General features: G+C 45.1%; 398 protein-coding genes, 3 pseudogenes, 3 riboswitches and 3 other annotated features (1 of these 407 cut by a window edge). Of the genes and pseudogenes, 79 read left to right on the top strand and 322 right to left on the bottom strand.

The genetic code is table 11. The features are described 5' to 3' along the window. The 14 genes from NSQ20_RS18420 to NSQ20_RS18485 form a co-directional block, all read right to left on the bottom strand. Positions 1-841: the 5' portion of an XdhC family protein gene (locus NSQ20_RS18420; RefSeq protein ID WP_340030531.1), read on the bottom strand. It extends 440 nt beyond the left edge of the window; only the first 841 of its 1,281 coding nucleotides appear in the window; its start codon is at positions 839-841; the stop codon falls past the left edge of the window. A 42-nt stretch (positions 842-883) separates the two neighbouring features. After that, on the bottom strand, positions 884-2,206 hold the full coding sequence (locus NSQ20_RS18425; RefSeq protein ID WP_047843321.1) for a 5'-deoxyadenosine deaminase: 1,323 nt from the start codon (positions 2,204-2,206) through the stop codon (positions 884-886). Between the two features lie 95 nt (positions 2,207-2,301). Further along, a complete protein-coding gene (gene ggt / locus NSQ20_RS18430) occupies positions 2,302-3,897 on the bottom strand; it encodes a gamma-glutamyltransferase (protein ID WP_338706239.1) in 1,596 nt (531 codons plus the stop codon). Continuing rightward, positions 3,891-5,132, bottom strand: a complete 1,242-nt coding sequence (locus tag NSQ20_RS18435; RefSeq protein WP_340030533.1) for an alanine--glyoxylate aminotransferase family protein — start codon at positions 5,130-5,132, stop codon at positions 3,891-3,893. Before NSQ20_RS18435 ends, ggt begins: the two co-directional genes overlap by 7 nt. A gap of 6 nt (positions 5,133-5,138) precedes the next feature. Continuing rightward, complete coding sequence (locus tag NSQ20_RS18440) at positions 5,139-6,446, bottom strand: Zn-dependent hydrolase (RefSeq protein ID WP_340030534.1); 1,308 nt, start codon at positions 6,444-6,446, stop codon at positions 5,139-5,141. Next, positions 6,443-7,846, bottom strand: coding sequence for an allantoinase AllB (gene allB, locus NSQ20_RS18445; RefSeq protein WP_338706242.1), 1,404 nt, complete (start codon positions 7,844-7,846; stop codon positions 6,443-6,445). The genes NSQ20_RS18440 and allB overlap by 4 nt, the downstream gene beginning before the upstream one ends. 43 nt (positions 7,847-7,889) lie before the next feature. After that, the gene (gene uraH, locus NSQ20_RS18450) at positions 7,890-8,267 is read right to left on the bottom strand and encodes a hydroxyisourate hydrolase (protein WP_338706243.1); all 378 of its coding nucleotides are present in this window, start codon (positions 8,265-8,267) and stop codon (positions 7,890-7,892) included. After that, entirely contained in the window at positions 8,267-9,772 is a 1,506-nt protein-coding gene (pucL, locus tag NSQ20_RS18455; RefSeq protein WP_338706245.1) for a factor-independent urate hydroxylase, read from the bottom strand. Before pucL ends, uraH begins: the two co-directional genes overlap by 1 nt. A gap of 239 nt (positions 9,773-10,011) precedes the next feature. Further along, the gene (locus NSQ20_RS18460) at positions 10,012-11,634 is read right to left on the bottom strand and encodes a PucR family transcriptional regulator (protein ID WP_036613758.1); all 1,623 of its coding nucleotides are present in this window, start codon (positions 11,632-11,634) and stop codon (positions 10,012-10,014) included. A gap of 221 nt (positions 11,635-11,855) precedes the next feature. After that, entirely contained in the window at positions 11,856-14,600 is a 2,745-nt protein-coding gene (locus tag NSQ20_RS18465) for a CHASE3 domain-containing protein (RefSeq protein WP_340030535.1), read from the bottom strand. 176 nt (positions 14,601-14,776) lie between these two features. After that, positions 14,777-16,165 (bottom strand): class II fumarate hydratase, encoded by a 1,389-nt coding sequence (gene fumC / locus NSQ20_RS18470; RefSeq protein ID WP_282321144.1) that lies wholly within the window; start codon positions 16,163-16,165, stop codon positions 14,777-14,779. A 132-nt stretch (positions 16,166-16,297) separates the two neighbouring features. Then, positions 16,298-17,308 (bottom strand): aldose 1-epimerase, encoded by a 1,011-nt coding sequence (locus NSQ20_RS18475; RefSeq protein WP_340030536.1) that lies wholly within the window; start codon positions 17,306-17,308, stop codon positions 16,298-16,300. 179 nt (positions 17,309-17,487) lie between these two features. Further along, positions 17,488-18,297 carry an MBL fold metallo-hydrolase gene (locus NSQ20_RS18480; RefSeq protein ID WP_340030537.1) on the bottom strand — a complete coding sequence of 270 codons (810 nt, stop codon included), beginning with the start codon at positions 18,295-18,297 and terminating at the stop codon, positions 17,488-17,490. Between the two features lie 180 nt (positions 18,298-18,477). Next, positions 18,478-18,744, bottom strand: a complete 267-nt coding sequence (locus NSQ20_RS18485) for a hypothetical protein (RefSeq protein WP_081746005.1) — start codon at positions 18,742-18,744, stop codon at positions 18,478-18,480. A 216-nt stretch (positions 18,745-18,960) separates the two neighbouring features. On the opposite strand from NSQ20_RS18485, the gene NSQ20_RS18490 reads away from it, so the two are divergent. From NSQ20_RS18490 to NSQ20_RS18505, 4 genes are all read left to right on the top strand, one after another. After that, on the top strand, positions 18,961-20,193 hold the full coding sequence (locus NSQ20_RS18490) for an aminopeptidase (protein ID WP_036613753.1): 1,233 nt from the start codon (positions 18,961-18,963) through the stop codon (positions 20,191-20,193). A gap of 90 nt (positions 20,194-20,283) precedes the next feature. After that, a complete protein-coding gene (locus NSQ20_RS18495) occupies positions 20,284-21,516 on the top strand; it encodes an aminopeptidase (RefSeq protein WP_340030539.1) in 1,233 nt (410 codons plus the stop codon). 247 nt (positions 21,517-21,763) lie between these two features. Further along, a complete protein-coding gene (locus NSQ20_RS18500; RefSeq protein WP_017688141.1) occupies positions 21,764-22,354 on the top strand; it encodes a sigma-70 family RNA polymerase sigma factor in 591 nt (196 codons plus the stop codon). Further along, a complete protein-coding gene (locus tag NSQ20_RS18505; RefSeq protein ID WP_340030540.1) occupies positions 22,332-23,285 on the top strand; it encodes a hypothetical protein in 954 nt (317 codons plus the stop codon). The genes NSQ20_RS18500 and NSQ20_RS18505 overlap by 23 nt, the downstream gene beginning before the upstream one ends. A gap of 2 nt (positions 23,286-23,287) precedes the next feature. Here the strand turns inward: NSQ20_RS18505 and NSQ20_RS18510 are convergent, their stop codons facing one another. Continuing rightward, a complete protein-coding gene (locus tag NSQ20_RS18510; protein WP_340030541.1) occupies positions 23,288-23,800 on the bottom strand; it encodes a hypothetical protein in 513 nt (170 codons plus the stop codon). Positions 23,801-24,033: 233 nt separating this feature from the next. Between NSQ20_RS18510 and NSQ20_RS18515 the strand changes: the two genes are divergently transcribed. Continuing rightward, a complete protein-coding gene (locus NSQ20_RS18515; RefSeq protein WP_340030543.1) occupies positions 24,034-24,684 on the top strand; it encodes a hypothetical protein in 651 nt (216 codons plus the stop codon). A gap of 69 nt (positions 24,685-24,753) precedes the next feature. On the opposite strand, the gene NSQ20_RS18520 is transcribed toward NSQ20_RS18515, so the two are convergent. The 18 genes from NSQ20_RS18520 to NSQ20_RS18605 form a co-directional block, all read right to left on the bottom strand. Next, complete coding sequence (locus tag NSQ20_RS18520) at positions 24,754-26,070, bottom strand: hemolysin family protein (protein ID WP_036673776.1); 1,317 nt, start codon at positions 26,068-26,070, stop codon at positions 24,754-24,756. A 372-nt stretch (positions 26,071-26,442) separates the two neighbouring features. After that, entirely contained in the window at positions 26,443-28,026 is a 1,584-nt protein-coding gene (locus NSQ20_RS18525) for a sigma-70 family RNA polymerase sigma factor (RefSeq protein ID WP_340030544.1), read from the bottom strand. A gap of 233 nt (positions 28,027-28,259) precedes the next feature. Further along, the gene (gene gerQ, locus NSQ20_RS18530) at positions 28,260-28,658 is read right to left on the bottom strand and encodes a spore coat protein GerQ (RefSeq protein ID WP_235193948.1); all 399 of its coding nucleotides are present in this window, start codon (positions 28,656-28,658) and stop codon (positions 28,260-28,262) included. 135 nt (positions 28,659-28,793) lie between these two features. Further along, positions 28,794-29,216 (bottom strand): cell wall hydrolase, encoded by a 423-nt coding sequence (locus tag NSQ20_RS18535; protein WP_076217086.1) that lies wholly within the window; start codon positions 29,214-29,216, stop codon positions 28,794-28,796. A 160-nt stretch (positions 29,217-29,376) separates the two neighbouring features. Continuing rightward, complete coding sequence (locus NSQ20_RS18540) at positions 29,377-31,062, bottom strand: hypothetical protein (RefSeq protein WP_340030545.1); 1,686 nt, start codon at positions 31,060-31,062, stop codon at positions 29,377-29,379. Between the two features lie 204 nt (positions 31,063-31,266). Then, a complete protein-coding gene (locus tag NSQ20_RS18545; protein WP_017688133.1) occupies positions 31,267-32,016 on the bottom strand; it encodes a glucose 1-dehydrogenase in 750 nt (249 codons plus the stop codon). Between the two features lie 146 nt (positions 32,017-32,162). Further along, complete coding sequence (locus NSQ20_RS18550; protein WP_017688132.1) at positions 32,163-32,555, bottom strand: DUF2500 domain-containing protein; 393 nt, start codon at positions 32,553-32,555, stop codon at positions 32,163-32,165. 210 nt (positions 32,556-32,765) lie between these two features. After that, complete coding sequence (locus NSQ20_RS18555) at positions 32,766-33,335, bottom strand: hypothetical protein (protein ID WP_340030546.1); 570 nt, start codon at positions 33,333-33,335, stop codon at positions 32,766-32,768. A 253-nt stretch (positions 33,336-33,588) separates the two neighbouring features. Then, positions 33,589-34,728 carry a collagen-like protein gene (locus NSQ20_RS18560; protein WP_340030548.1) on the bottom strand — a complete coding sequence of 380 codons (1,140 nt, stop codon included), beginning with the start codon at positions 34,726-34,728 and terminating at the stop codon, positions 33,589-33,591. A gap of 315 nt (positions 34,729-35,043) precedes the next feature. Continuing rightward, positions 35,044-35,637, bottom strand: a complete 594-nt coding sequence (locus NSQ20_RS18565) for a C39 family peptidase (RefSeq protein ID WP_340030550.1) — start codon at positions 35,635-35,637, stop codon at positions 35,044-35,046. A 175-nt stretch (positions 35,638-35,812) separates the two neighbouring features. Next, the gene (locus NSQ20_RS18570) at positions 35,813-36,559 is read right to left on the bottom strand and encodes a class I SAM-dependent methyltransferase (protein ID WP_036613736.1); all 747 of its coding nucleotides are present in this window, start codon (positions 36,557-36,559) and stop codon (positions 35,813-35,815) included. Between the two features lie 335 nt (positions 36,560-36,894). Next, a complete protein-coding gene (locus tag NSQ20_RS18575) occupies positions 36,895-37,395 on the bottom strand; it encodes a hypothetical protein (protein WP_036613734.1) in 501 nt (166 codons plus the stop codon). A gap of 92 nt (positions 37,396-37,487) precedes the next feature. Beyond that, positions 37,488-37,913 carry an NUDIX domain-containing protein gene (locus NSQ20_RS18580; protein ID WP_036613733.1) on the bottom strand — a complete coding sequence of 142 codons (426 nt, stop codon included), beginning with the start codon at positions 37,911-37,913 and terminating at the stop codon, positions 37,488-37,490. Between the two features lie 57 nt (positions 37,914-37,970). Beyond that, positions 37,971-38,750 (bottom strand): phosphotransferase, encoded by a 780-nt coding sequence (locus NSQ20_RS18585; protein ID WP_340030551.1) that lies wholly within the window; start codon positions 38,748-38,750, stop codon positions 37,971-37,973. A gap of 352 nt (positions 38,751-39,102) precedes the next feature. Then, positions 39,103-40,740, bottom strand: coding sequence for a peptidase G2 autoproteolytic cleavage domain-containing protein (locus NSQ20_RS18590; RefSeq protein ID WP_051447325.1), 1,638 nt, complete (start codon positions 40,738-40,740; stop codon positions 39,103-39,105). A gap of 207 nt (positions 40,741-40,947) precedes the next feature. Further along, on the bottom strand, positions 40,948-41,112 hold the full coding sequence (locus NSQ20_RS18595) for a helix-turn-helix domain-containing protein (protein WP_143780985.1): 165 nt from the start codon (positions 41,110-41,112) through the stop codon (positions 40,948-40,950). A 218-nt stretch (positions 41,113-41,330) separates the two neighbouring features. Next, a complete protein-coding gene (locus NSQ20_RS18600) occupies positions 41,331-41,540 on the bottom strand; it encodes a hypothetical protein (RefSeq protein ID WP_051447324.1) in 210 nt (69 codons plus the stop codon). Positions 41,541-41,688: 148 nt separating this feature from the next. Continuing rightward, the gene (locus NSQ20_RS18605; protein ID WP_340030552.1) at positions 41,689-42,966 is read right to left on the bottom strand and encodes a YCF48-related protein; all 1,278 of its coding nucleotides are present in this window, start codon (positions 42,964-42,966) and stop codon (positions 41,689-41,691) included. Positions 42,967-43,303: 337 nt separating this feature from the next. On the opposite strand from NSQ20_RS18605, the gene NSQ20_RS18610 reads away from it, so the two are divergent. After that, the gene (locus tag NSQ20_RS18610; RefSeq protein WP_036613729.1) at positions 43,304-44,233 is read left to right on the top strand and encodes an L-lactate dehydrogenase; all 930 of its coding nucleotides are present in this window, start codon (positions 43,304-43,306) and stop codon (positions 44,231-44,233) included. A 272-nt stretch (positions 44,234-44,505) separates the two neighbouring features. Here NSQ20_RS18610 and NSQ20_RS18615 read toward each other — a convergent pair whose 3' ends face one another. The 5 genes from NSQ20_RS18615 to NSQ20_RS18635 form a co-directional block, all read right to left on the bottom strand. Continuing rightward, positions 44,506-45,426 carry a tyrosine-type recombinase/integrase gene (locus tag NSQ20_RS18615; RefSeq protein WP_340030553.1) on the bottom strand — a complete coding sequence of 307 codons (921 nt, stop codon included), beginning with the start codon at positions 45,424-45,426 and terminating at the stop codon, positions 44,506-44,508. 98 nt (positions 45,427-45,524) lie between these two features. Beyond that, the gene (locus NSQ20_RS18620; RefSeq protein ID WP_340030554.1) at positions 45,525-46,604 is read right to left on the bottom strand and encodes a hypothetical protein; all 1,080 of its coding nucleotides are present in this window, start codon (positions 46,602-46,604) and stop codon (positions 45,525-45,527) included. Positions 46,605-46,847: 243 nt separating this feature from the next. Continuing rightward, positions 46,848-48,284, bottom strand: coding sequence for an amino acid permease (locus NSQ20_RS18625; protein ID WP_340030556.1), 1,437 nt, complete (start codon positions 48,282-48,284; stop codon positions 46,848-46,850). 520 nt (positions 48,285-48,804) lie between these two features. Then, positions 48,805-50,184: an amidohydrolase family protein gene (locus NSQ20_RS18630; protein ID WP_340030558.1), complete on the bottom strand. Its 1,380-nt coding sequence runs from the start codon at positions 50,182-50,184 to the stop codon at positions 48,805-48,807. 111 nt (positions 50,185-50,295) lie between these two features. Further along, on the bottom strand, positions 50,296-50,847 hold the full coding sequence (locus NSQ20_RS18635) for a CGNR zinc finger domain-containing protein (protein WP_340030559.1): 552 nt from the start codon (positions 50,845-50,847) through the stop codon (positions 50,296-50,298). Between the two features lie 143 nt (positions 50,848-50,990). Between NSQ20_RS18635 and NSQ20_RS18640 the strand changes: the two genes are divergently transcribed. From NSQ20_RS18640 to NSQ20_RS18665, 6 genes are all read left to right on the top strand, one after another. After that, positions 50,991-51,491 carry a DinB family protein gene (locus tag NSQ20_RS18640; RefSeq protein WP_036673799.1) on the top strand — a complete coding sequence of 167 codons (501 nt, stop codon included), beginning with the start codon at positions 50,991-50,993 and terminating at the stop codon, positions 51,489-51,491. An 84-nt stretch (positions 51,492-51,575) separates the two neighbouring features. Further along, positions 51,576-51,729, top strand: a riboswitch (FMN riboswitch). A 144-nt stretch (positions 51,730-51,873) separates the two neighbouring features. After that, positions 51,874-52,854 (top strand): DMT family transporter, encoded by a 981-nt coding sequence (locus tag NSQ20_RS18645; RefSeq protein WP_047843351.1) that lies wholly within the window; start codon positions 51,874-51,876, stop codon positions 52,852-52,854. Between the two features lie 322 nt (positions 52,855-53,176). Beyond that, positions 53,177-54,673, top strand: coding sequence for an amidase (locus NSQ20_RS18650; protein WP_340030560.1), 1,497 nt, complete (start codon positions 53,177-53,179; stop codon positions 54,671-54,673). Between the two features lie 134 nt (positions 54,674-54,807). Beyond that, the gene (locus NSQ20_RS18655) at positions 54,808-55,416 is read left to right on the top strand and encodes an urea carboxylase-associated family protein (RefSeq protein ID WP_340030562.1); all 609 of its coding nucleotides are present in this window, start codon (positions 54,808-54,810) and stop codon (positions 55,414-55,416) included. 139 nt (positions 55,417-55,555) lie between these two features. Continuing rightward, entirely contained in the window at positions 55,556-56,182 is a 627-nt protein-coding gene (locus NSQ20_RS18660; RefSeq protein WP_017688112.1) for a LysE family translocator, read from the top strand. A gap of 82 nt (positions 56,183-56,264) precedes the next feature. Next, entirely contained in the window at positions 56,265-57,026 is a 762-nt protein-coding gene (locus NSQ20_RS18665; protein ID WP_036613709.1) for a YqcI/YcgG family protein, read from the top strand. A 56-nt stretch (positions 57,027-57,082) separates the two neighbouring features. On the opposite strand, the gene NSQ20_RS18670 is transcribed toward NSQ20_RS18665, so the two are convergent. The 4 genes from NSQ20_RS18670 to NSQ20_RS18685 all read right to left on the bottom strand — a co-directional run bounded on the left by NSQ20_RS18670 (position 57,083) and on the right by NSQ20_RS18685 (position 61,643). Continuing rightward, entirely contained in the window at positions 57,083-58,429 is a 1,347-nt protein-coding gene (locus tag NSQ20_RS18670; RefSeq protein WP_340030564.1) for an amino acid permease, read from the bottom strand. A gap of 627 nt (positions 58,430-59,056) precedes the next feature. Beyond that, positions 59,057-59,950: an aldo/keto reductase gene (locus NSQ20_RS18675; RefSeq protein WP_340030565.1), complete on the bottom strand. Its 894-nt coding sequence runs from the start codon at positions 59,948-59,950 to the stop codon at positions 59,057-59,059. Positions 59,951-60,084: 134 nt separating this feature from the next. Next, positions 60,085-60,858: a glucose 1-dehydrogenase gene (locus NSQ20_RS18680; protein ID WP_340030566.1), complete on the bottom strand. Its 774-nt coding sequence runs from the start codon at positions 60,856-60,858 to the stop codon at positions 60,085-60,087. A 296-nt stretch (positions 60,859-61,154) separates the two neighbouring features. Beyond that, entirely contained in the window at positions 61,155-61,643 is a 489-nt protein-coding gene (locus tag NSQ20_RS18685; RefSeq protein ID WP_036613700.1) for a GNAT family N-acetyltransferase, read from the bottom strand. A gap of 178 nt (positions 61,644-61,821) precedes the next feature. Between NSQ20_RS18685 and xerS the strand changes: the two genes are divergently transcribed. Then, the gene (gene xerS / locus NSQ20_RS18690; protein ID WP_340030567.1) at positions 61,822-62,928 is read left to right on the top strand and encodes a tyrosine recombinase XerS; all 1,107 of its coding nucleotides are present in this window, start codon (positions 61,822-61,824) and stop codon (positions 62,926-62,928) included. Between the two features lie 243 nt (positions 62,929-63,171). Here xerS and mobB read toward each other — a convergent pair whose 3' ends face one another. Beyond that, on the bottom strand, positions 63,172-63,702 hold the full coding sequence (gene mobB / locus NSQ20_RS18695) for a molybdopterin-guanine dinucleotide biosynthesis protein B (protein ID WP_339193700.1): 531 nt from the start codon (positions 63,700-63,702) through the stop codon (positions 63,172-63,174). Positions 63,703-63,718: 16 nt separating this feature from the next. Further along, on the bottom strand, positions 63,719-65,008 hold the full coding sequence (gene glp, locus NSQ20_RS18700) for a gephyrin-like molybdotransferase Glp (RefSeq protein WP_339200004.1): 1,290 nt from the start codon (positions 65,006-65,008) through the stop codon (positions 63,719-63,721). Between the two features lie 198 nt (positions 65,009-65,206). Here glp and NSQ20_RS18705 point away from each other — a divergent pair, with 198 nt between their 5' ends. Beyond that, positions 65,207-65,497, top strand: coding sequence for an HNH endonuclease (locus tag NSQ20_RS18705; RefSeq protein WP_340030568.1), 291 nt, complete (start codon positions 65,207-65,209; stop codon positions 65,495-65,497). A gap of 112 nt (positions 65,498-65,609) precedes the next feature. On the opposite strand, the gene NSQ20_RS18710 is transcribed toward NSQ20_RS18705, so the two are convergent. The 5 genes from NSQ20_RS18710 to NSQ20_RS18730 all read right to left on the bottom strand — a co-directional run bounded on the left by NSQ20_RS18710 (position 65,610) and on the right by NSQ20_RS18730 (position 68,513). After that, a complete protein-coding gene (locus NSQ20_RS18710; protein ID WP_340030569.1) occupies positions 65,610-66,350 on the bottom strand; it encodes a DUF4247 domain-containing protein in 741 nt (246 codons plus the stop codon). Between the two features lie 11 nt (positions 66,351-66,361). Next, entirely contained in the window at positions 66,362-66,868 is a 507-nt protein-coding gene (locus NSQ20_RS18715) for a DUF4178 domain-containing protein (protein ID WP_340030570.1), read from the bottom strand. Between the two features lie 23 nt (positions 66,869-66,891). Further along, positions 66,892-67,293 carry a DUF350 domain-containing protein gene (locus NSQ20_RS18720; RefSeq protein ID WP_036613690.1) on the bottom strand — a complete coding sequence of 134 codons (402 nt, stop codon included), beginning with the start codon at positions 67,291-67,293 and terminating at the stop codon, positions 66,892-66,894. Positions 67,294-67,388: 95 nt separating this feature from the next. Then, positions 67,389-68,060, bottom strand: coding sequence for a PspA/IM30 family protein (locus tag NSQ20_RS18725; protein ID WP_340030571.1), 672 nt, complete (start codon positions 68,058-68,060; stop codon positions 67,389-67,391). A gap of 111 nt (positions 68,061-68,171) precedes the next feature. Further along, positions 68,172-68,513 (bottom strand): hypothetical protein, encoded by a 342-nt coding sequence (locus NSQ20_RS18730; RefSeq protein WP_051447323.1) that lies wholly within the window; start codon positions 68,511-68,513, stop codon positions 68,172-68,174. A gap of 153 nt (positions 68,514-68,666) precedes the next feature. Between NSQ20_RS18730 and NSQ20_RS18735 the strand changes: the two genes are divergently transcribed. Continuing rightward, positions 68,667-69,458 (top strand): polysaccharide deacetylase family protein, encoded by a 792-nt coding sequence (locus NSQ20_RS18735; protein WP_340030572.1) that lies wholly within the window; start codon positions 68,667-68,669, stop codon positions 69,456-69,458. 107 nt (positions 69,459-69,565) lie between these two features. Here NSQ20_RS18735 and NSQ20_RS18740 read toward each other — a convergent pair whose 3' ends face one another. The 3 genes from NSQ20_RS18740 to NSQ20_RS18750 form a co-directional block, all read right to left on the bottom strand. After that, a complete protein-coding gene (locus NSQ20_RS18740; RefSeq protein ID WP_076317631.1) occupies positions 69,566-70,240 on the bottom strand; it encodes a 3D domain-containing protein in 675 nt (224 codons plus the stop codon). Between the two features lie 2 nt (positions 70,241-70,242). Next, positions 70,243-70,436: riboswitch (cyclic di-AMP (ydaO/yuaA leader) on the bottom strand. Between the two features lie 224 nt (positions 70,437-70,660). Further along, positions 70,661-71,383, bottom strand: coding sequence for an amino acid ABC transporter ATP-binding protein (locus NSQ20_RS18745; RefSeq protein ID WP_340030573.1), 723 nt, complete (start codon positions 71,381-71,383; stop codon positions 70,661-70,663). Next, a complete protein-coding gene (locus NSQ20_RS18750; RefSeq protein ID WP_081746001.1) occupies positions 71,370-72,833 on the bottom strand; it encodes an ABC transporter substrate-binding protein/permease in 1,464 nt (487 codons plus the stop codon). The genes NSQ20_RS18745 and NSQ20_RS18750 overlap by 14 nt, the downstream gene beginning before the upstream one ends. 183 nt (positions 72,834-73,016) lie before the next feature. Between NSQ20_RS18750 and NSQ20_RS18755 the strand changes: the two genes are divergently transcribed. Together NSQ20_RS18755 and NSQ20_RS18760 are read left to right on the top strand one after the other, a co-directional pair. Next, positions 73,017-74,192, top strand: a complete 1,176-nt coding sequence (locus NSQ20_RS18755; protein WP_076317630.1) for a M20 family metallopeptidase — start codon at positions 73,017-73,019, stop codon at positions 74,190-74,192. Positions 74,193-74,502: 310 nt separating this feature from the next. Continuing rightward, on the top strand, positions 74,503-76,269 hold the full coding sequence (locus NSQ20_RS18760) for an alpha-glycosidase (protein ID WP_340017669.1): 1,767 nt from the start codon (positions 74,503-74,505) through the stop codon (positions 76,267-76,269). A 144-nt stretch (positions 76,270-76,413) separates the two neighbouring features. Here the strand turns inward: NSQ20_RS18760 and glgA are convergent, their stop codons facing one another. Together glgA and glgB are read right to left on the bottom strand one after the other, a co-directional pair. Then, positions 76,414-77,856 carry a glycogen synthase GlgA gene (gene glgA / locus NSQ20_RS18765; protein ID WP_340030574.1) on the bottom strand — a complete coding sequence of 481 codons (1,443 nt, stop codon included), beginning with the start codon at positions 77,854-77,856 and terminating at the stop codon, positions 76,414-76,416. After that, positions 77,853-79,859, bottom strand: coding sequence for a 1,4-alpha-glucan branching protein GlgB (gene glgB / locus NSQ20_RS18770; protein ID WP_076328539.1), 2,007 nt, complete (start codon positions 79,857-79,859; stop codon positions 77,853-77,855). The genes glgA and glgB overlap by 4 nt, the downstream gene beginning before the upstream one ends. A gap of 193 nt (positions 79,860-80,052) precedes the next feature. Here glgB and NSQ20_RS18775 point away from each other — a divergent pair, with 193 nt between their 5' ends. Then, the gene (locus tag NSQ20_RS18775) at positions 80,053-81,279 is read left to right on the top strand and encodes a glucose-1-phosphate adenylyltransferase (protein ID WP_340017672.1); all 1,227 of its coding nucleotides are present in this window, start codon (positions 80,053-80,055) and stop codon (positions 81,277-81,279) included. Positions 81,280-81,409: 130 nt separating this feature from the next. Here NSQ20_RS18775 and NSQ20_RS18780 read toward each other — a convergent pair whose 3' ends face one another. The 5 genes from NSQ20_RS18780 to NSQ20_RS18800 form a co-directional block, all read right to left on the bottom strand. Beyond that, complete coding sequence (locus NSQ20_RS18780) at positions 81,410-82,918, bottom strand: HAMP domain-containing sensor histidine kinase (RefSeq protein ID WP_036673821.1); 1,509 nt, start codon at positions 82,916-82,918, stop codon at positions 81,410-81,412. Then, positions 82,915-83,613 (bottom strand): response regulator transcription factor, encoded by a 699-nt coding sequence (locus NSQ20_RS18785; protein ID WP_017688086.1) that lies wholly within the window; start codon positions 83,611-83,613, stop codon positions 82,915-82,917. The genes NSQ20_RS18780 and NSQ20_RS18785 overlap by 4 nt, the downstream gene beginning before the upstream one ends. Beyond that, complete coding sequence (locus NSQ20_RS18790; RefSeq protein ID WP_143781232.1) at positions 83,606-84,925, bottom strand: hypothetical protein; 1,320 nt, start codon at positions 84,923-84,925, stop codon at positions 83,606-83,608. Before NSQ20_RS18790 ends, NSQ20_RS18785 begins: the two co-directional genes overlap by 8 nt. Before the next feature lie 22 nt (positions 84,926-84,947). Next, positions 84,948-85,673, bottom strand: a complete 726-nt coding sequence (locus NSQ20_RS18795) for an ATP-binding cassette domain-containing protein (RefSeq protein ID WP_036613671.1) — start codon at positions 85,671-85,673, stop codon at positions 84,948-84,950. Between the two features lie 83 nt (positions 85,674-85,756). Beyond that, complete coding sequence (locus NSQ20_RS18800) at positions 85,757-86,947, bottom strand: MFS transporter (protein ID WP_340017673.1); 1,191 nt, start codon at positions 86,945-86,947, stop codon at positions 85,757-85,759. Between the two features lie 380 nt (positions 86,948-87,327). Between NSQ20_RS18800 and NSQ20_RS18805 the strand changes: the two genes are divergently transcribed. Both NSQ20_RS18805 and NSQ20_RS18810 read left to right on the top strand, forming a co-directional pair. Next, positions 87,328-88,248, top strand: a complete 921-nt coding sequence (locus NSQ20_RS18805; protein WP_340017674.1) for a helix-turn-helix domain-containing protein — start codon at positions 87,328-87,330, stop codon at positions 88,246-88,248. A gap of 49 nt (positions 88,249-88,297) precedes the next feature. Further along, positions 88,298-89,062, top strand: coding sequence for an HAD family hydrolase (locus NSQ20_RS18810; RefSeq protein WP_036613669.1), 765 nt, complete (start codon positions 88,298-88,300; stop codon positions 89,060-89,062). A gap of 35 nt (positions 89,063-89,097) precedes the next feature. Here the strand turns inward: NSQ20_RS18810 and NSQ20_RS18815 are convergent, their stop codons facing one another. The 9 genes from NSQ20_RS18815 to pdhA form a co-directional block, all read right to left on the bottom strand. Further along, positions 89,098-91,437: a DNA topoisomerase 3 gene (locus tag NSQ20_RS18815; RefSeq protein WP_340030576.1), complete on the bottom strand. Its 2,340-nt coding sequence runs from the start codon at positions 91,435-91,437 to the stop codon at positions 89,098-89,100. Positions 91,438-91,562: 125 nt separating this feature from the next. Beyond that, complete coding sequence (locus tag NSQ20_RS18820) at positions 91,563-92,054, bottom strand: Fur family transcriptional regulator (RefSeq protein WP_036613667.1); 492 nt, start codon at positions 92,052-92,054, stop codon at positions 91,563-91,565. Between the two features lie 231 nt (positions 92,055-92,285). Continuing rightward, positions 92,286-93,773, bottom strand: coding sequence for a glutamate synthase subunit beta (locus tag NSQ20_RS18825; protein ID WP_036673826.1), 1,488 nt, complete (start codon positions 93,771-93,773; stop codon positions 92,286-92,288). 616 nt (positions 93,774-94,389) lie between these two features. After that, positions 94,390-94,878 (bottom strand): dihydrofolate reductase, encoded by a 489-nt coding sequence (locus NSQ20_RS18830; RefSeq protein ID WP_076250241.1) that lies wholly within the window; start codon positions 94,876-94,878, stop codon positions 94,390-94,392. Positions 94,879-94,928: 50 nt separating this feature from the next. Beyond that, on the bottom strand, positions 94,929-95,723 hold the full coding sequence (gene thyA, locus NSQ20_RS18835) for a thymidylate synthase (protein WP_036613661.1): 795 nt from the start codon (positions 95,721-95,723) through the stop codon (positions 94,929-94,931). Between the two features lie 279 nt (positions 95,724-96,002). After that, positions 96,003-97,418: a dihydrolipoyl dehydrogenase gene (gene lpdA, locus NSQ20_RS18840; RefSeq protein ID WP_340030577.1), complete on the bottom strand. Its 1,416-nt coding sequence runs from the start codon at positions 97,416-97,418 to the stop codon at positions 96,003-96,005. A 3-nt stretch (positions 97,419-97,421) separates the two neighbouring features. Further along, entirely contained in the window at positions 97,422-98,741 is a 1,320-nt protein-coding gene (locus tag NSQ20_RS18845) for a dihydrolipoamide acetyltransferase family protein (RefSeq protein ID WP_340030578.1), read from the bottom strand. Positions 98,742-98,917: 176 nt separating this feature from the next. Further along, complete coding sequence (locus tag NSQ20_RS18850) at positions 98,918-99,895, bottom strand: alpha-ketoacid dehydrogenase subunit beta (protein WP_036613653.1); 978 nt, start codon at positions 99,893-99,895, stop codon at positions 98,918-98,920. Positions 99,896-99,996: 101 nt separating this feature from the next. Then, complete coding sequence (pdhA, locus tag NSQ20_RS18855; protein ID WP_017688072.1) at positions 99,997-101,064, bottom strand: pyruvate dehydrogenase (acetyl-transferring) E1 component subunit alpha; 1,068 nt, start codon at positions 101,062-101,064, stop codon at positions 99,997-99,999. 256 nt (positions 101,065-101,320) lie between these two features. On the opposite strand from pdhA, the gene NSQ20_RS18860 reads away from it, so the two are divergent. Continuing rightward, positions 101,321-102,055, top strand: a complete 735-nt coding sequence (locus NSQ20_RS18860) for an alpha/beta hydrolase-fold protein (protein ID WP_340030579.1) — start codon at positions 101,321-101,323, stop codon at positions 102,053-102,055. A gap of 165 nt (positions 102,056-102,220) precedes the next feature. On the opposite strand, the gene NSQ20_RS18865 is transcribed toward NSQ20_RS18860, so the two are convergent. Next, positions 102,221-102,691 (bottom strand): low molecular weight protein-tyrosine-phosphatase, encoded by a 471-nt coding sequence (locus NSQ20_RS18865; RefSeq protein ID WP_076317624.1) that lies wholly within the window; start codon positions 102,689-102,691, stop codon positions 102,221-102,223. Position 102,692: 1 nt separating this feature from the next. Next, complete coding sequence (locus tag NSQ20_RS18870; protein ID WP_036613646.1) at positions 102,693-103,394, bottom strand: trimeric intracellular cation channel family protein; 702 nt, start codon at positions 103,392-103,394, stop codon at positions 102,693-102,695. Positions 103,395-103,576: 182 nt separating this feature from the next. Between NSQ20_RS18870 and NSQ20_RS18875 the strand changes: the two genes are divergently transcribed. Further along, a complete protein-coding gene (locus tag NSQ20_RS18875; protein ID WP_076317623.1) occupies positions 103,577-104,218 on the top strand; it encodes a thiamine diphosphokinase in 642 nt (213 codons plus the stop codon). 296 nt (positions 104,219-104,514) lie between these two features. Next, entirely contained in the window at positions 104,515-105,015 is a 501-nt protein-coding gene (locus NSQ20_RS18880) for a C40 family peptidase (RefSeq protein ID WP_076250238.1), read from the top strand. Positions 105,016-105,125: 110 nt separating this feature from the next. Here the strand turns inward: NSQ20_RS18880 and NSQ20_RS18885 are convergent, their stop codons facing one another. From NSQ20_RS18885 to metH, 26 genes are all read right to left on the bottom strand, one after another. Beyond that, the gene (locus NSQ20_RS18885; protein ID WP_340030580.1) at positions 105,126-105,830 is read right to left on the bottom strand and encodes a response regulator transcription factor; all 705 of its coding nucleotides are present in this window, start codon (positions 105,828-105,830) and stop codon (positions 105,126-105,128) included. Between the two features lie 119 nt (positions 105,831-105,949). After that, on the bottom strand, positions 105,950-106,999 hold the full coding sequence (locus tag NSQ20_RS18890; RefSeq protein WP_340030581.1) for a ThiF family adenylyltransferase: 1,050 nt from the start codon (positions 106,997-106,999) through the stop codon (positions 105,950-105,952). Beyond that, positions 106,996-107,763, bottom strand: a complete 768-nt coding sequence (locus tag NSQ20_RS18895) for a thiazole synthase (protein WP_340030135.1) — start codon at positions 107,761-107,763, stop codon at positions 106,996-106,998. The genes NSQ20_RS18890 and NSQ20_RS18895 overlap by 4 nt, the downstream gene beginning before the upstream one ends. A 2-nt stretch (positions 107,764-107,765) precedes the next feature. Next, positions 107,766-107,969, bottom strand: coding sequence for a sulfur carrier protein ThiS (thiS, locus tag NSQ20_RS18900; protein WP_036613636.1), 204 nt, complete (start codon positions 107,967-107,969; stop codon positions 107,766-107,768). Further along, on the bottom strand, positions 107,966-109,138 hold the full coding sequence (gene thiO, locus NSQ20_RS18905; RefSeq protein WP_340030582.1) for a glycine oxidase ThiO: 1,173 nt from the start codon (positions 109,136-109,138) through the stop codon (positions 107,966-107,968). Before thiO ends, thiS begins: the two co-directional genes overlap by 4 nt. Positions 109,139-109,155: 17 nt before the next feature. After that, positions 109,156-109,818, bottom strand: coding sequence for a thiamine phosphate synthase (locus NSQ20_RS18910; protein ID WP_340030583.1), 663 nt, complete (start codon positions 109,816-109,818; stop codon positions 109,156-109,158). A 226-nt stretch (positions 109,819-110,044) separates the two neighbouring features. Beyond that, positions 110,045-110,154, bottom strand: a riboswitch (TPP riboswitch). Positions 110,155-110,229: 75 nt separating this feature from the next. Continuing rightward, the gene (locus NSQ20_RS18915; RefSeq protein ID WP_036613631.1) at positions 110,230-111,780 is read right to left on the bottom strand and encodes an ABC-F family ATP-binding cassette domain-containing protein; all 1,551 of its coding nucleotides are present in this window, start codon (positions 111,778-111,780) and stop codon (positions 110,230-110,232) included. 138 nt (positions 111,781-111,918) lie between these two features. Then, entirely contained in the window at positions 111,919-112,902 is a 984-nt protein-coding gene (locus NSQ20_RS18920; protein ID WP_339193727.1) for a hypothetical protein, read from the bottom strand. Next, positions 112,889-113,440, bottom strand: a complete 552-nt coding sequence (locus tag NSQ20_RS18925) for a hypothetical protein (RefSeq protein WP_338706303.1) — start codon at positions 113,438-113,440, stop codon at positions 112,889-112,891. Before NSQ20_RS18925 ends, NSQ20_RS18920 begins: the two co-directional genes overlap by 14 nt. Then, complete coding sequence (locus tag NSQ20_RS18930; protein WP_339282956.1) at positions 113,437-113,835, bottom strand: hypothetical protein; 399 nt, start codon at positions 113,833-113,835, stop codon at positions 113,437-113,439. The genes NSQ20_RS18925 and NSQ20_RS18930 overlap by 4 nt, the downstream gene beginning before the upstream one ends. Before the next feature lie 16 nt (positions 113,836-113,851). Further along, the gene (locus NSQ20_RS18935) at positions 113,852-114,337 is read right to left on the bottom strand and encodes a hypothetical protein (RefSeq protein WP_036673846.1); all 486 of its coding nucleotides are present in this window, start codon (positions 114,335-114,337) and stop codon (positions 113,852-113,854) included. 62 nt (positions 114,338-114,399) lie between these two features. After that, complete coding sequence (locus NSQ20_RS18940) at positions 114,400-116,466, bottom strand: hypothetical protein (RefSeq protein ID WP_340030585.1); 2,067 nt, start codon at positions 116,464-116,466, stop codon at positions 114,400-114,402. Continuing rightward, entirely contained in the window at positions 116,456-118,282 is a 1,827-nt protein-coding gene (locus NSQ20_RS18945) for an ATPase, T2SS/T4P/T4SS family (RefSeq protein ID WP_340030586.1), read from the bottom strand. The genes NSQ20_RS18940 and NSQ20_RS18945 overlap by 11 nt, the downstream gene beginning before the upstream one ends. Positions 118,283-118,289: 7 nt before the next feature. Next, positions 118,290-119,120 carry a hypothetical protein gene (locus NSQ20_RS18950; RefSeq protein WP_340030587.1) on the bottom strand — a complete coding sequence of 277 codons (831 nt, stop codon included), beginning with the start codon at positions 119,118-119,120 and terminating at the stop codon, positions 118,290-118,292. Then, positions 119,117-119,830: a hypothetical protein gene (locus NSQ20_RS18955; RefSeq protein WP_017688052.1), complete on the bottom strand. Its 714-nt coding sequence runs from the start codon at positions 119,828-119,830 to the stop codon at positions 119,117-119,119. The genes NSQ20_RS18950 and NSQ20_RS18955 overlap by 4 nt, the downstream gene beginning before the upstream one ends. A 75-nt stretch (positions 119,831-119,905) precedes the next feature. Next, positions 119,906-120,925: an SAF domain-containing protein gene (locus tag NSQ20_RS18960; protein WP_076250215.1), complete on the bottom strand. Its 1,020-nt coding sequence runs from the start codon at positions 120,923-120,925 to the stop codon at positions 119,906-119,908. Between the two features lie 24 nt (positions 120,926-120,949). Continuing rightward, positions 120,950-122,428 carry a serine/threonine protein kinase gene (locus NSQ20_RS18965; RefSeq protein ID WP_340030588.1) on the bottom strand — a complete coding sequence of 493 codons (1,479 nt, stop codon included), beginning with the start codon at positions 122,426-122,428 and terminating at the stop codon, positions 120,950-120,952. A gap of 227 nt (positions 122,429-122,655) precedes the next feature. Beyond that, positions 122,656-123,705: an SAM-dependent methyltransferase gene (locus tag NSQ20_RS18970; protein ID WP_340030589.1), complete on the bottom strand. Its 1,050-nt coding sequence runs from the start codon at positions 123,703-123,705 to the stop codon at positions 122,656-122,658. A 6-nt stretch (positions 123,706-123,711) separates the two neighbouring features. Further along, positions 123,712-124,485, bottom strand: coding sequence for an ATP-binding cassette domain-containing protein (locus NSQ20_RS18975; RefSeq protein ID WP_340033043.1), 774 nt, complete (start codon positions 124,483-124,485; stop codon positions 123,712-123,714). Between the two features lie 2 nt (positions 124,486-124,487). Beyond that, positions 124,488-124,805, bottom strand: coding sequence for a thioredoxin family protein (locus NSQ20_RS18980; protein ID WP_017688047.1), 318 nt, complete (start codon positions 124,803-124,805; stop codon positions 124,488-124,490). After that, positions 124,805-125,143 (bottom strand): cyclic-phosphate processing receiver domain-containing protein, encoded by a 339-nt coding sequence (locus NSQ20_RS18985; RefSeq protein WP_017688046.1) that lies wholly within the window; start codon positions 125,141-125,143, stop codon positions 124,805-124,807. Before NSQ20_RS18985 ends, NSQ20_RS18980 begins: the two co-directional genes overlap by 1 nt. 19 nt (positions 125,144-125,162) lie before the next feature. Next, a complete protein-coding gene (locus tag NSQ20_RS18990; protein WP_340033044.1) occupies positions 125,163-126,011 on the bottom strand; it encodes a deoxyribonuclease IV in 849 nt (282 codons plus the stop codon). Further along, a complete protein-coding gene (locus NSQ20_RS18995; protein WP_340030590.1) occupies positions 126,001-126,822 on the bottom strand; it encodes a DNA-formamidopyrimidine glycosylase family protein in 822 nt (273 codons plus the stop codon). Before NSQ20_RS18995 ends, NSQ20_RS18990 begins: the two co-directional genes overlap by 11 nt. Before the next feature lie 6 nt (positions 126,823-126,828). Beyond that, positions 126,829-127,638 (bottom strand): TIGR01457 family HAD-type hydrolase, encoded by an 810-nt coding sequence (locus NSQ20_RS19000; RefSeq protein ID WP_076317609.1) that lies wholly within the window; start codon positions 127,636-127,638, stop codon positions 126,829-126,831. Between the two features lie 356 nt (positions 127,639-127,994). Continuing rightward, the gene (rnz, locus tag NSQ20_RS19005) at positions 127,995-128,933 is read right to left on the bottom strand and encodes a ribonuclease Z (protein ID WP_017688042.1); all 939 of its coding nucleotides are present in this window, start codon (positions 128,931-128,933) and stop codon (positions 127,995-127,997) included. 77 nt (positions 128,934-129,010) lie between these two features. Continuing rightward, positions 129,011-132,454, bottom strand: coding sequence for a methionine synthase (gene metH, locus NSQ20_RS19010; protein WP_340030591.1), 3,444 nt, complete (start codon positions 132,452-132,454; stop codon positions 129,011-129,013). A 179-nt stretch (positions 132,455-132,633) separates the two neighbouring features. On the opposite strand from metH, the gene NSQ20_RS19015 reads away from it, so the two are divergent. Beyond that, positions 132,634-133,179, top strand: a complete 546-nt coding sequence (locus tag NSQ20_RS19015; RefSeq protein ID WP_047843398.1) for a cupin domain-containing protein — start codon at positions 132,634-132,636, stop codon at positions 133,177-133,179. A gap of 96 nt (positions 133,180-133,275) precedes the next feature. Here the strand turns inward: NSQ20_RS19015 and NSQ20_RS19020 are convergent, their stop codons facing one another. From NSQ20_RS19020 to NSQ20_RS19055, 8 genes are all read right to left on the bottom strand, one after another. Further along, a complete protein-coding gene (locus tag NSQ20_RS19020; RefSeq protein ID WP_100527371.1) occupies positions 133,276-133,950 on the bottom strand; it encodes a GntR family transcriptional regulator in 675 nt (224 codons plus the stop codon). 102 nt (positions 133,951-134,052) lie between these two features. Then, positions 134,053-135,687 carry an extracellular solute-binding protein gene (locus tag NSQ20_RS19025; protein ID WP_076328521.1) on the bottom strand — a complete coding sequence of 545 codons (1,635 nt, stop codon included), beginning with the start codon at positions 135,685-135,687 and terminating at the stop codon, positions 134,053-134,055. Positions 135,688-135,933: 246 nt separating this feature from the next. Next, positions 135,934-136,806 (bottom strand): carbohydrate ABC transporter permease, encoded by an 873-nt coding sequence (locus NSQ20_RS19030; protein WP_036613592.1) that lies wholly within the window; start codon positions 136,804-136,806, stop codon positions 135,934-135,936. A gap of 12 nt (positions 136,807-136,818) precedes the next feature. Beyond that, a complete protein-coding gene (locus tag NSQ20_RS19035; RefSeq protein ID WP_036613590.1) occupies positions 136,819-137,781 on the bottom strand; it encodes an ABC transporter permease subunit in 963 nt (320 codons plus the stop codon). 555 nt (positions 137,782-138,336) lie between these two features. Then, complete coding sequence (locus NSQ20_RS19040; protein ID WP_340030593.1) at positions 138,337-139,128, bottom strand: HAD family hydrolase; 792 nt, start codon at positions 139,126-139,128, stop codon at positions 138,337-138,339. Between the two features lie 28 nt (positions 139,129-139,156). Next, positions 139,157-139,666, bottom strand: coding sequence for a hypothetical protein (locus NSQ20_RS19045; RefSeq protein WP_017688037.1), 510 nt, complete (start codon positions 139,664-139,666; stop codon positions 139,157-139,159). 125 nt (positions 139,667-139,791) lie between these two features. Beyond that, on the bottom strand, positions 139,792-140,001 hold the full coding sequence (locus tag NSQ20_RS19050) for a DUF896 domain-containing protein (protein ID WP_017688036.1): 210 nt from the start codon (positions 139,999-140,001) through the stop codon (positions 139,792-139,794). Positions 140,002-140,096: 95 nt separating this feature from the next. Next, the gene (locus NSQ20_RS19055; protein WP_036613583.1) at positions 140,097-140,474 is read right to left on the bottom strand and encodes a LysM peptidoglycan-binding domain-containing protein; all 378 of its coding nucleotides are present in this window, start codon (positions 140,472-140,474) and stop codon (positions 140,097-140,099) included. A gap of 296 nt (positions 140,475-140,770) precedes the next feature. Between NSQ20_RS19055 and lexA the strand changes: the two genes are divergently transcribed. Then, positions 140,771-141,397 carry a transcriptional repressor LexA gene (gene lexA, locus NSQ20_RS19060; RefSeq protein ID WP_017688034.1) on the top strand — a complete coding sequence of 209 codons (627 nt, stop codon included), beginning with the start codon at positions 140,771-140,773 and terminating at the stop codon, positions 141,395-141,397. A gap of 104 nt (positions 141,398-141,501) precedes the next feature. On the opposite strand, the gene NSQ20_RS19065 is transcribed toward lexA, so the two are convergent. Continuing rightward, on the bottom strand, positions 141,502-142,803 hold the full coding sequence (locus NSQ20_RS19065; RefSeq protein WP_340030594.1) for an aldehyde dehydrogenase: 1,302 nt from the start codon (positions 142,801-142,803) through the stop codon (positions 141,502-141,504). Between the two features lie 731 nt (positions 142,804-143,534). Between NSQ20_RS19065 and NSQ20_RS19070 the strand changes: the two genes are divergently transcribed. After that, positions 143,535-143,846, top strand: coding sequence for a hypothetical protein (locus NSQ20_RS19070; protein ID WP_036673874.1), 312 nt, complete (start codon positions 143,535-143,537; stop codon positions 143,844-143,846). A 104-nt stretch (positions 143,847-143,950) separates the two neighbouring features. On the opposite strand, the pseudogene NSQ20_RS19075 reads toward NSQ20_RS19070, so the two are convergent. The 4 genes and pseudogenes from NSQ20_RS19075 to NSQ20_RS19090 form a co-directional block, all read right to left on the bottom strand. Next, a pseudogene (locus tag NSQ20_RS19075) lies at positions 143,951-145,251 on the bottom strand (IS3 family transposase). Between the two features lie 148 nt (positions 145,252-145,399). After that, positions 145,400-146,074 (bottom strand): adenosine deaminase, encoded by a 675-nt coding sequence (locus NSQ20_RS19080; RefSeq protein WP_340030597.1) that lies wholly within the window; start codon positions 146,072-146,074, stop codon positions 145,400-145,402. Between the two features lie 63 nt (positions 146,075-146,137). After that, positions 146,138-146,341 (bottom strand): hypothetical protein, encoded by a 204-nt coding sequence (locus tag NSQ20_RS19085; RefSeq protein ID WP_017688028.1) that lies wholly within the window; start codon positions 146,339-146,341, stop codon positions 146,138-146,140. A 1,204-nt stretch (positions 146,342-147,545) separates the two neighbouring features. After that, the gene (locus tag NSQ20_RS19090; RefSeq protein WP_338706319.1) at positions 147,546-148,565 is read right to left on the bottom strand and encodes a phosphotransferase; all 1,020 of its coding nucleotides are present in this window, start codon (positions 148,563-148,565) and stop codon (positions 147,546-147,548) included. A 1,337-nt stretch (positions 148,566-149,902) separates the two neighbouring features. Between NSQ20_RS19090 and NSQ20_RS19095 the strand changes: the two are divergent. Further along, positions 149,903-151,087, top strand: a pseudogene (locus tag NSQ20_RS19095) (tyrosine-type recombinase/integrase). Positions 151,088-151,156: 69 nt separating this feature from the next. On the opposite strand, the gene glnA reads toward NSQ20_RS19095, so the two are convergent. From glnA to NSQ20_RS19190, 19 genes are all read right to left on the bottom strand, one after another. Beyond that, positions 151,157-152,485, bottom strand: coding sequence for a type I glutamate--ammonia ligase (gene glnA / locus NSQ20_RS19100; RefSeq protein WP_036613569.1), 1,329 nt, complete (start codon positions 152,483-152,485; stop codon positions 151,157-151,159). A gap of 129 nt (positions 152,486-152,614) precedes the next feature. Next, entirely contained in the window at positions 152,615-153,028 is a 414-nt protein-coding gene (locus NSQ20_RS19105; protein ID WP_017687924.1) for a MerR family transcriptional regulator, read from the bottom strand. Between the two features lie 82 nt (positions 153,029-153,110). Continuing rightward, on the bottom strand, positions 153,111-154,364 hold the full coding sequence (locus NSQ20_RS19110; protein ID WP_340030598.1) for a methionine gamma-lyase family protein: 1,254 nt from the start codon (positions 154,362-154,364) through the stop codon (positions 153,111-153,113). 83 nt (positions 154,365-154,447) lie between these two features. Then, positions 154,448-155,734, bottom strand: coding sequence for a GTPase HflX (gene hflX / locus NSQ20_RS19115; RefSeq protein ID WP_076317601.1), 1,287 nt, complete (start codon positions 155,732-155,734; stop codon positions 154,448-154,450). 124 nt (positions 155,735-155,858) lie between these two features. Continuing rightward, on the bottom strand, positions 155,859-156,830 hold the full coding sequence (locus tag NSQ20_RS19120; protein WP_340030600.1) for an AAA family ATPase: 972 nt from the start codon (positions 156,828-156,830) through the stop codon (positions 155,859-155,861). Between the two features lie 110 nt (positions 156,831-156,940). Next, complete coding sequence (locus NSQ20_RS19125) at positions 156,941-157,504, bottom strand: DUF402 domain-containing protein (RefSeq protein ID WP_036672757.1); 564 nt, start codon at positions 157,502-157,504, stop codon at positions 156,941-156,943. A gap of 301 nt (positions 157,505-157,805) precedes the next feature. Beyond that, complete coding sequence (locus NSQ20_RS19130; protein WP_340030601.1) at positions 157,806-160,472, bottom strand: PBP1A family penicillin-binding protein; 2,667 nt, start codon at positions 160,470-160,472, stop codon at positions 157,806-157,808. Between the two features lie 170 nt (positions 160,473-160,642). Then, positions 160,643-160,885: an RNA chaperone Hfq gene (gene hfq / locus NSQ20_RS19135; RefSeq protein WP_017687918.1), complete on the bottom strand. Its 243-nt coding sequence runs from the start codon at positions 160,883-160,885 to the stop codon at positions 160,643-160,645. A gap of 373 nt (positions 160,886-161,258) precedes the next feature. Then, positions 161,259-162,215, bottom strand: a complete 957-nt coding sequence (miaA, locus tag NSQ20_RS19140) for a tRNA (adenosine(37)-N6)-dimethylallyltransferase MiaA (RefSeq protein WP_076328515.1) — start codon at positions 162,213-162,215, stop codon at positions 161,259-161,261. Further along, positions 162,196-162,981 (bottom strand): class I SAM-dependent methyltransferase, encoded by a 786-nt coding sequence (locus NSQ20_RS19145; RefSeq protein WP_036672760.1) that lies wholly within the window; start codon positions 162,979-162,981, stop codon positions 162,196-162,198. The genes miaA and NSQ20_RS19145 overlap by 20 nt, the downstream gene beginning before the upstream one ends. A 17-nt stretch (positions 162,982-162,998) precedes the next feature. Then, the gene (gene mutL / locus NSQ20_RS19150) at positions 162,999-165,227 is read right to left on the bottom strand and encodes a DNA mismatch repair endonuclease MutL (RefSeq protein ID WP_076328514.1); all 2,229 of its coding nucleotides are present in this window, start codon (positions 165,225-165,227) and stop codon (positions 162,999-163,001) included. Positions 165,228-165,248: 21 nt separating this feature from the next. Beyond that, positions 165,249-168,050: a DNA mismatch repair protein MutS gene (gene mutS, locus NSQ20_RS19155; protein WP_340030602.1), complete on the bottom strand. Its 2,802-nt coding sequence runs from the start codon at positions 168,048-168,050 to the stop codon at positions 165,249-165,251. Positions 168,051-168,257: 207 nt separating this feature from the next. Then, positions 168,258-169,508: a hypothetical protein gene (locus NSQ20_RS19160; protein ID WP_340030604.1), complete on the bottom strand. Its 1,251-nt coding sequence runs from the start codon at positions 169,506-169,508 to the stop codon at positions 168,258-168,260. A 201-nt stretch (positions 169,509-169,709) separates the two neighbouring features. Then, on the bottom strand, positions 169,710-170,270 hold the full coding sequence (locus tag NSQ20_RS19165; protein WP_017687912.1) for an outer spore coat protein CotE: 561 nt from the start codon (positions 170,268-170,270) through the stop codon (positions 169,710-169,712). Positions 170,271-170,345: 75 nt separating this feature from the next. Continuing rightward, positions 170,346-171,323 (bottom strand): aromatic acid exporter family protein, encoded by a 978-nt coding sequence (locus NSQ20_RS19170; protein ID WP_036613548.1) that lies wholly within the window; start codon positions 171,321-171,323, stop codon positions 170,346-170,348. Between the two features lie 348 nt (positions 171,324-171,671). Next, positions 171,672-172,496: an ABC transporter permease gene (locus NSQ20_RS19175; RefSeq protein ID WP_074096946.1), complete on the bottom strand. Its 825-nt coding sequence runs from the start codon at positions 172,494-172,496 to the stop codon at positions 171,672-171,674. 5 nt (positions 172,497-172,501) lie between these two features. Then, positions 172,502-173,296 carry an ABC transporter ATP-binding protein gene (locus NSQ20_RS19180; RefSeq protein ID WP_047843426.1) on the bottom strand — a complete coding sequence of 265 codons (795 nt, stop codon included), beginning with the start codon at positions 173,294-173,296 and terminating at the stop codon, positions 172,502-172,504. 29 nt (positions 173,297-173,325) lie between these two features. Further along, on the bottom strand, positions 173,326-174,330 hold the full coding sequence (locus tag NSQ20_RS19185) for an ABC transporter substrate-binding protein (RefSeq protein ID WP_076328512.1): 1,005 nt from the start codon (positions 174,328-174,330) through the stop codon (positions 173,326-173,328). Positions 174,331-174,490: 160 nt separating this feature from the next. Beyond that, positions 174,491-176,005, bottom strand: coding sequence for a carboxypeptidase M32 (locus NSQ20_RS19190; protein ID WP_340030605.1), 1,515 nt, complete (start codon positions 176,003-176,005; stop codon positions 174,491-174,493). A gap of 349 nt (positions 176,006-176,354) precedes the next feature. Between NSQ20_RS19190 and NSQ20_RS19195 the strand changes: the two genes are divergently transcribed. The 4 genes from NSQ20_RS19195 (at position 176,355) to NSQ20_RS19210 (ending at position 178,550) form a co-directional block, all read left to right on the top strand. Then, on the top strand, positions 176,355-176,930 hold the full coding sequence (locus NSQ20_RS19195; protein ID WP_036613541.1) for a carbonic anhydrase: 576 nt from the start codon (positions 176,355-176,357) through the stop codon (positions 176,928-176,930). A 173-nt stretch (positions 176,931-177,103) separates the two neighbouring features. Further along, complete coding sequence (locus NSQ20_RS19200; RefSeq protein WP_036613540.1) at positions 177,104-177,670, top strand: PadR family transcriptional regulator; 567 nt, start codon at positions 177,104-177,106, stop codon at positions 177,668-177,670. A gap of 98 nt (positions 177,671-177,768) precedes the next feature. Next, positions 177,769-178,266, top strand: coding sequence for a hypothetical protein (locus tag NSQ20_RS19205; RefSeq protein WP_036613538.1), 498 nt, complete (start codon positions 177,769-177,771; stop codon positions 178,264-178,266). A 5-nt stretch (positions 178,267-178,271) separates the two neighbouring features. Further along, positions 178,272-178,550, top strand: a complete 279-nt coding sequence (locus tag NSQ20_RS19210; protein WP_017687903.1) for a YxcD family protein — start codon at positions 178,272-178,274, stop codon at positions 178,548-178,550. A gap of 154 nt (positions 178,551-178,704) precedes the next feature. On the opposite strand, the gene tyrS is transcribed toward NSQ20_RS19210, so the two are convergent. From tyrS to NSQ20_RS19250, 8 genes are all read right to left on the bottom strand, one after another. Continuing rightward, the gene (gene tyrS, locus NSQ20_RS19215; protein ID WP_036672932.1) at positions 178,705-179,967 is read right to left on the bottom strand and encodes a tyrosine--tRNA ligase; all 1,263 of its coding nucleotides are present in this window, start codon (positions 179,965-179,967) and stop codon (positions 178,705-178,707) included. A 120-nt stretch (positions 179,968-180,087) separates the two neighbouring features. Beyond that, positions 180,088-180,315: a binding site (T-box leader), on the bottom strand. A gap of 98 nt (positions 180,316-180,413) precedes the next feature. Beyond that, the gene (locus NSQ20_RS19220; protein WP_340030606.1) at positions 180,414-180,863 is read right to left on the bottom strand and encodes a DUF4375 domain-containing protein; all 450 of its coding nucleotides are present in this window, start codon (positions 180,861-180,863) and stop codon (positions 180,414-180,416) included. Between the two features lie 20 nt (positions 180,864-180,883). Continuing rightward, on the bottom strand, positions 180,884-181,327 hold the full coding sequence (locus NSQ20_RS19225) for an Imm63 family immunity protein (RefSeq protein WP_340030607.1): 444 nt from the start codon (positions 181,325-181,327) through the stop codon (positions 180,884-180,886). Between the two features lie 159 nt (positions 181,328-181,486). After that, a complete protein-coding gene (locus NSQ20_RS19230; protein WP_047843431.1) occupies positions 181,487-182,956 on the bottom strand; it encodes a YdiU family protein in 1,470 nt (489 codons plus the stop codon). Between the two features lie 311 nt (positions 182,957-183,267). After that, a complete protein-coding gene (locus NSQ20_RS19235; protein ID WP_340030609.1) occupies positions 183,268-184,584 on the bottom strand; it encodes a nucleobase:cation symporter-2 family protein in 1,317 nt (438 codons plus the stop codon). Between the two features lie 312 nt (positions 184,585-184,896). Then, positions 184,897-185,676, bottom strand: a complete 780-nt coding sequence (locus NSQ20_RS19240; protein ID WP_340030610.1) for an NRDE family protein — start codon at positions 185,674-185,676, stop codon at positions 184,897-184,899. 46 nt (positions 185,677-185,722) lie between these two features. Further along, positions 185,723-186,022: a Dabb family protein gene (locus tag NSQ20_RS19245; protein WP_076250139.1), complete on the bottom strand. Its 300-nt coding sequence runs from the start codon at positions 186,020-186,022 to the stop codon at positions 185,723-185,725. Between the two features lie 54 nt (positions 186,023-186,076). Next, positions 186,077-186,658, bottom strand: coding sequence for a TetR/AcrR family transcriptional regulator (locus tag NSQ20_RS19250; RefSeq protein ID WP_340029148.1), 582 nt, complete (start codon positions 186,656-186,658; stop codon positions 186,077-186,079). 223 nt (positions 186,659-186,881) lie between these two features. Here NSQ20_RS19250 and NSQ20_RS19255 point away from each other — a divergent pair, with 223 nt between their 5' ends. The 3 genes from NSQ20_RS19255 to NSQ20_RS19265 all read left to right on the top strand — a co-directional run bounded on the left by NSQ20_RS19255 (position 186,882) and on the right by NSQ20_RS19265 (position 190,009). After that, complete coding sequence (locus NSQ20_RS19255; protein ID WP_340017716.1) at positions 186,882-187,997, top strand: NADH:flavin oxidoreductase; 1,116 nt, start codon at positions 186,882-186,884, stop codon at positions 187,995-187,997. 225 nt (positions 187,998-188,222) lie between these two features. Then, on the top strand, positions 188,223-189,074 hold the full coding sequence (locus tag NSQ20_RS19260; RefSeq protein ID WP_340017717.1) for an AraC family transcriptional regulator: 852 nt from the start codon (positions 188,223-188,225) through the stop codon (positions 189,072-189,074). Then, the gene (locus NSQ20_RS19265; RefSeq protein ID WP_340030611.1) at positions 189,071-190,009 is read left to right on the top strand and encodes a DMT family transporter; all 939 of its coding nucleotides are present in this window, start codon (positions 189,071-189,073) and stop codon (positions 190,007-190,009) included. The genes NSQ20_RS19260 and NSQ20_RS19265 overlap by 4 nt, the downstream gene beginning before the upstream one ends. Before the next feature lie 70 nt (positions 190,010-190,079). On the opposite strand, the gene NSQ20_RS19270 is transcribed toward NSQ20_RS19265, so the two are convergent. Then, positions 190,080-190,781, bottom strand: coding sequence for a pseudouridine synthase (locus tag NSQ20_RS19270; protein WP_340030612.1), 702 nt, complete (start codon positions 190,779-190,781; stop codon positions 190,080-190,082). A gap of 204 nt (positions 190,782-190,985) precedes the next feature. Here NSQ20_RS19270 and NSQ20_RS19275 point away from each other — a divergent pair, with 204 nt between their 5' ends. The 5 genes from NSQ20_RS19275 (at position 190,986) to NSQ20_RS19295 (ending at position 196,558) form a co-directional block, all read left to right on the top strand. Next, complete coding sequence (locus NSQ20_RS19275; protein ID WP_340030613.1) at positions 190,986-191,618, top strand: DUF1963 domain-containing protein; 633 nt, start codon at positions 190,986-190,988, stop codon at positions 191,616-191,618. 343 nt (positions 191,619-191,961) lie between these two features. Continuing rightward, on the top strand, positions 191,962-193,170 hold the full coding sequence (locus NSQ20_RS19280; protein ID WP_340030614.1) for an MFS transporter: 1,209 nt from the start codon (positions 191,962-191,964) through the stop codon (positions 193,168-193,170). An 89-nt stretch (positions 193,171-193,259) separates the two neighbouring features. Further along, positions 193,260-194,498 (top strand): aspartate aminotransferase family protein, encoded by a 1,239-nt coding sequence (locus tag NSQ20_RS19285; protein ID WP_339186863.1) that lies wholly within the window; start codon positions 193,260-193,262, stop codon positions 194,496-194,498. Positions 194,499-194,699: 201 nt separating this feature from the next. Then, positions 194,700-195,749: an alcohol dehydrogenase catalytic domain-containing protein gene (locus NSQ20_RS19290; protein ID WP_091020561.1), complete on the top strand. Its 1,050-nt coding sequence runs from the start codon at positions 194,700-194,702 to the stop codon at positions 195,747-195,749. A gap of 71 nt (positions 195,750-195,820) precedes the next feature. Further along, positions 195,821-196,558 carry an HAD family phosphatase gene (locus NSQ20_RS19295; RefSeq protein WP_340030616.1) on the top strand — a complete coding sequence of 246 codons (738 nt, stop codon included), beginning with the start codon at positions 195,821-195,823 and terminating at the stop codon, positions 196,556-196,558. 144 nt (positions 196,559-196,702) lie between these two features. On the opposite strand, the gene NSQ20_RS19300 is transcribed toward NSQ20_RS19295, so the two are convergent. The 8 genes from NSQ20_RS19300 to NSQ20_RS19335 all read right to left on the bottom strand — a co-directional run bounded on the left by NSQ20_RS19300 (position 196,703) and on the right by NSQ20_RS19335 (position 224,225). Beyond that, on the bottom strand, positions 196,703-196,885 hold the full coding sequence (locus tag NSQ20_RS19300) for a YjfB family protein (RefSeq protein WP_036613510.1): 183 nt from the start codon (positions 196,883-196,885) through the stop codon (positions 196,703-196,705). 560 nt (positions 196,886-197,445) lie between these two features. Then, positions 197,446-207,267 carry an amino acid adenylation domain-containing protein gene (locus tag NSQ20_RS19305; protein WP_340030617.1) on the bottom strand — a complete coding sequence of 3,274 codons (9,822 nt, stop codon included), beginning with the start codon at positions 207,265-207,267 and terminating at the stop codon, positions 197,446-197,448. 34 nt (positions 207,268-207,301) lie between these two features. Beyond that, positions 207,302-219,238 carry an amino acid adenylation domain-containing protein gene (locus NSQ20_RS19310; protein ID WP_340030618.1) on the bottom strand — a complete coding sequence of 3,979 codons (11,937 nt, stop codon included), beginning with the start codon at positions 219,236-219,238 and terminating at the stop codon, positions 207,302-207,304. A gap of 272 nt (positions 219,239-219,510) precedes the next feature. Continuing rightward, complete coding sequence (gene fabD, locus NSQ20_RS19315; RefSeq protein ID WP_340030619.1) at positions 219,511-220,716, bottom strand: ACP S-malonyltransferase; 1,206 nt, start codon at positions 220,714-220,716, stop codon at positions 219,511-219,513. A 323-nt stretch (positions 220,717-221,039) separates the two neighbouring features. Beyond that, complete coding sequence (locus NSQ20_RS19320) at positions 221,040-221,261, bottom strand: hypothetical protein (protein ID WP_036672792.1); 222 nt, start codon at positions 221,259-221,261, stop codon at positions 221,040-221,042. 18 nt (positions 221,262-221,279) lie between these two features. After that, on the bottom strand, positions 221,280-222,545 hold the full coding sequence (locus NSQ20_RS19325; RefSeq protein ID WP_340030620.1) for a YncE family protein: 1,266 nt from the start codon (positions 222,543-222,545) through the stop codon (positions 221,280-221,282). 172 nt (positions 222,546-222,717) lie between these two features. Then, entirely contained in the window at positions 222,718-223,578 is an 861-nt protein-coding gene (locus tag NSQ20_RS19330) for a Cof-type HAD-IIB family hydrolase (RefSeq protein WP_339194129.1), read from the bottom strand. A gap of 116 nt (positions 223,579-223,694) precedes the next feature. Next, positions 223,695-224,225 carry a GNAT family N-acetyltransferase gene (locus NSQ20_RS19335; protein ID WP_338706349.1) on the bottom strand — a complete coding sequence of 177 codons (531 nt, stop codon included), beginning with the start codon at positions 224,223-224,225 and terminating at the stop codon, positions 223,695-223,697. Between the two features lie 211 nt (positions 224,226-224,436). Here NSQ20_RS19335 and NSQ20_RS19340 point away from each other — a divergent pair, with 211 nt between their 5' ends. Further along, positions 224,437-225,594 (top strand): S8 family peptidase, encoded by a 1,158-nt coding sequence (locus NSQ20_RS19340; RefSeq protein WP_340030621.1) that lies wholly within the window; start codon positions 224,437-224,439, stop codon positions 225,592-225,594. 123 nt (positions 225,595-225,717) lie between these two features. On the opposite strand, the gene NSQ20_RS19345 is transcribed toward NSQ20_RS19340, so the two are convergent. The 11 genes from NSQ20_RS19345 to NSQ20_RS19395 form a co-directional block, all read right to left on the bottom strand. After that, a complete protein-coding gene (locus NSQ20_RS19345; protein WP_047843450.1) occupies positions 225,718-226,116 on the bottom strand; it encodes a RidA family protein in 399 nt (132 codons plus the stop codon). Between the two features lie 314 nt (positions 226,117-226,430). Then, positions 226,431-227,873: a 6-phospho-beta-glucosidase gene (locus tag NSQ20_RS19350; RefSeq protein WP_340030623.1), complete on the bottom strand. Its 1,443-nt coding sequence runs from the start codon at positions 227,871-227,873 to the stop codon at positions 226,431-226,433. Between the two features lie 34 nt (positions 227,874-227,907). Beyond that, positions 227,908-229,821 (bottom strand): beta-glucoside-specific PTS transporter subunit IIABC, encoded by a 1,914-nt coding sequence (locus NSQ20_RS19355; RefSeq protein WP_340030624.1) that lies wholly within the window; start codon positions 229,819-229,821, stop codon positions 227,908-227,910. Between the two features lie 446 nt (positions 229,822-230,267). Next, the gene (locus NSQ20_RS19360; protein ID WP_340030625.1) at positions 230,268-232,205 is read right to left on the bottom strand and encodes a beta-glucoside-specific PTS transporter subunit IIABC; all 1,938 of its coding nucleotides are present in this window, start codon (positions 232,203-232,205) and stop codon (positions 230,268-230,270) included. A 167-nt stretch (positions 232,206-232,372) separates the two neighbouring features. Further along, positions 232,373-233,212: a PRD domain-containing protein gene (locus NSQ20_RS19365; protein WP_036613486.1), complete on the bottom strand. Its 840-nt coding sequence runs from the start codon at positions 233,210-233,212 to the stop codon at positions 232,373-232,375. Positions 233,213-233,436: 224 nt separating this feature from the next. After that, entirely contained in the window at positions 233,437-233,742 is a 306-nt protein-coding gene (locus tag NSQ20_RS19370; RefSeq protein ID WP_340030626.1) for a hypothetical protein, read from the bottom strand. A gap of 57 nt (positions 233,743-233,799) precedes the next feature. Beyond that, the gene (locus NSQ20_RS19375) at positions 233,800-234,360 is read right to left on the bottom strand and encodes an AAA family ATPase (RefSeq protein WP_340030627.1); all 561 of its coding nucleotides are present in this window, start codon (positions 234,358-234,360) and stop codon (positions 233,800-233,802) included. Positions 234,361-234,527: 167 nt separating this feature from the next. Then, positions 234,528-235,616 (bottom strand): acyltransferase, encoded by a 1,089-nt coding sequence (locus tag NSQ20_RS19380; RefSeq protein ID WP_340030628.1) that lies wholly within the window; start codon positions 235,614-235,616, stop codon positions 234,528-234,530. Positions 235,617-235,756: 140 nt separating this feature from the next. Next, the gene (locus NSQ20_RS19385; RefSeq protein ID WP_340017730.1) at positions 235,757-236,296 is read right to left on the bottom strand and encodes a GNAT family N-acetyltransferase; all 540 of its coding nucleotides are present in this window, start codon (positions 236,294-236,296) and stop codon (positions 235,757-235,759) included. Next, positions 236,262-236,744 (bottom strand): putative immunity protein, encoded by a 483-nt coding sequence (locus NSQ20_RS19390; protein WP_340030630.1) that lies wholly within the window; start codon positions 236,742-236,744, stop codon positions 236,262-236,264. Before NSQ20_RS19390 ends, NSQ20_RS19385 begins: the two co-directional genes overlap by 35 nt. Before the next feature lie 114 nt (positions 236,745-236,858). Then, on the bottom strand, positions 236,859-239,579 hold the full coding sequence (locus NSQ20_RS19395) for a family 78 glycoside hydrolase catalytic domain (RefSeq protein WP_340030631.1): 2,721 nt from the start codon (positions 239,577-239,579) through the stop codon (positions 236,859-236,861). A 134-nt stretch (positions 239,580-239,713) separates the two neighbouring features. On the opposite strand from NSQ20_RS19395, the gene NSQ20_RS19400 reads away from it, so the two are divergent. Continuing rightward, on the top strand, positions 239,714-240,583 hold the full coding sequence (locus tag NSQ20_RS19400; protein ID WP_340030633.1) for an AraC family transcriptional regulator: 870 nt from the start codon (positions 239,714-239,716) through the stop codon (positions 240,581-240,583). Between the two features lie 24 nt (positions 240,584-240,607). Here the strand turns inward: NSQ20_RS19400 and NSQ20_RS19405 are convergent, their stop codons facing one another. The 4 genes from NSQ20_RS19405 to NSQ20_RS19420 form a co-directional block, all read right to left on the bottom strand. Then, positions 240,608-241,174 carry a hypothetical protein gene (locus NSQ20_RS19405; protein ID WP_253501119.1) on the bottom strand — a complete coding sequence of 189 codons (567 nt, stop codon included), beginning with the start codon at positions 241,172-241,174 and terminating at the stop codon, positions 240,608-240,610. A gap of 168 nt (positions 241,175-241,342) precedes the next feature. Continuing rightward, positions 241,343-242,806 carry a 6-phospho-beta-glucosidase gene (ascB, locus tag NSQ20_RS19410; protein WP_017687861.1) on the bottom strand — a complete coding sequence of 488 codons (1,464 nt, stop codon included), beginning with the start codon at positions 242,804-242,806 and terminating at the stop codon, positions 241,343-241,345. A gap of 49 nt (positions 242,807-242,855) precedes the next feature. Next, on the bottom strand, positions 242,856-244,775 hold the full coding sequence (locus NSQ20_RS19415) for a beta-glucoside-specific PTS transporter subunit IIABC (RefSeq protein WP_340030634.1): 1,920 nt from the start codon (positions 244,773-244,775) through the stop codon (positions 242,856-242,858). A gap of 132 nt (positions 244,776-244,907) precedes the next feature. Beyond that, positions 244,908-245,762, bottom strand: a complete 855-nt coding sequence (locus NSQ20_RS19420; protein ID WP_036613466.1) for a PRD domain-containing protein — start codon at positions 245,760-245,762, stop codon at positions 244,908-244,910. 272 nt (positions 245,763-246,034) lie between these two features. On the opposite strand from NSQ20_RS19420, the gene NSQ20_RS19425 reads away from it, so the two are divergent. Next, the gene (locus tag NSQ20_RS19425) at positions 246,035-247,057 is read left to right on the top strand and encodes a hypothetical protein (RefSeq protein WP_340030635.1); all 1,023 of its coding nucleotides are present in this window, start codon (positions 246,035-246,037) and stop codon (positions 247,055-247,057) included. 225 nt (positions 247,058-247,282) lie between these two features. Here NSQ20_RS19425 and NSQ20_RS19430 read toward each other — a convergent pair whose 3' ends face one another. The 4 genes from NSQ20_RS19430 to zwf form a co-directional block, all read right to left on the bottom strand. After that, positions 247,283-248,386 (bottom strand): metallophosphoesterase, encoded by a 1,104-nt coding sequence (locus tag NSQ20_RS19430; RefSeq protein WP_340030636.1) that lies wholly within the window; start codon positions 248,384-248,386, stop codon positions 247,283-247,285. Between the two features lie 246 nt (positions 248,387-248,632). Further along, complete coding sequence (gene gndA / locus NSQ20_RS19435; protein WP_036672842.1) at positions 248,633-250,051, bottom strand: NADP-dependent phosphogluconate dehydrogenase; 1,419 nt, start codon at positions 250,049-250,051, stop codon at positions 248,633-248,635. 60 nt (positions 250,052-250,111) lie between these two features. Next, positions 250,112-250,777, bottom strand: coding sequence for a fructose-6-phosphate aldolase (fsa, locus tag NSQ20_RS19440; RefSeq protein ID WP_036613461.1), 666 nt, complete (start codon positions 250,775-250,777; stop codon positions 250,112-250,114). Between the two features lie 36 nt (positions 250,778-250,813). After that, complete coding sequence (gene zwf, locus NSQ20_RS19445) at positions 250,814-252,337, bottom strand: glucose-6-phosphate dehydrogenase (protein ID WP_036613459.1); 1,524 nt, start codon at positions 252,335-252,337, stop codon at positions 250,814-250,816. Positions 252,338-252,449: 112 nt separating this feature from the next. On the opposite strand from zwf, the gene NSQ20_RS19450 reads away from it, so the two are divergent. Next, positions 252,450-253,334, top strand: coding sequence for a LysR family transcriptional regulator (locus tag NSQ20_RS19450; protein WP_036613457.1), 885 nt, complete (start codon positions 252,450-252,452; stop codon positions 253,332-253,334). A gap of 98 nt (positions 253,335-253,432) precedes the next feature. Here NSQ20_RS19450 and NSQ20_RS19455 read toward each other — a convergent pair whose 3' ends face one another. From NSQ20_RS19455 to NSQ20_RS19485, 7 genes are all read right to left on the bottom strand, one after another. After that, entirely contained in the window at positions 253,433-255,448 is a 2,016-nt protein-coding gene (locus NSQ20_RS19455) for a chemotaxis protein CheA (RefSeq protein WP_340030637.1), read from the bottom strand. Between the two features lie 14 nt (positions 255,449-255,462). Then, on the bottom strand, positions 255,463-255,888 hold the full coding sequence (locus NSQ20_RS19460; RefSeq protein WP_017687852.1) for a chemotaxis protein CheW: 426 nt from the start codon (positions 255,886-255,888) through the stop codon (positions 255,463-255,465). A gap of 24 nt (positions 255,889-255,912) precedes the next feature. Then, the gene (locus NSQ20_RS19465) at positions 255,913-257,502 is read right to left on the bottom strand and encodes a methyl-accepting chemotaxis protein (RefSeq protein WP_339194152.1); all 1,590 of its coding nucleotides are present in this window, start codon (positions 257,500-257,502) and stop codon (positions 255,913-255,915) included. Between the two features lie 568 nt (positions 257,503-258,070). Next, complete coding sequence (locus NSQ20_RS19470) at positions 258,071-258,751, bottom strand: hypothetical protein (RefSeq protein ID WP_340030638.1); 681 nt, start codon at positions 258,749-258,751, stop codon at positions 258,071-258,073. A gap of 206 nt (positions 258,752-258,957) precedes the next feature. Continuing rightward, positions 258,958-259,554, bottom strand: a complete 597-nt coding sequence (locus NSQ20_RS19475) for a cupin domain-containing protein (protein WP_076250084.1) — start codon at positions 259,552-259,554, stop codon at positions 258,958-258,960. A 138-nt stretch (positions 259,555-259,692) separates the two neighbouring features. Continuing rightward, positions 259,693-260,649, bottom strand: a complete 957-nt coding sequence (locus NSQ20_RS19480; RefSeq protein WP_340030640.1) for an aldo/keto reductase — start codon at positions 260,647-260,649, stop codon at positions 259,693-259,695. Positions 260,650-260,784: 135 nt separating this feature from the next. Next, on the bottom strand, positions 260,785-261,591 hold the full coding sequence (locus NSQ20_RS19485; RefSeq protein WP_340029116.1) for a helix-turn-helix transcriptional regulator: 807 nt from the start codon (positions 261,589-261,591) through the stop codon (positions 260,785-260,787). A gap of 162 nt (positions 261,592-261,753) precedes the next feature. On the opposite strand from NSQ20_RS19485, the gene NSQ20_RS19490 reads away from it, so the two are divergent. Beyond that, positions 261,754-263,292, top strand: a complete 1,539-nt coding sequence (locus NSQ20_RS19490; protein ID WP_340030642.1) for a hypothetical protein — start codon at positions 261,754-261,756, stop codon at positions 263,290-263,292. A 138-nt stretch (positions 263,293-263,430) separates the two neighbouring features. Here NSQ20_RS19490 and NSQ20_RS19495 read toward each other — a convergent pair whose 3' ends face one another. Continuing rightward, complete coding sequence (locus NSQ20_RS19495; RefSeq protein ID WP_340030644.1) at positions 263,431-264,993, bottom strand: FAD-dependent monooxygenase; 1,563 nt, start codon at positions 264,991-264,993, stop codon at positions 263,431-263,433. A gap of 126 nt (positions 264,994-265,119) precedes the next feature. Between NSQ20_RS19495 and NSQ20_RS19500 the strand changes: the two genes are divergently transcribed. Beyond that, positions 265,120-265,758, top strand: coding sequence for a TetR/AcrR family transcriptional regulator (locus NSQ20_RS19500; protein ID WP_340030645.1), 639 nt, complete (start codon positions 265,120-265,122; stop codon positions 265,756-265,758). Between the two features lie 118 nt (positions 265,759-265,876). Here the strand turns inward: NSQ20_RS19500 and NSQ20_RS19505 are convergent, their stop codons facing one another. The 5 genes from NSQ20_RS19505 to NSQ20_RS19525 form a co-directional block, all read right to left on the bottom strand. Continuing rightward, the gene (locus NSQ20_RS19505; protein ID WP_340030646.1) at positions 265,877-267,229 is read right to left on the bottom strand and encodes a glucoamylase family protein; all 1,353 of its coding nucleotides are present in this window, start codon (positions 267,227-267,229) and stop codon (positions 265,877-265,879) included. A 291-nt stretch (positions 267,230-267,520) separates the two neighbouring features. Beyond that, a complete protein-coding gene (locus NSQ20_RS19510) occupies positions 267,521-268,006 on the bottom strand; it encodes a hypothetical protein (protein ID WP_340030647.1) in 486 nt (161 codons plus the stop codon). 488 nt (positions 268,007-268,494) lie between these two features. Then, positions 268,495-269,238 carry a hypothetical protein gene (locus tag NSQ20_RS19515; protein ID WP_307411122.1) on the bottom strand — a complete coding sequence of 248 codons (744 nt, stop codon included), beginning with the start codon at positions 269,236-269,238 and terminating at the stop codon, positions 268,495-268,497. Beyond that, positions 269,238-270,545: an SPFH domain-containing protein gene (locus NSQ20_RS19520; protein WP_340030649.1), complete on the bottom strand. Its 1,308-nt coding sequence runs from the start codon at positions 270,543-270,545 to the stop codon at positions 269,238-269,240. Before NSQ20_RS19520 ends, NSQ20_RS19515 begins: the two co-directional genes overlap by 1 nt. 283 nt (positions 270,546-270,828) lie before the next feature. After that, positions 270,829-271,098, bottom strand: coding sequence for a DUF6809 family protein (locus NSQ20_RS19525; RefSeq protein ID WP_340030650.1), 270 nt, complete (start codon positions 271,096-271,098; stop codon positions 270,829-270,831). Between the two features lie 255 nt (positions 271,099-271,353). Between NSQ20_RS19525 and NSQ20_RS19530 the strand changes: the two genes are divergently transcribed. After that, a complete protein-coding gene (locus NSQ20_RS19530; protein ID WP_340030652.1) occupies positions 271,354-272,334 on the top strand; it encodes a serine hydrolase in 981 nt (326 codons plus the stop codon). Between the two features lie 84 nt (positions 272,335-272,418). On the opposite strand, the gene NSQ20_RS19535 is transcribed toward NSQ20_RS19530, so the two are convergent. The 3 genes from NSQ20_RS19535 to NSQ20_RS19545 form a co-directional block, all read right to left on the bottom strand. Next, positions 272,419-273,441 (bottom strand): serine hydrolase, encoded by a 1,023-nt coding sequence (locus NSQ20_RS19535; RefSeq protein ID WP_340030654.1) that lies wholly within the window; start codon positions 273,439-273,441, stop codon positions 272,419-272,421. 239 nt (positions 273,442-273,680) lie between these two features. Then, entirely contained in the window at positions 273,681-274,409 is a 729-nt protein-coding gene (locus NSQ20_RS19540) for a DUF1361 domain-containing protein (protein ID WP_340030655.1), read from the bottom strand. 29 nt (positions 274,410-274,438) lie between these two features. Then, positions 274,439-274,975, bottom strand: a complete 537-nt coding sequence (locus NSQ20_RS19545; RefSeq protein WP_076250069.1) for a hypothetical protein — start codon at positions 274,973-274,975, stop codon at positions 274,439-274,441. 419 nt (positions 274,976-275,394) lie between these two features. Here NSQ20_RS19545 and NSQ20_RS19550 point away from each other — a divergent pair, with 419 nt between their 5' ends. Next, on the top strand, positions 275,395-275,976 hold the full coding sequence (locus NSQ20_RS19550; protein WP_235193902.1) for a spore coat protein: 582 nt from the start codon (positions 275,395-275,397) through the stop codon (positions 275,974-275,976). Between the two features lie 241 nt (positions 275,977-276,217). Further along, positions 276,218-277,171, top strand: a complete 954-nt coding sequence (locus tag NSQ20_RS19555) for a hypothetical protein (protein WP_340030657.1) — start codon at positions 276,218-276,220, stop codon at positions 277,169-277,171. Between the two features lie 99 nt (positions 277,172-277,270). Here NSQ20_RS19555 and NSQ20_RS19560 read toward each other — a convergent pair whose 3' ends face one another. Both NSQ20_RS19560 and NSQ20_RS19565 read right to left on the bottom strand, forming a co-directional pair. Further along, positions 277,271-278,206, bottom strand: a complete 936-nt coding sequence (locus tag NSQ20_RS19560) for a sigma-70 family RNA polymerase sigma factor (RefSeq protein ID WP_340030658.1) — start codon at positions 278,204-278,206, stop codon at positions 277,271-277,273. Positions 278,207-278,239: 33 nt separating this feature from the next. After that, the gene (locus NSQ20_RS19565) at positions 278,240-278,686 is read right to left on the bottom strand and encodes a carboxymuconolactone decarboxylase family protein (protein ID WP_036672879.1); all 447 of its coding nucleotides are present in this window, start codon (positions 278,684-278,686) and stop codon (positions 278,240-278,242) included. Between the two features lie 407 nt (positions 278,687-279,093). Between NSQ20_RS19565 and NSQ20_RS19570 the strand changes: the two genes are divergently transcribed. Continuing rightward, entirely contained in the window at positions 279,094-280,140 is a 1,047-nt protein-coding gene (locus NSQ20_RS19570; protein WP_340030659.1) for an aromatic ring-hydroxylating dioxygenase subunit alpha, read from the top strand. A 505-nt stretch (positions 280,141-280,645) separates the two neighbouring features. Here the strand turns inward: NSQ20_RS19570 and NSQ20_RS19575 are convergent. Then, positions 280,646-281,467: a cupin domain-containing protein gene (locus tag NSQ20_RS19575; RefSeq protein WP_340030660.1), complete on the bottom strand. Its 822-nt coding sequence runs from the start codon at positions 281,465-281,467 to the stop codon at positions 280,646-280,648. A gap of 149 nt (positions 281,468-281,616) precedes the next feature. Further along, positions 281,617-282,669 carry a leucine-rich repeat domain-containing protein gene (locus NSQ20_RS19580; protein ID WP_340030661.1) on the bottom strand — a complete coding sequence of 351 codons (1,053 nt, stop codon included), beginning with the start codon at positions 282,667-282,669 and terminating at the stop codon, positions 281,617-281,619. A gap of 108 nt (positions 282,670-282,777) precedes the next feature. Here NSQ20_RS19580 and NSQ20_RS19585 point away from each other — a divergent pair, with 108 nt between their 5' ends. Beyond that, on the top strand, positions 282,778-283,131 hold the full coding sequence (locus tag NSQ20_RS19585) for a hypothetical protein (protein WP_340030662.1): 354 nt from the start codon (positions 282,778-282,780) through the stop codon (positions 283,129-283,131). 91 nt (positions 283,132-283,222) lie between these two features. Here the strand turns inward: NSQ20_RS19585 and NSQ20_RS19590 are convergent. From NSQ20_RS19590 to NSQ20_RS19620, 7 genes and pseudogenes are all read right to left on the bottom strand, one after another. Continuing rightward, positions 283,223-283,798: pseudogene (locus tag NSQ20_RS19590) on the bottom strand (SMI1/KNR4 family protein). A 51-nt stretch (positions 283,799-283,849) separates the two neighbouring features. Then, the gene (locus NSQ20_RS19595) at positions 283,850-284,272 is read right to left on the bottom strand and encodes a hypothetical protein (RefSeq protein WP_036672886.1); all 423 of its coding nucleotides are present in this window, start codon (positions 284,270-284,272) and stop codon (positions 283,850-283,852) included. A 32-nt stretch (positions 284,273-284,304) separates the two neighbouring features. Continuing rightward, the gene (locus NSQ20_RS19600) at positions 284,305-285,606 is read right to left on the bottom strand and encodes a hypothetical protein (protein WP_340030663.1); all 1,302 of its coding nucleotides are present in this window, start codon (positions 285,604-285,606) and stop codon (positions 284,305-284,307) included. Positions 285,607-285,627: 21 nt separating this feature from the next. Next, positions 285,628-286,362 carry an SMI1/KNR4 family protein gene (locus tag NSQ20_RS19605; RefSeq protein WP_282320968.1) on the bottom strand — a complete coding sequence of 245 codons (735 nt, stop codon included), beginning with the start codon at positions 286,360-286,362 and terminating at the stop codon, positions 285,628-285,630. A 45-nt stretch (positions 286,363-286,407) separates the two neighbouring features. Further along, positions 286,408-286,968: a hypothetical protein gene (locus tag NSQ20_RS19610; protein ID WP_036613375.1), complete on the bottom strand. Its 561-nt coding sequence runs from the start codon at positions 286,966-286,968 to the stop codon at positions 286,408-286,410. Beyond that, entirely contained in the window at positions 286,965-287,615 is a 651-nt protein-coding gene (locus NSQ20_RS19615) for a hypothetical protein (RefSeq protein WP_036672890.1), read from the bottom strand. Before NSQ20_RS19615 ends, NSQ20_RS19610 begins: the two co-directional genes overlap by 4 nt. 39 nt (positions 287,616-287,654) lie before the next feature. Further along, a complete protein-coding gene (locus NSQ20_RS19620; protein ID WP_340030664.1) occupies positions 287,655-288,263 on the bottom strand; it encodes a hypothetical protein in 609 nt (202 codons plus the stop codon). A 279-nt stretch (positions 288,264-288,542) separates the two neighbouring features. Here NSQ20_RS19620 and NSQ20_RS19625 point away from each other — a divergent pair, with 279 nt between their 5' ends. Together NSQ20_RS19625 and NSQ20_RS19630 are read left to right on the top strand one after the other, a co-directional pair. Further along, positions 288,543-289,535, top strand: coding sequence for a multicopper oxidase domain-containing protein (locus NSQ20_RS19625; protein ID WP_036613368.1), 993 nt, complete (start codon positions 288,543-288,545; stop codon positions 289,533-289,535). A gap of 56 nt (positions 289,536-289,591) precedes the next feature. Then, entirely contained in the window at positions 289,592-290,293 is a 702-nt protein-coding gene (locus tag NSQ20_RS19630) for a Crp/Fnr family transcriptional regulator (RefSeq protein ID WP_340030665.1), read from the top strand. Between the two features lie 130 nt (positions 290,294-290,423). Here the strand turns inward: NSQ20_RS19630 and NSQ20_RS19635 are convergent, their stop codons facing one another. Beyond that, positions 290,424-291,146 carry a ZIP family metal transporter gene (locus NSQ20_RS19635; protein ID WP_340030667.1) on the bottom strand — a complete coding sequence of 241 codons (723 nt, stop codon included), beginning with the start codon at positions 291,144-291,146 and terminating at the stop codon, positions 290,424-290,426. A gap of 177 nt (positions 291,147-291,323) precedes the next feature. Here NSQ20_RS19635 and NSQ20_RS19640 point away from each other — a divergent pair, with 177 nt between their 5' ends. From NSQ20_RS19640 to NSQ20_RS19665, 6 genes are all read left to right on the top strand, one after another. Continuing rightward, positions 291,324-292,025, top strand: coding sequence for a Crp/Fnr family transcriptional regulator (locus NSQ20_RS19640; protein ID WP_036613360.1), 702 nt, complete (start codon positions 291,324-291,326; stop codon positions 292,023-292,025). 301 nt (positions 292,026-292,326) lie between these two features. After that, positions 292,327-292,560, top strand: coding sequence for a DUF2249 domain-containing protein (locus NSQ20_RS19645; RefSeq protein WP_036613358.1), 234 nt, complete (start codon positions 292,327-292,329; stop codon positions 292,558-292,560). Positions 292,561-292,577: 17 nt separating this feature from the next. Beyond that, the gene (locus tag NSQ20_RS19650; RefSeq protein ID WP_051447303.1) at positions 292,578-292,952 is read left to right on the top strand and encodes a hypothetical protein; all 375 of its coding nucleotides are present in this window, start codon (positions 292,578-292,580) and stop codon (positions 292,950-292,952) included. Beyond that, positions 292,939-293,544: a DUF2249 domain-containing protein gene (locus NSQ20_RS19655; protein WP_340030669.1), complete on the top strand. Its 606-nt coding sequence runs from the start codon at positions 292,939-292,941 to the stop codon at positions 293,542-293,544. Before NSQ20_RS19650 ends, NSQ20_RS19655 begins: the two co-directional genes overlap by 14 nt. Before the next feature lie 13 nt (positions 293,545-293,557). Next, on the top strand, positions 293,558-294,790 hold the full coding sequence (locus tag NSQ20_RS19660) for a hypothetical protein (protein ID WP_340030670.1): 1,233 nt from the start codon (positions 293,558-293,560) through the stop codon (positions 294,788-294,790). A gap of 28 nt (positions 294,791-294,818) precedes the next feature. Beyond that, positions 294,819-295,121 (top strand): metal-sulfur cluster assembly factor, encoded by a 303-nt coding sequence (locus NSQ20_RS19665; RefSeq protein WP_197997654.1) that lies wholly within the window; start codon positions 294,819-294,821, stop codon positions 295,119-295,121. Between the two features lie 243 nt (positions 295,122-295,364). Here the strand turns inward: NSQ20_RS19665 and NSQ20_RS19670 are convergent, their stop codons facing one another. The 9 genes from NSQ20_RS19670 to NSQ20_RS19710 all read right to left on the bottom strand — a co-directional run bounded on the left by NSQ20_RS19670 (position 295,365) and on the right by NSQ20_RS19710 (position 308,432). Next, a complete protein-coding gene (locus tag NSQ20_RS19670; RefSeq protein WP_340030672.1) occupies positions 295,365-295,706 on the bottom strand; it encodes a cupin domain-containing protein in 342 nt (113 codons plus the stop codon). Between the two features lie 143 nt (positions 295,707-295,849). Next, positions 295,850-297,808: an ABC transporter permease gene (locus NSQ20_RS19675; protein WP_340030674.1), complete on the bottom strand. Its 1,959-nt coding sequence runs from the start codon at positions 297,806-297,808 to the stop codon at positions 295,850-295,852. Continuing rightward, positions 297,783-298,553 carry an ABC transporter ATP-binding protein gene (locus NSQ20_RS19680; RefSeq protein ID WP_036613332.1) on the bottom strand — a complete coding sequence of 257 codons (771 nt, stop codon included), beginning with the start codon at positions 298,551-298,553 and terminating at the stop codon, positions 297,783-297,785. Before NSQ20_RS19680 ends, NSQ20_RS19675 begins: the two co-directional genes overlap by 26 nt. A gap of 189 nt (positions 298,554-298,742) precedes the next feature. Then, positions 298,743-299,741 carry a sensor histidine kinase gene (locus tag NSQ20_RS19685; protein WP_340030676.1) on the bottom strand — a complete coding sequence of 333 codons (999 nt, stop codon included), beginning with the start codon at positions 299,739-299,741 and terminating at the stop codon, positions 298,743-298,745. Beyond that, positions 299,738-300,451 carry a response regulator transcription factor gene (locus NSQ20_RS19690; protein ID WP_076328437.1) on the bottom strand — a complete coding sequence of 238 codons (714 nt, stop codon included), beginning with the start codon at positions 300,449-300,451 and terminating at the stop codon, positions 299,738-299,740. Before NSQ20_RS19690 ends, NSQ20_RS19685 begins: the two co-directional genes overlap by 4 nt. An 84-nt stretch (positions 300,452-300,535) precedes the next feature. Then, the gene (locus NSQ20_RS19695) at positions 300,536-301,510 is read right to left on the bottom strand and encodes a sugar kinase (protein ID WP_340033045.1); all 975 of its coding nucleotides are present in this window, start codon (positions 301,508-301,510) and stop codon (positions 300,536-300,538) included. A gap of 71 nt (positions 301,511-301,581) precedes the next feature. After that, positions 301,582-302,625 (bottom strand): SPFH domain-containing protein, encoded by a 1,044-nt coding sequence (locus tag NSQ20_RS19700; protein ID WP_340030678.1) that lies wholly within the window; start codon positions 302,623-302,625, stop codon positions 301,582-301,584. 453 nt (positions 302,626-303,078) lie between these two features. Next, a complete protein-coding gene (locus NSQ20_RS19705; RefSeq protein ID WP_340030679.1) occupies positions 303,079-307,458 on the bottom strand; it encodes a glycosyl hydrolase 53 family protein in 4,380 nt (1,459 codons plus the stop codon). Positions 307,459-307,715: 257 nt separating this feature from the next. After that, positions 307,716-308,432, bottom strand: coding sequence for a YceI family protein (locus NSQ20_RS19710; protein WP_340030680.1), 717 nt, complete (start codon positions 308,430-308,432; stop codon positions 307,716-307,718). 192 nt (positions 308,433-308,624) lie between these two features. On the opposite strand from NSQ20_RS19710, the gene NSQ20_RS19715 reads away from it, so the two are divergent. Together NSQ20_RS19715 and NSQ20_RS19720 are read left to right on the top strand one after the other, a co-directional pair. Next, positions 308,625-309,311, top strand: a complete 687-nt coding sequence (locus tag NSQ20_RS19715; RefSeq protein ID WP_340030681.1) for a response regulator transcription factor — start codon at positions 308,625-308,627, stop codon at positions 309,309-309,311. Next, positions 309,296-310,762, top strand: a complete 1,467-nt coding sequence (locus tag NSQ20_RS19720; RefSeq protein WP_340030683.1) for a HAMP domain-containing sensor histidine kinase — start codon at positions 309,296-309,298, stop codon at positions 310,760-310,762. The genes NSQ20_RS19715 and NSQ20_RS19720 overlap by 16 nt, the downstream gene beginning before the upstream one ends. Before the next feature lie 95 nt (positions 310,763-310,857). Here the strand turns inward: NSQ20_RS19720 and NSQ20_RS19725 are convergent, their stop codons facing one another. Further along, on the bottom strand, positions 310,858-311,670 hold the full coding sequence (locus NSQ20_RS19725) for an ATP-binding protein (protein ID WP_340030684.1): 813 nt from the start codon (positions 311,668-311,670) through the stop codon (positions 310,858-310,860). Between the two features lie 526 nt (positions 311,671-312,196). On the opposite strand from NSQ20_RS19725, the gene NSQ20_RS19730 reads away from it, so the two are divergent. Beyond that, positions 312,197-312,349, top strand: a complete 153-nt coding sequence (locus tag NSQ20_RS19730; protein WP_076209985.1) for a DUF1540 domain-containing protein — start codon at positions 312,197-312,199, stop codon at positions 312,347-312,349. 202 nt (positions 312,350-312,551) lie between these two features. After that, the gene (locus NSQ20_RS19735) at positions 312,552-314,009 is read left to right on the top strand and encodes a 4-hydroxyphenylacetate 3-hydroxylase N-terminal domain-containing protein (protein ID WP_340030685.1); all 1,458 of its coding nucleotides are present in this window, start codon (positions 312,552-312,554) and stop codon (positions 314,007-314,009) included. 21 nt (positions 314,010-314,030) lie between these two features. Here the strand turns inward: NSQ20_RS19735 and NSQ20_RS19740 are convergent, their stop codons facing one another. From NSQ20_RS19740 to NSQ20_RS19750, 3 genes are read right to left on the bottom strand one after another with little or no spacing between them, the layout of a single operon-like run. Continuing rightward, a complete protein-coding gene (locus NSQ20_RS19740) occupies positions 314,031-314,597 on the bottom strand; it encodes a nitroreductase family protein (RefSeq protein ID WP_076317523.1) in 567 nt (188 codons plus the stop codon). Between the two features lie 52 nt (positions 314,598-314,649). Further along, positions 314,650-315,456 carry a hypothetical protein gene (locus tag NSQ20_RS19745; RefSeq protein ID WP_340030687.1) on the bottom strand — a complete coding sequence of 269 codons (807 nt, stop codon included), beginning with the start codon at positions 315,454-315,456 and terminating at the stop codon, positions 314,650-314,652. A 5-nt stretch (positions 315,457-315,461) separates the two neighbouring features. Next, a complete protein-coding gene (locus NSQ20_RS19750) occupies positions 315,462-315,914 on the bottom strand; it encodes a flavodoxin (protein WP_017687802.1) in 453 nt (150 codons plus the stop codon). 226 nt (positions 315,915-316,140) lie between these two features. On the opposite strand from NSQ20_RS19750, the gene NSQ20_RS19755 reads away from it, so the two are divergent. The 3 genes from NSQ20_RS19755 to NSQ20_RS19765 all read left to right on the top strand — a co-directional run bounded on the left by NSQ20_RS19755 (position 316,141) and on the right by NSQ20_RS19765 (position 318,276). Beyond that, positions 316,141-317,004: a class I SAM-dependent methyltransferase gene (locus tag NSQ20_RS19755; RefSeq protein ID WP_017687801.1), complete on the top strand. Its 864-nt coding sequence runs from the start codon at positions 316,141-316,143 to the stop codon at positions 317,002-317,004. A 2-nt stretch (positions 317,005-317,006) separates the two neighbouring features. Then, entirely contained in the window at positions 317,007-317,738 is a 732-nt protein-coding gene (locus NSQ20_RS19760) for an RNA pseudouridine synthase (RefSeq protein ID WP_340030688.1), read from the top strand. A 193-nt stretch (positions 317,739-317,931) separates the two neighbouring features. Next, positions 317,932-318,276: an MGMT family protein gene (locus NSQ20_RS19765; protein ID WP_036613313.1), complete on the top strand. Its 345-nt coding sequence runs from the start codon at positions 317,932-317,934 to the stop codon at positions 318,274-318,276. A gap of 106 nt (positions 318,277-318,382) precedes the next feature. Here NSQ20_RS19765 and NSQ20_RS19770 read toward each other — a convergent pair whose 3' ends face one another. The 23 genes from NSQ20_RS19770 to NSQ20_RS19880 all read right to left on the bottom strand — a co-directional run bounded on the left by NSQ20_RS19770 (position 318,383) and on the right by NSQ20_RS19880 (position 351,630). Then, positions 318,383-319,894: a DHA2 family efflux MFS transporter permease subunit gene (locus NSQ20_RS19770; RefSeq protein ID WP_340030689.1), complete on the bottom strand. Its 1,512-nt coding sequence runs from the start codon at positions 319,892-319,894 to the stop codon at positions 318,383-318,385. Continuing rightward, positions 319,891-320,337: a MarR family transcriptional regulator gene (locus tag NSQ20_RS19775; protein WP_036613308.1), complete on the bottom strand. Its 447-nt coding sequence runs from the start codon at positions 320,335-320,337 to the stop codon at positions 319,891-319,893. Before NSQ20_RS19775 ends, NSQ20_RS19770 begins: the two co-directional genes overlap by 4 nt. A gap of 275 nt (positions 320,338-320,612) precedes the next feature. Continuing rightward, a complete protein-coding gene (locus NSQ20_RS19780; protein ID WP_340030691.1) occupies positions 320,613-321,053 on the bottom strand; it encodes a MarR family transcriptional regulator in 441 nt (146 codons plus the stop codon). A gap of 228 nt (positions 321,054-321,281) precedes the next feature. Continuing rightward, positions 321,282-323,744, bottom strand: a complete 2,463-nt coding sequence (gene gyrA / locus NSQ20_RS19785; protein WP_047843513.1) for a DNA gyrase subunit A — start codon at positions 323,742-323,744, stop codon at positions 321,282-321,284. Between the two features lie 12 nt (positions 323,745-323,756). After that, positions 323,757-325,736 carry a DNA topoisomerase IV subunit B gene (gene parE, locus NSQ20_RS19790; RefSeq protein ID WP_036613300.1) on the bottom strand — a complete coding sequence of 660 codons (1,980 nt, stop codon included), beginning with the start codon at positions 325,734-325,736 and terminating at the stop codon, positions 323,757-323,759. Between the two features lie 76 nt (positions 325,737-325,812). Continuing rightward, positions 325,813-326,802 (bottom strand): ABC transporter permease, encoded by a 990-nt coding sequence (locus tag NSQ20_RS19795; RefSeq protein ID WP_036613298.1) that lies wholly within the window; start codon positions 326,800-326,802, stop codon positions 325,813-325,815. Continuing rightward, on the bottom strand, positions 326,795-327,760 hold the full coding sequence (locus NSQ20_RS19800) for an ABC transporter ATP-binding protein (protein ID WP_036613296.1): 966 nt from the start codon (positions 327,758-327,760) through the stop codon (positions 326,795-326,797). Before NSQ20_RS19800 ends, NSQ20_RS19795 begins: the two co-directional genes overlap by 8 nt. Beyond that, a complete protein-coding gene (locus NSQ20_RS19805) occupies positions 327,761-328,633 on the bottom strand; it encodes a GDSL-type esterase/lipase family protein (RefSeq protein ID WP_305955651.1) in 873 nt (290 codons plus the stop codon). A 292-nt stretch (positions 328,634-328,925) separates the two neighbouring features. Continuing rightward, positions 328,926-329,732 (bottom strand): CAP domain-containing protein, encoded by an 807-nt coding sequence (locus tag NSQ20_RS19810; protein ID WP_340030693.1) that lies wholly within the window; start codon positions 329,730-329,732, stop codon positions 328,926-328,928. 260 nt (positions 329,733-329,992) lie between these two features. Then, the gene (locus tag NSQ20_RS19815; RefSeq protein ID WP_017687788.1) at positions 329,993-330,451 is read right to left on the bottom strand and encodes a GNAT family N-acetyltransferase; all 459 of its coding nucleotides are present in this window, start codon (positions 330,449-330,451) and stop codon (positions 329,993-329,995) included. Further along, entirely contained in the window at positions 330,441-331,628 is a 1,188-nt protein-coding gene (gene purT / locus NSQ20_RS19820) for a formate-dependent phosphoribosylglycinamide formyltransferase (RefSeq protein WP_047843517.1), read from the bottom strand. Before purT ends, NSQ20_RS19815 begins: the two co-directional genes overlap by 11 nt. A gap of 252 nt (positions 331,629-331,880) precedes the next feature. Next, entirely contained in the window at positions 331,881-332,903 is a 1,023-nt protein-coding gene (locus NSQ20_RS19825; RefSeq protein WP_340030695.1) for an NAD(P)/FAD-dependent oxidoreductase, read from the bottom strand. A gap of 62 nt (positions 332,904-332,965) precedes the next feature. Continuing rightward, positions 332,966-333,955 (bottom strand): ABC transporter substrate-binding protein, encoded by a 990-nt coding sequence (locus NSQ20_RS19830; protein ID WP_100527268.1) that lies wholly within the window; start codon positions 333,953-333,955, stop codon positions 332,966-332,968. 131 nt (positions 333,956-334,086) lie between these two features. Next, positions 334,087-335,727, bottom strand: coding sequence for an AraC family transcriptional regulator (locus NSQ20_RS19835; protein ID WP_340030697.1), 1,641 nt, complete (start codon positions 335,725-335,727; stop codon positions 334,087-334,089). 210 nt (positions 335,728-335,937) lie between these two features. Then, positions 335,938-337,788, bottom strand: coding sequence for an ABC transporter ATP-binding protein (locus NSQ20_RS19840; protein WP_036613270.1), 1,851 nt, complete (start codon positions 337,786-337,788; stop codon positions 335,938-335,940). After that, positions 337,785-339,557, bottom strand: a complete 1,773-nt coding sequence (locus NSQ20_RS19845; protein ID WP_036613268.1) for an ABC transporter ATP-binding protein — start codon at positions 339,555-339,557, stop codon at positions 337,785-337,787. Before NSQ20_RS19845 ends, NSQ20_RS19840 begins: the two co-directional genes overlap by 4 nt. A gap of 324 nt (positions 339,558-339,881) precedes the next feature. Then, entirely contained in the window at positions 339,882-343,568 is a 3,687-nt protein-coding gene (locus tag NSQ20_RS19850) for a dynamin family protein (protein WP_340030698.1), read from the bottom strand. A gap of 308 nt (positions 343,569-343,876) precedes the next feature. Beyond that, the gene (locus NSQ20_RS19855; RefSeq protein ID WP_017687779.1) at positions 343,877-344,149 is read right to left on the bottom strand and encodes a hypothetical protein; all 273 of its coding nucleotides are present in this window, start codon (positions 344,147-344,149) and stop codon (positions 343,877-343,879) included. A gap of 23 nt (positions 344,150-344,172) precedes the next feature. Then, positions 344,173-344,868: an endonuclease III gene (nth, locus tag NSQ20_RS19860; RefSeq protein WP_338706416.1), complete on the bottom strand. Its 696-nt coding sequence runs from the start codon at positions 344,866-344,868 to the stop codon at positions 344,173-344,175. A 163-nt stretch (positions 344,869-345,031) separates the two neighbouring features. After that, positions 345,032-347,770 (bottom strand): S-layer homology domain-containing protein, encoded by a 2,739-nt coding sequence (locus NSQ20_RS19865; protein WP_340030699.1) that lies wholly within the window; start codon positions 347,768-347,770, stop codon positions 345,032-345,034. Positions 347,771-347,842: 72 nt separating this feature from the next. Then, positions 347,843-348,520 carry a GerMN domain-containing protein gene (locus NSQ20_RS19870; RefSeq protein WP_340030701.1) on the bottom strand — a complete coding sequence of 226 codons (678 nt, stop codon included), beginning with the start codon at positions 348,518-348,520 and terminating at the stop codon, positions 347,843-347,845. A 35-nt stretch (positions 348,521-348,555) separates the two neighbouring features. Beyond that, complete coding sequence (locus NSQ20_RS19875) at positions 348,556-349,965, bottom strand: N-acetylmuramoyl-L-alanine amidase family protein (protein ID WP_340030702.1); 1,410 nt, start codon at positions 349,963-349,965, stop codon at positions 348,556-348,558. A 258-nt stretch (positions 349,966-350,223) separates the two neighbouring features. Continuing rightward, positions 350,224-351,630, bottom strand: a complete 1,407-nt coding sequence (locus NSQ20_RS19880) for an N-acetylmuramoyl-L-alanine amidase family protein (protein WP_340017792.1) — start codon at positions 351,628-351,630, stop codon at positions 350,224-350,226. Positions 351,631-351,906: 276 nt separating this feature from the next. On the opposite strand from NSQ20_RS19880, the gene NSQ20_RS19885 reads away from it, so the two are divergent. Genes NSQ20_RS19885 through NSQ20_RS19895 form a run of 3 tightly spaced genes read left to right on the top strand, consistent with a single transcriptional unit; the run spans position 351,907 to position 355,187 of the window. Next, entirely contained in the window at positions 351,907-352,581 is a 675-nt protein-coding gene (locus NSQ20_RS19885; protein WP_036607568.1) for a response regulator transcription factor, read from the top strand. Next, positions 352,566-353,663, top strand: a complete 1,098-nt coding sequence (locus tag NSQ20_RS19890; protein WP_340030704.1) for a HAMP domain-containing sensor histidine kinase — start codon at positions 352,566-352,568, stop codon at positions 353,661-353,663. The genes NSQ20_RS19885 and NSQ20_RS19890 overlap by 16 nt, the downstream gene beginning before the upstream one ends. 51 nt (positions 353,664-353,714) lie before the next feature. Then, a complete protein-coding gene (locus NSQ20_RS19895; protein WP_340030705.1) occupies positions 353,715-355,187 on the top strand; it encodes a serine hydrolase domain-containing protein in 1,473 nt (490 codons plus the stop codon). Positions 355,188-355,384: 197 nt separating this feature from the next. Here the strand turns inward: NSQ20_RS19895 and leuD are convergent, their stop codons facing one another. The 5 genes from leuD to NSQ20_RS19920 all read right to left on the bottom strand — a co-directional run bounded on the left by leuD (position 355,385) and on the right by NSQ20_RS19920 (position 362,083). Continuing rightward, complete coding sequence (gene leuD / locus NSQ20_RS19900) at positions 355,385-355,987, bottom strand: 3-isopropylmalate dehydratase small subunit (RefSeq protein ID WP_036607574.1); 603 nt, start codon at positions 355,985-355,987, stop codon at positions 355,385-355,387. Positions 355,988-356,018: 31 nt separating this feature from the next. After that, on the bottom strand, positions 356,019-357,440 hold the full coding sequence (gene leuC / locus NSQ20_RS19905; RefSeq protein WP_074095602.1) for a 3-isopropylmalate dehydratase large subunit: 1,422 nt from the start codon (positions 357,438-357,440) through the stop codon (positions 356,019-356,021). Between the two features lie 365 nt (positions 357,441-357,805). Beyond that, entirely contained in the window at positions 357,806-359,263 is a 1,458-nt protein-coding gene (locus tag NSQ20_RS19910; protein ID WP_340030708.1) for a glycoside hydrolase family 1 protein, read from the bottom strand. 45 nt (positions 359,264-359,308) lie between these two features. After that, entirely contained in the window at positions 359,309-360,148 is an 840-nt protein-coding gene (locus NSQ20_RS19915; RefSeq protein ID WP_074095604.1) for a PRD domain-containing protein, read from the bottom strand. Positions 360,149-360,184: 36 nt separating this feature from the next. After that, positions 360,185-362,083 (bottom strand): beta-glucoside-specific PTS transporter subunit IIABC, encoded by a 1,899-nt coding sequence (locus NSQ20_RS19920; protein WP_340030710.1) that lies wholly within the window; start codon positions 362,081-362,083, stop codon positions 360,185-360,187. A gap of 361 nt (positions 362,084-362,444) precedes the next feature. On the opposite strand from NSQ20_RS19920, the gene NSQ20_RS19925 reads away from it, so the two are divergent. Further along, entirely contained in the window at positions 362,445-363,365 is a 921-nt protein-coding gene (locus NSQ20_RS19925) for a LysR family transcriptional regulator (RefSeq protein WP_076318119.1), read from the top strand. A gap of 510 nt (positions 363,366-363,875) precedes the next feature. On the opposite strand, the gene NSQ20_RS19930 is transcribed toward NSQ20_RS19925, so the two are convergent. The 3 genes from NSQ20_RS19930 to NSQ20_RS19940 form a co-directional block, all read right to left on the bottom strand. Continuing rightward, the gene (locus tag NSQ20_RS19930) at positions 363,876-364,697 is read right to left on the bottom strand and encodes a carbon-nitrogen family hydrolase (RefSeq protein ID WP_340029078.1); all 822 of its coding nucleotides are present in this window, start codon (positions 364,695-364,697) and stop codon (positions 363,876-363,878) included. Positions 364,698-364,770: 73 nt separating this feature from the next. After that, positions 364,771-366,393 (bottom strand): AraC family transcriptional regulator, encoded by a 1,623-nt coding sequence (locus NSQ20_RS19935; protein ID WP_340030712.1) that lies wholly within the window; start codon positions 366,391-366,393, stop codon positions 364,771-364,773. Between the two features lie 201 nt (positions 366,394-366,594). Beyond that, positions 366,595-367,590, bottom strand: coding sequence for an ABC transporter substrate-binding protein (locus NSQ20_RS19940; protein ID WP_340030714.1), 996 nt, complete (start codon positions 367,588-367,590; stop codon positions 366,595-366,597). Between the two features lie 260 nt (positions 367,591-367,850). Between NSQ20_RS19940 and NSQ20_RS19945 the strand changes: the two genes are divergently transcribed. The 7 genes from NSQ20_RS19945 to NSQ20_RS19975 all read left to right on the top strand — a co-directional run bounded on the left by NSQ20_RS19945 (position 367,851) and on the right by NSQ20_RS19975 (position 375,276). Continuing rightward, entirely contained in the window at positions 367,851-369,059 is a 1,209-nt protein-coding gene (locus NSQ20_RS19945) for a pyridoxal phosphate-dependent aminotransferase (protein WP_340030716.1), read from the top strand. A 64-nt stretch (positions 369,060-369,123) separates the two neighbouring features. Beyond that, positions 369,124-369,338: a binding site (T-box leader), on the top strand. An 82-nt stretch (positions 369,339-369,420) separates the two neighbouring features. Then, positions 369,421-370,524 (top strand): glutamate 5-kinase, encoded by a 1,104-nt coding sequence (gene proB, locus NSQ20_RS19950; protein ID WP_076317457.1) that lies wholly within the window; start codon positions 369,421-369,423, stop codon positions 370,522-370,524. A gap of 56 nt (positions 370,525-370,580) precedes the next feature. Next, on the top strand, positions 370,581-371,828 hold the full coding sequence (locus tag NSQ20_RS19955) for a glutamate-5-semialdehyde dehydrogenase (protein WP_340030718.1): 1,248 nt from the start codon (positions 370,581-370,583) through the stop codon (positions 371,826-371,828). A gap of 36 nt (positions 371,829-371,864) precedes the next feature. Further along, positions 371,865-372,725: a pyrroline-5-carboxylate reductase gene (proC, locus tag NSQ20_RS19960; protein ID WP_036671976.1), complete on the top strand. Its 861-nt coding sequence runs from the start codon at positions 371,865-371,867 to the stop codon at positions 372,723-372,725. Continuing rightward, positions 372,722-373,945: a 2,3-diketo-5-methylthiopentyl-1-phosphate enolase gene (locus NSQ20_RS19965; RefSeq protein ID WP_340030720.1), complete on the top strand. Its 1,224-nt coding sequence runs from the start codon at positions 372,722-372,724 to the stop codon at positions 373,943-373,945. The genes proC and NSQ20_RS19965 overlap by 4 nt, the downstream gene beginning before the upstream one ends. Next, positions 373,942-374,619: a 2-hydroxy-3-keto-5-methylthiopentenyl-1-phosphate phosphatase gene (locus NSQ20_RS19970; protein ID WP_340030723.1), complete on the top strand. Its 678-nt coding sequence runs from the start codon at positions 373,942-373,944 to the stop codon at positions 374,617-374,619. Before NSQ20_RS19965 ends, NSQ20_RS19970 begins: the two co-directional genes overlap by 4 nt. 3 nt (positions 374,620-374,622) lie before the next feature. Continuing rightward, the gene (locus tag NSQ20_RS19975; protein WP_340030724.1) at positions 374,623-375,276 is read left to right on the top strand and encodes a methylthioribulose 1-phosphate dehydratase; all 654 of its coding nucleotides are present in this window, start codon (positions 374,623-374,625) and stop codon (positions 375,274-375,276) included. Positions 375,277-375,628: 352 nt separating this feature from the next. Here the strand turns inward: NSQ20_RS19975 and NSQ20_RS19980 are convergent, their stop codons facing one another. From NSQ20_RS19980 to NSQ20_RS20100, 25 genes are all read right to left on the bottom strand, one after another. Further along, the gene (locus NSQ20_RS19980) at positions 375,629-376,921 is read right to left on the bottom strand and encodes a multi-tm2 domain protein (RefSeq protein ID WP_340030727.1); all 1,293 of its coding nucleotides are present in this window, start codon (positions 376,919-376,921) and stop codon (positions 375,629-375,631) included. Positions 376,922-376,958: 37 nt separating this feature from the next. Further along, positions 376,959-377,411, bottom strand: coding sequence for a hypothetical protein (locus NSQ20_RS19985; protein WP_047843538.1), 453 nt, complete (start codon positions 377,409-377,411; stop codon positions 376,959-376,961). Continuing rightward, entirely contained in the window at positions 377,404-377,904 is a 501-nt protein-coding gene (locus tag NSQ20_RS19990; RefSeq protein ID WP_237174728.1) for an RNA polymerase sigma factor, read from the bottom strand. The genes NSQ20_RS19985 and NSQ20_RS19990 overlap by 8 nt, the downstream gene beginning before the upstream one ends. A 247-nt stretch (positions 377,905-378,151) precedes the next feature. Beyond that, positions 378,152-378,856, bottom strand: a complete 705-nt coding sequence (locus tag NSQ20_RS19995) for a DnaD domain-containing protein (RefSeq protein ID WP_127549601.1) — start codon at positions 378,854-378,856, stop codon at positions 378,152-378,154. A 20-nt stretch (positions 378,857-378,876) separates the two neighbouring features. Next, a complete protein-coding gene (asnS, locus tag NSQ20_RS20000; protein ID WP_017687752.1) occupies positions 378,877-380,172 on the bottom strand; it encodes an asparagine--tRNA ligase in 1,296 nt (431 codons plus the stop codon). Between the two features lie 101 nt (positions 380,173-380,273). Then, positions 380,274-381,479 (bottom strand): acetate kinase, encoded by a 1,206-nt coding sequence (locus tag NSQ20_RS20005; RefSeq protein ID WP_036671987.1) that lies wholly within the window; start codon positions 381,477-381,479, stop codon positions 380,274-380,276. Then, entirely contained in the window at positions 381,476-382,348 is an 873-nt protein-coding gene (locus tag NSQ20_RS20010; protein WP_017687750.1) for a 3-hydroxyacyl-CoA dehydrogenase NAD-binding domain-containing protein, read from the bottom strand. Before NSQ20_RS20010 ends, NSQ20_RS20005 begins: the two co-directional genes overlap by 4 nt. A 133-nt stretch (positions 382,349-382,481) precedes the next feature. Then, positions 382,482-383,984 (bottom strand): AAA family ATPase, encoded by a 1,503-nt coding sequence (locus NSQ20_RS20015; protein ID WP_036671989.1) that lies wholly within the window; start codon positions 383,982-383,984, stop codon positions 382,482-382,484. Further along, on the bottom strand, positions 383,977-384,504 hold the full coding sequence (locus tag NSQ20_RS20020; protein WP_036671991.1) for a hypothetical protein: 528 nt from the start codon (positions 384,502-384,504) through the stop codon (positions 383,977-383,979). Before NSQ20_RS20020 ends, NSQ20_RS20015 begins: the two co-directional genes overlap by 8 nt. A gap of 302 nt (positions 384,505-384,806) precedes the next feature. After that, positions 384,807-385,337, bottom strand: coding sequence for a DUF5590 domain-containing protein (locus NSQ20_RS20025; RefSeq protein WP_047843541.1), 531 nt, complete (start codon positions 385,335-385,337; stop codon positions 384,807-384,809). A 37-nt stretch (positions 385,338-385,374) separates the two neighbouring features. Continuing rightward, positions 385,375-386,682, bottom strand: coding sequence for an amidohydrolase (locus tag NSQ20_RS20030; RefSeq protein ID WP_100527244.1), 1,308 nt, complete (start codon positions 386,680-386,682; stop codon positions 385,375-385,377). Then, positions 386,669-387,322 carry a redox-sensing transcriptional repressor Rex gene (locus NSQ20_RS20035; protein WP_076250016.1) on the bottom strand — a complete coding sequence of 218 codons (654 nt, stop codon included), beginning with the start codon at positions 387,320-387,322 and terminating at the stop codon, positions 386,669-386,671. The genes NSQ20_RS20030 and NSQ20_RS20035 overlap by 14 nt, the downstream gene beginning before the upstream one ends. A gap of 219 nt (positions 387,323-387,541) precedes the next feature. Next, a complete protein-coding gene (gene dinG / locus NSQ20_RS20040) occupies positions 387,542-390,403 on the bottom strand; it encodes an ATP-dependent DNA helicase DinG (protein WP_340029071.1) in 2,862 nt (953 codons plus the stop codon). Between the two features lie 142 nt (positions 390,404-390,545). After that, complete coding sequence (locus tag NSQ20_RS20045; RefSeq protein ID WP_076250014.1) at positions 390,546-391,193, bottom strand: tetratricopeptide repeat protein; 648 nt, start codon at positions 391,191-391,193, stop codon at positions 390,546-390,548. Between the two features lie 93 nt (positions 391,194-391,286). Next, positions 391,287-391,670 carry an aspartate 1-decarboxylase gene (gene panD / locus NSQ20_RS20050; RefSeq protein ID WP_017687742.1) on the bottom strand — a complete coding sequence of 128 codons (384 nt, stop codon included), beginning with the start codon at positions 391,668-391,670 and terminating at the stop codon, positions 391,287-391,289. Further along, a complete protein-coding gene (gene panC / locus NSQ20_RS20055) occupies positions 391,663-392,559 on the bottom strand; it encodes a pantoate--beta-alanine ligase (RefSeq protein ID WP_340030730.1) in 897 nt (298 codons plus the stop codon). Before panC ends, panD begins: the two co-directional genes overlap by 8 nt. Next, on the bottom strand, positions 392,556-393,434 hold the full coding sequence (gene panB / locus NSQ20_RS20060; protein ID WP_340030731.1) for a 3-methyl-2-oxobutanoate hydroxymethyltransferase: 879 nt from the start codon (positions 393,432-393,434) through the stop codon (positions 392,556-392,558). The genes panC and panB overlap by 4 nt, the downstream gene beginning before the upstream one ends. Positions 393,435-393,777: 343 nt before the next feature. Beyond that, positions 393,778-394,755, bottom strand: a complete 978-nt coding sequence (locus NSQ20_RS20065; RefSeq protein ID WP_340030732.1) for a biotin--[acetyl-CoA-carboxylase] ligase — start codon at positions 394,753-394,755, stop codon at positions 393,778-393,780. Continuing rightward, positions 394,742-396,040: a CCA tRNA nucleotidyltransferase gene (locus tag NSQ20_RS20070; RefSeq protein ID WP_340030734.1), complete on the bottom strand. Its 1,299-nt coding sequence runs from the start codon at positions 396,038-396,040 to the stop codon at positions 394,742-394,744. The genes NSQ20_RS20065 and NSQ20_RS20070 overlap by 14 nt, the downstream gene beginning before the upstream one ends. 62 nt (positions 396,041-396,102) lie before the next feature. Then, a complete protein-coding gene (gene bshA, locus NSQ20_RS20075; RefSeq protein WP_036672009.1) occupies positions 396,103-397,263 on the bottom strand; it encodes an N-acetyl-alpha-D-glucosaminyl L-malate synthase BshA in 1,161 nt (386 codons plus the stop codon). Positions 397,264-397,362: 99 nt separating this feature from the next. Continuing rightward, complete coding sequence (bshB1, locus tag NSQ20_RS20080; RefSeq protein WP_340030736.1) at positions 397,363-398,061, bottom strand: bacillithiol biosynthesis deacetylase BshB1; 699 nt, start codon at positions 398,059-398,061, stop codon at positions 397,363-397,365. After that, a complete protein-coding gene (gene mgsA, locus NSQ20_RS20085) occupies positions 398,058-398,498 on the bottom strand; it encodes a methylglyoxal synthase (RefSeq protein WP_017687735.1) in 441 nt (146 codons plus the stop codon). Before mgsA ends, bshB1 begins: the two co-directional genes overlap by 4 nt. Positions 398,499-398,509: 11 nt before the next feature. Then, positions 398,510-399,313 (bottom strand): 4-hydroxy-tetrahydrodipicolinate reductase, encoded by an 804-nt coding sequence (gene dapB, locus NSQ20_RS20090; protein WP_036607633.1) that lies wholly within the window; start codon positions 399,311-399,313, stop codon positions 398,510-398,512. 80 nt (positions 399,314-399,393) lie between these two features. Then, the gene (locus tag NSQ20_RS20095) at positions 399,394-399,918 is read right to left on the bottom strand and encodes a tetratricopeptide repeat protein (protein ID WP_017687733.1); all 525 of its coding nucleotides are present in this window, start codon (positions 399,916-399,918) and stop codon (positions 399,394-399,396) included. Positions 399,919-399,968: 50 nt separating this feature from the next. Beyond that, the gene (locus NSQ20_RS20100) at positions 399,969-400,298 is read right to left on the bottom strand and encodes a nucleotide pyrophosphohydrolase (RefSeq protein ID WP_017687732.1); all 330 of its coding nucleotides are present in this window, start codon (positions 400,296-400,298) and stop codon (positions 399,969-399,971) included. 171 nt (positions 400,299-400,469) lie between these two features. On the opposite strand from NSQ20_RS20100, the gene NSQ20_RS20105 reads away from it, so the two are divergent. Next, positions 400,470-401,339 carry a YitT family protein gene (locus NSQ20_RS20105; protein ID WP_338706438.1) on the top strand — a complete coding sequence of 290 codons (870 nt, stop codon included), beginning with the start codon at positions 400,470-400,472 and terminating at the stop codon, positions 401,337-401,339. A 125-nt stretch (positions 401,340-401,464) separates the two neighbouring features. On the opposite strand, the gene NSQ20_RS20110 is transcribed toward NSQ20_RS20105, so the two are convergent. The 55 genes from NSQ20_RS20110 to NSQ20_RS20380 all read right to left on the bottom strand — a co-directional run bounded on the left by NSQ20_RS20110 (position 401,465) and on the right by NSQ20_RS20380 (position 449,202). After that, entirely contained in the window at positions 401,465-402,334 is an 870-nt protein-coding gene (locus NSQ20_RS20110; protein ID WP_338706439.1) for a sporulation protein YpjB, read from the bottom strand. Between the two features lie 66 nt (positions 402,335-402,400). Then, the gene (locus tag NSQ20_RS20115; RefSeq protein WP_338708974.1) at positions 402,401-403,027 is read right to left on the bottom strand and encodes a DUF1405 domain-containing protein; all 627 of its coding nucleotides are present in this window, start codon (positions 403,025-403,027) and stop codon (positions 402,401-402,403) included. A 111-nt stretch (positions 403,028-403,138) separates the two neighbouring features. Beyond that, positions 403,139-404,023: a menaquinol-cytochrome c reductase cytochrome b/c subunit gene (locus NSQ20_RS20120; protein ID WP_036607643.1), complete on the bottom strand. Its 885-nt coding sequence runs from the start codon at positions 404,021-404,023 to the stop codon at positions 403,139-403,141. Between the two features lie 21 nt (positions 404,024-404,044). Continuing rightward, positions 404,045-404,716: a cytochrome b6 gene (locus NSQ20_RS20125; RefSeq protein ID WP_017687726.1), complete on the bottom strand. Its 672-nt coding sequence runs from the start codon at positions 404,714-404,716 to the stop codon at positions 404,045-404,047. 15 nt (positions 404,717-404,731) lie between these two features. Beyond that, a complete protein-coding gene (locus NSQ20_RS20130; RefSeq protein WP_036607648.1) occupies positions 404,732-405,271 on the bottom strand; it encodes a ubiquinol-cytochrome c reductase iron-sulfur subunit in 540 nt (179 codons plus the stop codon). A 192-nt stretch (positions 405,272-405,463) separates the two neighbouring features. Continuing rightward, positions 405,464-405,886 (bottom strand): DUF2487 family protein, encoded by a 423-nt coding sequence (locus NSQ20_RS20135; protein ID WP_282320922.1) that lies wholly within the window; start codon positions 405,884-405,886, stop codon positions 405,464-405,466. Positions 405,887-406,039: 153 nt separating this feature from the next. Further along, on the bottom strand, positions 406,040-406,219 hold the full coding sequence (locus NSQ20_RS20140) for an IDEAL domain-containing protein (RefSeq protein ID WP_017687723.1): 180 nt from the start codon (positions 406,217-406,219) through the stop codon (positions 406,040-406,042). Between the two features lie 23 nt (positions 406,220-406,242). Continuing rightward, on the bottom strand, positions 406,243-406,749 hold the full coding sequence (locus NSQ20_RS20145; RefSeq protein WP_036607653.1) for a gamma carbonic anhydrase family protein: 507 nt from the start codon (positions 406,747-406,749) through the stop codon (positions 406,243-406,245). A 44-nt stretch (positions 406,750-406,793) separates the two neighbouring features. Further along, positions 406,794-407,912: a hypothetical protein gene (locus NSQ20_RS20150; protein WP_340030742.1), complete on the bottom strand. Its 1,119-nt coding sequence runs from the start codon at positions 407,910-407,912 to the stop codon at positions 406,794-406,796. A gap of 234 nt (positions 407,913-408,146) precedes the next feature. Continuing rightward, a complete protein-coding gene (locus tag NSQ20_RS20155; protein WP_076328398.1) occupies positions 408,147-408,746 on the bottom strand; it encodes a histidine phosphatase family protein in 600 nt (199 codons plus the stop codon). 43 nt (positions 408,747-408,789) lie between these two features. Next, a complete protein-coding gene (locus tag NSQ20_RS20160; RefSeq protein WP_036607660.1) occupies positions 408,790-409,425 on the bottom strand; it encodes a zf-HC2 domain-containing protein in 636 nt (211 codons plus the stop codon). After that, the gene (locus NSQ20_RS20165) at positions 409,422-410,015 is read right to left on the bottom strand and encodes a sigma-70 family RNA polymerase sigma factor (protein WP_340030743.1); all 594 of its coding nucleotides are present in this window, start codon (positions 410,013-410,015) and stop codon (positions 409,422-409,424) included. Before NSQ20_RS20165 ends, NSQ20_RS20160 begins: the two co-directional genes overlap by 4 nt. Before the next feature lie 727 nt (positions 410,016-410,742). Beyond that, positions 410,743-411,837 carry a prephenate dehydrogenase gene (locus tag NSQ20_RS20170; RefSeq protein WP_017687717.1) on the bottom strand — a complete coding sequence of 365 codons (1,095 nt, stop codon included), beginning with the start codon at positions 411,835-411,837 and terminating at the stop codon, positions 410,743-410,745. A 26-nt stretch (positions 411,838-411,863) separates the two neighbouring features. Continuing rightward, positions 411,864-412,964 carry a histidinol-phosphate transaminase gene (hisC, locus tag NSQ20_RS20175; protein WP_282320920.1) on the bottom strand — a complete coding sequence of 367 codons (1,101 nt, stop codon included), beginning with the start codon at positions 412,962-412,964 and terminating at the stop codon, positions 411,864-411,866. Positions 412,965-413,050: 86 nt separating this feature from the next. Beyond that, positions 413,051-413,857, bottom strand: a complete 807-nt coding sequence (gene trpA / locus NSQ20_RS20180; protein ID WP_074095638.1) for a tryptophan synthase subunit alpha — start codon at positions 413,855-413,857, stop codon at positions 413,051-413,053. Then, on the bottom strand, positions 413,854-415,053 hold the full coding sequence (trpB, locus tag NSQ20_RS20185; protein ID WP_036672013.1) for a tryptophan synthase subunit beta: 1,200 nt from the start codon (positions 415,051-415,053) through the stop codon (positions 413,854-413,856). Before trpB ends, trpA begins: the two co-directional genes overlap by 4 nt. Next, the gene (locus tag NSQ20_RS20190; protein ID WP_036607903.1) at positions 415,050-415,751 is read right to left on the bottom strand and encodes a phosphoribosylanthranilate isomerase; all 702 of its coding nucleotides are present in this window, start codon (positions 415,749-415,751) and stop codon (positions 415,050-415,052) included. The genes trpB and NSQ20_RS20190 overlap by 4 nt, the downstream gene beginning before the upstream one ends. 35 nt (positions 415,752-415,786) lie before the next feature. Next, entirely contained in the window at positions 415,787-416,575 is a 789-nt protein-coding gene (gene trpC, locus NSQ20_RS20195) for an indole-3-glycerol phosphate synthase TrpC (RefSeq protein WP_036607671.1), read from the bottom strand. After that, entirely contained in the window at positions 416,565-417,605 is a 1,041-nt protein-coding gene (gene trpD / locus NSQ20_RS20200; protein WP_091034830.1) for an anthranilate phosphoribosyltransferase, read from the bottom strand. The genes trpC and trpD overlap by 11 nt, the downstream gene beginning before the upstream one ends. Positions 417,606-417,673: 68 nt before the next feature. Continuing rightward, positions 417,674-419,242 (bottom strand): anthranilate synthase component I, encoded by a 1,569-nt coding sequence (gene trpE / locus NSQ20_RS20205; protein WP_036607674.1) that lies wholly within the window; start codon positions 419,240-419,242, stop codon positions 417,674-417,676. A 503-nt stretch (positions 419,243-419,745) separates the two neighbouring features. After that, the gene (aroH, locus tag NSQ20_RS20210; RefSeq protein ID WP_036607677.1) at positions 419,746-420,123 is read right to left on the bottom strand and encodes a chorismate mutase; all 378 of its coding nucleotides are present in this window, start codon (positions 420,121-420,123) and stop codon (positions 419,746-419,748) included. 5 nt (positions 420,124-420,128) lie between these two features. Next, the gene (gene aroB, locus NSQ20_RS20215; protein WP_340030745.1) at positions 420,129-421,223 is read right to left on the bottom strand and encodes a 3-dehydroquinate synthase; all 1,095 of its coding nucleotides are present in this window, start codon (positions 421,221-421,223) and stop codon (positions 420,129-420,131) included. 1 nt (position 421,224) lies between these two features. Further along, positions 421,225-422,394, bottom strand: coding sequence for a chorismate synthase (gene aroC, locus NSQ20_RS20220; protein WP_036607682.1), 1,170 nt, complete (start codon positions 422,392-422,394; stop codon positions 421,225-421,227). Between the two features lie 178 nt (positions 422,395-422,572). Next, positions 422,573-423,367, bottom strand: coding sequence for a protein-glutamate O-methyltransferase CheR (locus NSQ20_RS20225; protein ID WP_036607684.1), 795 nt, complete (start codon positions 423,365-423,367; stop codon positions 422,573-422,575). A gap of 25 nt (positions 423,368-423,392) precedes the next feature. Beyond that, complete coding sequence (gene ndk, locus NSQ20_RS20230; RefSeq protein WP_017687704.1) at positions 423,393-423,836, bottom strand: nucleoside-diphosphate kinase; 444 nt, start codon at positions 423,834-423,836, stop codon at positions 423,393-423,395. A 154-nt stretch (positions 423,837-423,990) separates the two neighbouring features. Beyond that, positions 423,991-424,965: a polyprenyl synthetase family protein gene (locus tag NSQ20_RS20235; protein ID WP_017687703.1), complete on the bottom strand. Its 975-nt coding sequence runs from the start codon at positions 424,963-424,965 to the stop codon at positions 423,991-423,993. Positions 424,966-425,308: 343 nt separating this feature from the next. Next, entirely contained in the window at positions 425,309-425,929 is a 621-nt protein-coding gene (locus tag NSQ20_RS20240) for a flavin prenyltransferase UbiX (protein ID WP_017687702.1), read from the bottom strand. Continuing rightward, positions 425,930-426,796, bottom strand: coding sequence for a UbiA-like polyprenyltransferase (locus tag NSQ20_RS20245; RefSeq protein WP_076250002.1), 867 nt, complete (start codon positions 426,794-426,796; stop codon positions 425,930-425,932). It lies immediately after the preceding gene. Continuing rightward, positions 426,789-427,517, bottom strand: a complete 729-nt coding sequence (locus tag NSQ20_RS20250) for a demethylmenaquinone methyltransferase (protein WP_036607690.1) — start codon at positions 427,515-427,517, stop codon at positions 426,789-426,791. The genes NSQ20_RS20245 and NSQ20_RS20250 overlap by 8 nt, the downstream gene beginning before the upstream one ends. Positions 427,518-427,532: 15 nt before the next feature. Then, complete coding sequence (locus NSQ20_RS20255) at positions 427,533-428,396, bottom strand: heptaprenyl diphosphate synthase component 1 (protein WP_340030748.1); 864 nt, start codon at positions 428,394-428,396, stop codon at positions 427,533-427,535. A gap of 101 nt (positions 428,397-428,497) precedes the next feature. Then, the gene (locus NSQ20_RS20260; RefSeq protein WP_340030749.1) at positions 428,498-429,049 is read right to left on the bottom strand and encodes a hypothetical protein; all 552 of its coding nucleotides are present in this window, start codon (positions 429,047-429,049) and stop codon (positions 428,498-428,500) included. A gap of 121 nt (positions 429,050-429,170) precedes the next feature. Then, positions 429,171-429,392 (bottom strand): trp RNA-binding attenuation protein MtrB, encoded by a 222-nt coding sequence (gene mtrB, locus NSQ20_RS20265; protein WP_017687697.1) that lies wholly within the window; start codon positions 429,390-429,392, stop codon positions 429,171-429,173. A gap of 169 nt (positions 429,393-429,561) precedes the next feature. Continuing rightward, positions 429,562-429,834 carry an HU family DNA-binding protein gene (locus NSQ20_RS20270; RefSeq protein WP_024630670.1) on the bottom strand — a complete coding sequence of 91 codons (273 nt, stop codon included), beginning with the start codon at positions 429,832-429,834 and terminating at the stop codon, positions 429,562-429,564. A 217-nt stretch (positions 429,835-430,051) separates the two neighbouring features. Next, entirely contained in the window at positions 430,052-431,038 is a 987-nt protein-coding gene (locus NSQ20_RS20275; protein WP_017687695.1) for an ABC transporter permease, read from the bottom strand. Beyond that, positions 431,035-432,552: a sugar ABC transporter ATP-binding protein gene (locus NSQ20_RS20280; protein WP_340030751.1), complete on the bottom strand. Its 1,518-nt coding sequence runs from the start codon at positions 432,550-432,552 to the stop codon at positions 431,035-431,037. The genes NSQ20_RS20275 and NSQ20_RS20280 overlap by 4 nt, the downstream gene beginning before the upstream one ends. 112 nt (positions 432,553-432,664) lie before the next feature. After that, on the bottom strand, positions 432,665-433,762 hold the full coding sequence (locus NSQ20_RS20285) for a sugar ABC transporter substrate-binding protein (RefSeq protein ID WP_036672016.1): 1,098 nt from the start codon (positions 433,760-433,762) through the stop codon (positions 432,665-432,667). A gap of 217 nt (positions 433,763-433,979) precedes the next feature. Next, positions 433,980-435,458 carry a stage IV sporulation protein A gene (spoIVA, locus tag NSQ20_RS20290; protein WP_017687692.1) on the bottom strand — a complete coding sequence of 493 codons (1,479 nt, stop codon included), beginning with the start codon at positions 435,456-435,458 and terminating at the stop codon, positions 433,980-433,982. A 454-nt stretch (positions 435,459-435,912) separates the two neighbouring features. Beyond that, entirely contained in the window at positions 435,913-436,692 is a 780-nt protein-coding gene (locus NSQ20_RS20295; RefSeq protein WP_340030753.1) for a hypothetical protein, read from the bottom strand. 46 nt (positions 436,693-436,738) lie between these two features. Continuing rightward, positions 436,739-437,089: a 2Fe-2S iron-sulfur cluster-binding protein gene (locus tag NSQ20_RS20300; RefSeq protein ID WP_036607701.1), complete on the bottom strand. Its 351-nt coding sequence runs from the start codon at positions 437,087-437,089 to the stop codon at positions 436,739-436,741. A gap of 17 nt (positions 437,090-437,106) precedes the next feature. Further along, positions 437,107-437,724 (bottom strand): hypothetical protein, encoded by a 618-nt coding sequence (locus NSQ20_RS20305; RefSeq protein WP_036672020.1) that lies wholly within the window; start codon positions 437,722-437,724, stop codon positions 437,107-437,109. Positions 437,725-437,807: 83 nt separating this feature from the next. Beyond that, positions 437,808-437,987 (bottom strand): DUF2768 family protein, encoded by a 180-nt coding sequence (locus tag NSQ20_RS20310; RefSeq protein ID WP_036607705.1) that lies wholly within the window; start codon positions 437,985-437,987, stop codon positions 437,808-437,810. A gap of 173 nt (positions 437,988-438,160) precedes the next feature. Next, entirely contained in the window at positions 438,161-438,436 is a 276-nt protein-coding gene (locus NSQ20_RS20315) for a stage VI sporulation protein F (protein WP_017687687.1), read from the bottom strand. 103 nt (positions 438,437-438,539) lie between these two features. Further along, positions 438,540-439,580, bottom strand: a complete 1,041-nt coding sequence (locus NSQ20_RS20320) for an NAD(P)H-dependent glycerol-3-phosphate dehydrogenase (protein WP_340030758.1) — start codon at positions 439,578-439,580, stop codon at positions 438,540-438,542. Further along, a complete protein-coding gene (gene plsY, locus NSQ20_RS20325; RefSeq protein ID WP_036607711.1) occupies positions 439,573-440,196 on the bottom strand; it encodes a glycerol-3-phosphate 1-O-acyltransferase PlsY in 624 nt (207 codons plus the stop codon). The genes NSQ20_RS20320 and plsY overlap by 8 nt, the downstream gene beginning before the upstream one ends. An 11-nt stretch (positions 440,197-440,207) precedes the next feature. After that, positions 440,208-441,530 (bottom strand): ribosome biogenesis GTPase Der, encoded by a 1,323-nt coding sequence (gene der, locus NSQ20_RS20330; protein ID WP_017687684.1) that lies wholly within the window; start codon positions 441,528-441,530, stop codon positions 440,208-440,210. Positions 441,531-441,715: 185 nt separating this feature from the next. Then, the gene (rpsA, locus tag NSQ20_RS20335) at positions 441,716-442,930 is read right to left on the bottom strand and encodes a 30S ribosomal protein S1 (RefSeq protein ID WP_036607712.1); all 1,215 of its coding nucleotides are present in this window, start codon (positions 442,928-442,930) and stop codon (positions 441,716-441,718) included. A 142-nt stretch (positions 442,931-443,072) separates the two neighbouring features. Next, on the bottom strand, positions 443,073-443,660 hold the full coding sequence (locus NSQ20_RS20340) for a lysophospholipid acyltransferase family protein (RefSeq protein ID WP_036607713.1): 588 nt from the start codon (positions 443,658-443,660) through the stop codon (positions 443,073-443,075). After that, on the bottom strand, positions 443,657-444,361 hold the full coding sequence (gene cmk / locus NSQ20_RS20345) for a (d)CMP kinase (RefSeq protein WP_036607714.1): 705 nt from the start codon (positions 444,359-444,361) through the stop codon (positions 443,657-443,659). Before cmk ends, NSQ20_RS20340 begins: the two co-directional genes overlap by 4 nt. Before the next feature lie 103 nt (positions 444,362-444,464). Beyond that, positions 444,465-444,689, bottom strand: a complete 225-nt coding sequence (locus NSQ20_RS20350) for a hypothetical protein (protein WP_036607715.1) — start codon at positions 444,687-444,689, stop codon at positions 444,465-444,467. A gap of 63 nt (positions 444,690-444,752) precedes the next feature. After that, positions 444,753-445,406 (bottom strand): flagellar brake domain-containing protein, encoded by a 654-nt coding sequence (locus NSQ20_RS20355; protein ID WP_340030761.1) that lies wholly within the window; start codon positions 445,404-445,406, stop codon positions 444,753-444,755. A 148-nt stretch (positions 445,407-445,554) separates the two neighbouring features. Next, entirely contained in the window at positions 445,555-446,901 is a 1,347-nt protein-coding gene (gene ypeB / locus NSQ20_RS20360; RefSeq protein ID WP_340030762.1) for a germination protein YpeB, read from the bottom strand. A 121-nt stretch (positions 446,902-447,022) separates the two neighbouring features. Then, a complete protein-coding gene (locus NSQ20_RS20365) occupies positions 447,023-447,193 on the bottom strand; it encodes a hypothetical protein (RefSeq protein ID WP_164783335.1) in 171 nt (56 codons plus the stop codon). A 114-nt stretch (positions 447,194-447,307) separates the two neighbouring features. After that, positions 447,308-448,003, bottom strand: coding sequence for a glutamic-type intramembrane protease PrsW (gene prsW / locus NSQ20_RS20370; protein ID WP_017687676.1), 696 nt, complete (start codon positions 448,001-448,003; stop codon positions 447,308-447,310). A 43-nt stretch (positions 448,004-448,046) separates the two neighbouring features. Next, the gene (locus tag NSQ20_RS20375) at positions 448,047-448,661 is read right to left on the bottom strand and encodes a genetic competence negative regulator (RefSeq protein WP_017687675.1); all 615 of its coding nucleotides are present in this window, start codon (positions 448,659-448,661) and stop codon (positions 448,047-448,049) included. A gap of 187 nt (positions 448,662-448,848) precedes the next feature. Then, a complete protein-coding gene (locus NSQ20_RS20380; RefSeq protein ID WP_036607724.1) occupies positions 448,849-449,202 on the bottom strand; it encodes a hypothetical protein in 354 nt (117 codons plus the stop codon). A gap of 94 nt (positions 449,203-449,296) precedes the next feature. Here NSQ20_RS20380 and NSQ20_RS20385 point away from each other — a divergent pair, with 94 nt between their 5' ends. After that, the gene (locus NSQ20_RS20385) at positions 449,297-450,193 is read left to right on the top strand and encodes a polysaccharide deacetylase family protein (protein ID WP_340030764.1); all 897 of its coding nucleotides are present in this window, start codon (positions 449,297-449,299) and stop codon (positions 450,191-450,193) included. Positions 450,194-450,238: 45 nt separating this feature from the next. Here NSQ20_RS20385 and NSQ20_RS20390 read toward each other — a convergent pair whose 3' ends face one another. The 3 genes from NSQ20_RS20390 to NSQ20_RS20400 are packed head-to-tail and all read right to left on the bottom strand — an operon-like array spanning position 450,239 to position 452,108. Continuing rightward, the gene (locus NSQ20_RS20390) at positions 450,239-451,036 is read right to left on the bottom strand and encodes a metallophosphoesterase (RefSeq protein WP_340030766.1); all 798 of its coding nucleotides are present in this window, start codon (positions 451,034-451,036) and stop codon (positions 450,239-450,241) included. A gap of 29 nt (positions 451,037-451,065) precedes the next feature. Further along, positions 451,066-451,518, bottom strand: coding sequence for a hypothetical protein (locus NSQ20_RS20395; RefSeq protein ID WP_017687671.1), 453 nt, complete (start codon positions 451,516-451,518; stop codon positions 451,066-451,068). Then, on the bottom strand, positions 451,515-452,108 hold the full coding sequence (locus NSQ20_RS20400) for a type II CAAX endopeptidase family protein (RefSeq protein WP_036607728.1): 594 nt from the start codon (positions 452,106-452,108) through the stop codon (positions 451,515-451,517). The genes NSQ20_RS20395 and NSQ20_RS20400 overlap by 4 nt, the downstream gene beginning before the upstream one ends. A gap of 335 nt (positions 452,109-452,443) precedes the next feature. Further along, positions 452,444-452,674: a binding site (T-box leader), on the top strand. Positions 452,675-452,873: 199 nt separating this feature from the next. Between NSQ20_RS20400 and serA the strand changes: the two genes are divergently transcribed. Further along, entirely contained in the window at positions 452,874-454,469 is a 1,596-nt protein-coding gene (gene serA / locus NSQ20_RS20405; RefSeq protein WP_017687669.1) for a phosphoglycerate dehydrogenase, read from the top strand. A gap of 213 nt (positions 454,470-454,682) precedes the next feature. Here serA and NSQ20_RS20410 read toward each other — a convergent pair whose 3' ends face one another. The 3 genes from NSQ20_RS20410 to NSQ20_RS20420 form a co-directional block, all read right to left on the bottom strand. Further along, positions 454,683-458,942, bottom strand: coding sequence for a collagen-like repeat preface domain-containing protein (locus tag NSQ20_RS20410; RefSeq protein WP_340030768.1), 4,260 nt, complete (start codon positions 458,940-458,942; stop codon positions 454,683-454,685). Positions 458,943-459,136: 194 nt separating this feature from the next. After that, positions 459,137-460,534: an ATP-binding protein gene (locus NSQ20_RS20415; protein WP_340033046.1), complete on the bottom strand. Its 1,398-nt coding sequence runs from the start codon at positions 460,532-460,534 to the stop codon at positions 459,137-459,139. A 55-nt stretch (positions 460,535-460,589) separates the two neighbouring features. Then, positions 460,590-461,306 (bottom strand): response regulator transcription factor, encoded by a 717-nt coding sequence (locus NSQ20_RS20420; protein WP_036607918.1) that lies wholly within the window; start codon positions 461,304-461,306, stop codon positions 460,590-460,592. Positions 461,307-461,373 lie beyond the last annotated feature (67 nt).

Here is a 461,373-nt window from a genome sequence, read left to right on the forward strand (position 1 = left end):
CTGCGGATTCGGCGAGTCTGGCAACAGGAATAACATCATTCCCGGCTCCGATGATAATCAGGCGAGGTTTAGGCGTGTACAGCGAAGTAAGTTGCTGCGGGAGGTCCCAGGGATTCGTTGAAACCGTGTTGTTTGTCGCTATTTCAGCATCAGACTCAGAGATATGTTGTGAATCACCGGATAGATGGGAAGAGTGAGATTCGTTTGACAAAACAGGTACCACTTCAGGCACAAGCGTAAGGCGAGGTATGTCGGGAGAATATTGTTTTAATGCCGTATGTTCATGCTTGATATTACCACTGCTGTGTTGTACATCAACCTGCAATGAAGCTGGATTATTGTTCGTCACGCGATCATGAGGTAGGACGAGCGAAGGACGCAAGATTGGCTGGCGCCGGGGACCCGTTGGTTCAATCCGTCTCCAGCCATATCGAACCCTTGTGTAACCATCTTGGAACGTTCGGGTTAACGCTGTTGCAACGCCGGATTGAAAACACTCTTGCATCTTCTGCAACGTATATCGGAGTTCACCACACACGGGTTCAAGCAACACAACAACGAGTCCGCCGCAGCCAATCGTCTCACCCCAGGACAGATCATCCTCGGGACGCATGTCGTATTCCGCGAATTCCATCTGCTTCGTATCCAGCACATGGCTCACCCGGGCCTGAAGATCACTCTCCAGACATCCCGGACTGATACTGCCAACCATTTTGCCATCCTCAGTCAACAGCATAGAGACTCCCTGCTTACGGTAAGCATGACCCTCTACCTTAATCGCTGTTGCGAGCACGCAGCGCGTTTCACGGGCTGCAATTGCACACAGATCATGCATTTCCATAGCGGTCTCCATCCTTTCTGGAATTGCATAAACTTCCTTCGATCAGATACGTTTCATCAATCTTGCAATACTCTTATCCGACTCACGCAGCACAATGCCACGATCAATCGTCTGAATCTTACGATTCTTGAGCACGATACTTCCGTCAATAATAACGGTATCCACACAGCTACGTGTTGCGGAATACACTACGCGGGAATAGACATCCGTCTCATAGGAAGGGTACGTGTGGAAATCATCCAGATCCAGCAACAGCATATCTGCCTTTTTGCCCACTTCGAGACTGCCAATTTCCTTCGACAAGCCAAGCACCTCTGCACCGCCCATCGTAGCCATGCGTAATACGGTCCGAGCATCCATCACCGTTGGACCATGAGGAATCTTCTGCATCAGGGCCGTCAGGCGCATCTCCTGAAACATATCCAGATTATTGTTGCATGCGGCACCATCTGCCCCAATCCCAACCGCGATCTGCCGATTCAGTAGATCCGGAATATCTGCTACCCCGGAGGAAAGTTTCATATTTGATCCAGGACAGTGAGTGACTTTGACACCGCGCTTGCGGATGATCTCCTTCTCTTCCTCACTCAGCCATACACAGTGGGCCAGCACCAATCTTGGGGTAGCCAGACCGATATGATCGAGGTATACGATGTTACGCATTCCGCGTTCGTGTTCTACCAGTTCAATCTCTCCGCGATTCTCGGAGGCATGGGTGTGGACTTTGACATGATATTTATTCGACAGGTCGCGCACCTCTACCAGCAATTCTTCGGTACACGATACAACGAAGCGTGGACAGAAAGCATACTGAATGCGACCTCCGCCAAACCCGTTCCATTTCTCCAGCAGATCCACACTCTGTTGTAGCGAAGTTGCTGTATCCTCACGCAGGGGTTCCGGAACTTCGTCTCCATGATCCATCATCACTTTGCCAGAGATGACCCGGATGCCGCTCTGTGCCATCGCCTGAAACGCCGAGTCCGTGTGATGTACCGTCTCCATATCCAGAATGGTCGTGGTTCCGCTGGAGATCAATTCGCCGAGTCCAAGCATTGCCGAATAATACACGGACTCCTCATCATGCGCTGCTTCCAGCGGCCAGATACGTTGACGGAGCCAATCCATCAGTTCCAGATCATCCGCACGTCCACGGAACAAGGTCTGACACAGATGAATATGCGTCTGGATGAAACCTGGCAACAGCACTTTACCACGAGCATCAATGACTTGGTCAGCTTGCATGTCGATGTGCGCTGCAATCTCCTTGATTTTATTATCCTCGATCAACAGATCTCCAATGAACACTTCCTCTTCTGCATTCATCGTCACAAGCTGTGCACCTTTCAGCAGGATCGTTCCCATGCCAATCTCCCCTATCTGTGTCTGTCTATATATTACAACTCATACATATTTACACTTGCACTCCAAAGACAGATTAACCTTCCGCTCACTGTCTGTTACCATCCAATAGCCATACCATCACCTCTAGGGTCTGCTGCGCCACTAATCATGCCGTCCTCACGAATGACAATGCCTTGCGACTGTCCCATAATGCCGTCCCACGGCGCTCTCGCTTCAACGTTATGTCCCCATTGGGCAAGGGTTGCACATACGTCATCGTGATATCGGTTCTCCACACGCATCGTATCGCCTTCTTCGCCCCAGGTACGTCCATACACCCAACGCGGCAGGCTAATTGCTTCCTGAATGTTCAGCCCATAATCAAGCACTCCGGTAAGCACAGATAATTGTGTCTGCGGCTGCCCTTCTCCCCCCTGTGTACCCACGAGCATATAAGGTTTGCCATCTCGTGTAACAAGGCCCGGCATGAGGGTGTGGAATGAGCGTTTATTGGGTTCCAGAACGTTGGCATCCCTCGGATCTAAGGAGAAAAACGACCCCCGGTTCTGCATGATAACCCCCGTATCCCCCGGAACATACGCTGCACCGAAGTCAAAATACAGGCTTTGGATGAATGAAACGGCATTGCCTTCGCTATCAACAACCGCTGCATACGCCGTGTCCTGACCTATCGTTTTGGACAAAAACGGCTGTGCCACAGGTGGAGCAGACTGAATCTCATTCCACAGTTGGTCTCCATAACCCTTCGATAACAGATGATCCAGCGGAATATCCCTGAAATCCGGGTCAGTCAGATAACGATCACGATCACGAAACGCCTTTTTCACCACTTCCGCCATCAGATGATAGAATTCCGGTGAGGTACGTGCTACAGAGGACAGATCCGTATGCTCCAGCATATTTAACATCATCAGCATCGAGAATCCCTGCGAGTTGGGCGGCATCTGATGAACTTCATAGCCACGATACCCCGTACTGACCGGTTTCACCCACTCGCCCCGATGGCCTGCAAAGTCTGCTGGGGCAAGCATGCCCCCATCCTCACGAATAGCTGAAGTCAGACGATCCGCGAGTTCTCCTGTATAAAAAGTATCTCGCCCTTCCGTCTGAATCAGACGAATGGAGGCAGCAAGATCAGGCTGGATCAGCAGCTCACCTTCCTGCAAAAGTGTACCCAAAGGCGCAAATACCGCTCGCAGCGGTGTATGGCCCATAATGAAATCTTCATCCCTTTCCATCCACAAGCGGAGATTCCGGGATACAGGGCATCCTTTTTCCGCATACTGCGCGGCAGGTTCAAGCAACTGCTCCCACGGTAACTTACCGTACCGTGACCAGACTTCCCACCATGCATCCACCATTCCCGGAACCGTAATGGCACTAAGCACACCGCGCTGAGGGATGGCACTCATGCCCATCGCTTTGAACGTATCGGCATGAATGCCTGCGGCTGAGCGGCCACTTCCGTTATAGGCGGTAATCTCACGGCTGGCTCCGTCATGAATCAGGAAGAAGGCATCCCCGCCAAGTCCGGTCATATGCGGATATACCACACCCAGAGCTGCACTGACCGCAACAGCGGCATCATAAGCATTACCGCCCTGCTGGAGGATAGAACTTCCAACTGCACTCGCTAGATAATGAGGAGAGGTGACCATAACCTCTCTGGAGATTGGCATCTGGTTTAACATAAGGCACCCTCCTTCCCTGCATACACATCCAATGCGGCCTGCACTGCTTCACCGGCAGGTAGTACATGACGATGACGGAGAAGAACAGCTTCCAGCGCTCCCAGCACATGAAGTACGTTCTTGCGTTGGCAGCTGAATCCCATTGTACCGATCCGCCAGATCTGCCCTTTCAACGGTCCAAATGAACTGGCTATCTCAATGCTGAAATCGTTCAGCAACATGCTGCGCACCGACTCACCATCGATCCCCTCCGGAATCGTGATACAAGTAACCACCGGAAGTTTACTGGACATATCCCCATACAACTGTAGTCCCATTCCTTGAATTCCAGCAACCAACGCACGTTCATTCACCAGATGTCTCTGGAACCTTGCCTCCAATCCTTCTTGCAGCAGAATACGTAATCCTTCGTGAAGACCGTAGAGCATGGAGGTAGCTTCTGTATGGTGGTTCAACCGTGCTGAACTCCAGTAATCCTGCAATTGGCTCAGGTCAAAATAATTGCTGGCAATCGTGCGGCCTTCTGCCCTCGCACTGGTTGCATCTCGCAGTCCGCGTTCAACTGTTTTGCGGCTCATCAGTTTCTGCTCCACTCGACTGTTGTATGTGAGAGGTGCCATCCCTGAAGGAACAGACAGGCATTTCTGCGTACCACCCATTACCGCATCCAGATGCCACGCATCCGTCTCCACCGAAGTCCCACCAATGGTAGCCACAGCATCTACAACGAGTAAAATATCAAGATCGCGACAGGCTTTGCCAATCTCGGCAAGGGGTTGCATCTGTCCGGTGGAAGTCTCACCATGAACCATCGCAACCAGACTTGGTTTATGGGTATGAATCGCCTTGATCACTTCTTCTGGATCAAATACCGTTCCCCATTCCGTTTCAAAAAAGACAACCTCGGCACCACAGCGTTCCGAGATTTCAACCAGCAGATGTCCGAATCGCCCATAGATCGGGACGAGAACTTTGTCACCGGGCTGGATCAGACTGACCAACACAGCTTCTATCCCTGAACGGGATGTACCGTCGACTGGATAACACCACTCGTTATCTGTCATATATAACTCTCGCAGCATCGCCATCGTCTCGTTCATCAAGGATGTGAACTCCGGGTCAAACTGACCCAGGATCGGAAAGGATAATGCTCTGAGTACACGTGGATCAACCTCAACGGGGCCCGGGGTCATAATGGTCCGCAAGGACGGAGATAACTCTTTATAGTTGGACATCTGCATTCAACTCCCGTAACCGTATTTATAGAGTAGCCGGACCAGAACCCGAAAACCGTGCATCAGGTCTGCCTCAGCTGTATATTCAAGTGGATTATGACTGATACCGTCCTGACTCGGCACAAAAATCATGGCCGTTGGACAAGCCGGCTGAAAAATCTGCGAATCATGTCCCGCGCCGCTTGGCATTAACCAGTAGGACAACTGCTCCTGCTCACAGGTATCCTGAATGTCCGAGATCATCTGCACGTTCATGGGAATGGGTGTGACGGATAGATGCTCTTCCCAATCCAATCCGAGCTGCTGCTCGGCTGCGATACGACTAAATACCTGGAGCATATCCTGCCAGCAGCGATCAATACTCTCCTGCCGGATATGGCGGATATCCAATGAAAATACCGCCCGTGCTGCAACCACATTCCCAACACCCGGATCGGCTGTGATTCGCCCAACCGTGGCTACCAGTGGTTCTCCTGCTTCCAATGCGATACTTCTTACCGCAGTAATCATCTCGGCTGCTCCGGCAAGTGCATCCTTGCGCCAAGACATCGGCGTCGTTCCTGCGTGATTCGCTTCTCCGCTAACGGTAATACTAAACCGTTTCTGACCTACGATATCGGATACAACTCCAATCGAATGTCCAAGACGTTCCAGAACCTGACCTTGCTCAATGTGAAGCTCAATAAAGGCACCGTAATTTTTCGCGGCAGGTCTATATGCACTATCAGGTCCAAAGCCTGCATCGCGGATCGCTTGTGCAAAGGTAACGCCGTCTTGATCCTTCAGATGCTCTACATCTTCCAGAGTCGTCATTCCTGTTATACTGCGTGAACCCCAATACGCAAAAGGGAATCGGCTTCCCTCTTCTTCGCATAACGATACCACTTGAAGTGTGCGCTTCGGTGCTCCAAAATGCTTCTGTAAATACTCCAAAGCAAGAACACCAGCCACCACACCGTAAGCACCATCATATTTGCCGCCATACACCACCGTATCAATATGTGATCCGGTCACAATCGGTAATTCTTCAGCACCAATCGCTGATTCCTTACCCTCACTCTTGAGTGTGCCATACAGATTACCGGACTGGTCAAATTCGGGAGACAGCCCTTTCTCCTGCATTTTGGCTACAAGGGCACCTTGTGCTTCACACCAAGCCGAGTCATACAACAGTCGTGTGACGCCGCCCTGTGCATCCGTACCATATGTCGACAGCCAGTCAAGCATGGCTTGCAGCTCCACCTGTTCCACGTCTGGCAAAGGAAGAGGTGCGTTATTGGTACCGGATGACCGGTATACTCCAGACTCCGTCATGGCGTCTCCTCCGTTCCCGCTTCGATGGGACTCGAAGAGTAAGCCGCAATGTGTTGCCCGAGAGGCACAGGAGATAATCCGGATTCCGAGTTGTAAACACGCTGCCCACGGCAAAATACGTCTGCAATCTGACAGTTAAAAGTACGTCCCACATAAGGACTCTGTTGATGCGTATAGAGCAGATCCTCCGTGTTCAGGCTTGTGCTTCTCTCCCAATCAATCAGGACCAGATCTGCATCCATGCCAACTGCAATCTCTCCTTTGCTTTCCAGACCAAGCCTTCTGGCAGGTTGCAGGGAGAGCACTCTTCCGAGCAACGGGAGGTCGATATTACGCTGAAGATGTCCGTCCTCCAGCATGATCAGCAGTGTGCTTTGCGCCCCGGATATACCGCCCCAGATTTCAAAAAAGTTATCGGATTGTTTCATGGATGGCGGACATGGAGAATGGTCTGAAGCAATAACATCAATTAATCCTGACGTCAGTGCATCCCATAACAGCTCCTGTTCGGAAGAGCTGCGAAGCGGTGGAGCGCATTTCGCTACGGCACCCAATCGGACCACATCCTGATCAATCAGCGTCAGATAATGAGGGCATGTCTCCGAAGTGACATCCTGCCCACGCCGTTTAGCCGCTGCAATCAAGTCCAGTGCTTCCCGGGTGCTAATATGCACAAAATGCAGCGCACACCTAGTCTGTTTACCATATTGCAACGCCCGGGCAACGGCAATGACTTCAGCTTCCACAGGTCGGGACCGGACATAATCCATCGCTTCAGTCCTTCCTTCTGCAATGCTTTTTGCACCGAGTTGGGCAACCATGCCTTCGTCCTCTGCATGAAGTGCCAGCACACGGTTTAATGTTGCAATTTCATGCATCCCATCCAATAGCGTGTGGTCATCGGCTCTGGCAAAGATGTCTTCCCCTTCGCCTCCCGGCTCAGACATAAATGCCTTGAATCCGGCAGCACCCAACCCTGCCAGTGGAGCAAGTTCCTCACGATTGCCGGGAACCAAACCTCCCCAGAACGCATAATCAACATAGGATTGGTCTGCGGCTGCTTTCTTTTTCATCTCCCATGCTTCCGGCCTTGTGGTTGGTGGTACGCCGTTAAGCGGCATATCGACATAGGTCGTGATTCCCCCTGCGGCAAGAGCTGCCGAACCCGATCGAAATCCCTCCCAACTGGCGAGTCCGGGTTCATTGAAGTGTACATGAATGTCCACGACACCCGGCATCACTGTTAGCCCCTCAGCTTCTATAATTCTAGTCGCTTCGCCAGCGGCCAGCCGCGTGGATAGTTCCGTTATTTTTTCACCAGTAATGCCAATATCCAGTTGCTCTACCCGATCTCTCAGCACCACCCGGGCCCCCCGGATGATGGTATCAAATGTTGTCATGTGGATGACCCTCCCCCTGAATCAGAACCGGATGTGTGCATGTTCAGCTTCCCCGGTATGTACTGTAACCTCCTGGAGCAATCAATAACGGAATATGATAATGGCTTGATGCATCAGATACAGCAAAACGAATCGGAACAATCGTCCATAATGCCTGGCCTAGCTCCTCCAACGAACGCTGTGCGTAATAACTCTCGACATGGAATTGAAGTTCATATATGGCTGACTCCAACTTGCCTCCATCCAGCAGCGGTGCATCCAAACGCCCATCCGCATTGGTCACCGACTCAGCCACTTTTATCTTGTTTTCCTGTTTTCCATCCCTCTTCAGGGTATACAGCTCGATCCGAACACCCGCAGCAGGCACGCCTTTGGATGTATCCAGCACATGAGTTGTAATTCGTCCATCAGACAGCGCCATTAGACGTCACCTGCTTTCCCGGAGTCACGGCCGTCTGCTCCCAGATCATCCCTTGTCATCGAGAAACCCTGGAATCCATATGGCGGTCTCGGCTCGGTAAACACTTTGCCTTCCCCCTCTTTCACTTCCTCCAGCACTGTCTCCCATGTCCGGTTGTTGGACTCAAATGAAACCTCACTCAGTTGCTCAAATCGACTTAACAACCTTCGTCCAATCTGGTAGATCAGATGTTGAATGGAAGCGGATCGACACTCATGAAATACCGCAGCAGCCAAATCTCTGACCTGTTCCGCCGCTACATACCGTCCACGCTGATCGTCCATGCCATCTCTCGGGTCTTCATAACGCCAATTGATATTCAGGAAAATAAATAACGGTCGATCCCATGTCTCTGGAAGAGTGGTATATTCATCCTGCATAAAGCCGGCAAATTCACTGCCTTTGACCTTGATCAGTCTCAGATCGGCTACACCACTGAAATGGTTGCTTAGTTCAATCGAGTCTCCTGATCGTTCTGCTTCCACGGCAGCTGTCGCCCGATCATTCTGCGAATAACGAAATACGAGCGCACTCGGTCGATAACTTCCTTCTAATCCAATGGGTATATCTTCAAACGGAATCTGGTCCGCTGTCATCTGAACCTTGCTCATCTGCGGATACGTCTCCAGGAAACGCCGACTTACCAGCGCAAGAAATCCTTCCACCGTCGCCCCTGTGTAGTCCGCTGCATGTTTGAGAATGAAATTTTTCATCGAATCGGTTGCGACCACCAGCGAATTATCCCCTTCTGCAAAAGAAGGCAAGAATTCATCCCCCTGCACAGCCACCTTGATGTTCAATCCAAACAGAATATTGCTGCGTCCCATAAAAGGAGATTCCGGAATGGACTGGATACCCGTCAACGGTTTGGCGTAGGAACGGTACATCCACACATCCCCTTTGCCGTAATACATCGTCCGCTGCTGCACTGTGGCTGGCTTGCTCACGAACTCATGTTCATGACCGATCTGTGCAAGCCACTGCTCCAAACGAATGCCCGCAATTTTGAATACTTCCTTCATTGCAGTCTCGAATTCTTCTTCCCTGCCTCGGCGATGACGTTGCCGCATGGATTCGAGGACGGAACTTGCGGTATGGCCTTTAACGGCCAATATGAATGGAAAGCCAAATTGGCTTGTATATACTTTGTTTAATTGTTGAATTTCGTTGAATTGTTCTTGTGAAAGTGAATCCAGCCCTGCACCAGCCTGCTCCTGAACGGAGTTGCTGCTCATGCTGATTCGTGCTCCAAGATCCGGGTGATTTCGAAGCAACTGCAACTTCACCTGTTCATCCGATGCCTGAACCACGGTTTTCATCACTTTCATCATCTGTTCAAATGAATCAAAAGGTCGTGAAAGCCCGGAACGCTCAGCCACCCATGGTGATTCCTCAAATAAGCCGCCAAACGCATGCACAAACTGTGTGATAGACCAGTTGTTAACAAGTTTAATTAAGTCGCTCATGTTAGAACCTCCGGTCTGTTGTGGATTATTGTTCTTCATTCTAAGTGCCGTTCAATGTCGCGACAACAATATTTACGCAATTTTGTAATATAACATAACATCAGAGTTGTGATTTGTTTGCTGTGCACGGGAAGATCAGCTTTTGTTGTCCTCAAACATGAAAAAACCGCACTCCATCAACGGAATGCGGTTCTTGGGGGTCTAACCCGCTAGCATTGTCATGTTGCACAATTTGCGGTCTAGAGTTGGACATTGTGCGGTCTTGCAGCTGCTTTGTCCCGCACGAACTTGCGGAAGGTGAATACCAGCTTTAACTTAAGCAGATCATTCGTTTTCTTAAAGTCCATTTGCAGCAAGCTGCCGACTTTCTCCATCCGATAAGTGACCGTGTTGCGATGCACAAACAGTTGTTTGGCAGCTTCATTGATCAGTCCATCATTTTCGATAAAGGACTCCAATGTATTCATCAATACCTGATTGGGGTCACCGTCCCTGGCAAGTAACGGTTCAAGTACTTTGTTGCAGTAGTTCTCCATGATGTTATCCGGTACGTGTTGAAACACATAGGCAAATTCAAGCATTTCAAATTGCAACGCACGGTCTTTCATGCCGAATCGACGAGCCAGTTGTCGAGTATCCAGACACTCCTGGTATGCTTCACGGAGCGATTTGGGCTCATGTTTCATTTTGCTGATCCAGAAGCGTGGAGCCGGTGCCCCTTTCGCTTCTTGGGCTGCCAGAACATCACCGAAACGGCTCAACAGAAAACTCGACAGCTCCTCTCCATAATCTCGCCCTGTTGGACAGGTGTAGATGGACAGAATGCCATCCTCAATCTGAAAATGCTGTGAGGCCGTGAATTGCATCAGCGGATTGTATTGCAACTCACGATGAATCTGTTTAAGTAGCTTTCCCTCGGCAAACAGAGTCGGCTCAAGTGTAATCAATACGCACTGATAGGTTCCCTGGAACAGATGTACACCTTTGTTTTCACTCAAAGTGGTCAATTCCTGAACAGTCATTTTGTTATCCAGATACTGTGAAAGCAGTGTACGCATCTCATCTTGCACGGTCGGATTAATATGCTCGCGATAAGTCATATCCATATAAAATGCCAGCACATCGGCAGCCTGTTGAAACAGCTCTTCCTCTGCTCGAAGCGATAGGGCTGAATCCGTAAACACAAGCAACGACCCGTACTCTTCATCATTTTGCTTGATGGGTACGCGATGACAACTTCCCTGATTCCATTTCACCCGGTGCATGACAGATTTCCAAGGCCAGCCTTGGGTTACAGCATCCCCTGCAATGCCTTCACTACCATACAGCACATGCCCACGTGAACCAATGACGGCAAGCGGATAGTTCAGCACCGTGGCAAGTTCGGCAAACACATTCCGATGTGGCTGCTGTTGCAGCGCAAACTGCATTAATTTTTTCTGCTTTTGCACAACCTCATGCAACAAACGGTTGCTACGTTCATGTTCAGCCTTGAACAAGGCATTCATCTGGTCGGAGAAGGTGAATTGAAAGGGGAGCTCAAGCAGTGGCAAACGAAGTCGATCAGCTTCCTCGACAATACCTTGGGGAATGGACTGCCAGAAACGTCCCAGCTTGATGCCGAGTCCTGCGCAGCCGCGTTCATTCAAACGTCGCATCAAACGTAGTGCATCCGTCTCACTGTCTTTCATAATAAAAGCGGTGGTGAACAACATTTCTCCGGATTTGATCCAATCCGCGATATCAGGAGCGTCCATGACGTTAACGGATTTCATCATCCGTGAAGTCCCTTCTCCACCCGCAACCAGTTTGGCCTCTGACAACGGGTACACCTGTAAAGCCTCTTTAACCGTAAGTTGCATGGACACTACCTCCCATATATATAACACAATGTTATGTCATTCTGGTTAACGAAACTATATTTTGCATTGTTTTTCTAATTAAATCCATATTTATGCATTCAACTTTTATTTGTTGTTAAGTATTATAACATCAATTTTCTGAATAAAGCTTACACGGCAAAAAAATAAAACCTATGACCTAATTACAGCGCACTTTCCTGTAATCGGCATAGGTTTTTAGATCAGATTTCCATGGTTTCGTGATTCATCCATAATTTCATACGGGATAATACATCTTTGATATTCAATGGCTTGCTGAGATAGTCCGAAGCACCTGCTGCAATACATTTCTCCCGATCCTCTTTCATGGCCTTGGCTGTCAGCGCAATAATCGGAAGCTGAGTCAGACCAAGTCGTTCACGGATCTGGCGAGTTGTCTCATAACCATCCAGTTCCGGCATCATAATATCCATCATGATGATATCAGGCTTGACTCCTCCACGCTCCAGCAATTCCAGACACTCGTACCCGTTCTGCGCTGAAATGACATTCATACCGTATTGCTCAAGGGCGTTAGCCAGGGCATATACATTACGTATATCATCATCAACGACAAGTACTTGGCGTCCGCTGAGCAACGCTTCTTCCAGAGGTGTCAATAAAACATCCGATTGTCCGGAAGTGATTGAAGGAAGCTTATTGATCTCAGGTGTAGTGGTAGCCACCTCATCCAGGAACAACCGCGATGCATTCATAGTCTCAGGTTCATCTCTTCGCAGTGGCAGGAATAGCGTGAACACGCTGCCCTGCCCCTCACGACTTGTTGCCGAGATCGAACCCCCCAGCAAATTCGCAAGCGATTGAGAAATAGACAGGCCAAGTCCGGTTCCCCCGTATTTACGTGCTGTAGCTCCATCCGCCTGTTTGAAAGCATCGAAGATCTGCACGAGTTTGTTATCCGCAATTCCGATCCCTGTATCACTGACGGAAAAAGCAATCACGTCGGTCTCTTGATCTTTCAATTCAGGATGAGCCAGACTCATTTTGGAGATGGTTAAGGCAACTTCACCCTCACTGGTGAACTTGAATGCGTTTGAGAGCAGGTTTCGGAGAATCTGATGCAATCTCATCTCATCCGTCACGATCGTTTCCGGTAAAGGACTTTGGAGCTGAATTCGGAAATCTATTTTTTTCTGTTCCGCTGTTTTCAGGAAATACTGGTTCATAACTTCAGGAACACTGCCCAGATAGACATCATCGAAATCCACTTCCATCTGTCCGGCTTCCACCTTGGATAGATCCAGAATATCATTGATCAGATTCAGCAGGTCTTTTCCTGATTTGTGAATGACTGAAGCATAGTTCTGCTCTTCACTATTCAAGTGTTGATTTTTATTTTCAGACAATATCTCAGATAAAATCAACATGCTGTTGAGCGGTGTCCGCAGTTCATGGGACATGTTCGCCAAGAATTCGGATTTGTACCCCGAGCTCGTTCGTAACTGATCTGCCACAACCGAAAGTTCATTGGCTGATGTCTCTGCAGCACTCTTCTGTACTTCCAGACGATCGTTAAGCATATGAAGTTCTTCGGTCTGCATTTGCAGTTCCTCCGTCTGAGACAACATCTCTTCGGTCTGAGCCTGAAGTTTCTCCGATTGTGCCTGTAATTCTTCATTTAGAACTTGTGACTCATCATATAATTGCTGTAATTCCATGCGAGTGACGGTAGAGTGTAGGGAAACACTAAAAATATCCGTCAGTTCTTGCATTAGCTTCATATCATTCTCTTGCAACGGCTTCATTGAAGCAAGCTCGATTACCGCAATCGTTCTGCCTTCGAAGAGGACCGGTACTACAGTAAGTGATGTGGCAGATGTATACCCAAGACCCGAAGAGATTCGGATATAGTTCTGGGGCAGATCATTCATGCGTAAAACTCGCTTCTCCACAGCACTTTGACCTACAAGCCCCTCACCCGGAGCAAGCGACACTTTACCGAGCGAACGTTCTTTCTCTCCATCCCCAGCATATGCAGCCACGCGCAGCAGTCGATTGTCTTTCCAGTAATATAAGACGCTATAGGGAACTTCAAACAACACGGCAAGCTCGTTCAGGAACAAGCGGGACAATCCTTCCAGATTGGTCGGGTTCTGTAAGAGTGTGGCAATGCCTGTAATCTGGTCCTTGACCCGATTCTGTTCCTGTACTTCATCCAGTAATTTGTTGGTTTCGTGGCCCAGATCCCCCACTTCATCATGTGTGCGCACCTGAATTCGCTGCTTCAGGTTTCCACCTTTGGAGATATCACTGATGGTCTGCATAACATCTCGCAACGTTTTGACGATATTTCCGGATATCACAATCGCGGCTACAATGGATAATGCTGCAATAATACCCCACAGCGTATACATAATCGTCAGCAGTGTGGAGCTACGTCTGGCAAGTTCAGTAACCCTCGCCTCGGTCAGAGCGATCTCTGTATTACGGAAGGTTGTAAGTTGAGAGCGCAGTAGATCAATTTCAGTTTTACCCGGATCAGATTGAAAGAATGCAACAACTTTCGCTTGATCCCCTTGCTTTTTCAAGTCCACCGACGGCTCCCCGGCAATCTCAATCCAGCGTGTAATATGCGCTTTAATGCTTTGCAGACTCTGCTGCTGTGAAGGATTATCACTAATGAGAGCATTCAACTGATCATAGTTGGAACTCCACTGGGATAGGCCTTGGGAATAAGGCTCCAAGTAACTTTCATTGCCTGTAATCATGAATCCACGCTGTCCTGTCTCCATGTTCAAGACATTTTTTTCAATCGCGTTGGTCAGATTATGCACTTCCAGATCATGATGGGAGATAAAATCATTTTCCTTCTGTAACACATTAATTTGGGCCGTAAGCACTAACAGAACAGCTCCAAACAAAAGCACAACCACAAGATAGCCCAATAAAATTTTGGAGCGTATCGTAAATCTTCTCGTTTTTGACAACGCGGAAACCTCCAAATATATACGAATCCCATAATTAAATTAAAACTGGTGCATATGTAGTTTATATGTATACGTATAGTCTGACAAGCTTTAAGTTCATCGGTAATCATAAGAAAAACGACCTGCTTGTGCAGGTCGTCCTCTTCAGTGATCTATATTGCTCATTTCGGCTGATTTTAGGCCTTTGGAGCGATCATTTTGGCTGGATCGACATATTGATCAAATTGCTCTTCGGTAAGCAGGCCCGTTTGTAACGTCGCCTGTTTCAAAGACAAACCTTCTTTATGTGCAAGTTTCGCGATTTTGGCTGCATTCTCATAACCAATATGCGGGTTGAGCGCTGTAACCAGCATAAGCGAATTGTTCAGATTATGTTCAATCTGATCCAGATTAGGCTCAATACCCACGGCACACTTGTCATTAAACGCAATAATGGAGTCCGCCAGGAGTTGCACGGATTGCAAGAAGTTATAGATGATAACCGGTTTGAATACATTCAGTTCAAAATTACCCTGACTTGCCGCAAAACCAATCGCTGCATCATTACCCATGACCTGCGTAACCACCATAGTAATGGCCTCGCTCTGAGTTGGGTTGACTTTACCCGGCATAATGGAGCTGCCTGGCTCATTCTCAGGAATACGGATCTCGCCCAATCCACTACGAGGGCCACTGGCCAACCAGCGGACATCATTGGCAATTTTCATCAAATCAGCTGCAAGCGCTTTAACCGCACCGTGCGCATATACAACTTCATCATGACTTGTAAGTGCGTGGAATTTGTTTGGTGCAGATACAAAATCTTTCCCCGTATGTTTGCCAATCTCCTTGGCAGTGAAGTCCCCAAAGTCCGGATGCGCATTAATACCCGTTCCGACAGCTGTACCGCCGATCGCAAGCTCCTTCAGATACTGTACACTTTCACGGATCATACGCTCACTCTTGCCCAGCATGGCTTCCCAACCACTGATCTCCTGACCAAGCGTAATTGGTGTTGCATCCTGGAGGTGGGTACGTCCAATCTTGATAATATCCTTGAATGCATCCGACTTGTCTGCAAAAGTGGCTTTCAATACCGCGATTGCTGGCAAAAGTTGATCCTCAACAGCCAGAACACCTGCAACATGCAGAGCCGTTGGGAATGTATCGTTGGAGCTCTGGGACATGTTCACATCATCATTTGGATGCAGACGCTCTTCCTTGCCCTTTTGCTCCAGCAGTTGGTTCCCCAGATTGGCAATCACTTCGTTCACGTTCATATTGGATTGTGTTCCGCTTCCCGTCTGCCATACCACCAGTGGGAAATGGTCATCAATTCGGCCTGCAATAATCTCGTCTGCTGCATAAGCAATAGCATCGGACTTAGCCGCAGATAATTTACCTAATTTATGGTTACTGGCCGCAGCACTTTTTTTCAAAATGGCAAGGGCACGGATAACTTCCATCGGCATATGTTCATTGCCAATCGGGAAGTTCTCCTTGCTGCGCTGCGTCTGAGCTCCCCACAGCCTGTCGGCTGGTACTTTCATTTCGCCTAACGTATCTCTCTCAATGCGGTATTCCACTTGCTTGTCCTCCTCCAAAAAGATGGTTTGGGTCTCTACAAAGCTTGTGTATCTCGTCATATTATACATGATTTACGAGCAGGTTTTCACCTTTTCGACAAAATTGTAAGCGTAGCGCAAAATGAACGTAAATTATTTTTGTGACGCAATTGGATACAATCGGCTGCTCTGTTCGAATAGTTCACCTGGTTCCAAACCGATCAATCCGATTTCTTCTGCAGGTATGCCTTCAACATTAGGAGCGTTAACCAGGTTCATCTGTGGTTCAGGACAGAAGAATTCGCCACCCATGTTATTATTCCAGATCATCCAGTGCTTGTATGATGTACCCACATCATATACCAGTTTGTCTCCAGTACGGTTGTCCGTAAGTTCCATATAGTTACGTCCATTCTGCGGTTCCGCAGTGTAATGATTATCCATGGCAGCAAAGAACGGACTAACCCCGTCTTTCTTCAATTGTTCTTCCTCAGGTGTAAGCGGTTGAAATTGTCCCGTTGGCAGAGAACGCTCGTTCAATTCACGACGTTGTCCAATCGTAACTTTGGCCGTGTAATCCGAGGCTTGACTGTCCGGTGCAAAAGGTACAGCAATCGCCGTGTGGAATGCAAACAAATTCGGCATATATTCAGTCCCGTTGTTGCGGACGATCAATTGTTGCTGAAGTCCTTGGCTGCTCAAAGAGTAACGAAGCGTCACCGTAAACGTAAACGGCAGGTACTGATGGAATGTATGCCCTTCTTTCACATCCTGGCTAAGCAACACATAACTCTCCAGCTGATCCGAACCGTATCCCTCAACCTTCCACTCGGCATCATGCAAAAATCCATGCAAATGGTTACCTGTGGCCGGTTCGTTCACAGGCAATTGATAGACTTTACCATTCCAGGGGAAGCGTCCATCCTCATAACGGTTCGGTGGAGAAAGAATCGGAATTCCATAGACCGCAGGTGCAGCCATAAACTCATCCATCTGATCCTGATTCGGTTCTCTCAAGTAACGAAAATCCTTTTCTGTATCACGAAAAGCAACGAGGTTGGCACCCACGCTAGGAATAACTGCCGCTTCAAACTGATTAAAACGAAGCCAAACGGCCGGAATCCCTCCAAATTGTTCTTCAAATGCTGCATTTTGCTGTGTCATCGTTATATGTACCTCCTGCATACTAAGGTTATATTATACGGCTCGACTATATCATGCCCGAGCGCAAAATACCAATCTATGATAGAGAACAAATTCATAATAGAAAAACAAAAAAGACAGGAAAAAGACAGCTGTAATACGTTACGGCTGTCTCTGCTGTCTTTCATATGATGGTTCAATTAATCCACATATTTGCCATGATCCGGCACAGTGCTCTCTTCAAAGTCCAGATCAAGCCGCTTCAAGGATTCACTCAGCATATCTCCGCTCAAGGCATGCCCGTGCCCGGTAATCGCAAGTTTCGGCTCCAGATGCCTTATATGCTGGACAGATTGATGAGCAGCCTGCCAATCGGTTGTAAAATAGGAAGGCGGGCCATGCAACTGTTTGTCCTGAAGCAACACACTCCACAGCGATTCCTGCTTCACTGTGATGATTGCATCTCCCGCAATTAACAAACGGTCCGCTTCCCGAAACAGCGACACATGTCCAGGCGTATGACCTGGCGTGTGCACCCATTCCCATCCTGATAGACCTGGAACGGAATGATCTTTGGGTAGACTGAATATCCGATCATCCAGATTGATTGCCTCATTGGGATAAGCGAATGACAACCTGGACATTAAACCTCCACCTACAGAAGGGTCCGCTGGCGGGTAATCTTTTAATCCCGTTAAATACGGAATTTCAAGCGGATGAGCATACACTGGCACACCCCAGAATTGTTCCAGCTCAATAACGGTTCCTACATGGTCGAAGTGACCGTGTGTCAAAATGATCGCAGATGGCGGACCTTGAAAACGTTCGCTTGCAACCTGAACAATATGATCCGTGAACCTCGCCATTCCAGTATCCACGAGGACCCAGTTCCTGCTTCCTGGCTCTCCGATGAACACGACATTAACGAATAGTGTACGTAGACTGAGAATATCGGGCGCGACTTCTTCAAGTCCCGTCAACCCTTCTGTAATCAGATTGTCAGATGCCATTCACGGTTACCTCCCATTAGGCGGATTGTCTCTCTGGTTCCATTCATCTCGTAGACTTCCCTTTTCTGGATCATCTATTCAACATTTCCAATAAAATAGACGGTATACACCCTGTTTTGGGCATACACCGTCTAGTATAGTCATCGACACAACACAATAGAACAAGAACATCTCAGCCAGTTAAGCTGGAAATGCCTCCAAAGCAGCATCGAGCAATTGATTATACAGATCGTCATCATTCTCAAGCAACTCGTCCATACGCAGTAACTCTTCTTCATCACCGGATTGCTCCGTGAAATGCAAGCTATAGTCCCAATCTTTTCCGTTCTTGCTCATGAAGGTAATCTCATATACTGACTTTTCGCCTTCTGTGCGGTAAACGGTATTTCCCACGTATCCTTTTTCACCTTCACGGCGCATTTCAGTACTTATAATTTCAATATTCACAATCATTCTCTCCTTTAATCTTTCATCTACAGTCGGTCTCCAACATTTCTGGTAAACCTAGTTTGGTAATTATTATTGGTTAATTGTACAATATATAACGTAGCAACGTATACCTTATTCAATGAAGGAACCATTCTGAGTCCTTACATAGTTGTAATGAGGACTATAATAGCCAACAAGCTACGATATTATTATCACATTGGAGGAAAAAATAGCATGAATACTTTTGAAACGAATCTGCAGCAATATGCTGAACTGGCTGTACAAGTCGGTGTCAATGTCCATCCTGGACAAACGCTCGTGGTTAACGCTCCAATCTCGGCAGCACATTTTGTACGACTGATTGTCAAAGCAGCCTACGGTAAAGGTGCGAAATTGGTCAAAGTAAACTGGAGTGATGAAACCGTTACACGTCTTCATTACGATCTTGCACCTGATGAAGCTTTCTCCATTGAACCGAAATGGTTTGCAGCTGAAATGACTGAACTGGTTGAAGAAGGTGCAGCTATTCTGCACGTCATCGCTGAAAATCCGGATCTGCTGAACGGTGTAGCGCAGGAACGCATTATTACCAGCCAAAAAGTGCGCGGCAAAGCGCTCGAAAAATATCGTTCTTATCAGATGGCTGATAAATTCAGCTGGTCTATCGTGGCCGTTCCTTCTCCGGAATGGGCAGCTAAAGTGTTCCCGGATCTGCCAGAAGCGCAACAAGTGGACCGCCTGTGGGATGTCATTTTCAAAACAGTACGGATCGGTGAGCAGGATGCTGTTGCCGAATGGAAAACCCATTTGCAAAACCTGGATTCCCGCGCTGATCTGTTGAACAACAAAAAATACAAGAAGCTTCACTATACAGCTCCAGGCACAGACTTGACCATTGAACTTCCAGAAGGCCATATCTGGGTATCCGGTGGAAGTGTGAATGAGCAAGGACATGTCTTTATTGCCAATATGCCTACCGAAGAAGTATTCACGGCTCCGCTGAAAACGGGTGTTAACGGTACAGTGCGCAGCACGAAACCACTAAGCTACGGCGGCAACCTGATTGACGGTTTCTCACTAACATTCGAGAACGGCCGAATTGTTGACTATACCGCCGATCAAGGTCTCGATGCACTCAAAAACCTGATCGAGATAGATGATGGCGCACACTATCTGGGTGAAGTAGCCCTCGTTCCACATCAGTCCCCAATTTCCGATACCAATATTTTGTTCTACAATACTTTGTTTGATGAAAATGCCTCCAACCATTTGGCGATTGGTAATGCCTATGCCTTCTGTCTGGAAGGTGGTAAAACGATGTCCAAAGAAGAGCTGATTGAACGTGGCATGAACTCCAGCCTCACTCATGTAGACTTCATGATTGGATCCGGAGAAATGAACATCCACGGTGTGACCTCCGAAGGCGCGGAAGAGCCGATCTTCCTGCAAGGAAACTGGGCATTCTAATCCCGTTTGATGTGATTTAGGAGAGAGGAGATTACTCCTCTCTTTTCCTGCGTCAACAGGTCAAAAATTCAACAATTGGAGGGAACTCATATGTTAAGTTTTGAACAAAAACTGGATCGTTACGCTGAACTTGCTGTAAGAGTAGGTGCTAATGTGCAACCAGGGCAAGTATTTGTCATCTCTGCGATGATTGATACCGCTGAATTCGTACGTTTGTTGGTACGCAAGGGATATGAAGCTGGCGCCAAGCAGGTGATTGTAAAATACGGAGATGAAACCGTCAATCGATTGCGGTTTGAGATGGCCCCTGAGGAGTCCTTCCAAGAGCCGCCGAAATGGCATGCAGCGGAGCTTGAAGAACTGGCGGCCAATAATGCAGCCTTTCTGACCGTATTGTCATCCAGCCCAGACCTGATGAAAGGTATTGACCCGGAGCGGATTTCCACTCATCAGCGTACATATGGTCAGGCGATGGCCAAGTACCGTCAGTATCAACAGGCGGATAAAATGAGCTGGACGGGTGTGGCATGTCCTTCGCCCGATTGGGCAGCCAAAGTATTCCCGGATCTCCCGGCAGCTGAGCAGGTTAGCCAGTTGTGGGAAGCCATTTTTGCTGCGGTGAGAGCCGATCTGGAGGACCCTGTAGCGGCTTGGGAACAGCATATTGAACGACTGGAGACCAAAGCCGTTGCCCTGAACAACAAGAAGTATCAAGCATTACATTTCCTCTCCCCAGGGACAGATCTTACTGTCGAGCTTCCAGAAGGTCATATCTGGGCGCAGGCAGGTAGCGTGAATGAGCAAGGCACCCCTTTTGTCGCGAATATCCCGACAGAGGAAGTATTCACCGCTCCAGCCAAACATGGCGTTAATGGCAAAGTGTCCAGTACCAAACCACTCAGTTATGGCGGCAGTATCATTGATCGTTTTTCACTCACATTTGAGAACGGACGTATCATTGATTTTCATGCTGAAGAAGGTAAGGATACGCTGGAAAGACTCATTTCCATGGATGAAGGATCTCATTACCTTGGCGAAGTCGCTTTGGTTCCCTTCCATTCACCGATCTCTGAGAGTGGCATCCTGTATTACACTACACTGTATGATGAGAATGCGTCGTGCCATCTTGCGATTGGCAGTTCCTATGCATTTAATATCGAAGGTGGCAAAACGATGTCTCCGGAAGAACTTGCAGCCCGTGGCATGAACACCAGCATCACCCACGTGGACTTCATGATGGGCTCTCCCGAGACGGACATTTACGGTATCACGGCAAACGGCGAACGCGAAGCCATCTTCCTTAAGGGAGACTGGGCATTCTAACTTATTACGGAGAGTTATCTCCTGTAATGTATGTTCACTGAACAGTCGAAAAGGCTGTCTTGCAACCATGAATTCATGGTTGGCGAGACGGCCTTTTATTAATTTTCAGCAAACTTTCCCGCATGTTATGCATACTTCCCTCATCTGGTTTTTCCCGGACCAACCTCCCATTGTACCGTTTCCATATTATGTTGTAAAATGTAATGATACCAATGTTTGTGGACTGTTCACCAGAAAGGAGAACATCATGGCCAATCGGCTCCAGTTATTACTAGCCTCAGATTTCCATAATTTAGGCTCTGCACTTCAAGAAGAAGTGTATTATGAATATTATAATATGGTACATGGTCTTATCGTTTATATCATCAAGGAGCGTGCTGCAGCAGAAGATATTATTCAGGAAGCTTTTATCAAAATCATTAAAAACAAACCCATCTTTGAAGACGAGGTCAAACTGAAAGCCTGGCTCAAGGTTGTCACACGGAACACAGCTATTAATTATCTGAGAAAAAATAAAAATAACCGTAACCAATTGGATACGGATAGTGTTTTTATAGATATGGAGACAATGAATCAGACGGCAGCTTCCGTGGAAAGCATGGTAGAAACGCAGATGATGGAAGAGTCCATTGAATATTATCTCAGACAGCTCAAACCGGAATATCGTGTATTGGTGGAGTTACGGTGGAAAAAAGGTCTCTCCTACCGAGAGATGGCCGAACTGCTGGATACCTCCGAAGACATTGTGAAGCAACGTTTGTTCAGAGCTCGTGGCAGTATCAAGAAGAAATTACATAAGGAATGGGGTGGAAGCATTGAGCAAAGGCAAGTCCGATAAAAACGTGGAGCGATTCGATTCAGAGCTGGAAGACGAATATTTCGACGCTGCGTTTGACCTGGCTTTTGATGAAGCTTTCCATCAGGCCGTCTCTGCCCCTTCCGCCTCCCATACCGAATCCATGCAGCAATCCTGGCAGAAGGTAAACAGGGAAATTAACAGAATCGGTTTACGTAAAAAAAGAATACGTACCTTGCGACTTTCAGTCGTCGTAGCTGCGTCCGTGACCATCGGGGCCGTTATTTTCAGCCTGCCGTCCGGTACGCAAGCGGTATCCCCTTTTGTGCAATCCATCAAAGATTGGGGTAATGGCATGAAATCCGTTATCATTGAGGATCGCACGACCCAACTGGGGGCTGATCCGTCAACAGCCAAAACGCCTCCACCACCGGAAACCAGCTTAGACGACATTCTTAAAGTACAAGAAGAAGAAGCTCTTAATACACCTTCGTATGAGTTATCGAGCCATCTGTTGCGTCCAGTACTTGTTACGGAAGAGATCGCACGCGAAGGGTTCATGGGTGACTTTCTGTTATCCAATGCCATTCCCGAGCGATTCAACAAGGTCAAATTCGAACTTGTGCTTGATACTGAAAACCCTGTGAATCCAGATGATTATTATGAGTCCACACAAATGAGAGTTCAATATACCAGTGAAGGCAAGAGCATAGAGGATGAGATCATCCAGTTTGATTATGTCCATGTCATGCCTGGGGAGAAAATTGAAGGGGCCATGCTTCGTGATATGAGCACCGTAAAGCTGGCGGATGGCTCGGAAGCACTGATGTATATCGGCCCACCCTATAACTCCTTTCAGTGGATGATGGGTTCCAACAATATGAGTCTGTTTGGCACCCTTTCGGAAGAAGAAATGACTGCTATTGCCAACGATTTTCAAGAGCAGAAGTTTCCGGGCAGCACCCGTCGATAAGATCAGAATAACACGGTGCCAGAGACATGTTTGCTTGTTTCCGTGGTACTTCCATCATTCGCTGTATGAATACTGGTAACGCGATAATAATATCCTGGCATAACGGTCCAATCCGATGCGGCATTCAGTAAGTTTGTATTCGTTGCATTGTTGGAATTCGTTTTGAAAGTTACCCATGCTGTTCCTGTCCAGCGCTCAAGTCGATAATCTACGGAAAGTGTCTTCATTGCTGTATATGTCATGGTCTTGGTATTGACGATAGCCGATAGTCCACCCCCAGGAATGAGTGCACCGACCGCTTGATAGATATGTCCAAGTTCTCGAGTGTTAGCAAGCGAATGGATGGATGGTTCCGACGGAGGTGGGGGTGTAAGGGCACCAGAGGACACGTTGATCATCGGGCTTGCAACGGCTGGTTCGGACGTAGGTATAGCCAGCACTGTTGGCACCATTAACAAGGCAACAAAGGCTATTTTTAGCATAGATGCTGCACTCTTCGTTCTCATTTTCCGCATATTGATCCATCCTCCGCTTCCATACTTGATTTTGTGTAAGGGTATAAACGGACGGATCAGGTGACAGGTTTCAAAAAAAAATTAGACGCTCCGATGTTTCTGTCGGCAGCGTCTTTTGTCTTTGCATGTATCTCCAGCATGGTTGAAACCTAAATTATTCCAGCCCGTATGTATTGGGTAATGGATACACGAAACCATATGAACCAACAAGATTTGCAAATGAGGTGTATAACTTGAGTAAATTTCAATTCAAATCCAGAAGGCATCGTCACAGCTCCAATCCGAATCAACTACATATCGAAGTTTCCGGCTCGTTCAAACGTTGGCTTGTTATCTTGGTGAGTGCGCTTACCGCAGGGACCTTAATATATTTCTTGGCTACAGCTCGGGAAAGCTGGATAAGCATGGGGATTGACCGCTATGTATTGCCCTTTATGATCTGGGGACTTGTACTGTCCCCCATCCTTGCTTTTCTTTTCCTCAAGCAGAGCGGACGGACCCTTTCCCATGTCAAATTTTTACGTGTTTTCGGGATTGCTTTCTGCCTTCTGCCTCTGGTACTTCTGTTTTATGTGTTACCCGTAACACTTGGCATGGTGAATGATCACCTGACCCAGTATAAGCAAAATCCCGTGTTATCCACCACTAAGGTGGGGGACTACAATTCTCACGAGGTTACTTTTGTCGATACGCCCATGTACGCCATCATCACCATTAAGACACCGACAACAACCCAATCCACTCGAAAAAAGCTGAATATCCAGTATGATCTGGCTCCTGGAGAGAATGTTTACGTCACTTATAAGCGAATTTCTATCGAGAACAGCTTGGTCACGGAGAATCGTTACGCCGATATTGTCATTCATGCACCCAAAGAATCATGAGCATGCAAAAAAGCTGTACGATGACCATAACGTCACCATACAGCTTCATTTGTTACAATTTGGATCCGGCTACGCGCCTTCTTCTTCAACCAACAGTTCCAGCTTAATCACATTTACTCGGGAAATCCGCTTATGTTCTGTCTCTTGAATGACAAATACATAACCCCCATACTCAACCGATTGACCAACCTCAGGTGGAATGGCATCTACTCTGGAGTACAGCCAGCCCCCGATGGTATCGTAATCGGCACGATCCATCTCCAGTCCGAACCGTTCGCTGACTTCTTCAATCAGCATCAATCCATCAATAGAGTATTCCATCTCATCCACTTGTTCAATGACAGGACGCTCATGGTCGAATTCATCCTGAATCTCGCCTACGATCTCTTCCATGATATCTTCAAGTGTGACAAGCCCGGAGGTTCCCCCGTATTCATCAATCAGAATCGCAATCTGTGTCTTGCTACGCTGCATACGCTTGAGCAGATCACTGATCAGCGTGGTATCTGGCACAGCCAGGATGGGCCGGATCACGGAGATGGTATCCGTAAGTTGGGATCGCATCAGATCCTTAATGTGAATAAAGCCGATAATATGATCCTTGTCTCCGTTATATACCGGATACCTTGTTCGCATACTCTCACTGGCAATCTCCAGATTCTCCAGCATGGACTCATTGGCATTCAGACAGATCATTTCCGTCCGCGGAATCATAATTTCACGGGCGGTTGTATCCGTAAAATCAAATATATTATCAACAAGTGCTAATTCAGTGTTGTCAATTAAACCGCTCTTATTGCTTTCTTTCATCAGAATACGTATTTCATCTTCGCTATGTGCCGAGTCAATCTCCGAAGCTGGTGCCATTCGGAACAGTCTCAACAAGCCGTTAGCCATACCGTTCAGTGCCCATATGAATGGATACATTAACTTGTAGAAGAACGTTAGCAAAGCCGCAGACCACAACGTGATCGTCTCAGACTTTCGAATCGCCATCGTTTTGGGAGCAAGTTCTCCCAGTACAATGTGCAAGATCGTAATAATCACAAATGCAATGGCAATAGAGATTCCATGAACGTAGACTGGTCCCAGTCCAAATGCGGTAAACATGGGCTCTAACAGATGTGCAATTGCCGGTTCTCCCAGCCACCCGAGTCCCAGTGAAGCCAAAGTTATACCTAGTTGGCAAGCTGACAGATATGCATCCAGATTACGTACGATATTGGAAGCATAGATGGCATTTTTGTTGCCTGTTTCCACCAAAGCCTCAATCCGGCTTCCACGAACCTTCACCATCGCGAATTCCGCCGACACAAAGAAACCATTCATTAATACAAGTAAACCAATGATTACTAAATTTAAAATACTCGGTAAGGGGTCACTCAAATTTTCATCCTATTTGCCGTCATTCTTCGGCAAATAGGTCCACCTCCTTCGAAAATGTAGGATATTTGCCATTCTGCCGCTCATATGCAATTTCAACTTCCCAATGCTTCCACCTCCACCTTGTTCTGTCGAATAAAAAAGATATGCTTCTTTTATTATATAATTCTAAACTACACAGTCAATCCGTGTCCTATGACAACGAAATGGCACAAACGCCTTTTTTCTTTAACAAAAGTCTCGATTACGCTGTTTTTTTAACATTTCACAAACAATGATCTACCAGAACCAAAGAGAGTATCCTCGCTCATGCTTCCGCATGGCTGGATACTCTCTTTTTATAATACTGTTATTTTCTCAGATTCTATTCGCTGATTACGATGTGGACTCAATCTCCACTACGGTTTCCGAAGCGGCATTCCAGCGCCACTTCGCTCGTTCCCCGCTTTCGTTATGCAGCCCACCGATCCAGAATTCATCCTGCTTCAGCAGTGCCCAATCGACTTCTCCATTCAACACCTGAATTCCGAGTTCCGTTAGCGACAGGATTCCGTCACGGAATTTTTCATCATGTTGCTTGAAATTAGGGAAAGTGGTTGCACCGCTCATCTGAAGAAGAGCATGAGGTCCTTCTGTCATCCGCTTCAGATGTGCCCAGTATTCAAGATCACCCATCCCGAGAATATGCAGCTTGTCTCCTACCTCGCGAAATAATGGATACGGATGCTCCACACCTGCTCTAATAGTCTCCAGTGTTGCCTGCTCAATGAGTCCCAGACCGTTCGATACAGATGGCAGACGGGACAAATGTGCCTTAAAGGCAGCTTTCGCAAAGGGTAGCGCAGAAGTATCTGCCTGCAAGTAATCCAGATGATGCCGGAAATCAGTCGACGTATAGGCTTGCCAGAACTGTGCACCGGCTTGTAACTCGTTTTTCTCAATCACATGCCAACTGCCGGACAGACGTTCAATCTGTGTGGAGGTAAGCTGTCCCAGTCCTCTAAAGTGCTCGATCTCTGGATACGAGTCAATGCAGAGCAGATTCAGTTTTGTATTCTGGAGTGCTTGTCCTCTGAAATAATGCAATAGATACGATAACATCGTTTGATCATAGAGATCGTATTCGAACCATAAAACAATTTCCTTGTATTGTTGAAACGAATTCAACTTGCGTTCCAGTTCCTCAATCTTCAAGTATTCCGCCTGTGGAATGCCCAACTGCTGCTCTAACACGGATGCCCGATTCTGCCGCTCCTTCGTATCTCCCATCTCTTTGGCTACCGGGCCGAACGTGTACAACTCTCTCCATACCAAGATGTCTCCCTGAATTCCACTTTCTCTTAAACGATTGGCAGCGTGATCCCCATTCATAATGTGTAACAATCCTTTTCCCCCTTCATACAAGTCACTGAATACAGAGACCAGATCCCTTACTGGCATAGAGCGCTTGAGTTTGGATCGGGCATCGAACAGTCTTTTCTTTAATGCAGGTACCTTGACCCCGAGGAAATCCGATATTTCCTTGAGCGAGTATCCTTCCAAATAAAACAGTTCAACAGCAATCCGCATCGATGATGGCAGTATTGCAATGGAATCACGCAGCGTACGATACATTTCATTTTGCACCGCTTGTTTTTCCGGATTATGCGCCTGATCCTCTTCATGGAATACATGCTCCAGCTCCTGAACTGGAATCATGGTATGTTGCTTGCGTCTTAGCCAGCGATAACACTGCCTCTCCACGATCACCTTGAACCACCCGGGAAAAGCCTCAGGAGCTTCCAGCTTGGACAGATTGCCAAAGGCTTCAGTAAATGCTTCCTGTACGACATCTTCAGCCCAAAATGTATCTCCTAAACGATTGTAGGCAACAGCAAGAGCCATCCCGCGATATTGAGACATCAGTTGTGCGTAAGCTTCGGTTTCGCCCTTCATCGCTCCTTCAATCCATGAATTCAATGCTATGGACTCCCTTCATATAAGCATGCTGCTTGTTCTATTCATGTATAAGTGCCATGTTATCGCCAAAAGGTTACCTATAACTCTAAACCTATAGTAACCTTCGTATATATGTTTATGTAAAAAGCTGTCCTGTCTGCGGATTACCTCCACATTCAGGACAGCGAAGTAAATCAGTATGTGTTAGACATGTGACATGTCAGTTATCAATCAACATGATGAGGTGAAAATGATTATCTGCTTGGAGCTTGCGGGTAATTGCCTACCACGCCCGGATATTGATACAACAACGGCTCATCAAATGTAGCATAGTCGAAGTTGACCATCAACAGCATGATCCGTCTTCCTGTCTTCGGGTCACTGATGATAATATGGTCACGGCCCGCTGCTTCAATAATACCTTGGAATATGCGAGCGTTCCATTCTTTGTTGCCTTCATATGTCATGTAGAATGTACCGAATTTACCAAGATTCAAACGTAAAATATTCTCAATGTATGACTGCTCAAACTGTGGAGCTGTTGTTGTAATCACTGCACCCGTTGGTGTCATTGGGCTTCCACTGGATACGAGTGGCGGTACACTTGTGGAGCTTGGTGATACCATCCCTGGCGTTGGTGACATGGCAGGCATTCCGTTCCCGATTTTGTAAGACGTACCTTGAACCTGAGAATTAGCTTGTTGACCCAACACGGAATTCGCTTGCTGACCCATTGTTTGAGTTGTTGGTTGATAAGGCTGATTAATCATGATGATTCCTCCCAAAATTTAATATACTTCCGGACAGTCTTCGCCTGAAGGACTGAAGAAACAATGCGCTTTGAAACGTCCTGTATTTTGCTGGTCATACCACGTTGCCGGACACTCGGCCACAGGTCGGAAGAACCACAATGAATTGCTGGCAGGCCAGAAGCGCTCTCCATTAATCACCCGTTGTGCGAGACGTATCTCGGACTGTCTTGCCCGTTGGTAAAAGTACCCCTTCTGTGTTGACTCGTAGCCTCCTGGATTCTGGAATACCATACGATTGATATCGCGAATATCCTTAAAGTCCAGACAATCCACCAGCACCCGGTTCACACTTACATTGCCTACAAGCAACATACCCTGTTCGCCGTCACCTTCAGCCTCTGCCCTCATGAGCCTAGCCAGCAGCTTGACGTCCTCTGAGTTGGCTTTAATAACAGCCATAGTCTGTTTCCTCCCTTGTTTCAGCTGTTCATCACCGTACATCGTATTGTGCAGGAGCCCATTCGGTGACACGATTCCATCTTTTTTCCATAAAAAAAAGCCCGGAACCTCACCCAAGGTGAAGTCCCGAAGCAACTCGTTTCTTATAATACTCGCCTGTTCAGGGCTTGGCTTCAATCCAATAATCATAGGCATGAACAATGTTGCCTTGGTAAGCCTGATATTCGGCCAGCAGATCAGGAAGCTTGGCAAGCTGAAGTTCCATCTCCGCTGCCCCTTTTTCATAAAAAGAAATATGAGGACCTTCGTGGTTCTGCTTCATTTCGACCGAAATCATCAACCTTTTACCGAAACGATCGGCGATCTCCATCTCCTGACTCACAACAGCAGCAATCCCATTGGAACCTTCGGCGTTGTTACGAAAAGCCATCAGCGACACATGATCGAGTGTACGGATCATAAATTCAGCCACAGATGTATCCTTTCCTGGCAACGCGAAGCTATCCAGCCATACAGCAAGGTCTGCGCTTGTTTCGAGATTACTGTCCTTCTTCGTTTCTTCCTGGAAAAATGTAATATTGGCAGCCCATTCAGTCAATAAGGTGTCCCGACTATTCTCCCACTCTGGCAAAGTGTAAGGCTCAATATCCAGATGGATGCCTTCAAATCGTTCATCCGGCTCGGATTCAGCATTATAGTTTTTCACATAATCAATCAATCGCTGAATGCGTGGACGATTCTCCTTTTTGCCCCAGATGGGGTGTCCACCCATCGCATGGATCTCAATACCCTGCGCTTTTGCCCGTTTCACAAAACTGCGATAGCTGGAATAGGGTTGATCCAGGTCCAACCTGACATACAACCAGTTAATATTCTGCTCTCTAGCAAATGCTAGTATGTGCTCTCCCCCGTCATTCGTCACCTGAGAGGCCTCCCAGATATACGTTCCCCGAATCTCTGGCTGATTGGATGGAATCTCCGGTGATGGCAGTTCCGACGGCTCCAGTTGTCCCCAGTATACGATGTCATGTACAGCAGAACCTGCGTAGGAACTATGCTCGCCGAATGCGGAGGCAACTTCTTCAATAACGCTTTCCAGTTGTGCTACACCTTTCCCGGCAAATGACGTGAACTCCTCACCAGGCATGGGCTTGGTGTTCAACCCAACCGTGACGCTCACATTGCTGGCATCGGCCCAGTTCATTTCCTGTTCAATCAAACGTATGATACCATTGTTCCCTTGCGCGTTATCACGGTAAGCGAGTAAAGTGACATGCTCCACTTGTTCAATGAACCAACGTGACAATGGTTCGTTATCTGCATCCTCAGAAACTCTATTTCCTATGACAGTATAGGAATCCAGCCAAAATGGCAGGTCAATATTCACTGCAACTGCGCCATCCTGTCTCACTTGCTCAAATAACAGATTCATATTGGCTACCCAGGATTGTACCAGTGGCTTAGCATCTTCTTTCCAGGCTGGTAACACATAGGGCTTGATATCCAGATGTATGGCATCAAATTGCTCGTTGGGCTCAGCAGCTTGATTGTAATCACTTACCCACGACGCTAATCTGAGCATGGGGCCTTCACGGCCACTGAGTGCCCAGGATGGATCGCCTCCCAGCGCTTCAACCGCAATACCTGCGCGGCTTGCTTGGGCTATAAACGTCTGGTATACCTCCTTGGATAGCGTCATGTCTACATTCACGTACAGCCTGTTTATCTTATGTTTAGCTGCATTGGCCAACAGCTCATCTCCGTTGCTAACAGACTGTGCCTGCCATACCCAGGCCGCCCGTATATCTGCGCCGTCAGCTTCAGCAGGTGACTCATTCCCTATCATTATCATCCCTCCGATCAGCAGTAACAGCCAAAATACCTTCCGGGATTGTTTCCCGAACATATACTCCCTCCATTCCTCTACTGTTGTAAAATCACATTTATTATAGCAACCGAGTTATTAAAAACAAATAAGCCCAAGTGCTTAACTTGGGCTTATCACTCTGAAGTTGGGACAGCTTAGGGCTCGCCCGGTTCAATCCCGGTTCTAGTCCTCATATATCATTTTTCGGGTCATGCCTCCATCAATAACGAGGTTGGTCCCTGTGACAAAGGTATTGCTTGGATCAGACAAATATAAACAAGCACGGGAGATATCCGAAGGAACACCCACACGACCGGAGGGATGCTGTTCATGATCCTCCTTTTTCAATTTCTCCACGTCACCTGTCTCAATCCATCCCGGACTGATACAATTGACCCGAATTTGGTCTTTGCCCAGTGAGACCGCCAGCGCATGCGTCAGAGCTACAATCGCTCCTTTGGATGCGGCATAAGCTTCGGTATCCGGCTCAGACATCAGCGCACGAGTTGAAGCCATGTTGATAATGGCACCCCCGTGTTCATTGCTTTTCATATGTTTGGCTGCTTCCCGACTCGCCAAAAAGCAACTTCTCACATTGGTATTGAGTACATCGTCCCATTCTTCCAGCGTCAGCTCATAGGGTGACTTCCACTTGGCGAGTCCTGCATTATTCACCAAAACATCAATTTGTTTGAATTCTTCCACGGTTGTACGAAACAGATTCGTAATATCCTGCTCGCTCCGAACATCACATTGGACAAAGATGGCTTCTCCGCCTTCATTACGAATGGAAGCTGCCGCTGCCGCCCCTTCTGCTTCCTTGTAGTCAGCAAGTACAACTTTGGCGCCAGCGACTGCATAAGCCTCAGCCACACTTCGTCCTATTCCCTGAGCGGCCCCGGTTACAACAACGACCTGATCTGTAAATGACATATTGATTGCCTCCTCTATGGTAATGATCTTTTGATCATAATCTCATTAAGCCTCTTCTTATATAAAAACACGTTAGGCCCATTAAGAAACGCTTGTCCAGTAAATAATCAAAAAAGCTCACGCCATTCTGGCGCAAGCTGCTCAGTTTAACCCCGTAGGCGTTCAGAATATACGCGATTATATCGCTCGAAGCCTACATAACGCGTTCCTTTGAACGAGAGCCGTCCTTCATCCCCCTCAGCACACAAACCATACTCTTCGCCATTGACTTTGAATTCGAGCCGATCTCCACTTTCTACTTCAAAGGTGACGTAGTATAACGTTCGTGCTGTACTGCCCGGTTCAGATTGCGACTGACTCATCTTCATCCGTCTGCTGGTGATTCGTGAAGGCACGGTCAATAGCGGCTCCGAGTTGTTGCGTCCCCACCTCCATACCTCCTTTCCCATCGACAGAAGGACTATACCTATAATCAGAACAAATACAACCGGAAAGACGGTTCCAAACAAATCAAACATCCAGGATGATTCAATGCCCATGTCTCTCCCTCCGTTCATACAACTTAGGACAGCCGGAGTCTTGACCCGTCTCCTGTAATGTATATGCACGTAAACAAGGAACTTGTTATCCGGATTGAAATCGAACGGTGTGAAGGGAAAAACCCTCCGGCAGAATACCGAAGGGTTGCTTCATACGAAAAATAAGTACTATTTCATTATCTAATACCTTGCTTAACTAGCAGCCATGTTTTACTTAAAGGTTGTTGCAAATCGATGATCCAACAATATAACCTGATTGACCTGTCCCTCTTTTGTCAGCATAAACGATGCACGATAGATAGCCAGATCATCTTTTTCCGCTTGTAGCGACTTCTCATCCAGGAATGTTTCCTTCTGAATATGATAGGCATAATCGATATTACGTTCAGATTCGACTAAAACATATTCCTTGCCATACAGATCGAGAATTTCTTGATGTGTCATCCCCGCCTCTGCCCCGCGAGCCGTCTTAAAGTACCCTTTCGAGTCCTTATTCAAGATGATACTAACGACTTGGGCATCCCTATAACCAATCGTGATTCCGTTATTGTATTGATAGGATTGACCCACACCGGTTGATGTTCCCTCACCGAGGATTTTCTCCGCCTCTTCCTGACTCATTCCATACGTAATCTTATCCTCACTGTCAGTCTTCGTCACAGCCAGATCCTGTTCTGAAAATTCGTTTGGATTGAATTTGCTATTGCCGCAAGCCGTGATCATGATTAATAATAATGCCGCAACAATCCATGTTATTTTTCTCCAGTGTCCATTCTTCATGTACTCACCTCTGATGTTTTTCCAATATTTTATCATATTATCTACTGAAAAAATAATTAGTAGTGACGTTTTCACCATTTCTCACAAAACAAAAAGAGTATCCGATATGTAGTTACTCCTGTACCATTATCCGCTCCAACTGAGATAACAGCCTCAGGTAAAGCACTGCTATCTCAGTTCAAGCAAACCCATGTTACCCTTGTGGATGCATATTTAATAAAGCTGAGGACAATTAGCTAGCCTGTTAACTGATTCACGCTAATTGTGTGATCACAAGATGTGCCGATACAGGTCTTGTTCCGCCCGCAAGTGGCGTGATTGTTAATGCAGTAGCATTACCAGCCGGGTTCCGAACGGTCAGAATAGAATTAATCACGGTTGTCTGCACTAAAGCCATACCCACAATCTGAGACGTTCCCGTTGCTCGCCCAACTACAGTAGGAGCCAAATCTGCCCCATTGAGAGTTAAGATTAATTGACCGGCTTCATTGATGCTCACCTGGAACAAAATCTGATACGTACCAATGGCTGCCAGATTGAATGAACTAGGCCCCGTACGTGCGATAGTTGTTCCACTTGTCGGCCCATCCTGAGGAAAGCTTACATCAGTACCGGGAGCAACCGTTGCTGCATTATCAGGTGGCATCAGTGCGAAAAAGTCAGCAAATCCCAGTACGCCTCCAGCTGCTCCTGTTGCACCTGTACCTCCCGTGGCTCCAGCTGGACCAGCTACTCCTGTAGCACCAGTCGGGCCTACTGCTCCTGCTGCACCGGCTGGCCCTGCCGGACCTACTGCTCCTGCTGCACCGGCTGGCCCTGCCGGACCTACTGCTCCTGCTGCACCGGCTGGCCCAGCAGGGCCTACCGCTCCTGCTGCACCGGCTGGGCCTGCCGGGCCTACTGCTCCTGCAGCTCCTGTCGCACCCGTCGGCCCAACAGCTCCAGCAACACCTTGAGGCCCAATTGCCCCGGCAGGTCCAGGATTACCCTGCGGACCTTGTGGCCCTACGGCCCCTGCTTCTCCCGGAATCCCCTGTGCTCCCATAGGTCCAGCAGGCCCGACCGGACCTTGAGAACCTACCGCTCCAGCAGGACCAGGCTGTCCCTGAGGCCCTTGTGGTCCAGGTGGCCCCCCTGCTGGTCCTTGAGCTCCAGTTGGCCCTTCAACCCCTTGTTTACCTGGAATACCTTGTACGCCCTGTACGCCTTGTATACCTTGTGGTCCTGTTGGGCCAACGACAGTAGGGGTAGATATATTCACTTCTGGAGGCGGACATTTTACTTGAACGAACTTTTTGACCACTTTCAATCGGCGTTCTTTTCTTTTAACTTTACACGGATGGAATGTTGCCTTTTTTCTCTTCATACGTTTCTTCACTTCTGAATGACTCACAGTGTGGACACCTCCCTATAGACATGGTTTAACGTACGTATGTAGATGAAAAGATGCGTGGACGAACAACCATTTTAACTAAAAAACTCCGCTAATTATCAGGTAAAACAATAAAATCAGTAGCAACTGCCTATACGTTTGATCTATTTTGTTCAAAACCATTAATTGAGTCGAGCTGGTTTACGTGAGGAGATTTGTTCAAAAAAACTCATGCCATTTGGGCATGAGTTGCTTGGTTTAACTAAGCAGACGTTCCGAATAAAGCAGATTAGTTCGTTTAAAGAAATATATCTTGTCCCTTGAAAGAGAGCCGTCTTAAATCTGCATCGGGTGTACGACGATATAGGAGTTTTGAGAAAAAGGTAACCACGACCTACATAACATGTTGAGTTCACTTATGCTGACTTTTCGATTGTAATATTCTTCATCACAATTAATCTTGTGGTCTAACGATTCTGCCAAGTAAAAATGCGTTTCATCATAACCAACGACGGGAACAAAATGCAAATAACGTTGTTTGGGATGTACTCTAATAAATAAAATAACAGGCACCCCTTGGCTGATCTGTTTCTTCAACGTATTCACATTTCCTCGTAAGTACATTGCCTGATATCCTAGTTTTCCGAAAAAAACAACGACCGCTTTGGGATATACCGTACCATCCAGTAATTTGCGAGGATAGGTTTCATAAAGCTTTGTTCCGTTGGACTCCAAACCGAAATGTCTCAAGACAAACGCACTGGAAAATGCAGCGCATTCGTAGTTTTTCTGCATATCCAAACGATTTGAAGATTGAATGTAATATGTGCTTGGCACATTGACTGTGTACATGCGATCTTTCTTAGGAAAACTGAAATAAAGGGAGATCACCCAGAGAATAATCAACCAAAATAATACATTGAGAAACAATTCGTGACCTCCTTCGTCTCATCAAGATGTCTTTTAGATGTTCATTCCTCGCACCAGTTCTTTAAAACCCATTCTTTAATTTTAGTTAAAATAAAATTTGATCTATTACGTTCTCCATTGATCTGCTTTCAACCCATAAATAAACATAGCCCACTCTCCGATTCATTTCATTTAATCACCGTTTTCTTGCTTTAATCACAAAGGATACAGGTAACATCTTTGCTCTTTTAAGGAGACTATCGCTATTATTATGTAATTGCATGATATCCTCATCGGATTCTTCTATCATTTGTTCAATGACAAATCCCGCTTTCGCTAACGCATTGACATAGGTTGATAGTTGACGATCAGCCAAGGTTAATTCACCCTGACAAAAGTCAGGAGATATCGCATACCACGATTCATCAGAATACGGCTTATTGAAGACAAATCTATCATTTTCTTCAACGACACATCTATGAATTGGATGAGACCAACTGAAAATAAAAATACCATCTTTCTTTAAATAAGAAGCGATTCGGCTGAAAGTACCTTCAAGATCGGTTGTCCAACCTATGGCATAAATCGAATACACAGCGTCAAAATAATTAGTAGGAATCCCACATTCCTCTTCCATGGGTGAACATATCAATGTTGCAGGAATTCCGTATGTCCTCAAGTGTTGTTGTGTCTTTTCTATCTGTTTCTGGGATATATCCATACCCCACAGTTCACCTGCTTTGCGGTCTCCATGATACTGCAAGGATTGACCATTTCCACAGCCCACCTCTAACATCTTTAAACCTGAGACATCACCAAAAAGTTGGTGTTTTTCTTCCGAGATAAATGCTCCATAATATGGAAGCACGATTGCTCTCAAAAAGTCATTCCCTTTTGTATCCCAATAAAAGCTGTTTGTTTCATAAACACTGTGCTTGTTCATCTGATAGCCTCCTTTATACACTACATTCAGAACATTACTTGTTACCTTCGTTGAAATATGTAATCTCATTGCCATGAAGTAAGCTTTTAAAGCCGTTCTTGTAGTAAGGCATAAGCTCATCTGCCTGTGTTATATCCAACCATGCAATCTCTGGTCTTGATATCTCTTCTCTCCCTCCGACGATTTCCGCTCTGAATGTGATAAAAATGGCATGTTCTTTGATTTCTTCAAATTTACACTCGTTTATACTTCATCGACTCGTTTCATTGATTGAACTTCCTTTCCGGAATTGACCTTCAAATCTTTTTCGTTCATCATGACTACTTAGAACCTGCCTAACTTATCAATTTTTTGTTATTTTCTATTGTTTGTTCTTCTATATATTTTTTAATAATCATTTCTCCTTCAGTTGAATTCAAAAATTCTCTTATCTCATTCCCTTTTGATTTTTCCAGCGAAGTAGATTCTTCTCTTTCAGTCTTAAATCCAAGTAACATTATTGCTATTCCTAGGCTAATTAAAGTGAAAAAATCACTATACGTATTCACCTCTTTAACAGAGATAGCGACCTTTATATTAGGCAAAACTATAATAGCCATCACTGCACATCCAAGAAACAATGGGCGAAAACTAGATAAAACCTTGCTAAGTTTCAAACCCTTACTTGCCATTATTCTTTTAATCACAAATTCCATTAAGTCATATAGGATAAGAAAAAATGCTGCTATCGATATGTATAACAACCACTTACCAGTCACATTAATATAAGGAGTTAGTCTTAAGATTGATAAAATAATGAAGCTAACTCCGGCCACCTTAGTAAAGGTTACGTTCAATGTAATTCCCCCTATTGTAGTTTTGGTCAATTAACAAACACTTGTACATTTTCCCAAAACAATTAGATAACACCACGCTTTTCCGGAAACTTTTAAATATTATTTTCATCACTGAATTCAATGCAAAAAGGTTGCATCTCAGGTTCTAAACAATACTCTATTCTTTCTCTGAAGTTTTTCCATTCGACTTTTAAAATGGCTTCATCGATCGGAAAGAAACCAGACTCTAAACTCTCCGATGATGTGATTAATTCTCCTCCTATTGGTCTTGCTAGAAATAATGTGTTACATATTGAATTTTCGATATTCTGAAATATTCCACAGAATTTGATGATTTCAATGTCGATTCCAGACTCCTCTTTCGTTTCTCTGATCGCAGCTTGACTTAGGGATTCTCCTTCTTCTACTTGACCGCCTGGCATTTCCCATCCTCTTCGTGGTCCTCTAATAAGTAATAATTCATTTTGTTCGTTTATCACGATTGCAGCGGCAGATAAGATATGTTTTGGAGGGCTCATTTATTCGACTCCTTCTAGAGAGATTAATATACGTTTGAAGAACAATTTATAGCCAGACTAAAAGAAGTTATATATCCCATCTTCAAAATAATTATATTCTTCATCCGTTATTCTTAACTTTCCATACCCTTTATAAAATATTTCTCTATCTCTTTCATTATCAAACGCGTTCTGTTTCGGTCTAATGGCTAATGCTACATCATATCTTGGATCGCCATAAGCTGCTCCTGCCCAGTCAATAACTCCAACAATCTTGCAATCATTAACTAGCACATTATCAATAGTAAAATCTCCATGAATGAAAGTGTTCTCTATTGGTTTTGGTCTTCCTTCTTTCAACTGTTGAAGTAGTTCTTCTGATCCGTCTACAGCAAAGTGAGTTAGATTATATTCTGCTTTGTTAAGCATTGTATCTAACCAAGGAGTGTTATTGTTCAATAACTCAACAGGACAAGAGCATTCATGTATTTTCTTTAAACAAAGCCCAAAGTTAAAAATCGCTTTTTCTTTACTTTGGAGGTCAGGCATCTTAGAGAGAAATTCTCTTAAACTTATTCCATCAATATAATCCATCAGAAGCCATCTCGATGTGTCCTCAGTATGGAATGAATACACCTTTGGAACAGGGAGTCCCGTATGGTAAAGGTATTGGAGCACCTTATATTCATCGGATAACCATTCATTATAAAGATCGTTTTCTGTTTTCTTGATGATGTACTTCTGGTCGAATGTATCCAGAATAGCCACAGTAGAAGTATGACCTTGCTTAGGAAAAGTGATTTTCTGGACTTCCCCTATATGTTCTTTTATTTCAATTGGGAGATTCTGAATAATCATGGTTTCATCCTTTCTACTATCTCATGCCCTTTCTCTTTCAGATAAAGTCAATTAAAAAAATCCACATTTTGAGACATTTACCTTAATTGTTTCTATAATAACCCATGCTGCAATATTTGCGAAGTGAATTTAAAGCGTATACATTTCTCTCCAAATCAAAAAGAACCCTCCCGCAGGAGCGTTCTCCGTGAATGATTAGCCTAAGCATACATTAAATCCATCTTACTATAATTTTCGCTCACATACGTTTGTAGTTATACAAGCTGATTTAGCGTGACGATCCCAGAATACAAAAAATCCCAACTTTTGAAAGATTGGACCTATAGCTATTTAAAATCGTTTCAAGCTCCGTTTATTTGACAAGGACTTTAATCTGATTGGCTCCTGTTCTTGCTAATACTCGGAACCCTTCTGCAGCAGCAGTTGCAATTCCTTCATCATTAGGTCGGCAGTAACCATCCACTTGACAGGTTCCATCATCCCTCACAAGGAGCTTCCCCATCATTCCTATGGCTACCCATTCCATTCGATCTATGCGGGAGACGTACTCGCGTGAATGGTCATAAGAGGCGCTAATAACAGCACTGTTGATTGTATAAGCTGGTACTATAACCTCTCCCCGCTCATCCTTCTGCTCCGGAACTACTCTGTCTTCGTATTGGATCTTGCCCCATTCGTCTGTTTCATATTTGCCCATCCAATTTAGGTGGCTGGCTCCCCCTATAAATGATGGTCTCGCACTGACAATACCTGCAACATAGTCATCTGTGTTTGTTGCTTTCCTAACTTTTTCACCAACCGTTGTTACGAAATATCCCGGTTCAATCGGCTGCCCATCTATCGTCTCAAACATTTCGGCATAATCGGCAGCAGGCGACATAACGGTTCCATCAATATATAGATTGCCGGTTGAGCCTTGGAGTACAGCGGCTAATCCATAACCAGGACCTGTACCATTGGCTAAATGCCATGAACCAGGATATAACGTTTGGCCATATCTACCCATTATATGGGAGTTAACATGATCGGAAAGAACGTTAGTAAAATTCCCTTCAGCATGTGAATAATTTGCATTAGCCTGAGTAAAGGCGCCTTCTGAGCTTGAAGCTGTAGCAGTTGATCTCGTTTCCTGACCTCTTGCATGGGAATAAACACCGCTAGCTAGTGTTCCTTCGCCCTCTGCATGAGATACTATACCGGAAGCAGTAGTATAATAACCTTCAGCATGTGAAAAATCACCGGAAGCTTTTGTATAAACTCCTTCGGCATGGGAGTACGTTGCTGAAGCCACACTACCTAAACCTTCAGCGTGTGAACCAGTGTTGGAAGCTATTGTACCGGTTCCTTCGGCATGAGATGCTAAACCGGATGCTGTAGCATAAAATGCTCCTTCCGCATGAGCATATAACCCACTTGCCGTTGTTTGAAATCCCTCTGCATGAGAAGCATCTCCACTGGCTACTGTAAACTGTCCTTCGGCATGTGCGCCTGCCCCAGATGCCGTTGTATTCGTACCTTCAGCATGAGATGCATCACCGACAGCCGCCGCCCCTACTCCTTCAGCGTGAGAAGCATTTCCACTGGCGTCTGAATCAGCACCCTCCGCATGGGCTCCGTACCCAGATGCAACGGTTCGGGCTCCTTCTGCATGGGCAGCGTGGCCCGAAGAGACGGAAAGGTACCCTTCGGCGTGAGCCTCATAACCGGATGCTGTCGTATAAGCCCCTTCTGCATGGGCCGCATCAATCGTAGCCAGTGTCATATACCCTTCGGCGTGAGATGCGGCTCCGGAAGCGCTTGTGTGGCTTCCTTCCGCATGGGCTGAATCCATGCTGGCATTACTTTGATATCCTTCCGCATGGGCTGCTGATGCACTGGCTGTAGTCTGATATCCTTCCGCATGAGAAGCAAACCCGCTTGCGGTGGTTGTATTCCCTTCTGCCTCTGAACAAAGACCGGAAGCGTTTTGATTACAGTCTGAATCTGCCATCTACCATTCCCCCTATTAGTCTTGCTACTCTCTAATCTATTACAATAAAAAAGGCATGGTCACGGCATCTATCTTCTTTCCGCTTTTATCCTCGTAAATGATTTCAACTAACCAACCTAAATATTTCACTAGCATGTTCACCCCTCCAATGAGAACGCTTGTTTGTATTATATATTTGCTTCCTCCTTCCAGATTACCAAGCCTTTTTTAGCACTCATTCTCCCGTTTCAGTTTCTGTACATAGCGTTCTTGATCCAAGTATTCTTTACGTCGACCTCGCTGATCCATCAGTCCAAACTCACCTTGTTCCCGATATTTTCGCATCCAGCGCTTCATTCGTCCTGGGTAATGAATCCCCAGATGTTCATTAATCTTTCGATAAGTCTACCCCTCAACCGTAAGCAGACGAATAGTCTCATTTTTTATCTTCTCTGAATACGTTTTAAACTTTTGTCCCTTAATCGCCATAAAAAATACACCCCCTAGAATTTCATCGGCTAAACCCAAGGGGTTTTCCAATGTCTATTCTAAGGGGTGCACTTCAGAGGCAAAACGTTGATATATCAGCCTTCTTTGATCAGTTTTGATAACTAAGCATACATTAGATCCATATACCCGCGAGTTACATCTCCACCTTCGGCTGGTTCGGGCTGGTCTGCCTGTGCGTGTTCTGCCATGCAAGCCTTCACTGCTTCCTCTGTTGTACAACGATTGGCATCGTCACATGTGTAGCATAATTGAAGCATATATCTGGTTAATTCATCCGCCTGCGTGATTTGAGTTTGACCGTTGGTTCTCATCTTCATCACTCCTTCTCTTGTTGAGTTAAATATATCACCTTCTAGCGGATTTATTTGTGATTTATTTCACAAACTAAGCAAAAAAAGAAAAGGAACCGTTAAGCTCCTCTCCTTTCTCCTATCTATTCACATCGATAACACTCTACGTTTAAAGTACTTTCCAATGTACACCGCCATCTACCGTTTGCAATAACAACGATCTTTTGGCATCTGTATTTTCAACCAATATCCAGCCAAGCTTGGGGGTAACCATCTGCATCTTCACAATCTCCGGATAGTCTTCGAGAATTTTCTCCAGTACACTGCTTGCAGGAAGAGCGCTCCACGTTTTGCCCGCATCCTTGGTGTGGTAGGTTATGCCCTTTTGCATCGACCAACCTTCCGATGCATTCAGAAATACCGGTGAAAGGTTACGATTCGGACCCGTTTGTTTGTTTAAAGTGAAATTGGAAAGCTTCCAGCTCTTACCTCCATCGGTGGTAAAGAATCCATTGAATGTTGTGCTCTCCCCTTGAGAACAGGACATTGACATCCAGGCTGACTGCGCTTCACGTCCAAAAAATTGTGGTGAACTAACACTGAAATTACCACACCCGTTGAATTTGTTTCGATCAAAGAAGGATGGTCCAGTATTCCAGTTCTCTCCACCGTCTGATGTTACATACAACTTCGGTGTGCCGAACTCCAGCGCTGTTAAGAAACCATGTTTTGGATCCGAGAAAGTCATGCCCGTGGTGTATCCACGTTTGGAAATCTCTTCTGCTTCCTGTTTGCCATCTTCATCACTGGATGACATCCGATTCCAAGTAATTCCACCGTCCTCGGTGAAGTAAAGTTTCTTGTCCTGTTTACCAATAGCGGTATCGACCGTGGTGAGAATCCAGCCTTTTTCAGGAGATACAAATGAGATCGCAGTCACTTTATCCGTCTTGGACAGAGAAGACAGGCTCCAAGTTACGCCTCCATTATTGGTGCGAAGCACCATGGTATCTGTTCCACCCATGCCTTCACGAACAATCCAACCATGTGCACGATCTACAAAATAAATGCTTTGTCCATATTTAGGGTTAGCCGGAAACTGTACATTTTCCGAAGGTGAAATATTGGTCCAGGTCTTTCCCTGATCCTGAGTGTAGTACAGGCGCAGCGCATTCCGCGTCACCCCCCACGCCAATCCTCCGTTGTCATTGAGCAACTGAAAATCGGTCAAACGGGTCTGTATTTGGTACTTGGCCATATCTGCAGATTCTGTACTGTTCACAGGGGGAACGACAGTTAACGTCTGCCCTGTATTCCCGGCGTCCTCCTGCTGCTGCGGAGGTTCTGCTACCGGAGGTTGATCTGAGTCGGTGCATGCAGCCAATACAGCTGCTATACCTATAGACAGCAATGCTGTCTGCGCGATTTTAATCCATTGCAAACGCAAGTGGGTTCCACCTCTCTCATCCAATATACAGGCGCGCATGCCTGTCCTATGGCGTTTTATTTACGATTCATCAGAATCCACTGCTCCTATTCTACCACAAACCTTATGTAAAAGGCTCATTGCCCACTCATGGTTGGACCGCTCCCTTTTTCCAGTTCATACTCTGGGCTATAGGTCGCACATTTATTACCATTAATTTCATCCTAAACTGTTTTTCGACGGAATACTTGGTAAAAAGACATGAAATGTGAACTATTTTATAGACAATACTCGCTTTATATTCTCTAATCCCTTAATATGGATGGGAGTATAACCCAAAAAGGAGAGGATATTGAACATGACAAATAGTGCAGCTCTGAAACCAAGTCGTGTCGTGATTGTAGGCATGGGTGCGGTGGGAACAACAACGGGATACACGCTAATGTTGAGACAGCGTTCGTCCGAGTTGGTATTTGTGGATGTGAATCATGATAAAGCAACCGGCGAAATGCTGGATATGAACCACGGTCTTCCATTTACGGGAGGCGTGAAAGTATGGGCTGGCGATTATTCCGACTGCAAAGATGCAGATATCATTATTATTACAGCCGGCGCTTCCCAGAAGCCGGGCGAAACCCGGATTGATCTGCTGAAGAAAAATGCAAGCATTTTCAAAGATATTATCGAGCGTATTACTGAAGTGAATTCTCATGGTATTTTGCTGATTGCAACCAATCCTGTAGATATTTTGTCCTATACTTCATGGAAACAAAGTGGATGGCCTGCTTCACGTGTCATCGGTTCAGGTACATTGCTCGATAGCGCACGTTTCCGTTACCTGATTGGTAAAAATAAAGGGATCGACCCGCGTAGTATTCACGCACACATTATTGGTGAGCACGGCGATTCCGAAGTACCAGTATGGAGCCTGGCTAACGTTGCAGGAACAGATCTGGAATTGGATGAAGAAACACAGCAGGATATCTTCGACCGTACCAAAAATGCAGCGTATGAGATTATTAATGCCAAAGGAGCGACTTCCTATGCAATCGCCCTTGCTCTTGACCGCATTGTAGCTGCAATTCTCGGCAACGAAGGCTCCGTTCTGAACGTATCCACGTACCTTGAAGATTACAATGGTGTATCGGATGTTTATCTGGGTGTTCCATGTGTTGTCGATCGCAACGGTGTGCGCGAAATTCTGCCTCTTCCGTTGAATGAAACCGAAAAGGTGGCTTTCCAGGCTTCTGCTAACAAATTAAAAGAACAGATCGCTGGACTCGAGTAATTCAATCGCGCAATCATTCATATCGTGAACGATTCAGCACGTTAAAAGTTGTAAATTAAGATATCTGTCTTAGCCAAAAGGGCCATTTGTTTCTTCTAAAGAGAAGAGGCGAATGGTTCTTTTGTTTGATTTCTATTATAGGCCTATTTAGATTTCAGATATTAGTTTACATAATATTAATTATGTTTAAATATCCACCATCCAAATCAATAACAAAAAAAGCCTGTCACTTGGACAGACTCCTTTTCGGATTAAATATTGGCTTTTTTCTTCTAATATGTCGGAAGTTTAACGTCCAGCAGAGCCATAGCCTCTTCTTTCTCCCTACTGGTGACGTGTGTGTACACGGTTGTTGTTTGAATCGATGCATGACCAAGCAGTTCCTGTACCGTACGCAAGTCGGCTCCACGCCGTAACATCATGGTCGCGAACGAGTGACGCAGCTTATGACTGGAGTAGTTTTGACGTTGATTGGCTGGTGATTCCTGCTGGAAGCGTTCAAAGGTTTCCGTAGATATGAGCTGGATGCTGCGAATCGACAGTCTCTTCCCTTTTTGCGAGACAAATAACGCTTCCTCTTTTGGCCGCCAAGGATCGAGACGCTCAGCCATCGCTTGAGATAATACTTTTGCAACAGTCTCCGGTACAGGGAGTGAGCGCCATTTACGACCTTTACCAAATACATCTAATGTACGCCGCTCCGCATTATAGTCTTTGCAATCCAACGCGTGCACTTCTCCAACCCGTAATCCCATATACCCCATCAATAGAAAAACTGCCAGATTACGTGTACGATACTTGCCTTCTACCGACTCCAGAAAACGTGTCAGCCCACTTTCATCAAGGAAAACGGGCGCACGGTTTTTCTCGGTTTTGGATTTTTTGATCCCAAACGCCGGATTATTGGTTAACAATTCAAGTTCAATGAGGGACTTGTAAAAACAGTTCACCGCCGCATGTTTACGATTTCTCGTGGCATCACTAACCCCACGCTCCCGCGCGCGGGACAGAAAAGACAACACATGCAGCTTTTTGACCTGCTCCAGTGACTTTCCTTGAATGGAGACCAGGAATTCCACCACGTCACCGGTGTATGATTTTACCGTATGGCCTGTATATCCGGCGTCCTTCATCCATATGTAAAAAGCTTCAAGCTCGTCCGCATATTGCTCCTGAATCTCCTCGGTCATCATCTGTCTACGTCACCTCGATTCGGTTCTTTATAAATTGACTAAGATTATTTACACGGGCACTGCGATGACAGAACAACCTTCTTAAGCTGAACAGTGCTCTAGGCTTCGTCCACAATGACAACATCAATCAGGGGAATGATCGCTTCGGGTTTGCCTTGACTGCGAGTAAGTACAAACGATGGCAATGGATTCTCGTGCAGCCCATTCACGGATTCACAGATCTGAGTATATAAATCCATATGCAATGTCTCGCCTTCACCCTCCACATCAATAACAGGCCAATCGTTCTGAACGCAGGCAGGCCAGTAAGCCAGCTCATTCGCAGGTACGATACTTAATTGTTGAATGGACGGATCAATACGGTAGATCCCTTGCCGATCAGGTTGATCGCCCAGTTTGTTCACGGCAAGTATTCCAGCCGACTGCTCATCTGGTGCAGAATAGAGTGAATAACACCATGGAGTCACGCCCCAGGCAATCGCCATCAGCCCCTCTTCCAGCAACGTATCTGACAGATTGCCTTCGGCAAATTGCTCGATCAGATTATGGTTGCCCGGTCCCATCAGTTCCCCTACACGTTCAGCGAGTCGAGGCAGGTCAGCGAGAATGAATCCCCCTCTGCCGTAGGAGTCAAACACATGATGGTTTCTGCTCCACACAGCTTGAGTTGGTGAACTCAACGACGCTGCTTCTGCCGGGAAAAGCGATATATATACGGTGATAACTTGCGCATACTTAACCATTGCAAGTTGTTCAGGTTCGAGTGTACCTTCAGCAATACGAGGTGTTTTCATATGCAGGGAGATTCGAAGTTCGTATCCCCCCTCTGTAAATACTGACCAACCAAGATTAACAGACTGTTCAACGCCTTCAATAGATGCAATGGAGATTGAACTATCCGGTTTCAGGTTAACAGCATACTGCACGTATGCCAGCTCCTGACCATAGATGATATTGGCATCCTGACGATTGACCGGTGAATCCAACTGTTGTGCAATGACAGATACTTTACGTCCATCCTTCAGAAGGCGCTGCGGATCAATATCTAACTGTAGGTCATCTGCACCTCCTGATTGTGAAACAATTAATTGCGCCTCTGCAAGTACGGATGAGTCAGCTAGTGCAAATCCAAAAGCTGCTTTTTGATGATTTGAATTCGTATGTAATGGTGTGTTCATGATACATCCCCTCTCTTATGTCTGATGGCATGTCACATCCCCAAATATATTTCATATTTGGCTTAGCCGCAACCCCGCCCCCGTGATTAAGTTCGTCACGTCCCTTATTACTTACCCATATATGAAGAAAATTCCAACCTTCCCCTGCTGTTATCTTCCTTTATCTTTCTATATAAAAAAATCCCCATCCCGCTTCGCCTAAGCGATACGAAATGAGGAAAATTGAAGATGTTCTCGACTAGTTTACTTATCCTTCGCTCTCAAAGCACTGGAGATCCGGCGTGCCGGATTCAGATGACTGTAATGCCGTCCATAGGCAAAGTAGATGACCAATCCGATGATCAACCAAGCAAAAAACGTAATCCATGTCAGCGCCGCAAGGCGTGTCATCAAGTATACACAACCCAGGGCACTCAGAATCGGAATCAGTGGCACAAGTGGAACGCGGAAGCCGCGTTTGAGATCAGGGTTATTTTTACGCAACACGATAATGCCCAGACTTACAACTGCAAAAGCAAACAACGTTCCGATGTTCGTAAGCTCCGCCAAATGTCCCAACGAGATGAACCCGGAGAACAGAGCCACGATAATGCCTGCAACCCATGTCCCTACCGCTGGTGTCTGACTTTTGCCACTAACCTTGGAGAAGACCGGCGACAGCAGTCCGTCACGAGACATGGAATAGAGCAGACGTGTCTGACCATACATCATGACCAGCAATACGGTCGTAATGCCGGCAATCGCTCCAAGAGATACAATCCAGGACAAACCCTTCAGTTGAACAAATTCAAATGCAAACGCAACTGGATCACTTACATTCAACATGTTATAAGGCACAATCCCTGTGAGGATCAACGATACAACAATGTAGAGAACGGTACAGATTGCCAGTGAAGCAATAATTCCAATCGGTAAATCCCGTTGTGGCTGCTTAACTTCTTCTGCCGCTGTGGAGACCGCATCAAAACCGATGTAGGCAAAAAATACCGTCGCTGCCCCTGCAGTTACACCCGAGATGCCAAAAGGCAAAAATGGCTGCCAGTTGGTTGGCTCTACATAGAAAACACCTACACCAATGAAGATCAGCACAACAATAATTTTAATCGCTACCATGATGCCATTCGCACGAGCCGCTTCCTTCACCCCTCGGGTAAGCAGGAAAGTGATAATTAACGTAATGACCGCAGCCGTGATGTCAAAATAGGTTCCCTTTTCCGGGCTAAACGCACTCGTCAGCGCATGGGGTAACTCCAGCCCGAATCCGGACAATAACGTCTGGAAATATCCTGACCATCCACTGGCTACCGCCGCACTCGCGAATCCATACTCCAATATCAGATCCCATCCCAGAACCCAGGCAATCACTTCTCCAAAAGCCGTATAGCTATACGTGTACGCACTACCCGAGGCCGGTATGCTTGAGGCAAATTCCGAATAACACAATGCTGCGAATGCACATATGATACCTGCCAGCAAAAATGACAGTACCAGGCCCGGGCCGGCATACGTCGCGGCAGCTACACCGGTCAGCACAAAAATCCCGGTACCAATAATAGCTCCCACGCCAAGTGTGGTTAAGTCCAACGGACCAAGCGCCCGTTTCAATGCACTGCTGTTATCGCCCTCCGAGGCAATTGGTTTTTTGCGAAATAATGAAGATCGTTGTTTGTTCTCACGCATAGTCATGTTCCTCTCGTCATGAATCTTGAATGTGCTATGGATGTAGCAGCGATTGGATGGCTTCCCATCTGTTCTATGAAAAAGTCATTTGTTCTATCTTATCGATCACCTATAAAAACCTATCGAATTCTACACGTTATCGCGTTGCTTGGTTAAATTTATTTTTAAAGATCACTTATTTTGTTCTTTTTTCGCGAAAATTATCATGATCTGTTGCACGTGGATGAATATGAAAATGGATTTAAAACAAAACTGCGTATAATTTATATTATGCGCAGTTTTTATAAGCCTTAATTTTCGTGAAAAACACCTTATAATCCCTGTTATCCGAAGTCAAGAAAAAGAGAGCTCTTTTCGTCTTTTTCTGCTGTCCCTTCCTACCTTATCCTGTCTAATTCCACGATATGAAGGCACGTAAAAGAGCCACATATCATTATGCGGCCCTTTATTTCTTGCTATAGGTAGAGGTGTATATAAAAATACGAACTGACTTCATTTCAGGTTTTTATGAAAAAGTAAATTATGAGAACGCAATTCTCTCAGCGTCTGACATCCGGTATTGGGTTAACAAATAATCTTTGCTCTGCATCGCCGCATGACGAATCGCATCCAGATCAACATTCAACAGCTTACCCTCTCGCTTCACGAGTCTACCTGCCACAAAGACCGTATCCACGTTGGATGGATTAGCAAATTGCACAACAGCGCCGATTGGATCATGAACGGGGAACATATTTAGATCGGTGGTACGAATCATGATCAGATCCGCTTCTTTCCCTGGGGTCAACGTACCCACCTTCTGCTCCAATCCCAACGCTTGGGCACCAGCTGAAGTTGCAAATCTCAGCACTTGGCTGGACTGCAAGTTCAACTCACCAGGCATCTCACCCTGCTGCAAAAGTTGTTCATTGGCTCTGGATCGTTCAGCTTGAAGTGCAAACTTCATCTGCGAGAACATATCTCCGCCTGTAGACGTCACTACATCTACACCAAGTGTAGGTGTTCCCCCATGTTCAAGAAAATAGCCGGTGGCCGGATATCCATGACCCATCATCATTTCAACCTCAGGTGTGACCGACAAGGAAGCGCCGCTATCTGCCAGCATTTTGTATTCATCCATGCCCATGGTGTTACCATGAACGATATTCACCCGTGGACTTAAGAGTCCCGCTTCGTACAAGTGACTGATCGAGCGATCCACAGATCCCCAACTGCCAAATCCGGCATGCATGGAACAGATCGCATCCAGTTCTTGTGCTAGCTCGATCTCTTTCACGGTTGTATCCCAATGACTGAACTCCGGACCACGAATGGCAAGCCCATAAGTAAGCAATTGATCCCGTGATGAAAAATAACGTTCTTTGACTCTTCTCACATCATTGATCGAATACGTGAGTTGACTATCCCGATTCCAGTAGTCCGTCTCACCAGGGACTCCGTGAGCAAATACCGCCCGAATGCCAGCATCCTGAAGTCCACGAATCAGTTCATCCGTATGGTCAGGGGAATATGGCATGCTCCAATCCATTACTGTCGTCACTCCTGCGTTAAGCGCTTCCAAGGAACCGAGCAGATTGGCAATATAACTATCTTGTGGGCGGAGCTTGCTTCCCATCGCACCATAATAGAGATTTTGCAAATAAACTGGTAACGACCAGTTGGTTCCCGCTGTTTTGACAAGTGATTCCCACATATGCCGATGCGTGTCCACCAGCCCAGGCATAATAATCATCGATGAAGCATCAATGATCTCCGCATCCGGAATATCCAGGTCGGGCTGAATCGCCATGATCAGTGAATCCTGAATCAGAACGTCCGCCCTCTTATACTGTCCAATTTTAGCATCCATCGACAACACACAGCCATTTTTCAACAGATAACTTGTCCGCACAAGAAACATCTCCCATCTATTTTGGTTTGAAAGACGATCACATCCTGCTTACGAATCTGTACTGCTTCTGACTATTTTTTCGCTAGTATATATACATTATATAGTTATTGTTAGTATTTATCAATTTTGGAATTTGCGTTTCGCCCGAAATCTTCTGACCTTCATCAGATTGCCACACATCTTATCATCACAGTACTTCTGTGTTCTGCTTCGGGTATCATCATAGAACATCCAGCGACAATCCGAATTATCACAGATCCGAATCCTGCCGCCTTCTCCCTCCACCAAAGTCATGGCAAAATCAGCAGCTACCTCAGCCATAACCTGATGCCAATGTGCTTCTACAGCTACCAGTTTGAGTTTCAGTTCCTGATCAATTGTAGTCAATGTCCTTCTCACATGCCCTGATTCCATAACGCCGTTCAACCATTGTTTTTCTATATCCGTTAATGATGCTCCAGAAGATAAGCGGGCTCCAAGAGCTATCAATTCATTCCTGAAATTTCTCATCGACAACTCCTCTTCTGGAGATGCAGGGACAGAAGCGTTAAGTTGCCATCGTTCCAGAAAATCTTGCTGCCAGTTCGCCTTCCCAAGTCTGTCCTCCGATCGATCTCCCCCACGCCAGTCGTGATAATCGCTGTTTACAAAATCGGTCCATAACCTGTCCATATATACCTCCGTTTATTGTAACCATCTAATTAAACAAAGAAAGTTACAACTCGTCTTTGATGTGTTATATTAAGTGTAACCTTATTAATCAGTTTTAGCTAGTTACATCACAAATCACAATTATACGCAAGGAGGAAAAGGCAATGACGAACACAACAGCACTAGATGTGTTACTTATTCAAAAGGATGATACTTGGGATCAATGTAATTGGATTGTACCTTTGTCGAAATCCTTGGAGGGCCTTACAGCAGAACAAGCAGCCTGGATTCCACCCTCAGGGGGATTAAGCATCTGGCAGTTGGTTAACCATATGTATTATTACAACCATCGCTTATTATGTCGCATGCAAGGTAAGGAGCCTACCCTTCCTGCTGTAGACTCCAATGAATACACATTTGGGAATCCGGGAGATGCAACGGATGCAGCTGGTTGGAATACACTGATGCAGGGTACAACTCGATTAGCCCAGCAGTTGCGAGATCAATTAGCTGCACTACAAGAGTCTGATCTTGAAGCCGCATATATGGACTCCGAAGAGAAATGGGCACACGAACTGGCTCGCTGGGTACTCCATGATGCGTATCACGCAGGCCAGATCGTGCTCCTTCGCAGACAGCAAGGAAGCTGGAAAATCGTTTTCTAAAAAAAATGCTTGAACTGCTAGCGCTTACAGGAATAAGATGAACTTATTAATGTTACAGCTTGTTCAACACACTATATAATTGAATAGGATCTTCGGGGTAGGGTGCAATTCCCAACCGGCGGTGATGTTCTTCGGAACCAGCCCGCGACTCGCTAATTGTTCTTAACGAAGGACATTCAGCGACTGACTTGGTGTGAATCCAAGGCCGACGGTACAGTCCGGATGAGAGAAGATCAACACATTGACATGCCGTTCACGGGAAGGCCTCTTTCCTGACGCATGTCCTTGGATGAGCCCCCGTTTATTTGGTATATACCAAAACGGGGGCTTTTGTCGATTTTGCCAACTGAAGATTCCGTGTTCTGACGAAGGAGTCCTGAATATGGAAAAGACATCAGCAGCATCACCTGTTTACCGCAAGGAACGAAGTAATACCGGATTCTGGCTTGTAGTTCTCGGCGCCGCCTTATGGGGTGTCGACCCACTCTTCCGCATTATTTTGCTAAATACGATGACCTCCACGCAGATTGTACTGGTGGAACATATCATCGTCAGTCTTATTGCCATTCCCGTACTGTGGAAATTTCGGGCTGATCTGAAAAACCTGCGTGCTCGCCACTGGATTGCCGTGATTTTTATCTCATGGGGAGGATCAGCACTCGCAACGGTATTGTTCACCATGGCACTAACACATAACGATCCGAATACGGTACTTTTATTGCAAAAAATGCAACCACTCTTCGCTATCGTGCTGGCTAAACTGTTATTAAAAGAAACGTTGCCACGTCGCTTCGGTGGATTGTTCTTCATTGCATTAGCAGGAACGTACCTGCTTACATTTGGCTTCACATTGCCATTAGGTAACTGGGACAACTGGATTCATGCCGGAAGCTTGTTATCCCTTGGGGCTGCTGCCTTATGGGGAGGTTCAACCGTTATGGGACGATTGATGCTGGGTCAGGCGCGTTATGAAACGGTCACCTCCCTGCGCTTTGTCGTTGCTCTTCCCCTCCTGATCTTTATGACGTGGAATGAAGGTGCAGCATGGACGTTCCCGTCCGGAACGGGTGAACAGACCGCTGTCATCCTCAACATTCTCGGTCAGGCATTGTTGCCAGGTTTGCTCAGTCTTCTGTTGTATTACAAAGGTCTGTCGTCAACCAAAGCCTCTGTTGCAACACTCGCAGAACTTAGCTTCCCGATGGCGGGTGTGTTGGTGAACTGGATTGCTTTCCGTACACTGATTACATGGGAGCAGCTGCTTGGTTTTATTCTGATCTGGGTGGCCCTCTTCGCCATTTCTAGACAGCAGGAAAGATCATCAACTGCGGCCGATGCTGCACCAAAGCTTCGTACAGAGTAAGTGGATATATGTGAGGTTCTCATATCAACAAATAGTCAAATATAAAAATAAAACCATTGCACATCAAATAAGATGAGCAGTGGTTTTTTATTTCCATGACTCGATATTACTCGATCATTTTCTCAATTAGCAAAATGATCTATTAACCCTTTGCTTTATCTCTATTTCGCAAATGCAAATCCCCCTCTTTTCCCTCCAACCTCATAACGAGTATGCATATCATCGCACTACGTCTCTTCTATCTTTTGTCTTTTGTCTAATCCGGTGGTACGATGACATATGGAATAAACAGATGAAATATATTCAGAGAGGAACGATCATAATGTCTTCATTCTCATATACCTCCTACGACGCCGTAGGTTTGGCTGAACTGATCCGATCCCGGGAAGTATCCCCGGTTGAAATGCTTGAAGCGGCGTTTGCACGCCTTGAAGAAGTGAATCCGCAACTTAATGCGGTTATTCGTACATATGAAAATCGCGCACGTGAGGAAGCTGGTTTGGTTCGCCCTGGAGAACAACCTTTTGCCGGTGTGCCCCTGCTCCTGAAAGATATCTCGCAATCCTTGGAAGGTGAATTTCTGACTTCAGGCTCCCGTTTGTTCAGCGAGCATCGTGCATTACGCAATTCCAATTTTGTCACTCGACTCCGTGATGCAGGCTTTATCTTCATAGGACATACCAATACTCCTGAATTTGGTTTAAAAAATATTACCGAGCCCCGTCTTCATGGTCCAACTCGCAATCCATGGAATATCAATCACTCCCCAGGTGGTTCAAGTGGTGGTGCCGCTGCTGCTGTAGCTTCGGGTATTGTTCCTCTTGCCGGAGCCAGTGACGGAGGAGGTTCGATTCGTATCCCGGCTTCCTTTAGCGGATTGTTTGGGTTAAAGCCAACCCGCGGGCGCACACCTGTAGGACCGGGAGTTGGTCGTCAATGGCAAGGCGCATCGATTGATTTTGCCCTCTCTCGCTCGGTTCGGGACAGTGCTGCATTGCTTGATACGTTACAAGTCATTCAGCCCGAAGCTGCGTTCCATGCTCCACTCTTTCCAGGCAGTTACTTCGCTGATATGAGCTATCCACATCAACGCAAACTGAAAATTGCATACACAACGGATTCACCCGTGGGTACACCTGTCAGCGCAGAAGCCAAAGAGTCTGTATACAAGCTCGTGCGCTGGTTGGAAGAACAAGGTCATCATGTTGAAGAAAAACTGAGTCCCGTCAACGGAGTTCGGTTGATGGAGAATTATTACATGATGAACAGTGGTGAGATGGCTGCGATGATCTCTTCCATGGAACGATCCATGGGCCGGGCTCTGACCTCCGAGGATATGGAGATTGAATCCTGGGTTCTCGCTGAAGCTGGCAAAAAGGTGTCCGCTGCGGAATTTGTACATAGTCTGGCTGAGTGGGATGTAGCTGCAGCGCAGATGTCCACTTTGTTTGAACGCTATGACTTCTACGTCACACCCGTTAATGCTTTTCCTGCGCCTAAGATTGGTGAATTAACACCTCATGACGAACAGATCCGTAATCTGATGCGAATTAGTGAATTGGACAAGACCCAGCAGCAGCAACTCATCTATGAAATGTTTGAGCCAAGTCTTACGTATACACCCTTCACCCAGCTTGCAAATCTGACAGGCCAGCCTGCGATAAGTGTGCCTCTGCATATGACACCTGAAGGTTTGCCAATGGGCGTTCAAGTGATGGCAACCAAGGGACGCGAAGATTGGTTATTACATCTGGCTGGACAGCTTGAACAATCAGACCTCTGGATCGGGATGAGAGGTAATCCACTATTTCCAGCATAAAGACGTATTATGTGGTGTGTTAAATTTACCATTGGATGTTCCTGCCTGAGTACAGAGTGCATCGCCATAAAAGTGCATGAAAGCATCATCTGCTCCACATACTGAAAGCAAACAGTAGCGGAGGAATGTAACAGATGAATACGAATCAGCGCCATAAACAGTCTTATCTTATCCCAGCCAAAACGGGATATGCCTTGAAAGTAAACAAGGGTTCTTTACTACGCATAACGGATCTGGAGGGACAGCAAGTCATTGATTTTGTGGCATATGATGCTACGGATGCTAACCATCGCTTGGATCCCGGCGTGACAATGGACGTATTGCGTACTTATCGAATTAAACCAGGACAATTTGTATATTCCAATCAGTATCAACCTTTACTCAAGATTGTCCGTGACACCGTTGGGGTACATGATTTCTTCAACTCTGCTTGTCGTCCAGAGATGTATGAGGTGTTATACCACAAAAAGGATCACGCCAGTTGTTATCACAATCTGAACACGGCACTAGAACCCTTCGGAATCTTACCGCCGGATCAACACTATCCATTTAACCTGTTTATGAAGTCCGTTGTAGACAGTGAAGGCAAGATTGATGTTGTAGCTCCCGACTCTCGTGCAGGTGATTATATCGAGATGGAGGCATTAATGGATCTCACAATTGGGCTCTCCGCTTGTCCTTGTGAAGAAAGCTCATGCAACGGATACAACTGCACCCCAATTCAATTGGATGTGGAACTTTAACAGAATAACAAGGCCTTGACGCAGTATGAGATAAAAGTAGTTTGTTCTAATTCACTCCTTACGGGAATACGATGACTTGTACCCATTTTCTGTGACGACTGGTACAATTCATCGAACCCGTTAAGGAGTGAACGTGTTTATGTCTGTACTGTTCAGTTATATCATTCTGGGAATATCATTGTCCGCTCCAATCGGTCCGATTAACGCCGCCCAACTCGACCGTGGAGCCCGCCACGGATTCATGCATGCTTGGATTCTAGGGCTCGGAGCTATGTTTGCAGATTTGGTGTATATGCTGCTGATTTATTTTGGAGTTGCCCATTTTCTGGACACGCCGTTCATGCGCTCTTTTCTCTGGTCATTTGGCAGTTTTATTCTGATTTACACGGGAGTGGAAACGCTCTCGAAGCTAAAGCAAGGCATTCAAGGTACATCTACTGCGGAAGCAACTGTTCGAAAATCTTTTATTTCCGGATTTTTGATGGCCCTGTCCAATCCACTGAATATATTATTTTGGCTGGGGATCTATGGCTCTATTCTCGCGACAACTGTGAAGCATACGGATACTGCTCATTTGCTACTCTACAGTTCAGGCATATTCATTGGTATCCTGGTATGGGATGTCATTATGGCTGGAATGGCCAGTCGATTCCACAAACATAGCAGTGAGAATGTATTGCGCTGGATCTCTATCATTTCGGGAATCTGCCTGATCGGATTTGGTTTGTATTTTGGGTACGAAGCTGTACGTTCCATATTTTTCTGACAACAAAATCAGGCTGGACAGTCACCCAACTTCCCCGACATTAATACTGTAACGGTATCATGTGGAATGGAGTTGGGAATCAATGGCGGAGCTGTATAGTGCCGACGAAATAAACACCTTGTTTGAGCGTCTTCCATCTTGGCAGCAGGACGCTTATTCGCAATTTGGTAAAATGATCGCCGACGAAGATAATACGTATCCATGTGTACCTGGACGAATGGGATTTCTGTCAGGACATTTGAGGTACGGATTTACGTGTGACCCCCGATCTGAACATGCTGCCGAAGATATGGCCGATCTGCTTAGACAATATGGTCCTGTCTCCAGAGACACCGGTCATTACGCTTCGATGGTCGTGATCTGTGAGACACCAAGTGATCTGAAAGATCATACAACGGTAGAGCAATATCAGACGTTATTCTGGCAAATGCTTAATCGGGTAAGTTCACACGATACCGAGCCGTGGCCGGAACATATTTCAACCGATCCTCATGATTCATCATGGGAGTTTTGCTTTGGCGGAGAGCCTTACTTTTGTTTTTGTGCAACTCCTGCACATGAACTCCGAGCCAGCCGGCATTTTCCTTATCTCATGTTTGCTTTTCAACCACGGTGGGTATTCGAATCCATTAATGACAACACCCCTCTTGGCCGTAAAATGAAAACCTTAATTCGCAAACGTCTCGCTGCATATGATGCTGTACCTGCTCACCCTTCGCTGATGTGGTATGGTCAGCAGGATAATCTGGAATGGAAACAGTATTTCCTGCCTGATGATGAGCAGACACCTTCCAAATGTCCATTCATGCGGATGAAGCAAGCCTTAGGCAAGTTGACGAAATAATCTTAAAGCACTCATTAATCCGTTGTACGACCTCCACGAAAGTTGCTGAGAGTTGCTTATGGTTTGGATGGTGCTGACTGCGATGCTTTCGAGCCACGTACCTTATGAACAACATACGTGATGATCCCAAGGAACACCAAAAGTCCCACACTTGCCAGCAGACCCGTTCTGCTGGCTTTTTCCATCGCTGTCCCAGCCACAGCAGCCACAATTAATACTATGGCAATCCACACTTTGATGCGATTCCACTTCACGGGCTTCATTTTTTTAATGTACGTGATGCAGATGAGCAGCCATGTATACATTAATACCAGACTACCTGCTGTCGTCACATATTCAAACAAACTCTTGGGCATCCATAATGCCATCAACGTAGACAGGACTAATCCAGCCGCTGTGCAACACAATGCCTGAAGTGGCATGTCCTTTTTTCCCCAGGTCTTCGTGAACAGTTTTGGTGCATCTCCATCTTCTGCGAGTTTCACCAACATGGACGTAATGGCATATAACGAAGCCACCATTGTCGAGAATCCGGCTATAATCAGAATTCCGTTGAGAATGTGGACCACAACAGTGAATCCAATGGTTGCCATGGCTTTGACAAGCGGACTTTCATCTGGAGTTAACTGAACTGAAGGCACAAGCAACAGGATCAACGCAATTGCAATCACATAGAGTGTACTCACCGATAATAGCATCACTCGACCTGATTTCACTGCATCTTTTGGCTCTTTCAGGTTAGCTGCCATCAGGCCCATAACCTCGATCCCGGCAAAAGCAAAGAATGCATAGATGAAACCGGTCCATACCCCTTTACCCCCATGCGGGAACCATTCATTCTTCAATTGCTCTGGTGTGACTTTTACAGGTAACCAACCCAGACAAGCCGCTCCTGCTATAGCTATAAATGCAACCGTTGCAGCAAGTTTGATTACAGCAAGAATATTCTCCGTTTTGGTTAATCCCTTCGCTCCCAGTGCAGCAATGAACAGACCTATAGCGGCGTAGATCGCAACAAATGCCCATAGCGGAAACTTGGGAAACCAGAATTGAGAGAACAGCCCAAGTGCCGTTAATGAGCTGCCCATGATGAGCATTTCAGAGAACCAGTACATCCATCCACTACCAAAACCAGCCCAAGGTCCGAATGCTTCGCCCGCATACGTTCGAAAAGCGCCTTCCTTTGGATCATCTGCCGTCATCTGTGCCAGCGCACCAAATACAAAGTAAGTACCTGCCGCCGCCAGCACCAACAATATAAGTACAGATATGCCGGCCCAATGAATCGCGAGACTGGTTCCCAGAAAAAATCCCGTTCCCAGTGTGCAACCCGCGCCAAACAAGGATAGGCTGAACCAACTTAGTTTTTCGTCGTCGTTTTTACGGTGTTGCTGACTTTTCATGAAGCTCCTCCTTCTGCCTTATCCCCTTACGATTTGCAGGTCATGGAGGTTTTATGTCTGTATTGCCAAAAGAATTATTATTAGTTTACATAATAATTAATATGTTATTATCATTCTTATAATTAATTTAAGCTGTATGCTTTTAGAGATTATTCATAAAGATATATTTTCAATTTGATTTAAACCCGCAAAAAAGTGGTTGACTTCAATCGCTTAAAATGGTTTTCCTTTTAAACTTGGTGGTGCGTCAATGTGGCTATATGAGAGATGGTAACTAAGGTGAGAAAATGATCTTTCTATTGTGAATTTTTCATATGTTGAAATATTATAACTTATTCGTTATTTCTTTTAAATTGAACGTAGATTGCCTATTTTTCGTATTTTCTCAATATCTTCGTCGTTTTTTATAAATTTAGTCGCTTATAAGAAGGGATATTTCCTGGGATTTTTCCTCTTTCATCCTTTGTCACCCGTTCCGTTTCGGACTAAGCTGACGTATAGACATTATCCCCTAAAATTTTTCTCAGCCCCTGATCCGAAAGTTGTTGTGAATTTTTCATATGTTGAAAATATTTTATGTTATTCATAAAAAAGCCGCCATATGGCGGCTTCGCTAATATTTCTGATTTAAGTCCGGCCAGTCCAATCTGCTCCGGCGATTTCTTTCCATCGTGCTCTAATTTCATCATACAATTCCTGTGGGAGTTGCCCTTTAGCCACAAGATCAGCATTTTGCTGCCAGCGATTGGGCTTGGCTGTTCCTACAATAGCTGTGTCTACACCTTCGGTACTTAGCGTAAAACGCAGTGCTGTTTCCACCGCTACCTGGGCATCTTCACCCAGAAAACCATAGTTCAGTTCACTTAAGCGCTTCCAGTATATAAATGGATAAGCCTCTTCTGAAAGTGTATCATACGTCCAGGCCGCATTGGCAATTGGTCTTTTGGCGATGACACCCATGTTTCTTTTTCTTGCCTCAGGCAACGTAAGATCAATTGCTTCCTGATCTGCGATATTTAATGAAGTCTCCAGGCTGTCAAATACTCCGGTCTGAATCGCATATAGCGCATCTGTTGTATCCCCACTGTATCCGATAAACCTGGTCCTACCTGATTCCTTGGCACGCTGTAGCACTTCGATCACTGCTCCTTGTCGGAGTACTTCTTCGGAGCAGCTATGCAAATGGATAACATCCACATAGTCCGTTTTCAGCCTTTTCAGACTACGGTCAATCGTTTGCTCCAGTACTTTGGCATCCCAATCCGGACCTTCGATCCCGGCAGCATGTCCACATTTGGTGAACAAATAGTAGTCATCACGCCGATGTGACAACACCTCGCCGATTAATTCCTCGCTGTCACCGTAACATTCAGCCGTGTCTATCACGTTTAATCCAGCATCCAGGGCACTATTCAGCAATGTTGCTACATCCGTTTTGGATACATTTTTTCCTATTTCCGCTCCGCCAAATCCAAGTGTACTTACGTTCATGCCAGTATTACCGTACTTGCGCGTTTCCATGGTTATCTTCCTCCAAGTTCAGTGAATTGGGTACAGATAAATAGAAATACAGATTAACTTCAACTTCCCTTATGTTATTACCCATGATTTGGTTATGCCACCCACTTTTCCAAACTGCAACCAACTTCATTTATTTAAAAGCCATAAATGGACATTCCACCGTCAACCAATAACGTCTGACCCGTTATGTATCCCGCTGCATCTGATGCCAGGAATACAACCGGCCCTACCACTTCTTCCAGTTCTCCCACTCGCTGTAACGGTGTACGGCTTACAATTTCCTGCAAATAATGGGGATCATCCAGCAACTTTTCAGTCAAAGGTGTTCGGAAATACCATGGCCCTACTGAATTGACACGGATTCCATACTTGCCCCATTCCAGTGCGAGAACTTTGGTCATATGAATTAATGCAGCTTTGGTCGCACCATATACAACCCCTGTCCGCAAGGCCGTGTGACCGCCTACCGAAGAGATGTTAATGATCTTTCCAGTCCCACGTTCTTTCATATGCAGACCCGCCAACTGCGAAGCGAAGAAAGCCGATTTTAAGTTTGTCTGCATGATGATCTCCCACTGCTCGTCCGTTACTTCAAGTGCCGGTGTCCGTATGTTCATACCTGCGTTATTCACCAGAATGTCCAGACTACCCATCTCCGAGATCGCCTCTTGAAACGTCTCTTCCATTTGTTCTTTTGATGTCACATCCGCAGTCAGAGCGAGCGCTTTACGCCCTGTCTGTTCATAGATGTAGGCTGCTGTCTCCTCAATTTCTTTCATCGTCCGGGATACAAGTACAACGTCACTGCCTGACTGGGCAAGTCCAATCGCAATTGCTTTTCCGATCCCTCTCCCCGCCCCTGTCACCAGTGCTGTCTGTCCATCGAGATGGAATGTGGGTACGTTCATGTTACTCACTCCTTCATCAGATTTATAAGTTGAACTAAAGATTATTTACACTGACACTACGATGACAGAATAACCTTCCAATCGCTGTTATCCCCAGATTTTTTGATTCCCTTTTCTGAAGGGGAAAATCCGGGGATAGCGTATGCTTCCGATGCAGCTTTCTTTTAGAAAGCTTTTAGGCAAACGCTTCGCTTTTTCAGGTTTTTTCTGTCCTCTCCGTTATCGTGTAAATGATTAATTCATCTTATATCGCAATCATGCAAATGCTTCTATATGTAGGTAAACCCCGATAGGAATCAGGTTACAAAATACTGGCTTGGATTGCCTAGCTCCGGATGGAACTTTTCTCGGAAACGGCCTCCGGTATAATCCCCTATAATTTTTCGCCAGAACGCCTGCGCAATGACATTGTTACGAACCTGGGTCACTTTCCATCTTCCTGGAAAACGTTTGAACAGCTCGTAGGCTGCCCGAGTGCCCACCCCACTACGCCGATATTTTTGCATCACAAAAAACTCAGTCAAATAGTAGTCATTATCCTTACTACCAGGCTCCAATTTCTCCACCAGAGCAAACCCTGCAGGTGCCCCATCACTTGTAATCAAAAAAGGAAACTTGCGGTCCTTTTCTGCCCAGAATGCCTCCAGACCGGGATATTCCGGAAAAATGCCGTTACTGTCCACATCAATATTCAGGTATTTAGTAAAATCATATAAATAAAATTGCATTAAATGCCGAATCACCTGACTGCGTTCCCGGGGAACCAGTTCTATTTTCATATTCATCCGGTTCACCTCCTCTGCTCTACGTATACTAATTACTTTAAAGGTTTACGCGCCGAAGGGCAAGGAAGCATACCCTACTTACTGCCTGCTTTGGTGAACAAGCTGTGAGCATGTAAATTATGGTACACTAGAGCATAGAATACTATTAAATTGAATATTAATCTTATATGTTTTTCACATGGAGGTGTCGAACTTGACCAACGTGCAAAAAGAGATTGATCGACGCAAGCTGGATGACAAACTACCTTCCATGCCTTGGTTCGTTCAGCAATTCATGGACTACAAACTGCCTGACCTGTCCCCCTCTACCCTGCTCGAATATCTGAGAGATTACGAAGCTTTCTTCGGATGGTTGCGAGCAGAGGGGCTATCCGAGGCAAGCTCTAATAAAGAAGTTACCTTGACTGAACTGGAAGTCCTTCGCATGGATTCGGTTACCGCCTATCGGTTATTTCTTACAACCAAACGGGAAGGAACCAATTCCAGAATTACCGTATCTCGCAAACTCTCTTCCCTTCGCTCCCTTTTTCATTACCTGAGCCAAATTGCGGAAGATGAAGACTTTTATCCTTTGCTGAAGCGGAACATTATGGCCAAAATCGAGATCAAGCGTACCCATAAACCCAAGGACACCGCTGCCAAACTCAAAGGTAAAATCCTGGAGGAAGAGGAACCGCTGGAATTTATTGGCTATATCCTTGAAGGTTACGCTGTGGATATGGAGAAGAACAAGCAGGCCCTGTACTCCCATGAAATCAACAAAGAACGGGACGCCTGTATTGCCAGCCTGATTCTGAATTCCGGCTTACGAGTGTCGGAAGTTGTGAACCTGAACGTCGATGACCTTGATCTGAACAACAAACTCCTGTATGTCTATCGCAAAGGTAACAATGATGAGACGTACAAAACACCCGTTTATTTCAGGGAACAGGCCAAGGACGAACTCGCAATTTATATGAACCTGCGGCAATCACGTTACCGCACGCCCAAGCGGGAGAAAGGTCTGTTCATTGCTTTGCGTAACGGAGATTCCGAAGGCAGTCGAATGACCAAAAGAGCGATTCAGGCCATGATTATGAAATACGCCAAACGTTTTGGCAAACCCTACTTGACCGTGCACAAATTACGCCATTCATTCGCAACCGACTATTATTTGCAAAATGATATTTACAAAACGAAGGAGCAGCTTGGACACGCTTCTACGGAAACGACCGAGATCTATGCTCACCTTACCGACAAAACGATGTCCGAAGCCATCGAACGTCGTACTGATGACGGGATGTAACATCCCGAACAGAATAAAAGCAGCAAGCCACATCAAGGATTTCGATCCGAGAAAGGTCTGCTGCTTTTTTGTTTCTTTTGCATCATTCAAGGAGAAGAGCATAATCAGAAATGATTATAGTTTACATAATAAATATTACGTTATATTTAAAAAAGAATCAATCACGCTCTCTGTACATTCAATCATATCCAGCGATCATAGTATCCTACTTTTTTAACGTTTCTACGATTAGACTTCACCATTCTACCTACACTCGCTCTCAACCATCGCTAACAACGCTTTGGCTATATCCTCCGTTTCATGAACCGAGTACCATGCTATCTCTCTGCTTACGGTGCTCTGCTCAATAAACTGCTCTGAAGGTAACCACGAGATCATACCCACTACCCCTTTAAGCTGATCAACCAAGGTCAGATCTTTCTCTTCTCGAACCATCACAAATTTGGGATAAGAAGCATCCTTGAATCCTTCAACAACAATCCAATCATAACCGGACAGATGAATTAACATATCCTCCAGCTTGGTTACCTGTCGCTCCATAATCGCAGTACGTTTCTCTGACATAACAACCACCGCCGAGGCCCCAGCTTCTCCAAATCGATACGAATCCGTTCCTTCTTGATCCATCTCAAAATGGTCATGTCCATCATGCTTAATTGCCGCTACTTTAAGTCCCATAGAAGAAAAGTGCCCAATCAGCGCGGCTGTCAGGGTTGTCTTGCCCGTGTTTTTGTATCCAACAATCTGTATGATATGTGGCTTTGTATCACTCATTGTAGTCATCCACCAACTATCTCACATGACCTGAGGGCAATTTGAGAATGCGTACCTGCTCACCCGCAGGAATACCTTTTTTCTCAGGAGGAATAACAATCAGGCAATCACTGTCCTTAATGGTGATCATCACGCTGGATTCATCTACACTTGCGGCAGCCGGTATTGCGTACACCATGCCGTTGCGGATCTGCGTGCGTCCACGGACGAACCGTGTAAAATTGTTTACTTTGGTGTACTCTTCTTCCAAGATCGCAGTCCATTCTTCCATATAAGGATGAGCATCCGCCTGCATGGAACGTATGGTTGGACGAACAAACAAACCAAAACCTACAAAACAAGCCCCCGGGTTACCCGAAAGTGCAAACAGCAATTTATCTTTATATACAGCAGTTGTGGTCACACTACCTGGTCGCATCGTCACTTTGTTAAACAACATCTCCACATGTTCTTCCAGCACAAGTTCACCCATAATATCATAATCCCCGACGGATACTCCGCCTGTGGTCACCACGATATCATTATCTTGAATGGCTTCTTCCAGTTTGGCCCTTGCCGTATTCACATCGTCTGCAATAGAACCGTACATCACAGGCTCTCCACCTGCCTCAACAACCAGAGAGCGCAGCATGTAACTGTTGCTGTTCCGAATCCGACCTGGTTGTAATGGCTCATCTACATCAAGCAATTCCGTGCCGGTTGCAAATATCGCCACCTTTGGACGTTGAAATACAGGAACTTCTGCTATGCCAAAAGTAGCTAACACGGACTGCTCTCCTGCCCTGATGATCGTTCCTGCTTCGAGCAGTTGCTGTCCCTCTTGGACTTCCAGTCCGATTGGGGTGATATTAGCACCCGACAATATGTGCCGTTTCAATGCAATCCACTGTTCTCCATTCTCTACCTTGCTCTCGGTCATCTCCATCATAACTACCGCATCCGCACCTTCCGGAACCTGTGCACCGGTCATGATGCGAGCCGTCGTACCTGAAACAATGGTGTGATCCGAAGTGTAGCCGCAAGGAATTTCATCAATGACTCGAAACCAAACTTGATGATCACTCGATGCATCTATGGTATCTGTACTGATAATCGCGAATCCATCCATACCCGATCTTCGGAAAAATGGATACGGATGGGGTGCCTGAATCGTCTCTGCAAGTGTGCGGCCATGAGCAGATTCAAGATGAACTTTCTCTATGGAGCCTACAGTAACTCTTGCAGCTATTTTGGCCTGGGCATCCGGTACCTGTACAGCTGTACGATTGAATTTGGCAGTTGTCATATCATGTGAATGTGAGTTCATTTTCAAAAGTATTCTTACCTCCTAAAGACTATCATCCTTTAAGAAAGTGTAGCCCGAATACTGTAAGATAACAAGTACATCACTTATTGATCCTGTGACAAATCTTATTTCTTACAGGTGTAACATTCCTTGACCTATGTTCAACATGAAAGGCATCTTGTCTGCCCATAATATAAGTGACAAAGGGAGGCGATAATCATGAGTAATCGATGTGAATTATGCGAAAGAGAACCTGTGAATACGACCATTCATCATCTGACACCCAAAGAAATGGGCGGAACATTTCTACCAACGGCCAACCTGTGCATCCCCTGTCACAAACAGATTCATTCGCTATACACCAATCGCGACATTGTAACCCTTGGTCTCACTGATCTGCAATCCTTGAGACAGGATGAACGAATGATTCCATTTATCCGCTGGATTCGCAAGCAGCCTGCTACAACGATTCCCCGCGTACACAAGTCCAATCATGTTCGCAAATCGTAAACCAAAAAGAACAGTTCCAAGGTCATATGCCGGCGAGGTGAATCCGCCTTCCCTTGTCACTGTTCTTAAATGAACTATGCGATTGGCAGCCATCCTTATGATTAGATGTTTATTATCTTCGCCTCTTAATTCGGCCGCCGCCCACTCTGGTTTTTGGTTTTTTATAGGATTTCTTAGGTGAATCAAACAACCCGCCACTGCTCTTGTTGCGATCAATGGTTCCCTTGCTCTGATCCTTGTTGCGGTTGAATAATCCTCCGCCAGATCCCACGCTTGAATCTTTATCGCTTCCGCGCCTTGTAATCGTACCTTTTCGATCAACAGTAATAGGTGGAGCAAGCTTCTTGTCATTACTTGTTGGTGCACGATAAGATCCTGCACTCGGTTTATACGTATCTTTATTGGTATATCCTCGATAGTTGCCATAACCTCGCCCGCCAAAAGAATCGAACAGATTACCAATTAATGTAGCGGTGAGGTAACCTTGTAAAAAAGATGAATCGTAGTTCTGCCGAACATATTCCTTGGAGTCCACCTCAACCAAGATATCCTCCGGCTTGTTCGGGTCTTGTTGCAGGTGATAATACTCGTCCTGATAGACGAGGAACATACGCTCTGTATTCTCTGCCGAGATCTGATCCGGTTGCCGCTGGTCAGACAATTCCTGAGCCACTTCCGGAACGGTACGGTCAGAAGCCCGGTACACATAGGACGTTGAGTTACCACTGCCGTTAACCGATTCAAGCGGATATGTGTCCTGAACAGAAGGTGCTGCTCCGCACGCGGACAACAGAGACATGACAAGGCTGAGGACCAGCATTAATTTTAATCCATGTGCCAAGCGTTTTTTCATTGGAACCTCTCCTAGCTCGAACGAATCACTTTGATATCCGCAGGAAGAATGGACTCACCCTCATACAGTGTAAATCTTCTGTCTTGCCACTCCACGCGAAGAAGCAGATTATCATCCGACTGATACTGCCATACCAATTGTTCTCCAGCCTGGCCATATGGAGTTCTACCTGCCGTTGATACCATGCCTCCATACTCTTCCTCCAGATGAAATGCACGTCCATCCAGGTCCAGCAATGTAGGCACCTCATCAGGCGCATCAAGCCTGCCATCAATTGGTGTATATAGGGCGTAACGTGTGAGTTCCCGTTCTTCGATATGCAAATATCGAAATGCGGTACCATCTTGTAGCGTGAGCACAACTGCATTTCGAGCACGATTTTGTACCCGACCAACGACTTCATAAGTGACCAGAGAAACCTCACAGATATCACCAGGTGCAAGCTGAAGCATCGTTTTCTCTGCCTGCGGTGGTTCAGGTTTCGTTAGTATTCCTTTAATTCGTTTCCATACACTCATGAGAATTACTCCTGTTCCTTATCTTATAAACAAGCTGCAATAATCAGTGCGCCCACGATATGTAAAGCGCCAGAGAACAACCCGTATCCTGTCTTCCCTTGCTGAATTCCCGTATCCAGATCCAGATTGGCCCATTTGCGAATCATAAAGTGTACAACACTCTCCAGAATCAACAAAATGATAAAGGATACAACGGAGACCAGCAGTGCTTCTCCCAGGTGACCGGCCGTAGAAATGGACGTAGCAAGTACATATCCTTGTGCAAATAATTTCATAACCATACGTGTCGTAACGGCCATATTGCCGGCCTTAACTTCAGCAAAATCCTTATATTTCGTGAACAGTGAATCAACATACATCAAGACAAACAGCAAAACCGAACCAGATCCGGTCCAGACCAGCATCGCCAAAATGTTCAAATCCATTTACACAGCCCCCACATATCAACATGAACCGCATTTAAAAGCGAAGGAGAAATACTCTTCTCCTCCGCTGGTTAACCCTGCTGACAACCAAGGTATTAGTTCTTATTATCGTACTGTTTCATCAATGCTGCGAGTTCGTCTTCAACAGCCTGATCTTTACCCAACTTCTCGAACTCATCATCCAAAGATTTTCCTTTGGATGACATTTCGTTACTTGCTTCGGCCTGTGCTTCCATCTGCATCATTTTCTCTTCCATACGCTTCATACCAGCACTTGCAGTATCAGAGCCAAACCCATTCAACGCTTTGTTGATTTCCGTTTGGGCTTTTGCTGCATTGTAACGGGCTACCAGAGTTTCGCGTTTGTTCTTCATTTGAGTCAGTTGCTTACGCATCTCGTCGAGCTTGCCACGCAGGTTATCCGCAGAAGCCTTGTTTTGGTCATAGCTGGTTTTGTACTCAGCCATCTTCTCTTCAGCAACCTTTTTCTCTTCCAGGGCACGTCGAGCCAAATCCAGATTCTGAGCACGTGCCGCCGTATGCGCCTGCTCTTCACGTTTCTTCACAAGAGCTTCCTGCTCTTCGAATAACTGCTTGAATTTCTTCTCAATGGCGATCTGTTGAGCTACTGCTTTCTCCGCATCTTCCAGATCCTCTTGCATGTCACGGATATATTGGTCCGTCATCTTGATTGGATCTTCCGCCTTGTCAATAATGGCGTTGATGTTAGACATAGTTAAATCACGCAAACGTTTGAAAATGGACATTATGTTATTCCTCCTAGTCGATATTACATCGTATATAAACATACATACGTAACAATCTACAACTCGTTTCAATTTTAGCAAATAAAATCAAAACATTGAATGGTTCTTATGTCAGGAAGATCGTTTATCTTTGTTCAGATGATCCTCCATCAACCTCTCTGCAGTCTGCACGATTTCGTCGATCTGCATCCGCGTGATGGAATCAAAATGGATACCCATGATCACCGTAACGGTTACTTTCAGCTGCAAGGCAGCCTTTCGGGCAAGCCGCTCACACAGCTCTTGTTCTTTATGCCCAGGAATATGTACTGTCGTCCCGCTTACGCGCTCATGATCCACGTAGAACGTGGCTACGGCGCCAATATGCGCCTTTCCTCCGGTAACGAGAAAAACCTTATCTTCTCCTGCTTCAATCACCTGTAAACGTATGGATTTCAAATCATATGTACTCATACCCATCCACCTATCCTTTTCTATATGTTATATATGGAGGAATTATGGCTGTCATGAGCTAAATCGGCAATGAAACTTCTCACACTGCGCATATTTTATGGAGACCCCGGGCATACCAAGGAGAACGTCATTTTGGAAAAGGAGGCCGTTATTATGCGCGTACGCCTCATTATGCTAATGGTTATCGTTATTTTTCTCGGAGGATATCATGCTCCAGTTTCATCGCGGGACGTTTCAAGCCCGCCAAGTGAATCCGTATCAGGTTCGGATTCTGCGGAAGAAGAACAACTGACATTGGGACAATTACGTCAAAAATATGCCGATACGTTTAAAACCAATGGTCCTTCAACCAAGAAGGTTGCACTGACTTTTGATGATGTACCTGATCCACGGTTTACTCCACAAGTACTGGATGTATTGAAGAAGTACAATGTCAGAGCTACATTCTTCATCGTGGGTAGTCGTGCTGAGAAACATCCGGATCTGGTGAAACGCATTGTTAAGGAAGGGCATATGGTTGGTAATCACAGCTACAATCATCCTGAATTCAGTAAGCTGTCGATGAATGCCTTTCGCAAACAAATTTTACATACCGGGGATATTATTCAACGTTTGGCGGGTTATACGCCCAAGATGATTCGGCCACCTTATGGAGACATTAATGAAGAACAGCTGAGATGGGCTGCCAAACAACACTATAGCATTGTGAACTGGAACGTAGACTCCCTGGACTGGAAAGGCCTTTCAAAGGAACAGGTGAAAGATAACATCCTGTCTGCCGTGAAACCTGGCTCCATCGTTCTGCAACATGCTGGAGGCGGTGTAGGGTCAAACCTGAACGGCACGATTAAGGCTTTGCCTGAAATTATTGAGGAACTACGTAATCGGGGATATGAACTGGTCACCTTGGACGAAATGCTGGGATTGCCAAAGGCCAAAGATTAGGATGACCGTGATAACAAATAATGAGAATATTAAAAGGGTGCTGTTCAATCGCGAATTAGCGACTGGCAGACACCCTGTTTGAATTCATTTTAAATGTTATTTTCTCTCTACTTCAGAATGTACAGCTCGATATCCTGAAATCCAAATGTGCTTACGGACTGTTTGCTACCCGGGATGAAGATATCAATCCGGTGACCTTTGATTGCACCGCCCACATCACGTGCTGTGGCTACAAAAGCTTGTTTTGGCAATCCTGGATGGCTGTGACCAGTTACCAGTACTTTGGTTCCGAGTGGAATTACACTTGGATCAACTGCAATTGTGCCCAGTTCAAGGTCATTTCCGAAATAATCGACTGCACCCCATCCTCCATTTTCAGACGGATCTGCAGAGTATGCCGTTGCTTTTACGTTCACAGCTTTGCTGTAATCGAATGTCTTACCCCAGGCTTGAACCACTTTGTTATCTGCGTTAACGTCCAAACTTGCTGTGGTAACCGTTTTGGCTGGGGTCTTGCTCTCCGTTGCCGCAGCGGCTGCAACATTGTTTGCCTTACCGGGAATCGTAATTTTCAAACCACCATAAATATTGTAAGCCGAAATATCGTTGTTTGCTTTAACCAACGTGTTGAGTGCTACTCCATATTGTTTTGATAAGGTGTAGAAGGTATCCCCTTCTTTGGCCACATGAACTGAATCGGCGTGAGCCGGAACGGCTTGAATGAGCATTGCTGTTGTCATTAATGCTACTGCTGTTTTGGCTATACGTTTCTTGTTAATCATGGTCTTCCTCCCTCATTGTGCCTGCGAAGTTAGTTGTCGGATTCGGATGAGGAGCCACCCTATAGGTTCTTCGTTACATTTGAAATGTTATGTACCCAATTCACCCCAAGCAGTGTGCTGTTGATCTTCCCCCTGCACAATCTGCATCGTTACATCCCCCGCACTCCCTATCCGGAAGTTTCGGCAGAGTTCAATATATCACAATTTTGTAACCTGAACTTGTAGTAATTCTTACCAGATGGTTTTTAGCATGTAAGCATTTGTAAGAATACTGGTTAATTCAGAAAATTTGGTTGACCCGATTCCTTTACATTTGGTAACAGAATAGTTACTTTTCCGAATCCATACGTCATTATTATCCATAAAAAATAGCGTTACCGACTCGAAGTCAGTAACGCTATTTGATCAACCATTTAACATTTAGAGTACTTTCGCAAGAAAATCACGTGTACGTGAATTTTTTGGAGCTCCAAACACCTCATCAGGTGTTCCCTCTTCCACAATAACCCCGCCATCCATGAACAGGATTCGGTCTCCCACTTCACGTGCAAAACCCATCTCATGCGTTACGATGACCATCGTCATCCCGCCTTCTGCAAGACGTTTCATGACATCCAGCACTTCGCCGACCATCTCAGGGTCCAGTGCCGACGTAGGCTCGTCAAACAGCATCACATGCGGCTGCATGGCCAATGCTCTAGCAATGGCGATCCGCTGCTTCTGTCCACCAGACAGCTGATTCGGGAATGCATCTTTTTTATCGTACAAGCCTACGGTGTTAAGCAGATCAGCGGCAATTTTCTCCGCTTCCTGAGTGGATTGTTTCTTTACTTTAATCGGAGCAATCGTAATGTTTTGCTCTACCGTTTTGTGTGGGAACAGGTTGAAGTGCTGGAACACCATGCCCATTTTCTCACGAGTTGCGTTAATGTTATGCTTGGGGTCCGTGATTGACACGCCTTCAAAATCAATCTCTCCTGAGGTAGGCTGTTCCAGCAGGTTCAAACAACGCAAGAACGTACTTTTACCTGAACCGGAAGGACCGATAACCACGACAACCTCACCTTTGCCAATCGTCACGTTTATGCCCTTAAGCACATCGTTATTTCCATAAGATTTGTGTAATTGTCTAACGTCTATCACTTGCACTCAACTTCCTTTCCAGTCGTCCCAGCAGCTTGGACAAAATGAACGTCATTACAAAGTAGATGGCTGCTGCAATCAAAAATGGACTCAAGCCTTGGTACGTAATGTTCTTGACTACACTTGCCTGATACATAATATCCACCATACCGATAACGGAGATAATGGAGGATTCTTTGATGATAGTTATGAATTCATTACCGATCGCTGGTAATACAGCTTTGAAGGCTTGTGGCAATATGATATAACGCATCGCGGCGCCTCTTCCCATACCTAATGAACGCGCTGCCTCCAACTGACCACGATCCACACCTTGGATACCTGCACGGAAAATCTCCGCCAGATAGGCACCACTATTGATTGAAAGTGTAATGATACCTGCCTGAAGTGCAGTGAAGTTAATGCCAAAGCTCAGAGAAAAACCATAGTAAATAATCATCAATTGTACCAGCATCGGTGTGCCACGGATCACTTCAACGTATGCCGTACCGATCCAGCGCAAGATTGCAGCATCATGCAAACGGAACAAACAGATGATCAATCCAATAATTACCCCGAAGATAACCCCAAGTGCAGACAACAGAAGTGTGTATCCTACACCTGTAGCATAGAAACTTTTGTACTCCCAGAATACTTGGAAAATATTTTGTGATTTGTTCGCTTTATCCGCCATCAAGAGGCTGGCGTCCGTCACCATCTGATTGATTTTATCTTCGCTTTTCAGTCGCTCCAGTGTTCCATTTACTGCAGCTAGCAGCTCGGTATTACCTTTACGAATCCCGATTGCCGCTTCTGCTTGCTCTTCGTCCGGAACAGCAGCAGCAAGTCCAATGATATCGTCCAGATAACCTGCAGCAACGGTATCTTCAACGATTGCCGCATCAATGCGTTTTGTTTGCAGTTGAAGCACGATATCCGAGATTTTATCCAGCGCAGTAAGCTTCGCCCCTGGAATACTCTGTCCGATCGTTTCCTGAATGGAGCCTTTCTGAACGCCAATCTTCGCATTTTCAAGTTCTGCCATAGTTGGATATTTGTCTTTATCCACATTTCGAACCATAATCACTTGTTTTGATTTATAATAGGTGTCGGAAAAATCGATACTTTTCTTCCGCTCATCCGTCGGCGTCATACCTGAAATCACCAGATCAACACGCCCGCTCTGCAATGAAGGCAGGAGACCGTCGAAGCCCATATCCTCAATCACAAGCTCAGCGCCAAGATCTTTGGCAATCTCTTTGGCGATCTCAATATCGAAGCCAACGATTTCATCTTTGCCATTAATCACTTTATGGAATTCATATGGTGCAAAATCGGCACTTGTACCGAGCACCAGCTTTTTACTGCTTGAATTATCTGTAGTTCCACTTGCAAGTGCCACAGGAACGGCAGTCGTCAGCAGAATAACAAAGGTCAACAGCATCATGGTGTAACGACTTATTAATTTCAACCTTTTTCTCTCCCCTTACAATACTTTGTATGCTTCTCATGTTGATGACTGAGTCATTATAAAGTACAATGCATGATTATGCAATGCATTTTGACATTACAAATCTTGACTTGTTTCTGAAAAAATAAAGCAAACATGATATAATCAATGAATTATTTTCATTTTTGCATAAGGAGTTTACTAATGACAGCTAACAAATCACAAATTCTGACGGTTATTGATCAATATGCTTCCCGTTTTAAAGCCATTTCATCATATATCGGTGCCAACCCCGAACTGGGAAATGAAGAGTATCTCGCTTCTGCCCGTTTGAAAGAAGAACTGCTCTTCCACGGTTTCACTGTAGAGGCTCCAATCCTAAGTCTGGAGACAGCCTTTATCGGAACCTATTCAGCCGCCAAACCCGGCCCTACCATTGCTTTATTGTGCGAATATGACGCCTTGCCGGAGATCGGTCACGCTTGTGGTCACCATCTGATCTGTATGATGAGTCTTGGGGCCGCTGTTGGGCTAAAATCTATTCTGGATGAAGTAGGTGGAACCATTAAAGTGTTTGGTACCCCCGCTGAAGAGACACGTGGTGCCAAAGTTCCGATGGCTGAAGCAGGTTTGTTCGATGACTGTGACGTCGCTCTCATGGCGCATCCATATTATGCCTACGAAAAGTCAGGCAGCTCGCTGGCTATTGATGCTGTGCAATTTGAATTCCATGGCCGATCTTCACATGCTGCTGCAAGTCCGCACGAAGGCATTAATGCTCTTGATGCCGTCATTCAAACGTTCAACGGAATCAATGCATTCCGGCAACAAGTGAAAAGCACCGTTCGGATTCATGGTGTGATCAACAACGGAGGTCAGGCAGCCAATATCATTCCTGACTATGCTTCTGCGCAATTTTATGTACGGGCAGCAACTCGTAAAGAACTGAATATCCTCACAGAACGTGTGATTCAGATCGCTGAAGGTTCTGCTCTCCAGACAGGATGCAAGCTGGTGACATCCAACTATGAAACGTCCTATGACGAGATGGTTACCAATGAAGCATTCTCAGCTGCGTTTAGTCAAAATCTGATGGAACTTGGGATCCCGCAAGAAGAGATTGTGAGTGGTAATGATCACGGCTCTATGGACATCGGTAACGTTTCCCTGAAATGTCCTGCAATTCATCCCTACATTCGTGTTGTAGACGAGGTGCATACACTGCACTCCATAGCCTTCCGTGACCTTGCACTTCAGGAGCGTGCGCTGGATGGCATGATTCTGGGAGCCAAGGCACTTGCAACAACAGCCTATGACGTACTGAGCCAGCCAGAGCTGCTTCAAACCATCCGCACGGAGTTCGAGCAAGCTATTCGCTAAAATTTACTTTCAACATGTTATATAGGGGTGCCCTGAACAATCTTGAATTCCAAGTTGTTCAGGGCACCCTTTTTTCTAAATTAGCTGTAAGTATATTCAGCACAAAGCTGGAAATGCTGTGAAAGAAACCTTTGAAAACGATGAAAATAATACATTTTATTACAGTAAATGTGATTCGTTTGCTGGCTAACTTGGTTAATTATAACTATAAGTGCGTGTTCAAAAGACCGGTTTTCAGTACCGAGAAGATGGGATGAAGCGGTCTTTTGAACAACCTCTATAACTCATCCTATATTCAGGAGGTGCTGTCATGCTGCTCGAAGCCATGTATCATGTTCCTCGTGACAAATGGGCTTATGCTTATAATTCGTCTACCATACATCTGCGCGTACGAACCAAACGTAATGATGTGCACTACGTGACTGCACTGACCGGAGATAAGTACGATTGGAACGGAACATACAAGGAAATTCAATTGGAGAAGGCTGCTTCTGATAACATGTTTGATTATTGGGAGGCTGCCGTCAAGCCACAATTCAAACGTCTCACTTATATATTTCGGATAACTGCCGGTTCAGAAGATGTTTTTCTTGCGGATAACGGAATTCATTATGAGACCCCCTATCCAACTGGAGGATATTATGAGTTCTCGTATATACATGAAATTGATGTGTTTAAGGTGCCCGAGTGGGCCAAAGAAGCCGTCTTTTATCAGATCATGACGGAACGGTTTGCTAATGGAGATCCTAAGCTGAATCCAAAAGAAACGCATGACTGGGGTGGCAAACCTGAGTTGGACAATTATTTTGGTGGAGATCTGCAAGGTGTGCTGGATCATCTGTATGACTTAACTGAACTTGGCGTGAACGCCATTTACTTTACCCCGTTATTCCAGGCCAATTCCTACCACAAATACGACACGATTGATTATAAAAAAGTCGACCCCCATTTCGGTGATAATGCCTTGCTTAAACAATTGACAGAAGAATGTCATCGCCTGGGTATACGTGTCATGCTTGACGCGGTGTTTAACCATTGCAGCGAAGACTTCCCTCCTTTTCAAGACGTTCTCCAGAATGGAAAAAACTCTAAGTATGCCGATTGGTTCCACATCAATGAATATCCGGTTCAGATCAAGGATGGTATACCAACCTACGATACATTTGGGTTCTATGGCAACATGCCCAAGTTCAATACAGCCAACCCTGAGGTTAAGGCATATCTACTTGATGTAGCTGAGTACTGGATCAAGGAAATTAAGCTGGATGGGTGGCGTCTGGATGTAGCAAATGAGGTGGACAACCACTTCTGGCGTGATTTTCGCAAGGTCGTTAAGGCAGCGAACCCTGAAGCCTATATTGTTGGTGAAGTATGGAGCGACTCCTTGACCTGGCTTATGGGAGATCAATTCGATTCCGTCATGAATTATCCATTTGCCGACAAAGTGCTTCAGTTCTTCTGTGGTTCAATGGATGGTTATAACTTTGCCAACGAGATGGGTTCACTGATTATGCGCTATCCGCAACAAACCAACGAAGTGATCTTTAATATGCTGTGCAGCCACGATACCCCACGACTGCTCACCCGGTTAGGAGAAGACAAACGCCGTTTAAAGTTGTCGGTTGTATTTCTTTTCACCTATATCGGTACACCTTGTATCTTCTACGGCGACGAAGTTGGGATTAGTGGTGATGCTGACCCGGATTGTCGAAAATGTATGGAATGGGACCCGGCCAAGCAAGACAGAGAATTGTATGATTTCTATCGTCTGATGATTGATTTACGCAAAAGCAATGAAGCCCTGCGCAAAGGACGCTTCCGATTCCTCAAGGCTGATCACAATGATCCCTGTATCGTCTACGAGCGTGTGGATGACAACCTTCACTTTACCGTGTGGATGAACAATACACCTCAAGATCGAACGCTCTCTCATCCTATGGAAACAAAAGACTGGAAAGACGCATTAACTGAAGAGCCTGTGTTTCCAACCGATGGAATGATGAATATTAAGCTTGACCCCTATGGGTACCGCATTTTGTATAGACAGCTTGATCCGACAACCATCCAACACTGCTGAGGTTTAAATTCTGAACAGTCATATAAAAGAAAAGAAAAACACTTCCACCGTCTCAGATGATACTTCATTCTGAACTTTGGAAGTGTTTTGTTTATTTGATTAAAAAAGCCACAGCAAAAATGCTGTGACTCATTCAGGATTGCATCAGTTTACAGGGTCAAGTTTGATCCGACGATAAATGTCCATATATTCTTCAGCTGAGACGTTCCAGCTGTATTCTCCGCCCATTGCATTTTTCACAATTTTCTTCCAGTGTTCTGGCTGTTTGTAGATCTCCTCAGCACGCCGAATGGTACTCATCATGTCATGAGCGTTAAAGATTGTGAATGAGAAACCATTCCCTTCTCCAGTAAACTCATTGTATGCCTGCACAGTGTCGTTCAGACCGCCTGTTTCCCTTACGAGAGGCACACTGCCATATCGCAGAGCCAGTAGCTGACTAATACCACATGGTTCGAACCTTGATGGCATCAGGAAGATATCACTGCCTGCATAGAAACGGCGGGATAACCCATCGTTAAACGTGATCTGGGCAGACATTTTGAGCGGATAACGATTAGCGGCTTCACGGAACCAGTGTTCATACATAGGCTCTCCTGTTCCCAGTACCGCGAATTGAATGTCATCATAGTACAGCAATTCATCCAGGATACGGCACACAAGATCAAGCCCCTTAGAGTCCACGAGCCTTGTCACCATCACCATGAGTGGTACATCAGGACGAACAGGAAGTCCAAGTTCCTTTTGCAGCTCAATTTTGTTCTCCGTTTTCTTGGACAGACTTGTTCTGTATTTCACTGGAATTTTGGTGTCCGTTGCCGGGTTGTAACTCTTGGTATCAATTCCGTTTACAATCCCGCTGAAACGATCTCCAAGTGAACTGAGCAGTCCGTCCAGGCCATATCCATAATAAGACGTTTGCACTTCCTGTGCGTATGTTGGGCTTACGGTTGTCACATGGTCAGCATACACAATTCCTGCTTTCAAGAAGTTGACGTTACCGTAATATTCGGCTCCATCCACGGTGAAATATCGATCGTCCAGCTCGAGAATATCACTGAATAACTCATGCGGGAATACCCCTTGATACAACAAGTTATGTATGGTGAATACCGTACGAATATCACTGTAGAATGGATCGTGTCTGTAGTGTGCTTCAAGCACCAAAGGAATCATTCCTGCATGCCAGTCATGACTGTGCAACACGTCAGGCTTGAACTCAATCTGTGGCAACACTTCGAGCACTGCACGGTTGAAGAAGGCGAAACGTTCGCCATCATCCATATAACCGTACACTCCATCACGCCCAAAATAATACTCATTATCCACAAAATAGACTGGAATCCCATCATGAACCAGCATTTCTATTCCACAATAGGGTCTGCGCCAGCCAAGAGGTACATCCGTTGTAATTACGGGCTGTAACGCGTCTTTATACTCATCGGGAATCCCCTTGTACTTAGGCATAATCACCCGCACATCTGCCCCGCTCTTCTTCAAAGCAAACGGGAGAGCACCGATTACGTCAGCAAGGCCTCCTGTTTTGATAAATGGATGTACTTCAGCAGCAGCAAATAGAATATTCATGCCTTTGTCCTCCTCTTCGGTTTGAGCGTGTTGCTTTCATTGTTATTCTTCGTTTTTGAACTGACGGAAGTTATACTCGCAGGTGATTCATCCGTTTTCCGACGTGTGTTCTTTTTTAGTATCACGATGCTAAGCGGAGGCAATACCAATTCGAGACTATGCGGATGCCCATGAAAAGGAATCTTTTCGGTAGGCAGTTGCATATCATTAGTAATGCCTGAACCGCCGTAAACGGAATGGTCACTGTTAAGTACTTCGGTATACATACCGGGACGCATGACACCAATCCGGTAACGCTCCCGCTTGACCGGCTGAAAGTTAATGAGCACAAGGAGTGTATCCGCAGGTTTTTTTCCTTTGCGTACGTATGAAATGACACTCTGGTCCTGATCATCCGGAGTGATCCATTCATAACCGTCCAAGGAATGATCAAGCTCCCACAAAGCTTTTTCGCTCAAGTACAGGTTAGACAGCTCACGCTCAAACTTATGCAAATTGCGGTGACTGTCATAATCCAGCAAGAACCAATCCAGTTGATCCTCATCTTTCCATTCGATGAACTGGCCAAAGTCTCCACCCATAAACAACAGCTTTTTCCCTGGGAAAGTCATAAAATAGCCCAGAAAAGCACGCATGCCGGCAAATTTCTGCTCATAGGTTCCTGGCATCTTGTCGAGGAGCGACTTTTTGCCATGAACAACTTCGTCATGTGACAGAGGTAGCACATAATTTTCAGCAAAGGAGTATACGACCGGGAAAGTCAGCAAATGATGTTTGGAAGGACGCTCATGAAAATCAGATTCCATGTAATCAAGCGTATCGTTCATCCAGCCCATGTTCCATTTGTAGTTGAAACCCAGACCACCTTCATCTACAGGTAAAGTCACCATTGGCCATGCACTGGATTCTTCAGCCATCATCAATGCATAAGGGAAATACTTGAACACCGTCTCATTCAGCTGCTGCAAAAAGGCTACAGCTTCCTTGTTCTCAAGACCACCTTCATCATTGGTACGATATTGTCCTGGCTGCTTCTCAAAATCAAGCCGTAGCATACTCGTAACCGCATCAACACGGAGTCCGTCAAAATGATACATCTCCATCCAATATAATGCATTGGAGATCAGAAATGAACGAATCTCAGGTTTCGAGTAGTCAAAGCTAAGTGTGCCCCAGCCCGGCTTCTCTGCTAACATCGGATCTGCATACTCATACAAAGGCGTACCATCAAACATACGCAACCCATGAGCGTCTTTGGCAAAATGTGCAGGTACCCAATCCAGCAATACGCCAATCCCGGCCTGATGTAGTGTATCCACTAGATACATCAGATCTTTTGGATGCCCATAACGACTGGTTGGCGCATAAAACCCTGTGTTTTGGTAGCCCCACGAAAGGTCATATGGATGCTCACTGAGGGGCATCATTTCAACATGTGTATATTTCATTTCTAATAAGTAAGGAACAAGCAAATCAGCCATCTCGCGATAACTATAGAGGCTTCCGTCTTCTTTGCGCTTCCAGGTTCCCATGTGCATTTCGTAAATATGTAGAGGTTTGTTATACATGGCACGTTGTTTGCGTCTCCAGGCTCCATCATTCCATTTGTACCCTTCGATTGAACTGGTGACAGAGGCTGTCTGAGGTCGAACCTCTGCTTGAAACGCATATGGGTCCGCTTTGAGCAATTCTGTTCCATCTTCCGTTAATATACGGAACTTGTATAAAGTTCCTTCGCTGATTTCCGGAAAAAAACGACTCCAAAATCCTGATTCGGGTATCTTATATAAAGGTTCCTTTTCGCCTTTCCATTCATTGCGGTCCAGAGCCAGTCCTACTTCTACGGCATTTGGTGCCCATACGGTAAAGCGATACCCCCGAAGGCCATCGCAAGTCTCAGGCTGCGCGCCCAACATTCGATAACTGTGATGAAGGTTACCTTCATGAAATAAATAAATATGCTCCGGCAATATGTCCGGGTGTGCTAACGGTTGAATGGCCAAGAGATCACCTTCTTCTCAAGAAAATAGATATAACAGTAACCATTACCCCAGTCTAGCCAAGTTGAAAAGAAAAATGCGGTGGTTTAGAAAATGTTGTCTTTTTTCTGAATTTTTACAGTAACAATCGTTTCATCTGCTCTACTTTGCGTTAATGATGTACTACAATGCACAATATTTTGGGAGGGAAACGATTATGTTTAATAAAGATTGCATCGCTATGCTGTTGGCGGGAGGAGAAGGGAAGCGATTAGCCCCTTTAACCTCGAGTATCGCAAAACCCGCTGTACCGTTTGGCGGGCACTACCGGATCATCGATTTTCCTCTCAGTAACTGCGTAAACTCAGGGATCGATACTGTAGGAGTATTGACGCAGTACCAAGCGGAATCTTTACACGATCACATCGGTGGAGGAGAACCATGGGGACATGGCAACTCAAGTGAGGCAGGAATATCCTTGCTTCCATCTTATCATACAGGAAATGACGAATACTTGGGAACGGCGGATGCTATTTATAAAAATATCGACTATATTGATCAACAAAACCCCGAAAATGTTCTAATTTTGTCGGGTGACCATATTTATCATATGAATTATCGCGATATGTTGGAGGCTCATCAAGCCAATAATGCCGCAGCAACGATTTCAGTTATGGAAGTTCCATGGGATGAAGCACATCGCTTTGGGATCATGGCTGCCGATGCTGATTTGCGTGTAACCGAGTTTGCCGAGAAACCGGCTGAACCAAAAAGTAATCTTGCTTCAATGGGCATTTACATGTTCAAATGGGATTATCTGAAACGCCATCTGTTGGAAGATGCCGTTAATCCTGAATCCAGCCATGACTTCGGTAAAGATGTGATTCCTCAAATGTTGAACGAAAATAATCCCCTCTTTGTCTATAACTTTAATGGTTATTGGAAAGATGTAGGTACGGTTAAGAGCCTATGGGATGCACATATGGATCTGTTACACAACGAGGAAGACTGGAGTCTGCAAAAAGAAAACTGGCCGATGTTTACTCGCGACTGGCGCTCCAAGCCAAGTGCTTACAAAGCAAGACATACAAAGATCGAACATGTTACTTCCATGATTCACGACTCTTGTGCAATCGAAGGTCGTTCAGAACGTTCCGTTATCTTCTGCGGTGCAGAAGTGGGTAAAGGCTCTGAGGTTAAAGACAGTGTTGTTATGCCTAACGCACGCATAGGCCGTGGGGTTCACATCGAACGCGCCATCATCGGTGAAGGTGCAATAATCAAGGACGGTGCAATCGTTAAAGGTACAGCAGATGAAATTGTGGTCGTTGGACCTAACGAGATCGTCTCTGCCAAACCGGCTGTCCGTACGCAACCTGTTCGTATGTTGAAAGAAGTATATGAGAAAAGTGGACGCCTGCGCACTGGCGAACTTTCTTCATAATGAAGTAAACATAATATGTAAAAGGCGAGCCTCAGATGGCTCGCCTTTTTTTGGTGTTGATGTTGATATGGATATTATAAAGCGTACATGCTCGATCATCAGGTAGAAAAATCGCTTATCTTTTAAAACCTTAAGACTTTTCTAGATCTGATTTTGTATCGCTTGCATCACTAGCTGTTCGCTCATCTGTGACTTCAGCATCACCAGACGCGGTTACAGACTCTTCTGGACCCATCTCCTCAGCCACAGCCGGTAATGTAACCGTAACGGTTGTACCCGATCCGAGTTCACTTTGCATCGTGATCGTTCCCTCATGCAGTTCTACCAATTCTTGCGTAATCGCAAGACCTAGTCCCGTTCCCCCATTTTGATGATTCACTTGGAAGAAACGGTCCCGTACTTTAATTAAATGTTCTTCACTAATTCCGATACCGGTGTCCTGAACAGCTGCAATGATCTGACCATTCTCCTCTTTGACCGACAAGAAGATCCAGGAATTCTCATGTGAAAATTTGATCGCATTATCCACAACATTCAGGAAGACTTGTTTTAGTCTGTTACCGTCTCCATGGACATTATAAGCACGAGTCTCGTCCGTTTCCAACTTGAGATGGACCTGTTTTTGTTCCGCTTTGGCCCAGACATTCAACATCGTTTCCTGTACAATTTCACGAATGTTGACGGTTCCTTTGACCAGCTTCATCTGATTCTGCTGCAATTTGGAGAAATCCAGCATCTCTTCAACAAGTCCAATCAGTCGTTCGGTTTCCTTGGAGATAATACCCATACCGATACGGGTTTCTTCCGGATCATAACCGCCTGAATCCAGTGTCTCGCTCCAGCCTTTGATACTGGTCAAAGGAGTTCTTAATTCATGTGAGATCGAGGAGATAAAATCATCCTTGATCTGATTACTCCGCACAATCTCATGTGCCATGAAGTTAAGTGTTGATGCCAATTCGCCCAGTTCGTGCTTATAATTCCCTTTAACCCTGACATCCAGCCGTCCTCTAGCCATTTGGGCAGATACTGCGGTGATGTTGTTAATTGGACGTACGATGGAATTTGCCATACCAATACTGATGATCAACACTATAGCAAGCACGCCAACCCCGACGGCAGCGGCGAGTAGTCCCATATTCAACAGCTTTGAATTCACATCTTCAAGTGATGTCAGATATCGAATAACATAAGTATTTTCGCCGCCCAGATCAAACTTGTGTGAAACGGCCATGACAGATTCTCCAGTACCTGGTTGTCTTCCAATCCAGCGTCCCATATCCCCATTCAGAGCCTGCATAATATCACTGGTTTGCAGCACAGCACGGTCAGATTCAAAAGCAGTCGAACTCGCCAATACGCGCCCGTTCAGATCCAAAATTTCCAATTCAGTATTGGACAATGCCAAGTTCACAAGGAGTCTAGACAGATTATTGCCATCCTCCGTAGTATTCTCACGAGCGATCGGCTCGAAAAAGTCCTTTGAATTAGAAATGTGGGTACTAATCGTATTGTAGATACTCTCATAATAATACCTTTGAACTGCCAACATAAATACGAATTCGACCAACAGCAGAGCGAGAAAAACTACAAAGAAATAATGTAGTACGATCTGCCGAGTAATGCCTTTTTTAATCATTGCTCCCGGCCCTTCCATTTGTACCCGTGACCCCATACAGTCTGCAGGTATTCGGGCTCGGAAGGATTGTTCTCAATTTTCTGACGCAGACGACGAATGTTGACATCCACAATTTTGGGATCACCCATGTACTCTTTTCCCCATACGTGATCTAACAATACATCGCGGCTGAGCGGTGTATTTTCTTTTTCCAGGAAAAACTGAATCAAGGAAAACTCCGTTGGAGTCAATTCAATCGCTTCATTCTGTTTCTTGAATTGCTTCGAGATCAGGTCCAGTGAAAATGGCCCGGACTGGAACGTAACCTTTGCCGCAGTTTCCCGATGCACGTTCACCCGGCGTAACAATGACTGAATACGTGCAATCAACTCTGTTGGGCTGAAAGGCTTGCTGACGTGATCATCTGCACCAACGGAGAGTGCGTACACTTTATCCTGTTCCTGCACTTTCGCTGTCAGAAAGATGATGCCCAGACGTTCATTGGTTTCACGGATGCGTCGACACACCTCAAATCCATCAATACCTGGTACCATAACATCCAGCAGAGCCAGATCAATATCCGGTACTGTCTGCAGTATGCGAAGCGCTTCATGACCGTCACCCGCTTCAAGCACTTCGAATCCGTTTCTCTTTAAATTAATCACTATAAAACTGCGGATGGATTCTTCATCCTCAAGAATAAGTACTTTACTCATTAAGTTCTCCCTTTCTATTCAGCTGAGAAGTATTGCTCAGTGCATCTTTACCCGCCTCTGATTGTGCTACCCGTGAAGCAATAACCCGATCTTTGGTACGCGTAATTTCCTTCCAGCTTTTACCCTTCTCCTGTTCCCACTTGGAAAGGGTGAAATATTTGATCTCTGCTACGGTTTCGTCCGTATCAATCATTTTAAATCGAATATATTTTTCCTTCTCCGATTTGGTGTCAATAGTGATCTTACCGTACCACTCTGGCTTGAGATTTAGATGGAATAAATCAGCATCATCTCGGAATTGGAATGAGACAAATTTCTTGCTATCTTTGCCATCCCACTGATAATAGGTGTAAAACCACAACCGAGAGTCAAATACGTAATGCTCCCAACCTTTTGGAGTCTCTTTGAGCCCAAACTCAATAATACCATCATTATCAACATCACCGCTTAAAATTTTGTCATCTCTATACGTTTGATCCGGTGATTTGAAAGCATTGACTAACTTGTTATCTTTAACATACATAATTTGCGAGAAGGAACTCCGATCATCCAGCTCGGCATCCAGTACAATGCCCATCTGTCCTTTGGCAATCTCTCCGCCCAGAGCATTATAAACTTCTTTAACGGTATAATCGGTCTGCACCCGATCAACTTCCTTGAAGCTGCCATCTTCGTACTGGTATAACGCAATCGTTGCAAAACCGCTGTTGTTCAGCGAAATGATAACAAAATCACTTTTACCATCTCCGCTCAAATCCAGCGTGTTCCCCTGCGCATCATCAATGATATATTGATTATACGGAACTCCACCCAAGACCTGCTCCAGTGCCCCGCCCTTGTAGGAATATGCAGTCAGGGCTTTCTGCTCCTGCAGGCTTACACCAAGAATAATATCCGGATTTCCGTCATTCGTAATATCCAATACTTTAAAGGATTGCAACTCATTTCCCGGCACATCAAATGTAAGTTTTTTAACCCATGTGCCTCCCTGCTCTTCCAAAATCATGCCATGGATTCGCACATTCTCATTTGGTGTCTCATAAAAAACAATCGCTTCCCGAGTTCCATCCCCATTCAGGTCTTCCACCCGAATCATGCTGGTATTATTCATATCCTTGGGACGAATCAATGTACTCTCTGGCGGCAGTTTAACCTGAACCACGTTGTACAGTTTCTCCTTATCGGTGGACATCATTGGTTTTCTCATCAAACCCTTGGGGTCACTTATGACTGTGCATCCGCTTAGAACAGAACCAAGCATAATCGCCATAGTTCCTGCTGCTACAAAGCGTCCCCACCGTGAATTAAACAATCTCATCACTCTTTTCAATAGTTTAAATCTGGTTTTTTTCTTGCTGTGTCAGTCTTCGTCCACGAATATCAAAAGCAATCTTGCCTTCTGCCAATCCCCAGATCCGTGTGGCATGTTTCTCAGCAAGCTCAATAGGCAGCACTGCAATGACTGTTGCACGTTCTTCTTCACATAATTTGCGCAGCGTTTCCAGCACCGAATCTGCTGTGTGAGGGTCAAGACCAATCACTGGTTCATCGGCCAAAACGACTTTGGCACCATGAGCAAGTGCTCTTGCAATAGCAACACGCTGCTTCTCACCACCACTGAGCTTCTCTGCTATTTGATGTGCTTTATCAAGTAATCCCAATCCTTCGAGATAATCCATAGCACCCATATAATCATCGGAACGTACCATACCGGTTACCATTCTCCATACGGGAGTCTGACCCGATCGTCCGATTAATACATTTTTAAGAGCCGTACGTCTAGGAAATAATTCTGGATTTTGTTCCAAGTATGCCCATTCCCGTTTGATTTTCCGTTTTCCGGACCAGCCTTCTTTCAAAATCTCGGCGCCATCCACCGTAAATCGGCCTGAATCCCATTTCTCCATCATAGCCAGACATTTGAGCAGCATGCTTTTTCCGCTACCGCTTGAACCAACTACAGCTATCATTTCACCCTGTTGCATATCAAATCGAATATCCCGCAGAACGGGAACGCGGTCCACGCCAACGGATTTACTCAAGTTCTCTACTCTGATCATCGCGATGTCTCCTCTTGTCCATGTTTTTCCCTACCACTAGTGTACTCGGAAATGGACATCAATTTCCATGCGAACACCAGCTTCTATTTTAACACAGATTCGAACTCAGGTTTACGACGAAATAATATACCTGCCAAGCCGAAAAGAAGGTACAGGATTCCGAGCAAGGTGAACATGCTTCCGGGTGAAATCCAGTTGATCATCTGACCACCCAGATTCGGTCCAATAATACTTCCAATCGTGAAATGAAAGGATGCCACAACGTTGGCTGCAGGCAGCAAAACCTTAGGCAAAATGTCTGCGGCATAGGCCAGGCCCAGTGAGAAAAAGGAGCCGACCAGGCCGCCTGCGATTGTTAACAATACAAGCGTCCACCAGAAATGCGTACCTGCGACTGGAACCAGCATGAAGATGATTCCCCCGCTGATGCCCGCAAACATCAATATCTTCTTACGCCCATATCGGTCACTCAACATTCCGAGAGGTAATTGAAGGAACAAACCTCCAATCCCGATAAAAGGAAGCAACGACGAAATCTGATTGGTATCGAATCCAATACGTAGCCCATACACGGGGAAGTTACTATTCATACCCGCTTCCATATATCCGTATAAGAGTGCCGGTAAAAGTGCATACCAGGCCCATGTCAGACTACGACGGAAGCGACGTTCCGGCAGTTGGCCATGCTCTGCTTTTTCCGGTTTCGTATCTGGAAGCTTCATTAATACCAGTATAAGCACTGCTGCAATACAGATGAACAAGACCCAGAAAGGGACAGCATCACCGAAGCCAAGCAGCTTAATTCCCAGCGGACCAATACTGAATCCCAGACCGTAGGACATGCCATAGAGTGATATGTAGCGTCCACGTTTTTCAGGTGCAGTAACAAGCAGTACCCATAGTTGAGCCGCATAATGAAGTGCGCTGTCTCCTATTCCAACGATCAGACGCAATATGAACCATATTTTAATATCTGGTAAATACGGAAATAGTATTAAAGGGACCATGACTAATATCAGGCCACCTACAATCAGCTTTTTGAACCCTAATGCTCCCAATAACCGTTCCGCAACGAGAGTCATGGCAAAAGAGCCAATGTACAACGCGGCGGCGTTTAATCCGTTTAAACCTGGTGAAACCCCTTTTTGCTCCAAAAAAATCGAAAGCACAGGCAGCAAAAGCCCCTGACTTATTCCCGCCACCACAATAACCGTAATCAAAATGAGATAGTTGGCTGTCGAGTGTGATAGTTTGGGACGAGTAATCGATGACACGAATTCATTCCTCCTGCGAGCACACAAAGAAAAATCGCCATCGCTGACGACTTTTGTATGGTATACATATGGTTTTAAACTGCTATTCTTGAATCAGGGCTTTGCCCCGGACTTGAACATTATAGTGGACAACGCCCTGCAAAACAAGCCATAATAGAGGTTGTTCAAAAAGTTCACTTTTGATTACGAATCATGCCTAGTGGCATCATCAGCTTCGAAGATGAATTTCAGCCGAAATGTCCGTTGCTCACGTAGTTTTCCTACGCTCCGCTACTCCATTTCCATCTTCTTGGTACTGAAAACCAGACTTTTTGAACACGCACTAATCGTACTTAAGTCGCTGCGTACATTTAGATGTGACGGGAGGATTCTGCAACATTATGGCTTATCATGTGAAAATTGATGTTTCACCGATATATGAAATGCTTAACAGCTTTCTAGTTTATGTCACGAAAAAATGGATTCAGCATCTGGATATTGGTCCTGAATGGATTCTGGAAGTGGAAGGCAAACTAAGTTCCAATGTACGAGCTGCGCTCGCACCTGCTGCCACTTGGCCTTTTGATGATTTTGATGTTTTGTTTGCATGGGCAGCCTATCAAAATGATACATCGGAGAATCGTGATTTCCTGGACATGCTTGCCGGAATGGCAGCGGAAGACCTGTTTGCCCGTGTGTCTCCTCTTCTGCCGGCTCTTACAATAGAAGAATCTACGCGCATTCGGAACAGCTATGTCCCATTATTGCGACTATGGGATGAACACTACTGTCAGAATATGAGCGAAGATCAGCGTGTGTGGCTGGAAGAAGATGCCGAAGAAAAACGCATTTTGCTTGATAAAATGGGACCTGAACTTCTTATTGAATATGCTACAGCCGGTGTTCTTGTTGAACCGATGCCTGGACTGAACGAAGTCATCCTCTTCCCAACGGTGCACAATCGTCCTATTAATATGTACTGCTTCTATGAGGGTATGATGATCATGCAGTATCCCGTAGATGCACCTGAAGAGAACGAAGACCAGCCGCCAACATGCCTTTTACGTTTCACCCATGCGCTGGCTGATCCCGAAAGACTTCGCCTGCTTCGTTACGTATCAGATGAACCCAAATCCCTCGCTGAGATGTGTGAAGAATTGGGTAAAGACGAAGACACGGTCAAAGACCAGGTAATGGCGCTACGCATCGCAGGTCTGCTACGGACCCATCTGCTCGGAAGTAACCGTAAAGAGAAATACAGTATTCGGCCGGATGGCGTATCTGAATTGAATATGTTCCTGGAATCCTATATTCGCATTTAATTTAGTTGAATCATTGTGGATTTACTGGCTACAAGGAGTGAGTTAGATCATGAAAATAATGAAACAACATATTTTGTTTGACCTTGATGATACACTCGTATATTGCAACAAGTACTTCAACCTGATTTTGGGAGAATTCTTTGAGAATATGCAAGAGTGGTTTGATGGACATTCTCTGACAACACAAGAGATTCGGGAAAAACAGCTGGAGATCGATGTAACCGGAGTGAACAAGCTTGGTTTTGCGAGTCATCATTTCCCGCAATCCCTGATTGATACCTATCGTTATTTCTCCGGCAAGTTCGCCAGATTAACCTCTCCCAGAGAAGAATCTTATCTGAGCAAGTTGGGTATGAGTGTGTACGATCAGGAGGTTGAACCCTACCCTCATATGGTTGAAACGCTTGAGAACCTCAAAGGTGCTGGACACTCCCTCTACTTATATACCGGCGGCGAAACCGTGATTCAGCAGCGCAAGATTGATCAGATGAAACTCTCGGCTTATTTTGATGATCGGATCTATATCCGACAACACAAAAACGTCGAGGCACTGGAAGGCATTCTGTCTAATGGTCCGTTTGATCGTCGTGCAACCTGGATGATTGGCAACTCACTACGCACAGATATTATGCCTGCTGTAAAAGCCGGAATTCACAGCATATATATCAAACAACCGAATGAATGGCAATACAACATCGTAGAACTTCAGCCTAATCCGGAAACGTCGATGTATACCATCACTGCACTGGAAGAGGTACCAAAAGTCATACACGAAAATATACAACAGCAGCAACAGAAAAGGACCCTTGGATAAGGGTCCTTTTGCTGTATGTTAACTGTTAACTAAGATCAAGCATCCTGCTTCTCGCCAGATAATTTGCCTGTTACTACGTCCTGCAAAATAATACGCGCTTTCACCGTACTCCCGTCTTTTCGTTTGAAAGACAGCACTTGTGTACTGCCCTTCTCAATCAGCGATTTTAACATCGTACTGGTGATTTTTTTGCCTGCATACTCTTTCCAGACCACAAATGAACAGCCTTCCTTGAAACGTGAGCATCCATAACCCTTCTTGCCCTCTATAATCTGACCCGAGCAGCCAGGAGAAGGGCAAGGTGCCAGTAACTCTCTCACTCCAGATGAGCTCGCACTTGAGGACGGCGCCTTGGTGGTCGTGCTTTTCCCACTGCCAACTCTCGATGAAGATGCCGAAGTCTGACGGGACGTTTTTACAGTTGAACCGCCACTAGCCGTCTTGGCTGATGTCCTTGTATTGCCTGCCTGGGTTCTGGCTCCCTTGCCTTTCCCCCTGCCTGCCCGTGAATCTTCTCCAAAAGCATCTGCTGGTGCTGGGGCTTGTACACGCACTTTCTCAATGATGGACAAGGTGAATTTCTTAACGTTCTCCATGAACTTGTCCTGACCCGCCTCACCTTTGGAAATCTGATATAACCTTCTTTCCCATTGCCCGGTCATCTCAGGTGAAGTTAACAGATCTACACCCGCGCGACGAATCAACTCAATAGCTGTTCTGCCTTTGAGCGTTAACTGCATTTTCTTCCCTTGCAGCGTAATGTAACCTACGTTTTTGAGGCGTTCAATTGTAGCCGCACGTGTAGCCGGAGTACCCAGACCACTATCTTTCATCGCATCTCGCAGCTCTTCATTCTCGATCTGCTTGCCTGCACTCTCCATCGCTTTCAGCAATGTTCCCTCGGTATAACTTTTGGGAGGCTGGGTCGCCTTCTCCTTAAACTCACTCTTCGTACATTGAACAGGCAATTCAGGTTGTACAGCAAAAGCCTTGTCCGTCCACTCTTCAGCTTCCTCTTCCTCATTGCCGTTTTTCTTACTCTTCTTCTTGCCTGCACCGCCCTGTTCCTGATCTCCAGAACCGAGAACCACTTTCCATCCGAGGGACAACAGCTCTTTGACAGATGTCTTAAACTGATGTTTCTCCACTTCGGTGAGCACGGTATGTTGCTTATACTCTGCCGGAGGATAAAAATGAGACAAGAAACGTCTGACAATCAAATCATAGATGTTCTGCTCATCCTTGGATAAGGTACCTGGTCGCTTCAAAGTAGGTAGGATCGCATGGTGATCCTCAACCCTGCTCGGATTACATACCCCTTTATTATTCTTATGAACAAGCTCCGGCTTGGCCCCCTGCGCAAGCTCACTATAGGTACCATTTTTAAGCAGGTTTAGTGTTTTGTGCATACCTTCAATATTCTGTTCTGTAACATAGTTGGAGTTTGTCCGCGGATACGAAATCACCTTGTGTTTTTCATACAAGGCCTGTGCGATATCCAGTGTTTTTTTGGCACCATATCCAAACTTGGCATTGGCTTCACGCTGTAAAAGGGTCAGGTCATACAAACGATACGGATACTCCTTCGTCTGCTTCGCTTCGTATTTAGTAATCTGCCCTGTCTTGCCCTTCACACTGGCTGCAATGGCCTCTGCTGCCTCCGCATCGGTCAACTTATCTCCCTGACGCAGTCCCCGGTACTCGACACCTTCCTGCCGAAACCAGGCGGCTACTTCATAAAAGGTCTGTGACTGGAACGCTTCAATCTCGATTTCACGATCGTAGATTAGCGCGAGTACCGGCGTCTGCACACGGCCTACAGACAACAATGCATTATGGCGGGTTGTAAACGCCCGTGAGGCATTCATCCCGATCAGCCAATCGGCTTCACTTCTGGCGCGAGCAGCATGGGTCAGATTTTCAAATTCAGAGGCATCCTTCAGACCATCAAAACCACGTCTAATGCTCTCTGCCGTCAGATCCGATATCCATAAACGCTTTACAGGCTGACGCAGCTTCAATTGCTGTTGTATGAGGGCGAAGATGTACTGACCTTCTCTCCCTGCATCGCAAGCATTAACGATCGCTGAAGCCCGTTTTGCCAGTTCTCCAATCATTTTAAGCTGATCTTTAGTCCACGGATTGGGTACAATCTTGAACTGATCGGGTATGATCGGGAGGTCCGCTATATTCCAGCGTTTGTACTTTGTATCATAGGCATCCGGTTCAGCCAGTCCAAGCAAATGCCCTATCGCCCAAGTGATGATGTAATGTTCACCCTCCAGATACGTGCGATTGTTCTTGGCCTTTGGTTCTATGACGGCGGCAATGGTTCGACCCATGTCGGGTTTTTCCGCTATAACCAGTGTCTTCATCCGTCCATCTCTCCTCCTTCACCGTCCGCATGACGGCAAAAAGGGGCATTCCGCCGACGGAAGCCCCTTGCTTCTGAAACTCATTATATCAGATTTTGGATTCGGGAGCACCTTCCCGAAATGAATTATCCTGCTGCCTGTTCCTTTAATACATGCTTTTGTCTGCACTCTTTGCATACACCCTGGAAATCCAGACGATGATCCGTAACAGCAAAGCCATACTGACGCTCGATTTGTTGTTCCAAACGAAGCAGACCATCTTCCATAATCTCTTCCACTTTACCACATTCTGTACAGATCAAATGATGGTGGTGATGGGAACCGTCTGTACTTCGCAGATCAAAGCGCGCAGCGCCGTCACCAAAGTTGATCTTTTCAACGACCTGAAGGTCACTCAGCAGTTCGAGAGTGCGGTATACGGTAGCCAATCCAATCTCAGGGAACTGCTCCTTAACCAGCAGAAATACTTCCTCTGCGCTAAAATGATCCTTTTCATGTTCAAGCAATACACGTACAGTAACTTCCCGTTGTTGTGTTAACTTATATCCTTTTTCAACCAATTGATTTTTAATGTGAAAGATCTGTTCTGAAATGGACTTGTCCCGGTTACTTGCCATAGCAGGTCGCACCTCCGATTTATATTCATTGAAATTTACTTTTATCGTACGGATTCATGGTTTCAGTTAATCCTTATTTATAATAATTATAATATAATAATAAATCTTTATCACTTAAAAAGCAATGATATTGCTCACACTTACATGAAATATGTAGTCAATTTGGTTAAAATAACAGCAAACAACCCTCGCTGATCGCGAAGGTTGTCATTGATATCTTGTTCTATACTTTTACACCAGAACCGAAGCACCCATCAAGTATTTGTCCACTTCACGAGCAGCCTCACGGCCTTCATTAATTGCCCATACAACCAAGCTTTGACCACGACGCATGTCACCTGCTGCAAATACTTTATCCACATTGGTGTTGTATTTGCCGTAACGTGCCTTAACGTTTGTGCGACGATCTGTTGCAAGTCCCAGTTGCTCTACCAACGTTTGTTCCGGTCCATCAAAACCAATGGCAATCATGGCCATCTGAGCCGGGAATACACGCTCTGTACCTGGAATCGGCTGATAAATCTTGCGACCAGTCTCATCCACAATACGCTCGATCTGTACTGTATGCAATTCTTTGAGGTTCCCCTCATCGTCTCCGACAAATTTCGTTGTCATGATGGAGAACTCACGCGGATCTTGACCAAACAACGCTTTGGCTTCCTCTTGCGCATAATCAAGTGTGTATACGTTCGGGAATTGTGGCCAAGGATTATTAATGCGATCACGCTCCATAGGCGCTTGTGTATGCGTACCGAATTGAGTGATCGTACGACAACCATGGCGCAGCGATGTAGCCACACAGTCAGATCCTGTATCACCGCCACCAATGACGATAATATCTTTATCTTTAGCGGACAGATATTGACCATCTTCCAGATTGGAGTCCAGATAACTCTTAATACTGCCATTCAGGAAATCCATTGCGTAATGAACGCCTTTCAAGTCGCTGCCTTCAATATTGAATTCACGCGGCTTCGTTGCACCACCGCACAATACAACAGCGTCATATTCATCCACCAGTTGTTGTGCTGCAATATCTTTACCAATCTCGGTGTTCGTAATGAATTGAATGCCTTCTGCTTCGAGCAGATCAACACGACGTTGAACTACGTTTTTATCCAATTTCATCGTTGGGATACCGTACATCAGCAATCCGCCGACACGGTCCGAACGCTCATATACGGTTACCGAGTGTCCTGCTTTATTCAACTGAGCCGCAGTAGCTAATCCCGCTGGACCTGAGCCTACCACAGCTACACGTTTACCCGTACGTTTTTCAGGAGGTTGGGGAACGACCCATCCTTCTTCGAAACCTTTTTCAATAATTGCTTCTTCAATCGTTTTGATGGTTACAGGCTGACCGATTAAGCCAACTGTACATGATCCTTCACAAGGAGCTGGACAGACGCGACCTGTAAACTCTGGGAAATTATTCGTTTTGTGAAGGCGCTCAAGTGCTTCTCTCCACAGTCCGCGATATACAAGATTATTCCATTCTGGAATCAGGTTATGCACGGGGCAACCTGACGTGCCGCCAATCATATCTATACCTGTATGGCAATACGGGGTACCACAATCCATGCATCGTGCACCTTGTGTTCTGAGCTCTTCTTCAGCCATGTGTTTATGAAACTCTTCCCAATCCTTAATCCGCTCCGCTGGCTCACGATCTGTTGGCAGTTGACGTTTGTATTCCATAAATCCAGTAGGTGTAGACATCTTACGTTTTCCCCCATCCGTTCTTGTCTTAATCCCTTCATGTGCATGGTTCTATATGAAATGGATTACTCATTACTTGAGTTTTTGTCTATTGTATCACAAAATCTTCTCGAAGATATTTCAATTATAGTAGCATTTACTGTGCTGAATATTAAATGGATTATCCGCATAATTATTTGTATTTTATACATCATATCTTTCAAGTCTACCCATGGTCAATACCCTTATTTTGGTGTTAAATGTGATTTTGAACTGCGAAATCTGGTGTGTGTTAAAGAAATAAAAGGTCGAAACGTTAAGTAAATGTCAGATAATTTGTCATCAAATCCAACATATTTTGCTATAAATCGTTCTCAATTCCGAATATCAGACCTGTTTTAGGGCTTCACAACGTTAAAACCCCAAAACTTTTACACTTTTTTACTGTTTAATGCTTGGCCGTATGTATAATATACATAAATACCAATTACTCATGTGATATTAATGTTATATGTATTCCAGTTTAAACAAGTGACTCATTTTTTTTATAAAGAAAAGACGCTGTTCACGAATATTTCGCAATCAGCGCCTCTCATCATACAAATACGACCGAAGTCAGGAATTTCTTATGCCACATTTACCGTTTACGTTCGTAAAATTCAAATGTATACGCATGAACATTTTTTTCATCCTGTTCGCCTTCAATCTGTTCAATCAGTTCCCATTCGGACCAATCCACTTCAGGGAAAAACGTATCTCCCTCAAAATTCTCATGAATTTTGGTCACCACAAGACGATCTGCAAGTGGCAGGAACTCACGATACACTTGGGAACCCCCAATTACGCACAGTTCCTCACCTTTGGTTACACTCAGACCCTCCTCAATCGTATGTACGACTTCAGCCTGTTCCACCTTGTAGTTCAGATCTCTTGTCACTACGATATTACGACGCTGAGGAAGCGGCTTACCGCCAAAAGATTCCCACGTATTACGTCCCATGATAATGGTTTTGTTCAGCGTACGTTGTTTGAAAAAGGCCATATCCTTGGGTAAACGCCATGGAATCGAATTATTTAATCCGATCACACCGTTCTCCCCCATTGCCCATACCAATTCAATACTCAAGGGTAATACACTCCTTCAATCCAAGTCTCTTGTCGAGATTGAACACATAATTAGACTGCAATTGGAGCTTTAATGCCCGGATGATGCTGATAGTTCTCAAACTCGAAATCTTCAAACTTATAATCAAAAATAGAATCCGGTTTACGTTTGATTACAAGCTTAGGTAAAGCATAAGGTTCACGCTCCAGCTGAGTTTTAACCTGATCAACATGGTTAGAGTAGATGTGAACATCCCCTCCAGACCAGATGAAATCACCTACCTCCAGATCACATTGCTGAGCGATCATATGAGTCAAGAGCGCATAACTCGCGATGTTAAACGGCAATCCGAGGAACGTATCCACGGAACGCATCGTAAGCATACATGATAATTTACCCTCTGCAACGTAAAACTGAAACGCAAAATGACAAGGTGGAAGTTTCATATTGTTGATCTCAGCCACATTCCATGCACTGACAAGGTGACGACGCGAATCCGGATTATTTTTGATCGAATCAATGACTGCAGCGATCTGATCAATTTTTTCTCCGTTTGGCGCTTCCCATGTACGCCACTGCGAGCCGTATACCGGACCGAGATCCCCATTTTCGTCCGCCCAGTCGTCCCAGATCTTCACACCGTTTTCTTTCAAATAAGATATATTGGTATCGCCACTCAAAAACCATAACAGTTCATGAATAACCGATTTGAGATGAATTCGTTTGGTTGTTACCAGCGGAAATCCTTCGGAGAGATCATAACGGAGTTGTCTGCCAAATACAGATTGTGTCCCCGTTCCTGTACGGTCTCCTTTATGCACGCCGTTGTTCAGAATATCCTGCAATAAATCAAGATAGTTTTTCATGTTGTTATCCCCTCGCACTTCTTATTTGTTACCTATTCAGACTAAGACTGGCATACACCACATCACGTCCGATCATTTTAATATTGTATCATTTGAGCCTCTGGATAAAAAGGGCTTCCTCAAACATTATGCTATGTGTGACATTATAGTATAACATGTAAACCTTCACATGATCTCTCCGATTTTTTTAAAACAAAAAAAGAGACGAATAACGCGTTAACGTCATTCGTCTCTTCTGATATACGTATAATGCCGGACGGATCCAAAACTTAGATGATCTTAACGGGAGATGATGTGGATCGGGTGACCCATAACCAATTCCGCAGCTTCCATCACGATTTCGCCCAAAGTTGGGTGAGCGTGAATTGTGAGAGCCAGATCTTCCAAAGTAGCGCCCATCTCAATTGCCAAACCAAGCTCAGCAATCAAGTTGGAAGCTTCCAGACCTACGATTTGGCAACCCAATACAAGGCCGCTTTCTTCGTCAGCTACGATTTTCACGAAGCCTTCAGCGTGGTTCAAAGATACAGCACGGCCGTTACCCGCATAAGGGAACTTGCCTGCTTTTACTTTGTAACCTTTTTCTTTAGCTTCTTTTTCAGTGAAACCTACGCTGGAACATTCTGGATCTGTGAACACAACAGCTGGCATACATTTGTAGTCAACTACAGATGGTTGTCCTGCGATTGCTTCAGCAGCCACTTTACCTTCATAAGAAGCTTTGTGTGCCAGAGCCAAGCCAGATACGATGTCACCGATAGCAAAGATGTGAGGAATGCTGGTACGACCTTGGTGGTCAACTTTGACAAATCCACGCTCGTCAACGTCAACACCAATCATGTCGAGACCCAGTTCTCCATCTGTGTTTGGACGACGTCCAACAGTTACCAGCAGGTAATCTGCAGTTACTTCTTTGGACTCACCATTTACAGAGTACTTAACAGTTACATCTTTATCCGTTTGCTCAGCACTTTCAGCTTTTGCACCCGTTACGATTTCGATGCCTGTTTTCTTCATGTTTTTAGCCACGAGGCTAGTCATGTCTTTATCGAAACCTGGCAGTACTGTATCCAAACCTTCGATGATTGTTACTTTTGCACCGAATTTGGAGTACATTTGACCAAGCTCAGCACCGATATATCCGCCACCGATAACGATCATGCTTTTTGGTACTTCAGGCAAGTTCAGAGCTTCTGTCGAAGACAGAATGCGTCCACCAAATGGGAAAGGTTTCAGTTCGATTGGACGGGAACCTGTTGCAATAATTGCATTTTTAAATTTGTAACGCGGAGACTCGTGGTCATTGAATACACGAGCTTCGTTTTCGTTGATGAACATGCACTCACCGTTGAAAACTTCAACTTTGTTGCCTTTGAGCAAACCAGCTACGCCGCCAGTCATTTTCTTAACAACGCCGTTTTTGAACTCTTGAGTTTTGCTGAAGTCCACTTTTACGTTCTCAGCAGAGATACCAAACGCTTCACCGTGAAGTGCAGACTCATATTGGTGTGCAGCAGAGATCAGGGCTTTGGATGGAATACATCCACGGTTCAAACAAACACCGCCCAGTTCGGATTTGTCTACGATCAATACGCTTTGGCCCAGTTGAGCAGCGCGGATGGCAGCTACATAGCCGCCAGGACCCGCACCAATTACTAATGTGTCGATATTGAGAGAAGCGTCGCCTACTACCATATCTTACACCTCCATAACAAGCAGCTCAGGGTTAGCGAGCAGCTGTTTAATGTAATTCATAAAGTTTTGTGCTGTTGCGCCATCGATGATACGGTGGTCAAAGCTCAGGGAAAGAGCCATTACAGGTGCTGCAACTACTTCGCCGTTTTTGATCACTGCTTTTTCGCTGATACGTCCTGTTCCGAGAATAGCAACTTCAGGGAAGTTGATGATTGGAGTGAAGAACATACCGCCAGCAGAACCGATGTTACTGATGGAGATTGTGCTTCCTCTCATTTCATTCGCGCTCAATTTGCCCTCACGACCACGAGCAGCCAGATCACGGATAGAATCAGCAATCATCCAGATGGATTTACGATCAGCATCTTTGATAACAGGAACGATCAAGCCGTTGTCTGTATCTGTAGCGATACCGATGTTGTAGTATTTTTTGTAAACAATTTCGTTAGCTTCTTCATCAATCATAGCGTTCAGAGCCGGGAATTGGCGGGAAGCCGCAACCAGTGCTTTAACGATGAATGGCAGATAAGTAACTTTTGTTCCTTTTTTCTCTGCAATTGGTTTCATGCGAGTACGGAAAGCAACCAATTCAGTTACGTCCACTTCGTCCATAATTGTAACGTGAGGTGCTGTGTAAGCCGATTTAACCATTGCATTAGAGATCGCTTTACGGATACCTTTGAATGGTACGCGCTCTTCTTCAACGTGTTGATCAGCTGCAACTGCTGGTGCTGCGGATTTTTTCTCTTCTTGAGCCGGAGCTTCGGAAGATGCCGCTGCGGAAGAACCGCCACCGTTTTTGAAGGATTCAACATCTTCTTTGGTTACTTTACCGTTGTTGCCAGTGCCGTTAACCTGAGCGATGTCTACACCTTGTTCGCGAGCAAATTTACGCACGCTTGGTGTTGCCAGAACGTCTTTGGCAGGTACTGCGGGAACGCTGTTGTTGCCGCCTTCTTTAGCTGCATCCGAGCTCGAAGCTGCTGCAGAAGAACCGCTTGTGTCAGCTCCGCCTTGAGCTGCATCTTTCTCTTGCTCGCCTTGATCGCCAGCAGGAGCGTCATCTTGCTCAGGAAGTTCGCCTTCTGCATCGATGATCGCTACAACTTCACCAACGTGGCAGACTTGACCGTCTTTAGCGAATACTTCTGTAACTGTTCCGTTAACCGGACAAGGTACCTCTACAACCGCTTTGTCGTTTTGTACTTCCATGATGATGTCGTCGTCAGTTACTTTGTCACCGACTTTGATGTGCATCTTGATGATTTCGCCTTCGTGCAGGCCTTCGCCCAATTCAGGGAATTTATATTCAAATTTAGCCAACTGAAAAACCTCCTTGATTATGTGCTCAATCCTGAAAACAACCCTTAACTCCAAGAAACAACTGTTACTGCTAATGCAAATAACTGTTACTCAAGGGGCTAATGGCTGTTTACAGTGCAGCTTGCGCTGCGGTGTGAATCACCATACTGCGCCTTGCGGCATGTCAGATGATTAAATTAGAAATTTACGACTTTGTTAACCGCAGCAATGATACGCGCCGGGTTAGGCAGCCATGTATCTTCGATTTGTGCAAATGGATATACAGTGTCCGGACCAGCTACACGCAGAACCGGCGCTTCCAAGTGCAGGATTGCTTTTTCATTGATTTGGGCAATGACTTCAGCTGCAACACCTGCGCTCTTTTGAGCTTCCTGTACAACAATTGCACGGTTTGTTTTCTTAACGGAAGCAACGATAGTATCGATGTCGATCGGGCTAACCGTACGAAGGTCGATAACTTCAACTTTGATTCCTTGTTTTTCGAGTTCATCTGCTGCTTTCACAGAAGTGTGAACCATCATACCGTAAGTAATAATCGTTACATCGGAACCTTCACGAACAACGTTCGCTTTGCCCAATTCAACAACGTAATCTTCTTCAGGCACTTCTGCACGGAAAGCATGGTACAAGTTCAAGTGCTCCATGAAGAATACAGGATCGTTATCGCGAATAGAAGCGATCATCAGACCTTTTGCATCGTAAGGGTTAGAAGGAATTACGACTTTGATACCTGGTGTTTGCGTGAGCAGACCTTCCAGGGAATCTGTATGCAATTCTGCCGCTTTTACGCCGCCACCGAATGGTGTACGGAATACGATTGGAGAATTGTATTTTCCACCGGAGCGGAAACGCATACGAGCAGCTTGCACTACCATTTGGTCAAGGGCTTCGAAGATAAAACCAACGAATTGGATCTCAGCAACCGGACGGAAGCCTTGTACACCCAGACCTACAGCCAGACCACCAATAGCGGACTCAGCCAGTGGTGTATCAAATACACGCTCTTCGCCAAACTCTTTTTGCAGACCTTCCGTTACACGGAAAACGCCGCCTACATTACCTACGTCTTCACCGAAAAGCAGAACGTTAGGATCACGTTTCAACTCCACGCGAAGCGCATCACGGATTGCTTCTTTCATGTTCATTTGTGCCATTTGCTTCATTTCCTCCTTAAACATTGACAGTTCACATTTGAATTCGTACATGTATACCGGGACATTAAAGTCGCGGATGTTTATGCTTTATCGGAAAAAACTTATTGGAAATCAGCTTTTTGCTCTTCCAAGTGCTTAGGCGTTTGTTCGAACATGCTGTCGATCAAGCCTGAAATCGTCATTTTCTCGGTTTTTTCCGCTTTTTTGATCTCTTCATTTACTTTAGCTTTTGCTTCTTCTTTCACACGTGCTGTATCTTCTTCAGTCCAAAGACCTTTTTTCTCCAGATATTTAGCGAAACGTGCGATAGGATCTTTAGCAGACCATTCTGCCTCTTCTTCTTTTGTACGATACTTGGAAGCATCATCCGAAAGGGAGTGAGGACGGAAACGGTAAGTTACTGCTTCGATCAATGTTGCGCCTTCTCCGTTACGTCCACGCTCAGCAGCTTCCTGAACAGCTTTGATAACAGCGAAGATGTCCATACCGTCAACTTTAACACCTTTGATACCTGCTGCTACCGCTTTGTGAGCGATGGAAAGAGCTGCAGTTTGTTTAGCAAAAGGAGTAGTGATGGCATAACCATTGTTTTGTACAAAGAAGATAACAGGCAGTTTGTATACACCAGCGTAGTTCAGACCTTCATAGAAGTCACCTTCAGAAGAACCGCCATCACCTGTGTACGTGATAACAACTTGTTTTTGTTTCTTCAATTTGTAACCCATAGCGATACCCATTGCATGCAGAATTTGTGCACCAATGATGATTTGTGGCATCAATACATTAACGCCATCTGGAATTTGTCCACCATGTTGGTGTCCACGGGAGTACAAGAATGCTTGATAAAGAGGAAGTCCATGCCATACGAGTTGCGGAATGTCACGATAGCCAGGACATACAAAGTCTTCTTTTTCAATTGCAAATTCACTACCAACCATTGTCGCTTCTTGACCAGATACTGGAGCATAGAAACCAAGACGACCTTGACGGCCCAGGTTTACTGCACGGTCATCCCAAGTACGGGTAAATACCATGCGGTACATAATTTCTTTTAATTGATCATCGGAAAGTGTAGGCATCATGTCTTTGTTAACAATTTCGCCGTCAGGAGACAGCACGGACAGAGCTTCTACATCCTCTGTATACACTTCATAAGGAACCTTGCTCATTTTTTTCTTCACCTCAACAAAAAATTTGAATATCAAGTTCCGCTGTTATAATATTATTATACACCTGTTTCACTCCATACGTCAAAGAAATCCGTAATTTTTTTATGTTTCCTGTCGGATTGTATGTATAACAGGGGCTTAATATTGGTATAACAGCATAATACATGATTGCGTGTTTGACCTAACCCCGCACAAGGGTAATCTTACCGTATTGCGCGGTCGAATGCAAAAAATTAACCGAGAAAGGTGACGTTTTATGACGGATTCCCGCTATTTGAAACGCACGATTGTGAAGGAAGAGATTGAAAGTCGCTATCTCGGAGAGAAGCGAACGCTCCGTATTTACCTTCCTCCGGGCTATAACGAATTGCTTAGCTACCCTGTCGTTTATTGTCAGGATGGCGAAGAATTTTTTAATTTCGGACGAATTGCTACAACAGCTAACCAAATTATTCTGGACGAAGGAGCCGAACCTTTCATTATTGTAGGGATTCAGGTCGATGTGTCTGTGAGAACGCAGGAATATGCCCCATTTGGAGATCGATTCAAGGCATATACCGCTTGCTTCGCTGAAGAGATTATTCCCTATATAGAAGAGAAATATCCTGTGCGTCCATCTCCGCAGGAACGCATTCTTGCCGGAGACTCGCTCGGTGGCAGTGTTTCGCTTCATCTTGCTCTGTTATATCCGGATCTGTTCACACGTGTGATCAGCATGTCTGGCGCCTTCTACTCTGCTTCACAGGAAATCTATGCCGCAGCTGAAGATCTGTCTTGGCTCTCGATCTGGATGATTGTTGGTTTGCAGGAAACTGATTTTGAGGCAGACACGGGTACGTATGATTTTATTCAATTAAACCGGGATACTCGAGAATTGCTGGAAAAACGTGGTGCCCTCGTCTCCTACCAGGAGAAAGACGGAAAACACCAATGGGGTTTTTGGCAGAAGGAATTGCCCGAAGCATTACTTTATTTTCTCCAGGAAAGATAAAACGATCACTTTAACAGGCGGCTGAAATGCCGCTATTGTTTTTCATTTTAATGATACCGCTTACAATTGTAACCTGAAAAAGAAGCAGGATATCCTGCTTGCTTTAAGTGCTCTAATCCTGCTTCTTTGTCGAATTACAAATTAAGCATGAATTTTGTTTGCTTTTTAGGCTAAGGAATGTTCCGCTTCAATCTTACTCAACAGAACATCGCAGCCTGCGTTAACCAGCTCGTACACCTCTTCAAAATTACCTGTGTGATACGGGTCTGGTACTTCTCTAAGCTTCTCATCCGGAAGCATGTCCATGAACTTGATGATTTCCGCCTCAGCTCCGCCTGGAACGTTGCGCACATTATCTGCATTGGAATTATCCATACACACAATGTAATCAAATTGAGTAAAGTCTTCGCTGGCGAACTGTCTTGCTGCCATGTTGGCATAAGAAATCTGGTACGAATCCAGCAATTTTCGAGTCCCTTCATGCGGAGGTTTACCAACATGCCAGTCCCCTGTACCCGCTGAGTCCACACGAATCTGGTGTTCAAGCCCCTTCTCCAGGACTTTGTGACGCAAAACGGCTTCAGCCATTGGTGATCTACATATATTGCCCAGACATACAAACAAAACATTAATCATATTAATCCCCCTTGCTTAACGTACCTTGAAGTACCGACGATGTTGGCTGTGTCACAATGTTCTCCGGCTGAGGACTGACGTTTCCGGTCTCAGATGGTACGAGCGAACGACGTGGCAGTTTCCATTTATAATGTACAGAACACATCCGGAAGAACACAACGGCCGCAAAACAAAATAATAATCCAGCATTCGTTGTTAACCAGCCCATACCTATAACAAAACCGGCTGTCATTGCCCATACAGCATAGATTTCGTCACGCAATACAAGCGGTTTACGTCCAGCAAGCACATCACGAATAACGCCTCCACCAATACCGGTCATCACTGCTGCAACGATAACTGCGCTAATAGGATGTCCCATGTTCGCCGCGTAGAGCGCCCCTTGAATTGCAAATGCTGCGAGTCCGATTGCATCAAACAGCGCCTCTGTTCGCTTCCAGTGACTAATCCACTTGAGAGGTAATATAAACGCAATCGCTACTGATACTAGGGCTAACATAATAAGTGATCCCTGACTCCACAGTGTCGTTACAGGTATACCTATAAGTACATTCCGGATAATCCCGCCTCCGAATGCCGTGACAAGTCCAAGCACTAGAACACCCAGAATGTCATACTCCTCTTCCATTGCCACGAAGGCACCGGACATTGCAAATGCGATAGTGCCTATAATGCTGAATACTTCAAAAATGTGTAAGTCCAACCTGTTCAAACCTCACTTTTCAAGTCATCTCCATGTCGCTCTACCCATTGTATCCGCGAGCACTGAAATTGTGCAACCACATTTTGTGGATTATACTGGTTTGGTGAATATATTTGTACAGGTTCCAACATTATATTTGAACAATGGACTATTTTTCTCTGAATTAGGAAGGATGAAATAAAATGACGGCGAAACGGATTATTATTTTTACAGGCGGAAACTTATCTGTACAATTACTTCAGGAAATACGAGAAGATGATATGATCATCGCGGCCGATCGCGGTGCATTATTTTTAATTGAACACGGAATTCAGCCACACATTGCAGTAGGAGACTTCGACTCCATTAATGAAGAGGAACGTATCATTGTAAGTAACAATAGCATTCGGTTCATTACATGCGACCCTGTTCACAAAGATCTTACTGATACAGAAATGGCTTTTGAGACAGCGCTAGATTACGAACCTTCTCACATCTTAATGTTAGGTGCTACAGGTACACGTATGGATCACACACTCGCCAATGTACATATTATGGTTCGCGCGATGCAGCATCATATCTCCTGTGCCATTCAGGACAAGCACAATTACATGACACTGACCACATCCAAAGCTGTGGTTGAGGACCGTGACTATAAATATGTTTCTCTGCTCCCCTTGACTCATGAAGTTACAGGAATAACTCTAGATGGTTTTATGTATCCGCTAGATCAAGCCACCATTCGCATGGGACAATCCTTGGGTGTAAGCAACAAGCTCTTAGGCTCCTCCGGTACAGTCACTATTGATAGCGGCTTATTACTGATTATTCAGAGCAAAGATTGAATCTACTCGTATGCTGCATAGTTATTTATTACGTTTTTGTAACCAGTGATTCAATCAAGAAAATAGGTTCACACATAATAAAGACCCTTGATATTCAAGGGTCTTTGTTGTTTCATCATTATTCTTCATTCGTCAATGATTAATTTTTTGACATTTTTAATCATATTTTAATAAACATACCCAAACCATTGTGGTGCAAGGGATTACACTCCCCTATCCAATTTCTAGGCTGTTACAAAGCTGTTATACTCGCTCTAGCAACTTAACGAAAACGAATTTTGGAGGTACTAACTAACATGAAAACAAACATCTTTGTCCAAAAGGCCGTAACCGTCGGGTTGTGCGCTACACTAGGTTTTGGAGCTGTATTAATGACTAACGCACCTGTTGCACAGGCAGCAACTGCTTCTGTATCCACAGGTCAACAGATTGTTAACTATGGTAAACAATTTACTGGAACTCCATATAAATTTGGTGCTTCAACCTCAACAACCAAAGTTTTTGATTGCTCTTCTTTTATGAAATATATTTTCAAAAAGTATGGTGTAGATTTGCCGCGCACTTCCGTGAACCAATCCAAAGAAGGTAAAGCTGTGTCTAAAGCTAATCTCCGTGTCGGAGATCTGGTATTCTTCTCCAGCGGTAGCCGTTCTACCGGTTCCAATGTCACTCACGTAGGCGTTTATGCGGGAAATGGTAAGATTCTGCATACGTACGGATCTCCAGGCGTAACCCTCTCTGATCTGGACTCTGGTACTTGGAAGAGAACGTATGTTAAAGCTCGTCGTGTACTTTAGATTCACATCATAGCTAATGAGTAAGGACCGGGGGTATTATCCGGTCTTTTATTTTTACCCTCTTTTTTCCACACTCTAAACTGGTGATTCATGGAACTAACCTTCGTAATCTAATTTTTATCATGCAACATATAACCGATCCCACGCACAGTATGAATCAGTTTCACACTTCTTCCCTTATCCACCTTAACCCTCAGATGTTTGATATACACATCCACAACGTTGGTATCCATCGCATATTCATAGCCCCATACTTCCCGCAAAATATCACTCCGGGTACATGCTTCATTCACATGCAGGGCCAGAAATTCCAGCAATTCGTACTCTTTTGGTGTTAATGTCAGGTATTCACCCGCACGATTTACCCGTCTTGAACGCAAATTCACTTTAAGATCATCAACTACAATTACTTCTTCGCCCTCTGGTGTTGCATTCGCAAAAACACGCAATAAGTTTCGTATTCTGGCAAGCATTACGGTCATGTGGATAGGTTCCTCCATCACGTCATTAGCTCCATAATCCAGCCATTCCACGATGAACTGAGGAGATGCAATTGAAGTAATAACCAGTAGAGGTATAACCTGACCTTTATCTAACCATCGTTTTAATTCTAATTTCTGATCCTGTCCACCATGTTTCGTCCCCTCTTCCCGGTCTACCAGGATGATCAGGTTAATATGCAACAACGAAGGCTCGACGGATTGGTTTAGTTCGGACCACTCCATTCGTTGCACCTCATACCCTTCGCTACATAAAACATCCTGAATAAGGCTGACCTGCTCTCCTGCTCCAATCAGTAAAATGGCTGTTTTCACTCTTTTTCACCCGGCCTGTCTCTATCCCCACCGCTCGCAGCAATGGTTGGTACAGATAGCATGCCGTAAAATGAAAAAGTCCATTCCCTCAAGGGAACAGACTTTGCTTCTTTCTTGCTTTAACCAAAGTAGCGATGGACGAGCGTACGTGCTTCAGCTGTGTCTTTTGTTCCGTGTACGAGGACACGTCCATCTTGGAAAATAACCATTCTATGGACTCCTGTTGTAAAAGAAACCAGAAACGGATTGGATTCCACTTTTCCTTCTTGAAGTCTATCCAGACGTTCCGCTGTTTGTTGAAGATCCAGATTCATGCGCCGTGCAGGTCGGATCTGAACGGTGTCCCTGCCACACAACACATCGGTTTTCTCCAGATTGGACGCAGAAAGATATGGATACGTTGCCGAAGTACCGCAGGAAGGACAGTCTTTCTTTTTCGCACCATCCACATTGATGGATATGTATTCGTTCCTCCACACGTCAAATGACAATAACTTACGTCTCAATGCATTTGCATTGCCACTAAGTAACTTCATCGCCTCTGCGGTCTGATTCGCCGTTACCATCTGTACCGCTTGAGGTATGATGCCAGACGTATCACAGGTATCTCCACCCAGAGGGACTTCACCCAGCAAACAATTTAAACATGGCGTATCTCCGGGCATAAACGTATAGGTAATACCATAACTACCTACGCATCCACCATAAATCCAGGGAATACCGTGCTTCTGTGCCATATCGTTAATGAGTAGTCGGGTATCAAAATTATCCGTTGCATCCATGATCAAGTCTGTATGCTGAACGAGTTCTTCCAACTCATCTACTCTGACGTCCAACACTTTCCCTTCCACATGAACCGTGGAATTAATGGCAGATAAACGTTTTTCCGCCGCCATTGCCTTCGGTATCCGCTCAAGCGCGTCCTGTTCTACATATAATTGCTGCCGCTGCAGGTTACTCCACTCCACATAATCACGATCCACAATCGTTAAGTGTCCGACTCCTGAACGAACTAACGTTTCTGCAATTCCTGTTCCAAGTGCGCCAGCGCCTACAATTAAAACTCTGCTGCCCTTTAATCTGGCCTGGCCTTCCTTACCAAGTGACGCGTACCGTTCCTGTCTGGAATAACGATCGGCCTGCTCGGAAGATGTTAATTGATCTGTCATGTATGAACCATTCCTTCCACCGGACTACTGGCTGCTGCATAACGCTTTACGGGAATCATGCCTGCCTCATATGCCAATCTACCCGCTTCTACCCCCAATCGCATCGCTTTAGCCATGCTCACTGGATCCCCTGATCCGGATACGGCTGTATTTAACAATACGCCATCGGCACCAAGTTCCATCGCATAAGCAGCATCTTTTGGGGAGCGCAATCCTGCATCCACAATTACAGGTACAACGGCCTGCTCAATGATGATCTCAAGGTTATAGGGATTGATGATACCTCTACCAGCTCCGATGGGAGAAGCGCCAGGCATTACAGCATGTACGCCAAGTAATTGTAGCCTTTTGGCCAGAATGACATCATCCGAAATATAAGGCAATACCGTGAAGCCCTTTTCCAGCAAAATTTCGCAAGCCTTGTACGTTTCAATCGGATCTGGGAGTAACGTCATTCCATCTCCGATGACTTCGACTTTTATCATATCACAAAGTCCTGAAGCCCGCGCAAGCTCGGCAATCCGCACCGCCTCTTCCGCAGTGAAAGCCCCTGCCGTATTCGGAAGAAGTGTGTATTTATCCAGATCCAACGTATCCAGGAAATGCTTCTGGTTACGCTCTTCCAGATTCAGACGACGAACAGCAAAGGTTAAAACTTCCGTTTCAGATGCTTCCACAGCCTGACTTTGCACTTCCAGATCCGAAAACTTACCTGTTCCAAGCAACAATCTGGACTCAAACGTATATTTACCAATGTTCAACATTATCAACCGCCTCCTACAAAATGTACAATCTCGATTCGATCACCTTCTCTTAATGCCGTCGTTTCATGATACTCACGCGTTAAAATATGCTTGTTCAGCTCTACAACTACAGTCTTGACTTGCAAATCAAAAGATTGGAGTAATTTATCCACACGATTCAATCTGTCTTCAATCTCCATCCGTTGACCATTAACGATGATATTCACTGCACCACTCCCTTTCTGTTCAATCGCTCAGGGCTCAGCGCCTCAATTCCGAGTTCTTCTGAGCTTTTGCCAGCGAGCAACTCAGCGATAAGCCTGCCTGTTATCGCACTAAGCAAGATACCGTTGCGGTAATGTCCAAAGGCGGCGAACAACCCGGGAATACTCTTGCAAGCACCTATATAAGGCAGTCCATCGGGAGTTGCCGGCCTTACGCCTGCCCACGCTCGTATAAATTGTGCTTCCTTCATCCCAGGCACCCAGTGGGTAGCCGCTGTTAGCAGCTTCTGAACACCCTGTACAGAAACGTTCAAATCCGTTCTGCCTGGCAGACTGGTTGCCCCAAGCCAAACCTCTCCATTGGCTTTGGGAACAATATAGATATCCTCTGCATACACCGTTCTATCAGGTCTGTACCCTGCATGTTCATCTGAGAACTGAACGGCGGCTATTTCACCTTTTACCGACCACACAGGCAAGCTCAGATTCACATGTCTCATCAACTCTTCACTCTGTAATCCAGCCGCTATAATGACATGTTTGCATTTCATCTCACCGATCGATGTGGTGATCCCCTGCACACCGTGTTCGTTTGCTTGCACACGTATATCCTGTATGTCCTCCATAACCCGTGCTCCCAATGCTTGAGCGGATTCAGCATATGCCTTCGTTAGATGGACAGGAAGAATCTCACTCTCGTAAGGTCTGTAGTAGGCTCCATACGTATCTCTGTTAAGCCATGATGCCTCCTGTTGCACAACGGAACGGTCCCACCACACCTCATCAGCAGAAGCAGACAACGCAGACTTCCGATTGTCCTTATAACTACTTAATTCACTGTATGAACAAAAAGGAGTTAGGAATCCCTGGCGTTGCAGACCAGTCTCTACCTCACTGAGTGTAGCCATTAGCACCTGTTGCTCGATAAGTAACTGCCTGCTCTGCCTGGCGAGCTTAGCCATCAAAGGATGAGCAAAATCCTCACTGTCTGCTGCCAGCATCCCAGCCGCTGCGCAAGAAGTCCCTCCTGCAATCGCCGAACGCTCCAGTAACAGCACATCCTGTCCACGGGAAGCAAGCTCATACGCAATGGCACATCCAACAACGCCTCCGCCTACAATAATCGTTTCTGCATAAATCTTATCCGGTCTATCAGTAATGATCTTTTTCATCCTCTCATCTCCTTGATTCAGCGGCTCAAACTTTCTGTAGCAACGATAGCCTGCCTTAATGATTCAGCGGCCCGATCCGGGGAATCGCTCGCCCATACATTCGAAATCACAGCGACTCCCTGTGCGCCTGCAGAGCGAATAGCGTGAATGTTTCCCGGTTCGATGCCCCCAATCGCCATGACAGGAATGGAGACACCAGAGCACACTTCAGCCAGAGCATATAATCCTCTTGGTTCAAGATCAGGCTTACTGTTGGTTGAGTAGACATGCCCGAAGAAAAGGTAATCGGCTCCCCGTTCTTCAGCGATTTTTGCCTCATCGTTTGAATGAACAGATACACCCAGACGAAGTCGCTGGACATTGCTTATAACAGCAGGGTTGTAGTTACGTATAGCCTCTTGCCCCCAATGTACACCGCCATAGATGTCATTCTGTGGTGGCAGTTCTGAACCATTGATAACGATGCGACAAGACGGAACGCCAACACCACGCAGACTTTCAGCCCAACCGATCTTTTGTTGCCACGAGAGTTGTTTCTCTCGTATATGGATGTAGTCCACCCATGGCCAAACGTCCTTTGCAGCTTTTACAAAAGATGCTTGATTCCCTACACCCGTAGATACAACATGCAGTTCAAATGATCCGTGTACACGTTCATGAGAAATTACCGTACTTTTCATCTCCTTCCATGCGTGAATGCTATGAAAACACAAAAAAGCCACTCCCGTAGGGGAGTGGCTGCGTATTAATTATAGGACCAGATGACTGACTGATACATACAGTTCATTTCGTGCAATAAAGCTATAGACCTTATAGCCATAACGTTATACACGCAACTGCATGTTTCAATTTACTAAGCAAGACGGTTGAATTCTTTCGAATTGCCGTTTGCTCACGTCATTCACTGAAACGCGCTCGCCACTTCCCTACGCTGGTATGATCCAGATCAGGTGCAAAGGGTCCGGAATCGCATTCTTCCATCTCAGCCACATCGTGCGGCCCCCCTAGTGTTCATATGAAGTTGTAGCCTATGTTACCATAGAAGGATTTTTTTGTCACCGTTCATTTCTATTAAGCGTTGCTTGAATTGTCTAGTTTTTCTCAGACCATTCTTCAACATTCCATGTTTTGGTAACCCAACCCTCGTAGAAATCAGGTTCATGAGATACCAGCAACACCGTTCCCTTGAATTCTTGCAAGGCACGCTGTAACTCAGCTTTAGCTGTGACATCCAAATGGTTCGTCGGCTCATCGAATAGAATCCAGTTGCTTTCACGCATCAAAAGTTTGCATAGACGAACCTTGGCTTGCTCTCCACCACTCAGCATGTTAAGCGGACGGGTAATGTGCTCATTTTTCAACCCGCAACGAGCGAGATGACCCCGGACTTCATTTTGGGTCAAATGTGAAAACTCATTCCACACATCCTCAATCGGCGTGATATTCCCAGCACGAACTTCCTGCTCAAAATAGGCCGTTTCGAGATAATCTCCCAAGAAAGTCTTTCCACTGAGTGGAGATATTTTTCCCAGGATGGTTTTCAGCAGTGTTGATTTACCCACACCATTACAACCTACGATGGCAATTTTTTCACCACGTTCAATTGTCATTGTCATTTTAGGCAGCAAAGGATACGTATATCCAATTTCAAAATCAATGCCCTCAAAGACCGTTTTGCTGCTCGCGCGGGCATCCTTGAATTTGAACGTTGGTTTGGCCGCTTCATCTGGACGATCAATACGTTCAATTCTGTCCAGTTGCTTCTCCCGGCTCTTCGCTCGACCAGAAGTTGAAGCACGTGCCTTGTTACGCTGAATGAAATCTTCCTGCTTCTTGATGTACTCTTGCTGCTTCTCGTACGCATCAATATGCTGGGCTTTATTCATATCAGCCATCTCGAGGAACTTGTTATAGTTCGCTGCATATCTCGTTAATTTGGCAAATTCCAAATGATAAATGACATTTACGACTTCATTCATGAATTCCGTGTCATGGGAGATTAAAAGAAACGCATGAGGGTAGTCCTTCAGGTAACGTGACAACCATTCAATGTGTTCTACATCCAGATAGTTGGTCGGCTCATCCAGCAAAAGAGCTGTAGGTTTCTCAAGCAGAAGCTTGGCCAGAAGCACCTTGGTACGTTGTCCACCACTTAGAGCTGCGACATCCCGATCCAGACCAATTGCGGACAAACCAAGTCCATTGGCCATCTCTTCCACTTTTACGTCAATCAGATAAAAGTCGCCCTGTTCCAGTTGTTCCTGAATATCGCCCATCTCTTCCAGCAACTGCTCCAGCTTATCTGGATCTGCATCTGCCATCTGGTCCGTTATATTCATCATTTCTTTTTCTAATTCAAGCAACGGAAGGAATGCATCTTTAAGAACGTCACGAATGGTTTTGCCTGGGGTAAGCTTCGTGTGCTGATCCAGATATCCATAACGGACCTTAGGTGTCCATTCCACTTTTCCACTATCTTTAAGCAATTTACCGGTAAGGATGTTCATTAATGTGGATTTACCCACACCATTGGCACCAACAAGTCCTACGCGCTCTCCGGCAAGTAAACGAAACGATACATTTTTAAATAACGTGCGATCTCCAAAATTGTGACTTACGTTCTCTACTGACAATAAACTCATAAGATGAGGTTGCTCCTATCTATTAGACATTACTTTTGTTATTGTTCCGAAACCCTATTCTAGCACAGGTCCCGTCTTTTCTGAAAGTAATGTAAACAGTTCAGGAACCTCTTACATGATTTTATCATACAGGCTACCCTAACGATTAGAGCATTTATATTCAAAATAGCCTTGTGCAGCTGCTTGTCTTGCGTCTGTAAACACCTCTTCAGCACGGTAACCATTACCACATGTGGAGGGGTAATAGTACTTGATACCCGTTAAAGGATCTACCCCACCTACGATGGCCGTTTTCTTCACAAGTCTGCCTCCACCGATCGCATAATTGTTGATCTTTTGGTCACCCACACCTATACCTTGGATAAAGGCCATAATCCCTGTATCGTTAATGGAGTTGTACCAATCTTCCTGCGCAATCAGGGGCATCGTAAACGTATAGGAAATACCGTTCTTTCTGGCAAACTCATTATGGCGGTTAATCACATCAGCCAGATCATCCTGAACAGCAGTCACAATCCGGCTTTGTCTAACTTGCTCAAATACGCTGGTATTCTGAAGTAAAGGAATCTGTGTGCTTGAGGCCAGTTCTTTTTGGAATCCCTCAATCCATTTCCCTGCGCTTGCGTCAAAGGCATATACGTAGTCGTCCAGTGTAAAGTTAATACTGTTACCATTAGAATCTGAATATGTATAAGGTTTCTTGGGACTCCACACTTGCCTTAAAGAATCTTCACGGTTACCTGTCAACTCTGTTTCTGTGGACAACATATAATAGCCATCATAATCCAGAATAACCACGGCAGGAATGTAATTAAACATGTTTCGAATAGCTGCAGGATCATTCTGAATCCCCATATTCAAAGCCATCGTCTGCGTAAATGTCAACAAGGCAAGCTCTTTGTCCGCTTTAACAAACTTGGTTGAATCATAACCTGCTTCATCATTTTGCTTCTCATTTTGATGCATCACTGCACCTGCATCCATGACTGCAGTTTGAAGTGCAGATCTGTATCGTTGGCCAAGATATTGAGCCTCCTCGGCATCTTGCGTATGGAGTGAGATGATCCAGAAGAGCGGGAAAAAGATCAGCACGAATACAATGGAAAGCTCAGTAATCTTCATTGAGGACCATACCTCCGTATGTTACAAATACTGCTGAAGCCTGAACCGTGCCACTCAACCATTCACGAATGAGCATGGAAGGTGTACGATTTGTATTTTGGAGCGTCACGGTGAAAAAATCCCCTGTCGTCAACGTATATCTTCGGCCAGGATCATCAACCGGTATCACACCTGAGGATGGGAATAGTCTTTCTCGAATCTGAGCTGCATAATATCCATCCTGCACCACTTCATAGGTCCCGTTAAAACTGTTATTGTCCATCGGGTCTATATAGTGAGGTACATATTTCTTATGTAAATGTTCCATCGACACATCATACACATTGCCCGTCTGGGCCAGTTGCTCCTCAAAATCAGCCAACATTCGAGGTGAAATATACCCTTTCGTTCGGACAGCATCAACAAAACGTGTTACATTCTGAACAGCCGTCATACGTGCTATATCATCCTGCCGATCGGCTGTTTCAGCAGCTGGGTACACATAGAGCAGAAGGACTGCGAGCAATACGGCAAGCAGCTTGGATGCGGCATTAATCAATTCACACTCGCCTCCTTCCAAAAAACAATCTTGAGCAGTTCTCCAGTTTCATTTCGTATAAACTCTGGTCTGTAGGTGGCATCGAGCTGGACAGGAATCGTCGCTGTTTTGCTGACAAGTGGATCGATCACATACGAAGTTCCATCTACCTCCACAGGAATGCCTGTGCCTGTCATCTGTCTAACGGTATGCAACACTCCCGCTCCACTATACTGATACAGATTGGTGGTATGCAGTGTTGTTGTCAGCCGACCTTCCATGCCTGCTGTTGTCTGTACTCTGTCGTTCAAGGCCGCTGATAAAATCTTAACATTCTGTTGCCCGTACAGGCAGGCTGTCACAAACAGGACAACCGCCGTACAAAACAACATGAGATGCTGTGTATTCCTTGACATGTTAAACCAACTCCTGTCAGGATTGCTGGAAGATCAGCCCTCTTACCACGTTCGAACGGTCTTTTACGATAATGGCTTTGAATTTACCACTTGGATTGACATATTGATTTTCTTTTTCACTCATGGTCTGGTTAATAATCCCCACTTTATCGTCGGGTGCAATAACCGAGCCGTAGTCCGCATTATTGAGATCCTGTGAAATGTTTAATTGATTGCCGTACCATTGACCCGCTTTATTTTTACCTGTAATAACTTGAATACCGAACTGGTCCTTGTCCGCATATTTACGCAGCGCATTCGTTACCTGTGATCCACTGATGGTTGTTCCGTCATATACCGTAAATGCAGCCTGGGACAACTCGGTTTGGATATCAGCAAAATTGTTCTGGGCCGTCTTGGTTGCCTCCTGAGCCGAAATAAACAACAGAACTACAATTGTGATCAAAGCGATTGTTAAGAATATCCCTGCTGCCACCTTTAAAGCGCTTGATGCATTGTTCATGATAAATCCTCCCAAGTTATAAGTTATTAAACTATTTCAGACTGTCACACAGATGAATTGTGCTACAGTTTCTGAATTTGCTCATAATAAATGCTCATCTGTAAGAAGCTCATACCGACCAATGGAATAACCAGATACAAAAAGATAAGGGCGTACATAGGTGTAAATCCAATGGTTCTCCCCCATGATGCTTTGACATCTATCATTTTGCTGTATTCCTGCTTGCGTTGTTCAAAATAGAATGCCATCATGCTCTCAAGATCATCGAAGGCTTCACGTATTGAGATTTTTCCAAGGGCAAGCTGCAATTTATCAACCAGTCGCTGGAACTCGGGCAAGCCCGCCTCTTCCTTTAATTGTTCAAGTGCAAGCTCTGGTCCATGTTCAAAATGCAACAAACATTTTTGCAGCGGGCGCTTGAAAATGACGGCAAATCGATTAAGCCATTCCAATATCTCTTCAACTGACATACGGTCCATCTCACGCAAAATGGAAATCACTGTCTGGAATTGATAGATTTCATGTCGCATATCCAACCTTCGCATTTTCCGCTGAAATAACATGAGCCATACGGGCATGTAGTACCCCGCTGCACCCATGAGAATGGCTATAATCATTTCCCACCAGCGTACATATTGCTTGTTATACACCTCAAGTTTCTGCATAATGCGCGTGATGGTCTCATTCTGGGTATCATGGTCTAACTGAACTGGAGATAACTGCTGTAACGCTTTGGAGACTTCTTCGTATGTAGCTCCTCGGTTCATTTCTACACTTTCCAGCACGGATTGATCCAACGCTGTTTTTTCCTCAGCTTTCCTGAGATCCGTTTCAGCCATTGCACCAAACATTCGATCATCGCGGATTGGATCATACAAGATGTGGTTACGTTCAACCTGGTGCAACAGCAAGATGCAACCCATTGTAAGGACCAAACAACCTGCGAATAACAACACTCGTCGAATGGCAAGCCATTCGTATTTCAACTCTGAACTGCTCTCCCTCATGAGCCGTATCGTTTGACTGTACTGTGTACTGCCAGGTTTCGCCGCAAACAACATCGCCAATTTCCGTATGAAGATTTGCTTGTACAGAAACTGATCCAACCATGAATGCTTATGCCCTGACCGATAACGGGTCTCATCGTATTGCTGGAGTCTTTGCAGAAGCAAATAAGCAAGGATGATGATCACATAGATCGATATTTTGGTAACAAAACCGATTTTGCTGCGATAAAATTCATCCATCGTTGGGAAACTGACTCTAGCCCAACGTTCGATCGGAGCGGTGAACAATACCGGAACGAGCGCGATGATATTAAGTCCTTTGAGCAGGTAATCCAATTTATCACGCCGCAAAATCTCCAGATGAATCTCCTGAGTCAGGTTACCAAGTCCCTTGAGATAGATGGAGCCTTGTGCTCTGTCCTTATCCCCAAACTCCATAACCATATAGGAAACGCCGGCAAATCCTTTGAGAAAACGGTTAGGAGCCACTTCATAATAACGCTCAAGTGCTTCATTCGGATCTGGAGAAGTTAGAGCTTCGTAGATCAGTCTTACCTGTTCTGCTGCTTCTCCTGTACCTGCTTCAGCGGCTTCATAGAGTGCTTCCTCAACCATGCCATGCTGATGATACCGATGCCTTACATCTGCAAAGAGATCCAACATCTGCACCAGCAACCTTTTCTCCATACGACTAAGGCACATATCCAATACCAGGCTGTTTAGTACCACAGCACAGAGCACGGACAGTATTACAAAAGCGATACCCGGCTGCAGAAGAAACAGAATGACACTTATGCCTCCATAACCTCCAAGAATAATTAGAACCACTGTCATCGTCAGCCTGCGAAGTGAGGGCTCATCCCCAACATGGCGGAATGAAATACGTTTCTGCACCTGTAGAATATAAGCTGATAGCAATGGCACTTTCATTCCAAGACGGTAGGACTGCAACAAGATTGATCCCAATCCTTTGAATCCCTTCCCGCCAGGAGTAAAAATCACGCCGGATTGACTTGTTGAACCACCTCCTCTGTGACGTAACATACTTAAAACCAGAAGTGTAATCAGCAAACCCCCTGCACAAATACTTAATACGAGGAGCAGAATCCATTTAATTGTCATGCTGATCACCCCAGTGTTGCTTCATAAACAGTTCAAATTTCTCTGCATCCTGTAATGTCATCTGGTCTCGCATATCCACCATGCTTCCAGAGGAGATTGGAGCTGTTGCAACATACGCTCCATCTCTGTACTCCACAACATTATGAAATGTAAAACCTGCCCTCTCTTCCACGCTATCACCTTGATTCGCACGAGGAAGACACTCCGTAATTCGTTCGATATATCTTCGTCCCTCAGCATCTTTCTTCATATGAACATCGAAGTTGATTACACTCACAACCTGCTCCTCAGCAATATGCTCATGCTGGAACATACCTGTCTTGAGCAAGGAATTACGGAGGGAGAAGACCAGATCACGAAACGTTTTGGCATGGTGGGTAAACAGGGTGAACAGACTGGCAACCTGAGACATTTGAATCATCCATGCGGCCACCTCATCACTCGCAACCTCACCGAGAATATTGACGGTACCATCCGTTTTTTTCTGCAAATCAAGCCCTTGTTGACCTGAAATGTGTTCGGTCTCTCGGAAACTCAAAATATTACGTCGGCTATAGATCCGTCTTAATTGAAGTTCAAACGCCATCTCCTGCACCCGAAGGGTGTACGATGCATAGATGTGTTTGACCATAGCCATAAGCAACGTCGTTTTACCAGAACCCTGTGCACCGGTTACAGCTGTAATCCGGCTTCCTTTCATCAGGTATTGAAGCAATGTAATTGGCAGATTTGCGTTGTTACCCGTAATCAACTGTTCAAGTGAGGCATTCGGAATATCGAACTTCCGGACGAAGAACGCCCATGATTCTGCAAAAGGAGGACGAACCACAACGACACGAGAGCCGTCTTTCATCTCATTCACTTTGTATCCACTTGCTTCCGACAACTGTCCGGGATAATTGTATTTGTATATATTCTGGCATACCCTTTTCAGTTCACGAATACTGCCGAAGGACAGAAAGGATAGATGAATGGACTTACCTTTATAGAAAATCCAGACACTTTCCATGCCGCTAAGCGGTTCTTCATGTGCATCATCCTCCAGTCCCTGATCCAGCAAATCATTCCATGATGCCGGTTTTCGAAGTCCCATATTATGAACAGCATCAAGCATACCGCTAACACCACCACTAACCCCGTCAATACGTTGGTCTCTTATCTCATCAACAACCGAGAACCCTTTATAATGCTGATAGATACGTTGAACGATGATATCCGTCTTTTCTCTGAATCCAAGCTCTCGATATTCACACTCGAACACATACTGAATATCCTCCTCAGAGATATAATAACTTCCTCCATCGTCCGTACCTTCCTCCATTTTCAGTCTGCCAAGATCGTAGGTATCAATCATTCGGGAGAGTGCATCTACACCGAATTGCTGTCGGTACAGATAAAACACAATTTCGAATCGGTCCTGGATCGTCAACAAATCTGGTTCTGCAAACAAAATAACTTCATCTACATTTGATTTGTTCAGCCCTATGCTTCGGGTCAGGAGATCCCCTATCAGATTTTTGACATACGTTTTGTCGCTGATACTGCCTGAGACACAGCCCTTCAGTGCTTTTCTCATCTCGGCACGCTGATTAATTCTTCGACGATATTCTTCTTCATGCAGACCCGCATCCGCGAGCTGACTATGACTAAGCTCATGAAGTGAGTTCTTCACCTTCTCAATCAACATGTCAATCGTGAATGATTCCTGTTCAGGAACACGAGCACTCTTTGCACGAAGAAACGTTCTATACTTGAACCAGATATAAGTCAGGCACAGAATCAAAATCAAACTTATCCATATGGTATTCCAGAGCATCGGAGGTTCAGGCTCCCCTTTCCAGCCTCTTCAGAACTGTGCGCATACCTGCACCGTCCATAATCAGGCGAGCGAGTTCGCTCATGCTTGCAGCAAAACTCCCTTTACGAATATCCTTATCCTCAGTCAAACTTTCCAACTGCAAGTATCTAGCGACATCTCGCCGATTCATTGCATCCAGGTATCCGGTTGTGTACGGTATCGCAGATATCGTGCCTTTATATCTGAACTGGCGCCGAATATTGGAAAGCGTTGCACGGGAATGCAAATCGTATTTGTTAATGACAACATGTATATTCTTATTGTTCATTCGTTCTGGCAGGATCTCTTCAAAGAACAACTCCAGATTTCGCATATTTTGATCGAGATTAATTACAACATAGTCCGCCAGCTGCAGCTTGAGCTGTGAATCAACACCAGCATGATCTGCATCCAGAAGAACCAGATCATAATACTCGTTAGCTACATTTAGCAGCTTTTTCACTGTCTCACCATGTTCCTGCGGGGAACGTTCCATCTCATCAATTCTTCCGGTTAGGAAATCAAGTCTTTCCTTCAGAAGTGGCTTGGTATAATCCCTGAGATTGTGCTTATTCAGACTGCCGCTCGAATGCAGCCGTTCAATCGCATCCCAGCCACCCTCTTCAAAGGAGAACATAAAATCCGCTGATTCCGTATCTTTGGATGGTAGAGCAGCTTCTGTGCCAGTTCCTGCAAGGCCTGCATTAACAAGTAACACTCTTGTCCTATAGTGAAGTGCCATCGCATAAGCACTAATTAATGTGCTCGAAGTGCAACCTGTTCCTGCAAAAGGACTCCAAAAGGTAATGGTGCTCATGCTCTCATCCTCTCTGCTTCTTTCATCGCACGGCGACTGCGAACACTTTCCCAACCTGTTAACTGCTCGACCACGCGACACAACGATTTTTTGTAATTTCGTGACAAAGGTCCAAGATGAACTCGGCGATGATGCTCATTCTCAAGCTTAACTGCAGCTGTTAATTCATCCCACGGAAGCACTAAGGATTCTCCAGTCCACACAAACGGACTGCCCTCCAGATACGCCCACAGATAACGAGCTTCAAGCTTGCAGTCAACCCCGTTAATTAAGAGCCGCTGAAATGACAGCTCACCAGGCAATGACTGTTCTTCAAGCAACCGCTTCAACCAGCCCTTGCCACGTTCCAGATTGTAACGCTCATAATCACTCACCCAGACTCTTACATCAGCGGTTAGCCAGAGATTACGTGATGCAAAATGCGAGGTCTCCATGTCATATAACACATAGTCATAACTATCCAATCGCTCGCCATTTACTTCAAGATGATTCTCTACTGCTGCTGAAGTAACAAAATGACAAGCGATATCAAATCCTTCAAATTCCGTAATTCGCAAAGACTGCTGACTGTCACCTACACCGTACCCATACTTCTGCTGTAAGGTTCCATCTACGAGCAAAACCTTGTTGCCTGTCGAAGCCAGTATCTTGCAAAGATATAACATCAGATCATTCTTCTCACATAAACCCGCAAAGATCCATGTATGCATAGATGTTACAACTCCTTTCTTTTTCTTAAACTCCCTGTTATCTGAATTACTCTAAATTAAACCTCGGATTTCGCTCTATTCTCCACCCGTTAGCAAGCTCTGTTGTTCTGTTTGTGAAGCATCAGCAGGATCATTTACGCTTCCAGAATTAGCTCCTGCTCCGTTTCCTGAACCATCATTCCACATCACTCCATCCGAGGTTGCCGGATTATTTGATGATGGACGACTGTTATATGTAACTGAGGATTGTGCCACATCCTGTTCAACCCCTTTTGACGGTGCTGTCATGGAGGCGGCCAGTGAACTTTCAAGCGAACTTCGCACCTGTCTGGATAACTCCTGCTCGGCTCGTCGAACAATATTCGGATCACTCTCCAGCAGTTTTAACACTTCTGAATTGGCAGGATACGTCGCGATTGCAGGTGTCTGAAACTGTGGTTCTACATAGGTTAAGGCATAGATTGAAGCTTTATGTAAATAGGCATCTACAATTGCACTTGAGAGTGACAGAATTTCTTCCTCCGTCATCGTAATCCATAAGGTAGCTGCATTGAGTCGTTCCACTTTTTTCTTCGATAAGAGAACATAGTCTTGTCCGGTAGGGAATTGAATACGAACATCAATAATATCTCCCTTAACAAGTGAGGACGGCAGTAATACAACTTGCAGCTCTCGATTTCTTAAATCGGGAGGAGCCGGTACATCCTCATACACCATCTCGGTGGTAATGGCTGTTCCTTTTTTCAACTCTATTTTGGCCACTTGGCCTTCCATCTGCTTAGTACTGGACCAGAGATTTCGCGGTGCTTGTGCATCCGGAACAGCAATGAGCTTCAGATCCTCCGGTAATATCGGTTCACCTGCTTCAATATCCCGAATCGTAACCCATCCTTGTGCTCCCGAATCCCATTGTTGCTTTAATTCAGCTTCCTTTTCCTCATATGCCGATAAATAACGGGCTTCTACAGCTGACCTGACATCCCCCATCGTTTTGACATTGTAAATAACATATCCTCCGAACACCAACCCTACAGCTCCTGCTCCGATAAGTCCGGCATAGATCAGTTGACGGCTTTGTTTTCTTAATTTAGACAAAAGAGGCTCTCCTTTCGTAATCTTCTAATCATGTACTTTCCTTCTTGAAAAGAATGAACGTTTCTTGGGCTGCTGTGCCATCATATGCATTAAAATATGTGAAAACACTTTATCCATCTGTGCGTCCTTGTCAAAAGGATCAATATGTAACGGCAGACCATATACACTCGATGTATCCAGAGCTTTACGAATGCGCTGAACTGCTTCACTTGCTGCCAGGGGCAGACAATAGATCCATTTCTCTCGTGGATACCGATGATGTGATCGAATAAAGGCGCCAATCTCGGCCTGTCTCCATTCGGCACCTGAGCCTATAACAATGGGAAGATCTGCACGCAGGAATTCTTCCAGCCGGTTCTGGTCCTGACCACTACCGAGATCCATCACGATGAACTGATAACTCCCCCCAAGCAAAGACAAAATATCCGCTCGCCCGGATTGTTTCCAATAATGCACACCATCCACTGCAAACTGTCTGCCTGCTGGCACCGGTTTACCCGCTTGAGCGATTTGTTGAATCCTTGCAAAAGATTGAGAGCGAGGTGACATTTCAATCACAGCTACTTTGAAGTTTTGCCTTTCGAGATAATGACTGATAGCTATAGCCGTGTGGGTAACCCCTACACCAGATGAAGCACCAGTCAAGGCAATAACTCTTGTTCCGCCATTCAAGGTCATCGTTGTATCTCCACCAGACGTTGTTCCACCGGGTATTCGGAGCAATTCCTTCCGCACCTCATCGGCAGATTGGAATCGCTCTTCGGCATTATACCTTAACAGTCTTCTCGCCACAGGGATGTATGTCCGCGGAACATCACTTCGGATAGAGCTTTCCACACCCTGAATCCATTCCGTATACGCACCACTTGTCATAAGATACAGGAGCAATGCTCCGAGTCCATAAAGATCTGAACGCGCATCGGTCTGACCCGCGCCATACTGTTCTGGAGCGGCAAAACCAGCGGTTCCCAACTTAACGGTATCTTCAGCACTTTGCGGTTTGTAACTTCTGGCGATACCAAAATCAATTAATCTTACTTCATGTTCCGGCGTGATCATGATGTTTGAAGGTTTCAGATCCCTATAGATCACAGGTGGATTCAGATTATGCAAATAACTCAACACATCGAGCAATTGAAGTACAAGCTCCGTCAACTGCTCCATCGGGATCTTCCCACGACACTGCTTGAAATACTCACTGAGCGTTAACCCGTCGATGTATTCCATCACCAAGTATGTGTACCCATCTTCATCCGGGACAAAAAAATCAACAATTTGCGGCAATCTTGGATGGCGAAGTGATGTCAGAAGAGCGGCCTCCGTCTCCATACTGCCTTCATATGGCATAGCCGTTACGCTTTCTTTAATTGCCCATATCTTGCCCGGCAACTTCAGATCCTCCGCCTCGTATACATGGCTCATTCCGCCTGTACCCAGAATGGATACGATACGATATCTACCTCCCAGCAGGCTTCCGCGTTCCAGCCTGGCCGGATGTCTCATATCAATTCCTCCTTCAATACACAACAAAAAAGGGAAAGCTTCACCGAAGAAGAACAGACCGGATATCCGGTTTCGTTCACTTCGGGATGCTTTCCCTCAGGTTTGTTATGGTTAATATTGGTATCATTATAGTACAGGCATGAATAGATTGTAAAGCACAAAATTTAATGAGCTTAATCAAATCAATTTCATAATACCTTAAGCTGCTTTAATCAAGGCTAGATCTCTTAATATTTGACCATATAGAGTGTAATCTCTTCCCGGTTGTGAAACAGCTGCTTGGAACGTTGAATTTGCATACGCGAACGCTCAAACGTATCGATGACATCTTTAATCATTGCCAACGGTTTTTTATGCAATAACTTCACGGTAACAATCGCTGTTCCTCCGGGTTGCAGGCTATATAGAAGATCCGATACAAGTCGGCTCATCAGCTTCGGACTCCAACTCATATCACATACGAGCAGATCGAATTCTGCTTCACGGAAACGAACATCCCCTGCATTTTTTTTCAAGAAAGTCAGTTTTGGCGATGCCAGCAACGTCGCATCCATCTTCGCCGGATCTACCGCCGTGACTTCAAGCCCGCGTTCGAGCAGGAACGAGGTCCATCCACCTGGTGCTGCACCGATATCTAGTGCTTTATGAAATGAAGTAAAGTCAATGCCAAACGTTTGCTCGGCTTCAAGCAATTTGAATTTGGCCCGCGAGATCTGCCCATCTTCTTTTTGAAAACGTACGGCTCCCCCGCTCCAGTCTGACAGGTTCTGTTCAGGTCTGGATATGCCAGCATACAACATATCATTCGTTGCAAATACAGAAATGACATATTCAGCATCACGTACAACCCATTCACAGCCTAGCTCATCCAGCTTTTCAGTCAGCAGTTGCTTCAATGAGGCTGCATTTTCTTGCCAAAAGGCCCCTTCTGTCTTCCGTACCTGTAGCACGACAGAGGCACCGTTCAATTCCTTATGATTCAACACAAATGCAATCAATTTCTCAATAGACTGCTCCGAATCTTCTGTATTCTCCTGAAACTGAACAGGTTGAATATGACGTAAAAACGTTGGATACTCTGCCCACAGCTTATCTGCAACTTCTTCCTCCGCTACAGGCAGACCCGCAAGCAATATTTCTCCTGGTACGAGTACCGTGCTCTTCACCGCACCAAACGTACGGCGTAATTCTTCCTGTGCATAAGGGGCGAAGCCATGATTGGCTGTGCAGATAAAACGGGAGAAGTTGCCTTCTTCCCAAGACGATTGTGTACTCAAATTGTGTTACCCTCCAGAACGTACGCGTATCCACGGACGACCGTCATCCCACTGGATATCGACCGGAACATCGTACGTATGCTTAATTGTATCTTGTGTCAAAACTTCATGTTTGGGGCCAGCTGCCGCAATACGTCCATCGCGGATCAAGGCCACATGTGTGAATAAAGGTACGATTTCTTCAACATGATGTGTTACATACACAACTGTAATGTTACGCTGGCGCAGACGATCAATCTCAGCCAGCATTTTCTCACGTTCATATAAATCTAGTCCGGCACAAGGCTCGTCCATAATCAGCAATTTTGGCTCAGCCATCAATGAACGAGCAAGCATGACTTTTTTGCGTTCTCCTTGGGATAACATTCCCAGCGAGTTGTTGGCAAGGTTGGCAAAACCCATATCATCCAGCAAACTCATTGCCTTTGCTTTTACTTCATCAGGAATCGTCTGATAAAAACGCAAAAAAGCATAGGCTCCTGTAGCGACGACTTCCCATACCGGATCTCTGGGTGTGAGTTTCTCAATCAACGTTTGGCTGATATAACCGATTTCCTTACGTACTTCCCTGACGTCACATTGTCCATACAGATTACCGAGCACTTCAATGCGCCCCTGGCTTGGAAACATATATCCGTTCATCATTTCCAGTAATGTTGTTTTGCCAGAACCATTCCGGCCCAAAATAACCCAATGTTCGCCTTGTTCGATGCGCAAATGTACGTCATCCAAAATCTGATTCTCTTCTCGTCTAAGTGAGACATGTTCCATCGAAATTATACTCATTTCAACACCGCCTTCCGGATCTCCGAGAGCAGATGCTCTACAGAGCTCATCCGATAAACCATTTTTGGAACATCTTGCTGACCGTCAAACAGCATGACTGCTGGTACGCTTGAAATTTTAAATTGTTGTACAAGTTCAGGAATGTCATGAATGTTCATTTCGAATAAAATACCTTCTGGCAGCATGTGCTCTACTACCTCCAACATACGGCGGGCTGCCGCACATGTCCCACATAAAGGGGTATATATAAATACAGCCTGTGGCATGCCTTCCCATACACTGCGCATTAACATTTTGGATGTAATTGGCTTCATTAACTTTCTTCTCCCGCGGCAACACGCAGCATGACCTCACCCGTCATTGGCCCATTATGAATGGTTACCGAATCCGGTTTATTGCTATATAACATCTCGTACATCTGGCGTTTCCCAAACATACTGGACGTATGCAAATAGATCTCACGCGGAAATAAACCTTCTCGTACAATGGATGCCGCGACCTCACCGCCATTAGGCGAGTCCGGACCAAGCTCATAATCCAGAGACAAAATGTCCACGTCACCTTCTCTTAGCAGCATCAGGCACTCTTCTGCATTCGTTGCCAGAACAAATCCTTTCGGACATGCCCGATAGTCATCCAAAAAAACATGCATACAATCGCTCCTCTCCCCATTATAACCAGGAACGCATGAGCGCTATATCATCACGGTGCGTTCCATCTTCGCCCGTTTCTGTCTCGAGCACAACAACCGCATTTTGGAACTCAGGCGCCTTTAACAAGGTTTTCATTGATTCATTTCCGATATATCCCTGTCCGATCCTCGCATGTCTATCCTTACAGGAACCAGACGCATATTTGGAATCATTAAAATGTACAGCAGCAACATTATCCCAATATCCGAGCATCCTGCCCTTTTCGAGCATCGCCGCTTCGTTGCCTGACGACCACAAACCTGAAGCAAAAGCATGGCATGTGTCAAAACAAAAAGCAATATGCTCGGGATATCGGCTTAATTTGCGAATCTGTATCATTTCTTCCATTGTCGTGCCCATCGGGCCATGATCACCTGCCTGATTCTCAATCAGTACCTTTGAATGTCCATTCCAATTCTCCAAGGCGGTATCCAGACAATGAATGAGGTTCTGATAACCCTCCAGCGGATTGTTTGTTTTGATATGTCCAAAATGGACCACCGTCCCGACAGAACCACAAGCATTCGAAATTTCAAGATCATTGCGAATAGAAGCTATTGTAGCATGAAACCCCGCCTCTCCACGGGTCATGCCTAATGCCGGATTCGTGGGATAGGGTGAATGTGCAATCGAAGCCAGTCCCTGCTGTTCACACCAATCCCTGCACTGCTCAGCATCCTTGAGATCCAGACTTTTCAGACCAAGACTACGCGGGTTCTTCGGAAAATACTGAAACGCCGTTGCCCCCATCTCATACGCTCTCTTGGCAGCCTGAAGAAATCCGCCTCTGGTGCTGACATGTGCCCCGATTCCGGTTTTAGGCCTCATGCTGGCATTTCGGACAGAAGAATGCCTTCTTGCCCGTAATTTCCACTCGTTCAATCGTTCCCCCGCAGCGCGGACAAGTCTCGCCTTCCCGATCGTATACGCGACATTGCTCGTCAAAACTTCCTGTCTTCGTATCCCCTTGCATCAGCGGCATTTCCATATAACCGCCCTCAGAAGCTGCTTCACGCAACACCGACTGCATCGAATGGAACAAACGCTCCGTCAGCTCAGGTGAAGCCGCGATATTCTGCGTTTTGGAGCTTGGTCTCAGACCAGCAGCAAAAGCAATCTCATCCGAATAACAGTTGCCAATCCCTGCAATGATATGCTGGTTTACCAATGTTGTCTTGAGCGTACCCCGCCGACCTTTCAAAAGAGAAGCAAAACGTTCCACATTCATCCGTCGATCCAAGGGTTCAGGTCCAAGATCGGACATCGCCTCTTCGGTTTCTTTCGAACTAAGCAGATGTAAATAACCCAAGCGTAGTCCGATAAAGAATAAAATATGATCGCCAAACTGAATTTCCACTTGTGTGGAACGATCAGGACGTTCTTCTTCCGTGCCCCAGAAAATCATACCGCCCAACATGAGGTGCAGCACCAGACGTTTGCCATTAGCCAAGTGGAAAATCAGATGCTTCGCTCGGCGTTCAACAAATATGATGCGATTACCTGTAAGTTCATTGATAAACAGATCAGGCTCCGTATTTATCGTTCTATCGCGGTTAATTACCACACCTGTAATCAGTAGATCAAGTATTTTCTCGGACAGCAAGGTCCGGTAATTTTCCATTTCCGGTAGTTCCGGCATCGTACATTACCCCTTTTTGGAAGCTTGGTCTGCCTCTTGCGACAGCCACTCCATCAATTTATGCAAATCTTCAAACACATGATCAGGTCGAGCCTTCGCTGCTTGAATGTGTCCATCCATATTATCCCGTGTTGTCACACCGGTAAGTACCAACAGCGTCTCACACCCTGCTGCCACTCCAGCTGCAATATCGGTTCGCATATTATCTCCGATCACTGCCACTTCATGAGACGCCAGGTTTAGCCGGCTAATGGCTGACTTCATTATAACACTCGATGGCTTGCCAATAACGGTAGGATGAACTCCGGTTGCTGCTTCAATTGCTGCTCCAATAGTTCCCGCCCCAGGTGTCAGTCCATCATCGGAAGGAAGCTGCAGATCCGGGTTGGTCATGATGAATTTTGATCCCGCATTAATCCACCTTAGCGCCTTGGTCAGTTTATGATAGGAAAATTCACGATCAATCCCCTGTATGACGTAATCTGGTGCATCTTCCGTCAGCTGTAGTCCTGCTTCTTCTATGGCTTGCAGCAGTCCTGCTTCTCCAATACATGCCACTTTTGCACCCGGGGACTCTTCAGCAACATATTCAGCAGCCGCCACAGCAGAAGTACATACTTGAGACGCGTCGGCAGGTATGCCCATCCCGTTCAGATGATCTGCCACACCTTGTGGTGTACGGGAAGAATTATTTGTTACGAATAAATACGGCTTTCCTAGCTCTTGCAGTGTTCGAATAAGCTGATCGGCTCCTTCGATACGATGTCTGCCATGATAGAGCGTACCATCCAAGTCAATCAGATAGGCCTTAATCACACACAGCACTTCCTTTCTTCATTCCATTAACGTTTCATGTCCTTAATCATTTACCTCGAACTTGACCGCGAACCTATGTATTCAGGCAAAAAATAATGGCTTGCTGGCATATGCACGCAACAAGTCGAACCGGATCGAACACCGACGGTTTAACTCGCGCGTCTTCTGTACAAGCTTGTCATTTCCTGCGCTTTCCCGGAAAATAATTTGAATCATTTCCCTCTTCATATTGCCCATCCTACACGCTTTCTGACCAGATTGCAAAAGGGACCGCGGGAGTTCCTCTCCCTCAGTCCCGTGCAATTACCCGGATCTTTATATGACGTGTTTAGCCGTGCACTGGTTCGCAATCAGGGTTAAGATTCTTGCTTGCGATGCACAACAGGAATAAGCTGGTGTTCGTTTGCAAGTCTGGTATTCGGGAATACGGACTGCGCCTCTTCCAAAAGTGGCTGAAGTTGATCCTCATCCTTATAGCGTGAACTGAAGTGAGTCATGATTAGTTGCCCTACATTGGCTGCTCTAGCCGCTTCTGCCGCTTGCTTAGAAGTACTATGATAGTACTCATGCGCTGTATCGGCCAGATCATGCATGAATGTAGCTTCATGTACAAGTACATCTGCATTGATGGAAAGTGGCTGTACGTTGTCACATGGACGTGTATCACCCAATATGGTGATCACCATACCTCGTTTTGGCGCTCCCAATACATCTTCTGGACGAAGCGAATCACCGTTATCCAGCGTAATGGTTTCTCCACGTTTCAGGCGGCCGAACAATGGGCCTGGTTTCAGACCATATTCCGCCAGTTTGGCTGGATCCAGGCTTCCTGGACGATCTTTTTCGGTAATCCGGTATCCATAACTGTCAATCCGATGCTCAAGCAAAGCAGCTTCCACGATAAAACTGTCATCCTCGAACAGGACGCCGCCCGTATGTTCCACGATATTCAAATCATAGTTAACCCGGGATTGGCTCAGCTCCATTGTTGTACTGATCATTCGTTCCGTACCTGGCGGACCATATACGGTTAATGGTGTGGTGCCACCTTGATAGGCTCTGCTCGAAAGCAGTCCTGGAAGTCCAAATACATGATCACCATGCAGATGTGTAATGAATATTTTCTCCAATTTGCTCAGTTTAAGCGGAGAACTTAAAATCTGGTGCTGCGTCCCTTCCCCGCAGTCAAACAACCACAAAGCTCTGCGCTCATCCAACATGCGTAGCCCAATGGAAGTTACATTCCGTTGAAGCGTAGGTACACCAGCATTAGTTCCCAGGAAATATAGTTCCATTCTGGATCGCACCTCTTTCTGTTGCCAGCAAAAAACCTCCGACAATGCGGAGGGCTTTGCCTGACACTCTACTGAATTTATGCCTTCTCTACATTAAAATACTTAGCTTGCGGGTGGCTGAATACCATCGCTGATACGGAAGCTTCAGGTTCCATCATGAAACCTTCCGTCAATTCCACACCGATATCCTCAGGCTGCAGCAACTTGAATAGCGGCCCTTGGTCTTCCAGATCCGGACAAGCCGGATATCCAAAAGATACCCTGATGCCTTGATAGCGTGCACCATGACGTTGCTTCATGGTCATCTGGGCAGAATCCGGGAATCCCCATATATCTCTCATCATATGATGCACACGCTCAGCTAATCCCTCTGCTACTTCAAGCGCTACGGATTGCAGAGCATGCGAGCGAAGGTAATCCCCTTGATCTTTCCACGCCGTGGATAGTTCACGCACACCGTGTCCAGCCGTAACAACCATGAAACCAACGTAATCCATCTGACCGGATTCAACAGGTTTCAGGAAGTCGGACAAGCACAGGAACGGCTCGACTTTTTGACGTGGGAACGTAAATGTATGCAAAATATTACTGGTGTCCTTTGGATCATAGATGATGACGCTGTTACCGCTGGACTGAGCCGGGAAGAAACGATACATGGCATGCGCCTGAATAATCCCGTCACGAACAGCCTCTTGCATGATATCATCCACGACTGCTTTCAGGTCGGTAGCCTTCTTATCACCTGAAGCAAGCAGTTGTTCTACTGAACCGCGCAACCCCAGATGATGTCCAAGCAACATCTGCATGTTCACGTATGGCAGGATATGTGATAAAGGATAGTTACGCATCGTATGCCGATCCAGATCAGGCGGTACAAGAACCGGATGATCTACAGCAATATCCGAACGTTCTACCCGGGTAAGCTCTGGAAGAGCCTGAACAGCTACTGCACCTGAAGCAGCATCAGCTTCTTTTTCTGCTTCCATCTCCAGTTGCATCACTTCACGTGAAACGGGATTCATCAATTTGTTCGCCAGATCCAGACCATCCATCGCATCTTTGGCATATACAACCATTCCGTTATATTCAGGACGAATACGATTTTTGGTGAATTTGCGTGTTAGCGCCGCTCCGCCAACCATAATAGGCACATCAATACCTGCTGTTCGCAAATCCTGAGCGGTAAGAATCATCTGTTGCGCTGATTTTACCAATAGACCCGAGAGGCCGATTGCATCGACTTTTTCTTCTCGGTATGCCTCAATGATACGTTCTGGTGGTACTTTTATACCCAAATTAATGATCTGGTAACCGTTATTGGACAGGATGATCTCAACCAGATTCTTCCCGATGTCATGCACATCGCCCTTGACCGTGGCGAGTATGATCTTGCCTTTAACCGAAGTCTCGTTCTTCTCCATGAATTGCTCCAGATATGCTACAGAAGCCTTCATAACCTCCGCACTCTGCAACACCTCAGCTACAATCAACTCATTGTTGTTAAAGAGACGACCTACTTCCTCCATCCCCCGCATCAGTGGACCGTTAATCACTTGAAGTGCTGTGTATTTGGCAAGTGCCTGCTCCAGATCCGGCAGCAATCCTTCTTTGCTTCCTTCCACAACATATGAAGCGAGACGCTCTTCTAATGAAAGGTTTGAGATTTTTTCCTTCTTCTCAACCTTCTTGTTACGGAACGCCGCTACGAACGCCGCCAGAGTTTCATCATTCGTGTTATATAAAAGCTCTTCGGAGAGTCTGCGTTCTTCTTCCGGAATGGAGGCATAACGCTCCAGTTTCTCTGTGTTCACGATCGCATAGTCAAGACCTGCTTTGGTACATTCATATAAGAATACTGAGTTCAGCACTTCACGGCCCGCTTCAGGCAGTCCGAATGAAATGTTACTGATCCCGAGGATCGTATGACATTCTGGCATCGCTTCCTTAATCACTCTTATACCTTCAATGGTTTCTTTGGCTGAACCGATGTACTGTTCATCTCCCGTACCTACCGGGAACACCAACGTATCGAAAATGAGGTCTTCTGGTTTGAGACCATATTTGTTCACCAGCAGATCGTAAGAGCGCTTGGCTACGTCAAGCTTGTCTTCCCGACTAATCGCCTGACCCCGTTCGTCAATCGTTCCGACAACTACTGCACCACCATATTTATGAAGCAACGGTGTAATCAGCTCAAATTTCTCTTCGCCATCCTCAAGGTTAATGGAGTTAATTATCGCTTTACCTTGTGAGTACTGGAGGGCCAGATCAATTACTGAAGCATCTGTCGTATCGATCATGAGAGGAACCTTCACTTTTTTTACAACCAATTCAAGGAACTTCACCATGTCTTCAGACTCTTCGCGGTCTGGGTCTTGTACACACACATCGACAATGTGCGCTCCATTTTTCACTTGAGCACGTGCAATTTCCGAGGCTTCTTCATATTTGCCTTCTACAATGAGGCGTTTGAATTTCCGTGATCCCAGCACATTCGTACGCTCTCCGACCATATATGGGCGATTGTCCTGTTCGATGTAGATCGGTTCTATACCAGACAATGCCGGTGGATGTGTTCCGTTCATTTCTCTTGGGGGGTACTGGGCAAGTGTATCGCGCATCGCCCGAATATGTGCAGGGGTTGTCCCGCAACATCCACCAGCAATATTCAACCAGCCCTGTTCGGCAAAAGCACCAATCTTCTGAGCAAGCGAGTCTGGTGACTCATGGTAATTACCATTCTCATCCGGAAGACCCGCGTTCGGGTAACAACTAACGGCAACCGATGCCATTCCGGAAAGTGAGCGAATGTGATCACGCATGAACTCCGGACCCGTAGCACAGTTTAGTCCTACCGAAATTGGGTTAAGGTGTTCTAAGGATATATAAAAGGATTCGATGTTCTGACCTGCAAGGGTCGTTCCCATCGGTTCTATCGTTCCTGATATCATCAGGGGCAGTGTAACACCACTCTGTTCGAAGGCCTGCTGAATTCCAATGCTGCCTGCTTTTACATTGAGGGTGTCCTGTGAGGTTTCGAGTAGTAGCGCATCAACGCCTCCCTCTATTAAAGCAAGCGCTTGCTCCAAATAACTGTCGATAAGTTCCTGGAACGTTACGCCCCCAGTTACAGACAGTGTTTTGGTTGTTGGTCCCATCGCACCTACCACATAACGTGGAGATTCAGGTGTAGAGAAACGATCAACCGCAGCTTTCGCAATTCTGGCTGCTTCCAGGTTGATCTCGCGTGCCCGATCCTGAATATCGTACTCAGCAAGCACAACGGATGTGGCACCAAATGTATTGGTTTCAATTAAATCGGCGCCCGCCTCCAGATATTCTTCATGAATGCGCTGGATCAGTTCTGGACGAGTAAGCACTAACATTTCATTACATCCATCCAGATCTTCGCCGCCAAAATCTTCGCCAGTCAGATCAACTTGTTGAATCATGGTCCCCATTGCACCGTCGAGGATTAATATTCGTTGTTTTAATGCATCGTGTAGACTAATCTTATCCAATATCTTCACCCCCGCAAAACGTTAGATCTTAGTTTAACAGAAACTAACTTATTGTGAAAGATCGGGTTTGGTCCCGAAAGATGGCGGGTTTGCACGAATATGAACGGAATTTGAGAATCGACAAAAACAAAGCAATCCGATATAATTCAATTAAACCAAGTGGAAAAGAGGGAAAGAACATGGCTGAAATTGTTATCCGAAATACGAACGAACGCATCACTGGTGACGAAAATGTTCGAAATTTCTTAAACAAATACGAAGTATTATATGAGAAGTGGGACGCTTCCAAACTGAACACTGATCTGCAAAATAACTTTGGATTAACTGATGAACAGAAAACCGAGGTTTTGGAAACTTACGATTATGAAATCAGAGATTTGGCTGCACGTCGCGGATACCAGATCTGGGATGTCATCACGCTGTCCGAACAAACACCAGATATCGAAGAAAAGCTCGCCAAGTTCGAAGAAATTCACACCCACGCTGAAGATGAGATTCGTGCAATTGTTGCTGGTAAAGGAATCTTTGTTATCAAAGCTACAGATGATGTGGGCTACTTTAATGTAGAACTGTCTCCTGGAGACGTTATCTCTGTACCTGAGAATACACCGCACTTCTTCACATTAATGGAGAACAAACAAATTATTGCTGTACGTCTGTTCATCGAAAAAGATGGCTGGATTGCAGATCCATACCCTGATCCTACATTTATCAAACAAGCCTAACACTCTCGTGTTACAACTTGCTTAACCAAAACCCCTGTTCAATTGAACAGGGGTTTTCGCATATGCATATGGAGAGTAGTATACAACATCAGTGCATTATACAAAATAATGCGGGTATTTCGCTCTTATCGATTCCTGTTCAATAACAACGAGTCTAAGATGAGCTTCCATCACCTGAACAGCTTGCTCGGTCTGACGCTCTGTGATAAGACGATAAATCTCTTTGTGCTGGGAGATAATGACCTCCAGGTTGGAGTCCTCCGCTAGACGTAATAAACGCAACCGATTAAACGGAATATTCAGTTGTTGCAACATTCTCCATGTTCTTAGTTTACCCGTGCCCTGGAACAAAATCTGATGAAACTCTTCATCCAGTTCAAATAGACGATAGAAATTGTTTTTCCCTATACAGACTTCCTGCATTGCAATGTTGGTTTCAAGTCGAAATCTGAACTCTTCAGGAAAAGAAACACAAGCCAAAGTCACGATTTCCTTCTCCATCTTCTCCCGCATAAACCTGCCTTCTTCCACATGCTCCAGATTAATATGAGAGACGATCGTTCCACTCTGGGGAATAATGTCCAGCAGTTCTTCTTCAGCAAGCTTCATGAATGCTTCTCTCACGGGTGTTCTGCTCACCTGCAGTTCATCTGCAATCTCTTTCTCTGAAATCTTGGTACCCGGCTTAAGTTCCAGGTGAAGAATTCGTTCTTTTAACAGGTTATATGAATATGCCCGGGTCGAGCCTCTAATTTTTTGATTAAGTGACATGCCTAGACCTCTTTCTATCAGCCGTATTCATTCATCTTAGCACAAATTACCGTTCCACTTATATATCGGTGTGAAACGGTAATCTGGCCAACATCAACTATATTATTGCTTGTTTTCTTTGTAGGCTTTGTACGTGTCATTTGCCAGCTTCAGATAATTAGATAATCCTTGACTATCCAGCTCTTTGGCAAACGTATCGAATTCAGACAAGTCCCGTTCACCCAAGATAAATTTAAGTGTATTTTGATCCGAATAATCTTTCAGTGGTGTACTCAGAAGTGTCACCCGTTCACGGTCCTCTGAAGAGTAAGGAATTGGTGGTTCTGCCGGGATCACTTCCTTGGTATCCTTCATGTCTTGCTGGAATTTCAACTCTTCTTCACTAAACATCGATTGCAGCAGATCTGTCGTACCACCGTAGGCAAATACTCCACCAGAGAAACCAAAGTCAATACGCAGATCCTTCGTGCCTTTAGGATTCAAGCCATTGTAGTTCACATCTTCTACCAATTCACGTTTTCCGCCCTCTTTGGTAAATGTTTCGCCTTCAACGCCCCATTTGGCAAACTCTTGACCCTCATCACTGTAGTATAACCAATCCACAAATTGCATAATGGCTTTGAAGTTTTCGCTTTTTTGAATTTTCCCGGATATCATGACACCGTTTTCAAGTCTTGAGCCAGACATTAATTGCCCTTTTGGCCCACCAGGAACTGTAATCTTCGCAACAGAGTATTTACCTTCTCCCAGCGTTTTGTTCATATCATTTCGGTGCAGCACTACCGTTTGGGAATTACCATTAATCATGAATGATTTGCCGGATACAAATTTCTGTACAGCCTGATCATCATCCTGTGTGAAACTTTCTTTGTCCAGCAATCCTTCGGATACCAACTTGTTAAAGTACGTTAGCATTTCCTTATACTCCGGCGTAGTAGCCGTGTACACAAATTCATCCTGATCTTCCTTATACGTCAATCCGTTACCAAAACCCCATCCAGCCTTGGTACCAAAGCCGGTAGCCGCAATACCTAATGTGCTATTAAATTTGAAACGGTCCGAGAACGGAACGGAATCCGGGTACAGCTCTTTGAGTTTCTTTGCAGCGTCATACAGTTCATCCCATGTGGTTGGGATCGCAATGTTATTTTCTTCAAAAACATCTGTTCTTACGATTAATGTATAATCTGGCCATACTTCTTCATGCAGACCCGGGAGTACATAATACTTGCCATCTTCCTGTCGAAGTCCTTCGATTTCTTCTTCCAATCCCCATTTTTCCACTTTATCCTTGAAGTTGGGCATCAAATCAATATAATCACTAACGGGCAGAATCGCACCGGAAGATACAAAAGCAGATTCTTCACCAGGATAGGTCTTTGGAATAACCAGCGGTGCATCACCAGAACTGATTAGAAGAGATCTCTTCTGAGAATAGTCACTCATAGGAACAATCGTTGGCTCAAGTGTAACACCAGTCATTTCAGTCATCTTTTCGAAAAGCAACCAGTCTTTTTTGTACGGATAGGTAGGTTGATCACTATACAGTATCGATAGATTAAACGGCTCAGTCGCCTTGAATGTATCCCCTACATTGTACGTCTCCATCGCTGCCTTGGTTTGAACTTCTGTGACGTCACCTCCTGCTCCATTACCGCTGCTACATGCTGCCAGAACAACGGTCATCATTGATGCCAACACCATTTTACCAACAAACTTACGTGGCTTTTGATTCATTTAGGTTATCCCCCTGAATTTGGTTTAGGTTGACCTTGACTTAAAACTTTTTAATCAATAAAAGCGAAGCGCTCGCCTACAAGCTTTCTGAAAGAAAGCTGCATCGGAAGCATATGCTATCACCGGATTTTCCCTTTTAAAAAGGGAATCGAAAAAATCTGGGGATAACAGCAATTGAAAGGTTATTCTGTCATCGGAGTGTTCCGTGTAAATCATCTTTAGTTCAATTTATATAGCTGCTAGGTATTACTGTTTAACAGACCCTAACATGATACCGGTTACAAAGTATCTTTGGACAAATGGATAGATGGTGAGTATCGGCAAGATGGTTAATACCATCGTTACTGACTTAATATTGGCAGCAATCTGTGTCAGGTTATCAGCTGAGGTTGCACCGGCAGATGCCCCACTTGTCGCTCCTGCAATCATATTGCGCAAATAAATGGTGACAGGGAACAGTTCTTTTTTGTCCAAATACAGAAAGGCTGGGAACCAGGAATTCCAATGACCTACTGCGTAGAACAGCACCATGGTTGCCATAACGGCTTTACTAAGCGGCAATATAATGCGTAACAAGATCCCGTAGGTGTTCAAACCGTCAATGGAGGCAGCTTCCTCCAGTTCTTCAGGCATATTTTCAAAAAATGACTTCATGATCAGCATGTTGTATATGCTAATTGCGCCAGGAACAACAAGTGCCCACATGGTGTTGTTGAACCCAAGGGAATTAATCAACACATAGTTTGGAATCAATCCACCACTGAAGAACATCGTGAATACGGCGAACATCGTCAGAAACTTGCGACCCATCAACCTCTTTTTGGACAGGGCATATGCGAAAATAGTCGTCATAAACATGGAGATTAACGTACCTACTACAGTGTAGATAATCGTATTTTTATAATTCGTCCAGAACATGCTGTCACGTGAGATGGTCTTGTATGTCTCCACATTGAATCCTCTTGGGAACAAACTAACCTTACCCGAATTAATATAGGACTCACTACTGAAGGATTGTGCCACGACATTTAAGAATGGATAGAGCGTTATAAATACCACGAACAGCAGAAAGATGACATTGAATACTTTAAATACCTTGTAAGATCTGGATTCCTGCATGGTGCTCCTCCTTTACCATAAGCTTCTTTGTGTCAGTCTGCGTGAAATGGCATTTACGGAGAACACCAGAATCAGACCGATCAGCGATTCGAACAAGCCAATTGCGGTAGCATAACTGAAGTTACTGGATTCCAGTCCCACCCGATACAGGTAAGTGGAGATCACATCAGATGTCTCGTAGATAAGCGGATTGTACAAGAGTAAGATTTTTTCAAATCCAACTGCTAGGAAATTACCCATGTTCAAAATCAATAACGTCACAATCGTTGGCAAGATCCCTGGTAACGTTACATGAATCGTTTGCTTCCACCGATTGGCACCATCGATACGCGCAGCTTCATACAAAGAATCATCAATGGTTGTCAGTGCAGCCAGATACAGAATTGCCCCCCAACCCATACCCTGCCATACCTCAGAAGTGATATAGATTGTTCTGAACCATTCAGCCCGCTGCATAAAAGGAATATTGTCTCCGGTGAAGAAAGCCACCAGTCCATTAATGGAACCATTCACTGCTGTCAGCTGCAGGATCATACCCGCAACGATAACGATGGACAGAAAATGAGGCAGATAAGACGCGGTCTGTACAAACTTTTTGAATCGTTTACTCTTCACTTCGTTAAGCATCAAGGCAAAAATGATTGGAACCGGGAATGTAAAGAGTAACGCAAGTCCGCCTAACATCAGCGTATTACCGAATACTCTCCAGAAGGTAGGGTCCTCAATGAACATTTTGAAGTACCTTAAACCAACCCACGTTTCTCCAAATATACTTCCCCCGGGAACAAAACGTCTGAACGCAATCACATTACCAATCATCGGTCCATATTTGAAAATAAGGAGATAAATGATGGGAAGGATTAATAGTGAATACAGCTGCCAGTCTTTGCGGAACAAAGTTGCTGCCGTTCGTAATCTGCTCTCTTTACGTAAAGATGTCATGGTTAACGTTGTTTTAGCGGTTTCCGACTCCATGTGTTTTCACTCCGATCCAGGACTTGATAAGTAAGAGTAATTCATGTACAGTTCCCATCGTTTCTCCTCTAGTAGAAGACAACAACTCCTTTAACTTCACCCCCACTACCAAATAGATAATTGCTAAATGTAAGCGATATCAATTTGATGTATTATGTAGAATCACACAATCCAAGGTGCTTCACCTCATTCATTAGCACTTACTAAGTGGTGTGTTTCCAAATCGGAAGAAGAAACCCTAAAATATTAAGCGCTTACAATCAATCGAAAATAATAAGCAATAACTCCCTGCTTCCATTTAATGAAGTAAGTCAAAAAGAAATTGCTTTATGACAATCTAAATACTAGTCATACTAGTATGTTAGTTATATTCTAATCCAGCTTCCCCCTAATTTCAATAACTTTTAGTAAAAAAAATGGAGATCTCTTTTAACAAGGTAATTTACTCAACAAGCTCAAATAAAAAAACATTGGTAACTTCTAGAACGACATCATCGTTCATTGAAGCTTCCAATGTTTCAGGGTGCTGAGGAAAGATGTTATAACTGATTCCGCTTAGAAATTAGCAATAAGCTGATTTAATTCCGATAAATGTGTTATTTCATGGTCTGGCGCATACGCTTCATTGTTGGTCTTATGCTCACGGTTAATCCATACGGATTGGATGCCAGATGATAAAGCACCACGAATATCAGTCGTTAACTTGTCTCCAACCATCAAACTCTCTTCGGGTTTAACACCCAGTTTACTCAAAGCATGTTCAAATATCGACGGATCTGGTTTTCCTTTTCCGAAGTTACCCGAGATAATAATCTCATCAAAGAAAGGAGTTAATTCAGGTACACTATCCAACTTCTCTTGTTGCAAAGCAGGACAACCGTTCGTTAACAGCAACAGTTTGTACTTTCCTTGTAACTGACGCAAGGTATCCATCGTTTCTTCGTATACATGAGGTCTGGATCTCCGTTCTACTCCAAACTGCTCGGCAAGTTGTTCAGCAAGATCTTCCCGATCTATACCCAACTTCAACAAGCCACGACGCCAGGATTCTTTACGGTAAACTGGAGCAAGTTGTTCCAACTGACGAAACTCAGGTTGATCCCCACCAGTAAAGTTAGCCCAAAGGCCTTCAAACGGATTGATTCCAATCATTTTAGTAAAAGGAAAGGTTTCATATGATTCATACAGTCCACGTGCCTCATTACGAACAGCTTCTTCAAGTTCTTCTGGTTTAACCCCAGTCTCTTTCGCTGCGATTAGACAAGTCTCATGAAAAGATTCTCGAACACTACGCTCATCCCATAATAAAGTATCATCTAGGTCGAACAAAATCGCTTTTAACGCCATTCCGATCATCTACCCCTTTATGCAATAATTACTTTTCGACGGTTTCCACGGTGATCTGGTGTGCTTTTGCAAACTTCAGCAAACGTTCTGCAATCGCATCTGTATCGTAACGGTTCAATAACTTGGTGAACACCCATCTTTTCCCGCGACTGTTATGTTCGATAACAACTGTACCTGGTTCAATTCTGAATTTGACGATATCGTCAACCCCAATTGAACGTTCACGATTACCCTTCGTCGTTATAATCCGATTACTGCTAATCTTGATGTATGGACGACGAAGCATGAAGATGACTGCCAAAAATACGTAAAGCAGCATGGTCACCCAGTCCCAAGTTGTCATTGGAGCTTGCACAAGGAACGTGCTCATAAACAGATACAAAAAGGCGAGACCAATCAAAAATATAGGGAACAAAAGACTGCGTCCCTTAAAGACTTCTTCACCTGGTGTACCTGTGATTGGTTGACCACTTTTTTTGCGTTGCTGATTTAACTGCTTGGAATTTTTCTTAACCGTTCTCTCGAACGAACGCGACATGAGAATCCCCCTTATGTGTCTTTGTATCGGCTTACATAATTGCAAACCAACATTTCCCCCTATAAATTGCACACTCAAAATAACAGGAAGAAACCTAAATATCATAATGATATCATTAGGTTTCGTTAGTGTTTGAGTTTGCCTTGGTGGCCTTTGTCATTCTCATCATCAACAATCTCAATGGTATCCAGTTGTTGTCTGAAATTGCTGCGAATATTACTCAAATAAATCTCTCTTAGCTCGGCACGTTCAGCAAGCTCTTCCTCCGACAATCCAGTGGACTTTTGCTTACGAGCCAATTCGTTAATGCGTGCTACCAGACTATCTATATCCAAGCTTGTCCCCTCCAAAAATACAAAGTCATATTAACTTTGCCATTATAAAGGCTGCTTGTCAAGCTGACACGCGCTAACACTCATTGATGTGCATTTTATTCTGCAAATTGCGGTAGAGCTAGTACTTGTCCCACTTGGATGGAAGTTGTATGAAGTTGATTCACTTTCTTAATTGCTTCTATATATATACGTGTATCCATATTCGTCGGTTTATGTTCCAAAGAAATACTCCATAATGTTTCCCCTTGTGAAACAGCTATCTTTCCTCCAGGCAGAACATCATTCTCATTGCCGGCAAATACAGTTAAAACGGTGCTGCATCCAATAAATATAATCATAGAGGTAATGACTACCTTTAACATCCATGAAGAAATCTTGAAACGCGCTAAAACCTTCTTGTAGTTCCCTATGTTAGACTTCACCAGTTCCGAATTCATTGGTTCATAAATGCTTTGATAAGTAGAATATCTCATTAAATACCCGCCTCCAAACGTTTGTTCCTATCTGTTGGAATCAATATAACACGAACACTTGTTTTGTTCAATAGATTTTTAGAACAATTGTTCGCTTCTTTTTTGAAGGAGAAATATCTTATTTCAAGTCCTTTTACAAAACATTTGCAGTATTATGCTCTGACTTTTGGACAATTTCTGTTCTATAAGCTAAAAAACACTGATTTAATGCTATTTTATTTAGAACTTATGTTTGTACGAACGGAGGTTCTATGTTATAATTTTCCCAAACGTTACTAAAATGGGGTTGATACGGTATGTCGAAGATATCCAGCAGGCAGCAGGCTATTCTGGAGTTTATACGAAATGAAGTCCGGTTGAAGGGGTATCCTCCTTCCGTACGGGAAATTGGTGAAGCGGTTGGACTGGCTTCCAGCTCAACAGTACATGGACATTTGGATCGTTTGGAGAAAAAAGGTTTGATCCGACGCGACCCTACCAAGCCAAGAGCCATTGAGCTTTTGAGCCAAGAAGAATCTGAGCATTCTCATCAATTTGCTCATAGCGTTGCACGTATTCCTGTTGTTGGTAAGGTTACAGCCGGGGTTCCAATCACTGCAACCGAGAACATTGAAGACTACTTCCCTCTTCCTACACATTATGTAGGCGAACAGAAAGTGTTTATGCTTTCGGTAGTCGGAGATAGCATGGTGGAAGCTGGAATCGTTAACGGAGATTACGTTATTGTCCGTCAACAGCAAACTGCTGATAACGGTGATATCGTCGTTGCAATGACTGAAGACGATGAAGCTACAGTGAAAACGTTCTATAAAGAGAAAGATCATATTCGCCTTCAACCGGAGAATGCGACCTTCGAACCTTTACGTTTGAAACATGTTAGTATTCTGGGTAAAGTCATTGGCCTTTTCCGAGATATTCATTAATATTTAACTTGAGTAACAAAACTAGATGTAATGAAATACGAAAGAGGTTATCCTGATCAACAGGACAACCTCTTTTTTCATGTTTATGTTATTTTAGCGGCTAATTATTCACTGCGTTTCAGAACACTCTTGTGATGCGAGAACACATCAAAGCTCTGTTGTCCGTGATATGAGCCCATACCGCTCTCTCCTACACCACCAAACGGGAGGTAGTGTGAAGTCATATGAGAAAGTGTGTCATTAATACATCCCCCACCGAAGGATACTTGATTCAGAACCTGATCCTGCAGCTGCTCATCCTGTGTGAAGAGATATAGCGCCAATGGTTTTGGCCGGCGAACAATCTCATCCAGCATAGGATTCAGGTCACTGTACGTAAATACAGGAAGAATCGGACCGAAGATCTCTTCTTGCATGACAGCTGATTCCCAGTTCACATCTCCAAGTACAGTCGGCTCAATGAGCAACTGCTCTCGTACAGAACGTCCACCAATCAGCGTTCTGCCATCTGTGAGGAATTTCGACAACCGATCAAAGTTACGCGCGTTGACAATATGCGGGAAATCAGCGTTCTGTAACACATCATCCCCAAATTTATCTTTGATCTCTGCGCCAATCAGATTGATCAATTCGTCATGAACTTGTTCATGTACAAGCAAATAATCCGGAGCAACGCAAGTTTGGCCTGCATTCAGGAACTTACCACGAACAATACGCTGGGCCACCAGCTTCAGTTCTGCATCGTTATGGACAATAGCAGGACTCTTGCCCCCTAGCTCCAGGGTTACAGGAGTCAAATGCTCCGCAGCTGCCTTCATAACAATGCGACCAACACCTGTGCTTCCTGTGAAGAAAATATAATCAAACTTCTCTTTCAACAATGCTGTACTGGCTTCAACTTCCCCTTCCATAACGGCGATATACTCCTGAGGGAAGATCTCCTGAATCAGATCATATGTCAGACGAGATACCGCTGGTGTTAATTCAGAAGGCTTGATAACTGCACAGTTACCGGCTGCAATTGCTCCAATCAGTGGACCAAAGGCCAGTTGGAAAGGATAGTTCCAAGGTGCAATAATAAGAGCCACTCCGTATGGTTCAGGGTAAATGGTGCTCACACCATCCGGCATAGCCGAATTGGTTGGGACTTGTTTTGGTGCAGCCCATTCCTGCAGGTGTTCTAATGCAAAATCCAGTTCACCCAAAACAATGCGAATCTCGGAACCGTAAGCTTCCGCCTCAGATTTGTTCAGATCTGCCCGAAGTGCATCTTGAATCCGTTGCTGATACTTTTCAATTCCCTTTCTAAGCTGTTGAAGTGCATTAATCCGATACTCGATATTTTTAGTTTGTCCTGTATAAAAAAATGTACGTTGTTCTGTCACAAGTTGTTTAGCCTGATCCATATTAACATCTCCAATTAATTATTTAAAATTAAATTGTTTAAAATTTAATTAAAGTATACCTCTTCTATATGAAACTTTCAACATACAAATGAAACATCCATTTGTATGTATTTGAACGATGGTTGGAATTTTAAATGAGTGAATGCTAGTATTCCTTTCTATTTCATGGCTATCAGAATTTCTAAGGAAGTTTGATTTAAATCTTTTGCTTCAGACAGTTTAATATTAATGAAAAGTGAGTTTTGCGATTATCTAAATCGACGAACGAATATGTTTGTTATAAAGGTAAGCCTTGGTCACAGATAAACACAAAAATGTTACGTGGGCAAGTGAAGAAGAATCAGGGGACATGTTTTGGCAATTTGCTTTCAGATGATTTATCCATTCCCGGCCACAACTTCACAACGAGCAGATTTTAATCCAACAACTACATCTGAGAGCTGTCTTCGAAGAAAGGGTTAAATAATATCAAATCAACTTGTACTACTTCTATTAAAAAAAGTCATCTAGTATCTCACTCATCCGCTGCATTTCATGATCGTCCAAATCTGTTTAGATTGGATATACTATTTAATCAGTTGGAGGAATTTTTGGAAGTTACGTTAGTAGATCTGTAGGGGAAGAAATACAAATCACAATGTAATATATATCATAATTTTACATAGAATTATATGGTATTTTTAGAAAGTAAAGTTTTATAATTCATTCAAAAAAATTTAGGAGGTATTTACATGAAAAAGAAACTAGCCACAATTGGAGCGCTCACTGCTATAGTAGCAAGTATTGCTGTTCCAGCATCACTTGCTTCTGCCTCATCTTCTGTTCAAGGTTCTGTAACTGCACAAAGTGTTACGATTCAGGCGACGCAAAAATATGTGAGATATTCAGATGCTAACAATAAGTATGGAGATGCGAAGTATGTTCCAAAGACATATACTTATGCTGATGGAGTTTGGTATGGAGTACTCAATCTAGCATCTACTACCTACTCAAACGGATTATATTACGGAAACTATGAAGGTTACGTAACGAAAATGGAGTAATTTTGTCATCACAATAAAATTCACGTATATTAAATATAACAATACTAAAAGAAGGCTTCTGAATTCTAAAGTGTACCCTTTGTAAAGGACATTTTGAAAAAAAACTAGGCAACTTGTTGAAGCTGCTGTCTGTATTTTACAGGCGGCAGCTTTTTCAAATTCCATTGCCCTCGATAATGATTGTAGTACGTCATATAACTCTTAATTTCTCGTTTTACTTCTTCTAATGTTTCGCAATCTTTGATATTCGTTTCATCCTTAAAATGCCCAAAGAACGATTCTTGGGGAGCATTATCCCAACAATTGCCTCGACGTGACATGGATTGTCTTAATCCCATTTTCTTCACTACGGATTGGAATTGTGGTTTCGTATAATGAAAGCCTTGATCAGAATGGATCAACGCATCTTTGGTTAAATGGCGATGCTTCTGTAATTTACGAAGCGTGTTTAGCGCAATTCCTATACTTAACGAAGAAGAAACTTCATACGCTAAAATTTCATTCGTCTGTGCGTCTTTAATCGTCGATAAATACGCACGTTTATTGACTTTTTACGTTAAATATGTGATATCGCTTAATAACACCTTTCCCGCCTCGCCTGGCTTAAAATTGCGCTGTAATTCGTTTGGACAAGTGCGATGTTCTTTCGTTGCTTTTGCCATTCTACGGGCTGGATTAGACTTTCGAATGGGACAGATGATCTCAAATTTCTTCATGATCCGGCGAATCCGCTTCAAGTTGAACGTCATTTTGTACTGATTTTCTAACGTCATTTTGATTTGGTGTGCTCCTTTTTTTCGTCCACGAAAATGATACGCCTTTACAATCTTATCTGTTTTGGCTTTAGCTACACGCTTCTGCACTGATTTTTCAGAGAAGCAATTGTAGTATCCAGAACGTGATACTTCCATAACATCGCATAGATAGCTGATTAACCGTTTCATTTTATACGTTCAGATCGTCCGATAAATGAGTTCAAACTTCAGCTCTGGTGCCACTTTTATTTCTTTTTCAACATCTGCCTTTCGAGTAGATCGAGTTTTTTTAGCAGTTCATTTTCCGCTCGTAACAATTGATTTTTTGCTTCTAATCGTTCAATCTTTTGTTCTAATGTTAATTCACGTTCCGATGGGCGACCTGAATTTGTTTTACGTGTATCCTGTAAGCCTTCTACACCCGCTTCACGATACGAAGCACGTCAACGTTTTCCGGAAGAACGAACACGCTCCAAACCAATACATTCAACATCTAAGCCTGCTTCTTCAAAAATGTCTCGTGGCAGTTTCCCCTGTTCATTTTGTGCAATGAAATGGCGCTTAAATTCATCGGTGTACGTAATCGCCTTTTCGCTAACAGCGATTACATTTGGATTCCGTTTTAGCAGTTCTTGTTCTTTCTTTGTCAGTAATCTTTTCGTCGTAACATTTCCGCTCCAACCTCTTTTTTTTCATTATAAACAAAATACCCTATAAGATGGGCTTTTTTCAAAGTGTCCATCTTATAGGGTACATTTTAACTTTAATCGGCTTTTTCTATCCCACAACATAAAAGAATTAATACTCGTTTACTGGACCACAACCAAAAGGTTGGCAAGTCTGGATTGTCGAAGCGGTATCAATAAAATCGGTATAATCATGATATTTGTAATAATGATGGTCTTTCCTGATGAATAAAGTCGCATTAAAATCACTATGCTTAACATCTCTAGTATATGTTTTTGTTACCCAATAGGCTCTGGGTGCATCCTTAGAAACATAATAACCACCGATGCTTACAAGTATGCCCGCTATTCTACCACCTACAGGTCCTCCTATAAAGGAAGCAAGTATACCTGCTATTGCAGAAGCAGTTGCATATATTATCTCTGTGGAATTTTCTACTTTGCCTTTATATACATAACCGTCTGCTAATGCTTGTGGCGAGAAACTGAGATCTTCGTGAATAGGTTTTATTTCGTTTGTAGCATAATTCACTTCGCCAGTTTGAAGATTTTCATACTTTACTTTAGTCTCATCAACTTTTGTAATTTTTAACTTATCTTTACCATTTAAATCTGTTGCAATATAATAGCTGTCATATTGAATTAATGTAGAACCGTCTTTAAAAGTGATGGAATTATCGGTTGTACTTTCGACTAGTTCTAAAAGGCTATTTTCCACTTGAAGTGCTGGGAAAGAATTTGCCTGATCTTGAGCGAATGCTGGAATTGAGATAGATGTAGAAAACATGACTCCGGCTAAAATGTTTTAGCAATTTTCATTGTTTGTATCATTTTAGTCCTCCATTCAATTCTAATCTTTCTTTTTTCTAAAAAAATCGAATTTGATTACGTAATCAAACAAAGATGTAATCACAATAGCACCAATTGGAATAAACAAATAAACCCAGAACGGATTATTTGGAGCTTCGCCAGGCGGAGAATCTGTTAAAATAAAGTAAAGAACAATGCAATAGATTATAGCCAATACAATACCTGTTATGTTTCTATTTTTCATAGTTGCTCTCACCTCTTGTTCACAGAATCAAGTATTGTATTTCCAACTCAAAAATATTATGACATAAATTTGGTATAATTTCTCTTATATACCTTAAAGTTTTTAAATAATATTTATGATGATAGCTTTAACCAGTATAATCCCTTTTGCTCAACAACTATTTTCAGTACTATATTTCGTTTTTAATATCTGACTCACTATCTCAGCGTTGCAGTTGCTATATAATAATATGTAACTTCTCATGCGCTAGGATACTAAATGATATTTTCAGTTAAACGCACAATGATTAGACACATCTCTATTCCGACACTTGGTACAAGGTATAAGTTCTGGTCTCGAACTAAGGACATGAACTATAAAGCTAAAGTATGGTCAAATTCTCTGAAATAGGGTAGAATTGTTATAGTTACTTTCTCAGCGATAAAACAAATGTAGTAGACTAAACATAACTTTCGGAGCCAAATATGACTCCTGCACAAACGAGCCTTATATACAAAGGCTCGTTTTTTGATTTATCTTGTAAAATATCTTTTCCGTTACTAATTCGAAGATTTTCCTTTTTACATCTTTCAACAACAACATTTTACTGCTCTGTTCGATACTTTGATTAACTTGCGCTCGCTGTAAGGCGGTTTTACATACACAAAAAAAGAAATAACGTTCTATACAGTACCCGTTCTCTCGACATGTGCCATCATCTCTTATCAGAAGTTTTCCCATCATTCCTACAGCTACCCATTCTGGACGCTCCGTATAGGACGGATGCTTTCCATATAAAAGCTCGATCTTCCATAATGCCTCAACCGTTTTTGGCATCTCGCTGAACTGAACATTCGGCGCAAACCATCAAGCCCCTAGAAAAGAAAAAAGACGACCCACCAATTCGAGTCGCCTTCATTCCAACTCAATGCCAGTTTAAAAAATCACGAAACGACCCAAACAGCTCTGTCAAAATACACCCCGAAAATGAAGGGGAACTAGAGAAGCTGAAGAACAATTGGATCGGACAAACTTCATGAATAAGCATAAATCTTCATAATAAACAGAAAAGTTTCAGCGCTAAGTACACAAGTAGATCTTATATAAACTCGAAGTCATAGCTCACGTTTTTAAAACTTGATGATACGAACAAACACTCTAAACAGCGACCTATTGTAAATCATCACCATAAGATATCATTATTTTAGCCCGGTATCGGTTAGTATTAATCCACATTTACAGGCTCGATCACTTCGAATAAAAATGGATTACCATTTAAATATTCTCTTATGTATGCTTGGGCATACTTTTGTTCATCGATTAAACTGGTTGTTTCTCTTGGATCAGAGGAGTGATGGCAGGTGTTCTCGATCATGAACATGACAAAAAAACATTCCAGATCCCGAATATAGTCCGTTTCCAACTTCCTAATACTCTCATAACCTTGGACAAGCATCCATCGATGTTTTGGCCAAAGCTCCAATATGGTACCTGCCATATCATAGAGATAATATCCGTACCCACATCTTCCAAAATCAATCGGATAGGGTTGATTATCTCTAAAAACCATATTACCGGTATGTAAATCAGCATGAATGAGCCCATAGTTATGTTCACTTGGATGCATCGTGGTAAGTTGGGATACAACCTTCTCAGCTGCATCTTGATACAGCTTCCACCCCTCTTCGGATAAAAAACGTTCATAATAACGTTCCAACTTAGCCATTTCACGTTTAAAACTTTCCACTCCCCAAGTAGGTCTTACAAAATCAGAAGGTGGATTGAAATCCTTTGCCGCTGCATGGAGCCTGCTCATCAATACACCCATATTATATGCTTGATTATCTGTAAATTCACCTACTGCTTTTTCACCTTCTATCCACCGCATCATCGTTACATAAGGGCGCCTATATCCTATCTCTGTTTCGATGTCCAATACATAAATACTATCACAATTTGCCATCCCTTCTGGTACAGTTAGATCTTTCGATTTGTTCAGGGCTTGTAACAGTAGGAGCTCCGAACGAATTTCCTCTCTGCTTAATCGGTCCGAATGAATGCGAAGTAAATAATTGTTATCTGTACTGGTTTCAATTTTATAGGTGATCGTATCGGATAGTTTAATAAACTGGATGTTATCCCATTCTAAGTCATACTTTCCAATTGCAGATAAAGCGACTTTCCTTGCTCTGATTAATAACGCCCGCCGTTCTTCATCAGTATCAAATCTAAAAAAATCATTCATTTGTTATCCCCCTACAGTTTTATGAAGTAAACCAACTACTTCTCTTATATGTTATTATAACGATAGTAAAAGCTTGAAAATATGTAGTAAACAATTTAAACCATAATATACACAAAAAAGTCACATTAGAATTTCTTCCAATGCGACTTTTGTTAAACTATTATTTTGTATAAACGATCTTTTTAATAGTATCGCTTGAAAAGAAAAATCGATCTGAAAGTTTCTCGATAGTGCCACCATCGAGAAACTTTCGCCGGATTTCATCATTTCTAAGATTAAAATTTTTCTACTGCCTGAATTTTCACTCCAATTTTTTACGCAAACCTTTTGATTTAGGGACGTAAACCAATCCACCGTTAATATACTTTTGTATTTCATTTAGTAATTCTTCCGGAAAGATGCTGTCGGCATTTACATATCTCATGATAGCCGCTCCTTAAAATAGTTGAATTTTAAGGTAGCAAAGTCTACACTATAACAATTATCACTATCCAGATTTAAACGGTTACTTATATTATTAGCTCTATACAAACAACCGCCGTTGTTCATAAAATAGACTTTGCATAGAACATATCTCGAACATTGTCATAGTGTCTCTCCTTCCTAAATAACATTCAAACTAAAATATGTCTTCATCGGAAATAGAATGCTATCTCAATAGTAAGATATTACTCCAAGTGGGCGAAGTGTCAACACTATACAATTAAGTCGTTTGAGCTAAACTGTCATATCTCATCTATTCCTTACGAACCATCAATATTAGATACTCCACATGTATCGAGTACGTGAATACTTTAAGCTCCTTCCTGCAAACTCAGCGTTGCCGATGCGATATCCAGTTCAATTCTCTGCTTTATCACTAGCGATGATATGGTTCACCGCAGTTTAATCTAAACTGCCCGCTAGCTTAATGAATTAGAGCAGTGACAAGTAGTTAAATACTTATCTAATCGGTAATCAGATCATTTCCTTGTCCTTTTCGGCAATCGGTACAAGTTCTGGTCTCGAACTTTAAAGCTAAAGTATGGTCAAATCCTGTGAAATAGGGTAGAATTGTTTTAGTTACTTTTCCGCAAGAAACCTCTGCACTAATCCAAACATAGTTATTGGAGCCAAATATGACTCCTGCACAAACGAGCCTTAGTTACCGAAGGCTCGTTTTTTGATGATTTTTTTAAAATATCTTTTCCGACTCTAATTCGAAGCTCTTTCTCCTTTTTCATCTTTAACCCAGAACATTTCACTACTCTGCTCAAAATTGATTAACTTACGCTTATATCGCTGTGAGGCGGTTTTACATACAAAAAAAAACTAACGTTCTAGTAGGAGGAATCAAATTGGCAAGTTTCAAGAAATTGAAAAGTGGCTGGAGGTATCGGTTAAAGTACACCGATCCGTTCACTCAACAACAAAAAGAGAAATCTGAGGCTGGTTTTCGAACTAAACCAGAGGCTGAACTGGCTGCTGCTGAATTTTTAAGGCAGCTCAAACAAGGGTTCGAACAATCCGACATTCCTTTGGTAGATTACATTCGTAATTGGATTGATAATTACAAAAAAGGTGTTGTAAGAAAGAACACAATCAAACTACATGATAACAATCTTAACACCCATATCAAACCTTATTTTAAGCGTCTGATGCTCCAGGATTTAAAACCAGATATGTATCAAGTCTTTTTGGACTCTCTATTTAAAAAGGGACTCAGTAAACGAACGGTCGAGATCATTAACTCAACAGTATACTCAGCCATAGAGCATGCATTGATTCAAGGGAAAATATTACGCAATCCATGTAAAGGTTCAATTATTAAAGGAGAGCACAAAAAGAAGACGATCCAATTCATTGATTCAGAGGACATTCCCAAATTTCTTCATACTTCTCGAGGAGATGGGTACATTTAATGGATTTTCTTTAAAGTGCTGATTGAAACGGGGTTACGAAAAGGTGAGGCTGCCGCTTTAAAGTGGTCGGATATCAATTTCAAAGAAAAGACGATCCGCGTGGATGAAACACTCGATTTTCAAGCTGAAGACGAGGACGAACTTTTCGGAGATACAAAAACCGAAAATTCTACCCGCACAATTAGTGTAAGTAACGGAATTATTAATGATTTAAGGTATCATGCTTCATGGCAGAATCAAAATAAGATCAATTTAGGGGAGTCAATGTACAGACACGATTTAAACCTAGTCTTGTGCAAAAACGACGGTAGTCCGATGCCTAAATCTAGTCTCTTTAATGCTTCGAAGAGGATTTTGAGAAAGGCTGGTTTGAGTGAGGAATTAACAATTCACTCCTTGAGACATACCTATGCCGTGGTCATGCTTGAAGCTGGGGCTGACATAAAATTTGTACAAGAGCAACTTGGGCATGGCAGTGTGCAAATTACATCCGATGTGTATGCTCATATTTCTAAAAAGCTAGAAAAGAGAAACATTGATAAATATGAGGAGTACACTTCCCGTATTTTTGGATCAGAGAATCAAAAACCGGGGGACGTTTGGAGGACGCAACCTCAATAGAAGTGCAATCTCCTCAAAACGTCCCCCGGCTAGATACTTCAAAACCCCGTAGTTAAAAGGTTTTTTCGATTAGTACAACGTAATATATTGATCGCGTTCCCATTGGTGGACTTGTGTACGGTACATATCCCACTCAATTTCTTTCAGCTCATAGAAGTGAGCCAAGGCGTGGTCGCCAAGAGCATCACAGATGACTTCGCTGCGGATCAATTCATTCAATGCTTCTTTCAGGTCAGCTGGCAAGCTTGGAATGCCTTCTTCCACACGCTCTTCTTCTGACATGATGTAGATGTTACGGTCAATTGGAGTTGGTAAGGAAAGCTCACGTTTGATTCCGTCCAGACCTGCTTTTAACAGAACAGACAAAGCCAGGTAAGGGTTAGCAGCCGGATCCGGGTTACGAACCTCAACACGTGTACTCAGACCACGGGAAGCTGGAATACGAATCATTGGGCTACGGTTACTAGCAGACCATGCTACATAACAAGGTGCTTCATAACCTGGTACAAGACGTTTGTACGAGTTCACAGTTGGGTTAGTAATTGCTGCAAACGCACGTGCGTGCTTCAGAGTTCCAGCCATGAAGTGACGAGCAGTTTTGCTCAGACCCAACTCGTCCGACTCATCAACAAATGCGTTCTCATTGCCTTTGAACAAGGATTGGTTACAGTGCATACCCGATCCGTTCATACCAAACAGTGGTTTCGGCATGAATGTAGCATGTAAACCATGCTGACGTGCAATCGTTTTAACAACGAGTTTGAACGTTTGGATCTGGTCAGCAGCTTTCAGAGCATCAGCATATTTGAAGTCGATCTCATGCTGACCTGGAGCTACCTCATGGTGGGAAGCTTCGATCTCAAAGCCCATTTCTTCAAGTGTGATAACGATGTCACGACGACAGTTTTCACCAAGATCCGTAGGCGCAAGGTCGAAATAACCACCTTGGTCATTCAGTTCGTTAGTCGGGTTTCCTTTTTCGTCTGTTTTGAACAAGAAGAACTCGGGTTCAGGACCAACGTTGAAGGAAGTGAATCCCATATCTTGGGCTTCCTTCAGGTTACGTTTCAAGATACCACGTGGATCTCCTGGGAACGGATTACCATCCGGAAGATATACGTCGCAAATCAGACGTGCAACACGGTTCTCTGCTACCCATGGGAAAATAAGCCAAGAATCTAGATCTGGATAGAGGTACATGTCGGATTCTTCAATACGTACATAACCTTCAATGGAAGATCCATCGAACATCATCTTGTTATCCAGAGCCTTAGTCAACTGACTCACAGGAATCTCAACGTTTTTGATAGCTCCAAGCAAATCAGTAAATTGCAATCGAATGAATCGTACGTTTTCTTCTTTCGAAATGCGGAGAATGTCTTCTTTTGTATAACTCACTATAACCTCTCCCTTTCTTATCTGCGTATTTGGCTTGCCTGTTATATTTGTACATTAGAAAGTTCCACGGGTCAAGGAGTCTCACACCAAAAGTGCATGTTTTCCCCTCACTCGCCAAGTTATGCGAATTTAGTTTTTATTAAAGAATCGGGAAAGCTCTCCCTGAATGAGAGATACTTGTCCTGGTCTCTTACCTGATACAAGCTGCTGCTTCAGCAAGCGGTGCAACTGCGTATCGGACAGCTCTCTGCGTTTAACTTCAGTATCTGGCGTGATAACTGTAGCTTCCTCGGATTCTTTTGAAACAGGATTCATCACTTGTTTGATGCCCGCGATGTTAACTCCTTTTTCAATCAAAGCCTTGATCTCTAGCAATCTCTCTACGTCATTAAAAGAGAATAACCGTTGATTACCTGACGTTCTCGCAGGAACGATCAAGCTGTGCTGCTCATAGTAACGAATCTGACGTGCAGACAGATCCGTAAGTTTCATTACAATACCAATTGGGAATAAGGCCATATTTCTGCGGATTTCATCACCCATGTTCATCAACCTTCCAGTCATCTATTCTTCACCCTATTGTACATTTAGTTATTACCAAGTGTCAATGACGTGTTAGATAAACTCACAATAATTTACGATCTTTCATAGTCTGTAACGCCATCAAAACGCCATATTTGACATGAGAGTACGTTAATCCGCCTTGCATATACCCGATATACGGCTCCCGAATAGGCGCGTCGGCTGATAATTCCAGACTTCCACCCTGAATGAACGTACCTGCCGCCATAATGACAGGGTGCTCATAACCAGGCATATCCCACGGTTCAGGAACCACATGGCTATCCACAGCTGCTGCACGCTGAATCCCCTGCACGAAGGCGATCAGATGCTCGGCAGAGCTAAACTTAACAGCCTGGATCAGATCTGTGCGAGCTTCATTCCAGGCGGGTTTGGTTACAAATCCGGATTCAGCAAACATCGCAGCAGCAAACGTACTTCCTTTGATAGCTTGTCCTACAATTGTCGGTGCCATGTAAAGTCCTTGGTAGATGCCACGTGTTGTCCCCAGCATTGCTCCAACCTCTCCCCCAATTCCAGGGGCTGTCAGACGATAAGCTGCCAGCTGTACGTATTGTTCCTTCCCACATATGTATCCACCGGTTTCCGCAATGCCTCCACCAGGATTCTTGATCAGTGATCCGGCCATCAGATCAACTCCGACTTCTGTCGGTTCACGTTCCTCCGTGAATTCACCGTAACAATTATCTACGAATACGATGACATCCTCCTTAAGCGCTTTAACACGCGTAACCATGTCAGCAATCTCAGCAACACAGAAGGATGAGCGCCAGTCATAACCACGTGAACGTTGAATCCCAATAACTTTTGTAGCCGGTGTAATGATTTTTTCAACTGCTGCCCAATCCACTCCACCTTCATCAGTTAAGGCCGTCTCACGGTAACCGATGCCAAAATCGCGTAATGAACCTGTACCATCACCGGGTTTGCCAATAACTTTATGCAATGTGTCGTAAGGCTTACCCGTGATGTACAATAATTCGTCACCTGGACGCAAAACTCCAAAGAGAGCTGTACTAATCGTATGAGTACCTGAAGCAAAATGAGGACGTACCAACGCGGCTTCCGCGCCGAAAACATCAGCATATACTTCATCAAGTACTTCACGCCCACGATCGTTATAGGCATAACCTGTTGAACCTGCAAAGTGAAAATCACTTACTTTTCGCTGTTGGAAAGCATTAATCACCTTCCATTGATTGTGATCTGTGATCCGATCAATCTGTTGAAGTTGTCCTTCAATCTGACGCTCCACTTGACGTTGAAGTTCAGATATTTCTGAATCAAAGCTTACCATCTTACTTCATTCCCCTTCATAGCACGAATCTGACGTCGAATATCCATTATCGTGTAACTTATCACATCAATATGTCATGAATATTACAATTCAATGAATTCTTCAAGCATATAACCAAATTTCTCATATTCACCTTTTTGCAATTCAACTTCATAAATCACATCATTCTCTTCAAAGCTGGTATCCACTACATCACCAATTTTATAGAGTACCGACGTAAGATCACCACGTTCTGCCGGAATACGGAAGCGCTTCGTATCACCTGTCAGCTCTGTCTGAATGAATTCACGGATTTTAAGCAGATCCTCCGAGTCTAATGCGCTTACTTTAATATGGTCTTTATCCAATGGAAGCATCTCAAGCTGCTCTGGTGTGCACGCATCTTTTTTGTTATACAGGACTAACTGCGGCTTGTCCCCTGAACCAAGTTCTTGCAGAATCGTATTAACCGTCCGCATCTGATCTTCACGCATAGCTGATGAGGCGTCCACAACATGCAGGATCAGGTCTGCTTCATTCACTTCCTCCAACGTTGCCCGGAATGCTGCAATCAGATCATGCGGTAGATTTTGAATAAATCCAACCGTGTCGGTAAGTACGATTTCTTTTCCACTTGGAAGTTCCATCGTACGTGATGTAGGATCCAATGTTGCGAATAGCTGATCTTGAATATACACATCTGCAGCCGTCAACTGCTTGAGCAAAGTTGATTTGCCAGCATTGGTATAACCAACAAGGGCCACCTGAACAATACCTGTCTTTTTACGGCGTTCACGATGCAACTTACGATGACGTGTCAATTCTTCCAGATGACGCTTCAGATCATCGATACGACCACGAATGTGACGGCGGTCTGTCTCCAGTTTGCTTTCACCTGGGCCTCTTGTTCCGATTCCGCCCCCGAGTCTGGACAGGTTCTTGCCATGACCCGACAACCGTGGCAGCAAATAGCTATGTTGAGCCAATTCCACTTGAATGATACCTTCTCTAGTATTGGCACGTTGTGCAAAGATGTCCAAAATCAGTTGGGTACGGTCAATAATTTTGAGATCGAGGGTTTCTTCCAGATTACGAACCTGTGCACCTGACAATTCCTGATCAAATATAGCTGTAGTTGCTCCCAGTTCCTCTGCAATCGCACGGAGCTCTTCCACCTTACCTTTACCAATGAACCATTTGGTATCACGTTTTTCCCTGTTCTGAGAAAGTACACTTAGCACTTCCACTCCAGCTGTCTCGGCAAGTTTCACCAGTTCTTCTAAAGAGTACTCAGGGTTGATACCTGTACGTTTTACATCATCCGTAACAAGACTCACCAAGACGGCGCGATCTTTTTTGACCATATCTGTATCATGTGTGCCATTTGTCATGTATATGTTCACTCCCTCTAATTACTAAATTAATCCGTTGATATACATTGCCACGAATATGCCATGGCATGCCTTAAGCCGAACCGGTTGGCCCGGCCGGCTGGTGTAAAAACTATATTATCGCTTACTTTCGCTCAAAGTTCAAATCCTCTGTACGGATTGTCATCAGCTCCAGTTTTCCTGGACTGCCTTCCGAGTATTGTTCCAACAATCGAACCGCTTGATGCCTGATCGAACGCTCAATGGCATTACGAACGTATCTGGCGTTACTGAACGCATGCAGCGAATCATTTTTTTCCTGAAGCAAATGCTGTTTTAGCTTGAGTATGGTCTGTGGCATTAGAATATAGTCACGCTCTTTGGCCATAATCTCAGAGATTTGAATCAACTGATCAATGCTATAGTCTGGAAACTCCACTTGAATGGGAAAGCGGGAAGGTAATCCGGGATTGGTCTGAAGAAAAAAATCAATCTCATCTGAATAACCAGCCAATATGAGAATAAACTGATTTTTGTTATCTTCCATTGATTTTACAAGCGTATCGATTGCTTCCTTGCCAAAATCCTTCTCTCCCCCGCGGGCCAAACTGTAAGCTTCATCAATGAACAATATTCCACCGAGTGCCTTCTTGACCAGATCTCTTGTTTTCTGAGCTGTGTGACCGATATATTCTCCAACCAGATCCGCACGCTCCACTTCAATAAGATGCCCTTTACTCAACACACCCATCTTCTGAAAGAGTTTGGCAACGATCCTCGCCACGGTGGTCTTACCGGTTCCCGGATTGCCTTTGAAGATCATATGATACACGTGCGCACCACTAAGTAGGCCTGCTTCAGTGCGCATCTGAGCAATCTGTAGGAAAGCATAAATCTCAAATACCAAGTCTTTGATATTTTCAAGTCCAACCAGTTGCTCCAATTCACCCTGTATCTCCTGGAAGTGCGCATGTTTGGTTATACTCTTGGCTGCCTGTACTGCCGCTGCTTCATCTTTGACCAACGTCTGAGGTTCCTGGTTACGCAACACAATATTAATTTGTCTGGATGGTCTGCCTCCTGGTTGCTCTCCTGCAGCCATGACCCGTCCGTTCATTCGCCATCACCTCTATTTTATCGGGCTGAACTCTCCTGATTATTAATGTATTCTATCAGGTGCTCCAATATTAGAAGGATCATGAAGAATTCTACGGATAAGTAGATGACTCAAATCTGAATGTTTTTTCGAAACTCTCCGTTCTCAAACAAACTCGGCCTATGCTTCAGTGATAACTGAAAGTATGGGAATACATGTGCATCAATGGCATGCAGCAGTTCCTTTGCCGTCTTGTTAGCCAAGTCATAATCACCCGTTGTAATATGTTTCCGTGACAGTGCATCTTCAAGCTCATCTTCATCCAGCAAAAATACTTCTCCATCTTTCAGTACAACGACATCCAGATACAGGTCATCAAACCAAGGAACACCCTGATCGGTTATCCCCTGACTCCGACATGTATCAATGTACCACTCTACAATCCGTTCCTGATCGTCAAACATCGCCGTAACTACAAAGTGCTCTCCCTTCGGATAGTATTGCAGCCAGGAATAACCTTTATCTGCGATACAGAAGGTACTGCCTCCATAAGTTTTCCACAGAGGTTCTTTCAAATCCTGTATGGTGTACAACGTAATATAACCTGTGAAAATTTTGGATTGAACGAACCGGCATGTGAATTGTCGGTTCGTAATCCGGCGCCAGTTCGCGCGATCCCCGAATTTCCGTTTCATACGAACCCCTCTTTGCCGACTACAGGTCCGTGACCTGCTCTGATGTTATTGGTGAACAATGTAATAACGTCCGCCTGATGGATTCCAGCGCTCTGGGCCCGCCCTTGCACAACGTATTACGAATAGTTACAGCTTACCATATTTAAGGTTTACACTCAAAATCAAGCTTTGTCACACCTATTCATCAAATCAGTTTCCATTACAGTTGGTTCTGTATAACACAAAAAAACTGCTTCACCGGTTTCCCAGGAAGCAGTTTTTTCAATGTAGCTATAATGTAGCTATTTAGTGATTCATTGGCTTAGCCGCCGGTTCCAGCTTGGGAATCTGCAGGTGCATCTGTCCCTCCAGTATCCCCACTTGTTCCGCTGTCCGGAGTTACAACTTCGCCCGGCGTTGTTACGCCCCCGTCATCGGAACCTTCACCATTTCCGCCAGGATCTGTTGTGCCCTGACCAGGTGGGGTCGTATTTCCTTCCCCAGGTTGACCGTTTCCGCCGTTATTACCACCGTTGCCATTGTTTCCGTTATTACCATTACCATTACCGTTATTGCCATTTTCATTTCCATTTCCGTTACCGTTATTACCGTTCGAGTTGCCATTATCCGGTGTACCATTGTCCGGATTCTCCGTACCTGGCTGCTCAGGATCTATCTCTGTTCCAGGGTCTATACCAGGATCAGGTTCCTCCGGCGGCACTTCCTGCGCTTCAATCATCAAGGAGATGGTGTTGGAAGGATCCGTCTCAAGTCCTGATGCCAAGTCGTAAGCTGTCACATAGTACTCATAGGTTAGACCAGGCAACGCACTTAAATCTTGTGCATTGGTCGCTCCTATTGCATCAATGAGATGAGTGAACTGGGCTTCAGATGTTTCTTTCCGATAAATTCGATATTGCGTACTCGCGTCACCCGTTCCAGTCCAACTCAGGGAGACGGTTTGTGCATTTGGATCGTATGATCCACTCAGGCCACTAACGGACAGAGCCGGCTTTTCTGGTTCTTCTACTGGCGGAGGTGCCTGCCCTCCAGCTGGTGCTTTGAATTGCTTCACTGGAACGCCTTTTAAAGCATCTCCCATGACTTTGGCAAAGAAAGCTGCCGACAGCTTACTGCTGTTCTTAAGCATATGATTGGCATCCGGATTGTCATAGCCCATCCAGACTGCGGCAGTCCATTCCGGGGTGTATCCAACAAACCATACATCACGGTTGGCACTGTTGCCAGAGATACCACTTTGAACTGTTCCTGTTTTACCCGCTACCGGACGATCCAGACGTGCTGAACGTCCCGTACCGTCATTAACGACGTTCTGCAGCATCTGTGTAAGCTGATACGCATTTTGCTCACTCATGACACGCGTTGTGTCCGAGTTATCATGTTTATAAGTGGTTTTGCCTGCGCTATCCTTGATTTCTTTAATCGCATAGGCTTGTCGGTATTCTCCGAGGTTGGCAAATGCACTATAGGCTTGCGCCATTTCCAGTGTATTTGTACCTTTACTTAGACCACCGAGGGCAATCGCCAAGTTTTTGTCTTCATCTGTCAGCTGTATGCCTACACTCTTGGCAAAATTAATGCCTGTGTTAACACCTATTTTATCAAGCAGCCAAACCGCAGGGATATTTTCCGACTTCGTAATTGCATCCGTCATACTGATCGTTGAAGAATATCCATGCAAGTTACCAGGACAGTAGTTACCAAAACATTGCTTCGCATTACTCAGCGACGAGTTGGCACTGTAATTTCCTGATTCAAGCGCAGGTGCATAAGACACAATCGGTTTAAAAGCTGAACCTGGTTGTCTTCGACTCTGCGTTACACGGCTATAACCTTTAGTCTGATAATCCCGTCCTCCCAGGAGGGCAACGAGGCTACCATTCTCATGGTTCATGATAACCATGGAGCCTTGAACCTGTTGATCGTCTTTACTTGCCTCGAACAGATTATCATCTGTGAAGGCAGTTTCCATGGCTGTTTGAGCCTGAGCATCCATAGTTGTATAGATTTTGTACCCGCCGATATTCAGATCATCTTCCGTTTTACCTGTTACTCGTTCAGCTTCACGGAGCACATAATCTATAAAACCTTGATACTTCCTGTCTTTCTCTGGTCGCTTGTAGTTATAGTTAATCTCTTTTGCTTCGTCCATCTCCGCCTTGGTAATGTAGCCTTGTTCATACATCAGCTGCAATACCACACCTCGGCGTGCTTTTGAGTCGTTTGGATTGCTCACCGGATTATAGGCAGAAGGCCCTTTCGGCATAGCTGCTAATGTAGCAATTTGCCACAACTTCAACCTCTTGAGATCAGTAACTCCAAAGTAAAATTCAGATGCCGCTTTAATCCCGTAACGCTGATGACCGAAGAAAATCCGGTTCAGATACATCGTCAGGATTTCGTCTTTTGTGTACTTGCGCTCTAATGCCATGGCAATCGATACTTCCGTTGCTTTACGGAAGAACGTTTTGTCACGGGACAAGAACATGTTCTTGGCAAGCTGTTGGGTTAGTGTACTACCACCTTCCACCATGGAACGAGCCATGACATCCTTAACCGCTGCACGCCCAATGGACCAGATATCCACGCCCTGATGATCGTAGAATCGCTTATCCTCCGTTGCAACAAAGGCTTGCTTCACAAGCTCAGGAATATCATCTTCTTTGACAGGTTCCAGCTTCTGAATGGATAGTTCCCCCATTAATTGGCCATTGCGATCATATACTTTTGAAGTTTCATTAATTGTGGTTTTGTCCTTATTGGCTTTGAGCAGATTTTCACCACTCACCATAATAAATAAATATCCGCCAAGTGCACAGAATATGGCGATTGCCATTGTGAAAAACAGTGTCCATCCAACGCGTTTACCCGTAATTTTTTTCTTTTTAGAGGTCTTTGGCTTCGCTTTTTTGGGTGACTTGTTATTGTTGTTGCGATTGTTAGACCTCGACAACGGATCGTTTGGCATGTTACCTCCTGACTCCCTTTCGGTTGCATAATTTCTAATCGTCTGTAGGCTCAGGCATATATTAAACATATTTTGCCCGGAATGAAAAGAACAACCCTTTATTCAGGTTGCTCTGTTTCAATACCTATACTTGTAGACGAAATGGTTGGTGAAAAGGTTTCGTAATTTTTTTAAGCTTCGCCGCTGTTATCTTGCTGCATCAGCGATACGCTGCGTTGCGGCGTGAACGTGGAGATGGCATGCTTGTAGACCATTTGCTGGCGTCCGTCGCTGTCAATGACGATCGTAAAATTGTCAAATGCCTTGATCGTCCCGCGGATTTGGAAGCCGTTGGTCAGATAGACCGTAGCAGGAATATTTTCTTTCCGCAGTTGGTTCAAGAACGTATCTTGGATGTTGATGGACTTGTTCATTAGCCGTACCCCCATTGGTTCATTTGAATTCGTGTTCAAGTAATATTCAATATCGCTGAGTAGCTTTCGTGCTATTATATCATGAACAGTTTCATATAATCCACAAAAACCCCTTGTCTGCTATTTTACCCCCATTCTTAGCGAGGTGAACAAATAGAAGACTTATCCATTATACACCGCTTGTCTGTTTTGCAAAAGAGGGACAAATTCTTCATTTTAAAGCACATTTATTCGTTGTTTGCCGAATACTTAATCTCTACCATCTGTTCTAGTGATAAATAAAAACCTCTATCCTTTTGATGACCAGAAGGTAGAGGTTTACATATCTTGATCTAATCGATGCCTGTCAGAAGAATACTAACAATCGCTCAAATCAATCAAATTTTTGTGTAATCAATTCACTTATCTGCTTGTATTTCCCTTCAAAATCCTGGGTATCCGTCATGTCCACCCATTCAATATCCTTCATATGGCGGAACCAGGAAAGCTGCCGTTTGGCAAATCGACGCGTATCCCTCTTCAACCACTCAACCGCAGCTTCCCAACTCACTTCCCCTTGCAGGAACGCTGCAATCTCCTTATACCCCAGCCCTTGCATGGAAATATGACCTCTGGCCACTCCGCGTTCCAACAAGGATTTCACCTCATCTACCAGACCTTGTTCGATCATCAGATCAATCCGCTCTTCTACCCGGGCGTACAACTTCTGCCGATCCATTGTCAAACCAACAATAAGAAGGTCATAAGGCGACTCTTTCTTCTGTACTGCCAGCTGATCAGACCACTTCTCGCCTGTGAGATGATGGATCTCAAGCGCACGTACAATCCGCCGTTGGTCATTCGGATGCAGACGATCCGCACTAACGGGGTCAACTTCCCTCAGTCGATCATGAAGGGCCTGAGCTCCATTTAGCTCAGCATAGCTGAATTGTTGCTCTCTGAACGCTTCATCTGAACCGCTATCCGAAAATTGGAAGCCGTAACATACCGATTCCACATACAGACCGGTGCCACCAACAATAAAAGGCATTTTACCGCGTTCATGGATTTCACTAATCAATCGTGTGCAACTCTCCTGAAACTCGGCCACAGAATACGGATATTCCGGTTCATGGATATCAATGAGATGATGGGGTACACCCTTCATTTCTTCAGAGGTAATCTTGGCAGTTCCGATATCCATTTCACGATATACCTGCATCGAATCTCCTGAGATAATCTCACAATTGAAAGCTTGGGAAAGCTCGATGCTCATTCTTGTTTTGCCTACTGCTGTTGGTCCAACCAACACAAGCAGTTTAGGTTTTGGTTTAACTTCCACTTTCAACATTAATCACTCCGTACAGGGTTTTTGCATTCGCCCGATCAAGTATTTCGAATCCGAGCCTGTCAAACTCCGCGCTGCCGCGCTTTTCTTTCATGACTACCCGTTTACGGGCAACCCGTTTTGCTTCCATAATGCTCTGTTCATCCAGCGCGTGAGCATTTGCATAATCTCGCAAGGGCTGTATAGCACTTGAATCCATCATCGGTTCACGGAACATGGGGTCAAAATATACGGTATCACAGCTTCGATCCGGCATGGAACGCAGCAACTCAAGATGATTCGCATGATGCAGCTCAATACGCCGGAAAGCTTCATTTACCGCTGGCTTGATCGTCTCATATTGAGACATCCCCTCCACTAATAGTGTATATAGCGGAAGAGAGCTCTCACATGCAATCACCCGTCCACTTTTGCCCACTGCAACCGAGAACACCAGTGCATCCGTGCCCAGTCCGGCTGTACAATCGATGATGGTATCCCCTTCATTCACCGCCCCCGCCTCCAGCAGTGGATCAGGTTCTCCTCGCAATATACGTTTGGCACGAACAAATCCCATGCTGGGGTGGAACTCCAGCAACGGTGAATCCTTCCGAAATAGACGCACTTTACCCTGGAGTACAACCAGAACCTCCTCCGCCTCATAGTGTTCAATCATCATGGGCAGAGACATTTTATTACGGCGCACGTAAGTACCCCCTGTTGTTTCAGCAAGGTTTCGGGCCCGCTCCACAAGTAAAGCCGCTTCCTTTTCACCGGTTGTAATATACATAGATTCCTCCTAAATAGCTACATAACACGTTTGAACAATTTTTCCAGATCATATGTTGAAAATGAAATCACAATCGGCCGCCCATGTGGACAAGTATAGGGCTGACGACATGAACCCAGACGCTGAATCAGTACTTCTGCTTCCTGATCCGTCAACTTTTGGTTTGCTTTGATGGACGCCTTGCAGGAGCACATAATGGATGCAGCTTCTCGCATCTTGGCTACATCTATGCTGCGTTCACTAAGAACCCATTCGGACATTTCTTCGATAATGTCTTTCTCGTCCCCTTTGGGGAACCAGAACGGATGGGAGCGCACACGGAACGTCTGTCCACCGAAATGCTCCAAATATACACCCGCCTGTTCGAACCAGGCCAGCCTTGTTTTCAGCTTTTCCGTCTCCGAAGGTGTAAATTCGAGCGTAATAGGCAGCAGTAACTCTTGTGAGGCCTGGGCAGGGTTACCAAATTTCTCGTAATAGTACTCATAATTCACGCGTTCATGAGCGGCATGCTGATCAATCAAATATAAACCTTGGTCATTTTGCGCAATCAAATACGTACCATGATGCTGTCCGATCAGACTCAGCTCCGGAAATTCAGGCATGGATGCATCTGATTTAATGGCAGCAGCAAGTTTAGTGGCATCAGGCAGACCTGAGGTTTTCCACGTCCGTTCACCTCTGGCAATCGAAGACGGATTATACGATGAACGAGCTTCCCTAACCGGTGAATATACGGAATCGGAGCGATACGTAGCTGGTTTGCCTTCAGCCAGCGGTTTCTCTGTTGCTCCACGATCCCCACCATCTTGAGAAGAGAGGTCAGATTTGGGAACAGTTTCGGTAGAACTTGTATTTGAACTTGTACTTACATCCTTAGTGCCGTCTTGCACGTTAGCGGATGTCTGCCCCCCGTCATAACTAGCAATCTTCTGCAAAATATCCCCGTTCCAACTTTCTAACTGCTCCGGGGGCTGTGTAACCTCAGGTGGAGCTTCGGGCAACGGCACTGAGTGACCCTGTTCAGATACCAACTGTGCTGTAGACACATCCGCCGGAGCATCCAAATCCAGATCATCATCTTCCGCAGTTAACTTCAGCGCTGCAACAGTAGGTTTCCCGAGTGGACCTTGTTGCCCATATCCTTCTGCATCAGATACATCTTTCAGCGGACCACGTGGAAAGAGGAATTGTTCCTGAATAAAGGAACTATCGTCTCCACGTCGAATCTGCTGTTTTTTGACCTGTGGAATCAGTACCTCCTGCCGGAGTATCCCCCGCAACGTCGTCTCTATGAATTCATACAGTTCTGGTTCCTTGCTAAAGCGAACCTCCAACTTCGCCGGATGCACGTTCACATCCACAAGAGAGGGGTGCATCTCCAACTGCACCACGACAAGTGGGAAGCGATTGATCGGCAGCAAGGTATGGTAGGCTTTGAGAATCGCCTGATTGAGACCGTAATTGCGAACAAATCTCCCATTAACAATCGTTGACATACCATTACGATTCGCTCGTGTCCATTCTGGCAGGCTGATCAGCCCGCTCACCCGGTAATCCAGACTTTCTCCCTGGATGGGAAGCATCGCTTTGGCAGCACTTGTCCCATAGATCGCTGCAACCACTTGTAGCAGATCGCCGTTGCCCAACGTCTGAAGCAGCACATTCTCATTATGGCGCAGTCGGAACGAAATGTTTGGATGAGACATCGCCATCCGGTAAAGGACATCTGATATATGTCCCAGTTCCGTCTGGATCGTTTTCATATATTTGAGTCTGGCAGGTGTATTGTAAAATAGTTCACTCACTGCAAAATCTGTACCTTGGGGTGAGGTTGCGTCTTCATGAGTGCGAAGGTTCCCGCCTTCAATTACGATGCGGCGCCCCCGCCCATCATTGTCACTTGCCGACAATACCTCTACCTTGGACACGGCGGCAATACTCGCCAAGGCTTCGCCACGGAATCCAAGACTTGTGATCTGAAACAGATCTCGGCCATGGGCTATTTTGCTGGTCGCATGACGATAAAAGGCGGTTTCCATGTCCTCTGGCTCAATACCTGTACCATTGTCTTTGACACGAATACTGAGGAGTCCGCCCTCTTCCACCGTCACTTCAATTTTGGTGGCGCCTGCATCCACCGAGTTTTCGAGCAACTCTTTGACAACTGAAGCAGGCCGTTCGACCACTTCACCCGCCGCGATCTGGTTGGCAATATGTTCATCAAGCACATGTATCTTCGCCACAGGTTTTCCCCTCCCTTATACTCAGGATAATTGCTGTGCCTTCAATTTGAGATCATTCAATATCTGCATCGCCTGAAGAGGCGTCATATTCATGACATCGATATCTTTCATCGTACGGATGAATTCTCGCGCTGGTTTATCCACCGCAACTACATCCGGTTTCGTTGCCACATTCGGCTCATCATCTCCAAAGATGGACAGTTGAACCACATCCGAATGGTTTGCGCTGGACTGTCCTTTGCTGTTTGATTTCTTGGCATGTTGCTTCCCAACCGAATCTTCAATAGAAGGTGTGTACTCTGCACTCTCCTCAATCTCGTGTTCCCGGATCAATGGTGCTGAATCCGTGTGCTGGAATTCTCCACCTTTTAATTTCAAGCCTTCTTCCTGCTTCTCGTTTCCGATATATTCACTGCCCACAGCTACTTGCGCGGCCGCATGTTCGAACCCATGCAATAGTCCATTCGCCCGCTCAATAATGCTATCAGGCAGACCTGCAAGGCGTGCACAATAGATACCATAACTGCTGCTGGCTGCCCCGGCAATCAATTTGCGCAGGAAATTAACTTTGTCACCGCTCTCTTGTACCGCCATCGAGTAGTTGGCCAGCTTATCCAGACTCTCCTCCAGATGAGCAAGTTCATGGAAATGAGTTGATACAAGAGCTTTACAGCCAATAATATCATGTACATATTCAATAACAGACTGAGCAATCGCCATACCTTCACTGGTCGACGTTCCCCGTCCCAATTCATCGATAATAATCAGACTACGTGGTGTGGCTTTGTCCGTCATGACCTGAATGTCGGCCATCTCCACCATGAATGTGCTTTGTCCTCCAATGAGATCATCCGCGGCACCGATCCGTGTGAAAATGCGATCCATGATCGGCACTTCGGCCTGACCCGCAGGTACAAAACAACCCACTTGCGCCAAAATGGAGATTAAAGCGACCTGTCGCATATACGTGCTCTTACCAGCCATATTTGGACCGGTAATCAGCAGAATACGTGCCTCTTCCTTGGTCATTGCCGTGTGATTGGCAATAAATGCGCCGTCTCGCATGACCGCCTCGACGACCGGATGGCGTCCTTCTTCCACAACCAGGTCATAACCGTCGGTCAACGTGGGCCGTACAAAGTTGCGCTCAGCACTGATCACCGCAAAAGATTGATACACATCAATTTCGGCCACCTGTTCGGCCAGCTTCTGCAATCTTGCGATCTCTTTGTTCAGCCGCTCGCGCAGCTCTGCGAACAGTCCATACTCAATATCAACCATTTTGTCCTGAGCTTCGAGAATCAACGTCTCTTTTTCCTTCAACTCCGGCGTAATATATCGTTCTGCATTGGCAAGTGTCTGTTTACGTTCATAACGTCCCTCTGGCAACGCGGACAGATTGGACTTGGTGATCTCGATATAATAACCAAACACTTTGTTATATCCAATCTTCAGCGATCGAATGCCTGTCGCCTCACGCTCTCGCGCTTCCAGCTCCGCAATCCACTGTTTCCCGTTAACTGAAGCCTCACGCAATTCATCCAGACGTTCATGGTACCCTTCACGAATCAGACCTCCGTCCCTTACCGATACCGGCGGCTCGTCCACAATGGCATGCCCGATGGCTTCACGCAGATCATTGCAATCATCCATCGTTTCGGCAATATGCTGCAATGTTGCGGAAGATGATCCTGCGCAATGTTGACGAAGTCCTGGAATTTTCTCCAGCGATGACTTGAGCGCATTCAGGTCACGACCATTGGCATTACCAAACGCGATCCGACCTACCAGACGCTCCAGATCGTAGATGTCTTTGAGTTCTGCCCGCAGGTCTTCACGCAATATAAACTGGTTGTATAGCGTATCCACAGCTTCCAGACGCTCATTGATCTTCCCTTTTTGTAACAATGGCTTATCGACCCAACGACGCAGCATTCTCGCACCCATGGACGTCTCGGTCCGATCAAGCAACCAGAGTAATGAACCTTTTTTGGAGCGTTCACGCACAGTTTCCACCAATTCCAGGTTCCGGCGGGTAAACGGGTCCAAGATCATGTAATGATCGGGCTCATACGTTGAGATTTGAGTTAACTGCCCCAGAGAACGTTTCTGTGTCTCACTCAGATAGGAGAAAAGACGTGCAATGCACGCTTGACGTTCAGGCTCTAATCTTGCCCAGACAGCCTCGCCAAACTGCTGACGGACCAGATCTTCCTTATTCTTTGTCCACGACGTGTAGACCACAGGACGACCGATTGGAGACGCCTCGGCTTCTACCGTTTCAAGCAGCGCTGCATCCCCCACCAGCTCCGATGGTTCGTAGATGCCGATTTCATCCTTGAGCCATTCCTTGGAATAGGGTACGGATGTCACATACAACTCACCCGTTGACAGATCACAGGCCGCGAGCGCCAGCGTATTTTGATTACCTGTAAGACACACCATGTAGTTGTTGGACTTGTCACCGAGTGTCTTGCCTTCCATTACCGTTCCGGGTGTAACCACACGTACAATTTCACGGCGTACCATGCCTTTGGTTACACTTGCATCTTCCATCTGTTCACATATCGCAACTTTATATCCTTTTTCAATCAGACGCTGTATGTAATTGTCAGCCGAATGATAAGGTACACCGCACATCGGAATTTTGTCATCCGTGCCTCCGTTGCGTGCGGTCAGCGTGATCTCAAGTTCACGGGAAGCATTAATCGCATCCTCGAAGAACAGTTCATAGAAGTCACCCAGTCTAAAAAATAGAAAAGCATCTTGTGCTTCGGCCTTCACTTGCAAATATTGTTGAATCATTGGCGTATACTGAGCCATGATGAATATCCTCCATCCTGTTCCTATAATGTCAGGAAGAAACGCATCCTGGAAGGACAATAAGACGGTCAGGCACTTTGTTTGCGCCTCCGCCTTATGTGTTGGCTAATCGCCACTTCCTTCAAAGGTTGCTGCTCCATATCTTCCGTAGTAGCTTATTACTCATAAAAGACTTGTTTATTATTATATCAAAAAAACGTCCGTACTTCATGAACCTGCCCGAATATTCCAGAGTTTGCGAATATCGCGGCTCTCATCCCAAGTTCTTCCCAGTTTTAATTGAAGGATTAACGGAGACGCATATCGTTCATAACGTGCATATCCATCCAACCTCTTCAGATCATCTACGAGAGCTGGAATGTGATCCTTAATCACTTCGCGCTTTCCTTCATAAAAAGCCGTATGAACCTCAGCTTTCGCCAACGGACGCTGCCGTAATTGAGTATACCCGCTCGCGATCAGACCTGCCAAGGCCACAACACCTTTCGCAACAAGGGGCGACACAAGAAAGCTGGGTAACGTACGATACTCAAACCCACCATAGGATTTCAGACGAAAATCACCAAGTGCTCCATAACGGGGTCGTCTTCCCGATCCACGGGGGTCTTGCAGAAATGCCAGTGGAAATGCCAGATAATTGTCCAGTGCACGAAGCAGTTCCCCGGTAAGATTCACCCCGCTAAAATGAATATGACCACCCAAAGGTAACCCCCGTTGTGGCATCCCTCCTGCCTGCCAGATGAGCGAGTGATCACTGATGCTGCGGGAAGCGGCTGCGAATGCCCTCATCAGATGAGCCAGCAGTTCTCGTGGTTCGGAGCTGGGAGCCGGTCGCAGTTCGGCAACCGGATATATGCGCCGTCCACCAATCGTCACGGAATCACAGCCTGCCATTCCTGTACGTTCAAGAAATCTAGAGGCGGGTACGATTTTGGATTCCGGCATCTGCACCAGAAGAAACTCCGGGTCCATGCCGAGTATTGGAATGGGTCTGTGCCTCAGTTCCTCATCCAGCAGTTCCTGATGCTGCTTCCAGCTTTCCCTATAGGTAGCAGCAAGGTTGGTCACCCCTTTCCAGGGACACGGGTCGATCGAAATCACTGCACAGCCGCCATTCCCTGAGGATTCCATTCGAACAGCTCCATGATCCAGCCCTAGCGTATACAGCGTTTTGATCGCAAGTCGTTCTATGCGCTTGAACAAGGTTGAACTCGCTTCACGCTCCAACAGAGTTTCCTGTGCCCCTCCCATGCCACTAGTATCCTTGCGTTTGATCCGGATCGCCTGCAGACAGCTTATCTCTACGTCATAGCGTACACGCAAGCCTGGTTCACGTTTGCGCCGATCGTGCAGTGACAATACTTCAATGCCTGCCTGTTTCAACCGTTCTGCACGTTCTCCAGAAGTCATCCTTTCATATCGGCGCAACGCTTCCTCCGCTTGTTCCATCACACTCATTACGTCCCCCCTCACGGATCATGCAACTAAAATAAAAATAACCCCGCAATGCGGAGCCTTCCCGTGAAAGGTATTCCAGGCACATTGCGAGGCTCGTTACCACCCATTTTTCAATATTTAAGAAGAAAGAGGGCTTACGCCCTCTTCACCGCGCCTTCTGGCGCATATGATACCTTAGGTTATCAAATACAGGCGTCAAACTCACAGCTCATCGTCGAGCAGATCGGGATCGAGATCGTCATAATCTCCATCGGCACTGCCAAAGTCATAGTCCTTGTCTTCGTAATCACCGCAACCATCTGTGCAGACCTTCACACAAACTTTGGTTTCGGCAACGAGTTCCACAGCGAATTCCCGTTCTACCCGGATAATTACACTGCTTCCACCTGCTGATACTGTGGCTTCCACACAGCTAGGTTCCTGCGTTGCATCCGCAGATACCTCCACTGTGGAAGTCCGGTGTTTCGGGTCCAGATAGGACAAAGGCACATGTTCTACATACGAGACCGTTTCTTTGGCTACATCCGTCTGAGAATTCTTGTCGTAGGAATACCAAATGTTGATATCGTAAGTACCAATAACTTCAATTCCGTCACCCGCTGATACGGCTTCATATTGGTGGTTGATAATCCAAGCCCCCAAAATACTTGTCGGACCATTTGGCGGAGTCACGGTATGTGTTACGGTAGAGAACTTACGACCTTTGCCGCAGATCGCCTTCGTGATAATCTCTCTACATTGATGTTTATGACTCAATGACATCTTTAAACCTCCTCCATACAATCATTCACTACAAGTGTATGCAGGGCATTCGTCTAGGGTGACAACTATTTTCTATTATTCGTTTGTAGATTGGGACCGGTCCGAGATTGGGGACGGCGCTTTGTCCTTCTTCGCGACTTTCAGATACAGCGCGAGTTCACGGCACAGCTGGAGAATTGCGGAACGAATCTCGAATTCTTCCCTTGTATCCGGCAGCTCCATACGTTTGAATTCTTCTTGCACATCTGCAAGAAGTTTTTCAGTTCGTCCGGTGTAGGATTCAGTAAGTACATCCTGACTAAGCTGATCGAACAGTTCCGATACCATTTCTGCATGTGGCATCTTCTGATAGATCTGGGATACGAGATGCATCATGTGCTGGATGGAGTCCAACTGCGTTTTGCGCATATAAAAGTAGACACTCCATTCCTCATTCGGATGAATCACCTGATTCTCCAGAGACCGCTTGGCAGCATCAATACCGCCAAGGATCGCTTTATCTGCTTCAATCAGCTCTCTCCCCGCCCATGCTTCATTGGGATTACGCAGCGTGGCCGCAAATTCCTTGAAAATCTTCGAGAAGAGTTCATCGATTCGTTTGCGAATGCGCAGCATCTGTGGATCTGCTGCCGGCATATAGGCCAGGTTAACCGCCATTGCGGAACCAAGACCAATTAACAGCAAAGCAATTTGTACGAGGACGACATGCACGTCCATCTCCCCGCCGCCGAACACCCGAAACACCACAACAGAACCTGTAACAATACCTTCTTTGAAGCCTACCCGGACAATAGCCGGGAATGCGATCAATATGTATACCGCCAGCACCCAATAATGGAAGCCTAGAAAGTGAAAAAGTACACTTGCAAATAAAAGTCCAACTACGGAAGCAAAGAACCGCGCCGATATGGTGCGAATACTTCGTTTTCTCGTTACATCCACGCCAAGAATGGCAAGCAATCCCGCTGATGTTGGTCCCGGCAAGCGACACCAGTCTGCAATCAATACAGCCATTAATGCGGCGATTGCAGTTTTAATTACCCTAAAACCCATTTAACATTCCATCTCCTCTAAGCTGCAAAAAAATTCTTAGCCAGCTCGTCGCCTCATTCATTTATCATGACTAGTATGTCTCATCCAAATGTAAACTAGACGACATCAACCGACATGCGCATGCATGCCGGTCACAGCAACACGCCCCGAATGAGGGACGCTGGCAAGTTAGATCGTTGCGACAGAACCTCAAGGCCCTCTTCTCCAATCATCGCATTCATTCCGGATCTGCGCGGAATAATCATACTAAATATGGTACTTGATTTTACGGTATCGGGCAACGTGACACCCCTTGTGAAATTGTATACATATCATACCCGGTCACATTACGAGTAAAACACTTCCAAATCACCTGCGGCCAGCCAGCATCTTGCGTTCTGCATAGACAACAAGTTGGTACATGGCTGTTGCAACTGCAGCAATAATTAACAGACTCGATAATACAAGTGTGAAGTTGAATACCTGGAATCCGTAGATAATGAGATAACCGAGGCCCTGTTTGGCGACCAGAAACTCACCCACAATTACACCCACCCAAGCCATGCCAACGTTCACTTTCAAGGTGGATACAATCGCCGGAAAAGAAGCAGGTAATACAACTTTTGTAAAAATCTCGGAACGGTCTCCACCAAACGTACGAATGACTTTAATATAATTGGGATCCACTTCATTGAAGCTGTTATACACCACCAGTGTCGTGATAATGACCGTGATAGACAATGTGGTCATAACAATCGCTGTAAAACCCGCGCCGAACATCACAATAAAGATCGGGCCAAGTGCTACCTTTGGCATACTGTTAAACACAACCATATAGGGGTCCAGCACCTTGGACAAAAAAGGAGACCACCAAATTAAAACCGCAAGCAAGGTTCCCACCAGTGTTCCCAATAAAAAACCAACTGCCGTTTCCCCTACGGTTACCCCAACATGTGCCCACAACTCGCCACTAGCGATGTCCTTGCCAATCTGGGCAAAAACCTTACTCGGATAACTGAATAACAGTACATCAATCCAACGGAGTCTGCCTGCCACTTCCCATAGCAAAAACATACATACTAACATAGATAACTGTACGGCAAGCACTTGATGTCGCCATCTGGCCACCTGCTGAATATGATTCCGATGCAGCTGCCCCATCCATTCGTCACGCTTTTCCTGCTTCGGATTCATTGGATTCACGCGTCTTCCTCACCTCCCCCGGACTGATCCAGTTCACTCCACAATGCCTGAAACAACGCATTAAATCCTTCTTGCTCCCTGGCATGAAACGGCTGAGATTTACGAATTCCATCGGGAATGATAAATTCACGACGGATGCGGCCCGGATTGCGATCCAGTACAATGACGCGGTCACTGACCGCAATGGCTTCAGACAAATCATGGGTGACGAGAACAGATGTTTTGCCAAACTGTTTTAACGTGTCCGAGACCAGATCCTCCAATTGCAGCTTGGTTTGATAATCAAGTGCTGAGAATGGTTCATCCAACAATAAAATCCCCGGATCGGTTGCCAGCGTGCGCACCAGGGCTACTCGCTGTCTCATGCCTCCTGAAAGCTCTGAAGGGTACTGATTCTCCGTTCCGGCCAACCCCATACTTACCAGCAGTTCCCGTACACGCTCACGGCTCCGTTCATCCAGTCTGCCTGTCAGTTCAAGACCGATTAATGCATTATCCAGAATGGTCCGCCACGGAAACAGATAGTCCTGTTGAAGCATATAACCAATCTGTGCTGAGGGGCCGCCAACTAGTTTGCCTTTAACCTTAACCTCTCCTCGGGTGGGTGTGAGCAGCCCGGCGATGATCGACAACAATGTCGTTTTACCGCATCCACTCGGTCCAACCAGACTGACGAACTCTCCTTTTTGGATCTCCAGACTCAAGTCCTCAAGCACCAAGGAAGCTTCCCGCTCGCTGACGTATACTTGAGAGATCCCCTCCAGTCGGATCACACTTTCGGATTCAGGCATTCTGCTCACTTCCTTTCCTGAATACCCCATTACTTTGATTTCGTAGCTTCTTCCGCATAGGCATTATCCACAATGGCATTCAAATCCACACGTTCTTTCAACTCTCCGGCGGCACTCATGACATCAAGCAGATTGTTCCACTCTTCCTCATCAATGATCGGATCCGTTGCATAGCTGCCCTGTTCCTTATAACGGTTCACACTACTTACCAAAATGGCTGGATCGATGTCTTTGAAAAAAGGAGAAATGACTTCAGCAATCTCTTCAGCCGTATGGGAATCCACCCATGCCTGCGCTTTGTGTAGACCATTCGTAAACTTCTGTACGATATCCTTATTGTCGTGAAGATAACTCTGTTTCGTCATGAAGACGGTGTAAGGCAGAAGACCACCTTCTGTGCCAAACGATGCAACAACCTTACCCCGACCTTCTTGTTCAAAGATGGATGCCTGGGGTTCAAACAGTTGAACATAATCTCCCGTGCCTGAGGCGAAAGCAGACGCAATGTTGGCAAAGTCCACATTTTGAATCAGCTCCAGATCACTTTGAGGATCAATGCCATGTTTGTTCAGTGCGAACTCCCCTGCCATTTGCGGCATGCCGCCTTTGCGTTGACCGAGAAATGTGGAATCCCTCAGTTGCTCCCAATCGAAGCTACCTTCTGTGTTACGAGCGAACAGAAATGTACCATCCGTCTGGGTGAGCTGGGCAAAGTTAATGACCGGATCTTCCGCTCCCTGTTGATAGACATATATGGACGTCTCCGCCCCTACCAGTGCGATATCCACCGAACCTGCGAGTAATGCCGCCATCGTTTTGTCACCACCAGCAGTCGTTTGAATATCCACCTCAAGTCCCTGCTCTTCAAAAAAACCTTGAGCCACAGCCACATACTCCGGTGCATAAAATACCGAACGAGTCACTTCGCCAATCGTAATCTTGGCTTCATTCTCTTCCTTATTACAGCTGGTGAGCGCCACAATGATAATCAGCAGAATAACGATGCCCCGGACGAACCATGGCGTGTATTTCATGTTGTTTCCCTCCTTCACTGGTTTCAGCAGTTTCTCTCTATTATGGATATGCCGATGCCCAACAAAAGGTTAAGAACTTAAATGCAAAAAAGAGCCGGGCAATGTTGCCCGACTCTTCAGCTCTTCGAAATGTTATTCAGTATGTTATTTACGGGGATACCTACAGCTTGTAAATCTCGGCATATTTGGCTTCCAGATAATCAGCCAGATAATCCGGGTTCAATTCTTCACCCGTTATGGCAACAATTAATTCGGAAGGTGTGCGACTTCTACCATACCGGTAGATCTTGTCTGTAAGCCATTCCTTAATTGGAATCAGATTACCTTCGGCAATGAGGGTATCAAACTCCGGCATTTCCTTGCGCAATGTATGTAGAATTTGAGCTGCATACATATTACCCAGAGAATACGAAGCAAAGTAACCAAAGTCACCACCAGACCAGTGAACATCCTGAAGAACACCGTCTCCATCATTCGTTGGCATAATACCTAGGTATTCCTTGTATTTTGCATTCCAGGTCTCTGGCAGGTCTTTCACTTCCAGACCATCGTTGAATAACATTTTCTCGATCTCATATCGGATAATAATATGCAGGTTATAGGTCAGTTCATCCGCTTCAATCCGAATGAGTGAACTCTCCACCCGGTTGATTGCACGATAGAAATCTTCCAGTTCAACCTCGCTCAGTTGCGGGAAATGCTGCTGCAAATCTTTGTAATAACGTGTCCAGAATGGCAGGCTGCGACCAATCATGTTTTCCCAAAGACGGGACTGGGACTCATGAATCCCCATGGACGTTCCTTCGGCAAAAAGGGTACCCGCCAGACTGTCATCAATATTTTGCTCGTACAGGGCATGTCCGCCCTCATGTAGTGAACTGAAGACTGCGCTTGCTACATCATCTTGCAGATAATGTGTTGTGATCCGCACATCACCCGGGTTAAGACCCGTTGCAAAAGGATGAACACTCTCGTCCAATCGTCCAGCTTCAAAGTCATAGCCCATTTGTTCCAAGATGAACAGACTGAATTTTTCCTGCTGTTTGGTGTCAAACAACTGATTCAGGAACTCTGTATTTGGCTTGTTTTCTGAAGCATTAATCTTCTCTTGCAAAGGCACCAAACGTGCTTTGAGGCGGGCGAACACAGCGTCCACTTTCTCAACCGTCAGATCCGGTTCATACATATCAAGCAGCGTATCATAACGTGTATCCTTCACACCCCAATAATCAATAAACTCCTGTTTGAGCTTAACGATATCTGTGAGATAAGGTGAGAATCCTGCAAAATCACTGTTATGCTTGGCATCTTCCCATGCCGTTTCGGACTTGGCCGTGAGCACCGTATATGCTTGTACTTTCTCAGGTGGTACGGATTGACTGCGATCATATTCTTTCTTGCAATCTTCAACCAGACGACGATCTATATCTTCGAGCTGTTCCAATACTGCTGGAGTCGTTAATGCATCCAGGTAAGTCTTCATGTCAGCCGAGGTTTGCAGCTTGAATGCTTCGGTGGACAACATACCCAGCGTCTCCGAACGAGTCGGAACGCCTTTTTTCGGCGCACCTGTGCGCAGATCCCAGTGAAGCAAACCAATGGCTTCATGATAGCTCTTAATTTTACGAGCCAGATTACGGAAGGATTCCAAATGTTCCTGTGTTTGTTTATCCATTGTTATCGTTCACCTCTTCAAAAAAAATGTTATACCCTATTGATGATACTTTTTGCATTGCGTATAATCAACTTTTAACAGATGAAAATTGCATTGTTCTCCTAAAGATACGTGTTCAAAAAGTCTGGTTTTCATTACCGAGAAGATAGAAATGGCGTTCAACTTCGATGCTGATGATGCCCTCAGGCATGATTCGTAATCAAAAGTGGACTTTTTGAACAACCTCTAAAGGGTTGGAGTAATGCCATCTGCTGACCGTGAAATACTATTAAAGCAAAGGCGTGTAGGACAAGCTGCATCATATGCAAGTGGCCGTGCTCGTCGTATTGGATAACAGGAGGCAATGGACATGAACAACATTCAAGAGATTTTGACTTACAACAAATCATTTGTCGAGACTAAAGAATACGAAAAGTATACGGCTGGCAAGTTTCCAACCAAAAAGATGGTTATCATCACTTGTATGGATACACGTCTGGTGGAATTGCTGCCCAAGGCCATGAACCTGAAAAACGGTGATGTGAAAATCATCAAAAACGCAGGCGCAATTATCTCTCAGCCTTTCGGGAGTGTAATGCGTAGTGTACTTGTCGCCATCTATGAACTGGGTGCAGATGAAGTCCTGGTAGTGGGGCATACGGAATGTGGTATGGCTTCCCTTCACGCTGAGACCATGATTGGACATATGGTTGAGCGTGGCGTATCGGAAGAAGTCATGACAACCCTGGAGAACTCTGGCATCCGTTTGCAAAAATGGTTGCGCGGGTTTGACAGCGTCGAAGAAGGGGTAAAACATACTGTGGAAGTGATCAAGAAGCATCCTTTACTTCCTCCCAATGTACCCGTCCACGGCATGGTTATCGATTCTGCCACAGGTGAGCTTGATCTTGTCGCTGAGGGGTATGGACAACAGGCATCTCTCTAAATGGTTTGGAGTGCGGACCTTATGGTTCGCACTTTTTTTGTCTAAATTAAGGCAGTTGTTCTGTCAGGTTGTCAAACCATACAGTTTCAGTGTACACTTTTTATGAAAGCGGTCAAAGAAAGTAAAAACGATTGTTCTCTCTGACCTAGCCCTAATATTAAGGAGACATGTGCATGAACATACTTTCCTACGGATTACTCGGGCTGCTTACCCGCGAGGAGTCATCGGGCTATGATCTGATGCTGAAAATCCAGCCTCATTGGCAGGCGAAACACAGCCAGATCTATCCACTCCTGTCCAAGATGGAAAACGATGAGTTATTGGCCTCCCGCTGGGTACAACAGTCTGACAAACCGGACAAGAAAATGTACGCAGTTACGGAAAAAGGCATTGAAAAGCTCTTGGAATGGATGATTACTCCTGTTACCGCACCGGTTACACGCGATGAATTTAATTTGCGTATTTTGTGTGTTGGCATAGCGGAAGACGGAAGCATGAGACGCATTCTTAACGAGCGTAAAAGCTGGTTTATGGAACGCATACGTTATTTCGAGGATCTGAAGTCACGTATACCTCAGGATAATCTTCGTGTAGGCAACCGAGATTTTGGAAGCTACATCCTGGTACAAAAAGGGTTAATGCACGCACAAACAGGCCTGGAATGGTGTCATTGGGTTACCCAATTGCTTGATGGCCAAGCTGCAATTCAAGACCCAAGTCCAAGCGTTTCAGAAATTTAATAAAATTTGAAACGTTCCTGCAAGTTGACCGTATTACATGAGTAAGGCCCATTTTTGGGCGATTCAAACAAATTAATCGGGGGGTTACGATCTTTACAATGAAGAAAAAATTCGGAGTTAAACATCTAATGATGGTATTTATGGCCTTTACATTATTGTTCGCAACAGTGGGAGTAACGAATCCGGATTCTGCGGATGCAAGACGTGGTGGCGGATTCAAATCCGGTACGAAAAGTTATAGCAATACACCTAAGAAATCCGACAGCAATGTAAGCAAATCGAATACGAATAACAACTCCAGCAATGGAGCAGCTACAACGAACCGTGGCGGATTCTTCGGCGGCGGTGGCGGATTCATGAAAGGCATGATGCTTGGTGGTCTTGCTGGTATGATGTTTGGCGGATTGTTCGGTGGCATGGGCGCTCTGGGTAACATCCTTGGATTGCTCGTGAACGTTGCAGCAATTATGTTGATTGTTATGCTGGCTATGGCACTCTTCAGAGCCATCTCCAATCGTCGCAAACCTGCAGCGGATGGTCGTTATGACCGTCGCAATGATCGTGATGATGACCGTAACAGAAACGGACGGTACTAGTCTCTATGGTTCTGAGCATGGATGAAATTGTGAATGCAATCTGTATTCATATGGCAGAACGTAAGGGTGTACGTCCAACCGATGTGAATGTAGAACTGAGTTGGGAAGAAGATACAGGTTACTCCGCTGAAGTTTGGATTCAAGGCCGTAGTCAATATCTGGTGGAGTCCAATATGATTGAAGCGATTCTTCGTTACCTGCACAGTGAATACAACATCCGGGCGTACCGTGAGAATGTACGACTTGATCTGGATGAAGAAATCACAGCGATCGTTAATCAATAAGATAGGTCACTCACTGGCCTGATATACGAAAGACCGCCTCCCCTCTGTCCTGACAGAGATGGAAGGCGGTCTTTTTGTTTCTGTATTTGTAGCTTTATTTGTGTGTCTATTATAGTCTCTATACGTCTCTGTGTTACGTTCTAATTCTTGGAAACTACGATTGTAGTTTAACCAGGCTGTAGTTCTTCTTACCTTTACGGATAATGATGAATTTACCGCCAATGGCATGCTCTGCCGACACTGTGAATTCAAGCTCCGTGATTTTCTCACCGTTCATGGAGATAGCGCCTTTAGTGACATCCTCACGGGCCTGGCGTTTGGATGGCTCCAACCCCAGATCTACGAGCCAGTCGACGATATTTTTCGCTTCCCCGTCCGTTTCGAATGTTGGCATTTCCTTGAAACCCTGCTCGATTTCATCTGCTGTCAGGGAACGGATATCACCACTGAACAGCGCCGCTGTAATACGTTTAGCCTGTTCGAGCATTTCTTCGCCGTGAACGAATTTTGTCATTTCTTCCGCGAGTGCTTTCTGTGCTTCACGTCTGTGCGGCTCTGTCTCTACCTTTTCAGCCAAAGCTTCGATTTGTTCTTTGCTGAGGAAAGTAAAGTATTTCAAGTATTTAATGACATCACGGTCATCTGTATTCGCCCAGAACTGGTAGAACTCAAATGGTGTTGTTTTGTTCGGGTCAAGCCAGATTGCGCCGCCAGCTGTTTTACCGAATTTCGTACCGTCTGATTTGAGCATGAGTGGAATGGTCAGACCGTAAGCCTTCGCTTCAGATCCTTCTTTTTTACGAATCAGATCGAGACCACTTGTGATGTTACCCCATTGATCCGAACCACCGATTTGAAGCTGTACATCTTCGTTCTGGAACAGGTGCAGGTAGTCGAGTGATTGAAGGATCTGGTAGGAAAACTCGGTGAACGAGATTCCGCCTTCCAGTCTGCTCGCAACCACATCCTTAGCCAACATTGTGTTAAGGTTAAAGTTTTTGCCGTAGTCACGCAAGAATTCAATCACATTGATTTTGTGTGTCCAATCGTAGTTGTTCACCATGCGAACCTGATTATCACCGTCTGTTACAAACAACTTCTTCATCTGCGCTGTCAGTGCATCCACATTCTCCTGCACTTGCTCCATCGTTTGCAAAGAACGTTCTGCCTGCCGACCACTTGGATCACCAATTGTTCCTGTAGCTCCACCTATCAAAATAACCGGACGGTGTCCTGCCAGTTGAAAACGTTTCAGCATCATGAATGGAATGAGATGTCCGATATGCATGCTGTCCCCCGTAGGGTCAACGCCGCAGTACAATGAGATTGATTTGGTTTCAGTCAACTCACGCAGTCCCTCTGCATCTGTCTGCTGGTTAATGGCGTCACGCCACTGTAGTTCATCAATAATATTCATCATGTGTATAACCCCTTTTCTATCCTCAAGATTCAGTCATGATCAACGTTAAATTACGAAATTACACGCTGGAACGGCTTTTTTGGACACAAAAAAATCGCCTCCTTGTCTTCATTAAGACACAGGGACGATTATCATAACCGTGGTACCACCCATATTGCATGGACAACACGTGACCTTAACACGTTATCCATACCACTTTTGGCAATATATCGTTTGCCCATCCGCTTAGCATTACCCAAGTACTCCAGAGTGTAATTCGCAGCCCTTGTATGTATCAGGTTCCATCAACCCCTGACTTTCTGTAACAGGGACAAAGCCGCTACTGCGCTCTATCAACGTGATTCATGTATTCAATTTATAGCAAGTATAGCCGAACGTTTCAGTCATTGCAAGACCAAGTATTAATCTTCGAACAGAACAACGGATGCATAGTTGAAACCAGATTATATGATCATCATGTTCAATTTTCCGTGATAATAACCATAAGCTTTCTCCGCGATCTGATCCTCATTGTTCCAAAACTGCTGATCCAGCGCATCTAACTGCTGCTCTTGTTCCTTTGTCAGGAATTTAGGAATATCCCACAGTTCGGTAAGCCTTTCATCCTCTTTCAAGTGCTCAATGCAGCCGTATGCTGACGTTATAATCTCCACGACTTGAGTCGCATCAATGATATGTAATGCCCGCAACGCGTAACGGTACACCTCTTCCCCCCAGTTACAGAAAAACTGTATAAAACCGCCATTAAAGATATCCGCCTCTAACAACCATAAAGCTGCAATGTCCTGCTCGTTCGAAGTCAACGATGCCCAGCCCTGTTCAGATTCATTCTTTTTTTCGACAAATAACACAGCATAGTCATACCATACGTCATTAATATCTTGCTCGCTCATGTAACACACCTCACTTTTCTTTATGCCATGCCCTCTAACTCCTGACGTTTACCCGTCTGATGCCAATGTAAATACGGATCACCGATCTGCTGGAAGGCTTCCAGGACACCCCTGTTCAGGTCCTTCATCACTTCATTTGTATAGTTCAAATGCGTCTCTTTATTATCCACGCCATGTCGTTCCAACAACCCTACATGCGTCGCGGTGAAAATAATATCCTCCAGCAACCAATAGATGACTTCATCCGGCTGTTTCACCCGTTTCTCCAATGAGACGAGACCACGTTCGTATATTCGAACGATATACTCATCTTCTCCACTCTCTACATAGGGCACCCCATCCCATTTAAAGCTCTCAAACAAGCGGTTAACATAGTTCTGCATCTGTTCCCTAGGGAAAGATGTACGCTCTAAAAGCTGTAAAAGGATGTCTGCCAATTGTTCTTTGCTTAACATGTTGGACATGAATGCACCTGCCTCTGCAAAAGTAAAACTCTACTTCTCTGATTATTGCATGATAATCTCCAAATTCAATAAAAACGTTGAATTCTAACGTTCATGACAGAATAAAAAAATGAAAAAGCTGCCCAAGGCAGCCTCTTCATATTTATTCCTACTGTTCAATCAGGTCCCACAAAAAGTCTGATACGAAGTATTACATTGTGCAGGTAGTTCGGCATATTCAGCCTGTTCAGGTGAGTGTGCAAACGGATCTGAAAGAACTGCCAAAAGCTTCTCCATCACGCTAAGGTCTCCGTGATTCTCCGCTTGCTCAAGGGCTTCCTCGACCCGATGATTTCGGGGAATGACCGCTGGATTGTTTGTTCTCATCAACTGTCGAGAGACTTCCTTCTCCTCTTGCTGTCTGTCCAATCTTGCTTGCCACCGCTCATGCCATTCAGCAAATTCTGGCGTGCCAAACAAAGCTGTCCCTTCCAATGTATCAAAGGTCAAAGCCAGGAACGTATTGGTGTAATCTGCACTATGCTTCTCCATAAGTTCAAGAAGCTCCTTGATCAATGCTTCATCTTCGGCCTCTTCATCCAACAAGCCCAGTTTGGCACGCATTCCCTTGAGCCAATGATGATGGTACAATTCAGAAAATTGTGCGATAGCATCCTGAGCGAGTTGCACGGCCTGTTCTTCATCTTCATGCAACAACGGCAGAAGCGTCTCGGCAAAACGAGCCAAATTCCACCCGGCAATATACGGTTGATTACCATAAGCATAGCGACCTTGTCTGTCAATGGAGCTAAATACGGTCGACGGATTGTAAGCATCCATAAAGGCGCATGGACCATAATCGATGGTCTCACCACTGATCGCCATGTTATCCGTGTTCATCACGCCATGAATGAAACCAACACGCTGCCATTGGGCTATGAGAGCCGCCTGCCGTTTAATCACTTCCTGAAGGAACAAAAGATAGCGATTTTCGGCTTGGGCAACCTCAGGGAAATGTCGATTCAACGTGTAATCAGCCAACGCCCGAAGATCTTCAATAGACCCCCATCTTGCTGCGTACTGAAAGGTTGCTACCCGGATATGACTGGAAGCCACCCGGGTCAATACGGCACCTGGCCGCTCTGTTTCGCGGATAATGTTTTCTCCTGTTGATACCACAGCCAGACTGCGTGTCGTTGGGATACCCAGTGCATACATCGCTTCACTAATAATATACTCTCGCAACATGGGCCCTACAGCAGCACGTCCATCTCCTCCACGAGAGTACGGTGTTCTCCCTGAACCTTTCAGCTGGATATCCACTCGCTCGCCCTGTGGCGTAATCTGTTCACCCAACAGCAAAGCTCGTCCATCTCCAAGCATGTTAAAATTGCCGAATTGATGCCCTGCGTAGGCTTGAGCTAAAGGCTCGGCCCCTTCCGGAATCAGGTTACCTGCAAAAATTTCCGCTCCTTCATCACTGTCAAGAGACTCCACATCCAGACCCAAGCTGGATGCAAGCAGTCTATTGAAAATAATCAGCTTTGGTGATTCAACAGGCACTGCGCCCTGACTTGTAAAAAAGGGTTGCGGCAACTGCGCATAACTATTCTCCAAGTTCCAACCTTTGTTCAACGTTTCTTGTTGCATGGTGATCACAACTCCTTTTCTGTACCAGGGATATCCCTTGGTTATATTGTAGCCTTGTGAACCAATGCTCATTTATGTAGTCGCATGGAAATTCAATTCAAGAGGTTGTTGACTTAAACGAACATCTAAAATGTTCTTGATGAAACTTTAGCATATTTGCATGCCTTTTGCATTCCTCATGAATCGTAAGCACCAAAAAATCCAAGAGGTTTCTTTGCCAAGTGGGGTCATTCTCTTGCATTCCACTTCCCAGAAAACCATCTTGGATCCATTCCACTTACTACTAGATGACACGTCTGTTATTACAAGGATTACGTGTGTGCTTCTTGAGCCTGTACAGGCTGTACTGGTAAGCTCTCTTTTTTCAAAGCGAGGTTAAAGAAGACATTAAGCAGGATCGCTGACAGGCTTCCCGTGATAATACCATCGCTAACAATAATCCGAATACTTTGAGGAAGCTGGGCAAACAGGTCGGGTACAGCAGTAACACCGAGGCCAAGTGAAACGGAGCAAGCCACGATCAATAGATTGGATTGTTTGCCAAAATCGACGTTTTGCAGCAGTTTGATCCCGGATGAGACGACCATTCCAAACAGGACAACAGTCGCTCCTCCGAGGACAGCACTTGGAATAATGGTTGCAAAAGCAGCTACCTTCGGAATGAGTCCCAGAAAGACCAGAATACCTCCGGCTGCAACAACAACATTGGTCGTTTTCACTTTGGAGAGCTGAACCAAACCGACATTCTGAGCAAATGTATTATATGGAAAAGCATTAAAGATGCCGCCCAGAACAAACGCGAGACCTTCTGCACGATATCCCCGTGCCAGATCTTTTTCGTTGATCGGTTGATCACAGATTTTGCTCAAAGCCATAAATACACCTGTAGATTCGATGATAACCACCGTACCTACAATAATCATTGTAATGATTGGGCCGATTTCAAAGGTAGGCCATCCAAAGTAAAAGGGTTGAGGTAAATGGAACCAGGAGGCTTCCTGTACAGAGGCAAAATTCACTTTTCCCATGATGGCTGCGATGAGGGTTCCCACAATAATACCAAGGAGAACAGCCAGGGATTTTACAAAACCGCGAGCATATCGATTCAGGATTAGAATGAACAGTAATACACCAAAGGAAAGCGCCAAATTGTCCAAACTTCCGAAATTCTCGCTGTTTGCTCCACCCGCCATGTTTTTAATGCCGGTTGGGATTAGCGCAAGACCGATGATGGTTACCACTGTACCGATCACAACTGGCGGAAACAATTTGACGATTTTGCTGAAAAATACGGCAAAGATGACGATAAATAACCCGGCTGCGATGATCGACCCATATATGGCAGGAATTCCGTATTGCGATCCAATCGCAATCATGGGTGTCACCGCTACAAAAGAGCTTCCGAGCACCGCTGGCAAACCTATACCCAGATACTTCCCTTTTCGCGCCTGAAGCCATGTTGCAATTCCACACGTTAACAGGTCAATGGATACCAGATACGCCAACTGCTCTGCAGTCAGATTTAGTGCTCTGCCCACAAGCAAAGGCACCAGAATTGCTCCCGCATACATCGCGAGTACGTGCTGAATTCCCAGTGAAAAAACTCTCATCTTTTTGGTTTCTTTCATCCCACGTTGCCCCCCTGAAATTAGAATCAACAGAACCGCTGCAAAATCATGTTATGTTGATTCACATTATATAAACTATTCAAGGAAGTTCCATGATTCATAACATAGAATTGTGATAAGAGATAAAGAGCCCAACTAAAATTGGGCGTGTTATACAAAAGGTACTCTCAAACCATTTATATCGTGTTATATTAGTTGACATAGAGAAACGAAAATACTCTTTAACTCAGAAGAAAAGAAACATGAACTTTGGATTTAACTTCAGTGATTCATGTAAATGCATAATGTTTGAACATCATTTCTTTCATATTCTCAGCTTGTCGAGTTAAGAGGTTTGATGTTAAAACGTTGCTCCATTACCTCTCCGTTCTGGTGAACCCTCTCCGTAAAAAACACTTCTTCTCTGTTCATCAGAACAGCAGATGAAGCTCTGGTCCCATAGTCGAATTTTTCACTTTTTACGAAAATGGGAGAAAGCAAACGTTCCCACTCCAATGGAACACCTGTATGAGGCAGAAGTTCATCCACTGAAGGGTCTGCCATTTGCAGCAAACCTAATATTTGTTCTGTCAGGGTAGCTTTGTCCTCCCCTTGGATGATTTTCTCCAGCCCTTCTTTTCCACGTTTCACCTTGGGCCAATCTGTATTAATCAAGTGATTACTAATCCCGTATATTCCCGGTTCCAATTTCATCACAACATTACCTACATTAGAATAATAATAGAGGTCGTCAGGATCACCCACTAACAAATTGTAGCCAGGATAATCATTTTGACTTTGCTCCGCATGTTGCATATATTGCTCAGGTGTGGACGTTCCCTTTAAAAAATCAGCAACCAGATCTCCTCTTGAGCCTTTGGCATGTGCATCTTCATTCGGATCACGATAATTCGTGATAGCAGCCAGACGCCCCTCTGTGGTTACGCCCATCCAGGTTCCCATTTTCGACAAATCCCGGCCAGCCAATATATGAGGATGATCTTCCCAATAGTGTGCTTGAGCCGTAGGTCTGTGATAGAATTCATCCCTATTTGATCCCAATATAAGCGGATACTTTGGATGCATGTTATAAGCAAATAAAATTAAACACATGGGAATCTTCAACTCCTATATTCGTTAAACCTCTGATTTCGCGCCTTTATATAGCATAGTCAACTACAATTACATCTTCCACCCAACCATCGAGGGAAGCTACAAATGCCTGATGAGCAGGATGTGGACCATAGGCGCGCAATGCCTCCTGATCTTCAAACGTCACTCTCAATCCAATCGTGTAACCTTGGATACGATCCGTTTCTTCCGTTGCATTGATCCCTGCGGTCAGCCCGACAATCCCCGGGATTTGTTCCTGTAACGTGAGCAATTGATCCACCCATTCCTGCTGTTTAGCTAGTGTGGTTTTATCGTTAAATTTAAAAACAACCAAATGTTCAAACATCTTGTTATTCCTCCCATATCCATCCGAATATTAATGCAATTTCGTTAAATAAAGTTAATTCAACAATTCCAATCCACCCATCATATAAGGGACCACTCTGTTGGCTAATTCAGCCGGAGATTCCTGCCCGCCTTCAATATTCCATCGATACGTCATTCCATAGATCGACCAACTTAGTGTGGTTGCCGTAATTTTCAGCGTTTTGGGATCTACATCACCCGCTACTTTGCTCAATAATTCAAGAAGGAATTGCTCCAGTTGAGTCTTGATGTTCTCTTCAATAATTGGTGCAACTGTCTCATATTTTTTGATGCAACCATTACTTGAGACGTGATAATCACATAATGAAAATATAAGCTGCTGTATGGTTTCGGCTGATAACCGGGCATCCGGGTCCACTCTTTTCGTCACATATTCCATAAAAGCATCCGCTAAAAAGGCTTCAAGCAGTGCATATTTATCCTGAAAATGGGCGTAGAATGTAGCCCTGTTAATTGTGGCTTGTTCTGTAATGTTTTGAATCGTAATGCTGTTGAAATTTTTAATATTCAATTGGTTTATAAACGCATCAAGAATTAATTGACGCGTGCGGATTACACGCGGATCATTCGAGTTTGGAGACAATACACCAGACATGTCCCAATCCTCCTTTGTACACAAAATATTTGGTTAGACTCCTTCATTATAGATAAGTGTTAATTGTTCAACAAGTGAAAGTAAGTGCAAAGACACCATACAATAATCCGTGTCTTTCGCTTAAGCAACAAAATGCTTCGATTGTTGGTTGAGCATGCCTATACACCTTGTTAAGATTGCACTTGTACCCGCTTGAAGGTGCATAATAATGGAGGTGCTTAGTTTGAGTAATCAACAACATAACGTTATTTCTACGGAGCTTCTGTTCCAACCATACACTGTTCAAAAGTTAACCCTATCCTCGCGCATCGTCATGTCCCCCATGGCTCGTGCCTTCTCCCCGGATGGTGTGCCAGGTCCCGATGTAGCTGCATATTATCGCCGTCGTGCCGAGCATGGTGTTGGACTCATTATTACAGAGGGTGCAACGATTGAGCATCCGTCCGCATCAAGTGAGCCTAGGCTCCCTCATATGTATGGAGAAGCAGCTCTTCACGGCTGGGCTGAAGTAGTCAAACAAGTCCATGAAGCTGGCGGCAAGATTTTCCCGCAAATTCTGCACTTGGGTATTACCCGCCCTTCTGGATCTCAACCTCACCCAGAAGCTGAATCTCTTAGTCCATCGGGAGTTGATATGGAAGGTACTCAAGTAGGTGCGCCCATGACGGAGGCAGAGATCGCAACTGTGATTCAAGCTTATGCAGATGCAGCAGCCAATGCACAAAGCATTGGTTTTGACGGAATTGAGCTTCACGGTGCACACGGTTTTCTGATCGATCAATTTTTCTGGAAAACAACGAATAGGAGAACAGACCGCTATGGCGGTGACCTACAGAAACGAACTCAATTCGCGGTTGAAGTTGTAATGGCAGTTCGTGCTGCGGTAGGTCCTGATTTCCCTATCGCGATGCGGATTTCCCAATGGAAGATGAATGATTATCAAGCCAGACTGTTCGACACCCAAGAACAACTGGAACAATTCCTTCATTTGCTGGTTGACGCAGGTGTAGATATCTTCCACTGCTCGACACGACGCTTCTGGGAGCCCGAGTTTGAAGGATCTGAGCTTGGATTTGCAGGCTGGGTGCGAAAGCTAAGTGGTCAAACCACCATTACCGTCGGTTCTGTGGGTATGCCAGATGAGCCTGAAGCAGGAGCAGATAAAACAACACATCCAGGTATGAGCGAGCTTATGAAGCGTTTCGATCAACAGGAATTTGATCTGGTGGCTGTGGGACGTGCACTCCTTGGCGATCCGGCATGGGCTGCCAAAATACGTGAAGGACGCGTATCCGAGATTCAAGCTTTTACACCTGAAGTACTCGCTACGTTACACTAAGAACAATACCTTATTGTTCCAGAGATTTTTTCTCCCCTATATATAGGTTTGAACTCATGAATCAACTATACTTAGCAAAGGGCTCGCTTTCCCTCCGGGATTGCGGGTATTTTGTTTTTAGAGATATCTGTCCGATCAAACACTTCGAGCAATAGCAATATTGTTCAAGAAAATTCCTTCTTTGCAACCTATAATGATCTTAACTTACCAGAAAGAAGGTGCATCATGACACGGGAAATCCGGACTGTAGTATTTGATACCGACTTACAGCTAGAAGCTTATCAATTTGAAGGCATTATGCAGAAGTTTCCCAATCATTTTCATGACTATTACGTCATTGGATTCATTGAACAAGGCAAGCGACACCTCGTCTGCAACAACGAAGAATACATGCTGAATAGCGGAGATATGATTGTCTTTAATCCACATGATCCTCATGCCTGCGAACAGGTCGATGGAAGAACCCTCGATTATCGCTGTATCAATGTCCAGCCTGAGGTTATGCGAGAGTATGCGAGTGAGATTACTGGACAAGCTTACTTGCCACGGTTTACATCCCCCGTTCTCTACCAAAGTGAACTTGTGGGTTCCCTGCACGAGCTGCATCAGATGATTCTGGAAGAGCAATCCGATTTTTGCAAAGAAGAATTGTTACTCTTACTACTGGATCAATTGCTGCGAGATTATTCGGATGCTGAACCACCTGTTTCCACACAGGATGTGACCTTGGAGATCAGACGCATATGTGATTACATAGAAGCTCATTACATGGAGAGCATCTCGCTGAACGAGTTAGCCGATTTGACGGAGATGAGCAAGTACCACCTGCTGCGTTTATTCACCCGCCAGAAAGGAATATCACCTTACCGTTATCTGGAGACGATTCGCATTAATCAAGCCAAACGTCTGCTGGAACAAGGTCTGCTTCCGATTGAAGTAGCCGCACAGACAGGATTCAGTGACCAGAGCCATTTCACGAATTTTTTCAAAAAACTGATCGGCCTGACACCTAAGCAATATAGACGTATCTTCAATCATGATTCGGAGTTGAAACGAACCTCCACTAACATCGTATGACAAGTCATCTTGATCATCAAAACACTAGAGCCTCTACCGGACATTTACTCGCTTTGTTTACTATACTGATCTGGGGAACTACCTTTGTCTCGACCAAAGTTCTGCTGATTGACTTTACTCCAGTGGAGATTCTATTTTTCCGTTTCCTGATCGGGTATTTGGTACTGTTATTGATCTATCCACGTTCACTGCGGATCGCCTCATTCAGAGAAGAATGGTTATTTATTGGAGCAGGACTATGTGGGGTGACGTTATATTTTCTTATTGAAAATATTGCTCTGGTGTACACAACAGCTTCCAACGTGGGTGTTATTGTCTCCATTGCCCCGTTCTTCACTGCCGTGCTCGCACACTTCTTCTTAGATGGCGAGAAGTTAACTCGCCGCTTTATCATCGGATTCGGGATTGCCTTGAGCGGCATAACACTCATCGCACTGAACGGCAGCTTCATTCTGCAACTGAATCCGATAGGTGATCTGCTTGCTTTCATAGCACCTGCGGTATGGGCGATCTACTCTGTGTTAATGCGGAAAATTGGCGAGCTTCGTTATCACACCATTGGCGCGACTCGCAAAGTATTCTTCTATGGCCTGATCTTCATGCTACCAGCTCTATTCCTGTTTGAATTCCATTGGGAACTCGGACGTTTCACGAACATGACCAATCTCTCCAATATTCTCTACCTCGGTCTGGGTGCCTCCGCGTTGTGTTTCGTGACCTGGAACCGGGCCGTGAATCTTCTCGGAGCTATCAAAACGAGCGTATATATCTATCTGGTGCCCGTCATTACTGTTGTGTCATCTGCACTGATTCTTCAAGAGCAGATAACCTGGGTAATTGTACTCGGTGCGTTCTTAACCCTATTTGGCTCTTACATTTCAGAGCAAAAAGGACATAAGCTTAACAACAAAAACACTAATCCGCATAGGGGTTAGTGTTTGCTTCATTTTTCACTGATATAACTGGACATCGTGTGTGACCACCGTTGACATGAGCAGAAGTCATTCATTTTATCTCATTTAATTGAGACAGCAGAATCTCCAGTTCCTCTTGCTCCAGATGACGCCATTGTCCCCGCTCCAGTTGATCCAGCGTAATATTCATAATTCGCACGCGCTCCAGCTTCAGGACTCGGTACCCCAAGGCTTTGCACATTCTGCGGATCTGCAGGTTGAGACCCTGTGTCAGAATAATACGAAATACATTGTCACTTTGCCTATACACTTCGCAGGGCTTGGTCACCACGTCCAGAATTTCAACGCCATCAGACATGGACTTTACGAATTCGTCAGTTATGGGTTTGTCTACAGTCACTACATATTCTTTATCATGATTATGCTCCGAACGCATCATCTTGTTCACAATGCCTCCGTCATTCGTAAGCAAAATCAACCCCTCAGATGCCTTATCCAGCCTGCCTATCGCAAATATGCGAGAAGGATAATTCATATATTGAATGATGTTCCCCTTCACATGTTCTGCTGCTGTGCAGACAATACCGATGGGTTTGTTCAAAGCAATGTAGACAGGTTCGCTGTCATTACGAGGAATCTCCTTACCATCAATAAGTACCACATCACGAGGTTCAACTTCCGCCCCTTTTTCACATACCCTGCCATTGATCGTTATTCGTCCGGCCGCAATTAAACGGTTCGTTTCCCTGCGGGAGCAGAATCCCGTTTCACTTATGTATTTGTTAATTAACATGTGTCACCGCTTCTCATCTATAGTATTGCCACTGGTGCTTAGAGTGCTGGTACGTTCATTCGCTTCGTGCAATCAGTTAGTACCTTGTACTGATTTTCATTCCACATCATCTCATTTATACTGAAACGAAGCAATGATTGGTTATATAAAAACACATACAACGTTACATAGGAAAGCCAAATTACACTCTGGAAGGAGTTTCTCATGTACAAAGTTACTCGATTTACAGTTGACCCCGATGATCCAAACCAAGACTCTGGCATGTGGATTGGTGGAGAAACTGCATACGTTTCCGACTGGCCACTCAACCCTGAGGGGCAGCCTTTATTACATCTGTTCTCCATCAATTGCAATACACTTTCACAGCAGGTCCATATCCCTTCTTTACCACAAGATAAATATATCTCGGTCTTCTCGACCTACTCCGCTTCCGAATACTTTCTGGATCAGGTAACCTATACGGGAGATGAGCTGGAATGGCACGAGAATATTGTTGCCGGATGCACTTATGTCTCGGTATCTTCGCATCCACTCACTTCCGTATGTCCCGTTCCACCCATTCCGTTAAGCGGCGTACGTTTGATTGAAATGGAGTTAGACGATCAGGCGTTTCCTGCATTTTCATTTTTCTCTCCCACTTTACCAAACGGTGTGAAAGGAATTGACCATTTGCTAGAGGAACATCAACTGGTGTGTCAAATATATTCCGGAGATTTTCCTGAGCCTTATCGGGATATATTGGGTCTTCCCGATGCAAACGGTTATTTATTTTTGCGAAGTGGTCCCGCGTCTGCGCACGCACCATTCGATGGAATTTTCTTTGTGCAAACTGCTTAATGGTGATACGTTGAGGTCAGGTATCATCATATAAAACGGCTAATCAGAACGTTTCCCGTCTACTCAGACAGGGAACGTTTTTTTATATATGCACGTTTTACTATTCTCGATCAATACAGATGCCAAACCCTGTTAAAAGGTCATATGGATTGGATCATATTTATTCTTTCGACACGAAATCGTTTTAGAAAAAACTTAGCACAAGAAATATTTCTTTTCATCAAAATTTAACATTATTTTACAATAAAAAGCATGTACATTTGGACAATTATGGTATAAGTTATACATTAAATAAACATTAATTACATAATATAAAATTTATATCCAACTAGGAGGCGGCCTTTTGAAGAGAATATTCGCTCTAAGCTGCGGTTTTTATCTGTTAATCGGCATAACCAGCGTTGTGCTCGGTGCACTTCTCCCTGTTTTATTGTCACATTATGAGCGCGGTTACAGTGATGGCGGATTTTTGTTATTTCTGCAGTTTCTTGGATTTCTTGTCGGTGTAATTGTAGCTCCTGCCCTGACGGCCCGTATCGGAAGAAAAGCGATGCTGACCCTTGCCCTAATCTGTATTGTAGTTGCTTATATATTACTCGGTTTTTTGCCATCCTGGTCTGTAGTTCTTCTTCTCACGATTATCGTAGGTTTCGGTTCAGGTATCATCGAACCCTCTGTAGGTGCATTCACGATCGAATTCACTGAGAATCAAAAGGCGGTCGCCATGTCCAAGCTGGATGTCTTCTTTGCTCTTGGAGCACTTCTCATCCCGGCTGTCGCTGCTTTATTCATCTGGATAGATCTGTGGCATCTTACTTTTTATACAGTGGCCGTGTTGTCACTAGTTCTCATGCTGCTGTGGATCACTATGCCCCGGCCAGCCGCACTGTATCTGGAACAGGCTGGCGAGAATACAGTGGCACATGCAGCAGGTAAAGCCCAATATTCGAGAAAACATCTGGGTCTGCTCACAATCTTCGTCATCTTCTTTTTCATCTACATGGGATTGGAACTGGGATTGATGAACTTCCTGCCCTCCATTCTCGTAGAACGATTGCACCTTCAGGAATCTGTCGCATCGCTGAGTGTCTCCATCCTGTGGATTGCGATGATCATCGGTCGTCTTTTCTCCGGGAAAATAGCGGAAGCCGTCAACTATATGCCATTCCTGATCTGGAGCACGGTTGGCACGCTTTTGTTTACTGTCGCTATGGTATTTGTAACTGGACAGTGGGCAACGTATGTGCTGATCTTCGGAACCGGTCTGTTCATGTCAGGGCTGTTCTGTATCGCACTAGTCTACGCAAATGTTCTGATTCCCGGTATGACCGAGCGGACAACCAGTATCCTGATCGCATCGGGTGGTATTGGAGGTGCCATCTTGCAGTATGTGACTGGATGGAGTATGAGTACAGGGCCTGTCGTGAATACGATCTGGATTTTGGCCGGATTCTGTCTGATCTTGCTGCTCACATTGATGGTCTCTCATCTATGGACTGTAAAAAATAATGCAGTACGTACTGCTCTCGCACAACATAGCAAGGAAATGTAAACATCGTTTCTTAAGGGAGGTGATGCCCGCATCATCCGGATTGTTGAGCTTCGTTCGAGCTAGTACACCATTATATTGGAGGAAATCGTATGCAAACTTTAACCAACAACCGCTTCATAGCCGGAAAAGGGATTAAGTTGATTGACGATTCAGGTGTTGAATACCTGGATGGCGTGTCGGGAACATTCAATCTGTCACTGGGCTATAATCACCCACATGTTGTCAGCAAAATTCAGGAACAAGTCGGCAATCTGACGCATATGTCTTCCTCCTTCACCGAACCGTACGTAAATGAAGTACTTGATCACTTAATCGAATATGCTCCAAACGACATTAATGCCGGATGGATGCGGGATATCACTGGTTCAACTGCCAACGAATGTGCAACCAAAATTGCACAGAAGTATACCGAATCAACAGACATCATCAGCCTGTATCTGTCCCATCATGGGCAGACCCAATTTGCCACCGGGATTTCGGGGAATGCCTTCCGGCGGAAACGCTTCCCCAATTCGGCTGTGGCTAACGCTGTCCATGTACCTGCCCCATACTGTTATCGCTGCCCATTCAAATCCTCAAATGGAGACTGCGACTATCAATGCGTTGAAGCTATATCTGATGCGATAGAATATGCAAGTTCTGGCTCAGTTGCCTGCATGATTATCGAACCTATTCTCGGGAATGGCGGCAATATCATCCCTCCCGCCGGATATTTCAAACGTCTGCGTAAACTGTGTGATGAGTACAATATTATTCTTATTGCCGACGAAGTACAGACAGGCATCGGTCGTACCGGAACCATGTTCGCTAGCGAACTGTTTGATATCCAGCCTGATATGATTACCCTTGCAAAAGGTCTTGGTGGGATCGGCGTACCTGTTGCTGCGGTATTAATGCAATCCCGGCTGAATGTGCTCGAAAAGCACGAACATTCCTTCACCTCAGGAAGCAATCTGATCTCCGTAACTGCTGCCAAATCCACCTTGGAAGTGGTATCCGAACCCGGGTTTCTGGATGCGGTGAAACGCAAAGGTGAAATTTTGGGTGAGTTGCTGCATGAATTGGCTATGAAATACCCAAGTATCGGTGAAGCTCGTGGTGTCGGGTTAATGTGGGGGTTGGAGATTGTAGGTGACGGTAATGAACCGGATACACTCAAAACCAATGCCATTGTTGACCGTGCTTTTACAGATGAGCATCTAATCTTGAGAAGTTCAAGATATGGATTTGGCAACGTTGTTAAGGTTCGGCCTTCCCTCACCACAACTGAAGACGAACTGGTTGAGATTGTAGAGCGGCTGGATTCAGTGCTCGCCAGCGTTAATTAGTGAGTAATTCATATTACACTCGAACACTACGCAAACAGAACAACCTTTCGATCGCTGTTATCCCCGGATTTTTTTGATTCCCTTTCTCAAGGGAAAAATTCGTTGATAAAGGCGAACGCTCCGCTTCTACATGTTTGTTCTGTTCTCTTCGTTATCGTGTAATCTGAAATACAATTTTTATTACTATAAGGAGGTTATATCATGCTTGCATTGGTATACAAATCGGCTTGGGATGTGGCGCTTGAGGAACGGCCTGTCCCGGAAATTACAAGAGATAATCAGGTGTTAGTTCGTATTCGGGCGACAGGTGTGTGTGGTACCGATCTCGGTATTGTCAGCGGCAAATATCATGCGGTTCCTTCTGTCATTCTCGGTCATGAGTCTGCCGGGGAAGTCATTGATGTTGGCTCTGCGGTAACGACATTACAGCCGGGCGACCGTGTTGTGATCGATCCTACCTACTATTGCGGACAGTGTGACATGTGCAGAACAGGCAGACAAAATCATTGCACACACAAGTCTGTTACCGAGACAGGTGTGAGTGCTGACGGAACATTTACAGATTATTATGTGACCGAGGATCGTTTTTTGTACAAATTGAAGGATCATGTGAGCTATGAAGAAGCAACTTTGACGGAACCGCTCAGCTGTATGCTGACGGGGATTAATCAGATTCATCTACTGCCGAATTTCAGAACAATTATCCTAGGCGCAGGCCCGATTGGCATTCTGTACAGCTACGCGCTCGCTTCCAAAGGGGTTACCGGCTGTCTGGTCGACATCTCTGAGGAACGCTTAGCCATTGCCGGTTCCATTGCACCTGATCGTTGGGAAGTTCATTCATCCTTTGAAAATGCAATAGAATCGCTGTCACCCGCAACCCATCAGGTCGATATGATCGTGGATACAACAGGTGTTGTGGGCACACAAGTGCTTTCCCAGCTCGCCAGTGGCGGTTACCTGATGCTGGTTGGTCTGAGAGATGGAAACACATCATTCAATCCCAAGGAAGTTGTGGACCGCAGTCTGAAAATTATTGGTTCCATCGATTCTCTGGGGACATTTGCTACCGCACATTATATGATTGAACAAGGGATTATTCCGGCAAAAAAAATCATCACCCACTCCTTCCCGTTGGAGGATTACGAAGAGGCATTCCGCACACTTGGCTGCGATATTCAGGGACGCACACTTCAAGCCTCTTCACATGCCATTAAAGTTGTGCTGCAATCCAGCGGTTCCAGTTTCTAAAGTGGAAAGTTAACCATGAAAGGACTACATTAGAGATATATGTATACACAATCCTGGAGGAGGAATACAACATGGCAGCAAACAAAGAATCTAACGGACTGGGAGCCCCCAATGATGACATCATTCAAGCGGTCATTTTTGACATGGATGGTGTACTAATTGACAGCGAACCGATTTATTTTGAGATTGAGCGCAGCTCATTTTCCCATTTTGGAGCAAGGGTGACTGATGAAGAACATCATACCTATGTTGGAGTTACGCTGGAATCCATGTGGCAGCAAGTACTGGACAAACATCAGCTGACAGCTACGCTGGAAGAAATATTTACTTATCATCAGCATAATGTGATGCAAACCATGCTTGCCCATCCGAATCTGACGGCGATGCCTTCCGTGGAACGCTGGTTAAGTTGGCTGCATGAGCAGCACATCCCCATAGCTGTAGCTTCTTCCTCTCCACGTGCACTGATCGATCTGATCATGGACAAAACCGGACTTGGGCGATACTTTGAGGTACGGATGACCGGAGAGGAAGTCGCGAGTGGCAAGCCAGCACCAGATATTTTCCTGACCACTGCTGAGATGATCGGTGCGTCCCCTTCGAATTGTCTGGTGATCGAGGACTCGCGCAATGGTGTTCAGGCCGCCAAAAGTGCAGGCATGCGCTGCATCGGATATCGTAATCCGGGATCAGGCAATCAGGACTTGTCCAAAGCCGATCTTCATATTTCCAGTTACGATGAGTTATGGACATTGAAGAATACACTGCCCTTTGAAGGCAGATTGCCAAGCTTGTCAAAGTTTCACTGAGAAGCTCGTAATATAAAGATCATAATTTCGGAATGAGTATTTAAAATAAAACAACCCAAACGGCTTCAATTCATTTGAATTGGAGCTGTTTGGGTTTTGCTTGCTGCAATGGGAGTTACATAAGAACACATGCTGTAATTTCAACTAAACCGAAAGATCGAGACTTCTACCCAGATTGGGATGAGGAGCAGGCATTGACTTCAACATTTCCGCCATCTGCTGGCCTTGCTGTTGTGCCATGTCTTTTGTAATCGACATCACTTGCAAGCTTGCCGACTGCACTACTGAAGCTTGGCTCATCGCCATTGATAATGCTGCAATATCCATGTTCTGCACTCCTTTCACTTTCTGATTACATAGATGTACTTATTATATATCGGTTAGAAGGGAGGAATTGTTAAAAGGTCGATCAAAATGTATACGGAGGATTCTTTCGTTTCCACGATCTGTTGAATGAACATTCGCAATTTCAATAGTTGATCTGCCACGTTGGTGACATCACAATGTTGATCGGAACACATAAGAGACTTCATTTCTCCATCTACAGTAATTTTCCAGTTTCTTCATTAACGGAGCATAAAAAGGGGCGTCCCATAAGTCATGAGCATGACTGAGGACATCCCTTATTAAAGTTATTTTATTCTAATGAACCTGGCACACGCTATTCACTCTGATTTGCACAGGTCTGTGGTGTAACGAATCACAGAGACGTTATTTCGTCGATTGGGTCGTTTTTTAGGTTCTGACACCCTGATATGATGAAATAACGTTACTGAGGTTCGTTTAAGTTGGCCATTCACATCGAATCTACCTATTAATACGCGTCAGATTCGTTAGTGCTTTGAGTGAGGTGGAAACTCACTTTGGAGCGGCCCATTACTTGTGCATTAATAACTGTTCGACGTACTCAACGCAAGTTTGTTTATTTTAACTTCCGGGTTACTTACCACCTGTTGAATCATGGAAATAAAGTGTTTTTGAATCTGTTCAACGGTAGATGGGTCATACACATTGGCATTGTACATCAAAATGATCTTCATATTTTCATGGGGTTTGACGATCAAGGTAAAATCAAAACTATTATGTTCTGTACCCCCAACATTCATAATCTCAAGCGGTGTTTCACCTTTCTGACCCAGACTCTCCATTCGGTTCTCTACCGGGAAGTTCTGATACACAACAACATGATTAATCAGAGATTGTTTTTGCTTGGTCAGATTTTGAATATCATATAACGAATACGTATCATATGCATGTGACTCCACAGCTTGTGCCTGATTCCTTTTCATTAGAGATATAAATGACTCATCTGCCTTAGCCTGGATACGAACAGGAATCGCATTAATAAATAATCCAATCATGCTTTCGATCCCAGGAATGACAGGCGGTCTGCCCGATACCACACTTCCGAAAACAACATCGTTGCTTTCATTGTATTGCTGCAACAATACACCCCAGGCAGTCTGCACTAACGTATGGAGCGTTACATGCTGCTGTTCTGCAATATGTTTCATTTGTTCAATTAGTACATCATCCAAATAACAGTTTAGCGTTCTGGAATCCTGTCTTTCATGTTTCGGTTTGATTTTTTCTCCAGGCAATTTCGTTTGTCCTTCATAACCCTTCAGGTAATGAGTCCAATACGTTATTGCACCTTGATGATCTTGCTGTTCCAACCATTCAATGAATTGACTATATGGGGTTAATAGAGTCACTTGAGGCTTTCTATTCTCCCGAATCGCAAAGTAATTCTCGAATATTTCCTTGCTTACCAGAGACATACACCAGCCATCCATCAAAATATGGTGAAAACTCCATATGACGCGGTATTCCTCAGGCTCTATTCTCAAAACAGACATACGTATTAGCGAATCTCGTTGTAAGTCAAATCCTCTTGCCTTGTCTTGCTCGATATACTCGTCAACATACGTTTTACGTTGTAGCTCACTTGTGCCAGCTACAACTTCATAATTAAATTCAAATTTCTTCTCTTGATACACGATTTGAAGAGGGATATCCACAAAATCACTGTAAAAATTAGTTCTCAATATCGCATGCCTTTGCATTAATTGATCCAAACTTTGCGCAAAAGAGGTAACATCCAAATCTCCACGCATATCAAACATGATTTGTACAAAGTAAGCGCCCGAAATCGGATTCCGTTCACTTTCGTACAACATTTCCTTCTGTAATGGTGTAAGTGGGTACACATTTTCAATTCGGCCGATGTGCCCAGTTTGCTCCACGATTTGATCCAATTGATCAATGGTTAATGACTTGCATGAAATATCACTTGGCGTCAGCTCGGTTTGTTCCTTCGTTACACAATGTTCAACGACTCTATTAAGACCTTCTTTATAGAGACAAGCCAATCGCTCCATCGTTTCCCGGCGATATTGTTTTGAACTATAGTTAATGGACAGCGACAACCGACCCTCTGTAACAATGCCATTGATATTCAGCACAAATGGTCTCTTGTTGTTTTCACTTACGGATGGTCCGCTGGAATAAGGCGAGAATTTAATGCCATCTTGGCCCGAATCCTGATTCACCTGTCCCATATAGTTGAAACTAATTTCGGGATTTTTCTCTAACTTGAATCCTTCATTTCCACGTGACAAATACCTCGAAATCCCGTAACCAATGCCTTTGGTTGGGATCTGGCGCAGTCCTTCCTTGACGGTCTTAATCTTCCTTGATAAGTCAGCCCCGGACTCCATTGTAATCATAACGGGGTACATACTCGTAAACCATCCCACTGTACGCGTAATGTCCAGCTCTGGCAGGATGTCTTCTCTACCATGCCCTTCCAGATTTACGAGGATTTCTCCCATGCCTGTCCAATCATGAACAGCCATTCCTAATGCCGTTAGCAATATATCATTAATTTCCGTATGGTACGCATGATGTGTTTGCTTTAATAATTGCTCGGTTTCCGCTGCTGTCCAATGAATAGTGATCGTTTCACTATCTTTGCCAATCGTCTCATCACAATCCATATCTTTTGGCAGCGGGCTTAGCTGGGCCTGCTCCACACGACTCCAGTATGGATTCTCTTGCTTCATCGCCGGGCTGTCTGCAAACGTCGACAATTGTTCTGCCCATTGTTTAAACGAGGTCGTTTTTTGAGGAAGCCGGATTTCTTCACCTCTTAAGAACTGGTCTTGCCCTGTCTGAATATCTTCATATAAAATGCGCCATGAAACCCCGTCTACCAACAAATGATGAATGGCAATAAGCAGGTGATCCCCTTCAGCACATTGGAACAACCCAAGTTTGATCAAAGGTCCGTGAGACAGATCCATACCACTCTGAATTTCTTTTGCTTTATTTTCAATGAACGATGCTGGATCTGCTTCTGTTTTGAGGTCAACGATTTCAAGGCTGTATAATCCATCTTCGTCTGCCCCTCGATTCCACGCTTCATATCCGCCCTCAGGCGCTTTACGATAAAGGATGCGGAGAGCATCATGCTGTTTCACGATCTTATCCATGATGCTGTGAATGAAGCGGACATCAAATCCTTTTTCACGAAAGAACATCATTTCCTGATTGTAATGATGTGCATCCACCATATGTTGATCAAAGAACCAGCGCTGAACAGGTGTCAGCATCACTTGTCCCGTAACTTCCCCTTGGTCAGAAATAGTGTTCACGGATGTAACGTGTTCACTCAACTCTGCTACTGTCGGGTAGGTGAAGAAATGCTTCATTTCCACTTTATACCCTGCTTGAAGCAGTCGTGAGGAAACTTGAATACATTTAATCGAATCGCCCCCGAGTTCAAAGAAATGATCTGATGTGCTAACCTTTTGAACACCAAGCACAGCTTCCCAGGCAGCGACGATCGCTTGTTCTACAGCGTTCTGCGGCGCCATATACTCGGTCCCTTTTTGCATATGTTCTTGTGGAGATGGCAATGCCTTACGGTCAACCTTCCCATTGGAAGTTAACGGTATATACTCTAATTGAACAAAATAAGACGGGATCATATAATCCGGAATTTCATGAGATATTGCCATTCTGATTTTCTTCGCTGTCAGTGAGCTGTCGCCTTTCCAATACGCACACAACTGCTTCGAACCATCCTTATGCTCACGGGCAATAACGACTGCTTCCTGAATGGAGTCTATTTGCAAAAGCGCAGTTTCCACTTCGCCAAGCTCAATTCGGTAACCGCGAATTTTCACTTGATGATCGATTCGTCCCAGATATTCAATATTTCCATCCGGCAGCCATCTTGCGGCATCTCCTGTGCGATACATTTTCCCTTTTGTAATCCAGGGATGATCAACAAATTTCTCTGCGGTTAAATCAGGCCGGTTCAGATAACCTCTGGCAAGGCCCTCACCTGCTACAACTAATTCTCCCTGAACACCGATCGGTTGAATGCGTTGATGTTTATCCAAAATATAGGTCTGCAACGTTGGGATTGGTTTTCCAATATTGCTCTTTCCAGCATGTATTTCAATGTCGGTTATTTCCTTATACGTTACATGAACCGTTGTTTCGGTTATCCCATACATATTAATTAACTGGATAAATGGATATTTCAGCTTCCATCCCTTCAATAACACGGGATTGAGGGCTTCTCCTCCAAAAATCACTTTTCTTAATTTCAGATCTGCTGTATGACCTGCCAGTTCTTCCTGAAGAAGATGATAGAAATACGTTGGCGTTTGATTTAATATCGTCACTTGCTCGTTTTTTAACAATTGTAGAAATTGTTCCGGACTTTTTGCCGTCATTTGAGGTACGATAACCAGTTTTCCGCCATAGAGCAATGCTCCGTACATTTCCCATACCGAAAAATCAAAACAAAAGGAATGGAATAATGTCCATGTATCTGATGCATTAAAATCAAACAAATTTTTACTGTTGAACAACAATCGCACCACATTTTTATGTTCAATACATGTCCCTTTTGGTTTACCTGTCGTTCCTGAGGTATAAATTACATATGCCAGGCCTGTTGGTGCAGCAGTCATTCCCAAATTGGAATGATCTTTATGATAGGACTCAGGTTGATCCAGGCAAACGACCTCTCCTGCAAAAGAGATGCGTTCTTGCAAATGACTTTGCAGCAATAATACATGTACGCCCGAATCCTCAAGCATGTAGTTTATACGATCCTCCGGATATTCGGGATCAATCGGTACGTATGCACCACCGGCTTTCAAAATCGCAAGGATTCCTACAACCATGTCTAGCGAACGATCAGCGATGATCCCGACTAACTGATCATTTTGAATGCCTTTAGCCTTCAACGTTCTTGCCAATTGGTTGGCTTTCTCGTTCAGCGCTTGATAGGTCACATGTTGATCCTCAAATACAACCGCAACGTGTTCAGGAGTCCTTGCCGCCTGTTCCTCAAACAGTCCATGAATCGTCTTGTCCATTGGATATTCAGCCATGGAATCATTAAACTGTTCCAAAATTTGCGTTTTCTCCTGTGTTGTAGTCAAGTCAATGTCATGGATAGGGATAAGCGGATTGTTGGCCACTTGCTCCAACATCTGAATCAAGTGACCTTGAATGCGTTCTACGCTTGCCCGGTCATAGACGTTAGCATTGTAATAGAACATGCATTTCATGGATTGGCCTGGTTTGATAATCAGGTTAAAGTCATAATTTGTTTGTTCATCTGCTTCTACATTCGTAATCCGAAGAGCTGTCTCTTCCTGATCCCCAAACTGTTCCATAATGCCCTGTACAGGATAATTTTCGAATATCAGGATATGATCAATCAAATTTTGCTTTTGCGATGTTTCCGCTTGAATCTCGTATAACGGATACGTGTCATGTGGATGCGAAGCCACAGCTTGTTCCTGATTCCGCTTCATAACCGCTGCAAATGTCTCGTTACCTTGAGTCTGAACGCGTACAGGAATGGTATTGATGAATAAACCAATGATTCGCTCAACTTCAACAATCGCCGCAGGTCTGCCCGACACCACGCTTCCGAATACAACATCCTCACTGCCGTTATATATCTGTAGCAACATTCCCCAGGCTGTCTGCATGAACGTGTTCAGCGTCACCTGATTCTGACTGGCCACTTGTGCGAGCTGTCCGGTTAATTCCTGACTAAGTGTACAAATCATATGCTCTGAATGATATTCATCACTCTTCGTAATTGAATGTTCTTTTGGCAAAGTGGTCTGCTCATCATAACCTTGCAAATAGTCACGCCAGTATTTCAGGGATTCTTCATGATCTTGGTTGTCCAGCCATTCAATATAGTGTTTGTATGGAATCGTACTCTTTGCCTCCAGTTTTCGTTGTTCCTGAATAGCAAAGTATCCATCAAACAACTCCTGGATTACAAGAGACAGGCACCAGCCATCCATCAAAATATGATGATAATTCCAAATGAAACGATAGGTTTGGTCATGCGTTTGCAAGATCGAAATACGCATTAACACATCCTGAGACAGGTCGAAACCTTTTATTTTATCTGCTCTTGTATATTCTGCCACGTATGCTTCACGATCTTTTTCATTCATCTCACGCAAATCTTCGTATATTAGCCCATTCCGTTTATGACGGTATACCACTTGCAGGGGTCCATTCTTCCATTTGCTATGAAAATTTGTTCTGAGAATCGAATTACGCTGCATCAACTGATCCAGACTCTCCGTAAATGCTTCCACGTCTAACGGACCATGAAGATCCAGCGTAGTTTGAAGGAAATACGCTTCCGATTTTGAATGAAGCAAATGATGAAAGAACATTCCATTTTGCATCGGTGACAAAGCATATATATCTTCGATTTCACCAATGTGTTCCGATTCTTGAACAAATCCTTCTAATTCTTCAATGGTAATTCCTTTTAACGTTAGATCACTTGGTGTACATTCCGGCTTCTCTTTTGTCACACAATGCATCACGATTTCTTGCAGATGATCTCTAAAATATGTTACCACTCGCTCCATCGTTTCTTTTTGATATTGGGTGCGACTATACCGAAGGGACAACGTCAATTTGCCTTCCACAATTAAGGCATTCATATCGATAAGAACATTTCTTCTGTGATTGTCGCTTGCTGTTGCCCCGCCTGGATAGGGAGAGATCTGCATCCCGCTATTCTGAAGATCCTGATCAAATTGACCCAAATAGTTAAAGCTAATTTCAGGATTCAAGGTAAAGAGTGTTTCTTGCTGATGTGCACTTAAATATCGTAAAATTCCATAACCAATCCCTTTTTTAGGGATTTGACGAATCATTTCTTTATTTGTTTTGATGAAAAGAGACATATTTGAATTTTCTTCCATATCAAGTACAACCGGATACTGGCTCGTAAACCATCCGATCGTTCGTGTAATATCGAGATCCGGTAAAATTTGTTCTCTTCCATGTCCCTCCAGATTGACCAGCACTTTATCCATGCCCGTCCATTGGTGAATAGACATGCCTAATGCATGGAGCAGCAAATCGCTAATCTCCGTTTTATACGCACGATTCGCTTGTTTTAATAATTGCTCCGTTTCTGCCGCTGACCATTCCATCGTGATTTCTTCACTGTCTTTTTCCAGTGCATGATCCGCTTCGAAATCTGTAGGTAACGGCTTATAGGTTGCTTTTTCAATTTCATTCCAATATGCAATTTCTTTCGTTATCGCATCACTGTTCGCATACAACTGAAGCTGTTCTGCCCATAATTGGAAGGAGGCCGTTTTTTGCGGTAGTTGAATCGATTCTCCATTACTTAATTGTTCATATCCCCTTGATAGGTCTTCAATCAAAATTCGCCATGAAACCCCGTCGATGACGAGGTGATGAATAACGATTAATAGATGATCTCCATCTGCACATTGAAATACGCCCAGCTTCATCAAGGGTCCACGTTCCAACGTAAACGTGCTTTGCATTTCATTTGCCTTCTTCTCGATTTCTTGAGACGGATCTGCTAATGACTTGAAGTCCATCACTTCAAGTGTATATAAGGATTCCCTTGCCAACCCTTCATTCCACGCTTCATAACCCTGTTCTGTAAGACGATATACTGTACGAAGTGCATCATGATGCTCACTCAATTTATCAAATACACGGCGAAGTGTGACTTCATGAAAACCTTCTTTCCGATACAACATCACGGACTGATTATAATGATGGGCATCTACCTTGTATTGCTCAAAAAACCAATGCTGGATTGGAGTCAGCATCACTTTTCCAGTGATGATTCCCTGTTCTGACAGGGTACTTATGGGTTGGACATAGGGAATCAAGCTTGCTATGGTTGGATTTTTAAACAGATGATCCATCTGCACCTGGTAACCTGCTTGATATAACCTCGAAGAAACTTGAATGGATTTAATCGAATCTCCTCCAAGCTCGAAGAAATTATCCAATATCCCAATGTTCTCTACCCCAAGTACCTCTTCCCAGATCGATACAAGTTGTTGTTCCACCATCGTTCGGGGTGCTTCGTACTCCATGCCCTTCAACATATGTTCTTTGGGAGCAGGCAAAGCTTTGCGATCGATTTTCCCGTTTGACGTGAGCGGCATCTGATCCAGTTGTATAAAATAGGACGGAATCATGTAGTTTGGCAGCTGCTGGGACAGCGCCTCCCGCAGTTCCCCGATCGTGATTGCATCCTCTCCTACCAGGTACGCACATAATTGTTTGGTTCCCGTTTCATCTTCTCTGGCTATGACGATGGCCTCTTTTATCTGGGTACTATTTAGAAGAGCTGTCTCCACTTCACCAAGTTCAATCCGGTGTCCACGAATTTTCTCTTGATGATCTACCCTTCCTATATACTCTATGTTCCCATCGGGCAGCCATCTTGCGAAGTCACCTGTCTTGTACATTTTTGCTCCCGAAACAAATGGATCATCCACGAATTTCTCCGCAGTCAGATCTGGACGGTTCAAGTAACCTCTGGATAGCCCTGCTCCGGCTACACATAATTCTCCCTGAACTCCAATAGGCTGCAATTCATTCCGTTCTCCTAAAATGTAGACTCTATTGTTCGCAATAGGCTTCCCGATTGAGATATTTTGATCTGCCGACTTGATCGACAGAACTGTGGATACAACACTATTTTCGGTTGGACCGTATTCATTACACACTTCGATGCGTGGATTGATGCGCTGCAATTTGTGTATTAAGGCAGGAACAATCTTCTCTCCCGCAGCCACCACATTTTTCATGGATGCCCAATCTTCCGCACTTACTTGTTCCAATAGGGTCATCAAGAAACTGGGTGGACTTTGGATGTGCGTGATTTGCTGTTTTTTGACCATCGTATTGATGGCTATAGCATCTTTACACTGTTGCTGGTTTAACAAATACACTGTCGAGCCAGATATCATCGGACCAAAGAAATGAGTAATAAATGAATCAAAAACGAAAGGATTCAGCATTAATACCCGATCATCTCCGGTAAAATGATAAAAATCCGATTTCCATTGCAGGGAATTCACAATGCTGGCATGTTCAATCATTACGCCTTTGGGATGACCTGTTGTTCCAGACGTGTAGATCATATATGCCAAATCACTGGAGATCGCTCCATCTACCAAATTTAAATGATCCTCATAGTGATTTATTTCAGAATCCAGAATGACACATGTCCCTGCATAATGTTCCGGCTTCTCTATATGACTTTGATGCAGCAACCAAGCCACTTTTGAATCCTCAAGGATGTAATGAATACGATCTGCCGGATATTCCGGATCGATTGGGACATATGCCCCGCCAGCTTTTAGAATACCGAATAAACCTATGATCATCTCAAGTGAGCGCTCTGCCATAATGCCAACGAACTGACCTGCCTGCACCCCCTTAGCTTGAAGCAATCGGGCCAATTGGTTGGATTTTTGATTTAACTCTCTGTACGTTAACTGTCTATTCTCAAATACAACTGCCGGATGGTCCGGTGTTCGTTCCACCTGTTCTTCAAATAATTGATGCATCGTCTTGTTCTGTGAATACCCCACGCTTGTATCGTTAAAGTCATATAACAGCTTGTTTCGATGAAACTCCGATAACATATCGACATGACTTAACTCCAGATCAGGTTGGTTCAGCACAACGGATAACAATTGGTCAAGTTGCTCTACAATTTGAACTATATAATCGCGATCATAACGATCATCATCATAAACTAATCTTAACTGAATGGAGTCGTTCTCCAGATCAAAGTGGAACATTGTCGCCGCTTTTACGTGATTTTCATCAAGGGCAGGATGAATTTCATTCAACGAAACCAAGGTATGAATCAGAGGTACATGGTTCGAATCATACTGAACATTTAAACGTTCAACCATTTTTCTGAAAGGAATTCGTTGATGCTGAATGGCTTCGGTTAAACTGGTCTTCACTTGATTAAATAAGGACTTGAATGACATCGCATGATTGATATTATTTTTTAAGACAAGAACCTTATTCGAGAGCGATAGATCATTGTTCTTTTCTTCCATCGTTGGTATACCAATAATCATCTTGGTTTCATTCGTATATTTATATAACAGACACTGAACTCCTGTTAATAAGATCGTATATATCGCCATAGGAGCATTTCGCGACATGGACTTGATTTTATGTGAAACATCGGCTGACATAGGCTTATATATATCATTCTGGTGCTGCGTATCGTCTGGGTGTTTGGAGGTTGTCTTGCAATAAGGCAAATGAACAAGATGATCATCATCTTCAAATCGGCTTGCCCAATACGATTCCTGTTTCTTAAAAATAGACATACGGCACCCCGATCACTTTTATTTTTAGGTTAGCTTAGAAGAAATCTACTTCAATTAGATCAGCCAGCGTATCCCCATCTATTAATTCTTCAACCAATTGAATCTTCTTGATTTCAATATAAGGGTCGTTGGCAATGGTTGTTAATATGACCAATAGATTTTGTGACATCGCTTCAATCGTTGTTTTCTCAAATAAAATCGTACTGTATTCAAAGGCCACTTCTAACTTGTGTTGCAATTCGGTAACATACAACGTTAAATCGAATTTGGATACTCTCGTATTTGGAGCATAAGGCTTACAGGTTACTCCATCCATCTGAATCTCTGAAGCATCTGTATTCTGCAATACAAACATGGTGTCAAACAACGGATTCCGCCGAGCATCTTTGGTTACATTTACTTTCTCAATCAATTCTTCAAACGGATAATCCTGATTCTCATAAGCGTTCAACATATTTTCTTTCACTTCCAGCAGATACTCCGTGAATGTTTTATCCGCAGCAGGATTATTTCGAATAGCCAGTGTATTCACAAACATCCCCATGACCGGCTCCAGCTCAGCATGTGTCCTGCCTGCAATCGGTGCGCCTACAATGATATCTTCTTGTCCGCTGTATTTGGACAACAGAATGGTATAGGCGGCTAATAGAATCATATATAACGTTGTTCCTGTCCGTACTTCCATGTTCCTTAAGCCTGGAAGGATGTCTTCCTCCATAACAATGTCCAATACATCTCCAGCATAGCTTAGCGTTTCAGGTCTCTCATAGTCTGTTGGCAGATCCAATAGCGGGATACTCTCACCAAACACAGTAAGCCAATACTTCTCCTGCTTTTTCATCCGCTCACTATGAAGCTGTATTTGCTGCCATTCAGCATAGTCCTTATATTGAATTCGAAGAGGAGATAGCTCCCCTCCCTTATAGAACTGGCTAAGTTCAGTCATGAGAAGATGTACAGATAGTCCGTCTGCAATGATATGGTGGAGATCTACCAGCAATACATGACGCTCCTGCTGAAGTTCAATAAGTCCCACCCTCATAAGAGGTGCTTGCCCGAGATCAAATGTGCGAACAAACTGTTCAATTCGATCTTCTATCTCTTCTTCCGTTGACTCGATCAATTCAACTCCAAAGTTAACTTTAGGGTATACGATCTGTTTCGGTTCCCCGTGTATGACTTTGAATCCAGTCCGAAGCGATTCATGCCGATGAATCAATTGTTGGAATGCTTCTTCCAATCTGATCCGATCAAGCGATCCTTCCAACATAAACATACCTGACATGTTGTACATGAGTTCCTTGCCGGCTTTGATGCTCATAATGTACATTCTCATTTGCGCTGAAGAAATAGGATAATATTCTTTTTCCTCCACTTGAGGAATGGACACTGATACTTCCTGTTCCATTTGTTCAATAGATTGAGCCATCTGTTCAATGGTCTGCCATTCAAAGACGTTTCTTACCGATATGTGGATATTCAGCTTTTGATTGATTTTGGCGGCCAGCTTGGTCGCACGTAAAGAGTTGCCTCCTACATCAAAAAAATGGTCTTTTACACTGATTTTTTTCACGGCAAGCACATCCTGCCAAATAGGCAGCAACTGTTTTTCCACCCCAGTTTGGGGTTCTATATATTCACTTCCCGTTTGTATGTTTTCTTCTGGACTCGGAAGCGATTTGCGATCGATTTTCCCGTTCGCTGTGAGAGGCATGTGATCCAATTGTATAAAGTAGGCTGGAACCATGTAATTCGGCAACACCTTAGAGAGGCTTTGTTTTAACTCTCCCACCGTCAGCGTGGAATTCGCTGTAAAGTATGCACATAACGATTTGTCCCCGTGATCATCCTCATGTGCAATGACGATAACTTCTTTCACACACTCTAGATCTAACAGCGCTGCTTCGACTTCTCCTACTTCGATCCGATATCCGCGAATCTTAATTTGGTGATCCATTCTTCCCAGATACTCGATATGGCCATCGGGAAGCCATCTCACCAAATCTCCCGTTTTGTACATTGTCGCTCCCTGGACAAACGGATCACGTACAAATTTTTCTGCTGTCAGCTCAGGTAAATTCAAGTATCCTCTACCAACCCCATCGCCAGAGATACATAATTCCCCTACGACGCCTACAGGCTGAACTTTGCCATGTTTGTTCAATACATACAGGAGATTATTTCCTAATGTTCGACCAATCGGTAGGTGAGCTCGTTGATTCGCTGTATCCAGGTGTTCTGGAAGTACACGGTATGTCGCAACATCCACACAACATTCTGTTGGACCGTACACATTAATTATGGCTGGCGGCGTTATATGATTGAGAGCAAATAATGATGTGATTTCATTTACACTTTGCTGAGAGAGAGCTTCACCGCCAATGAGCATATATTTTAGCGATATGCCTTGAACGTTTTTTGCCTTCGAAAGCAATTTCAGGTGCGCAGGTGTTCCGTCCGTCAAATCAATTTGGTGGTGCTGATAATAATTCATTAAATCTTGTCCATCCAGTACCGTGTCCTTATCTACAATAAACAAAGCATGTCCTGACAGTAGTGCGCCAAAAATCTGCTTCACAGATGCATCGAAATAGTAAGGCGCAAGTAGAGCGACATGCAAACCGCTATGCTGATCATCTATAACTTGACTGTACAACGCTTTAACCAAGTGATGAACCTGACGATGTTCGATCATTACACCTTTTGGCATGCCTGTTGTGCCTGAAGTATAGATCACATAAGCCAACTGCTCGGAATTCCCTGCGGGTTCCAGATTCGACAGATTAGCTGCATAGGTTTCTTTATCGTTCAAATCCATGATTTGGCCATTGAATGATACCAACTGCTTCAAATGATTTTGCGTGACTAACAACGTTGCCCCCGAATCATGCAGGATGTACCGGATACGCTCTTCAGGAGAATCCGGATCAATCGGTACATACGCCCCGCCTGCTTTTAGAATGCCAAAGATGCCAACGATCATATCAATCGAACGATCTGTCAGAATGCCTACAAATTGATCCTGCTGCACTCCCTCAGCTCTAAGCGTATATGCCAATTGATTCGCCCGTTCATTCAATTGACGATACGTCCATCGCTCATTTCCAAAACTAACAGCCAATTGATCAGGTGTCCGTTCCACCTGTGCTTCGAATAACTCCTGAATGGTCTGTTCCCGGGAATATTCTATGTTGGTATCATTAAAGTCATATAAAAGAACGTTCTGCTCATGTTCAGACAGCATTTGAATATCGGACAAGGCAATATCAGGTTCGATCACAATGTCTCTGAGGATGTTGAACAGATGTGTTTTCATTCTGTCGATGGTACCCCGTTCAAACAGCTCCGTCTTGTAATTAAAGTGCATTTCCAGACACTCGTTATCATCCTCAACGATGAACATCAGATCATACAACGATACACCGACATTTAATTCTCTAACTTTAAAGCTGCAATCCTGTTCTTGCCGTTGATTCAACGCGGTATTTAAAAAGATATACATTGTATTAAAAAGTGCTGTCCCAGTGGTATCCCGATGTGTGTTTAATTTCTCTACAAGATTGTCAAAAAGATAGTCCTGGTTATCCAATGCATCCAGGGATTGTTTTTTAATTTCCTCGAGATAGGATCGAAACGACTTATTCCCCACCGGCTGTGATCGAATTGCTACCGTCTGGATAAAGACACCTATCATATTCTCAACATCCGGATGGTTTCTTCCTGATGTTGGTGTACCTACAATCATGTCTTCTTGATCCGTATATTGATGAAGCAGCACATTATACGCTGCCAATAACACCATAAACATCGTAGTTCCCGTTTGTTTCGCAAGCTTCTCCAGCGACTGCTTCAAGTGTGCGTCCAACACAAATGACAATCTAGAACCTGCCGAAGTCAAATGAGGTGTCCGAACAAAATCAGTAGGCAGATTAAGGTTCGGGAGTTCTCCTTTGAATTGATCTAGCCAATATTTTTCTTGCTGCTTATAAGACTCCCCCGCCAGAAATTCTTTCTGCCAAGCTGCAAAGTCTTTGTATTCAACCTCAATGTCCGACATGCTTCTTCCGTCATACGCATCAATCAATTCATTCGCAAGAATACCAACGGAATATCCGTCCGATATAATATGATGCATCTCAATGAGGATCTCTGCATGATCATCGTCTATACGAATGAATTCGGCACGTATTAACGGCGCTCTGGAGCAATCAAATGGTTTGGCAAACGTCTTAACATGTTGTTCGAATGAAGCAGAGCTTTCCTGAAATCGTTTCACTTCAAAATCAATCGTTGGCGCGATACGCTGGTAAAGCTCTCCATCCATCAGATGGAAACTGGTGCGAAAAGCTTCGTGACGGTGCACGATTTGTTCCAATGACGAAATCAATTTAGCTTCATCGATATTTCCTGTGACCGTAATATGGCCGCACATGTTCTGAAACACACTATTCGGCTCAAATTGATCCAGAAAGTAGATTCGCTGTTGTGCAGCTGACGTCTCATAGAACTCCTTCACGTCCAATGCCTTGATTGGAATGAATGTTTCCTCGTTCTCGCCTGTAATCAGACTGGCAAGCTCTTTCAGACGTTGGTTTTGGAAGAATTGAACGATTGAAATTTTGTGTTGAAACTGCTCATGTACCTTGGATAGCATTACAGTCGCCTTGAGCGAGTTACCTCCGAGATCAAAAAAGTGATCATGTCTCCCCACTTGATCAAGGGATAATACGTCCTCCCAGATCAAAGCCAGCTTTTTCTCCACGTCATTGACTGGAGACTCGAATATGGCTGCATAATTAACGTGAGGAAGACGCTCCGTAACAAACCGATTATATATTTCCTGTAATTGGTCCTGTTGCTCGGATGAGAACAACGTCAAAGACGAGATTTCAGCCTCTGGATGACTCACCATTTTTTGCAGCAAACCCTTAAATCCTTCAGACCACAATTTCATCATCTCAGGTCCAATAAGCTTGGTATTATAATCAAAATCCAGGTACAATTCATGGCTAACATCCGTAATATTAAGAAATAAATCGTAAGAAATATGTTTGATCGGATACGACATGAATTCAGTCTTGATATTTTCAAATTGAAGATGATGAATCGTTCTGTCCATATTGAATAAAATCCGGGTATCCGGTGCAGTCATATGAGCAAGCTGTTCGGATACGAGGGTCAATGGAACATGCTGATGCTTCATGACTAGAGCCAGCGTTTCCTTGAGCTGAAGAACATGGTCTACAACGGATTGCTTCGTTAATAGGGCATGATGAACAGGTATAATGTTGACACAGTTGCCAATCAGCGTATTCTTTCGCATATGAGACTGACCCGCTGTAGGCACGCCGATGACAAGGTGAGACTGCCCTGTTAGTTGATGCAAATATAAATGAAACGCTGCAAACATCGTTACAAACAAACTGCTCTTATTATTTATACTTAACGTTCGCAAAGACTCTGTTAATTGATGATCCAACTTGATGGAATATCTTTCACCGTCATATCCCTTGGGCACATCATCGGAAGGTGCCGTTGGAAGTGTAATGTTGGGATAGGATAAGGAAAATTGTTCTTTCCAGAACTGGACTCCTTCGGTAAATGAGCCTTTTTCATGTTCAAGTCGTTGCCATCTTAAATACTCACGGAATGGAGTGGCTTCAGGTAGTTGAACCGGAACTCCTCGGACCAGAGCAGAATAGGTATGTTCCAACTCTTGAATGAATACAGCAATCGACCAGCCATCTACAACAATATGATGAAATGTCAGCACCATAAGGTATTGATCAGTTGCCTTTTTAAGCAAGGTGATTCTAAATAGAGGTTCCCCAGACTGTAAATCGAAGGCTTCATTTGCATCGGCAGATAACCAATTGGAAATTTCCCGTTCTTGATCCTCACCCGCATATGCTGAGAAATCCAACCATGTACATTGAAGTTCCATTTCGGATCTGATTTGTTGTGTTTCACGATCGGCATGAATGACTGTTCTCAGGGCTTCATGACGCTGTGCGATCTGATTCACGGCCTGATCCAGTGTGGAAGGCTTTATTCCACCTGTCATTTTTAAAATAACACTCTGATTTAATGCAGCATTTGCATCTTCCCCATGTAATGAAGTTAACAATAATTGTTTTTGCTCTAAAGAGAGCGGATATTCCGAAACAGGCGATTCACCAGGGATAAACCCCCACTCGCGTAGTTCATGGATCGTCTCTTTCACGATTCTGATTATCGTATCCATCTCACCCATGGAATGCACAGTCGATATAAAACAGTTACGACCTTCCCAAATATATAAACCTTTATAAATTAAATGGTAGAAGAATAATTCCATATCTCCAAATGATATAAATCGAAATAAAGATCCATAGTTCACCATTTGCATCGGTACATTCGCTGTTTTGAAAAACGCATTTAATTCTTTAACAAGATAATCTGTTTTTTCATTTAATTCCTTATATAAAGTTCCTGCTTCGGATTGAAGATACTGCAGTACCGTTAACATCACTCTCATCGTAAGAGGGTGTGTACAGAAGGTTCCACCAACAAACGTTTTTTTATCTGCATCGGAAGGGTAAGAATCATCACCAAAGTTCCAGGTTCCACCATCTACCGGATTCATAAATTCAGCTTTACCCGCGACTATGCCAATAGGCAGCCCGCCACCGACCACTTTCCCATACGTAACCAAATCTGCTTGAACCCCAAACCGATCTTGTGCTCCACCCAGACCAATTCTAAATCCAGTGATGACTTCATCGAAAATAAGTGCAATGCCAAACTGTTTCGTGATCTCTCTAAGTTCCCGTAAGAATTGTGTTGGCTGCATATCAGGTCTTCGACTTTGCACCGGCTCTACAAGCACAGCAGCCAATTCATCACCCAGGTTCTGAATCATATCCAGGGATTGCGGATGGTTATAATTAAGAATAATCAAATCTTCCATAGCGCTATTTACAATACCAGGAGCCATAGGCAGTGCAGACGATAAAACATCCCCAGGATTCGCTACACCCAACACGCCGTCATGTGTACCGTGGTAAGATCCTGAAAATAATACAACTTTGGAACGCCCCGTTGCTGCCCGCGCTAAACGAAGTGCAACCATAACAGCTTCTGTTCCTGAATTATAAAATGCGACACGCTCTACACCTGTCAACTCGGAAATTTTTGTTGCAACATCTCCTGCCAAATCTGACATAGGGCCCAATGGAGGCAATTGTTCCTGGAGGCTGTCTGCTATTACATTTTGAATAAAAGCTGGATTATGACCAAATAGATTTACACCAAATCCCATCGTCAGATCCAAATACTCGTTCCCATCCAGATCCCATAACTTAGATCCCTCTGCACGCGTTGAAATGATGGGATACACCATTTCCTTCCAATACGAACGAAATCCAGATACATTGCGATTATTCGCATGAACCAAACGTGTTTGGCCTGTTTTTAATTTGGAGCCTTTGGTTCTTGCGGTATACTTTGTTACAAACTGTTCAACATACTGGTTCTGAAGCGGTGATAATCCACTCTCTTCATGAATCTTCAACGATTGATACGGTATAAAAGGTTTTTTTTCTTCCTTCGATTCCGAATCCGGTTGGATCTTTTTGGGTTCATTGGTTTTATTGATTTCATTCATTACCGGTGAAGCTTGAACTTTTGGGGTTTCATGATGTTTCATCTCCAAAAGAGGCGATTGAACAGCATTCATTTGCTCGCCTAACAGCACATTCAAACTTTTTAATTGAGATTCCATGAGCTGAATGGCAGACATCACAATTTGTTCCGACACATTCCCTGATGATTTTGCCGTGTTTATATTGTTCACAGATGCCAGATTTCGTTGTTCAGTATGCTCCTGATCGGTTTCATTTTTTATGTTCTCGGATACATCATGTTGTTTTATATTCTCTGACACATATTTAACTAAGGAATTGATATTTGTAAGGGTTTCAAAAAACATTTCCATCGGGATATTCAAACGGAACAGCTCTGAGATTTCCTTCTGAATTTGCACAAGAATAATGGAATCCAATCCCATTTGGAGAAAATGAGCTTGATGATCCAGCTCTTCCAACTTCAAACCAGATGCACGACTGATGCTTGTTTTAATCTTTAATTCAATACCGTTTGTATTCATCTCCATTTGAACCTCATTCCTCTCTGACCTATGTCCCGCTGGTATCGTATGTTTGACTTCAATCCAACAGCGCTTCTGCTCAAATGGATATAGAGGCAATGGAATTTTCCAAATGACTTCATGATTATAAAACCTTTCCCAATCAATCACTGCCCCCAGTGTAAATAACTGACCGAGTTCATTTAAAGATTCTGCCTTTCCCCGAGCATAGAGATGATCGCTAACAAGCGTTTTGTCTTTTTTGGCATAACCAAAATAAACATATGGCAGTTTACCCTCTCCGCTTGCAATTCGTTTCAATTTTTCAAGTAATTCTTGTGTACTCGTGACTACGATGGCAAGCCGATAATCCAGATTAGCCCTTCCCGTACTGGCTGTATAACAGATTTGTTGAATGGAAACATCCGTGTGATCGGTTAGATATTCATGATACGTTCTGACCAATTCATCCAGCGCCCGTTCCGTGGCAGCAGACAGAACAAATAGACTAGGCTCTTGGGACATTTTTTTATCTACGGTTGGGGAAGGAACATATTCTTCGAGAACCACATGCGCATTCGTGCCACTGAAACCAAAAGAACTAACCCCGCATCGCAAAGGACTCTCTTTTTCACCAAAAGCCATTGATTCCTGATTCACATAAAAAGGTGAAGCTTCAAACTTAAGCAGGGGATTAGGCTTGTCAAAGTGAACCAATGGTGGAATCTTTCTATGTTGAAACATAAGAATAGATTTAATTAATCCAGCGATCCCCGCCGCTTCAAAACCATGTCCAATGTTAGCTTTGGCAGATCCGATCGCACAAAATTGTTTCCGATCCGTATACTTCTCAAAAGCTTTACGCAAAGCATTGAACTCAACCGGATCACCTAATTTTGTCCCTGTTCCATGTGCTTCAATAAAGTTAAGCGTATCAGGAGAAATGCCGGCTTCTTTCCATGCCTGTTCGATCACATTGGTCTGAGACTCCGGGTTAGGTGCTGTGATTCCTACCGTCTTGCCATCCTGATTAATCGCACTTCCCTTAATCACACCATAGATATGATCCCCGTCCTTAATCGCTTGCTGCATTGGCTTCAACATGACCGACCCAACACCTTCGCCAAATCCCGTGCCGTTGGCATCTTCGCTAAACGTTCTCGTCAATGCATCTGGAGATTCCATATCCAGTCCGATACTTATCGGTAATAATGCCGTTCGAATGCCTCCTGCGATTGCCATTTCACAGTCTCCTGCGAGCAATCCTTTACATGCCATGTGAACAGCAACAAGTGAGGAGGAACAAGCGGTATCAATCGTTAAGGCCGGGCCTTTTAAATTCAAGAAATATGCAATTCTGCTCGCCAGTACAGATGGTAAATTTCCAATGATATAATTTTTGAGTTCTGCGGGGTAACTCGCCGTCACGAGCCGTTCGTAATCATACCCAACTTTGGAATACCCCACGTACACGCCCACATTTCTTCCATTGATTCCTTCCCCTGCATACCCAGCGTCTTCAATCGTATGCCATGCCGTTTGCAAGAACATCCTTTGATTCGGGTCCATAAATTGTGCAGTTTTTGGGGTTATGCCAAAGAAAGAATAGTCGAATTGATCAATCTGATCCAAGTAACCACCCTTGATCCATTGAACTTCGCTCATTTCACTTCGCATGGATTGTATATAATCCGCTGCGTCTTTTATCCGACTTTCCGGGTAGTCCCGAATGTTATGCGTTCCATTTTCCAAAACACGCCAAAAATCGCTTGCATTTGATGCACCAGGGAGATTCAAAGACATACCGATAATAGCAATATCTTTGGATGGCGTATGATCCTCTTGAGTTTTGTTGACTTGCATGGTCTCGCTGTAGCCTCTAGCCAGATATGCTGCCAATTCAGTTATCGAGGGATAGGTAAAGAGGTCCGTAACAGCAAGCTCTTCTCCGTATTTTTGTTCTATACGTTCAGCGATTTGGGCCAGCTGTAATGAAGTTGCACCCATATCAAAATAGCTATCCTCAAGTTCAACCTTTTTCCCAACCAGCACTTCAGAAAATAGTGAAGTTAATTCACGTTCTATGACTCGAACCGAAACAGCAGCCTTTCCCTTTGCCTTGTCATTGTCATTCTTGATCCAGTCATGGATGAATGCAGATTCTGTTGAGAATTTGCCTGCTTCATACTGCTTGGCTAACTGATACCGCTGGATTTTCCCACTTGTTGTTTTGGGTAATTTTTTGATGGGCAGTACCTCTTTGACACTCCATCCCCCATGTTTATATAGATGTCTTTTGATTTCTTTAACAAGCGTCAAGAAGTGTTCGATCTTTTTTTTGTACACGACAAACACAATAATTTCTTCACTTTGACTATTCGAATCATACACACCACAAGCAGCAACTCTTCCGAGTTCAATATCATCTAATTGTATGGCGACACGTTCAATGTCATGGGGATATACATTTTTACCATTGATAAAGATAATGTCTTTTTCCCGCCCTGTTACAACCAGTTTTCCATTCATGATGAAACCCAGATCTCCTGTATTCACCCATCCGTCGTGCGTTAATAACTTCTCCGTTGCAAGTGAATTATTATAATAACCTTGGGTGACGTTATCCCCCTTGATTTGAATTTTTCCAATAACCAAATCGGGAACACTGTTCATTTCCTCATCGCAAATTCTAACATGGCAATAATCAATTGCTTCGCCAACGGCAACAAATGATGCTACATGTTCAGCATGTTTCTCGACTTCGATGACACGCTCCCCTAAGTTCAGATGATCCCGGTGAACGTACACCGCAGTAAATTCTTCTTCTACCTTGGGAAAGGAGACGGCAACAGAAGCCTCTGCTAATCCATATACGGTAAACATGGCTGTTTTCTTTAAGTGATATGCTGACAATACATTTAGGAATTCATCACACACTTCGGGTAATATAGGTTCCGCCCCATTATAAATGACTCTGACAGATGACAGATCCCATCCCTCCGCTTTGTCTTCGCGAAAGAAATTCAGGAAGTATTTATAACCAAAGTTAGGAGAAGACAGTATGGTTGCTTTGTGTTCATTTACTTTTTTCATCCATAGAATCGGTTTGCGAATAAATAATTCCGTTGGGAGCAAGTACTGATGAATTCCTGCCACGAGGGGTACGAGATGAAATCCAATCAAACCCATATCATGGGTAAGGGGCATCCAGGAGAGAAAACTATCGTTTGAACTAATTTGTGTGCCATTAATAGCAGCACAAGTATTATAAATCAGGTTTCGATGGGTGAGCATAACGCCTTTGGGATCACCGGTTGATCCAGAAGAAAATTGAATAAATGCCAAGTCATCAGACTGAGGTTCAACTATATTATTAATAGATTCATAATGATATATGGTATCTTGGATCAGATCCGTTCTGACTTCTAATTGATGATGGAAATCAAGCATGTCATGTTCCAAAACAAATCTCTTCATTTTATCCAGCACCTTCTCAGATGCAATCATGAAAGGGTTATTTAGCAAATTCCAAATACGGCATACTTTCAAGTTTTGTTCTTCATCTTCACCAATACTTACAGGGATAGGGATCATTCCACCGAGTATACAAGCCCAGAATGCGACTAAAAACCGTTTGTTTTCTTGAATCTGAAAAATAATCTCTTGTTTAGGTTTAATTCCGATGGCTTGTAGATAACCTAAATACCCTTGTGCCTCAGTAAATAATTGATGATAAGATATAAAAGTTTCACGTTTGTCCGCATCGATAAAACGAATACCGCGGTCGGTTATTTTACCTCTGTCGCGGATAATATCCACTAGTGTTTGAAACTGATTAGTATACATATCTCTCCTCCAAATGAATCATCTCTAACATGCTTATCTAATTATTTACACATATTTCAAGCAAAATTTTACCATAGAAATATATGTAAAATCAATCAGTTTATTGTTACTATATGGTAAAAAATAGAGATTGATTTGTGGGTTATTGACATATTTATTACCAAATATCTGAAGCTTCAACAAGTTCAGATGCATTAAAGGACAAAAAGACTACCTTATAAAAAGGCAGTCTGTTGCTGTAATATAGATCTTGCAAAAGCACAGATCGAGTACTAGATTGCATCAATCAACGCGGTTCCATCCAATGGAATTTTTTTTGCAATAATAATGGAATGACATACCTGAAGAGCATCATTTATCTCTTCTTCACTAAGTTCATATTCATTGTTGTTTACTTGTTCCTTTGCCCGTTGTAATTGGTGAAACAATGGCTCAACCGTTTGGGTATAGGATATTGAATCTGTATTATAATTCCTTGAAATGAGTGCGGTTACTATTAGTTCTGATAACAACTTTTTACGAATCGTTAACCGCTTATTTTTCCTTTCTTGTGTATTTGTAAGCATTAGTAAATCAGAAGGCTGACTTAGCGAGTACGGTACAATACGCTTCGTTATTTTACTCATAAGACTAACTAACACATGTTTAGAGCCCAACTCTACAACTTCAGTGACTCCCTGTTTAATCAAATAGTTCATCGACTCTAACCATCTTACAGGCATCGTCATCTGCATGGTTAAATAATCCACGACAGATCGATCAGACTCATAGGGTGCTGCTGTAACGTTGGAAATAACCGGGTATTTTGCATGGGCATATTGATATTGATCCAATTCAACTTTGAATTGTTCTGCTGCGGTTTGCATCATGGGAGAATGATAGGGACCACTTACATTGATATACGAATGTTTCGTTCTCAGGGCTTCTGTCCTTTTAATAATTTCTTGTATAGAGTGCCGATGTCCCGAAATGACAAACTGCTGGTCAGCGTTCACACAAGCCACACAAGCAGGACGCTCGATCGTGGAAACTTGTTCGCATATGTTTTGAAGTGTATCTAAATGAATACCTGAAATGGCGGCCATGGTACCTTTCTGATCCGGGTCTGCATTGTGCATAATGATACCTCGTTGTCTTACCAGTTTAATGGCATCATGAAATGATAGAACACCTGCGCAGACCAGAGCCGAATATTCTCCCAAACTATGCCCAGCCAAATAAGCGGGTTCCATCCCTATTTCTTGCATATACACCTGATATGCTATGACACTAACAGTCAAAAGTGCAGGCTGAGCATTCATCGTCATTGTCAAATCAGCCATGCTACCTTCAAAACATAACTTTCTCAAATCGAAAGAAATCGCATCACTAGCTTCTTCAAATAACTTCTTAGCCACATCAAAGTTATTCCAAAAGTCTCTCCCCATCCCAACCATCTGAGAACCTTGTCCAGGAAACAACAGAGCTACATTACTCATCCAGCATCCTCCATGTATCTACTTTATATTTCATGCACTTCGACAACCATAAACCAATAAATTCCTTGTTTGCAAATTTATAATAAACTTTCATTAGGAGTTATGCAATAACAAAGTCAAAAGGAGGGGCATCTATTTCTATGAACGGAAAAAAATTCGTCATTCTTTTTTGGCTCCCTGTTGGCCTCTATATTGGAACATTTAGTGCTGTTCTTTACTGGATCTTGTCTGTAGTCTGAGTACTATGCAAATAGACACCTCCATTGAGGAGATGCCTGTTTTGTTCTGATCTGATCATTCAAGACTCGCGATTCCCCTTATCCTCAGAGAAAAGGATTCCTCTTTATTTCAGATCCGATTTTTTCGCTCGCTTCGTTCTCTGTATCACTCAACATCTGATCTGAAGATCGCACAGTTGAATAATCGTCCTGTAATACAATTACATACATCCCCTTACCTGGAATCCTAACTTGGCATACAGAATTTTCTTTGTTCATGGTGATCAGCTGCTCCATTAAGTCTGATGCCGTTATAACTTCTTTCATCCAAATCCCCTCACCTTTCTACGGATTTACACCTATTGCGAACGGACGTGCCCCCACCGGAATGGTAGCAATCACCGTATTTGTTTCGCCATCGATCACAGAAATGGTATTGTCATCTTGATTGCTTATATAAACTCGATTAGTTAACGGATTGGCGCCCGCTCCGTTTGGATTATTCCCGACCGGAACAGTAGTAATCACGGTATTTGTTAATCCACTAATTACTGAAACATTATCCGTGTCTCGATTGGGTACGTAAATGGCGTTTGTGGAGGTATTAACCGCTACTTCAGCTGGCGTAACGCCGACTGGAATGGTATCAATGACGGAATTCGTCAATCCATCAATAACGGAAACCGTATTACTGGTAAAATTCGATACATAAATACGGTTGGTGGCTGGATTGACACCTATACGGAATGGATTAACCTGAACGGGGATTGTAGCAATCACTGTATTGGTTACTCCATCGATTACAGAGACAGTATCAGAATTAAAATTAACTGCATAGATCCGATTGGTTAAGGAATTGACGCCTATTCCAGTTAATAAATTGAGTCCAGGAATAGTGATCGCATCAATCACCGTGTTGGTCAATCCATCAATAACGGTTACATCTTCAGTTGTATCCAATGAATTAAAATTTGCCGTATAAATAGCATTGGTCGCTATATCGACCCCTACGTCACTTGGCTCGCTCCCAACCGGAACAGAAGCAATCACTGTGTTGGTTAAACTATTAATAACGGAAATGGTATTGCTGCTTCTGTTTACGACATAAATGCGACTCGTTAATGGATTGACATCAATCCCTGCAGGATTCGTCCCCACAGGAATGGTAGCAATCACCGTATTCGAATCTCCATTAATGACGGAAACATCGTTACTATTAAAATTGGCTACATATATGCGGTTGACTGACGTATTATCCCCCTCTATTTCAAGTTCGGAAGAAACTAATCGATGTGCGGCAACAAGCTGGCCGGTTTCATTTTTGCCCCACACGGAAATCTCCGTCTGCTCTATAGCTGCACCTTCAACTGTAAAGACAAATTCAAACGCATCAAGATTGGCAAAATAAGTTCTTGTCACTACCTGATCCGGATCAATTGAAATCTGCTCGCTGACATATAAAGTCCTCGTAGAGGTCAGATTATACCCTTGTATCAAAACAACGGATCCATCCAGAGAATTTCTGTTATCAATTTTAACGGTAACTTGTTGTGTTGGCCTTACATCACTGACAGCATTATTCTCGATAGGTCCGGTTGACAGAATGGCCATTTCGATTCTCTCCTTCACTTAGATGTTATGGTTTGATTACAACCATTTTTTGAAAATATAAATTGATCTGTTTAAACCAAAAAAAGACCCTGCAATAATATATGCAGGGTCTAAAATAAGGTTTGGGACAAAGGGTGTACGTATTAACTGTTTTCCAGATTGCCTCATTTCTTTATCCCTCAATCAATCCATACTTCACAAAACTATGATACAATCCATCTTCCTCTACTGTTCCAGTAATATCATCTGCAATGGCTTTCAGACCTGGCTTTGCATTACCCATGGCAATTCCGGTGTTACAAAATTCCAACATCTCGGCATCATTCATGCCATCACCGATGGCAAATGTATCTTCTTGGGACATGCCCAGATGCTTCAGCAGATCAGCGATCGCAATGGCTTTATGAATGCCAGGGATCATCAGTTCACCACTTCCTTCACCAAAGATTGGCACAGTGCACTGAATGACTTCGAATTTCCCTTCAAACTCTTGCTTGATCCGCTCAAACGGGATGGCTGAGCTCTCCAAGAAACATACTTTGTTCACATCATCCTTGTACAGGTCGGCCTCTCCATACGTTAATCCGGCAATAAACGGGTGCGGTTTCAATTCCTTCTTCTCTCTGGCTACAGGGTCATTCTCCACATCACCATAGATACGGCGTTCCAGGTGAGGTTGAAGATTGCTACTCGCATACAATGCCGAATTGGATTCAAGGTAGAAGTCAATGCCGTTTTCATTGAAAAAATCGACCATATGTCGAACATCTTCCGCTGTTACCCTTTTGTGATATAACACGTCCTTGCCAAACTCCACATAACCCCCACCTGCACCAATCAGACCATCGAATCCGACATCCCAGATGGAATCATAAATTTCTGCTTTGGATCGGCCTGTACATAAATAGAGCAGATGTCCGTTCTCTCTGGCCTGTTTACAAGCCTTCTGTGCTGACAACGGAATACTTCCGTCATCATCTACCAGTGTGCCATCAATATCAATAAAAACAATTTTTCGCTTCATTTCTTGCATCTTCTTATGCCCCCATCATGTATCTCGTATATGTCTATGTTGTTGTAAACAAGAGTTATAGTATCATCAATCAATTTTTCCAAAATGTGGTCAGAATTTCGGTTCTGTTACAATGGTTACTTACATGCCAACTTGTCCATATGTACGGTTTGCCAATCATCATCCTGCTCAGCAATAACCGTAAACCCTTGGCGTTTCCAGAAATCTACGGCTCCTGCCAAGAAGCGATGTGTATGCAAATACAGCGTGGTATAGTGCATATCCTTTACCACGTTCTCCAGTTCGTTCATCAACATCGAGCCAATGCCAAACCTACGATACGCGGGATCTACATAACATTTTACTATTTCTGCAGCCGATCGATCTGCATATCGACCTTCCACAGCTTCGATACGTCCATCATATGGTAATATCCCAATAGAACCGACGATCCCCGCATCCTCCATCATTGCAACAAGAAAAATCGAACCATCGGAGTCCAGATAATGTTCTCTGAACTGCTCGAAGTCTACAGGCAATTTCGTATGATCCATCATCGGAAACACTTCTCTGCGTACACGCATGGCAAAATCAATGGCATCATGAATCTGATGTGCCTGAACTGGTGTGACTGTCGGTATACTCTGAAGTTGTGTCAATAAATCCACATTCCTTATCCTCTGTATTAAGAGCTACCTCTCGGCCCTGCCTTAAATCTTGTTCATGCCAAAGCGGCTCTCTTCATATCATCTTACCGAATTTATCCCTTCCTATCAATCTATCTACACTACTATCCAAATTGCAAGAGTGCCCGCGCAGTCTGATAGAGTTCGCATACGATAAGGCGTGTCACAAATCATATTGGAGGGATAAACGCTCATGTGGTTATGGTTAGGTGTTTTTGCTTTCATTTTGCTAGTAATCGGGTTCATGTATCGTTATCTGGACCAACTTGCCGAAAGCAAGTTTCATCCGCACGCTCCCAAGCAACTCTTCGTCAAATTCAAGGAAGGTACAACCGAGGATGAGATGCACACCCTTCACGAAAAAGGGAGATGTAAGGTCGCTGAGACCTATGAAGATTTAGGATGGTACCGTGTGGAATCCCGCAAAAAAATGCACAGAATTCTGAAACATTACAAAGATCATGAGCTTATTGAACATGCAGAGCCGAATTACCTCGTTGAGGCATCCTTCACTCCCAATGACCCTTTCTTTCCTTATCAGTATAACCTGTCCAAAATCAACGCACCCGCTGCATGGGATATTACTCAGAGTAACAGCTCTGTCAAAATCGCCATTATCGACACCGGTGTACAGCTAAACCATCCAGAATTGGCCTCCAAGCTCCTCCCCGGTTATGATTATGTTGATTATGATAACATCCCTGAGGACGGGAACGGCCACGGCACCCATGTAGCCGGGATCGCTGCCTCCGTGACCAACAATGGTGTGGGCATCGCAGGCGCTGCACCGCTCGCATCCATCATTCCGCTCCGGGTACTGGATAACAAGGGGCAAGGAACGATAGGTAATGTAGGTAACGGGCTTGTCTTTGCTGCCAATAACGGTGTTCAGGTTGTTAACCTGAGCCTTGGTGGGCCGATGGGAAATGCTTTCCTTCAAGCTGCCGTACAGTATGCTTGGGATCGAGGAGCTGTGATTATTGCCGCAGCCGGTAATGATAACACTTCATTCCCAATCGTACCCGCATCGTATCCCAATGTGATTGCTGTCGCTTCAACCAACCCTTCCGATCTCAAATCCAATTTCTCCAACTATGGTTCCTGGGTGGATATGGCTGCACCGGGTGATACCATTCTATCCACATACCTGGGTGGTTCCTATGCCTACCTTAGCGGGACATCCATGGCTGCCCCTCATGTGGCTGGAGTGGCTGCACTTCTCGCTGCACAAGGGAAAACAAATGCTCAGATTCGGGACGCGCTGTGTTTCGCTTCTGACCCAGTATCAGGCTCCGGGATCTACTGGACATATGGTCGACTGAATGCTTATCAGAGCTTGCAGGTGCCATAATACACCCACCTACTATCGCTCATGATTGCACACAGGGCATATCCTTTCCATTTTTCACAAATAAAAAACGAAGGGGCATCTGTAAGTAAGATGCTCCTTCGTTTGGTTAAAAAGTATTTGATGTTACACTTTTGCTGCCCAAAGCTCTATTTCAATTTTAATCTCTGGTAGACCTAACGCCGTAATGTAACCAATCGTCATTGCAGGATAATCCGTACTAAATAATTGTCCCCACTCGGCATATAAGAAATCCCAATCGATTTCCTCGGTTGCCCATACGTTCACTTTGATAATATGTTCAGCATCTAAGCGCTCAGATTCGAGCACTGTTTTAATATTATTAAATGTATTAGTGACTTGCTCATTCAGACTCTCTGGAAAGAGTCCATTATGATCTGCTCCAATTTGACCCGAAGTCACAAATAACTCTGCATTCCTCGGAATTCTTGTAATATGCGTGTACTGACCTACAGGAGCTGGCATATTTTCTGGATTTTTTCTAGTAATTTTGTCAATATTCATTTGGATTACCTCATCATTCTTAAGATTTTTCTGCGTTAATTCCTAGTTTTCTTCCGATTTTGGGCAGACTTCACCCTTGGAATAGATTCTAGAAAAAGACAGCAGTGGAGTATCCATATCCCGAAGATATAAACGCAAGTGATTTTTTCTTCATGAGTGGATGCTCCTCCCTTCTTAAGTGACAAGATTCTCTTAATTTTTCTATTATATCTGAAAGCCACATCATGGGTCAAATTCATCCCCTCATAAACAAAGAGCAATCCCGTAATAACGAGACTGCTCTTTGTTTATTCTATAGCGTTGGACACCTTGTATCAGAAATATTGTGCGCCATTACTCGCAATGACATCTTGGTACCAGTGAAAACTCTTCTTTTTCACTCTGCGAAGTGTGCCCGTACCATCATTATTTCGGTCTACATAGATATAGCCATAACGTTTCTTCATCTCTCCGGTACCCGCACTGACCAGGTCAATCGGTCCCCAGCTTGTGTAACCTATGAGCTCTACACCGTCTTGAATCGCTTCAGCCATCTCGGCAAAATGACTATTCAAATATTCGATGCGATAGTCATCTTCTACGGAGTCATTATCTAACAACACATCGGTTGCACCAAGTCCATTTTCTACGATAAACAAAGGTTTGCCATAGCGGTCATGCAGTTGATTAAGCGTAATTCGAAGCCCCTTAGGATCAATGGTCCACCCCCACTCGGAAGCTTGCAGATAAGGGTTCTTCACCGAACCAAATACATTGCCTTCTGTCGAATCTTTCAAAATCTCAGGGTCTGTACTGGTGCACCGGCTTGCATAATAGCTAAAACCGATATAATCGACCGTGTTCTGCATCAAGATCTCTGCGTCTTCCGGTTGCATGTCAATCCAAATGTCATTTTCTCTGAAAAATCTTTTCGTATAACCCGGATATGCTCCCTTCGATTGTACGTCGATGAAGAAGAACGATTCACGATCTTTCTCCATAGCCTTCCACACGTCATCCGGGTTAGAGCTGTATGGATACACCATTCCAGCGGCTAACATACACCCGATCTGTGCACCAGGAATGATCTCATGACAAGCCTTAACAGCAAGTGCACTCGCTACCAATTCATGATGTGCTGCCTGATACAGAACCTGATCTTTGTTTTCACCATCCTGCAGAACAATCCCCGCTCCAATGTACGGGAGATGCAGTAACATATTGATCTCATTAAACGTCATCCAGTATTTCACTTTATTCTTGTATCGATTGAACAAAGTCGTCGCATATTTCTCAAAGAAACCAATCATCTTGCGGTTCTTCCAACCGCCGTAAGTCTCGACCAGATGTACAGGTACATCGAAATGGCAGATCGTCACGACAGGTTCAATGTTGTATTTTAATAACTCATCAAAGACATCATCATAAAATTGCAAGCCTGCTTCGTTTGGCTCCGCTTCATCGCCATTAGGGAAAATCCGTGCCCAGGCTATGGAAAGCCTGAGGCACTTAAATCCCATTTCTGCAAATAACGCAATATCTTCCTTATATCGATGATAGAAGTCAATGGCTTCATGTGAAGGATAGAATTCCCCTGCTTTTGGCTCATACGAATCCAGGTTACCCAGAGCAATATTCCATCGATTGGCACCAATCGGAATGAGATCTACCGTTGTTAAACCTTTGCCACCTTCCAGATAAGCACCTTCCAATTGATTCGCTGCGGTTGCTCCTCCCCAGAGAAAATTCTCCGGGAAGGCTGTAAACTTTTCATTCATTGAGGAGTTCCTCCTTAACCATCCTTAGTTTGAATTAGCTTAATACCGTGATCAATTTATCTTTCTCATGAACGGATGCCTCTTTTGTTCCTACAATGTCCAGATAATTTGAAGTATTAGTCACAATGATCGGTGTAACCGTCTCATACCCTGCATCCTTAATCGCTTGCAGATCAAACTCAACAATCAGGTCACCTGCGTTAACACGCTCTCCATCTTTCACATGGGTTGTAAAATGTTGACCTTTCAGTTTGACCGTATCCTGTCCAATATGGATCAGCATCTCTACACCATCATCGCTTACAAGACCAATGGCGTGTTTGGTACGATATACGGTTTGAACGACACCTGTGATTGGAGATACAACTCTACCACTGGTTGGACGAATTGCAATCCCTTTACCCATGTGCTCACCTGCAAACGTTACGTCATTAATTTCATTCAGTGCAACAACTTCACCAGCCATTGGGCTGACAATTTCGTATCTGCTGTTCGGATTTGGATCAAGTACTGGTGCAGGTGCAGCTACTTTTTCCACCGGATCTTTGAATCCAACCACGTATGTCAGAATAAAACCAAGGATGAATGCAATAATGGTTGCTGCAACCGTCCAGAAGAATACGGAATTCATTCCCTCTGTAGGACTTACATAGCTCGGATAACCGAAGATTCCAAGACCACCAATTATATAACCTTTAGTTCCGGCAAAACCAAGGATACCACCACCAATACCACCAGCAATACAGCTCATAATAAATGGTTTTTTCAATGGCAATGTTACACCGTAAATCGCTGGCTCAGTGACACCGAAAATACCGGATATAAACGCTGGTGCACCGAGTGTTTTTATTTTTTGACTTTTCGTTTTTAGAGTAACCGCAAGCACTGCACCAATTTGAGCAAAGGAAGCTGCAAAAGACAATGCCAGAATCGAATCATAGCCAAGCGTTGCAAGGTTAACGAATACCAATGGAACGAGTCCCCAGTGGAGTCCGAACAATACGAATACTTGCCACAAACCGCCGATTACAAGTCCTGTAAGTAAAGGGCTCAGTCCGTAAATTGAAGATGTGAATGCACCTAACAGTTGACCCGCCCATGTCGCAACCGGCCCAATTACTAGGAACGTAACTGGTACAATAACTAACAAAGTACAAAATGGAACTAGGAAATTACTGACTACTTTAGGCATAACCTTTTTGAAGAAACGTTCGATTTTGACCGCGAAGAACGTTGCTACGATAATCGGAATAACGGATGAAGCATAATCCATTAAAATAACTGGTATACCTAGAAACTCGATCCGAATCGGTGATTCGAACAAAGTGCCTGCAAACAAAGTGTATAACGGTTCTCCAGCACGAATTCCCGCAAGTGTTGGGTAGACTAACGATGCACCGATAGCCATGCCTAGGAATGGACTTCCACCGAATTTTTTTATAGCTGTGTAGCCAAGGAAGATCGGGAAGAAGTAGAATAAGCAATCCCCTATGGCATTCAATAAGGCGTACGTACCAGCAGTATTGTCGATCCAACCCAGGGACACGAACATAGCTGTGAAACCTTTAATCATCCCCGTCGCTGCAAGCAATCCAAGCACTGGAGTAAATACACCCGAAATCATATCTACAAAACGGTTAAACAAATTGCCTTTGGGACCTGAATCTGCATCGTTCTCATCTACTTGACCTTCAGTAGACAAATTCCCTGCTTTAACAACTGCTTTATATACATCCGGCACTTCGTTGCCGATAACAACTTGATATTGTCCACCACTTTGCATGACGGTAATAACACCTGGCAGATTTTTAAGTTCTTCCGTTTTGGCTACGCTTTCATTTTTCAGTTTGAACCGCAGTCTTGTTACGCAATGGAATACACTGTTTACGTTCTCGCGACCACCTACACGTGACAGAATGTCCTTAGCTAATTGATCGTAGTTGCTCATTGTAATTCTCCCTCTCTAAGTAGACTCCCCATGACTTTTGAAACAAATAAAACCTGAACCACTGAACATACACAACATACCGGATCGTCCGGAAATCAGTCGTGTTATTCAGCAATTCAGGTTTTGCCCTTAACGGTTGCAACCCTGTAAGGCTGTACACATTGGTATTTAATTATTTGGATAACGAAAGTAAGTTACATTCCATACCCTCTGAACTGAGGGTGGTCGGCATTGCCTGATTGAACAGTTACAATCCGATTAATGTATGCGCTTACTTCTTGAACTCATCATAGTACATCTGAACTACGTTTGCAACACTTATTTTTATTAATTTCACAAATACATTGGAGTGACCGAAAATGAAAAAAAGAGACCACTTCGAAAACATCAAAGTGGTCTCTATATAGCTTAACGTTCACATTAATAAAATACGCACTAAAGCAGAATTAACCTATAACCGTAACCAATTTATCCTTTTCTTGCACTTCACGACTTGTTGTAGCAACCACGTCCAAATAATCAGCCGTATTAGTTACAATAATCGGTGTTACGGTCTCATATCCCGCCTCAATAATGGCCTGCAGATCGAATTCAACGATCAGATCGCCAACACTCACACGATCCCCATCTTTCACATGTGCAGTGAAATGTTGACCTTTGAGCTGTACTGTATCCTGACCGATATGGATCAGAATCTCTACACCTTGATCATCTACAAGTCCAATTGCATGTTTGGTACGGTAAATCGTCTGTACCACACCATTAATCGGGGATACAACTCTCCCACTGGTTGGGCGAATAGCAATCCCTTTACCCATATGTTCACCAGCAAATGTAGCATCATTAATTTCTTGCAAAGGAACCACCTCACCCGTCATCGGGCTGGCAATTTCGTAGCGATTGTTTGGATTAGGCTCAAGTGCAGCCTTCTCTTCTTTTACTGGCTCTGGAGCCTGTTTGGCAGCCTCTGGATTAGCAGGATCTTTGAATCCTACAAAATAAACGAGAACAAAACCTAGTACAAAAGCAATGATAGTGGCAATCATGGCCATCCAGAATTCATAGTTGATCCCCTCTGTGGGACTAATCAGCGCTGGAACACCAAAGATTCCTGAAGCAAATACAAACATTTTGGAACCTGCAAATCCAATAATACCACCAGCGGTTGCAGAAGCAATACAACTCATAATAAATGGTTTTTTCAATGGCAAAGTAAGGCCATAAATAGCAGGCTCAGTTACACCAAAAATCCCGGACACAAAGGCAGGAACACCCAGTGATTTGAGTTTGGTATTTTTCGTTTTAAGCATAACGCCAAGAACGGCACCAATCTGAGCAAAGGAAGCAGCAAACATCATGGCCAGAATCGGATCTGCTTTCAGTGTAGACAGATTGAGCAACATGATTGGTACGATACCCCAGTGTAACCCGAAGATCACCAATACTTGCCACAATCCACCAACAACAACACCGGTTACCAACGGACTCAAGTCATAGATGCCCGATACCCCGGCACCAATCAGTTGACTTGCCCATGTCGCGATTGGACCAATCAAGAGGAATGTTACAGGGACAACAATCAGAATTGTAAAGAATGGCGTGAGGAACGTTCTCACAACAGATGGAATGATCTTTTTGAAGAACGCTTCAACCTTTGCTCCAAAATAAGCAGCAATAATAATCGGAATGACGGATGAGGAATAACTCATCAAGATAACGGGAATACCCAGGAACGTGATATGAATCGGTGATTCGAACAATGTGCCTGCAAACAGCGTATAGAGCGGTTCCCCACCACTAAGACCGGATAAGGTCGGATATACTAGTGATGCTCCGATGGCCATCCCGAGGAATGGAGATCCACCGAATTTTTTCATAGCTGTGTAACCCAGGAAGATTGGGAAGAAGTAGAACAGACAATCTCCTGCAGCATTCAACAATTGATATGTTCCTGAAGCCGGGTCCAACCATTCAAGAGAAGTAAACATGGACAGGAAACCTTTGATCATCCCTGTTGCAGCTAGCAATCCGAGAATGGGTGTAAATACACCTGAGATCAAGTCGATAAACTGACCCAGAAGACTCTCTTTTTTACCGGAAGATTCTGAATCATCACTTGAGACCGGTTCATCCGTATTCATATTACCCACCTGTAACAAGGCTTTATAGACATCAGACACTTCGTTACCCACAACGACCTGGTATTGCCCCCCACTTTGCATTACCGTTATAACTCCAGGTAAATTTTTGAGTTCGTCTGTTTTGGCATTATTGTCATTTTTTAATTTGAAACGAAGTCTGGTCGCGCAGTGCACCACGCTGTTAATGTTCTGTTTTCCACCAACACCTGACAGAATGTCCTTGGCTAATTGTTCGTGTTTCATGAAGTCTTTTCTTCCTTTCTGGCTAGACACGGATTCGGAGCATATTGGAGAGAATAAAAAAACCTGAACATCTGAATGTATGGAACATCCGGTTAACGGTATGTTCTGTCATTCAAGCGTTCAGGTTTTGCCCTTGTGGTTGCAACCCTGCAAGCTGATCTATGGGATTATTCAGAAGTTGCATTCACAACTCTCTCAATATGGATCGTTAAGTACATTAATTCTTCGTCAGTTAGTTGATACGTGTAGTTGCTTTCAATGAATTTCTTAATTTTCTCCGAGCACTTGTGTGCTGCCGGATACTTTTTCTGAATCATCAGGAACAGTTCATCATCGTTGTTGCTCTTGTAATGTTTTCCCTTCACCAAACGTTGGGCGAAAAACTTCAAATGCGTCACAAAGCGATAAAATGTCAGTGAGTTCTCATCAAAATCAATCTTGAAATGATACTTGATGATTGTCAAGATTTCCTGCATGACCTGCGTCATACTCTTGATGTTGGGCATTTCCTCGTTCAAAGCTGCATTGACAAAGTGAAGTGCCATAAAACCGGCTTCGTCCTCGGGCAAGATCACACCAAACTGATCACAGATCATATTGAGCGCTTCCATTCCGACTTCATATTCCTCTTTGTATAACTGCTTTGTCTCCCAGATTAAACCGTTGCGTATGGGCAGATTCTTGCGATACCGCTCAATGGCAAAGTGAATATGGTCTGTGAGATGTAAGTAAATGCTCTCATTTAATTTCTTGCCAAGTTTTAATTTGGCGTAAGCGATGATTTCCTCGGATACTTTCATGTATTCCAGAGGAATGCTTGAGATTAATGCCTTGAAGTTTTCCTGAATATCTTCATTCTGTAAAGTAAATATCTTGTCGATATGCTGCTCGGAAACCATATCACCCGCCCGCTTCTGATAAGCAATCCCCCGGCCAATGATAATAACTTCCTGTTCGTCATTCATTGCAACTACAGCATTATTGTTCAGCACCTTCTCGATTTTCACTTTATCACTCCAATATACAGAAAAAGACAAACCAATCCCTTTTCTCAAGGTATACGGCTTTGCCTGATTCAACAGTTACAACCCGATATGTTGTACGCGCTTCCCTCATAATATTACATATTTCTACACAGTGCAACAAAAAGTTAATATCGAATTAGCATGACTCCTGATCTAGGTAAATATACTCACAGGAGTGAGCAAATCAAGAATTATTTTACAGGGATTCACGGTTTATTGTTTTTGTTGTCTTTCTCCAGTTCCGCTTCAATCCTTCGATTAATCATGTTCATTTCTTCTGAATCCAAACGATCAACTTGAGTGTATTCTTTATCCAACTCGTACTCTTGCGCCTCGCCTTTGTTCATTAGGCCCAGATGATTCTTGATATCCCGGATATCTTCACGCATATGCATCGTCTGGCGGTATTGGTCTACAACAAGCGCAAAAATAATGCCCCCGGCCAAAATCGGACCGAATGGGATCAGATAACATAAAACAAGTCCTATGAGCAAAAATAAAACAAAGTACATGATGTAATGCCCCTCTCATATAATGTATCTTCTCTGCTAAGATAAACGTTTCATAGATTACAAATTAAATCGTTCCTGAATTAACTGTGCCACTTCATCCGGGCTCTTGTGCGTGTTATCAATCCTTATGTAGTGCTCATGCATGATTTCTCCCGGTTCCGAATTCAATCGATATAGCTTCATCGTATCTAGCAAATCTCGCTCAGACCACGCAATGTCACGCTTTGTTGGTTTATGTAACAGACGATGCGGACTTTTATTGCGCTCTAGTCTTTCCGATGCATCAGCCTCCAGTTCCACATAACAGACCTGTCCTCCATTAGATTCGAATAACTCGCTGATTTGACGAATGTACTCTCCGTCTTGCTTCAGGTCAAAAGCCCATACAAATGTAAAAATCAGACCCGGCAAATCACTCTTTGCCACTTCTTCAAAAATCTCCTGCCGGAACAGACTCACCAGTCTTTTGCCTTGTGGTGTGCCATAGCTGAAGAAAGGAGACACCAATTCAATGGTCATGTGGTTATGAAACAATTTTAGCTTTGTTATCTTCTCCAGTTCTTGCCCCACCGTCATTTTGCCCACAGCCTGTGGGCCAAAAATAATCACTAATTTCATTTTCGATCACTCCTGACAAGGTAGTGTTCATTCCATTAATTCAATTTTATGGACATTAAACTCTATAATACCTTCATTAGGGCAAATAAAAAAGAGGTTTCAAGTGATTCCCTCAACGCGTGAGGGCTTGAAAACTCTTATCTTTAATTAAATATATTTATTCTAACTTAACGTCCAATCAGTACCCATCCCCACTTCATCCGGCGCAATCCCATTGCGCAGATCCATGAGATCAGGAGCGCCACAACATAAGATAGAATGATGCCCACACTGAAGTGCCGAGCCAGGTCATCTGTGAATTCACGTCTCCAGAAGAGCAGTACAAGTGGGTGCATTAAAAATACACCGAACGCAACTGTACCCAAGGAGTCCAGAATACGCGTAGCTTTTCGAACCTCGGTATGTTTTCCTGTGCCGATTCGTTCACTAAAAATCAGCAGGAGCAGGCAGGCTGACAAGGTAAACAGATTTCGGAACAGGAACAGCACGGTATAGGTAATAACCGGGTATGCAGCAAAAGTGGTTTTGATATAAGCATTACCATATATAAAAATGGCACCTCCACCTAACAACGCAGCTATGAGCACATAACGGTGAGTATACAGTTTGTTCAATGCCCACTCAAAGTTCAACCCAACCCATGCGCCAAATCCAATCACGATCAGATAACTGGGTAACAAACTTCCTGTCCGTTCGAAGTGAAACTGCAAATGTAGAGCATAGAAGATCGCTTGGCCCGCAATAAAAAATAATGGCAAGTACCGATTAAACAAACGATGGCGTGTAAGGGACAGAAGCCATGGAAAAACGACATAGAATTGAAGAATAATCAGAAAAAAGTACAAGTGCGTATGAGCGGTTCCCATCACTAATTGTTTGGCAAATTGAACACTATGGGTCAAAGGTTCTTTGCCCGCAAGCAACTGTTTAATGGCAAAATAGATAAGGGACCACACCACATAGGGAACAAATACATTAAATAAACGCTTCTTATAAAAAGCGAGCATCCAACCTTTCTCATTCACCTTGGAGCTGTAGTTGTAGAACAAGACCAGGGATGACAGGAACAGAAACGCTGGAACGGCAAATTGCAAAAACGTGTTCCAGAAGTAATACACATCATGATCTAATGTATGCTTGGGGTAATGCGCAACTGCTGTTGAAGTTGCATGAATTGCTACCACTGCCATGATGGCAAAAGCACGAAAGAGATCCAGATACTCAATTCGCCGGGGCCGATTAACCGGTTGATTCATAAAGATAACCTCACTTGTGCCTGATATGGGATGATAGTTTCCGGCCGCAATCCAGATTCTATGCTTCATTTTAATCAGCACACGAGGGTAATACAATCATAATCCATATTATTTTCGTTTTATTTCATCATTATTCTGCATTATTCGACATTCTCTATCCAGAATCGTTCAACAACGTTGCCATTGGACTCCACATAGTCTTCATCCCGAATGCCACCATTTCGAAGGATAACCCTTCTGGAAGGCTCATTAACCGCATCACATACGACCAATACTTTGGAAATTCCAAGCTCTCTCGTTTTCTCCAAAGAAAGCCTGAGAATTTCGGAACCATAGCCATTGTGCCGCTCTCCTGGACGAATACCATATCCAATATGTCCTCCACTGTTGAACAATTTATCATTAAGCTCATGCCTTATATTCACAGCACCCACGATTTGTTGACTCTCCGTGACCAGCCAATATGTACTGTCTTTGACCCAGCCCTCCGGGATGTCGATCCCTTGTTCATTACGCTGCAAAAATGCCAACATCTCATCGAACGCATAAGGATCTTTGGAAATGATCCAAGGAACCATCAATTCTCCACTTCTGACCCAGTCTTCATAAAATGCCAAATACGCATCCTTATAGGCTTTTGATGGTTTAATTAATCTCACGTGTTCTTTCCCCATGATCATTACATCCTCCCAACAGATATTGATATTGCCACGTTCTCTCTTCCAAGACACGACGTTCTTGTTCTTCCATCAAAGAGTCATAAAAGATAGCTTTCACTGCATAGGTTGCGGCATGTACCGCATGGCCTTTGACATGGGCCGTTGCAGCTGCGTGTCCCGCCGCACGAGATGCAGCAGAGGCAGCGACATGATCGACTTCCCGTGCAGCAGCATGAGCTGCAAAAGCCGCCTTTCGTGCATCAACCATGGCAATCTCTCCACGGATCCAACCTCTTCCTGCATCAATGGCATCATGGGCGCGGAGATCCTCCGTCTTCTTCTCAAATATATACAAGACACGTGCCGCACACTCCGCAGCCCAACAGGCCAATGTATGGTGATTCTGTTGCTTAGCCAAATCCTCTATTTCGCGGCGCAAAGGCGCATCTTTGAATGCAGGTTTTGCCATGGTCATGCTCCTTTCATTGTTCAAACACTACAAATTTACTCTCAACAAGTTCGAAAAAGGACCTGCGTGTGTGCAGATCCTCTTCAAGTGTACATCTTACCACTTATTCTATCATTATACGGACTCTGTCAATGCAGCCTCCTGAACATCCCGATCCTTTTTCGCATCCGTGTCTTTGTACGTAAATTGGTAACTCCCAGATCCAAGTGTGACTTCAACATCGTCTCCAATGTTTTGAATATCCTGAACTCCACTTATCTGATCCAACGGTTTCCCTTGTTCCAGAACGATCTGTGCACCTGCTCCAGGAAGACGTACCGTCCCCCTCGTGTTGGTGGGAATATGCACCCTAATCTCCATTTCACCCTCCGCCAGCCGGTGCCAGCTTGAAGCAACTTGACCATACATCGTCTCCAGACTCGCTTCCACCCAATCCAGTCCAGGTCCGGGTTGCGGCTCGATATGCACCATTCGGAATCCTGGCTGATGTTCATCGGACCGAATGCCGGCAACGTAACGATACAACCATTCTCCAATCGCTCCGTACGCATAGTGGTTAAATGAGTTCATATCAGCACTCCAGAGACTGCCATCCTCTTTGATCCCATCCCAATGTTCCCAGACGGTCGTTGCGCCTTGAGTCACCTGATATAGCCAGGACGGATAATCCTCTTGAAAAAGTAATGTATATGCCAGGTCGTGAAGACCTGCATCACTCAATACCGGATTCAGATAAGGTGTGCCTACGAAACCTGTAGTAAGATGATTGCCCGCCTCTTTCACGAGTTTCGCCAATTGATCAACAGCACGAGTTCGGGCAGTCGCGTCCAGCAGGTCAAATTGAAGCGCAAGAACATGTGCTGTTTGCGTAGGAACAGCAATTTTGCCGGCTGGAGTCACGAATTCATTTCTAAACGCATGAACAATGTTTGTGTGCAACTGCTTGTAATATTCAGCATCATCTGTCTTTCCAAGGACCTCAGCCGCTTTTTGAGTTAACGACACCGAATAGGCATAGAAGGCAGATGCCACATAATCCGTGTCCGTTGCGCCAACATAACTATCAGGCTTGGAGTCCAGTCCCAGCCAATCGCCAAAGTGGAATCCCGTGTTCCACAGATACGGATTGTCACCCTGCACATGAATATACTCGATCCACTGCTTCATACTCTCATATTGTTCGGCCAATAATCTGGCATCCCCATACATCTCATAGATGGTCCAAGGACAGATAACTGCTGCATCCCCCCAAGCGGCGGAAGAATGACTGGTGTCTCCCCACCCTTCTGAGGTGGAACCTCTCAGATCTGGAACGAAGAATGGAATACCTCCATCTTCTCCCTGATCCGCTTCCAGATCCCGCAGCCATTTGGTGAAGAAGGGAGCCGTATTCATCAGGTAGGAGGACGTGCGGACAAACATCTGTGCATCCCCGGTCCATCCGAGCCGTTCATCCCTCTGTGGACAGTCTGTCGGCACATCAAGGAAATTCCCCTTTTGCCCCCATAATATATTGTGATGCAGTTGGTTCACCAGCGGACTGGAGCATGAGAACTGACCTGTTTGCTCCATATTCGAGTGCAGTACGATTCCGGTGAATTCATCCAGACGAACGTGTTCCGGGAAGCCAACCAGCTTCACATAGCGGAACCCTTGGAACGTAAAATGCGGTTCAAATGATTCCACGCCACCCCCCTTGCACGTGTAGCGAATACACTGCTTGGCGGCGCGAAGATTATCGGTGTAAAAGTTGCCTTCATGATCCAATATCTCAGCATGGTGCAGCTCAACCGTCTGACCTGCTTCACCTTGAATGCTGAATCTCACCCATCCCACCATATTCTGCCCCATGTCTATTACACGATCTCCCTGTGGGGTTGTTAACAAAGCGATTGGCTGTAGCTGCTCGACTTGGGTGACGGGGACGTTCTCCTGCGCAACGATGATATCTTTGGGATGTTCCAGTACGTTCACGGGTAACCAATTCGTCTGAGATGAATCCGACCAGTCGGACTCCATTTGTGCATCATACGTCTCCCCCATATAGATGTCCGACATACGAATGGCACTAGGAGCAGCGGTCCAATCCCCATTGGATATAATACATTCCTCTGATCCATCTGCGTATTTCATATGCAGTTCCAGCAGCAATGCGGACGTTGAACCAAATATCTCCCGTTCTTTGTTCCAGCCAAGATATCCTCGGTACCAGCCATCTCCCAGATTAGCACCTAAAGTATTCTGTCCATCCTGAAGCAGGTGGGTAACATCATAGGTTTGATATTGTAATCGCTTACGATAAGAGGTCCAACCAGGTGTAAAATAATCTTCTCCTACTCTTGTGTTGTTCATATGCAACTCGTATAATCCAAGTGCTGTAACATATATGCGGGCAGAAGTAACAGGTTGTTTCACATTAAACTGCTTGCGCATACGCGGGCATGACGTATCTCCATCATCTGATGGTTGAGCTGTGATCCATTCTGCTTGCCACTTGTTATGACTATCCATAAGTCCCATCTCGAAATAAGCCGATTCGGACCAGCCCGAATCACTTCCTGCATCATCCCATGCCTGAATCCGGTAATAGTATCGCGTCTGTGGAGAAGGCTGAAAATGGTTTAATTCCACATGTATGGATTGATCCGTACTTATCTCGCCAGAATCCCATGCAATTCCATCAAAATCTTCCGTCAATGACAGCTGAATCTGGTAAGCGGATTGCATGCAGTTCCGACGATCGGATTGCAGCTGCCAGCTTAAACGCGGTGATTTGACATCAAGGCCTATCGGATTAATTCTATACTCACAGCGAAGGTGACTAACGTTGAACATTAGCAGATCGTCCTTTCCATCTTGGCTTCCCATTCGGGGTTACGATATAATTATATCGATCCTGTTGCCCTAAATACCCGGTAATCAGGACTATTTCATCCGGTGATTCAGCCATCTGTGCGAGGAGGTTGCTTGTGAATTCATCTGTACAACTCATGAAAAGTGAATACTTTCTGCATAATCATCTGCAACTTTTTGTCAATCGTTGCTCTGAAGATTTTGTCCTTCCTTTTCACGCACATGATTTTATTGAATATAGCTACGTTGCCGAAGGAAAGGGCTTTCATCATATCGGTGAAGATGTCATTCCGGTGACAAAGGGGATGCTGTTTGTCATTCCTGTCGGCGTTCCTCATGTCTTTCGTCCTGTGAGCACCAACGTAACCGAGCATCCGTTAATTATTTATAATTGCTTATTTAATGCTGAATTGATCCACACGCTGACAGCAATCATTCAGGAAAAAGAAATCATTCAACATCTGATGGATCTGGAACAAAATCAGGTTCCTTATATATCCGTTGTGGATCACAACGACCGGATTGAAGAACTAATGGTGAAGCTATATCGTGAATCCTCTGTTCAGGGGATCGGTTCGTCTACCATGTTATACACCTTGGTAAGCCAGTTGGTATTGATGACCTACAGACAACTTTATCAAAAGGAACATGATGAAGAGAATCATTCCACCGGTTTTGATTACATTCTTCATTATCTCAAACAACACGTAAGCACTCGTATTCGGATGTCTGATCTGGTACGTGTATCGGGCTTTAGCGAAAAACAGATTGGCCGAATGTTTCTGCGACATACCGGTCAGACCTTTAGCAGCTATCTGCAACACCTGCGTATGCAAAAAAGCTGCGAACTTCTAAAGAGTTCACAGCACAAAGTCAGTCTGATTGCAGAGCTGGTTGGATATCGGGATATGGATTCATTCTATGCTGCATTCAAAAAAATAACAGGTGAAACACCTCTCGCCTATCGCAAAAAATCCAGAGCATAGCACTCTGGACAATAAGATTTACTTTCAGACACCAACAACTTGTAACACTTCATCTATGTAAGCCTTGGCCTCTTTCCATGAAGACATCAACGGAAAGTTGTATTGCTCACGCTCCTGTATATTCCACGGATGTGGGATACAGATGACCTTTTTGCCGTCCTCATGCGCGGGGATCAGGTTATGTGCTCCATCATCAATGAGCAGATCGAAACCGAGCAAGTTTTTTCTTTTGCATGTAATAAACTGTTCTGCGGTTATAAAAGGCATATGCTGCTGAAGCCAGTTCCACTTCTCAACAACTGTTCTTGGTTCTGCTGCCGTCACAACAATAACATCATAAGCATCGTTCAGCTTTCGCATCTCATCTACAACATACTCGTCGTATAACTCCAATTCCTCGAACAGACCCGGCCGACCATAAAATACATCATGCGTGCTCTCTGGATGACGCAAATGGGATGTATCCCAATGAATCATATCCTCGTAGCGCAACGGATGGGTCGGGAAGTTGAGGTTGTTGTGATATATAGCCCGCTTGACCAGATGACATATCGTGTCATCCATATCTACAGCAATAATAGGCTTCTTCATGGTTATCCCTCCCCCAATACGAACACAGTATACCATCCAGAATGTTATGTAGTCATCTTTTTTACCTTGAAATGCCAATAACGTTGATGAAAATTCTACCTGATTATATTAAAAAGGCGCCCCGGCGCCGTAATACCAGCTACGCCCGGGGTGCCTATATAGATTAATCTATTCCAAGTTCTCGCCATTCGAGGCAATGACTTTTTGGTACCAGCCAAAGCTCTTTTTCTTATACCGATTCAATGTGCCTTGTCCGTTGTCATCCTGATCCACGTAGATCACGCCATAACGTTTGGACATTTCCGAAGTGGATGCACTGATGATATCAATCGCTCCCCAGTTGGTATATCCCATCAGGTCCACTCCGTCCATAACGGCTTCTTTCATTTGTGTAATATGTTTTCTCAGATAATCAATCCGGTAATCATCGTTGATGGAACCGTCTGCTTCAACGGTATCTTTGGCACCAAGGCCGTTCTCTACCACAAACAATGGCAGTTGATAACGGTCATACAGCTCTTTCAGTGCAACGCGCAGGCCGATCGGATCAAGCTGCCAGCCCCACTCTGTACGCTCCAGATTCGGGTTCTTAATTGTACTGTACAGGTTACCTCCAGTTACTCCATATTCCTCTGGGTTCACTGCGGACACCAAGGATGTGTAATAACTGAACGAGATGAAATCAACCGTGTGCTCACGCAGGATCTGCTCGTCCCCAGGTTCCATGGCAATCGTAATCCCGTTCTCTGCCCAATACCGAGCCATGAACGTTGGATAACTACCACGAACTTGTACATCCGTATGCAACAGGTTCAGCTGATTATCGATCTGTGCTTGCAGCACATCCTCTGGCTTCGATGTCGCCGGGTAGTGAATCATACGCGCAAGCATACATCCGATCTGGAAGTTCGGGTTAATCTGACGTGCTTTCTCTGTCACCAGGCTGCTGGCTACAAATTGATGATGAAGTGCCTGATAAGAAGCCTGCATCGTGTTCTCAACCCGGTCTTCAATAATACCGCCACCTGTGAACGGTTCAATAATGGTTGTATTAATCTCATTAAACGTCAACCAGTATTTTACCTTGTCCTTGTATCGATTCATCACGGTTTCCGCATATCTCACAAAGTGTCCAATCACTTCGCGGCCAGCCCAGCCGTTATATTTGAGGACAAGCGCCATAGGCATCTCATAATGCGAGAGTGTTACAAGCGGTTCAATATCGTATTTACGGAGTTCATCGAACACTTCGTCATAGAAACGCAATCCCTCTTCATTTGGCTCGGCATCATAACCATTCGGGAAAATACGCGGCCAGTTGATGGACAGACGGAATGTCTTGAAGCCCAGCTCGGCGAACAGCGCAATATCCTCTTTGAAACGGTGATAAAAATCAATCCCGTAGCGCTTCGGATAACCTTCTGCACTATGATGTGCCATTGCTTTCTCAACCGTTGCACTGGTAACATGCATCAGTTCTCTAAGGTTGGTGTAGTCCTTTTTCTCAAAATAAGGAACCATGTCGGCTGTCGACCATCCTTTGCCGCCAGCGTCAAATCCACCTTCAGCCTGGTTAGCGGCAATAGCGCCGCCCCATAGAAAACCTTCCGGAAACCCTTGTCGATTAATCATTCGTATCTCTCCTTCTTTTGTTGATATTGTTAGTCCTAAGACGGACAGTTTAGATCTCAGCTTTCAAGACGTCTTCACCCATCGTGATTTCGCCCAATTTCACAGGTAGAACCTGCTTGTAATCAGCCGTATTGGTAACAACCATAGCGGTTGTGATGTCGTATTCTTTTGCAATCTCGGCCAGTTCAAACGTGAGTAACTTGTCTCCAGCCTGTACACGTGCTCCTGTAGCAACATGTGCATCAAAATACTGTCCACGCAGCTTCACCGTGTTAATTCCAACATGAATCAGCAATTCCATTCCGTTATCACTGCGGACAACGATCGCATGTTTTGTTTTGAACACATTCATGATGGTACCTGTCACAGGAGAAACCAATTCGCCCACCGTTGGAACAAATGCCACACCTTTACCCATCAACTCATCACCAAATGTTGGATCGTTGACTTCTTTGAGCGGGATGGATTTACCTGTCATCGGTGCAACAGCTACTACATCACTCGTTGGTGTTGGATCACCCATGTCGTCCACATTTACGGTTGCAGCATCGTTGGAAACATCTTTCGCTGGTGCTGTAGAAGCACCCGGTGAGAATTGAGCCAACGCCTCTGCGTCTCCTTCTTCTTCCTTGATACCAAATATCGTAGACATGATTGCACCCACGATAAAGGCCAAAATCATACCCCCAAAGGAATACCAGAAGGTTTGTCCGATCAGGGAAGGAAGTCCCGGGAGACCACCGTTACCCGCAAGCACATACGCTTTCGCGCCAAAAGCAAGGGCGAATCCGCCACCCACTGCACTACCAATCATGGCTGCGGCAAATGGTTTTTTGTATTTCATATTTACGCCGTACATAGCCGGCTCCGTTACACCCATGAGTGCGGTGAAGCTCGTTGACAATGCCACGGTTTTGAGTTTTTTATCTTTTGCCCGGAAGAATACGCCGAGTGTTGCACCAGCCTGACCCATATTGGAGATAAAGGTCAATGGCAAGAATTTATCAAAGCCCAGTGTAGCGATATTACTCAGGATGATCGGCACAAGTGCATAGTGCATTCCTGTCATAATAATGAGCGCCATCGCGCCGCCAAGAACAATACCTGCAATCAATCCGCCTTCATTCAGCAGCCAGTTGATACCGCCAGACAATCCGCTACCTACAAATGTACCCAATGGACCGATCGCAATCAGCGTTACCGGAACCATAACAAGTAAGGTAATCAGCGGCACAAGCAGCAGCTTGAGCGCAGCAGGGATAACGCGGTCAACCCATTTCTCAACATAGGACATCAACCATACAGCGAGTAAAATCGGGATAACCGATGAAGCATAACTTACAGCCGTAACCGGGATTCCCAAAAATCCAACCGATTCACCGCTAGATAACAATGCTGTCATGTCTGGATACATGAGTGCCGTACCTAGTGCAATCGCGACAAACGGGTTACTGCCGAATTTACGAGCAGCGCTGACTGCAATCAGTAAAGGGAGGTAGTGGAATACGCCGTCACCAATTGCTGAAAGAATACGATACGTATCCGTTCCAGCAGACATCCAACCTACGGACACAAATAGTGCAAGTAATCCCTTGAGCATACCTGCCGCAGTAATCGCTGGAAGCATCGGGGCAAAGACACCTGCGATTGTTTCAAAAATTTTCAGCACGACATTTTGTTTTTTATCCGACTTTGGTTCTTTGTTTTCTGTACTTTGCTGGATTGCCGGATTTTCCTTCACCATGGCATCGAATACTTTTGCCACATCATTACCAATAATGACTTGGAATTGATCGCCGGAAATATTCGTTCCCATGACCTTATCCAGTTTCTTGAGTGAGCCGTTATCGACTTTCTCGTTGTCTTTCAGATCAAAGCGCAAACGTGTGACGCAGTGATAAACTGAGTTAATATTGTTTGTTCCCCCAACGGCTTTAATGATTTCCTGCGCCGTTTCCTGATGTTTCATGATGTTTTCCTCCTCATTTTTCCAATAAAAAATACCCGAACGAATCTAGCGCATATGGATGGCGCCATCTCATTCGGGTATTGCCTGATTGAACAGTAACAAGCCCATAGGATATCCAGTTGTAATTTGATTCTATTGCGTGGACTTCTCGTCCCGCTTGGTTTTCATCAAACGTTCCAGATGGAGCGTTAGATATAACTGCTCAGAGTGAGTCATGTCATACTGATAGTTCTTATGGATAAAAGTCTCGATCTTGCCAATACATTTGAATGTCTCCGGATAGTTTTTCCGAACCACTTCATATAAATACTCCTCAGCATCATCATGTGAAGAATGGGTAATGACACGCTGACAGAAATATTTCAAATGGGTGATGAAGCGGAAATAATTGACGCTATCTTCATCCAATTCGACGTTGAAGTGATATTTGATGATATTCATGATCTCCTGCAACAGCTGCATCAGATGGGTGACATCGTTCATGGAATCATTGACTTCCGCATTGATGAAATGCAAGGCAATATTACAGATTTCATCTTTGGGAAACTCAATATCCAGTCTTTCCTTCAGCAAGGTCAGTGCTTCTCTGGCCACATCGTACTCCGCCTTATAGAAGTGCTGAACTTCCCAAGAAAGTGGATTACGAGTAATCATTCCTTTTTCCAAGCGTTGAACAGCAAAGTGAATGTGATCAGACAGCGAGACATAGATCCCGTCACTGATGGTTTTGTTCAATTGCGTTCGTGCCAGTGTCACAATATCATCTGTTGCCTGCAGAATCTCAATCGGCACTTCAGCTACGATGGATTTGAATTTCTCATAAATCGATGCATCCTGAAGACGAAATACCTTCTCAATCCGCTCTTCATCAATCTCATCGCCTGCTTTGAACTTAAATCCGATTCCCCGGCCGAGGATCAGTAGTTCCTGATTTTTGTCATCCACGGTACTGACAATATTGTTATTAAATATCTGTTTAATAATCATTATGGACCCACCTGGTTTTTTTTGAGGAATAAAAAAGGGCAAAACCAAAACAGAAATAATAAAATCATTTCCATAGTGGTTTTGCCCGCATTACCGGTAACAAGCCTCAGATATAATTTATCATAACCTGAAAACGGTGTCAACCCAAAAATAATACCGCTCTATTCCACTTTTTTAGATCATATGAAACATTTACCTTTTATGTTATGTTGAAATGCGATATACCCTTTGATATCTAATAATATGACCCAAACTAATCAGGAGGATTCACTTTGAAAAAAATCACTTCATTTACCGCCGTCATTGCTGCCATCTCGCTATTGTTATCAGCGCCGCCCACCTTGGCCGCAAAATCCAATGAACTCTCGTTAATAGAGAATTACATGTCCGCTGACCAGCTGGATCGGAAGACACAACAACTTTTGAGTGATGAACTAGTTAAACTCGTGGGGAAACAGAACATTCAATTCATCAAAATAGACACATCATTTGATCCGTGGGTCATTAACGGAACTATAGATGGAACTGGATTCGCAGATTTCACACAAAGATACGATCCTGATACAAATCATGTCGCGTCCACCCTTATCATGTATGATACCGCTGATCTCAATAAAGTCATGGATAATGCGCTGCGCCTGAAGCTTGATGCCTTCTTAAAAACATTTGAGGATGAAGATATCTTCATTAAAAGTGGTTTTTGGCGTTTCAAAGCCAATGATCAGGACCATGGACATTTACTCCAAAACTACTGGGTCATCTTTGGACCAAGTCAACAACTTTACATCGATGTGGACAAAGATAATCAAATGTCGGCAATTCTGCAATATAAAATCGATGATTCCTATGCCTGGATGACAAACATAGCACGAAATTCACTCAAAACACTTGGAATACCCTCAGTAAAAGCTTTTGATTACACCTTATTTACCGTAGAAGGAAAAGATATGTTATGGCAGTATAGGGATGACGACAATCTAAATTACGTACATATCGGCAGCAAGACCGGAAAGGTATGGAAAGTCACCAACGAATTAGGTATCGACTGGAAAAATGATGCTGATTTCAAAAAGTCTTTTGCTAAGCCCAAGCTCAGCAAAAACAAAGCACTATCTATCGCTGTACCTACAGTCAGATCTATATTTGGTATTGAGCTAAAAGGTTATTCCGTTCGTATCCAAGAGAACGAGTACACCTTCACGAAAAAAGGAGCCACGACGCTTATCGGTAAAATCAATACAAAAGGCGCATTTTATTCGTTTGAAGCCATTCCTTCAAAAGGGGTAAGAAACTAATTTACATAATAAAAAAACAGGCGGCTTGAAGCTCCGATTTCCGGGCATCGAGCCGTCTTATGTTAATATAAACTCCTTAATCAATCAGCATTCATCTAAATTTGCATAAGAAATACTCCGCGTTATGACGACAGTCGATTTGAGCTTGTCATCATACAGCGGAGCCAGTATCATCAATCTATGCTTGACGTGCTTATAAGGAGCCCTTCTCTCGAAGGCCTTTCATCATTGCTGGAAGGTCACATTAATCTGTACAATCTCCGAACGACTACTAGTACGAATTGGAGGTCCCCAGAATCCAAATCCTGACGTTACGATGGAGTGCATGGAGCCCTTTTGCAGATAACCCCAATCATTCTCGTAGATCGCTTGTGTAATGAACTGAGCCGGGGCAATCTGTCCACGGTGGGTGTGACCGGATACGACCAGATCTACATTGTTCTGCTCCGCAATATCCAGATCATACGGCTGGTGATCCATCATAAGTACAGGTTGGCTCAAGTCAGTACCTTGCATTAAAGTAGCTACTTCTGCACGATCCTTCTCTGTACGATCTTTCCGTCCAATGAGGGTGATCTTGTCATCCAGGACAATCTTGTCATCGTACAAAACTTGCATGTTGCTCTTCTCCAGCGCAGCAATCAGATCTTCAATCGGACCATCGAACTTATCGTGATTACCGAGTGAAGCATAGACGCCGTATGGAGCCTGAATGTCACTGATAATATCGGCAATTCCGCTATTGAGGTACATATCCAGATTGTCATCAATAATATCTCCAGGATACAGCACCAGATCCGGCTTCAGTGCATTAATTTCCTCCACCATGCGTTTGGCATGTGCAGGGCCAGATAGAAGTCCGAAGTGCATATCGGCAGCCATGACAATGTTGAGCTTGTCTACACCTTCTACTTTTTTATCAATCTGGATATTATATATTCTGACTACAGGGCTGTAAGCGTTGAAAATTCCGTAACCCAATGTGGACACTAACAGCACCAGCGTAACAACTCCCGCCCATTTCTGTGTGTGATGTCTTGGAATACGGGTTAATCTCAGCAACCACATCGTGAGGTGAACGACGGGCAGGATCAACAATAACAACGAGAAGATTGCCAGCCAGTAAGAACCGATGATACCAAGGAACGAAATGCTTCCAAATAATCGTGCCAAAATGAAGGAAACGGCAAGGAATACAAGCGCTATAATATAGAACCATCGAAATCTGGCGGACACAACTGGTTTCATCCAACTCCAACCGCTCCAACCTATGTAGAACACTAATAAACCGTATACGACCAAAAACAATATACCTGCTAATACAAACATGCCCGGTCTAACCTCCACGTCAATAAGTTGTATTCTGAATTTTCATCACAGACACAAGTCCGTCTGAACAAGTATAACGTAGTTGAAGGGTCAGTTCATCTGTTTGCCAAACCCAGATTCGTACATTTTATTACAATTTGATGATATTCAAATTCGAACCATTAACGAGAAAAAGCATTCCCGCTGCCGCCCTGAATAGCTAAATTCAAGGGCAACTGCAGGAATGCTATATTTTCGGAACTAAAATTACTCGTTTGTGTCCATCCACTGGAAGTGGAATGAACCTTCTTTGTCCACACGTTTGAATGTGTGAGCACCGAAGTAGTCACGTTGAGCTTGCAGCAAGTTTGCTGGCAAACGCTCTGTACGGTAGCTGTCGTAGTAAGACAGTGCGCTGGAGAATCCAGGTACTGGAATACCTTGTTTTACAGCAGCCGCTATAACTTCACGCCATGCACCTTGATAAGATTCAACGATGTTTTGGAAGTAAGGATCCAAGAGCAGGTTTTTGAGTTCTGCATCTTTGTCATATGCTTCTTTAATGTTTTGCAAGAACTGCGAACGGATGATGCAACCACCACGGAAGATCATGGCAATGTTACCGTATTTCAGATCCCAGCCGTATTCATCGGAAGCTGCACGCATTTGTGCAAATCCTTGTGCATAGGATACGATTTTACTTGCAAACAATGCTTTACGCACGTTCTCGATGAACGCTTTTTTGTCGCCGGAGAACGCTTCAGTCGCTGGTCCATTCAGGATTTTGCTAGCTGCTACACGCTCGTCCTTCATCGCAGAGAGGAAACGGGAGAATACGGATTCCGTAATCATGGACAATGGAACGCCGAGATCCAGCGCACTTTGGCTTGTCCATTTACCTGTTCCTTTTTGTCCAGCCGCGTCCAGAATAACGTCAACCATTGGTTTGCCTGTTTCTGGATCGTATTTGGAGAAAATATCTGCCGTGATTTCGATCAGGTAGCTGTCCAGCTCCCCTTGATTCCACTCGGTGAAGATCTCATGCAGCTCTTCAACGGAAACGTTCAATACGGATTTGAGCAAGTGATAAGCTTCACCAATCAACTGCATATCTCCGTACTCGATACCGTTATGCACCATTTTCACATAGTGTCCGGCACCGTCTGGTCCGATATATGTGCTGCAAGCGTCATCGCCAACTTTGGCAGAGATCGCTGTAAGGATCGGTTCTACCAACTGATAAGCACTTTCCTGACCGCCTGGCATGATTGCCGGGCCTTTCAGTGCGCCTTCTTCACCACCGGATACACCTGCTCCGATGAAGCGGAAACCTTTTTCTTCCAGTTCTTTACTGCGACGTTGTGTGTCAGGGAAGTAAGCATTACCTCCATCGATAATAATGTCGCCTTGATCCAGATGAGGAAGCAGTTGCTCGATCGTTGCATCTGTTGCTTTACCTGCTTGCACCATGATCAGAATTTTACGCGGAGACTCCAGGGATTCCACGAATTCTTCAATAGTGAACGCACCTGTCAGGTTTTTACCTTCTGCTTCTTTCAGAAGATCGTTCGTTTTCTCCGGGGAACGGTTAAATACCGATACCGAGAAACCTTTGCTTTCAATATTCAAAGCCAGGTTTTTACCCATTACTGCCAATCCAATAACACCAATCTGTTGTTTACTCATTATGTCCTCCCAATACTCCATTATTTATATAGTAAGTTGAAACGAATGAATGGTTATAGATTATTGTACTGTTTTTTTCCAGTCAGCTGCAAATTTGTCCATACCTTGATCTGTCAGCGGGTGTTTGGAGATCTGTTCAATGACGGAGAATGGAACAGTAGCAATATGTGCTCCAGCCATCGCTACACGTGTAACGTGATCCGGATGTCTTACAGAAGCCGCAATAATCTGTGCATCCAGGTTATGTGTACGGAACAATTCAGCAATTTTGGTAACCAATTGTACGCCATCCTCAGAGATATCATCAAGACGTCCCAGGAATGGGGATACATATGTCGCACCAGCACGAGCAGCCAGAAGCGCCTGGTTCACAGTGAAGATCAACGTTACGTTGGTTTTCACACCTTTTTTGGTCAAGTAACGGCAAGCTTCAAGTCCTGCTAGTGTCATCGGCAATTTGATCGTGATGTTTTTGTCGCTGTTGTTAATTTTGATCAACTCGTCTGCTTGCGCGATCATTTCTTCAGCAGTAAGGGCATCTGGTGTCACTTCCGCAGAAACGGACTCCACTTCAGGTACCAAACGCAAGATTTCTTCAATACGATCTTCGAATTTCACGCCTTCTTTGGCTACCAAAGATGGGTTTGTTGTTACGCCAGACAATACGCCGATTTTGTATGCTTTTTGGATATCTTCCACGTTAGCTGTATCGATAAAAAATTTCATGATTAAATTACCTCCAGATATATTTTTTATTTTGGTTTAGAGATTCGCATTAACCGCCAAGGGTATGCTATTTGTAACTACAGACTCCTGATCCGCCGGCTCATCAAACCACCAGTGGTGACCTTCTTCTTCAAGCATAACATCTGATTCAACCGGTCCATAGCTACCCGCAGGATACAGGTGAAGTGGCAACAGATTTTCCTGGAATGCATCCAGAATTGGCTGCACCCATGCCCATGACAATTCTACTTCATCCCAGTGGGCAAAGAAGGTTGGATCACCCAGCAAAGCATCACGAATCAGATTCTCATAAGCTTCCGCAAGGTCACCTTTGTCCGGAGAAAGATCAATATGAACCGGCTTGAATTCACCTTTATTCTCAGGATCACTTGCATTCAGTTGCAATGTCATGCTCTGATCCGGACTCATCTCAATGACAAGCAGGTTTGGCTTGGAACCCTTGTTTTTCAGCACATTAGTCTGTCCTGAAGGTTCTTTGAATTCAATCACGATACGTGTTGATTTCTCCTTCATTCTTTTACCCGTGCGAATGTAAAACGGAACACCACGCCAGAAGAAATCATCAATTTGCAATTTGGCAGCAATGAATGTGTCATTCATCGTATTCTCGGCTACACCCGGTTCAGCAGTATACGCATTTACCGGTTTACCTTGAATGTTGCCTTCTGCATACTGTCCACGGATGATGTTTGCGCCCACAGTTTGTTTTTGTAACGGCTGGATCGATTCCATAATGTGTTTTTTCTTCAATCCAACTTTTTCGGAAGTACTGTTGTATGGAAGCTGGATCGCCATCATCATGAGCAATTGCAACATATGATTCTGGAACATGTCTCGCACTGCACCAACATGATCATAATAGGATGCACGTTCTTCGACACCTACAGTCTCATTCGCCGTAATTTGCACATTGGAGATGTAACGGTTGTTCCATAACGCCTTCATGATTGGGTTACTCTGATGCAACGTCTCCAGACGCTGTACCATCGGTTTGCCCAAATAGTGGTCAATCCGATAAATCTCTTCCTCCGTGAACGATTCGCTTAATTTGCGATTAAGGTCTCTCGCAGACTGTAGATCGTGACCAAATGGCTTCTCGATAACGAGGCGTTTCCATCCCTCTGTGGAACCCAGTCCACTTTCTTGAATGTTCTCGGCAATCGGTTCAAAAAATTCCGGACCAACCGAGAGATAAAACAAGCGATTGGACGGAATGCCAAGTTCAGCTTCTCTTTGTTCAACTAATCCCAACAGCTTTATATAATCTTCCTTATGGCTTATATTCAATACACTGTAGCGGAAAGCTTTCACAAATGACTTCACAACTTCAGGATCAGCTTGGCGTCTGGAAAATTCATTTAATGATTTTTCCACTTGTGCCTGAAAGAATTCATCAGACCAATCTCTACGCCCCAGACCAATCAATGAGAAGGTTTCAGGAAGCTTCTGCTCAAGATATAAGTTATATAAGGCAGGATATATTTTTCTTTTGGCTAAATCGCCAGTTGCACCAAATAAAACAATGGTAGTTGGTTCCATCTTACCGTTCTCCTTCCAAGTAACTCTGGTTTCTTTGTTGTAGTTACACTATAATACGTTTTATAGCCATACAAGTAATTAATATATTTCACAGGAGCTATAGACCACATCTATGACTACAAATTACGAACTATATAAAGTCTTTTATTGGGCCGCCAAAACGGGAAGTTTGACACAGGCTGCGAAAGCACTGTATATCACTCAACCCAGCGTCAGTCATGCCATTAAGCAATTGGAAGAGAGCTTTGGTCTTACCTTGTTTTATCGAAATTCCAAGGGTGTAGCGCTGACACAGGAAGGTGCCAGTCTATACTCCTATATTGAACAATCCCAGATTCTGATCTCACTTGCAGAAGAAAAAATGGCCGCACTGAAGAATCTCGACAATGGTGAATTGAGAATTGGTGGCAGTGACTCCCTGTTCAAGCATTACATGTTGGCGTATCTAGAGGAATTTCACACCTTGTACCCTAATATCAAGCTACATCTGAGTCATGGAACTACGCCGGAAGTCATCACCTTTCTGAAAGAAGGCAAGATTGATCTTGGTGTTGTTCGGATGCCCATTGTTGATCCACAGCTAGAAGTCAGGGAAAGTATTCAGTTGAAGGACTGTTTTGTAGCTGGGGAACGTTATGCTCAGTTGAAGGGTAAAATCATGACACTTGAGATGCTTCTGGAGCATCAACTGATCCTCTTCTCCCGGAACAGCCGTGTTCGGATGGCTATAACTGAGTTGTTTAACAGCTATAATTACACGTTAAAACCTGAGATTGAGGTTGGTAGTGTTGATCTGTTGATTGAGTTTGCGCGTCGAGGACTGGGTATTTCCTATGTCACACGTGAATTTATCTCCAAAGAGCTGGAGGAAGGTTCTCTCTTCGAAATTCAGCTTGATGTCCCGCTCCCCCCTTCCCATGTGGGGATTATGACCAAACGCAATATGCCGATCTCTCTGGCAGCCAACCGGTTTATGGATCTCATTTTCAAATCCTGAGTGGTCACAATGTCAAAAGGTACAACAAAGAGCCCCACCGTCCAGTTATGGATGATGAGGCTTTTTGGCCTGTATAAAAATTTGTGCTTATCTAACGATTAAAGACTCACCAGATAGGACGCGTCCAATATAAGGGCAACCTTACCATTACCGAGGATCGTTGCTCCAGATAGATGGTTCATCGCTCCCAGATACGTACCGAGCGTCTTAATAACGACTTCCTGATTTCCTATAATCTCATCTACTGCGTAAGCTGCAATTTTATCAACGGAACGCACGATCACCAGTGGAATGGTCTTGGATTTGCGGTCTGTTCGTGGATAGTTGAGCCTGTCGCACAGTCGGTGAAAAGGTACAATTCGTCCATGATTCAGGATCGCTTGTTGCCCCTGGATCATCTGAATATTCTCAGGTGAAATTCGAACAATCTCAGCAACATTATACATCGGCAAGATCAGAACACGACCCGATACTTTGACTAACAGACCTTTAATAATCGCCAGTGTGAGCGGTAGACGAATCGTAAACGTGGTACCCACACCAACCTCCGTATCAATATCAATGATGCCGTTGAGTCGCCCGATCTGACTACGCACGATGTCCATTCCAACACCGCGTCCTGATACTTCACTGACAGAAGAAGCCGTCGAGAAGCCAGGTTCAAATATGAGGTGGACAGCTTCCTGTGTTGTTAGGCGTGCAGCCTGTTCCTCACTAATGATGCCCTTGCCCAAGGCGGAAGCTTTAATCTTCTCACCATCGATACCTTTGCCATCATCCGAATAACGAATGACAACATGATTTTCTTCATGAAACGAAGTTAATGTAATACGTCCTTTGGACGGCTTACCGTTCTCCGCCCGAATCTCTGCACTTTCAATGCCATGATCTGCACTGTTGCGGATGAGATGGATCAGCGGGTCACTCAGTTCTTCAATAATCATCCGGTCAAGCTCAGTCTCTCCACCTTGAATAACCAGTTCCAGATCCTTACCCAGCTTCTGTGATAGGTCACGAACCAATCTCGGGAAGCGACTGAATAGTTGATCAATGGGTAACATCCGTGTCTTCATTACACCTTCTTGGAGTTCCTTGATTACCCTGCCCATATGATCGGATACACCACTAATACTCCGGATGAGTGTTGAAGACTCCTTACGCGCACCCGATCCACTCAGATCTGCAAGGGATGTCTGATCAATTAACAGTTCACCGACCAAATTCATCAAATGGTCCAGACGTTCAACACTCACACGAACTGTAGGTTGAGCAGCTTTCACTTTCTCATCCGGCCCAGTTGTATTCACGGTAGGAAAGCTTTGTTTCGTTTGCTCTGTTTCAGAGATTAATTCAAGTGGTGCAGACGTCGCTGCAACCTCATTGGATTCCAGCAGATATGGATCAATCTCCAGCATATGAATATCCGAGTCTGAAGACAGCTCTGCCTTAAGCTGCTGTTGGTCATTCGACGTTGCTACGATGATGATGAACTGACCATAATGATCATCTTCATTCTGTGCGCCCGGCTGACTCTCCATGAGCGAAGTAGCGACAACCGTACCACAGATGTCCTCAATGCGTTGTCGTAAAATATGATATCTGGCCGCTTTCATCATGCACTTCTGCTCCAGCACAACATGAACGGACAATAACTGCTTCCCTGACACAATAGCTACCTGTGCCATAATCGATTCTGCTGGTTGCAATTGAGGTATTATAAGTTTTCCGACTACTGCCGGAGTCTGAATTAAATCCTTTATTTCTCTTACTACTGCTCGAAAATCTGCATAGGCTTCCCCACGAATGTACTGATCCCGAAGTACCTTCATGGCGTCCAAAGAGCGGAACAACGTATCAATTAGCTCCGAAGTCATCTCCGGTTTTTTCTCCCGGACCCATTCAAGAGCATACTCCACTTCATGCGTGAGGTCGCTTAATTCACGGAAATCCATTGTGGATGCCGATCCCTTGATAGTATGGGCTGCCCGAAACAGCGTCTGAACCAGTTCTACAGATGGCGAAAGCTCCAATGCCAATAAAGACTGATCCATACGTTCCAGTTGATCATTCAGTTCTTCGATAAAGATGTCACGGTAGGCAGACAAATCCATCATTCGTGTATTCCTCCCTAACCGCCCAATATTTCGTCCAGTTTCAAAATGCCCACAAGCTTGTCTTCCTGTTGACCCACACCATGGAATAAACCTTCACGGTTACGACCATATCCGCCGGTTGGCGGATGTATTTCGGAATATGTGGTTACCTTGTTCACACGATCCACGATCAAGCCAATATATTCTTCCTGATGTCGAACTACGATAATACGCGTTGCTCTGGTGTCCGGTTCATCCGGCATACCCAGCAGGTTCCGCAGACTCATCACACATACAACCTTGCCACGCAGATTAACTACCCCTTTGATCTCTGGACGGCTAAATGGAATATCTGTAATGCTAAGCATTTTAATAATTTCGTGAATTTCTTCGATTCGAATGGCGCAAGTCTCTGCACCTACAGACAGTTCAATATATTGTTCCTTCTGAAGTGAAGACATCGATTCACCCTCAATCCAATTTTATTAATTTGTTTTGAAGGCAGCTGCCGAATTCGCCAGTTCTTCCGCAAGATGTGCCAAAGACTGGCATGTTGCCGCTGTCTCTTCAGACGCTGCAGCGGATTCCTCACTGGAAGCCGAGATGGATTCAACAGAGCTCATCACCTCTGCGGCTTGGGCTGCTTCTTCTTCACATGCAGCAGCAATTTCGTTTACTTTCTGTGAAGAGTTATTGACCATATCAATGATCTGATCAAACGCCTGTCCAGTCATGGAAGACTGCTCAACACTGGCTGCTACAGCCTGTACACTTTGTCTCGTATTTTCCTGCATTGCTTTGATGATGGCTGTAATTTCTTTGGTCGCCTCGCCACTTCGTTCGGCAAGTTTCCGGACTTCATCTGCTACTACAGCGAATCCTCGTCCTTGTTCTCCGGCACGTGCCGCTTCAATTGCAGCATTCAGTGCGAGCAGATTGGTCTGCTCAGCGATATCGTCAATCACTTCAATGATGTCACCGATTTTACGAGAATCATCTTCAAGCTTGGTCATTTTTGTATTAACAGCTTGCATACCTTCCAATGAAGTCTGTACAACAAGTCCACCTTCACGGGCAGTCTTCACCGTATCGTTGGACAGTTCAGCCGCTTCTTCCGCACTTGCAGCGACGGAGTTAATGGCAAGTGAAAGCTCCTTGAACAATTCGGAGATATTTCCCGCCTCACTGGATTGGCTTGTGCTGGTGCTCGCAATTTCCTGTGTGCTGGCTGAGATCTGTTCCGAAGAAGCAGCAACACTTTGGGAGTTCATCACGATATTGTTAATTAACTCTTTCAGATTATCGACCATCCGATTCAGTGCCGCGGCTAGTTGACCCACTTCATCTTTGCTGGAGATGTCTGACTTAAGTGTCAGATTTCCGTTGGCAACTTCTGTAGCTAGACCCAGCATGGCCATGAGTGGCTTCGAAATGGAGCGAGAGATGATATATCCAATGAGAATACTGAAGAGTACGGACAGAACCACAAGAATTATCGTTACTTTAAATGCTTGTGAATAGGCAGCCTGAGATTGTATATTCGCCTGTTCAGCCATACTTTCATTAAGGTCGATCAAATTGGTAAGGAGTTCTACAATCCTGTCTCCTTGTGGTTTAAGCTCAGATTTAAGGAAGGTATTAAAGGCACTTTGATCATCTGCGACAGCCAGATTAGTTGCTCGTTCAAACATTGTTAAATATCCTGGATATTCCGCATCAAAATTACGGAGTAACTCTATTTCTTCAGGGGTTGTTGCAAGCGGACGATAGATGGTCAGGCGATCATTCACACTCTGACGGATCGAAGCGATGTTCTCCGTGATCCGAGTTTTTTCGGTTTCAACGGTTTCGAAGCTCAAATCACGCACGTTCACACGCATTCTTTGATAATCAATCTGAGCAGATGATAATTCTTTGACAGAGATTAGATTGTTGTTATACATCTCTTGCATTCGTTCATTCGTACTTCTCAATGTTACTACAGAGTAGACGCCAAGCGCCGCAAGGATTATCGACACAACTAAAAACGCTGAGATAATCTTTGTTGCTGTTTTCAAATTTCCAAACCACTTCATGTAATCTCCTCCTAGGCATCGTAGTGTCCAGTTATGTATATAACGCTTGGTAAACCCTTCTCCTGGTCGCGCTCCAGACAACTTACGATCTATTTCGACATAAATATATTAAAACTGAATAGGAGATTTTTATTTCTATAAATTTGCACTATTATGAATTTTTATTTCAGATATAAAGAATCTTCTTTTTAAAATAATTTATACTTTTTACCTATTTAATTTCTTTTTACATTTACATATATACGTATAATCAACATTCTGCATTGAATTACACATCCATCTCCATACAAAATTTCATGTGACATGATCTTCTTTTATTTATACAAGAAGTTATATAGTTCTTACGTCTAACAAATATCATTTTCCACACAAAAAATTATGTATTTTTTCTGTACACACTCAACATTTCAAGACCTAAGTCTAATAAATGATTACTTATACTGAGTCCATTTTCCCAAAAAAAAAAAAAAAAAAAAAAAAAAAAAAACAAACCCGAATCAACAAAGTTTGGTTTTGAAGCGAAAAAATACACTTCAAATTAACATAAAACCCGTTTAAAACTAATTACTTATGTGTTATATAACTGCTCCAGTTCAATTAAGCGATCCTTAATCCTGTGCGGAATAATACCAAACAGATTATCCCACGTCATGAACATCTCCGGTTTTAGTAAATATTCTTCGAACTCCATGGTAGGTACAAACGCTTTGGTCTGCAGATAACGCTCCACCTGAGCATCGATCTGTTCATTCGTTTCAAAATAATCTTGAAACAACTCATTCACAAGTAGCCCATCACATCCAGCTTCGGCACCTGCTGCACTATACAGGTTTGGCAATAACTCAAATACAACCGGAAGTGGTGAGAAAGCATGTTTGCCAGGCTGTGAGTACAGACATACATGATGTCCAACCACATTGACCCGTTCCTTCAATAATCCGCGCAACACCTTCCCATGAAAGCTGGCTTCACAGTCTACTACCTCTCCGTCATGACCCACATAAACCCATACATGCTCCATTTCATACAGATGTCCAATCTCATAATCCCACCAGATTGCATATTCAATTACATATTGTACTACCTCGGTCGGAAACTTAATGTCCCTTCTGAACGATGGTGAAGACCCAGATTGATGCAACACAGAAATGCCAACAAAATCAGGATAAAAGGGTTCGGCTCTGTCAAACATCAAAATAGGTGCATAACTCATTGCAGTTTCAAGCGTTTTCATTTCTGACATGTTCATTCATGAGTCCTCCGTTTTTGTTGGATGTTCATACTATACTAACAGAGAACGTAACCCACTGACTCAGGCATTTTGAATTTTTTCTAATATAATACCAACCCCTCCATGGACTTCATACGATTATTACATCGACACATCAAAAAGCCTGCAACTGATATTCTCCAGTTACAGGCTGTGTACTTTGATAATAAATAAGGAATCTTGACTTAAGATTTCAGCTTATTGGATGGTGACACGGACGTCTTGGAAGGTGAAGTCGATTGATCAGAAACCTGCGTATCACACCCTATTGGAGGGCCCAGAATCGCATCATTTTTAATGGAAGCAACAGCTCTCGTATATGCCTCTTCATCCAAACAGTACGCGCGGTGAGCCACCTCCGGCGGTGTAGCTGCCAAGAAATCCGCTCCAAACACAATATCAGGCGTTGGTTGATCAAAGATTGTTAAGACATATACATCATCTGTCTCAGCGACAAACCAGTGAAACCAGCCTTTCGGAAATACCACAACCTGACCTGGTTTCAGACGATATGTCAATCGTTCACGCGTAAACGGATTAAAGACTGACGCTGTAATTTCACCGGTGATGACCACAACCATCTCCGTGACATTGGTGTGCCAGTGTGGCTGCACAATGATTCCTTTGCTTAAGTACACGTTGAAGAACCCATTTGCAATGGTCGGCAGCTGTTCTCCAAACAACTGGGTTACATAGTTGCGTGAATCCCTCTGATAATTGACAACCGCATTGGAATCGGCTGCCAGCGGAACATTCGGGGCTTGTAAAATCGGATTCATCATACGATCATTTCTCCTCCTTGGGCATACATCTCATTGTTGTACTGTATGCCGGAGAATAGAAAGATAATACCGTTGACACATGTTATATATTGTTTTTAATCCTGAACTTTAGGTTTCTTAGAATCTTGTATAAACAAACTAGACTTGACCAGGGAATCTGCCTCCGGCTGCAATGCCTTGGGGAGATATGTGATCTATCTGGTTCATCTCATCATCCGTAAGCGAAACCTGTAGCGCCCCTAAGTTCTCGTGAACTCTTTCCAGATTGCGAGTCCCCGGGATCGGAACGATATGTTCTCCCTTTCCAAGCAACCAAGCCAGAGCAAGTTGAGAGACCGTACACCCTTTTTGCTTAGCCATCTCTTGGATCAATCCAACAACCTCCAGATTTTTCTGAAAGTTCTCACCTTGGAAACGCGGATAGTGACGACGATAATCATCTTCCGGCAGATCGTCTATAGAACGGATCTGACCTGTCAGGAAGCCCCGCCCCAAAGGGCTGTATGGAACCAAGCCAATGTTCAATTCATGCAGGACAGGCATAATCTCATCCTCAAGCTCTCGACTCCATAATGAATATTCGGTCTGCAATGCTGTAATCGGATGAACAGCATCTGCACGCCGAATGATCTCCACTGGCGCTTCGGACAAACCAATATATCGAATCTTCCCCTGTTGAACCAGATCGGCAAGTGTGCCTATGGTCTCTTCAATGGGTGTATTCGGATCAGGACGATGTTGATAATACAGATCGATATAATCCATTCCCAGGTTGTAGAGACTTGCATCTACTGATTTTTTGATGTAGGCCGGATCTCCCTTGGGGCCCTGCGTGTGTGTTATACCAAATTTGGTGGCAACGATTGCTTTGGATCTTCGACCTTGAAGCGCGCGTCCAAGCAGTTTTTCATTCCCACCAAATCGCTGTTTTTCATACGCTCCGTACAGATCCGCCGTATCAAACATGGTGACTCCTGCATCCAGCGCACCCTGAATGGTATGTACAGATTCGTCATTATCCGGCATCATCATCACACCCAGGCCGAGCGCAGATATTCGTAATTTATCATTTCCCAGTGTTCTTGTTTTGAGCATGAGGCTCCCTCTTTTCATCTTGAAATAGAAACGTTAACTAGATACGTATGAACTTGAGTTCATTCTATTTCACTTCCGAGACCCCAACCACACTCTGTTTATGCTAGTAAAGAAATTACCAGTTTGATTAACTTTCTATATGGCAACAGGAACGTAAATACAACAATGAATGCCTGATTGGCTGTTCAGATTATTCATGGAAAAGATATCGTATGCATGCACAACGCCATCTGCCCGATCCGTCGTTTCAAGCAGGACACGATTGACTTGTTTGAATTCAACTTGGTGCAGGTTCCAGATCGTTCGGAAGTCTACACTTTCTTCACTCAATTGTTTCACGATTCTGCTGAATTCGGGGTCACTCGGATACTTATCATAATACGTACGGAATACGGCTACCGAGTGCCGCGCGAATTCCTCCCAGTTGTGCATACGCTCCCTGAGCGCTGTATCCAGAAATAAAATCCGCATCATTAAACGCTCATTCACATTCATCGACGAGAAGTTGAAGAGGTTCGTGTCTGCAGCTTCATTCCAGGCAAGTACCTCAGAACGTTCATTGGTAATAAAGGAAGGATGAGTCAACTGGCCAATAATACTCTGCCACCCTGGCTCCAGTTGCGAATACGAAGCAAGGAATTCATGTTCCGTATTAGGGTCCCATAAGTCAAATAGATGACTCTTCTCTTCCAGGGTTAAACGGAGCGCATCCGCTATACTCTGCATCACTTCTCGTGAAGCCGCCAACTCCCTACCCTGTTCGAGCCACGTGTAATACGTCGCACTGACACCAGCCAATACCGCTACTTCTTCCCGCCGTAGACCGGGTGTTCTTCGCTGTCCATAAGATCCTGACAATCCAACCTGTTCCGGTTGAATGCGGCTTCTCCGTGATTTCAAGAACTCACCCAGTTTTTTGTTACGGCTCATACTTGTATCCATAGACATCGTTCCTTTTTATAAAAGTATTCAAGCCTATTCGGCTCTATCCCAAAATGGTAGTCTCTGAATGACTTTGATATAATTCATCTATTATTAGTTCTGCAGAATACTTGGTTTACAAGTAGCTTAGCATCGATTGATGCAGAACGAAAGGAGCATAACATGATCCCCAATGTTGGAGATGTGTACTGCGTGTATGTCGAAAAATTACAACAATATACAGCCTGTCAGGTAACTGGACTGAAAGAAACGGAGGGTAAAACTTCCAACACGCTTGCCTCGGTCCTTCAGTTGGATTGGACTGGTGATCAACTGCCTAATGAAATGCAGCTTCATCAGATGAAACCGTTGATCTGTAATTTCTATTTCTGGCATGATCGACTTGCCCATAGTTTCGTGAGTGCTAATGTTCCTTCACAGTATGTGCTTGCAGGCAATATCCCTCCTCTCTACACAGAGGAAACAAATACGTATGGCGGAGGCTGGCCGATCGGAGAAAGTCTCTATCTCCAGCGTGAATGGGAAGGTATCGATGCGATCCGAAGAGCGCAGTTCAAACAAGCTGCGGATGATGACAAAGAAGTCATGGTTGGCGATCGTGTAATGCGGCGCAGTACGAGTACACTCCGCGATTTCAGCCCTAGATCTTCTAAAGATGTAGCCGAACTCGCAAAACTACCTTGTCTGACACATATTGAAATGGATGGATATACGGAATCGATCTTTACATTTATAGAAGACAACCCGTTCATTAATGAACTTCATATCATAGATCATGGTCAAACGATGCTGGATATCAGCAACAGTCATCTGACCAAACTTATTGTGGATGTCAGCGGGTTGAAGGAGTTAATTTTGAACACAAAGATGAAAAGTCTGAATTTCACAGGTGAGCTGTCTCCTGATCTGCGTATCGCGGCTTATGAAGAGGGTAAATGCATCACTCTCAATGTTCCATCGGGCCTGCCACAGGTTACGGGTATCTCGCGACTTGAAGGTCTGTATATCAGAGATATCACGGAACTCAATCTGGAGCCACTTATGCAGTATTATCCTGAGCTTTCAGAGTTACGATTGTGGGGTAAACCCGGCAATGTATCCCATATAGAGTCGATTCAGCATTTGGCAAATTTGCAAACCTTCACTACATATGACCTGTTCGGCTTCAAAGGTGAACAATTCCCTGATCCAGAGCAACTTCCAAAATTGGCTACGCTGTGGCTAACCAGCCTGCCTGCCGATGCAGCCAAATCGATCAAAACAAGATATAAAAAATTCGCTGCTGCCGGACTTGATATGGAAATCACCAAAGCACGCAAACCCGAATGGCTTGCGGAGAACCTGAACAATCCGTTTCGGGATTGGGATGGGCGGGACCACATCAAGGCAGCACACGCCAAAAAAGCAGCTCAATTGTACAAGCAGTGCTTGAAGGAAATCCGTCAGTTAAGTCAAGATTTTAATAATCAAGAAGCTGTGCACAAACAGCTCGTCTCCATGGTTGAGAACTACACACAGACCTTCAACAAGATGGATGCCAAGACCGGATTTATTGAAACTGTTGAGCGGGAAGAGATTTATGTTGTTCTAACGGAGTTGCTGGATCAATTACAGCAGCATTTGGAACTGCGTCAAGATGATTTGATTAAGGTTAATCACGAGGAATTATATGAGGTATTTGATCGTTTGAGGGATTTTTAGTTCACCAATAAACCGTTGTTTACGGAAAAAGGGTCCTGTTATGAACATGGCAAGACCCTTTTTTGCATGAATAGAATTTCTTGCACTCTATTTTCAAAAAGACGACGTGACTCGGGCAGAACTTTGGGTCGCTCGATCCTATGATAAGCCACACAAATTCAAGTAATTCAGGATCGATGCGGTATCATCAATGGAGGTGCGCAAGGCGATGTAACCGTCAGGACGAATCAATACAAGTTCTTTACTTGCGACATCGTAAACTCGATAGGCATTCCCTGCAGTGTCTATTATGCCTTCCGCCCCCTCCACCTTCGATGGCAGAATATAATGCAAATGGAGTGCATCGTTCGTGAAGTTCTTCAGAGAAGGATCAATGTAGTTTGCAAAAGCCAAAAGCGTCCAGTGTGGGCCGCGCAAGAGGTCAAAGACACTTCCTGCAAACCCGGTGCCTTGTAGTCCAGTAGCATTAGGAGCACGATCTCCAGGAAGTAAACGGGTAGCATTTGTTCGAGCAGACGGATGGGTAAGCGAACTTGAACGATAGGAAATGAGAAGCCCGCTCGTCAGATCGTCGGATATGATGCTCAAGGATTGGGACAACCCTCCGCCTTCAGTCGCCGTTCTTATAACGCCTCCCATTTTCTTTGTGCTGTCTTTGAGCACGGCCTGAGCCACTGGGCGGCGCTCCTCATCGTAGGTGTCGAGTAAGGCGGTGTCTGCTCCGCGTATGACAGCCGCCAGCTTCCAGCCGAGGTTGTATGCGTCCTGTATTCCCGTATTCATGCCTTGACCACCGGCCGGCGAATGAACATGAGCCGCATCACCGGCAAGGAAAACCCGGTTGTTTCGGTAACATTCAACCATACGAACGTTGACCCGGTAGATGGACAACCAAGAAGCATCCGTAAGCCGAACACGTCCGGACCCGGCACGACGGTCAAACATGGCTTGATACGCCTCTAGCGACGGCTGCTCTGGTTCATCGATGGCTGCCGGAATTGTAGCCTGCAGTTGCCAAATATCGGATTTTGGCAGCGGCGTCACCCCGATCATCCCCTCCGAAGAAGTCCAGATATGGATATGGTCACGATCTAACCCTTCCAATCCTACATCGCCAAGATACCATCGCTCATGATCATGTGTTTCCCCAACCAACGGTAAGTGTATAAATTTGCGTATATTGCTTTTGCCCCCGTCAGCGCCGACTACATAACGAGCACGAATTTGCTCTTCTCCTTGTGGTGTATTCACCGTTACCGATACACCATCCACATCCTGAACAAGCCCTACAGCTTCCATGCCCAACTCAACTTGACCGCCAAATACTGCATATCGGTCGCGCAACGCTTTTTCCACATCAAATTGAGCAATCCAGACCGGATCACGATAGGGTGTCTCAAGTTCGGCGCTGGCTGCAACGGTAATAGTCGGCTTGTCCACACTTCTGCCATCTGCGGTATAATAACGAACAGGCAAGTCCACAACACCTGTATCAACAATGTAGTGAACGGCTTCCAAATCATCGATGACTTCAAGCGAGCGAGGTTGGATTCCTTTGGCGCGAGATGCAACGTTATACACGGTGTTTCGTTCAATAATACGATGGTTGACGTTTCGACGGGCAAGGTCGCAGGCAAGTGTAAGCCCTGTGGGTCCGGCCCCGACAATGAGAACATCAACAACAGACGGTATGGTATTCATGAATAAAAACCTCCTTGATCATTGATTTGATGCGCTACATTTGTTACACTACACCGTACAGTGTAGCTTGTAAAGCAGGACTCTAATCAATTTGTAAAATACACATATAAGGGGGAAAACGTAAGAATGGATCATACGGAAAACAAGAAAATCCGCAAAGGCTCTTCAGACAAACGAGCTAATATTATTGCGGCGGCACGAGAGCTATTTCTTTCAGACGGGTTTGATCGTTCCAGCGTCGATGCGGTCGCAACTAAAGCGGGAGTTTCCAAACGGACAGTTTATGATTATTATGGCGACAAACAGAACCTACTGCTTGCCGTTGTTGAAGAATCCAGTTCGGCGGTTCTGGTCATGATTGAGCAAGGGATTTCAGACCACCTCTGGAAATTCGAAGATCTTGAGCAGGCGCTCATCTTATTTTGTGAGCAAATCGTAGCTTCTGCAAACGGTTCGGCAGATTACAAGGCTTTGATGCGTCTGGTTATGGTGGAAGCTGCCAACCTGCCAGACTCGTTTTTTGAAAGGCTGGATAACGCAACTGAAGAGGGAATTATCATGAGGTTTACAGCGTTTGGACAAAACGGACTGCTCGATGTGATTGATCCTAAAATGGCTGCAAAGCACTTCGCTGCATTAACGTTTTTATTGGTATTTAATCAATCGGGAAAAATCGAGACATTAGATGAGGAACAAACTAAACATATCATCACTGAAGGCGTACGCGTCTTTCTTTGCGCTTATGCCCCACAACGTAAGTCTTAAAATCGCCATTGTAAACGCAAAAACGGAACGAAGCATGCTGATACCCTGCTTCGTTCCGCCCATCTTTTAATCTTCGTCCCATTTCGTTAGTGATCTTGCTCTAATCTAAAGCAGCCCTTCATTGAATGGAAAAAACTTCTTTTTTCAATGATTCTTCTGGCGTCTGCCCTATCACATCACTGTGAAAATAATCGCGGATAACGCCATCTTGAAGATAGTTGGCGATCGACACCATAATCATCCCTTGATCCAGTGCCAGATAAGCTTTTGCAAGTTCTCCTGTTTCAACATTGACTGAGTCATAGAACCCATATTTGCCAAACATTTTGAAGTTCTTTAAAGCTTTAATGTTCTTTCGAACTGCTTCAGGGGCATAATCCAGAGCAAGGAATGTTGCGTGTGCTGTTACCGTTGCTCCATCTTTGTAACCTGAGGTACCTAACGGTGTTGCTGCAAACTCACTGTAACCTGTCGGAGTGGCAGAAGGTGAGAAGCCCCATGCGGCGTACCCTTTTTCTTTGGCGTATTCGATCTGCAATTCGACATGACGCTGGTTGTTCAATCCCAAAGCTTGAGTACCCAGGTCTTTTTCCTTTATGACCATACCGGGCATAAGAGCTTCAAACATACTACCTCCCCAGCTTGGCACGAACTTTTTATCCTTGTATACATAACTTCCTTCAAACACATCCACTCCATCGTACTTAACGGATTTGCCTTGAGGAATCTGAGCTTGCCAATCCCATTCTTGAGGTAATGTGCGATACATCTTCCACCAATGATCTTGAGGAACGTCACCTTTCCCAATAGCAATATAGCTGCCTACACGTGGTTCCGTATAAAACATCCCATAATGGTGGTCCGTCAGCGCGCCTTTAGCCACATCATAACCGCCGCGGAATTGGCCGACTTCAGGATCATATAGCGGAGTATAATTCATATTTGTAACCAACTTGCTTGTTTCCCCATGAAGTTCTTCATAGGCTTGCCCAACAACAATTAAACCAGCGGATAACCAGCCATTATCGACTTGGGAAATAAATTGGCCCCAATCTTTCTTCACTGATCCGTCATCCGTGTTATACCAGTTATAAAATAGGCCGTTCCACTTTTCTAACTTTTCGAGGGAATTTATTGTTGTTTGCAGGCGATGTACAGCTTCTTTCTTAGAAATAATGCCCAATTGTTGCGCTGAAACGGTACTCATCATATACATTGCGATGTTTGTGGGCGAGGTACGTTTAGCTTCTTCTATCCCGTTTTCAGTGTGCCGTACTTCATCGTAAGTCAAGCCAGTATTCTGATCCGTATAGTCCTCAAAAAACGTATAGGTCTTATATGCAATCGCTTTCAATTCTGTTCGAAATCCAATTAAATTGCTTGAGTCACCTGCTGAAGCCATAGGAGTTAAAGCTAGATTAGCTAACAGACAAAAAGTTAAAATGAAGCTGAATTGTTTTACTTTTTTCATGATTTTCTCCCTTCAAATGGATTCGAAACGTTTCGTATATATGTTATCATAATTTTCCCATTTCCGTAAACAAGAAAATAGAACGCTTACAAATACTGAATATAATGTGGCTTAATTATAAGTGTGAAATTCGAAACGTTTCATTAAAGGGACTACATTAAGGCAACTCACGTGGAATTATATGACGATTTGATCGTTTAAGGGTCTTTTAGAGATTCTAAATTGTGGAGATTAAAAGCCCGACTCCATAGGAATCAGGCTTAACCCTTCACGTATCCATTCTGAACCATTCTAATTTGCTACAACTGTTGTTCCGCAATACTCGCAGTCCGTTGATTGCTTAGGAAGCACTTTTGCCTTCGCCCCACACCCCGGGCAACTCACTGAAACAGGCCTTTGTGGCTCTTCAACTTTTTCATCGGCTTTCTCTTCAGTGTTTTCCTTATCTGAAAAATTGATCTCTGTATAGTTAATTGTATTATGACTACTGTAACTCACGGTGTTGCTATTGTAACTTGAATAAGTATGCGGATTCGCATTTTCGCGATCAAGATGACCTCCATAGTCTCCCCCATAAAACTTTCGTTCAGGGACACGCTTTTTCTTAACACGTTTTTTCCTAAGCAATTTAATACCAAAAAACAAAAATAAAAATTCAATAATAATAACTCCAATTATGCCAAATAGATCCCCACTTTTGTGATTGTCTGCATTGAAAAAAGCAATGGGTGTGCCAATTGCATACACCATAAAAATGAGCCCGAAAAACTTCCTCAATTTGATTCCTCCCAAACAAACTCTACGCCTAACCGACACACTACAAGTATCCGTCCGCTAAAACTGTTAAAGTCTATTTATGTTAGCTACGACTAAGAGATCCTCATTGTCGTTCCACAATACTCACAATCCGCAGACAAAGTAGGATATACCTTTACCTTGGCCCCACACCCTGAACAATTCACGGATACAGATTCTTGAGGTTCATCTTCTCTATCTTCATATTTCTCATTATGCTGATCTTCGTAATATTGATTATCATTAGAATTGTGATGGTATTGATCAGTGTTAGAACGAGATTTAGGTCGACCACACATTTTAATGCCCGTAACAAGTACGATAACTCCAGGGATAAAAAGAATTATCGTACTGATAATGGCTGTTTCTGTTCCCTCGGATATTAATATTAAAGATAACAAGATCGTCAGAGACGAAAGGATAATGAATATAATTCCAAAAAATCTTTTCACGGCATTTCCTCCAGCAATTTATGATTTGCTTGTCATGATCTGTTGATTGCGCTCTTTCAAACGGAACTTTAACTGGGATAGTTGCGAAGCAAAACGTTCACTATTTACCAATTCCCCTGCTTCGTACTGATTTGTAAGCTCACTGTTCATCAATTCAATGTCCAGCAAGATCTGGCGGTCATTTTTCTCAAGGGAATCCGGAGTGATTGGGTCACTATACTTTACAAGTTCAATTAATGATTGAACGGTTTTGCGCTCTTCTTCCACAGTTAGGACGGGATGTTGCACCATGGTATGAAGCAATTGTTGTAAAGCTTTTTCGATTAATTCTAAGTTTGCGATTTTTGTATGTTCATCTGTTTCATGACGGCGCGCACTTTGAATATAGATCATAATGATTCCGCACAAAATAATTGCGATCGCAATCGTTAACGTGTGTAACAATACGAACCAGCGAAGCGCATGATCTGCTGAACCTGTTAACAACGTGTAGATCATCACACAAATCAGATAAATACCTAATACTACACCTAAAGCTGTGTAACCTGGAACAAACCGTTTAAACCGATCCATATTTTGCATGATGAACCGCGCGTAGATCCAAATAGCCGTAATCGCTACATAAGAAGCAACGAGATTCATCCAAAAAGAAAACGACAGAAGCGCATGATTAAACAGCGTAAAAGAAACGATTGATGATACTAACATGCATATTAAATAGACGACATCCAAAATCAAGAGATTGCTCCGTTTGACCATCACTATGCCTGTCCTCCTTCTTGCAGATTGTTTCCGCAATCGAGACAGAACTTCTGGCCGGGTTTTACTTCATGTTGGCACCGACTACATTTCAAGCTTAAACTTGTGCCACAGTTGCCACAGAATTTTGTATGACCGGAATTCATATGGTTACAATTTGGGCATGGGCTAGGCATCGGTTGATGACATTGAATGCATTCCAATGCGTTCTCCGCATTATCCGCCCCACATGAAGGACATGCATAGTATTTGTCACCACAGTTAGGACAGAATTTGGTTCCCTTTGGCAAGGCATGTCCACAATTGTTGCAATCTGTTGTTGCTACCGATTTGTCGGCTAATGAATTGCCACATTTGCTGCAAAAAGAGCTGTTCTCCTGATTCGGATGATGACACTGCTTACATATACTTACTGCAGGCGTTTCCTTCGTAGACATCACTTTAGACATCTGGGACATCTCGCTACTGAAAGAACCACCCAGACCAACCCCCATGCCCATACCAAGCCCTGCGCCCATGATGTCTGACTGCATGCTTCCTTCATTCTTCGCTGCACCTTCAAGCGTATCAAACGAACGTTCTTGCTGATATGTGTAGCCAATGATATCCATCTCAGCTTTGCGTGCCAACGCTTCTCTTAATCGAATGACGGAAGGATCTTCTTCGGGCAGATTGACATTGTGAATATACAGGTTGATTAACTCAATACCAAATTCTTCAAAAGTAGAAGCTATCGTATCTGCAAAATGTCGTGATATCTCGGCGATATATGCATTGATCTCCAAAACACTTACTTTTCTATGTATTAGATATGATGACAACATGGAGTTAATATTCATGATGATCAGCCCGCGGAAGTAATTAATCATATTAGCTTGGTTAAACTCAGGCAGTGTTCCCACAAGCTTGACCAAAAATTTTCGTGAATCCGAAATTTTAATTCCCATTTGTCCGAATGTTCTCACGGGAACAATAATATTATACTTGGGATCCTGGATCTGAATCGGATTCGCCGTTCCCCACTTAACATCCAATGCGCTTACTTGATTGACATACCATACTTCTGCTGCAAAAGGTGACTTCCCTCCGAACGGAAGGTTAACGAGACGGTTCAAGATTGGGATATTTGCAGTACTCAACGTATGCCTTCCGGGTCCAAACATATCAAGTGCTCTTCCATCCTTGAAAAGAATTGCTTGTTGAGATTGATTCACAATTAACTGAGTCCATGTTCCCAGTTCAGTCTCGGGATGTTTCCAAGCAAACACATCAGGTGAGCCATCATACTTAATTACGTCAATAATCGCCATGTTTAATTCCTCAATTCAGTATTAGATTACTATAATTTACTATAAAGTTTTTTTGCTAAAACACTGATTCCACACTATTTCCTATATTTAATTATCTTTCATCTACTTGATCCATGTTAGGCATTGATATTTTACCATTTCTAACCTTAATACGCACTAACATAGTTCATTTTTCATATGATATTTTTCCTATATTATCATATTCATAATGGTAAAAACCTCTTCCATATGTTCATAGGAAAGAGGTTAACTATATAACCACAAATTGTGAAAAACCAAAATATTAGCTTGTGAAACCACTCTCGATCATAATCAACGTCCCAATTTTGAAACCACTGGCAAAAGCCTCTTTTGAATGTATAGAGTGAACTTGATCCATCATATCAAACAATACCTCGAGTTGTTTAAAGTCATCCTCCGAAAGCTTTTCCTGAAATTTTTCGATATAAGCTGTAATCTCCTTATTAATAGATCGATACTCCGAATCTTGAGGAACAATATTCTCCTCTGGTCTCAGGTTACCGTAATATAATTCTTCTATTATATTTCCCACATCACAGCCCTCCTTCCTCTAATAAATGTCTTGTGCTCTTCTCATGACAATTATATAAGTTTGACAGACAATGCTGGGGAATTATGCGATATTCGCATATGATTTCTTATATCTTTCAAAGGCTATCGCATTTTGCATGCTTGCTTTGACATAATAATGTAGCGCTTGTTGAGCCCTACCTCGGGAGTATGCTAAGATAATGGACACCGATTTCTACAAAAACCTATAACAAATCAACCGTACAGAAAGGACACTATGAATCCTTCATCACTGTCATCCAAATTACAACAGATCGTTCCACAACTGGATCTGCGAAGCTGCCTCGTTAGCGTACGCGGTGAGATCATGTTCGAACACTACCGCAACCAAGAGGCTGCGACTGATATTGCAAAAATCAATTCATGTACCAAGAGTGTGCTATCCGCCCTCATCTGTATAGCGATGGATAAAGGTTTGTTGCCAGAGGCATCAACCCCAATCTCCACCTTTTTTCCACAGTTGACATCCGATCCTGATACGCGTAAACCAGCGATCACACTGGAACAACTGCTCACCATGACAGCCGGATTCAACTGGGACGAGTTCGGCGGGCAGAATTCATTCCCTCGCATGACCCGCACCGATCATTGGGTAGATTTTGCGTTGGAACAACGCTTAAGCCATGTACCCGGTACATATATGGAGTACAACTCCGGAGTATCACAGATCCTATCCGCCATCCTGATGCAAAATGTAGGTATGAACGTAGCCGAGTTCGCGGAACGCTATCTTTTTGGCCCGCTGAGAATTAAGGATTATGAATGGGAAAGCGACCCTCAAGGTGTACATACTGGCGGATTCGGTCTTAAAATGTTACCCGTAGATCTGCTGAAATTCGGTCAGCTGTTTCTACAGCAAGGTATATGGGAGGGAGAGTCTCTCATTTCAAGTGATCTCGTATCTCGTTCGACGCAGCCTTTTATTACAGTCACTCCACCGAATCACGGCAGTTATGCTTGGCATTGGTGGGTGGATGTCTATCCGAATGAAAGGTCTGACTCCGAAAATATTGCTGCTGTAGACGACAAATCCAATCTCCATTATTATTACGCGCGAGGATTTGGTGGTCAGTATGTATATATTGTGCCAGAGCTCGAACTTGTTACGGTGTTAACCAATGACAAACGAAAGAAAGAGAAACCTCCGCTGGATGTTTTCCCTCGATTAATCGCCCCTGAGCTATGGAAAATGTTATAAACGCAGGCATTCTTTTTATCTTGTCTCATAAATGAACCCCCAACCTTGTGGCCATAACCAGCCCATAGATTGAGGGTTTATTTGTCATGCCAAAGCTTCTTCGATAGCAATTGTTATTGGATAAGGACCAGACTCTTGATTAGAGACCACAACCAGTTGTAGATCATAGTCCCGATACACGGAAGACATGAACGACACTCCTGGATCAAACCCCATGACATGAAATTTGAAAATCGCTTCTCCCTTGCGGTCAATCCAGATACCCTGCCCATAATACTCTTCATCCTCTTGATGAGCATGTGGGGTTAATAACTGCTGTGCCGTTTCTTCATTCAACAATTGGTGACCCAGCAAAGCATCCCAAAATCGAATCATATCCGGTGCCGTAACATAGGCTCCACCGTCCGATCCACCTTTGACAGGAATGGAGAACATATTAGTATTCCAAGAGCCATCTTCATGATCGATATACCCTAAAGCTGTGTTACGCGGGAGCTGATCTGTTACGAAATAACCGGATTCCTTCATGCCACACCTTTTGAAAATGTGCTCTTCCACATAATCTGTAAACGCCAGTCCTGAATGTTGTTCCACGACAAGCCCCAGCACAATAAAACCCGCATTATTATAATGAAAACGTTCACCCGGAGCAGACCTCATTGGCAGATGCTGAAACATGGGCAGAAAGTCACTTAAACGCCGCATCGCGTAGACGGGTCTGTCTTTCCATAATTCTGAAAAGTCATCCATCACTTCTTCATCGAAATAATCCGGAATGCCTGACGTGTGTGTTAACAACTGCTGAATGGTAACTCCTTCGTCCCATAGTGGAAACTCCACATCCAATACATCCGTAAGCTTGGAATCCGCAGACAACTTGCCCGCTTCAATTAGTTGGCATATACTCACTGCCGTGAAGATCTTACATCCAGATGCAATTCCAAAGCGTGTATCCACCTGATTGGCAAGTTCTTCACTGCGATTTGCATAACCACGTTTCATATTCAAAAGGGTTTTCCCGGCTTGCTGGAGTAATACAACACCCGAAAAATTCACGCGTTCCATGACTTCTTCTACTTTTGTTGTCAGCTCTACTGGATTCAACATTTTGTTGTTCACCTACTTGTCTATGTATTCATTACATTCTCATTCTTAATTCTTCGTCATATCCTGCATACCTGCCAAATTTTCATAAAAAGAAGGATTACTCCCTTATAAAAGGAAATAACCCTTCTTCAGACAACGTAAGATTAAGTTTGACAAAGCATGCTCAAATGCTGTTCAATCAATTGTTCCACTCGTTTTACCGTAAGTCTATCTGGCTCCATGCCTCAAAACAACATAGGTTAGCGTAACGCTTGCAGGTCCGAGTTGGGACTTCCTGCACTCTTCTTCTTTTCACGGGGAGCCCTCGTATTGATCAGATAATACAATGTGGCATAGATTGTAGTGATAAACGTGCCAAAAAACAGGCAAAACGCCAGAGACGGACGGCTTACACTTTCGTGCATCAGTTCAATTAGCGTCTCGCGATTCGTCAGTGCATCCCAGCTATTCAGTCGATATACACGTCCAAGCAATACCCCGTAACTTCCCAAAGCACAGCCTGCCAGTACAAAGATCCAGGATGCCCAGCGTCCAATTCGGTGATAGATCACTTCCTGAAGCTGATACATCGACAGGAATCCAAGCAGAAGACCAGTCCAGACAAACATTAATACAACACTTAAGTCGTACCAATACGTGTAGTCCACCCCGTTCCCACCATAATACCGGGAACTTCTCGCTGTCAGATGAACCAGATCCGTAACAATGTAAGAAGAGTTCGGGAAAAATAACAACCACAGCAGACCACTTGCAACTGCAAGCCATGCGGCACCTTTCCATTTCACATCACTTAGAAGATAGGCTGCATAAGAGAACACAAAAGGAATCCAGCCCAAGAACAGATTCCAGATCAGGAAGCGGAAATAACGCTGATCCAGCCAATCTGCGGCTACGTAGAACAAGCCAAGCGTTACTATAGTAACCACACTAAGGAAAATAAATATGCGAATATAATTCAGTTTTCTCAATGATTCTGACCTCACTTGATAAAATTCAATTAGTTTCGAAAATAGCGGATGATTTCTTCCTTATTCTTTTCCACACGCAAATTCAATCCTCGTTTATCCTTTAATCCATACTGCTGTAATTCATGCCCTGGATCAAGCACCAACGGTTTAGTCGCCACATCAACCAGCAAATCCATCGTCAGTTGATAGGTCTCTCGTAACTTGTCCATTGGCAGAGAGGATTCATACCGTTTGATCAGCTCAATCAGACGTTCAGCATACACGAGACGAACCATACTGTCTGCACTCTTCAATTGTCTTGAAGCAAATGCTGTAATGGCTTTAATTATACTTGGTTCTGTCCGATGTTTGGCAATCAACGCAAGTTCATCCACCGCATCCCAATTCATGATAGACAGCTCGGAACTTAATTGTTGAATTCGCTCTCCTATCCATTGTTCCTCTAACTCTTGGGGTACGTCCCATCGCTTATAGTCGGCATACACGCCTTCTCGATGCATCTGTATAGCGCTCCCGTAATGTTTGACGAACAAATCCTTTGCTACACCCCAATCGGTCTCTTCCATCTTAACCACCACCATACCTGTTCCTATTTGTGCGTATACTGCTAACATTACATAAATTTACTACTCTCCAAGCATACTATAGAAGTTGAACTATACATTTGCACGAGAACTCAGAGGACAGAAACAAACTACAGAAGCGAAGCGTTCGCTAAAAGCTTTCTACAAGAAAGCTACTTCGGAAGCATAAGCTTATCACCGGATTTTCACCTTTGTAAAATCGAATTAAAAATCTGGGGATAACAGCGATCGGAAGGTTGTTCTGTCATCGGAGTGACAAGTGTATATATTCTTTCGTTCAACTTATATAGAATCATACCATTTACCAAAGGAGAATCAAATTTACAATGAATCCAAATTCGATGCACCCTCAAAATTTAGTACAACCCACATTGAATGCTAATCCAAATGTCACCCCTAACATGAATCATGGCGGCCATGAGATGTTTGATGTGCATGAGATTCTGTCCTCCACCATTAACGTCCTGGATCAATACATGATCTTTCGTACATTTGTGCAGAGCCAGGAACTGATTGGCATTCTCGACCGGCAGTACAATTTCATATTATCCCAGTACAATCTGACAGCAGAGTGTTTTGCATCCGGACAGAAGCCTCATCAAGAGACAGCTACCTATATGATCCCCAACATGGTACCACCGGTATATGGCCTTAAGCCATCAGCACCGAAAAAGCCAAACCAGAGCTTGGCCGATGTAAAGGATGCCGGGATTAGCGGTCATATGCTGGGACTGATCAAGTCACATGCGAGTCTGCTCGGCATGTCCTGTAGCGAGATCACAAATGGGACGGTTCGCCGAGTCATCGCTTCACAGATCCAGCATTTTATCGAGATGGCCTACGAAATTTTCATGTTTCAGAATAAAAACGCGTATTATCAAGTACCTCAACTCACTCCAAGTGATACACAACAGATGCTTCAGGCATACATTCCAGCAACCGGGGCACCTCAGATGCCTATTAACAATAAACCACTTCATTAATTAGAAAATAAAGTCCGATTCCCCAGAACAGTCTCTTCAACCCATGCGGGTTTTAGGGGCTGTTCTTTGGTTATTTATAATCATTTCCTGCTTAAGACTCTTGATTTGGTTACCAGAAACTGGTTTAATCAAAGACAAACCCGTACATATTCAACTTACGGATCATACATATAAAATAGGGTAAAATGCCGTTATACGAGAATTCAAATGGCTTTTTCTTCATTAATGGGGAGGTATACAAATGAGATGGAAGCAACCTGCTAAACTTGGTTTACTGGCTATGGCTCTCGGCTGTACTGCCATTGGCACAACACTCACACCTTCAACAACACTAGCTGCACCTGTCCCCGCTTCCAAAGCGGTGTATCATCAGTTCCAAACCTATCGAACAGAAGCAGTGAAGTCCACAGAAAGTCTGGTTAAAGCGCGTAAATACCTGATGAATCATATCGATAAAGTCGGCCCTTGGCAGGCCACACTAATGACGCTGCAACTGGAGAACATGCAGAACGTGAAATTGGCTAATATGGACTACCAAATGTATACGGAACAATTTCAACAGGCCATATCTCAAGCCCATGAACAACTTGGTTACGAACAGAAGCTTACATATAGTCGTCTGCTCAAAGAAATTAAAGATCCGACCGTGAAGAAGCTTCTGCAGGAAGCTTCAGATCTCGGGTTCAAACTGGAAACCAGTGAAGGCTTGTATTACCCCATCATCAATTATGAGATATATCAAAAGTTCAAACCTTTTGTTATGGCTGATATTGCTGCATACATTAATATTATGGCTACCGAGTCCAACCAAATGACGACTTCAGATGGGGGCATTATCATCTCTTGGAACGAATTAATCCAGCGTGCATTGGAGAAAGAAGCCTTTTTGAACAACTTCCCGAATTCCAATCGCACATCAGCAGTGAAGCAAGGGTTATTTGTGGATTATCTGTTTTACGGAAGTGACAACACGCCTGCTTATGATTGGTACACGGATGAAGAAATTCGCACCATGGACCCTGTGGTGAAACAGGCTTACGAGAAAGCTTTGGCTTACCGGGAGCCCGATACGCAGAGTGTTCTTCTGGACACTATGGAAAAGATTTTACTGGTTCTCAATCAGAATAATGATGAGCTTACACCTGAAGTCAGAGCAATCATTGAACCTGTTCAACAACAATTTGCCCGTGAATAATCGGATGCTGAATCGCAAAATGTGAATGCCAAAAAAGCGGCAATCCTCGTGACAGAGGTTGTCGCTTTTAAGTTTACATATCAAGTCGTTACGTTTGGATCAAAGAGTTGAAGTGTCTATTGATGCAAGTTTGTTCGGATTTACAACGAGATACACGCCCTCAATCCGCTCTCCGGAAGCGTCCAACTCCAAACAGAGTACCTCGGACAACTGCCCTTCTTTCATCAACGCGAGTTGAAGTTCGCCATTGATCCACATCGGTACCCATTCTCTCTCACGTAATCGCGTAAGGACTCGCCGTGAGGTCAGGAGTGCAAGCACACCTTTGTGCACATTCATTGTTCTCATAACGGTATGCACAACGCCACCGCCATCTGCTGTAAATACAGGCTGATCTGCCAGTAACTCCAGCATGGCAGAGACGTCATAACGAAGGAAAGCCGTTGTAAAACGGCTCAGCAATTCACCTTTGGCTATCATATCCGTATCACTCTGCTCGATCGGCGGAAGTCTTTCGGGCAGATTTCGTCTGGCACGGCTAAAGATTTGACGGCAGTTACTCTCCGTTTTGCCCAGCCAATCTGCTATTTCGGAATAATCATATCGGAACGCTTCACGAAGGACAAAAACAGCCCGTTCCATGGGCGATAGACGCTCCAACATGACCAGATAGGCGTAGGAGATCAGCTCTTTTTTCTCCATCGTTTCCTCTGGCATGTTCGCCTCTTCACTGTCACCCATCGGCTCTGGCAGCCACTCACCAACATAACTTTCCCGCTGATTACGGGCGGAATTTAGCAGATTCAAGCTTCGGTTCACCACCAATCTGGCGATGTAGGACTTGGGATTACGAATATCCTGAGCAGACGTGCTCTGAATCCCCGCAAAACAATCCTGCACAATATCTTCAGCTTCTGCCACACTGCCCAGCATGCGGTAAGCTATTGAAAATGCATATTTTTTATAACGAATATACAACTCACCAACATCCAGAGAAGACACTTCTGGCTCATTGGCGTGGAAATTAGAATTCATAAGAAGCCTCCTCTGGCATGGTGCGTGTATTTTTTAGTTAAAGCAACCCGGATACATCCCAGTTGTGATCGCAATCCGGTTCCAGTTATTAATCGTGTTAATGGCTAGGATCAGATCCACCAGTTCGGATTCACTGAAATGTTCACGAACCTTATCGTACAACGCAAGTGGTACACCATGTTCCGAGATTCGGGTCACCGCTTCAGCCAGCTCCAGCATAACACGTTCTTGATCCGTGAAGAAAGGCACTTCACGCCACACACTTAGCAAAAGAATATGATCCGCGTAATCTCCCAGTTTCATCAGATCTTTGGCATGCATATCGAGACAAAAAGCACAGCCATTAATCTGGGACACGCGGATTTTTAACAATTCATACAATACTTTATTTTCAAATTGCCCGGATATATATTGCTCCATTGCCATCATCGCTTTAAAAGCACCTGGACTCGCTACTCTGTAATTCGTTCTTAAATTCATTTTTCATTCGCCTCCGTCATTTGGTTTACATACTGTAGACAAATGACGGCTGGGATCTGTGACATTCTTTGCGAAAATCTTTTTATGCTCACAAGGATGTCAGCTCAACTAATGAATATTCACACTGAAATTCTGATGGCAGGACAACCTCCATGGAGTCAATAATCAGTAATGGAAAAACATACTGAAAGGTTATTCTCTTTTCTACAATTAACATCTAACGTAAGAAAAATCCGCGTTTTCCCGTATTCATGTACTGTTTTTGCTGTACCGTTTGTGATTTCAACCAAAAGTAGGTTGGATATATTGATATTTTGACCAAAAGAGTAGTAACATACGGCTAATTAAGTTAACTTTTCTAACATAAAAAGAGAATCGTTTATTCATATCGGCAAGGAGTGTTTCCTATGATAACTTCCAATGCAAACCGTAATGTGACGTCCGAATTGCCTAGAGGCTGTACGTTCACCGCCGAAGACTGGCATGTATTATCCCAATATTGGTACCCGGTAGCCCAAGCAACCGAAGTAACAGACAAACCCTTGGCTGCTCAATTACTCGATGTGAAGCTGGTTCTCTACCGCAGTAATGATCAGATTGTGGTAGCCAAGGATCTTTGTTTTCACCGCGGGGCCCCACTTAGTAAAGGCTGGGTAGAAAATGGCGAGATTGTCTGCCCTTATCATGGTTTCCGTTATAATTGTGAAGGAAAATGTACCGCAGTACCTGCGCACCCAAGCTCCAAGATCTCGCCTAAGCTCAAACTTATCGTGTACCCGGCAGTCGAACGTTATGGCTTGATCTGGACCACTTTGGCGGGAACGGAAGAACAGATCCCCTCCTTCCCTGGATGGGATGATCCGGATTATATCAATATTTTGCCACCCAACTTTGACATTTCCGGTTCCTCTGGACGACAAATGGAGGGTTTCCTGGATGTATCCCATTTTGCCTATGTGCATACCGAGACGTTTGGTGATCGAAACAACACCGAAGTCCCCCAATACAAAGTGAAACGCGAAGGTAATGAGTTACTGGCGGAGTATTGGAGTACTGTAAGTAACTATGGCAAAGGGCAAGATCTTGTTGCACCTGAAGGTTTCCAATGGCTGCGCGAGTTTCGAGTGTTCCCACCTTTTGCGGCTTCTCTTACGGTACATTTCCCAGGAGACGACAAGCTGAATATTCTGAATTGTGCTTCGCCAATCTCTGCCCGTTATACACGTTTATTCTGTCCAATCACACGCAACTTTGACAAAGACGCTCCGATTGAAGACACAATCAAGTTCAACTTGCAGGTATTTGAAGAAGACCGCGAGATGGTCGAGTCACAGAAACCGGAGGATCTGCCCCTTGATCTGCATGCCGAGGCCCATATTCCCGCAGACCGTACTTCGATTGCTTATCGTCAATTATTAACGGAGCTTGGCTTGGGACGAAATTACACATCGTAAATTAAATCATATATAAGTTCAACTAATGAATATTTAATTGAACTTATGTAGGTGTTCTTCAATCTCAGGCAAGCTATCGATGATGGATGTCGCGCCTAAAAAGTCTTGAAGTACTATCCTGCGGTCTCTGGGGAATGGGTTGAAAATTTTCTTAGGAACTCAGGACATCTTATTTGGCCTCTAGGTCCTCATTTAAAATTGTAAGGAACCTCAGACTCGTTATTTCCCAAAATCCCCCGATAAAAACACTTCATACGGCTGTTTATTCTGATATAACATGTCTCAGATTCTTTAGATTTTTGGGCACGCCTTAAATCCTTGATTAAGACGCCAACGATTCGTTAGCACTCCATGCTCCGGACACGTTCAGGTATGCATCGGCTTTCAGCAGGTTTGAAGACACCTTTAATCAACAAAAGAAGCGTTCCTTTGCGGACGCTTCTTTTGCTATACCTAATTTAACTGAAATACTTATGTGTATTAGATAAACCTCGCCTCAGGAACGTCATCTTTCCTCTTGATTATTCGTATTCATAGGAAGCTCTCTATAATACGGACAGCCCGGCTCATGAATAATACGTGGATCAACCCAAGTGCCCCAGTACGGAAGACGGTTTACGTAAGGTTGCATGTTTGGTTGGTTGTTCGGCTGTGAGTTGGGCTGCATGTTTGGTTGTACATTGGGTTGTGTGTTTGGTTGCATGTTTGGCTGTACATTTGGTTGTACATTAGGCATTACGTAAGGCTGATGATTCACATTTGGAGCACCGTTAGAGGCAGGAGCAGTTGAAGGCTGGCAATCTGCCGGCGGGCCAATAATCACTGTTTTTTGAATGGGAGCAAGTGCTTCTTGAACTTTTTTCTCATCCAGACAGTACGTATAAGCCAACAGTTTTGCAGGTGTAAGACGTAAGGTGTCTGAACCAAATATCGCTTCAGGAACCGGAGCATCAAAGATTGCGAGTAAGTGCGTGTGATCTGCAGTGGCCACTTCATAGTGCCACCAGCCTTGAGGAACGTTAGCCACCTGCCCCGGAGTAATCGGGAAATGAAGAAGCTCGTTGGTAAACGGATTAATGAGGGAAACAACTGCCGCACCGCTGATGCAGTATACCAACTCCGTTGCATTCTGATGCGTATGTGGTTCAACCACATTGCCCGTGTTGAGGAAAATATCCAGTAAAGAAACATTGCCCAGTGTGTTTAACTGCTTGATGGAAAGAGCGTTAATATAGTTGTTCTCATCCTTCTTGAATAACGGGTTATTGCTCAAATCGTAAGTAAATTCGGTGGTTGGTAAAGTGTAATCCATGTATGAGGTTGCCAAAATAAAACGCCTGCCCTTCGCTCTCGGTTTAGGTCATAACCTATATGCCAGCTTATGCCCAGCGCCCAGATACGTGAGCCCATTTCCGCCAAGTTTTCCTCGCATAACAAATATCCCTGACTCGGACATCCCGAGCAGGGCTCTATTTGTTACATGTTCTTTTTCATTTCCCAGACTTCTTCCCAATGGGTTCCAAATGGAATATTCATTAAGTCTACATACTTCAGCCAATGCATTCTTGTGACAACATCTGGAGTTCCCTCAATCAGTGCATTTGTCACCAGTAAAGCACGCAGATTCTTCAGTTTTTCCAACTCCGGGGGGAGCTCACGTATACCAGAATATACGATCTCCAAATACTTCAGCTCACTTAATTCACCAATCTCAGGCGGGATACAATTTAATCCCAACTCAGTTTGTGGTTTGGGCCTCCAACCAGGTGCAGATTCAAAAGGACTGCCACAATAAATTCTTAACTCTTGAAGTTGCTTCAATTTCCCGATTTCTGCCGGAATACACTCCAGATCCAACGTTGTAATGACCAATCTTTCCAATGAAGTAAGTTCAAACAGACTTGCAGGAAGTGAGTACAGATTCTGCTCAAAAATCGTCAACTCCTTCAAGTGCTTCAACTCCCGAATTCGTTCGGGAAGCTCACTTAAACCATGTAAGCTGATATCCAGCTTATCGGTCTGATGTCTGATCGCATCGTCCAGGAGATGATCAATTTCCTTATGACGGTCCAAATCAAAGAACAACCCCGGAATCCGCTCCATAAGTTCACTCGCTTCTTTGTAAGTAATCCTCATGCCATACATATGCTCATGGGCAACCGAGAAAAAATAATCATTTCCGTCTTCTGTCATAAAGCAAAGATCGTCCGGCAATGACGGATAACACCAATCATGAAAACGATTGGCTTCTTCTTTGAGCACGCGACCCGATTCCGACGTACAGCGATATGTATAATAGGTGCCTTCGGAATAATAGGCTCCGCTTTTTAGCATCATTTCTTCCATCGTAGCTCGTTCCACAAGATAGGGCTTCAATCTCTCTAACACACGAACTACTTCCGGTATCTCGTTCTCTTCGTACCTTTGTCTGTCTACCAGCATAAAACGATCTGCCTTCTCGATCAATTCGTCAATCAACAGTTCATAGGCCGTTCCTCTTGGATCAGTGTGAAAAGCTACGGCTACCATATGTTCCCCCTCATTACTCATTATTCATTAATCTTCAATCTGCTGTATCATCTGAAACCACTGTGGCATAGGCTGATATCATCAATCCAATCATTGGAGGCTTGTTACATGGCATACGGCCCTGGTTCAGTGTCATCCCCGCAACCTGCGGGTTATCCTTACCCTTATTATCCACCACCTCCGCCACCCTCACCGTATCCTTACCCTTATCCGTATCCATACCCACCCATCGTTCCTGTTCCACTACCATATCCGATCGGTGGTCCTTGGTGGCATGGTGGATATCCCGGCGGTGGTTACCCCGGTGGACACCCTGGTCATTTCCCAGGAGGTGGCTATCCCGGTGGACCTCACGGAGGTGGCTATCCAGGCGGACCTCATGGAGGCGGGCCGGGTGGTCCAGGTGGACACGGAGGACCTCCAGGCGGAGGATTTCACGGACATCGTTTCTTCCAGTGGTAATCATTAAACTCATTCAAAGTACTTGTTCAGATAAAGGAGCTGCTTCGGCAGCTTCTTTATTATTGAAGGAATTGTCTAATCGTGCAGGATTTTAATAGGTGATCTCATCCATCATCTTCAGATTACGGTTCGACATGCTGAGGATATCCGTGAAGGTAGGTGTAAGGTAATAAACAAAGTCCGGATCGTGCACGTACATAATAATCTGCCCATACGTGCCTTCCGCCGTTGGATCAAAATCGAGCATCAGATACAGTGAACCACCTGCAATTGTTGCAAAAGGAATCCATGGTTTATGGAAAAGGTATGGTTTGATCTCCGGGTCCAGCTGGCTGATCTCTTCGGCAGAATAATACTCTTCAAGCTTCTCATCCACTTCACAGAAGTATTGTTTGGTCTCTCGAATCTCTTCCAATGACATCAGATAAAAGGGTGTACATCTGCCCGTCTCGGCATCACCCGGCTACAGCACATGCAACCCGTAGCCACTGCCGTCTTTCCTTTGGTAAAAGGCACGAAAATCGCCAGGCAGCCGGACGCCATACTCCTTTTCGAATAGATCCAGACTTTCCTCGGATGCACCTTCCCGCTGTTGATATTCTTCAAACAATTGTCGAATCTCTTGATCCTGTATTTTCTCATCTAACAAGTGATTCAGCTCGTCCATTAGCACGTTTAATGATACATTCGGCTCCAATCTCACCACACCTCCCCTAACTCAGTTCTTCTCTTCTTGTAGATACTGATGATATTCCCAGAACGCTTCTTCCTCTCCGCCGCCTTCAATTAGAATCATGACTGCGTAAGATAACAAATTAAGCCATTGTTCCATCAATGTCACCTGTTCGTCGGAAATGAGGTTGTTGCTGCGAAGCATGCCTTCGGGTTCAACGGCCCAAGCACGGGCCATATGAGTAATTCCCCATAGACATGCCATGACTTCCCGATCCAGTGAAGGCCGTGCAAGTTCGGACGCCAGAACACGCAGTATCTCCATCAACTCATGAAAATTCTCCTTAATCAAATGTCCACGGAAAGGCCGCAGACTGCCAATAAAACCGTTCTCCATCTTGGGATGACTCAGATCATCATAAGAAAAGGAGTGACATTTTAATAACGTTACAGCCTCTTCACGTTCCATCCCTTCACCCCTTTGCAGGTTGTAATACGACCTTACCAGCGAAGAGGTTCTTCTCCACGCCACAACACATACCGCTCCAACTCACGAAGAGTGCCTGTACCGATCCCGTACTCGTCCATTTCTTTGGAACGAAGATCAAGCACATGCAGCATGCCACCATATGTACCAACTGCCAGCTTGGACTGCTCTGGTGATACAGCGAGAGAATAGATCGTACTACCCACAAAATGACGCCATACTTCCTTACCCTCGCCATTTACACAATATAGATAACCATATGCATCCCCAAGCACCATGCCCGCCTCTATTTCCACTGCTGCATACACTCGTGCATTCTCATCCATCACTGGCCAATCTTCCTTCGTTTCGTTGCCTGCGATTGATTCCAGCGGGACCAGTATCGTGACCCCGTTATAGAAATGACATGCGTTAAACCAGATGTTCTGGTTATTACTGGTGAATGCCGCATAATGAGGATAGCTCGATTCTGGATAGAGAGAGTATGTCTTGTTCGGCTGGCGGTCCATCACCATATGATTGCTTCCTTGGCTGCCATAGGCAATCCATCTACCATCCCTTGATACAGCTGCATGTCCCATATCTATCTGTGTATCCTCTAGCTCATACTCTTCGATCTCTGCCAGATCGGGATGAAGCAAGGTCACCTGGGCTTGTGTGACGAGATATATCCCGTATCTTGAATGTATGAGTAGTGCTTTGCCTTCATCGATAGGTATCAGTCCTTCAAGTGTCCGTTCGGGATGCTCACAGTCCGCAAGTGATTCAATCCGAGGTAATGCCGACTGTATCCGGGCTTGAATATCTTCCCATTGATATGTCGCTATCTCCTGTCCTTCCAACTTGCGATCTGGCTGACGAATGATACGAATCCCATCCGGTCCTGCAAGCGCAAAGTCAAGTCCATCCGATGAGCAACCTGCAAAAGTATATGGAGAGATCAACTGCCATCCGTGCTGATCCATCGTATATATCTGACTATTCTCCGTGAAAATCCCCGTATTACATACAATCGTTTCCTCGTTCAGATAACCTACAACTTTGACCGCTTGCATGGAAGCCTGAAACGCCTCGTTCAATGGCCACGTCGCTGCGGGTAGCTCATGTCGAAGCACCTCCACATCACCATGGAGATTGGCCTGTCTCACCATATGGAATACTTCAGTACTCATTCCGTCTCTGGAGTCTCCCTCCAGCTCGGATTCATCCGGTTGCTCTCCCTGCATGCTTCTCCGGACAAATGCATTGACATCCCTTGCATAACGCTTGCCTTCATTGCGCCATTGTTCCGCGATGTCTTCCTTTAACCAACTCATACGTTGCCCTCCACTCTGCCTCTATTCATATGCCGTACAATGATGTGCTTGCAAAAACAGGCTAATTTCGTTATCCGTCGCCTCCTCCGCACCATTCTTTTCTTCATAGAACAGGGCAACTTCTCTCCCAGCTGCATAGTTAAATCGTAAATATCCTCCCATCGACACCATGAACATCTTGCACATGTACTCATTCTCCAACACAGCATCCCACTTAAATTCTGTTTTGCATGTATCGGCGAGTTCCTTCATGGAGCTTCCCTGTTCCGTCCCTGAAAAATGGTAAAACGTATGTTTCCGCAGCTCATTCCACGGCTCAAAGTAAAGTGGCGTTATTGGTTTATCCTGATGGTAATACCCACAATAGATCCGGTCCAGCGTTTCGCCAAATTCAGTCTCCGAGCATGTCCATAAGGTGATATTTTCATCATGACGCGGTAGCCACAACAGCCCCTCAACTTCCGGATGAACAGCAAGGAAATCTCCATCTACAGAACTGCCGATGGAGATGCACTGCTCAAGTTGATGCTGACTTATAGGCGAATCATCCGTATGTATCCAAAAATCATATTCAACAAAAGGCTTCAACACTTCCGGGTCCGGTCTCTGCACATTCATCCACCCCGTATATGTACCTTCCCCGTAGTGCTCAATCCAGGTGCGGTATGATAAAGGTAGCGAGATGCCGTGCTGTTGTTCAAAGTGATCCAGTTCCTCTGTTGGAACCGGCTTAAGTACACGGGATACAATATACATTTGTCGACATCTCCCATCTCAGTTTGGTTCATTCGTTTTCAGGATCTAAGCCAGTTCTTCCTGTACAATTTCAGTCCATACTCCTTTACGATTCAGAATGCGAACGGCAAAGGCATCATATCCATCACGCTTGACCTGATCAAAATGCATGCTCTCTCCCGTAATCAGTTCATATGCACCATTTTCATCTACATCTTCGCCAAACTCTTCATCCCAAGGCACATTGTAGTAAGCCGTCAACTCTACTTCAAATATGTCCTCACCTTCAACATCCAGGTAAGGACGAAGGGGTCTGTCATGTAGTGCGTCTTCCGAATAGGTCTCACATAACATAGCATCATAGCCGTGCTTGGCGGTATCAATGAGCAGATAGCGCTCACCCGTGACCGTATGCTCCGCATATACAAGAAGAGGTGTCGAATCATGCCAGGTAATCAGATCATCTTCAGTCAAGTCACCATAATAAAAAATATGGAATTTATCATGACCATCACTCATTTGAAGTTTGCCTTTCCACTCCACTTCATCGGACTTTATGTTCTCTTCCTTCCTAATTAATCCTTCCAGATAAGCAGGTCCATGTTGTACACCATACTCATTCATCATCTCGCCTCCGATTTGTTCATTCGAATGGTAACCACTTTGTGTTCCTCATCCACCGTCAGTTTCACATCGATGTTCAGCTTGTCACGGAATAACGCCGTAATATTGATATACGGATCGCGGGCAGCTTCGCTACTACCGCCACTATTACGGCTCATTCCCTGATGAATGATGGATTCTACCAGCTGTTTATCTCCCTTGCCGGTGTTATTGTAGGTGTAGATCACCTGCCCATCCTGATCATACAGATTCAAAACCGTTGTGAAATCATTGGCGTTCTCATACTGTCTCTCGGTCTGTACATAGTTGTGATCTGTACGTTGATAGTTTACAGTACCAGCCAGATACGGATTGTCCCCGCCTGGCTTCACATCATACTCCTTATAAGCCAGATTAAACAGGTATTGGATATGATTCATATCAATTCGGTAATAAAACTGACGGTTATCTTCCTCTTTGTCCATCGCTGCAAAACTGTTAATCAGCGGCCAAGCCCCATAGGACTTCCCATTAACATCAACGGCCAGAGCATAGTCAGATAATACTGTCTCTTTTTGAAATACACCAAATGTCTGTAAAATAAAATAAGCCGGAATCATCAACATACCCAGAATGACTGCAAAAATAGTAAGTTTAACTCGTAGTTTCATTTCTTCTCTCCTTGCGGCTTTAACTCTTCAATTTCAGTCTCATCCAGTCTTGTGCTGAAGCTTCGACAGTGTACGAACAACCACATCCCTGTTCTTCGCATCCTTGATATAAGCCGGAATACTATGTGAAGCCGTTCGTATAGGCATATTGCCGTATTTTACACGCAGATCTGCGGAGACATAAGCGATGAGATAATTCAGATGCTCCCGATTCACAGCCCATATTATTTTTCCTCTGAAATTATCCAGGAAGTATAATTCCAGCCCGAACACAGGATCTTTCCCTGCACAAATCTCGGAAAAACACCTTTGGTATGTCGGCTTGGCGTGTAATTCAACCTGATTAACAGAACTACAATGCGGACATTCCACATGCGTCGATCGGTGAGACGTCTTCTTCTCGTCTGTGACTTCCACGTTAAACCAACGTTCACATACAGCACAATTCCCCTTGGCTTTATATTGATATACTGGTTCTTCAAAAGCTTGAGCGTAACATTCGTAACACTTCCACCCCATTTGACCATTCCGTTGATCAATCGAAGCGTGCCCACCGCATTTGGGACATTTCACATCAATCCGCTCTCCCCGTCGAAGGACCGAATAGAAACTATACTTATACGCACCTTCATCTTCGAAACGTTTCATCCTGTATCCACCTTTCTTCTGAAACTACGACACACACAGCGTCAAAATACTCAACATTTACCAATCCATCTCTCTAAAATTATATGAAACTCCGTTCCTCAGCACAACAATTGAAGACAGATTGTTGGAAATGCCTCTATTACGACATACCCAAGTGTGTGCCTCATCACACCCGTCTCCACCTCAATAACGTAATCTATAACTAAATAACTACTGAAATGAAAGAAAACCTGCTTTTTATATTGTGAAAAATATCACTTGAGTAAAGGTTGTGCAACTATGTTCTCCTTACTGAATGTATACAAATGGTCACTCGTATTCGCTATATTCACAGCAACTCTCTCTCACTGTAGTTCAACCGATACGGTTAAACCTGTTCACCACGATGAAGTCTCCTCCTCCTCTGCGGTCAGTCAACCCCCGGTGGACCCGATCATTCGCAGAGAAGGTACTACGGTATATATTGAAATGACGGCCCAGGTTACAGATGTCGAAATCTCCAAAGGAGTGATATACAACGCTTGGACATTTAATGGTACCGTCCCCGGGCCCGTCCTACGAGTGACCGAGGGAGATACCTTGGTGTTCACGTTGAAAAATAAAGATTCCAGCCTGCCTCACTCCATGGATTTTCACGCTGTACATGCTGCTCCCAGCAGCAAATTTATTGATGTGATGCCAGGCAAGGAAGGCACGTTCACCTATTCCACCTCCTCACCCGGTGTATTCATGTATCACTGTGGAACCAAACCGGTCCTTGCCCATATCGCCAACGGGATGTACGGCATGATTATTGTGGAACCCAAAGCAGGATACCCTTCCGATCATTTGGTTGATCGTGAGTATACCCTTGTTCAGAGTGAATGGTACAAAGAGCATGACTATGAAGCTTTTTTGAACGGGGAACCAGATTATGTCGTATTTAACGGCAATGATTATGGATTAATAAAACATCCCCTGTTAGCCAAAGTAGGAGATACGGTGCGAATCTATGTCAGTAATGCAGGACCCAATGAAGTCTCATCCTTCCACGTTGTGGGTACCATTATGGACCGTGTGTATACCGATGGGAATCCACGCAACATCCAGTATGGAATACAGACGGTTATGCTTCCCGCAAGTGGTGGAGCTGTCGTAGAGTTCACCGTGACCGAAGAAGGTGATTATGCGATTGTAACCCATCAGTTCAACCATGTAGCCAAAGGAGCTGCCGCTGTTCTGCGTGTGACCAAGGATGGAACTGATCATGGTGGACCCGCGATGTCTCACTGAGACATGACAATAGATAATGGCTATACCTATCCTGAACCATTCGAGGTGATTAAACGATGATCTGTACACACGAAGCGAAGGATGCCTGTTTCTCCAAAGTATCTCTGTTCCAGCATCTTGATCCATCCGAAGCTGCCTTGTTGATCTCCCTTCTGCATACCCGCAAATATAACAAAGGCGAAGTTGTTGTCCAGGAGGGCGAACGCTCCGATACGCTTTATGTGGTTCATCAGGGATGTGTGAAGTTGTCCAAATACAATGAAAATGGCAAGGAACATATTATCCGGTTTCTGTTTCCCGGCGATTTCTTCGGACAAGATTCCCTGTTACACCAAAAACCACATGCCGCAAACGCCGAAGTTCTGGAGCCTTCAGCCATCTGCTCTATCAGCAAGCATGACTTTGACCAATTACTTGAACATGATCCAAAGCTTGCTTATCATTTCCTGCTTGCCATTACCAAGCTGCTCCGTGAAACAGATGAATGGAACAGCTCGCTCAGTGCGATGACAACGGAACAGAAGATTGCCAAGTTGCTTTTGTATTTTCATACCCGAAATCAAGCAAAACATGAGATCCGCTTGCCTGTTTTCAAAAAAGATATGGCTCTGTTACTCGGGATCACACCCGAAACACTTAGTCGCAAACTTGCCATGATGCAAACTCAGGGACTGCTTCAGGTTACAGGAAACTGCATCCTTATTCTGCAATTGGAGCAGCTCAGGGAAAGAATTGAACCGCCTGCCCGAAGCCAATGAACTGGGTAAGAAAGCTTGTGAATGCGGAAGAAGCTGTTTTGGCAAAAAAAGAGTATCCGATCAGAACCACTCTGTTCGGATACTCTTTTTATATAAATTCAACTCATAGATCGGAAGCTTATTCTGTCATCTACAGATCCAACAACAGCGACACAAGCAATCCCATGGATGCAATCAAACCCACTACAGGTCCGCCCTCTTCAAAGGCTTCTGGCATCATCGTCGAGCAGATCATGGCAATGATTCCACCACCTGCAAATGCACCAATCGCTGCACCCATCTCCTCTGGAAGCTGCTCCAGAAACAGATATCCAACCAGTGCTGCAATCGCGGAGATCAACAGTACACTCAGCCACATTAATATGATTTTGCCACGACTGTATTTGCCCTGTAGTCCAACCGTACTGGACAGACCTTCAGGAATGTTGCTGACAAAGATCGATACTACCAGGACCACACTGACACCGTTACCGGCCAGCAAGCTGGCACCAAGCATGATGGATTCCGGGATAGCATCCATTACTGTTCCTGCAAAGATCCCAAGCCCGCTTTGGTTAGAGTCACCCGACTTTGCCGAACGTTTACGCCCTGCCCCTCCCTTTGCAGAAACGAGCAGGTCAAACAGGGTATACACAACGGCACCCGCCGTAAATCCAATGGCGGTAGGTATTATTCCTCCATCATTCAGCGCATCTCCGAGAAGTTCAAAGGTCGCTGCACCAATTAATGTTCCTGTCCCAAAAGCCATGATCCAGCCAATAACTCGTTTGGGAATCTTCAGAAACAAGGCTGCGAGTGCGCCAATGACAACCGCTGAGGCAGAGATGCCGCCCCACATGAATGCAGTCCACATCCGGGCCGACCCCTCTCTTGTTCAATCATATTCTATCATTCCATTAACCCAGGTTGAGTAATCAAAAACAGTGATGTGGCTTTACGGTGATCTATATCACCTGATGTGTTCAAAAATCACGTTATGATGAAATGATGTCGTCGTTCAGAACTATGAACACAGAGAGGAGAGATTCTCATGAGTAGGGTAAACAAAGATACAACAACGGAGTTTCTACAACAGTTCCCCATCTTCCAGGACCTTAGCCCCGAGGAATTAAAGCAAGTCGAAGATATCGCCATTTCCAGAAGCATTCAGAAGAAATCGGTTATTTTTAGCGAAGGAAGCGAAAAAGAAGCTGTCTTTTTTATCCGTACCGGCATTGTAAAGGCTTATAAAACCGATGAGAACGGGCATGAACAGATTGTCTCTTTCCTCAAAACAGGAGATATGTTCCCACACACCGGCTTTTTTAATGCGCACCCTTACCCGGCTACGGCAGAAGCCATTACCCCTACCGAACTACTAGCCATACCTGTCCGACTTTTCGAACGATTAATGCTGAGCACACCTTCAATTGCGATCAAAATTATGCGTGTGCTCGGTGATAAAATAAGAGAATTACAGGATAAATTGCAGGTGCTCTCTGGTCAGGATGTACGCAATCGTGTACTTTCCTTCCTTCTCATGCTTGCAGATCAGCACGGACAAATGCATGGAGACCAGATTATCATCAACCTGCCCATGACACATCAGGAGTTTGCCAACTCCATTGGAACTACAAGGGAAACAGCGAATCGGCTTTTAAACCAGCTTACAAAAGAGAATTTGCTCGAAGTGGATCGCAGCCGGATCATCATTCATGATTTGCAAGCTTTGAAGGAACAAAGGGATACGTGACCACCCTGCACCCAGCTACACTGTTTTCTCCCACGCTATTACATTACACTGTGTGTGCACAAAGAGACCTTAACGACCTTAATCGATGTTAAGGTCTCTTTCGCATGCGCAATTAGCAATATACGTATCAGGATATTGTTATTTTTGGCTTGCCCATGGCACTTTTTCCATACAGGATTCTGACTCAAATAAGGCGAGACTATGACATTAAAAAATGTGTGAGCAGGCTCACACAGCCCCCTCCTCACGTTTTCTATAATCAAATTGCAACGCCACACTATCCCATTTGGAGGAATGACACATGAACACATACGCAGCAACCATTAATGCCACGGAGTATCCACCGCATTTGAAACATAAAGTTATTTTCGAAACGTTTGATCAGTTGCAACCACAGGAATCCATGTTGCTCATTAACGATCACGATCCTAAGCCCCTACGATTCCAGTTCCAGTCCACACATCCCGATGGCTTCAACTGGGAGTATATTGAGCAGGGTCCTACAACCTTCCAGGTCAAAATCAGCAAATTATAGATTGGAGCTGAACCGCTATGGCGCACGTTGAAATCATTGACGATACTACACTCCGCATCACGCTGCGGCTGGAAGACGCCACAACCATGGTTCAAATGGCACAGCGTGAGCAAGCGGAATATGCGCAAGAGATTATCACCATTTACGAAATAATGCCTGTGTTCGAATATACTCATTTCTGTTTTTACGCCTATGACAGTGCAAGACTTTTTGAGCGTGTGCTCGGCATGGACCCCAAAGCCTACCTGTCCTTCTCCCTCGATGCGCCGGAGTCATTCTTCTATGCGCTGTACGGTGGAATGGCCGCCCTGTATGAATCAGCGCTACAGTTGGTACAGCAGGCGGATGCAGCTAGTGCAGGATCGGATGTGAACGCACATGTCTCCATCTGATGTCCATATTGTTGAATTGGATGTGCGTCCTCATCTGAGTAAAAAGTTAGAGCCGTTTCAACTGATCATGGACACGGTCAAAGGCCTTCAGCATGAAGATGTCTTTGTACTTCATGCTCCATTCAAACCAACGCCTCTGCTCGGTATTCTCAAGATGAAAGGGTACTCCAGCACATCGGAACGAAAGGGTTCAGATCACTGGGTCACCACGTTTGTGCACAAAAAAAACAAAACCGGTGCCAAAGCATTATCTGCAATGGTTTTATCTGGATCGGAAGTCGATTCTAAGCCCGGTTCAGACGAAGAATCAGCTTCATGCAATGGCCATCCAGAGGAGCAAGCTGTTGCGATTGAAAACTTTGAATCCCTACAGGCGCCCACCGTTATACTGGACAATCGCGGATTGGAACCGCCACAACCCATGATGCGAACACTTGCCGCACTGGAACGTTGCAAACCTGGGGAAGTCGTACTGATTCATAATGACCGTGTGCCAGTCTTCTTGATTGAAGAGTTAAATAATCTCGGTTGCCCCTTCACGGTTGAGGATCAAGCCGATGGTACGGCCAAAGTGAGAATTGAAAAAGGGTAAGGAGGCAAAAGCCATGTCCAGGTTGCCGTTTCTTTTTATCATCACGGGCATCTTTGGATTTGTAATGTATCACGCATTCTCTCTGCTCTCACTGACAGGCTGGCTTGGTGATGAACTCAGAGGACCCGAAGGCTGGTTTCATGCCCATCTGTTTGTGCTCGGGTGGGCAACCATGCTGGCTATGGGTGCCGTTTATCAGTTGATACATGTTATTTTGCAATCCAATATCTACAGTCTGTTTCTTGGTTATTGTCATTATTTCTTGTTCAGTATCGGAATCGTGGGCATGTTATACGGCTTCATCCGTGCAGATGTCATCTGGATTGCGGGTTCTGCTACACTCGCGCTCTCGGGCATTCTGTTGTTCGGATGGAATATGGCCGTTACCCTCTTCCGTGCCTCACAGTGGAATCCGGTAACGATCAGTGCAGCTTGTTCCTGTCTTTATCTGGTTCTAACCGGGCTTTCCGGTATGCTGATGGGTCTGAATTTTGCCTTTGGTGATTGGAATAGTCTGCATGAACGATTATTCGGTGCACATATCTGGATGGGAACACTAGGCTGGTTTGGCATGTTAATTACCGGCTTCAGTTACAAAATGCTTCCGATGTTCTACCTGTCCCACGATTATTCCATTCGACTGCAAAAAGTGGTCTTGGTTCTGTGGAATGCAGCTGTAGTTACAGGTGTTGTCGCATTTCTGACAGGTATCAAGGGAGGATTGCTCTGGCTTGCGCTCTTACTTCTAACCGCCGCCCTTCTCTTCTATGTGTATCACTTGGAGCAAATTCAGGAGAAACGGCACAAAAGTAACCCAGGTCCGGGCATTCGCTGGTCTGTGTATGTAAGCCGTGCGTTTGCTGTATATGCTGTTGCACTACTGATCTATTCCTCGCAAGGGACTGAGTTGCTGCTCCATCCACGTGTTGTTCTGCTGTCTGGATGGGTATATCTCGGGGGCTGGGTGTCTCTCACCATACTTGGTTATGCCTCCAAAATCGTGCCTTTTCTATGGTGGACCCACAAATATGGCAAGCAGGCAGGCAGACCCGGAACACCGCTGATGGCAGGTATGCTGAGTGAACGGTATGTCAATTGGGGTATGCTCGCCATGGTCGTTGGAAGCCTTTTGCTTATCAGTGGAATTCTGATTAATCTGGCTGAGGTCATGATGGTTGGAGGGACGATACTGTCTCTTGTCTCCATCATTTATATAACAAATATTGCTTTGGTATTCAGACGTTAACATTAATAAGGTGGACTGGAGAGTGAACATGATGGAACAAACCACGCATTTGCTGGAATGTCTCAAGGAAGTGTATGACCCTGAATTAGGTGTCAATATCGTTGACCTGGGTCTGGTGTATGAAGTAAGGGAAGAGCCTGAACGGGTACATGTACGAATGACGCTGACTACACCAGGTTGCCCGCTGCATGATACAATTGTTGGTGCGGTGAAATGGGTTTTGCAGGAAAATACAAATAAGACCGATATTGATGTTCAAGTCGTGTGGGAGCCACAATGGTCTCCACAGCTGATGTCGAATGAAGCCAAGGAAATGCTGGGATACTTCTAGGCAGAATGAACAGTGACCGGATGAATGAACAAATTGCTGCCGGAATACGAAAAAGCGTACTTAAGATCTGATACTCTCAGACCCAGGTATGCTTTTTGTTTGCTATGAGAACCACACTTGGTCAAGGCATTCTTGAATAAAAAATATAAATAAGGAAACTCCAGAATAGAGTTTCCCTTATATTAGTACCGATCAGTGAATCATTCTATCGATTCCTTGATATTAGATGTTAGATGTTAGATGTTAGATGTCCTTGGCATACGATACTGCTGGCACTTTGTTTAACACCACGAACAAACGAACCTCCTGATCTCCTGTATTTTGGAATGCGAACTCGACCTCACCGCCACAATGGATCACATCCTCTTGTTTCACCACTTGTTCTTTTCCATCCAGAATAAGTGTACCTGTGCCTTCGACCACCAGCAAAATAACATCTGTGCCCGGATGTTTATGAACGGGAAGCTGCTGACCTGGCAGAAAATGAAGTACAAAGGTCACTCCACCACCCTGTTGGAATAAAACTCGTTTCGTGAAACGGTCCTCACTGAATGTTTTGACTCCTTGCAGTGACGTGATACTCATGATAATCGTCCTCCTCGATAATATAATCTGTGAATACATTCATCTTATCGCAAGAAAGCCCGCGTTTCCTTGATCTGAATCAAGAAATGCGGGCAATGAACAAATCATAGTCGGTCCCTTATGGTCGTTTGTTTATAAGATGGTTACACCATCATTTTGCGCAGAGAAGCGATATATCTCGAACGTATAATGATGAAATAAAACGTCTGTGCAAGTACAAAGGCACCAAATACAGTCAACACCGGCATCGTATAATTGGTAATACCGAATTCAGTCAGGAATGGCTTAACCACCACCAAAGTTTCAATGATAGCTACTCCGATCGGTAAAAAGAACAAAATGGCAATCTGAACGGTGGATGATCGTTTCATCTCCTGGAAACTGAGACCCATTTTCGAAAGAGAATGCACCATCCTTCCATCCGCTTCAAGATCGGTATGCAGTCTGAAATACAAAAAGCTTGCGGAAGAGATCGAGAAGATTAATCCGATAAATATGCCCAGGAAGGTAAAGAGTGCTGTACCCTGTCTGAATCTTTCAAAATCATCGTACCGCGTACTCAGATATCCAGACTGGTTATCCGTTGAAGCGTTGCTGCTTCGGATGGAATCCGCGGAGGATAGAAGCTGATCGCTAACCATGGCTTCCGAAGAGTGGCGATCAGGTACAGCATGACCCCATGCAGGAATCTGATACAGGTATTTACCAGATATCATATTATCTTTGATCTGTTGGGCAATCTCTTCATACTTCTCATCCGGTAGGACAACTACACCTGTAGCATAGAGTAGGGTTCCAAACTGTGGATCGATATCTGTATCCGTAACCCTAACTTCCAGCGGACTAGCATTCAGAGTCAACGTCAACTTGTCTCCCTTCGCATAATCACGAAATCTGTTGCGCTTTATCTGATCCTGACCCTTCTCATTGCGGGTATCCACAAATACAGCGGACCCGGTATCCAATTGGAACATCTTTCTCCCTTGTGTCAGATTGTATTGGTTGTATTGACTAAGCGGCATAACCGAGACAGCACTCTGATCTGCATCAGACCAGAAATATTCAATATAGACTTGCTGATAATCCAAGCCTGCGTCTTCAAGTTTCGAATCAATAGCGCTCATATCCAGTTGCTCTGTTGGTCTGAATACGTTGTATTGAATTGCAAAATCGTTGTTTGTAAACTGTTCCCGGTTCTCCTGATCCAGTGACAAAATTACAACTGCACTCATTGAAGCAATCGCAATCACCACGGTCACCATAAAGAGCATGCGGGCATTATCCTTCATTTTATAACTCATCTCTGAGATCCACAACAGACGTGTACCATGCCATACCGTTTTACGATTACGTTTCAATAAACGGATGATGAGCACGGAAAGTTGTGAATAGAAAAAATACGTCCCGGCTATCCCTGTTATTGCTGCAAGCATGATTGTTCCGCCATTTAACCCGTTACGGAGTACCACAAAACCTACTGTAAGTAATGCAAAACCCAGAAGTGAGAAGAACCATGAAGCTTTGGGCTCTTTTTTAGGTTTGTTGGTTCCCGTCAAAAGTTCTAACGTCCGTTTGTTTCCGATAAAAACCAATGTGAAAAGTGAAATGCAGAAAAATAATAACAGAAAGGCCCCGATCGTAATCAGAATCGCTTTCACGGGAAAATAAAAGGGCAGATCATCCATCCCGATAAAACGAGTGGTTAACATCAGGAACAACTTGGACAACAACATACCTCCGCCGATACCGGCAATAATGGACAGGCAGCCGATCAACATGTTTTCCAAAATGACCAATCTCCGAATCTGTGCGGGTTCTGCACCAAGTATGGTCAGAATGCCAAACTCTTTGTTCCGTGATTTGAGAAAAGCACTGATGGAATACATAACAAAGAAAAATGCAAACACATACACAATAACCGAAGCGATCTGCATCCCCGTAGCGGTTGTGTCACCCATTGGCAACTCTGCCACATATGGATGATAGATAAATACCGCATACGCGAAGAAAATCATGACCATAAACACACTGCTAAGAAAAAAAGCAATATACGCTCGCCCATTCCGGCGAATATTGTTAAACGCGAACTGAGGAAAGCTCATGTGAATTCCCTCCCCAGAAGGATAAAGTATCAATGATCCGCTGGAAGAACGTCTGTCGATTATCTCCGCGGTGTACCTCGGCTGCCAGTTTTCCATCCTTGATGAACACGATACGGTTACAATAACTTGCAGCAAGCGGGTCATGTGTGACCAACATAATGGTTGTTTTCTCCTGCTGGTTCATCTGTTCAAGTGACTCCATGACCGCTTGGGATGACGTAGAATCCAGCGCACCGGTGGGTTCATCCGCCAAAACAATCGAAGGCATATTGATCATGGATCTCGCAATGGCTGTCCGTTGTCGCTGTCCGCCCGAAATTTCATAGACTCGTTTATCCAGAATATGATCAATCCCAAGCTTCGCTGTAATGCGATGTAGTCTGCTCTCCATCTCCTTTAGTTTGACCTTGTCCAGTGTCAATGGAAGTACAATATTCTCAGCAACAGTCAGCGTGTCCAACAGATTGAAATCCTGAAAGACAAATCCGAGTTCCCGACGTCGGAACATGGCAAGTTCTTTCTTTTTCATATCAAACGGGTTCATGCCATTAATCAGCACCTTGCCTGAGCTGGGTTCATCAATGGTGGAGACCATGTTTAACAATGTGGTTTTGCCACTGCCCGACGGGCCCATAATACCCACAAACTCACCTTGCTTGATTGTCAGATGAATATCACTAAGGGCTTGAGTCTGCACTTTGCCCTGATATACTTTGTTCAGTCCCGATACCTGTAACATTTCCATGCGTAATTCCCTCCTAATCCGTCATTCTTTATACGTTAATTCTATTCTTATCCTAACTGACCTCCCGTAACGGTGCTATCGAATTACCTTAAACTTCCCTTACAACGCGTTTAAGGTTCTGTTCCCCTGCCTTCTCTATGACACTTCTGTGCATTAAAAAAAGCACCTCGCCCATGGGCAAAGCGCTCTTTACTTCGGATATTTCGAATGAATCCAGCTGAATCTGACCAACGTTCCCTCATTTGGCTCCGAAAACAACTCCACACGGTTATCCAGGCGGGCACTGATCTCACGAACCAGATATAATCCCATTCCAGTAGATTCGTGATATTGTCTGCCCCGTTCACCTGTAAAATAGGGATTGAATACGCGATGAATATCCTCGGACGAGATGCCGATTCCCTCATCCTGAATGTCCAGGATTGTACGCTCTTCCTGCTTATAGCCTGTAATGATCACTTTTTTGCCTGATTTGCTATCGGAATAGTTCACGGCATTGGTCAAAATCTGGGTGAACATGAACCGTAGCCACTTGGAATCACTGTATATCTGAAGGTCGCCCTCCATACGGATATCCGGCGTAATGCCTCTGCGAATAAACAAACGTCGGTTCTCTGCAATGCTACTCCGAAGCACCTCATGCAGAGACAACAGCTCCACACGAAAATCCCCTTCGAACTGTTCAAGCCTTGATGAATGCAAGACCATTTCAAGTCCTTTGCGCATTTTATCCAGCTCATCCTGAATACTTCCAGCCGTCTCATCGTCCACATCTTCCAAGGTCAGTTGGATAATGGACAACGGGGTCTTCATCTGATGAACCCAGCGATTCATGAATACCACCTGCTGTTCCTTGCTAGTACGTAACTGCCCCATCTCGTTCTGCCGATTACGCTCCAGTTCATGTAACAATTGCTGGATGGCTTCCGCCACGACCGAATTTCCAAGCGTTTGGAAAGGTTCGTTTACCAGTTTACGTGGTTGTTGAAGCAGACGGTAATATGCTCGCAACTGGAAGTAACGAGTGACCAGATAGACCAACAGCACAACAGTACTGATCAGCATGCCATAGAGAACAATCTTCATCGGACGGCCCTCACCAGAGAGCCAGTAGACACACGGAACCAGCAGCATCTGTAACACATAAAATCCGACTAACATCAGGTGGTCTTTCAGGAAAAGTCTCATTTCCCTTTCCCCTGTGCGGATGAATCCAGATCCAACACACGATAACCCGCTCCGCGAACCGTCTCCAAAATCTCTTCTGCACCCAGCTCCTTCAACTTCCGGCGAACACGTGTAATATAGACATTCAACGTATTATCATCAATAAAATGCTGATCTTCCCACATCTGTTCTAACAATTTTTCTCGGCTGACAACTCGCCCTGCCTTCGCCATCAGCGCTTCCACCAGTATCGCTTCCTTCTGTGTCAGCTCGGTAGAACGCTCATCATATTCCAATACAAATCGCTCAGGATAAAGGATCATGGGACCGTTCTTCACCTTCACTTCCTGTTGAACAGCAGCGTAAGAACCATAGGCTCTGCGCAGCTGACTACGGACTTTGGCAAGAACAACTTCATATTGAAAAGGTTTTGTAATATAATCATCCGCTCCATGTTCCAACGCCATAATCTGATCCATACCACTATCACGAGCCGATATGAATAAAATGGGACATATGGAATGTGTGCGAATCTGCCTGCACCAGTAGTATCCATCATATTGAGGCAAATTCACATCCATCAGCACAAGGTCCGGCTTCACTTCCACAAATTCATCCAGTACATGACGAAAATCATCTGTGACCTGTACCTGGAATCCATTTCGGGTCAGATAAGCCGCCAGCAATCCTGCTAACTTGGCATCATCTTCAACCAACAATATCGACTGCATCATTTAACCCTCTTTCCGTTTCCTGACGTCAGTGTATCACATCTAGTTACCCATTCTAGTCGGAAACGGCTTGAAAATAAAGGGTCAGACCACGAGACGCCCCCTCTTCTCTGCCAACCCAATGATGGCTTCCACCCCTGAATTAAACTCAAGAAAGTCCTGCTCGACCCCATCACTGAAAATAACACCATCCTCTGGCATCTGGGATACAATGTGCAGTGGTTGCTTTGAATGGATCTGTCCAAACACGAGATTGGCCGCAGTCGTTCGGCTCGGAAAAGGTTCACGTACTGAAAAATATAAGTACGGCGCATCCCAGTTAAAATGATTCAGATCTTGCCTGCTTCCATGAATGGATGCTGATGCTGTAGCGACCTCCACTTCGGAATTCATGTTCTGCCATGCAGCGGACCCTACAATTCCGGTGGCGCCGGCCAGCACACTTTTGAACCAGCCTGTCGATCCCATGCCTGTGGATACAATGATGCCACTAGAAGATTGTTGTTCTGTGGATGAACCCAAACGCACTTCATAACGAGCCGATACATGTGTCTTACGACCAATGAACAGATCATTCACACCATATAGATACTGTCCATCATTGAGTTCTACTTTGGCGAGAGTGACTTCTTTCAAGGTTCGTTGCTTTCGAATGACATCAGGGACAATGAAGCTGAGATCCTCTACGGTAAAAGGTAATAATACCCCGTCCCACCGCATCGGATCCGGATTCACACCAATGAGCGGTTGCTCGGTCACATACTTGAGGGTATTGGCTACAAGCCCATCCTGTCCAACTACGACCACGATATCCTGCTCTCCAAAGATAAAATTGGGCACATGTTCCCGATCAATCGTCTGAACCCGTCCCAATTGGCCCAATTGCTGCTGTGCCTGCTGCACAGATAGCCGATAACGACGGTCTTCCTCCATATAATCACTGAAGTCTGCGCCCAGACGTTCAATATAGAACTGAGCTTGCTGCACCGTGTTATATCGAACCACCAGCTCTTCCAGTCGGGTCCGGCGTTTCACCAGAATCAGCTTGTGTTCACTCATCCGATCATCTGCCGTGGCCTGCTGACGTACTGATTTCCCTGCCTGCTCTGCTTGCTCTCTTCTTCCTAATCTCATCTCGCTCGACCTCCCTGATCTCTGCCTGGCGCAGGAGACATTAATCCCTGTAACAGATCCGGCGAGATATTTAGTTGCCCAATCTTGCCTGCATTTTCAGCCAGTTCCTGGAACGCGAGTGCGATCAGCTTATCAGAATTCATGCCCATATTCGCCATTGCTTGCAGTACATTCGGCTGTACATTTTGCAAAGAGTTCATCATGGCAGCAATCTCATACGCTTTGGCATCTGCCTCGGCATTGTGATTAGCAATAGTTAACTCAATCAGCTGCTGCTTCCGTTCCTCCATCGCTGTATTGAACTGAAGTTGCTCCTGCTCCATCTCATTTTGTTTCTGTTTCACCGAGCGCTCAGCCTGCAATTGGGTCTCACGAATCTGCTGTTTCTTCGTCTCTATGGCAATTTCGGTGTTCAGTTCGTTCTCTTTCACTCGTCTTTCCTGTTCAATCGAGGCATTACGACGTACATAGAGCGCTTCATCTGCCTGACGCAAAATCTCTTCCCGCGCTTGTGCTTCCAATGCACGCATCGTCTCTTTATTAGGCAGAATGGCCAGTATTGATAGACTCATCAGCTCAACGCCCAGTTTCTCCAACTCTTCACTTTGCACAACTTCGCGTTTCATGCTGCTCGCCAGTCGTTCACTGGATTGAATAGCTTCTTTCAGCGGCATTTGTTCCAGATGTTTCTTGGTCAGTACTTTGGCTGTGGTGATCACCCGTTGATCCAGCTTACCGGGGTCGTCGGAGATATACCGATTCTTGCGCAAATTGTACGTGTAATTCAGGCTCTGGGTTATTTTCAGGTAATCCACAATGCGATAGCTTAGCTGCCCTTGCACAGTAACCGTCTGATAATCCGCCGTAATCTCTTCGAACATGAACGGTACATCCACCGAGGATACGGGTAGAACCACTACCGATGTGGTCGGCTCATAGTAATAGAAGGACAATCCGACACCTTTACGTTGTACCTCACCATTTTTCACTTTCATGACATACTCACTGGGTTGAAATTTCGCAAATCGGAATCCAAACATGGCTCATTCCCCATTTCTTAATATTGTCATTTTGATATTATCGAAATGATAACAAATGAATTCAATATTGTCAATACGACATTAACAAATTGTTTATATGCCTATTTAGAGAAAGCGGGTCCGTTCTATATAAGTTGAACTAAAGATTATTTACACTGACACTCCGATGACAGAATAACCTTCTAATCGCTGTTATCCCCAGATTTTTTCGATTCCCTTTTCTAAAGGGAAAATCCGGTGATAAAGGCGAACGCTTCGCTTTTTCAGTTTTTTCTGTCCTCTCCGTTATCGTGTAAATCATTAGTTAAACTTATATAATCTCTTTTCACAAAAAATAAAGAGACCGAATCCTATGATCCGATCTCTTTACCTGCTTTGTTATTTTCTATTCATGCGTGTTAATGATGCCATTAGGCACCTTTCGTAATCAAAAGCGGACTTTTCTAACTATCTCTAATACAGTTGTTCCATCATTCTGGCGACTGCAACAGCCCCTTGTGCACGGTTCGCTGTTTCTTTCGGAGCAAACGTGCCATCAGGCATGCCATTTAGCAGTCCAAGTTGTTGCATCGAGGCTACAGCTTCTTTGGCGTATGCCGCGATCTCGGTGTTGTCTACAAACATCATATTTCCTTGTACAGCATTGGTCGCATCCTGATCATGTTGCACAACCTTCAGTGCTCTGTTCAGCATAACGGCCATGTCTTCTCGCGAAATACGTTCATTGGCTCCGAAGCTTCCATCTGCCCGGCCTTGAATAATGTTCATTTCAATTCCAAGTCGTACTGAATTGGCATACCACTGCCCTTCCTTCACATCCGTTGGGACTGAAATAGATGGATCCGGCTGGTGTGTATCACCAATACCTTTAATAATCATTTGCAAAAATTGTGCTCTGGTCAGTTCACCTTTCGGGGCAAAACGAGTTGCGCTCATCCCCGTAATAATCCCTTTACCATATAGGTTCTGCACCTCTTGGAGAGCCCAATTGTGATTTTGCAGATCATTTAATGGTACTTCAACTTCTGCAATGACATAACTGCCGGATTCCAGCGGTTTGAACGCCATCGTTTTGGTCTTATCATCGTACTTGGAATACGTAACAGGTTTCATTTCTCCACTTGTGGATATGGAATGTACAACCATAACTACATCATTCTTTTTAGGTTGCTCCACATTGGATAGAGCAACTTCAACTGCTCTGTTTGTCCATTGCAATGGCTTATTGTTCATTAACAAATTCACATCAACAATCGCATGATTACCGATCGCTGCTTTTTGCGATGTAGTCAGTGTATCTGTCGATCCTTTTGACACTACGATATCGAACGTTCCCTCAGTCTCCGCAATGGTTAGTGGGAGTGATCTCAGAGGAACACGAACGGTAGTCTGTCCTACAACTACATCTAGGGATTGCACTTCCTCGGAACGAAACCATGCTGCCAGCTGACTTGCAGCCAATTGGAATGTGACTGTCTTGGCTCTGTCAGGCACATCTGCAATCAGCTTCAACGTACGATTTCCTACATCCATCGATTGCAGTGCATGAGTTAATTGGGATGCATCTGGACGAATTGAATACTTCTCATCCCCGGCTGTCGTTCCTTTTAACGTGATCGATCCCTTCTCCGGTGCAGTACCCGCTCCAACTGGTGGGGTTACAGACGGATTCCCCGTCGATGGTGCTGTTCCCGGGTTGGAAGGTTGTGAAGGTACACTTGGTTCTGATGGCTGGCCAGGGCCAGGTGTTACATCTTGACGTACAAGCTTACTCACAGCATCTTGTAACGCACGATCCGCATTGCTCACATCTTGCATTGAAGATTCAACATCCAGAATGAATGCCTTCGCTTCAGAAAGTGCCTTACTAAATACATTCCAGCTTGATGTCGTGTATTCGGTTTGTTTTAATTTCTCAGCGGTATCTACAGTAGTTTGCAGTGCAGATTTGTCCGCTGGGAACGTACCGTATGCTTCAAATTCCATGAATCCTACCCATGTGGGACCTGTTTTAATCGTTACCCGAATGTAACGTCCCTCCGTGCCTTCTGGAAGTACATGGCTAGGTGCGGTTGATACAACAACATCACTTGTGGTGTCCACTACTTTCACAAAATTTTTGTTATCGTTGGACACTTCGATCGTATATTTGATGCCGCCACTCCACATCGACATTTCGATTTTACGGAGGTTAGCAACCTGACCCAAATCCACTTGCCACCAGCTATCCTTACTCTCGTCTGTTCCCCATGAAGTGTTCGGATTGTTGTCAATTGCACCTTCAGGAGAGTTGGCTTGATTGCCTCCTGTCCCTGCACTACTTGAAGCCGTTGCCGTTTTTCCCGTTGTTAAAGCCTCCAGAGAGACTAGATTAGTAAAGGCTTGTTTCAACGTACTCAGTGCTGAATTCACCTCAGACTGGACAACAGCATTGTTATCTCGGACCTGAATCGCTGCCTGCAAAGACTGTTCCAATACAGACCAGCTCCGGCGTGTATAGGAAGATTTAGTCTGCTGCTGCATTTGTTGAATGTACTGGTGCAGTTGTGTTTTGTCCACATTGGATAGACCTTGAATGGCATCATGCAAACGTTTAACCGCTGTATTCGCATCCGTCTGTGTTGCTCTTGGATCATTCAAGATCTGATCAGCGCCTTCCAGCGTTTTGGTCAATACCGCCCAAGTGGCCGCAGACCAGTCAGCCTGCTGATACGTACGCGCTTCCGCTATTTTAGCTCTGAGCTCGTCAAGCTGCGGGGTGATAACCTGCATCTGCTGCATCACACGTTCCAATGCTGTTGTCGCTGCATCTGTATCTAATTGAGTTACCCCACCCGGCGTGTATGCCTGTTGGTATACATCATTCGCTGTCGAGATTGCCGGAGCCAGAGTCACCCAGCTATCCAGAGTAAAATCAGTCCGTACCAATGATTTGGCTCGTGTAAGTGCCGCATCAAGTTGCTGGCGGTCTGCGGGCAGAAGACTCAATCCACGTTTGTACACATCAAGGGACCATAACGCTCTGCCTTCATACGAATGCCCGCCGTTGGCCGGAAATTCATCATAGTCAAACATCGCTTGGTTCTCCCATGCATTACCTTCGGATGCAATCCAGCCTACACCCGCCGGAATCCACGCTGGCTCCCAGTAGAAGAAACCTGCGCCATGATTATCTGGCACGTTCGCAATCATGTCCATAATGCCGGCAATAGCATCATATTGACCTTGAACGGTTGCGGGGAAGTCTGCTCCCCCAACATGAAGCGCTTCATCTGATCCAATGATGTTACCGTGTGCATCCCCGTTTTTGTAGGAAAACGGATAGGACGTTTCAGCGATAATGACATCTTTGCCAAACTCGACTGACACTTCATTCATCGTTTTCTGTACATCCGCAAATGTCCCATGCCAGAACGGGTAATACGATAGTCCGATAATGTCATAGTCCAATTTGCCTTTACGTAACTCTTCAAAGTACCATTTAAACGTATCCACCTTGCCACCTTCAGCCAAATGGATCATAATCTTCACCTTATCCGCGTTATCGGTGATCTCCCCTTCTACTGCACGTACAGCATCAACTCCGCTTTTTAGCAATGCAACATTTTGCTCGAAATCCACGTCACTGCTCAAGCCGTTCAGAACACCACTGTTGATCTCATTACCGATCTGCACCATATCAGGCATAGCGTCTGCGGCCTTCATCTCACTTACAACTTCATACGTGTAGTTGTATACGGCCTGCTTCAGCTCTTCGGGCGAAAGACCTTCCCAAGCTTTGGGACGAAGCTGCTGGCCCGGGTGCGCCCACTCATCCGAGTAGTGGAAATCCAACAGGATCTTCATACCTTTTTTCTTCACCCGCTCGGCCAAACGAATGACATCTTTCTTATCGTTATAGCCCCCTGATTTCTGTGGATCATTCCACAGACGAAGACGCACATAATTGACACCGCGATCCTTGAGAATATCGAGCAAATCACGCTCTGTACCGTTGCTGTCCACGTATTTGCCGCCTTTGTCCTCAATGGCAGTCAACGTGGAAATATCAACACCTCTAACATAGTCTGCACGATATCCCTCAACGATCACTTTAGCTTTAAGCTGAGGTTCTGGAGGCGCACCATATACAACTCCTGTTACCGTAAATTCGCCTGCAGAGGCGTATTGCATAGGGTCGATATAATCCCAAGTCACAGGTACCATTCCCGATTTTTCATTCTGAAACTGTGCCTTTACCTCGTTGGGCAGAATTGGCGCACTTCTGGTCACCGTTCTCACTTCGATCTCATCATATCCTTTAATATTGGCTGGTTCAGTTCCTTCTGCTTCTCCCCACACTTTGAACTCCAATATTTCCGGCCAGACACCCTCACCCTTGTAAAAAGATATGTTCAATCTGATGTATCGCACATCATTCTGCTGAAACGTCAGATCAGCGATCTGTTTGGGATCGGCATTTTCATTTTGATCAGCAACGTTGGTCCATGCCTGCTGATCAGCAGATGTTTCTACCATATATTTCACAACCGTGTTTTCTCTCCACGTTATCTCCGCTCCGGACAGATTGTAGTCTTCACCCAGATCAATCATCACCCACTGTGGTTGTTCCGTTGTCACTCCAGCCTTAGCAGCCCAATGCGTGTCACTTTTACCATCAACCAAGTGCTCCCTTTTGCTCCAATGCTCCAAATATTCTGTGCTTACCGTAACCGCCTTGTTAAGTGCCACGTTCACTTTTGCATCTTCTGCAGCCGCTGGACGAACCATCAACCCCAGATCACAGAACAGCATCAGCAATACCAGACACCCGCTTATGTACCTCTTGTTCACTCTTGATCTCCCCCTTTTTGTGTTTGATTGTGCATGGATCAATGAATGTTATGATTCCTCCTCATTGTAAGCGCTTAATAGTGATGGGTAACACGGCATTTTCCAAAGGAAACAGCAGTTATTTTAACAATATGATTCTGTGACAGTTACATTTGAGTTATATTAATCACACTATTTTGTAAGAAAAACAAAAAAATCTGTCCGTCTACCGTAAGGCAGAACAGAACAGATTTTCAGGTATATGATCATTGTTACACTTATTTAGAAAGTTTCAATTCAAGTTGTATCTGGATATCATTTTCAGTCGAGAGCACAACGGAGTGGGGATTTTCCATTCCGAAATCTTCGAACGTTACCATCGATGTTGCCGACAACAATACTGCATTATTCTCATAAGCAGCTTTTGCGTCAAAGGTTACTTCTTTTTCAATACCTTTAACCGTAATGGTACCATTCATTTTGATATCAACCGTTTGACCGACAGGCCATTCCGCAGGTACCCCTTCAAATGAAGTCGCTGTAAATGTAGCTTGTGGATATGTAGCAACGTCGAAGAAATCGGCTTGCTTCACGTGACCATCACGCTGTCCATTCCCGGAATCAATTCCGTCCATCTCGATCTGTCCTTCTGCCTTCATCTGAGCAGCATCATCTACATTAATTGTCCAATTGCCTGTTACCTTCTCGTCCACAAAGTTAACGGTCTCCTGTGATGTGGTTACGGAGAAGTATACTTTGGAACCTTCGCTGATGCTCCAGTCTCCGTTCAGTTGCTCTGCTCCAGCAGTTTCATTGGCTACAACCGTTCCTGTGCTATCTACAGCTGTGGTGGAAGTCGCTGTGCTCGCAGGAAGCACCTGCTCAATCTCCACGTTGTTCCCCAAGTAACTGTTTGTGATATAGTAACCACCGCCACCGATTACGGCAACCGCCGCTACACCTGTAATAAGCCATGCTTTTGCTTTCTTGTTCATCTCTATGTTTCCTCCAGTACATGATTGTTTAGGTTGCTTCTTGGAGTGAATCATATCAATTGAATGTGTCAGGAAGAAGTCAAGATAAGACAAGTCCCATATTTTTTTGAAATTCGTAATACAGGATTGGCTTTACGCTCTTGCTCATGTAAAATCAGTACAAGTTTACAAAGCGAAAGGAGAACGCTTTTTTTGAAATCCATACTTATCGTCGAGGATGAGCAAGCTATTGCACGAGTATTGGCTGCTTATCTGAGAAAAGCAGAATTTGAAGTTCATCATGCAGCAGATGGATCGACTGCACTTACCCTTTTTGATACCGTAACGCCTTCCCTTGTATTACTTGATGTGATGCTGCCAGGAATGGACGGATGGGATCTGCTGCGGATTATTCGTGAAAAAAGTGCTTGTCCCGTGATCATGCTAACTGCACTGGATGACATTTCAGACCGTCTCAACGGACTAAATGCCGGTGCTGACGATTATATGAGCAAACCTTTTGTACCGGAAGAAGTGGTTGCCAGAGTTAATGCAGTGTTGCGCCGTAATCCACATTGGACCTCAGGTGGCGAAGAGAAGCGTTCCTTTGGAAATCTCGTCATTGATCTTGCTGCCAAGCAGGTGCTGCTGAACGGTGCAGAGGTTGCACTCACACCTCGTGACCTGTCGTTACTGTTCTTCCTGTCCGATTATCCGAATCGGACATTTACCAGAGATCATCTTATTGAACAGGTATGGGGGATGGACTATGATGGCAGTGACCGTGCTGTGGATCTATCGATTAAACGACTACGTCAAGCCCTCTCCCACTGGTCGCCAGAGACGGGAGAAATTCGGACGTTGCGAGGAATGGGGTATCAATTTTGGATCGCCAACTGAAACAGAAGAAACCCAAACGAACGATATCCATTCTGTCACACTGGACACTGCGATATTTTCTCATTTTGTGCATTGGTTTCACGATTATTGCGGCAGGGGCACTCTACTGGATTCGAACAACTTCCATTGAGAAAAGCCTCAAAACCGCAGAACTGCTTGGTCTGGAGATTGCCGATCGAGTGACCAGTGAGAATAATATGCTTCGAGTTCCACCCGATCTGGACAGACTGGTAACCAAGCGAGAGAAACTATTTAACACAGATAATTATTTTTGTGTCATGATCTTGGACAATAACAATCAATTGATCTTTTCCCAGCCTAAAATGGAGCAAAAAGATGTGCATTATCGACTGTCAGACGACTATCTTGAACCGCGAAACAACAAATATGCAGGTGTAACGGTCAACATATCCGAGGGCGATCAAACCTTGGGTAAAGTGTGGGTCATGCAGTCCAAACAATCCATTACATTTGGTCCAGAGACGATATGGCTCGTGGCTCTAATCCTCGGAGGACTAATCCTCTGTGGATGGTTTACAATCTATCTCTTGTCCAAAAAGTTATCCAGACCGATTCGTCAGGTCGCCTATGCCGCTGAGCAGATTCGAGGTGGCAACTATGATGTGAGTCTTGATCTGAATACACGAGAACGTGAGATCAATGAACTTGTAAATTCATTCCGCGATATGGCCACTCGTCTCCAACAACTCGAAGAATGGCGTACACTTTCGCTGGCAGGGGTAAGTCATGAACTCAAGACGCCGGTAACTTCCATCAAGGGGCTCGTTATGGCAGTACGTGACGATGTCGTGAGTCCACAGGAAGGTAAAGAATTTTTGGATATCGCTTTGAAGGAATCTGAACGTATGGAGCGAATGGTCGCAGATTTGCTTGACTATAACGCCATGGCTGCAGGAAGTGTTGCCGTTCGCAAGGAACGGACGGATCTGAAACTGTTGGTCGGTGAGATCATCTATCAATGGAAGATTGCGTATGAGGACAAAATGCCAGAGGTTCAGCTGCACGCCCCTCCAATTAACTTTTTTACCATGGGGGATGCTCTCCGCATTCAGCAGATCATTGTCAATTTGCTTAATAACGCACTTCATGCCACAGCTCCTGAACAGAAGGCCGTCTTCGATATTTATCTAAGTACAGAAAAACAGATGCTGTACGTTGATGTTAAGGACCACGGCACAGGCATCGCAGCCGAAGAACAACCCAAAATCTTCGAACGGTTCTATCGTGGAGAACTCAAGAAACGTCGTAACCGCGGTCTGGGTCTAGGATTAACATATAGCCGCCTACTCGCTCAGGAACAGGGCGGTGAACTGACACTTGTCTCCAGCAGCCCGGAAGGCAGCATGTTCAGATTAAGCCTGCCACGCTGGACTGCAACACAAGAAGCCATGAATACAGAAAAAGCATACGGAGCAGCCGTTAAAGTATAACGCACCTCACTAACATGACAACTAGCCCAGAACTCCATTCAGGAGACTGGGCTAGTTCAACATGTTCCTTGTTGCTTTATCCAGAATGGAAGCAATCAACACTCTAATACACGTGGTCTGTATTCATCGAAAGCATCCGAGATCAGTTGCTTATGAAGTGCACTACTGGCAATGATTGCTTTCCGTTTTGCTTTCAAAACGATCTGCTCTATATCCGCATAACTGCACCCGGTCAAGCGTTCACATATGTAATCTTCCAGCCGAGTCTCCTGTTCAAATGCCCCTACCAATTTGCTGATATACAATTTGCGACTCGAATCATCAGGCATACCGTAGGTCATCTTCGTATCAAACCGCCGCCAGATGGCGTGATCCAGTTGGGTTTCCAGATTCGTTGCAGCCACCAGAATGCTTTCCCCATCGAATTCGTCCAGACACTGCAACAATGTATTCACGACACGAGCCATCTCTTTCACTTCATCATTGCTCTCACGTGTCCGGCCTATGGCATCAAATTCATCCAGAAATAACACACAGGGATTCATTCGTGCATATTCGAATAACTTACGTACGTTACTCCCCGTCTCCCCAAGATGGCTATGAATGATCGCATCTAATCTCACAAGAACCAATGGCAGATCAAGGCGCTCCGCCAGATGTGATGCCGTTAATGTTTTTCCCGTACCGGGTGGCCCGAACATGACCATTTTGTTGGGGATTGATACATCATGCTCTCTGAACTTCTCTTTCATGCCCAGAATGGTGATAAATTCATTAATGATGCGTTCATTTTCAGCGGAAAATACAATATGCTGGGCTTTGCGTCTACACTCTTTCGGCGTGTAAAAAGCAGCCATATCGATCCCTTTCGCGCGGGGAATCCGGTTCATATGGTTTATTTTGCTCATGTATACACATGCTCCTTCATTTATAGTTTCAGTCCATGATTCAAGTTATATAAGTTGAACTAATGAATATTTACACTGACCACTTCGTTGACAGAACAACCTTCCGATCGCTGTTATCCCCAGATTTTTTTATTTATTTCCCTAGAGGGGAAATCCGGGGATAAAGGCGAACGCTCCGCTTCTTCAGCTTCTTTCTGTCCTCTCCGTTTTCGTGTAAATGTTTAGTTCAAATTATATAGAATCAATCAGACTTTTAATCGTAATCATTACTATTAAATAATAACATACTACTGCCTTTTTGCAAATATAACTGCAGCACGTCCACTATTTTGCCACAGAAGGGGGCATTTGGTTGCAAGCATCAAGAAAATTTGCTATTCTGAATATGCATCGTTGTGTATAATGCAAAAAAGCCCTCCGAATTTCGTGAGAGCAACAAAATTTTCCAGATTGACAAGCGGCAACTTGTTATATCCGGATTCTTTATACCAACGACTGTAATCCAATTAAAGTGAGGTTAACAATCATGGCAAAAGACGTATTGTGTGAAGTTAATTCCTGTCGTCACTGGGCTCAAGAGAACAAATGTAACGCTTCTTCGATCTACATCGTGAGTCACAGTAACAAAGAAGCAAGTCAGTCTGCTGAAACAGACTGTAAGACTTTTGAAGTAAAATAAGTAATTTCATGTAATCGACTTAAAGGAGCCCTTACCGGTTCCTTTTTTCTTTGTCTATTGTAACAAGAATGATAATTATTATCAAGCCCTATTCTGTAAAAATCCTTCTCACCTCTTCAATGCACATTGGACAGATGACCTACGTACACTACGTAAGAAGTCAGTATGCCCATGAACGATTAGAACCAAGAGGTGAATAACAATGCCTGTTAAAAGTGGCACACAGTATCGCGAACGAATTGATGCACAGTCCGTCCCTTGCTGGTACAAAGGTAACCTTATTACTGGAAAACGCTCTGAACATGTAGCATTTGCTGGTTTGATGGAGACTCAGATGCACATGTATGATCTGCAATCGGATTCTAAATTTGCAGAAACGATGACGTATGCCTCCCCGGCAGACGGCAAACCTGTGGGCATATCCTTCCTGCCTCCAACCAGTGCCGACGACCTCCGCAAACGACGGGAAGGGATGAATATCTGGGCAAATGTGCATCATGGCTTTCTTGGTCGCTCACCCGATTACATGAATACAGCCATAATGTCCTTTTACACAGGTGCCGATCTCCTGAAAGAATTATCTCCCCAGTATGCAGAAAATCTCAAAAATTATTATGCGTACTGCCGTGATCATGACATCACACTATCCCATGCCTTCATTCAGCCATATGCCAGCAAAATCTCAGGGCAATTGGATGCTACGGAGGATGCTATTGCCGCAAAGGTCGTAGATCGCACTGAGGAAGGTCTCATTATTAGCGGTGCATTCATGATGGCTACACAAGCTGCCACTTCGGATGAGATTTTTGTCTATCCGTCACCTTCTCCCGCCCCATTTGATGACGAAAATCCATTTGCCTTCTCTTTTGCTGTCCCCAATGATCTTCCGGGAATTAGTCTGGTATGTAGGGATACCTACGCAGCCGAATCTCACACTAATTATCCGCTGAGTTCCAGATATGAAGAGATGGACAATATCGTCATCTTTGACCGGGTGCTTGTTCCGCATGAACGGATATTTTTTGCAGGAAGTGAGGAAATGTCCTCGCGTCTCTTCAGTGGTAGCAACTTTCATATTCACGCAGGTCATCAGGTATTGTGTCGTTATATTGCCAAGACGGAATTTGTTCTCGGTACAATCCAGCTTCTCACGGATACGCTGGATCTGAATACGGAAGCACATGTTATAGAGAAATCTGCACGTGTGTTCGCAGGTCTTGAATCGTTAAAAGCTTTGGCCTTGGCCGCGGAGGCAGGTGCCATACCAGACGGACGAGGGTTTGTATTACCTGCACCCAAACCGTTGATGGCAGCCAATCTCCTTTTTCCGAAACTTTATCCTGAGATGATTGAAATTCTGCAACTCTTGGGTTCAAGCGGGGTGATTATGATCCCTCAGGAAGAAGAGTTTCAATCCGATATCGCTCCTTCACTGAATATATATCTGAAAGGGAACGATATGGCTTCTCACGAACGCAACGCTCTGTTCCGCCTGATCTGGGAGCTTGGGTCTGGTTCATTCGGGGGCAGACAGACCCAATTCGAACGATTCTTTTTTGGCAATGTCCTTACCGTATCCAATCGGTTGTTCTCCGTCTACAACAAAGATCAGACGAATCGTCAGCTCGTTCGTGATTTTCTATTCAACACCAGCAAATAAGAGAACTAATGAATCATTTTTTTAGACCAGATGGTCATAAACCGTCATCAGTTCAGAGGCTGGTCTGCTTGCATCCATATCCCGCAATGCAGGCTGGTCTCCGTAACCGATATGAAAGACCCCCAGCACCTTCTCTTCACTTGTCAAACCCATCAAATTCATAAACACAGGATGTTGTTGATAATCATTGATCTTCCAGACCGCATTCAATCCCTGTTCCGCAGCCAGAATACTAAAGCGTTTGCTCCAGGCTTTGGCCGGCAGAAGATCATCCTCACGGGCATTTCTAGGCGCCACGACAACCAGATGGGTTGGAATTGCTTCCGTGTATTGATATGTAGCCCAATCGCCGTAGCGATCAGCCAGATGGGGTGGATAGCTCTGTCTGACCGCTTCCAGATAAAGCTGGCGTCCTTCGCCTGCAAACAACATAAACCTCCAAGGTTCTGAACTCATTACATATAATGAAGGATCTGCTTCATCAAGCAACTTTCGTATAACCGACTGGGGTACTGGCAACGGACTGAATTCGCAAGTTCCTGCACGTCTCTTGCCGCTGCTTATATCTTGACTTAGACCGGTAGACATGGCAACTTCCCCTCCTCTATCTGCATGATATATTGTTATCCTTCAACTGTCTTCACATCAACCATGTTTTCTTCGGTTCAATAGCATCCGTTCTCCAGCGATCTACCTCTTCGTGGATGCGCGCTTTATCACGCGTCGTAAACTGTTCTGACTCCACCACTTCTGCTTGCGGCATGCTGTCACGTATCAAGCGAATGTAGTCCATGGAACGGATCAGAGACTGGCGTCCAGGGATGTACCTGATTTTGCGTCCTTCCAACAAGCAGTATATCTCGATCATACCCGGTAATTTTCCGAAGGCTTCCCAGCAGAATGCACTGACCATATGCTGAAATGCCTCAACTACGTTTGGATCATGGACAACCATATATTTCTGAATCAGCAACGAATCCCAGCCTTCTGGTTGCCAGGCCGCCTGAAATATCATAGATAAATGCATGGATAATGAAGGTAACTCCGTTCTCCACTGTTCAAAAAGAATGGCTGGATGCTTCAGATCATCGTTCATTGCAATGGCGAGTGACAATTCATCCGTAATCTTGTTCTTCACATCCCAGTAATGGAGAACAGATTCGAAACCATCCGTCTTTCTGGGCCACCACTTCTCAAGTAAATACTGTACGGGTACCTCTTTGCGAACATCGGGGTCGAGACTGTAAAAAGCATTGACCGCATGGCTCACCGCATATTGTACACGGTGCCTCCATTGCAGTGGAAGACGCTGCTCAGACACTGGTTCAGGGCGGATGAATCGGTGTGGGCTGCGCAGCATTTCTTCCAATCTGTAATCTTCAAGCAGACGTCCAGGAAGGTCATTCCTTCCGACTGGCATCGCTGCCTGAACATTATGTCTTAACATGATCTTTAGGACACCTGTAATCCGGCAGCAGCGAAGCGTTTGCCAAAGTCACGGCATGTTTCTTTCTCCTGCTCAAGCGGACTATATTCAATTTTCAACATCTCTGGAGATACCTCCGCCCCACGCTCTTGCAGCTTGGCAGCCGCAAGATCAACTGCACCGCAGAACTGCTCATACGAGGTGTCACCACTACCAAACACCGCAGCCCTCTTACCACTCAGGTCAAGCTCATCCAGCTCCTCATAGAAATCAAGGAATTCATCCGGCAACTCCCCATCTCCCCAGGTGTACACACCGATCATGAATCCGTCATAGTCCAATACATCAGATGCATTACAATCCGTTACGGATTTCAGGTCTGCCTCGTGGCCTCCCTGTGTAATTCCTTCCACAATCAGTTCTGCAATTTCTTCTGTATTTCCTGTCATGCTCGCATAAGCCACTAACAATTTAGCCATCTATTTTTCCCTCACTTTATTTGATCATGTTATATTCTCTCTATGAAGAAAGAATGAATTTTTGATTAACAAAATCATATGTGATAATGATTATCATTGTCAAATTAAATTTTTGGTTATCTTTGTTTTTCAGTATATGGTGCACTCCCGTCCCCCAACTGGCGTCCAAGCCCTTTTTTGTTGTACAATAGTATCCAAATGACTTTTGAAGGATGGATAAATCATTATGTACGTAGCTAAGAATTGGAAGGACTATGAAGTAATCGATACAGGAGGCGGCGAGAAACTGGAGCGTTGGGGAGATGTGATTTTACGCAGACCCGATCCACAGATTATCTGGCCCCTTGAGCAAGAAACCAATGAATGGCGTCAGGTGCATGGTCACTATCATCGCAGTTCTTCCGGTGGCGGTAACTGGGATATGAAAAAGCCCATTCCCGAGCGCTGGACGATCGGATACGAAAACCTGAAATTCCACATTAAACCTACCAGCTTTAAGCATACTGGCCTGTTCCCTGAACAAGCCGCTAACTGGAGCTGGATGATGGATAAAATCTCCAATGCAGGACGCCCTATTTCTGTTTTGAACCTGTTTGCCTATACAGGAGGAGCAACGGTAGCCGCAGCTTACGCAGGCGCTTCTGTTGTGCATGTGGATGCAGCTAAAGGCATGGTTCAATGGGCCAAGGAAAATGTTCAATTATCCGGACTGGCTGATCGCCCTGTTCGTTTTATTACAGATGATGTATTCAAATTTGTACAACGGGAACAACGTCGCGGAAATCGTTACGACGCCATTATTATGGACCCTCCTTCATATGGCCGTGGCCCTAATGGAGAGACATGGAAACTGGAAGAGAACCTATATCCTTTCCTGAAGTCATGTATGACGATCTTGTCGGATAATCCATTATTCATGCTGGTTAACTCCTACACTACGGGCATTTCCTCTACGGTTCTGCGCAACATGTTGACCATGACGATGTCTGCTCAGTACGGTGGTGACATTACTGCAGGTGAAATTGGTCTGCCGATCACACGTAGTGGTCTGGATCTGCCTTGTGGTATTCTGGGCCGTTGGGAGTCTTAATTATGTCAGAACATCGGCATGACCACGATGCGATTCCGATTCTGTTCGAAGACAACCATCTGTTAGGTATTACGAAGCCGGTCAATGTACCTACTCAGGAAGATTCATCAGGTGATCCGGATTTGCTTACATTGCTGAAGCAGGATCTGAAAGAACGATACAACAAACCTGGCAATGTTTATCTCGGGTTAGTACACCGACTTGATCGTCCTGTTGGAGGGGCAATGATTTTTGCCAAGACTTCTAAAGCAGCTTCGAGATTGTCCGAGACTGTGCGGGGACGTCATTTCCGTAAAATATATGCGGCTGTTGTACATGGCAAGTTACCTGCACAGCAGGGAACTTTAAAACACACGCTCCTGAAAGATGCACGTACAAATACCGTTACTGTTGTACCTAAAGGTACGGCTGGCGGTAAGGATGCCGTTCTGGATTACCGTGTTATCGGCGAGACAGACCGTTACAGCCTCGTCCATATCGAACTGCACACCGGCAGATCTCATCAGATTCGAGTGCAAATGAAAGAAATCGACTGCCCTCTGTACGGGGATCAGAAGTACGGCGCAAGCGTTAATAAACCCGGGCAACAGATTGCTCTATGGTCTGCGATTGCTGCTTTTCCTCATCCAGTTACTAAGGAAGAAGTTATTCTGCAATCTTTGCCTGCAAGAGAATTCCCCTGGGCAGAATGGCCAGACGCTGTGTACCAAAAAGCTTTTGGACAATCTCAATAAATACGTGTTCAAAAAGACTGGTTTTCAATACCGATAAGATGGGATCAAAAGCGGTTTTATCGAACAACCTCTATAAGTGCACAGGATCAGGTTACATCTGTCCATACAACGTGTCGTTCAGATTCTGTATCTGAACGACACGTTTTTTCATATTTTCAGCTATTTACCTAAGATACAGAGAGGAGACATCATGATGACCCCGTTTACCAAACAAGTCGTTGCGATCATCGCGGCGATTCCCGAAGGTAAAGTGATGACTTACGGTCAGATTGCAGCCCATGCCGGGAGTCCAAGAGCCGCGAGACAAGTCGTACGTATTCTGCACTCGATGAGCCGCAAGGAACGTCTGCCCTGGCACCGTGTCGTCAATGCAAAAGGAGAAATCTCCATACCGGACGAACACTCGCGCATGATGCAGGAAACAGAACTGATTAGCGAAGGTGTGGAGTTTCAACTAAACGGAACCATTAATCTCAAACAGTTCGGTCATGAGCCCGATCCTGTATTTCTTATCGATCCAACGATCCAGCCCGAATAATAAAAGTACTCTCCTCCTATCGCGCACACCAAAAAAAGAGAACTCAGGCAGTTAGGGTTACCCCTTCGACTGCTAGAGTTCTCTTTTTGGTTTTATCTGATATTCGTTATGCTGTAGCCGTCGCTTTTTCCTGTTCTACAGTAACAGGCTCAACAGCTGGTTTTGTTTTCCGAATAAAGAACGCCATGATCAAAGCAACCACGGTCATTCCGGTAGCCACGATGAATGCATAGTTAACGCCGTAAATCGTTGCATCTGCTGTAGCTGCTAACATCGCTGTCTTATTATTAGGGTCAACTTGGCCAGCAGCCACTGCATCCGCCAGATGTGTTTTGAGCTTACTACTCATGATAGTAACCAGAATGGCTGTACCAATCGCACCGGCAACTGTACGCAATGTATTGGACATCGCTGTACCATGCGCGTTCAGACGTTGAGGCAGTTGATTCAGACCTGCTGTCTGGATTGGCATCATCAGCATCGACATACCGAACATACGAGCCGTGTAGATAAACATCATGTAGCCGTAGGTAGTATCGATTGCCAGACGACTCAGTCCAAAAGTTGTAATTGCCGTAATGGCAAGACCTGCAACCGAAAGCCAGCGTGCGCCCACTTTATCAAATATGCGACCTGTAATTGGAGACATAATCCCCATCAATATCGCACCGGGCATCATCAGAAGTCCTGATTCAATTGGTGAGAATCCACGAATGTTTTGCAGGAAAATAGGGAGCAGGATCATACCTGCAAACATCGCCATGGTCACGAGCATATTGATAATCGTTGTTAATGTATACATGTTGTACTTGAAAATACGGAACTCAAGGAGCGGATGATCTGTTGTCAGTTGACGAATAACGAACAGAATCAGGGATATCGCACCTACGACGAGACATCCAATGACAATTGCACTGCCCCATCCATCGGTACCCGCATCACTGAATCCGTAGAGCAAACTACCAAAACCAAGTGTAGATAAAATAACGCCTGGATAATCCAGTTTAGGTCTGGACTGACGTGTTACGTTTTTGACAAAAGCAATACCAATTGCCGTTGCAATAATAGAGAATGGCAAGATGATGTAGAACAACAATCTCCAGGAATAATGCTCAACCACATAACCTGAAAGTGTAGGCCCAATCGCAGGAGCCAGAATCATCGCAATCCCCATGGTTCCCATGGCCTGACCGCGTTTCTCAATTGGGAAGATGGTCAGGAATACAACGGTCATCAGAGGCATCAGGATACCTGCACCTGCCGCTTGAATAACACGACCTACCATCAGAATGGTGAAGGTTGGACTAAGACCACAGACTAATGTACCTATGGTAAATAGAGTCATGGCTGTAATAAAAATTTGACGCGTTGAAAATTTGGCAATCAGATATGCCGTAATTGGAATCAGCACACCGTTCACAAGCATATAACCCGTAGTTAACCATTGGGCTTTGTTTGGCCCGATGCCGAGGTCTTCCATGATTTTAGGAAGCGCTACGTTCATCAGGGTTTGGTTCAGGAATGCCACAAAGGCACCAATTAACAATGCCGCTACAATTGGGCCTTTCTTGATGTTGTCCATCGCTGAGGATGGAGCTGCAGCAGTAGTCGTACTCATATGTTGTTCATCTCTCTTCCTTCTAACTTTTCAATCATTTGACTATGAATTCTAAGTAGGTGCTCAAGGTCTTCCTTCGATATGTCCAGAATGGGTGATACTCTTTCCATCCACAAATGGTGCGTTTCCTGTTGGGCCTGTTCCCCTTTATCCGTAATCTGAAGCTTAACGGATCGGCGGTCAGCATCCGAACGTGTCCGAACGATATACTCGCCTTTGACGAGCCGCTCCACAACAGCGCTCATGGAACTGCTGCCCATATGGCATAGCTCAGCCACTTCGTTGATGCCAATGGAAGGACGCTCCCTCAGAATGGATAACACCATAAACTGGATCGAAGTCAGCTCGATCTCCTTGTTTTCATTCCAAAATGCTCGAAAAAGCATTTGATTCACTTGGCGGAACGAATTAATAATATAGAATACTTCATACGTATCAGTCATTGTTTCACCCTTTTACTTTTGGAATATAATATTTCGTACACGAAATATCAGGGGAACAATTATTTATTATAACAAAAATATTTACATAGTCAACTCTTTACATATGAATTCACAAAAATAATATTAGGACATACTAACTGTGCTACAGCCATGCCTTTACCCAACTAACCTGGACACAGTGTGTAGCATATGTAATTTGTAAATAAAATAACCATAGGGCTCCTGCATGAAACGAGCAGGCACTCCTATGGTTATTCAGAAGAATCAGCATGGTATCATACCGAAGTAGATAAGGCAGGCTCTTTGGTTTTGGGTGTTGTCATTTTGCCTAACAGATATACCAGCAATTGTTGATTGTGCATCGAAATGTTACTGAGAACAGAGTTCATGAATTCATTACGGATGGTGATTCCCCGCTCTGTCTCCATTCTTCCTTTCTCTGACAGAGATACCCACACAATACGTCGATCCTGATTATCCCGATTCCTGCGAATCAGATCATTCTTCTCCATTCGATCGAGCAGCATGGTTACAGCAGCTGGTGTAGTCGACAGATAAGGAATCAGATCCGAAGGTTTCATCTTCTGATGGTCTTCAAGTACCTCCAGTACAGCCAGCTGAGCCTCCGTTAATGAGGGTGCCAGCTCTTGATCCATATGCAATTTATAATCTTTGGTCAACTTGGACCAGCACTTGGCAAAATCGGAATTATACATCTTCCATCGCTCCTCTCTGCAACCGGTTATCACTTCACCTGCTTAAGTTTTCGCGCTCCAAAGCCGCATTCCTGCTGCCTTTTTTCAATTTCCTAGCGATCGACCGTAATCGACGAAGGTTGTTAAACTTCGCATGAATGCCCTCTTCTAATCCGCCTTTGAACAACAAAAAAAGACTTCTCGCATGACAGGATTAGCTGTTCTGCGAAAAGTCTCGTTTGTTTGTTTTTATGAAGATGATGCTGGTTGATTCTCATTGAAGTCCCTTAGAAGTTCAACGATCTCGTCCTGTTTGTCCACATGAACGATCAGCTTGCCAATATGTTTGCGCTCTGTAATCGGAACACCTTCCGAAGAGATCGGGAACACTTGGCCTTCTTTGGTCATTACAGTGATCTTACGTTGCTCTTTGCAATAGAACGCTCCAACAATACGGCTACCATTCGGTTTCACACGTTTGCCTTCTTTGAACTCGAATGTGGCAAGCCCCTTGCCTCCACGGCTCTGTATAGCGTAATCCAGAAGTAATGATCGTTTACCATATCCCAGATCGGACAACACGGCAACTTCACCTTCATCTCCTTCTACCCATAGAGCCGATACAACTTCATCTGTATCTCTTAACTGAATACCACGAACACCACCGGATACACGTCCCATTGGATTAACCTCATCCTCTCGGAAACGAATCGCCATGGCTTCTTTTGTAATCAACATAATATCTTGACCACCTGTACTTAAATGTACAGATAACACTTCATCGTCCTTGCCCACTTTACAAGCCGCAACTGCACCGGAACGTTTGGTAACGTAATCCTTCAGCTCCGTTCGTTTCACCTGTCCTCTTCGCGTAACGAAGACCAGACTGTGATTTGGCTCTTCAAAGGATTTCACAGCAAGCACACTTGCAATACGGTCATCTTTCGCAAGGGGAATGACATTCACAATGGCTGTGCCTGGATCTTTCCACTTGAATTCAGGTACCTGGTGAACAGGTAACAGGAAGTACTGACCTTTCCTCGTAAAGACAAGCAAGTTCTCAAGCGTATTTACTTCCAGAACCTGAGCGATATAATCGCCGTCTTTCACACCACTTCCGCTCCGTTCACCACCAGAACGTGTAAAGGACTGCATGCCTGTACGTTTCACATATCCCTCTTTGGATAACGTAACAAATACATCTTCCGCATTCACAAGTACTTCGAGATTAACCTTAAGTTCTTCCACTTCACCCTGGATCGCAGAACGACGGTCTATGCCGTATTTCTCACGAATCTCCATCAATTCCTTGCGGATGACTCCGATGAGCTTGCGGTCACTATCCAGAATGGATTGTAATTGTGCAATCTTTTTCATCAGTTCACCGAGTTCCTTCTCCAGAGAATTGATCTCCAGATTCGTCAAACGGTACAATTGCAACGTAAGGATGGAATCCGCTTGGCGTTCCGTGAATCCAAACATCCACATCAGGTTGTTTTGAGCATCTTGACGGTTCTTCGACGCTTTGATAGCCGCAATGACCTCGTCAAGGATGTTAAGTGCTTTTACCAAGCCCTCGAGCACATGCGCACGGTCTTGCGCCTTCTCCAGCTCAAACCGGGTACGGAAGGTTACAACCTCCCGCTGATGGGCAATGTAAGCCTCGAGAATCGATTTCAATCCTAATTGATGAGGTGCTTTATTCACAATCGCAACCATATTGAAATTATAGGTGACCTGCAGGTCGGTTTTCTTCAGCAAATAAGCCAAAATACCTTGTGCGTCCGCTTCTTTTTTCAACTCAACCACGATTCGCAGACCTTCACGTCCGCTCTCATCACGCACTTCGGCAATACCTTCAACCTTCTTCTCTAGTCGGATGTTCTCCATCGCTGTAACCAGACGAGACTTCACGACCTGATAAGGAATTTCGGTAATGACGATCTGCTGTTTGCCACCGCGCATGTTTTCAATCTCGGTTTTGGACCGGATATAGATCCGTCCCTTACCTGTGCGATAGGCATCCAGAATGCCGTCACCGCCCATAATCAATCCGCCTGTTGGAAAGTCAGGACCCTTCATAAACATCATGATTTCGTCCAACTCAATCGACGGTTTCTCCATCACAGCGATCGAAGCATCAATGACTTCACGTAAATTGTGTGGAGGAATCTCCGTTGCAAATCCGGAGGAAATACCGCTGACACCATTAACCAGCAAGTTCGGATAACGGGATGGCAATACAACCGGTTCTTTGGCCGTATTATCAAAATTATCCTTAAACAGAACCGTCCGTTTCTCGATATCGCGAAGCATCTCCATCGCGATGGGCGACAAACGGGCCTCCGTATACCGCATCGCCGCTGCCGGGTCATCATCCTGTGATCCCCAGTTACCATGACCGTCCACGAGCATATGGCCCATTTTCCATGGCTGAGCCATCCGCACCATGCCCTCATAGATGGATGAGTCACCATGTGGATGATAATTACCCATTACGTCCCCAACGGTTTTGGCAGACTTGCGGTAAGTCTTGTCAGGCGTATTACCTGAATCGTACATGGCGTATAGAATACGCCGTTGTACTGGCTTCAACCCATCCCGGACATCCGGAATGGCTCGATCCTGAATAATATATTTGGAGTAGCGACCGAAACGGTCCCCAACGACCTCTTCGAGAAAGGCCGGCATAAATTGTTCTGATGGACTCATTCCAAGCACCTTCTATTCTTCGTACTCTGTAAAGTCGACGTTCTCTACAATCCAGCGTTTCCGCGGATCAACTTTATCACCCATGAGCGTAGATACACGACGTTCTGCTTTTGCTGCATCAACAATCTGTACCTTCAGCATCGCACGAGTTTCCGGATTCATTGTTGTCTCCCACAGTTGATCCGGATTCATCTCACCAAGACCTTTATAACGTTGAAGCTCAACATTATTACCGAATTCCTTCATATAATTCGCCAGTTCTTCATCCGTCCATGCATATCGAACACTCGCAAGCTTACCAGACTTACGAGTAAGTTTGTACAATGGCGGCTGAGCAATATATACTTTGCCTGCATCAATTAAAGGCTTCATATAACGATAAAAGAAGGTCAACAGCAACACCTGAATATGTGCGCCGTCCGTATCCGCATCGGTCATAATGATAATTTTGGAATAATTGCTGTCTTCAACTGCAAATTCGGTTCCTATGCCCGCCCCGATCGCCGCTGTAATGGCGCGGTATTCTTCATTTTTGAGAATGTCGGCCAGCTTTGATTTTTCCGGATTGAGCGGTTTTCCCTTGAGCGGCAGAATAGCCTGAATCTTCGAGTCACGTCCCTGTTTGGCAGAACCACCTGCGGAATCCCCTTCGACAATAAATAACTCATTTCGGGTAAAATCCTTTGATTGCGCCGGCGTTAGTTTGCCGTTCAGGTTGGAACTTTCGCTACGTTTCTTGCCTGTGCGCATATCATCACGTGCTTTGCGGGCTGCTTCTCTGGCTCTGGAGGCTTGAACCGCTTTGCGAATTAACGTTTGCGCTACCTGCGGGTTTTCTTCCAGGAACCGTTGAATATTCTCGGACACGACCGAATCCACTGCACTTCGAGCGGAAGCGCTGCCGAGCTGATCCTTGGTCTGACCTACGAACTCAACCTCTGACATCTTGACACTGATGACGGCCATCATACCTTCACGCAAATCATTGCCTTCAAGGTTTTTATCTTTTTCCTTAATCATGCTGGTACGCCGCGCGTAGTCATTCATTACACGAGTATACGCAGCCCTGAATCCGGTCTCATGTGTACCGCCACCCCGAGTAGAGATCGAGTTCACGAACGAAGCCAGCGTTTCGGTATAACCCGCGTTATACTGGATCGCCACTTCGACTTCAATGTCATCCTTCTCCGCATAGAAGTGAATAACATCATGCAGCACATCTTTATTTTCGTTAAGAAAAGCAACAAACTGGCTTGCTCCGCCTTCATACATGTATTCATCCTGATTGCCCGAACGTTCATCCTTGAGCACAATTCTCAGACCCGAATTCAGAAAAGCAATTTCCTGAAGACGTTCTGCCAATGTATCATAATTAAATTGAATACCGCTCTGGAACACCCGAATATCCGGTTTAAATGTAACTTTTGTACCTGTCCGATTGGTATTGCCCAACACTTCGAGACCGGAGACCGGTTCACCGACATGTTCAATCCCTTTTTTGTCCTTCCAATACTCGAATCGCTGACGATGAATCTTGCCATCACGGAAAATCTCGACTTCAAGCCACTCGGACAATGCGTTAGTAACTGACGCACCTACACCGTGCAAACCGCCTGATTTTTTGTATCCTGATCCACCGAACTTTCCGCCTGCGTGCAAAATCGTAAACACGACCTGGGGAGTAGGAATCCCTGTTTTATGTATACCTGTCGGAATTCCCCTTCCGTTATCCTGAACCGTAATAGAACCGTCCTTATGCAGCGTGATATCGATTTTGGAGCAGAATTTGGCGAGATGTTCGTCGACAGCGTTGTCGACAATTTCCCATACCAAATGATGTAAACCTGAAGTGCTGGTGCTGCCGATGTACATCCCCGGCCGTTTCCGTACCGCTACCAACCCTTCAAGTACTTGAATGTCGTCCGCGTCGTAGCCTGAAGACCCCTGTCCTCCGCCTGTCGAACCTGCCGACATATCGATTTGCTCGACCATTCATGCTCCCCCTTCTTAACTTGCAACTAAAAAAATGCCTAAAATGCAAACAGATGTTTTCTTATCCTTGTCCATTTTAATTCAAGATATCCCGTTTCGTAAAGACAAGGAATGACACAATGAGTGAAGCAATGCCCCAAACACTAAGCACAATAAGGGAAAAACCTAAATTCATACCCTCGATTGGAGGTAACCCGCCAGACAAATAATTCGGAAGTTCGAGGTTAACCATGAACAAATACTTCGCGGTCTGCCAGGACGCTGCCATACTCGTCAAGATTGTTCCTGCAATCAAAGCGGCCATCATGATAACAATACTTGCAGCAGTACTGCGCACAAGCACAGATACCATAAATGCAAGCATAGCCACAATTACACTCACAAACCAGATCAGTCCTGCCTGCATGAGCATGTACAGCCACTGGTCTACAGCATGCACTGCCGACATATCGACATCTGTTCCCACAACTTTGAATCCTGTGAAGATTGGCATGTTGAAGCCTTTATAACCAAAGACCGCACCCGATATGACATAACATATAATGTAGGCTGATACCACTATGATCGAAACAAACATAATCAGCGTAATTAATTTACTCAAAAGCACTTTCCAGCGTCTAACCGGACGCGTTAAAAGCATTTTAATCGTACCTGTCGTACGTTCACCAGAAACAAGATCTGAAGCAATAGCCATGATTAACAGTGGAATAAACAATCCAACCGCGTTGTTCATGAACTCCCGCGTAAAGGTGACACCGCCCGGTTCTTTGGGATTGATGTCATTCTCAAGATAATACTGCATCTGCTGGATATATACTGTTCTATATTTTTTGTACTCTTCAGGTACCCGATCGCTACCGAGCGAATTTTGATTGTCTGTGATGGCCTGTTGCAGTTCAAGACGCCAATCGCCGCCAAACTTGTCGCGATTATTCTCCGCAGATTTCATCTGGGCATACGTAAACATCGGTACGAGGACCGCAAGTACAATAAATATAATATAAAGCCGTTTTTTCTTCACCATCTTAATCGTTTCATTGCGGATCAGCGGCATGATATTACTCAATGGATTCACCTTCTGTCATTTTTAAGAATAGTTGTTCAAGCGTAGGCTGAATCCGCTGTACCCCTTCAACCTGTATACCAGCTTGAACCATCTGTTGCACCATATCAGGAATTCGATCTTCGTGCATCTCGGCAACCACAGCGTTGGGACCAAGGCCCGCAACAATGGTATCATCCATCACATCCGCAGGTCGACCTACCAGAGCAATGCCTGCATCCTGCAACATTTTTTTGCCTTGCTCCAGTGGTGAAACATGCCATATAGCCAACTTCGAATGATCTTCAATCAGTTCGCTTACACCTCCAACAGCAAGCACACGCCCAGCACTGATAATGGCTACTCTGTCACAGAGAAGCTGGATCTCACTTAACAAGTGACTGCTGACAAATACAGCCATACCTTCGCTGGCAAGTTGCTTAATAAAGACACGAAGTTCCTTAATCCCTTTTGGATCAAGACCATTTGTCGGTTCATCCAGAATAAGCAGACGCGGTCGTCCAAGCAGCGCTTGTGCAATACCGAGCCGTTGACGCATACCCAATGAGTACGTTCTGACTTTATCGTGAATCCGCTGATCCAGACGCACAATATCTACAACTTCCTGAATTCGTTCATTGTCCACACCTGGTTGCATGCGAGCGAAATGCTCCAGGTTCTCCCACCCTGTCAGATATGTATATACCTCCGGATTTTCAACAATGGAGCCTACATACTTCAAAGCACGCTCAGGGTCCCGATTCACATCATAACCACAGACTTTAATTTTTCCTTCTGTTGGTTTGATCAGATCGACCAGCATCCGTATCGTCGTTGTTTTGCCGGCACCGTTGGGACCGAGAAATCCGAAGATTTCACCAGGTTTTACGTCAAATGTAACGTCCTTAATGATCCATTTGCGTCCGATCCGCTTTTTCAGATTCTGTACGGATAGGACGGAATCATACTGCTGCTCTGCCATTTAATTTCCGCTCCCTTCTGCCGGTGTATCTGCCTGGAATTCCTGTGCAATCCGAACTGCAATTTGCTCATAACCTTGTCCGTTGGGATGGAAATGATCTGACGAGAGATACTCCCCCAGATGATTTTCAAACAAATCGAATGTAGGGACTAATGTCATCTTGTCCTCATTGTTCAAAATAGCCAGTGCAGCATCGTTCCATGCAGCTACCACTGCATTACCTGGCTTCTCCAGTTCCTTCACATCGCCAAATGGATTGTACAACCCTATGTACGCAATCTGCGCATCGGGATTAATTTCTTTGACTTTCTTCAATATCTCTTGAAGGCGCTTCGACGTTTCCGGCAAAGCCGCTGCCAGCTGCTCTGCTGTTGGCGGATCTTCCCCCTGTAGAACTTGTCCTCCCTGGAACAAATCATTTGCGCCGATCGAGAGCAAGATAAAATTGGATTGTTGTAAGACGTAACGTACGCCTTGCTCATCGAGTTTTTCCAATAAAGCATCTGTTCTCAAACCGTTTACACCCAGATTATTAAGTACCTGAACGTCATATCCTTTATCTTTAAGCAGATTCCCTGCACGTCTCACAAAACCGAGTCCTTCATCATCGCCCGTGCCTCTTGCCAGAGAATCACCGATGACGGCCATCCGAATCTTGCCATCTTCCACGACAGCCGGTTCCCCCTCGATATCCTTAGATGGAGCAGTTGCCTCCTGGCCTGTAGTTAATGCGGAATCTCCCTCGGGGAAAATCACGTCTTTTATGGCGTAACCAAATCCAAATAACAACAACAAAGTTGCCAAGATGGATACTGTACTGACAGTTCTCCAGATCCATGGTGCTGAATCCAGGCTTTTTTTCTTTTTCATCATCACATCTCCGCTCATGTACACCAGTCCGGGTGCTTTATAATTTATAATGACTTTACATTAAGGCGTGTCTGAAAATCCGCTTACTTCGGAGTTTTCAGACACGCCCTGATGATGCTATTCCTAAATAACATAAATGTTCTGTCGTTAATTTGCAAACTTTGGCGCTGCATTCGCAGAATTCATTTTTTATATGTCATTTTACGGAAAAAAGGTTATGCCACACACAGATTTGAACTGTGTACTGGCATAACCTTGTGGTAAAGAAATTCATACTTTCTTCATTATAAATCGATTACTTACCGATAAACTCTTGTGCCCAGTATCCGTTGTAGAAACCTACACCGATATGTGTAAAGTTTTTGCTCAAGATATTAGCGCGGTGACCTTCACTATTCATCCAAGCTGTAACCACTTCCTGTGGTGTTTTTTGTCCTTGGGCAATGTTCTCACCTGCATAGCTGTAAGTTACTCCGAATTGTTTCATCATATCAAACGGAGAACCATACGTAGGTGACTGGTGATCAAAATAGTTATTGTTACTCATATCTTTTACTTTAGCAACAGCTACTTTGTCCAGAAGTGCATCTGAAGTCAGAGCGTTCAGACCTGCTTTAGCACGCTCAGCGTTCACAAGTTTTACAACTTGAGTAGCAAAGTCAGATTGTGTGCTTTCGCCACCATTATTACTTGTATTGTTACCTGTGTTACCCGTGTTTGAAGGATCTTTAGCCAGTGTAGTTTCCGGTTTTTCTTCTTGAACTGGTTGTGTTGGTTTAGTCGGTTGCTCAGGCTTAGTTGTAGGTTCAGCAGGTTTTGTTGTTGGTTGAGTTGGTTTTGTTGTCGGCTCAGCAGGTTTCGTCGTTTGATCAGGTTGCGTAGCAGGTTTCTCTACAATTTGCCCCTCGGATACGGTGTATCCATTTTGTTTGAGCCATTTCTCAATGTAAGCTTTCAAGCTGTCTGTGCTTGTAATTTTGTACGTTGTGATAGTCTTATATGTTGAATCTGCAGCAGACGCGGAAGCAGGAAGCATTACCCCTACGGCCAGTACGGCTGTCAGACTACTCGTTACGACAGTTTTCATCCATTTCTTTTTCAAATTCATTCATCTCCTTAAGATTAGTTATTACAACTTTGTAATTAATACTCTAGCAGTATATCAATTCGACAGGAGATTGTGAACCTATAAAATATGGAAAAGTAACTTTTTTGTCATTTTTTAGCCATAAAAAAAAAGACATTCGGACTAAAAATGCTAGTCGAATGTCGCTTCACCATCTATTTATCATTCACCACACCAGATTGTGCAGATCAGGATATCATGAGAATTTCCATGCAATAGAAGAAACTTTATTTGTACTATAGAAGAACTTTACTGAACCGATAACCTCTCTTCTGAAAACCAATGTGCTCATAAAAAGAGTACGTTGTTGAAGTCACTTCACGGTTTGCACCCGTGACAAACAGTTGTTTACCACCTTGCTGTCTGCCCCAATCTTCGGCACGAGCCATCAGACGACGGCCAATCCCACCACCACGATGTTCTTGACCTACAATCAGGGAAGTAATTTGTGCGGCAGGTTCTGGATAGGCATGACTTTGCACACATTGCAAGCCAATCACACCAATAATTTGTTCATCCACTTCGGCAACAAGCATGCATGCGTTTGGATTGGTTTCCAAACATTCAATACGTTCTTTCATGACATTGGTTGTTGTCGGATAGCTGACCTCTCGCATCAGTCCCGTTACCGCTTCAGCATCTCGTAGTTCACACTCTCGGATCATCAGTACAGGGGCCTCAACATTATTGGACATGATTTACCTCCACTTTCAGCATATTAGCGGCTTGCACCGCTGTTTTACGAGCTTCTTCCACATCTTGACCAGCACTTAAAGCTACAGCCATTCGGCGTCCTACTTTGGTCTCAGGTTTGCCAAATACACGAATCTGAGTACGAGGAAGAGCCAGTGCTTCTTCAATCCCGCCTACAGTAAAGTCAGATGTTTCATCATTAGCCTTCAGCGTTGCTGAAGCTCCCGGTGTCAACAGATGTACACCTGTGACCGGAAAACCAAGAATTGCACGTACATGCAGCGCAAACTCGGAACTGTCTTGCGTCACCATTGTAACCATACCTGTGTCATGTGGACGAGGAGATACCTCGCTGAACACAACACCATCCGATGTGAGGAACAATTCCACTCCAAACAGTCCATACCCGCCAAGTTCATCCGTGACGGATTTGGCAATATGACAAGCTTGCTGCCATTGCTCAGGAGTCATTGCATGAGGCTGCCAGGATTCGACATAATCCCCATCCTTCTGAATATGACCAATCGGAGGACAAAATACGGTGCCTGATACAGACCTAACGGTAAGTAATGTAATCTCACTGTCAAATTGCACAAAGCTCTCCACAATAACACGAACGGATTTGCCACGAGCCCCCGAAAGAGCAATGTTCCAGCAATCCTCCACGTCGCCCGGTGTTCGGCATACACTCTGCCCTTTGCCGGAAGAACTCATTAATGGTTTAATGACACAAGGTGTGCCAAGCTCACGTACGGCTTCCTGAAGTTGTTCCAGGTTATCCGCAAAAAGGTAATCAGCTGTCGGAAGTTTCAATTGTTCGGCTGCAAGCCGACGGATGCCTTCGCGATCCATCGTTAGACGTGCAGCTCGGGCAGTAGGTACTACACAAAATCCCTCTTCCTCAAGCTCCAGTAAAGCTTCTGTTGCAATAGCTTCAATCTCAGGTACGATGTAATGAGGTTTTTCTTTACGGATCAATTGTTTCAAAGCTTCGGCATCCAGCATGTCGATGCAGTAAGACCGGTGCGCGACCTGCATTGCAGGTGCGTTCTCATAACGATCAACAGCGATCGTCTCTACTCCCAGTCGTTGGGCCTCAATAACGACCTCTTTTCCCAATTCTCCACTGCCTAGTAGCAGCATTTTTTTGGCTTGAGCCGTAAAAGGAGCACCCCACATGTTCTTTCCAATCCTCCCAAAGAGAAATCTTCTATATCTGTCTCTCTATTTTCGGGGTTTTGGTTAAAGATTGCAAGAGTGCTCCCTATTTTTCTTGTGAATTTTACAAGATTTTTTGTGTTTTTTCGATCAAATTTTACAATTACTGCTCACAGATTCGATACTCCTTCCATTCCTCCCAAAATTAAGGAAATGTTAAAAGAGCAGACTTAAATACTCCAACGAATCGAAATACGCAAACAAATCCCAAGTTTAAAGACTTGGGATTTGTTTGTTTTTCTCTCTGAAAATTTCATTATGGGAGGAGACGTACGCCATCATGGGAGCATCTGGAGTCAAGTATTTTTTCGCACTATTTACAGCTAAAATCGCATCGTTGAAAGCTCCGGCAATAAGTCTGACTTTGCTATCGTGAGTTGCACAATCCCCTGCAGCAAAAACACCCGGCAGACTCGTCTGTGCATGGTGACTCATTAGAACCATTCCATCGTCCATTTCTAAGCCACAACTGGCAAGATCACTTAAATTGCTTTTATATCCATGACTAACTACGACTTCATCCACATCTAACAATACATTTTCCTGACTCTCCATATGCGTAATTACAACCTGATGGATACGTTCACCATGATTATGAAGCCGTGTGATGCTATATGGTGTTCTGACATCCGTTACATTGTTCATCTCGCTAACATTGCGTTCCATTGCACGAAACTCATTTTTTCGGTGGACGACCACTACGCTCCGTGCAAGTTGAGCAAGTTCAATTGCCCAATCTACTGCACTGTTGCCTCCTCCTGAAATGAGCACACGCTTCCCGGAAAAATGTTCTGGATTTTGCACGGTGTAATGAAGATTTTCATACTCACATTGAATCGGCTCCTGAAGCTCCAATTTCTGAATTTCTGCGATACCGCGGCCCACTGCAACAATGATTGTACGCGTATAGTGTATGTCGCCTTCAGCAGTATACAGAGCCAAAATCTCGTTGTCCAGTCGAGCGAACCGATCTACTTTGCAATTCAATTCAACCGTTGGATTAAAGGTATTCGCCTGCTGAACCAGATACTCAATCAACTTTGAACACTTCATTGGTGGCAGGCCACCCACATCCCAAATAGTTTTTTCGGAATAGGTATGCAGAAAACCACCAAGTTGGTCTTTGCCGTCAATGATCTTAACTCTCATATCACGCATCCCGGCATAAAAGGCCGCATATAATCCCGCCGGTCCGCCTCCGACGATGGTTACATCATAGATATCTTCTTCATTCATTTTAAACACACCTTGTTAATTTAGTTATGAATTCGAGATACATGTAACTTTACCCGTTTGCTTTATTTGTTTTTTGCTTCAAAAGCAGCAACAATATCATCAATGACATATTCATCGGCAAGTGGAGACATTCCCAGATTGAACCATTCCTTGCCACCCACCATATAGACGTGGTCCTGCTTGACTGCTTTCAGATTTTTCCATAACGATGAAGATAACATATCTTCAAATTTCTTTTTAATTTCCGGATTAGTCTCATCATCCAGCTGAACGATCAGATGATCTGCGTCGTATTCAGGCAGTACTTCCAAGGATACGGACATGGCAGTTTGATCTTTCGGGAAATTAGGAAGTGGATTCATTCCCAATCGTTTATGGACAAAGTTTCCTCGGTCAAGGTTCTCCCCATGAAGTACGATTTCTTTTTCCATCACTCTAATGTAGAGAACAGTCTCCTCACCAATCAGCTTATCCAATTTGGCAGCAGCTACCTTCTCCTTATCCACCAAATCCTGAATCACCTTTTCTGCCTGTTCTTCTTTGTCCAGAATTTTGGCCATATCCCGCAGTTCATCGCGCCAATCATCACGCTGTGGCAAAAGTACGGTAGGTGCAATCAGAGTAAGCTGATCATAGTCCTTTTTGGACCACCAGTCAGGGGCGATAATTAAATCCGGATCTGCCTCCATGAGGGCTTCAAAGTTAGGCGTTCTTCCTATTCCCATTTTCATCGTGTTTGCGAATGGCTCTTGCAAGTAAGAAGGAAAATCCTCATGGTAGTTCTGTACAGCAATGGGTACGATGCCAAGTGAATATAAAAATTCTGGATATACAACGGACAAACCAACTATTTTTTGTGGGTTCGCCGGAATTTCAACTTCTCCCATTTCCGTAGTCACTTTTTTTACCTGACTTGTTTCTGTTGTTGAAGAATTGGCGGTACCCTCTTCTTGACCCTCGCTCGAGGATGCTTCGTTGCCTGCTGCACCGCAAGCCGAAATAATGAGCACCAACATCATGGTGCATAGTACCGTTAACCATCTGAATCTCATTCTTTATGTACCCCCTATATGGCATTTAGTTATGACAACGTCTAATTAATAATAATTATCATTATCATTTGATATAGGAGTAAGTATATTAAAATATGTTCAGGTATGATATTGACTATTCAGACTTTTTGCTATGGACGATCTTGCCATAACTTTAATATTTCATCCAACATAAGCTCATGGGTAAACGCAGTGTAGTCCAGCAGGACGCTCGACAAAAGCATATCCATTCTGCCATTCTGTACCGCTAACAACGCAAGCCATTCTTCAGACTTACGCACAGCAGACCATGTCTGCCTGGATGTCTCATCATCACCCACAATCAATAATATTCTTTCCACGTTGAGAACAGACAACTCCCTAATGGTTACTGTGCCCCGTTCCCAATAAGTCTCAACTCCTTCGGGACCCTCCATTTGCATATCAACGTAAAAAACGGAAGCAATGCTCCTTGGGCCTAACATCTGCAACGCTTCACCATAAACTTTGAGTACAACTAATCTGTCTTTTCGTATGAAATCCTCAAGCTGGTCCTTTATGGTCGTTGCCTTCTCTTCATATCTTTGAAGCCATACCTCTGCAATATCAGACCTGTCCAAAAAGCTTGCAACATATCTCAAATGCTCTCTCCAATCTCCTTTTTCCCACGGGAGGTCACACACAGGAGCAGTGGAATGAAGCTGTCTTTGCAAATCCTCAGACTCCGTCCCAACAGTAATAATATAATCAGGTTTAACTAATCGAAGCTGTTCCAGCCAGGTGGTCTCACTCTCTGCGAGTGGCATAACTTTGTCCGTTTCATATTTACGTCGGTAATAGTATGTCCATGGATGACTTGCCGGCGCGGCACAGGGAATGATCTGCAATGCAAGCAGTATACCAATGCTCACAGAATGAACTGCAGCAATTTTTTGTTTGCTATTACGTATAAACGCTGCTGGTGGAATGCCAGAGATTTGCTTGAATTTACGCCGGAAATACGTCTCATCCTGATAACCCACGTACGATGCCACATCCTTGAGTCGATAACTGTGATCATTTCTCATTAAGATCTGGGCTTGTTTAATTCGGTATAGCGTTAGATAGTCCACTGGACTGTAACCATACCTTTTCTTGAATAAACGCATGAAATGTCGAGGGCTCATTCGTGCCACATTTGCTAATTCCTCAATGGTTAATCTCTTCGAATAATTCTGCTCCATGTAACCTTTGACATGTTCAATTGGTGAAGCCAGGTCCGTCTTTTCGGTAAAGGCCACGTCGTAAAACATGGTATACAACAGTTCCTGAAAACGAATCTGACCATAGTACCTTTGCAAACCATCCTTCTTCAACGTGTGGTGGTAAATCATCTGACAGATCACGCCAACAGCAACGGGTGAAGATGAGCTGACCTCGCCATTTACTTCATTACGTAAAAGTTGCTTCATCATTTCAAGGGCTGTTCCACCCTCCTGCTCCAGTGCGTACATGACATCAAAACTCATGTGATACACGCCTCTTTCATCCAACGAATGCACATTTGCCTCAACCAGTTGCCCCGGGAAGCCTACATACAGTCCGCCCGCCTTCAATTCGATGAAACTGCCATCTATCTTTAACCACCCTTGCCCACTGGCTACAAATAATAACATGTATGTTTCAATGAAGTGTTTCCTCAGAAGCCACTCCGTCGCAGGATCACTTGTATAATTCACGTGAAGGAGCCTAAAATTCATATGATCCAGGTGATCCAAATGCTTTGAATTTATTTCGTTGTTGTCCATCTGCATTGATCTCCCTCCAGCCATGAACGATTGTATTGATTTCATTCTTCAAAAATATAACATACCACACTAACGAATAAAAAAAACACTCCGGCTATCCTCTAACCTGTCTTCAATGAATAAGATGCACTTATTATTGAAGGATCAAGCTAAAAAACACCAGAGTGTTATAAGTTCCTATGTGTTCAGACGCTTCACAGGCGTCCGAAGGTTTCATCACAAAAATCTGTATTGAGCTTCTATTAATCCATTGTAGACGCCTTGTTTTTGGATAAGCTGCTCATGGTTACCCTCTTCTTTAATTTCACCATGATCCAGGACGATAATGTTATCTGCATTCCGTATGGTTGAGAGACGGTGAGCGACCATAAAGGACGTTCTTCCCTGCAACAGCACCTTCAACGCTTCCTGGATTTTAAGCTCTGTCTCCGTATCAATACTGGCTGTAGCTTCATCCAGAATCAGTATGCGTGGATCAGCAAGCAACGCACGGGCAAAGGATAACAGTTGTCGCTGTCCCATGGATAATACGTTCCCGCGTTCCTCTACTTCGGTATCGTATCCGCCAGGCAGCTTCATGATGAACTCATGTGCATTGACTGCTTTGGCTGCATCCTCCACCTCTTCATTCGTTGCGTCCAGTCGTCCAAATCGAATATTGTCACGAATCGTACCCGAGAAGATGAAGGTATCCTGTAATACAATGCTGATCTGGCTGCGTAAACTCTCTACCGTTACATCCCGCACATCCTGTCCGTCAATGGTGAGACGTCCGCCGGATATATCATAGAAACGACTGATCAGATTGATGATCGTACTTTTACCTGAGCCCGTATGACCAACAAGTGCAATCGATTGTCCCGCAGCCGCTGAGAAGCTGATCCCTTTCAGCGCCTGTCTGCCCTTCTCGTATTCGAACACCACATTTTCGAATGCGATATCTCCTTTAATAGAAGGAAGTGGCTTGGCACCTGGTTTATCCGCAATACTTGGTTTTTCATCCATGAATTCGAAGATACGCTCCGATGATGCCATTGCAACCAGCAACTGATTGTACATCTGTCCCAGACGGTTGATTGGGTCCCAGAAGTTGCCGACATAGTTGGCAAAAGCGACAAGTAATCCCACGGTCAACTGACCTTCCTGAATCAGGTAAGCACCAAACCAGAAAAGGATTAACGTACCGAATCCGCCGGTAATCTCAATCAGCGGTCCAAAGCCCTGGTTCATCGCTGATGCTCTATCCCATGACTTTTTGCTGGACAGGTTCATGTTGTCAAAATATTTCATGTTCTCTTTTTCCTGTGTGTAAGCCTGAGTCACTCGAATCCCCTGAATGGATTCATTCAAGTGGGAGTTTATCCGAGAGTTCTTCATGCGCACATCCTGCCAAGCCCGACGGATCAGCACCCGCAGTTTGGTCGAGATGATAAACATGATTGGCACCGTAATGATCACGGCAAGACCCAGTTTCCAGTTAATCAACAGCAAGATCACAATGATCCCGAGCAACTGTACGCAGTCGATCATGACGTTAACTGCACCGTTAGTGAATAGATCCTGAAGGGAGTTAATATCATTCGTAACACGTACCAGTACGGAACCTGCCGGTCTTTTGTCAAAGAAGTTAAAGGACAGCTTCTGGATATGCTTGAACAGATCCGAGCGAAGGTCATAAATAACACGCTGTCCGATAATGTTTGTCAATTTGATCCGGTACGTATTGGCTGCCCATTGAATGAGATACAACACAAAAATGGAGCCAGCGATAAGATAAAGCATGGTCATACTTGGCAACCCCGTTGCCGGTGCAATGGCACGGTCAATCGCCAGACTGATCAGAAAAGGTACGGATAATTTTGTAATGGTGCCCAAAATCATCATTAGAATAACGAGTGGTAACAGTTGTTTCGCATAAGGTTTCATGTATGCAAATAAACGTCCAAATTCTTTCCAGTTAAACGGTTTTTCAATAATTTCATCATCCTGATACACAAATCGTTCATTCAGTTTCTTCTCAGAGGCCACTTTTGCCTCGCGCCTGTCTGCTATCGTTTCGGCACTCATGAATTCACCTGCTCCCCAGCCTCCCGCTTACCGCGGGCAATATAATCTGCATATTGAATTTTATAAACATCCTGGTATGGTCCAGGCACTTCAATGAGTTCGGTATGTTTGCCACGTTGTACCACGCGACCTTCATCGAGCACCAGAATCTCATCTGCATGTCGTAGTGAAGATATCCGGTGTGCAATAATAAAAGTCGTTCTGCCGCGCATAACTTCCTGGAAACCGGACTGAATCTCGTGTTCCGTCTCCATGTCCACGGCGCTTGTTGCATCATCAAGTACCAGAATTTTCGGATTTTTCAGCAAAGCCCTTGCAATCGCAATCCGCTGTTTCTGTCCACCCGATAAACCCATACCGCGCTCACCAACCACCGTGTCATATCCGTCCGGGAACTCCATAATGAAGTCATGAGCCTTGGCCAGCTTGGCTGCACGGATGATCTCATCCATGGTGACGTTCTTAAGTCCGTAGGAAATATTATTGCGAATGCTGGATGAGAACAGGAATGTTTCCTGGAAAACAGAAGCGATCTGACTCCGCAAACTGCGGATACCTATGTCTTTGATGTTTTTGCCATCCAGCTTGATCGTTCCCGAGTTGACGTTATAGGCACGCATCAGAAGCTGAATGATGGTCGATTTACCTGACCCTGTTCCCCCGAGGAAACCGATTACAGAACCGGGTGCAGCGTCAAAATTAATATCGGTTACTGCTGGCATTTTGTTGCCGTAAGCAAAGGTAACGGATTCAAATGTCACATGGCCGTTCACTTGGTCTGCCTCCACAATGACCGGATCTTGCGTTTCTTCCACGTCCACTGGCGTATTGAGCAGTTCGAGCACCCGTTCACCTGAAGCTTTGGATTGCGTATAGTTGTTGATATGGAACCCAAGGTTCCACATTGGACCGATTATGTACCAGATCAAACTGAAAAAGGCAACGAGTTCACCGAGTGTCAGCGTCTTCTGTATAACCATTCTTCCACCGATCACCAGCAACAGCACGATACTCACCGAAGCAAGAATCTCCATGATCGGAAAATAGCGACTCCACAATGTTGCGGCATGAATCTGATTTGTTTTGTAACGCTCATTACGTATGGAGAATTTCTCCACTTCATAAGGCTCACGTGCAAAGGATTTTACCGTACGTACGCCAGTGATATTCTCCTGTACCGCTGTTGTCAGTGAACTGAGTGCCAGCCGCATCTCCTGAAACGCAGGGTGAATTTTGGATTCGAATCTCAGCGCAACGAAGGCAAGTAATGGGATGCATATGAGCGTGAACAGCGTAAGCTGCCAACTCATGGTCATCATCATGATTGCGCCGAATACGACCATGAAAACCATGTTAAGAATCTGGGCGAAACCAAATCCGATAAAGTTACGGATGGCTTCCAAATCTCCCGTGAGGCGGGACATCAGATCACCTGTCTTGGCCGTATCATAATAACGGAAGGATAAAAATTGAAGCTTTTCGTAACATGCATTACGAAGTCTGTACGCCAGGAAGTTACCCAAGCGTCCTCCAAAAAAGCCATGTAAAAACTGCATTCCCGCTTTTAAAATAACTACACCTAACACAGTCAAGGCAATTATGGGAACGTCTTCAAAAGTTCGCGGAACAATGATGTCATCAATCAGTATCCTCAGCATGTACGGATACACCAACCCAAGTGCGGTCGCTAAGGCGAGGAACAAGATTGATACAAATAAATACGTTCGCTTTTCCCAAAAAAAGGTTTGCAGTTGCCTAAGAACATCCATGTTTCTCCTCCTCTTATGTCGTTCAAAAATACTATGAACATTTATGAAGTTTATCACCGTACCCCATTCGCGGCAAAGCGAATAACAGACCATATTCTGCCTGCTTTCAGCTTATTGACGCATTAACGAAGGTAAATGCCCACCTTTCAATCAAATGTTTGAATATTCTCTTTATTTCAGGTTGTTCGTACCAAAAAAAGGCTCCCTATATGCCTTTTCGGCAGGGGCCCTTTTGGGTTGATTTTCGCAACATTTTCAATGTGTTGCTGTATCATTCATTTTGTTTTACAAAGACTTCCAGAGAATACGCGTTATGCCGTGATTTTAACTGCGTTCAATCTGTTCCAGTTGGTTAGACAAGCTGGTCCATTGCTCCGCCGGAATTCCGCTCTCCAGTGTGTCTTGAATTCCACTTACCGCCTCGTCCAGACGCTCTTCCAACTGACGAGATTGGTGTTGCAAAGATTGAAGAAGCTGGTTGTCATAAAACTGAATCAGCTTGTCTTGTGCAGCAGGAAGAACTTCAATGATCATCTGTTTGAGGACAGGATCCAGTGCCTCCTGTAACCGCTGACGTCCATCCCCTTCGAAGAACTGTTTCGGATTGCGGAAATAATTCAAATAGCTTTTCCATCCGGACGGTTCTTCCAGACGAACTTCTTCAAGCACAGGTGTACTCCAGCGTTCGTTCAGTGGCAGTGACACATCCACGCCTCCAGATAACTGTCTCACCTCGTCTATACAATCCGTAACTTGCTTCATCAGCCAGGTCTGACCTGCCTGTTCAAGTCTGAGGGTGGTAGCAAGCAGTTCCTGCTCCAGTTCAATGGCAATCATACGTAACAGTTCTCGTCCACAGGCTGCAAAAGCCATCTTCAGATTGCCTCGATCCTCCCGAAGTACGGATGGATGGAATGCTTCTGCCATGAATAGACCAAGGCGATAAGCAAGTCGCTGCCGCACATGGAAGAGCAATTCTGCTGTTTCCTGTGACAATTCTTCCTTCATGGATCTTGCTGCAAGTTGCTGTATGCGCTGGCGCGATTGTCCCTGGATCCTCTCCAGTTCATCCCGCCGTTGCTGCAATACTTCCTCCCCCTGAGCCGCATCTTCCGCACGCTTCTTCAGCCGCTGAATGACACGTGCCATCTCTTCGGAAGCTCCACCTACAGCAAGATCGGCTAATTCTCTGCCTGCAAATTGGTTGAACTCTTCCTCAAAACGGATAAAACCGGATTGCTCAAGCAACTTCGAATCACCTGCCATCTTGCCTTCCATCGCCAGTATGCTGGATACCGGGAAGAGTCGTGGTGCCCGAATTCCATTACTGCGCAGTTGGGTGCTCACATGATCGAGAACCTGCTCCAGTTCTTCCTCAGAGGAAGACAAGTCACTGGCATTCACAACAAAGAACATCTGATCCATGGCAGAACTATCCTTAACACGTCCCAACTGATTCAGGAACTGGCGATCTCCTTGGGAGAACGCATGGTTGTAATACGTTACAAAAATGAGTGCATCCGCATTCTTCATATAATTGAAGGTTACACCCGTATGACGAGCATTCACGGAGTCCGCTCCTGGTGTGTCCACCAATACAATGCCTTGTTCAGTCACATCGCAACTGTAATAGAGATCGATACTGTCTACAAAACAGGACTTTTTCTCGTTTGCGACAAAGTTACGATAACCGTCCAGATCCACCAGCACATCCTGACCTAACTGGTCCGCTGTTTCTTCCCAGCCGGATGCTGCCGCCTGTAAAAAGCTATAGTGCGGGCGCCCAGCGGGGTGTACATCCTGTGGTGAGAGGGAGCGTACTCGCTTCTGCCACTCCGCTCCAGGCTCACCCAGTCCGAGCAATCGGAAGGAATAGCCGAGATCTTCCTGGAAGGCGTCCCGGGTCTTCATGCGGACCCGGGCTGTTCCATGCTCCGCGCCCCCGGCAGGAGCCATGATTCGGTTAATCGCCGCTGTTGTTGGATGCGGCGAGACGGGTAGTACAGCTTCGCCCAGCAACGCGTTGGCGAAGGAGGATTTGCCGGCGCTGAATGCTCCGAACAGCGCCAATGTGAACGTGCCGCCCGCAAGCGAAGCCGCGCGTGCACGCAGATCCCGTACCGCCGACCCCATGGCGGGGTACGGCTCTACCAGCGCAGCAGCGGCTTCAAGCCGTGCCGCTGCTGCGTCCAGGCGTCGGCGTCGTTCAGCGCCAGCCGACGACGATGGCCCAGGCACCGCCGCCGCGACTGCGCGCTGCGCTGGCGGTGCCTCTGGCGTCTGTGGCTGCGCAGCCACAGACGTTGACGTGCCCGCATGCGAACCGGGGGCTTCGCCCGGTTCAGGCACCGCGGGCACGTGCGGGCCCTTCACCTCCGGCAATAGTCCGGAGGGGAGGGGGCCCGCATCGGGCAGCAGGCTGCGCAGCCCTGCTGCCTCTGCGGCGGCGCTGCGCTGGAGCGCCGTGTAGCGCGCCGCCGCCGCGGATTGCGCCAGCAGCGCTGCGCGGCTGGTGTCCAGCGCCTGGAGCGCGGCTTCGCCTCGCGCGCCCAGCGCCTCTAGCATGCGGTCGGCCAGCATCATGGCCGACCTGTGATAGCGGGCCTCAATCTCGCCCCGCACATCTTTACTGAACTGAATCACATACTCTGGAGATACCTCTGCACTCGCACTGCGTTTCATCTCCAGCAGTGCCTCATCTACAGCAGGCAGTTCCGTATTGAGCGACTGCTCCCACTCCGCTCCCCATAGCTGATGGGATTCACCCAGCTGTCTAAGCATTGTACGAATATGTACCTCAACTTGTCCGGAAGCCTGATCCTGCAATAACCGCACCAGCTCAGAAGCACGGCGTTGTTTCTCCTGCTCGGTTTTGCCACCTGAGAACAATAAGCCTACCCTGAAACCTGGTTTGCGGCTCTCCAAATAGGCGGCAGCCGACGCACGAATATCCGCAGGAGTAAGATTTGCATTCGCCAGAAGAGGTTCCAGCTCTGCCCGGAATTTCTCACGCACTCGCGAAGGCCCGGTACGAATGTCTGCTGCTTGTTGATCAAGAAGCTCCAGCTCTCGTTCCAAGCGTTCAATTCCTTCCTTGCCACCAATCTCATCCAGCAGGGAATTCTCTTCGTCTTCACTTTTCTCGGCTTCTCTCGTCAAGTGTTGCTCCGTTACATGACTGGCCGAACTTGCCAAACTGTGCGTAATTAACGCTTCCTTCTCTTGCATCATGTGTCCAATGAGTTCCGGAAGCACATCCCACTGGTTATAGCGATGCTGCTTGTCGCGGAGGGAAGTAAACAACAGTCCGTCATATCTAACTTCCCAGGCCGCAAATATAGCTTCGACACCTTCGGTATATTGGTCAAAAGAGAGCTCACGCTCCCGATGCTTGTCGATCTGGTTCACGATCAAAAACAACGGTTTGCCCCAATCCGACAGACTCTTGGCAAATGAAAGGTTGGTCTCGGACTGGACATGGTTATAGTCCATGACATAGAACACCACATCCGCCAGATGGAGCGCTGAATGGGTTGCGAGACTATGTCCGCGATCTGTTGAATCCACACCTGGTGTATCCAGCAGGACAGCATCATCTTTCAGCAGAGGAATATCATCCCATACCTCAATTGAGCTATAAGCTCCACCATTTTTGCAATACGCCTCCAATTCCTCTGGAGAAACTTCAAGTGTTCCTGCTCCATTGTCAGCGCTTACGTTTGGAGTAGTATAAATAAGCGCTCTTGGCTTACCATTACGAATGGATACCACATTTGCACTTGTTGGAACGGGACTTGAAGGCAGCACCCGCTTACCGCATAAACTGTTGATGAGACTCGATTTGCCTGCAGAGAAATGACCACAGAACGCAATCGTCAGATGTTTCATTTCCGCCTTGCTGATTAAATCCGTTATAGCCTGTACAGCCGTATGGTCCCCTGTCTGCTCCATCGCTTCACGCAGCGGAAGCAGAGGTTTGGCCATTTCTTTTGGGTAATCTGTTCTGGACATGACTGGCCTTCCCCCTGGCTCCTCTAATTTGACATCCGTTTCGACGTCTATCTCTTTTACAACATTTATTTTAACATTATCAAGTTTGAATTTGAACGGTTGGAATTGAATATACATAAATGGACGTATAAGTTCTATAATCTAAAAAAAATAAAACCGAACAAGTCGGTTTTATCTGTAATACGTTTTATACTCGGTATTTAGCAAATGCTTACGCCAAGTGTCTGTTGCATGAATGCGATGTGATCACCTTAACCACAACGATCCTCATGACATTAATACAACAGAAACAATAGTGTAATCACTTCTTATGAAACTGCGTTCTCCATGGAAGGTAGCAAGATTTCAAATACTTGTCCATGTTGCAGAATTGTAATGTCTCTGCCTTTGTCTCTCATAACAACAACTTCGGGTTTAACGGACATACGCTCCAGATAATGTTCAGGCACGTCGCCAGAGTGGCTTACTGTGATACCTTCTACTTCTTTTTCTTCATTTTCAGCCATTTCCTGTTCAACGATTTGTTCAAAGATATCGGAGAAGGCCTCAAAATTGTCAGTGTACACGGAAATGCATTTCATGATTATTCATCCTTTTCTGCTCATTAATTTATTTTTCGTTTTCGGGTGGTGACACGTTCCTTATCTTTCCTGATTTGGGACGTTTTCATACGTTTTTTCCCTTCCCTGCATATGTCCAGCAATGGACAGATATGACACGCAGGGTTCTGTGCCTTGCAATGGTAGCGTCCAAAAAATATAAACCGGTGGTGAGTTAAAGTCCACTCGTCCCGGGGTACGCGCTTCATTAGTTTCTTTTCGACTTCAAGTACGGAGTCATCCCAACCTGCAAGCGCCAGCCGCTTGGATACACGTTCAACATGAGTATCTACCGCAATTGCCGGTACTCCAAACGCATTGGAAACAACTACATTCGCGGTTTTCCGCCCGACACCTGGTAGCGTCACAAGCTGATCATGTTCCTGCGGTACATCACCGCCATACTGCTCTATTAAAATTCGGCACATGTTCTGAATATGCTTGGCCTTGTTCCGGTACAAACCGATTCGCCGAATATCCTGTTCCAACTCTTCGAGAGGAACTGTCAGATAATCTGCTGGGCTTCTGTACTTCTGGAACAGATCTGCGGTTACCTTGTTCACCGTTTCATCGGTGCACTGGGCAGACAAAAGGACAGCTACCGTCAATTCAAATGCATTGCTGTGATTTAATTCGCAATGTGCATCAGGAAACATTGCTTCCATAGTTTCGAGTATATGTCTAACCGTCGCTGCATTCATGAAGAGCTACCTCCCACAAAATGACTCCACTCTGCGGAGCCTTACTTCGAAGCTTCATCCGAGTACTTTGCGGGGACCTCAAAAAGCTTGCAAAAAAAACGTCTTGATGCGGGAAAGATCCCGTATCAAGACGGTCATTCTTTTGATCCTCGAAAAGAAACGATTACTGTTTTTGAATCTCCAGAATAACATTGTTCAGGAGATACAATACAATATTATCATTATCTCTGAGAGATTGCACGCTTAAAGTATTGTCACCCTGGTGAACAAATACACTTGATCCGAGTGCAAAACGATAGTTTGTGTCTGCTGTCGTTTCCCGTTTAACCAAAATCTGGTTACCAACGCCATCATAAGACCAGAATTGTTTGCTCATGACAGTTAGTACTCTGAAGCGTGTGGAATTATCCGTATCTTTTGTCATTTCCACACGATCTCCGACCGTAAGACTTGTCAATGAAGTTAATGTGGAGCCAGATTTTACGACTTTAACAGAACCGCTAACAGGCACGGTTTCAGTCTGGCCGTTAAACTGTTTGAGCGTTACAGATGAAGCATCCACCGCTGTAACTTCAGCCAGCGTACGCTTCACGACTTGAACCGCTTTTGGCGTAGCTCCTTCAAACGTTACATTGATCAGGTTGCCTGCTGTCAGTTGTGAAGGCGTGATCGTCTGACCACTCTCTCCTGTCAGTACCGCTTGATCCACGTAGAACTGACTTGTCAACAGATCGGATTTTACTCGAATACGACTATTTGCTTCCAAGGCAACCACTTCGAATTGAGCCACAGTGTTCAGTGCAACCTTCTGCACTACATCCTGATTTGCTCCAAGCGTTACGGTCACTTTGTCACCAATCTTCAAATCTCCCAGACTTGCGCCCGATTTGTTATAGATCTCAACCGTAGGTGCTGTAGTATAAGGCACTGTAATCGTCTGATTACCAGACAACACACTGATTTTCTTGCCAGAAGTATCAATGTTGCTGATCGTACCTTCATACTTGTAAATCACTTTAACGGACAACGCACGTGTTCCCACATATGTCAGATCCAATTTGCGGCCATCATTTAAGAATGACTCCAGACCAGCCAGTGTAGGTTTGGTCGTATTGTAATCTAGTTTGGTTTTCTCATCCAATGTAAATACAAACGGTTTTTTGTTGTTGTCCAACACGGTAAGTACCTTTGTTTTGCTGTTGTAAGATACAACCGTTACTCCGTTCATAGGTTCCATTTGACGTCCAATCACCTGAATACGCGTTACCTGGTCGTCAGAGTTCAATGTCAACTCCACCTGATCCCCGTTCGTTGCATCTGTGATGAGATCATTTAGCGTCGCATCCTGAATACCATTAATAATAACTTCCGGCTTTTCAGTCAGCAGTTTCGCCTCAAGGGAACCCCCTTCACGTTTGAACGTTAACGTGGACTGGTTGCCACCGATCTCAACCAATGTTCCGCGCACAGATTGCTCCACACCTTGAGACAATGTGATAGTTTGCAAAACACTGTCCTTTACGGTGTATTTAACGGCACTGCCGGCTTTGAGATCAGCCACTGACATGATACGGTTTTGATATGTGATAAGCAGATTGTCATTGTACGCAAACTGTTCTGTAGCACCCGCTGCATTGACAAGTTTGATCGTTTTGCCAGAAGTGGATACTTCAGCAATTACGCCATTGTCACTCTTGTTAACAATGCCGGATTTTACACGTATAGCAACTGTTTTTTTGTCAGTCGAGAACGTCTCACGCAGTACTTCGATGATGCTATCTGCCGTAATATCGGACAGTTTGATTGCATTACCATTCTGATCGATGAATGCAGTTGCCTCATCATAACTGTACGTTTCGTAATTCTCGCCCACAAAGATACCAATTTTATTACCAGACAATGAACGTGCAAATGTACCTTCAACACTTTCCACCTGCGGTGTAGCATCAACAACTTCTACATAGGAAGCCCCACCTGCCGAACCTACAACCATAACTTTTGTATACAGCTTCACATCTGTGGCGGAAGCACGAGTTTCACTGTCTTTCGTAAAGTAAGGCGTACTGCTGTTCACTGCGAAGTTAACGGCTTTGCCGTCCACAACCAGCGTGATCTGCCCATCTTTCAATCCTGTCACATAACCCGTGGATGTGTTCGGGTACGTTGTATCCGTTAACGATTCACCACGACTGAAGAAGGTAGCCAGTTGAGCACGGGTTACGGAACCAGTTGGATTGAATTTGTTGCCTTCCACACCTTTGGCCAGATCCAGGCTAACAGCCAGATTGACATAACCTTTACCACTTTCGGAAATACTTGCATTATCAGTAAATCCGGTAGATTGATTGTTTTGTGCCTTCGCTTCAGCATCCTTGTCCAATGAACGGATTAACAATTTCGTAATCCATTCCCGTGAAGCCGGTTTTTGACCCCAGGAGGTCTTGGATACATCCACCGTTGATTCTTCCGTTTTGTCAATCAGTCCCAGTTGAAGTGCCAGCGCGACATATGGCTTGAAATAATTTCCCACTTCCATGTTTGTCGGTAATGCCGCAGCCGTGTCGGTATTCAACTGGCCCTCTTGATTCATAAAACGGATTGCCATCGTTACAGCTTCTTGCTGTGTTACCGCGTCTCCTGGACGGAACAGGCCGTTGTTACCGAGAAGAATACCTTGATATGCCAGTTTGTACACATGTTTTTCAGCCCAGTATCCGACCTTGATGTCACTGAACAAACCAGTTGGTGCAGCCGTATTTGTTATTGCAGCAGTCTGACCCTGCCCCGTTTCTGTTGATTCTGCTGCCATGGCAGCTCCGCCGGCGCTAAGGGCCATCATGCCTGCAAGCACGGCTGATACTACTTTTTTAGAGTGTGATGTATGGTTATATTTAAAAGTCACCTATGATTCCCCTCTCTCATGTAAAACGACCCATATTCCGTGGATTCACGGTACAACAGCATGCTGTACAGCCTATTCGGATCTTGTCATTGGATGTTCAAGATCCACATGGCCCATCAGACTCTCCGTCTGCTGACCATCCACCAGTAAATCAAGTGATTTTACTTCATCAAACTGGAAGAACGTTTGTTTTAGAGCATCCAGCGCATAAGACTCTCCACCTGCTCCAAGACGTGCCGTATCTGGCATATGAATATCCAGCGTAAGAGCTCCATCCTTGAACTGAACAGACTTCAATTCAATTTCTTTAGACCACAGCGGAACAAGTTTAGCGTCTTTGCTCTGTTGCAGTGATTCAAAGGCAGCTTTATATTTGGCATCATCCGATGCGTATGAAATCTCTGCCGAAGCTTTGTGCAACTCCAGTTCTTCTTCATCCGTATAGAATACAGTGATCGTTTTCTTGTCATTACTTTCGGAAGTTGCAGGCTTCTCCGTAGACGTTTCGCTTGGCGGAGTAGTTGTAGTCGCTTCCTCCGAACTGCCTTCCGTCGATTCTGTAGGCGTTGTATTCTCTTCAGGCTCAGCAGTTACCGGTTCGGTAATTGTTTCGCCTTCAACCTCGGTCACATTGTTTTCAGTTCCTGCGCCTTGCGTCTGATTCGGAGCAGCTGTTGGCTTGCTTCCACATCCAGCAGCAACTGCCATAACCGTTACCAGCAAGGCTGCAATCCATATTTTCTTGTTCATTCTAACTCCGCCTCCTCAACATAAGGGCTTGTCCCTTATTTAATTCCCAGATACTCCTTGATTCCTGCAACAATCCCTTTGGCAACACTGTTCTGGAAACTCTCAGTGAACAGGGCTGCTTCGTCGCTCTTATTGCTAAGGAATCCACCTTCCAGCAGAACTGCTGGCATTGTCGTTTCACGGGTCACATGGAGACTTGCCGTTTTCACTCCACGATCTTTCAGTCCGGAAGACTGTAAAAGATACTTGTGCATCACTGTAGCAAGTGCTTTGCTGTTGGAGCGTGTATAGAATGTCTCTACACCGTTCGCAGCAGCAGGGCCACTGTTAGCATGAATGGAGATGAAAATATCCGCTTTTATGTCTTGTGCAATCTTCACACGTTCTTTTAATGCCAAAAATGTATCATCGCTGCGCGTTAACACAACGTCAATTTTGGATTCTTTTTTCAACAAGGCTTCCACTTTCAGAGCCATTGCCAGATTGAAGTCTTTTTCACGTTTACCAGTTACACCGATTGCCCCAGGATCCTGATCTCCGTGACCTGCATCGATAACGACAACTTTTTTGCCATTATTACCAACTGGAGGAGCAGGTGTACCACTTTGATTGTCGAGGTTAATCATAACCAGTCCGGAATCATTTTGCACACTGTACCCTTTTGAACTGGACAGATCGATTACAAAACGAATTGTAGATGGACTGTTGCTGTATAACGAGTAACGAATCTTAGACACATCCGGATAGCCGCTAACGACGAGTTGTCCATTCTGGTTGCTGTCTAAAGCCTGTCCTTCACTGAACGAATCAGCAAATGCGGTATTCGGCAAGTCTATAACGATTCGATCTGGTCCTGTCATCGTGAAGACGTTCGGCTTCGTACTTCCGCTTGTTGCAATCATGAAGCGGTTGTCGCTGAAGCTGATGCCGTTCACCAGTACAAGACCTTCTTGATCCGTTCCTCCGCCTTCATTGCCAGAGTTCGGAGGTGTGGTTGTCCCGTTTCCGGAACCTGAATTCTGGGTAACTAATGTTACCGTCTTCGTGGTATTGTTCCAACCCACCTTAAGACCCATTTCCTCACCAATAAATCGGAGAGGTACGAGCGTAGTACCATTTTTCACGAGTGGCGGGGCATCCAAGTTTACGTTACTGCCGTTCACCGTTGCCGTCTTCTGTCCAACAATCATCTGCATGGCAGTGTTGTCTTTGCTGATAGTCACCGTTTGCGTTTGCTGCTTCCACTCCACGCTATATCCAAGATTTTCGGACACAACCCGGATCGGAACCATCACCTTGCTGTTGATAATTTCCGCTTTTGTATCCGATGGCTGTACGATTTCTTTACCGTCTAGGATAATTTTCGTGTCTGTTGCTGCGTGACTATAGCCCGGGAATACGAGCCCAAAGACAAATAACAGTACCAAAAAACCGAACTTCTTCATCCTTCACCCCTACCATTCTCATATTTTTTTGCCGCATGTTGTCATTTTCCAACTCCGACTGACCGCTTGGGCATTACCAGACACCTATTAGACGCCCCTCGCTCTCAAAAGTTGCGAATATATTCCAACATAACAGAAAAAAAACGTTGTCAGATCAAGCTTTTTTTACATTTTAATGTCTTCTTTTTTCCTTATTTATCAAATATACATCTCTAAACAACGTAATACCCTAACCTTCATATTTGCGCACAATTCAATTTACAGTCCCAAAAATTCAACAATTCCGTCCACAATCGCCTGTGCACATTTGTCCTGGTATTCTTCCGTGAGCATGACTGCTTCATCTGTAGGGTTACTTAAAAAACCAAGTTCAAGTAACACAGCAGGCATGGTTGTTTCACGCGTCACATGCAGACTAGCCGTTTTAACCCCACGATCCTTGAGTCCTGTTACCGGTAACACATATTTGTGAAGAGTGTCAGCCAAAGTTTTGCTTTCTTTACGACTGTAGAGCGTTTCAATGCCGTTTGGTACCGGTGTAGTGAATTTGTTTCCATGAATGGATACAAAAACATCTGCCTGATTCAATTCAGCAATATCCACACGCTGTTTGAGCGAAAGTTCTGTATCATCCTGGCGTGTAATGACCGTTTGAATATTTGGGTATTTTTGAAGGGTTTCCTGTACCTTCAGTCCTACAGCCAGATTGAAATCCTTCTCATAAGCTCCTGACAAACTCACTGCACCCGATTGACGACCACCATGTCCCGGATCAATGACCACAATCGTTTTGCCATCATTGGTAGGTAATGCCGGTTGGCTTGTCGGTTCTCCACTCGTGGCTGTCAGGTCAACGAGCAAGACATTGTTATCTCCAACAGACCATTTGGCTGTAGCCGTCTGATTCATATCCAGAACGACACGCACGGTAGAAGGCGATTTACTGAACATGGCATACCGAACTTTGGAAACTATGGATGAATCCGTAACGAGAATCTGTCCACTCCCATCCGGGTTAGAGGCTTGTCCCTGAATGAATTCCTCAGAAAATGTCGCTGAAGGCAGATCAACAATAATTCGGTCTGGCCCACCAATACTGGATACTTTGGGGCTAATATTACCGTTTGTTGCTACAATCAAGCGATCTCCGCTGAAGCTGATGCCTTGAAGCTCTGTCAAACCATCCGGGACAGGTGCCTCGACGGGGTCACTGTCACCTTCCGTTTCAACTACGGGAGGAATACTAAATAGGCTTACTGTCTTGGTTCCATTGTCCCAGCCAACACGCAGACCCATGCCTTCCCCAACAAAGCGTAACGGAACAAGCGTAGTTCCCTGTTTGATCAGTGGGGGCGAATCCAAGTTCACCACGTTTCCATTCACTGTAGCTGCATCTTTGCCAGCCGTCATTTGAATCATGCTGTTTCCTTTTTGAACCTGGACTGACTGAGTTTCCTTCTCCCACTTCACCTTATAGCCCAGGTTCTCGGAAACAATTCGAATTGGAACCATGACCGTTTTCCCGATATTCTCTGCAGGTGCACCCGTCTGCTGGTTAATGGTTACACCGTCGAGTACAATCGAGGGAGTGGTGTCTGCATGGGCCATGACTGGGAATAAACATAGGAACAGAAGAAAAACGACTGCTGCCGACCATTTTTTCATACCTCATCCACCATTCTTTTTGTCTTTTGAACATCCGACCTGATTCTCTGCAGCGTAACATCAATGACAATATGTAACCTTCCATAATCTACTAATCAGTTTATCAGATATTGTCTGATCATCCGGTTACAACGTTGTCATATTTAGTCGGAAACTGAGTGGCAAAAAGGTTACTTTCTCCATTCGTCCAGTTCCCAAAATCATATGGAAATTACATTTCTCATCCATTTTTGCTATGCTGAGTTCAAATACTTGAATACAGGAGACTGAGCCTTGATGCCTAAAATACTGATCGTGGACGATGAAGCAGATCTTCGAAAGCTACTGACTGATTATTTTGAAATTAACGGTTATTCCGTGATGACAGCCAAGGACAGCCGGGAAGCGCTGCGGAAAGTGGAAAAACAACCCGATCTTGTTTTGTTAGATATCAACATGCCTGAACAGAACGGCCTTCAATTATGTGAAAAAATTCGCGACTTTGTCTCTTGCCCGATCTTATTCTTAACGGCTCGAATCGAAGATGCTGATAAAATAGCAGGATTTCGTGCCGGAGGCGATGACTATATCCTGAAACCTTTCAGCATTCGCGAGTTGGGCGCCAGGGTCGAAGCACATATACGCAGGGAACAACGAATCCAAACTAAATCTTCGGTAAGGTTTAACAATGAATTGGTCATTGATTATACGGCCAGGGAGCTTTACTACCTGGATAAGCGAATTTCACTGCCCAAAAAAGAGTTTGATATTGTCGAATTGCTGTCCACGCATCCTGATATGGTGTTTGGAAAGGAACGCATATACGAAAAGATTTGGGGCATGGACGAGCAAGGTGACAGTAACGTCATCGCAGAGCATATCCGGCGAATTCGCTACAAATTAAAGGAATACGGCTGTGATAATCAAATCGAGACCGTTTGGGGAGTAGGGTACAAATGGCCAAGTTCATGACTAGACTCCTGTTTTTAAAGCGATTGTCCTTGCTACAATCTTTTATGCTGTTGTGTGTGGTCACACTCATTGCCGTGCTTGCCGTTATAACTTTGGAGTTTGCTTGGGCGGAGAACCTGCGGCTGCGTTTCGGAGAAACGGATTGGGTGATGCCCTCCCTCGTCACGGCGGTTCTGCTCACCGTAGCGACTGGTATTGTCACCATGGCCGTTCTATTTTACAGATGGAAGCTAAAACGTCCGCTGGAGCTATTAAAACGAGCATCCAAGAACATTTCGGCCAACGATCTAGACTTCAGCATTTCCTATGACAGCCAGGATGAGATGGGCGAGCTGATCGCGCTATTTGAAAACATGCGCTCACAATTGGAAAAAAACCTTAAGACACTTTGGCGTTCGGTTGAAGAGCGCAAGCAGATCAATGCTATTTTTGCCCATGATCTGAGAACACCCCTGTCCGTGTTAAAAGGAAACGCCGAGCTTCTCTCCACCTATCTTCCTGAGAAGAAGTTGTCGGAAGAAAAGGTGCTGGACTTGATCCATACTATGAACCTTCACATCTTGCGTCTGGAGAGTTATGCAGAGGCCATGAACTCCATTCAGAGGCTGGAGGATGTGCCGTTGAACTTCCAATCGATGGATACGATCTCATTGACGGCTTTGCTGGATGGCAGCGCTGAACAAATCGCGAAACAGTTCGGTATTCGTTTCGTCTCATCCGTGGAATATGATAATGCCTCAGTAAATGTAGATCCCTATCTCGTCATGCAGATTTTCGAGAATATAGTGGCTAATGGGGCGAGATACGCAGCCAGTCAAGTGAACGTTCACTATGACGTTCAGGGAGGCATTATGAAGATTACCGTCTCAGAGGACGGTTCTGGTTTCTCTGAGGAAGCCCTGAGTAAGGCTATGCTCCCTTTTTACCGAGGAGAAGTATGGGATGCAAGCGAACATCGCGGGCTGGGCCTTTACGTTTGCAAGGTATTTTGCGAAAAACATGAAGGTAGTCTTCGGATTGCAAACGGTCCTAACGGAGGTGGAAGCGTCACGGCAAGTATTGGGACCCGAGTTGATAAATAGTTGAAAATGATCTGATAACATCTCCTTATCTTGAATTCAAGGAGTGTTATCATGCTAAAACTGAAAAAAAGAATGTATATCACATTTAGCTGCTTGTTGTTATGTACCGCGTGGGCGTCCCCCTTATCCGCCAATGAAGCCAGAGACAGGACAGAAGTGCTGCAGGAGATCGACGAATATATGAATCGGAGCATGAAGGCCAATTACATTAAGGCTGCTTCACTGGCGATTGCCAATAACGATGAGGTCTTTTACGCAAAAGGCTACGGGACATTGGCGGACGGCCAGAAGGTTACGGGCAACACCCCTTTTCCCATTGCTTCACTTAGCAAGTCCTTTACTGCATTGGCTGTTCTGCAGCTAGTGGACAAGAGTCAGATCGACTTGGATGCGACTTACGCTTCCTATTTTCCAGAGCTTTCTCCACAGGACCCCCACGTTCTTGATATCACGGTCCGTCATTTACTGAATCAGACAAGTGGTCTCAATGACAAGATTAATCCCGATATGACAAAGACTCCGCAATTCCAATCACTGGCTGAAGCGAACCAATTATTAAACATGGTTCAACTTGCCCATATCCCCGGAACAGCCTACAGCTATCATAATCCCAATTACGTGCTGCTGGCGAACCTCGTGGAAAGTGTTAGCGGAGAGCGCTTTTCGGATTATCTGAAAAAACATATTTTTGAACCGTTAGGAATGAATCATACCTTCAGTGTCAATACAACGCAGCAATTCTATGAGAATAATACTATCCCGCTAGGACATTACCTGAGCTTGGGACGCGCTATAAGTCAATCCGAAACGCTTTGGTTCATTGAGGGCCCCGCCGGCATCGTTTCAACCGCAGAGGACATGTCCCTATGGATGCTTTCCCAATATAATGGCCGCCTCGTTTCCCCTGTGCTGATGAAACAATATCATGCCTCAGGAGCGATCGGTCCGTACGGCATGGGCTGGCTTGCAAACCAAGATGCGTCTAACGGCCAAACGATCTCCCACAGCGGCATTTTCTGGACCTACAAGTCCGAAGAACAGGTTTATTTGAACGAGCAAATGGGCATTGCCGTAATGTTTAATTCTGGTATAAACGCTTATGTGAATTACTCGGCATCTATTGATGGAATAGCGGATATTATGAGGGGGCAGGAACCCCAAACCTCTTTTGTAAACGGTCGGAATATGGAAATGATCATGATTGCGCTGATCATCGCTACGCTTGCATGGGGCATCTACGGCTATTCTCGCATACTTCGGAGCAACCAACGCCTAACGATCAGAAAATTGATTCTGATCACGGTCGGAAGACTGATCCCAGTTCTAATTCTCTTATCTCTGTCCCACCTGGTTACGTTTATCGGCGGAGGACGTGTGCTGCCTTGGTTTGGCATCTGGACTACCCTATCAACTCCAATCATATGGCTTATGGTATGGTCACTTGTGAATTTCGTGCATTTGGCTTGTTATATCTATGTCTATTTTCAAAATACAAAAAACGACCCTTTGGAGTTACCTCAATAATCGATTTTTAGGTTCTCTATTTAGTCAGCTGTTATTGTATCTGTTGAAGTATTCGGTCAAGAAAAATCAGGAGTTCTATGTATAGCTGACTTATTAAGCTAATTTACTTCTGAAACTACAAAAAGCTTCTGTCTCACCGATGGGAACAAGGTCCCTTGGGCGAGGCAGAAGCTTTTTGCTATGCGATACTTTAACGATTAACCGAACAGTTTTGCCGCGTGGCGTTGTTCATAAGCAGCGATTTCATCATCATGTTGAAGAGTCAGACCGATATCATCCAATCCTTGCAACAGGAATTGACGACGGTGCTCATCCAGATCAAAATCGATATGCAGTCCGTATGCATCAGTAATCGTTTTGTTTTCCAGATTTACATTCATCTCATAGCCTTCATGTGTCGCTGTACGTTGGAACAAGTCTTCAACTTGCTCTTCTGACAACTTGATTGGCAAGATTCCGTTCTTAAAGCAGTTATTATAGAAGATGTCTGCATAAGATGGAGCGATGACACAACGGAATCCATAGTCCAAAATCGCCCATGGTGCATGCTCACGGGATGATCCACAGCCAAAGTTGGCACGTGAGATCAGGATGGATGCCCCTTCATAACGAGGTTTGTTCATTTCGAAGGAAGCATTATTGTTGCCCTCTTCATCAAAACGCCATTCATAGAACAAAAATTGTCCAAATCCGGTACGTTCAATCCGTTTCAGAAACTGTTTTGGAATGATTGCGTCTGTATCTACATTGACCCGGTCTACCGGTGCAACGATGCCTTGTAATGTTTTGAATTCTTCCATATTAAACGTTCTCCCTTCTGTCTGTTATAGATTAGATCGCTGCTTCTGTTTTGAAATTCCAGTCCCGTACGTCCACAAAGTGGCCCTTAACCGCTGCTGCTGCTGCCATTGCCGGAGATACCAGATGCGTACGTCCTCCGCGTCCTTGGCGTCCTTCAAAGTTACGGTTGGACGTCGAAGCACAACGTTGACCTGGCTTCAATACATCCGGGTTCATTGCCAGACACATACTGCATCCCGCATCACGCCATTCAAATCCAGCTTCCGTAAAGATTTTATCCAAACCTTCTTGTTCAGCCTGAATTTTAACACGTCCTGAGCCTGGTACAACAATTGCTGTAACCTGACTGGATACCGTGTGACCTTTAGCCACTTGTGCTGCTGCACGCAGATCTTCGATCCGTCCATTGGTGCAAGAACCGATAAATACATAATCAATTGGAATCTCGGCGATTGGTGTTCCCGGTTCAAGTCCCATATATTCAAGCGCTTTTTCAGCCGCTTTACGTTCGTTTTCTGTAGGCAGTTCAGCCGGAACAGGAACTTTCGAAGAAATGTCGGTTCCCATGCCAGGGCTTGTTCCCCAAGTTACTTGCGGAATCAATGTCTCCACATCGATTTCAACCATATGGTCGAACTCGGCACCTTCATCGGTTACAAGCTGTTTCCAACCTGCTACAGCTTCGTCGAATTTGGCATCCGCTGGTACGTATTCACGTCCACGCAGATATTCAAATGTTGTTTCATCCGGAGCGATCAATCCTGCTCTTGCTCCACCTTCGATGGACATGTTGCAGACCGTCATACGCTCTTCCATGCTCAACTCACGGATGGATTCGCCTGTGTACTCAATAACATAACCTGTTGCAAAGTCTGTACCGTATTTGGCGATGACTGCGAGGATCATATCTTTCGCGGTTACACCCGGGTTACGTTTGCCGACAAAACGAACTTCCATCGTTTTGGCTTTTGCTTGTTGCAAACATTGAGTTGCCATAACATGCTCAACTTCACTTGTTCCGATTCCGAATGCCAGTGCGCCAAACGCACCGTGTGTGGACGTGTGACTGTCACCACATACAATCGTTTTACCCGGGTGAGTCAGACCCAGTTCAGGTCCCATAACGTGTACAACGCCTTGATCAATCGTGTCCAGATCATACAATTTCACGCCGAAATCACGGCAGTTTTGCGAAAGTGTATCAATTTGTTGTTTGGAGATAGGATCTGTAATGTTGAAACGGTCTTTCGTTGGAACGTTGTGGTCCATTGTTGCAAATGTCAGTTCAGGGCGACGAACTTTACGTCCGCTGAGACGAAGACCTTCAAATGCCTGTGGAGAAGTTACTTCGTGCACCAGATGCAGATCGATATACAGAATGCTTGGTTTGCCTTCTTCTTGATGAATTACGTGATTTTCCCAAATTTTCTCAAACATCGTTTTTTTACTCATCATTTTCACCTCATTATAAGTTCGGTCCTTGGAAGAGCCTCTGTTTTCTTTAAAAAGTGAAGCTCTTGAATGACATAAATATATCACCCTGTCCTTCATTGTTCCAAGATATAATATCTATAGATGTAATAGGTTTAACCTATAATGAGAGAAAGACAAATAAACCACTGCTCATCGCAGAGGTTTCAATTGATAACAATTATCATTATCAGATAAGTCTTATACTACGTTCCCGCCTCTGCGCTGTCAATGCTTTTTATCTAAAACATAAAAAACAGCCCTGAATCCAGAGCTGCTTTGCTAGTTTCTGTTATGAAATGAAAAGAAAAGACGCCTTCTATGAGAGTGCTTGTCCGACTACTCTATTACAAACCGTTTTTTGCAATCACATCTTTGTACCAATAGAAACTCTTCTTTCGTTTTCTCTCCAGTGTTCCATTGCCGTCATTATCCTGATCTACATAAATAAAGCCATATCGTTTCTCCATCTCTGAAGAAGAATAACTAATCAGATCAATTACTCCCCAACTGGTATAGCCGAGCAGTTCAACACCGTCCAGAATCGCCTCATGCATCTGTTCAATGTGAGAGCGGAAGTAATCAATACGATAATCATCCTGAATGCTACCATCCGCTTCAATCGTGTCTACCGCCCCAATTCCATTTTCAACGATAAACAAAGGCACCTCGTAACGACTATACAGTTCATTCAGTGAGATGCGCAGACCTACCGGGTCAATCTGCCAGCCCCAATCATTCGTTTGCAGATACGGGTTCTTCACCCCTCCAGTTGTATTGCCACTCACCTGCTCCAATCGGTCGCCATCCAAACTTGATACCAGGGACATATAATAACTGAATGAGATAAAGTCCACAGTGTGTACTTTCAGAATCTCTTCATCCCCCTCAAGCATATCCAGGTTAATCCCTTTTTCGGAAAAAAATCTCTTCGTAAAGTACGGATACGCTCCACGCACCTGTACGTCCGTAAACATAAGATTGAATTGATTATCCCGGGAAGCAACAAGTACGTCTTCGGGATTACATGTATGAGCGTACGTTGTCAGTTTGGTAAGCATACATCCAATCTGGGAACCGGGAATGATCTCATGACAGTATTTCACTGCGAGCGCACTCGCTACAAATTGATGGTGTAACCCCTGATATACAGCCTGCTCCACATTTTCGAAACGCTCCGGCACAATACCACCACTCGTAAACGGATGACGAACAATGCTGTCAATTTCATTAAATGTAATCCAATACTTCACTTTGTCCTTATAACGGGTGAACACGGTTTTACAAAAGTGAACAAAATACTCGACAACTTTCCGATCCGTCCATCCACCATGGTGATTCACCAGATACATCGGCATCTCATAATGCGACAACGTAATTAATGGTTCAATCCCTTGTTTCAGCATGCCATCAATAACGCGGTCATAGAACTGCAAACCGGCTTCATTCGGCTCTGTTTCGTTGCCATTCGGGAAAATTCGGGTCCAAGCAATAGATAAGCGCAACGTTTTGAGACCCATCTCCCCAAACAGGGCCAGATCCTCCTCATAGCGGTGGTAAAAATCAATGCCTCTGCGTTTCGGATATTCTCTGTCCGAGGTAGACTCCATCGCAGTTTTGATCTGTTCTTCATTGATCGCATTATGTTTTTTATACTCACTCTTGGCTACACCTTTTCGATAGATAGCAATGTCGGCTGTAGACAGACCTTTGCCATCCACATTCCACGCTCCTTCTGCCTGATTGGCAGCAATCGCTCCTCCCCATAGAAAATCTTCTGGAAACGTTCTTGTTGTATTGGTCATTGTGTATTCCTCCTTGGATTATCTCTGTAACTCTTTGATTCTTGCTCAATTGCGACTCATGACCCGATTGATATGAATAATCAAATACATCATCTCTTCATTGGAGATCGTATGTTCAAACCGAGCTTCAATATAATCCTTGATTAGCAGTACGCAGGCTTCTTCCTGGGGATATTTATTCGCGATCTGCTCAAAGAGCTCATGATCCTGTGTGTTTAATGTTTTATGCTCAAAAAGCCGTTGAATGAAAAACTGCAAATGGGTCAAAAAGCGTGAATAGTTGATGCTGTGTGTATCCAGCTCCACGTGATAGTGAATTTTGATAATATTGAGTACATCCTTGACGGTATTGGTCATCATCATGACCTGATTCATATTGTCATCATTCTGCTGCGCATTAACGAGATGAAAGGCAATATTCGCCGCTTCCTCTTCAGGCAGGGAGAGTCCAAGCTGTTTTTGAATGAGAGACAGACCATGCAACCCGATGCTGAACTCCTGCGGATAGAACTTTTTCACTTCCCACAACATTCGGTTCTGGATCGTCATATTGTCCTTGAATCGCTTCATGGCCATATACAGATGATCCGTTAATGCGACATAGAGATGATCACTCAGATGGCGGGACAATGTATGTTTGGCATGGGAGATGATTTCGTCAGCCAGAATCAGATATTCTTTTGGCGTTTCCTTCATCAGGGCGGTGAGATCCGAAGAGATCGTTTCATTTTCAAGGACATAGATCTTCTCGATCTCATCCTCGCCCACGACATCTCCCGGTTTGCTCCTGTAGCCGATGCCCTTTCCCATCACAATAATTTCCTTGTCATCCTCAACACGTCTGGCAAGAACAATGCTCGAATTCAGTATTTTTATGACTTCCATATCAGGCTGCCTGCCTTTCATTCATATTTCAGCGAGTTATAACACCGTAATTAATGGTTTCCCCGGTCCTGTTGTCGCCGCAGTTTCATTGCCCAGTATCTCCAGATAATCTGATGAATTGGTCACAATTACAGGGGTCGTCGTGTCATAACCTGCCGCTTGTATAGCTTCAAGATCAAATTCAATCAGGAGTTGACCATGAGAGATCTGTTCTCCTTCATTCACTTTTACATCAAAATGCTGGCCTTTCAGTTTCACCGTATCCAATCCGACATGAATCAGAATTTCTACACCTTCTACCGATCTCAGACCGATGGAATGTTTGGTACGGAACACCGTCTCAACGGTACCATCAAACGGGGCAAACACCTTGCCAACACTTGGCTGAATGGCCATACCTTGTCCCATGGCTTCTTGCGAGAAGGCCTCGTCCTTCACCTCTCTTAATGGCAGAACTTTACCTTCCAATGGAGCAAAAACGATCTTTTTCGATTTGATCCCTTTGGATGGCTGGATTTCAGATTCGCCTCTCGCTTTGTTTGTAGGACTGCCTGCTATCGACACTGCTGTTGGAACAACATCCTGAAATCCAATGACATATACAGCGACAAACGCGACAATGGCAGAGATCAGCATGGTAATGATCGCATAGATAATATTCATATGATCTTCACTGATAAACATAGGCATAGATGCAATCCCCGGACCCACGGCAGCATATGCCTTGAGATTCACGATACCTGCGAACAACCCAGCGACTCCGGCGCCGATCATGCAGGCAAACAGCGTTTTCTTGAGCCTTAAATGTACACCGTACAGAGCAGGTTCCGTGATACCGAATACACCTGAAATTCCTGCAGACAAAGCGACTTGTTTCAGCTTGATGTCTTTGGTTTTGAATGACACCGCCAGTGCGCCTGCTCCCTGCGCCATATTGGATGCCAGCATCGCGACCAGCACCAGTGTTTCATATCCAGGTGAAGCCAAGGCTGCGAAAATAATGGGATAAAATACTTTATGCATACCAAACATGACAATCAGAGGCATCAGTATAGCCATAATAACAACGGTCAACCATCCAATCTTATCCTGAATCCAATAGATCAGGTTGGACATTCCCGTTCCGAGATACATCCCCAGAGGTCCAAGTACAATCAGGGCAACTGGAGCAACAATGAGAATAACAATCAAAGGTTTAAGGAAAATTTTGACCGGTCCTGGTGAGATCTTGTCCGCGAACTTTTCAATGTAAGACATGAACCAGACCGTTAAAATAATCGGTACCACGGATGTCGCATATTGAACGGATGCAACAGGTATGCCAATAAAGGACACCGGATCTTCACCGCCAAGTAGACCAATCATATTCGGGTGTAACATGATTCCACCAAACAGAACGGCAACAAAGGGGTTCGTTTTAAATCTATTTGCACTGGAATAGGCCAGTAGAATCGGAAGAAAGTAAAAGGCAGCATCAGACATGACACTCAAAACGGTATATGTCTGGCTCTCTTTAGACATCAGGCCGGTCACGGTCGCCAGTAGCAAAAGTGCCTTAAGCATGCCCGAGGCAGCAATGGCTGGGATAATAGGTTGGAAAATGCCTGCAATGACACTGGCAAAAGTATTAAACAGTCCTTTGGGGCTATAATCCGCTTTTTGTTTCTCCTGAATTTCGTTTGATTGCCGAGTATCCATCATCTTGGCAAGTTCATTGTAGACGTACGCGACGTCATTACCGATAATAACCTGATATTGTCCGCCGCTATTCACTGCGCCAATAACACCATCAAGGCTCTTAATTTCTTGGGTCTTCGCCATATCCGGATTCTTCAGGGTAAGTCTGAGCCTGGTAGAGCAATGAATTAACGTGTTGATATTATCATTGCCACCGACCAGCTCCATAATCGATTGGGCTAATTGTTTGTGATTCATGGTGCACCTCCGTTTCTTGATGGGAACAAAAAAAGACCTAAAAAGGGTAGGAAAAGAGAAACTCTTCCCACCCAATCTAGGTCTTGCCTGCCGAACAGTAACACGCCATCGTTGGATGAATGTTATTCAATTATATGAACGAAAAAGAATATGAACATTTGAAATGGTTCTGTGCTAACACTTGAAACTGGTACACATGAAAACGTTGATTTTGTTTTACCCGGGTAAGTAGTTCTTATTAAGCGTTTTCAAAATTAGTATAGCAACTCTTCTGATGGAGTGCAAGCGGTTAAGCGAAATTAATGATTTCTTCATCTGTAATGATATAATGGTGGCATAACGAAAGGAATGACCGATGACGATGGAATTCAGACAACTTCAATATACGCTGCAAATTGCGGCCGAACGCAATTTCTCCCGGGCAGCAGAGAAGCTACATATTGCCCAGCCTTCATTAAGCCAGCAATTATCCAAATTGGAAAAAGAATTGGGTGTGCTACTGTTTCAGCGTAATACAAGTACCGTGGAGTTAACCCATGCGGGTGTTACGTTTGTCGAGCAAGCCCAGAAGATCGTAGATGCTGTGGAGCTATTGCGTCAGGAAATGTCCGATATCTCCCAGCTTCGCAAAGGTAAAGTCGTTGTAGGCAGCATGCCGATCACGGGATCACACCTGCTCCCACACGTGCTTCCTGCGTTCCAACAAGCTTATCCCGAGATTGAGGTTACCTTATTGGAAGACTCCGGGCTTACGCTTGAGAAATTGACAGCAAGTGGCAAAGCAGATCTCAGTCTGTTATCTCTTCCTTTACAAGAGCCAAGTCTCGCCTATGTTGCCATTGGAGAGGAAAAGATTGATCTGGCAGTTCCCCCGAATCACCCTTTGGCACGCAGGGCAGATCCGGAACATCCGCTTCCTGTGCGAATTGAAGAGCTTCGGGATGAACCGTTTGTTGTGTTGAAAAAAGGGCAGGGCTTCCGCAAACTTACATTTGATCTCTGTGAGCAGGCTGGTTTTGATCCCCAAGTTGTGTTTGAGAGCACAAATATTGAAACCGTTCAGTCGCTGGTCGCCACTGGTATGGGCATTACACTGGTTCCACGCTTTATCGCCCGTGCGCCGCGCAGTGAGTTCGTGCCTGTGTATGTGCCACTTGCTGAGCCTACTCCTAGCAGAACACTTGTTGTGGCTTATCGTCAAGGAAGAGTGCTGTCGAAGGCAGCCGAAGCATTCATCCATACGTTTCAACAAACCGTGACCGAACTGTCAAAGGGAGACTAAAAAATTTCTCCTATGGGTATGGGTACATTTCATACTGAAACAAAACAAAGGCTTGACCCTTATGGGCCAAGCCTTTGTTATATACTCGTTTCCCGCATCCGCAGGATAGAGTTCTTACATTGCAATCACAGTAACTGGTTACAGTACAATGTTGCTTGTTAAGTTGTTTAGCTACAATGCTAATTTATAATGTTAACGTAGAAACGTACATAAGAAAACTTCATGTCTGGCGGTTTATTTACGCAAATTACGATCGCTTGTCAGCCTGTTTTGCTGATTCATTACACGGCCTTCGTCCTGAACAGTTGAATCAGGGGGTGATAGCCCTCCTGCTCCATTCTCTAAGAATGCCCTTAAGTGATCTTCCCTTGTGTTATCCTGTTCCAGTCTCCTGAGCGTATCTTTCACATGGTTGTCCATTGATTGATCATCTCCTTGGTAACGGGATAGTTATCATTACCCGCGTCCTGGAAGAATAAACACTTTTTCTGAAGAATTTTATTTCAGTTTTTATTTTCCGCCAAAATAAACGCCAGGTCGACGGTCTTCAAATACGGGAATACGTCCGCGAACCTCATCTACCAGAGATGGACGAATAATTCCGGTCACGATCTCTTCCCCTTCGCCACCTTCAGCCACAATCTCACCCCAAGGATCAATGATGAGGGAATGTCCGAAAAATTCGGTCTCTCCCCCTTTACCTACACGGTTACATGCGATCACATACATCTGATTCTCAATCGCTCGTGCGGTAAGCAACGTACGCCAGTGGTGCAAACGAGGGTTCGGCCATTCGGCCGGTACAATCAATGCCTTGGCACCATTCAAAGCAAGGGTGCGGGCAAGCTCCGGGAACCGGATGTCATAACAGATCGAAGCACCCGCTGTAAGACCGTTCTGCAATTCAAAAATTTCAGGTTCCGCACCAGGCTGTAAATATTTCTCCTCGTCCATCAGACGGAACAAATGTAATTTATCGTATCGTGTTACCTGTTTTCCTTCACGATCATAAGCGTACATTGTATTGTATATTTGACCATCCCGTTTCTCGGCAATTGAACCGCCAACGATGGAAATTTGATGTTTTTGAGCAAAAGCAGACAGCCATTCCCGAGATTTCTGGCCTTCCGGGTCAGCGAGTTCATGAATTTGAGTCAAAGCGTATCCGGTATTCCACATCTCAGGTAACACAGCCAGCCCCAGATCCGGATATTGTTCTACCGCACGCTCAAGCAACGTCTGCATATGTTTATGATTGGCCTCAGGGTCTCCGAGCTGAATATCGCCCTGAATCAGGGCTACACGCATTTCTCCCTGTTGTTTTTCTGTCATGACAAGCACTCCTCTGAACCGTAATACCTGCTATCATAGCTTGATCCTCCTGAGGACTGCAAGCCTGTTTTTGTTATGAACTTGCACACAACAACTCAGGGAGCAGGGTCAACAATCGATCACTCGTGAGTGCATCACCCACATTCCATGTTGACTCCTCCACAGGATATACCCGTCCATTCTGCACAGCCGGAAGGGCCTGCCAACTGGGACTTTTCATCAGCATCTCTGTAGCCTGTCTTGCCACAACTTCCTCAGGCAGCATAACAAACACATGATCTCCCGCGTACTGACGTACCGCTTCAGCCGAAATTTCCTTATAGGCTCTGCCTGCCGCAAGTGCTTCCTTCACTTTGGTAACTGGCCTGAATCCCATTGGATGATATAACATAGGCGCCAGACCGATATTGCCCATAACAAATAATCGTGCACCCCGATGGTATGTAAATACGGATGCCGTTTCCCCCTCTTCAATTACAGTATGGATCTTCGCCCACATCTGCTCAGTACGCTCCGCATAGGAGGTTAGCCATTGTTCAGCCTGCGGTTGTCTGCCAAACCAGCTGCCCAATCTGCGCATTCGTTCTTCCAACGTGGCATGTGAATTGTAAGCAAGCGTCGGTGCAATCCGGTAAAGTTGTTCATACTGTTGTTCATTACTGCTATCAAAAATAATCAAATCCGGCTTCATGATAACAGCGGCTTCCACATTAACCGGAGCGACCGCGTCATATGTCCGATCTTCCAGCAACTGAATACCCAGCATCAGCAGATCCCCAGCGGAATCTCCGTAATACATAATTCGGTCAGGATTTACTGGAATATTCACATCATGACCCAACCAATCCTGTACCAATCTCTGCTGCTGAATCGATCTGTCATATTGACGAGGAGATAATCCGGTCATTTGGCGAAAACGCCTGCTGAAATAATACTCATCCTTAAACCCCACACGGCTCGCTATATCCCGAAGTGGTTCATCTGATTTGCGAAGCCAGTCCTTGGCATGTTTGATGCGAACATGATTCACATAATCGAGCGGCTTGTGACCCGTGAGTTGTCTGAAAAGGGTCGTATATTGTACAGGTCTGATCTCCGCAAGTCGTGCCAGTTTCTGTACAGTGATTTCTTCAGCATAATGGTCATCCACATACTGAATCGTGCTGTGTAGTCTTGCTTCCATACTCTGTTCCGTCTTTGGAGAAGTGTATCGGGTAATGATCATATCCATCCATTTTTGGAACTGTGCATTCAAATGACTGTATTCGGCATCTGTTTTATAATTCCGAATGACATACATCTGCTCCAGCAGCCCACTTAACGGAGCATAGGGATAACCATTCAATTGGTTTCTGTGCTCAAATACAGCGCGGGTAAAGAGTTCGGGATCACCCGTCAACACATGAATAACATCAAAAGCCATTATGATATATTTCAATTCCGAGTTATTACGATGTTCAATCTGGTACCCCTCTCCCGGAGAAAGCGGATAAACACATCCCGTAGTAAACGGAAACTGTTCATGCCCAATATATAAACGCCCATCCCCTTCTTCACAGATCAGGAAGGCATGTTTCTCGCAAGCAACTTCCAGCATCACCTGTTCAGGTAGTTCAATTCGACGTACCAGATGATCCAGCCGAAACATGAATGCTGAAAAGAACAACGCTCCCCCATCGGCATCCAAAGCCTGCATGTCGGTTCACCTCGTTTTTCTAAAATGAGAATAATTATCAATCATTCTGTATGGTCTGATTATAAGCGAGCAATTGTTAATAATCCAGATATGAGTTTAATCAGCAAAAAAGAGCGTTCAACGAAATGTTGAAGGCCCCTTTCACTTTTTTATAACTGCATTACTCAAAGGTGTTACTGGTGCCTTATTGGCTCATCACCATTATTGAATCATCTGTTTTGGCAGCTCCTGTAACAGCCACTCCCTGGAAAGAGCATCACTAGAAGCTTTTACGATATTAAAACGATATACTTTTCCTTCTTTCACCGCAGGCAGGTTCTTCCAGATTGTACTATCCAGCAATTCCTTGGTGGATTGCTTCGCATCGTCGGTCACAGGATCCAGAATAAATATCCGATCACCGGCAAATTCAGATAATTTTTCAGTCGAAATCTCTACAAATCCCATGTCTTCATCCAATACTTTCTGGATTTCCGCGGTTGGCTTCAGCCCGTCTTTTCCGTATAACAACTGTGGCAATCCTGCACCCGCCATGACAAACAGACGATTCCCGGGATACATGGTGAATACCGAAGCGGTCTCCCCTTCTTTTAATCCGTTCTCATGAAGTTGCGTCCACATCTCTTCCGTCGCTTTTTGATGAGCCGTAATCCAATCCTCCGCTTCTTGCTTCTTATTCAATAAGTCGCCAAGGATACGCATGCGATCTTCTATTAAACCAAATGAATCAAATGTAACCGTGGGTGCAACCTTTGCGATCTGATCATATTGAGCCTTGTCACTGTTGGAAAAAATGATCAGATCGGGATTCAGGTCTAACGCCTTTTCCACACTGATCGGAAATCCTACATCTTCTGCCTGAGCAACCTGATCATCAAATACGGTTCCCTCTTGACGAAGTATGCCTACAGGAACAACACCAAGCGCGAGCAGATCCCCTGTAACTTCTCCATGATAGATAACTCGCTTCGGATTTACAGGAATCTCAACTTCATGGCCAGTCCAGTCTTTGAATATTCGGGTCTCGCCCTCGTTCGTCTCTTCCGTTGCAGTTTGGATCTCTGTCGTTTCTGTGGCTGCTTTGGAATCATCTGCGCCAGCAGCAGGTGTTGCAGCCTGATTTCCACAAGCCAGTAGCAGGATGGATAACCATGTGATCGTTAATAATACTCCCGTATTTCGAATGCCCTTTTTCATTTCTATTTCTCCCCCTATATCATGTGCGTTGTGCCAGAAATTAATGATATTGATTATCATTATCGGATATTATCATAAAACATGGCTTCTCTCAGCTCAATGGACAAAACTAAATGAGCACTTTCAGTTTTGTACAATACTCTGCTCTTTGCTCCTATGTACTGTATATTCAAGTGCATTTCCCTCTATACAGCTCGGGATTGGCGTGATAAATTAATGAGAACTATTTGCCATTATTAATAACCGGAGTGATGAAAATAATGACCCAATCAGACCATACATCTGCTCGTTCAGCTTTTAAGATACCGACTTCTGATGTGATGACACAGCTTCCAACGCAATTTTTTGCTACCCTTGTTCAAAATGTAAATCGTGAAATCGCAAGTGGACATGACGTGATCAATCTGGGTCAGGGGAACCCGGATACACCTACACCACCTCATATTGTGAAAACACTGCAAGAGTCGGCTGAGAATCCCCTCTATCACAAATACTCCCCTTTTAGAGGGTACTCTTTCCTGAAGGAAGCTGTCGCCAAACGTTATAAGGAAGATTACAACGTTGATCTGGACCCCGAGACTGAAGTAGCCATTCTGTTCGGAGGCAAAACCGGATTGGTTCAGTTACCTCAGGTCCTGCTTAACCCCGGGGACACCGTTCTCGTTCCAGATCCGGGCTACCCGGATTACTGGTCTGGTGTTGCACTCGCCAAAGCAAACATGTCATTTATGCCTTTGCTGGAGTCCAACGCATTCCTGCCGGATTATGAAGCTGTTACAGCCGAAGATCGGGAGAAGGCCAAGCTGATGTTCTTGAACTATCCCAACAACCCAACGTCAGCAACGGCACCCCTTTCGTTCTACGAAGATACGGTTGAATTTGCCATTCAAAATCAAATCGTAGTAGCCAGTGATTTTGCTTACGGTGCAATTGGATTCGACGGACATCGTCCCGTAAGTTTCCTACAAGCCCCTGGTGCCAAAGAAGTGGGCATTGAGTTCTATACGTTATCCAAAACGTACAATATGGCTGGATGGCGTGTTGGATTCGCGCTAGGTAATGCAGAGATTGTCTCTAAAATCAATCTGCTTCAGGATCATATCTATGTCAGTCTCTTCGGTGGAATTCAGGCTGCGGCAACGGAAGCACTTACTGGCTCACAGGAATGTGTTGCCTCACTGGTTTCACGCTACGAATCGCGTCGCAATACGTTTTATGACGCTCTTTCCTCGATTGGCTGGCAAGTTTCGAAACCCGCAGGTTCATTCTTCAGCTGGTTGCCTGTACCTGCCGGTTATACCTCCGCTTCATTTGCAGACTTGTTACTGCGAGAAGCCAAGGTAGCCGTAGCCCCAGGTATTGGTTTTGGTTCGCATGGCGAAGGCTATGTGCGCGCGGGACTGTTAAGTGATGAAAACCGATTACGCGAAGCTGCCCAGCGGATTGGCAAGCTGAATTTATTCAAGTAATTTACAGGACCATAACCCCTTTGCATATGCCAAGTTTCCATGGTATGTTATAAGAAATATTGAACGAAACGTGATGACGGGACCAGTAAGAGAATATCAGTCGCGCCCAGAGAGTAAATTCCACCCTGCTGAAAGAATTTACCGCGGCTCTTCTCTGAAACCTACCCCTGAGCGGCCTGTTACGTGCAGGACAGTGCCTTCTGTTACAGGGCATGAAGCCGGATGATCTAATCATCAATAAAGGTGGTACCGCGGAAGTAACGAACTTTCGTCCTTTTTAACTAAAGGGCGGGAGTTTTTTTTGTACCCGCTAAAGCCTGCTCCAGAAGCACTTATTAATCATGTTTAAGGAAGTGAAACCATGACTTCACGTATTGTAGTTAAAATTGGAAGCAGCTCGCTTACAACGGAAGAAGGCGGTCTGGATCGCAGTTCGATCACTTTTTTTGCCGGAGAAATTGCAGCATTGGCTGATCAGGGTCATGAAGTACTTCTGGTCACCTCAGGAGCGGTAGCGGCCGGATTCCGGGAGATCGGTTACCCTCAGCGCCCCAAACTGCTACATGAGAAACAAGCCGCAGCGGCCGTTGGGCAGGCATTACTGATGCAGGCATATCAACAGGCTTTTGCAGCGCACCGCGTTACTACGGCGCAAATTTTGTTAACTCGTACAGACTTTCACAGTCGTAAACGCATGGGTAATGCAGGCATGACCGTAGAAGAGCTGCTCAAACAGCGAGTGATTCCGATTTTTAATGAGAATGATACGGTGTCGGTGGACGAATTGAAGTTTGGTGATAATGATCTGTTGTCCGCATTGGTTGCAAACCTGGTGAAGGCACAGCATCTGATCATTCTTACCGATACCAACGGCCTGTACACCGCAGATCCGCGCAAAGATCCATCTGCCGTGCGTTACGACCGTATCCCCGAAATCACGGCTGAGATCTACGCTTTTGCCGGTGGTTCAGGTTCGGCGGTTGGTACAGGCGGAATGCGATCCAAAGTTGATGCTGCCAAGGTTGCTACACGTGGAGGCGTACCTGTATTCGTGGGAAGTGTGAAAGAACCCGGAGATATGCAGAAGGCGGTTGATGGCACGGGCAAAGGAACTTACTTTGAGACACGACTCGCTTCGTTATCCCGTAAAAAGCAGTGGCTTGGCTTCATGTCTACTCCGCTGGGAACCGTCGTTGTAGATGATGGTGCTGAAGAAGCACTTGTCCATGGGGGGCACAGTCTTCTACCTGTAGGGGTCAAGCGGGTACTGGGAACGTTCCACGCCGGAGACGTTGTAGAGGTCATCGGAATGGATGAAACCTTGCTCGGTCGCGGTATTGTCAATTATGATGATGACCAGCTTCGACTCATTGCCGGACTTCCCAGTGGCGAAGTGATGAAACAACTCGCTAGCATCCACAGACTTGAAGTTATTCATAGAGACGAATGGATTACGTTAAAATAAACTTGAAGCAATATAGTGGTTGGAATACTCAACTATATATATGAGGAGGAATTACGATGAGTGAAGTCAGAGAAAAAGCCAGCAAAGCCCAAGCAGCGGTTCCACAGCTGAACCGATTGAATACAGAACAGAAAAATACGGCCCTGCGTGTCATGGCAGATGCTTTGATTAAGGAGACGGATTCCATCATTACGGCAAACGCCGAAGATCTGGCACGAGGCAGAGAACAAGGCACGCCGGAATCCATGCTGGATCGACTCGCCCTTAATAAGGAGCGGATCGCAGGCATTGCTGAAGGGTTACGTCAGATTGCAGATCTGCCTGATCCAGTCGGCGAAGTGTTAGAGACATTCACCCGTCCTAACGGATTACATGTTGAAAAATTAAGAGTGCCGATTGGCCTGATTGGCATCATCTACGAAGCTCGTCCTAATGTAACTGTAGACGCAGCCGGATTATGTCTCAAAACAGGTAATGCAGTGCTTCTGCGCGGCGGCTCCTCTGCCCTGTCCTCCAACCGTAAAATTGTGGAGGTGCTGCATCAGGCACTCACAACGACAGACATGCCTGCTGATGCTTTGCAATTGGTTGAAGATGCAGATCGTGCTTCCGTAGATGAGATGCTTAAGTTGAACGGACTGCTGGACGTCATCATTCCACGCGGAGGAGCTTCCCTCATTCGTAATGTGGTTGCCAACGCAACGGTACCTGTCATCGAAACTGGGGCGGGCATCTGCCATACCTATGTGGATGAATCAGCCGATCCAGTTATGGCAGCCGAAATTGCCATCAATGCCAAGGCACAACGTCCATCCGTATGTAACTCCATGGAAACGTTGCTGCTGCATACCGCATACGCGGAAGAGCATCTGCCTGCTCTTGCCGAGCAATTCCGTGAGGCCAATGTGGTCTTAAAAGGTTGCGACACGGTGCGCCGTCTTGTTCCTTCTGCCCTTGAGGCAACCGAGCAAGACTATGCGACCGAGTACAACGACTACATTTTAAATATCCGGGTGGTCGAGAACCTGGACGAAGCGATGCAGCACATCGCACATTACGGAACCAAACATTCCGAGTGTATCGTAACCCGGGATACAGCCCATGCAGAGCGCTTCATGCATGATGTGGATGCAGCAGCCGTCTATCACAATGCGTCCACACGTTTCACCGACGGATTTGAATTTGGCTATGGAGCCGAAATCGGAATCAGCACTCAGAAACTGCATGCTCGTGGACCGATGGGACTACCAGCACTGACATCAACCAAATATCGGATTACAGGCAATGGACAGATTCGTCAATAATATCCCAGCAACAGTTATATAGGAGGAACGATAAATATGAGTCAAGAGCAACAGACGTTACTACAACAGAAGATTACTTTCCACGGAGCAGGCGCGATGGCTGAAGCCATCGTGCGCGGACTGATCTCCCGCCTAGTCGTTCGTCCTCAGGATATTACGATGCTGAACCGCAGCAACCAGAAACGTCAGGAGGAGCTCAGCACCCGTTATGCTGTACATACCGGAACTGCCTCGCAATCCTTGGATCACCTTGCCTCCACTCCGGTCATTGTACTCTGTATGAAACCCAAAGATGCTGCCGCAGCGCTGCGCGAACTTGGGCCACTGTTATCACCGGATCAACTGATCGTATCTGTCATTGCCGGATTATCAATCCGCACGATGCAGTCCTTGCTTGGTCGTAAACAACCGATCGCGAGAACCATGCCGAACACATCCAGTACCATTGGACTCGGTGCAACCGGGCTTGCCTTCTCTGCGGAGATTACGGATGAACAGCGTAGTACGGTGATGACCATGTTTGAAGCGGTTGGTATCGTAACCATCGTACCTGAAGATAAACTCGAAGTGCTCACTGGGATTTCCGGAAGCGGCCCTGCTTATGTATACTATTTAATGGAGGCCATGATTGCCGCAGGTATTCGTGGTGGCTTATCCAGCCAGCAATCTCGTGATCTTACTGTTCAGACGGTGCTGGGCGCGTCACGTATGGTACAACAAACCGGTTTGGAACCGATGAAGCTTCGTAGTGATGTGACATCCCCGGGAGGGGCGACCCAAGCAGCACTGAAGACGCTGGACGAAGGAGATTTCTTTGAAAATGTAATCGCAGCCGTCAACCGCTGTGCAGAGCGCTCACGGGAGATGGGAGCTGCTTTGGAAGGGGATTTAAAATGAATAACATGTGCACAGCCACATATCGTCTGCATGATGATCATGCAGACTTTCGCAAGAAGGCTCAGTCTATCGCGATTGGCATGACCGTGGGTAGCTGGACTGAGTTACCGCAAGCCCAGCGTGAAGCGATGCAGAAACATCTGGGTGAAGTAATCAGCGTAGAAGTAAATGAAGCTGAAGGAATAGCTGCGGGTGAGCGTTACGCCGATATTACCATCGGATATCCTGATGTTAACTTCAGCCGTGATATCCCTGCCCTGCTCGTGACGGTCTTTGGCAAAATCTCAATGGATGGCCGGATCAAATTAACAAAGCTTGGTTTCTCGGATGGCTTCCTCAGTGCATTCCCTGGACCCAAGTTTGGACTGAATGGTGTTCGTGATCTGCTTGGTGTGCATGATCGTCCACTGTTAATGAGTATCTTTAAGTCAGTTATCGGACTGGATGCAGATGAACTGCGTGAACAATTTATTCGTCAGGCCCTTGGAGGCGTTGATCTGATCAAGGACGATGAGATTCTGTTTGAGAATAAATTGACACCTATCGAAAAAAGAGTCGAGGTCTGCATGAAAGCTGCCGAACAGGCACGCCAGGAGACCGGCAAGAAACTTCTGTATGCAACCAATCTTACAGGACCTACATCTCGTCTGAAGCAACAAGCTGAACGCGCTATTGGTGCAGGAGCCAATGCCCTGTTATTCAACGTATTGTCTTACGGATATGATGTGCTGCATGAACTCAGCAGTGATCCTGACATCAATGTGCCAATTATGGCTCATCCTGCTCTTGCAGGAGCACTGTATCCTTCACCACATTACGGCATGTCCGCTTCGGTTGTACTAGGCCAGTTGATGCGTCTTGCGGGTGCCGATCTGGTGCTCTTCCCTTCTCCTTATGGTTCGGTTACGATGCCGAAGGAAGAAAATATGGCGATCACGGAGCAATTACTGACAGCCGATCTGCCTGTACGAACCAGTATGCCAGTGCCTTCAGCCGGCATCCATCCAGGCCTTGTACCGCTCATTTTGCGCGACTTTGGTACAGATGTCATCGTTAATGCTGGTGGCGGTATTCATGGACATCCTATGGGTACTGAGGCAGGCGGACGTGCATTCCTGCAAGCCATTGAGGCAGCTCAGCGTTCCATTCCACTCGCTCAGTATGCAACCGATCATCCGGAGCTGAAAAGCGCATTGGACCTGTGGGGTGGCGAACGATGAGAAGTGATAAAAAAACAGTCATTTTCTGTGACTTTGATGGTACGATTACGCTCTCGGACAACATCGTAGCGATCATGAAACATTTCAAGCCTGAGGGCATTGAAGCGATTATGAAAGATACGATCGAGCAAAAAATCTCGCTGCGTGAAGGTGTTGGAGCCATGTTCGCTCTTTTGCCTGCATCGCAGAAAGATGAAATTGTGGAATTTGTGCTTGGACAAGCGGGGATCCGTGAAGGATTCAGCGAGTTTCTTGACTACGTTCGCAGCGAAGGGATCGAATTCAATGTGACCAGCGGGGGTATGGACTTTTTTATCGAACCGTTACTCGCACCATTTCATATTCCGCAGGATCATGTCTATTGCAACGGAGCTGACTTCTCGGGTGAAACCATTCGGATTGAATGGCAGCATCCCTGCCAGCCTCCTTGTAAGAGCGGCTGCGGTATGTGCAAAACGACGGTGATCCGTACGTTCCCGGAGGACCAATATAATCGTATCCTCATTGGAGACAGTCTGACAGATTTTGAGGGTGCCAAAATTGCCGATCTCGTCTACTCTCGCTCCATTTTGACGGATAAGTGTATTGAACTTGGTGTGGACCATGTGCCATTCGTTACCTTTTACGATATCATCGAAGATATGAAACAGAAGCAAACACAAGGAGTGCTGTAAACGATGGGCTTTGAAAAGATTACATTGGAACACAAACGTCAGGTCCTTGAAGAACTGGCTGATATTAAAGCGTTGTTTGCCGGTCGTAACTGGTTCCCCGGAACAAGTGGCAATCTGTCGATGCGTGTAGGAGACTTTGACCCGGAGCAATTTTATTTTGCGGTTACCGCCTCAGGCAAAGACAAATCTCTTCGCACTCCGGAAGACTTTCTTTTTGTGGACAAACACGGCAAAGCAATTGAAACAACAACGTTGAAACCAAGTGCCGAAACGTTGATTCACTGTGAAATCTATCGTTTGACCGGTTGTGGTGCTGTATTCCACGTGCATACTGTGTTTAACAACCTGATCAGTGAATTCTTTGGAGCAGATGGACACGTACCGATTCAAGGAATTGAATTGATCAAGGCTTTCAACATCTGGGAAGAAAATGCGGAGATTCGTGTACCCGTCCTGCCTAACTTTGCAGATATTCCATCTATCGCTGAATTGGTGCCAGGTGTACTTGATGCCAACGTACCAGGGATCTTGCTACGTAACCACGGTATATATGCGTGGGGCAAGGATGCTTTTGAGGCGAAACGTCATCTGGAAGCGTTCGAGTTCTTGTTCGAAGTGATGTACCATCAACTTCTGCTGAAGGGTGCTACGAAATAGCAATCATTTATTCGAAATCAAAGCTGTACAACCAAAAACACGCCAGAGGCTGATATACATAGCCCTTGGCGTGTTTTTTTGTTGAGGGATGATTTCTTTGCACACATGTATGTGCTACATAAGTTGAACTAATCATTTACACGATAACGGAGAGGACAGAGAAAACCTGAAAAAGCGAAGCGTTCGCCTAAAAGCTTTCTGAAAGAAAGCTACATCGGAAGCATACGCTTATCCCCGGATTTTAACCTTTGGAAAATGGAATCGATAAAATCTGGGGATAACAGCGATTAGAAGGTTGCTCTGTCATCGTAGTGTCAGGGTAAATAATCTTTAATTCAACTTGGATCGTAAATTACAGTCGATCATCCCGATCCTTGAATAAAAAGAGACTGTCTGCTCCCTCATCATTTCGTTGAGCAGCACTTTGGATACCCATCCCCCGTTGCTTGCCAAACAGCAGTTTCAAACCGCCAAAAATGAGCAGCAAGGATACAATGACAGTGTTTAAATAGGAACGGATTTCGTATGTCATAAATGCATTAGGGAACAGCTCATTCAGCTGTGGAATGACAAGCCGGATCGTCAGGTAATATAGACCCAGCGCGGCAATCCCGAATCCAATCAGACGCTGATGGCGGGCCCAGTCCTTGAAGATCGGTTGATCAACCAAAGGCTCACGTCCATAACGACTGGAGCACTGTAGCCCGTCAAAGAAGCTGTAGAACCAGATCAACGGAATCATGAACAGAAACACCGATAAGTGAAGCAGGTCCAGAACATAGATGCTGCCCAGGAACAGGAACATCAATTGCATGCCTCTTTTCTGCAATCCCAGATATAGATGACCTGCACCTGGAAAAGCGGATAGCAGCGTTGCAAGCACTTTGCTACGTCGTCCGGCTACTCTGCCCATCTCCAATTCTTCGAATAAAGTCCGATCTTGCAGTACCTCACCAGCCTGCTTACGGTGGACGTGCTGCACCGCATCAAACATGCAGTATACCCATATTACAGGCAGTATGAGTAGAAACATTAAAAATACGGATTCATTGGTGATCGATGCCACAAAAACCATCATGGCAAATGAACCAAAGAACGCCATCAAGAACGACAAACCGCGATGCAACAATCCCAGATGAAGGTGGCCCAATCCCGGAACAAATGAGAGCAAAATGGTGAAGAATCGTTCACCCTCACTGCCTTTTCGGTACATGGGTTGACCATAGGGGCCCTCAGGATGGCCATATTCACCACCTGGATGTTGATGCAGCTCATCTTCATTCATCTGCTCCATAGGCCCTTGCTGACCCATGTATGCTCCCTGGTAGGCTGCCCCTTGGTGTGGAGGCGCTCCATAAGCCGCACCGTATCCCCTATAATGTGCTTCTTGGGCAGAAGGTGTACGGAGCAGAACAATAACCATATCCAGCATGCTGATCCCCCAGAAGAAAGCAGCAAAAAGTGCACCGAAAATCAATAAATCTTGTTCATTAGTGACCATGGCTAACATGAATGAGCCAACAGCTGTTCCGAAGAAAAGCAATGGATAGATCACAGCCCTTGCAGCCCGTCCCCAATACATAAAACCAAGACCGGGTATCAAGTTTAATAGAAATGCGAGTAATTTGTTACGATCTGAGTGCACAGTCGTCATCCTTTCTTTTCAGGCAATGAGAAACTATTTATGGTTTAGGCTTGAGGTTATCCAGCCATGAAGTGGCTGCCTCCGTCCATTTCTCGGTAAATGACCCTCTGTGGTCGCCATCCTGGAACTTGTGATAGGGTGCTACCTTGTCAAAAAGTCCAGACGAGAGGAAGATCAATGTCAAACAGGCCGCTACCGCGTAATGGAACACTTTATGATCAAGCCAGCGCCGGTTTCGCCCAGCACGGGATTTGCGTTGTACCTTGGGTGATTGAATGCCCTCAATCCGATGCATGACTGAATCCGCAAACCCTGTTGGGTCATGTAGCGGAGGCAGTTCTCCATGGATACCAAGCGCTTCCAGATAGATGTCCATCGCATCCGGATCTTCCATCAGAAGCTGTTCCATTTGGTTCGCTTGAGTTTCACTCATATGGCCTTCAATATAATCAGTCCATTGTGCAGCGGTATACTTCTCCTGTTTACTCATACCATTCATCCTCCTTCCAATTTTTTCGAATCCACTGCCGGGCACGATACAAGCGGGATTCCACAGTCTTCACAGCCACCTGTGCATCACTGGCAATCTGCTCATAATTTTTTTCGCTTAGATAATACGCAGTGATAATGTCACGATGCTGAGCAGGCAACTGATTAATTCGTTCGCGAAGTTTATCCTGACGTTCTTCACGAACGAGACGGGTAAGAACGTCTTCATCCCGTCCGGGCATATTGATTATTTTTTCTTCTCCACCCAGATCCTCAGCAGTTCGTCTGCCCAGCTTGCGTTTGGCATCAATCGCTTTGTGAAAGGCAATTCGGGTTAACCACGTTTTGAAACCTTCAGAACGGTAGTCGGGGAGAGACTTATACATCTGTATGAACGCCTCCTGAGCTGCATCCTGTGCTTCCTGATCGTTCCTGAGTACGGAATAGGCCACATGGTATACATGCTGGCTATATTTATCAATCAGAGTACGCATCTGGGAAGTATCTCCTTGACGGATTTGTTCGATTACGCGCGCTTCATCAATAACTCTCCCCTCCTCTCCAATACAATAGACGACAGCTTGTGCGTTAACCCCTGCGTGATCTATCAAATTTTTGTAAAACAAAATGAAATCATTGCCTGAAAGGTTGATGTTGCTGATCACTCATCCAATCTTTAATCCAAAAAAAACAGGCACAGAATGACTTCTGGCCTGTTTCTTGTCCCTGCCTACGCTGGAATTAACGTCCACCATTACGAAACCGCTGCGTGTACGCCTTCGCGTCTTGAACGGTCTTGACACGATTGCGACTCCACTCAAGCAGGATTCGATCGATATACCTGAAATGTACTTTGCCTGCAAAAACCGCTTCCTTCAGAGCCATTAGAATCAATTCCTCTTGATAACGGTCCTGATCCAACCAGCCGGATATCGTCTCACACTCCATTGGAGAGAGCGGACGTCCAAATTCTTTTTCAAAGATGGAGAACATGTTCCGTTCTTCCTCTTCTTTTTGAACACTGTTCGAATCTTGACGTGCTGTATTGATACTCTGCTGCTCCGCACGGAATGCGGCTACTTCTTCAGCAGTGCACGCTGCAAGCTTGGCATATAATCCATGTAAATCATATCGCTCGTACTGGATGTCCCGTTCTTCGTCACGGTGCTCGTCAATAGCAATATACCCATCCCTCATCAGACGTTGCAACATTCTGGCAATGCCTTCTGGTGCAAGTCCCATGCGCGCCGCAAGCTCTTCAAGCGTGGGAAACTCATTGAACTCTGCCTGACGGAATCCTAGCAGTTGAATCAGAAGAAGTACTTCTGCATCTGATAGGCCAAGCTGGTGATAAAAACGTAACAAGGCATACGGCAGATGGGCTGTACCCGAAGTCATGCCATAAGCTGCTCCATCCAACCAAGCTTTGGAAGTGGTGTCTTCCATAGACGCTCCTCGGTTAAGCATTAAGGGTACAGACGATAGAGCATACGTGGGAATGCGATTGTTTCACGTACATGATCCAATCCACAGATCCATGCTACCGTCCGCTCCAATCCCAGACCGAAACCGGAGTGAGGAACCGATCCGTATTTACGCAAATCCAGATACCATTGGTAAGCTTCATCCGAGAGATTGTGCTCCTCAAAACGTTGTTGCATCAATTCCGGATCATCGATACGCTGCGAACCGCCAATAATCTCTCCGTAGCCTTCTGGTGCAATCATATCAGCACAGAGAACAACTTCTGGACGATTCGGATCTGGTTTCATATAGAATGCCTTGATTCCAGCAGGGTAATGCGTAATAAAGACCGGTGTATTGTACTTCTCAGCAATTGCTGTTTCGTGCGGTGCACCAAAGTCTTCTCCCCAAGGAATATCAAAGCCTTGTCCATGCAGGAATTCAATCGCTTCATCATACGTAATACGCGGGAATGGAGCTACGATGCCTTCAAGTTTGGATACGTCACGACCGATAGATTCCAGTTCTGCACGGCAGTTTTTCACCACGGACTGAACGACATGAGCGATAAATTTCTCTTGCACGCGCAGACTTTCCTCGTGATCTACAAACGCCATTTCCGGCTCAATCATCCAGAACTCAATCAAGTGACGACGTGTTTTGGACTTCTCTGCGCGGAATGTTGGACCAAATGAATATACTTTGCCCAGAGCCATGGCTGCGGCTTCCATATACAATTGACCACTTTGTGTCAGATAAGCATCTTCATCAAAGTATTTGATGTGGAACAGGTTCGTTGTACCTTCCGCAGACGATGGTGTCAAAATCGGAGGATCAACTTGTGTGAATCCGTTACCATCAAAGAACTGCTGAACAGCGCGAATAATCTCTGCACGAATCACCATAACAGCACGTTGCTTCGTAGAACGAAGCCACAGATGACGATGGTCCATCAAGAAATCAACACCATGCTCTTTAGGCGTAATTGGATAGTTTTCAGTCAGGTGAATGATCTCAACCCCTGTAACAGTCATCTCGTAACCGGACGCACTGCGAGGTTCTTCACGAATAATACCTGTAACATACAAAGAGCTTTCTTGTGTCAGGCTCTTGGCATTGTTCCAGATCTCTTCACTAACTTCACTTTTCACAACAACCCCTTGGATATATCCGGTTCCATCACGCAGCTGCAAAAACTGAATTTTACCGCTGGAACGTTTGTTGTTAATCCAGGCACCGATTGTTACGGTTTCGCCCACATGCTCGTTCACATTACGAATTACACAATTCGTATTCATGCCCATATCTCCCCTTGGTTCCTGAATTTGAAAATGCAGCGGGCAGGCTTATGCCTGTCCTCTGCACTTCCTTGTCATTCTATATTTACTTTACAGTTAGATTACTGAGAATTCAATACGATTCGGTGTGTATCGCGTGCAATTACCAATTCTTCGTTAGTTGGCACAACGAGAACTTCCACTTTGGAATTCGCTGTTGTGATCCGGCGTGGTTCGCCGGAACGAATGGCATTCAGAGCTTCATCCAGTTCAACACCAAGATAAGTGAGCTGCTCACATACTTTTTGGCGAAGTACAACGGAGTTCTCACCTACACCAGCCGTAAAGACGATCACGTCTACACCGTTCATTGCAGCTGCATATGAGCCGATGTATTTACGCAGACGGTATTCGTACATTTCAAAAGCAAGCGTGGAGTTGGCATCGCCATTCTCCATACCTTCCGTAATCTCACGCATGTCACTGCTGATTCCGGAGATCGCAAGCAATCCACTGTGTTTGTTCAACATGGAGTTCACTTCGCTTACGCTCAGTTCTTCCTTGTTCATTACATAAGGTACGATGGCTGGGTCAAGGTCACCAGAACGCGTTCCCATCATCAATCCTTCAAGCGGAGTCATACCCATCGAAGTATCAACGGATACGCCACCTTTAACTGCTGTTACACTACCGCCGTTACCGACGTGACAAGTGATAATTTTCAGATCTTCCACTGGACGATCCAGATATTCAGCAGCTGCCTTGCTTACGAAATCATGGGAAGTACCATGTGCGCCGTAGCGACGAACTTTATATTTTTTGTAAAGTACACGCGGAATAGCATACAGGTAAGCTTTTTCAGGCATCGTCTGATGGAACGCCGTATCAAAGACCATAACTTGTGGCACACCAGGCATATTTAATTCAGCCGCACGAATACCCATCATTGCTGCAGGGTTATGAAGTGGAGCCAAGTCGAACAAACGACGAATTTCAGCTTTGGCAGCATCATCTACTAATGCAGATTCTTTAAATGCTTCACCACCGTGAACAACACGGTGTCCAACAGCTTGAATTTCACTCACAGAATCCAGTACACCATTTTCTTTGTGAGTCAAAATATCAATGACTTTACGGATCGCTGTTGTATGCTCCAGAATCTCACTAACTTCTGTAACATCCTCACGGCCTGTCGGTTTGTGTGTCAGGATGGAGGAATCCATTCCGATCCGTTCTACCAAACCTTTAGCCAGTACAGATTCGTCAGTCATATTATACAGTTGATATTTGAGCGAGGAACTCCCCGCATTAATTACGAGTACTTTCACAGTCGGTCACCATCCTTGTCGTACTTGAAGAATCCTTCGCCTGTTTTGGCACCCAGGTGTCCTGCACGCACCATTTTCTTCAGGACTGTAGAAGGACGATATTTCAATTCTCCGAATTCACGGAACATTCTTTCGAGTGCAGCTTCAACAGAATCCAATCCGAAACGGTCAGCCATTTCGAGTGGTCCATGTTGGAAGTTGTATCCGATACGCATTGCATCATCGATATCTTCAGCAGATGCAACACCTTCTTGCAATACATGCAACGCTTCGTTAATCAGCAGGCAGATCAGACGGGAAGTTACGAATCCAGGGGATTCATAGATCATAACTCCTTTTTTGTCCGCTACTTCTTCAACAAAACGTCTGGTCTCTTCGAATGTTGTATCCGAAGTTTTCAGTCCACGAATAATCTCTACAAGATCAACCCGGGATACCGGGTGAATAAAGTGCATACCAATAACACGCTCTGGGTATTTGGTCGAGCTTGCAAGCTCGGTCAAACTCAGCGTGGATGTATTACTTGCCAGAATGACATTGCTTGGACAAACTTGGTCCAGTTGGCTGAATACTGCTTTTTTCGCATCCAGGTCCTCTGAAATTGTCTCAATGACCATGTCGCAAGTTCCAAGTTCAGCTAAATGAGCTACCTTGGTAATACGGGAAAGAATCAATTTCTTCTCCGCTTTTGTAATCGCCCATTTCTCCAGTTGTTTATCCAGATTGGTTTCGATCATGTCATATGCATGATCCAGCTTTTGTGTTGTATGCTCCACGAGAAGCACATCAAGTCCTTTGGCTGCGAGCATCTGGGAAATACCTTGCCCCATCGTACCGCCGCCGACAACTCCTATTTTTTTGAAAAACATGGTTCTGCTCCATCCTTTCGGTTCTCTATTTCTCTATTGTACCCTGTTCGCCGAAAATTACAAATTTCGACCCAACATATAATAATATCTTAGCACGAGTGAAATGTAAAAAAAAATAACCAGCATAAATAAATTATGCTGGTAGAAGGGCACTGTCACGAAATTGACAACGAAATTGCTCGCCAGATAAAACTTCCTCACGAATCAAAATGTCGAGTGAATTGTCGAAAATTGTCCGTTGCTCTTCAAGCAACTGCTTTGTCTGTTCCATCAGTTCTTGCAGAATTAATTTATTCTCTCGCATCAGTTCCTCGGTTGTGACCATATCCATGTTCACAATCCCAAGTGAAGTCAACCCCGAAGCCATCATCGTCTGTACAACATTGGTTGCCTGATCAAAGTCATTGCGTGAACCTGTGGAACGACCACCGTAGTACATTTCCTCCGCAGCTGCTCCTCCGAGTGCAATCATGATCTGCTCTTCCAGAAAGCGCTTCGTATAGAGGAACTGTTCCTGTTGCGGGTTATGACGTACATATCCCAGCGCCTGACCACGCGGACTAAGTGCCACCTGACTAACACTGCCTGGACGAACGAGTTCAGCCATAATGGCATGTCCCAACTCATGAATGGCGACCCTTTTCTTCTCTTCCACGCTGGACTCACGGTCTGTCTTCTCACCCATCATGACTTTATCAATAGCCAGGGACAAATGCCGCTGTTCAATGTTTAACAGCCCGTCTCTCATGGCGTATATTGCTGCTTCGTTCATCACACTTTCGAGCTGTGCACCGGAGAAACCATATGATTCTTCCGCTGTTTTCTCCAGATTAACTTCCTTCAACAGAGGTTTGTTCACCGCATGCAGTTCCAGAATATGCTTTCTGCCCTTTTTGTCAGGCAAGTCCACTTGAATGTGGCGGTCAAAACGTCCCGGTCGCGTCAGGGCGCTATCCAGCATCTCTTTACGGTTTGTTGCAGCGATAACCAGAATTCTTGGCGTATCGGAAGAATAGATTCCATCCATTTCCGTCAGGAGCTGATTCAGGGTCTGATCATATTCACGCTGTTGACCACCCTCACGTTTCCCCCCGATGACATCGATTTCATCGATAAAGATAATAGCGTTTTCCTTATTTTCCTTGGTGGCACGGGTTCTCGCGTCCTTGAACAAATCCCGAATTCTGCTGGCACCCACACCAACATACATTTCCACGAACTCACTACCCGATGCTGCTACAAAAATAGAATCGGTGTAATGGGCAGCAGCCTTGGCCATCAACGTTTTCCCTGTCCCTGGAGGGCCCGTCAGCAAAATCCCTTTTAACGGGCGAATCCCGAACTTCCGGATTTCTTCATGTTTGATCAGAAAGTCAAGCGCTTCACGCAATTCCTGCTTAGCACTGTCTTGTCCGCCAATTTCTTCAAAAGTAAGCTTGGAAGGTCCTTTTTTCTTCCGTTTACGTTCCTGTGCAGCGCCTACTGTAATCCCGCCACGCATTTGCATCATGAACAGCAAAGCTCCGACAAGCACTGCTGCAATCAGGATCGGAACAATATTAACACCAGTAAAAGCAAGGAAAATAATCAATACGGGAAAAAATCCGATGGCAACTTCTTTTGTCCACTTAGGCATTAGGCCACACTCCTATCTGACCGGGCACACGCGGCAGAATAATAAACTTGCTGGCATCTCCGTCTCTGAGACTGACATATACATTGTTGTCATCCATCGCTGTATTTACCTTAATTCCATTCGTCGCCATCTTGGACAACGTTGGTGTAATCTCGGTGTATTGCTTGTTCTCCATCGCCTGAGCTACGGTGAACATCGCATCCCCCCACCAACTTTCCAGTGCTTCACTGGAATGATCCACAACATCCAACTTTAGTGAGCGTGTTCCAATCAGGGTCTGTCCTTCTTTGTGAATATATTGTACCAGTCTGCCCAAATCAACATCAGGTTGCAGATCCAGTTTCAATTGTACGTCATTGCGGTTAATAGTTAATTGAACGTCATTGACTCCATCGTACTGGGTTACCATTTTTTCAATCGGATTCTGCACAGCCACCTGACGATATACAAACCAACCTCCAAACAACACAACGGCTGAAATGACGGCAGTTATAGCAATAGGCAATACTTTTAGCTTCAAGTGAATTACCCCTCCCAGATTTTGGCCCAACCTACTGGCTTATTGGTATATACGAATATGTGCACATTGACTCCTGCGAGAATTTCGACAGGATTATTTGTTTTTGAATGTAACTTTGAGTACATATCTGAGTATATCACATCGTATATACAATTTCGAAGGCGAAAATATGAATAAATTATTAATTTTAACTATTTAAATCAAATATGTTTACAGACAACACAAAGAACCGGTTCAGTCGGATATCCGTCTGCCGGTTCTTTCATTTCTTTAATTCTCTATTTATCTCACTCTATCTTGTTCTAGCTGTTCGGGAGTGTGTAGACCAGGTCCACCTGTTCTCCGTTGCTAAAACGATAAAAGCGATAGTGGTTATGCGTACCGTCTTTATAATACACTTGCCACACATATATTCCATTCACAACTCCGGGCATGATTCGTTTAATCTCACCGGCAGGAACTTCAGAACTGAAGCGATTGCGTATCTGCGCTTCGGACATGCCATTCTGCAGCAGCTCACTGTGTACAGCGTTTGCACCCTTAACCGGTTGATTGTTTGCATCGAATTTAACCCAGACCATAACATCCTGGTTATCCTTGTTTTTGCCGATCAGGGTCCAGTAGATGTTGTCAGAGCCTTCTTTGTCTCCCCAGATGTACTTGCGCAATTCATCATAGGATGTAATGCCCAGTTGCTCCTGTGCTGCTTGTATGGCGAGCGCTTCTTCCTTGCGTTGGTCCTGCGTGACATGGACGTAATAACGCTGAAGTCCAAACAGAATCAGAACCAGTGCAAGCAGCGAAATCCATATCCACTTCTTTTTTTTCTTCAAAAGCCGAACTTCCTTTCCCTATGATGCTGTCCTGCAATTAACGAGCAAGCAGACCATCAAATGCCAATTGAGACTCACGCAAAATGCGTTCTTCATCCAGCGTCAGACATTCGCCATGTTTCACCACTTGTTTTCCATCCACCCATACGTGCTCAACATCTTTAGCAGAAGCCGAGTAGATTGTATGTGAGATCAGGTCTGTATGTGGATAGAAATGTGCCTGTTCAATGTCCAAGGCGATAAAGTCAGCCTTCATGCCGACCTGGAGTGCTCCGGTATTGTTCAAGAAGATAGATTTGGCACCGTATGACGTTCCGAGTAGTAACGCTTCGCCTGCTGGCACTGCCGTCGGGTCACCAGATACACCTTTGTGGATCAATGCAGCCAGTCTCATTTCCTCGAACATATCCAGGTTGTTGTTGCTTGCCGGTCCGTCTGTTCCGAGTGACACGGTAACTCCTGCTTTCAGCAACGCAGGTACCCGCGCAACACCGGAAGCGAGTTTCAGGTTACTTCCCGGGTTATGGGATACAGCCACATCATGACGGGCCAGAATCTCAATCTCTTCGTCATTCAGATGCACCGCATGTGCAACCAGGGATGGACGAGAGAAAAAGCCCAGTTTCTCCAGATGTGCCACAGGACGCAGTCCATAATCAGCCACGTTCTGCTCGACTTCACGAAGCGTTTCCGACATATGTGTATGAAGGGGAAGGTTTAGGTCGTTCGCGACCTGCACAAGCTTCTCTATGTAGTCAGGAGGGCATGTATATGGTGCATGTGGCGAGATTACGGTTGTAATGCGACCATCTGCCTGTCCATTCCACTCACGCGCAAACGCAGCCGACTCCTCCAGCTTCCGCAATTGTTCTTCCTCCGAGCACAACCCGATTACACCACGTGCCAGTGCTGCTCTAACGCCGGATTGCTCCACAACTTTGGCAACTTGATCCATGTGATCGTACATGTCCAGGAAAGCTGTAGTTCCGCCTTTCAACATTTCAAGCACCGATAGCGAAGTTCCCCAATATACGTCTTCTGAAGTCATTTTCGCTTCCATCGGCCACATTTTTTCCTGCAACCATACTTGCAATGCAAGATCGTCTCCGTGCCCTCTGAGCAACGACATCGCTGCATGACCATGCGTATTGATCAGACCCGGCAGGAAGAACAGTCCTTTTCCATCCACTTTGGTACAATTTTTGTCTTCATCCGGCAATGTCTCACCAATATGCACAATCTTGTCATTCTCAACAACCATGTATCCTTGGACCACGTTCCATGTTGTGCCGCCTTCATTAACAGCAAATTTGCCATTGTGAATTACCCATCTATTTGTTGTCATCTTCCTCGTCGTCCTTTCCAGTATCCAAGTAATAGGCCAAACTAAGCAGATCTGTTGTAAAGTCAGCATGGTGAATGCGGATATGCGGCGGTGTTTTTAGAATGGTTGGTGCAAAATTAAGGATCGCTTCAATTCCTGATTCAATAAGCTGATCGGCTACATTTTGGGCTTCCGTATCCGGAACCGTGATAATTCCGATGCGAATGTTTTCCATTTTAACCGCTTCCGTCAATTCATCCATTGGTTTTACCGTCAAACTGTTGATTTGACTACCTATCTTCGGTCCATATGCATCAAATACAGCAACAATCTTCATGTTGTCTTTCAGATATGCGTTGTAGTTGGACAAGGCTTGACCGAGGTTACCCGCTCCTACCAGAGCTACATTAATTTGCTGATCGATTTTGAGAATGTGACGAATTTTCTCGATCAAATAGGATACATCATACCCGATCCCTTTACGACCAAAATCACCGAAGTAAGCCAGGTCTTTACGAATTTGGGCCGGATTCAGATCCAGCCTCTGTCCAAGCTCTTGAGAAGAAACAGTAGCCACCTCACGCTGATGCAACTCGTTCAAATAACGCAAGTAAACAGGCAGACGTCGTACCACCGCTTCCGAAATTTTATCCGATTTCATTCTTGCTCCCCCTTACCAAGGCCACGATAAAATAATAGATGAAAAGATGAGCATTCTGTATAAAACTCAAAGATAAACGTGACATTTTATACAGAATGCTCCTTGTAATTTAGGTTATAAGTTCTTACGTGCAACTACTTTAATCGGATACGGAAATATATAATAAAGTTTAACGCCAAACGATAGTGTCATGCAATGATATAACGAACAAAACAACCATTATTTTTGTTCATTAGCAGGTTTTTCCAACCACTCGGTAATTCGTGGAACCATCTGCTCCGTGAGCATGTGTTCCATTTTGGGACCAGGTAATGAATATAAAAAGAATTTACCGTAGTACGCTTCAATCACCCGTGTATCATAAACAATGACAATTCCTCTGTCCTTCGCTGTACGCACCAAACGGCCAAATCCCTGCTTGAAACGAATGACCGCTTGCGGCACGGACAGTTTCATGAACGGATTTTTCTTCTGTTCCTGAAGCAGCTCACTCTTGGCTTCCACCAACGGATGATTCGGTGGCTGGAAAGGCAGTCGAACAATAGCGAGACAGGTTAGCGCCTCTCCCGGGATATCTACACCCTCCCAGAAGCTGCTTGTGCCCAGAAGTACCGTTGCTTTGGCATCTTGAAACCTGCGAGTCAATTTGGAACGACTTCCACTGTCAACGCCTTGCCCAAGCAACGAGATGTCGTTGCCAGACAGTGCCTCCTTCAGCGGATCATAGACCTGTCGCAACATCTTGTATGAAGTAAACAGAACCATCATGCGTCCACGCGTAGCAATTGCCGTCTCTGCAAGTGATTGCACCAGCATATTAACAAAGTGCGCATCACCCACACTTCCCTTCACACTCGGGAAATCACGCGGAATCACGAGAAGTGCCTGATCGCGATAGTTGAAAGGTGATGGCAGCATCGACGTTAACAGCCGATTATTCTCAGAGGCTTCCTGTAAGCCAAGCTGCTCAATCATGAACTGGAATGACTTATCTACCGAGAGCGTAGCCGATGTAAGCACAACACTTTTCTTTTTGTCAAAAAATAAATCCTTAAGTTGTGCACTAACATCTACAGGTACGGCATACAGCTGGAGAGATTTACTGCGGAACTGACCGCTGGCTTCCATCCAGTACACCGTTTTGGCATCATCCATACGCATGAAGAAACGTAGATTCTCCTTCAATGTGGTCAGATCTTTCAGCAATCCTGTAATGTCCGTGATCAGACTGTCCGATTGATAATCATCCTGATCCTCTTTCACCTCAAGCAGCAATTTGTCCCCTTTGCGAACCAAATCACCCAGAGTCACATAGATCTGGTTCTCCAGATCCTGCAACTCCTGCCATTTTGCAGGTTTCTGAGATGCTTTCAGACGCAGTGAAAATTGCCCCGTCTCTCCCGGTGAAGCATCACTTCGTTCAGGCAACAGACCAAACAAGGCATCGCTCATACGATCCCACAGCTCCTTAACTTCAAGAGCGAGCGGGAACATCTGATCCACCATGGAGCCCCATTGCACCGAATTTTCATGCCCGGATAACTGCGAACGAAGCATAGGCAGCTGTCCATTACGACTGTCTTTAAATAGGCGGGTCAGTGTATGAACCAAGGTGAAATATTTCATATGCATTCCAAGATGTTTACCAGCGACATCCTCCAGATGATGTGCCTCATCGATCACAAGACTCTCATAGGCTGGCAGCAGCTGATGCGCGGCTTTCACATCCGTAAACAATTTAGAGTGATTGGTGATTACGATATCAGACAACCCTGCTTCATGTTTGGCACGATGGTAGAAGCATTTACGGAACCATGGACAGGATCTTCCCAGACATGATTCGGATTCGCTCTGTACCGTCTCCCAGAAGTCCCCTCCGCGTCCGCTAAGGTTAAGTTCCTCATCATCTCCGGTTTCGGTCTGCGTAAGCCAGACAATCATCTGAGCAGCTGTGAAATAATCCTCTTTGGGTGTAGCGAACTCACGTTTATTGATTTTGTGTTCAAATTTGCGCAGGCACAGGTAATGTCCACGTCCTTTGAATACAGCAGCCTTAAACGGGAACGGAACCACTTGAGTCAGCATCGGAATGTCCCGCTCTCTCAATTGCTCCTGCAGATTGATCGTATGCGTGCTGACCATAACTTTCTGTTCTTGCTTCACACTTTCGTAAATAGCAGGCAACAGATACCCTAGAGATTTACCGGTACCCGTTCCAGCTTCGATCAAGAGATGTTTCTCTTCATCCAGGGCTTGCCTTACACTGCTGAACATCTGAGTCTGCGCTTCACGCTCTTCGTAATGATCCAGTGTATCCTTCAGATTCTCCCGAACCTGGTCCATAAACTGTTCGAAGCTTACACCATCGAGGGGGTTAGCCTCCCGCTCATCGCGTGGTGCACCAATATCGGTCCAATCACTCACATTTAGAGCAAGCTGACGATAATAGGTATGTCCGTCCAGATCCTGAATCGGCTCTGCTTCCTTCTCACTACGCATCCCGTCCAAGAACCAACCCAAGTCACTGTCTTCTGGTGCAAACAGGTCACTGAGGCGCTGAATCGTTATGAGCGGTAATTCCTTTAACTCATCCAGACACTTGAGCAGCACATAGGCTGTCGCCAGTGCATCACTGTCTGCCTGGTGAGGGCGATCATGTTGAAATCCAAATTCAGAAGATACATAACCGAGTTGATAAGAACCCAGTGATGGGAATGTGATCTTCAGAAAATCAATCGTGTCCAGAATGCGGCCAGTGAACGGCAAATAACCGCAACGGTCGAGAGCATTCTGCAAAAAGTGAAAATCAAAAGCGACGTTGTGTCCAACAAGCACCACATCATTAAGCAGCGGAACCATCTCCATCATCATCTCTTCGAGTGAAGGAGCGTCCGCCACATCTTCATCGGTAATACCCGTCAACCCCGAAATAAACGGGGGAATCGGTACACCAGGGTTCACATAAGAACTATATATTTGAGTTATGCTGTAGTCATGATCTATGATGGCAAGTCCGGCCTGTATAATCTCACCGTCGGACTGCGTGCCGGTTGTTTCGAAATCCAATACGGCAAATTTCATTGCAATGTACGGTCCCTTCCATTCCAGTCTATGTTACAGCATAGCAAAAAAAAGGGGATTTGAAAATTAACTGACAAAAAAGCGGTGTCCCCGCCGCTATGCCAAAGGAGGGAACACCGTTTTTTTGTCGCCGAATTCCCGCTTAATGAAGGGTCGTCAGCTGATTAGCATATTGCAATTTTCCCCTGTTCAACCTGCAAGCTTCCATGTTGTACAGTGGTTCGGTCAATGTCGGGTCATACTGAAGGGCCTGTGCAAAGAGTGAACATGCAGCTTCGGGATTCGCAAGCTTGACTTGAATACAGCCCAGGGCGTTACACACAAGCCCTTTCAAGCGAGGTGAACCTTTAAGGTACATGATCTGCTGTAAATGTGTTCCGGCTTCCGCCATTTGTTCCAGATTCAGATACGCCAGCGCCAGGTAAAAACGAGTTAATGCACTCTCCGGATGGTCGGTCACAACCCGGGAGAATTGCATGATCGCCTGCGGATACATCTGTAATTTGAAATAACCCTGACCTCGACTGAAACATTCCAGATGGAGTTCAGGCAGAGCGGTAACAGCTTCCTGTTCCGGTTCAAGGGAAGCAGGCTTATCCATCTCTCGCTCCCTCACCTGGCTCATCTTTTCTTCAAACATCAACCATTCATCCAGCATTCCGTCACTCATCCGCTTAAGCAAGTTCCACTTTTGCAACAATTCTTGTTTGTTCAGGCCTTCAGCGGAAGGATAGCTCTTGATAATTTCATCTAACATGTCGTTCATTTCTGCGAAAACATGCTGGAACATCGATGCATCCCCACCCTTGAAAAAATGGATTAGTGCAGTGACCTGTACTCATTTTTTGCTTCAAGGGCCGATTTCATTCTCCTTACCAGTCGATTACATAATTGTTGCGTGGACTTCCTGTTTCATCGTTTGTACAGGTTTATTCTGTCCATCTACAAATACAACGGTTGGTTTGTGAGTATTTGCCTCTTCTTGCGACATCATGGCGTAAGAAATGATAATGACGTTATCTCCAGGCTGTACCAGACGTGCAGCTGCGCCGTTAAGACATATGACTCCGCTTCCGCGTGGTCCTGGAATCACATAAGTTTCCAGACGTGCACCATTGTTGTTGTTCACAATTTGCACTTTCTCGTTTTCCATCAAGTCGGATGTTTCCATCAAGTCTTCATCTATGGTAATACTACCCACATAGTTCAAGTTGGCTTCTGTTACCGTAGCCCGGTGAATTTTGGATTTCATCAGTGTTCTAAACATGGGACAGTACCTCCGATTTTTGCAACCTAATATTGTCAATCAATCTTGTTTTTCCGAATTTCACCGCAAGTGCGATGAGCAGATCGTCACGTCCTTGAACTTCTTCCTGATCTGCGAGCGGCTCAAGGCTAGGAAAAGCCTGAATCTCGGCATAGTCGATAATGGCAAGCGGTGAGCTTGTAATATGCTCGCGCAAGATGCGACGGATATCTGCGGCTGTAGTAACTACACCTGTATCTGCGGCTTCCTGAGCTGCACGTAGTGCCTTCGACAGAACCAAAGCCTGTGAACGCTGATCTGGGTTGAGGTAGACGTTACGTGAACTGAGGGCAAGGCCATCCTCTTCGCGAACAATCGGACAGGGTACAATTTCTACAGGCATATTCAAATCATTCACCATCTGTTGAATGACCGCAACCTGCTGAGCGTCTTTCATTCCAAAAAATGCACGCTGTGGCTGTACGATGTTAAACAGTTTGGAGACTACGGTCGTTACCCCGTCAAAATGTCCTGGACGTGAAGCGCCACATAAGCGCTCCGTCAGTTTTGAGACAGATACGGTCGTTTGCGTTGCCTGTGGATACATCTCTTCAACAGAGGGAATAAATACGATATCCACTCCTTGTGAGCGTGCTGTTTCCACATCTCTGGCTTCATCCCGCGGATAGCTGTCAAAATCTTCATTAGGGCCAAATTGAATTGGATTAACAAATATGCTTAATACCACGATATCGCTCTGTTGTCTGGCTACCTGCATCAAGCTTGCATGACCTTGATGAAGATAACCCATTGTTGGTACCAGACCTACAACAGACGCACTGGACCGAATCGCTTGACGCTTCAAGCTTAGTTCCTGTCTTAACTCTGCGATTGTCCGTAATACTTTCATGAGTTACTCCCCACCTTTTCCTTGCGTTGTCCGCCGTACAGTTGATCCAGAACACCATCCGCCGCATTGAATACATGCTCTTCGGCCGGGAACGAACGATCTTTCACTTCTTTCACGTAAGCTTCGATGCTGGTTCTGATTAATGTACCCACATCTCCATAGGTTTTGACAAATCGTTTGGGCATATACGGAGAGGCGTATTGAACCACATCGTGGAATACCAGTACCTGACCATCACAGCCTCGTCCTGCTCCAATTCCGATGGTAGGGATGGACAGTTCCTCCGAGATCGCCCGTGCAACTTCTTCCGTAACCAGTTCAAGCACAATGCCAAACGCACCTGCAGCTTCCAAGGCTTTGGCTTCGTCCATCAGACGTTTCGCATCCGCTGCATCCTTGCCCTGAATGCGGTAACCACCAATCTGATTAACCGATTGAGGTGTCAGTCCGATATGTCCAAGAACAGGCACGCCTGCTTGCACGACTGCTCTGACGGTGTCCGCTATCTCGACTCCGCCTTCCATTTTAACCGCATGGGCATGCCCCTCTTGCATCAGTCGACGGACACCCTTAAGCGTCTCATCCACGCTGCCATGATACGTCATAAAAGGCATATCAGCCACAATAAATGTCTTCTCAGCACCGCGCACTACGGAACGTGTGTGGTATACCATGTCGTCGATGGTCACGGGAAGCGTCGAATTATAACCCAGTACTACATTGCCGAGTGAATCACCAACCAGGATCAGATCAATACCTGCTTCCTCTGCTAGGAGCGCTGTTGGATAATCGTAAGCCGTGATCATGGTAAGCGGCACGCCATCCTGCTTATATTTTTTCATTTTCACAATATTCAACGCTTGTTTGTTCGCCATTTTTTTCATGGCTCCTTTCTTCTTTTCAAATAAACGCAACAAAAAAACCTTTTAGTTTTCCACTAAAAAGTCCCGAAAAGTCAAAAAAGAGTCACTTGCGATCGTCCCTTCTGTCTCGGTCCTCTTCGGCTCAGAGCAGAATCCAACAACTCACTTAAACGTATTTCATTCTTGCACTGCGGTCTGCTTATATAAAACACATCAAAGCAGAACAAAGGTTACTGTTACGGGAGTGCAATTCGGTCTGCATTAGCCGATATCGCCTCACGAACACAGTATACCAAAGTTCTGCTCAAACTTCACGTCTTATGTTCATTTTACCAGTGAAAATTCGACAAATTGTTTATGATTTCCAGGAAATCTCACCAGAGATGATTAGTGTATGTTCTCCATCGTGCTTCTCCACGATAAGTGCACCAGAAGGGTCAAGACCAATTGCCTTCCCTTCAATGACACCATGAGGATTCGTCACTGTAATCTCTCGATTCATCGATACGGACAGGGCCTCCCATAGAGCTGAGATCACGCCAAATCCTTCTTTTTGATACAAAAAATACAACTGTTCAAGCTCCGTCAAAATGGCAGCCGTTAGTTTGGTGCGATCAACGGATTGACCCGTTTCCATCTTGAGCGAAGTAGCGATTGTGGTCAGATCTTCCGGATAATCCTCGGGATCAAAGTTCACGTCAACACCTATACCTGCAATACAGTATCTGACTTCATGATCTTCCACCGTGGATTCAAGTAATATGCCACATACCTTGCGTCCGTCAATCAACACATCATTTGGCCATTTGATGCCTGCATCAGCTCCTGAACAAGCTCGAACGGCACGACATACAGCCACTCCTGTTAATAAAGTTAGCTGCGGCGTATGCTGAAGTGGTAGATCAGGGCGCAACAGGACACTCATCCAGATTCCTTTACCCGGAGGAGAGAACCACTGTCGACCGAAACGTCCTCTGCCTCCTGTTTGTTCTTCCGCAATGACCACAGCGCCTTCTGCCTGCCCTTGCTCAGCTAGCTTGAGAACATCCCCTTGCGTAGACAGGGTCGAAGCCAACAAAACAGCCTTACGGCCAAATACGGTTGTATCCAGGGCCAATTGGAGGCCAGTAGGGTCAATGCTATCCGGCTTCGTTAACAGACGGTATCCTTTGCGGGATACCGCTTCAAACTCATAACCCATGTCTCGCAACTTGTTCACATGTTTCCACACAGCGGTCCGACTGATGGACAGATTACGGCTGATCTCTTCACCCGATACGAATCGTCCTTCTGCATTTAATAACATATGTAACAGATCTTCATGTTTGGTCATCTTGAACCACCCGCTTCACTTCTGCACTTAGTGCTTCATGCTGATTCGCTATCGTTCCAATCGCCGTTTCTCGTAACAAATGTTTCATTAGTTGCCCCAGCCAAGGCCCGCCTTTGCGCTGCACCATTTGTAACACTTGTTCCCCTGTGATATCCAGCTCTTTCAAGTCATGCACAGGAATCGATTGACTCCATTCGGCTGCAAGCTCTTGTACTAATACAACCTGCATTTCTGCCGGTTCGGACTGATTCCGCCATCCTGCTGGCAGTGTAGACTGTATTCGAAGCCAATCATCCGCCGCCTGAACGCCACAAGCCAGAACAGTAACGATCCAATCGGAACGGAGACTGACCGTATCCTTCGGCTCCTGCACGGAAGTATGAATCAACTGTTCCACCTGGAGGACCCCTGTTATACGAGAACGATGTTCATTGGAAAATGTCCACTGACGTAATAATACATCTGCTTCATCCTTGCTATAACCGCCAGCAATCAGGATGAGTGACCAACGAAGCAACACATGCTGACCTGACAATTGTTCCAAATTGGATAACAACATCTTGTTAAATCGGGTCGAGCTTACCGGCGCTTTGATATGCGCAAGGGAATCACTTCTGTATAACAGCTCCAACCCTCTTAAAGGATGCGGTCCAGACATCATTTTTACCATCTCGGTACGTACCCGTTCCATTGCTATATGTTGAAGCAGGTCTTTCTGCCTTACAAGACCCTTCCACGTGTTATGGGCAATTTTGAAATCAAATACGGAAGCAAACCGGACACAGCGGAGCATCCGCAGTGCATCTTCACCAAATCGTTCCATCGCAGAACCCACACATCTGACTCGCTCTTCCTTGATATCTGCCTGTCCACCGAACGGGTCAACGATTGTCCCAGTGACGTCCATAGCAAGAGCGTTCATCGTGAAGTCGCGCCGCTGTAAGTCTTCCTTGATATCCTGAACAAATTGAACCGCAGCAGGTCTGCGGTTATCCTGATATTCGGATTCTGTTCGAAATGTGGTCACTTCAAAGTAATAACCGCCTGAACGAACGGTAACCGTACCGTGTTGTAAACCTGTAGGAATACAATCGTCAAACAGTTCCATGACTTGCTCAGGAGAAGCAGATGTCGTGATATCCATATCGTCCACAACACGTTCCAGCAATTCGTCACGAACGCAACCACCTACCCAATATGCCTTGTAGCCATGTTTGTTTAATTTTGTGAGTACATTCTCACTTTGCATTGCCATTTCACGATCTACCTGTGTCCATTGAACCACCACATATCACCTCTTCTCTTGCCTGTTGTGGTATGCACAGTATGATTTCGTCTAAGAAATGATTAACCGCAAACCGGCTTCAGATTCGGAACTTCCCTTCCCAACACCCGGTAATATATCTGTTCATATTCATGCCGAATAGCATCATTGCAAAAGTCGTGATGCGCGCGCTGAAGACATGCTTCCCTGAACTCAGCAGCCAAACGATCGTCCGTCAACAAACGAATGGTGTTCTCGGCCATGGATTGTGTATCCCCAATCGCGGATAAATAACCTGTCTTACCATGTAAGACCAGTTCCGGAATTCCTCCGGCCTGTGAACCGATCGTGGGTACGCCACAAGCCATTGCTTCGAGCGCCACAAGTCCGAAACTTTCCTTCTCCGATGGAAGCATCAACACGTCCGCCATGGAGATGACCTGAGCAATGTCATCCTGTTTGCCAAGGAAATGAACTTTATCATTCAAGCCGAGATCATTAATCTTCCATTGCATCTTCGGCAAATCAGGTCCTTCACCAACAAATAACAGTTTGGCAGGAACCTGCTCCTGTACCTGACGGAAGACCTCTACCACATCCTGAGTTCTTTTCACCGGTCGGAAATTGGAGATGTGCATTAATATTTTTTCGTCAGGCGTAGCAAAGTCTCTTCGCAGACTGGCAGCATCCCGCGGATAATATATTCGTTTGTCAATAAAATTATAGGTTAGATCGATTGGACGCTGAATATCCAGCAATTCGACCGTTTCTCGAATCAAATCTTGTGATACGGCAGTAACCGCGTCACTTTCATTAATGGCTAGACGGATCAGATCCTTCAGAGATTCATCCTGAGCCAGAACCGTAATATCCGTTCCATGTAACGTGGTAACCACTTTAAGGCCGTCCCCTACCATTTGTTTCGCCAGAAAGGCACATACTGCGTGTGGCACGGCATAATGAACATGCAGCAGATCCAGCTGCTGTGACTTAGCCACCTGAGCCATCTTTGTTGCCAGTGACAGGTCATACGGAGGGTAACGGAAAACATAATAATCATTTACTTCAACTTCGTGATAAAAAATATTTTTCTGGAACGTACCCAGTCTGAACGGGATACTGTTGGCAATAAAATGAACCTGATGCCCCTGTTCGGCAAGTAATTTGCCCAGTTCCGTTGCGACAACGCCAGACCCGCCGAGGGACGGATAACAGGTGATGCCGATTTTTAGCTTTTTATCCATCCTGTGGACGCTCCTTTGATCTCCCGCTTCATGCAGGTTGATATAATGCAATGGAATAATGAAACCCTTCGTTTCATTAAACGTAAAATGTGAAATCGCTTATTGGGCACCCGGGCCAAATTGATGAACCACGTAAGGTGTAATTGTAGCAAAACCTTCTGCAAACGGGATGAGACTGCGTTGTCCGAGCAAGGAATCGCGGGCTCTTACACGATCAATATACCCTTGATTCAATGGCGTTGAGACCGCTCCGTCTCCCAGTTCGAATTGGGAACGATAAGAGAGCAATGATGCTTCTTTTTGCTCATAGTGTTCCGTAATATCAACAATCAAATCCGTAGGCCCGATGTCATTAATAAAGTAAAAATAAAGTTCCTTCACCTGCACGGCAGGCATGTCCGGCAAGTAGTTGCGAAGCTTGGCGTTAAATACAGCCTCCTGCACAAGCTTACTGCAATTGACATGATCCGGATGACGATCTTCCCAATACGGAGCAAACACCATCCGAGGGGCATGACGCCGTATCTCAGCCGTCACCGCCTGTACATGTTCAGGCGTAAGATATGAGCCACGATCAGGAAGCCCCAGATTCGTTCGACACGAAAGACCGAGGACGCGGGAGGCTTGCTCCGCTTCCTCGGTTCTGCGCTCTACTGTTCCGTTGGAAGACATCTCAGCACGAGTCAGATCACACACGCCTACTTTCAAGCCGGCAGCGGTATGTTTGGCAATCGTTCCACCCATACCAATCTCCGCATCGTCTGCATGTGCTCCAAAGATGAGAATATCCAGACTCATTCGGAATCACCCGAATTCAATCCAGCCTCCGGCTTGTATTTATGTACCAGCTCTCTCCAGGCAAAATCGCCACGATCCAGAGCCTTGACCAGAATCTCAGCGGTTGCGATATTGGTGGCAAGTGGAATACCCTGCACATCACAAAGACGTAGCAACGCATTAATATCCGGCTCGTGAGGTTGTGCCATCAGTGGATCGCGCAGGAAAATAATCAGATCCATCTCATTTTGCGCAACCAAAGCTCCAATCTGTTGATCTCCGCCCAATGGGCCTGATTCGAATCGATGAATCTTCAGCGACGTTCCTTCCATAATACGAAGGCCTGTTGTTCCTGTAGAATATAATTGATGGTCCGTAAAAACAGGCTCATATGCCGTCACGAAGTTAACCATCTCTTCTTTTTTACGATCATGGGCGATAAATGCTATTTTCAACATGACAATCTCCTTTAGTCGATAAAGTGGTCAAATCCGTAGATCATTCCTGTATACTCCATAACCTTTTGCACACCAATCTTAACACCAGGCATATAACCTGCGCGCTCGTAGGAGTCATGCCGAATTTTAAGTGACTGTCCATAATCTCCGAAAACAACTTCCTGCTGCGCGAATACACCAGGCAATCGTACACTGTGAATTCGGAAGCCATTGTAATACCCGCCGCGTGATCCTTCAATCGTTTCTTCTTCATTCGGATTACCTTGACGAAGTTCTTCCCGATTGGCAGCAATCAGTTCTGCTGTTTTGATCGCAGTTCCTGAAGGAGCATCCAGCTTCTGATCTCCGTGATATTCGATGATCTCCACATTTGGCATATGTTTGGCAGCCTGTGCTGCGAATCGCATCATCAAAATGGCACCAATCGAGAAGTTAGGGGCAATAAGCCCTCCAATTCCTTTGTCCTGGCACTGCTTGTCCAACTGTTCGATCTGCTCCGGCGTGAAGCCAGTAACACCCATGACAGGTCTGACTCCATGACGGATCGCGATCTCAGTATGTGCAAACGCAAATTGTGGTACTGTAAAATCAACCATAACCTGAGGTTTTGTTTCGGCAAAAGCCATTTCGATATCATCAGTCACCAGCACCCCACACTCTGGCAAACCAACAAGGGTTCCTGCATCCGTGCCTGCTCCGGAGCGGTTGACAGCCGCTGCAAGCTCCAATTCCGGGTCCTGAAGTACCAATTTCACAACTTCACGGCCCATACGGCCAGCCGCTCCGATCACGGCAACTCTGATTACTTCACTCATATTGACTGCATCTCCTCACTATGTTGGATCATATCGTAGAATCCATTTCAACTCGAAAGAAATCTTTGCAAAATGAATTCTTATTGGATGGATTTCATACGTTGCTTGATTTCCTGTAACATCTGATGCAGTTGCCCATTCTGCGGATCCAGCAAAATTGCCTCACGCAGCGCCTGAATTGCATAGTCAAATTCATTCAAATCACTGTAAGCCAGCGCAAGCATAACATGAGCTTCCACTGAGAGCGGATCAAGTTTGACCGCTTCTTGCAGAAGCGTAGACGCTTCCACATAGCGCTCTTGTGTTGCAATACCGGCCTGCTCCAACAGCAACTTCGCTCTGGAGGTCAATTGTTTTGCTTCCAACGTCTGCAGATGCAAAATATACTCTTCTGTTCCTGGCGACAATTCAACCGACTTGCGCGCATATTCAAGCGCTGGAACCAGATGTTTGCTGCGGGCGTGTGTAATGGAACAGCGATAATATAACTCCGCATGTTTTGGATGAGCGTGAATGGCTGACTCGAACCAACGAATCGCCTGCTCAAAATCATTTTGCAATATACAGCGGTAAGCCTGCTGCATATATTCTTCCGGTTTCATCATTAAGCTGACCCTCCCCGATCGGGTGATGGTACAGCATATGTAATCTACGCCTAATCGGTGTTTTTGGGAGTCCACCGATTGGCATCGCGGGTGTTAAATTTATGCATGACTTTATCGTGCGCCTCAGCCAGATCAATTCCCAGTGAGTTCGCAAAACAAATCGTGATAAATAAAATATCTCCAAGCTCAAGTTCAATGGAATTGGCTGCTTCGGAAGATTTCTTCGGCTTCTCGCCGAATTCATGATTCACTTCCCTGGCGAGCTCCCCAACCTCTTCAGACATCCGGGCCAACATGGCCAGAGGACTGAAATACCCCTCCTTGAACTGGGAGATATACTGATCAACCTCACGCTGCATTTCTGCGATGCTTTTCTCCATGAGAACGGATTCTCCTTTGAAATGATGTCGTATTTGTTCCTAATAATATCAGTTATTTAGATTCACTTCCACCATCATCAGCGACAAATCATTTTTAAAGAATCAATAAACAGGTATACTAGATGGGAATGATTGCTTCTTCATTCTAATTTATCTACAGCGAGGGATCTTATGAGCACTGCCAAAACCTGGATACAAGTTAAACTGGTTCTTCCCATCGTACTGGGTACAGCCTTATATGCCTTTGGGCTCCTCTATTTCATTATCCCCAACCAGCTTATGGAAGGTGGCCTCACCGGGGTTACGGTGCTGATTAATTACGCTTTTGGCATCTCACCTTCACTTACAACCTTGATTCTGAATGTTCCCCTCTTTCTGATTGGGCTCAAAATTTTGGGCGGCAGACAGATGATCTATACGGGTATCGGAATCGGGGCACTGACCGTTTTTCTATGGTTGTTTGAGAAGTTGATTCATATGGGCTGGATTGAACCATTACATACCGAGAATGACCTCCTGCTCGCAGCCCTATATGCAGGTGTCACCCTCGGAGCCGGCCTTGGCATTGTATTCCGTTGGGGCGGAACGACGGGCGGTTCAGACATCATTGCCCGTATTCTCAACCGCAAGTATGGATGGAGTATGGGCCGAGTATTACTGGGCATCGACTTCGTCATTATCGGGCTCTCTCTCATCTACATCCCCAAAGAAAAAATTCTGTATACGCTTGTAGCTGTATTCATCGCCTCTAAAGTCATCGACTTTATTCAGGAAGGTGCATATTCTGCCCGGGCATTTATGATCATTAGTGACCATGCACCCGAGATTGCGGACCAGATCACACGGGATATGGATCGGGGCGTGACCCTCATTCCAGCCATTGGCGCGTACTCTAAACAGGCCAAACACATGGCCTACTGCGTGATCTCCAGGCAAGAGTTCAGGAGATTGCAGACCATTGTACGTTCCATTGACCCGAGAGCTTTTGTCATCATCAGCGATGTTCACGATGTACATGGCGAAGGTTTCAAAGAAAGCTGATATAACACAGAAACTACAAGAAAACCTCTTTTTACATGAAGAGCCGTTAGCGTGGCTGTTCATGTGGAAAGAGGTCTTTTTTTATATACCACTTATAGACCAGGATCCATCAAGTTCATATCCCATTAGCGCCGAAAAGGAAAAATCCCTTGTTGCTGCGCACGATACTTACGGTATCCGGCGTAACTTAACGTTGCCACAATGACCGAACTAATGAGCAGCCCGGCTGCCCTGCGATCAGGACCCTGTACAAACGGTACAAAGGCACTCTCGTCCTTCTCGCGACCAAACAACTTGTTCACCAGTTCCTCCCCATGGCCAACCATGCTCTTTAATTGAGCCAGATCAGGTTGCTTGGCAGCGGTAAGCCCTTTGGTATGAGATAACCAGGCGTCCATCTGAGCAATTTCATACGGTTCACGGCGAATCAGTGCGGCAGGACGAATCGTCTCATAATGCTCCTCCAGAACGGTATAGCGGTTTGCCAGTACGGCCGCAGTTTGCCCTTGATTTGTAGCAGCGGATAAAGCGTCCAGATCGTTTTTCACGATTTTATAATACTGAAGCCATAAAGGCTTGGTTGGATTCGCGAGACTATCTGCTGCAAGTCTGAGTTTGGCTGAGGACTGCTGAAGAGAAGCATCGTCATTTTTCACCTTCACAACGGCTTGTTTCACTTCAACTATGGTTTCGGACAAGGCGTGTATGCCCTCGACTGTTGTTTGTCCCTCAAAGGAGATATGCTCCAGACTTTTACTGATACGCAGAATGCTTCCTCGCACTTCTTCAATATTATTCTCGAGCGCCTGACGATACAATATAGCTGCTTCCTCATTCAGTTGTGCAATTGAATTGCTTGTGGACACTTGCTGATCTGAATTCGAATTCAATGCTTCACTTTGCGCGGATACACGATATGCTAAGTTCGTCCACAGCATTAGAGCCATGAACGATACCACCAGTAAGCCAGTTTTGATCCCAAACGTTCTCTTCATGGACATCCCTCCCACCACCAATGTATGGCGGGGGACAGTTCATTAGAACAAGCTCAAGATCGGATATCAGGTTCGTTTCGCCTGTCTTAAGGCCAGCCACGCGCACAGAATGCTTACCAGTGTCAGTCCGAATGTGAAATTACGCACACCATCTACATGATCATAGAGGGATGCGGGTAACCAAGGGTAAATATCATATGTATAATCCATCGTATCGTTCAACAGCGTCCAAAGACCTGCAACGACAAGGGAAGCCCAGCGGAAGCCGAAAAAGCGTACAAAAATTAGAGCTTCTATGGCCATCGCACTATGCGAAGCAATCAACATCCAGTCTTGCCAGTGCTGTGTACCACCTTGCATCCAGCCAGCGAAAATAATGGACACCGCCCACACGCCATATTTCACAGATGTGACCACGGCAAGCGCCTGAATCAAATGTCCGATCCGTTTGATAATGATGGACCGCGGTGGGTACAACACCCATAACAACGCTAAAGTAAAAAACAAACTCGCTGTTGGGCTATCCGGCACAAATACGATCTGCCACACCGGCTGCTCAGCCAGCGTCAATTTCATTTGCTCTCCGTACCAGATGTATCCGTATACCGTTCCTACCGCATTACACCAAAATAATAGCCACAGGAAATAACGATTGGTTAGAAATTCTCTACTCCAGAAATACGATAAAGCCACATTCCCTGCCCCTTCCTTCATCAATATTGTGCACGATACAGTGCTGTCCAAAAAAACACTTCAAAAAAACCTGACCGCATAAACGATCAGGTTTCATTGGTTATTTCGATTTTACTGTTCTGCTTTCTGTTTCGCAAGCCATTCGGTCAGATGAGTAATCTCTTCATCCGTAACACCTTGAGCAATAGCATTATTATACTGAGGCTGCATTGCATTGTAGCCTTCTTTGATAATGGTCAGAATCTCTTCCTGGCTGTGCTTGTCACCTATGCCTCGAAGCGAAGGTCCAGTTGCGCCCTTCATATCAGCCGCATGGCAGCCAATACATCCAGCCTTCTTGTACGTTTCCATTGCAGGATCATCCTGTTCCACGATCGCAACTTCTTCTTGCTGTCCAGGTGCATTGGAAACGGGTGGGAGCCCCTGTTCACGCCTCTCAAGCGCTTCTTCTTCACGTTGAATATGTTCAGGCTTCTGTCCACTTGCTTCCAACTCATGCTCGTAGTGCGTCCACGCTACATTTGTCAGGTAGAATACAGAAATGACCGACAAAATCATCAGTGATGAAGCAATTGGGCGTTTATAGAAACGCCGCTCCTTGCCTGTATCCAGGAATGGTGCCAGTAGCAAAGCTCCAAAAGCAACTCCGCTGACCCCCAGTACCCCGAGCAGAACGTAATCGCCCGATGCGTATGGATACTTCAAGTACTGATACAGAAAAAGGAAGTACCAGTCCGGCATAGGAATTACGGATGCGCTCGGATTGGCCGGATAGCCTAAAGGTGCAGGTTCTGAGATCGTGAGAACCAGAATCCCCACCAATACAACGACACCAACCATCCATTCTTTCAGCAGGAAGTTGGGGATAAAGGCTTCTGATTTGCCGGGATACGCCGTGTAATCAGGAGGGGTAATGAAACCCGCCCCTTTACGGACCCGTGAATCACCGACAAAGATAACCTTTTCCTCATCATCCTTCTTATGTCCGTGAGCCATTGCGATTCCTCCCTTCTCAGTTTATAGTGGTCCCGAAATGCCCTGTCTGCGGATCATGATAAAGTGTCCGACCAGAAGCACCAGAAGCACAGCGGGGAGGAAGAATACGTGCAAGGCAAAGAATCGGGTTAGTGTCTGTGCACCAACAATCGTACCGCCTTGCAGGAATTCTTTAATAATCGGTCCCAGCCAAGGAACCGTATTGGCAATCTCCAGTGTTACTTTTGTTGCAAAATAGGCTTTGTTATCCCATGGCAACAAGTACCCTGTCAGCCCCAGGCCCAACATGACGAAAAAGATCAGCATGCCAACAACCCAGTTCATTTCACGCGGTGCCTTGTAAGAGCCTGTAAAGAACACACGCATCGTATGTAAGAACATCATTACGATAACCAGACTGGCTCCCCAGTGGTGCATGCCGCGAACAATTTGGCCGAAGGCTACTTTGGTCTGCAGGTACTCCACACTAGCGTAGGCATTGATAATATCAGGTACATAATACATGGTCAGGAACATGCCTGACAGAATCTGAATAACAGTAATAAAGAACGTCAATCCACCAAAGCAGTACACGAATGCGGAAAAGTGATGAGCCGGATTTACATGCTCTGGAACTTCATGATCCGCAACGTCCCGCCAGATTGGCGTGATGTCAAGACGCTCGTCAATCCAGTCATAGACATTTTTAAACATCTGCGTTCACGCCTCCTAATTCACTCGGGTGTTCGGAACAATGTCGCCCAGATATACCCAACCCTGCTCTTCCTTGACTACGTACTCATCCAGCGGTTTGGGGGCTACGGCAAGATTCTTCCCTTCCTTGTCATAGTGCGCGCCATGGCAGGGGCAATGATACTCGTCAGGGTATTGCTTGTCACTATTCCAGCCTACTGTACATCCCAGATGTTTACATATAGGTGAGAGTGCATAAATTTTACCCTGCTCGTCTTTGCGAATCCACGCCACTAACGATGCATTACTCAGATACCAACCATCCTGTTGTTTAAGTTCAAAGGTGAATTCTTGAGGCTCATTCGTAATTTTGCTGATTTCAGCTACTTTGACAGAGGTGCCTTCTCCCTTATGTTGCAAAATCGGGTCCACCGCAAAACGGACCATAGGAAGGATTGCACCGGCGGCCATGTAGGCTGTAGCTCCACCAAGCGTGTACGTCAAAAACTGCCTGCGTGACATCTCCATGCGGCTTGGCAATTTCAATGAAGCTTCGTGGTCATGCTCACTGCTCATACTGTCTCCAACCCCCTTTTTCAGCCAACTCTCTCAAACGTTTTCATTTTCATAAATTCCACGACTTACTAGAACATACATAATCATATAGTAGCCCTAGAACACCGTCAAGAATTTGTCACACATTTTTAAGGTTCAATTGTAAGCGTTATTAAAAAATTGTTGTAAAATTGTCACATTTGTCGCTAAAAACTATTTTTTCCACAACTCTCGTATCTTTTCCCCTATAAATCTCGCAATCCCTTCTTCTCCGACCTCATGAGTTAAGACGGACCGACTCAAAACCAGATCAGCAGCTGGAATTTCCATGCCATCCAAATGACCATCCGATGACATAATAACCACATATTTGAATCCTGAGGATTTAAGCTGTTCGGACAAGGAATTTAATGTCATTGACAATTCCGAATTAGCATAATGAAAGGCTGGATAAGTCATGATTCTCCCTTTGAAAGGAATTTCGACCAGATCCAGAAAATCTCTCAGCCGCTCCAACGCCTCGGTAGCTTCAACTGGCGACTGCTCACCGCTAAGAGCTGTGTATGGAATAAGGCATGTATCCAGATAGAGTTGCAGTTCAGCCCAGCTGTCTTGAGTCATCTCACTGAATTTCAATTCCCTATATCCCCTCTCTATCCATTTTATTCCCATATTATATATGACTATATCTTATAAATCCAGACATTCATTTCGGAATTACACATATCAAAAAAAGGAAACACGCATCTGCGCATTCCCTTTTATCTCAGAAAGGAACTATTTTGCTAATCAGTTTATGGTCCTCAGTTCATCCGTCAGACTCCGGAAAGCTACTTCGTCTCCGGTAGCTAACGCTTTATCGATTTCCAAATAGAGCTTCTCGCTGCGCTGTTTGCGAAGCGCTTCGTCCCAAACCATCTCAGCTGCCAGCCCCAACATGACTTCATACGTAACTTTCATTTTATCCAATAGGATGCACCTCCAAAACGGATTTAAGAGCTCCTATATTCTTTTCCTTTGGTAACATAACCCAGTGAAGTTCTGGACATCCGCTCCAGATCGGCATCAGTCAGCTCACGTATCACTTTGGCAGGTGTCCCCAAAGCAAGAGTATAGGGCGGAATTTTACTATTCTCAGTAACAACAGAACCGGCTCCAATCAGCGTATATTCGCCAATATCGGCTCCATTCAGCAGAATGGCTCCCATGCCGATTAATGATCCTGTTCCAATACAACAACCATGAATGATCGCTGTATGTCCTACTGAGACATCATCTCCCACAATCAAAGGTTGATCAGTATTGACATGACCGACAACGTTATCTTGAATATTACAGCGCTTTCCAATGATAATAGGAGCCAAATCAGCCCGCAGGACTGCATTGAACCAGACGGAAGACTCTTCTCCCATTCTCAAATCACCGATCAGTTTTGCACCTTCAGCCATATATACCGAAGGATGTAACTGAGGTTGTAGACCTTTGTATGGAATTATCATTATTATCACTCCTTAATTTGGGAGTGATTTTAGCAACTTGTCCTTCACTTGTCAAACATAATAGGCGTAATGTCTCCTGAGATGGAGCGACAGGATGCAGCAAGACGTGTGCCCCAGGCTGTCATTTGTATAGTCCTGCCTTCCTCATGTTCCCCAATACGGACCATGCCAAGATGCAACATCATTTTAACAATTCTGTTATCATAAATGGCCTCGACCGTATCATAGTAAAACGGCTGAATGAACGGACCGATCTGACGAAACAGCGACTCGGCGGTTGACCATTCTTGGGCACATTCGCCTGTCCAATACACAATAGAGGACAGATTGGGAATAGCACCTTTATACAATCTTAACCAAAACCTAAATAGCTGTATCATTTCGGCTGTTTTCTCAGCTCCCAGCTTGTCTTCTCCAGCTGGTGATAACTTCAGCGTGCCTTGCTCCTCACGAACCAGCCGATGGTGAAATGCATAGTCGTAGAGAAGTGCGAAACGATCCGGGTAATCCTTGAAGGAACGGCCATATCCGAATCTCCATCCACCTTTGCCCACCAATTCCTCACTAATGTGTAGATGCTCCATAATCTGCTGTTGAGAGCGACGGTACATCATGCCTTCAGCGTTAAGGGCAATTTCGTGTTGCTGGACAAACTGCAGGAACAACTTGAGATCATCCGCTAAGAGATGATACTCATCCCGATACATGGGTGGCTCCGTTGTTTTGGTTATCCCTGCTCGCAGATGTGTGGATAACACATCCCTGAATCTTAATTTCAGATCCTGGGGTACCTGATACAAATACCTGGTCTGCTGCGTTGTCCCATTGAACAACCATCCACTCTTATTGAAGCGAACGATGAGATCACGTGGACTCGCGCCAGCCTCACTCTCCTTTTTGTCCATCGATTGACGGGCTATGGCAATGAGTTCTTCCATACCATAATACTGGCGAGGATCAAACAACAAGTTGTTCAAAAAGCGCTGATCTGCTTGATTCAGTTGACGTACCTGCTGCTCAAAAAAGGGTCTGCTGCCCAATGTAGTGAGAATACTCTGGATGAGTTCATGTTTGGAATTGGGCTTGCATTCACATTGGTAATAGTCTGCTATTCGATTAAGCTGGCCAATATCGGCAAAAGTAAGCATATCCGCTAGATTCATGGGTCCATCGCCTCGCCCGTTAACTACTTCGACTACTGATTCAGAGCCTGAAATAGTTTGGTTTTGTAAACATCGTTGACGGAATTCCCATAATCTAAACCTCTTTTTGGAAATCTTTTATGTTTTAAACCATACTATGCCCCGAGTTGGTCAATCAGAAGAAAAATGAGAGGTTTGAAATCATATACAGTCTTTATTTCCCCATAAAACGCAAAAAAAACAACCCAAGTTGGATTACTCAGGTTGTTTCGCTGTGTCCAAAGACAGATGTCGTGTGCAATTATATAACAGTGGACTCCAGTCATCACGTTCCTTTTCCAGGATCGTCAGTGACAGGTTTCCAATCCGTTCTGTATACCGATCTTTAAACAAAGCTGTTAAAAGGTTGGCTAAGAAAGCTCCGTGAGTGACAATGAGTACGTTTTGGTCAGAATAGGCCGACCATAGATCTTCCAGAAACGCCAGTGCACGAATCTGGATATCCGCTATCTGCTCCTGTCCCAAGTCTAATGTCTCCCAGGCTTGGCCCCAACGGGCAACCCGTTCTTCTGAAGTCAGACCTTCAATCTGACCAAAAGCCCTTTCTTTCAACCGTGCGTCTGGCTTGAGCAAAGGTACATTCAACAGCTTGGAGATAATCTCCCCTGTTTCCTGTGCCCGCGATAATCCACTTGTGATGATATAGTCCCATTGGTATTCTTCCGTCAGCAGACGTCTTCCCAGGCGCTCTGCCTGTTCACGACCTTCTCCATTCAGAGGAATATCCGTCTGACCCTGTATACGGCCCGCCGCATTCCAGTCTGTAAGACCGTGACGAATAAGCCCGATTCGCACTTACATCCCTCATTTCTCCACACGGCGAACGAAAGGTTATTACCTATGCACTCGCACCTTGTTTGCGTTTATTCGTTGTTCGATGCATACGTCCAAGAGAAAATAACGCCATTCCTATTGCAAGTAAAGAGAGGGCCATCCAATACTGCGGATAAGCAGGTCCCATGCTCACAACAAAAGGTTCTATGATACTTCCTCTGTCCGCTCCAGTCATGTTGTACTGATACATTCCAGAGGACGATGGTCCGCTTCCGGCAACCCCTGTCTCCAGGATACCCGTAGTAACAACTTTGGTTTGCTCAGCTTCTGATACATCTGGCTTAAACATTGCCATATACAGAAAGCTGCATAAAAAAATAGCCAGGAACGCGGCAATCCACAAAGACATATGCTTGCGGATCACAGCAGAGAAACGATTAACCTTTACCTCTTCCGGCAGTAACCATGGAGACTCCGCGTAGATCCGGTCCATAACGTTACGGTTCACTCTCTCTGCTTGTTGTTCTGTCACTGGAACCGGAATGCTGTGCAGCAAGATCTGAGCTTCTTCCCAGACCTCAAACTGCTCGGAGCACTCTTCACAACCAGCGAGATGAGCATGAAATGCAATCCGCTGAGGATGAGTTTCCGGCAAGTCCCAGACCAGTGCAAACAGTTCCTGGGCTTCATTGCAATTCATCGGTTCTTCATCCCTTCATATGGCTCGTACACCGGTTCGAAGAAATAAGGTTCCAATTGAGTTTTTACGCTTGATCTTGCTCTGAATAATAGCGATTTCACAGAACTGACGCTCTGCCCAAGAATATTCGCAATCTCTTGGTAGTCTAGTTGTTCATACTCACGGAGTATAATCGCAGAACGCTGCTTCTCCGGCAAATTGTTAATCGCATCCCTAACCAGCATCACCCGCTCGCTGCGTAGTACAGCATACTCCGGTGTATTCTCCGAAGGAGCAACGGGAACAATCCCGCTCTCTTCAAGTGGGACATTTCCGCTACGCTGTTTGCGAAGCTCACTCAGTACCGTATTTCTCGCAATGGTATATAACCATGTTGAGAATGAGGCATCCACCTCACGGAAAGAGTGCAGACTGCGGAACGCCTTATAGAAAGTCTCAGAACAGAGATCTTCCGCAAGCAGCTCCATATTGGAACTTTTCAACATATGATATACGAAAGCCAGTATTTTACGCTGATAACGACTCATCAGCTCGGAATATAACTCCAGGTTACCTTCCTTGATCTCTCGAATCAACTGGGAATCCGTCATTTGAGTGCGACCCCTCCTCGCCCATCCATGTGCTTCTCCCCGTTCGACTCTATCCATGTATTACCGAACAGGCACAAAAAAGTTGCGGTTCTCACCGCATATAAAAAGCGTTCAGCGCCATAACTGGCCTTCCCGCCAAATTCCCCTATGTAATGGCAATTTCCCCAACGTTTCTACATTAACAGTATTTATTGTACAACGGTCTGCATCATCCTGGCAAATCCATTGGCATCCACAAAACCCGACCTGTCATTCATATGCGGTCATTTTCACGTTCATGACTTCATTTTGAGCCTTTTTGGTAACCCTTGCTTATATAGACGGACGATATACCGAAAAGGTTACAAAAATGTGATATTTATTGGATCTAAGGTATCCTAACAGATTAAGGAGGGAGATGTAAATAGAGGATGTAAGTCCAAGTGTAATTATTAACATATCAATGCCTTTCCCAAAACTTTTTAAGACAAAAAAAAGACCGCTTACATAAGCGGCCATTGCTCACGTGGAGCAATACAGTTATTGGATAGGAGTGGAGAGAAACCATACTGTACCCTTATTATATGTATACGTTTTCATTTTGTCAACACTTTCAGTAAAATTGTTTGAATTAATTATATCTTTCGGTAAATCAGGATAATACATCCTTTTTTTTCTGTGACTGAAAATCAAATAACCACTCCAATATAACCTCACAAAAAAGAGGGCTTTCGCCCTCTTTCTCGTCTTATATCCACACTTGATAGCCTAAGGAATCCAATAACGTCTTGGCTCGTTCCATATCTTCTTCCTGACGGAAAGACAGACGCATAATACCCGGCACATCCACCCGGTTTTCGATAATCTCCAAGTTGCTCAAGTTGATATCATTCGCCCCAAGCTCAGTTGCGATCTTACCGATCATACCCGGTGCATCCTGGACATCAGTATACAGATCAAATAACGGCGAAATCATGCCTTTGCGTCGTTCTGGTAATATACTGCGGAACTCGCGGGCCTGACGGAATGCCTCCTCTATGCCTTCACCGTTCTTATGTTCCAGCATATCCGTAAAGGCCGTCATCTGGCTATTCCAGTCCTTTAGCAAGCCCAGCAGTACATCACGGTTGCTAAGCAAGATATCTCTCCACACAATCGCATCACTGGACGCAATCCGGGTAATATCCCGAAAACCACCTGCAGCCAGCATTTTATACAGTGGATTCGACTCATTATATTCACGCACCTGATTCACCAGCGCAACAGCAATAACATGTGGCAGATGACTAATCGCCCCCACGATGTCATCGTGCAGCAGAGGCTCCACACGCACGATCTGTGCCCGCGTATACGCAAGCAGCTCAGACAGCCTGCTGTAGGCTTCCTCAGGTACATGTTCTGAAGGGGTTAAGACATAGTATGCATTCTCAAACAACACAGCTGAGGCCGCATCTACGCCTGCACGCTCCGACCCTGCCATAGGATGACCACCAATGAAGTAAGCGTCAGTCAACCGCACATGCTCGGCACAAGCGGCAATGGAAGCTTTAGTGCTTCCTACGTCCGTGATGATACATCCTTTTTTCAATGGCAGCTTGGAGAGCTTTTCGAAATAGGATTCTAGCAAACCTACGGGAACGCACAAAAAAATAAAGTCGGCATCCTCTACCGCTTCTTCCAGAGAGAGCGTAGCATCATCCACTACACCGCTCGCTATGTACTTGTCCTTCAGTTCATCCAAGTGGGCGTAGCCCATCACGGTTACATCTGGCTTGCCTTTGAAGCAAAGCGCCAGTGAACCGCCGATGAGTCCTACACCAATCATTGCAATTTTTAGTTTCATGGGTCCTCACTCTTTCATCGCCAGTATTAAGGGCGTGCTACCGCCTTCTCAGCCAGCGTGTTCTCCAGTGCCGTGACAAATGCACGGTTCTGTTCTGATGTTCCGACGGACACACGAATGTAAGTTGGGTATACGTGGAATCCTGAGCGAACGATAATGCCTTGTTTGAGCAAGGATTGGAACGCAATTGCCGAAGGCATATTCAGGTCAACCATAATGAAATTACCCTGTGAAGGGAAATACGACAACCCGAGCCGTGTAAATTCATTTTGCAGGTAATCCCGATCCGTTGCATTCCGCTTCGAGCACTCTTGAACAAAATCCTGATCCAGTAGTGCAGCTTTTGCCGCAACCTGTCCAAAACGGGAGGTGTTAAACGGTTCACGTACACGGTTAATCAAATCAATAATTTCGGGACGTGCAATACCATATCCGATCCGAAGCGAAGCCAAACCGTAAATTTTGGAGAATGTCCGCAGGATGACCAAGTTCGGATACCGTTCGATCAATGGTATACTTTGCGGGTATGCTTCATCGGTTACGAATTCATAATAAGCTTCGTCCAGTATGACCATCACATGAGCAGGCACACGGTCCATAAAGGCTGTAAGTTCCTGCTCGGAGATAATCGTACCTGTCGGATTATTTGGATTACACACCCATACTGCTTTGGTTTTGTCGTTAATTTGCGCGAGCATCGCGCTCAGATCATGCGTGCCATCTTTCAGAGGCACTTCGATGGACACGGCACCCTCAATATCTGCATTGCTTTTATATACAGAAAATGTTTGATCTGCCATGATGGTCTCGTCACCCGGCAAGAAGAAAGCTCTCGTGATCAAAGCAATAATCTCATCGGAACCACAACCAAATATTAAGTTGTTCCGTTCAACGCCAAGATGCTTGGCAAGAACTCCCGTCAGCTCAACCGAGCTACCGTCTGGGTATATGCTTATATTCGTCATTTCTCTCGTAATGGCTTCCAGGGCGGCAGGAGAACTGCCGTACGGGTTTTCGTTGGAGGCCAGCTTGATGACTTGTTCAAGCCCCAGTTCACGTTTCACTTCTTCAATCGGTTTGCCCGGCTGGTACACAGGCAGATTGACAATCTGGGATTTCGGTTTCAACCCGACCGCCTCCTGTTATTGAAATAATGTTAGACACGAATCAGCGTGCACCTTACGTGTCCAAAAGATGTCCTTTCAGGACATCTCTATCCCTTTAATTGTGCCACAAAGTTGCGAATTTGCAACAGTCCCGCTGCACGCGTATCCGGATTTTCAAGCAGAGGAATCGCATCTTCCACCTGACGAACAATGGCACTACCTACAACAACGCCATCGCAGATGCGGGAGAAATGTGCCACCTGCTCATGACTGGAAATACCAAAACCCACCGCTACAGGGAGGTCTGTCAGACTTTTCACCGTCTCAATAAAGCTCTCTACGCCATCAAAGAAAGAAGCTCTCTCTCCCGTTACCCCAAGGGAAGATACACAATAGATAAAGCCACTCGCTCCCGTTACAATCCGCTCAATCCGGGCATTAGAGGTAGGTGCAACAAGCGGCACCAGATGCACACCAGCACGATTTGCGCGTTCTCGCATCTCTTCCGCTTCCTCAATTGGCAGGTCCGGAATGATCATGCCACTAATATCGTGTTTGACCAATTCATCAAAGAATACATCCAGGCCTGTCTGCAATACCGGATTATAATAGGTGAACAGTACAAACGGCAGTTTCACACCTGCCTTACGAGCTTTTGCAGCGGTTTCCATCACAGTACGAATGGTAATCTGGCTCTTCAGCGCACGTTCGGAAGCGCGCTGAATGACAGGGCCATCTGCAAGCGGATCGGAATAGGGAACACCCAGTTCCAAAATATCCGCTCCAGCCTGTTCAAGCTCCTTGATGATATCAATCGTTGTATCCACATCCGGGTCTCCCACGGTTAAAAATGGAATAAGTGCCGTGCGATTCTGTTCCTTCAATTGCTGGAAGGTCTGGTCCATCAGATTCATCCCAAGTCACCTCCCGTGTATTTCATGATCGATTCAACATCCTTGTCTCCACGTCCCGACAGACAAATGACTACAATATCATCTACTGTAAGTTCAGGCGCCAGTTTGACAACTTGAGCTACCGCATGTGCAGACTCCAGAGCAGGAATGATTCCTTCCGTCCGACATAGGAGTTGCAGGGCATCCAGTGCTTCCTGATCCGTGATCGGTACATATTTTGCCCGTTCAATATCCTTGAGATAGGAATGCTCCGGACCAACACCCGGATAATCAAGTCCGGCCGAGATGGAATGCGCTGGCTGAACCTGTCCATACTCATCCTGCAACAGGTAACTCATAGATCCCTGGAATACACCATGCGTACCTTTGGTCATCGTCGCAGCGTGATACTCGGTTTCGACCCCTTTGCCTGCGGCTTCAACACCAACAAGTTTCACATCCTGATCACCGATAAATGGATAGAACATACCGATCGCATTACTTCCTCCACCAACAGCGGCTACAATTACATCCGGCAAACGCCCTTCGATCTCCTGAATCTGACGACGGGTCTCATCACCAATCACACGTTGGAAATTCCGCACCATCATCGGATATGGATGAGGACCAACCACTGATCCGAGCACATAGAACGTATCCTCTACATTGCTGACCCAGTAGCGAAGTGCTTCATTACCAGCATCCTTCAGTGTCCGTGTTCCGGACGTCACCGGAATTACTTCTGCTCCGAGCAGCTTCATCCGAAATACGTTTAACTGCTGACGCTCTGTATCTTCTTCGCCCATAAATACTTTGCATTCCAGTCCAAGCAATGCGGCTACGGTTGCGGTCGCAACGCCATGTTGACCTGCACCCGTTTCGGCAATAACTTTCTTTTTGCCCATCCGTTTGGCAAGCAAACCTTGTCCAATGGCGTTGTTAATTTTGTGCGCGCCTGTATGATTGAGATCTTCACGTTTCAGATAAATTTTCGGTCCGCCCAATCGGCGTGACAATTGCTCTGCATGATACAATGGCGTTTCACGTCCAGAATACTCGCTTAGCAGATAGTTCAGTTCCTTGTTAAATTCCTCATCTTCAGAGAAGTGGCTGTATGCCTCCTCCAACTCAATAAGTGCGTTCATTAGTGTCTCAGGTACAAAGCGGCCTCCGAAGTGACCGAAACGCCCGTGTTGATCCGGCAATTGATGTGTCATGCCTGCTTCACCCTTTCTACGAATGCTGTAATTTTGGCAATATCCTTCACACCTTCAGTCTCCACGCCGCTGGATACATCGACGCCGAAAGGTGTATATGTCTGTATTAGTTGTTGTACATTGTCCGGCTGCAAACCTCCTGCAACGAACAGAGCAATTTCGCGACTTTTTGCCCATTCAGCATAGGCAGGGATTCGCTCCCAGGCAAACGTTTTCCCGGAGCCCCCTCCATATAGAGGATCATGGGTATCAAGCAATATCGCATCCACGTATTTATCATAAGTATCAAGAGCCCTTATGGCTGCATCATCAGCTTCCGGTCCCGTTTCATCTTTGGGAAAAGAAAAAACTTTGAACACTGCGGCATTCCACCGCTGCTTCACCTGCTGGCAAAATTCCGCAGTCTCCTGTCCATGCAGTTGAATAACATCCAGCTGAGCAATGTCCATAATGTGTTCCAGTTCTTCGAGCGTAGGATTCACAAATACACCCGCAAGCTTCGGCCGATCATAGGTAGACCATTCGAACAACACCGTTCTTAATGCAGCAGCCTGCTCGGGTTCGATTCGGCGGCGTGATTTGGCAAAAACAACACCAATGTAATCCACAGGCAAGTTTATCATCGATTTTAGCACTTCAACGTCCTGAAGTCCACATATTTTTACGGCCGCTGGCAGCGGGTTTCTCAGTTCTGACATACTGTCGCCTGTGCCATCGTGTAAGGAAGTATTCATCATTTGGGTCCCATCAGATCATATACAGCCGCCTCGACATCATCCTTGCGCATGAGATGCTCACCTACGAGAATACCATGAACACCGGCCTGGATCAGAGGTACTGTTGATTCTGGTCCGTCAATACCACTTTCGCTAATCAAGGTAACGCCACTTGGAATCAATTCCATCAAATCCAGTGTCGTGTTCAGGCTGGTTTCGAATGTTTTCAAATTACGATTGTTGATGCCCACAAGTGTTGCCTGCGGAATCTCCAATACCTGCTCCAGTTCTGTTCGATCATGGACTTCAATCAAGGCATCCAGCCCCAAACTTTTGGCAAATTCCAGATATTGACGAATCTGTTCAGGTGTCAGAATACTGGCAATCAGCAATACCGCGTCCGCACCCAGCAATCTTGCCTCGGCAATCTGTCGTTCATCTATAATAAAATCCTTGCGCAATAGCGGAATGTTCACTGCTTGATGGATAGCCTGCAAGTACTCGTTGCTGCCTTGAAAATACGACACATCTGTTAATACGGAGATGCAGTCTGCACCCGCTCGCTCATAAGCAGCAGCAATCTCTACCGGATGAAAATCCGGACGAATTAACCCTTTGGATGGCGAAGCTTTTTTCACTTCAGCAATAAGGCCAAGTTTGCGATTGCGTCCGCTTGATAATGCTTTTTCAAACCCTCGAGTTGCGGGTAGTTGTTCGATTTTTTGGATAGCTTCATCCATGTTAAATGTTTGTGCAAGAACTTCAACTTCTTTATGTTTGGTTGCAACGATTCGATCAAGATACATGACTATACGCCTCCGTTGTATGAATTAACTGTTCAAGCTTCCCGGCAGCTTTGCCCGAATCTACCGCTTCTGCGGCAAGTGTCACCCCTTCAGCAATGCTATCTGCAAGACCGGATACATAGATGCACGCTCCGGCATTCAACAGAACGACATCACGATAGGCACTCTGCTCACCCTGGAAGATCCTCTTAATAATTTCGGCATTCTGTGCCGCATCTCCTCCAAGTACCGCTTCGAGCGGATGTAGAGACAAACCCATATCACGTGGATCAATATCATAGGTGTGCACTTCACCATTGCGAAGTTCAGATACCTGAGTTGGTGCCGAGATACTGATTTCATCCAGACCATCATGGCTGGCCACAACCAACGCTCTTTTGAGACCAAGACGATTCAGTACTTCAGCAATCATCGGCGTCCGGGAACGATCATACAGGCCAAGCAGTTGGCGATCTGCTCCCGCAGGATTCGTTAACGGTCCGAGCATATTGAAAATGGTACGAACCCCCAGCTCTTTTCTTGGTCCTGCTGCATGTCGCATGGAAGGGTGATATACCTGGGCAAAACAGAAGCAGATTCCGATATCATCCAGACATTGTCTGGCCTGCTCACCGTTCAGATGGATATTTACACCGAGTGCCTCTAATACATCTGCACTACCCGCTTTGCCTGAAGCTGAACGGTTGCCATGTTTGGCGACCCGAACCGAGACGGCCGAAGCAATGATCGCGGATGCTGTGGAAATGTTGAATTTGTGAATACCCGATCCACCTGTTCCACACGTGTCCAGCAAGCCGCTGCCATCCGTTAGAATTCGTCCGCCCTGACCACGCATGGCTTCAGCAAAACCGGTGATCTCATCTACCGTTTCACCCTTCATCCGTAGCGCCATCAGCAAACCTCCGATTTGAGCCGGCGTTGCCTCACCTCTCATGATCGAGTACATCAAATCTCTTGCTTCGGCTTGCTCCAGATGGCTGCCCTCTAGAATCTTCGCCAGGCCATTTTTCATGCCTTCCTCACGAGTAATCTCAGCAATAGGGGTTACAGGGTTCTCATTCATTATTGGGTTTATGTTCATCTCCGGTCTCTCCTCTCTCAGTTCTTAGCGGCCGCTGGTGTGACAAAGTAGTCTGCATTCGCCAGTCTCAACGTGCTGTCCTTTTCTTTGGCAGGAAACATTGCTTCTGCTGTTCGAATCGCCTTGAGCAATGCTTTAGCTTTGTTAACCGTTTCCTCATATTCATTCTCAGGCACAGAATCCCATACGATTCCCGCTCCGGCCTGTACATACGCTTTTCCTTTTTTAAAAATAATCGTACGAATCGTAATACAGGAGTCCATGTTACCCGAGAAACCAAGGTATCCGATTGCTCCTGCATAAGCTCCACGTGCCTCTTTCTCCAGTTCCGCGATAATCTCCATTGCACGCAGTTTCGGTGCTCCGGATACAGTACCCGCTGGCAAGCAAGAGAGGAATGCATCGAAGAAATCCTTATCTTCTCTAAGCTCGCCCGTAACGTTGGATACCATGTGCATAACGTGAGAATACCGTTCAATCTCCATGAACATGTCACACTTCACACTGCCGAAGCTGGATACCCGGCCCAGATCGTTACGCCCCAGATCAACTAGCATCAGATGCTCCGCGCGTTCCTTCTCATCCTGGAGCAGATCAGCAGCGAGTGCACGATCTTCCGCTTCTGTTGCCCCTCTTGGACGTGTACCTGCAATCGGTCGTGTCTCCACACGATTCCCGTCCACCTTGACCAGCGCTTCTGGCGAAGTACCCACGATAATCTCATCATCCATTTTGAGGTAATACATATAAGGTGATGGATTCAGGGTCCGAAGCACACGATACACGTGAAGCGGAGAAACTTCCGTATCAATGTGGAAACGCTGGGATAATACCACTTGAAAAATATCACCTGCGCGAATGTAATCTTTGGCTTGCTCTACATTACCGATAAATTGCTCCTTCGTGAGGTTGGAGCGAATATCCCCCAGTTCCACGTCTCCCGGAATGGAACGCGGATTCAGGTTCTCTCCTGGTCCTTGCTGCTGCAAACGTTCTGCGGCCTGCTCCAGCTTCTCCGAAGTCACTGCATACGCTTGACGTATCTCGTCATCCGTTGCACCGTCCTTGACGTGTACATTACCTACGAGCAGCATCTGCTGCTTCACATGGTCAAACACGATAATCTGGTCACAGAACATAAAGCGAATGTCATCCATATTCAGGTCATCCAGCGCGTGAGCTGGAAGTTTCTCATAATAGGACAGCAAATCATATCCGAAGAAACCAATTGCCCCACCTGTGAATGGTGGCAGTTCATCATCTTTTGGACTGCGATACTTACGCAGCAGTGCTTTCAGTTCTTCGATCGGTTTACCTGGCAATTCACGAGTCTTCCCTGCTTCTTCTACAACAATCCGGCCCTTCTTGGCCGAAATCATCAGGAACGGATCTGTACCGATGAACGAGTATCTCGCCCATTGGATACCGCCCTCTACACTTTCCAACAGGAATGCCCGGTCGTTGTCAGCATAACGGCGGAATATTCGAATCGGAGTCTCCATATCTGCCAGAATCCGTTTGACTACCGGAATCAGATTATACTCATTCGACATTTTCAGTACTTGATTAACGTTTGGCGTTATCATCAGATCACGTCCTTTCAGATTTAGGTAGAAGAAAAGGTTATATGTACAAAAAAACCTCTACCATCAGGTAGAGGTTTGGTTATAAGCTGTATTTAACAGGGTGATGCTTCATAAATAACAAGTCCCTATACTTCGCTGTCGGATTATTCACAGGTCGCTGAATTGATGCATCTCACATCATCCAAATCGGGAAAATAAATTAGTTATAACACTTCAACTACTCATTCCAATATTTCCTAAAATATAGGAGAGTGCATTGATTGTGTTTGTACCAAAATATATCAAAACAAAAGATGTCCTATGACACGTTTGTTTTCCCTGTTCCTGTTACCTATTCCGTAGCACGACGTACCGTGAATCAGTTGACCGGTTTCTGTTGCCCCGGTTACCACCCACTGGACTCTGCTATATACTCCACTAGCTCAGCTGCTCTCAGCTCAATCTCTACTCTACTCAACTGGTTCTCACTATACATCATTATGATCGGTTTGACAACCCACTACTTAAGAACCAGAAGGTGTTGCCAAATCCGGACGTAATGCCTGTGCACCGTTCAGATACACATGGTTGATTTCATTCTGAGCTTTGTTTGTATTGACATGCACCATGAAACGAATGCACTGCGCCAAGGCACCTTTAACAGGAACCTCCAGTGCACACATTAGTGGTACGAGTTCCCAGCCATCCAGTTGGCGAATAGCTTTTGCCGGGAAAGCAGCATCCAGATCCCCAGTTAACGTAATCCACACACTGCAGATATCTTCCGGTTGGATCTCATTGCGATCCACGATCTCCTGCAACAATACTGCCGTTTCCTTCAAAATCTGTTCTTCGTTGTTCTGCGTGACTGTTGTAGCCCCGCGAATTCCCCGTGTGACCATCGCTGTTATTCTCCCTTCCTGAGCATTTCAATGACGTCCCGAACTGCCGACACAGGTACGTCCTTCACAATTCTTGCAGCCCCAATCCGATCAGGAATGATAAACACCATATGACCTTCACGGAACTTCTTGTCATGCATCATCGCTTCCATTAATGCATCCGTGTCGAGATGCGCAGGCATCGTTGTTGGAAGGCGAAGTGAACGCAACATGCGGACCGTATCTTCATAGAGCCCTGCTGTCGCACCAAGCTTCTCACCAAGCAATGCTGATCCAGCCATACCGATCGAAATCGCTTCTCCGTGCAGAAATTCTCCATAACCGGCAATCGCTTCAATGGCATGACCAATCGTATGTCCCAGGTTCAACAACGCACGTTCTCCATTTTCACGTTCGTCTCTGGATACAATCTCTGCCTTAATGCCACATCCACGTTCCAAGCCGTATCCAAGTGCTTCCGGATTAAGCGCAAGCAGTTCTTCCGCATGTTCCTCACACCAATGTGCAAAAGCCTCATCACGGATCAGCCCGTGCTTCAGCATCTCTGACAACCCTGCCGATACATCTCGTGGCGGCAAGGATTGAAGTGTGTCCACATCATAGAGCACTAGCTCGGGCTGGTGGAATGCACCAATCATATTTTTGGCCAGCGGATGATTGACAGCCACCTTGCCTCCTACACTGCTGTCATGCGCCAAAATCGTTGTAGGTACTTGAACAAACTTGATTCCACGCATATATGTAGCGGCAACAAAGCCAGCCAGATCACCTACGACACCACCACCTAAGGCCAGAATCGCAGAACTCCGATCCAGTTTGCCTTCGATCGCAACGGTCATCATATCCTGGTACACCGAAAGGGATTTCGATGTTTCACCAGAGGGTACAACCGCCGATACGACTGTATAACCAGCCGTACGCAGCGTTTGCTCCAAACCTGACAAGTATTTGGGAGCCACATTTTCATCTGTAATGATGAGTAACGGACTTTTTTTGGTCAACCCATATTGCTCAAAATATTGAGGGGCTTGTGCCAATAGACCGCTACCAATCAGAATCGGATATGAGCGTTCCTCCAACTGTACCGTCAGCTGACGCATATTAGTAATTCTCCAGTTGAGCGTTATAACTAGCAACATTAGCACGGATCTCTTCCATGGAATCCCCGCCGAATTTCTCCAGGAATGCTTTGGCAATTTCCCACGCTACAACATGCTCCATAACCACACTCGCTGCTGGTACAGCACAAGCGTCCGAGCGCTCAACCTGAGCCGTAAATGCTTCTTTTGTATCAATATCGACACTTTGCAGTGGCTTATACAACGTTGGGATCGGCTTCATCACACCACGTACAACGACTGGCATACCGTTTGTCATACCACCTTCGAATCCACCCAGACGGTTGGTTGCCCGGTGGTAGCCGCGCTCATCCGTATGCATGATCTCATCATGCACCTGTGATCCTCGAATGACTCCGGCTTCGAATCCGATACCAATCTCTACACCTTTGAATGCATTAATGGACATTACGCCTTGAGCGATTCGTGCATCCAGTTTGCGATCGTATTGAACATAACTACCAAGACCAATAGGTACACCTTCAACGATACATTCCACTATTCCTCCGATGGAATCGCCTTCTTGTTTAATCTGGTCGATGTAGGCTTCCATCTTCTTCTCTGTCTCAGCATCCGTAACACGTACAGAGGAAGCTTCTGTCACTGCGATCAGTTCATCAATCGGAAGGTCCTGATACGGAGCTTCGATCTCTCCAATACGAAGTACACGTCCAGCTACCTTGATTCCGAATTCAGCCAGGAATTGACGTGCAATGGCACCACATGCCACACGTACCGTTGTCTCACGTGCACTGGAGCGCTCCAGTACGTTACGCAAGTCTTTATGATTATACTTGAGTCCACCGTTCAGATCAGCGTGTCCGGGACGAGGGCGATGAACGCGACGTTTCTCTTCGTCACTGCCTTCAATCGGCTCAATATTCATAATATTCTGCCAATGTTTCCAGTCGTTATTTTGAACAACCAGCGCTACCGGAGCACCTGTTGTATATCCGTGACGGATACCACCAACAAAATTCGCCTGATCCTTCTCGATCTGCATCCGGCGTCCACGGCCATATCCCTTTTGGCGGCGGTGAAGCTGGAAATTCAGTTCTTCAAAATCAATCGTCAAATTACTTGGCAATCCTTCAATAATAGCGGTCAATTGGGGTCCGTGCGTCTCCCCTGCGGTTAAATAGCGTAAACTCATAATACGTTCCCCCTTTAAACTGTTAAACTTCACATTGCTAAAATCCCATAATTTCTTTGCTTATTATAGTATAGCTGACCGGCTTTGACAAGAAAGTCGGCGCTTTCTTGTACTTGGTATACAAATAACCGCCTGAACACATGTACATGTGCTTCAGACGGCTGAACAACCATTATCATTATTTTTTCCGATAGAAGAATGTCTCTGCTGTCTCCAGACCATATTGTCCCGGGGAGAAGATCTGCTCCGTACTACCCACAAACAAAATACCGCCTGGACGCAAACTTGCTGCAAATTTGTGATACAACAGGTTTTTGGCTTCCTCGGTAAAATAGATCATGACATTTCGGCACACAATCAGATCGTACCCATCGTCAAAACGGTCCACCAGCAAATTTTGTTTCATGAACTTGATCGAATTTTTGAGTTGCTCATCAATACGGTATACCAAGCCATCCTGCTTGAAGTAACGGTTCGCCGTTTCCTTTGGCACATCCTTAAGCGAGCGTTCCATATAACGCCCTTCCTTGGCTTTGGCCAATGCACCTTCATCCAGATCACTTGCCGTAATGGAGCTGTCCTTCAAAATGCCCATCGTGTCCAGAATCATGGCAAGTGTATAAGGTTCTTCACCTGTTGAACAGGCCGCACTCCAAACTTTAGCACGACGCTTGGACCCCAGCAGCTCAGGCAGGATCTCGTCCCGCAGCACTTCCCAACGATTGGGATTACGCCAGAATTCCGACACGTTAATCGTCATACGATCAAGGAACTCGTAGAACAATGTTTTATCTTTCTGCATAGCTTCAAAAAAGTTAGAAAATGTATGAAACCCGTTTTTGTTGCGAAGTGTGGTCAGCCTTCTTTTCATCTGGCCTTCCTTGTATTGAGCAAGATCAATGCCTGTGCTCTCTTTGATTTTACGAATGAATCCGGTGTAATCCGGGTCTAGTAGTTGTTCTTGCTCCAGCATCGTGTATCACCCTTTTGGCTAATAATTACAACCAGGCTGCGATGCTCTTGTCGTATACCACCAGTTCATCTGAAGCAAAGAAATTTGCTGCTTCACGGGAAGCACTTTCCGGCGAATCTGCCCCATGAATCAGATTATGTGGTGTGTGGCTGGCGAAGTCTCCGCGAATGGTACCTGGAGCTGCTTCCTTCACATTGGTTTTTCCAATGACGATGCGCGCAAGCGCCACAATATCGTCCCCTTCCCACACCATGGCAAATACAGGCCCAGATGTGATAAAACGAACCAGATCATCGAAAAATGGTTTACCCTCATGTTCAGCATAATGGCGTTTTGCCTGATCCTCAGACATCTGCACCAATTTGCCTGCCACCAACTTAAATCCTTTGTCTTCCAGACGGCTAATAATTCGACCGATCAATCCACGCTGCACACCATCCGGCTTCACCATCAAAAATGTACGATCCATCAGCTCACTCCTCACTCACGGTTCAAAGTTAATCACTATGTAAACGCAATCCCTCTGATTGTAACATACATGTCCAAATCCTCCCAATGAGGAATCTCACAGTTCTGTTCATCTTTGGGTATGAGTAATCTGAGAGTCGAAGGTCATACATTGTTTAATGTGTACGTTTAACCACAAAATGAGCGATATCACGCAGGTTTTTGGTCGTCTTGATGTTAGGTAGCTGATCGAGAGCATCGAGCGCTTTCTTCATATATCGGTCAGCAAGGGCTTCAGCTTTAGCAATTCCTTGACTTTGTCGAATCATTCCAATTGCATCCGATGCACTTGCCCGTCCTTCTTCATGCTGGACACGGGAAATCTCCTTAAGCAAAGGTTCCCGCAGATCGGATTCTTCCAAGGCATAAAGTACAGGAAGAGTGATATTTCCTTGCTTCATGTCACTGCCAGGTGGCTTACCAAGTTGTTTCTCAGTACCTACCAGATCAAGTACATCATCTTGAATCTGGAAAGCCATCCCCACATTGTATCCGTACGTATACAGCAGGGAAGATACATGCTCAGGCGCACGTGTAGCCAATGCCCCTAACTGACAACTAACTGCAATCAGAAGTGCTGTTTTGCGGCGAATACGCAGCAGATAGTTACGAACACTTTGTCCCGTATTGAAAAAGTCGCGAATTTGCTCCATCTCACCAATGGACATCTGTACCATAGCTTTGGCAAGGATACGATGAATCGCTGGATCGGATAATCCGGCAGTCATTTCAAGTGCCTTACCGTAGATATAGTCTCCAGTGTACATGGCAATCCGGTTATCCCATTTTGACTTCACCGTGGGTTTGCCTCGGCGTGTCTCCGCATTATCAATGACATCATCATGAACGAGGGATGCCGAATGGATGAGTTCCAGCGGAACCGCAACCAGCTTCAGACGTTCAATGTCGTATGTACCAAATTTCCCACCAAGTAACACAAAAACGGGCCGCAACCGTTTTCCTCCTGCTTTAAGCAAATGAAGTGACGTTTCACTCAGCAGCTTCTGTTCTCCTCGAACACTGCGATACAACTCTTTCTCAATGTAATCCATGTCCTTTTTTAACAACCCGAAAATATCCAATAGTTTCATTCGTTCACCCGTATCAGCGTATTGTCAGTCCATAAATTCATGCTTACCTTCCCCTCCAGCAAGTCGGGCCTGCAGGCATTACGAGAAACCCGGCTTACCGTTCTTGCTTGTGTTGTTCTATAAGGTAATCTAACGTGTTTTTCTTCTCCGAATGTCATAGCCAACACCCGAAAATTAAACTCTGCGACTTGTTCTGAAACAAAATACAGAAGTTGCCGGAGCATGGGTCAAGACTGTGGTTCATGAAGACTCACCATCAGTGCTCACCAATACCCCGGGATTCGGGGGACAAATAAACCGAGCAACACTTTGGCAAAAAACAGCCTTGTATCGAACTCAGTCGTTATCCCCGTTCATCCGGTTCTCCCCATCTTGTAAACAGTTGATGTGGGATGCGCAAGCTATCCAGCACTTTACCCACTAAAAACAGAATCAACTCATCCATAGTCTGAGGTTTGTAATAAAAAGCAGGCATAGCCGGTATCATTCGTACACCAAGACGAGAAAGCTTCAGCATGTTCTCCAGATGGATTGCATGAAGAGGCGTCTCACGTGGTACGAGAATCAATGTTCTTCCCTCTTTCATCATAACATCGGCTGCGCGAGACATCAGATTATCCGACGATCCCTGCGCGATGGACGAAAGAGTTCCCATCGAACATGGCATGATAATCATGCCGTCGGCCAGATAAGAACCACTTGCAATGGAGGCCCCTATATCACTCACAGGATGATAGATCAGAGAACCGGCACGGTTGCCGAATTTTTCTTCCAGCACCGCGTCCCGATTCGTCACATCCCAGTCCAATTCTTCTTTCAGTACACGCCACCCTGCATTGGATATGACCAGATGAACGTTATATTCCAAATCAAGCAGCGTTTCAATTAATCGAATGCCATATATGCTGCCACTCGCTCCGGTAATTCCGACAACCAGTCGTTTATTGTCCGGCTGCTGCACCATTTATTTCACCGCCAGATCAATCAGAGTGAACGTAAATACAATTAAACTAAGCAAACTGTTCATGGTAAAAAACGCCGTTTGAACACGGCTCATATCATTAGGCGATACAATATAGTGTTGATAGAACAGAATTCCATACGTCACCAACATGCCTGCGCCATACCACCAGCTCAGATCTGTCATCAACAATAACGCAAGAAAACCAATTGCAGTAATCACATGGAAGAACTTAGCGATCTGCAAGGATTTAACCAGGCCAAAACGGGAAGGTATGGAGTGAAGACCCTCTCCCTGATCAAATTCCAGATCCTGACATGCATAGATAATATCAAAGCCCGCTGTCCAGAACACAATCGTAACGTACAGCACAATCGCTGTCCAATCCATCGTTCCTGTTACAGCTACCCAGCCACCAAGTGGTGCCAAACCAATCGTCATTCCGAGAACAATGTGGCATAACCATGTGAATCGTTTGGTGTACGAATACAGTACCAACATAAACACAGCTATAGGCAACAGCTGCATCGATAATACATTAAGATTGGATGAGGCCCAGAATAACAATATAAATGAGATAATGACAAATATAACAACTTCCCCATTTTTCAACAGTCCTGCCGGGATGGCTCTCATCGCGGTACGCGGGTTTTTGCCATCAATCGCTTGGTCAATAATTCGGTTCAAACCAAAAGCCGCACTACGTGCACCGATCATCGCAAGCAATACCCACATGATCTGCATCCAGCTTGGGAAGGTATCATTCACTACCATGGAGCCGAGGATCGCCCCCATAAATGCAAAAGGTAAAGCAAAAAGCGTGTGTTCAATCTTGATCATTTCTAAAAAGATGCGAATTTTCCTAAACATGCTGATTCTCCTTGGTTCCAATATGCAGTGCCGCGATACCTCCGGTCAGAGGGTAGGCCTGCACTTGCTGTAATCCAGTTTCTGCAAAAATGTCTGCCAGTTCCTGCCTTCCCGGGAAAATGGCCAGTGAGTCCGGCAGCCATTTGTACTGCTCAAAACTTTTAGCAAACACTTTGGCTAGATTCGGTAAAACCTTCTCAAAATAAAAATAATAAATGCCTTTGAACGGCTGCCATGTTGGCTTGGACAATTCTAGACACACAACCATACCACCGGGTTTGACTACACGTTTCATTTCAGACAACACTTGTCTGAGATCAGGTACATTACGCAACCCAAACCCGATCGTCACATAATCAAACGAATTGTCTTCAAAAGGAAGTGACATGGCATTTCCCTGTGTCAGGGTAATCTGCTTTTGACGTTGCACCGCATTGATCTTTGTCTGGCCGACCTCCAGCATGTTGCTACTGAAATCAAGTCCATGCATGTGCCCCGTTTCACTTGCCTCTGCCATAGCAAGCGTCCAGTCACATGTGCCGCAACACAAATCAAGACCGGTATCGCCTTTGGACATATTCATCTTTTTCATGGTGAATTTACGCCAAGCCTTATGCCTGCGGAAACTTAAAATATCATTCATGACATCATATTTTCCGGCTATACTCTGAAAAACCGAATGGACATATTCTTCTTTCGGTTTGGTCTCTCCGCTCCCCATTCGTCTGTCTCCCCCTCAATCTTCCCTTACTGCCGCATGTGAAGGCTGCAAATATGCCAAGTAAGGCTCTAGAATTGCATGTATCTCATGCAAGCCCATCCGCCCTTCCTCGTCTTGCAACAACAGTTGAATGCGGTGTGTACACTCGCGAAGCTTGTCCAGCAAAACCTCGCCAACCCTATGCTTCAGCACCATAGTGTTCCATGCACGTGCATCCGGTTCAGAATGACGCAACACATTGCGCTCATCGTCATTACCATGCTCGTATATGTGCCAGTATGCATAGCTGTGAAGATATTGTTTTGCGTCATTCATCCGCTTCAGTTCTTCCACGATCGTTTCGCAGGAGCTGAATTCGGTCAACAGGCTGTTCCATAAAGACTCTTCGTTATGTTGAATCATGCCTGTAAATGAAAGAAACAGCTGCATCCTCAGCTGTACCGTTTCACGCAAGTATTCATCAGCCGAAACGAGAAGCTTCTTCATCCGTTCATACAGCGTCATCTTGCGTGCGTTCACTCCGGATACAGCACCACTGAGTTTGCCAATCATTTCAATTCTGCCCGCTTGGGCAAGCAATTGATAAAAACGGCTACTTAAATAATCCCCGGCGAGTACATTCAACTGACGTGAACGCATCTCCTGCTCTTTCCGCTCACCGGAAATGGTATCGATTCGATCATGCGTATCCATGGCCAACTGAACGAGCGAAGTTGCAAGAGCATATAACTCTTGATGCACCTTTTCGTCTGTGCGGCCCACAAATATCTGCAACAGACGTGCCCGGCTATCCGGAAATGATGGGATTTCCGTATGTTGTCGAATCATGTCGTAATCCGTATATTTCTTTGCTAGTTGGGGTACGCGATATGAATTCATTCTCAGCCTCCGAGCCTTAACATTGTTAAACCATTTCTGCACTACAATCTTATATATTATAGCATATGTTGAACGGGCACGCACTGAATCCTGCTATTCTATTACCCCTGACTTGTCATTTCGAATTGCTTCTTCCAGAGTTCGGTCTCCATCAAATGAAACCAGTCCTTCAATTCATCTGAAAAGGCCGCACTTTTCCAGTTCCGTAATGTTTCAATCGCATACAGAGGCCACTCTCCACGCCGAATATCAGCAGCAAGTAACAGATGTCGTTTATGCATCCATTCATCTTCTGCCATCACACGCAGCAGCACCTGATCCACGTTATCCAGACTCCGAAAGCTCAGATCCGCCACAGCTGCCATGTTCTCATAGATTTCAGTGTAACTTGTACCCGTTCCTTTAACTTTGAGGTCCAGTGTCAAAATGGACTGTTTCCATTCCACTCTTGCAATGGGAGTTGATAGTTGCATGGAACTTAGCACATCAACCAGATTGTCATTCGTCAGCTGAACTGGATGATGTGATGCAGAGGCAGGCTGTACGTTGTCCCCGCCCCATGTACGCATATGTAAGGTTTGTATCGCAACAAGCAGAAAGACCGCCGCAACCGTTGCTAGCATTGAAGCAGTAACAATCATCCGCGGTTTCATATACGCCTCCCTGCCTTTACCTGTTAGTGTAGTCTGTCCGGTAAAGGCTCATACCTCATTGTACAATGAAAAAAAGCAGGCTATGCCTGCAATCTTCATTTGAATGTATTCAATCTGTCCATTACTCCGATTCAATCTGTCCATGCTTGGTAATCAGCGTGGCTTTGCCCCGGATTTTAATAGCTGAAGTATGGGTGGTAAATTGGGCGAACATCACTTCACCCTTGTCCAATTTCTCGGTGTGGTGAAAACGTGTATCCTGACCTCGGGTTAATCCGATCACCTGGACACCATTTTCCTCTGCCTTAATTACAATATAATCATTGCCGGTTGGATGATCCATCACGCATGTCCCCTTCTTTAGTTCGATAGCGTTAATGATGATTAAGATTGTTTCATTTGTCAACCTGCGCCTTATACGAATGAACCGCAAGAATCATCGTTAAAGGGCAAAAGAAAAGGCCGTGAACAAGTCACGGTCTTTTTGTCGACATATGGAATATGTAGAAATCTTATTTAATTCCGTCTTTGAGCGCTTTACCTGGTTTGAATGCAGGAATTTTGCTCGCAGGAATTTCGATTTCTTCACCTGTTTGCGGGTTGCGTCCTTTACGTGCAGAGCGCTCGCGAACTTCGAAGTTCCCAAAACCAACCAATTGTACTTTATCTCCGCTTTGAAGAGCCTCAGAGATTGCTTCGAATACGGCATCAACCGCTTTCGTTACATCTTTCTTGGACAATTCAGTCGCTTCAGATACGTGTGTAATCAAGTCTGATTTGTTCATTTGTTTTTCACCTCCTGTATCAATGTCCTGAATGTTATACTGTGTTTCCGTTTTATAGCGAAATATACGTTCATACGCAAAAAATCTACGTACATCTTGAGCGCTGAACACAAATCTCCGCCTGCGGTCAACAGTCATTTTCGGCAGAATGTCGTCTGAAACCACGGGCATTTCAGACGCCGAACAAATTTCATACTAATACAGACAGCCCACAATTTCAAGTCCGGTTGCGGTTTAAGACGTAAAATGTAACCGCCAGGGCAAGCACGAGAACCCCACCTTTTACAATATCATGTGTGAAATACTGTACGTTCATCATTGTTAAACCGTTCACAAGTACACCAATCAGAACCGAACCAATGAAGGTTCCGATGACATTTGGTTTACCCGCACCAAACACAGAGAAACCGACAAATACTGCAGCTACGGATTCCATTAACAACGGTGATCCCGCATCAATTTGCCCAGATCCTACTTTGGAGGCATAGATGATACCCCCGATTGCTGCAAACACTCCAGCGGCTACATAGGCGAGTGTACGCACCTTTTTCACCTTGATTCCAGACAACCGTGCAGCTTCCTCATTACCACCTGTAATGTACATCTGGCGCCCATATTTCGTATACGTCAAAAAGATATGCACACCTATTACCGCAATAAGTAGCATGATAACCGATATCGGCATACCAAGCCATTTACCCTGCCCTATTAGCAGGAATGTCGGGTCCATCTCTCCCGCAGCTTTGCTTCCATCAGGGAACTGCATGTGATTGTAAATGGTATATCCCTGTGCATACGTTTTGTGAATACCTCCGATAATGTACATCGTGGCAAGGGTTGCGAGCAAATCCGGAATACGCAATTTTACAATGAGCAAAGCGTTAAGTAAACCAATAACAGCGCCAATGATTAGTGGAACAATAATTACAATTGCCAGTGGTTGTTGATACCAAATCATTAACGAAGCAGTAACGACGGTAGTTAATGAGACAGTCGCCCCAACCGAGAGATCAAATCCATCAACAATGAGAGATAACGTAACACCGATCGCTACAAAAGTAACGATAGAGATCGAGCCCAAAATATCGGTCAAGTTACTGTACGTAAAGAAATAAGGCAATTTAATGCCGAAAAATGCGATAACACCTATTATGACTATAATCGCCCCGTAACGGAACGCAAAATCCAGTGATTTATCCTTCATGATTGCACCTCTTGTCCACCGCTTGCATAGTATAGCAGCTGTTCTTGGTTAGTCTCGCCTCGTTTGAACTCTTTTACGATAACACCTTCGCACATGACCGCGATTCGGTCACCAATTCCCATGCCTTCATCCAGTTCACAGGTGAAATAGATTACACCCTTGCCCGCCAAAGCCAGTTCATTAATGATGCGGAAAATGTCACTTTTTGCCCCAATATCTACGCCTTTGGTTGGCTCATCAAATATAAATACATCCGCATCCGCATTAAGCCATTTACCAATGGCTACCTTTTGCTGGTTACCACCGCTTAGATATTTCACTTCCTGTTTCACGGACGATGTTTTAATTCCAAGCTGTTTCACCAATGACTCTGCATTCAGACGTTCCCGCTTGCGGCTTACGAAACCTAATGTACTAAGACGGCTTAGCAAAGGCAGACTTAAATTCCGTTCCACGTTCTCCTGAATCAGGATTCCTTGTTTACGTCGCTCCTCCGGTACAGAAACAATCCCCAGAGCCGCCGCATCCGCAGGCTGAGACAGGCGGAGATTTCGGTTGTTAAGCCGGATCTCGCCTCCCTCCAGCCGATCTGCACCAATCAGCAAACGAGAGCTTTCCGTTTTACCCGCGCCTACCAGACCCACCACAGCGAGGACTTCACCTCGGCTTACAGAAAGGTTAACACCTCTAACTTTCACTCCACGACGAAGCCCACGCGCCTCCAACAGCAGTTCCCCCACGGGCGCTTCTGTCTTCGGAAACTCTTCTTCGAATGGTTTGCCCAGCATCTGTGTAACCAAATCGTTGATCGTCAGTCCTTTTGCTTCACCGGTAAATACATGTTGTCCATCTCTCATGACCGTAACGCGATCACAGTGACCCGTCACTTCAGCAAGACGATGGGTAATGAAAATACAGGCTACGCCCCGATCCTTCAGGAGATGAACAATACGGAAAAATGCATCCGTTTCTTCCTGACTCAGCGGTGCAGTAGGCTCGTCAAAAATGATGACCTTGGCATCCTGAATCAAAATCCGTGCCAGCAAAATCATCTGTTTTTCTGCAAGTGTCAGATCGGCCACTTTTTGGTGAACGGATATGTCCGCCCCTAATTGCTTCAATGCCTCAACCGCGCGCTGTTGCAGCTTCCGTGGACTTTTCCACCAACCTCCAGCAGATGAAGCCAACTGATCCAACATAATGTTCTCCGCAGCCGTCAGCTGTGGCACCAGTGCCGCATCCACTTCCTGATAGACACAGTGAATCCCACTTGCCTTTGCGTCTCCCGGAGAACTTAAATGTAGCGCTTGTCCACTCAACTGAATCGTACCCTGATCCAATGGATAGGCACCGGACAGAATTTTCATTAACGTGCTTTTACCGGCACCATTGGCACCCAGCAGCGCATGAATCTCCCCACCTTTTACAGAGAAATCCACATCCTTCAGTGCAGGAATACCTGAAAACTGCTTGTGGATATGTTCCATTTGAAGCAGAATCGGTGCAGTGCTCATGATGTTAACCTCCAATCGTTCCCATACGGGAGTATCCCATTTCTCATCCAGACTTGCACATCTTCATTATGGTGGAAAAAGCGCGCCTTGCGGCGCGCTTCCCTTACGCTGCTTATTTAGCAGTAATTCCGTATTCACTCATCCAGTCCTTGATTCCTTGTGTGCTGCCACCCCAACCTTCAACGAACTCAGACAGCTCCGAAGTGGAGATTTGTTTATCTGGCAGAGCTTCACGTTGAACATAGACCGGGTTAAGAACAACTGCATCTTCCGTCTCGTCCCCGTTCAGTTTTTGATAAGCATAACGTACTTGGACGCGACCAATATCCGTTGGATCCACAGCCGCAGAAGCAACCCAAGGATTTTTCGGGTCCTGAATCATTTGCAGGTCCTCGTCACTCATATCAATACCATACACTTTGATCTCATCACGTCCAGCTTGTTGAATCGCGCGCGCTGCACCTTTGGCGAACTCATCCCATGCAGTCCATACAGCTGTAATCTCACCTTTTGGATACTGCTTGAGAATAGCTTCCATTTTGGCTTGAGTATCCAGCGCAGGATTCTGTGCAGAACCAAATGTAGCTATTTCCTTGATGTCCGGATTTGCTTTCATGAATTCACCGTATGCAATCTGACGGCGTTCCATAGGTGCAAAACCAGCTACCCATACTTTGACAATATTACCTTGTCCATTGATATCTTTTTTCATTTGCTCCAGCGTCAGTTCAGCCATCTTCTGGTCATCCTGCGACAGGACTGTGGCTCCTGGAACACTGATAGCTGCGTCAAACACGACCACTGGAATATTCTGTTCTACTGCCTTCTTCACGCCTGGCTCTAATAGGGAATCCCCATGATCCGTGAGAATGGCATCAAATTTCTGGTTAATAGCGCTATCAAGCAAGGATACCATTTTTGCTTTGTCATTATCGGCAACAAACGTTGTCAGTTCTCCACCGAATTTTTCGATTTCTTCTTTTACACCCTGTACATATTGCTGCGAGAAAGTACCTGTATTAAACTCCATAATAAGTGCGATCCGTTTGCCGCTTAGAGGGCCTGTAACTGCTTCCGTTTTTGGTGTATCATCTGATGCGCCCGAAGCCGGAGTGGCTGCCGGTTCTTTTTTGATTCCGCAAGCGGACAGCGCCAATGTAAATACTAATAACACACTCAACCATACCCATTTAGTCTCTTTTCTTTTCATCTCTGTATCCCCCTGTCCACTCTCTGTGATCTCGATCACAATAGTTGAATATTAATATAACGGCTAATCCCTAGTATGTAAATGGGTTTTAGCAATTTAAAGCTAAAACTCGCTAAGTTTTTTCGAAAGTACTATTCTTCCTATCCATTTCATCCAAAATAAAGAAACCACGTAAAAAAGACCGCGAGGGGATGCCCCCTTACGGTCTTTTGATGTCTTACAGAATGATAGCGATCAAGCCGCCCGAACCTTCGTTAATGATTCTTCCCAGCGTCTCTTGCAATTTGTATCTTGCATTATCCGGCATCATGGCAATCTTGCCCTGGATCCCTTCTCGCACGATGGAATGCAGCGAACGACCAAACATGTCTGAATCCCATACCTTGATCGGATCGTTCTCGAAGTCCTGCATCAGGTATCTCACCAGTTCCTCACTTTGTTTCTCCGTACCGATGATTGGAGCGAACTCTGATTCCACATCAACCCGGATCATATGAATGGACGGTGCCGTTGCTTTCAGACGTACGCCAAATTTGGTGCCCTGACGAATGAGCTCAGGTTCATCCAGAGCCATCTCGGCAAGAGATGGAGCAGCAATGCCGTATCCGGTCGTTTTGACCATCTCCAGCGCTTCTGCGAAGCGGTCGTATTCTCTCTTCGCATGCGAGAATTCCTGCATTAATTGCAGCAGATGATCCTTACCGCGAATCTCGATTCCAACCACTTCCACGAGAATTTGATCATACAGTTCATCCGGCGCGTACAGGTCAATCTCGGCTACACCCTGCCCCATATTCATGCCACTCAGGCCTGCGCGATCAATGAATTCATATTCCATGAACTGAGCGACAACCCGATCCACGTCACGAAGTCTGCGAATGTCCTTAACGGTATCCCGTACGGAATTTTCGTAGTTGCTACGCAGCCAGTGAGTCTCATTGAGTACCATAACCCAGCTCGGCAAGTTTACATTCACTTCATGCACAGGGAACTCATAGAGCACTTCACGAAGTACACCCGTCACATCATCTTCCGTCATCGTCGCTGCACTGAGTGTCATCACCGGAATGTCGTATTTGGCAGCAAGCTCACTGCGCAATTGCAGGGCTTCTTCACTGCGAGGACGAGTAGAGTTGATGACCAGGACAAACGGTTTACCCACTTCTTTTAATTCTGCAATGACCCGTTCTTCGGATTCCACATAGGAACTGCGGGCAATTTCGGCGATTGTGCCGTCTGTTGTTACCACAACACCCAGTGTGGAATGCTCCTGAATGACTTTGCGAGTACCAATCTCGGCAGCTTCCTGGAACGGAATTGGTTCCTCGAACCAAGGCGTGGAGATCATGCGTGGACCATTCTCATCCTCGTATCCCTTGGCTCCTTCCACCGCGTAACCTACACAATCCACAAGGCGCACATTGACATCGAGTCCTTCTGCCACCTTAATCTGGACTGCGTTATTTGGTACGAATTTTGGTTCGGTAGTCATGATGGTTTTACCTGCTGCACTCTGTGGAAGTTCATCCACTGCACGGGCACGATCAGCCTCGCTTGCGATGTTAGGCAATACGATCGTTTCCATGAATCGTTTAATAAATGTTGATTTTCCCGTCCGGACTGCGCCGACAACCCCGAGATAAATATCCCCTCCGGTCCGCTCAGCTATGTCCTTAAAAATGTCCACTTTCTCCAATGAAATCCCCTCCCTAAATTACTCCGAAGGAAAAATGCTAAAGAGCATCCGCTTCGTTTTTTCAATCAGAAGACTGAAATCCCTGCAACGGTAGAGCCGCCTTTGTGAGTGCCCGGAAGTCGTCCGCCGCCGAACGTTGCATTCTGATGAAACCGGCGAGAGCGGCGTTAACTCGTACATGCAATTGGACTAGTATCATCTTATGTATCCGTATGCGGCAATATGACGCGTATTTTTGTTTTTTTATCTTAAGGTGATGACATTAGGAGAATCCCCCGATCTCGGACTGCGCGTCTTTATTTCAATCTACTTTATGTGATCCGCGAAGCTTTTATGACGGTTATTGCTCATATTGACAAAAGAAAAAAGAGATATCCCTTATTTGGAATATCTCTTTTTGAACCATTAGAGCCATGGTGGTCATACAGCTAAATCATTTGAATTGCAACCATGCTTATTTTATGGGCTGGGCAACCGGCGCATTATTTTTCCAAGCGTAGAAAACCGATTTTACAGGTACGAAGTAGGAGTGTTCCACCAGCAAATCCCGAACATCTTCAGTCTCTGCTGGAGACACGTCAGACTTTTCCACTGCCTGCATAATATCAAAAGCATAATCTACATAGACCTTGCCTTCGTCATCCATCATAAACGGTAACGCCTGACCTGAATATACACTATTCAGCGTAATGGAAGGAGTACCTGCCTGAGCAGCCTGCTCCATATTCACAACATATAACCCCGGATACAGTTCTTCCCCGCTTGGCAGCTTATTGTTATGTACGGACTTATATTGATTAACCATTCGTTGCACATCGTTTACTTTCTGTACGGTCAGAAGATCCATCACTTTAATGGTCGGATTCACTTCTTCGTCCTGAATAAGGAAGTAAGCGCTCCCACCACTTTCAAAAGCAGTCCCCGGTATTTCATCCAGATACCCCAGTTGTTTCAACTTGGGCAGATCCACTCTGAACTTTTCATATTTTGGCGTTTCCATATCTGCATTGATGATTGGCAAAATCCCCTCATTTTGCTGAAATGCCTCGACCGCACTCTGGATGCGGCTCACGCTCTCCCGATAAGCTATCTTAGGGTCTGAATTGCTCTGGGATGGATACATACAACCACTTGCTGTAAAAGCAAACAACAGGAATAACAGCAGACCGCCCGTCTGATGTTTCAGACGCTGCCGTCCGCTTCCTTCCACACATTTTGGCTTGTTCCTAATCATTCGTGTCCTCCTTGAATAACTCATTAGAGAATCAATGTCATAACGCTCAGAACCAGTCGTCTTCCTGTTGTTGACGTTCCAGTTGTTTCCGAATGGCTGCCTTCAACGGGTCCTCTGGAACATGAACCGATAGAGATCCACACACCTTGGCCTGACAGGACAGTCGTGTACCTGCTTCCAACAGTGAACCCAGCTTGCGCTTTTCTGCATCTGTTGGTGGATACAGTTCCGTCCGATGTTCTTCATCCACGTTCACTTTGCACATCAGGCAAGCCGCTTTGCCATCACATCGGGTCGTAATCTTGACTCCAGCACGTCGTGCTGCATGCAGAAGTGTTGCCCCTGGTTTGAGCGCTATTGATTTGTTCATAGGTAAAAAAGTAACTTTATAGTCCATCATTTTCCTCCCTCAACCTACTGGGGCCATGTAAAGCCAACAAGCTCTTCCACTTCGGCTCTGAAGCGGCTTGTCCATACATTCTGTTGACTTAAAAGCATCATTATAGGTTGATGTGCATCTGGCTGCTCGCGCATCTGTGTCGCAATGGGGACATAACGATCTTCACGACCTCGCAGCAGATTAAACAACAACTCATGCGCAAGCGGCATCAGTCGCAGGCTATATAAACCCACTTGTGCTACTGGTGCATGGGGAGCAAGTACATGTTCAATCTCAATACGGTACCAACTTTTGCGAGCCCATATTTCGAAACCACCAACCAGTTCCAGCGCACATTCACCCACCTGATAGTGGCTCAGCAGAGAAGCATACGGTCCTGTCTTATCCACTGTAGGCTCGTCAAGCATTTCCCCCGGAGCGCTACGGTGAAGTTCTTTAGCAGCAGCAACATCCGCATAGATATCAATATCTCTCGGAGCCTGTTGCAACTCCACCCCTTGAAGCAGCAACCCACAACTTCCTCCAAGTAACCATGTCTGTGGCTGTGTGTTCCAGGCTTTGGCCGTTTCCAGCAAAGCCGCGTGTAATTCCGGATAACGCTCTGTCCGACCCTCCGTATCATGCGGCCCCATAGGCTCACACTCCCCTCATCCGTGTTCATTGTGTCAGTTCTTATGATGTGCTTATGCGGATGTTATCCTTCAGGCATGGGAAATCAGGTCAGAGAAGCGATTCCACCGAACAAGCCAATCAGCATAATCAAAAATGCAATCAGAGAAAGAATCCCCCGTACAATACCTTTTGTTTTGGCACGAGCAAACGTAATCAGGAATACAGATAGTCCCATAATGAGGATGGCCACCAATGACAGCCACATCTTGTCCATTGCGCTCATAATCCAGCAGTCTCCCCTTCAGTCCGATATTCATCACTGACACTGTGACAATTGCAACCATTATAACACGAAATTCAGCTCAACTTTCCAAAAAAAAGACAAAAAAGCAAGCCGGCAGAAGCCGACTCGTCTTTTTGTCTTACTGGATCACCTGCACATGCAGGTGTGATCTATTATTTTTTCATCATCATTTTCATTAACGATTCCATACTGCTCGGATTCAATCCGCTTTTCTTGACCGCACTCACAATATCCTTAACCGTATCCTCAGATACCGGAACTTTCGCCATGGCGGATACTTGTTTGATCAATTGGCGCAACTGAGCTTCATTCTGAATCGTCGTTGGTTTCACCGTGCTTGCCAATTTCTTAACGGCACCTTCCGTTATCGTTTTACCCGTTTTCTTATTGATTGCATTCAGTGCATCTTTGGAAATGTTGTTACCCATTCGTCTCCCCTCCTCCGGCAATACTCATGTGTATAGTATGAGTCTGCTACAGAAAAGGTGAATAAGCTTCTTATTTCACAAGGTACGTTTAGGCTGATTACAATCAGGAATGCCACTGCTCCCAGGTTTCAAGCTTCATGACTTCCATTTCAGTCTTCGGGTCACGTCCCATCAAGGCTTCAACCGCATCACGCGGCTGTCTCTCCTGGAATAAAACGTGATATAACTGATCCGCAATTGGCATTTGTACACCGTATTTTTGTGAGATGAAATAGGCAGCTTGCGTAGTTCGAATGCCCTCTACCACCATGCCCATGGACTTCAGAACATCATCCAGCTTCTGTCCCTGGCCTAACATGGAACCTGCTCTCCAGTTCCGACTGTGCTGACTTGTAGCCGTTACAACCAGATCCCCGATTCCAGCAAGTCCCGAAAACGTTAGCGGATTTGCTCCCATCTCAACACCAATACGTGTGATCTCTGCCAAACCGCGTGTTAGCAAAGCGGCTTTGGCATTATCACCAAATTGAAGACCATCGGACATACCTGCACCAAGAGCAATGATATTTTTGAATGCACCAGCCAGCTCAACACCGATCATATCCCGATTCGTGTAAACCCGGAAATAAGCATTCATAAACAAAGCTTGGGCAGATTCGGCAGATGCCTTATCCAGTGAAGCTACAACCACTGTCGTTGGACAACGCTTCACCACTTCTTCCGCATGGCTTGGGCCAGAAAGAACAACCACACGTCCTTCTTCACATTCAAGCTCTTCTGAAATGACTGTGGACATCCGTTTGAGGCTTTCTGTCTCAAAACCTTTGGTTGCATGAATGACTAACATCTCAGGCTTGTAATAAGCCTTAAGCTGGTTCGTAACTGCACGCATGGCTGATGAAGGCGCAACAATTAACACAGCTATAGCGCCTTCCACCGCAGCTTCCATATCAGTTGTTGCTTGAATCCGTGGTGAAAGCTCCGCATCCGGAAGATAGCGAGTATTAGTGTGCTTGTTATTGATTTCGTTAGCCTGGTCTCCACCACGTGTCCACATCATCACATCCAACTGATTGGCGGCGAGTACACTGGCGAGAGCTGTTCCCCAGCTCCCAGCGACTAGAACAGCAACTTTTTTAGACAACTCGTTTACCCCCTCCAGGGTTTTTCGATCCCAATTTATTTTCCTGTCCTTTGGCGAGCTTCGCAATATTGGTACGATGTCTCCAGAACGCAAACAGACAAATAATCAGACTCCCCCAGAAGATATTCATTGAATATCCGGGTAATACCATGATAAAGATGGGTGTAAATGCTACAAAAATCAGAGACCCCAATGAAACATAGCGTGTCAATACAATAGACAGAATGGCGATCACCCCAGCACATAACGCAGGCAGGAAAGCAAGACTTACCAGAACACCAATGGCTGTGGCAATGCCTTTTCCTCCACGAAAATGGAAGTAAAGCGGCCAGTTATGTCCTGCAATGGCTGCTATACCACTGAGTGCAGGAATCCAGGCAGAACCGTTACTCAGCCAGATTCCAATCCATACAGCTGCAACACCCTTAAGTACATCAAGTAACAGAACAGCAATTGCCGGTCCTTTACCCAAAATACGCAATGTATTGGTAGCTCCCGCGTTTCCACTTCCGTGCTGACGAATATCGATCCCCCGTATCGCTTTGGCAAGGAGGACACTAAAGCTGATCGAACCGAGCAGATAACTCAGTACAATCGCTGCGATTTGTAAAATCACACACTTCTCCCCTAACTTTCGTCGGACTTCTTCCGAGTAAATATGCGAATTGGTGTTCCTTCGAAGTCAAACGCTGCACGGATTTTATTCTCCAGGTAGCGCTCATATGAGAAGTGCATCAATTCCGGATCGTTCACAAAAACAACCATGGTCGGTGGCTTAACGGCAACCTGAGTCACATAGTTAATTCTCATTCTCCGTCCTTTATCCGTTGGCGGAGGGTTAATTGCAACCGCATCAGACACCACATCGTTAAGTAGATGTGTTTGTACACGTAACGAGTGTTGATCTGCTACCCTTTTCACAACCGGCAACAATTTTTGTAAGCGTTGTTTTGTGAGGGCTGACAAGAATACGACTGGAGCATAAGTCATAAACAGGAAGTGATCCCGAATTTTTCTCTCAAACTCTTTCATCGTTTTGTCATGCTTCTCTACCACGTCCCATTTGTTCACAACAAACAATGACGCTTTACCAGCTTCGAATGCATATCCTGCAATATGCTTGTCCTGTTCAATAATGCCTTCTTCACCATTAATGACAATCAGAACAACATCTGCACGCTCAATCGCACGCATCGCACGCATTACACTGTATTTCTCAGTTGTTTCATATACTTTACCACGCTTACGCATACCTGCTGTATCAATCAGCACGTAACGTTGGCCGTCTTTTTCAAAAGGTGTATCAATTGCATCCCGGGTCGTTCCAGCCACGTCACTTACAATGACACGTTCTTCACCCAGAATAGCGTTCACCAGTGAAGATTTACCCACATTCGGACGTCCGATCAGAGCTACACGAATGACATCTTCATCGTAAGTCTCTTCCTCAAGTTCTGGCAACTTCTCCACAATTGCATCAAGCAAGTCACCTACACCTGTACCGTGACTTCCGGATACGCCGATGGGATCACCGAAACCAAATCCATAAAACTCATAAATGAGCTCACTTCGTCCGATATTATCCACTTTGTTAACGGCTACAACAATAGGCTTGCCTGAGCGGTAGAGCATCTCTGCTACCTCTTCATCCGATTGCGTAATACCTGCTTTTGCATCACACATGAATACAATAACATCCGCTTCTTCAATAGCGAGCTCTGCTTGCATCCGAATCGATTTTAGGATTACATCTTCACCATCAATTTCGATACCACCTGTATCAATGATACTAAATGGTTTACCGTTCCATTCACCGATTCCATATATACGGTCACGGGTAATGCCCGGCTTGTCTTCCACAATGGCCAGTCTGTCGCCGATGATCCGATTGAAAATGGTGGATTTACCCACGTTCGGTCGTCCGACAATTGCCACAACGGGTCTTGCCATACATTCCACTCCTCCTGTCCATACTTACGATACTCATCATAGCAAAAAAGATATATCTTGGCTAACGTTTCATGCCAAATTACTCGCAATAAAAACAATCGGCGAACCCGCCTTGGGCTCGCCGATCTTGCTTTTGTTATTCAGCAAAATATGCAGTATATAACTTAGAACCATGCATTGTTAACTTATTTGAATTTGCTGAGTTTGTCTCCAAACAGTTCGCCAAGCGTAGTGCTCATACCTTGATTGTTCAAGGAAACGTTTGGATTGTTGATTTCTTCACGCGGAGCGTTGTTTCTTGAAGGTCTTTCTGATTTTTGTGGTTGAGCTGGAGCTTCTTCTGTTTCTTTGATGCTCAAGCTTACACGTTGCTCAGAAGGGTTCATGTCCAAGATTTTAACTTGAACTTCTTGTCCTTCTTTCAGCACTTCATGAGGAGTGCCGATGTGTTTGTGGGAGATTTGCGAGATATGCACAAGTCCCTCAACACCAGGAGCGATTTCAACAAATGCACCGAAGTCTACCAGACGTTTTACAACACCTGTTACGATATCGCTGGAATTGAATTTTTCGCTTGCTGTTTCCCAAGGACCTGGTTGAACAGCTTTCATGCTCAGGCTGATTTTGCCTTTTTCAGGGTCAACTTTCAGCACTTTCACACTAACTTTATCACCTTCAGACAGTACGTCGGATGGTTTTTCAACGTGTGTCCAAGCCAGCTCGGATACGTGAACCAAACCGTCAACTCCGCCCACATCAACAAATGCACCGAATTGAGTCAAACGTTGTACTGTACCTTCGATCACTTGACCTTCTTGCAAACCAGCCATTACTGTAGCTTTGTTTGCTTCGAATTCTTGCTCCAGTACGTCTTTTTGGGAAAGGATCACTTTGTTGTTCTCACGGTCGATCTCTTTCACTTTAACACGCAGTGTGCGTCCTTTGTAGTCGCTGAAGTCTTCAACGAAATGGCGTTCAACCATGGAAGCCGGGATAAATCCACGTACGCCCACGTCTGCTACCAGACCGCCTTTAACAACATCACCTACAACAACTTCGAATACGTCTTGGTCTTCAAAATGCTTTTGCAATTGATCCCATGCGTTTTCGCTGTCGATTGCACGTTTGGACAAAACGAGTTTTTCTTTCTCGTCGTCGATGCTAAGAACTTTAGCTTCAACTTCTTGTCCAACTTCTACTGCGTCAGACGCGCTGTCAACATGTAATGAAGACAGTTCACGAATTGGAATGACACCGTCATATTTATATCCAATGCTCACATAGGCTTGGTTATCTTCCAATTTGACGATGGTTCCTTTTACGGTATCTCCTTTTTTCAAGGAAACGAATTGATCCAACTCATCTTGGGTTGCTTCTTGATTTTTCATTTCTTCCGACATGTCAAATACCCTCCTCAATTCAAAAACCCCATTATATTCAAACCTGCCTGTAGCAGAGTTCAAAACACTTTCATCACTGAGTGCTCAAACTTTAGTCTCCCTCAAAAATATGGAAACATGCACTCAGCTACCGACGAAGCCATTACTTGCTTGGCACGCCCGTTTGCACCATCTCGTTAATCTTGGACATAATCTTTTCAGTCGCCTTCTCTAGAGCTTCTCCAGATGGGTCTTCCTTGAACTCGTCCAAACTTACTGGTGCTCCATATACAACTTTCATCTTACGAAAAACTTTGTAGTTACCGATAATAGCAGTAGGAATAACTGTAGCGCCACTGCGGAGAGCAAAACTCGCTGCCCCTTTTTTGCCGATACCTCCATCATTGTGACGGCTTCCCGAGGGGAAGATTCCAAGCACTTGACCATCACGCAAAATATTGAGTGAGGTTTTGATGGATTCCTTGCTGACACCTCCACGTTTAACGGGGAAAGCGCCCACGGCTTTAATAATTCGGCCGAGTACCGGAATTTCAAACAATTCGCTTTTGGCCATAAAACGTACCTGACGGCGAAGTTTGATACCAACGGTTGGAGGATCGAAGTTACTAATATGATTGGAACATAAAAGTACGCCGCCTTCTTTCGGAATATTCTCCCGTCCAACGGCCTCCAAGCGGAAAAGAATGGTATAAATGATCCGCAGTAATGTGCTGCAAAATGTGTAAATCATAGACCGATCTCTCCTCTGACCATTGTGCAATAAGATACGATTTTGTCAACCACTTCATGAATGTTCATCTCCGTTGTATCAAGGACAATAGCATCCTCAGCACAACGCAATGGGGAAATTTCCCGATTCTCATCCAATCTGTCACGGGTGGCAATGTCTCGCTCCAGCTGTTGCAACGTCAGTCCTTCAGAGGGGTCCAGTTCTTTGAAGCGGCGAAGCGCACGCTCTTCCACACTGGCAGTCATGAAGATTTTCACTTCCGCATCGGGCAGTACTGTCGTTCCGATATCGCGTCCATCCATGACGACGCCCTTGCGCAAAGCCATTTGCCGCTGAGTATCCACTAATTGCGTACGCAGCCCCTCGATTTGCGCATATCGGGACACGATTCCCGTCACTTCACGGGAGCGGATTTCCGAGGTTACTTCTTCCCCATTACAGAACACTTTCTGTCCGTCGGGATCCGGTTGTAAATCAATGACCAGCTTTTGGGCTTCCTGAAGTACCTGTGTCACATCTTCCGGTGTAATACCTTTCCGAAGCATATGCAAGGTTACCGCACGGTACATTGCGCCTGTGTCGACGTATACATACGCGAGCGCCTCTGCAACCAATCGGGCCACCGTGCTTTTCCCGGCACCGGCAGGTCCGTCAATTGCAACGTTCATTTTCCCGTTCTCTGATGTGTTCTGGCTTGCCAACGGGGCATTCCTCCTCAAACGATAAACCTCAATAAAAAAACAGGCATTGCCTGCATCGTGAAAATTATACCACACTCTACACATGGATGCAAAAACAGACAAATCAACGACGGTTGTAATCATTCATCGTTTGCACTTCAATTGGCGTTCCTTCCAGGCGGTCAATGGTGGTCAAATTCTTTTTGAAGCCTGGTACCAACAGCAGCAATTGATATACCACAAGCAGGATTAGAAGGGCTGCAATCAGAATCGTAACCTTTCGTTCCATTCGCCTGGAGAAAACATAATAAAGTCGTTCATATCTGCGGGTTGCATGACGACGATTCAAGGCAATACCTCCGTTTTTTTCATTACGGTACCCGCAGTTCCCTCTCTTTATGCCACAACATTCCTATTTCGTGCGATAGTCAAGTTGCCGCTCAAAACAAAACTTGATAATTTTCTGGCGCTCCGAATCTGAAATCTGCACAAATTTCAACATGCATAGCTGTCTGCCGGTTTCCAGGGTTTTGATCCGCACAACTTCAGCTTCAAAATTCACATGTTCAATGGTTGAATTCCGGTAGGGAACCAGCAACCAGCATTTCAATTTTTGACCTTCAGCTATTGAGAAACCTGTTTCGCCGTAGATGGACAATCCACCACCGCCAATATCTTCAGTCAATCCGACAGCACGGGTCAGATCTTCACTCTGGATGGCCAATTCGAGGTTCGCATGAACACGAAGAAAGCTGCGCCGTTGTATTTTGGATATATCGCTCGGAAGCGGTTTGCGGATACGGACAAGACGGACCACATCTTCCTCAAATCCCGTGACATAGGTATTAAAATAATGCCGGACCCCATCCTCCGTAATATATGAAATGGACAATTCATCTCCGAAAAAGAGCCTTTTCAGACCGCTGCTTCCTTGTTGCATCGGGACCTCAATCAGAAAACTGCTGTCATCCATATCTGCAATGCGTGATTTGTACTCTTTGTGTTCCTCTTTTTCATCTGCAGAAGCAATGTGGATGTATAAAATTTCATTTATTTTCGGAAACAAGCTGTTCACCGCCACTTTATGTATTTATCTTCGTATGTACAAGGACTATTATACCATGACCTTTCTCACATTGAACAAGAAAAAAACAGACCACATCGTGGTCTGCCGCAGTTATTCGCTCAACTTCAAATTCAAATTATCCATCTTTTTATGAGGTTGCATTGACCGGTTTGATCTCTTCAACCGCTTCTTCTATTCCTGTATTCGCATTAATGTATATCCGGTAACGAGAACCGTTAATTTTCCCTCCGAATTCATAACACAATACTTCTTTGCTGTAATCATTCTCAATCAGGGATTTGCGAACATAATTTTCTTCGAACTCCGAATTAAGCTTTTTCCGCGCCTGTTGCTCCGTAAGAGTTGCTTTCGGAATTTTGCGCATGTCATTATGTTCGTAAACAAAGTCACTCGCCTGGAAGCCGGTTACTTCGCCTGTATCCAAACCTACACGAACTGACATTTTCTCGGGATAAATCAAGGTGTCCCCTTGCTTACGCACATAAGTAAGGTTACCCAGATTACCATATTCATCGTAGTTTACAGCTTTCATATCCTTATAGCCTTTGTTCATTAGAAATTGATCTGCTTTAGCCATGGCATTCTGACGAGACACTTTTTTGGTTCCGATTGGACGCGTATCACTGTAAGAGATCAGCATTCCGCCATTACGGGTGAAATCCATCATCAGTTTGCCATTGTTGGCATGATCAATCGTGGCAGTGTAGGACTCCCAGTCTGTTCCTTTGCCGTTCTCCTGCACTTGGATTTTGCTACTATCCGCATCAGAGAATTTTGCAGCCTTGCTCTGAATCTGTTCTTTGGTCACCGGCAAGCCGTCCAGTTTCTTGACTGATCGTTTTGCATAGATGTTGGATACGGAAGGACCCCAATCAAGCTCCGGGTATTCCTGTACCTTTTTGTTTACTGTACGAAAACCATCAACGATCGTGTTGTCCATGGTTTGCTCTTGTGTTGCCATGGCAGTCTCTGCATCCATCCAGCGCAATCGGTCCGTCAGGACTTTCTGCTGCACATCCTGCAGATTCTTGGTAATCTCGGATGAATTCTGATACAGCTTTTTCAGGTTGCCCATTTCCTTCTCACTTAGCGGTTCGTTCGTCAAGTCACGCATCGACGCCCGATAGGCAAAGTTGGAAATACGCGAGAGAAACTCCTCTGTCTCGTTAAATGGCAGCATGGTGAGTGGCAGTTGGTTGATCTCATTCTGCGCTTCACTGGTGAGTCGCCATACATTCATCAAACCTTTGCGATGCATCCCCTGTGATGTAGAGTGAACCGCCAAGGTGTTGCCAATCTCCGAATGCAATTTGTCCATATGAAAAGATAAATCGTGAAATGCACGCTGATATTGATTCTCTGCCTTGATCAGAATTGCATTCTTCTCCTGATTCTCCTGATAGCCCCACACGAGCGCACCGACCAGCAGAACCGCAAATATCGGAAACATAACTGAACTTAATCGTTTATACATCGGTAGAGTCTCCTTTCTTCTAAACCACTACCTCTATTGTGGATCGAAGAAAGATCTCTTATGCATGCGATTTCCAGTCCTTACACAAGCAGGCTGCTAAAGTAGCGTTTGGGTCCTCCTTTTAATTCAGCTGAATCCCAGTTGCCATGCCCTCTTCTTCAATTTCGAACTGGTCTCTGTTATCACATAGGCACTGCTTGAATCCCGTCTCAATCCGGCCCCGATCTTTCTTGCCTCGTAATGTAAATCGTTCACCGCATTGTTTGCATCTGATTTTAATTTTAATTCTCATCACAACGATCTCCGTTTCTGTCGGTCATTCCCCGGGAGTTTATCTGTAAAAATAAAAACACACCGGAGTCATAGGCGCAATATGCGCTTTATGTCCACCAGTGTGTCCGTATTTTTATAATTTAACCTCTTCCTCCCGCTTCACAAAACGAAAAGGAGAACGGTTATTAGCTCGTGTGATTTTACCCATTGCCCCATACCACAGGCCCGCCATTAGCGGCGCTATAAACCACAACCAATGATTCACCATGGTGTTCATGATGACATCGTACAATGCATGCCAGAAAAAAGGTAACACCAGAGAAAGAACCAGATACCACCGCTTTTTCTTACCACCGATAAACTTGGCTTTACCCATATAATAACCCATGATTACCGCAAACATAGCGTGCCCTGAAACAGGGAGCAGTGCCCGAAGGAACATGGCTGAGACGGATGCATTCCCCGCAAAGGCATACAACACATTCTCAACAGTGGCAAATCCAAGTGAAACAGCGACTGCATATAAGATCCCGTCATACGGCTCATCAAATTCGGTGTGATTATAGATGATATGATAAAGTACGAACCATTTAACGAATTCCTCCACACCACCTGAGATCATAATGGCCTCAAGATAAGGATTATCCCCGAGCCACATCATCATGCCACGCTGAATAATCATCACAGGCAGTACCATCAGAATACCCATGAGGAAAACCCGCAATACCATATGAAGTGGCTCATAATCATAACGGTCTTTCAGGTAAAAGTATGTTAACAAGGCGAGACCCGGAGCAACTGCTGCCGCTAAGACCGAAAACAAAAGCACCGAAATTCCCTCCTCTGACTAAAGACGCGATTACAACTAGAGATTAATCCTGGCGTTTGAAGTGGGTGCAGATAACATCAATCGCTTGTGCAGGAATAACAACCTTACCATACTCTTCCATGACTGCTGGAGTAACTGAGGAGCCTTCGCCAAATTCAGCAAGCAAGGCAATCAATGCCGCATGTTTGGTGGAATCTACCTCATCTGGCTCCAAATGCAAGAACCACTTGTCTTTATAGGAATAAAGTCTCCCAGCATCCGTAACATGCTGACGCAACATATGTGCAGCTTCAATGAGCACTTCAAAGTCCTTGAATGCATAAACAATGGAATCGCTTTGCTCGAGTGTAACTTCCATTTCATATACTTCTTCAGGAAGATCATCTTCATGACCTAAACCATATTGTTGCGGATCATATTTTCCACGTGTGACAATGACAACCATCCCTTGAGCGGGAAGTGCGAATACTTCGACAGCGAGTGGACCTGTGGCATCAAATCCAAGTTCGGAATAGGCCTGATCCATCATTTCAGTGAACAGTTCATGAACCTTAGGTATTTCCTGCCACATATCTTCTTTTTGTATTCCGCGCTCGCTCAGATCGTCAAAGGTCAGGAAAATCCGTATCTTATCGTGACTTAGTCGTTCTATTTTCATACAGGATCTCCCCTTTATAAGCAAGTCTTATAACAGATTATGAAGCACAAAACAATATGTGCTGAAAATAAATCTATGTAGTTATGTTATCATTTTATACCTCTAAATGCACGAAGTAAAATCGACAAAAAAAGAATCATTCCACAGCAAATCAAGACTGTGGATGATTCTAATTGGAGGTTTTGGTTTATAAACCCGGTACTGTTGTGTTTGTTTGGCTTAAAATTTGCTCAACTTCATGCTTCACATCGGGATTGGTGCGAATAAAATCTTTGAGCATGCTCATATTCGCTTCTTTTTCCTGCGGTGTGATTGCTCTTGCGGTCTTTGCTGCCGGATTTTTGTGGGATTCACCATGTTGATTTTGCTTGCTTGTGAACCCGTCCATACCCGGGAAAGTCATCTCCATCATCTTATGTTTTGCCTGATCCATCATATTTCTTGATGAACCCGATGACATCATGGGCAATTTGCCTTTGGACAGCCATGAACTGGCTGCAACACCAATGACAATGCCCCAAAAAAAGGATGAAGCCTTCATTACACCAACCTCCTTCAAGTGTTAAAATCATATTTAGTGTTTGCGGTAGTGAGCGATCTCATTCCGTATAATTACAGGAAAGCGAGTTGAAATCATGTTTAGACATACCGCCGCATTGATCATTGCTGCAAGTTTGCTGTTGTCAGCTTGTGGGACAGCGGAAGAAAAAACATCTGATAATTCCACACCAGCGGGCGAATCAACTACCACGGTTCAAGAAGAGCAAGGTAACTCTAACCCAACTGAAACAGGAGAACCCGGAACTGGTGTGCCCGAGTCTTCAACGGAAGATTCAACTGTGACAGAAGAAGAACCTGAATCTTCGGAGAAGGTTTCTACAGAAGAGAAAGTGGAAAAGACGTATCATATGAATGAAAATTATTATATTAAACCAAACGATGAAGCGAGCCCAAGCAAAGTGGTCTTGTTAACTTTTGATGATGGACCCAAAGAAGAAAAAATGATTACTTCACTGATCGACACTTTAGATAAACATAACGCTAAAGCGATATTTTTCGTCAATGGATATCGGGTGAAAAGCCATCCGGAATTGCTCAAACTCATACATGATCGGGGTCAGATTGTAGGCAATCATGCCTGGGATCATGAGGATCTCAAAAAAATGTCCAACGCTGAGGCGGCAAAACAGGTTACAGATGTCCAAAAAATAGTGAAGGATACCATTGGTGAGGAACCGCAATTCTTCCGTCCACCTTTTGGTTCGGGAAATGATGCACTGAAGGCTGCTGTGAAGAAAAATGGCATGTTATATATGACTTGGTCTAATGGTTCTCTCGATTGGGATAAAAGCACCAAAGACAACCCGGAAAAAGTCATCCAAAATGTACTCGATCAGTTAAATCCCGGAAGCAATATTTTGATGCATGAGTTGCCATGGACGGTTGAAGCATTGGATGAGTTGCTGACCAAGCTCGAAAAGAAAGGTTATTCCTTTGTTGATCCGCGTGCAATTGAATTGGAAGCTCGTTAAATTGTAATTTTGCGCATTAAAATAAAACAGCCTTGATCCAATGGATCAAGGCTGTTTCTCTGTGAGTGCTTTTTCCGCGGGCACTCTTAACGTGATGATATGCATCTCCGCAGGACAACTTAGTCGGAGAGGAAGATGATTTGTACCGTATCCTCTGCTAACAAGCATTTTGCCTTCTTGGTGAATGTCCTCCGGACTTCGCTTCAGGGAGTACCACCCGTTCGATACCGGACGATACGCTTTGCTCAGGAACACAGGTCCGAAAAATGGCAAAACCAATTGTCCGCCATGTGTATGACCACTTAAAATAAGATCTGCATTTTCTTCCAAGCGAAGGGCCTGCAAAGGATCATGGACGATAGCAATTTTGCAAAAACGGTTACCGATCTGCTGTAGTAATACATCGCCCTGTTTGGAACGATAGTCTATGCCGATCAGGCTCAATCTGTCGTTGCCCCTTTGCAGATATTCTACATTATCCTGCAGGAGCCTAACGTCCGATTCCCGAAGGATTCGCGCAAGTTGAGCGGTACCAGCCCTCTTGTCATGGTTGCCATACACCGTAAATGAAGGAGCAATGTTCGATAAAATTTTCATGTTATGTCTAACTAAAGACCATGAGATTCCTTTTTCCGCAACATCCCCACCGATGAGAACCCAGTCCACTTTGTTTTTAACGTTTGCCAGATCCTTCTGCTTCAGCTTGCGCTTGTGCGTGTCGGATACATACAAAATCATGGCCCCGTCAAAGGATGTTGGCAGATGAGGCACTTCCACCTCTTCTTCAATCATTTGATGAATATGGGCTTCACGCCACATATGAAAAAGTAGTGAAACTCCCATCAAAATGATTAAACCTGCGAGTAAAAGCATTACCACGGCAAGGGAAGGAACGTATTCAGAGCGGGTGCCCCTTCAACCCCCCACCAAACCAGACTAATCGTTAACATGACAAAAATAAAAATGAGTGAATTCACAAACCTCTTGCTCAATTTTAACCGACGTGAAGGATGTAATTCTGTCCGTGTAGGAAGCGAACCCGCTTCGGGGATCGATTCTTCCGTTGAATTTGGCGTTTTTTTGGAGCGTGATGGTGCCCTTTGAGGAAGTACTGGACTTTCCAGTTTTTCTGTATAGGGCTTGCGCTGTGATCTAGGTAAAGAAACGGAAGTAATTGGTGTAATTCCGCCAACCTCAGCTGCTGCTGCCGTTTCAGCAACGATGCTTACTTGAGAAGCCACCTGACGCTCGGATTTCTCTTTTTTATCCGATTGACGATGGCGCTGACTGCCATATGTCTTCATTCTACTTAATGGCTGATTCATGATCCCCTCCGAAAACGTATCGCTAATCCGGACACCAAATCAATAATAAAGTGACATAATATAGGTGCCCATAATGTGCCGGACTGCAAGTAAATCCAACCCAATCCATAACTTGAGACAAACACCCAGCCTGTTGGAATCCAGTGGCGCAAATAACGAATATGGATAACTGCAAATAAAATACTTGTCCAGTAAGGACCGATGGCATGTTGGATGGCTCCACGGAATAATAATTCCTCACACACAGCAACAATGGCTGCTATACATACAATGTGCCAGATCGGACGCCCACGGAACAACATCTCGTTAATTCCACCGTCATCCATGCTTTCCTGAGGTATAACATACGACAGTACCAAGTCCATAACAAGCATTATTCCTGCAAGACCAAGACCCCACCATATAAATTGGTAATTGTCAGGCCATGCGAGTACATCTAACAAGTTTCGTTTCTGCAATAAGATCCACACAACTCCGATAATCAGTGTCAGACCTTGTGTAAAGTATAGATTGATTAAAAGCAAACGCTCGGTAAGCTGTTGTGGCTCAGCCTTCTGAATCTTGAACTTGGGAAACTTGAATTTTTTCATCGGATGCGTCTGTCCTCTTGAGTTAAATTTGATGGATAACAATTACGTTGTCCAATCGGATAGTATACTAAATGATAGCCAAAAAACCAATTAGGTTCAAGGCCTGCCCCAAGTCCTGGTTATATGTCCGTGCCATTACTTCATTAAAGCAGTAAAATTCAGTTCACCAAACAGCTTACTTTCCATCTTCTTGTGGTAGGTATATTAACTATTGTATTACTTATGGTGACTCTGTTTATGTGTGAATCTAAAGACATCTGCAAAACATTTTAAAACATTTAAGCCTATTGACATGCTCATGTCAGCCATGATACATTATGAAAAAATTAGTCACGTTAAACACGATGATGGAAAAAAGACGTTGCTTCGTCTTACAGAGAGCCGATGGTAGGTGTGAATCGGTGGCAGGCAAATGGTCTTGAGCGCTCCTGAGTTATTGCATTGAAATTGGAGTAGGTGCAATCGGTTTAGACCCGTTATCCTCTTCGGTCTTCATTGACCGCTAAGACTGTCGTTGCGAAACGGCGGTGAATTAGGGTGGTACCACGACAACTCTCGTCCCTTATTGCGCAAGCAGTATGTGGATTGAGAGTTTTTTGATTTATTTTAAAGGATATCTGTGGGATCACTCTATTTGCTTCACCTTCCCCCTATGTTGCGACACCGCGTTGTTGGGCGGAAGAATCAACCTGGTTTTAAGGAATACCTCTTCGCTGAGGTCAGACCTTGACGATATAGATACACATACCTAAGGAGGAAGAAACCATGTACAAAGTGTTAGTGTCGGACCCAATCAGTGATCTGGGGATCCAGCAACTGGTGGATGCAAATGATGTTGTTGTTGAGAAGAAAACCGGTCTTAGTGAAGATGAACTTGTTGCCATTATTGGTGAATATGATGCCCTCTTGGTTCGCAGCCAGACTCGTGTTACAGATCGTATTATGACGGCTGGTACCAACCTTAAGGTGATCGGACGTGCAGGTGTTGGTGTAGATAACATTGATCTGGAAGCTGCTACACAGCGCGGTATCATCGTTATTAATGCACCTGATGGCAATACCATCACAACCTGTGAGCACACGTTTGCCATGATGATGGCATTGGCACGACACATTCCTCAGGCATATGCCAAGACTATTCAGGGTACGTGGGATCGTAAAACCTTCCTGGGTGTGGAATTAAGAAATAAAACGCTCGGTGTACTGGGTATGGGACGGATCGGTAGTGAAGTTGCCAAGCGCGCCAAAGCATTCGGAATGGACATTCTTGCTTACGACCCGTTCCTCACGGAGGAGCGTGCCGAGAAGCTGCAAGTGAAGCTGGCTAGTGTAGATGATATCATTCGCAATGCGGACTTCATGACCGTTCACACACCATTAACACCGGAAACACGGCACATGATTTCACGTCCACAATTCGAAGTGATGAAAAAAGGAATGCGTATCATCAACTGTGCTCGTGGTGGTGTAGTTGACGAGATGGCACTTGTCGAAGCCATTGATCAAGGTATTGTTGCTGGTGCAGCATTTGACGTATTCGAAAGCGAGCCGCCAGCCGCTGATCACCCGTTCCTGAATCACCCAAGCATTATCGTTACGCCTCACCTTGGTGCGTCCACAGTAGAAGCACAAGAGAACGTGGCTATCGATGTGTCGGAACAGGTGCTTCACATTTTGCGTAACGAACCATTTAAAAACGCAGTTAACATGCCGGCTGTTGCACCAACCGTGATGAACAAATTGCAGCCTTATTTCAAACTGGGTGAAACGTTGGGTAGTTTTGCAGCACAGATTACACAAAATGCAGTGCAGGAGATTCGTATCGACTATGCTGGTGAACTTTCTGAAGTAGATACTTCTCCTCTCACTCGTTACATTGTGAAAGGGATTCTCGCCAGACATTTGGGTGGGGAAGCCAACATCGTTAACTCCATGCATCTGGCCAAAATCCGTGATCTGAATGTGGTTGTAAGCCAAACCTCAACCACTAAAGGATTTACTAACCTGATTACCGTAACATTGGTTACAACTCAGGATGCTGAGGAACGTCGTGTAGCAGGTACATTGCTTGCAGGTTATGGAGAACGTATTGTTCGTCTGGACAAATTCCCGGTAGATATCGCTCCGGAAAGTCATCAAATTTTGATCTCCCACAACGATAAACCAGGTATTATCGGACGTGTAGGAACCCTGCTTGGACAAAACGATGTCAACATCGCATCCATGCAGGTTGGACGTAAAATTATTGGTGGTGCAGCGATCATGATTCTGACCGTAGATAAAGCTGTTCCAAAAGATGTGCTTGTGCAGCTTGCTGCGTTGCCTGAAATCAATACTGCTGTTGAAATTGTTCTGGAATAATCAAATATATTTCTATATGTAAAAGGAAAGACGGGACCCTAGTGGTTCCCGTCTTTTTTGTCGTAAGGAATTGTATGACTGTACCCGCTGAAATATCGGTGATGAAGATTGCAAACAAAATATTTTTGGAATTGGAAAAGGGGTGCCCATCACCCCCATATGAACTCCGCTTCTTTTGGTCAATGGAAGTATTCTTAATACGTAATCGAACTATTAACTTAACTGAATAATGTTTAGTGTAGACCCCGGAGGAGACAGAACGGCTGCGCCAACAAGCCCGAATAATTGTAACTGTATTGTTGAACCAGCGGTAACGGTAACCATAAAGTCAGACTGCAGCTGACTGAGAGAAATTACTGGAGATACTACACTCGCTGGAATAGCTGTACCGTTAAGTAAAACCCGAGATTGGATAGCAAGTGCAGCTGTCAGATTTATTTTGTATGAGATATAGTAACGACCTGCATTGGTCAGTGTGAAGGTGTCATTTGTCCCATTGACGGTTATACCTGTGCCAATATTTTGGTTATTCGGTAATGGAACGAGCGTACCACCCAATATTACAACAATCGTACCATTAGTGTTCTCAGCAAAAGCCGAGTTAGATGTTACAGATGTTCCGGTTGCACCGGTTGCTCCAGTAACTCCTGTACTTCCGGTTACGCCGACTCCCGTTGCTCCCGTTATACCTGTGGCTCCCGTTACACCTGTGGTTCCCGTTCCTCCAGTCGCACCAGTTGCTCCGGTACTTCCTGTTATGCCGACTCCCGTGGCTCCGGTTATACCTGTCGCTCCGGTTCCTCCAGTCGCACCAGTTGCCCCGGTACTTCCCGTTACGCCGACTCCCGTGGCTCCCGTTATACCTGTGGCTCCGGTTTCCCCCGTCGCACCAGTTGCCCCGGTGCTCCCCGTTACGCTGATTCCCGTTGCTCCCGTTATACCTGTCGCTCCGGTTTCCCCCGTAACACCAGTTGCTCCGGTACTTCCCGTTACGCCGACTCCCGTGGCTCCCGTTATACCTGTGGCTCCGGTTTCACCAGTGACACCAGAAACTCCGGTACTTCCTGTTACGCCGACTCCTGTGGCTCCTGTTATACCTGTGACTCCTGTTCCACCCGTGACACCAGTTGCTCCGGTACTTCCCGTTACGCCTACTCCCGTTGCACCGGTTATACCTGTGACTCCGGTCTCCCCCGTGACACCAGTTGCTCCGGTACTTCCGGTTATGCCGACTCCCGTTGCTCCTGTCACACCTGTTACGCTTACTCCCGTTGCGCCAGTCAATCCCGTTACGCCTGTTGCTCCTGTTTCACCTGTAGCACCAGTACTACCTGTTACACTTACTCCTGTGGCTCCTGTGATCCCCGTCGCACCAGTCAACCCTGCAACACCAGTCGCTCCTGTTTCACCAGTTGCCCCGGTTCCTCCAGTTACTCCTGTTGATCCTGTTACGCTTAGTCCCGTGGCTCCTGTAATTCCCGTCGCCCCAGTCAACCCTGTAACACCAGTCGCTCCTGTTTCACCAGTTGCCCCGGTTCCTCCAGTTACTCCTGTTGATCCTGTTACGCTTAGTCCCGTGGCTCCTGTAATTCCCGTCGCCCCGGTCAACCCTGCAACACCGGTCGCTCCTGTTTCACCAGTTACTCCGGTTGATCCCGTTACGCTTAATCCCGTGGCTCCTGTAATTCCCGTCGCCCCGGTTAACCCTGTAAGACCTGTCGCTCCTGTTTCACCAGTTGCCCCGGTTCCTCCAGTTACTCCTGTTGATCCCGTTACGCTTAGTCCCGTGGCTCCTGTAATTCCCGTCGCCCCGGTCAACCCTGCAACACCGGTCGCTCCTGTTTCACCAGTTGCCCCGGTTCCTCCAGTTACTCCTGTTGATCCCGTTACGCTTAGTCCCGTGGCTCCTGTAATTCCTGTCGCCCCGGTTAACCCTGTAAGACCAGTCGTTCCTGTTTCACCAGTACTTCCCGTTACTCCAACTCCAGTTGCACCCGTCACACCTGTCGCTCCTGCGCCCGCAAGCAATGTGTAATCCGGTGAAGTCCCCGGCGTTCCGGTTGGTGATGCCACATTCGCAATATACGTACTGCCGTTGAACGTTACAACCTGACCAGCTGGATATGTCGGGGCTACAGCTGGATCGAATGGCACGATACCACTTAAACCTACGCCTGTCGCTCCTGTTACGCCGGATGCTCCGGTGCTTCCTGTTACTCCAACACCAGTTGCACCCGTCACACCTGTCGCTCCTGCGCCCGCAAGCAATGTGTAATCCGGTGAAGTCCCCGGCGTTCCGGTTGGCGATGCCACATTTGCAATATACGTATTACCGTTAAACGTTACAACTTGACCCGCTGGATACGTTGGGGCTACAGCTGGATCAAATGGTACAATGCCACTTAAACCTACACCTGTCGCTCCCGTGACCCCTGATGCCCCTGTCACTCCGGTACTTCCCGTTACTCCAACGCCAGTTGCACCGGTCACACCCGTTGCTCCAGCGCCAGCAAGCAACGTGTAATCCGGCGATGTGCCCGGCGTTCCCGTTGGTGAGGCCACATTCGCAATATACGTACTACTGTTGAACGTTACAACCTGACCCGCTGGATATGTCGGGGCTACGGCTGGATCAAATGGTACAATGCCACTCAAACCTACGCCTGTCGCTCCTGTTTCACCAGTTGCCCCAGTTCCTCCAGTTACTCCTGTTGATCCCGTTACGCTTAATCCCGTGGCTCCTGTAATTCCCGTCGCCCCAGTCAACCCTGTAAGACCAGTCGCTCCTGTCACTCCGGTACTTCCCGTTACTCCAACACCAGTTGCACCCGTCACACCTGTTGCTCCTGCGCCAGCAAGCAACGTGTAATCTGGTGAAGTCCCCGGAGTTCCGGTTGGTGACGCCACATTCGCAATATACGTACTGCCGTTGAACGTTACAACCTGACCGGCTGGATACGTCGGGGCTACCGCTGGATCGAATGGCACGATACCACTTAAACCTACGCCTGTCGCTCCTGTTACGCCCGATGCTCCTGTAGCTCCGGTACTTCCCGTTCCACCAATGCCGGTTGCTCCTGTAACTCCCGTTGCTCCTGCGCCCGCAAGCAATGTGTAATCCGGTGAAGTCCCCGGAGTTCCGGTTGGTGACGCCACATTCGCGATATACGTACTGCCGTTGAACGTTACAACTTGACCCGCTGGATACGTTGGGGCTACGGCTGGATCAAATGGCACTAGGCCTGTCAATCCCGCCCCGGTTGCTCCTGTGGCTCCTGTAGGTCCTGCACCTGCAAGCAATGTATAATCTGGCGAACTTCCTGGCGTACCCGTTGGCGAAGCGACATTTGTAATGTAAGTACTGCCACCAAACGTGACGATCTGTCCAGCTGGATATGTTGGTGCTAATGCGGGATCGAATGGCACGATGCCACTTAATCCTGCACCTGTGGCTCCAGTTGCACCAGTCGCCCCCGCAGCAGCGATTAATGTGTAATCCGATGAAGATCCTGGTGTTCCTAGAGGACCAGCTACACTCGTAATGTAAGTACTACCGTTATACGTAATGACTTGACCTGCTGGATAACCCGGGGCGAGCGCTGGATTAAATGCCACGGCTCCTGTCAAACCAGCTCCGGTTGCTCCCGTTACTCCAGTCGTTCCTCCCGACAGCAAAAGAGTGTAGTCTGGAGAACTTCCGGGTGTACCCAAAGGACCATTTACATTGGCAACATAAAGACTACCCTCGTAGCTAACTACTTGGCCTTGAGCATAAGTTGGTCCCAGTGCAGGATCAAATGCAGTAATATTGTTCAAACCCACACCTGGTGCTCCTGCCGGACCCTGTGCTCCCTGTGCTCCCTGTGGACCAACTGGGCCAACCGGTCCTACTGGTCCAAGTCCTCCCGGTGTGCCAGTAGCCCCTTTCACCCCAGGGACTCCTGGGACACCTGGTACCCCCGGGACTCCTGGCACTCCCTGTGGGCCGGCTGGTCCGGTAATCCCTCCAGTTCCAAGAGTTGTCGTCGCACGGCTTAGCGATATGGAGATCGATCGAATTAATCCCACAAGTTTATCTTTTTCTGCAGGAGGTACTTCCAGAAGCAGCGTCACACTTAACAAGTCATCCAGTAAGTTTTGCAAGTTACCTGCGAGATTAATAAGAGGAACAGGGACAACCTCTGAACCTGCAATCGTTAATTCCAATACGGCTTGTAATTCAGCCTTTACTCCGGCACGAAATCCGGATTGATTTACAAAAGTAAGTAACTGGCGTAATCCATTCTGTAATGACAGTATATTGGCTGAAGTCGGCTGACTAATTGCAGCAGGAATAGCCACAGCCAAAGAACGCAGTATGGATTCAAACTGCTCCAGTTCGCTTGTGGTTATTGGAATAAACGGAGAGCCTGCTCTAAAAGATCTGCCTTCCAGGAAAGCTTTAATATTGACCCTTTTTCGATCATCGGACATGCTTAACTCAATCCTCCTCTATCTTGCTTGCTTTTCAAGCTTATGTCACATAGGAAGGAAAATTATCTTGGACACTCTTTTTAGTCAAAAAAAGACCATTCTTGTTCCACGTTGAACAAGATTAAACGGTAGTCTTCAACAAAAAAACACCCTCCATAAGAGGGTGTTTCCGCACTTTTTGTATGAAATTCAGGCTATTTCGATGAATCCAAAGGAAATTGCAAAATAAACTCTGTTCCTTCGCCAAGCACACTATTGACGGTAATCATGCCTTGATGCGCATCAACAATATTTTTCACAATCGCTAAACCAAGCCCCGTACCTGCACTTTCTCCCCGAACACGAGCCTTGTCAGCTTTGTAGAATCGTTCGAAAATAAATGGCAAGTCGGATGAAGGGATACCTACTCCCTGATCCTTCACAGAAACTCTAACAAATGGAGCACGAAGATAAGTGACGCGCTCGGCTGAGATCATAACATTTTTGCCAGTAGGTGTATGTCTGAACGCATTATCCAGCAGATTCGTAAATACTTGCTCAAGTCGATCCTCATCTGCCTGTTGAAGTTCAATGGTTGGTTGTTCGAACTTAAATTGCAGTTGAATTCCCTGTTCTTTTGAACGCACAGAGAACTTCCGATATACACGTTCAAGTAGTTCTCCGAGGTCAACTTCCTTCATCACCATGTCCGTGTGTCCAGCTTCCATCCGCGCAAGATCAAGCAAGTCTTTAACCAATCTGCCCATCCGTAGAGACTCATCATGAATGACTTGGATCAGTTCTTCGCTCTCTTCCGGTGAGGTTGCCATACCGTCCAAAAGGGCTTCACTGTAGCCTTGCATCATGGATAGCGGAGTTCGTATCTCATGAGATACGTTAGCCACGAAATCACGCCGCATTTTCTCCAGACGCACTTCTTCTGTTACATCTCTTAAAACAGCCACAGCCCCTCTGACAACACTGTCAGCGTACAACGGTGCCATCTGAACAGACCAGACACCTTGCTGTACGTGAACATTGGAGTTCTGGTCCCCGCCTTGCTCCATCACCATTCTGAACAAAGGAAGAAGGGGCTCAGGTACATCCCGCGAAGTCTTGTCAGACTGCTCGGATTCTTGTCCTTCGTCCATTTTCGCCCAATCGAGATCATACCATGTCTGCATGATCTTCTCTCCAGGCGGATTCGTCAGAATAACTTTGCCTTCACCATCAAATGTAACAACAGCATCAGTCATGCTGCGAAGCACACTCGCCAAATGTTCCTTCTCATGGTTAAGGTTTCGAATATTATCTTCCAGTTGGGCAGCCATATGATTAAATGTGTTGGCAAGTTCACCAATCTCATCACTCGTTACCAGGGAGAGACGTGTTCCGTAGTTCCCTTTGCGAATCGCATTGGCTGCCTGAATCAATTGCTGCATAGGCTGCGTTATTTTGGTGAATAGAAACAATGCAAAAAACGTGGTTAAACTGAATCCGATAATACAGATATAGGTGAACAACCGCTTAATATCTCTGGATTCGGATTCTGCAAAGTTCGTATCAATGTAGGGCAGCAAAAAGAGACCCAGCGCTATAAGTACACAACCCACAAGGCAGATAATAGTGATCCATAACTTCCCGACCAGTGATCTCCAGAAACTAAAACTACTTCGGTACTTCCAGTTTATAACCCACACCCCACACCGTCGTAATCATGGCCGCCGATTCAGGCGATACCTTGTTAAGTTTCTCGCGAAGACGCTTCACGTGCGTATCCACGGTACGAAGATCGCCAAAGAATTCGTAATTCCATACATCTTTGAGCAATTCTTCTCTGGAGAAAACTTTGTCGGGAGATGTTGCCAGGTAGTGCAGCAATTCATATTCTTTTGGTGTAAGACTAATCTCTTCGCCACCCGCGGTTACCCGGTGGGCATCATGCTCAATAACCAGATGCGGGAACACGATGTTGTTACTCGAATTGCTCTCCTTGGAGAGATAAGCTGTCGCGGAAGCTCGACGCAAAATCGCTTTGACACGATAAATCACTTCACGCGGGCTGAATGGTTTTACAACATAATCATCAGCGCCAACTTCGAAGCCTTGAACCCGGTTAATCTCTTCACCTTTTGCAGTGAGCATCAAAACCGGCGTTGATTTCACCTGACGAAGACGGGTACACACTTCAACTCCATCCATACCCGGCAACATCACATCAAGCAAAATCAGACCGTAGTCCCCTGCTGTTGCTTTACGCAGCGCAGTTTCCCCATCCTCAGCTTCATCGATTTCATAACCTTCTTTTTCAAGATACATTTTCAAAAGCCTGCGGATTCTCTCTTCGTCATCCACGACCAGTATTCGATTCTCATGTTCAGCCATGCCTCTCCAGCCCCTTTGCAATAACTCCTCATCACTTCTATTATGTTCGATCTGGCGAACAATATTT

It is taken from the genome of Paenibacillus sp. FSL K6-1122 (assembly GCF_037977015.1).
Classification (GTDB): Bacteria; Bacillota; Bacilli; order Paenibacillales; family Paenibacillaceae; genus Paenibacillus; species Paenibacillus amylolyticus.

Excerpts from the sequence above, each read along its gene's own strand:
- gyrA (WP_047843513.1), bottom strand. The coding sequence starts at position 323,744 with ATGAGTCCATCAGAACAATTTATGCCGGCCTTTCTCGAAGAGGTCGTT.
- NSQ20_RS20145 (WP_036607653.1), bottom strand. The coding sequence starts at position 406,749 with ATGATAATTCCATACAAAGGTCTACAACCTCAGTTACATCCTTCGGTA.
- NSQ20_RS19500 (WP_340030645.1), top strand. The coding sequence starts at position 265,120 with ATGGATCATACGGAAAACAAGAAAATCCGCAAAGGCTCTTCAGACAAA.
- NSQ20_RS18990 (WP_340033044.1), bottom strand. The coding sequence starts at position 126,011 with ATGAGGCCTAAAACCGGAATCGGGGCACATGTCAGCACCAGAGGCGGA.
- NSQ20_RS19665 (WP_197997654.1), top strand. The coding sequence starts at position 294,819 with ATGATGGAACAAACCACGCATTTGCTGGAATGTCTCAAGGAAGTGTAT.
- NSQ20_RS19545 (WP_076250069.1), bottom strand. The coding sequence starts at position 274,975 with ATGGAAGAGACCGATTGGGGTGTAGCAAAGGATTTGTTCGTCAAACAT.
- NSQ20_RS20045 (WP_076250014.1), bottom strand. The coding sequence starts at position 391,193 with ATGTTCCAGCATGTTTTCGCAGAAATGAACGACATGTTAGATGAAATT.
- NSQ20_RS19550 (WP_235193902.1), top strand. The coding sequence starts at position 275,395 with ATGAATCATGGCGGCCATGAGATGTTTGATGTGCATGAGATTCTGTCC.
- NSQ20_RS18985 (WP_017688046.1), bottom strand. The coding sequence starts at position 125,143 with ATGCATGTTTTTTTGGATGACTATCGGGCATGTCCGAAAGGATTTGTT.
- NSQ20_RS19610 (WP_036613375.1), bottom strand. The coding sequence starts at position 286,968 with ATGATGAATGAGTATGGTGTACAACATGGACCTGCTTATCTGGAAGGA.
- NSQ20_RS19130 (WP_340030601.1), bottom strand. The coding sequence starts at position 160,472 with ATGCCAAACGATCCGTTGTCGAGGTCTAACAATCGCAACAACAATAAC.
- NSQ20_RS19090 (WP_338706319.1), bottom strand. The coding sequence starts at position 148,565 with ATGAATGATTTTTTTAGATTTGATACTGATGAAGAACGGCGGGCGTTA.
- NSQ20_RS20250 (WP_036607690.1), bottom strand. The coding sequence starts at position 427,517 with ATGGGGAGCGGAGAGACCAAACCGAAAGAAGAATATGTCCATTCGGTT.
- NSQ20_RS20190 (WP_036607903.1), bottom strand. The coding sequence starts at position 415,751 with ATGTCAGAACTGAGAAACCCGCTGCCAGCGGCCGTAAAAATATGTGGA.
- NSQ20_RS19210 (WP_017687903.1), top strand. The coding sequence starts at position 178,272 with ATGGTTCTGAGCATGGATGAAATTGTGAATGCAATCTGTATTCATATG.
- NSQ20_RS19870 (WP_340030701.1), bottom strand. The coding sequence starts at position 348,520 with ATGAACAAGAAAATATGGATTGCAGCCTTGCTGGTAACGGTTATGGCA.
- NSQ20_RS19260 (WP_340017717.1), top strand. The coding sequence starts at position 188,223 with ATGACACGGGAAATCCGGACTGTAGTATTTGATACCGACTTACAGCTA.
- NSQ20_RS18585 (WP_340030551.1), bottom strand. The coding sequence starts at position 38,750 with ATGATTATTCAGAATCTCCCAATTGAAATAAAAGAACATATAGGGGAA.
- NSQ20_RS19990 (WP_237174728.1), bottom strand. The coding sequence starts at position 377,904 with ATGCGTACTCTGATTGATAAATATAGCCAGCATGTATACCATGTGGCC.
- NSQ20_RS20275 (WP_017687695.1), bottom strand. The coding sequence starts at position 431,038 with ATGAAGGATAAATCACTGGATTTTGCGTTCCGTTACGGGGCGATTATA.
- NSQ20_RS18945 (WP_340030586.1), bottom strand. The coding sequence starts at position 118,282 with ATGCTCTGGAATACCATATGGATAAGTTTGATTTTGATTCTGTGCCTG.
- NSQ20_RS19650 (WP_051447303.1), top strand. The coding sequence starts at position 292,578 with ATGGCGCACGTTGAAATCATTGACGATACTACACTCCGCATCACGCTG.
- NSQ20_RS19680 (WP_036613332.1), bottom strand. The coding sequence starts at position 298,553 with ATGGAAATGTTACAGGTATCGGGACTGAACAAAGTATATCAGGGCAAA.
- NSQ20_RS19485 (WP_340029116.1), bottom strand. The coding sequence starts at position 261,591 with ATGGATACAAGTATGAGCCGTAACAAAAAACTGGGTGAGTTCTTGAAA.
- NSQ20_RS18680 (WP_340030566.1), bottom strand. The coding sequence starts at position 60,858 with ATGAACGTACCCACATTCCATCTCGATGGACAGACAGCACTGGTGACA.
- NSQ20_RS19340 (WP_340030621.1), top strand. The coding sequence starts at position 224,437 with ATGTGGTTATGGTTAGGTGTTTTTGCTTTCATTTTGCTAGTAATCGGG.
- NSQ20_RS19180 (WP_047843426.1), bottom strand. The coding sequence starts at position 173,296 with ATGCCTGAATCCGAAAGTGTGATCCGACTGGAGGGGATCTCTCAAGTA.
- NSQ20_RS19655 (WP_340030669.1), top strand. The coding sequence starts at position 292,939 with ATGTCTCCATCTGATGTCCATATTGTTGAATTGGATGTGCGTCCTCAT.
- NSQ20_RS19710 (WP_340030680.1), bottom strand. The coding sequence starts at position 308,432 with ATGAACAAGAAAGCAAAAGCATGGCTTATTACAGGTGTAGCGGCGGTT.
- NSQ20_RS19490 (WP_340030642.1), top strand. The coding sequence starts at position 261,754 with ATGATCCCCAATGTTGGAGATGTGTACTGCGTGTATGTCGAAAAATTA.
- mutS (WP_340030602.1), bottom strand. The coding sequence starts at position 168,050 with ATGGCTCAGTATACGCCAATGATTCAACAATATTTGCAAGTGAAGGCC.
- NSQ20_RS19965 (WP_340030720.1), top strand. The coding sequence starts at position 372,722 with ATGAATAACATGTGCACAGCCACATATCGTCTGCATGATGATCATGCA.
- NSQ20_RS19165 (WP_017687912.1), bottom strand. The coding sequence starts at position 170,270 with ATGTCATTGAGTCATAAACATCAATGTAGAGAGATTATCACGAAGGCG.
- NSQ20_RS19240 (WP_340030610.1), bottom strand. The coding sequence starts at position 185,676 with ATGTGTTTAATTTTATTTGCTTATAACATGCATCCAAAGTATCCGCTT.
- fabD (WP_340030619.1), bottom strand. The coding sequence starts at position 220,716 with ATGAGTAATGTAGCTCTGTTGTTTCCTGGACAAGGTTCTCAGATGGTT.
- NSQ20_RS19055 (WP_036613583.1), bottom strand. The coding sequence starts at position 140,474 with ATGAGATATTCTACTTATCAAAGCATTTATGAACCAATGAATTCGGAA.
- NSQ20_RS19200 (WP_036613540.1), top strand. The coding sequence starts at position 177,104 with ATGAACATACTTTCCTACGGATTACTCGGGCTGCTTACCCGCGAGGAG.
- NSQ20_RS19775 (WP_036613308.1), bottom strand. The coding sequence starts at position 320,337 with ATGACTGATACGTATGAAGTATTCTATATTATTAATTCGTTCCGCCAA.
- NSQ20_RS18425 (WP_047843321.1), bottom strand. The coding sequence starts at position 2,206 with ATGGGAACGATCCTGCTGAAAGGTGCACAGCTTGTGACGATGAATGCA.
- NSQ20_RS18510 (WP_340030541.1), bottom strand. The coding sequence starts at position 23,800 with ATGCGGAAAATGAGAACGAAGAGTGCAGCATCTATGCTAAAAATAGCC.
- NSQ20_RS20400 (WP_036607728.1), bottom strand. The coding sequence starts at position 452,108 with ATGAAAAAATTCAAGTTTCCCAAGTTCAAGATTCAGAAGGCTGAGCCA.
- NSQ20_RS20030 (WP_100527244.1), bottom strand. The coding sequence starts at position 386,682 with ATGACAACAAATAGATGGGTAATTCACAATGGCAAATTTGCTGTTAAT.
- NSQ20_RS19585 (WP_340030662.1), top strand. The coding sequence starts at position 282,778 with ATGGCATACGGCCCTGGTTCAGTGTCATCCCCGCAACCTGCGGGTTAT.
- NSQ20_RS19505 (WP_340030646.1), bottom strand. The coding sequence starts at position 267,229 with ATGAAAAAAGTAAAACAATTCAGCTTCATTTTAACTTTTTGTCTGTTA.
- NSQ20_RS19830 (WP_100527268.1), bottom strand. The coding sequence starts at position 333,955 with ATGAGATTCAGATGGTTAACGGTACTATGCACCATGATGTTGGTGCTC.
- NSQ20_RS19520 (WP_340030649.1), bottom strand. The coding sequence starts at position 270,545 with ATGGCGATTATTGACGTAATTAAGTATGATGGCTCACCTGATGTGTTT.
- NSQ20_RS19170 (WP_036613548.1), bottom strand. The coding sequence starts at position 171,323 with ATGGGTTTTAGGGTAATTAAAACTGCAATCGCCGCATTAATGGCTGTA.
- NSQ20_RS18490 (WP_036613753.1), top strand. The coding sequence starts at position 18,961 with ATGAATACTTTTGAAACGAATCTGCAGCAATATGCTGAACTGGCTGTA.
- NSQ20_RS19930 (WP_340029078.1), bottom strand. The coding sequence starts at position 364,697 with ATGACAGAAAAACAACAGGGAGAAATGCGTGTAGCCCTGATTCAGGGC.
- ndk (WP_017687704.1), bottom strand. The coding sequence starts at position 423,836 with ATGGATCGTACATTTTTGATGGTGAAGCCGGATGGTGTGCAGCGTGGA.
- NSQ20_RS20245 (WP_076250002.1), bottom strand. The coding sequence starts at position 426,796 with ATGTTTAGGAAAATTCGCATCTTTTTAGAAATGATCAAGATTGAACAC.
- NSQ20_RS18940 (WP_340030585.1), bottom strand. The coding sequence starts at position 116,466 with ATGACAATTAAATGGATTCTGCTCCTCGTATTAAGTATTTGTGCAGGG.
- NSQ20_RS19320 (WP_036672792.1), bottom strand. The coding sequence starts at position 221,261 with ATGAAAGAAGTTATAACGGCATCAGACTTAATGGAGCAGCTGATCACC.
- zwf (WP_036613459.1), bottom strand. The coding sequence starts at position 252,337 with ATGGAACCAACTACCATTGTTTTATTTGGTGCAACTGGCGATTTAGCC.
- NSQ20_RS19235 (WP_340030609.1), bottom strand. The coding sequence starts at position 184,584 with ATGAAAGAAACCAAAAAGATGAGAGTTTTTTCACTGGGAATTCAGCAC.
- NSQ20_RS19230 (WP_047843431.1), bottom strand. The coding sequence starts at position 182,956 with ATGCAACAAGAAACGTTGAACAAAGGTTGGAACTTGGAGAATAGTTAT.
- NSQ20_RS19940 (WP_340030714.1), bottom strand. The coding sequence starts at position 367,590 with ATGAAAAAGGGCATTCGAAATACGGGAGTATTATTAACGATCACATGG.
- NSQ20_RS20390 (WP_340030766.1), bottom strand. The coding sequence starts at position 451,036 with ATGGGAGTTTCACTACTTTTTCATATGTGGCGTGAAGCCCATATTCAT.
- NSQ20_RS18725 (WP_340030571.1), bottom strand. The coding sequence starts at position 68,060 with ATGTCCATTTTCAAACGTTTGCGTGATTTAACTATGTCTAACATCAAC.
- NSQ20_RS18670 (WP_340030564.1), bottom strand. The coding sequence starts at position 58,429 with ATGAAAAGTCAGCAACACCGTAAAAACGACGACGAAAAACTAAGTTGG.
- NSQ20_RS19835 (WP_340030697.1), bottom strand. The coding sequence starts at position 335,727 with ATGCAGATGGACAACAACGAAATAAATTCAAAGCATTTGGATCACCTG.
- trpC (WP_036607671.1), bottom strand. The coding sequence starts at position 416,575 with ATGTATCTTGATCGAATCGTTGCAACCAAACATAAAGAAGTTGAAGTT.
- trpE (WP_036607674.1), bottom strand. The coding sequence starts at position 419,242 with ATGATAACGCCAAACGTTAATCAAGTACTGAAAATGTCGAATGAGTAT.
- purT (WP_047843517.1), bottom strand. The coding sequence starts at position 331,628 with ATGTGGGGTGCTCCTTTTACGGCTCAAGCCAAAAAAATGCTGCTACTA.
- NSQ20_RS18715 (WP_340030570.1), bottom strand. The coding sequence starts at position 66,868 with ATGAGTGTATGGAAACGAATTAAAGGAATACTAACGAAACCTGAACCA.
- NSQ20_RS19205 (WP_036613538.1), top strand. The coding sequence starts at position 177,769 with ATGAAGAAAAAATTCGGAGTTAAACATCTAATGATGGTATTTATGGCC.
- NSQ20_RS19970 (WP_340030723.1), top strand. The coding sequence starts at position 373,942 with ATGAGAAGTGATAAAAAAACAGTCATTTTCTGTGACTTTGATGGTACG.
- NSQ20_RS19670 (WP_340030672.1), bottom strand. The coding sequence starts at position 295,706 with ATGAGTATCACGTCACTGCAAGGAGTCAAAACATTCAGTGAGGACCGT.
- NSQ20_RS19350 (WP_340030623.1), bottom strand. The coding sequence starts at position 227,873 with ATGAATGAAAAGTTTACAGCCTTCCCGGAGAATTTTCTCTGGGGAGGA.
- NSQ20_RS20410 (WP_340030768.1), bottom strand. The coding sequence starts at position 458,942 with ATGTCCGATGATCGAAAAAGGGTCAATATTAAAGCTTTCCTGGAAGGC.
- NSQ20_RS18910 (WP_340030583.1), bottom strand. The coding sequence starts at position 109,818 with ATGAAAAGTACGGTAATTTCTCATGAACGTGTACACGGATCATTTGAA.
- NSQ20_RS19460 (WP_017687852.1), bottom strand. The coding sequence starts at position 255,888 with ATGTCTTCACTTCAGAAGGAACAATATATTGAACTGTCTGTAGGTGCA.
- NSQ20_RS20235 (WP_017687703.1), bottom strand. The coding sequence starts at position 424,965 with ATGAAACTATTGGATATTTTCGGGTTGTTAAAAAAGGACATGGATTAC.
- NSQ20_RS19405 (WP_253501119.1), bottom strand. The coding sequence starts at position 241,174 with ATGAAGAAGCCTATTATTGCTGTAGATATGGATGACACGATATGTCAT.
- NSQ20_RS20285 (WP_036672016.1), bottom strand. The coding sequence starts at position 433,762 with ATGAAAAGAAAAGAGACTAAATGGGTATGGTTGAGTGTGTTATTAGTA.
- NSQ20_RS18735 (WP_340030572.1), top strand. The coding sequence starts at position 68,667 with ATGCGCGTACGCCTCATTATGCTAATGGTTATCGTTATTTTTCTCGGA.
- NSQ20_RS18600 (WP_051447324.1), bottom strand. The coding sequence starts at position 41,540 with ATGAGAACCAACGGTCAAACTCAAATCACGCAGGCGGATGAATTAACC.
- NSQ20_RS19845 (WP_036613268.1), bottom strand. The coding sequence starts at position 339,557 with ATGGATGTTCTTAGGCAACTGCAAACCTTTTTTTGGGAAAAGCGAACG.
- NSQ20_RS19825 (WP_340030695.1), bottom strand. The coding sequence starts at position 332,903 with ATGAATGAAGAAGATATCTATGATGTAACCATCGTCGGAGGCGGACCG.
- NSQ20_RS19190 (WP_340030605.1), bottom strand. The coding sequence starts at position 176,005 with ATGGATAAACAAACACAGGAACATTTGGAATCCTTCCGTAATCTGGCT.
- mtrB (WP_017687697.1), bottom strand. The coding sequence starts at position 429,392 with ATGGATCATCCAACCGGCAATGATTATATTGTAATTAAGGCAGAGGAA.
- NSQ20_RS18755 (WP_076317630.1), top strand. The coding sequence starts at position 73,017 with ATGACAGCTAACAAATCACAAATTCTGACGGTTATTGATCAATATGCT.
- aroH (WP_036607677.1), bottom strand. The coding sequence starts at position 420,123 with ATGGTCACACGGGGAATTCGCGGGGCTACAACAGTCACGCAGAACAAC.
- NSQ20_RS20340 (WP_036607713.1), bottom strand. The coding sequence starts at position 443,660 with ATGATTTACACATTTTGCAGCACATTACTGCGGATCATTTATACCATT.
- fsa (WP_036613461.1), bottom strand. The coding sequence starts at position 250,777 with ATGAAATTTTTTATCGATACAGCTAACGTGGAAGATATCCAAAAAGCA.
- NSQ20_RS19700 (WP_340030678.1), bottom strand. The coding sequence starts at position 302,625 with ATGTTTGGATTCCGATTTGCGAAATTTCAACCCAGTGAGTATGTCATG.
- NSQ20_RS18930 (WP_339282956.1), bottom strand. The coding sequence starts at position 113,835 with ATGTCAAGGAATACACAGCATCTCATGTTGTTTTGTACGGCGGTTGTC.
- NSQ20_RS19615 (WP_036672890.1), bottom strand. The coding sequence starts at position 287,615 with ATGAAACTACGAGTTAAACTTACTATTTTTGCAGTCATTCTGGGTATG.
- NSQ20_RS19295 (WP_340030616.1), top strand. The coding sequence starts at position 195,821 with ATGGCAGCAAACAAAGAATCTAACGGACTGGGAGCCCCCAATGATGAC.
- NSQ20_RS19805 (WP_305955651.1), bottom strand. The coding sequence starts at position 328,633 with ATGATGAAAAAGAAAAAAAGCCTGGATTCAGCACCATGGATCTGGAGA.
- NSQ20_RS18730 (WP_051447323.1), bottom strand. The coding sequence starts at position 68,513 with ATGAGTACATATGATTTGAAATCCATACGTTTACAGGTGATTGAAGCA.
- nth (WP_338706416.1), bottom strand. The coding sequence starts at position 344,868 with ATGAATGCAGCGACGGTTAGACATATACTCGAAACTATGGAAGCAATG.
- NSQ20_RS19535 (WP_340030654.1), bottom strand. The coding sequence starts at position 273,441 with ATGTTGAATCCAGTAGAGCTGACAACAAAAGTAGAAGAAGTCATGGAA.
- NSQ20_RS18475 (WP_340030536.1), bottom strand. The coding sequence starts at position 17,308 with ATGACACAGCAAAATGCAGCATTTGAAGAACAATTTGGAGGGATTCCG.
- NSQ20_RS20035 (WP_076250016.1), bottom strand. The coding sequence starts at position 387,322 with ATGAAATCGGATAAAATTTCGGAAGCGGTGGTACGACGTCTGCCTGTT.
- NSQ20_RS18780 (WP_036673821.1), bottom strand. The coding sequence starts at position 82,918 with ATGATTAAAAAAGGCATTACTCGGCAGATCGTACTACATTATTTCTTT.
- ascB (WP_017687861.1), bottom strand. The coding sequence starts at position 242,806 with ATGATTAATCGACAAGGGTTTCCGGAAGGTTTTCTATGGGGCGGCGCT.
- dapB (WP_036607633.1), bottom strand. The coding sequence starts at position 399,313 with ATGAGTGAAGTAATCAGAGTTGCCGTGATCGGAGCGGCTGGCCGTATG.
- NSQ20_RS20225 (WP_036607684.1), bottom strand. The coding sequence starts at position 423,367 with ATGCTGGAGCAAGAACAACTACTAGACCCGGATTACACCGGATTCATT.
- proB (WP_076317457.1), top strand. The coding sequence starts at position 369,421 with ATGACTTCACGTATTGTAGTTAAAATTGGAAGCAGCTCGCTTACAACG.
- thyA (WP_036613661.1), bottom strand. The coding sequence starts at position 95,723 with ATGAAAAACTATCTTGATTTATTGCAGGATATTCTGAACAACGGCGTG.
- NSQ20_RS18660 (WP_017688112.1), top strand. The coding sequence starts at position 55,556 with ATGTCTGTACTGTTCAGTTATATCATTCTGGGAATATCATTGTCCGCT.
- tyrS (WP_036672932.1), bottom strand. The coding sequence starts at position 179,967 with ATGAATATTATTGATGAACTACAGTGGCGTGACGCCATTAACCAGCAG.
- NSQ20_RS20260 (WP_340030749.1), bottom strand. The coding sequence starts at position 429,049 with ATGAAACCGCGGATGATTGTTACTGCTTCAATGCTAGCAACGGTTGCG.
- NSQ20_RS19975 (WP_340030724.1), top strand. The coding sequence starts at position 374,623 with ATGGGCTTTGAAAAGATTACATTGGAACACAAACGTCAGGTCCTTGAA.
- NSQ20_RS19310 (WP_340030618.1), bottom strand. The coding sequence starts at position 219,238 with ATGTATACTAATCAGTTTCAAACACTAGTGGATATTATCCGCGACAGA.
- NSQ20_RS18615 (WP_340030553.1), bottom strand. The coding sequence starts at position 45,426 with ATGATGACCGAGGAGATTCAGGAGCAATATGCGGACGAGCTTGAAGCT.
- NSQ20_RS18435 (WP_340030533.1), bottom strand. The coding sequence starts at position 5,132 with ATGTCCAACTATAAAGAGTTATCTCCGTCCTTGCGGACCATTATGACC.
- NSQ20_RS19920 (WP_340030710.1), bottom strand. The coding sequence starts at position 362,083 with ATGAATCACAAACAATTAGCCCAATCGATTATGGAGCTGGTCGGTGGC.
- NSQ20_RS18550 (WP_017688132.1), bottom strand. The coding sequence starts at position 32,555 with ATGGGCATTGAATCATCCTGGATGTTTGATTTGTTTGGAACCGTCTTT.
- NSQ20_RS20160 (WP_036607660.1), bottom strand. The coding sequence starts at position 409,425 with ATGAATTGCAATGAAGCCCAGGAACTGTTTGCACTGGTCTGGGACTTG.
- NSQ20_RS18460 (WP_036613758.1), bottom strand. The coding sequence starts at position 11,634 with ATGCAACTTACGGTTAAAGAGGCTTTACAGGTGTACCCGTTGTCAGAG.
- NSQ20_RS18645 (WP_047843351.1), top strand. The coding sequence starts at position 51,874 with ATGGAAAAGACATCAGCAGCATCACCTGTTTACCGCAAGGAACGAAGT.
- NSQ20_RS19325 (WP_340030620.1), bottom strand. The coding sequence starts at position 222,545 with ATGGCCATTCTGTCAACCGGACCTATCGAGAATAATGCTGTCAGTGAT.
- uraH (WP_338706243.1), bottom strand. The coding sequence starts at position 8,267 with ATGGCGCTGTCTGATGGACGAATTACAACTCATGTGCTGGATACATCC.
- NSQ20_RS19300 (WP_036613510.1), bottom strand. The coding sequence starts at position 196,885 with ATGGATATTGCAGCATTATCAATGGCGATGAGCCAAGCTTCAGTAGTG.
- NSQ20_RS18965 (WP_340030588.1), bottom strand. The coding sequence starts at position 122,428 with ATGAGACATCCGGCCAGGCTGGAACGCGGAAGCCTGCTGGGAGGTAGA.
- NSQ20_RS19600 (WP_340030663.1), bottom strand. The coding sequence starts at position 285,606 with ATGAGTTGGTTAAAGGAAGACATCGCGGAACAATGGCGCAATGAAGGC.
- serA (WP_017687669.1), top strand. The coding sequence starts at position 452,874 with ATGTACAAAGTGTTAGTGTCGGACCCAATCAGTGATCTGGGGATCCAG.
- NSQ20_RS19735 (WP_340030685.1), top strand. The coding sequence starts at position 312,552 with ATGCCTGTTAAAAGTGGCACACAGTATCGCGAACGAATTGATGCACAG.
- NSQ20_RS19755 (WP_017687801.1), top strand. The coding sequence starts at position 316,141 with ATGTACGTAGCTAAGAATTGGAAGGACTATGAAGTAATCGATACAGGA.
- glp (WP_339200004.1), bottom strand. The coding sequence starts at position 65,008 with ATGAACTCACATTCACATGATATGACAACTGCCAAATTCAATCGTACA.
- NSQ20_RS19220 (WP_340030606.1), bottom strand. The coding sequence starts at position 180,863 with ATGAGCGAGCAAGATATTAATGACGTATGGTATGACTATGCTGTGTTA.
- NSQ20_RS19415 (WP_340030634.1), bottom strand. The coding sequence starts at position 244,775 with ATGAAACATCAGGAAACGGCGCAGGAAATCATTAAAGCCGTTGGGGGA.
- dinG (WP_340029071.1), bottom strand. The coding sequence starts at position 390,403 with ATGAAATTTGCCGTATTGGATTTCGAAACAACCGGCACGCAGTCCGAC.
- NSQ20_RS19565 (WP_036672879.1), bottom strand. The coding sequence starts at position 278,686 with ATGAATTTAAGAACGAATTACAGAGTAGCGAGTCCAGGTGCTTTTAAA.
- NSQ20_RS18860 (WP_340030579.1), top strand. The coding sequence starts at position 101,321 with ATGACGGATTCCCGCTATTTGAAACGCACGATTGTGAAGGAAGAGATT.
- NSQ20_RS19925 (WP_076318119.1), top strand. The coding sequence starts at position 362,445 with ATGGAATTCAGACAACTTCAATATACGCTGCAAATTGCGGCCGAACGC.
- rnz (WP_017688042.1), bottom strand. The coding sequence starts at position 128,933 with ATGGAACTATATTTCCTGGGAACTAATGCTGGTGTACCTACGCTTCAA.
- NSQ20_RS18665 (WP_036613709.1), top strand. The coding sequence starts at position 56,265 with ATGGCGGAGCTGTATAGTGCCGACGAAATAAACACCTTGTTTGAGCGT.
- NSQ20_RS18995 (WP_340030590.1), bottom strand. The coding sequence starts at position 126,822 with ATGCCGGAACTACCGGAAATGGAAAATTACCGGACCTTGCTGTCCGAG.
- NSQ20_RS18805 (WP_340017674.1), top strand. The coding sequence starts at position 87,328 with ATGGCTTATCATGTGAAAATTGATGTTTCACCGATATATGAAATGCTT.
- NSQ20_RS19040 (WP_340030593.1), bottom strand. The coding sequence starts at position 139,128 with ATGGCGTTAAAAGCGATTTTGTTCGACCTAGATGATACTTTATTATGG.
- NSQ20_RS19030 (WP_036613592.1), bottom strand. The coding sequence starts at position 136,806 with ATGCAGGAATCCAGATCTTACAAGGTATTTAAAGTATTCAATGTCATC.
- thiO (WP_340030582.1), bottom strand. The coding sequence starts at position 109,138 with ATGAAAAAGATCATTACTGATAGACCGGATAAGATTTATGCAGAAACG.
- NSQ20_RS19330 (WP_339194129.1), bottom strand. The coding sequence starts at position 223,578 with ATGCAAGAAATGAAGCGAAAAATTGTTTTTATTGATATTGATGGCACA.
- NSQ20_RS20385 (WP_340030764.1), top strand. The coding sequence starts at position 449,297 with ATGTTTAGACATACCGCCGCATTGATCATTGCTGCAAGTTTGCTGTTG.
- NSQ20_RS19185 (WP_076328512.1), bottom strand. The coding sequence starts at position 174,330 with ATGAAATACACGCCATGGTTCGTCCGGGGCATCGTTATTCTGCTGATT.
- NSQ20_RS19675 (WP_340030674.1), bottom strand. The coding sequence starts at position 297,808 with ATGAGCTTTCCTCAGTTCGCGTTTAACAATATTCGCCGGAATGGGCGA.
- NSQ20_RS18650 (WP_340030560.1), top strand. The coding sequence starts at position 53,177 with ATGTCTTCATTCTCATATACCTCCTACGACGCCGTAGGTTTGGCTGAA.
- NSQ20_RS19985 (WP_047843538.1), bottom strand. The coding sequence starts at position 377,411 with ATGAGTAAACAGGAGAAGTATACCGCTGCACAATGGACTGATTATATT.
- NSQ20_RS19015 (WP_047843398.1), top strand. The coding sequence starts at position 132,634 with ATGGCTGAAATTGTTATCCGAAATACGAACGAACGCATCACTGGTGAC.
- NSQ20_RS18630 (WP_340030558.1), bottom strand. The coding sequence starts at position 50,184 with ATGTTTCTTGTGCGGACAAGTTATCTGTTGAAAAATGGCTGTGTGTTG.
- NSQ20_RS18775 (WP_340017672.1), top strand. The coding sequence starts at position 80,053 with ATGTTTAATAAAGATTGCATCGCTATGCTGTTGGCGGGAGGAGAAGGG.
- NSQ20_RS18825 (WP_036673826.1), bottom strand. The coding sequence starts at position 93,773 with ATGTCTACACCTACTGGATTTATGGAATACAAACGTCAACTGCCAACA.
- NSQ20_RS19840 (WP_036613270.1), bottom strand. The coding sequence starts at position 337,788 with ATGAGTGCCGAAACGATAGCAGACAGGCGCGAGGCAAAAGTGGCCTCT.
- NSQ20_RS19270 (WP_340030612.1), bottom strand. The coding sequence starts at position 190,781 with ATGTTAATTAACAAATACATAAGTGAAACGGGATTCTGCTCCCGCAGG.
- NSQ20_RS20010 (WP_017687750.1), bottom strand. The coding sequence starts at position 382,348 with ATGTTTTTCAAAAAAATAGGAGTTGTCGGCGGCGGTACGATGGGGCAA.
- NSQ20_RS18785 (WP_017688086.1), bottom strand. The coding sequence starts at position 83,613 with ATGAGTAAAGTACTTATTCTTGAGGATGAAGAATCCATCCGCAGTTTT.
- NSQ20_RS18920 (WP_339193727.1), bottom strand. The coding sequence starts at position 112,902 with ATGAAGATTACTGAGCTTTCCATTGTATTCGTGCTGATCTTTTTCCCG.
- NSQ20_RS19245 (WP_076250139.1), bottom strand. The coding sequence starts at position 186,022 with ATGTTTGAACATTTGGTTGTTTTTAAATTTAACGATAAAACCACACTA.
- NSQ20_RS19630 (WP_340030665.1), top strand. The coding sequence starts at position 289,592 with ATGATCTGTACACACGAAGCGAAGGATGCCTGTTTCTCCAAAGTATCT.
- NSQ20_RS18545 (WP_017688133.1), bottom strand. The coding sequence starts at position 32,016 with ATGTCATTTACAGATCAGGTCGTTGTTGTAACCGGGGCCGCTCAGGGA.
- NSQ20_RS20295 (WP_340030753.1), bottom strand. The coding sequence starts at position 436,692 with ATGATTAGGAACAAGCCAAAATGTGTGGAAGGAAGCGGACGGCAGCGT.
- NSQ20_RS18440 (WP_340030534.1), bottom strand. The coding sequence starts at position 6,446 with ATGACGGAGTCTGGAGTATACCGGTCATCCGGTACCAATAACGCACCT.
- NSQ20_RS18590 (WP_051447325.1), bottom strand. The coding sequence starts at position 40,740 with ATGGCAGATTCAGACTGTAATCAAAACGCTTCCGGTCTTTGTTCAGAG.
- NSQ20_RS19890 (WP_340030704.1), top strand. The coding sequence starts at position 352,566 with ATGGCCAAGTTCATGACTAGACTCCTGTTTTTAAAGCGATTGTCCTTG.
- NSQ20_RS18875 (WP_076317623.1), top strand. The coding sequence starts at position 103,577 with ATGACGGCGAAACGGATTATTATTTTTACAGGCGGAAACTTATCTGTA.
- NSQ20_RS20280 (WP_340030751.1), bottom strand. The coding sequence starts at position 432,552 with ATGAGCACTGCACCGATTCTGCTTCAAATGGAACATATCCACAAGCAG.
- NSQ20_RS19855 (WP_017687779.1), bottom strand. The coding sequence starts at position 344,149 with ATGAAATGCATTTCCGTGTACACTGACAATTTTGAGGCCTTCTCCGAT.
- NSQ20_RS19645 (WP_036613358.1), top strand. The coding sequence starts at position 292,327 with ATGAACACATACGCAGCAACCATTAATGCCACGGAGTATCCACCGCAT.
- NSQ20_RS19880 (WP_340017792.1), bottom strand. The coding sequence starts at position 351,630 with ATGAAAAAATGGTCGGCAGCAGTCGTTTTTCTTCTGTTCCTATGTTTA.
- der (WP_017687684.1), bottom strand. The coding sequence starts at position 441,530 with ATGGCAAGACCCGTTGTGGCAATTGTCGGACGACCGAACGTGGGTAAA.
- hflX (WP_076317601.1), bottom strand. The coding sequence starts at position 155,734 with ATGACAAATGGCACACATGATACAGATATGGTCAAAAAAGATCGCGCC.
- aroB (WP_340030745.1), bottom strand. The coding sequence starts at position 421,223 with ATGCGTCAGCTGACGGTACAGTTGGAGGAACGCTCATATCCGATTCTG.
- NSQ20_RS18495 (WP_340030539.1), top strand. The coding sequence starts at position 20,284 with ATGTTAAGTTTTGAACAAAAACTGGATCGTTACGCTGAACTTGCTGTA.
- NSQ20_RS19815 (WP_017687788.1), bottom strand. The coding sequence starts at position 330,451 with ATGTCCAATAATGTTGAGGCCCCTGTACTGATGATCCGAGAGTGTGAA.
- NSQ20_RS19070 (WP_036673874.1), top strand. The coding sequence starts at position 143,535 with ATGAAAAAGAAACTAGCCACAATTGGAGCGCTCACTGCTATAGTAGCA.
- NSQ20_RS19875 (WP_340030702.1), bottom strand. The coding sequence starts at position 349,965 with ATGAAGAAGTTCGGTTTTTTGGTACTGTTATTTGTCTTTGGGCTCGTA.
- NSQ20_RS18950 (WP_340030587.1), bottom strand. The coding sequence starts at position 119,120 with ATGAGCACCATTACCTTTTGGAGTCCTTTTGCAGGAACAGGTTGCACT.
- NSQ20_RS20150 (WP_340030742.1), bottom strand. The coding sequence starts at position 407,912 with ATGAATCTAGCGGATATGCTTACTTTTGCCGATATTGGCCAGCTTAAT.
- NSQ20_RS18655 (WP_340030562.1), top strand. The coding sequence starts at position 54,808 with ATGAATACGAATCAGCGCCATAAACAGTCTTATCTTATCCCAGCCAAA.
- NSQ20_RS18810 (WP_036613669.1), top strand. The coding sequence starts at position 88,298 with ATGAAAATAATGAAACAACATATTTTGTTTGACCTTGATGATACACTC.
- NSQ20_RS19740 (WP_076317523.1), bottom strand. The coding sequence starts at position 314,597 with ATGTCTACCGGTCTAAGTCAAGATATAAGCAGCGGCAAGAGACGTGCA.
- NSQ20_RS18710 (WP_340030569.1), bottom strand. The coding sequence starts at position 66,350 with ATGAAAAAACGCTTGGCACATGGATTAAAATTAATGCTGGTCCTCAGC.
- NSQ20_RS20125 (WP_017687726.1), bottom strand. The coding sequence starts at position 404,716 with ATGTTTAAAAATGTCTATGACTGGATTGACGAGCGTCTTGACATCACG.
- NSQ20_RS19430 (WP_340030636.1), bottom strand. The coding sequence starts at position 248,386 with ATGTTTGTATTAGCAGGTATATTGTTTTTGGTCGTATACGGTTTATTA.
- NSQ20_RS19395 (WP_340030631.1), bottom strand. The coding sequence starts at position 239,579 with ATGTTCAACGTTAGTCACCTTCGCTGTGAGTATAGAATTAATCCGATA.
- leuD (WP_036607574.1), bottom strand. The coding sequence starts at position 355,987 with ATGGAAGAATTCAAAACATTACAAGGCATCGTTGCACCGGTAGACCGG.
- NSQ20_RS20165 (WP_340030743.1), bottom strand. The coding sequence starts at position 410,015 with ATGACGGATTCCCAGTTGATTCGAGAGATCAAGGAAGGTAACCTGGAG.
- pdhA (WP_017688072.1), bottom strand. The coding sequence starts at position 101,064 with ATGAGCAAGGTTCCTTATGAAGTGTATACAGAGGATGTAGAAGCTCTG.
- NSQ20_RS19390 (WP_340030630.1), bottom strand. The coding sequence starts at position 236,744 with ATGGCAAAACCTGCATTCAAAGATGCGCCTTTGCGCCGCGAAATAGAG.
- NSQ20_RS19160 (WP_340030604.1), bottom strand. The coding sequence starts at position 169,508 with ATGAGTGTGATGGAACAAGCGGAGGAAGCGTTGCGCCGATATGAAAGG.
- NSQ20_RS19910 (WP_340030708.1), bottom strand. The coding sequence starts at position 359,263 with ATGACCAATACAACAAGAACGTTTCCAGAAGATTTTCTATGGGGAGGA.
- bshA (WP_036672009.1), bottom strand. The coding sequence starts at position 397,263 with ATGGATAAAAAGCTAAAAATCGGCATCACCTGTTATCCGTCCCTCGGC.
- NSQ20_RS19770 (WP_340030689.1), bottom strand. The coding sequence starts at position 319,894 with ATGAGTACGACTACTGCTGCAGCTCCATCCTCAGCGATGGACAACATC.
- NSQ20_RS20310 (WP_036607705.1), bottom strand. The coding sequence starts at position 437,987 with ATGAGCGCAATGGACAAGATGTGGCTGTCATTGGTGGCCATCCTCATT.
- NSQ20_RS19385 (WP_340017730.1), bottom strand. The coding sequence starts at position 236,296 with ATGATCATGGGGAAAGAACACGTGAGATTAATTAAACCATCAAAAGCC.
- trpA (WP_074095638.1), bottom strand. The coding sequence starts at position 413,857 with ATGAATCTGATGGACCAGACCTTCCAGCAATTGAAGGAACAGAATCGC.
- NSQ20_RS18635 (WP_340030559.1), bottom strand. The coding sequence starts at position 50,847 with ATGGACAGGTTATGGACCGATTTTGTAAACAGCGATTATCACGACTGG.
- NSQ20_RS19380 (WP_340030628.1), bottom strand. The coding sequence starts at position 235,616 with ATGAATCAACCGGTTAATCGGCCCCGGCGAATTGAGTATCTGGATCTC.
- NSQ20_RS19225 (WP_340030607.1), bottom strand. The coding sequence starts at position 181,327 with ATGTCCAACATGTTAAGCAAAGAACAATTGGCAGACATCCTTTTACAG.
- NSQ20_RS19110 (WP_340030598.1), bottom strand. The coding sequence starts at position 154,364 with ATGGTAAGCTTTGATTCAGAAATATCTGAACTTCAACGTCAAGTGGAG.
- NSQ20_RS20110 (WP_338706439.1), bottom strand. The coding sequence starts at position 402,334 with ATGAAGAGAACGTTTGGGATCAAAACTGGCTTACTGGTGGTATCGTTC.
- hfq (WP_017687918.1), bottom strand. The coding sequence starts at position 160,885 with ATGAACAAGTCCATCAACATCCAAGATACGTTCTTGAACCAACTGCGG.
- NSQ20_RS19745 (WP_340030687.1), bottom strand. The coding sequence starts at position 315,456 with ATGTTAAGACATAATGTTCAGGCAGCGATGCCAGTCGGAAGGAATGAC.
- NSQ20_RS20315 (WP_017687687.1), bottom strand. The coding sequence starts at position 438,436 with ATGGGTAACAACATTTCCAAAGATGCACTGAATGCAATCAATAAGAAA.
- NSQ20_RS18865 (WP_076317624.1), bottom strand. The coding sequence starts at position 102,691 with ATGATTAATGTTTTGTTTGTATGTCTGGGCAATATATGTAGATCACCA.
- NSQ20_RS19285 (WP_339186863.1), top strand. The coding sequence starts at position 193,260 with ATGCAAACTTTAACCAACAACCGCTTCATAGCCGGAAAAGGGATTAAG.
- ypeB (WP_340030762.1), bottom strand. The coding sequence starts at position 446,901 with ATGTATAAACGATTAAGTTCAGTTATGTTTCCGATATTTGCGGTTCTG.
- pucL (WP_338706245.1), bottom strand. The coding sequence starts at position 9,772 with ATGAGCGACTTAATTAAACTTGTTAACAACTGGTCTATCACACAGTTT.
- xerS (WP_340030567.1), top strand. The coding sequence starts at position 61,822 with ATGGAGGTGTCGAACTTGACCAACGTGCAAAAAGAGATTGATCGACGC.
- NSQ20_RS18625 (WP_340030556.1), bottom strand. The coding sequence starts at position 48,284 with ATGCGTGAGAACAAACAACGATCTTCATTATTTCGCAAAAAACCAATT.
- NSQ20_RS19850 (WP_340030698.1), bottom strand. The coding sequence starts at position 343,568 with ATGTCCAGAACAGATTACCCAAAAGAAATGGCCAAACCTCTGCTTCCG.
- mgsA (WP_017687735.1), bottom strand. The coding sequence starts at position 398,498 with ATGTTGAAAATAGCATTTATCGCCCATGATCGTAAAAAAGAAGAGATG.
- NSQ20_RS18980 (WP_017688047.1), bottom strand. The coding sequence starts at position 124,805 with ATGAAGCCAATTACATCCAAAATGTTAATGCGCAGTGTATGGGAAGGC.
- NSQ20_RS20130 (WP_036607648.1), bottom strand. The coding sequence starts at position 405,271 with ATGAGCAGTGAGCATGACCACGAAGCTTCATTGAAATTGCCAAGCCGC.
- NSQ20_RS19595 (WP_036672886.1), bottom strand. The coding sequence starts at position 284,272 with ATGGAACGTGAAGAGGCTGTAACGTTATTAAAATGTCACTCCTTTTCT.
- NSQ20_RS19145 (WP_036672760.1), bottom strand. The coding sequence starts at position 162,981 with ATGTATATTACAACCGGTGAAAAGGAAGCGGCTTTACTTGTGGAGCGG.
- NSQ20_RS20365 (WP_164783335.1), bottom strand. The coding sequence starts at position 447,193 with ATGAGAATTAAAATTAAAATCAGATGCAAACAATGCGGTGAACGATTT.
- NSQ20_RS19305 (WP_340030617.1), bottom strand. The coding sequence starts at position 207,267 with ATGTCTATTTTTAAGAAACAGGAATCGTATTGGGCAAGCCGATTTGAA.
- NSQ20_RS19885 (WP_036607568.1), top strand. The coding sequence starts at position 351,907 with ATGCCTAAAATACTGATCGTGGACGATGAAGCAGATCTTCGAAAGCTA.
- NSQ20_RS20095 (WP_017687733.1), bottom strand. The coding sequence starts at position 399,918 with ATGATGAAACCGGAAGAATATATGCAGCAGGCTTACCGCTGTATATTG.
- gerQ (WP_235193948.1), bottom strand. The coding sequence starts at position 28,658 with ATGCCTGCCATGTCACCAACGCCAGGGATGGTATCACCAAGCTCCACA.
- NSQ20_RS18740 (WP_076317631.1), bottom strand. The coding sequence starts at position 70,240 with ATGATTAACAAGAAACGTATAGCCAAAACAGCAGTAGCATTAATGACA.
- NSQ20_RS19195 (WP_036613541.1), top strand. The coding sequence starts at position 176,355 with ATGAACAACATTCAAGAGATTTTGACTTACAACAAATCATTTGTCGAG.
- NSQ20_RS18620 (WP_340030554.1), bottom strand. The coding sequence starts at position 46,604 with ATGAACACACCATTACATACGAATTCAAATCATCAAAAAGCAGCTTTT.
- NSQ20_RS20380 (WP_036607724.1), bottom strand. The coding sequence starts at position 449,202 with ATGAAGGCTTCATCCTTTTTTTGGGGCATTGTCATTGGTGTTGCAGCC.
- NSQ20_RS19250 (WP_340029148.1), bottom strand. The coding sequence starts at position 186,658 with ATGTCTGGTGTATTGTCTCCAAACTCGAATGATCCGCGTGTAATCCGC.
- NSQ20_RS19085 (WP_017688028.1), bottom strand. The coding sequence starts at position 146,341 with ATGAAAAATAGAAACATAACAGGTATTGTATTGGCTATAATCTATTGC.
- NSQ20_RS19580 (WP_340030661.1), bottom strand. The coding sequence starts at position 282,669 with ATGGTAGCCGTAGCTTTTCACACTGATCCAAGAGGAACGGCCTATGAA.
- NSQ20_RS19105 (WP_017687924.1), bottom strand. The coding sequence starts at position 153,028 with ATGGGTGATGAAATCCGCAGAAATATGGCCTTATTCCCAATTGGTATT.
- NSQ20_RS19730 (WP_076209985.1), top strand. The coding sequence starts at position 312,197 with ATGGCAAAAGACGTATTGTGTGAAGTTAATTCCTGTCGTCACTGGGCT.
- NSQ20_RS19065 (WP_340030594.1), bottom strand. The coding sequence starts at position 142,803 with ATGGATCAGGCTAAACAACTTGTGACAGAACAACGTACATTTTTTTAT.
- NSQ20_RS20255 (WP_340030748.1), bottom strand. The coding sequence starts at position 428,396 with ATGAATTCATATCGCGTACCCCAACTAGCAAAGAAATATACGGATTAC.
- NSQ20_RS19995 (WP_127549601.1), bottom strand. The coding sequence starts at position 378,856 with ATGGAAGACACCACTTCCAAAGCTTGGTTGGATGGAGCAGCTTATGGC.
- NSQ20_RS18685 (WP_036613700.1), bottom strand. The coding sequence starts at position 61,643 with ATGAATATGAAAATAGAACTGGTTCCCCGGGAACGCAGTCAGGTGATT.
- NSQ20_RS20105 (WP_338706438.1), top strand. The coding sequence starts at position 400,470 with ATGAGCACTGCCAAAACCTGGATACAAGTTAAACTGGTTCTTCCCATC.
- rpsA (WP_036607712.1), bottom strand. The coding sequence starts at position 442,930 with ATGTCGGAAGAAATGAAAAATCAAGAAGCAACCCAAGATGAGTTGGAT.
- NSQ20_RS19355 (WP_340030624.1), bottom strand. The coding sequence starts at position 229,821 with ATGAGCAACTACGATCAATTAGCTAAGGACATTCTGTCACGTGTAGGT.
- NSQ20_RS20240 (WP_017687702.1), bottom strand. The coding sequence starts at position 425,929 with ATGGTGCAGCAGCCGGACAATAAACGACTGGTTGTCGGAATTACCGGA.
- lexA (WP_017688034.1), top strand. The coding sequence starts at position 140,771 with ATGTCGAAGATATCCAGCAGGCAGCAGGCTATTCTGGAGTTTATACGA.
- NSQ20_RS19955 (WP_340030718.1), top strand. The coding sequence starts at position 370,581 with ATGAGTGAAGTCAGAGAAAAAGCCAGCAAAGCCCAAGCAGCGGTTCCA.
- NSQ20_RS18535 (WP_076217086.1), bottom strand. The coding sequence starts at position 29,216 with ATGGCTGTTATTAAAGCCAACTCAGAGGACGTCAAGCTGCTGGCTAGG.
- proC (WP_036671976.1), top strand. The coding sequence starts at position 371,865 with ATGAGTCAAGAGCAACAGACGTTACTACAACAGAAGATTACTTTCCAC.
- NSQ20_RS19495 (WP_340030644.1), bottom strand. The coding sequence starts at position 264,993 with ATGAATACCATACCGTCTGTTGTTGATGTTCTCATTGTCGGGGCCGGA.
- NSQ20_RS19265 (WP_340030611.1), top strand. The coding sequence starts at position 189,071 with ATGACAAGTCATCTTGATCATCAAAACACTAGAGCCTCTACCGGACAT.
- ggt (WP_338706239.1), bottom strand. The coding sequence starts at position 3,897 with ATGTTAAACCAGATGCCAATCTCCAGAGAGGTTATGGTCACCTCTCCT.
- NSQ20_RS18640 (WP_036673799.1), top strand. The coding sequence starts at position 50,991 with ATGACGAACACAACAGCACTAGATGTGTTACTTATTCAAAAGGATGAT.
- NSQ20_RS19555 (WP_340030657.1), top strand. The coding sequence starts at position 276,218 with ATGAGATGGAAGCAACCTGCTAAACTTGGTTTACTGGCTATGGCTCTC.
- NSQ20_RS19345 (WP_047843450.1), bottom strand. The coding sequence starts at position 226,116 with ATGAATATTGACAAAATTACTAGAAAAAATCCAGAAAATATGCCAGCT.
- NSQ20_RS18820 (WP_036613667.1), bottom strand. The coding sequence starts at position 92,054 with ATGGCAAGTAACCGGGACAAGTCCATTTCAGAACAGATCTTTCACATT.
- gndA (WP_036672842.1), bottom strand. The coding sequence starts at position 250,051 with ATGAGTAAACAACAGATTGGTGTTATTGGATTGGCAGTAATGGGTAAA.
- NSQ20_RS19750 (WP_017687802.1), bottom strand. The coding sequence starts at position 315,914 with ATGGCTAAATTGTTAGTGGCTTATGCGAGCATGACAGGAAATACAGAA.
- NSQ20_RS18935 (WP_036673846.1), bottom strand. The coding sequence starts at position 114,337 with ATGAACAATGCATCAAGCGCTTTAAAGGTGGCAGCAGGGATATTCTTA.
- NSQ20_RS19760 (WP_340030688.1), top strand. The coding sequence starts at position 317,007 with ATGTCAGAACATCGGCATGACCACGATGCGATTCCGATTCTGTTCGAA.
- NSQ20_RS19765 (WP_036613313.1), top strand. The coding sequence starts at position 317,932 with ATGACCCCGTTTACCAAACAAGTCGTTGCGATCATCGCGGCGATTCCC.
- lpdA (WP_340030577.1), bottom strand. The coding sequence starts at position 97,418 with ATGGTAGTAGGCGACGCTTCTCTCAATATCGACACATTAGTAATTGGT.
- NSQ20_RS19020 (WP_100527371.1), bottom strand. The coding sequence starts at position 133,950 with ATGTCACTTAATCAAAAAATTAGAGGCTCGACCCGGGCATATTCATAT.
- NSQ20_RS19605 (WP_282320968.1), bottom strand. The coding sequence starts at position 286,362 with ATGTATATTGTATCCCGTGTACTTAAGCCGGTTCCAACAGAGGAACTG.
- NSQ20_RS19800 (WP_036613296.1), bottom strand. The coding sequence starts at position 327,760 with ATGGCAGAGCAGCAGTATGATTCCGTCCTATCCGTACAGAATCTGAAA.
- leuC (WP_074095602.1), bottom strand. The coding sequence starts at position 357,440 with ATGAGTAAAAAAACGATGTTTGAGAAAATTTGGGAAAATCACGTAATT.
- NSQ20_RS18850 (WP_036613653.1), bottom strand. The coding sequence starts at position 99,895 with ATGGCACAAATGAACATGAAAGAAGCAATCCGTGATGCGCTTCGCGTG.
- NSQ20_RS18610 (WP_036613729.1), top strand. The coding sequence starts at position 43,304 with ATGACAAATAGTGCAGCTCTGAAACCAAGTCGTGTCGTGATTGTAGGC.
- NSQ20_RS19620 (WP_340030664.1), bottom strand. The coding sequence starts at position 288,263 with ATGAAACGTTTCGAAGATGAAGGTGCGTATAAGTATAGTTTCTATTCG.
- NSQ20_RS19420 (WP_036613466.1), bottom strand. The coding sequence starts at position 245,762 with ATGATTATTAAACAGATATTTAATAACAATATTGTCAGTACCGTGGAT.
- NSQ20_RS18795 (WP_036613671.1), bottom strand. The coding sequence starts at position 85,673 with ATGATCAGAGTAGAGAACTTGAGTAAATCCGTTGGCGTGGACCGCGTT.
- NSQ20_RS18500 (WP_017688141.1), top strand. The coding sequence starts at position 21,764 with ATGGCCAATCGGCTCCAGTTATTACTAGCCTCAGATTTCCATAATTTA.
- trpB (WP_036672013.1), bottom strand. The coding sequence starts at position 415,053 with ATGACACATCAATTGCCGGATCAACACGGGCGTTTCGGTCACTTCGGA.
- NSQ20_RS19625 (WP_036613368.1), top strand. The coding sequence starts at position 288,543 with ATGTTCTCCTTACTGAATGTATACAAATGGTCACTCGTATTCGCTATA.
- glgA (WP_340030574.1), bottom strand. The coding sequence starts at position 77,856 with ATGAATATTCTATTTGCTGCTGCTGAAGTACATCCATTTATCAAAACA.
- NSQ20_RS19480 (WP_340030640.1), bottom strand. The coding sequence starts at position 260,649 with ATGCTCAAAACAAGAACACTGGGAAATGATAAATTACGAATATCTGCG.
- NSQ20_RS19915 (WP_074095604.1), bottom strand. The coding sequence starts at position 360,148 with ATGGAAGTCATAAAAATACTGAATTCGAGCATTGTTCTTGCCAGACGT.
- NSQ20_RS20100 (WP_017687732.1), bottom strand. The coding sequence starts at position 400,298 with ATGGAGAAAAGCATCGCAGAAATGCAGCGTGAGGTTGATCAGTATATC.
- NSQ20_RS20375 (WP_017687675.1), bottom strand. The coding sequence starts at position 448,661 with ATGAAAATAGAACGACTAAGTCACGATAAGATACGGATTTTCCTGACC.
- parE (WP_036613300.1), bottom strand. The coding sequence starts at position 325,736 with ATGGTCGAGCAAATCGATATGTCGGCAGGTTCGACAGGCGGAGGACAG.
- NSQ20_RS19725 (WP_340030684.1), bottom strand. The coding sequence starts at position 311,670 with ATGAGCAAAATAAACCATATGAACCGGATTCCCCGCGCGAAAGGGATC.
- allB (WP_338706242.1), bottom strand. The coding sequence starts at position 7,846 with ATGACAACATTTGATACCATCATCCGGGGGGCCCGGGTGGTGCTGAGA.
- NSQ20_RS19945 (WP_340030716.1), top strand. The coding sequence starts at position 367,851 with ATGACCCAATCAGACCATACATCTGCTCGTTCAGCTTTTAAGATACCG.
- NSQ20_RS19290 (WP_091020561.1), top strand. The coding sequence starts at position 194,700 with ATGCTTGCATTGGTATACAAATCGGCTTGGGATGTGGCGCTTGAGGAA.
- NSQ20_RS19560 (WP_340030658.1), bottom strand. The coding sequence starts at position 278,206 with ATGAATTCTAATTTCCACGCCAATGAGCCAGAAGTGTCTTCTCTGGAT.
- NSQ20_RS19450 (WP_036613457.1), top strand. The coding sequence starts at position 252,450 with ATGACTACAAATTACGAACTATATAAAGTCTTTTATTGGGCCGCCAAA.
- NSQ20_RS19935 (WP_340030712.1), bottom strand. The coding sequence starts at position 366,393 with ATGCAGGCTTTGGATGCCGATGGGGGAGCGTTGTTCTTTTCAGCATTC.
- NSQ20_RS19695 (WP_340033045.1), bottom strand. The coding sequence starts at position 301,510 with ATGAGTGAACACAAGCTGATTCTGGTGAAACGCCGGACCCGACTGGAA.
- NSQ20_RS19080 (WP_340030597.1), bottom strand. The coding sequence starts at position 146,074 with ATGTTTTCTACATCTATCTCAATTCCAGCATTCGCTCAAGATCAGGCA.
- NSQ20_RS20015 (WP_036671989.1), bottom strand. The coding sequence starts at position 383,984 with ATGCCTAAGTGGACAAAAGAAGTTGCCATCGGATTTTTTCCCGTATTG.
- NSQ20_RS19375 (WP_340030627.1), bottom strand. The coding sequence starts at position 234,360 with ATGAAATTAGTGATTATTTTTGGCCCACAGGCTGTGGGCAAAATGACG.
- NSQ20_RS20065 (WP_340030732.1), bottom strand. The coding sequence starts at position 394,755 with ATGACCAAACATGAAGATCTGTTACATATGTTATTAAATGCAGAAGGA.
- NSQ20_RS18760 (WP_340017669.1), top strand. The coding sequence starts at position 74,503 with ATGCTGCTCGAAGCCATGTATCATGTTCCTCGTGACAAATGGGCTTAT.
- NSQ20_RS20120 (WP_036607643.1), bottom strand. The coding sequence starts at position 404,023 with ATGGCTCACGGACATAAGAAGGATGATGAGGAAAAGGTTATCTTTGTC.
- NSQ20_RS19045 (WP_017688037.1), bottom strand. The coding sequence starts at position 139,666 with ATGTCGCGTTCGTTCGAGAGAACGGTTAAGAAAAATTCCAAGCAGTTA.
- NSQ20_RS19780 (WP_340030691.1), bottom strand. The coding sequence starts at position 321,053 with ATGTATAATTCCGATTTTGCCAAGTGCTGGTCCAAGTTGACCAAAGAT.
- NSQ20_RS20420 (WP_036607918.1), bottom strand. The coding sequence starts at position 461,306 with ATGGCTGAACATGAGAATCGAATACTGGTCGTGGATGACGAAGAGAGA.
- NSQ20_RS19275 (WP_340030613.1), top strand. The coding sequence starts at position 190,986 with ATGTACAAAGTTACTCGATTTACAGTTGACCCCGATGATCCAAACCAA.
- aroC (WP_036607682.1), bottom strand. The coding sequence starts at position 422,394 with ATGAGTTTACGCTATTTAACCGCAGGGGAGACGCACGGACCCCAATTG.
- NSQ20_RS18570 (WP_036613736.1), bottom strand. The coding sequence starts at position 36,559 with ATGAACAAGCACAGTGTTTATGAAACAAACAGCTTTTATTGGGATACA.
- NSQ20_RS19530 (WP_340030652.1), top strand. The coding sequence starts at position 271,354 with ATGAATCCTTCATCACTGTCATCCAAATTACAACAGATCGTTCCACAA.
- NSQ20_RS20300 (WP_036607701.1), bottom strand. The coding sequence starts at position 437,089 with ATGGACTATAAAGTTACTTTTTTACCTATGAACAAATCAATAGCGCTC.
- NSQ20_RS18540 (WP_340030545.1), bottom strand. The coding sequence starts at position 31,062 with ATGATAGGGAATGAGTCACCTGCTGAAGCTGACGGCGCAGATATACGG.
- NSQ20_RS20170 (WP_017687717.1), bottom strand. The coding sequence starts at position 411,837 with ATGAAACTAAAAATTGCAATGATTGGTGTAGGACTCATCGGCGGTTCA.
- panB (WP_340030731.1), bottom strand. The coding sequence starts at position 393,434 with ATGGCGAACAAACAAGCGTTGAATATTGTGAAAATGAAAAAATATAAG.
- NSQ20_RS19895 (WP_340030705.1), top strand. The coding sequence starts at position 353,715 with ATGCTAAAACTGAAAAAAAGAATGTATATCACATTTAGCTGCTTGTTG.
- panC (WP_340030730.1), bottom strand. The coding sequence starts at position 392,559 with ATGAAAGTATTACGGACAATCGCAGAGTTAAGACAGGAACTAAGCTTG.
- NSQ20_RS18815 (WP_340030576.1), bottom strand. The coding sequence starts at position 91,437 with ATGAAGACACTGGTTATAGCGGAAAAACCCGACATGGGTCGAACCATT.
- miaA (WP_076328515.1), bottom strand. The coding sequence starts at position 162,215 with ATGTTGAAAGTGGAAGTTAAACCAAAACCTAAACTGCTTGTGTTGGTT.
- NSQ20_RS20305 (WP_036672020.1), bottom strand. The coding sequence starts at position 437,724 with ATGGGGCCGCATGATACGGAGGGTCGGACAGAGCGTTATCCGGAATTA.
- NSQ20_RS18705 (WP_340030568.1), top strand. The coding sequence starts at position 65,207 with ATGAGTAATCGATGTGAATTATGCGAAAGAGAACCTGTGAATACGACC.
- NSQ20_RS19035 (WP_036613590.1), bottom strand. The coding sequence starts at position 137,781 with ATGGAGTCGGAAACCGCTAAAACAACGTTAACCATGACATCTTTACGT.
- NSQ20_RS19025 (WP_076328521.1), bottom strand. The coding sequence starts at position 135,687 with ATGAATCAAAAGCCACGTAAGTTTGTTGGTAAAATGGTGTTGGCATCA.
- mobB (WP_339193700.1), bottom strand. The coding sequence starts at position 63,702 with ATGAGTGATACAAAGCCACATATCATACAGATTGTTGGATACAAAAAC.
- NSQ20_RS18580 (WP_036613733.1), bottom strand. The coding sequence starts at position 37,913 with ATGAGCCCTCCAAAACATATCTTATCTGCCGCTGCAATCGTGATAAAC.
- NSQ20_RS19570 (WP_340030659.1), top strand. The coding sequence starts at position 279,094 with ATGATAACTTCCAATGCAAACCGTAATGTGACGTCCGAATTGCCTAGA.
- NSQ20_RS19370 (WP_340030626.1), bottom strand. The coding sequence starts at position 233,742 with ATGTACTTTGTTTTATTTTTGCTCATAGGACTTGTTTTATGTTATCTG.
- panD (WP_017687742.1), bottom strand. The coding sequence starts at position 391,670 with ATGTTTAGAACACTGATGAAATCCAAAATTCACCGGGCTACGGTAACA.
- NSQ20_RS19175 (WP_074096946.1), bottom strand. The coding sequence starts at position 172,496 with ATGAATCCGAAGCAGGAAAAGCGTGACGAATGGATGGGGCAGCTGCAT.
- NSQ20_RS18480 (WP_340030537.1), bottom strand. The coding sequence starts at position 18,297 with ATGGCATCTGACAATCTGATTACAGAAGGGTTGACGGGACTTGAAGAA.
- NSQ20_RS18880 (WP_076250238.1), top strand. The coding sequence starts at position 104,515 with ATGAAAACAAACATCTTTGTCCAAAAGGCCGTAACCGTCGGGTTGTGC.
- asnS (WP_017687752.1), bottom strand. The coding sequence starts at position 380,172 with ATGAATACGAATTGTGTAATTCGTAATGTGAACGAGCATGTGGGCGAA.
- NSQ20_RS18555 (WP_340030546.1), bottom strand. The coding sequence starts at position 33,335 with ATGAAGAATGGACACTGGAGAAAAATAACATGGATTGTTGCGGCATTA.
- NSQ20_RS18915 (WP_036613631.1), bottom strand. The coding sequence starts at position 111,780 with ATGAGTTTATTGTCAGTAGAGAACGTAAGTCACAATTTTGGAGATCGC.
- bshB1 (WP_340030736.1), bottom strand. The coding sequence starts at position 398,061 with ATGAGTCTGGATATTCTCATCTTTGGAGCACATGCAGACGATGCGGAG.
- NSQ20_RS19475 (WP_076250084.1), bottom strand. The coding sequence starts at position 259,554 with ATGATGAATCCGATTTTACAAGCCCCGAATGTTCCGCTGGCAGCCGAT.
- NSQ20_RS18675 (WP_340030565.1), bottom strand. The coding sequence starts at position 59,950 with ATGGAAACGCGCAAGTACGGTAATACTGGCATGAACGTAAGTACACTT.
- NSQ20_RS19640 (WP_036613360.1), top strand. The coding sequence starts at position 291,324 with ATGAGTAGGGTAAACAAAGATACAACAACGGAGTTTCTACAACAGTTC.
- NSQ20_RS18720 (WP_036613690.1), bottom strand. The coding sequence starts at position 67,293 with ATGGATTTGAACATTTTGGCGATGCTGGTCTGGACCGGATCTGGTTCG.
- NSQ20_RS19465 (WP_339194152.1), bottom strand. The coding sequence starts at position 257,502 with ATGAAGTGGTTTGGAAATTTGAAAACAGCAACAAAGATTATCTCAGCG.
- NSQ20_RS19120 (WP_340030600.1), bottom strand. The coding sequence starts at position 156,830 with ATGAACGGACGGGTCATGGCTGCAGGAGAGCAACCAGGAGGCAGACCA.
- NSQ20_RS18955 (WP_017688052.1), bottom strand. The coding sequence starts at position 119,830 with ATGCATACATGGATCTTTGCGGGTTTATGTGAGAAGAATGATCTGATG.
- NSQ20_RS19690 (WP_076328437.1), bottom strand. The coding sequence starts at position 300,451 with ATGCAGTCGATATTGTTGGTTGAAGATGATGCCAAGTTAGCAGGATTG.
- NSQ20_RS19125 (WP_036672757.1), bottom strand. The coding sequence starts at position 157,504 with ATGAAACGGAAATTCGGGGATCGCGCGAACTGGCGCCGGATTACGAAC.
- NSQ20_RS19470 (WP_340030638.1), bottom strand. The coding sequence starts at position 258,751 with ATGAACATGTCAGAAATGAAAACGCTTGAAACTGCAATGAGTTATGCA.
- NSQ20_RS19635 (WP_340030667.1), bottom strand. The coding sequence starts at position 291,146 with ATGTGGACTGCATTCATGTGGGGCGGCATCTCTGCCTCAGCGGTTGTC.
- NSQ20_RS18895 (WP_340030135.1), bottom strand. The coding sequence starts at position 107,763 with ATGTTGAACATTGGTAAATATACGTTTGAGTCCAGATTGTTGCTTGGA.
- NSQ20_RS19360 (WP_340030625.1), bottom strand. The coding sequence starts at position 232,205 with ATGAAACACGAACAATTAGCCAAGGACATTCTGTCAGGTGTTGGTGGA.
- NSQ20_RS19685 (WP_340030676.1), bottom strand. The coding sequence starts at position 299,741 with ATGAGACTTTTCCTGAAAGACCACCTGATGTTAGTCGGATTTTATGTG.
- NSQ20_RS19660 (WP_340030670.1), top strand. The coding sequence starts at position 293,558 with ATGTCCAGGTTGCCGTTTCTTTTTATCATCACGGGCATCTTTGGATTT.
- NSQ20_RS20395 (WP_017687671.1), bottom strand. The coding sequence starts at position 451,518 with ATGAATCAGCCATTAAGTAGAATGAAGACATATGGCAGTCAGCGCCAT.
- NSQ20_RS19455 (WP_340030637.1), bottom strand. The coding sequence starts at position 255,448 with ATGATGGATTTGTCTGCCTACCGTGACATCTTTATCGAAGAACTGAAT.
- NSQ20_RS18890 (WP_340030581.1), bottom strand. The coding sequence starts at position 106,999 with ATGACAGATCAATTAACATCTTCCGAGCAGGCCGATCGTTATTCCAGA.
- NSQ20_RS20270 (WP_024630670.1), bottom strand. The coding sequence starts at position 429,834 with ATGAACAAATCAGACTTGATTACACACGTATCTGAAGCGACTGAATTG.